Source organism: Pseudomonas sp. FJ2-5-13 (genome assembly GCF_029201605.1).
Classification (GTDB): domain Bacteria; phylum Pseudomonadota; class Gammaproteobacteria; order Pseudomonadales; family Pseudomonadaceae; genus Aquipseudomonas; species Aquipseudomonas lactis.
Genome location: NZ_CP104045.1, coordinates 919,794 through 1,381,166, shown reverse-complemented (window position 1 = coordinate 1,381,166; position 461,373 = coordinate 919,794). Strand labels below are relative to the sequence as shown.

General features: G+C 60.0%; 406 protein-coding genes, 5 tRNA genes, 1 other RNA gene, 5 pseudogenes and 1 riboswitch (2 of these 418 running past the window's edge). Of the genes and pseudogenes, 196 read left to right on the top strand and 221 right to left on the bottom strand.

Annotated features, from left to right (window positions below; all coding sequences use genetic code 11):
* The 7 genes from N2A98_RS06100 to N2A98_RS06070 all read right to left on the bottom strand — a co-directional run.
* A protein-coding gene (locus N2A98_RS06100) for a phage tail protein I (RefSeq protein WP_069557384.1) crosses the window boundary here: on the bottom strand, positions 1–30 show its start. The gene continues 609 nt to the left of window position 1, outside the view; 30 of the gene's 639 nt are visible here — the first part of the coding sequence; it begins with the start codon at positions 28–30; its stop codon lies beyond the left edge, outside the window.
* Complete coding sequence (locus N2A98_RS06095) at positions 27–1,022, bottom strand: baseplate J/gp47 family protein (protein ID WP_275623151.1); 996 nt, start codon at positions 1,020–1,022, stop codon at positions 27–29. Before N2A98_RS06095 ends, N2A98_RS06100 begins: the two co-directional genes overlap by 4 nt.
* On the bottom strand, positions 1,019–1,351 hold the full coding sequence (locus N2A98_RS06090; protein ID WP_032893295.1) for a phage baseplate protein: 333 nt from the start codon (positions 1,349–1,351) through the stop codon (positions 1,019–1,021). The genes N2A98_RS06095 and N2A98_RS06090 overlap by 4 nt, the downstream gene beginning before the upstream one ends.
* Positions 1,352–1,360: 9 nt before the next feature.
* Complete coding sequence (locus N2A98_RS06085; RefSeq protein WP_275623150.1) at positions 1,361–1,972, bottom strand: phage baseplate assembly protein V; 612 nt, start codon at positions 1,970–1,972, stop codon at positions 1,361–1,363.
* 3 nt (positions 1,973–1,975) lie between these two features.
* Positions 1,976–2,491 carry a hypothetical protein gene (locus N2A98_RS06080; RefSeq protein WP_275623149.1) on the bottom strand — a complete coding sequence of 172 codons (516 nt, stop codon included), beginning with the start codon at positions 2,489–2,491 and terminating at the stop codon, positions 1,976–1,978.
* A 23-nt stretch (positions 2,492–2,514) separates the two neighbouring features.
* Complete coding sequence (locus N2A98_RS06075) at positions 2,515–2,853, bottom strand: phage holin family protein (protein WP_003189007.1); 339 nt, start codon at positions 2,851–2,853, stop codon at positions 2,515–2,517.
* Positions 2,854–3,443: 590 nt separating this feature from the next.
* Complete coding sequence (locus tag N2A98_RS06070) at positions 3,444–4,187, bottom strand: XRE family transcriptional regulator (protein WP_169855582.1); 744 nt, start codon at positions 4,185–4,187, stop codon at positions 3,444–3,446.
* Between the two features lie 319 nt (positions 4,188–4,506).
* On the opposite strand from N2A98_RS06070, the gene N2A98_RS06065 reads away from it, so the two are divergent.
* The 3 genes from N2A98_RS06065 to fdxA all read left to right on the top strand — a co-directional run bounded on the left by N2A98_RS06065 (position 4,507) and on the right by fdxA (position 7,917).
* Positions 4,507–4,674, top strand: coding sequence for a hypothetical protein (locus N2A98_RS06065; RefSeq protein ID WP_167422741.1), 168 nt, complete (start codon positions 4,507–4,509; stop codon positions 4,672–4,674).
* Between the two features lie 185 nt (positions 4,675–4,859).
* Positions 4,860–7,451: a DNA mismatch repair protein MutS gene (mutS, locus tag N2A98_RS06060; RefSeq protein ID WP_078466714.1), complete on the top strand. Its 2,592-nt coding sequence runs from the start codon at positions 4,860–4,862 to the stop codon at positions 7,449–7,451.
* Between the two features lie 142 nt (positions 7,452–7,593).
* Entirely contained in the window at positions 7,594–7,917 is a 324-nt protein-coding gene (gene fdxA / locus N2A98_RS06055) for a ferredoxin FdxA (protein WP_003172109.1), read from the top strand.
* Positions 7,918–8,442: 525 nt separating this feature from the next.
* Here fdxA and apbC read toward each other — a convergent pair.
* Positions 8,443–9,537, bottom strand: a complete 1,095-nt coding sequence (apbC, locus tag N2A98_RS06050) for an iron-sulfur cluster carrier protein ApbC (RefSeq protein ID WP_044272168.1) — start codon at positions 9,535–9,537, stop codon at positions 8,443–8,445.
* Positions 9,538–9,709: 172 nt separating this feature from the next.
* On the opposite strand from apbC, the gene metG reads away from it, so the two are divergent.
* From metG to N2A98_RS06030, 4 genes are all read left to right on the top strand, one after another.
* Positions 9,710–11,761 carry a methionine--tRNA ligase gene (gene metG, locus N2A98_RS06045; protein WP_047712700.1) on the top strand — a complete coding sequence of 684 codons (2,052 nt, stop codon included), beginning with the start codon at positions 9,710–9,712 and terminating at the stop codon, positions 11,759–11,761.
* An 87-nt stretch (positions 11,762–11,848) separates the two neighbouring features.
* Positions 11,849–12,817, top strand: coding sequence for an electron transport complex subunit RsxB (gene rsxB / locus N2A98_RS06040; protein WP_275623148.1), 969 nt, complete (start codon positions 11,849–11,851; stop codon positions 12,815–12,817).
* A 60-nt stretch (positions 12,818–12,877) separates the two neighbouring features.
* Positions 12,878–13,516 carry an endonuclease III gene (gene nth / locus N2A98_RS06035; RefSeq protein ID WP_044272162.1) on the top strand — a complete coding sequence of 213 codons (639 nt, stop codon included), beginning with the start codon at positions 12,878–12,880 and terminating at the stop codon, positions 13,514–13,516.
* Positions 13,517–13,623: 107 nt separating this feature from the next.
* Positions 13,624–13,812 (top strand): hypothetical protein, encoded by a 189-nt coding sequence (locus N2A98_RS06030; RefSeq protein WP_044272159.1) that lies wholly within the window; start codon positions 13,624–13,626, stop codon positions 13,810–13,812.
* An 83-nt stretch (positions 13,813–13,895) separates the two neighbouring features.
* Here the strand turns inward: N2A98_RS06030 and N2A98_RS06025 are convergent, their stop codons facing one another.
* The 3 genes from N2A98_RS06025 to N2A98_RS06015 form a co-directional block, all read right to left on the bottom strand.
* Complete coding sequence (locus tag N2A98_RS06025; RefSeq protein ID WP_003188986.1) at positions 13,896–14,528, bottom strand: response regulator transcription factor; 633 nt, start codon at positions 14,526–14,528, stop codon at positions 13,896–13,898.
* Positions 14,529–15,153: 625 nt separating this feature from the next.
* The gene (locus N2A98_RS06020; RefSeq protein ID WP_003188984.1) at positions 15,154–16,371 is read right to left on the bottom strand and encodes an argininosuccinate synthase; all 1,218 of its coding nucleotides are present in this window, start codon (positions 16,369–16,371) and stop codon (positions 15,154–15,156) included.
* Between the two features lie 656 nt (positions 16,372–17,027).
* Positions 17,028–17,936, bottom strand: coding sequence for an OmpA family protein (locus tag N2A98_RS06015; protein WP_044272152.1), 909 nt, complete (start codon positions 17,934–17,936; stop codon positions 17,028–17,030).
* Positions 17,937–18,092: 156 nt separating this feature from the next.
* Between N2A98_RS06015 and pyrC the strand changes: the two genes are divergently transcribed.
* The gene (gene pyrC, locus N2A98_RS06010; protein WP_032893318.1) at positions 18,093–19,139 is read left to right on the top strand and encodes a dihydroorotase; all 1,047 of its coding nucleotides are present in this window, start codon (positions 18,093–18,095) and stop codon (positions 19,137–19,139) included.
* The gene (gene rnt / locus N2A98_RS06005) at positions 19,136–19,807 is read left to right on the top strand and encodes a ribonuclease T (protein WP_003188980.1); all 672 of its coding nucleotides are present in this window, start codon (positions 19,136–19,138) and stop codon (positions 19,805–19,807) included. Before pyrC ends, rnt begins: the two co-directional genes overlap by 4 nt.
* A 532-nt stretch (positions 19,808–20,339) precedes the next feature.
* Here the strand turns inward: rnt and N2A98_RS06000 are convergent.
* A complete protein-coding gene (locus tag N2A98_RS06000) occupies positions 20,340–20,942 on the bottom strand; it encodes a peroxiredoxin (protein ID WP_003172097.1) in 603 nt (200 codons plus the stop codon).
* A 22-nt stretch (positions 20,943–20,964) separates the two neighbouring features.
* On the opposite strand from N2A98_RS06000, the gene N2A98_RS05995 reads away from it, so the two are divergent.
* The 3 genes from N2A98_RS05995 (at position 20,965) to bfr (ending at position 22,077) form a co-directional block, all read left to right on the top strand.
* The gene (locus N2A98_RS05995) at positions 20,965–21,159 is read left to right on the top strand and encodes a hypothetical protein (RefSeq protein ID WP_125969605.1); all 195 of its coding nucleotides are present in this window, start codon (positions 20,965–20,967) and stop codon (positions 21,157–21,159) included.
* 27 nt (positions 21,160–21,186) lie between these two features.
* Positions 21,187–21,405, top strand: a complete 219-nt coding sequence (locus N2A98_RS05990) for a bacterioferritin-associated ferredoxin (RefSeq protein WP_003188977.1) — start codon at positions 21,187–21,189, stop codon at positions 21,403–21,405.
* Positions 21,406–21,606: 201 nt separating this feature from the next.
* Positions 21,607–22,077: a bacterioferritin gene (gene bfr, locus N2A98_RS05985; RefSeq protein ID WP_012722487.1), complete on the top strand. Its 471-nt coding sequence runs from the start codon at positions 21,607–21,609 to the stop codon at positions 22,075–22,077.
* Between the two features lie 176 nt (positions 22,078–22,253).
* Here the strand turns inward: bfr and grxD are convergent, their stop codons facing one another.
* Entirely contained in the window at positions 22,254–22,592 is a 339-nt protein-coding gene (grxD, locus tag N2A98_RS05980) for a Grx4 family monothiol glutaredoxin (protein ID WP_032893320.1), read from the bottom strand.
* Between the two features lie 77 nt (positions 22,593–22,669).
* Positions 22,670–24,778: a molybdopterin oxidoreductase family protein gene (locus N2A98_RS05975; protein WP_275623147.1), complete on the bottom strand. Its 2,109-nt coding sequence runs from the start codon at positions 24,776–24,778 to the stop codon at positions 22,670–22,672.
* Between the two features lie 433 nt (positions 24,779–25,211).
* On the opposite strand from N2A98_RS05975, the gene argF reads away from it, so the two are divergent.
* Together argF and N2A98_RS05965 are read left to right on the top strand one after the other, a co-directional pair.
* Positions 25,212–26,132 (top strand): ornithine carbamoyltransferase, encoded by a 921-nt coding sequence (gene argF, locus N2A98_RS05970; protein WP_014717139.1) that lies wholly within the window; start codon positions 25,212–25,214, stop codon positions 26,130–26,132.
* Complete coding sequence (locus N2A98_RS05965; RefSeq protein ID WP_032893324.1) at positions 26,129–27,238, top strand: ABC transporter ATP-binding protein; 1,110 nt, start codon at positions 26,129–26,131, stop codon at positions 27,236–27,238. The genes argF and N2A98_RS05965 overlap by 4 nt, the downstream gene beginning before the upstream one ends.
* Before the next feature lie 641 nt (positions 27,239–27,879).
* Here the strand turns inward: N2A98_RS05965 and ybaK are convergent.
* Complete coding sequence (gene ybaK / locus N2A98_RS05960; protein ID WP_032893325.1) at positions 27,880–28,350, bottom strand: Cys-tRNA(Pro) deacylase; 471 nt, start codon at positions 28,348–28,350, stop codon at positions 27,880–27,882.
* A gap of 325 nt (positions 28,351–28,675) precedes the next feature.
* Here ybaK and N2A98_RS05955 point away from each other — a divergent pair, with 325 nt between their 5' ends.
* The 11 genes from N2A98_RS05955 (at position 28,676) to N2A98_RS05905 (ending at position 41,170) form a co-directional block, all read left to right on the top strand.
* On the top strand, positions 28,676–29,533 hold the full coding sequence (locus tag N2A98_RS05955; RefSeq protein WP_014717136.1) for an MIP/aquaporin family protein: 858 nt from the start codon (positions 28,676–28,678) through the stop codon (positions 29,531–29,533).
* A 76-nt stretch (positions 29,534–29,609) separates the two neighbouring features.
* Entirely contained in the window at positions 29,610–31,115 is a 1,506-nt protein-coding gene (gene glpK, locus N2A98_RS05950) for a glycerol kinase GlpK (RefSeq protein WP_044270497.1), read from the top strand.
* 94 nt (positions 31,116–31,209) lie between these two features.
* Positions 31,210–31,965, top strand: a complete 756-nt coding sequence (locus N2A98_RS05945) for a DeoR/GlpR family transcriptional regulator (protein ID WP_003188962.1) — start codon at positions 31,210–31,212, stop codon at positions 31,963–31,965.
* A 286-nt stretch (positions 31,966–32,251) separates the two neighbouring features.
* Positions 32,252–33,790 carry a glycerol-3-phosphate dehydrogenase gene (gene glpD / locus N2A98_RS05940; protein WP_078802568.1) on the top strand — a complete coding sequence of 513 codons (1,539 nt, stop codon included), beginning with the start codon at positions 32,252–32,254 and terminating at the stop codon, positions 33,788–33,790.
* A gap of 364 nt (positions 33,791–34,154) precedes the next feature.
* Positions 34,155–35,081 carry a glutamate/aspartate ABC transporter substrate-binding protein gene (locus tag N2A98_RS05935; protein WP_003188957.1) on the top strand — a complete coding sequence of 309 codons (927 nt, stop codon included), beginning with the start codon at positions 34,155–34,157 and terminating at the stop codon, positions 35,079–35,081.
* A gap of 194 nt (positions 35,082–35,275) precedes the next feature.
* On the top strand, positions 35,276–36,022 hold the full coding sequence (locus tag N2A98_RS05930) for an amino acid ABC transporter permease (protein WP_003188956.1): 747 nt from the start codon (positions 35,276–35,278) through the stop codon (positions 36,020–36,022).
* Entirely contained in the window at positions 36,022–36,693 is a 672-nt protein-coding gene (locus N2A98_RS05925) for an ABC transporter permease subunit (RefSeq protein ID WP_003188954.1), read from the top strand. Before N2A98_RS05930 ends, N2A98_RS05925 begins: the two co-directional genes overlap by 1 nt.
* Positions 36,690–37,424, top strand: a complete 735-nt coding sequence (locus N2A98_RS05920) for an amino acid ABC transporter ATP-binding protein (protein ID WP_003188952.1) — start codon at positions 36,690–36,692, stop codon at positions 37,422–37,424. The genes N2A98_RS05925 and N2A98_RS05920 overlap by 4 nt, the downstream gene beginning before the upstream one ends.
* A gap of 172 nt (positions 37,425–37,596) precedes the next feature.
* Entirely contained in the window at positions 37,597–39,498 is a 1,902-nt protein-coding gene (locus tag N2A98_RS05915) for an ATP-binding protein (protein WP_044270506.1), read from the top strand.
* 53 nt (positions 39,499–39,551) lie between these two features.
* Entirely contained in the window at positions 39,552–40,832 is a 1,281-nt protein-coding gene (locus N2A98_RS05910) for a sigma-54 dependent transcriptional regulator (RefSeq protein ID WP_234454856.1), read from the top strand.
* Positions 40,832–41,170: a GlpM family protein gene (locus N2A98_RS05905; RefSeq protein ID WP_275623146.1), complete on the top strand. Its 339-nt coding sequence runs from the start codon at positions 40,832–40,834 to the stop codon at positions 41,168–41,170. Before N2A98_RS05910 ends, N2A98_RS05905 begins: the two co-directional genes overlap by 1 nt.
* A 594-nt stretch (positions 41,171–41,764) precedes the next feature.
* On the opposite strand, the gene N2A98_RS05900 is transcribed toward N2A98_RS05905, so the two are convergent.
* The 6 genes from N2A98_RS05900 to N2A98_RS05875 form a co-directional block, all read right to left on the bottom strand.
* On the bottom strand, positions 41,765–43,162 hold the full coding sequence (locus N2A98_RS05900; RefSeq protein ID WP_014717128.1) for a sigma-54 dependent transcriptional regulator: 1,398 nt from the start codon (positions 43,160–43,162) through the stop codon (positions 41,765–41,767).
* Positions 43,152–44,930 (bottom strand): HAMP domain-containing sensor histidine kinase, encoded by a 1,779-nt coding sequence (locus tag N2A98_RS05895; protein ID WP_032893334.1) that lies wholly within the window; start codon positions 44,928–44,930, stop codon positions 43,152–43,154. Before N2A98_RS05895 ends, N2A98_RS05900 begins: the two co-directional genes overlap by 11 nt.
* A complete protein-coding gene (locus N2A98_RS05890; RefSeq protein ID WP_032893335.1) occupies positions 44,930–46,054 on the bottom strand; it encodes a GNAT family N-acetyltransferase in 1,125 nt (374 codons plus the stop codon). Before N2A98_RS05890 ends, N2A98_RS05895 begins: the two co-directional genes overlap by 1 nt.
* 77 nt (positions 46,055–46,131) lie before the next feature.
* Entirely contained in the window at positions 46,132–47,025 is an 894-nt protein-coding gene (locus N2A98_RS05885) for an alpha/beta fold hydrolase (protein ID WP_069558419.1), read from the bottom strand.
* Positions 47,022–48,416, bottom strand: coding sequence for an aminotransferase class III-fold pyridoxal phosphate-dependent enzyme (locus tag N2A98_RS05880; protein WP_032893337.1), 1,395 nt, complete (start codon positions 48,414–48,416; stop codon positions 47,022–47,024). The genes N2A98_RS05885 and N2A98_RS05880 overlap by 4 nt, the downstream gene beginning before the upstream one ends.
* A complete protein-coding gene (locus N2A98_RS05875; RefSeq protein ID WP_044272140.1) occupies positions 48,409–49,113 on the bottom strand; it encodes an MtnX-like HAD-IB family phosphatase in 705 nt (234 codons plus the stop codon). Before N2A98_RS05875 ends, N2A98_RS05880 begins: the two co-directional genes overlap by 8 nt.
* A 241-nt stretch (positions 49,114–49,354) precedes the next feature.
* Between N2A98_RS05875 and N2A98_RS05870 the strand changes: the two genes are divergently transcribed.
* Positions 49,355–50,125 (top strand): MipA/OmpV family protein, encoded by a 771-nt coding sequence (locus N2A98_RS05870; protein ID WP_275623145.1) that lies wholly within the window; start codon positions 49,355–49,357, stop codon positions 50,123–50,125.
* Between the two features lie 145 nt (positions 50,126–50,270).
* Here the strand turns inward: N2A98_RS05870 and N2A98_RS05865 are convergent, their stop codons facing one another.
* From N2A98_RS05865 to N2A98_RS05855, 3 genes are read right to left on the bottom strand one after another with little or no spacing between them, the layout of a single operon-like run.
* Positions 50,271–50,675 carry an EamA family transporter gene (locus N2A98_RS05865; RefSeq protein WP_014717122.1) on the bottom strand — a complete coding sequence of 135 codons (405 nt, stop codon included), beginning with the start codon at positions 50,673–50,675 and terminating at the stop codon, positions 50,271–50,273.
* Positions 50,672–51,052, bottom strand: a complete 381-nt coding sequence (locus N2A98_RS05860; RefSeq protein WP_003188930.1) for an EamA family transporter — start codon at positions 51,050–51,052, stop codon at positions 50,672–50,674. The genes N2A98_RS05865 and N2A98_RS05860 overlap by 4 nt, the downstream gene beginning before the upstream one ends.
* Positions 51,049–51,969 carry an arginase gene (locus N2A98_RS05855; protein ID WP_032893339.1) on the bottom strand — a complete coding sequence of 307 codons (921 nt, stop codon included), beginning with the start codon at positions 51,967–51,969 and terminating at the stop codon, positions 51,049–51,051. Before N2A98_RS05855 ends, N2A98_RS05860 begins: the two co-directional genes overlap by 4 nt.
* A 235-nt stretch (positions 51,970–52,204) precedes the next feature.
* On the opposite strand from N2A98_RS05855, the gene N2A98_RS05850 reads away from it, so the two are divergent.
* Positions 52,205–53,757 (top strand): IS3 family transposase gene (locus tag N2A98_RS05850; RefSeq protein WP_275623144.1). Its coding sequence is split into 2 segments (ribosomal slippage): positions 52,205–52,667 and positions 52,667–53,757, totalling 1,554 coding nucleotides; the frame shifts between segments, so codons are not numbered across the junction.
* Between the two features lie 759 nt (positions 53,758–54,516).
* Here the strand turns inward: N2A98_RS05850 and N2A98_RS05845 are convergent.
* Complete coding sequence (locus N2A98_RS05845) at positions 54,517–55,170, bottom strand: DsbA family oxidoreductase (protein WP_125969598.1); 654 nt, start codon at positions 55,168–55,170, stop codon at positions 54,517–54,519.
* 54 nt (positions 55,171–55,224) lie between these two features.
* Positions 55,225–56,244, bottom strand: a complete 1,020-nt coding sequence (locus tag N2A98_RS05840) for an alpha/beta hydrolase (RefSeq protein WP_034126527.1) — start codon at positions 56,242–56,244, stop codon at positions 55,225–55,227.
* A 182-nt stretch (positions 56,245–56,426) separates the two neighbouring features.
* Here N2A98_RS05840 and metR point away from each other — a divergent pair, with 182 nt between their 5' ends.
* Positions 56,427–57,344, top strand: a complete 918-nt coding sequence (metR, locus tag N2A98_RS05835; protein WP_125969597.1) for a transcriptional regulator MetR — start codon at positions 56,427–56,429, stop codon at positions 57,342–57,344.
* A gap of 133 nt (positions 57,345–57,477) precedes the next feature.
* On the opposite strand, the gene N2A98_RS05830 is transcribed toward metR, so the two are convergent.
* Complete coding sequence (locus N2A98_RS05830) at positions 57,478–57,984, bottom strand: GNAT family N-acetyltransferase (protein ID WP_275623143.1); 507 nt, start codon at positions 57,982–57,984, stop codon at positions 57,478–57,480.
* Positions 57,981–58,391: an NUDIX domain-containing protein gene (locus tag N2A98_RS05825; RefSeq protein ID WP_044274720.1), complete on the bottom strand. Its 411-nt coding sequence runs from the start codon at positions 58,389–58,391 to the stop codon at positions 57,981–57,983. The genes N2A98_RS05830 and N2A98_RS05825 overlap by 4 nt, the downstream gene beginning before the upstream one ends.
* A gap of 197 nt (positions 58,392–58,588) precedes the next feature.
* Here N2A98_RS05825 and N2A98_RS05820 point away from each other — a divergent pair, with 197 nt between their 5' ends.
* On the top strand, positions 58,589–62,773 hold the full coding sequence (locus tag N2A98_RS05820) for a hypothetical protein (protein WP_275623142.1): 4,185 nt from the start codon (positions 58,589–58,591) through the stop codon (positions 62,771–62,773).
* Here the strand turns inward: N2A98_RS05820 and N2A98_RS05815 are convergent, their stop codons facing one another.
* On the bottom strand, positions 62,774–64,087 hold the full coding sequence (locus tag N2A98_RS05815) for an HD domain-containing phosphohydrolase (RefSeq protein WP_044274722.1): 1,314 nt from the start codon (positions 64,085–64,087) through the stop codon (positions 62,774–62,776).
* A gap of 199 nt (positions 64,088–64,286) precedes the next feature.
* Here N2A98_RS05815 and N2A98_RS05810 point away from each other — a divergent pair, with 199 nt between their 5' ends.
* The 4 genes from N2A98_RS05810 to N2A98_RS05795 are packed head-to-tail and all read left to right on the top strand — an operon-like array spanning position 64,287 to position 70,351.
* Positions 64,287–66,161 (top strand): GGDEF and EAL domain-containing protein, encoded by a 1,875-nt coding sequence (locus N2A98_RS05810; protein ID WP_044274723.1) that lies wholly within the window; start codon positions 64,287–64,289, stop codon positions 66,159–66,161.
* A gap of 34 nt (positions 66,162–66,195) precedes the next feature.
* Complete coding sequence (locus N2A98_RS05805) at positions 66,196–67,161, top strand: cytochrome c peroxidase (RefSeq protein WP_044274724.1); 966 nt, start codon at positions 66,196–66,198, stop codon at positions 67,159–67,161.
* Entirely contained in the window at positions 67,158–68,975 is a 1,818-nt protein-coding gene (locus N2A98_RS05800; protein ID WP_275623141.1) for a DAHL domain-containing protein, read from the top strand. Before N2A98_RS05805 ends, N2A98_RS05800 begins: the two co-directional genes overlap by 4 nt.
* A complete protein-coding gene (locus N2A98_RS05795) occupies positions 68,972–70,351 on the top strand; it encodes an ATP-binding protein (protein ID WP_125969594.1) in 1,380 nt (459 codons plus the stop codon). Before N2A98_RS05800 ends, N2A98_RS05795 begins: the two co-directional genes overlap by 4 nt.
* A 20-nt stretch (positions 70,352–70,371) precedes the next feature.
* On the opposite strand, the gene N2A98_RS05790 is transcribed toward N2A98_RS05795, so the two are convergent.
* Positions 70,372–70,644, bottom strand: a complete 273-nt coding sequence (locus N2A98_RS05790) for a type B 50S ribosomal protein L31 (protein WP_003188912.1) — start codon at positions 70,642–70,644, stop codon at positions 70,372–70,374.
* Positions 70,645–71,484: 840 nt separating this feature from the next.
* Positions 71,485–72,363 carry a hypothetical protein gene (locus N2A98_RS05785; protein ID WP_275623140.1) on the bottom strand — a complete coding sequence of 293 codons (879 nt, stop codon included), beginning with the start codon at positions 72,361–72,363 and terminating at the stop codon, positions 71,485–71,487.
* A gap of 259 nt (positions 72,364–72,622) precedes the next feature.
* Here N2A98_RS05785 and N2A98_RS05780 point away from each other — a divergent pair, with 259 nt between their 5' ends.
* The 3 genes from N2A98_RS05780 to N2A98_RS05770 all read left to right on the top strand — a co-directional run bounded on the left by N2A98_RS05780 (position 72,623) and on the right by N2A98_RS05770 (position 76,900).
* Complete coding sequence (locus N2A98_RS05780) at positions 72,623–74,242, top strand: FMN-binding glutamate synthase family protein (protein WP_044274709.1); 1,620 nt, start codon at positions 72,623–72,625, stop codon at positions 74,240–74,242.
* 12 nt (positions 74,243–74,254) lie between these two features.
* Entirely contained in the window at positions 74,255–74,539 is a 285-nt protein-coding gene (locus N2A98_RS05775; protein WP_044274710.1) for a putative quinol monooxygenase, read from the top strand.
* Between the two features lie 111 nt (positions 74,540–74,650).
* Positions 74,651–76,900 carry a glycoside hydrolase family 3 N-terminal domain-containing protein gene (locus tag N2A98_RS05770; RefSeq protein ID WP_275623139.1) on the top strand — a complete coding sequence of 750 codons (2,250 nt, stop codon included), beginning with the start codon at positions 74,651–74,653 and terminating at the stop codon, positions 76,898–76,900.
* Positions 76,901–77,125: 225 nt separating this feature from the next.
* Here N2A98_RS05770 and N2A98_RS05765 read toward each other — a convergent pair whose 3' ends face one another.
* From N2A98_RS05765 to N2A98_RS05755, 3 genes are read right to left on the bottom strand one after another with little or no spacing between them, the layout of a single operon-like run.
* Entirely contained in the window at positions 77,126–78,691 is a 1,566-nt protein-coding gene (locus N2A98_RS05765; RefSeq protein WP_275623138.1) for a glycosyltransferase family 39 protein, read from the bottom strand.
* On the bottom strand, positions 78,678–79,625 hold the full coding sequence (locus N2A98_RS05760; RefSeq protein ID WP_044274713.1) for a glycosyltransferase family 2 protein: 948 nt from the start codon (positions 79,623–79,625) through the stop codon (positions 78,678–78,680). Before N2A98_RS05760 ends, N2A98_RS05765 begins: the two co-directional genes overlap by 14 nt.
* Positions 79,622–79,996: a GtrA family protein gene (locus N2A98_RS05755; RefSeq protein WP_047712684.1), complete on the bottom strand. Its 375-nt coding sequence runs from the start codon at positions 79,994–79,996 to the stop codon at positions 79,622–79,624. The genes N2A98_RS05760 and N2A98_RS05755 overlap by 4 nt, the downstream gene beginning before the upstream one ends.
* A 215-nt stretch (positions 79,997–80,211) precedes the next feature.
* On the opposite strand from N2A98_RS05755, the gene N2A98_RS05750 reads away from it, so the two are divergent.
* The 3 genes from N2A98_RS05750 to N2A98_RS05740 all read left to right on the top strand — a co-directional run bounded on the left by N2A98_RS05750 (position 80,212) and on the right by N2A98_RS05740 (position 86,550).
* Positions 80,212–81,342, top strand: coding sequence for an OpgC domain-containing protein (locus tag N2A98_RS05750; RefSeq protein ID WP_047712683.1), 1,131 nt, complete (start codon positions 80,212–80,214; stop codon positions 81,340–81,342).
* 99 nt (positions 81,343–81,441) lie between these two features.
* Positions 81,442–82,575, top strand: a complete 1,134-nt coding sequence (locus N2A98_RS05745) for a hypothetical protein (RefSeq protein WP_275623137.1) — start codon at positions 81,442–81,444, stop codon at positions 82,573–82,575.
* Positions 82,576–82,587: 12 nt separating this feature from the next.
* Positions 82,588–86,550 (top strand): hypothetical protein, encoded by a 3,963-nt coding sequence (locus N2A98_RS05740; RefSeq protein WP_275623136.1) that lies wholly within the window; start codon positions 82,588–82,590, stop codon positions 86,548–86,550.
* Between the two features lie 625 nt (positions 86,551–87,175).
* On the opposite strand, the gene N2A98_RS05735 is transcribed toward N2A98_RS05740, so the two are convergent.
* A complete protein-coding gene (locus N2A98_RS05735; RefSeq protein WP_044272099.1) occupies positions 87,176–88,588 on the bottom strand; it encodes an amino acid permease in 1,413 nt (470 codons plus the stop codon).
* A 318-nt stretch (positions 88,589–88,906) separates the two neighbouring features.
* Positions 88,907–89,254: a hypothetical protein gene (locus N2A98_RS05730; RefSeq protein ID WP_078802555.1), complete on the bottom strand. Its 348-nt coding sequence runs from the start codon at positions 89,252–89,254 to the stop codon at positions 88,907–88,909.
* Positions 89,255–90,166: 912 nt separating this feature from the next.
* Here N2A98_RS05730 and N2A98_RS05725 point away from each other — a divergent pair.
* The gene (locus N2A98_RS05725) at positions 90,167–93,256 is read left to right on the top strand and encodes a transglycosylase domain-containing protein (RefSeq protein WP_275623135.1); all 3,090 of its coding nucleotides are present in this window, start codon (positions 90,167–90,169) and stop codon (positions 93,254–93,256) included.
* Positions 93,257–93,395: 139 nt separating this feature from the next.
* Here N2A98_RS05725 and N2A98_RS05720 read toward each other — a convergent pair whose 3' ends face one another.
* The 6 genes from N2A98_RS05720 to N2A98_RS05695 all read right to left on the bottom strand — a co-directional run bounded on the left by N2A98_RS05720 (position 93,396) and on the right by N2A98_RS05695 (position 100,397).
* Positions 93,396–94,640, bottom strand: a complete 1,245-nt coding sequence (locus tag N2A98_RS05720) for a hypothetical protein (RefSeq protein ID WP_078466738.1) — start codon at positions 94,638–94,640, stop codon at positions 93,396–93,398.
* Between the two features lie 43 nt (positions 94,641–94,683).
* Positions 94,684–95,166, bottom strand: coding sequence for a CS1 type fimbrial major subunit (locus tag N2A98_RS05715; protein WP_275623134.1), 483 nt, complete (start codon positions 95,164–95,166; stop codon positions 94,684–94,686).
* A gap of 5 nt (positions 95,167–95,171) precedes the next feature.
* Positions 95,172–95,930, bottom strand: coding sequence for a pilus assembly protein (locus tag N2A98_RS05710; protein ID WP_044272090.1), 759 nt, complete (start codon positions 95,928–95,930; stop codon positions 95,172–95,174).
* Positions 95,931–95,990: 60 nt separating this feature from the next.
* The gene (locus N2A98_RS05705; protein ID WP_275623133.1) at positions 95,991–97,238 is read right to left on the bottom strand and encodes a hypothetical protein; all 1,248 of its coding nucleotides are present in this window, start codon (positions 97,236–97,238) and stop codon (positions 95,991–95,993) included.
* Positions 97,239–97,261: 23 nt separating this feature from the next.
* Positions 97,262–99,784 (bottom strand): CS1-pili formation C-terminal domain-containing protein, encoded by a 2,523-nt coding sequence (locus tag N2A98_RS05700; RefSeq protein ID WP_275623132.1) that lies wholly within the window; start codon positions 99,782–99,784, stop codon positions 97,262–97,264.
* Between the two features lie 115 nt (positions 99,785–99,899).
* Positions 99,900–100,397: a CS1 type fimbrial major subunit gene (locus tag N2A98_RS05695; protein ID WP_044272087.1), complete on the bottom strand. Its 498-nt coding sequence runs from the start codon at positions 100,395–100,397 to the stop codon at positions 99,900–99,902.
* A gap of 493 nt (positions 100,398–100,890) precedes the next feature.
* Here N2A98_RS05695 and N2A98_RS05690 point away from each other — a divergent pair, with 493 nt between their 5' ends.
* Both N2A98_RS05690 and N2A98_RS05685 read left to right on the top strand, forming a co-directional pair.
* Entirely contained in the window at positions 100,891–101,400 is a 510-nt protein-coding gene (locus tag N2A98_RS05690) for a PadR family transcriptional regulator (RefSeq protein WP_044272085.1), read from the top strand.
* Entirely contained in the window at positions 101,397–102,170 is a 774-nt protein-coding gene (locus N2A98_RS05685) for a siderophore-interacting protein (protein WP_275623131.1), read from the top strand. Before N2A98_RS05690 ends, N2A98_RS05685 begins: the two co-directional genes overlap by 4 nt.
* A gap of 117 nt (positions 102,171–102,287) precedes the next feature.
* Here N2A98_RS05685 and N2A98_RS05680 read toward each other — a convergent pair whose 3' ends face one another.
* Positions 102,288–102,914, bottom strand: coding sequence for a Pr6Pr family membrane protein (locus N2A98_RS05680; protein ID WP_078466742.1), 627 nt, complete (start codon positions 102,912–102,914; stop codon positions 102,288–102,290).
* Between the two features lie 4 nt (positions 102,915–102,918).
* Positions 102,919–103,152: a VF530 family protein gene (locus tag N2A98_RS05675; RefSeq protein ID WP_003188882.1), complete on the bottom strand. Its 234-nt coding sequence runs from the start codon at positions 103,150–103,152 to the stop codon at positions 102,919–102,921.
* A 170-nt stretch (positions 103,153–103,322) separates the two neighbouring features.
* Here N2A98_RS05675 and N2A98_RS05670 point away from each other — a divergent pair, with 170 nt between their 5' ends.
* The 5 genes from N2A98_RS05670 to N2A98_RS05650 all read left to right on the top strand — a co-directional run bounded on the left by N2A98_RS05670 (position 103,323) and on the right by N2A98_RS05650 (position 110,684).
* Positions 103,323–105,341 (top strand): TonB-dependent receptor, encoded by a 2,019-nt coding sequence (locus N2A98_RS05670; protein ID WP_044272079.1) that lies wholly within the window; start codon positions 103,323–103,325, stop codon positions 105,339–105,341.
* A 31-nt stretch (positions 105,342–105,372) separates the two neighbouring features.
* Positions 105,373–105,588 carry a hypothetical protein gene (locus tag N2A98_RS05665; RefSeq protein WP_034127998.1) on the top strand — a complete coding sequence of 72 codons (216 nt, stop codon included), beginning with the start codon at positions 105,373–105,375 and terminating at the stop codon, positions 105,586–105,588.
* A gap of 223 nt (positions 105,589–105,811) precedes the next feature.
* Entirely contained in the window at positions 105,812–108,229 is a 2,418-nt protein-coding gene (locus N2A98_RS05660; protein ID WP_044272077.1) for a glucose/quinate/shikimate family membrane-bound PQQ-dependent dehydrogenase, read from the top strand.
* Between the two features lie 168 nt (positions 108,230–108,397).
* Positions 108,398–109,243, top strand: a complete 846-nt coding sequence (locus tag N2A98_RS05655) for a 2OG-Fe(II) oxygenase (protein ID WP_275623130.1) — start codon at positions 108,398–108,400, stop codon at positions 109,241–109,243.
* Positions 109,244–109,277: 34 nt separating this feature from the next.
* Positions 109,278–110,684: a pyridoxal-dependent decarboxylase gene (locus N2A98_RS05650; protein WP_047712672.1), complete on the top strand. Its 1,407-nt coding sequence runs from the start codon at positions 109,278–109,280 to the stop codon at positions 110,682–110,684.
* On the opposite strand, the gene N2A98_RS05645 is transcribed toward N2A98_RS05650, so the two are convergent.
* The gene (locus tag N2A98_RS05645) at positions 110,681–113,017 is read right to left on the bottom strand and encodes a bifunctional diguanylate cyclase/phosphodiesterase (RefSeq protein WP_275623129.1); all 2,337 of its coding nucleotides are present in this window, start codon (positions 113,015–113,017) and stop codon (positions 110,681–110,683) included. The genes N2A98_RS05650 and N2A98_RS05645 overlap by 4 nt on opposite strands.
* A gap of 332 nt (positions 113,018–113,349) precedes the next feature.
* Here N2A98_RS05645 and lon point away from each other — a divergent pair, with 332 nt between their 5' ends.
* The 5 genes from lon (at position 113,350) to cmoB (ending at position 118,750) form a co-directional block, all read left to right on the top strand.
* Entirely contained in the window at positions 113,350–115,770 is a 2,421-nt protein-coding gene (gene lon / locus N2A98_RS05640) for an endopeptidase La (protein WP_047712670.1), read from the top strand.
* Positions 115,771–115,969: 199 nt separating this feature from the next.
* Positions 115,970–116,359: a protease inhibitor I42 family protein gene (locus N2A98_RS05635; protein WP_032893399.1), complete on the top strand. Its 390-nt coding sequence runs from the start codon at positions 115,970–115,972 to the stop codon at positions 116,357–116,359.
* A 1-nt stretch (position 116,360) separates the two neighbouring features.
* Complete coding sequence (locus N2A98_RS05630) at positions 116,361–117,017, top strand: lysoplasmalogenase (RefSeq protein WP_275623128.1); 657 nt, start codon at positions 116,361–116,363, stop codon at positions 117,015–117,017.
* A gap of 36 nt (positions 117,018–117,053) precedes the next feature.
* On the top strand, positions 117,054–117,797 hold the full coding sequence (gene cmoA / locus N2A98_RS05625) for a carboxy-S-adenosyl-L-methionine synthase CmoA (RefSeq protein ID WP_120248712.1): 744 nt from the start codon (positions 117,054–117,056) through the stop codon (positions 117,795–117,797).
* On the top strand, positions 117,794–118,750 hold the full coding sequence (cmoB, locus tag N2A98_RS05620; protein ID WP_044272067.1) for a tRNA 5-methoxyuridine(34)/uridine 5-oxyacetic acid(34) synthase CmoB: 957 nt from the start codon (positions 117,794–117,796) through the stop codon (positions 118,748–118,750). The genes cmoA and cmoB overlap by 4 nt, the downstream gene beginning before the upstream one ends.
* 138 nt (positions 118,751–118,888) lie before the next feature.
* Here cmoB and tadA read toward each other — a convergent pair whose 3' ends face one another.
* The 10 genes from tadA to lptF form a co-directional block, all read right to left on the bottom strand.
* Positions 118,889–119,389 carry a tRNA adenosine(34) deaminase TadA gene (gene tadA / locus N2A98_RS05615; RefSeq protein ID WP_275623127.1) on the bottom strand — a complete coding sequence of 167 codons (501 nt, stop codon included), beginning with the start codon at positions 119,387–119,389 and terminating at the stop codon, positions 118,889–118,891.
* The gene (locus tag N2A98_RS05610; RefSeq protein WP_078802553.1) at positions 119,389–120,771 is read right to left on the bottom strand and encodes a multicopper oxidase family protein; all 1,383 of its coding nucleotides are present in this window, start codon (positions 120,769–120,771) and stop codon (positions 119,389–119,391) included. The genes tadA and N2A98_RS05610 overlap by 1 nt, the downstream gene beginning before the upstream one ends.
* Before the next feature lie 249 nt (positions 120,772–121,020).
* Positions 121,021–121,764, bottom strand: coding sequence for a pyridoxine 5'-phosphate synthase (gene pdxJ / locus N2A98_RS05605; protein WP_044272063.1), 744 nt, complete (start codon positions 121,762–121,764; stop codon positions 121,021–121,023).
* A gap of 51 nt (positions 121,765–121,815) precedes the next feature.
* The gene (gene recO / locus N2A98_RS05600; protein WP_032893405.1) at positions 121,816–122,505 is read right to left on the bottom strand and encodes a DNA repair protein RecO; all 690 of its coding nucleotides are present in this window, start codon (positions 122,503–122,505) and stop codon (positions 121,816–121,818) included.
* 167 nt (positions 122,506–122,672) lie between these two features.
* The gene (gene era / locus N2A98_RS05595) at positions 122,673–123,575 is read right to left on the bottom strand and encodes a GTPase Era (protein WP_028618988.1); all 903 of its coding nucleotides are present in this window, start codon (positions 123,573–123,575) and stop codon (positions 122,673–122,675) included.
* Positions 123,568–124,257: a ribonuclease III gene (gene rnc / locus N2A98_RS05590; RefSeq protein ID WP_003188856.1), complete on the bottom strand. Its 690-nt coding sequence runs from the start codon at positions 124,255–124,257 to the stop codon at positions 123,568–123,570. Before rnc ends, era begins: the two co-directional genes overlap by 8 nt.
* 144 nt (positions 124,258–124,401) lie before the next feature.
* Entirely contained in the window at positions 124,402–125,256 is an 855-nt protein-coding gene (lepB, locus tag N2A98_RS05585; protein WP_003188855.1) for a signal peptidase I, read from the bottom strand.
* A gap of 5 nt (positions 125,257–125,261) precedes the next feature.
* Positions 125,262–127,061 (bottom strand): translation elongation factor 4, encoded by a 1,800-nt coding sequence (gene lepA, locus N2A98_RS05580; protein ID WP_003188853.1) that lies wholly within the window; start codon positions 127,059–127,061, stop codon positions 125,262–125,264.
* Positions 127,062–127,318: 257 nt separating this feature from the next.
* A complete protein-coding gene (lptG, locus tag N2A98_RS05575) occupies positions 127,319–128,398 on the bottom strand; it encodes an LPS export ABC transporter permease LptG (protein WP_044272060.1) in 1,080 nt (359 codons plus the stop codon).
* Positions 128,391–129,509 carry an LPS export ABC transporter permease LptF gene (lptF, locus tag N2A98_RS05570; RefSeq protein WP_003188848.1) on the bottom strand — a complete coding sequence of 373 codons (1,119 nt, stop codon included), beginning with the start codon at positions 129,507–129,509 and terminating at the stop codon, positions 128,391–128,393. Before lptF ends, lptG begins: the two co-directional genes overlap by 8 nt.
* Before the next feature lie 284 nt (positions 129,510–129,793).
* Here lptF and N2A98_RS05565 point away from each other — a divergent pair, with 284 nt between their 5' ends.
* The 5 genes from N2A98_RS05565 to rlmF all read left to right on the top strand — a co-directional run bounded on the left by N2A98_RS05565 (position 129,794) and on the right by rlmF (position 136,559).
* Complete coding sequence (locus N2A98_RS05565; RefSeq protein WP_034128658.1) at positions 129,794–131,284, top strand: leucyl aminopeptidase; 1,491 nt, start codon at positions 129,794–129,796, stop codon at positions 131,282–131,284.
* Between the two features lie 147 nt (positions 131,285–131,431).
* Entirely contained in the window at positions 131,432–131,860 is a 429-nt protein-coding gene (locus tag N2A98_RS05560) for a DNA polymerase III subunit chi (RefSeq protein WP_275623126.1), read from the top strand.
* Positions 131,861–131,867: 7 nt separating this feature from the next.
* Positions 131,868–132,242 carry a DNA polymerase III subunit chi gene (locus tag N2A98_RS05555; RefSeq protein WP_153474981.1) on the top strand — a complete coding sequence of 125 codons (375 nt, stop codon included), beginning with the start codon at positions 131,868–131,870 and terminating at the stop codon, positions 132,240–132,242.
* A 214-nt stretch (positions 132,243–132,456) separates the two neighbouring features.
* Entirely contained in the window at positions 132,457–135,303 is a 2,847-nt protein-coding gene (locus N2A98_RS05550; RefSeq protein ID WP_275623125.1) for a valine--tRNA ligase, read from the top strand.
* Positions 135,304–135,542: 239 nt separating this feature from the next.
* Positions 135,543–136,559, top strand: a complete 1,017-nt coding sequence (rlmF, locus tag N2A98_RS05545; RefSeq protein ID WP_044272050.1) for a 23S rRNA (adenine(1618)-N(6))-methyltransferase RlmF — start codon at positions 135,543–135,545, stop codon at positions 136,557–136,559.
* Positions 136,560–136,637: 78 nt separating this feature from the next.
* Here rlmF and N2A98_RS05540 read toward each other — a convergent pair whose 3' ends face one another.
* Entirely contained in the window at positions 136,638–136,919 is a 282-nt protein-coding gene (locus N2A98_RS05540; RefSeq protein ID WP_003188840.1) for an HU family DNA-binding protein, read from the bottom strand.
* 397 nt (positions 136,920–137,316) lie between these two features.
* Between N2A98_RS05540 and yejK the strand changes: the two genes are divergently transcribed.
* Positions 137,317–138,321 carry a nucleoid-associated protein YejK gene (gene yejK / locus N2A98_RS05535; protein WP_032893412.1) on the top strand — a complete coding sequence of 335 codons (1,005 nt, stop codon included), beginning with the start codon at positions 137,317–137,319 and terminating at the stop codon, positions 138,319–138,321.
* Positions 138,321–138,671, top strand: a complete 351-nt coding sequence (locus tag N2A98_RS05530) for a glutaredoxin family protein (protein WP_044272048.1) — start codon at positions 138,321–138,323, stop codon at positions 138,669–138,671. The genes yejK and N2A98_RS05530 overlap by 1 nt, the downstream gene beginning before the upstream one ends.
* 666 nt (positions 138,672–139,337) lie before the next feature.
* On the opposite strand, the gene N2A98_RS05525 is transcribed toward N2A98_RS05530, so the two are convergent.
* From N2A98_RS05525 to N2A98_RS05500, 6 genes are all read right to left on the bottom strand, one after another.
* Complete coding sequence (locus N2A98_RS05525; protein ID WP_275623124.1) at positions 139,338–141,578, bottom strand: TonB-dependent receptor; 2,241 nt, start codon at positions 141,576–141,578, stop codon at positions 139,338–139,340.
* 154 nt (positions 141,579–141,732) lie between these two features.
* The gene (locus tag N2A98_RS05520; RefSeq protein WP_275623123.1) at positions 141,733–142,710 is read right to left on the bottom strand and encodes a FecR family protein; all 978 of its coding nucleotides are present in this window, start codon (positions 142,708–142,710) and stop codon (positions 141,733–141,735) included.
* A complete protein-coding gene (locus N2A98_RS05515) occupies positions 142,707–143,285 on the bottom strand; it encodes an RNA polymerase sigma factor (protein ID WP_003188829.1) in 579 nt (192 codons plus the stop codon). The genes N2A98_RS05520 and N2A98_RS05515 overlap by 4 nt, the downstream gene beginning before the upstream one ends.
* Positions 143,286–143,292: 7 nt before the next feature.
* Positions 143,293–143,619, bottom strand: coding sequence for a DUF3325 domain-containing protein (locus N2A98_RS05510; RefSeq protein WP_275623122.1), 327 nt, complete (start codon positions 143,617–143,619; stop codon positions 143,293–143,295).
* Positions 143,619–145,193: a PepSY-associated TM helix domain-containing protein gene (locus N2A98_RS05505; protein ID WP_275623121.1), complete on the bottom strand. Its 1,575-nt coding sequence runs from the start codon at positions 145,191–145,193 to the stop codon at positions 143,619–143,621. Before N2A98_RS05505 ends, N2A98_RS05510 begins: the two co-directional genes overlap by 1 nt.
* On the bottom strand, positions 145,190–145,492 hold the full coding sequence (locus N2A98_RS05500) for a DUF3649 domain-containing protein (protein WP_125969573.1): 303 nt from the start codon (positions 145,490–145,492) through the stop codon (positions 145,190–145,192). Before N2A98_RS05500 ends, N2A98_RS05505 begins: the two co-directional genes overlap by 4 nt.
* A 171-nt stretch (positions 145,493–145,663) precedes the next feature.
* Here N2A98_RS05500 and N2A98_RS05495 point away from each other — a divergent pair, with 171 nt between their 5' ends.
* The 3 genes from N2A98_RS05495 (at position 145,664) to fecA (ending at position 149,650) form a co-directional block, all read left to right on the top strand.
* Positions 145,664–146,152 (top strand): sigma-70 family RNA polymerase sigma factor, encoded by a 489-nt coding sequence (locus N2A98_RS05495; protein ID WP_003188822.1) that lies wholly within the window; start codon positions 145,664–145,666, stop codon positions 146,150–146,152.
* Positions 146,149–147,090, top strand: coding sequence for a FecR domain-containing protein (locus tag N2A98_RS05490; protein WP_078802536.1), 942 nt, complete (start codon positions 146,149–146,151; stop codon positions 147,088–147,090). The genes N2A98_RS05495 and N2A98_RS05490 overlap by 4 nt, the downstream gene beginning before the upstream one ends.
* 223 nt (positions 147,091–147,313) lie before the next feature.
* Positions 147,314–149,650, top strand: a complete 2,337-nt coding sequence (gene fecA / locus N2A98_RS05485; protein ID WP_047712656.1) for a TonB-dependent Fe(3+) dicitrate receptor FecA — start codon at positions 147,314–147,316, stop codon at positions 149,648–149,650.
* A gap of 132 nt (positions 149,651–149,782) precedes the next feature.
* On the opposite strand, the gene N2A98_RS05480 is transcribed toward fecA, so the two are convergent.
* Positions 149,783–150,655, bottom strand: coding sequence for a LysR family transcriptional regulator (locus N2A98_RS05480; RefSeq protein WP_034134807.1), 873 nt, complete (start codon positions 150,653–150,655; stop codon positions 149,783–149,785).
* Between the two features lie 104 nt (positions 150,656–150,759).
* On the opposite strand from N2A98_RS05480, the gene N2A98_RS05475 reads away from it, so the two are divergent.
* Complete coding sequence (locus N2A98_RS05475; RefSeq protein WP_275623120.1) at positions 150,760–152,277, top strand: MFS transporter; 1,518 nt, start codon at positions 150,760–150,762, stop codon at positions 152,275–152,277.
* Between the two features lie 53 nt (positions 152,278–152,330).
* Here the strand turns inward: N2A98_RS05475 and N2A98_RS05470 are convergent, their stop codons facing one another.
* Both N2A98_RS05470 and N2A98_RS05465 read right to left on the bottom strand, forming a co-directional pair.
* A complete protein-coding gene (locus N2A98_RS05470) occupies positions 152,331–152,741 on the bottom strand; it encodes an HPF/RaiA family ribosome-associated protein (RefSeq protein WP_003188815.1) in 411 nt (136 codons plus the stop codon).
* A 213-nt stretch (positions 152,742–152,954) separates the two neighbouring features.
* Positions 152,955–153,902 (bottom strand): LysR substrate-binding domain-containing protein, encoded by a 948-nt coding sequence (locus tag N2A98_RS05465; protein ID WP_032893426.1) that lies wholly within the window; start codon positions 153,900–153,902, stop codon positions 152,955–152,957.
* 137 nt (positions 153,903–154,039) lie between these two features.
* Between N2A98_RS05465 and N2A98_RS05460 the strand changes: the two genes are divergently transcribed.
* The 3 genes from N2A98_RS05460 to N2A98_RS05450 all read left to right on the top strand — a co-directional run bounded on the left by N2A98_RS05460 (position 154,040) and on the right by N2A98_RS05450 (position 157,362).
* A complete protein-coding gene (locus N2A98_RS05460) occupies positions 154,040–155,416 on the top strand; it encodes an L-serine ammonia-lyase (protein ID WP_044272029.1) in 1,377 nt (458 codons plus the stop codon).
* A 61-nt stretch (positions 155,417–155,477) separates the two neighbouring features.
* Positions 155,478–156,767 carry a serine/threonine transporter gene (locus tag N2A98_RS05455; protein WP_275623119.1) on the top strand — a complete coding sequence of 430 codons (1,290 nt, stop codon included), beginning with the start codon at positions 155,478–155,480 and terminating at the stop codon, positions 156,765–156,767.
* A 277-nt stretch (positions 156,768–157,044) separates the two neighbouring features.
* Complete coding sequence (locus tag N2A98_RS05450; RefSeq protein ID WP_032893434.1) at positions 157,045–157,362, top strand: DUF3509 domain-containing protein; 318 nt, start codon at positions 157,045–157,047, stop codon at positions 157,360–157,362.
* Here N2A98_RS05450 and N2A98_RS05445 read toward each other — a convergent pair.
* Positions 157,359–157,612, bottom strand: a pseudogene (locus N2A98_RS05445) (phosphate-starvation-inducible PsiE family protein); the annotation flags it as partial. The gene N2A98_RS05450 and the pseudogene N2A98_RS05445 overlap by 4 nt on opposite strands.
* A 157-nt stretch (positions 157,613–157,769) precedes the next feature.
* Here N2A98_RS05445 and N2A98_RS05440 point away from each other — a divergent pair.
* Both N2A98_RS05440 and N2A98_RS05435 read left to right on the top strand, forming a co-directional pair.
* Positions 157,770–158,048, top strand: coding sequence for a hypothetical protein (locus N2A98_RS05440; protein ID WP_275623118.1), 279 nt, complete (start codon positions 157,770–157,772; stop codon positions 158,046–158,048).
* 209 nt (positions 158,049–158,257) lie between these two features.
* A complete protein-coding gene (locus N2A98_RS05435) occupies positions 158,258–158,983 on the top strand; it encodes a hypothetical protein (protein WP_275623117.1) in 726 nt (241 codons plus the stop codon).
* 621 nt (positions 158,984–159,604) lie between these two features.
* On the opposite strand, the gene N2A98_RS05430 is transcribed toward N2A98_RS05435, so the two are convergent.
* Positions 159,605–160,156, bottom strand: coding sequence for a hypothetical protein (locus tag N2A98_RS05430; RefSeq protein WP_275623116.1), 552 nt, complete (start codon positions 160,154–160,156; stop codon positions 159,605–159,607).
* A 1-nt stretch (position 160,157) separates the two neighbouring features.
* Here N2A98_RS05430 and N2A98_RS05425 point away from each other — a divergent pair, with 1 nt between their 5' ends.
* Positions 160,158–161,117: a hypothetical protein gene (locus N2A98_RS05425; RefSeq protein WP_275623115.1), complete on the top strand. Its 960-nt coding sequence runs from the start codon at positions 160,158–160,160 to the stop codon at positions 161,115–161,117.
* Positions 161,118–161,122: 5 nt separating this feature from the next.
* The gene (locus N2A98_RS05420) at positions 161,123–161,542 is read left to right on the top strand and encodes an adenylyltransferase/cytidyltransferase family protein (protein WP_275623114.1); all 420 of its coding nucleotides are present in this window, start codon (positions 161,123–161,125) and stop codon (positions 161,540–161,542) included.
* A 229-nt stretch (positions 161,543–161,771) separates the two neighbouring features.
* Here the strand turns inward: N2A98_RS05420 and N2A98_RS05415 are convergent, their stop codons facing one another.
* The 5 genes and pseudogenes from N2A98_RS05415 to N2A98_RS05395 form a co-directional block, all read right to left on the bottom strand.
* Positions 161,772–162,113, bottom strand: a complete 342-nt coding sequence (locus tag N2A98_RS05415; RefSeq protein ID WP_345774699.1) for a phosphate-starvation-inducible PsiE family protein — start codon at positions 162,111–162,113, stop codon at positions 161,772–161,774.
* A 210-nt stretch (positions 162,114–162,323) separates the two neighbouring features.
* Positions 162,324–162,575, bottom strand: a pseudogene (locus N2A98_RS05410) (phosphate-starvation-inducible PsiE family protein); the annotation flags it as partial.
* 169 nt (positions 162,576–162,744) lie between these two features.
* The gene (locus N2A98_RS05405; RefSeq protein ID WP_078466755.1) at positions 162,745–163,014 is read right to left on the bottom strand and encodes a type II toxin-antitoxin system RelE/ParE family toxin; all 270 of its coding nucleotides are present in this window, start codon (positions 163,012–163,014) and stop codon (positions 162,745–162,747) included.
* The gene (locus N2A98_RS05400) at positions 163,004–163,192 is read right to left on the bottom strand and encodes a hypothetical protein (protein WP_014717050.1); all 189 of its coding nucleotides are present in this window, start codon (positions 163,190–163,192) and stop codon (positions 163,004–163,006) included. Before N2A98_RS05400 ends, N2A98_RS05405 begins: the two co-directional genes overlap by 11 nt.
* Before the next feature lie 151 nt (positions 163,193–163,343).
* Complete coding sequence (locus N2A98_RS05395; RefSeq protein WP_153474992.1) at positions 163,344–163,589, bottom strand: DUF6124 family protein; 246 nt, start codon at positions 163,587–163,589, stop codon at positions 163,344–163,346.
* A gap of 420 nt (positions 163,590–164,009) precedes the next feature.
* Between N2A98_RS05395 and N2A98_RS05390 the strand changes: the two genes are divergently transcribed.
* Complete coding sequence (locus tag N2A98_RS05390; protein ID WP_003188807.1) at positions 164,010–164,270, top strand: YebG family protein; 261 nt, start codon at positions 164,010–164,012, stop codon at positions 164,268–164,270.
* Positions 164,271–164,325: 55 nt separating this feature from the next.
* Here the strand turns inward: N2A98_RS05390 and N2A98_RS05385 are convergent, their stop codons facing one another.
* Complete coding sequence (locus N2A98_RS05385) at positions 164,326–165,345, bottom strand: Glu/Leu/Phe/Val dehydrogenase dimerization domain-containing protein (RefSeq protein ID WP_044272022.1); 1,020 nt, start codon at positions 165,343–165,345, stop codon at positions 164,326–164,328.
* A gap of 186 nt (positions 165,346–165,531) precedes the next feature.
* Here N2A98_RS05385 and N2A98_RS05380 point away from each other — a divergent pair, with 186 nt between their 5' ends.
* A complete protein-coding gene (locus tag N2A98_RS05380; protein ID WP_275623112.1) occupies positions 165,532–166,335 on the top strand; it encodes a transglutaminase family protein in 804 nt (267 codons plus the stop codon).
* Between the two features lie 36 nt (positions 166,336–166,371).
* Here the strand turns inward: N2A98_RS05380 and N2A98_RS05375 are convergent, their stop codons facing one another.
* The 4 genes from N2A98_RS05375 to hmgA form a co-directional block, all read right to left on the bottom strand.
* A complete protein-coding gene (locus tag N2A98_RS05375) occupies positions 166,372–167,724 on the bottom strand; it encodes an aromatic acid/H+ symport family MFS transporter (protein ID WP_044272018.1) in 1,353 nt (450 codons plus the stop codon).
* A gap of 254 nt (positions 167,725–167,978) precedes the next feature.
* Positions 167,979–168,614: a maleylacetoacetate isomerase gene (maiA, locus tag N2A98_RS05370; protein WP_032893438.1), complete on the bottom strand. Its 636-nt coding sequence runs from the start codon at positions 168,612–168,614 to the stop codon at positions 167,979–167,981.
* A gap of 12 nt (positions 168,615–168,626) precedes the next feature.
* A complete protein-coding gene (gene fahA / locus N2A98_RS05365; protein WP_275623111.1) occupies positions 168,627–169,913 on the bottom strand; it encodes a fumarylacetoacetase in 1,287 nt (428 codons plus the stop codon).
* Positions 169,914–169,916: 3 nt separating this feature from the next.
* On the bottom strand, positions 169,917–171,200 hold the full coding sequence (gene hmgA / locus N2A98_RS05360) for a homogentisate 1,2-dioxygenase (protein ID WP_275623110.1): 1,284 nt from the start codon (positions 171,198–171,200) through the stop codon (positions 169,917–169,919).
* 120 nt (positions 171,201–171,320) lie between these two features.
* Here hmgA and N2A98_RS05355 point away from each other — a divergent pair, with 120 nt between their 5' ends.
* On the top strand, positions 171,321–172,100 hold the full coding sequence (locus N2A98_RS05355; protein WP_044272010.1) for an IclR family transcriptional regulator: 780 nt from the start codon (positions 171,321–171,323) through the stop codon (positions 172,098–172,100).
* 1 nt (position 172,101) lies between these two features.
* Here the strand turns inward: N2A98_RS05355 and dacB are convergent, their stop codons facing one another.
* The 7 genes from dacB to N2A98_RS05320 all read right to left on the bottom strand — a co-directional run bounded on the left by dacB (position 172,102) and on the right by N2A98_RS05320 (position 180,868).
* Positions 172,102–173,559: a D-alanyl-D-alanine carboxypeptidase/D-alanyl-D-alanine-endopeptidase gene (gene dacB, locus N2A98_RS05350; RefSeq protein WP_275623109.1), complete on the bottom strand. Its 1,458-nt coding sequence runs from the start codon at positions 173,557–173,559 to the stop codon at positions 172,102–172,104.
* Positions 173,560–174,170: 611 nt separating this feature from the next.
* Positions 174,171–176,585 carry a TonB-dependent receptor gene (locus N2A98_RS05345; protein ID WP_275623108.1) on the bottom strand — a complete coding sequence of 805 codons (2,415 nt, stop codon included), beginning with the start codon at positions 176,583–176,585 and terminating at the stop codon, positions 174,171–174,173.
* A gap of 742 nt (positions 176,586–177,327) precedes the next feature.
* A complete protein-coding gene (locus N2A98_RS05340) occupies positions 177,328–178,269 on the bottom strand; it encodes a glutathione S-transferase family protein (RefSeq protein WP_098949501.1) in 942 nt (313 codons plus the stop codon).
* A 75-nt stretch (positions 178,270–178,344) separates the two neighbouring features.
* Positions 178,345–178,617, bottom strand: coding sequence for a GIY-YIG nuclease family protein (locus N2A98_RS05335; RefSeq protein WP_032897605.1), 273 nt, complete (start codon positions 178,615–178,617; stop codon positions 178,345–178,347).
* 37 nt (positions 178,618–178,654) lie between these two features.
* Complete coding sequence (locus tag N2A98_RS05330; protein ID WP_078466475.1) at positions 178,655–179,125, bottom strand: nuclear transport factor 2 family protein; 471 nt, start codon at positions 179,123–179,125, stop codon at positions 178,655–178,657.
* Positions 179,126–179,215: 90 nt separating this feature from the next.
* Complete coding sequence (locus N2A98_RS05325; RefSeq protein ID WP_032893444.1) at positions 179,216–179,851, bottom strand: response regulator transcription factor; 636 nt, start codon at positions 179,849–179,851, stop codon at positions 179,216–179,218.
* Positions 179,852–180,049: 198 nt separating this feature from the next.
* Complete coding sequence (locus N2A98_RS05320; RefSeq protein WP_275623107.1) at positions 180,050–180,868, bottom strand: response regulator; 819 nt, start codon at positions 180,866–180,868, stop codon at positions 180,050–180,052.
* Between the two features lie 384 nt (positions 180,869–181,252).
* On the opposite strand from N2A98_RS05320, the gene N2A98_RS05315 reads away from it, so the two are divergent.
* The 9 genes from N2A98_RS05315 to N2A98_RS05275 all read left to right on the top strand — a co-directional run bounded on the left by N2A98_RS05315 (position 181,253) and on the right by N2A98_RS05275 (position 189,600).
* A complete protein-coding gene (locus tag N2A98_RS05315; protein WP_032893448.1) occupies positions 181,253–181,876 on the top strand; it encodes a DUF1120 domain-containing protein in 624 nt (207 codons plus the stop codon).
* Between the two features lie 15 nt (positions 181,877–181,891).
* On the top strand, positions 181,892–182,521 hold the full coding sequence (locus N2A98_RS05310; RefSeq protein ID WP_078802551.1) for a DUF1120 domain-containing protein: 630 nt from the start codon (positions 181,892–181,894) through the stop codon (positions 182,519–182,521).
* Between the two features lie 28 nt (positions 182,522–182,549).
* Positions 182,550–183,170, top strand: coding sequence for a DUF1120 domain-containing protein (locus tag N2A98_RS05305; protein WP_044271998.1), 621 nt, complete (start codon positions 182,550–182,552; stop codon positions 183,168–183,170).
* 11 nt (positions 183,171–183,181) lie between these two features.
* Positions 183,182–183,802: a DUF1120 domain-containing protein gene (locus N2A98_RS05300; RefSeq protein ID WP_125969558.1), complete on the top strand. Its 621-nt coding sequence runs from the start codon at positions 183,182–183,184 to the stop codon at positions 183,800–183,802.
* Positions 183,803–183,805: 3 nt separating this feature from the next.
* Positions 183,806–184,489, top strand: coding sequence for a DUF1120 domain-containing protein (locus tag N2A98_RS05295; protein WP_044271994.1), 684 nt, complete (start codon positions 183,806–183,808; stop codon positions 184,487–184,489).
* A gap of 33 nt (positions 184,490–184,522) precedes the next feature.
* Positions 184,523–185,227 carry a fimbria/pilus chaperone family protein gene (locus N2A98_RS05290; protein ID WP_275623106.1) on the top strand — a complete coding sequence of 235 codons (705 nt, stop codon included), beginning with the start codon at positions 184,523–184,525 and terminating at the stop codon, positions 185,225–185,227.
* Positions 185,228–185,345: 118 nt separating this feature from the next.
* Positions 185,346–187,781: a fimbria/pilus outer membrane usher protein gene (locus tag N2A98_RS05285; RefSeq protein WP_177345131.1), complete on the top strand. Its 2,436-nt coding sequence runs from the start codon at positions 185,346–185,348 to the stop codon at positions 187,779–187,781.
* Between the two features lie 11 nt (positions 187,782–187,792).
* Positions 187,793–188,932: a DUF1120 domain-containing protein gene (locus N2A98_RS05280; protein WP_275623105.1), complete on the top strand. Its 1,140-nt coding sequence runs from the start codon at positions 187,793–187,795 to the stop codon at positions 188,930–188,932.
* Positions 188,933–188,955: 23 nt separating this feature from the next.
* On the top strand, positions 188,956–189,600 hold the full coding sequence (locus N2A98_RS05275; protein ID WP_044271989.1) for a DUF1120 domain-containing protein: 645 nt from the start codon (positions 188,956–188,958) through the stop codon (positions 189,598–189,600).
* On the opposite strand, the gene N2A98_RS05270 is transcribed toward N2A98_RS05275, so the two are convergent.
* From N2A98_RS05270 to N2A98_RS05245, 6 genes are all read right to left on the bottom strand, one after another.
* Positions 189,597–190,862 carry a CynX/NimT family MFS transporter gene (locus N2A98_RS05270; protein WP_069557880.1) on the bottom strand — a complete coding sequence of 422 codons (1,266 nt, stop codon included), beginning with the start codon at positions 190,860–190,862 and terminating at the stop codon, positions 189,597–189,599. The two genes, N2A98_RS05275 and N2A98_RS05270, sit on opposite strands and share 4 nt — an antisense overlap.
* Positions 190,852–191,511 (bottom strand): FadR/GntR family transcriptional regulator, encoded by a 660-nt coding sequence (locus tag N2A98_RS05265; RefSeq protein WP_044271987.1) that lies wholly within the window; start codon positions 191,509–191,511, stop codon positions 190,852–190,854. Before N2A98_RS05265 ends, N2A98_RS05270 begins: the two co-directional genes overlap by 11 nt.
* Before the next feature lie 365 nt (positions 191,512–191,876).
* On the bottom strand, positions 191,877–192,641 hold the full coding sequence (locus N2A98_RS05260; protein WP_003188759.1) for an amino acid ABC transporter ATP-binding protein: 765 nt from the start codon (positions 192,639–192,641) through the stop codon (positions 191,877–191,879).
* A 10-nt stretch (positions 192,642–192,651) separates the two neighbouring features.
* Positions 192,652–193,749, bottom strand: a complete 1,098-nt coding sequence (locus N2A98_RS05255) for an amino acid ABC transporter permease (RefSeq protein WP_047712643.1) — start codon at positions 193,747–193,749, stop codon at positions 192,652–192,654.
* Positions 193,750–193,759: 10 nt separating this feature from the next.
* Positions 193,760–194,941 carry an amino acid ABC transporter permease gene (locus N2A98_RS05250; RefSeq protein WP_044271984.1) on the bottom strand — a complete coding sequence of 394 codons (1,182 nt, stop codon included), beginning with the start codon at positions 194,939–194,941 and terminating at the stop codon, positions 193,760–193,762.
* A gap of 72 nt (positions 194,942–195,013) precedes the next feature.
* Positions 195,014–196,045, bottom strand: a complete 1,032-nt coding sequence (locus N2A98_RS05245; protein ID WP_044271982.1) for an amino acid ABC transporter substrate-binding protein — start codon at positions 196,043–196,045, stop codon at positions 195,014–195,016.
* 346 nt (positions 196,046–196,391) lie between these two features.
* On the opposite strand from N2A98_RS05245, the gene N2A98_RS05240 reads away from it, so the two are divergent.
* Both N2A98_RS05240 and rhlB read left to right on the top strand, forming a co-directional pair.
* Positions 196,392–197,048: an alpha/beta hydrolase gene (locus N2A98_RS05240; RefSeq protein ID WP_044271981.1), complete on the top strand. Its 657-nt coding sequence runs from the start codon at positions 196,392–196,394 to the stop codon at positions 197,046–197,048.
* Between the two features lie 95 nt (positions 197,049–197,143).
* The gene (gene rhlB, locus N2A98_RS05235; protein WP_275623104.1) at positions 197,144–198,610 is read left to right on the top strand and encodes an ATP-dependent RNA helicase RhlB; all 1,467 of its coding nucleotides are present in this window, start codon (positions 197,144–197,146) and stop codon (positions 198,608–198,610) included.
* Between the two features lie 144 nt (positions 198,611–198,754).
* Here the strand turns inward: rhlB and moaE are convergent, their stop codons facing one another.
* The 6 genes from moaE to N2A98_RS05205 all read right to left on the bottom strand — a co-directional run bounded on the left by moaE (position 198,755) and on the right by N2A98_RS05205 (position 206,985).
* Positions 198,755–199,204 carry a molybdopterin synthase catalytic subunit MoaE gene (moaE, locus tag N2A98_RS05230; RefSeq protein WP_125969552.1) on the bottom strand — a complete coding sequence of 150 codons (450 nt, stop codon included), beginning with the start codon at positions 199,202–199,204 and terminating at the stop codon, positions 198,755–198,757.
* Positions 199,205–199,206: 2 nt separating this feature from the next.
* Positions 199,207–199,449 carry a molybdopterin converting factor subunit 1 gene (moaD, locus tag N2A98_RS05225; RefSeq protein WP_047712638.1) on the bottom strand — a complete coding sequence of 81 codons (243 nt, stop codon included), beginning with the start codon at positions 199,447–199,449 and terminating at the stop codon, positions 199,207–199,209.
* A complete protein-coding gene (gene moaC / locus N2A98_RS05220; RefSeq protein ID WP_032893473.1) occupies positions 199,446–199,919 on the bottom strand; it encodes a cyclic pyranopterin monophosphate synthase MoaC in 474 nt (157 codons plus the stop codon). Before moaC ends, moaD begins: the two co-directional genes overlap by 4 nt.
* Before the next feature lie 181 nt (positions 199,920–200,100).
* The gene (locus N2A98_RS05215; RefSeq protein WP_275623103.1) at positions 200,101–203,829 is read right to left on the bottom strand and encodes an autotransporter serine protease; all 3,729 of its coding nucleotides are present in this window, start codon (positions 203,827–203,829) and stop codon (positions 200,101–200,103) included.
* A gap of 296 nt (positions 203,830–204,125) precedes the next feature.
* Positions 204,126–205,520 carry a PhoH family protein gene (locus tag N2A98_RS05210; RefSeq protein WP_003188745.1) on the bottom strand — a complete coding sequence of 465 codons (1,395 nt, stop codon included), beginning with the start codon at positions 205,518–205,520 and terminating at the stop codon, positions 204,126–204,128.
* A gap of 340 nt (positions 205,521–205,860) precedes the next feature.
* Entirely contained in the window at positions 205,861–206,985 is a 1,125-nt protein-coding gene (locus N2A98_RS05205; RefSeq protein ID WP_275623102.1) for a polysaccharide deacetylase family protein, read from the bottom strand.
* Between the two features lie 287 nt (positions 206,986–207,272).
* Here N2A98_RS05205 and tssI point away from each other — a divergent pair, with 287 nt between their 5' ends.
* The 22 genes from tssI (at position 207,273) to N2A98_RS05095 (ending at position 235,587) form a co-directional block, all read left to right on the top strand.
* Positions 207,273–209,285, top strand: coding sequence for a type VI secretion system tip protein TssI/VgrG (tssI, locus tag N2A98_RS05200; protein WP_275623101.1), 2,013 nt, complete (start codon positions 207,273–207,275; stop codon positions 209,283–209,285).
* 8 nt (positions 209,286–209,293) lie between these two features.
* Entirely contained in the window at positions 209,294–210,643 is a 1,350-nt protein-coding gene (locus tag N2A98_RS05195) for a DUF2169 domain-containing protein (RefSeq protein WP_078802519.1), read from the top strand.
* Between the two features lies 1 nt (position 210,644).
* Positions 210,645–211,001: a DUF4150 domain-containing protein gene (locus tag N2A98_RS05190; RefSeq protein ID WP_047712633.1), complete on the top strand. Its 357-nt coding sequence runs from the start codon at positions 210,645–210,647 to the stop codon at positions 210,999–211,001.
* Between the two features lie 3 nt (positions 211,002–211,004).
* Entirely contained in the window at positions 211,005–212,174 is a 1,170-nt protein-coding gene (locus N2A98_RS05185; RefSeq protein WP_143480594.1) for a hypothetical protein, read from the top strand.
* A gap of 12 nt (positions 212,175–212,186) precedes the next feature.
* Positions 212,187–213,167, top strand: coding sequence for a hypothetical protein (locus tag N2A98_RS05180; protein ID WP_078802518.1), 981 nt, complete (start codon positions 212,187–212,189; stop codon positions 213,165–213,167).
* A gap of 69 nt (positions 213,168–213,236) precedes the next feature.
* Entirely contained in the window at positions 213,237–214,343 is a 1,107-nt protein-coding gene (locus N2A98_RS05175) for a type VI immunity family protein (RefSeq protein WP_078802517.1), read from the top strand.
* Between the two features lie 136 nt (positions 214,344–214,479).
* Entirely contained in the window at positions 214,480–215,328 is an 849-nt protein-coding gene (icmH, locus tag N2A98_RS05170; protein WP_275623100.1) for a type IVB secretion system protein IcmH/DotU, read from the top strand.
* Between the two features lie 134 nt (positions 215,329–215,462).
* Positions 215,463–216,242, top strand: coding sequence for a peroxide stress protein YaaA (gene yaaA, locus N2A98_RS05165; RefSeq protein WP_275623099.1), 780 nt, complete (start codon positions 215,463–215,465; stop codon positions 216,240–216,242).
* 889 nt (positions 216,243–217,131) lie between these two features.
* Positions 217,132–218,448 (top strand): nucleotide sugar dehydrogenase, encoded by a 1,317-nt coding sequence (locus tag N2A98_RS05160; RefSeq protein ID WP_032893483.1) that lies wholly within the window; start codon positions 217,132–217,134, stop codon positions 218,446–218,448.
* Between the two features lie 83 nt (positions 218,449–218,531).
* Entirely contained in the window at positions 218,532–220,013 is a 1,482-nt protein-coding gene (gene alg8 / locus N2A98_RS05155; protein WP_161794312.1) for a mannuronan synthase, read from the top strand.
* 37 nt (positions 220,014–220,050) lie between these two features.
* Positions 220,051–221,217, top strand: a complete 1,167-nt coding sequence (locus N2A98_RS05150; RefSeq protein WP_003188739.1) for an alginate biosynthesis protein Alg44 — start codon at positions 220,051–220,053, stop codon at positions 221,215–221,217.
* 8 nt (positions 221,218–221,225) lie between these two features.
* Positions 221,226–222,731, top strand: coding sequence for an alginate biosynthesis TPR repeat lipoprotein AlgK (algK, locus tag N2A98_RS05145; protein ID WP_275623098.1), 1,506 nt, complete (start codon positions 221,226–221,228; stop codon positions 222,729–222,731).
* Complete coding sequence (locus N2A98_RS05140; RefSeq protein ID WP_032893487.1) at positions 222,728–224,218, top strand: alginate export family protein; 1,491 nt, start codon at positions 222,728–222,730, stop codon at positions 224,216–224,218. Before algK ends, N2A98_RS05140 begins: the two co-directional genes overlap by 4 nt.
* Entirely contained in the window at positions 224,218–225,786 is a 1,569-nt protein-coding gene (gene algG / locus N2A98_RS05135) for a mannuronan 5-epimerase AlgG (protein ID WP_032893489.1), read from the top strand. Before N2A98_RS05140 ends, algG begins: the two co-directional genes overlap by 1 nt.
* 11 nt (positions 225,787–225,797) lie before the next feature.
* The gene (locus N2A98_RS05130; RefSeq protein WP_275623097.1) at positions 225,798–227,246 is read left to right on the top strand and encodes an alginate O-acetyltransferase; all 1,449 of its coding nucleotides are present in this window, start codon (positions 225,798–225,800) and stop codon (positions 227,244–227,246) included.
* Between the two features lie 8 nt (positions 227,247–227,254).
* Positions 227,255–228,364 carry a mannuronate-specific alginate lyase gene (locus N2A98_RS05125; RefSeq protein ID WP_014717003.1) on the top strand — a complete coding sequence of 370 codons (1,110 nt, stop codon included), beginning with the start codon at positions 227,255–227,257 and terminating at the stop codon, positions 228,362–228,364.
* Positions 228,365–228,590: 226 nt separating this feature from the next.
* A complete protein-coding gene (locus tag N2A98_RS05120) occupies positions 228,591–230,123 on the top strand; it encodes an MBOAT family protein (RefSeq protein WP_032893491.1) in 1,533 nt (510 codons plus the stop codon).
* Positions 230,124–230,134: 11 nt separating this feature from the next.
* Positions 230,135–231,307 carry an alginate O-acetyltransferase gene (locus tag N2A98_RS05115; RefSeq protein ID WP_275623096.1) on the top strand — a complete coding sequence of 391 codons (1,173 nt, stop codon included), beginning with the start codon at positions 230,135–230,137 and terminating at the stop codon, positions 231,305–231,307.
* A 16-nt stretch (positions 231,308–231,323) separates the two neighbouring features.
* Positions 231,324–231,980, top strand: a complete 657-nt coding sequence (locus tag N2A98_RS05110) for an alginate O-acetyltransferase AlgF (RefSeq protein WP_034134560.1) — start codon at positions 231,324–231,326, stop codon at positions 231,978–231,980.
* A gap of 152 nt (positions 231,981–232,132) precedes the next feature.
* Entirely contained in the window at positions 232,133–233,584 is a 1,452-nt protein-coding gene (locus N2A98_RS05105) for a mannose-1-phosphate guanylyltransferase/mannose-6-phosphate isomerase (protein ID WP_032893494.1), read from the top strand.
* 711 nt (positions 233,585–234,295) lie between these two features.
* The gene (locus N2A98_RS05100; protein WP_044270487.1) at positions 234,296–234,760 is read left to right on the top strand and encodes a hypothetical protein; all 465 of its coding nucleotides are present in this window, start codon (positions 234,296–234,298) and stop codon (positions 234,758–234,760) included.
* A 14-nt stretch (positions 234,761–234,774) separates the two neighbouring features.
* Positions 234,775–235,587: an SDR family oxidoreductase gene (locus N2A98_RS05095; protein WP_044270489.1), complete on the top strand. Its 813-nt coding sequence runs from the start codon at positions 234,775–234,777 to the stop codon at positions 235,585–235,587.
* Here the strand turns inward: N2A98_RS05095 and N2A98_RS05090 are convergent.
* Positions 235,584–236,441, bottom strand: a complete 858-nt coding sequence (locus N2A98_RS05090; RefSeq protein ID WP_275623095.1) for a LysR family transcriptional regulator — start codon at positions 236,439–236,441, stop codon at positions 235,584–235,586. The two genes, N2A98_RS05095 and N2A98_RS05090, sit on opposite strands and share 4 nt — an antisense overlap.
* Positions 236,442–236,552: 111 nt before the next feature.
* Here N2A98_RS05090 and N2A98_RS05085 point away from each other — a divergent pair, with 111 nt between their 5' ends.
* Both N2A98_RS05085 and N2A98_RS05080 read left to right on the top strand, forming a co-directional pair.
* Positions 236,553–237,740, top strand: coding sequence for an MFS transporter (locus N2A98_RS05085; RefSeq protein ID WP_275623094.1), 1,188 nt, complete (start codon positions 236,553–236,555; stop codon positions 237,738–237,740).
* Entirely contained in the window at positions 237,733–238,134 is a 402-nt protein-coding gene (locus N2A98_RS05080) for a nuclear transport factor 2 family protein (protein WP_044270495.1), read from the top strand. Before N2A98_RS05085 ends, N2A98_RS05080 begins: the two co-directional genes overlap by 8 nt.
* Before the next feature lie 631 nt (positions 238,135–238,765).
* Here N2A98_RS05080 and N2A98_RS05075 read toward each other — a convergent pair.
* The 4 genes from N2A98_RS05075 to N2A98_RS05060 are packed head-to-tail and all read right to left on the bottom strand — an operon-like array spanning position 238,766 to position 243,526.
* Positions 238,766–239,626, bottom strand: coding sequence for an HlyD family secretion protein (locus N2A98_RS05075; protein WP_044270477.1), 861 nt, complete (start codon positions 239,624–239,626; stop codon positions 238,766–238,768).
* Between the two features lie 10 nt (positions 239,627–239,636).
* Complete coding sequence (locus N2A98_RS05070; RefSeq protein WP_003188711.1) at positions 239,637–239,837, bottom strand: DUF1656 domain-containing protein; 201 nt, start codon at positions 239,835–239,837, stop codon at positions 239,637–239,639.
* Positions 239,827–242,004 (bottom strand): FUSC family protein, encoded by a 2,178-nt coding sequence (locus N2A98_RS05065; protein ID WP_275623093.1) that lies wholly within the window; start codon positions 242,002–242,004, stop codon positions 239,827–239,829. The genes N2A98_RS05070 and N2A98_RS05065 overlap by 11 nt, the downstream gene beginning before the upstream one ends.
* 10 nt (positions 242,005–242,014) lie before the next feature.
* Entirely contained in the window at positions 242,015–243,526 is a 1,512-nt protein-coding gene (locus N2A98_RS05060; protein ID WP_275623092.1) for an efflux transporter outer membrane subunit, read from the bottom strand.
* A gap of 181 nt (positions 243,527–243,707) precedes the next feature.
* On the opposite strand from N2A98_RS05060, the gene N2A98_RS05055 reads away from it, so the two are divergent.
* From N2A98_RS05055 to N2A98_RS05035, 5 genes are all read left to right on the top strand, one after another.
* Positions 243,708–244,676: a LysR family transcriptional regulator gene (locus N2A98_RS05055; RefSeq protein ID WP_047712624.1), complete on the top strand. Its 969-nt coding sequence runs from the start codon at positions 243,708–243,710 to the stop codon at positions 244,674–244,676.
* 144 nt (positions 244,677–244,820) lie between these two features.
* Positions 244,821–245,795 carry a D-glycerate dehydrogenase gene (locus tag N2A98_RS05050; protein WP_275623091.1) on the top strand — a complete coding sequence of 325 codons (975 nt, stop codon included), beginning with the start codon at positions 244,821–244,823 and terminating at the stop codon, positions 245,793–245,795.
* Between the two features lie 623 nt (positions 245,796–246,418).
* Positions 246,419–247,321 carry a chemotaxis protein gene (locus N2A98_RS05045; RefSeq protein WP_044271959.1) on the top strand — a complete coding sequence of 301 codons (903 nt, stop codon included), beginning with the start codon at positions 246,419–246,421 and terminating at the stop codon, positions 247,319–247,321.
* A 3-nt stretch (positions 247,322–247,324) separates the two neighbouring features.
* Entirely contained in the window at positions 247,325–247,807 is a 483-nt protein-coding gene (locus N2A98_RS05040) for a GNAT family N-acetyltransferase (protein ID WP_275623090.1), read from the top strand.
* A gap of 108 nt (positions 247,808–247,915) precedes the next feature.
* Positions 247,916–248,659, top strand: coding sequence for a YkgJ family cysteine cluster protein (locus tag N2A98_RS05035; RefSeq protein ID WP_044271956.1), 744 nt, complete (start codon positions 247,916–247,918; stop codon positions 248,657–248,659).
* A gap of 570 nt (positions 248,660–249,229) precedes the next feature.
* Here the strand turns inward: N2A98_RS05035 and N2A98_RS05030 are convergent.
* Together N2A98_RS05030 and N2A98_RS05025 are read right to left on the bottom strand one after the other, a co-directional pair.
* Positions 249,230–250,012: a transporter substrate-binding domain-containing protein gene (locus N2A98_RS05030; protein WP_044272115.1), complete on the bottom strand. Its 783-nt coding sequence runs from the start codon at positions 250,010–250,012 to the stop codon at positions 249,230–249,232.
* A 161-nt stretch (positions 250,013–250,173) separates the two neighbouring features.
* On the bottom strand, positions 250,174–250,407 hold the full coding sequence (locus N2A98_RS05025) for a hypothetical protein (protein ID WP_044271955.1): 234 nt from the start codon (positions 250,405–250,407) through the stop codon (positions 250,174–250,176).
* A gap of 193 nt (positions 250,408–250,600) precedes the next feature.
* Between N2A98_RS05025 and N2A98_RS05020 the strand changes: the two genes are divergently transcribed.
* The 6 genes from N2A98_RS05020 to N2A98_RS04995 all read left to right on the top strand — a co-directional run bounded on the left by N2A98_RS05020 (position 250,601) and on the right by N2A98_RS04995 (position 260,280).
* The gene (locus N2A98_RS05020; protein ID WP_275623089.1) at positions 250,601–251,767 is read left to right on the top strand and encodes an efflux RND transporter periplasmic adaptor subunit; all 1,167 of its coding nucleotides are present in this window, start codon (positions 250,601–250,603) and stop codon (positions 251,765–251,767) included.
* A complete protein-coding gene (locus N2A98_RS05015) occupies positions 251,764–254,859 on the top strand; it encodes a multidrug efflux RND transporter permease subunit (RefSeq protein ID WP_275623088.1) in 3,096 nt (1,031 codons plus the stop codon). Before N2A98_RS05020 ends, N2A98_RS05015 begins: the two co-directional genes overlap by 4 nt.
* A 7-nt stretch (positions 254,860–254,866) precedes the next feature.
* Positions 254,867–255,559, top strand: coding sequence for a heavy metal response regulator transcription factor (locus N2A98_RS05010; protein ID WP_044271950.1), 693 nt, complete (start codon positions 254,867–254,869; stop codon positions 255,557–255,559).
* Entirely contained in the window at positions 255,549–256,913 is a 1,365-nt protein-coding gene (locus N2A98_RS05005) for a heavy metal sensor histidine kinase (RefSeq protein WP_044271949.1), read from the top strand. The genes N2A98_RS05010 and N2A98_RS05005 overlap by 11 nt, the downstream gene beginning before the upstream one ends.
* A gap of 396 nt (positions 256,914–257,309) precedes the next feature.
* Entirely contained in the window at positions 257,310–258,632 is a 1,323-nt protein-coding gene (locus tag N2A98_RS05000; RefSeq protein WP_044271946.1) for an OprD family porin, read from the top strand.
* A gap of 163 nt (positions 258,633–258,795) precedes the next feature.
* Positions 258,796–260,280 carry a sensor domain-containing diguanylate cyclase gene (locus tag N2A98_RS04995; RefSeq protein ID WP_275623087.1) on the top strand — a complete coding sequence of 495 codons (1,485 nt, stop codon included), beginning with the start codon at positions 258,796–258,798 and terminating at the stop codon, positions 260,278–260,280.
* Positions 260,281–260,453: 173 nt separating this feature from the next.
* Here N2A98_RS04995 and lpxC read toward each other — a convergent pair whose 3' ends face one another.
* The 18 genes from lpxC to rsmI form a co-directional block, all read right to left on the bottom strand.
* A complete protein-coding gene (lpxC, locus tag N2A98_RS04990; RefSeq protein WP_003171886.1) occupies positions 260,454–261,365 on the bottom strand; it encodes a UDP-3-O-acyl-N-acetylglucosamine deacetylase in 912 nt (303 codons plus the stop codon).
* A 112-nt stretch (positions 261,366–261,477) separates the two neighbouring features.
* Entirely contained in the window at positions 261,478–262,683 is a 1,206-nt protein-coding gene (gene ftsZ, locus N2A98_RS04985; RefSeq protein WP_044271940.1) for a cell division protein FtsZ, read from the bottom strand.
* Between the two features lie 75 nt (positions 262,684–262,758).
* On the bottom strand, positions 262,759–264,021 hold the full coding sequence (gene ftsA, locus N2A98_RS04980; RefSeq protein WP_003188682.1) for a cell division protein FtsA: 1,263 nt from the start codon (positions 264,019–264,021) through the stop codon (positions 262,759–262,761).
* 15 nt (positions 264,022–264,036) lie between these two features.
* Positions 264,037–264,906 carry a cell division protein FtsQ/DivIB gene (locus tag N2A98_RS04975; protein WP_032893516.1) on the bottom strand — a complete coding sequence of 290 codons (870 nt, stop codon included), beginning with the start codon at positions 264,904–264,906 and terminating at the stop codon, positions 264,037–264,039.
* A 4-nt stretch (positions 264,907–264,910) separates the two neighbouring features.
* Complete coding sequence (locus N2A98_RS04970; RefSeq protein ID WP_069557944.1) at positions 264,911–265,867, bottom strand: D-alanine--D-alanine ligase; 957 nt, start codon at positions 265,865–265,867, stop codon at positions 264,911–264,913.
* Positions 265,864–267,309, bottom strand: coding sequence for a UDP-N-acetylmuramate--L-alanine ligase (gene murC, locus N2A98_RS04965; protein ID WP_020301253.1), 1,446 nt, complete (start codon positions 267,307–267,309; stop codon positions 265,864–265,866). Before murC ends, N2A98_RS04970 begins: the two co-directional genes overlap by 4 nt.
* Positions 267,302–268,372, bottom strand: a complete 1,071-nt coding sequence (murG, locus tag N2A98_RS04960; protein ID WP_003188675.1) for an undecaprenyldiphospho-muramoylpentapeptide beta-N-acetylglucosaminyltransferase — start codon at positions 268,370–268,372, stop codon at positions 267,302–267,304. Before murG ends, murC begins: the two co-directional genes overlap by 8 nt.
* Positions 268,362–269,573 (bottom strand): putative lipid II flippase FtsW, encoded by a 1,212-nt coding sequence (gene ftsW / locus N2A98_RS04955; protein WP_161793210.1) that lies wholly within the window; start codon positions 269,571–269,573, stop codon positions 268,362–268,364. Before ftsW ends, murG begins: the two co-directional genes overlap by 11 nt.
* A gap of 8 nt (positions 269,574–269,581) precedes the next feature.
* On the bottom strand, positions 269,582–270,928 hold the full coding sequence (murD, locus tag N2A98_RS04950; protein WP_275623086.1) for a UDP-N-acetylmuramoyl-L-alanine--D-glutamate ligase: 1,347 nt from the start codon (positions 270,926–270,928) through the stop codon (positions 269,582–269,584).
* 6 nt (positions 270,929–270,934) lie between these two features.
* On the bottom strand, positions 270,935–272,017 hold the full coding sequence (gene mraY / locus N2A98_RS04945) for a phospho-N-acetylmuramoyl-pentapeptide-transferase (RefSeq protein ID WP_003188670.1): 1,083 nt from the start codon (positions 272,015–272,017) through the stop codon (positions 270,935–270,937).
* The gene (murF, locus tag N2A98_RS04940; protein WP_275623085.1) at positions 272,017–273,387 is read right to left on the bottom strand and encodes a UDP-N-acetylmuramoyl-tripeptide--D-alanyl-D-alanine ligase; all 1,371 of its coding nucleotides are present in this window, start codon (positions 273,385–273,387) and stop codon (positions 272,017–272,019) included. The genes mraY and murF overlap by 1 nt, the downstream gene beginning before the upstream one ends.
* Positions 273,380–274,843: a UDP-N-acetylmuramoyl-L-alanyl-D-glutamate--2,6-diaminopimelate ligase gene (locus N2A98_RS04935; RefSeq protein WP_032893523.1), complete on the bottom strand. Its 1,464-nt coding sequence runs from the start codon at positions 274,841–274,843 to the stop codon at positions 273,380–273,382. Before N2A98_RS04935 ends, murF begins: the two co-directional genes overlap by 8 nt.
* Positions 274,843–276,585 carry a penicillin-binding protein 2 gene (locus N2A98_RS04930; RefSeq protein WP_019816949.1) on the bottom strand — a complete coding sequence of 581 codons (1,743 nt, stop codon included), beginning with the start codon at positions 276,583–276,585 and terminating at the stop codon, positions 274,843–274,845. Before N2A98_RS04930 ends, N2A98_RS04935 begins: the two co-directional genes overlap by 1 nt.
* Entirely contained in the window at positions 276,585–276,878 is a 294-nt protein-coding gene (ftsL, locus tag N2A98_RS04925) for a cell division protein FtsL (RefSeq protein ID WP_003188663.1), read from the bottom strand. Before ftsL ends, N2A98_RS04930 begins: the two co-directional genes overlap by 1 nt.
* Positions 276,875–277,816 (bottom strand): 16S rRNA (cytosine(1402)-N(4))-methyltransferase RsmH, encoded by a 942-nt coding sequence (gene rsmH, locus N2A98_RS04920; RefSeq protein WP_087149552.1) that lies wholly within the window; start codon positions 277,814–277,816, stop codon positions 276,875–276,877. The genes ftsL and rsmH overlap by 4 nt, the downstream gene beginning before the upstream one ends.
* Before the next feature lie 2 nt (positions 277,817–277,818).
* A complete protein-coding gene (gene mraZ, locus N2A98_RS04915) occupies positions 277,819–278,274 on the bottom strand; it encodes a division/cell wall cluster transcriptional repressor MraZ (protein WP_003171868.1) in 456 nt (151 codons plus the stop codon).
* A 355-nt stretch (positions 278,275–278,629) separates the two neighbouring features.
* An RNA gene (gene rnpB / locus N2A98_RS04910) (RNase P RNA component class A) lies at positions 278,630–278,983 on the bottom strand.
* Positions 278,984–279,079: 96 nt separating this feature from the next.
* A complete protein-coding gene (gene rsmI / locus N2A98_RS04905) occupies positions 279,080–279,952 on the bottom strand; it encodes a 16S rRNA (cytidine(1402)-2'-O)-methyltransferase (RefSeq protein ID WP_032897619.1) in 873 nt (290 codons plus the stop codon).
* 209 nt (positions 279,953–280,161) lie between these two features.
* Between rsmI and N2A98_RS04900 the strand changes: the two genes are divergently transcribed.
* The 4 genes from N2A98_RS04900 (at position 280,162) to N2A98_RS04885 (ending at position 283,609) form a co-directional block, all read left to right on the top strand.
* Positions 280,162–281,973: a penicillin-binding protein activator gene (locus N2A98_RS04900; protein WP_003188658.1), complete on the top strand. Its 1,812-nt coding sequence runs from the start codon at positions 280,162–280,164 to the stop codon at positions 281,971–281,973.
* Positions 281,973–282,344, top strand: coding sequence for a YraN family protein (locus tag N2A98_RS04895; RefSeq protein WP_003188656.1), 372 nt, complete (start codon positions 281,973–281,975; stop codon positions 282,342–282,344). The genes N2A98_RS04900 and N2A98_RS04895 overlap by 1 nt, the downstream gene beginning before the upstream one ends.
* Before the next feature lie 93 nt (positions 282,345–282,437).
* Positions 282,438–283,031, top strand: coding sequence for a phosphoheptose isomerase (locus tag N2A98_RS04890; RefSeq protein WP_007904374.1), 594 nt, complete (start codon positions 282,438–282,440; stop codon positions 283,029–283,031).
* Complete coding sequence (locus N2A98_RS04885; protein WP_003188655.1) at positions 283,028–283,609, top strand: BON domain-containing protein; 582 nt, start codon at positions 283,028–283,030, stop codon at positions 283,607–283,609. Before N2A98_RS04890 ends, N2A98_RS04885 begins: the two co-directional genes overlap by 4 nt.
* 70 nt (positions 283,610–283,679) lie before the next feature.
* Here N2A98_RS04885 and N2A98_RS04880 read toward each other — a convergent pair whose 3' ends face one another.
* Together N2A98_RS04880 and N2A98_RS04875 are read right to left on the bottom strand one after the other, a co-directional pair.
* A complete protein-coding gene (locus N2A98_RS04880; RefSeq protein ID WP_003188654.1) occupies positions 283,680–284,453 on the bottom strand; it encodes an OmpA family lipoprotein in 774 nt (257 codons plus the stop codon).
* Between the two features lie 178 nt (positions 284,454–284,631).
* Positions 284,632–285,276, bottom strand: coding sequence for an MBL fold metallo-hydrolase (locus N2A98_RS04875; RefSeq protein WP_003188651.1), 645 nt, complete (start codon positions 285,274–285,276; stop codon positions 284,632–284,634).
* 155 nt (positions 285,277–285,431) lie between these two features.
* Between N2A98_RS04875 and N2A98_RS04870 the strand changes: the two genes are divergently transcribed.
* Genes N2A98_RS04870 through N2A98_RS04855 form a run of 4 tightly spaced genes read left to right on the top strand, consistent with a single transcriptional unit; the run spans position 285,432 to position 288,865 of the window.
* A complete protein-coding gene (locus N2A98_RS04870; RefSeq protein WP_014716964.1) occupies positions 285,432–286,022 on the top strand; it encodes a paraquat-inducible protein A in 591 nt (196 codons plus the stop codon).
* Positions 286,019–286,663, top strand: a complete 645-nt coding sequence (locus tag N2A98_RS04865; protein ID WP_034134887.1) for a paraquat-inducible protein A — start codon at positions 286,019–286,021, stop codon at positions 286,661–286,663. The genes N2A98_RS04870 and N2A98_RS04865 overlap by 4 nt, the downstream gene beginning before the upstream one ends.
* Positions 286,644–288,293, top strand: a complete 1,650-nt coding sequence (locus N2A98_RS04860) for an MlaD family protein (protein WP_034134886.1) — start codon at positions 286,644–286,646, stop codon at positions 288,291–288,293. Before N2A98_RS04865 ends, N2A98_RS04860 begins: the two co-directional genes overlap by 20 nt.
* Before the next feature lie 14 nt (positions 288,294–288,307).
* Complete coding sequence (locus N2A98_RS04855; protein WP_044271919.1) at positions 288,308–288,865, top strand: PqiC family protein; 558 nt, start codon at positions 288,308–288,310, stop codon at positions 288,863–288,865.
* A 9-nt stretch (positions 288,866–288,874) separates the two neighbouring features.
* On the opposite strand, the gene N2A98_RS04850 is transcribed toward N2A98_RS04855, so the two are convergent.
* The 5 genes from N2A98_RS04850 to N2A98_RS04830 form a co-directional block, all read right to left on the bottom strand.
* On the bottom strand, positions 288,875–291,604 hold the full coding sequence (locus N2A98_RS04850; RefSeq protein WP_275623084.1) for a LuxR C-terminal-related transcriptional regulator: 2,730 nt from the start codon (positions 291,602–291,604) through the stop codon (positions 288,875–288,877).
* A gap of 260 nt (positions 291,605–291,864) precedes the next feature.
* Positions 291,865–293,229: a DUF1329 domain-containing protein gene (locus tag N2A98_RS04845; protein ID WP_003188642.1), complete on the bottom strand. Its 1,365-nt coding sequence runs from the start codon at positions 293,227–293,229 to the stop codon at positions 291,865–291,867.
* Positions 293,230–293,271: 42 nt separating this feature from the next.
* Entirely contained in the window at positions 293,272–295,131 is a 1,860-nt protein-coding gene (locus N2A98_RS04840) for a DUF1302 domain-containing protein (protein WP_003188640.1), read from the bottom strand.
* A 332-nt stretch (positions 295,132–295,463) separates the two neighbouring features.
* A complete protein-coding gene (locus N2A98_RS04835; RefSeq protein WP_125969532.1) occupies positions 295,464–297,146 on the bottom strand; it encodes a fatty acid--CoA ligase in 1,683 nt (560 codons plus the stop codon).
* A gap of 755 nt (positions 297,147–297,901) precedes the next feature.
* Entirely contained in the window at positions 297,902–298,534 is a 633-nt protein-coding gene (locus N2A98_RS04830; RefSeq protein ID WP_003188636.1) for a LysE family transporter, read from the bottom strand.
* A gap of 84 nt (positions 298,535–298,618) precedes the next feature.
* Between N2A98_RS04830 and N2A98_RS04825 the strand changes: the two genes are divergently transcribed.
* The 3 genes from N2A98_RS04825 to N2A98_RS04815 all read left to right on the top strand — a co-directional run bounded on the left by N2A98_RS04825 (position 298,619) and on the right by N2A98_RS04815 (position 301,457).
* A complete protein-coding gene (locus N2A98_RS04825; protein WP_275623591.1) occupies positions 298,619–299,584 on the top strand; it encodes a 2-hydroxyacid dehydrogenase in 966 nt (321 codons plus the stop codon).
* A gap of 30 nt (positions 299,585–299,614) precedes the next feature.
* Positions 299,615–300,613 (top strand): class I SAM-dependent methyltransferase, encoded by a 999-nt coding sequence (locus tag N2A98_RS04820; protein WP_034134882.1) that lies wholly within the window; start codon positions 299,615–299,617, stop codon positions 300,611–300,613.
* Between the two features lie 51 nt (positions 300,614–300,664).
* Positions 300,665–300,784, top strand: a riboswitch (yybP-ykoY riboswitch).
* An 88-nt stretch (positions 300,785–300,872) separates the two neighbouring features.
* Positions 300,873–301,457, top strand: coding sequence for a TMEM165/GDT1 family protein (locus N2A98_RS04815; RefSeq protein WP_044273724.1), 585 nt, complete (start codon positions 300,873–300,875; stop codon positions 301,455–301,457).
* A 120-nt stretch (positions 301,458–301,577) separates the two neighbouring features.
* Here N2A98_RS04815 and N2A98_RS04810 read toward each other — a convergent pair whose 3' ends face one another.
* The 4 genes from N2A98_RS04810 to N2A98_RS04795 form a co-directional block, all read right to left on the bottom strand.
* The gene (locus N2A98_RS04810) at positions 301,578–302,396 is read right to left on the bottom strand and encodes a M48 family metallopeptidase (RefSeq protein WP_014716953.1); all 819 of its coding nucleotides are present in this window, start codon (positions 302,394–302,396) and stop codon (positions 301,578–301,580) included.
* Positions 302,397–302,516: 120 nt separating this feature from the next.
* Entirely contained in the window at positions 302,517–303,137 is a 621-nt protein-coding gene (locus N2A98_RS04805) for an SOS response-associated peptidase (protein WP_047712605.1), read from the bottom strand.
* 37 nt (positions 303,138–303,174) lie between these two features.
* Positions 303,175–303,435, bottom strand: a complete 261-nt coding sequence (locus N2A98_RS04800; protein ID WP_003188624.1) for a DUF2007 domain-containing protein — start codon at positions 303,433–303,435, stop codon at positions 303,175–303,177.
* 11 nt (positions 303,436–303,446) lie between these two features.
* Positions 303,447–303,629 (bottom strand): CPXCG motif-containing cysteine-rich protein, encoded by a 183-nt coding sequence (locus N2A98_RS04795; RefSeq protein ID WP_003188623.1) that lies wholly within the window; start codon positions 303,627–303,629, stop codon positions 303,447–303,449.
* A gap of 132 nt (positions 303,630–303,761) precedes the next feature.
* Here N2A98_RS04795 and N2A98_RS04790 point away from each other — a divergent pair, with 132 nt between their 5' ends.
* The gene (locus N2A98_RS04790; RefSeq protein WP_169918829.1) at positions 303,762–304,925 is read left to right on the top strand and encodes a 1-acyl-sn-glycerol-3-phosphate acyltransferase; all 1,164 of its coding nucleotides are present in this window, start codon (positions 303,762–303,764) and stop codon (positions 304,923–304,925) included.
* A gap of 672 nt (positions 304,926–305,597) precedes the next feature.
* Here the strand turns inward: N2A98_RS04790 and N2A98_RS04785 are convergent.
* On the bottom strand, positions 305,598–305,855 hold the full coding sequence (locus N2A98_RS04785) for a hypothetical protein (protein WP_044271660.1): 258 nt from the start codon (positions 305,853–305,855) through the stop codon (positions 305,598–305,600).
* Between the two features lie 182 nt (positions 305,856–306,037).
* On the opposite strand from N2A98_RS04785, the gene N2A98_RS04780 reads away from it, so the two are divergent.
* The gene (locus N2A98_RS04780; RefSeq protein ID WP_003188620.1) at positions 306,038–306,247 is read left to right on the top strand and encodes a hypothetical protein; all 210 of its coding nucleotides are present in this window, start codon (positions 306,038–306,040) and stop codon (positions 306,245–306,247) included.
* Positions 306,248–306,306: 59 nt separating this feature from the next.
* On the opposite strand, the gene N2A98_RS04775 is transcribed toward N2A98_RS04780, so the two are convergent.
* Positions 306,307–306,891, bottom strand: a complete 585-nt coding sequence (locus N2A98_RS04775; protein WP_014716946.1) for a YajG family lipoprotein — start codon at positions 306,889–306,891, stop codon at positions 306,307–306,309.
* 182 nt (positions 306,892–307,073) lie between these two features.
* On the opposite strand from N2A98_RS04775, the gene N2A98_RS04770 reads away from it, so the two are divergent.
* A complete protein-coding gene (locus N2A98_RS04770; protein WP_003188617.1) occupies positions 307,074–307,307 on the top strand; it encodes a hypothetical protein in 234 nt (77 codons plus the stop codon).
* Between the two features lie 728 nt (positions 307,308–308,035).
* Positions 308,036–309,574 carry a malate dehydrogenase (quinone) gene (gene mqo, locus N2A98_RS04765; protein ID WP_034134879.1) on the top strand — a complete coding sequence of 513 codons (1,539 nt, stop codon included), beginning with the start codon at positions 308,036–308,038 and terminating at the stop codon, positions 309,572–309,574.
* Positions 309,575–309,676: 102 nt separating this feature from the next.
* Here mqo and N2A98_RS04760 read toward each other — a convergent pair whose 3' ends face one another.
* The 3 genes from N2A98_RS04760 to N2A98_RS04750 all read right to left on the bottom strand — a co-directional run bounded on the left by N2A98_RS04760 (position 309,677) and on the right by N2A98_RS04750 (position 311,199).
* Positions 309,677–309,964, bottom strand: a complete 288-nt coding sequence (locus N2A98_RS04760; RefSeq protein WP_186607350.1) for a PA4642 family protein — start codon at positions 309,962–309,964, stop codon at positions 309,677–309,679.
* A gap of 206 nt (positions 309,965–310,170) precedes the next feature.
* The gene (locus N2A98_RS04755; protein WP_044271656.1) at positions 310,171–310,638 is read right to left on the bottom strand and encodes a WbuC family cupin fold metalloprotein; all 468 of its coding nucleotides are present in this window, start codon (positions 310,636–310,638) and stop codon (positions 310,171–310,173) included.
* Positions 310,639–310,641: 3 nt separating this feature from the next.
* Positions 310,642–311,199: a hypoxanthine-guanine phosphoribosyltransferase gene (locus N2A98_RS04750; RefSeq protein ID WP_003188610.1), complete on the bottom strand. Its 558-nt coding sequence runs from the start codon at positions 311,197–311,199 to the stop codon at positions 310,642–310,644.
* A gap of 164 nt (positions 311,200–311,363) precedes the next feature.
* Between N2A98_RS04750 and upp the strand changes: the two genes are divergently transcribed.
* Complete coding sequence (gene upp / locus N2A98_RS04745) at positions 311,364–312,002, top strand: uracil phosphoribosyltransferase (protein ID WP_003188608.1); 639 nt, start codon at positions 311,364–311,366, stop codon at positions 312,000–312,002.
* 2 nt (positions 312,003–312,004) lie between these two features.
* The gene (locus N2A98_RS04740) at positions 312,005–313,282 is read left to right on the top strand and encodes a uracil-xanthine permease family protein (RefSeq protein ID WP_032893544.1); all 1,278 of its coding nucleotides are present in this window, start codon (positions 312,005–312,007) and stop codon (positions 313,280–313,282) included.
* Positions 313,283–313,396: 114 nt separating this feature from the next.
* On the opposite strand, the gene hisC is transcribed toward N2A98_RS04740, so the two are convergent.
* The 10 genes from hisC to N2A98_RS04690 form a co-directional block, all read right to left on the bottom strand.
* On the bottom strand, positions 313,397–314,449 hold the full coding sequence (gene hisC / locus N2A98_RS04735; protein WP_275623083.1) for a histidinol-phosphate transaminase: 1,053 nt from the start codon (positions 314,447–314,449) through the stop codon (positions 313,397–313,399).
* A gap of 3 nt (positions 314,450–314,452) precedes the next feature.
* The gene (gene hisD / locus N2A98_RS04730) at positions 314,453–315,769 is read right to left on the bottom strand and encodes a histidinol dehydrogenase (RefSeq protein WP_003188601.1); all 1,317 of its coding nucleotides are present in this window, start codon (positions 315,767–315,769) and stop codon (positions 314,453–314,455) included.
* Positions 315,770–315,897: 128 nt separating this feature from the next.
* Positions 315,898–316,533: an ATP phosphoribosyltransferase gene (gene hisG / locus N2A98_RS04725; RefSeq protein WP_003188599.1), complete on the bottom strand. Its 636-nt coding sequence runs from the start codon at positions 316,531–316,533 to the stop codon at positions 315,898–315,900.
* Between the two features lie 220 nt (positions 316,534–316,753).
* Positions 316,754–318,019, bottom strand: coding sequence for a UDP-N-acetylglucosamine 1-carboxyvinyltransferase (gene murA / locus N2A98_RS04720; RefSeq protein ID WP_003188598.1), 1,266 nt, complete (start codon positions 318,017–318,019; stop codon positions 316,754–316,756).
* A 23-nt stretch (positions 318,020–318,042) separates the two neighbouring features.
* On the bottom strand, positions 318,043–318,282 hold the full coding sequence (locus tag N2A98_RS04715; protein WP_003188597.1) for a BolA family protein: 240 nt from the start codon (positions 318,280–318,282) through the stop codon (positions 318,043–318,045).
* Between the two features lie 114 nt (positions 318,283–318,396).
* A complete protein-coding gene (locus N2A98_RS04710) occupies positions 318,397–318,702 on the bottom strand; it encodes an STAS domain-containing protein (RefSeq protein WP_003188596.1) in 306 nt (101 codons plus the stop codon).
* Positions 318,699–319,346 carry an ABC transporter substrate-binding protein gene (locus N2A98_RS04705; RefSeq protein WP_044271644.1) on the bottom strand — a complete coding sequence of 216 codons (648 nt, stop codon included), beginning with the start codon at positions 319,344–319,346 and terminating at the stop codon, positions 318,699–318,701. The genes N2A98_RS04710 and N2A98_RS04705 overlap by 4 nt, the downstream gene beginning before the upstream one ends.
* An 11-nt stretch (positions 319,347–319,357) precedes the next feature.
* The gene (gene mlaD, locus N2A98_RS04700; protein ID WP_003188593.1) at positions 319,358–319,825 is read right to left on the bottom strand and encodes an outer membrane lipid asymmetry maintenance protein MlaD; all 468 of its coding nucleotides are present in this window, start codon (positions 319,823–319,825) and stop codon (positions 319,358–319,360) included.
* On the bottom strand, positions 319,825–320,622 hold the full coding sequence (mlaE, locus tag N2A98_RS04695; protein ID WP_003188592.1) for a lipid asymmetry maintenance ABC transporter permease subunit MlaE: 798 nt from the start codon (positions 320,620–320,622) through the stop codon (positions 319,825–319,827). Before mlaE ends, mlaD begins: the two co-directional genes overlap by 1 nt.
* Positions 320,622–321,431, bottom strand: coding sequence for an ATP-binding cassette domain-containing protein (locus tag N2A98_RS04690; RefSeq protein ID WP_003188590.1), 810 nt, complete (start codon positions 321,429–321,431; stop codon positions 320,622–320,624). The genes mlaE and N2A98_RS04690 overlap by 1 nt, the downstream gene beginning before the upstream one ends.
* Before the next feature lie 310 nt (positions 321,432–321,741).
* Here N2A98_RS04690 and N2A98_RS04685 point away from each other — a divergent pair, with 310 nt between their 5' ends.
* From N2A98_RS04685 to N2A98_RS04635, 11 genes and pseudogenes are all read left to right on the top strand, one after another.
* A complete protein-coding gene (locus tag N2A98_RS04685) occupies positions 321,742–322,716 on the top strand; it encodes a KpsF/GutQ family sugar-phosphate isomerase (protein ID WP_032893550.1) in 975 nt (324 codons plus the stop codon).
* The gene (locus tag N2A98_RS04680) at positions 322,717–323,241 is read left to right on the top strand and encodes an HAD family hydrolase (RefSeq protein ID WP_044271642.1); all 525 of its coding nucleotides are present in this window, start codon (positions 322,717–322,719) and stop codon (positions 323,239–323,241) included.
* A gap of 8 nt (positions 323,242–323,249) precedes the next feature.
* The gene (lptC, locus tag N2A98_RS04675; protein WP_014716937.1) at positions 323,250–323,822 is read left to right on the top strand and encodes an LPS export ABC transporter periplasmic protein LptC; all 573 of its coding nucleotides are present in this window, start codon (positions 323,250–323,252) and stop codon (positions 323,820–323,822) included.
* Positions 323,809–324,342, top strand: a complete 534-nt coding sequence (gene lptA / locus N2A98_RS04670; RefSeq protein WP_003188584.1) for a lipopolysaccharide transport periplasmic protein LptA — start codon at positions 323,809–323,811, stop codon at positions 324,340–324,342. Before lptC ends, lptA begins: the two co-directional genes overlap by 14 nt.
* Positions 324,342–325,067, top strand: coding sequence for an LPS export ABC transporter ATP-binding protein (gene lptB, locus N2A98_RS04665; protein ID WP_044271639.1), 726 nt, complete (start codon positions 324,342–324,344; stop codon positions 325,065–325,067). Before lptA ends, lptB begins: the two co-directional genes overlap by 1 nt.
* Positions 325,068–325,251: 184 nt before the next feature.
* Complete coding sequence (locus N2A98_RS04660) at positions 325,252–326,745, top strand: RNA polymerase factor sigma-54 (protein ID WP_003188580.1); 1,494 nt, start codon at positions 325,252–325,254, stop codon at positions 326,743–326,745.
* A gap of 75 nt (positions 326,746–326,820) precedes the next feature.
* Positions 326,821–327,126, top strand: coding sequence for a ribosome-associated translation inhibitor RaiA (gene raiA / locus N2A98_RS04655; RefSeq protein ID WP_003171804.1), 306 nt, complete (start codon positions 326,821–326,823; stop codon positions 327,124–327,126).
* Between the two features lie 10 nt (positions 327,127–327,136).
* Positions 327,137–327,601 (top strand): PTS IIA-like nitrogen regulatory protein PtsN, encoded by a 465-nt coding sequence (ptsN, locus tag N2A98_RS04650; protein WP_044271637.1) that lies wholly within the window; start codon positions 327,137–327,139, stop codon positions 327,599–327,601.
* 2 nt (positions 327,602–327,603) lie between these two features.
* Positions 327,604–328,461 carry an RNase adapter RapZ gene (gene rapZ, locus N2A98_RS04645; protein WP_275623082.1) on the top strand — a complete coding sequence of 286 codons (858 nt, stop codon included), beginning with the start codon at positions 327,604–327,606 and terminating at the stop codon, positions 328,459–328,461.
* Between the two features lie 16 nt (positions 328,462–328,477).
* The gene (locus tag N2A98_RS04640) at positions 328,478–328,750 is read left to right on the top strand and encodes an HPr family phosphocarrier protein (protein ID WP_044271635.1); all 273 of its coding nucleotides are present in this window, start codon (positions 328,478–328,480) and stop codon (positions 328,748–328,750) included.
* Between the two features lie 20 nt (positions 328,751–328,770).
* Positions 328,771–328,857: pseudogene (locus N2A98_RS04635) on the top strand (outer membrane lipoprotein carrier protein LolA); the annotation flags it as partial.
* A gap of 15 nt (positions 328,858–328,872) precedes the next feature.
* Here N2A98_RS04635 and N2A98_RS04630 read toward each other — a convergent pair.
* From N2A98_RS04630 to pmbA, 6 genes are all read right to left on the bottom strand, one after another.
* The gene (locus N2A98_RS04630; RefSeq protein ID WP_275623081.1) at positions 328,873–329,766 is read right to left on the bottom strand and encodes a ZIP family metal transporter; all 894 of its coding nucleotides are present in this window, start codon (positions 329,764–329,766) and stop codon (positions 328,873–328,875) included.
* A 32-nt stretch (positions 329,767–329,798) separates the two neighbouring features.
* Positions 329,799–330,410 (bottom strand): superoxide dismutase, encoded by a 612-nt coding sequence (locus N2A98_RS04625; protein ID WP_014716929.1) that lies wholly within the window; start codon positions 330,408–330,410, stop codon positions 329,799–329,801.
* A gap of 1 nt (position 330,411) precedes the next feature.
* A complete protein-coding gene (locus N2A98_RS04620) occupies positions 330,412–330,840 on the bottom strand; it encodes a hypothetical protein (protein ID WP_003188573.1) in 429 nt (142 codons plus the stop codon).
* Positions 330,841–330,867: 27 nt separating this feature from the next.
* Positions 330,868–332,244 (bottom strand): class II fumarate hydratase, encoded by a 1,377-nt coding sequence (locus N2A98_RS04615; RefSeq protein WP_047712595.1) that lies wholly within the window; start codon positions 332,242–332,244, stop codon positions 330,868–330,870.
* Positions 332,237–332,632, bottom strand: a complete 396-nt coding sequence (locus N2A98_RS04610) for a hypothetical protein (protein ID WP_032893559.1) — start codon at positions 332,630–332,632, stop codon at positions 332,237–332,239. Before N2A98_RS04610 ends, N2A98_RS04615 begins: the two co-directional genes overlap by 8 nt.
* A gap of 147 nt (positions 332,633–332,779) precedes the next feature.
* Positions 332,780–334,126 (bottom strand): metalloprotease PmbA, encoded by a 1,347-nt coding sequence (gene pmbA / locus N2A98_RS04605; protein WP_044271627.1) that lies wholly within the window; start codon positions 334,124–334,126, stop codon positions 332,780–332,782.
* Positions 334,127–334,234: 108 nt separating this feature from the next.
* Here pmbA and yjgA point away from each other — a divergent pair, with 108 nt between their 5' ends.
* Complete coding sequence (gene yjgA, locus N2A98_RS04600) at positions 334,235–334,756, top strand: ribosome biogenesis factor YjgA (RefSeq protein WP_003188568.1); 522 nt, start codon at positions 334,235–334,237, stop codon at positions 334,754–334,756.
* Between the two features lie 45 nt (positions 334,757–334,801).
* Here the strand turns inward: yjgA and tldD are convergent, their stop codons facing one another.
* The 8 genes from tldD to mreB form a co-directional block, all read right to left on the bottom strand.
* Complete coding sequence (tldD, locus tag N2A98_RS04595) at positions 334,802–336,244, bottom strand: metalloprotease TldD (RefSeq protein ID WP_003188566.1); 1,443 nt, start codon at positions 336,242–336,244, stop codon at positions 334,802–334,804.
* Positions 336,245–336,260: 16 nt separating this feature from the next.
* Positions 336,261–337,109 carry a carbon-nitrogen hydrolase family protein gene (locus tag N2A98_RS04590; RefSeq protein WP_044271623.1) on the bottom strand — a complete coding sequence of 283 codons (849 nt, stop codon included), beginning with the start codon at positions 337,107–337,109 and terminating at the stop codon, positions 336,261–336,263.
* Between the two features lie 48 nt (positions 337,110–337,157).
* Positions 337,158–340,973, bottom strand: a complete 3,816-nt coding sequence (locus N2A98_RS04585; RefSeq protein ID WP_275623080.1) for a YhdP family protein — start codon at positions 340,971–340,973, stop codon at positions 337,158–337,160.
* Between the two features lie 78 nt (positions 340,974–341,051).
* On the bottom strand, positions 341,052–342,509 hold the full coding sequence (rng, locus tag N2A98_RS04580; RefSeq protein ID WP_003188562.1) for a ribonuclease G: 1,458 nt from the start codon (positions 342,507–342,509) through the stop codon (positions 341,052–341,054).
* 70 nt (positions 342,510–342,579) lie between these two features.
* Positions 342,580–343,176, bottom strand: coding sequence for a Maf family protein (locus N2A98_RS04575; RefSeq protein ID WP_044271619.1), 597 nt, complete (start codon positions 343,174–343,176; stop codon positions 342,580–342,582).
* Positions 343,177–343,227: 51 nt separating this feature from the next.
* Positions 343,228–343,716, bottom strand: coding sequence for a rod shape-determining protein MreD (mreD, locus tag N2A98_RS04570; RefSeq protein WP_003188558.1), 489 nt, complete (start codon positions 343,714–343,716; stop codon positions 343,228–343,230).
* Positions 343,716–344,774, bottom strand: a complete 1,059-nt coding sequence (mreC, locus tag N2A98_RS04565) for a rod shape-determining protein MreC (protein ID WP_275623079.1) — start codon at positions 344,772–344,774, stop codon at positions 343,716–343,718. Before mreC ends, mreD begins: the two co-directional genes overlap by 1 nt.
* A gap of 169 nt (positions 344,775–344,943) precedes the next feature.
* Positions 344,944–345,981 carry a rod shape-determining protein MreB gene (mreB, locus tag N2A98_RS04560; protein WP_002555108.1) on the bottom strand — a complete coding sequence of 346 codons (1,038 nt, stop codon included), beginning with the start codon at positions 345,979–345,981 and terminating at the stop codon, positions 344,944–344,946.
* A 210-nt stretch (positions 345,982–346,191) separates the two neighbouring features.
* Between mreB and gatC the strand changes: the two genes are divergently transcribed.
* The 6 genes from gatC (at position 346,192) to N2A98_RS04530 (ending at position 351,421) form a co-directional block, all read left to right on the top strand.
* Positions 346,192–346,479: an Asp-tRNA(Asn)/Glu-tRNA(Gln) amidotransferase subunit GatC gene (gatC, locus tag N2A98_RS04555; protein WP_003188556.1), complete on the top strand. Its 288-nt coding sequence runs from the start codon at positions 346,192–346,194 to the stop codon at positions 346,477–346,479.
* A gap of 16 nt (positions 346,480–346,495) precedes the next feature.
* Positions 346,496–347,947 carry an Asp-tRNA(Asn)/Glu-tRNA(Gln) amidotransferase subunit GatA gene (gene gatA, locus N2A98_RS04550; protein ID WP_044271611.1) on the top strand — a complete coding sequence of 484 codons (1,452 nt, stop codon included), beginning with the start codon at positions 346,496–346,498 and terminating at the stop codon, positions 347,945–347,947.
* Positions 347,948–347,957: 10 nt separating this feature from the next.
* Complete coding sequence (gene gatB / locus N2A98_RS04545) at positions 347,958–349,403, top strand: Asp-tRNA(Asn)/Glu-tRNA(Gln) amidotransferase subunit GatB (RefSeq protein ID WP_005784800.1); 1,446 nt, start codon at positions 347,958–347,960, stop codon at positions 349,401–349,403.
* A gap of 160 nt (positions 349,404–349,563) precedes the next feature.
* Complete coding sequence (locus N2A98_RS04540) at positions 349,564–349,935, top strand: septal ring lytic transglycosylase RlpA family protein (RefSeq protein ID WP_003188549.1); 372 nt, start codon at positions 349,564–349,566, stop codon at positions 349,933–349,935.
* 59 nt (positions 349,936–349,994) lie between these two features.
* Entirely contained in the window at positions 349,995–351,041 is a 1,047-nt protein-coding gene (locus tag N2A98_RS04535) for a calcium/sodium antiporter (RefSeq protein WP_234454792.1), read from the top strand.
* Positions 351,038–351,421, top strand: coding sequence for a carboxymuconolactone decarboxylase family protein (locus N2A98_RS04530; RefSeq protein WP_044271602.1), 384 nt, complete (start codon positions 351,038–351,040; stop codon positions 351,419–351,421). The genes N2A98_RS04535 and N2A98_RS04530 overlap by 4 nt, the downstream gene beginning before the upstream one ends.
* Before the next feature lie 124 nt (positions 351,422–351,545).
* Here the strand turns inward: N2A98_RS04530 and N2A98_RS04525 are convergent, their stop codons facing one another.
* The 5 genes from N2A98_RS04525 to kdgD all read right to left on the bottom strand — a co-directional run bounded on the left by N2A98_RS04525 (position 351,546) and on the right by kdgD (position 358,170).
* Positions 351,546–352,487: an AEC family transporter gene (locus tag N2A98_RS04525; RefSeq protein WP_032893571.1), complete on the bottom strand. Its 942-nt coding sequence runs from the start codon at positions 352,485–352,487 to the stop codon at positions 351,546–351,548.
* Between the two features lie 173 nt (positions 352,488–352,660).
* Positions 352,661–354,214, bottom strand: a complete 1,554-nt coding sequence (gene garD, locus N2A98_RS04520; RefSeq protein WP_275623078.1) for a galactarate dehydratase — start codon at positions 354,212–354,214, stop codon at positions 352,661–352,663.
* Between the two features lie 10 nt (positions 354,215–354,224).
* Positions 354,225–355,589 (bottom strand): MFS transporter, encoded by a 1,365-nt coding sequence (locus N2A98_RS04515; protein WP_003188541.1) that lies wholly within the window; start codon positions 355,587–355,589, stop codon positions 354,225–354,227.
* Between the two features lie 169 nt (positions 355,590–355,758).
* Positions 355,759–357,204 carry an aldehyde dehydrogenase family protein gene (locus N2A98_RS04510; RefSeq protein WP_275623077.1) on the bottom strand — a complete coding sequence of 482 codons (1,446 nt, stop codon included), beginning with the start codon at positions 357,202–357,204 and terminating at the stop codon, positions 355,759–355,761.
* Positions 357,205–357,258: 54 nt separating this feature from the next.
* A complete protein-coding gene (kdgD, locus tag N2A98_RS04505; RefSeq protein WP_032893575.1) occupies positions 357,259–358,170 on the bottom strand; it encodes a 5-dehydro-4-deoxyglucarate dehydratase in 912 nt (303 codons plus the stop codon).
* A 233-nt stretch (positions 358,171–358,403) separates the two neighbouring features.
* Here kdgD and N2A98_RS04500 point away from each other — a divergent pair, with 233 nt between their 5' ends.
* Complete coding sequence (locus N2A98_RS04500) at positions 358,404–359,561, top strand: hypothetical protein (protein WP_044271595.1); 1,158 nt, start codon at positions 358,404–358,406, stop codon at positions 359,559–359,561.
* Between the two features lie 508 nt (positions 359,562–360,069).
* Here the strand turns inward: N2A98_RS04500 and N2A98_RS04495 are convergent.
* From N2A98_RS04495 to rplM, 8 genes are all read right to left on the bottom strand, one after another.
* Positions 360,070–360,819, bottom strand: a complete 750-nt coding sequence (locus N2A98_RS04495) for a FadR/GntR family transcriptional regulator (RefSeq protein WP_003188534.1) — start codon at positions 360,817–360,819, stop codon at positions 360,070–360,072.
* 159 nt (positions 360,820–360,978) lie between these two features.
* Positions 360,979–361,398 carry a ClpXP protease specificity-enhancing factor gene (locus tag N2A98_RS04490; RefSeq protein ID WP_003188531.1) on the bottom strand — a complete coding sequence of 140 codons (420 nt, stop codon included), beginning with the start codon at positions 361,396–361,398 and terminating at the stop codon, positions 360,979–360,981.
* Between the two features lie 17 nt (positions 361,399–361,415).
* Entirely contained in the window at positions 361,416–362,033 is a 618-nt protein-coding gene (locus N2A98_RS04485) for a glutathione S-transferase N-terminal domain-containing protein (RefSeq protein ID WP_003188529.1), read from the bottom strand.
* Between the two features lie 148 nt (positions 362,034–362,181).
* Positions 362,182–362,961, bottom strand: a complete 780-nt coding sequence (locus tag N2A98_RS04480) for a cytochrome c1 (RefSeq protein WP_044271591.1) — start codon at positions 362,959–362,961, stop codon at positions 362,182–362,184.
* Entirely contained in the window at positions 362,961–364,172 is a 1,212-nt protein-coding gene (locus tag N2A98_RS04475; RefSeq protein ID WP_003188526.1) for a cytochrome bc complex cytochrome b subunit, read from the bottom strand. The genes N2A98_RS04480 and N2A98_RS04475 overlap by 1 nt, the downstream gene beginning before the upstream one ends.
* A complete protein-coding gene (gene petA, locus N2A98_RS04470) occupies positions 364,172–364,765 on the bottom strand; it encodes a ubiquinol-cytochrome c reductase iron-sulfur subunit (RefSeq protein ID WP_003188524.1) in 594 nt (197 codons plus the stop codon). The genes N2A98_RS04475 and petA overlap by 1 nt, the downstream gene beginning before the upstream one ends.
* 267 nt (positions 364,766–365,032) lie before the next feature.
* Positions 365,033–365,425: a 30S ribosomal protein S9 gene (gene rpsI, locus N2A98_RS04465; RefSeq protein ID WP_002555064.1), complete on the bottom strand. Its 393-nt coding sequence runs from the start codon at positions 365,423–365,425 to the stop codon at positions 365,033–365,035.
* A gap of 14 nt (positions 365,426–365,439) precedes the next feature.
* Positions 365,440–365,868 (bottom strand): 50S ribosomal protein L13, encoded by a 429-nt coding sequence (gene rplM, locus N2A98_RS04460; protein WP_003188508.1) that lies wholly within the window; start codon positions 365,866–365,868, stop codon positions 365,440–365,442.
* A gap of 250 nt (positions 365,869–366,118) precedes the next feature.
* Here rplM and N2A98_RS04455 point away from each other — a divergent pair, with 250 nt between their 5' ends.
* Positions 366,119–367,159 carry an NADP(H)-dependent aldo-keto reductase gene (locus tag N2A98_RS04455; RefSeq protein ID WP_275623076.1) on the top strand — a complete coding sequence of 347 codons (1,041 nt, stop codon included), beginning with the start codon at positions 366,119–366,121 and terminating at the stop codon, positions 367,157–367,159.
* 106 nt (positions 367,160–367,265) lie between these two features.
* Here the strand turns inward: N2A98_RS04455 and N2A98_RS04450 are convergent, their stop codons facing one another.
* A complete protein-coding gene (locus N2A98_RS04450) occupies positions 367,266–368,402 on the bottom strand; it encodes an acyl-CoA dehydrogenase family protein (protein ID WP_044271583.1) in 1,137 nt (378 codons plus the stop codon).
* Between the two features lie 220 nt (positions 368,403–368,622).
* Here N2A98_RS04450 and N2A98_RS04445 point away from each other — a divergent pair, with 220 nt between their 5' ends.
* The gene (locus N2A98_RS04445) at positions 368,623–369,543 is read left to right on the top strand and encodes a GlxA family transcriptional regulator (RefSeq protein ID WP_169855855.1); all 921 of its coding nucleotides are present in this window, start codon (positions 368,623–368,625) and stop codon (positions 369,541–369,543) included.
* A 130-nt stretch (positions 369,544–369,673) separates the two neighbouring features.
* Here N2A98_RS04445 and zapE read toward each other — a convergent pair whose 3' ends face one another.
* The 3 genes from zapE to N2A98_RS04430 all read right to left on the bottom strand — a co-directional run bounded on the left by zapE (position 369,674) and on the right by N2A98_RS04430 (position 372,849).
* Positions 369,674–370,768, bottom strand: a complete 1,095-nt coding sequence (gene zapE / locus N2A98_RS04440) for a cell division protein ZapE (protein ID WP_032893582.1) — start codon at positions 370,766–370,768, stop codon at positions 369,674–369,676.
* A 79-nt stretch (positions 370,769–370,847) separates the two neighbouring features.
* Positions 370,848–372,203, bottom strand: coding sequence for a tryptophan--tRNA ligase (locus N2A98_RS04435; RefSeq protein ID WP_032893583.1), 1,356 nt, complete (start codon positions 372,201–372,203; stop codon positions 370,848–370,850).
* Between the two features lie 16 nt (positions 372,204–372,219).
* Positions 372,220–372,849 carry an alpha/beta fold hydrolase gene (locus tag N2A98_RS04430; RefSeq protein WP_003188497.1) on the bottom strand — a complete coding sequence of 210 codons (630 nt, stop codon included), beginning with the start codon at positions 372,847–372,849 and terminating at the stop codon, positions 372,220–372,222.
* Positions 372,850–372,995: 146 nt separating this feature from the next.
* On the opposite strand from N2A98_RS04430, the gene N2A98_RS04425 reads away from it, so the two are divergent.
* Complete coding sequence (locus tag N2A98_RS04425) at positions 372,996–373,433, top strand: DUF1043 family protein (RefSeq protein ID WP_003171734.1); 438 nt, start codon at positions 372,996–372,998, stop codon at positions 373,431–373,433.
* Positions 373,434–373,626: 193 nt separating this feature from the next.
* Here the strand turns inward: N2A98_RS04425 and N2A98_RS04420 are convergent, their stop codons facing one another.
* The 3 genes from N2A98_RS04420 to N2A98_RS04410 all read right to left on the bottom strand — a co-directional run bounded on the left by N2A98_RS04420 (position 373,627) and on the right by N2A98_RS04410 (position 377,267).
* Positions 373,627–375,351 carry an ABC transporter ATP-binding protein/permease gene (locus N2A98_RS04420; RefSeq protein ID WP_275623075.1) on the bottom strand — a complete coding sequence of 575 codons (1,725 nt, stop codon included), beginning with the start codon at positions 375,349–375,351 and terminating at the stop codon, positions 373,627–373,629.
* A gap of 100 nt (positions 375,352–375,451) precedes the next feature.
* A complete protein-coding gene (locus tag N2A98_RS04415; RefSeq protein WP_003171731.1) occupies positions 375,452–376,012 on the bottom strand; it encodes a response regulator transcription factor in 561 nt (186 codons plus the stop codon).
* Entirely contained in the window at positions 376,005–377,267 is a 1,263-nt protein-coding gene (locus N2A98_RS04410) for an ATP-binding protein (protein ID WP_003188495.1), read from the bottom strand. The genes N2A98_RS04415 and N2A98_RS04410 overlap by 8 nt, the downstream gene beginning before the upstream one ends.
* A gap of 205 nt (positions 377,268–377,472) precedes the next feature.
* Here N2A98_RS04410 and N2A98_RS04405 point away from each other — a divergent pair, with 205 nt between their 5' ends.
* From N2A98_RS04405 to N2A98_RS04350, 12 genes are all read left to right on the top strand, one after another.
* Positions 377,473–378,186, top strand: coding sequence for an SIMPL domain-containing protein (locus tag N2A98_RS04405; RefSeq protein ID WP_032893587.1), 714 nt, complete (start codon positions 377,473–377,475; stop codon positions 378,184–378,186).
* 146 nt (positions 378,187–378,332) lie between these two features.
* Entirely contained in the window at positions 378,333–381,740 is a 3,408-nt protein-coding gene (locus tag N2A98_RS04400) for a DUF6543 domain-containing protein (protein WP_275623074.1), read from the top strand.
* A gap of 80 nt (positions 381,741–381,820) precedes the next feature.
* On the top strand, positions 381,821–383,422 hold the full coding sequence (locus N2A98_RS04395) for an ABC transporter substrate-binding protein (protein ID WP_275623073.1): 1,602 nt from the start codon (positions 381,821–381,823) through the stop codon (positions 383,420–383,422).
* A gap of 258 nt (positions 383,423–383,680) precedes the next feature.
* Positions 383,681–385,309, top strand: a complete 1,629-nt coding sequence (locus tag N2A98_RS04390; protein ID WP_044271572.1) for an ABC transporter substrate-binding protein — start codon at positions 383,681–383,683, stop codon at positions 385,307–385,309.
* A 306-nt stretch (positions 385,310–385,615) separates the two neighbouring features.
* Complete coding sequence (locus N2A98_RS04385) at positions 385,616–387,220, top strand: ABC transporter substrate-binding protein (RefSeq protein ID WP_044271570.1); 1,605 nt, start codon at positions 385,616–385,618, stop codon at positions 387,218–387,220.
* Between the two features lie 171 nt (positions 387,221–387,391).
* Positions 387,392–388,786 carry an OprD family outer membrane porin gene (locus N2A98_RS04380; RefSeq protein WP_003188488.1) on the top strand — a complete coding sequence of 465 codons (1,395 nt, stop codon included), beginning with the start codon at positions 387,392–387,394 and terminating at the stop codon, positions 388,784–388,786.
* Positions 388,787–388,866: 80 nt separating this feature from the next.
* Entirely contained in the window at positions 388,867–390,465 is a 1,599-nt protein-coding gene (locus tag N2A98_RS04375) for an ABC transporter substrate-binding protein (RefSeq protein ID WP_044271568.1), read from the top strand.
* Between the two features lie 76 nt (positions 390,466–390,541).
* On the top strand, positions 390,542–391,552 hold the full coding sequence (locus N2A98_RS04370; protein ID WP_003171721.1) for an ABC transporter permease subunit: 1,011 nt from the start codon (positions 390,542–390,544) through the stop codon (positions 391,550–391,552).
* A gap of 10 nt (positions 391,553–391,562) precedes the next feature.
* Entirely contained in the window at positions 391,563–392,474 is a 912-nt protein-coding gene (locus tag N2A98_RS04365) for an ABC transporter permease subunit (RefSeq protein ID WP_003188486.1), read from the top strand.
* 10 nt (positions 392,475–392,484) lie between these two features.
* Positions 392,485–393,453 carry an ABC transporter ATP-binding protein gene (locus N2A98_RS04360; protein WP_003188485.1) on the top strand — a complete coding sequence of 323 codons (969 nt, stop codon included), beginning with the start codon at positions 392,485–392,487 and terminating at the stop codon, positions 393,451–393,453.
* Positions 393,453–394,424, top strand: a complete 972-nt coding sequence (locus tag N2A98_RS04355; protein ID WP_044271566.1) for a peptide ABC transporter ATP-binding protein — start codon at positions 393,453–393,455, stop codon at positions 394,422–394,424. Before N2A98_RS04360 ends, N2A98_RS04355 begins: the two co-directional genes overlap by 1 nt.
* Before the next feature lie 402 nt (positions 394,425–394,826).
* Positions 394,827–397,085 carry a TonB-dependent siderophore receptor gene (locus tag N2A98_RS04350; RefSeq protein ID WP_275623072.1) on the top strand — a complete coding sequence of 753 codons (2,259 nt, stop codon included), beginning with the start codon at positions 394,827–394,829 and terminating at the stop codon, positions 397,083–397,085.
* 71 nt (positions 397,086–397,156) lie between these two features.
* Here the strand turns inward: N2A98_RS04350 and N2A98_RS04345 are convergent.
* Both N2A98_RS04345 and N2A98_RS04340 read right to left on the bottom strand, forming a co-directional pair.
* Positions 397,157–397,408: pseudogene (locus N2A98_RS04345) on the bottom strand (hypothetical protein); the annotation flags it as partial.
* Positions 397,409–397,913: 505 nt separating this feature from the next.
* Positions 397,914–399,014 carry a hypothetical protein gene (locus N2A98_RS04340; RefSeq protein ID WP_275623071.1) on the bottom strand — a complete coding sequence of 367 codons (1,101 nt, stop codon included), beginning with the start codon at positions 399,012–399,014 and terminating at the stop codon, positions 397,914–397,916.
* Between the two features lie 412 nt (positions 399,015–399,426).
* Here N2A98_RS04340 and N2A98_RS04335 point away from each other — a divergent pair, with 412 nt between their 5' ends.
* The 4 genes from N2A98_RS04335 to N2A98_RS04320 all read left to right on the top strand — a co-directional run bounded on the left by N2A98_RS04335 (position 399,427) and on the right by N2A98_RS04320 (position 403,333).
* Complete coding sequence (locus N2A98_RS04335) at positions 399,427–400,482, top strand: alpha-xenorhabdolysin family binary toxin subunit A (protein WP_044271560.1); 1,056 nt, start codon at positions 399,427–399,429, stop codon at positions 400,480–400,482.
* Between the two features lie 27 nt (positions 400,483–400,509).
* Entirely contained in the window at positions 400,510–401,496 is a 987-nt protein-coding gene (locus tag N2A98_RS04330; RefSeq protein ID WP_044271557.1) for a hypothetical protein, read from the top strand.
* An 83-nt stretch (positions 401,497–401,579) separates the two neighbouring features.
* The gene (locus tag N2A98_RS04325) at positions 401,580–402,728 is read left to right on the top strand and encodes a hypothetical protein (RefSeq protein ID WP_275623070.1); all 1,149 of its coding nucleotides are present in this window, start codon (positions 401,580–401,582) and stop codon (positions 402,726–402,728) included.
* 50 nt (positions 402,729–402,778) lie between these two features.
* The gene (locus N2A98_RS04320; RefSeq protein ID WP_044271554.1) at positions 402,779–403,333 is read left to right on the top strand and encodes a protein-tyrosine phosphatase family protein; all 555 of its coding nucleotides are present in this window, start codon (positions 402,779–402,781) and stop codon (positions 403,331–403,333) included.
* A 69-nt stretch (positions 403,334–403,402) separates the two neighbouring features.
* Here N2A98_RS04320 and N2A98_RS04315 read toward each other — a convergent pair whose 3' ends face one another.
* Positions 403,403–404,986 (bottom strand): peptide chain release factor 3, encoded by a 1,584-nt coding sequence (locus N2A98_RS04315; protein ID WP_044271551.1) that lies wholly within the window; start codon positions 404,984–404,986, stop codon positions 403,403–403,405.
* 332 nt (positions 404,987–405,318) lie between these two features.
* Here N2A98_RS04315 and N2A98_RS04310 point away from each other — a divergent pair, with 332 nt between their 5' ends.
* From N2A98_RS04310 to N2A98_RS04290, 5 genes are all read left to right on the top strand, one after another.
* On the top strand, positions 405,319–406,035 hold the full coding sequence (locus tag N2A98_RS04310) for an ABC transporter permease (RefSeq protein WP_004372306.1): 717 nt from the start codon (positions 405,319–405,321) through the stop codon (positions 406,033–406,035).
* A 19-nt stretch (positions 406,036–406,054) separates the two neighbouring features.
* Positions 406,055–406,948 (top strand): glycine betaine ABC transporter substrate-binding protein, encoded by an 894-nt coding sequence (locus tag N2A98_RS04305; protein ID WP_044271547.1) that lies wholly within the window; start codon positions 406,055–406,057, stop codon positions 406,946–406,948.
* A gap of 12 nt (positions 406,949–406,960) precedes the next feature.
* Positions 406,961–407,614 carry an ABC transporter permease gene (locus N2A98_RS04300; RefSeq protein WP_003188473.1) on the top strand — a complete coding sequence of 218 codons (654 nt, stop codon included), beginning with the start codon at positions 406,961–406,963 and terminating at the stop codon, positions 407,612–407,614.
* On the top strand, positions 407,611–408,768 hold the full coding sequence (locus N2A98_RS04295; RefSeq protein WP_275623069.1) for an ABC transporter ATP-binding protein: 1,158 nt from the start codon (positions 407,611–407,613) through the stop codon (positions 408,766–408,768). Before N2A98_RS04300 ends, N2A98_RS04295 begins: the two co-directional genes overlap by 4 nt.
* A 454-nt stretch (positions 408,769–409,222) precedes the next feature.
* Positions 409,223–410,386, top strand: a complete 1,164-nt coding sequence (locus N2A98_RS04290; protein WP_014716890.1) for a type III PLP-dependent enzyme — start codon at positions 409,223–409,225, stop codon at positions 410,384–410,386.
* A 66-nt stretch (positions 410,387–410,452) separates the two neighbouring features.
* Here N2A98_RS04290 and N2A98_RS04285 read toward each other — a convergent pair whose 3' ends face one another.
* The 4 genes from N2A98_RS04285 to N2A98_RS04270 all read right to left on the bottom strand — a co-directional run bounded on the left by N2A98_RS04285 (position 410,453) and on the right by N2A98_RS04270 (position 412,579).
* Positions 410,453–410,728, bottom strand: coding sequence for a type II toxin-antitoxin system RelE/ParE family toxin (locus tag N2A98_RS04285; RefSeq protein ID WP_200888182.1), 276 nt, complete (start codon positions 410,726–410,728; stop codon positions 410,453–410,455).
* On the bottom strand, positions 410,728–410,994 hold the full coding sequence (locus N2A98_RS04280; protein ID WP_032893597.1) for a ribbon-helix-helix domain-containing protein: 267 nt from the start codon (positions 410,992–410,994) through the stop codon (positions 410,728–410,730). The genes N2A98_RS04285 and N2A98_RS04280 overlap by 1 nt, the downstream gene beginning before the upstream one ends.
* Positions 410,995–411,137: 143 nt before the next feature.
* Positions 411,138–411,896, bottom strand: a complete 759-nt coding sequence (locus N2A98_RS04275; RefSeq protein ID WP_275623068.1) for a tetratricopeptide repeat protein — start codon at positions 411,894–411,896, stop codon at positions 411,138–411,140.
* A 2-nt stretch (positions 411,897–411,898) separates the two neighbouring features.
* Complete coding sequence (locus N2A98_RS04270) at positions 411,899–412,579, bottom strand: Fe2+-dependent dioxygenase (RefSeq protein WP_275623067.1); 681 nt, start codon at positions 412,577–412,579, stop codon at positions 411,899–411,901.
* Between the two features lie 205 nt (positions 412,580–412,784).
* Between N2A98_RS04270 and N2A98_RS04265 the strand changes: the two genes are divergently transcribed.
* Together N2A98_RS04265 and N2A98_RS04260 are read left to right on the top strand one after the other, a co-directional pair.
* Positions 412,785–415,085: a TonB-dependent siderophore receptor gene (locus tag N2A98_RS04265; RefSeq protein WP_069557486.1), complete on the top strand. Its 2,301-nt coding sequence runs from the start codon at positions 412,785–412,787 to the stop codon at positions 415,083–415,085.
* A gap of 123 nt (positions 415,086–415,208) precedes the next feature.
* Entirely contained in the window at positions 415,209–417,734 is a 2,526-nt protein-coding gene (locus N2A98_RS04260) for a sulfite reductase flavoprotein subunit alpha (RefSeq protein WP_275623066.1), read from the top strand.
* 137 nt (positions 417,735–417,871) lie between these two features.
* Here the strand turns inward: N2A98_RS04260 and N2A98_RS04255 are convergent, their stop codons facing one another.
* The 4 genes from N2A98_RS04255 to ptsP form a co-directional block, all read right to left on the bottom strand.
* Positions 417,872–419,413, bottom strand: a complete 1,542-nt coding sequence (locus N2A98_RS04255; protein ID WP_275623065.1) for an alkaline phosphatase D family protein — start codon at positions 419,411–419,413, stop codon at positions 417,872–417,874.
* Positions 419,414–419,603: 190 nt separating this feature from the next.
* Positions 419,604–421,313 (bottom strand): PTS fructose-like transporter subunit IIB, encoded by a 1,710-nt coding sequence (locus tag N2A98_RS04250; RefSeq protein ID WP_044271534.1) that lies wholly within the window; start codon positions 421,311–421,313, stop codon positions 419,604–419,606.
* Positions 421,314–421,324: 11 nt separating this feature from the next.
* On the bottom strand, positions 421,325–422,245 hold the full coding sequence (pfkB, locus tag N2A98_RS04245) for a 1-phosphofructokinase (RefSeq protein ID WP_275623064.1): 921 nt from the start codon (positions 422,243–422,245) through the stop codon (positions 421,325–421,327).
* A complete protein-coding gene (ptsP, locus tag N2A98_RS04240) occupies positions 422,246–425,104 on the bottom strand; it encodes a phosphoenolpyruvate--protein phosphotransferase (RefSeq protein ID WP_275623063.1) in 2,859 nt (952 codons plus the stop codon).
* Positions 425,105–425,389: 285 nt separating this feature from the next.
* On the opposite strand from ptsP, the gene cra reads away from it, so the two are divergent.
* Both cra and N2A98_RS04230 read left to right on the top strand, forming a co-directional pair.
* Positions 425,390–426,385, top strand: coding sequence for a catabolite repressor/activator (gene cra, locus N2A98_RS04235; protein WP_275623062.1), 996 nt, complete (start codon positions 425,390–425,392; stop codon positions 426,383–426,385).
* A 2-nt stretch (positions 426,386–426,387) separates the two neighbouring features.
* Positions 426,388–427,164, top strand: a complete 777-nt coding sequence (locus N2A98_RS04230) for a TatD family hydrolase (protein WP_044271531.1) — start codon at positions 426,388–426,390, stop codon at positions 427,162–427,164.
* Here N2A98_RS04230 and N2A98_RS04225 read toward each other — a convergent pair.
* The 5 genes from N2A98_RS04225 to N2A98_RS04205 form a co-directional block, all read right to left on the bottom strand.
* Positions 427,111–427,539 (bottom strand): hypothetical protein, encoded by a 429-nt coding sequence (locus N2A98_RS04225; RefSeq protein WP_044271529.1) that lies wholly within the window; start codon positions 427,537–427,539, stop codon positions 427,111–427,113. The two genes, N2A98_RS04230 and N2A98_RS04225, sit on opposite strands and share 54 nt — an antisense overlap.
* A gap of 125 nt (positions 427,540–427,664) precedes the next feature.
* A complete protein-coding gene (locus N2A98_RS04220) occupies positions 427,665–429,695 on the bottom strand; it encodes a methyl-accepting chemotaxis protein (RefSeq protein WP_275623061.1) in 2,031 nt (676 codons plus the stop codon).
* A gap of 243 nt (positions 429,696–429,938) precedes the next feature.
* A complete protein-coding gene (ampE, locus tag N2A98_RS04215) occupies positions 429,939–430,775 on the bottom strand; it encodes a regulatory signaling modulator protein AmpE (RefSeq protein ID WP_275623060.1) in 837 nt (278 codons plus the stop codon).
* Positions 430,772–431,335 carry a 1,6-anhydro-N-acetylmuramyl-L-alanine amidase AmpD gene (gene ampD / locus N2A98_RS04210; RefSeq protein ID WP_044271521.1) on the bottom strand — a complete coding sequence of 188 codons (564 nt, stop codon included), beginning with the start codon at positions 431,333–431,335 and terminating at the stop codon, positions 430,772–430,774. The genes ampE and ampD overlap by 4 nt, the downstream gene beginning before the upstream one ends.
* A gap of 61 nt (positions 431,336–431,396) precedes the next feature.
* Positions 431,397–433,544 (bottom strand): DUF1631 domain-containing protein, encoded by a 2,148-nt coding sequence (locus N2A98_RS04205; RefSeq protein ID WP_275623059.1) that lies wholly within the window; start codon positions 433,542–433,544, stop codon positions 431,397–431,399.
* Positions 433,545–433,788: 244 nt separating this feature from the next.
* On the opposite strand from N2A98_RS04205, the gene nadC reads away from it, so the two are divergent.
* A complete protein-coding gene (gene nadC / locus N2A98_RS04200) occupies positions 433,789–434,637 on the top strand; it encodes a carboxylating nicotinate-nucleotide diphosphorylase (protein WP_047712568.1) in 849 nt (282 codons plus the stop codon).
* Positions 434,638–434,756: 119 nt separating this feature from the next.
* Here nadC and N2A98_RS04195 read toward each other — a convergent pair whose 3' ends face one another.
* The 3 genes from N2A98_RS04195 to N2A98_RS04185 form a co-directional block, all read right to left on the bottom strand.
* Complete coding sequence (locus tag N2A98_RS04195; RefSeq protein WP_044271514.1) at positions 434,757–435,062, bottom strand: DUF6388 family protein; 306 nt, start codon at positions 435,060–435,062, stop codon at positions 434,757–434,759.
* A gap of 149 nt (positions 435,063–435,211) precedes the next feature.
* Positions 435,212–435,287 (bottom strand) — tRNA-Thr (locus N2A98_RS04190).
* Between the two features lie 64 nt (positions 435,288–435,351).
* The gene (locus tag N2A98_RS04185) at positions 435,352–435,765 is read right to left on the bottom strand and encodes a pilin (protein ID WP_275623058.1); all 414 of its coding nucleotides are present in this window, start codon (positions 435,763–435,765) and stop codon (positions 435,352–435,354) included.
* Between the two features lie 201 nt (positions 435,766–435,966).
* On the opposite strand from N2A98_RS04185, the gene N2A98_RS04180 reads away from it, so the two are divergent.
* Genes N2A98_RS04180 through yacG form a run of 4 tightly spaced genes read left to right on the top strand, consistent with a single transcriptional unit; the run spans position 435,967 to position 438,855 of the window.
* Positions 435,967–437,175 (top strand): type II secretion system F family protein, encoded by a 1,209-nt coding sequence (locus N2A98_RS04180; protein ID WP_275623057.1) that lies wholly within the window; start codon positions 435,967–435,969, stop codon positions 437,173–437,175.
* A complete protein-coding gene (locus N2A98_RS04175; RefSeq protein WP_275623056.1) occupies positions 437,172–438,038 on the top strand; it encodes an A24 family peptidase in 867 nt (288 codons plus the stop codon). Before N2A98_RS04180 ends, N2A98_RS04175 begins: the two co-directional genes overlap by 4 nt.
* Positions 438,035–438,658 (top strand): dephospho-CoA kinase, encoded by a 624-nt coding sequence (gene coaE, locus N2A98_RS04170; protein WP_032893625.1) that lies wholly within the window; start codon positions 438,035–438,037, stop codon positions 438,656–438,658. The genes N2A98_RS04175 and coaE overlap by 4 nt, the downstream gene beginning before the upstream one ends.
* Entirely contained in the window at positions 438,655–438,855 is a 201-nt protein-coding gene (gene yacG, locus N2A98_RS04165) for a DNA gyrase inhibitor YacG (protein WP_003188437.1), read from the top strand. Before coaE ends, yacG begins: the two co-directional genes overlap by 4 nt.
* On the opposite strand, the gene N2A98_RS04160 is transcribed toward yacG, so the two are convergent.
* Together N2A98_RS04160 and N2A98_RS04155 are read right to left on the bottom strand one after the other, a co-directional pair.
* Positions 438,852–439,067, bottom strand: coding sequence for a hypothetical protein (locus N2A98_RS04160; RefSeq protein WP_003171680.1), 216 nt, complete (start codon positions 439,065–439,067; stop codon positions 438,852–438,854). The two genes, yacG and N2A98_RS04160, sit on opposite strands and share 4 nt — an antisense overlap.
* A gap of 64 nt (positions 439,068–439,131) precedes the next feature.
* Entirely contained in the window at positions 439,132–439,821 is a 690-nt protein-coding gene (locus tag N2A98_RS04155; protein WP_275623055.1) for an energy-coupling factor ABC transporter permease, read from the bottom strand.
* A 127-nt stretch (positions 439,822–439,948) separates the two neighbouring features.
* Here N2A98_RS04155 and N2A98_RS04150 point away from each other — a divergent pair, with 127 nt between their 5' ends.
* The 3 genes from N2A98_RS04150 to N2A98_RS04140 are packed head-to-tail and all read left to right on the top strand — an operon-like array spanning position 439,949 to position 442,165.
* A complete protein-coding gene (locus N2A98_RS04150) occupies positions 439,949–440,578 on the top strand; it encodes a DUF1780 domain-containing protein (RefSeq protein WP_003188431.1) in 630 nt (209 codons plus the stop codon).
* Between the two features lie 54 nt (positions 440,579–440,632).
* The gene (locus N2A98_RS04145) at positions 440,633–440,806 is read left to right on the top strand and encodes a DUF3094 family protein (RefSeq protein ID WP_032893628.1); all 174 of its coding nucleotides are present in this window, start codon (positions 440,633–440,635) and stop codon (positions 440,804–440,806) included.
* 60 nt (positions 440,807–440,866) lie between these two features.
* The gene (locus N2A98_RS04140; protein WP_014716868.1) at positions 440,867–442,165 is read left to right on the top strand and encodes an NAD(P)/FAD-dependent oxidoreductase; all 1,299 of its coding nucleotides are present in this window, start codon (positions 440,867–440,869) and stop codon (positions 442,163–442,165) included.
* Positions 442,166–442,357: 192 nt separating this feature from the next.
* Here N2A98_RS04140 and N2A98_RS04135 read toward each other — a convergent pair.
* The 7 genes from N2A98_RS04135 to rluD all read right to left on the bottom strand — a co-directional run bounded on the left by N2A98_RS04135 (position 442,358) and on the right by rluD (position 447,451).
* Positions 442,358–442,434, bottom strand: a tRNA-Pro gene (locus N2A98_RS04135).
* A 94-nt stretch (positions 442,435–442,528) separates the two neighbouring features.
* Positions 442,529–442,604 (bottom strand) — tRNA-Lys (locus N2A98_RS04130).
* Positions 442,605–442,609: 5 nt separating this feature from the next.
* Positions 442,610–442,686: transfer RNA gene (locus N2A98_RS04125), tRNA-Pro, on the bottom strand.
* A gap of 9 nt (positions 442,687–442,695) precedes the next feature.
* Positions 442,696–442,771, bottom strand: a tRNA-Asn gene (locus N2A98_RS04120).
* Positions 442,772–443,066: 295 nt separating this feature from the next.
* The gene (gene clpB, locus N2A98_RS04115; RefSeq protein ID WP_003188426.1) at positions 443,067–445,631 is read right to left on the bottom strand and encodes an ATP-dependent chaperone ClpB; all 2,565 of its coding nucleotides are present in this window, start codon (positions 445,629–445,631) and stop codon (positions 443,067–443,069) included.
* Positions 445,632–445,766: 135 nt separating this feature from the next.
* Positions 445,767–446,492, bottom strand: coding sequence for a peptidoglycan editing factor PgeF (gene pgeF, locus N2A98_RS04110; RefSeq protein ID WP_275623054.1), 726 nt, complete (start codon positions 446,490–446,492; stop codon positions 445,767–445,769).
* Entirely contained in the window at positions 446,489–447,451 is a 963-nt protein-coding gene (gene rluD, locus N2A98_RS04105; RefSeq protein WP_003188422.1) for a 23S rRNA pseudouridine(1911/1915/1917) synthase RluD, read from the bottom strand. Before rluD ends, pgeF begins: the two co-directional genes overlap by 4 nt.
* 149 nt (positions 447,452–447,600) lie before the next feature.
* Here rluD and N2A98_RS04100 point away from each other — a divergent pair, with 149 nt between their 5' ends.
* A complete protein-coding gene (locus tag N2A98_RS04100) occupies positions 447,601–448,626 on the top strand; it encodes an outer membrane protein assembly factor BamD (RefSeq protein ID WP_044270805.1) in 1,026 nt (341 codons plus the stop codon).
* A gap of 127 nt (positions 448,627–448,753) precedes the next feature.
* Entirely contained in the window at positions 448,754–448,987 is a 234-nt protein-coding gene (locus N2A98_RS04095) for a PP0621 family protein (RefSeq protein WP_032897621.1), read from the top strand.
* On the opposite strand, the gene thiO is transcribed toward N2A98_RS04095, so the two are convergent.
* From thiO to pilV, 5 genes are read right to left on the bottom strand one after another with little or no spacing between them, the layout of a single operon-like run.
* Positions 448,974–450,083: a glycine oxidase ThiO gene (gene thiO, locus N2A98_RS04090; RefSeq protein WP_275623053.1), complete on the bottom strand. Its 1,110-nt coding sequence runs from the start codon at positions 450,081–450,083 to the stop codon at positions 448,974–448,976. The genes N2A98_RS04095 and thiO overlap by 14 nt on opposite strands.
* Before the next feature lie 59 nt (positions 450,084–450,142).
* Complete coding sequence (locus N2A98_RS04085; RefSeq protein ID WP_032893632.1) at positions 450,143–450,547, bottom strand: type IV pilin protein; 405 nt, start codon at positions 450,545–450,547, stop codon at positions 450,143–450,145.
* Between the two features lie 11 nt (positions 450,548–450,558).
* Complete coding sequence (locus N2A98_RS04080) at positions 450,559–451,089, bottom strand: PilX N-terminal domain-containing pilus assembly protein (RefSeq protein WP_275623052.1); 531 nt, start codon at positions 451,087–451,089, stop codon at positions 450,559–450,561.
* Positions 451,090–451,094: 5 nt separating this feature from the next.
* Positions 451,095–451,802: a prepilin-type N-terminal cleavage/methylation domain-containing protein gene (locus tag N2A98_RS04075; RefSeq protein ID WP_275623051.1), complete on the bottom strand. Its 708-nt coding sequence runs from the start codon at positions 451,800–451,802 to the stop codon at positions 451,095–451,097.
* Positions 451,799–452,284 (bottom strand): type IV pilus modification protein PilV, encoded by a 486-nt coding sequence (gene pilV, locus N2A98_RS04070; RefSeq protein ID WP_044270799.1) that lies wholly within the window; start codon positions 452,282–452,284, stop codon positions 451,799–451,801. The genes N2A98_RS04075 and pilV overlap by 4 nt, the downstream gene beginning before the upstream one ends.
* 196 nt (positions 452,285–452,480) lie before the next feature.
* On the opposite strand from pilV, the gene N2A98_RS04065 reads away from it, so the two are divergent.
* A complete protein-coding gene (locus tag N2A98_RS04065) occupies positions 452,481–453,062 on the top strand; it encodes a GspH/FimT family pseudopilin (protein WP_044270798.1) in 582 nt (193 codons plus the stop codon).
* On the opposite strand, the gene ispH is transcribed toward N2A98_RS04065, so the two are convergent.
* From ispH to murJ, 6 genes are all read right to left on the bottom strand, one after another.
* Positions 453,016–453,963, bottom strand: a complete 948-nt coding sequence (gene ispH, locus N2A98_RS04060; protein WP_032893637.1) for a 4-hydroxy-3-methylbut-2-enyl diphosphate reductase — start codon at positions 453,961–453,963, stop codon at positions 453,016–453,018. The two genes, N2A98_RS04065 and ispH, sit on opposite strands and share 47 nt — an antisense overlap.
* Before the next feature lie 179 nt (positions 453,964–454,142).
* Positions 454,143–454,580 (bottom strand): peptidylprolyl isomerase, encoded by a 438-nt coding sequence (locus N2A98_RS04055; protein ID WP_171905470.1) that lies wholly within the window; start codon positions 454,578–454,580, stop codon positions 454,143–454,145.
* Positions 454,581–454,587: 7 nt separating this feature from the next.
* Positions 454,588–455,100: a signal peptidase II gene (gene lspA, locus N2A98_RS04050; RefSeq protein ID WP_044270796.1), complete on the bottom strand. Its 513-nt coding sequence runs from the start codon at positions 455,098–455,100 to the stop codon at positions 454,588–454,590.
* Positions 455,093–457,924 carry an isoleucine--tRNA ligase gene (gene ileS, locus N2A98_RS04045; RefSeq protein WP_044270795.1) on the bottom strand — a complete coding sequence of 944 codons (2,832 nt, stop codon included), beginning with the start codon at positions 457,922–457,924 and terminating at the stop codon, positions 455,093–455,095. The genes lspA and ileS overlap by 8 nt, the downstream gene beginning before the upstream one ends.
* 14 nt (positions 457,925–457,938) lie before the next feature.
* Positions 457,939–458,877, bottom strand: a complete 939-nt coding sequence (ribF, locus tag N2A98_RS04040) for a bifunctional riboflavin kinase/FAD synthetase (RefSeq protein WP_003188404.1) — start codon at positions 458,875–458,877, stop codon at positions 457,939–457,941.
* 119 nt (positions 458,878–458,996) lie between these two features.
* Positions 458,997–460,535 (bottom strand): murein biosynthesis integral membrane protein MurJ, encoded by a 1,539-nt coding sequence (gene murJ, locus N2A98_RS04035; protein WP_044270793.1) that lies wholly within the window; start codon positions 460,533–460,535, stop codon positions 458,997–458,999.
* A gap of 253 nt (positions 460,536–460,788) precedes the next feature.
* Here murJ and rpsT point away from each other — a divergent pair, with 253 nt between their 5' ends.
* Positions 460,789–461,067, top strand: a complete 279-nt coding sequence (gene rpsT / locus N2A98_RS04030; RefSeq protein ID WP_003188401.1) for a 30S ribosomal protein S20 — start codon at positions 460,789–460,791, stop codon at positions 461,065–461,067.
* A 79-nt stretch (positions 461,068–461,146) separates the two neighbouring features.
* Positions 461,147–461,272: pseudogene (locus tag N2A98_RS04025) on the top strand (outer membrane lipoprotein carrier protein LolA); the annotation flags it as partial.
* An 86-nt stretch (positions 461,273–461,358) separates the two neighbouring features.
* Here N2A98_RS04025 and N2A98_RS04020 read toward each other — a convergent pair.
* Positions 461,359–461,373, bottom strand: partial view of a peptidylprolyl isomerase gene (locus N2A98_RS04020; RefSeq protein ID WP_027606858.1) — the 3' end only. 471 nt of this gene lie beyond the right edge of the window; the window shows 15 of its 486 coding nt (coding positions 472–486); its start codon lies beyond the right edge, outside the window; it ends in the stop codon at positions 461,359–461,361.

Genomic DNA, 461,373 nt, shown 5'->3' with positions numbered 1-461,373 from the left:
GGGCAGCAAACTCGCTTTGGGTTCACTCATAGCGTGCGCACCTCCACCTCGACGCCCGTGCAATACGGGGCCTGGAACGCGGTACTGACAATCGGCGCCAGCGGTTCGAGGATGTGCAGTTGCGCAGCGCCGGCACTGTGGATGGCGTAGTCGATCCAGCTGGGGTCCACCCGCCCTTCCAGGCGGTGGCAGGACTCGGCGTAGTCTTGCAGCAATTTCTGCGCCGCCACTTGGGTCAGCCCCGAGTCCGGGCCGGCGTTGATCTTGGCCACCACGCGAATTTTATAGGGTTGAATCTGCGCGCCTTGGACGCTGACTAGATCGGTTTCCGGCCTTACATCTGGCCGTGCGAAATGTCGACGTACACCGTCAAGCAAGTCGGCAGATGGCGTGCCGTCGCCTTCCCTGGAAAGCACGGTGACCATGACTTCACCCGGTGCGGTGCGGCGAGCGTTGCCGTCCTTGACCTGGGCTGCGTAGCCGTCGGGGTCGAAGGTGTAGGTCACCGTGACCACACCGGGCGTCGCGCTTTGTACTTTCACTGCTGGGCGCTCGCCCAAGGTGAACACTTCGCGGCGATACTGCATGCGCGAGCCCGCCGCTGGGGCGTGGGGTGCCAGGTAGTAGCGCAGGCGGGCGTCGTCGTCGCTTTCCAAGGTGGGCGGCACCGGCGGGAACGCGGCCGGGTCGCCTGGCTCGAGTACTTGGCGTTCCAGGCCCATATCGGCCAGGCGCGCATCGAGGTTGCTGCCGGTGGCCCACCACGCCAGCATCTGCTTGATGCGGGCGTTGTATTTGCGCTCATGGGTTTGCAGGCGCACGCAAAAGGCTTCCAGGGCCAGGGTCAGCAGTTCGCTTTCGTTATCGAGGCTGACCTGGAGTTTGGCTGCGCTTTGCGGCGCGCGGGTGGCGACATAGTCGATGACAAACGCTTTGAATTCGGCCAGCAACGGTTCGAACTCATCGACCTTAATGATGGCCGGTTCCGCCAGTTGGTTCTGGCCGGGGATCAGCATGCTCATGTCACGACCTCGAAGGATTGTTGGCGGTTTTTCCAGGTGCCGGCAAACCGCAACAGCAGGCCGGCGCCTTGGCGAGTGGCGACGATGACCTGAGGGTCGAAGTCGCCGATACCGTTGTGGGTGTTGTAGAAGGCCTGCGCTGCGTGGCTCTGGGCGAGGATCAACAGGTCGTCGCCGAGGTTCTGGCCGAGCAACTGTGGGATCAGCGAGCCGTACAACGGGCGTTTTTGCCGAGTGCCCACGGGGGTGGTCAGCGCTCGGGTGGCGCGCTGCACAAATTGCAGCCAGTCGTCGACGGCCGCCCCGGTGTTCCTATCGATTCCGAGCATGGGATGTCCTTATCGGGGGCTGATGACGCGTCCTTGATGGTCCACCACCGGGCCGCTGAAGTGCGCGCCGCCGGCATCCAGCAACAGGCTGGTGCCGCCGACTTGCAGGGTGATGCCTTGGGCGTTGAGGGTCAGGCTGGCGGCGCCGACTTTGACGTCAACCTGTTCGCGCGAACCGCTGAAGGTGGTGGGGCCGTTGACCCAGTTAAAGGTGTGGCTGGCGTCGTCGTAGTCGCTTTGGGTGCCGTCTTGATGCCGGCGCCGGGTCAGCGTCGCAACGCTGGAGACCGGCGGGAAGCGATCACTGTTGAGGCCGAACAGAGCCACGGATTGCACACCGCCTTCTCCCCCGCCGTAGTTGAGCAGCAGGCATTGCTCACCCACCGTGGGAATGCGGGTTTCGGTTTGTGCACCGGCACTGGGGTTGAAAAAACGGATCGCCGGGGTGAGCAGGTCACCGTGGCTGACCTTGCAGGTGTTGCTGGCCGCATCGACCTGCTGGCAAATACCGATCCGGCAGAAGCTCTCGGCGCGGCGGTAGAGGTCCTCGAGCTGGGACTCCATCTCGGCCAGGCGTTCGACGATCGGTCCCAATTGCATGCGTAACAGCGCGTCGAACATGGGCTACTCCACCAGTGGCTTGTATTGGGCCGGGTCGTCGATGTTGGAGACGTCCCAGGTGCAGGCAAATAGCGGTTGGCCTGTGGGATCGTCGAGTAACGCCGGCCCCAGATAGAGGGTTTGCGTGAAGGAAACCGTCCAGGTGTCGTAGTCCGTTTGCACGGAAGTGCGCACAGCGGGCGCAGCGACGATATTCGCCGGCAAATCGCACTGTGCCTGGGGTAGGTTCCAACGGTTATCCAGCACCAGGTCCATCAGTTGGCTGGCCAGGTCGCAGGCATCGAACGGCAATGCACCGGGGGCGACCATGGCCCTGAGTGAAATGGCCAGAACGTGGGCCTTGCGCCCTTCACGGGAGCGAATGCCCGGGCCATTGCCTTCGACCGTAACCATTACGCCGGTTTGTTCAGCATCGCCTTGAAAGTCCTGGTGACTGCCAACCTTGATGTCCGGGAAGGCCGCATGCAGCGCCGCGCCGATGGCTTGGGGCAGTTGGGATGGCTTTTCGATAAACGTCATTTTAAGTCGCGTCCTTGCAACGATTAGTGCGGGTCCTGGCCGGAGCCTTGGTTGATCCCGATGCGCTTGGCCGCCCATCGCTCATAAAGGCCGATGGCCACGTCGGCACCGGCCATGGCGGTCAGGCAACCAATGGCGCCGGCGGTCCAGATCGACATGCCGGCGGCGTAGCACAGCATCAAGGCCGACACCCCGCAGACCATGCACGCCCCGGAACGCAGGGCCAGCCGGCGGATTAGCGACCAGCCACGTGCGCCCTCTTTATCGGCGCGCCACATTTCACCTGAGACCCCGCCGATCACCGCCAATACGATCACCAGCCAGATAGGCATTTCCGCTAACGCTTGCTGTTCATTTGTCATGTCACGCCTCCTGGCTGAGCAATAAATAGTCCGTATTTCATTTACAAATGCTTGGATAGGTAGGCATTCCAAAAAGCCCGGTCGCCCGGGCTTTTCAGTAATGATGTCCTCGGACTTTCGGCGCTACTGGCGCGGTACGGTCCTTTCCTCGATGTTTTTCCGACCACGATCCCTGTCTGCCGAATAACTGCTTCTGGTGCTTTACGCTGCACACCCGGGTCAGTTGCCAACCCTCTGAACCGTTAAGGCCGGTTCATCGCTGCCTGTTGTTGAAGCGTTGAAACTAAAGAGCGTCGGCATCCTTGCCGGTGTTGCCTGGCATCCCTGCCATCGCTTCGATGGCGTCCTTGCCGATGTTGCGTGCCTTCCTTGTCTTCCTTGGCAGCATCCTTGCCGCCTCCACCAGGCCTTGTTGGCTGGCTTGAGACGAAGAATATGCATGTATGCATATACAGTCAATGCACAAATGCATTTATTTTTACCCTTTGAATGCATGAATGCATTGGAAGCCTTACGGGCTTGGGCTCGGCCGGTTTTCTAAGGGCGAAAAAAAACCCGCACATGGGCGGGTTTCTTCTTACGCGTGGAGGTTAGCGGGCGTACATGCCCCACCAGAAAACATGACCGAGGATACTGATCTGCTCATCTTGGATCTCCTGGAAGCTGTAGTCCTCATCGGGGTGCTCATCACGGTTGAAGCTGCGCAGGCGAATACCGGAAGGCAGGCGGTAGAGCTGTTTAACCCGCAACTGGCCGTTGTGATTGATGGCATACAGGTCGCCATCCACGATGTCGCCAATGCCGCTCTTGCCGGCATTCACCCCTACCGTGGCGCCGTCGCGCAACACCGGCAACATACTGTTGCCGCGCACCGTCACGCACTTGGCCTGGTCGAACTGCACACCGTTATGCCGCAGGCTGCGCTTGCCGAACCGCAGGCTGGCCTTCTCGCTTTCCTCGATGACGAATCTTCCTGATCCAGCAGCCAATTCAACCTCGCGCAGAAAGGGGATCGACACCTCGTCATCATTAACGGGGGTGTCGTCGTCCCACAGGCTTATGTCCTTGAGTTCCGAATGCATCGGGTCACGCCCGTCATCACGCAAAGCGCCGACTGCCGCGCGCCCGCGCAGGTAATCAGTGCTGACGCGGAAATACTCGGCGATACGGGAGATGTGTTTATCCGACGGATCAACGATCTTGCCGCTGAGGATCCGGGACAGTGTGGATTGAGGCACGCCGGTGCGCCGATGAAGCTCCGTGGGGGAGATCCGGTCGCGGTCCAGCAATTCTCTTAAGACGATAGAAACGTTGCGTTTTTGCATAGCGCGGATAGTGACGGGAGTTTTAGGGGTTGGCAAATGCTAATTTGCATATTTATACATAAAACCGATGTATTAAGTGACGTTTCGGCCAGTAAAGGAGCTGGAATCGCGTGATAGTCTCGACCTCCTATGGATCGACCCCGATGAGCTTCGCAACGAGTTTGCCGCTTAATCAGCGGGGACGTTCGCGAGGTTTTGCTATCAAGCATATCGACAACTCTGGACGACTTTACAAAGCAGGTGTCGACAAAATTGACTACCATATTCCCGAGCAGCATACACGGGCCGATCTAGCGGCTAAGCTCGGGCCACCATCAGGAGCGCGTTGATGATATCGATCAAGCTGGGCTTGTCCAAAGGCGCAAAAAGCTCCTTTGCCGACTTTATCCGTGACGCAAAATCTGATCAAAAAAAGCGCGTCTACAGTGAGGTTCTGACTGAAGCGACCAAGCAGCAGAATCTCGTGATGATGAAGGCAGAAGCGAAAAGAGCTTGATTGCACATCGCCTTTCGAAGCCCGGTACTGTGCCGGGCTTTTTATTGGGTTAATTTGCGTTTTACCTGGCCGTTTGCAACCTGCGAACCCGCCACCTCGCGTGTTAACCTTGCCGCCATCGCAAAAAATGCTGGGCCAAGCGCCCCCTTTGCCCCATCACTTTCAACGAATTTGCCTATTACCCAATGAGTAAAAACACCTCCGATCTGTCCTCCCATACCCCGATGATGCAGCAGTACTGGCGCCTGAAAAACCAGCACCCTGATCAGTTGATGTTCTATCGCATGGGCGACTTCTACGAGATCTTCTATGAAGACGCGAAGAAAGCCGCCAAGCTGCTGGACATCACCCTGACCGCGCGCGGGCAGTCGGCGGGGCAGTCGATTCCGATGTGTGGGATTCCTTATCACTCGCTGGAAGGCTACCTGGTCAAGCTGGTGAAGCTGGGCGAGTCGGTGGTGATCTGTGAGCAGATCGGCGACCCGGCGACCAGTAAAGGGCCGGTGGAACGTCAGGTGGTGCGCATTATTACGCCGGGTACGGTGAGTGATGAGGCGTTGCTGGATGAGCGTCGCGACAACCTGATTGCGGCGGTGTTGGGCGATGAGCGTTTGTTTGGCCTGTCGGTGCTGGATATCACCAGCGGCAACTTCAGCGTGCTGGAGATCAAGGGCTGGGAGAACCTGCTGGCGGAGCTGGAGCGTATCAATCCGGTGGAGTTGTTGATTCCGGATGATTGGCCCAAGGACTTGCCGGCAGAGAAACGTCGTGGGACCAAGCGTCGTGCGCCGTGGGATTTTGAGCGCGATTCGGCGCTGAAAAGTCTTTGCCAGCAGTTCTCGGTGCAGGACCTTAAAGGCTTTGGTTGCGAAACCCTGACTCTGGCTATCGGCGCTGCCGGCTGCCTGCTCAGCTACGCCAAAGAAACCCAGCGCACCGCCCTGCCGCACTTGCGCAGCCTGCGCCATGAGCGTCTGGACGATACCGTGGTGCTCGATGGCGCCAGCCGTCGCAACCTGGAGCTGGATACCAACCTGGCCGGTGGGCGTGATAACACCCTGCAATCGGTGGTGGACCGTTGCCAGACCGCCATGGGCAGCCGTTTGCTGACCCGTTGGTTGAACCGTCCGCTGCGGGATTTAACGGTGCTGCAAGCGCGCCAGTCTTCCATTACCTGCCTGCTGGACGGCTACCGCTTTGAAAAATTGCAGCCGCAACTCAAAGAGATTGGCGATATCGAGCGCATCCTGGCACGGATCGGCCTGCGCAATGCGCGGCCCCGTGACTTGGCGCGCTTGCGTGATGCCCTGAGCGCCCTGCCACAGTTGCAAGTGGCAATGACCGAACTGGACACACCGCACCTGCAACAGCTTGCAGTCACCGCCGGCACTTACCCGGACCTCGCAGCGCTGCTAGAAAAGGCCATCATCGACAACCCACCGGCGATCATTCGTGACGGCGGCGTGTTGAAAACCGGCTATGACAGCGAGCTGGATGAGCTGCAATCGCTGAGCGAAAACGCCGGGCAGTTCCTGATCGACCTGGAAGCCCGCGAAAAAGCCCGCACCGGCCTGGCTAACCTGAAAGTCGGCTACAACCGCGTGCATGGCTACTTTATTGAGCTGCCGAGCAAACAGGCCGAGTCGGCGCCTATCGATTATCAACGTCGCCAGACCCTCAAAGGCGCCGAGCGTTTTATCACCCCCGAGCTCAAAGCGTTCGAAGACAAGGCGCTGTCGGCCAAAAGCCGCGCCCTGGCGCGGGAAAAGATGCTCTACGAAGCCTTGCTCGAGGACTTGATCAGCCGCCTGGCGCCGTTGCAAGACACCGCCGCCGCCCTGGCGGAACTGGATGTACTGAGCAACCTCGCCGAACGTGCGCTGAACCTCGACCTCAATTGCCCACGGTTTGTCAGCGAACCGTGCATGCGCATCGTGCAAGGCCGTCACCCGGTAGTGGAGCAAGTGCTGACCACGCCTTTCGTCGCCAACGACCTGTCACTGGACGACGATACTCGCATGCTGGTGATCACCGGTCCGAACATGGGCGGTAAATCCACCTACATGCGCCAGACCGCGTTGATCGTGTTGTTGGCGCATATCGGCAGCTTCGTACCGGCAGCCAGTTGCGAATTATCCTTGGTGGACCGTATTTTCACGCGGATCGGCTCCAGCGATGACCTGGCCGGTGGCCGTTCGACCTTTATGGTGGAAATGAGCGAGACCGCCAACATCCTGCACAACGCCACCGAACGCAGCTTGGTGCTGATGGACGAAGTGGGCCGCGGCACCAGCACCTTCGACGGCCTGTCCCTGGCCTGGGCGGCGGCTGAACGCTTGGCGCATTTGCGTGCCTACACGCTGTTCGCCACGCACTACTTCGAGTTGACGGTATTGCCGGAAAGCGAGCCGCTGGTGGCCAACGTGCATCTCAATGCCACCGAGCACAACGAGCGCATCGTGTTCCTGCACCATGTGCTGCCAGGGCCGGCAAGCCAGAGCTACGGCCTGGCCGTGGCGCAGTTGGCCGGTGTGCCGAACGAGGTGATCACCCGTGCCCGTGAACACCTAAGCCGCCTGGAAACCACGGCGCTGCCCCATGAAACCGTGGTCACCAGCCCTGCCAAGACCAGCAAGAAACCTGCCGCGCCGCATCAGAGCGATATGTTCGCCAGCCTGCCCCATCCGGTGCTGGATGAGTTGGCAAAGCTTGACCTGGATGACTTGACGCCGCGTAAAGCGCTCGAAATGTTATATGCACTGAAGACTCGGATATAACGCAGACGCTTGCAAGCTGATAGAATCTCGCGCGGTTTGGGATGCTGCGGGCTTTTAGCCTGGTCCGCAGACTATCGCTCTCAAACCTCGCGAACCCCACCATAAGGGGTTTCGCTGCCGCCGCCTGAGGAGAAAATTAGAAATGACCTTCGTCGTCACCGACAACTGCATCAAGTGCAAGTACACCGACTGCGTAGAAGTCTGTCCGGTGGACTGCTTCTACGAAGGCCCGAATTTCCTGGTTATCCACCCGGATGAGTGCATCGACTGCGCCCTGTGTGAACCAGAATGCCCGGCCGTCGCGATTTTCTCCGAGGACGAAGTGCCTGCGGGCATGGAGCAGTTCATTCAATTGAACGTCGAGCTGGCCGAAGTGTGGCCAAACATCACCGAGCGCAAAGATCCGATGCCGGATGCCGCTGAATGGGATGGCAAGCCCAACAAAATTGAGCAACTAGAGCGCTAAAGCGCCGCTGCCCAACAAAAAAAGGCCCCTTGAGGGCCTTTTTTGCGTTCGGGTGCCTGCGTTTACTTTTCTACAGGCAAAAAAAGGGGCGGTATGACCCGCCCACATTTTTTCCCTAGTCCCTGTATTCCTTTTCATCATCCTGATGAATCGCATCCTGCGACGTTCCTTCAAACCATCGTTCCTTGATGGCTGTGCCAATCCGTGGACACAGGGCTGATGTTAGAGCGTTCCGAGGGAAGTTCAACGCGATGCCCTCAGCGGTCTGACAAACTCTACCGCTCTCACTCGCGAAAATAATCGTTATATTTCAATAAGATAGATAATAGCTTCGTCATTTCAAGACGTACGCAACCGCCAAAAAAACCAAACACTTACGAAAAAGTAAGCGAATGCTTACACGCGCATTACGCAAAGTAGCAACAAGCCCTATTGGCGCCCCACCTGTAGGAGCGAGCTCGCTCGCGAAAAACCCGAGAGCACCACTGGTCGTCAGACTTTTCGCGTGTATCCGTTACAGCCTAATCAATCGTCGCTCACGGTAATGGTCGGCATCCCCGGCGCCGCCGCTTCCTGCAATACAATCCGTGCACCCACATGACGGGCCAACTCCTGATAGATCATCGCGATCTGCCCATCAGCCTCGGCCGCGACGGTAGGTTTGCCACCATCGGCCTGCTCACGAATCTCCATCGCCAATGGCAAAGATGCCAACAGTTCAACGCCATACTGAGTAGCGAGCTTCTCGCCCCCGCCCTCACCGAACAGATGCTCGGCATGCCCGCAGTTGGAACAGATATGCACCGCCATGTTTTCCACAACGCCCAGCACCGGGATGTTGACCTTGCGGAACATCTCCACACCTTTGCGGGCATCCAGCAGCGCCAAGTCCTGGGGCGTGGTGACAATCACCGCACCGGCCACCGGGACTTTCTGCGCCAGGGTCAGTTGGATATCACCGGTGCCTGGCGGCATGTCGATCACCAGGTAGTCAAGGTCGCCCCACGCCGTTTGTGTGACCAGTTGCAGCAACGCACCCGAGACCATCGGCCCGCGCCAGACCATCGGCGTGTTGTCATCGGTGAGAAACGCCATGGACATCACTTCCACACCCAGCGACTCGATGGGCACAAACCATTTCTGATCCTTGACCTTCGGCCGTGTGCCTTCGGCGATGCCGAACATCACGCCCTGGCTTGGGCCGTAGATATCGGCGTCGAGAATCCCCACCCGCGCGCCTTCACGGGCCAGGGCCAAAGCCAGGTTGGCCGCAGTGGTGGATTTGCCCACGCCGCCCTTTCCAGAGGCTACCGCCACCACGTTCTTGACGTTGGCCAGGCCCGGGATCTGCGCCTGGGCCTTGTGCGGGGCGATCACGCACTGGATCTCGACCTTGGCCGATCCCACGCCATCAATGCCTTCAATGGCCATTTGCAGCATCTGCGCCCAACCGCGCTTGAACAAACCTGCGGCATAACCCAGTTGCATCTGTACCGACACCTGGTCGCCCTGGACCTCGATGTTGCGCACACAACCGGCACTGACCGGGTCCTGGTTCAAATAGGGGTCGGTGTACTGGCGAAGAACGGCTTCCACCGCTGCGCGATTGACGGCGCTCATGGGCTACTCCCGAAAAAAGACTGACTGAAACAGGCGGCTATCCTAACCGTTCCGACGGTTGAACGGCACGCTTTCGAGGTTCCGGAAGATTCTGAAACAGCGTCACGGGGTGAAATAAATTTCCCGGCGCTTTATAGTGGCCGACCTCCGTTTCATCAAGTAGCCGAGCCCCATGTCCGAGCCACGCAAGATCCTCGTCACCAGCGCCCTGCCCTATGCCAATGGTTCCATCCATCTTGGCCATATGCTTGAGTACATCCAGACCGATATGTGGGTGCGCTTCCAGAAGCATCGCGGCAATCAATGCATTTATGTCTGCGCGGACGACGCCCACGGTTCGGCCATCATGCTGCGCGCCGAAAAGGAAGGCATCACCCCGGAACAACTGATCGCCAATGTGCAGGCTGAACACAGCGCCGACTTTGCCGAGTTCCTGGTGGAGTTCGACAACTTCCATTCGACCCACTCCGACGAAAACCGCGAGTTGTCGAGCCAGATCTACCTGCGGTTGAAAGAAGCCGGGCACATCGACCAACGTTCGGTGACCCAGTATTTCGACCCGGAAAAGAAAATGTTCCTGGCCGACCGCTTCATCAAGGGCACCTGCCCGAAATGCGGCACCGAAGACCAGTACGGCGACAACTGCGAAAAATGCGGCGCGACCTACGCACCCACCGACTTGAAGGACCCCAAGTCAGCGATCTCCGGCGCCACGCCGGTGCTCAAGGACTCGCAGCACTTCTTCTTCAAGCTGCCGGATTTCCAGCAAATGCTGCAAACCTGGACGCGCAGCGGCACCTTGCAGGACGCCGTGGCCAACAAACTCTCCGAGTGGCTCGACAGTGGCCTGCAGCAGTGGGACATCTCCCGCGACGCGCCGTACTTCGGCTTCGAAATTCCGGGCGAGCCGGGCAAGTACTTCTATGTGTGGCTGGACGCGCCGATAGGCTACATGGCCAGCTTCAAGAACCTGTGCGATCGCACCCCAGAGTTGGACTTCGACGCGTTCTGGGGCAAGGACTCCACCGCCGAGCTGTACCACTTCATCGGCAAGGACATCGTCAACTTCCACGCGCTGTTCTGGCCGGCAATGCTTGAAGGCTCGGGCTACCGCAAGCCGACAGGCATCGCCGTACACGGCTACCTGACGGTCAACGGCCAGAAAATGTCCAAGTCCCGTGGCACCTTTATCAAGGCGCGCACCTACCTGGACCACCTGTCGCCGGAATACCTGCGCTATTACTACGCGTCCAAGCTGGGCCGTGGTGTGGACGACCTGGACCTGAACCTGGAAGACTTCGTACAGAAGGTCAACTCGGACCTGGTGGGCAAAGTCGTCAACATCGCCAGCCGTTGTGCCGGGTTTATCCACAAGGGCAACGCCAGTGTACTGGTAGCCGAGAACGCCGCACCGGAGTTGACCGACGCCTTTCTGGCCGCCGCACCGAGCATCGCCGACGCTTATGAAGCCCGCGACTTTGCCCGTGCCATGCGCGAGATCATGGGCCTGGCCGACCGTGCCAACGCCTGGATCGCCGACAAGGCACCGTGGTCGCTGAACAAGCAGGAAGGCAAGGAGGCTGAAGTCCAGGCGATCTGCGCCACCGGCGTCAACCTGTTCCGTCAGTTGGTGATCTTCCTCAAGCCGGTGCTGCCGTTGCTGGCCGCCGATGCCGAGGCGTTCCTCAATGTGGCGCCGTTGAGCTGGAACGATCACACCACCTTGCTCGGTAATCATCAGTTGAACGCGTTCAAGCCCCTGATGACCCGTATTGACCCGGTGAAAGTCCAGGCCATGACCGACGCTTCGAAAGAAGACCTGGTGGCCAGCCAGACCGATACCGGCCAATCTGCGCCGGCGGGTAATGGAGAGCTGGCCAAGGACCCGATTTCCCCGGAAATCGATTTCGACGCCTTTGCCGCCGTGGATTTGCGCGTGGCACTGATCATCAAAGCCGAAGCCGTGGAAGGTGCCGACAAGCTGCTGCGCCTGACGCTGGATATCGGCGACGAACAGCGCAACGTGTTTTCCGGCATCAAGAGCGCTTACCCGGACCCGTCCAAGCTCGATGGCCGCCTGACCATGATGATCGCCAACCTCAAGCCACGGAAAATGAAGTTCGGCATTTCCGAAGGCATGGTGATGGCGGCCGGCCCTGGCGGCGAAGAAATCTACCTGCTGAGCCCGGACAGCGGCGCCAAGCCGGGTCAACGCATCAAGTAACCTCTGCAAAATGCCCCGCTGTCGCTACGGCGGGGCCTCTCAGCTTGCCCTTCTCCCTGGGCCGGGCGTCAAAGCTATGATCACAGCATGAACCTCATTCAGCGTATCGACGCGCTGCTGCCGCAGACTCAATGCGGCAAGTGCGGGCACCCGGGTTGCAAACCTTACGCAGAAGGCATCGCTAAAGGCGAAGCCATCAACAAGTGCCCGCCCGGTGGGCAGGAAACCATTGCCGGGCTTGCGCAACTGCTGCGCCTGCCAGTACTGGACCTGGACACCCGCCGTGGAGAAGCGCCCGCCCAGGTCGCCTATATCCGCGAGGCCGAATGCATTGGTTGCACCAAATGCATCCAGGCTTGCCCGGTGGACGCCATTGTGGGCGCCGCCAAGCTGATGCACACCGTGATTGTCGATGAGTGCACCGGTTGCGACCTGTGTGTTGCGCCCTGCCCTGTTGACTGCATCGAGATGCATCCGCTCGCTGAGGTTTTGCCCATCGTCGGTGACTTGGCCAGCAATGATGATGAACGGCGTGCACGCGACCTCAAACGCGACCGGGCGCGGCGGCGCTTCGAGCAACGTAACGCCCGCCTGCAACGTGAAGAGGCTTGCAAGCTCGCCGAACGCGTGGCACGAGCCAAGCGCACAGCGCCGATGGAGGTAGCCCCGGTCAATAACCCTCAGGCCGCTCAGGACGCCGCGATCAAGCAGGCCAAAACCAACGTCGCCATGAGTCGCGCTCAGTTGCACAAATCCTTGAAAGCGTTTGGGCATCCGCCGACCTTTGAGCAGCAGTCGCAATTGATTATGCTGCAGCGACAGTTCGAGGCATCCGAGCAGGCGCTTGCCGTGCTGGAGGCCAACAGCTCACCACAGCCACCAAAGACGGCCGCTAAAAGCGCCGAGTTCAAGCGCGCAAAGATCCAGTTGGCCATGCGCCGGGCTGCGTTGAAAAAGGCTCAGGATCAGCAAGCTGACGCGCATGAAATCGCAACCTTGAAAACCGCCTTGAACGCCGCCGAGCAAACGCTGCAGGATGCCGAGGCCAACGGCTGACCCACTGCACTGTGTATTGCTAACATCACGCCGACCGCCTGCAAGGAAACGCCTGCCCCTATGAACGCCGCAAAACGCTTGGAAATTTTCCGCAGGTTTCACGAAGACAATCCGGAACCGAAAACCGAACTGGCCTACTCCTCACCGTTTGAATTGCTGATTGCGGTGATCCTTTCGGCTCAATCCACGGACGTCGGCGTCAACAAGGCCACGGCCAAGCTGTATCCCATAGCCAATACACCCGCCGCGATTTATGCCCTGGGTGTGGAAGGCCTGTCCGAATACATCAAGACCATCGGCTTATATAACAGCAAGGCCAAGAACGTGATCGAGACGTGCCGCCTGTTGCTGGAGCTGCATGGGGGTGAGGTGCCGCAAACCCGCGAAGCCCTGGAAGCCTTGCCAGGCGTGGGCCGCAAAACGGCGAACGTGGTGCTCAATACGGCATTCCGGCAGTTGACTATGGCGGTGGACACGCACATTTTCCGCGTCAGCAACCGAACCGGCATTGCCCGGGGCAAGAATGTGGTTGAGGTGGAAAAACAATTGATGAAGTTCGTGCCCAAGCCCTACTTGCTCGACTCCCATCATTGGCTGATCCTGCACGGACGCTACGTTTGCCAGGCCCGCAAGCCGCGCTGTGGCAGTTGCCGTATCGAAGATTTGTGCGAATACAAGGACAAGACCTCCGACGATTGAGCGATCATTGGTTTTTGTGATCAGGCGATTGAAAAAATCTTTTTTACCCGTCCGCGGATTATCGCTATAAGGAGCCCCAACGGCAGTCTTAGCCTGGAGTTGACCTTATGAGCGCTGGCAGCAAAGAAGACCTGGAAGTGGAAGACGACCTCGTTGCGTCGGATGACGATGAGGTGGTAGAAACACCTGTGCCAGAGGTGGCCAAGACCAATTTGAGCAAACGCCGCACTATCGACAATCTTCTGGAAGAGCGACGCTTGCAAAAACAGCTGGCCGATTACGACTTCGATTTCTGATCGAGCCGTTGACGGCCGGAAGCCTCCCTGACGGAGGCTTTTTTCTGCCGGTTACACGGGTATTCAAGGGGTGCAATATCCTCCTAAACCAGGCCGTTGCGCTGGGCCAGTTCGATCAGGTCCACAAGGGATCGGGCATTGAGCTTGAGCAGCAAGCGCGTCTTGTAGGTACTGACGGTTTTGTTGCTCAGGAACATGCCATCGGCAATCTCCTTGTTGGTTTTGCCACGGGCCAGTTGCTGTAGCACCATCATCTCCCGCCCCGATAAACGTTCGACCATGTCGGCTTCACTGGCATTGCCCATGGTTGAGCGTACCGAATTGAGCGCCTGGTTCGGGAAATAGCTATAGCCGGAAAGCACCGCCTTGATGGCACTGAGCAACTCTGTCAGATCCTGCTGCTTGCACACATAGCCGGCGGCCCCCGCCTGCATGCAGCGCATGGAAAAATGGCCGGGGGCCTGGGACGTCAGCACCAGCACCTTGAACGAGACGGCTTGCTTGGTCGAAGCCAGCCGGCAAATAACTTCCAGGCCGTCGAGCTTGGGGATTCCGATATCCAGTATCACAATATCCGGCATATGTTCCCGTGCAAGTTGCAACGCATCGACACCGTTATCGGTCTCGGCAACGACCTCATAACCATGACGCTCCATTAGCATGCGCACAGCAAGACGAATGACGGGATGATCATCCACGATCAGCACTTTATTCATGAGAAAGTCCAATTTCGCTGTTCGAATTATTTAGAGCAAACACAATAGCCTAGTCGATTACTAGTTGGCATAGCATTCCCCCCCGAACGAGAGCAGGCAGAGACCCACCCCACAAGAAGATAGGAATTAACCTACAAAAAATCGCCAACTTAGATGCATAGAGCTTTATGGTTGCTTTCAGACCTTTCTCGACGCGTACATATTTTGAGTGAAATATCGTGCCCATCAGCCCCTGAAAGTAAACGTGCCGCACAAGACTTTCAGGAAATGCCCCTTGCTTGTCGCCATGACGCGCACAAACCAACCCGGAACAACCGTTCCCATTAGTTCCATTTAACATATTTCAGCACTTCCATAATTCCTACAGAAAATTCAACAATTCACATATCCGTTGCAACTACATGAGTGAATTTTCTGTCAGACATAGTTCCTCCCCAGATGTAAAAAATCATTCAAACTTAAAAACAAATGACAAAAACGGAAAATAATTGCGCAAGTTACGAAAAAATCCTTAAACACAGGCTAAACAATAATAAACAGCTGTGCTTTTAAAGCGCCCATAAAAACCCAGGCAAAAAAAATGGCCCCTTGCGCAAGGGGCCATTTTTCACAACAGGCGCACGACTCAGAACAACGAGCGGCCCTTGTTGGCAGCAATGCGCATGCGCAGTGCGTTCAACTTGATGAAGCCTGCCGCGTCCGCCTGATTGTAGGCCCCGCCGTCTTCTTCGAAGGTGGCGATGTTGGAGTCGAACAGCGACTCATCGGACTTGCGGCCGGTGACGATCACGTTGCCCTTGTACAGCTTCAGGCGTACGACACCGTTCACGTGAGCCTGGGAGGCGTCGATCATCTGTTGCAGCATCAGACGCTCCGGGCTCCACCAGTAACCGGTGTAGATCAGGCTGGCGTACTTGGGCATCAGCTCGTCTTTGAGGTGAGCGACTTCGCGGTCCAGGGTGATGGATTCGATGGCGCGGTGGGCGCGCAACATGATGGTGCCGCCTGGGGTTTCGTAGCAACCACGGGACTTCATGCCCACGTAACGGTTCTCGACGATGTCGAGACGGCCGATACCATGCTGGCCGCCGATACGGTTCAAGGTCGCCAGTACGGTGGCCGGGGTCATTTCAACGCCGTCCAGCGCGACGATATCGCCGTTGCGGTAAGTCAGTTCCAGGTACTGCGCCTTGTCTGGAGCGTTCTCCGGGGAGACGGTCCATTTCCACATGTCTTCTTCGTGCTCGGTCCAGGTGTCTTCCAGCACGCCGCCTTCATAGGAAATGTGCAGCAGGTTGGCGTCCATCGAGTACGGCGACTTCTTCTTGCCATGACGCTCGATCGGGATGGCGTGCTTTTCAGCGTAATCCATCAGCTTTTCGCGGGACAGCAGGTCCCACTCACGCCACGGCGCAATGACTTTCACGCCTGGCTTGAGTGCGTAGGCACCCAGTTCGAAACGGACCTGGTCGTTGCCCTTGCCGGTGGCGCCATGGGAAATGGCGTCGGCGCCGGTTTCGTTGGCGATCTCGATCAGGCGCTTGGCGATCAATGGACGTGCGATGGAGGTACCCAGCAGGTACTCACCTTCGTAGACAGTGTTGGCGCGAAACATCGGGAAGACGAAATCGCGAACGAACTCTTCGCGCAGGTCGTCAATGTAGATCTCTTTCACGCCCATGGCTTGCGCCTTGGCACGTGCAGGTTCGACCTCTTCACCCTGACCCAGGTCAGCGGTGAAGGTCACCACTTCACAGTTATAAGTATCCTGCAGCCACTTGAGGATCACCGAAGTGTCCAGGCCGCCGGAATACGCGAGAACGACCTTGTTTACGTCGGCCATGCCATCACTCCACGGGGTTGTACGGAAAGGCGACGATTCTACCGATCAAAACCGCGAAATTACAGGGGCGCGACAGCAAATGAAGATAAAGCGACAGATTATGTCGAGTGGGCGACCGATGGTCGCCTCTTATAAGCATAGGTATCTACACAACCTTGTAGCGCTCAACGGTAACCACGATGCGAAGCGAGCCGCTGTTGATCTGCTTGTGATCTTGCTCTGGCTTTTGATCTTAGGCGCCCCGTTAAACCACGCTGGCCGAACGCAGGCTTGAATTCGTGGGTAACCCGGCAGGACGCCGGGTTAGCCGCCCCGCGCCATGGATGGCGCGTGGCGGCGGCCCACGGATTCAAGACTGTGTTCGGGCACACCGAGCCTAGGCGAGGTGCCGAGTGGTGGGGCAAGAGCGCTTTGCTTACTTTCGCGCTTTTCGAAAGTGAGCCGCCGTCAGGGCGGAACCCTAAGTGGCCGTAGCCTAAATAACGGATATGTACCCGGTCCAACTGTGTTGACTGTTAGGCCGCCTTCGCAGGCAAGCCACACATTTGGATCGCAGTGCCTCAGGAAGATAGGCACCGGCTGTCAGGCCTTCACGGGAGCAAGCTTCCTCGCCACAGTTTCGGCGTCATACCGAAGTTGCGTAGTTACCCATGCTCTTACGAGGTAGCCGCCGGGTTGCTCGGCGCAGTGGCCTGGGGCGCCGGTTTCTCAGGCGCGGCCACGCGCTCAAGCTGAATATTCACACGGCGGTTACGCGCACGGTTGGCGGCATTGGTGTTGGGCGCCAAGGGGTAGCTTTCGCCATGGAAGCGCATCGTGATCTGCGATTCCTGGATGCCGTTGGCCTTGAAGTAGTCCATCACCGCCAGGGCGCGACGGCGCGACACGTCGCGGTTGGTCAGACGGTTGCCACTGTTGTCCGAATGGCCATTCAACTCGACATGATTGACCGTGGGATCGGCTTTCATGAAGGCCAGGATCACGGACAACTTCTTCTTGGCCGCCGCGTCCAGCTCAATGCCGCCACCGGGGAAGCCGACTTCGGTCTGTTTGACCTGGTCGTAATTCATGGGCAGCAGCTTGGTGGTGCACAGCTGATAATCGTTATAGGCCTTGTTGAACTTCACCGGCAGCAGGCGAATTTCCGAGTAACCGCCTTCACGCCCGTAATGCCGCACCGTCGGGCTGCGCCCTTCGAGCAAGCCGGTGAACAGGCGACCGGCCTGGGCCTGGGAGCTATTGAACAGCACGTCGCCGCTGCCGACACGCACGGCCCCAAGGTTGATATCACCTCGGCCCGGTTGCCACGGCGCGGCAGCGGCCAACAGGGTTGCCGAGCCGGCGCCGAGGCTGCTGCCATAGGTTTTCAGACGAAACGTGGCCTGCTCGCCCGCCCGGCGTACGAATTCACCGGAACCGAAATCGGTGATCGGCTGGGTCAAGCGGCACTCGAACTGATCGCCCTCTACCTTCCACTCAATATTCTCCAGACGTGTCTGGAACGTGAGGGCCGCCGCAGGCAGGCTGGCGAACACACTGAGCAGGGCTAGATAATACTGGCGCACGGGAGGCTCCATGGGTTTCTACAACACTTCACAGCGTCATACATCGTTAAGGCATACCCGGAGATATCGGTAGCATCCGGCAAAACTTGATAGCGAGTGCCTGCAAGAGTCTTTTCCGGTAGCATTCCCACCAGATTGACCCGCCTGGAATCCCCAATGTCCGACCGCCTGACCCTGCTGCGTCCCGACGACTGGCATATTCATCTTCGCGATGGTGCTGCGTTACCCCAAACCGTGGCCGACGTGGCCCGCACGTTTGGCCGTGCCATCATCATGCCTAACCTGGTACCTCCGGTGCGCAATGCCGCAGAGGCCGACGCCTATCGCCAGCGCATCCTCGCTGCACGACCGGCCGGCAGCCGCTTCGAACCGTTGATGGTGCTCTACCTCACCGACCGCACCCAGCCTGAAGAAATCCGCGAAGCCAAGGCCAGCGGTTATGTGCACGCCGCCAAGCTGTACCCGGCAGGCGCAACCACCAACTCCGATTCCGGTGTAACCAGTATCGACAAGATCCTGCCGGCGATCGAAGCCATGGCGGAAGTCGGCATGCCGTTGCTGATCCACGGGGAAGTCACCCGTGGCGATGTGGACGTGTTCGATCGCGAAAAAATCTTCATCGATGAACACATGCGTCGTGTGGTCGAGCTGTTCCCCACGCTAAAAGTGGTGTTTGAACACATCACCACCGCCGATGCCGTGCAGTTTGTCAGCGAGGCGTCGGCCAACGTTGGCGCGACCATCACCGCCCATCACCTGCTCTACAATCGCAACCACATGCTGGTGGGCGGGATTCGGCCGCACTTCTATTGCCTGCCGATCCTCAAGCGCAACACCCATCAGGTAGCCCTGCTGGATGCCGCCACCAGCGGCAGCCCGAAGTTCTTCCTCGGCACCGACTCGGCGCCCCACGCCCAGCACGCCAAGGAAGCCGCATGCGGCTGCGCCGGCTGCTACACCGCGTTTGCCGCCATCGAGTTGTACGCCGAAGCGTTTGAACAGCGTAACGCGCTGGACAAGCTCGAAGGTTTCGCCAGCCTCAACGGCCCGCGTTTCTACGGCCTGCCGGCGAATACCGACCGCATTACCCTGGTTCGTGAAGACTGGACCGCCCCTGCCAGCCTGCCGTTTGGCGAGCTGACCGTTATCCCGCTGCGCGCCGGTGAAACACTGCGCTGGCGCCTGCTGGAGGAAAGCAAGTGAGTGAAGATCATTACGACGACGAACAAGAGCACGGCGGTGGCGGCTCGCGCCATCCGATGGCCGAGCGTTTTCGCGGCTATCTGCCGGTCGTCATCGACGTAGAAACCGGTGGTTTCAACTGCGCCACCGATGCCTTGCTGGAAATTGCCGCAACCACCATCGGCATGGACGAACAAGGCTTTGTGTACCCGGAGCACACGCATTTCTTTCGCGTAGAACCCTTCGAAGGCGCCAATATCGAAGCCGCTGCCCTGGAATTCACCGGGATCAAGCTCGACCACCCCCTGCGCATGGCGGTGAGTGAAGAAGCGGCGCTGACCGATATCTTCCGTGGCGTGCGCAAGGCGTTGAAGGCCAATGGCTGCAAACGCGCAATCCTGGTCGGCCACAACAGCAGTTTCGACCTGGGTTTCCTGAACGCCGCCGTGGCGCGGCTGGACATGAAGCGCAACCCATTTCACCCGTTCTCCAGCTTTGACACCGCCACCCTTGCCGGCCTGGCCTACGGTCAGACCGTTCTGGCCAAAGCCTGCCAGGCAGCCGGTATCGACTTTGACGGGCGTGAAGCCCACTCGGCCCGCTACGACACCGAGAAGACTGCCGAGCTGTTTTGCGGCATCGTCAATCGCTGGAAACAGATGGGTGGCTGGGAAGACTTCAACGACTGAGCCCCGATGAGCATAGGTACCTACACAATTTTGTAGGTTGTCGCAGCCGACAGTAACCACGATGCGAAGCGAGCCGCTCTTGATCTGCTTTTGATCTTAGGCGCCCCGTTAAACCACGCTGGCCGAACGCAGGCTTGAATTCGTGGGTAACCCGGCAGGACGCCGGGTTAGCCGCCCCGCGCCAGGGATGGCGCGTGGCGGCGGCCCACGGATTCAAGCCTGCGTTCGGGCACACCGAGCCCAAGCGAGGTGCCGAGTGGTGGGGCAAGAGCGTTTTGCTTACTTTTGCGCTCTTTTCAAAAGTGAGCCGCCGTCAGGGCGGAACCCTAAGCGGCCGTTACCGCAGCAATGGATATGCACCCAATCCAACTGTGTTGACTGCCAGGCCGCCATCGCAGGCAGGCAGCCCCCACAGTTGGATTGTGGGGTGTCAGGTAGACCAGCGTAGGCTGTCAGGCCGCCACGGGAGCAAGTCCCCACCCATAAAAAAACCGGCCTTCTCAGGCCGGTTTTTTTATACCGTGACGTTGGCTTACAGCTTGCCAGCGTTCTCGGTCAGGTAAGCCGCAACGCCTTCTGGCGAAGCGTTCATGCCTTTGTCGCCTTTTTTCCAGTTGGCAGGGCAGACTTCGCCGTGCTCTTCGTGGAATTGCAGCGCGTCGACCAGGCGGATCAGTTCTTCCATGTTACGGCCCAGCGGCAGGTCGTTGATGATCTGCGAGCGCACAACGCCCTTGTCGTCGATCAGGAACGCGCCACGGAACGCCACGCCGCCTTCGGACTCAACGTCGTAGGCCTTGGCGATGTCGTGCTTCATGTCGGCAGCCATGGTGTATTTGACTTTGCCGATGCCGCCATCATTGATGGCGGTGTTGCGCCAGGCGTTGTGGGTGAAATGGGAGTCGATGGAAACCGCGACCACTTCAACGTTGCGCGCCTTGAAATCGTCCATGCGGTGGTCCAGGGCGATCAGCTCCGAAGGGCAGACGAAGGTGAAGTCCAGCGGGTAGAAGAACACCAGGCCGTATTTGCCTTTGATGGCTTCAGACAGTTTGAAGCTGTCAACGATTTCGCCATTGCCGAGGACGGCTGGTACGTCGAAATCCGGGGCTTGTTTACCGACGAGTACGCTCATTGGATATCTCCTGATGTAGGGGGTGACGATTGAAGTAAAAGGACAGGTCGAGTCTGCCGGTGAAAATCGACAGAAACATGACGCAATCACGCTTCGTAAAGACCGACCATCATACACCGAAAAAACCGTTCGTCAGCGCATGGGCGATGCGCGCTGGATTGTCGATGAAACTATTTTGACAATCATTCTCGTTAACATTAAGATCCATCGCACTTAAGCCATAAACCCGCGACGGTTCTCACTTATGTATGTCTGCCTCTGCACTGGCGTCACCGACGGACAAATCCGCGAAGCAATCTACGAAGGTTGCTGCAGCTACAAGGAAGTACGTGAAACCACCGGCGTAGCCAGCCAGTGTGGCAAATGTGCTTGCCTGGCCAAGCAAGTGGTACGGGAAACCCTGACGCAGCTGCAGACAGCCCAGGCCGCGCTCCCCTACCCAGCAGAATTTAAACACGCCTGAATAGGCCTGTTTTGAAGAACCGGACCTAGTGTCCGGTTTTTTTATGCCATTAATTCAATTAGTTAGCGCTTAGACGCGGAACACAAACATTCTTATTCCGATTAATTTTCATTTATTATTCAATAACTTAGGTTTGACACTAGGATTTTCACCGCTCAGACTCCGCCTTATACACAGCTATTACAGGGCAGGACCCCAGTCATGAAAGGCGACATCTCAGTCATCCAGCAACTCAACAAAATCCTTGCCAATGAACTGGTCGCGATCAATCAGTACTTTCTGCATGCACGCATGTACGACGATTGGGGCCTGGAAAAGCTCGGCAAGCGTGAATACAAAGAATCGATCAAAGCCATGAAGGACGCCGACGCGCTGATCAAGCGCATCCTGTTCCTGGAAGGCCTGCCGAACGTGCAAGACCTGGGCAAGCTGAACATCGGCGAGCACACCCAGGAAATGATCAGCAGCGACCTGGGCTTTGAGCGCAAGAGCCACAGCGACCTGAAAGCCGCGATTGCCCACTGCGAAACCAAGGGCGATTTCGGCAGCCGTGAACTGCTGGAAGATATCCTGGAAGACCAGGAAGAGCATATCGACTGGCTGGAAACTCAACTGGGCCTGATCGACAAGGTCAGCCTGGAGAATTACCTGCAATCGCAGATGGGTGAATAACTGCCCTTGTTATCACTGTAGGAGCGAGCTTGCTCGCGAAGAACGTCAACGATCACGCAGCGCATCTGATTTAACGCGTTGCCTGGGCGACCTTCGCGAGCAAGCTCGCTCCTACAGAAAAGCTCAAAAAAAGCCCCGCTCTCTTGTGAGAAGCGGGGCTTTTTATTGCTCGCCAATTAGGCGTCAGTCTTGGCCGCTGCTTTTTCCGCTGCGTCCTTGATCAGCGCTTGCAGGGAACCATCAGCTGCCATTTCAGTGATGATGTCGCTACCGCCAACCAGCTCACCGGCTACCCACAGCTGCGGGAAAGTCGGCCAGTTGGCGTACTTTGGCAGGTTGGCGCGGATTTCAGGGTTTTGCAGGATATCCACGTAAGCGAACTTCTCGCCGCATTGCATGACAGCCTGGGACGCTTTTGCGGAGAAACCGCACTGAGGCGCGTTAGGTGCGCCCTTCATGTAAAGCAGAATGGTGTTGTTGGCAATCTGCTCTTTGATCGTTTCGATGATATCCATGGAACACCTCTGCAGGAACTTTGCGACTCACGGGTCGGCACGGTGGCGCATTGTAACGCAAAAATCCAGCAGGATGCTCAGGCCGCCGCCACCTTCACCGGCACGCCGTTGAGCGCCGCATTACCCGACAACTCATCCAATTGCCGCTCGTCGGTCAAGTCATTGGCACTCGCGCCCGGCTGGCTGTTCGCGATGCTCATCTGCACGCCCGGGCGACCGTGACCCCAGCCATGAGGCAGGCTGACCACGCCCGGCATCATGTCCGCACTGGCCACGACTTCCACTTCGATCATGCCGGTGCGCGAACTCACTCGCACCCGCTGGCCATCGCTCAACTGCCGACGGGTCAGGTCGTCGGGGTGCATCAACAGTTGATGGCGTGGCTTGCCCTTCACCAGCCGGTGATAGTTATGCATCCAGGAATTATTGCTGCGCACATGCCGTCGGCCAATCAGCAACAGTTCGTCGGCCACCGGCACCGGCTGCGCGGCGAAACGCGCCAGGTCTGCCAGGATCACCGTCGGTGCCGCTTGCACCTTGCCATCCGCGGTTTTCAAACGTGCCGCGAGGTTGGGCTTGAGCGGCCCCAGGTCCATGCCATGGGGATAATCCGCCAGCATCGCCACCGACAGCTTATGGCTGGATGCGTCACCGTAGGCACCCGCACGCAGCCCGAAGTCGATCATCTGCGCCGGTGGCACGGTGGGCTTGAGCACCGCGCCAGTGTGCGCCGCAAATGCCTTGGCCAGGCCGACAAAGATCTCCCAGTCATGCAACGCACCCTCAGGCTTGGGCAGGATGGCGCGATTGAAGCGCGTGACATTACGCACCGCGAACAAATTAAAGGTGGTGTCGTAGTGATCGTTTTCCAGCGCCGAGGTGGAAGGCAAAATCAGGTCGGCATAACGCGTGGTCTCGTTGATATACAGGTCGATGCTGACCATGAACTCCAACCCGTCCAGGGCTTGCTCCAATTGGCGACCGTTAGGCGTGGACAGCACCGGGTTGCCGGCCACCGTCACCAGGGCGCGGACCTGGCCTTCCCCCTCGGTGAGCATTTCTTCGGCCATGGCCGACACCGGCAGTTCTCCGCCGTACTCAGGGCGCGCGGACACGCGGCTCTGCCAGCGGTTGAAATGGCCGCCGCTGGTGGAGGCCACCAGGTCCACCGCCGGGCTGGTACAGAGCGCGCCGCCGACACGGTCCAGGTTGCCGGTCACCAGGTTGATCAGTTGCACCAGCCAATGGCACAGCGTACCGAACGCCTGGGTCGAGACGCCCATGCGGCCATAACAGACAGCCTTATCGGCGCCGGCGAAGTCCCTGGCCAACTGGCGAATCTGTTCGGCAGGCACCGCACACTGGCGGCTCATGGCCTCGGCATCGAAGCCGGCAATGGCCCTGCGCACCTCGGCCAGGCCTTCCACCGGCAAATGGCTGTCGCGTGTCAGCCCCTCGGTGAACAAAGTGTTGAGCACCCCAAACAACAACGCCGCATCGCCGCCGGGGCGTACGAACAAGTGCTGGTCGGCGATGGCCGCCGTCTCGCTGCGCCGAGGGTCGACCACCACCACTTTGCCGCCCCGCGCCTGAATGGCCTTGAGGCGTTTTTCCACGTCGGGCACGGTCATGATGCTGCCATTGGAGGCCAGCGGGTTGCCGCCGAGGATCAACATGAAGTCGGTCTGGTCGATGTCGGGTATGGGCAACAACAGGCCGTGACCGTACATCAGGTGACTGGTGAGGTGATGAGGCAACTGGTCTACCGAGGTCGCGGAGAAACGATTGCGCGTCTTCAACAGCCCTAGAAAGTAGTTGCTGTGGGTCATCAAGCCATAGTTATGCACGCTGGGGTTGCCCTGATACACCGCCACCGCGTTCTGACCGTGCCGCGCCTGAATGCCCGCCAGCCGCTCAGCCACCAGGGCAAAGGCGTCATCCCAGGCAATCGGCTGCCATTGGCTGCCCACCCGCAGCATGGGTTGGTGCAAACGGTCCGGGTCGTTCTGAATGTCCTGCAGGGCCACGGCCTTGGGGCAGATGTGGCCGCGACTGAAACTGTCCAGGGGGTCGCCCTTGATCGAGGTGATCGCCAGGCTACCGTCTTCGGCTTGGGTGGTTTCCAGGGTGAGGCCGCAGATGGCTTCGCACAGGTGGCAGGCACGGTGGTGGAGAGTCTTGGTCATGGCCAGTCTCTTTTATAGGGGCTTTGGCTCAACTATGGGCCGCGCCCCCTTGGGGCGCCAGCAACCTTCGCGTTGTGAATCGACAGGCATAGGCCAGGGCATGGCCAAGCATGAGCAAATGTTTCAGAAACCTTGCCCGCAGGCGCTGAAACCGACGCGACCTGGCCCACGCCCGCCCCCGCGCATTGCAAAAGGCCTGGACGCCAGTGTACAAATGGCTCGCTGCTGTCAGGAAATCGTCTTCAAACGCGCGCCAGCGCCCTGCTTGAACACCCCTAAAGCCGTAGCCCTATTGGTAAAACGCGACATTTAATGTCAATATCGCGTCTTCCCCTATTTCGTCGCCCCGTGCGGCTTTCGCCGCAGGTCTCGCCCGTTGTCGCAATAAACAAGGCTTTGAGTATCTGCGGTCTGTTGCAAAAGGTAGTTAATGATGAGCGCAAGGCACTTTCTCTCCCTGATGGATTGCACGCCCGAAGAGCTGGTCAGCGTGATCCGTCGAGGCATTGAGCTTAAAGACCTGCGTAACCGCGGCGTACTGTTTGAGCCTTTGAAAAACCGTGTACTGGGGATGATTTTCGAAAAGTCCTCGACCCGCACACGCCTGTCGTTCGAGGCCGGCATGATCCAACTGGGTGGCCAGGCGATCTTCCTGTCACCGCGAGACACCCAATTGGGCCGTGGTGAGCCGATCAGCGATTGCGCCATCGTGATGTCGCGCATGCTAGACGCCGTGATGATCCGTACCTTCGCCCACAGCACCCTGACCGAATTTGCCGCCAACTCCCGTGTGCCCGTGATCAACGGCCTGTCCGATGACCTGCACCCCTGCCAGTTGCTGGCCGACATGCAAACCTTCCTCGAACACCGTGGCTCGATCCAAGGCAAGACCGTGGCCTGGATCGGCGATGGCAACAACATGTGCAACAGCTATATAGAAGCGGCGATTCAGTTTGACTTCCACCTGCGTATCGCCTGCCCTGAAGGCTACGAGCCCAGCGCCGAGTTCATGGCCAAGGCCGATGGCCGTGTGCAACTGCTGCGCGATCCAAAAGACGCAGTGGTCGGCGCTCACCTGGTCAGCACCGACGTCTGGACCTCCATGGGCCAGGAAGACGAAACCGCCAAGCGCCTGGCCCGGTTCGCGCCGTTCCAGGTGACCCGCGCATTGCTCGACCTGGCCGCGCCGGACGTGCTGTTCATGCACTGCCTACCCGCCCACCGGGGCGAAGAAATCAGCCAGGACCTGCTCGACGATCCGCGCTCAGTCGCGTGGGATCAGGCCGAGAACCGCCTGCATGCGCAGAAAGCCTTGCTCGAATTTCTCGTACCACCGTCGTACCACCACGCATGAGCCAGCCATTACTGCTGAACCTGCGCAACCTGGCATGCGGCTATCAAGATCAGCGCGTGGTGCAGAACCTCAACCTGCACCTCAACGCCGGCGATATCGGTTGCCTGCTCGGCTCTTCGGGCTGCGGCAAGACCACTACCCTGCGCGCCATTGCCGGCTTTGAGCCGGTGCATGAAGGCGAAATCAGCCTGGCGGGCGACGTCATCTCCCGTGCCGGTTTCACCCTGGCACCGGAGAAACGTCGTATCGGCATGGTGTTCCAGGACTACGCGTTGTTCCCGCACCTGAGCGTGGCTGACAACATCGCCTTCGGCATTCGCAAACACCCGCAAAAAGAGCGCGTGGTCGCCGAGTTGCTCGAACTGGTCAACCTGAAGAACCTGGGCAAGCGTTTTGCCCATGAGCTTTCCGGTGGTCAGCAACAACGTGTCGCCCTCGCTCGCGCCCTGGCGCCGGAGCCGCAACTGCTGTTGCTGGATGAACCCTTTTCCAACCTCGATGGCGAACTGCGCCGCAAGCTCAGCCATGAAGTGCGCGACATCCTCAAAGCGCGCGGCACCAGCGCGATCCTGGTGACCCATGACCAGGAAGAGGCCTTCGCCGTCAGCGATCACGTGGGGGTCTTCAAGGAAGGCCGACTAGAGCAGTGGGACACGCCCTACAACCTCTATCACGAACCGCAAACGCCTTACGTCGCCAGTTTCATCGGCCAGGGGTATTTCATCCGTGGCCGGCTGAACTCGCCGGAATCGGTCAGCACTGAACTGGGCGACCTGCGCGGCAACCGAGCCTATACCTTGCCAACCGGTGCTGCGGTGGATGTACTCCTGCGCCCGGATGACATCGTGTATGCGCCGGACAGCGCGTTGAAAGCACGGATCGTCGGCAAGACCTTCCTCGGCGCCTCGACCTTGTACCGATTGCAACTGCCGACCGGCGCTCAATTGGAATCGATTTTCCCCAGCCATGCCGATCACCAGGTGGGCGCAGAGGTGGGGATTCGTGTGGCGGCTGAACATCTGGTGTTGTTCCAGGCATCCGGCAGCACAGCGGCGCAGATTCCCGCCGTTGAGTCAGGCGTGCGCCGCCACAGCGTCGCTCACTGATAAAGCCGGATCAAACTGTGGGAGCTCTTGCCTGCGATAGCAGACGGTAACCACGATGCGAAGCGAGCCGCTCTTGATCTTGATCTGCTTTTGATCTCAGGCGCCCCGTTAAACCACGCTGGCCGAACGCAGGCTTGAATTCGTGGGTAACCCGGCAGGACGCCGGGTTAGCCGCCCCGCGCCATGGATGGCGCGTGGCGGCGGCCCACGGATTCAAGCCTGCGTTCGGGCACACCGAGCCCAAGCGAGGTGCCGAGTGGTGGGGCAAGAGCGTTTTGCTTACTTTTGCGCTTTTCAAAAGTGAGCCGCTGTCAGAGCGGAACCCTAAGCGGCCGTTACCGCAGCAATGGATATGTACACAATCCAACTGTGTCGCCTGCCAGGCCGCCTTCGCGAGCAAGCCCGCTCCCACAGTTTGATCTCTGAGTGTCAGGTAGGTAGGTGTTGGCTGGCCGTCATCGCAGGCAAGCCAGCCCACAATTGGATAGCAGTGTGTCAGGTAGGTCAGCGTCGGTTGGCATTCCGTCACGGGAGCAAGCTCCCTCGCCACAGGTTCAGCGTCACTCCAAAGTTATGAAGATACCTATGCCTATCTCTGTCAAGCCACGCATTTGAGAGCCACGGCCTTCAAAAAATGATTATCAGGCCCGGCCAATCGGTGCGAATTTGGCCTGGGTGTGTTCCGCCAACACCGCCGCCGGCAATTCAACTTCCAAGCCCCTTCTGCCCGCACTGACAAAAATCGTTGCAAAGGGTTGCGCCGTTTCATCGATAAACGTGCGCAGCCGCTTCTTCTGCCCCAACGGGCTGATGCCGCCCAACAGATAACCCGTGGAGCGCTGCGCCGCTGCCGGGTCAGCCATTTCGACTTTCTTCACACCCGCAGCGTGAGCCAGAGCTTTCAAGTCCAGACTTCCGACGACCGGCACCACCGCCACCAACAACTCACCCTTCTCACTGCTCGCCAGCAGCGTCTTGAACACCTGGGCCGGGTCCAGGCTCAATTTTTCCGCGGCCTCCAGCCCATAGGATGCTGCCTTGGGATCATGTTCATAACTGTGGATGCGATGTTCGGCGCGAACTTTTTTCAACAGGTCCAATGCGGGGGTCATAGCGGCTCCAGGCGGGCAAACTGATGGCCAATTCTAGGCCAAGACCGCCTGAAACGCTCTAGCACAGCCCTATTACCGCTAAAGCGACGCGCCCTGCCCATGATCATTCACCACACCAATAGTTCGGAAATGACCAATGGTTCACTTTCGACCTTTGACAGCGGTCATTCTTGTCTATATTTTTTCGTTTCCGAATACCGTAGGAATAATCCTCTGGTACTCCGCAGTAAGCCGCGATCCAGGATGGGGATCCTTCTCGCGGTGAATATCGCGCAATTGCCCGTTGAGGCGGTGCGCAAGACAAGAACAACAATTGAGGTTTTCCATGACAACTGCTCTTCAACAGCCTTCACTTTCGAGCCAATGCATGGCCGAATTCCTGGGCACCGCGCTGCTGATCTTCTTCGGTACAGGATGCGTCGCCGCGCTCAAGGTCGCGGGTGCGAGCTTTGGCTTGTGGGAAATCAGTATCATCTGGGGGGTCGGCGTGAGCATGGCGATCTACCTGAGTGCCGGTATTTCCGGGGCTCACCTCAACCCGGCGGTCAGTATCGCCCTGTGCATCTTTGCCGATTTTGAAAAGCGCAAACTGCCCTTCTATATTCTCGCCCAGGTCGCCGGCGCCTTCTGCTCCGCCGCCTTGGTGTACACGCTCTACAGCAACCTGTTTTTCGATTACGAACAAACCCACCACATGGTCCGCGGCTCCCAAGCCAGCCTGGAATTGGCGTCGGTGTTCTCCACCTATCCCCATGCGCTGCTGAGCACGGCCCAGGCATTCCTGGTGGAGATGGTCATCACCGCCATCCTGATGGGCGTGATCATGGCTCTGACCGATGATAACAACGGCCTGCCACGCGGCCCCCTGGCCCCCCTGCTGATCGGTTTGCTGATCGCCGTAATCGGTAGCGCCATGGGCCCGCTGACTGGCTTTGCGATGAACCCGGCACGGGATTTCGGTCCCAAGCTGATGACCTTTTTCGCCGGTTGGGGTGAAATGGCCTTTACTGGCGGTCGCGATATTCCTTATTTCCTGGTGCCGATTTTCGCTCCGATTGTCGGCGCATGCCTGGGCGCTGCGGCCTATCGCGGGCTGATTGCTCGCCACCTGCCGAGCGCCGCACCGGCTATCGCTGAAGAAACACCTGACACGGCTGTCAACGGCAAGACTCGTATTTCCTGAAAGCGCCAGCCTGGTCCCCTGCCCTTCGCGGCCCAGGCTGATTTCTGACTTCCTTATTTCGTCCAAGGCAATTGACATGACCGACCTTCAGAATAAGAACTACATCATTGCCCTTGATCAGGGCACTACCAGTTCCCGGGCGATCATCTTCGATCGTGACGCCAACGTGGTGTGTACCGCCCAGCGCGAATTCGTCCAGCATTACCCGCAGGCTGGCTGGGTCGAACATGACCCGATGGAAATCTTCGCCACCCAGAGCGCAGTGATGGTCGAAGCGCTGGCCCAGGCCGGCCTGCACCACGACCAAGTGGCCGCCATCGGTATCACCAACCAGCGTGAAACCACCGTGGTCTGGGACAAGATCACCGGCCGTCCAATCTACAACGCCATTGTCTGGCAGTGCCGCCGCAGCACCGAGATCTGCCAGCAACTCAAGCGCGATGGCCATGAGCAATACATCAGCGATACCACGGGCCTTGTGACCGACCCGTACTTTTCCGGCACCAAACTCAAGTGGATCCTCGACAACGTCGAAGGCAGCCGCGAACGTGCACGCAACGGCGAACTGCTGTTCGGCACCGTCGACAGCTGGCTGATCTGGAAATTTACCGGCGGCAAGACCCACGTCACCGACTACACCAACGCCTCGCGCACCATGCTCTTCAACATCCACACCCTGGAGTGGGATGCGAAGATGCTGGAGATTCTCGACATTCCGCGGGAAATGCTGCCGCAAGTGAAGTCGTCATCGGAAATCTACGGCCGTACCAAGAGCGGTATTGCCATCGGCGGCATTGCCGGTGACCAGCAAGCCGCCCTGTTCGGCCAGATGTGCGTGGAAGCTGGCCAGGCCAAGAACACCTACGGTACCGGCTGCTTCCTGCTGATGAACACCGGCGACAAGGCGGTCAAATCCAAGCACGGCATGCTCACCACCATCGCCTGCGGCCCACGCGGCGAGGTGGCCTACGCATTGGAAGGCGCAGTCTTCAACGGCGGCTCCACCGTGCAATGGCTGCGTGACGAGCTGAAGATCATCAACGATGCCCACGACACCGAATACTTTGCCGGCAAGGTCAAGGACAGCAACGGCGTGTACCTGGTACCGGCCTTCACCGGCCTCGGCGCGCCCTACTGGGACCCGTATGCCCGTGGCGCGCTGTTCGGTCTGACCCGTGGCGTACGCGTAGACCACATTATTCGTGCTGCCCTAGAGTCGATTGCCTACCAGACCCGCGACGTCCTCGACGCCATGCAGCAGGACTCGGGCGAACGCCTCAAGGCCCTGCGCGTGGACGGCGGTGCGGTTGCCAACAACTTCCTGATGCAGTTCCAGGCCGACATCCTCGGCACCCAGGTCGAACGCCCGCAAATGCGTGAAACCACTGCCCTCGGCGCGGCCTACCTGGCTGGCCTGGCGTGTGGTTTCTGGGGCAGCCTGGACGAGCTGCGCGGCAAAGCGGTAATCGAGCGCGAGTTCGAGCCACAGCTGGATGAAGCGGCCAAAGAGAAACTCTACGCCGGCTGGCAAAAAGCTGTGAGCCGCACCCGTGACTGGGAGCCGCACGAAGGCGCCGAATAAGCCAAGCGCTGGCTTGCGGTAGGTTGTAACTGGCAGGGAGCGGATTCCTGCGTCATCATGGGCCACTTTTGTATGGCAGCCCAAAGGACGCCCCATGAATCTGCCTCCCCGCCAACAACAAATCCTCGAACTGGTCCGCGAACGCGGCTACGTCAGTATCGAGGAAATGGCGCAGCTATTCGTTGTCACCCCGCAAACCATCCGCCGCGATATCAACCAGTTGGCGGACGCCAACCTGTTGCGCCGCTACCACGGCGGCGCAGCCTATGACTCCAGTGTCGAGAACACCGCGTACGCCATGCGTGCCGACCAGATGCGCGACGAGAAGCAACGCATCGGCGAAGCCATTGCCGCACAGATTCCCGATCACGCCTCGCTGTTCATCAACATCGGCACCACCACCGAATCCATCGCCCGTGCGCTGCTCAATCACAGCCACCTGAAAATCATCACCAACAACCTCAACGTCGCCACCATGCTCAGTGCCAAGGACGACTTCGATGTGTTGCTCACCGGCGGCAATGTGCGCCGTGACGGTGGTGTGGTCGGCCAGGCCAGTGTCGACTTCATCAACCAGTTCAAGGTCGACTTTGCCCTGGTGGGCATCAGCGGTATCGACGAGGACGGCAGCCTGCTGGACTTCGATTACCAGGAAGTACGGGTCTCCCAGGCAATCATCGCCAATGCGCGACAAGTGATTCTGGCGGCAGACTCCAGCAAATTCGGGCGCAATGCCATGATTCGCCTGGGGCCGATCAGCCTGGTGGACTGCCTGGTGACTGACCAACAGCCGGTGCCGGCGTTGGTGCAGGTGTTGAATGAGCATAAGGTGCGGCTGGAGGTCGTGTAGCGCCTGTACCGCCGCCTTCGCGAGCAAGCCCGCTCCCACATTTGACCGCATTCCCATGTTGGAACTCGATCAAATGTGGGAGCGGGCTTGCTCGCGAAAGCGATCTATCCAATAGCCCATACCTCAAGCCTGTCACAGGCTCATGTTCACAAATTTTCCTTTCCCCACCCTTCGATGAGTTTTTTCAATCGAAGTCGGGTGGCTGTGCCCGCAATTATCAGCTACCATTTTCGCAAATGAACATTAATGTTCGAATTCCAAGACGAAAAGATCGCGAGGCCAGCCGATGAACCCTTCCACCTTGCCTGCTCCACCGCTTGCCGAAGTCTATGACGTTGCCGTAATTGGTGGCGGGATCAATGGCGTCGGGATTGCAGCAGACGCAGCCGGTCGCGGTTTGTCGGTATTCCTTTGCGAAAAGGATGACTTGGCCAGCCACACCTCATCGGCCAGCAGCAAGCTGATCCACGGTGGCCTGCGTTACCTGGAACACTACGAATTCCGCCTGGTGCGCGAAGCCCTGGCAGAACGTGAAGTGCTGCTGGGCAAAGCGCCGCACATCGTCAAGCAAATGCGCTTCGTACTGCCGCACCGCCCGCACCTGCGCCCAGCGTGGATGATTCGCGCCGGCCTGTTCCTGTATGACCACTTGGGCAAGCGCGAGAAACTGGCAGGCTCCAAAAGCCTCAAGTTTGGCGCCGACAGCCCGCTGAAAAGTGAAATCACCCGAGGCTTCGAATACTCCGACTGCTGGGTCGATGACGCCCGCCTGGTCGTGCTCAACGCCATGGCAGCCCGCGAGAAAGGCGCGCACATCCACACGCAGACCCGTTGCGTCAGCGCCCATCGCAGCAACGGCCTGTGGGAAATGAACATGGAGCGTGCCGACGGCAGCCTGTTCTCGATCCGCGCCCGCGCGCTGGTGAATGCTGCCGGCCCTTGGGTGGCCAAATTCATCAAGGACGACCTGAAGCTGGATTCGCCCTACGGCATCCGCCTGATTCAAGGCAGCCACCTGATCGTGCCGCGCCTGTACGAAGGCGCCCATGCGCACATCCTGCAGAACGAAGACCAGCGCATCGTCTTCACCATTCCGTACCTGAACCACTTGACCATCATCGGCACCACCGACCGCGAATACACCGGCGACCCGGCTGCAGTGGCGATCACCGAAGGTGAAACCGACTACATGCTCAAGGTGGTCAACGCGCACTTCAAGAAACAACTGAGCCGTGACGATATTGTCCACACCTACTCCGGCGTGCGCCCGCTGTGCAACGACGAGTCGGATAACCCATCGGCCATCACGCGTGATTACACCTTGGCCTTGTCCGGCGGCACCGGCGAAGCGCCGATCCTGTCGGTATTCGGCGGCAAGCTGACCACCTATCGCAAACTGGCTGAGTCGGCCATGGCCCAACTGGCGCCGTACTTCACCCAGATGCGCCCAAGTTGGACTGCCACGGCGAGCCTGCCCGGCGGCGAAAATATGAGCACCCCTGAAGCCCTGGCCGACGCCATCCGCGCCAAGTTCGACTGGGTACCGAGCGAGATCGCCCGCCGCTGGTCCACCACTTACGGCAGCCGCACCTGGCGCTTGCTGGAAGGTGTGCAATCGCTCGCCGACCTGGGTGACCACCTGGGTGGCGGCCTCTATACCCGCGAAGTCGACTACCTGTGCACCGAAGAGTGGGTGACACAACCGCAGGACGTGCTGTGGCGCCGCACCAAGCTTGGCCTGTTCACCACCGAGCAGGAACAGGAAAACCTGCAACGCTACCTGTCCAAGGTCGAGCAGAGCCGCGGCAAGATCGAAGCCGCCTGACCGCCCTACGGTGTAGGAGCGAGCTTGCTCGCGAAAAACCTGAGAGCGCCGCGTTTATTCAGCATAAACGCGGCGCTTTTGCGTTTTTCGCGAGCAAGCTCGCCCCTACGGACTATTCGGTTTTCCGAACGCGCCCCTCTGCCCTATTCGGTTTGCCGGACTATCGACCGAAAATATCGCCGAGACAAAAAGTTAATTTCCATATAAATCATGAAGTTATCCTTTTGTTTTCGGTATGGCACGACTCATGCTCTACACTCTTCAACGATTGCCTGAGGCGCCTTAGGAGCCGTCACGGGCAGTCGCTATACAAGAGAGCCGTTCAGCTGGCTTCATAAAAAAAACAAATGTCGAGGAAGTATTGATGCGCATCGTTCCCCATATCCTGGGCGCAGCTATCGCTGCTGCTCTGATCAGCACTCCAGTTTTTGCCGCCGAACTCACCGGCACACTGAAGAAAATCAACGACTCCGGCACCATCACTCTCGCTCACCGCGACAGCTCCATTCCGTTTTCCTACATCGCGGATGGTTCGGGCAAACCGGTGGGCTACTCCCACGACATCCAGTTGGCCGTCGTCGAGCAGCTGAAAAAAGACCTGAACAAACCCGACCTCAAAGCCAAGTACAACCTGGTGACCTCGCAAACCCGTATCCCGCTGATCCAGAACGGCACCGCGGATCTGGAGTGCGGCTCCACCACCAACAACACAGAACGCGCCCAGCAAGTTGATTTCACCGTCAACATCTTCGAAATCGGCACCCGTTTGCTCGTCAAGAAAGACAAGGAAGGCAAGCCGTCCTACGCTGACTTTGCCGACCTGAAAGGCAAAAACGTGGTGACCACCGCCGGCACCACGTCCGAGCGCATCATCAAGGCGATGAACGCCGACAAGCAGATGGGCATGAACGTCATCTCCGCCAAAGACCACGGCGAATCCTTCCAGATGCTCGAAAGCGGCCGTGCCGTTGCGTTCATGATGGACGACGCCCTGCTGGCCGGTGAAGAAGCCAAGGCCAAGAAGCCTGATGACTGGGTCATTACCGGTACTCCACAGTCCTTCGAGGCCTACGCTTGCATGGTTCGCAAAGGCGACCCGGACTTCAAGAAAGCCGTGGATGACGCCATTGTCGCCCTGTACAAGTCTGGCGAGATCAACAAGATCTACGCCAAATGGTTCGAAAGCCCGATCCCACCAAAGGGCCTGAACCTGAACTTCCCGATGAGCGACAAGGTCAAGGAGCTGATCGCTAACCCAAGCGACAAACCAGCGCCAGAAGTAAAAATCTGATACCTGACTAAGCTTATGTCCTGAGGGAGCCAACCCTCCCTCAGGCGTCTGTAATTACCTGCTGGCTTTAACTTGGAACACTCGACCTGGCGGTTTTCGAGCCGATCGTGTGTGCCTGGCGTTCAACGTCAGGCGGGAACGGATCTTCCCCAAGCGGGTGCTTGTACATCGATCGATCTCGAGGGGAGACCCTAATGAATTACAACTGGGACTGGGGCGTGTTCTTCAAGTCCACCGGCGTGGGCAGCGAGACTTATCTCGACTGGTACCTCTCCGGGCTGGGCTGGACCATCGCCATCGCTATCGTGGCATGGATTATCGCCTTGCTGCTGGGCTCCATTCTGGGGGTCATGCGCACTGTGCCAAACCGCCTCGTATCGGGCATCGCGACCTGCTACGTGGAACTGTTTCGTAACGTGCCGCTGCTGGTTCAGCTGTTCATCTGGTACTTTCTGGTACCGGACATGCTGCCGCAGAACCTGCAGGACTGGTACAAACAAGACCTGAACCCGACTACCTCGGCCTACCTGAGCGTCGTGGTGTGCCTGGGCCTGTTCACCGCCGCCCGTGTGTGTGAGCAAGTGCGTACCGGTATCCAGGCGCTGCCACGCGGCCAGGAATCCGCGGCACGCGCCATGGGCTTCAAGCTGCCGCAGATCTATTGGAACGTGCTGCTGCCCCAGGCTTACCGCATCATCATTCCGCCGCTTACCTCCGAATTTCTCAACGTGTTCAAGAACTCCTCCGTGGCGTCCTTGATCGGCTTGATGGAACTGCTGGCGCAAACCAAACAGACCGCCGAGTTCTCGGCCAACCTGTTTGAAGCCTTCACCCTGGCCACGCTGATCTACTTCACCCTGAACATGAGCCTGATGCTGCTGATGCGCGTGGTCGAGAAGAAAGTCGCAGTGCCCGGCCTGATCTCCGTGGGGGGCAAATAATGGACTTCGATTTCAGCGGCATCATCCCCGCCATTCCAGGCCTGTGGAACGGCATGGTCATGACCTTGAAGCTGATGGTCATGGGCGTGGTCGGCGGCATCATCATCGGGACCATCCTGGCCCTGATGCGCTTGTCGTCCAACAAACTGCTGTCCCGCGTGGCCGGCGCCTACGTGAACTACTTCCGCTCGATCCCGTTGCTGCTGGTGATCACCTGGTTCTACCTGGCGGTGCCGTTCGTGTTGCGCTGGATCACCGGTGAAGACACCCCGATCGGCGCGTTCACCTCCTGCGTCGTGGCGTTCATGATGTTCGAGGCCGCGTACTTCTGCGAAATCGTCCGAGCAGGTGTGCAGTCGATTCCCAAGGGCCAGATGGCGGCGGCACAAGCCATGGGCATGACCTACGGCCAGACCATGCGCCTGATCATCCTGCCCCAGGCGTTTCGCAAGATGACACCGTTGCTGCTGCAACAGTCGATCATCCTGTTCCAGGACACCTCCCTGGTCTACACCGTGGGCCTGGTGGACTTCCTCAACTCCGCCCGCTCCAACGGCGACATCATCGGCCGCTCCAATGAGTTCCTGATCTTTGCCGGTGTCGTCTACTTCATCATCAGCTTTTCCGCCTCGCTGCTGGTCAAGCGTCTGCAAAAAAGGTTTGCCGTATGATCTCTATCAAGAACATCAACAAGTGGTATGGCGACTTCCAGGTGCTGACCGATTGCAGCACCGAGGTTAAAAAAGGCGAAGTGATCGTGGTGTGCGGGCCATCCGGCTCGGGCAAATCCACCCTGATCAAGTGCGTCAACGCACTGGAACCGTTCCAGAAGGGCGACATCGTGGTCGACGGCACCTCCATCGCCGACCCGAAGACCAACCTGCCAAAACTGCGCTCGCGCGTGGGCATGGTGTTCCAGCACTTCGAGCTGTTCCCGCACCTGACCATCACCGAAAACCTGACCATCGCGCAGATCAAGGTGCTGGGCCGCAGCAAGGAAGAAGCCACCAAGAAGGGCCTGCAACTGCTCGACCGCGTGGGCTTGTCGGCGCACGCCCACAAGCACCCTGGCCAGCTCTCCGGCGGCCAGCAACAACGTGTGGCAATTGCCCGCGCCCTGGCCATGGACCCGATCGTCATGCTGTTCGACGAACCGACCTCGGCGCTGGACCCGGAAATGGTCAACGAAGTGCTCGACGTGATGGTGCAACTGGCCCACGAAGGCATGACCATGATGTGCGTGACCCACGAAATGGGCTTTGCGCGCAAAGTGGCCGACCGTGTGATCTTCATGGACGCCGGCAAGATCATCGAAGACTGCCCCAAAGAAGAGTTCTTCGGCGACATCAGCGCCCGCTCCGAGCGTGCGCAGCACTTCCTTGAGAAAATCCTGCAGCATTAAAAGCAACACATAGCTTGCCCTGTAAAAACTGGACCAATGTGGGAGCGGGCTTGCTCGCGAATGCGGCATGTCAGTCACTGATGCATCAACTGGCAGACTGCATTCGCGAGCAAGCCCGCTCCCACACTGAACCGCGCAGGTTGCACGCTCTGGTTGACCCAAGGCATCTGTGATGAAATGCGACCCCAATCAATATCGCGCCGCGCCGCCATCACTTGCCGTGAAGCCTCGTCTGATACGCCAACTGTTCCTGCCGCCGTTGATCATCGCCCTGATGGTCGGCCTGGGTTATATCGGCTTCTGGGTCAGTGACTACTACGGCATCCGCACCCTCAGCGACAATGGCGAACGCCAGTTGGAGTTGCACGCCCGTACCGTCGAAAGCGAACTGAGCAAGTACACCTACCTGCCCAGCCTGCTGGAACTGGAGTCCAGTGTTTCCCAACTGCTCGCCGACCCGAACCAGGAAACCCGCAAGACGGTCAACGACTACCTCGAAGGCCTGAACCGCCGCAGTCGCAGCCGCGCCATCTATGTGATGGACACCACCGGCCGCGTGCTGGCCACCAGTAACTGGCGCGATGCCGACAGTTACCAAGGTGAAGATCTGTCCTTTCGCGCCTATTTCCAGAATGCCGTACGCGGCCAGCCTGGCCGTTTCTACGGCATCGGCAGCACCAACGGCGAACCCGGCTATTACCTGGCCCATGGCCTGGAAGAGCACGGCAAGATCATCGGCGTCGCCGTGGTCAAGGTGCGCCTCGAAGCCCTTGAAGAGCGCTGGCAACGTGCGCGCCTTGAAGCTTTCGTGAGCGATGAGAACGGCATCATTATTCTTTCCAGCGACCCGGCGCGTCGCCTCAAGGCCGTACGCCCGCTGAGCGATGACACCAAGGACCGCCTGGCCCACAGCCTGCAATATTACTGGGCGACGCTCAATGAACTGCAACCCCTGGCCCGTGAGCGCCTGAACGAAGGCACCGAGAAACTGACCTTCCCAGCCAACACCGAAGTGGTCAACGACCAGCACGCCGTCAGCTACCTGGCGCAGACCCGCCCGCTCAACGACACGCCGTGGAACTTTACCCTGCTCACCCCGCTCAACGACCTGCGCCGCGCCGCGATCAACCAAGGCATCCTGGTGGCCGTCGCCTTTGGCCTGGTCGCCTTCCTGCTGATCGCCTGGAACGAACGGCGCAAGGTCATCGCCACCCGCCTCGCCGCACGGGAAGCCTTGCAGGAAGCCAACAGCCTGCTTGAGCGTCGGATTGCCGAACGCACCGCCGACCTGCGCGCCAGCAACGAACGGCTCAAGGGCCAGATTCGCGAACGACGCCAGGCCGAAGAAACCCTGCGCCACGCCCAGGACGAACTGGTGCAGGCTGGCAAGCTCGCGGCCATTGGCCAGATGTCCACCAGCATCGCCCACGAACTGAACCAGCCGCTGGCAGCGTTGCGCACGCTGTCGGGCAACACCGTCCGCTTCCTTGAGCGCGGCGCCCTGGACACCGCCAGCACCAACCTCAAGACCATCAACGAACTGATCGACCGCATGGGCCGCATTACCGCCAGCCTGCGCTCCTTTGCCCGGCGCGGTGACGACCAGGGCGAAGCCAGCCTCGGCAAGGCCGTGGACGCCGCGTTCCAGGTGCTCGGCGCGCGCCTGGACAGCCTGCCGTTGACCGTGCACCGTGACTTTGCCAATGCCCAACTGCAGATCGACCAGACCCGCCTGGAGCAGATCCTGGTCAACCTGATCGGCAACGCCCTCGATGCGATGCAGGCCCAAGCGGCACCGCAGCTGTGGCTGGAAGGCCAGAGCGGCGACGGCAAATACCGCCTGTTGGTGCGTGATAATGGCCACGGCATCGACCCCGAGGCGCGCAAGCATTTGTTCGAACCCTTTTTTACCACCAAGCCCGGCGAACAAGGCCTGGGCCTGGGCCTGACCCTTTCCGCAAGCCTCGCTGCCGCCACCGGCGGCAGCCTGGCCGTGGAACATCCGGCCAATGGTGGTACCGCCTTTGTCCTGAACCTGCCATTGGTGGGCGCTCAACGAGCTGAGTCGACATGAATACACAAGCCCAAGACCTCACCGTCCTGATCGTCGAAGACGACCCCCATGTACTGCTCGGTTGCCAGCAAGCACTGGCGCTCGAAGACATTACCAGCGTCGGCGTGGGCAGCGCCGAAGAAGCGCTCAAGCGCATCGGCGAAAACTTCGCCGGCATCGTCATCAGCGACATTCGCTTGCCGGGCATCGATGGCCTGGAACTGCTGACCCGCCTCAAGGCCTTGGATAAAAGCCTGCCGGTGGTGCTGATCACAGGCCACGGCGATATCTCCATGGCGGTGGGCGCCATGCGTAACGGCGCCTACGACTTCATGGAAAAACCCTTCTCGCCCGAACGCCTGGTTGACGTGGCACGCCGCGCCCTGGAACAACGCGGGCTGGCGCGGGAAGTCTGGTCGCTACGCCGGCAACTGGCCGAGCGCGACTCGCTGGAAGGCCGCATCATCGGCCGCTCGCCAGCGATGCAAAACCTGCGCGAACTGATTGCCAATGTCGCCGACACCTCGGCCAACGTGCTGATCGAAGGCGAGACCGGCACCGGCAAGGAACTGGTCGCGCGCTGCCTGCATGATTTCAGCCGGCGCCATACCCACCAGTTCGTTGCCCTCAACTGCGGTGGCCTGCCGGAAAACCTGTTTGAAAGCGAGATTTTTGGCCACGAGGCCAACGCCTTCACCGGCGCCGGCAAACGTCGCATCGGCAAGATCGAGCATGCCCATCAAGGCACGCTGTTCCTCGATGAAGTAGAGAGCATGCCGATCAACCTGCAGATCAAATTGCTGCGAGTGCTACAAGAACGCACGTTGGAACGCTTGGGTTCGAACCAGAGCGTGGCGGTGGATTGCCGAGTAATCGCTGCCACCAAGTCCGACCTCGACGAATTGAGCCGCGCCAGCCAGTTCCGCAGCGACCTGTACTACCGCCTCAACGTGGTGACACTGGAACTGCCGCCCCTGCGCGAGCGGCGTGAAGACATCTTGCAACTGTTCGAACATTTCCTGCAGCAATCGTCGCTACGCTTCGACCGCGCCGTGCCGGAGCTGGACAACCAGACCCTGTCCAACCTGATGAGCCACGACTGGCCAGGCAACGTGCGTGAGCTGCGCAACGTCGCCGAACGCTTCGCCCTCGGCCTGCCCGCCTTCAAGAAAAGCGGCGCCGGCAGTGGCAGCCAAGGGGTTGCCTTTACCGAGGCGGTGGAAGCCTTTGAGCGCAACCTGCTCAACGATGCCCTGCAACGCAGCGGCGGCAACCTGACCCAGGCCAGCCAGGAACTGGGGATGGCCAAGACCACCCTGTTCGACAAGGTCAAGAAATACGGGTTGAGTCACTGATGGATCTGTTCTTGAAGGCCGCGCTTGGCGCCGCAGTGGTGCTGATTCTGGCGGCGCTGGCCAAGACCAAAAACTATTACATCGCAGGCTTGGTGCCGCTGTTCCCCACTTTTGCGCTGATCGCCCATTACATCATCGGCAAAGGCCGAACGGTTGCGGACTTGAAGACCACGATCCTGTTCGGGATGTGGTCGATCATTCCGTATTTTGTGTATTTGGCGACGTTGTATGTGATGGTGGATCGGCTGCGGTTGGAGGCATCGCTGGCAGTCGCCGCCGTGGCCTGGTTGATGGCCGCGACGGTGTTGGTCAGCGTATGGGTACGCCTGCACACCTGACACAACGCGGTTAAACAGGTGGGAGCTGGCTTGCCTGCGAAAGCGGTGGTTCAGTTAAAGATTTAGTGACTGACGCGCCGCCTTCGCGAGCAAGCCCGCTCCCACAGGGGATCTGTGCCAGGCGCAGATTTTGTGGGTAGTACACGACCAATGTGGGAACTGGCTTGCCTGCGATAGCCGTAGGTATCTACACAACTTTTGGGCTGTAGCAGCAGACGGTAACCACGATGCGAAGCGAGCCGCTCTTGATCTTGATCTGCTTTTGATCTCAGGCGCCCCGTTAAACCACGCTGGCCGGAATTCGACAGGGATTTGGGGGGTAAACCGGCAGGGATGCCGGTTTAGCCGCCCCGCGCCATGGATGGCGCGTGGCGGCGGCCCCCCAAATCACTGGCGGATTACGGGCACACCGAGCCTAGGCGAGGTGCCGAGTGGTGGGGCAAGAGCGTTTTGCTTACTTTTGCGCTTTTCAAAAGTGAGCCGCTGTCAGAGCGGAACCCTAGGTGGCCGTTACCTAAATAACGGATATGTACCCTGTCCAACTGTGTTGACTGGCAGGCCGCCTTCGCAGGCAAGCCAGCTCCCACACTCAGATCAGCGCACGATCTTGTCTACCTGAATCCCCAGCTTCTTCAGGCGATACCAAAAGCTGCGCTCGGAAATCCCGATCCGCTGCGCCGCCGCGGCCTGCACCCCATTGCTCTCCTGCAGCGCCGCCAGAATGTAGGCTTTCTCCACCTCAGCCAGCGCCGCATCCAGATCCCGCGGCACGCCCGGCCCGTCGCTGAGGATCGCGGTCACATCGCCCTCGCTCGGTTTGGAAGCAAACAGATACCCCGGCAAATCAATATCCTCGATCACCGATGAAGCCGCCACGATGGTTGCGCGCTCCACGCAGTTTTGCAGCTCGCGGATGTTGCCCGGCCAGTGATACGCCGCCATGGCCTGCAACGCCTCAGGGCTGAAACCGGTGATGCGTTTGCCGGTGGTCGCGCTCAGGGTGTGGGCGAAGTGGCGCGCCAGGGGCGCGATGTCTTCCACGCGTTCGCGCAAGGACGGCAACGGAATCGGGAAGACATTGAGGCGGTAATACAGGTCTTCGCGAAACTCCTTGGCCGCCACCGCATCCAGCAGGTTCTTGTTGGTGGCGGCAATCACCCGTACATCTACCTTGCGCTCGCGGGGGTCGCCTACCGGCTCGATAACCCGCTCCTGCAAGGCGCGCAGAATCTTGGCCTGCAACGCCAAGGGCATATCACCCACCTCATCCAGAAACAGCGTGCCCTTGTCGGCCTGCATGAAGCGCCCTACCCGGTCAGCCACGGCGCCGGTGAACGCGCCTTTGCGATGGCCGAACATTTCGCTTTCCAACAAGCCTTCAGGAATGGCGGCGCAATTGACCGCCACGAAGGGTTGGTCGGCACGGCTGCCATGCTTGTGGATGGCGCGGGCGACCATCTCCTTGCCAGTGCCGCTTTCGCCGGTCAGCAGGATAGTGGCGTTGCTGTCGCGTACTGAGTCCACCGCCTGGAGCACCTGGCGAAACGCCGGGCTGTCGCCCACCAGGCTGTCGAACTGTGCATGTTCGTCCAGCTCGGCGCGCATGCGCGCGTTGTCGCGCATGATGTCGCGAAATTGCAGGGCCTTGGCCACGGTAATGTCCAGCTCGTCGATATCGAACGGCTTGGCAATGTAGTCATAGGCACCGTTACGCATCGACTGCACGGCATTTTTTACCGTGCTGTAGGCCGTCATCACGATCACCGGCAAGGTCGGATAACGCACCTTGATCTCGGCCAGCAACGCCGGCCCGTCCATGCCCGGCATGCGCCAGTCGCTGATGACCAGGTCGATGTCCTCCTCCCCTAGCACCTTGAGCGCGTGCAGGCCATTGCCCGCGCTGAACACCTGGATGCCGTTCTGGCTCAAGGCCTGGGTCAGCAGATCACAGAGCTTGGGCTCGTCGTCGACCACCAATACGTTATGCGTCATGCCCGTCCTCATCTTCACCGTCGTCTTCACCGTCAGCCGGAATGTACAGGCTGAAGGTCGCGCCGGCATCTTTCTCGCTGGCGCATTCGATGCTGCCGTCGTGACTTTCCATGATCGAATAGACTTTGGCCAGGCCCAGGCCCGTGCCCGAGGCCTTGGTGGTGACGAATGGCGTGAAGATACGCTCCACCATGTCCGCCGGGATGCCCTCGCCGGTATCGGCGATGCTGATCACGGTGTTGTCGCCCACGCTGCGAATGCCCAGGGTCAGGCGCCCGCCGTCGGGCATCGCGTCGATGGCGTTGAGAATCAGGTTGAGACACGCCTGCTTGAGCTGCTTGGCATCGGCGTAGATCGTCGCGCCAGGCGCCTGGTCGTCAATCTGCGCGTCAATGCGATGGCTGCTCAGCTCCGGGCCGCAGAAACCGAGGATTTCTTCCACCAGGGCGCGTGCCGGTTGCTGCACGCGTATCGGCGGGTTGGGCTTGGCGAAATCGAGGAACTCAGTAATCAGCTCGTTGATGCGGCTGACCTCGCTGATGACATATTCCAGATGGCGCTTGTCGGTTTCCGCCAGGTCAGCGCGCCGATGCAACAGTTGGGTGGCGGTCTTGATGATGCCCAGCGGGTTGCGAATTTCGTGGGCCAGGCCCATGGCGACTTCCCCCAGGGCGTGCAAGCGGTCACGCCGACGCAGTTGGGCTTCCAGGTGATGCAACTCGCCCAGGCGCTCGGTCATGTGGTTGAAGGTGCTGCTCAATTGCGCCAGTTCGTCACCGCCACTGACCACTACGCGGTGCGCGTAACTGCCCGAGATCACCGCATCCACGCCCTGGGACAAATCGCGCAGGGGCTTGGTCAGACGCCGCGACACCAACAACCCGGCCGCCAGTGACAGCGCCGAGCTGACGAGGAAGATCAGCACGAACAGGTTGCTCTGGTTCACCAGCCCCACCAGGCTGGTATGGCGTAGCAGGCCGCTGAAGATCACGCCTTGCAACTCGCCGGCGTCATTGAAAATCGGCCAATACAACCCGCTGTACTGGTTAGTGAACTGCTCGCTGGGCTGCTTGGTGCTGCGCAGGTAGGCTTCGACATTCTTGGGAATGCGCGAGGGGTGATTGGCGAACCGCTGGGTAGAAAATATTTCGGAAAAACCGGCAGGGTTGGCCAGGTACAAACGCAGGTCGAGGGAATGCACATCGGCCACGCTGGTGAGGAAACTGCTGTCCAGGTAAGTGGCGACCAGCAACAGGTAATCCACGCCGTCACGGCTGGTTTCGAAGGTGGACACCACCAGGCCCGTGCTCACGCCGGCGACTTGCACGGTCTGCAGCACCGCGTTGCTGGTGAGGTTGATCTGCCTGACGATGTCATCGGCGGCCGTGCTGAACATCACTTTACGGTCGCTGGTGCGAATCAGCGCCACCACGTCGATATCGGTGGCATCGGCAATGTCGGCGGTGAGCCGGTCATGCTTCTCGGCATTTTTGGACGACGGCGGGCTGGTGTAGCGCAGGAACAGCTTGGCCATGCGCGCGTTGTCGTGAAGGATGTCGCCGATTTCGTCCTTGACGATCTTGGTCGACTCTTGCAGCCAGATCCGCACGTTGCTGTCGAAAATCTGCGACAGCGTGGTGGCGGCCAGTTCAGCCGCGATCATGGTGGGAATCACGCTGACCAGCCAGAACGCCAGCACCAGCTTGCGCTGGACGCTCCAACGCGAAATGGCAAAGGGGCGGGCTTTCTGGCGGGTCTTGGTAATCATCAGGTTTCGCTTATCGCAGCAGCCATGGCAGGGTCGGAACGATCCGGTCGAATAAACAGTTTTACAAGCTTGAGCAGGCCGTTGACCAGCCGGTTGCGGTGGCGGAAGAACAGGCTGTTGCCCTCGAACTCGCACCCCAGGCGCAGTTTACTGGCATACCCGGCCTGGCCGCACTCGTACAGCGCAATACGGTGTTCAATACAGTAGTCGACATTGGTCAGCCAACTGCGGAAGTACAGGTTGTATTCACGGCTGAACTCCAGGTCATGGCCAAAGAACTTGTCCACCAGCCGATGCTCGTCCAGCAGGATAAGGTTGAACGCCACCAGGCGCTCGTCCACCCAGTACAGAACACAGACCGCCCGCTCGTGCAGGTGTTCGAGCACGCCCGTGAAGTAGCCGGCGGGCAGGCGCTCGAACTGCAAGTCTGCGCGCGCAAGCGTGGCTTCATACAGGCGCATGACCTCGGGCAGCACGTCGTCGATATTACGCCGCCACTCGACCCGCGGGCCCGGTGCGCGCAGTTTGCGACGCAGGTCCTTGCGCGTGGATTTGCCCAGCGAGCCGAGGTAGGCATCCACCGAGCCATAAGGCAGCGGCAACACCCCCGTGGGCAAGCTGGGCATGCTTTGAAAACCGGCGGCAAGGCAGCTCTGGGCCCAATGCGGGTCGTTGGTGGGCGCATCCTTGACCGCCAGCAAGCCGATACCGAGCGCATCGGCATCGCTGCGCGCAGCCGCCAGTAACTGCTGCAACAGCAACGCGCGCCGGGATTCGGGCACATGGCTGGCGACCCCAGCATCACAGCGTTCAGCCACCGGCGAACCGATGGCGTACAACGCCAATTGCAGAGCCCCCGGCCACAGCCGCTCCAGGCGCTCGGTCAAGCGCTTGCCAGCCCCCGACACGGTGGTGTCGAGGCGATAATGGGTGACGAACGCGGCCGCCACGGCCACCAGCGTTTGGTCCTCAAAGACCGCCAGGTAACGCCACTGAAAGTCATCGATCGCGGCGTTTTCCACGGCCAGGTAATAGTCCCAATCCTCCAGGGCACCGGGAAAACAATCGTTCCAGGCATCGCGCTGGATAGCCCGGATGGTCGGGTAGGCTTGGGTGGTTATCACAGATTGCCCTTATTTCTATGGCGAACGCCGATCCAATGTGGGAGCTGGCTTGCCTGCGATGCAGGCGCCTCGGTGCGTCAGGCAGACCGCAGTGATGCCATCGCGGGCAAGCCCGCTCCCACATTGACCTGCGTTGGCTTGAAGACTGCGTGCTGCTCGACAAACCTGGCACTCAACTCGATCACCCGCCGGTACTGCAAATCCACGGTGATCATGTGGTAGCAGTTGTCCAGCAGGATCTTGGTCACCGGCCCGCCGAGGTGGCGCTCTACGTAATCGGCATTCCAGCGGCTGGTGATGTCGTCCTCGATGGAATGCAGCACCAGCGCCGGCACCTTGATCTGCGGCATGCGTTTCTTGACCACGGCGTTCATGCGGTGCAGCTCGCGCACGGTGATGCCTTCCATGGTCAGCAACCCCGCCTCGCTGCTTTCGCCTTCCTTCATCTGCCGCTCGACGATGGCCCGCAGGCGCTCGTTCTTGATGCCGTAGGGCGGCTTCTCTTCGAAGCTGCAAATGTGCACGCCGAACGGAATCTTCATCAGCAAGGGCGTGAGAAACGCCAGTTTGTTGATACTCCAACCGTCGTACTTCAAGGTGGTGGAATACATCAGCAACCCGGCAACTTGCCCTGGGTGTTCGGACGCCACATACATCGACATCACCGCGCCCATGGACAAGCCACCGACAAACACCTGGGCGTGGCGCTGCTTGACCTGTACGAAGGTCTTGCGCACGCCTTCGTACCAGTCCTGCCACCCCGTAGCTTGCAAGTCGCTGTTGTCACCGCAGTGCCCGGCCAACGTGGGCACATACACCGTGCAGTTGCCCGCCTTGGCCAGGCCCTTGGCGACCTGGCGCAATTCGGTCGGTGTGCCGGTCAGGCCGTGGATCAACAGGATCCCGACCGGACCATCACCGAGAACGAAGCCGGCAGTGCCTTCACCGAGGTCGATCCCTTGAGCATTCACCGCGTGGTCGCTCGCACCAGCAGTTGCTCCAGCAACTTGAGGCCCAGGTCGATTTCCGGGTAGCTGATTTCCAGGGACGGCGCCAGGGTGATCACGTTCTTGTAGTAACCGCCCACGTCGAGGATCAACCCGAGTTTCTGGCCGTCTACCACCATGTCGCCTTTCATGCCTTCTTCGACCATGTAGTCCAGGGTCGCCTTGTCCGGGGTGAAGCCATCCGGGCCGCAGATCTCGCAGCGCAGTGCCAGGCCCAGGCCGTCCACATCGCCGATGATCGGGAAGCGTTTTTGCAAGTCTTGCAGGCCTTCCAGGAAGTATTTGCCCTTGGCCATGACCATGGCACCGTAGTCGACTTCGCTGGTCATCTTGAACATTTCCAGGCCCACCGCGGTACCCAACGGGTTGGAGGCGAAGGTGGAGTGAGTCGAACCTGGCGGGAACACCTTCGGGTTGATCAACTCTTCACGGGCCCAGATACCGCCCAATGGGTTAAGACCATTGGTCAACGCCTTGCCGAACACGATCACGTCCGGTTGTACGTCGAAGTGCTCGATCGACCAGAGCTTGCCGGTGCGGTAGAAGCCCATCTGGATTTCGTCGGACACCATCAGGATGCCGTGCTGGTCCAGGACGTGCTTGAGTTCGCGGTAGAAGTTCATCGGCGGGATTACATAGCCGCCGGTGCCCTGGATCGGCTCGACATAGAAAGCTGCGTATTCGCACTGGTTGGTTTTAGGGTCCCAGACACCGTTGTATTCGGTCTCGAACAAGCGGGCGAACTGCTGCACGCAATGGCTGCCGTACTCCTCCTTGGTCATGCCCTTCGGGCCACGGAAGTGGTAAGGGAATGGGATGAAATTGGCGCGTTCGCCAAAGTGGCCGTAGCGACGACGATAGCGGAAGCTGGAGGTGATCGACGAGGCGCCGAGGGTGCGGCCGTGGTAGCCGCCTTCGAAGGCGAACATCAGGCTTTTGCCGTTGCTGGCGTTGCGCACCACTTTCAGGGAGTCCTCGATGGACTGCGAGCCGCCGACGTTAAAGTGCACGCGACCATCGAGGCCGAACTTGTTCTTGGCATCGACCGCGATCATTTCCGACAGCTCGATCTTGCCTTTGTGCAGGTACTGGCTGGCGATTTGCGGCAGCGTATCGATCTGCTTTTTCAGCGCGTTGTTCAGGCGCGGGTTGGCATAGCCGAAGTTGACGGCCGAGTACCACATTTGCAGGTCGAGGTAGGCCTGGTCTTCGGTGTCCCATACATACGAGCCTTCGCAGCGGCTGAAGATACGCGGTGGCTCGATGTAGTGAACGGTGTCGCCGTAGGAGCAGTACTTGGCTTCTTTATCCAGAAGCACCTGGTCTTCGGCGGTAGCGATACGGATATCAGACATGATGGAAGAGTTCCTGATGGTCAGAAGAGGTGTTGAAGGTGGTGGCGTTGGCAGCGAGGCCTTGTGGCAGCTTGGCCAGCAACGCCGGCACTTGCGCAAAGGTGTCGAAGCGCGCGTGAGGGATCTGGTGAGCGACGCAGTAGTCGGCGAGGCTGCCCTTGGCAAACACGAAGTCGGCGGTGGAGGCCACGCACATGTCGGACTTGCCGTCGCCGATCACCAGCACGCGCTTGTTGCGCGGCGTGGATTTGCACTTGCAGTTGCCCGAAGCGGCGCGGCAGGCATCGCTGGCATACGGGAAGTCGATGCGCCAGCTGTCCTGGTCGACCTGGCGCAGGCGGTTGGCGAGGATCGGCAACAAGGTCACGTAGTTGCGCGAAAGGATGCGGGCAATGCCCTGCTCGATGCCGTCGCTGACCACTTCGATGGAGGCACCCAGGCCCATGACGTGATCGACAAAGTCCGGGAAGTCCGGGTCGATCTCGACGCTGTCGAAGTACGCCAGCAGTTCAGCCGGGGTGGCCTTGATCAGCGCCAGTTGGCGGCTCAGGCATTCGCGTGAACCGATATGCCCATCCAGCCATTCCTGCTCAATGGTTTCCCACTCGGGGCCGGCGAAGCGTTGGAGGACGTTGTCGATGACATCGGTGGGGGTAATGGTCCCGTCGAAGTCACACACGATATGCCAGTTGATCATCTGCCTTTCCTTTAGGTAAAGGGCCTTGGAGGAGCGCGCTGTCTGCGCTTGCCAAGGGATAGAGCAGGGACTGTGCCAACTGGCCAAAAGCCCGCAGGGCTGGGGGTTTGGGCGAAATGCGCAGCGATATATGTCGCAGGAGCTACAATTTTTGTAGCTTGCTACAAACAACATGAGTGCTTGCGCAGGCGCGTCGGTTTGCGCGTTCATGCGCGCCTGCCCACCTTCAGGAAACGTCCCCATGTCCAAGCTCGCTGCTGCTGTATTCACCGGTTTACTTGGAGGGTGGGGCCTTTGCGGGGCCGCATGGGCAGAGGGCATCACGGGCGATGTGGGCGCGGGCCTCAGCTATCAGCCCCACGACCCCACTGGCAGCCGCTACGAAACCCGGCCTGTGCCGTACCTGGACCTGGATTGGGGCAACGTCAGTCTGAGCACCGATGACGGCCTGACCTGGAGCGCCCTGGATACCCACGGCCTTACCGCTGGCCCCTATATCAACTACCTTTCGGGGCGCACCTCCAACGGCGAGTTGCAAGGCCTGCGCAACGTGTCGGACATGGCGGAAGTGGGCGGTTTCGTCCAATACGCCCCGGCCAATTTCTGGCGGGTCTACGCGCAATTGGGCCAGGCCGTGGGCGGCGGGCATTCCCAGAGCGGCGCACTGGGTAAAATCGGCGGCGAACTGGGTTACCCCTTGGGTGGCGGGATTATCGGCAGCAGTGGCCTGGTTGCGCATTTTGCCGATGCGCGCCAGACCAATACCTTCTTCGGCGTGGACAACAACGAAGCCGTCGCTTCAGGCCTGCGGCCTTATAACGCGAGTGGCGGCTTTCAGAACGTGACGCTGAGTCAAGGTTTTTCCTTCCCCCTGGCGCCCCATTGGTCACTGCTGACCAGCGCCAGCTGGGTACACCTGGTGGGGTCGGCGGCCAAGAGCAGCATCGTCAAGGAGGCTGGCCAGGTGAATCAGGGCCAGGTGCAAACGGCGATCAGTTACACCTTCGACTGAAACACCCGTGAGCAAAACCGGGAGCAAAATGTGGGAGCGGGCTTGCTCGCGAAAGCAGTGTGTCAGTCACCCGATACTTCACTGATCCACCGCATTCGCGAGCAAGCCCGCTCCCACATTGGGCCTGTGTTTCATAGCACTATTTTCAGTGTTCTTCGCCTTCAGCCAACAGCGCGATACCACCGATAATCACCACCACGCCCACCCAATGCAGCACGCTGATGTGCTCGCCCAGCCCCAGCCAAGAACCCAGCAATACGGCCACAAACACCAGCGAACTCAGCGGAAACGCCAGGGACAAACTGCTACGCCGCAAAATCAGCATCCACACAAAAAACGCCCCGAGATAGCTGGCAATCGCCGCCAGAATCCCCGGGTTGCGCGCCACGTCGGCAAGCCATTGCCAACTGAAGTCCATCGGCCCCAATTGATCGCCGGCAACCTTGGTGAACAACTGCCCGGCGCTTTCGGTGGCGATCAGCAGTGCCCACAGCACCAGGGTGCCAAGCCGCCCATGCAGCCAGCCGGTATTGATTGTTTGCGTTGTCATGCCTGGTTCCCCGCGATTGCTACCAACATCACACCCAAAGTGATCACCAACGTGCCCAGCCAACGGCGTCGGCTGACGGTTTCCTTGAGCACCACCCGGCCCGCCAGCACCACCAGGCAATAGGCCAACGCCGCTAGCGGAAACAGCAGACTCAAGGGCGCGCGGGACAGCGCTTCGAGCCAGACAAAAAACTCAATGACATAGGCGCCGACGCCGGCCCACAGCAGCGGCGCATTGAACACCTGGCCCCAGAACGCACGCAGGCGAAAACCGCCATCGAGTTGCGGCAAACGGTCCACGCCCAGTTTGAAACACAGCTGGCCAATCACATCGAGGACGATGGAAAACGCCAGTAACAACACCACGGTCAGGGTCACGGGAACAGCTCCTCAAACAGGTCGATCAAGGCTTCATTGGTTGCGGCGTTACGCTGCAAGTCTTGCGGGCTCCAGCGCTCCGGTGGCGGCTGGTCGGACTTGGCTTCCCAGCGCTTGAACGCGTTGCTGAATGCCGGCGTAGCGAACTCACCGCAAACGTCGATGCCGATGATGCGCTTACCCGCCGCCAATGCCCGCAGGGCCTGGAGTAAATGGGTCAGGCGCATGCCACCCTGGTCCCAGTTGGTGGCGGCGTCTTCACTGGCGAGCACATCTTTGTCGATGGTGATCCAGATCGCCTCGGTGGGCAGACTGGCAATCATCTGGTCGAGGAAGGCTGCCCAATCCAGGTCCGCCAGGTTGCGCCAGTGCAGGTGGTTTTCCTGTTGCTGGTGGCCGGCGCCGTCACCCACCCGGCCCCAGACCTTGGATGGCGGATGCTGCCAGGGAAACAGCTGCAAACGCCCACGCTTGAGGGCGCCAAGGTTGCCGCCGCGCAGTTGCGGGTTATGCAGGTCATCGCTGCACGGGCCGAGGGTGACGATGCGTTGGATCGCCGGCATCTTCAGCGCCCGGTTGACCCACGAACCGCAGTGCCGCTTGGGCGCAAAGCGCACCCAGTCGGGGTGGTTGTCGAAGTGGATCAGGCTGACAGGCTCTTTGAGGTCGGCCAAAAAGGCCGGCGTGAGGTGGTGATAATCGCCGGAGCCGACAAACAGGATTTCCGGGCGCGCGTCACGGGGCCGTGGCCGTTGGGCCAGGCGCTCGACGAAACGCTTCCAGGTTTTTTCGGTGGACCACAAACGCAATTTCGGGCCCAGGTCCAGCAGGTCCAGGCGCGTGGCCCGACCGCTGGCCAACCGCCGGGCAATCGGTGCCTGGCCGGTGAGGCTGTGGTCAAGGTCAAGAATATTCAAGGTAAGTTACACCCCTAATGGCAGCGCCCAACCGCAGGCCGGTTGAGCTTTAGGGGGGTAATGCAAGGGATGGGCCAGCACTTCTCTTAATGCCCACACAGATCAAATGTGTGAGCTGGCTTGCCTGCGATGGCCATGAGTATCTACACAACTTTGCGCGTTGCCCCCGGTGTCAGGGTAGTTGTCGTGTCCCCCGCTTTTTGAAAAGCATTCCGGGGGCGGCAAGAGTATGGTCATGCCTTTCTATTCAGAAGAACGTAAAGCTGCGCTGCTGAAAATGATGCTTTCGCCCCTGAGCCTCTCGGCGGCGGAGGTCGCTCGGCGCGAAGGTTGCAGCGATATGTCTCTCCATTATTGGCGCAAACAAGCTGCCGCCAGAGGAACGCAATTGTCCGATGCCAAGCAACCGGCCGAAAATTGGTCAGCCGAATCCAAGCTGGCGATCATCATAGAAACAGGTTCGCTATCGGAGCTGGAAATCGGTGAGTACTGCCGACGAAAAGGTATTTTTCCCGAGCAAATAACCGATTGGCGCAACGCTTTTATCGCCGGCAGCACGAAACAGTCAACCGCGAAAACTGCAAGCTCCGGACAGTCACGGGATGATAAAAATCGTATCCGTGAACTTGAACGTGAGTTGCGCCGCAAAGATGCAGCCCTGGCTGAAACAGCGGCCTTACTGGTACTACGAAAAAAGCTCAATGCCTACTGGGGGAGCGACGACGAGGCCACCTGACCTTGTTGCCAGAACGGTATTTACTCGTTGATTGGCTTAATGAAGCCATTCTGGCGGGCGCCCGCAGGGCGCCTGCTTGTCAGGAGGTAGGCATTTCACTGAGGACACTGCAACGCTGGAGCTTGCCGCAAGAACTCTTGGCAGATGGACGCACGACGACGCTTAGGCCGATACCGAACAACGCGCTCAGTGAGCTTGAACGGCAAGGCATCGTGACGCTGTGCAACAGCAAAGCCTATGCGCACCTCCCGCCAAGCCAGATCGTGCCGCAATTGGCCGATGAAGGAAGATATGTAGCCTCGGAGGCGACTTTTTATCGTGTGCTGCATGCGGCAGGTCAGCAGCATCACCGATCCAGAGCCAAGCGACCGCATCGCCATGAGGCACCGACCACTTACGCAGCGACTTCAGCTAATCAGGTGTGGTCATGGGACATCACCTACTTGCCGTCCCCGGTTCGCGGGAAATTTTACTACCTCTATCTGATCGAAGACATCTACAGCCGAAAAGCCGTGGGCTGGGAAGTTTATGAAGCCGAGAGCGGGGAAAAGGCGGCAGCGTTGCTGCAACGAAGCGTGACTCAGGAGAAGTGTTGGCGCCAGCCGCTGGTGCTTCACTCGGACAACGGTGCACCGATGAAATCGGTGACGTTACTGACCAAGATGTATGACCTGGGCATCACGCCGTCTCGCGGTCGACCACGGGTTAGCAACGACAACCCGTACTCGGAATCACTGTTCAGGACACTGAAATACTGCCCGCAGTGGCCACAGGCGGGGTTTACCAGCCTGGATGATGCGCGTATCTGGGTGAGGAATTTTATGACCTGGTACAACACCGTGCACCGTCATAGCCGGATCCGCTTCGTAACACCGGCTCAACGTCATGAAGGAAAAGACCGAGAAATCTTGGCTCGTCGAGATGCGATATACCGGCAGGCCAGAGAGAAAAGACCGGAACGATGGTCAGGAGAGACACGCAACTGGAACCCTATCGGGACGGTGTATCTGAACCCTGAAAGGGAACTGACCGTGGTAATAAAAATCGCGTAGCGCGACGGTGGACGCGACAACTACCTTGAAAAACGCCGGTTGTAACAGCAGACGCTAACCACGATGCGAAGCGAGCCGCTCTTGATCTGCTTTTGATCTGCTTTTGATCTTGATCTCAGGCGCCCCGTTAAACCACGCTGGCCGAACGCAGGCTTGAATTCGTGGGTAACCCGGCAGGACGCAGGGTTAGCCGCCCCGCGCCATGGATGGCGCGTGGCGGCGGCCCACGGATTCAAGCCTGTGTTCGGGCACACCGAGCCTAAGCGAGGTGCCGAGTGGTGGGGCAAGGACCTTTTGGTTACTTTTGGGTCCTTCCAAAAGTGACCCGCTGTCAGAGCGGAACCCTAGGTGGCCGTTACCGCAGCAATGGATATGTACACAATCCAATTGTGTCGCCTGTCAGACCGCCTTCGCGAGCAAGCCCGCTCCCACAGTTTGATCGCGGGGTGTCAGGTAGATAGGCGTTGGCTGGTAGGCCGCCTTCGCAGGCAAGCCAGCTCCCACATTTGAATCGCGGGGTGTCAGGTAGATAGGCGTTGGCTGGTAGGCCGTCTTCGCAGGCAAGCCAGCTCCCACAGTTGGATTGTGGGGTGTCAGGTAGAGAAGCGCCGGCCGTCAGGCCGTCACGGGAGCAAGCTCCCTCGCCACAGGCCCAGCGTCACACCAAAGCTGTGTAGATACCTATGCTGCGATGGCGGTGTGTCAGCCACCTCATTTGCAACTGACAGCCAGCTCCCACATTTTGCTCCGTGCTCGGCCTCAGGATTTCGATTCGTTGATGATCTGGCGAATCGCGCCGACGAAGGCTTCAGCCGGCTGCCCACCGCTCACCGCATATTGGTCATTGAAGACAATGGTCGGCACCGAACTCACCCCACGGGAAACCCACAGCTGCTCCTGCTCGCGGACCTCGGCGGCGTATTCATCGCCGGCAAGAATCTGGGCGGCGCGCGCAATGTCCAGCCCGACGCTTTCGGCGATGATCGCCAGGGTCGCGTGGTCGGAAGGGTCCTGGCCATCGCTGAAGTACGCCTTGAACAGCGCTTCCTTGAGGTTGTACTGCAAACCTTCCAACCCGGCCCAATGCAACAGGCGGTGCGCGTCGAAGGTGTTGTAGATGCGGCTCTGGCCATCGGTACGGAACGCAAAGCCCAACGCGGCGCCCATGTCACGAATACGCGCACGGTTGGCCTGGGACTCTTCAGCGGTGGAGCCGTACTTTTCGGTAATGTGCTCGACGATGTTCTGACCTTCGGCGGGCATGTTCGGGTTCAGTTCGAACGGTTGAAAATGAATCTCGGCCTGCACCTCGCTGCCGAGCTGGTCGAGGGCTTCGGTCAAGCCGCGCAGGCCGATGATGCACCAGGGGCAGGACACGTCGCTGACGAAATCGATTTTCAAGGGAGTACTCATGGTGGGCAACCTCGCGGGCAGTCATGCGCATAAAGGTTGCACGATACACCACCTTCACAGCACCTTCGAAGGCTCGCTCAAATCGATCTGCGCCCAGTGCGCGGCATCCTGGCGATGGGCTTGCAGGTAAGGCAATACCGCCGCCAGCAAGGGCGCCTTGAACGCTTCCTGAAAACGGTGGGCCAGGCCGGGAATCAATTTCAACTGGCTGCCCTGGATATGCGCGGCCAGGTGCACGCCGTGCATCACCGGCAACAACGGGTCGGCGGTGCCATGCACCACCAGCGCAGGCACGCGCAGTTGGTTGAGCAAGGGCACACGGCTTGGCTCGGCCAGGATCGCCATGATCTGGCGCTTCACGCCTTCGGGGTTGAAGGCGCGGTCATAGGACAGCGCCGCCTGGTGCAGCAACGCCTGGCGATCGTCCTTGATATCCGGGCTGCCCAACGCCGCGAGCAAATCCGCCTGTTGCTCCAGCGCCACCTCACGGTTGGGCGCGCTGCGCCGCGACAGCAATTGCACCAGCGCCGCGTTCGGCGCGGGCAGGCCCTCGGCGCCGGAGCTGGTCATGATCAGGGTCAGGCTTTCCACGCGCTGTGGCGCCATGGCCGCCAGGTGTTGGGCGATCATGCCGCCCATGCTCGCGCCGAGTACGTGAAACTGCTGCACCTGCAATGCATCCATCAACCCCAGGGCGTCGTCGGCCATGTCGGTCAAGGTATAGGGCGCGGCCACCGGCAGGCCGAGCTTGTAGCGCAGCACTTCGAAGGTCAGGTTGGCGCTCGCCGGCGCCTGCCGCCAGGTGGACAGGCCGACATCGCGATTGTCGTAGCGAATCACCCGAAAACCTTGCTCGCACAGGGCAACCACCACTTCATCCGGCCAGTGAATCAACTGTCCGCCCAGGCCCATCACCAGCAGCAACGCAGGGTCGGACGCACGGCCGATACTTTGATAGGCGATGCTCACCTGAGCCAGGTCGACCGTTTGGGTCGGGACATTGACATCACATCGAGAAGCCGCAAAGGACGGCAGGCCGAACAGGAGAGCGGCCACTAAAAACAACGCACGCATGAAAAACACCAAAACGCAGAACCCCAGTAGAGCGCGAGTCTGATGAAGTTTGTTCAAGCGCGCTGCCACAGTTCGATGACAGTTTGATGAAGAGTGCCCAGTGGTCATGGTCGACACGCCCCACAACATGAGACAAAATCAAGCAATCCGTTCTCATCGCAAATTTTCTTCATGGAGCGCCTGTGCTCGAAATCCGTCACTTGAAAACCCTGCACGCCTTGCGCGAAGCCGACAGCCTGGTGGAAGCCGCCGAGCGCCTGCACTTGACCCAGTCCGCCCTCTCCCACCAGTTCAAAGAACTGGAAGAGCGCCTGGGCATGCCGTTGTTCGTGCGCAAGACCAAACCGGTGCGTTTCACCAGCGCCGGCCTGCGCCTGCTGCAATTGGCCGACGCCACCCTGCCGTTGCTGCGCGGTGCCGAGCGCGATATTGCGCGGCTGGCCGGCGGCACCGCCGGGCGCTTGCACATGGCAATCGAATGCCACAGTTGCTTCCAGTGGCTGATGCCGACCATCGACCAGTTCCGCGATGCCTGGCCGGAAGTCGAGTTGGACCTGGCCTCGGGCTTTGCCTTCGCGCCGCTGCCGGCCCTGGCCCGTGGCGACCTGGACCTGGTGGTGACTTCCGACCCGCTGGAACTGCCAGGCATCACCTACGTGCCGCTGTTCACTTACGAAGCCATGCTGGCGGTGGCCAACCAACACACGCTGGCGAACAAGTCTTACATCGTGCCCGAAGACCTGCTGACCGAAACCCTGATCACCTACCCGGTGGAACGTGACCGCCTGGACATCTTCACCCGCTTCCTGGAACCGGCCGACGTTGAACCGGCCCAGGTGCGGACTTCGGAGCTGACGGTGATGATGATGCAACTGGTGGCCAGCGGCCGTGGGGTGTGCGGCATGCCCCACTGGGCGCTGCATGAATACAGCTCACGCGGGTATGTGAAGGCCAAGCGTTTGGGTGAGAAGGGGTTGTTCGCCACCTTGTATGCGGGCATTCGTGCTGACATGCTCGATGCGCCTTATATGCGCGACTTTTTGCTGACGGCCAAGGACACCTCGTTTTCGACCTTGGATGGAGTTAGCGCGGTTCGCTGAGCTGGAGAGAACGTCATCGAGCCAGCAGATCGGGCTTGTGTGGGAGTCGGGCTTGCCCGCGATGCAGGCAACTCGGATCGCTTGTCACACCGCGTTGATGCTGTCGCAGGCAAGCCAGCTCCCACCTTGGGCTTCATTCCCCCCGGATTTCGCGCCACATGTGGATCTTGTCGAAGTAATCGACACCTACCCGCACCGCCAATGGCTCGAGACCGTACTGGATGAAACCGCAGCGCTGGTAGAGCGCAAAGGCGGCGTCATTGCCGGCGGTGACGGTCAGTTGGATCAGTTTGAGGCGCGGGTGGCGACGGGCTTCTTCCAGTGCGGCTTGCACCAGTTGCCGCCCAAGCCCCTGCTGTTGATAAGCCTCGGTCACGTACATGCCGAACAAGGTCACCTTGTGCCGGGCCTTCTCCCGTGGCTCGAATGCAAGACCGACAATACCCGCCAACTGATCGCCATGGAAGGCGCCAAACAGCCGATCCAGGGGGCCGCCGAGGCGTTTTTCCCACCAACTCAAGGGCATCGAAGCACGCTCGGCCACGCTGGAGGTGAACGCCTGGGGATAAGCGCCGTAAGCCTCGAGCATCAGCGCGCGATAGGCCTGCGCATCGTCGTTGCCCAGCGGGCGAATCATCATGCGGTAGCCAGCCCATCGCGATAGAACGGCAGGATCAAATCGTGCGTCAACGGCGCCAGATGCAAGTCACCTTCGGCCATGGGATCGATCCAGCGCACCTCTTCAATCTCGGCAGCAGGGGTGACGGCAACGTCGATCTGCACCTTGAACAGCTCGGCCTGTACGGTAAAGCCCGGCTCGTTGGCCGCGGGCGCCGAGAACTGGCCAAGATAGACGGCTTCGCTCGGGTCAATGCGCAGGTTCAGCTCCTCGCGCAGCTCACGGACGAGCGCCTCGGCAGGTTGCTCGCCGGCGTCGATCTTGCCACCCGGTTGCATGAAAGCCAGGGTATCGCGCTTGCGCACCAGCAAGGTTTGACCGTCGCCACGGATCAACAGCGCGGCTGCAATGCGGATAGTCTTGGACATGGAACGCCCTCTCTGGGATTGAAAAGCGGCCAAGGATCCCACGCGCATTCTGCACACGCAACTCGCGCGCGCAGGGCGATTTTTTCCGACATACATACACCGCAGGGTCCAGTTTCGGCCACCCTAAACTCGCAAACTCATATTCAGCAGGGCTCGCTGCACCTCGGTGCGCCGTGCCCTTTTATAAGAGTTTACTCATGCACAATTCATTGCCTGCCCTCAAAGAATCATCCACTGACGAACCGCAACCGCTGCCGGCCGACAGCACGTCAACCACTACCGTGCAACCGATGACGCTTGCGGTCGTGCCGCCGGCGTCACTTTCTGCCGAAGAACAGCTGGCTCACCTCACCCGTGAACTCGACGAACTCAATGCACAGACCTCTGAGCTGGTAGAGCGACAGCCGAGTGTCGGCCGTGTGTACCAGCAGCAATTGGCCGACATCTTTCCCGATGTACATCTGCCCATCAATCCCAACCAGATTTTTTTCACTCGCTATCGCGAAGACCAGGAAGGGCAAAAGCACCTGCTGTCCTGCGAACCACTGGGCTCGCTGCTCGCCAGCTTACGCGCGCCTGGCGCAGCGTCTTATCTCACCAACGAGAGCGGCGCCTTCTACCGCGAATGCAACACCCTGGACGCCGATAAACGCCTATCTCCCACTACCTCGATGACAACCCTGGCCGCCAGGCTGGAAATTGCCATCACCTTGAGCCTGAATACATTCTGGGGGACTGGCGAGCCCTCCCAAGCCGACACGGAGGGGCAATTGGTCGCACTGCGACGACAAGTGCTGGCCCATCAACTGGCATTGCGCTCGGTGGACGGCACGTTGTCGGCGCATGCACAAACGCTGGCGCAGAACGTGCTCAAGTACCCAAGTGCTGCGGCACGTGAACAGGTGTTTACCCTCGACAACAGGCCCACGGTGTACCGGCTGGCACTGGAGGATGGCAGTGAATTCGCCGGCGCATTCATTCTGGCCCCCACGGGCACGACGCCTCTGTCGGGCAACGTGATGCTCTATAGCCCAAGCGAGGAGTTTGAGGAGTTTGAAAACCTGGCGCGGTTGAATGATACCGTCGCAACCCGCATACAAGACGGCTCAGCGGCAGGCAAGCTATTGATCGCAAGCCTGCCGACGGCCGCGCGCGCCGCGCTGAACGGCTTGCCCGTACTGACGACGGCCCCGTCACCGATAGACGCTGACGTGATTGCTGACAGTGTCCGCGCATTGCGAGTCAGGCAACATTTCTCTGTCCGCAATAGCTTGCACAGGGAGCCCTTACCCACCACAGGCGAACTCGACCTGGCCGCAGACCTGACGCCACAGTTGGATGTCGCGAATGCCTTTATGGCACGCACCCTACGCTTGTTGACGACCGAACCCGCATGGTTGAAAGCCTCCAACGAGCAAGACCAGGCCCGGTACAGGCAACTGGAGCAGGAACTGATTGACAGCAATGAAGAGCTCGCGCCTCATCTTGAGAAGATCTTGACACTGGAAGCGTTCTCCCAGCAGGAGACCGACCGGGTGCTGAAAAAACAGAAACCTGCGTATGCCAATGTGGATATTGACCCTTATAGAAGCCTGGTTCATCTGCGCGTGACAACGTCCTCCCGGTCCGCCGAGGTGACGGGGTATCGTAACGAGGCGGCCACCCTTGTCTACATCAGCGAAGACCGCAAGATCCATATCCCGCAGTGCCTGCCGGGCCAAAAACTAATGTGGGGCACCTGGCGTACCCAAGCCGTGGTGGATTTGCGCACACTGGGAAACTACACCCAACGTAATGTCGACCCTTGGTCGGTGCATGGCATACACAGAATAATCAGCGCTACCGTCAACATCGTCGACACGGCCGGCAACCATCACGGAAAACTCGGGAACGACGATTTGCGTGCCCTCGCCACAGAGGCTGACATTGGCCAAAAATACGATACGTACCTGCGCTCAGCCTTCTCGCAGAGCAGCGGGACAAGCACCTTTGCAACAGCCTGGCAGCGCGCCAACGCGGCAAGAATGAACAAGGACGCCCTTGAGAGCCGTCTCAACCCTGACGCCGCCAAGCTGTTTACATTCAAGACGCCAGGCAGTGGGCTTGACTGGATAAAGGCAGTTACCGAGCACCCCGATTCAACTACCCGGCCCCGGGTCAGCGAGTTCGAGATAGAGGTCAACCTACTGGTATTGGGTGCCGCGCAGAAGAGGGGTCAAGGCGGACAGGTCATGCATCGCGTCCTGGTCATTCATCGAAAAGGCACCAAGCCTGATGGGGTCAGTGTGCTGTATACCCCGGATGCGCCAGATGGCGGGCCGTTCAGGGAACTGGTCAACGGGCTGGCAGAGCTGGACACGCTGAAAGCAAAACCCGAATGGCAGACCTACTTCAGTTCCCAAATGGCCACAAAGGATACGAACGAGATAACGCGGATCCTCAACGATACGCGCAGTGTGTACCGCTACACCTTGTCACCGATAACCGGCAATTTCCACGCCTACCTGTATTCGGCGCAACTGGGTTTTCAGCTCGCGCACGCCGATTATCGTTCACGGAGCAATGCGCAAATTTTCCGCGAGTCGGCGGTGAACGCCTTTATGTTTGGAGTGGACGCAGCTGACTTTCTGCTCGGGCTGATACCCGGCAAAACCGCCCTGTCGTTTTTGCGTCGAGGTATCAACCGTGGATTAGACGTGGCCAAACAGCTTGGGCGGCGCATTCCGGGACTGGCCAGTAAAGTTGGTACGGGCAGGAACACCGGCCTCGTACAGACCGGTGCTTCAGTCCGCCCGCTGGAACCCGCCTGGGTCAATGCGGCCCCGTATCGGCTGCCTGAGCAGATAACACCGCACTTTGACGTAGCTGAGTTTGCCCGCACCCACCGATACCGTCTGTTGCGCCGGTCGGGCAGCGCACCGTGTTTTTTTGATAAACACAATAACCAGTTTATCGCGATGCGCGACTCTACAGGCCGCTATCATTTGTATCAGTCCTATGTAGAGGACGGCGCACGCTATGTAAAAGACCCGGCAGGTAACCAGGTGGATTTCATGGTCGTGCCAGGAGACGCAAAGAGCTGGAAGCCCCGCTTCGAACGAAATGCTGTAGGCGGAGGTTCCGTTCTGGGCGCCCTGCGTTCTCTGCCCCCTGAACAGCAAGTGGACGCGGACATGATCGCGGCCATGCGGCTTTTCGCAACAGAAGGGGAAATGCGCGATTTCGAGCGCGTCATAGAACAAACCGACGCGGCCCTGAAACTCAACTTGATCACTCACGCCCGACAACAGCTCGGCCCCCTGGATGAAGCTGAATTTCGCCGCTGGGTATCGAACCCCAAAAGCCTGAGCCGGACCCACCAAGAGAGATTGCGCAATAGCGTGTTAAACCTGCGGTCCGAACTGGCCACGCTTGAACATATACACCTGTCGACCCATCATTTTGCGCAACATCTGTCTGCGCTGGACAAGGAGGAACTGTTTAAGAAAGTCAAAAGGCTCATTGGCAAAAACGACAACTTAGACAAACAAATCAGAACATCGATTGCCGTTCTCGACCCCGATACGGAGGCACAATTTGTCGGGTATGCCATCACGAATAAACATCAGACCGCGATGGATAAATTCGCGGCAAAATATGAACTTTATACTTGGCGAGAGGCGGCACTGACGGTGTTTGCAAACAAGCCAGAACACCTACGACGTATTAATCAACTCGCCTCCGATCAAGGAATTACACACCAGCAGGCGATACGCCGATTCTTGTTGCTGCCTGAGACAAAAAGCACCCTGGATGCGTTCATGAAGGATACCTTCAAGGCGAAAATGGCCAGGCTTCAAGTCACCTCCTTTTCAGAGGATTTCAAAAAATCCGGCGTTCCCTATATCGCCCTGTCCCGAGGCCAGCACGGGGCAGACGCTGGCATAGCCATGGTGGACAGCAAAGACGTCACAGCATTTGAAAAGGCCCTGCCCAAATTCTCTACGCCCTTGGAGTTTGAGCAACCCCGCCCTCCAGCCAGAGGCCAAAGGCCAGAGCCGTCCGTGCCCCCGGCCCCGGATGTCCTGCCCCTACCCACTCGCGATCCGCACATCAACATCGTGAAGCTCGATGATCTGGCGCACACCCAGAAAAAACTCATGCCCGCCCCCGCCACGGCCAAACTTGAGCAAATCATCCAGGATATCCAAGCCGGACGTCTCAGCCGCAAGCGAATAGGCAACTACACCTATGTCGATTTACCCCAAGTACAGGCCGGCTCGGGCCGCGGTCTTTGGCGCGTGGCAATTGAACAGAACGGCAAAGAAGGTGGCAAAGATGTCTACATCATCAGGGGCATCTTTGATTACCACGGCAGCAAGCACGTAGCCTGGGGCGTATAGCTACAGGAGTGGCGCCACCTCGTCGGGCGTCTTGATAAACACGCTGTACTTGGCGCCCTCCATGGCTTCGAACGCGATCAGCTTGTCCACCAGCGGCAAGTTCAGCACCTTGCCCGCATTGAGCAGCAGCATGCCGTTATCGGCGTTGAGGTTGCGGGCCAGCACCATACCGGCCTCAAGCTCACGGGTGGTGAGGACTTTGACCGTAGGGTCGCCCAGGGTTACGTCGCTGAGGAAGGTTGCGCAGGCTTGCACAAAATCTTCCACCAACGCCGGGTCATACAGGCGCCCGGCGTACTTGCGGATATACAACAGCGCTTCGTCGCTGTTGAGGTGGCGCTCCAGGATCAGGCCTTTTTGCAATTCGATAAAGTCCACCGCCAACTTCAGCAGCCGTGAACCGGGCGGGATCGTATCGCCCTTGAGGTGGTCGGGAAACCCCGTGCCGTCCCAGCGTTCCTGGTGATGACGAATGATCCGCGCCGCGTCCTTCATCGGCTCCAGGGTCATCAGCAGCGACTCGCTCTGCCCCGGATACTCACGGTACAAGCCACGGTCGGTGCTATGCAGTTTGTCCGACGGTGCAACCATCATGCTGTCGGTCCAACTCAACTTGCCGATGTTGTACAACGCGGCGGCCATGGTCAGGTCGCGGGTGCTGGCTTCGTCCATGGACTGGGCGGCGCAGTACACGCGGATCAACTCGATCAACGCGCGGTTGGTCTGTTTGTCTTTGGGCAAGCGCAGGTTGGCCAGCAGCGAAAACACTTCGGTGCCGGTCACGTAGCTGCGCTTGAGCTCGTCGTAGGCCAGGTCGAGCATGTCGGCGGTTTGTTGCAATTCGGCGGTACGCGCCGCCACGCGTTTTTCCAGGGTGGCGTTGAGCAGCTTGAGCTGTTCGGTCTGGTCTCGGGCCAGGCGTTCAAGCCGTTGATGCTCGAGGGTTTGCTGCAACACCAGCTGCAACTCCTCGTCATTCCAGGGTTTGCTGATGTAGCGGTGGATCTGCCCGTCGTTGATCGCCTTGATGATGGTGGTGAGGTCGGCGTAACCGGTGAGCAGGATACGGCTGGTGGCGGGGTACAGGCGGTGGACCTCGGCCAGCAGCGTGGCGCCGTCCATGCCGGGCATGCGCGCATCGCTCATCACCAGATCGATGGGCCGGGTCGCCATGATCTCCAGCGCCTGGGCGCCGCTGGTGGCCAAAACCACCTCATAGGGCTGGCTGCGCAACAGGCGGCGCAGGCTGTTTAGGATCGACTCTTCATCGTCGACCAGCAAAACAGCAGACTTCGTAGCGAGTGGTTCATCCATGGCGACTCTGCCTTCAAATTAAACGAAGTTAAGCTAAATTGAATCTGCGCAATACAAAGCGCGATTGATTTGACGCCAACTGGCCGTCGATATCAAGGGAACTCAACTATGCTGCATTGCATACTCGCGCCCCGTTCAGTTGTGGAACCAGGGAAGGAATTGTCATGCCATCAAGCCTTTTGCATGTGCCGAGTGCGCCATGAAGACGGAATCGGGCCGGGCCAACCGGCGCATCCTGATCGTCGACGACACCGCTTCGATCCACCAGGATTTTCGCAAGATCCTCTGTGCCGACGAGCACGGCGAGCCCTCCCTCGATACTCTGGAGTCCGCCCTGTTCGGCACCACGGCGCCGGTGCGCCAGGCGTTTGACCTGGACTCGGCCTATCAGGGGCAAGAAGCCTTGGCGCTGGTCAAGAAAGCCCTGGACGCCCACTCGCCCTACGCCATGGTGTTTATCGACATGCGCATGCCCCCTGGCTGGGACGGCCTGCACACCATCGAACAGCTGTGGGAGGCGGACCCCAACCTGCAAATCGCCCTCTGCACGGCCTATTCTGACTATTCCTTCGAGGCCATCGAAGCACGCCTGAAATACAACGACCAACTGCTGATCCTGAAAAAGCCCTTCGACCACCTGGAAATCCGCCAGATGGCCAGCGCCTTGACCTGGAAATGGCAGCTGGCCCAGGACGCGGCCCTCAAGGTGATCAGCCTGGAGCGCACCATCGAGGAACGCGTGCAAGAGCTGCTCAAGGTCTCGCATTTATTGCAATACGACGCACTGACCGAGTTGCCCAACAGCACCTTGCTCGGCGACCGACTGACCCAGGCGATCGCCTTGAGCCGGCGGCACGACACGCAACTGGCGGTGATGTTTCTGGGGCTCGACCGCTTCAAGCGCATCAACAACGCCCTGGGCTATCCGGCAGGCGACGAGGTGCTTGCGCAGGTGAGCCTGAGCCTGGTGGCGGCGATACGGGCGTCGGATTCGGTGTTTCGTTACGGTTCCGACGAGTTCGTGGTGCTGCTCAACGATATCCAGCATCCCCAGCAAACCCAACATATTGCACAAAAGGTACTCAATGCCGTCAGCGCGACTCGCCATGTCGCGGGGCATGACCTGAGTGTGAGCGCCAGCCTGGGCATCAGTATTTACCCCAATGACAGCGACAACGCCGTGGGCTTGCTCAAGCACGCTGAAACTGCGATGCGCACCAGCAAAGAACGCGGCCCGGGGGATTTCACCTTTTACACAGAAGACATGAACCTGCGCGCCCAGCATCAGCAAAACCTGGAAAGCGCGATCCGCCAGGCGCTGGACCGCGATGAGTTTGTGCTGCATTACCAGCCCAAGCTGGCGCTGGAGTCCGGGCGCATCGTCGGCGCGGAAGCGCTGACACGCTGGTTTCGACCGCAGTCGGGCTGGGTCAGCCCAGCGGATTTTATTCCTGTGGCCGAAGACAGCGGCCTGATCGTACGCCTGACCCAATGGGTACTGCGCCAAGCCTGCGCACAAGCCCAAGCCTGGCGCGAGATGGGCCTGGCGCCTCTGCGCATGTCGGTGAACATCTCGGCGATCGACTTTCGCCAACGGGACTTCGTCGACAACCTGGCCGCCATCCTTGAAGAAACGGGCCTGCCGCCCACCCAATTGGAACTGGAAATCACCGAAAGCGTGCTGATGCAGAACGTCGATGAAACCGTGGAGACCCTGCAAAAGATCAAGGCCATGGGCATCCGCCTGGCCCTGGACGATTTCGGCACCGGCTACTCCAGCCTCAGCTACCTGAGGCGCTTTCCCATCGACGTGCTGAAGATCGACCAATCCTTCGTGCGCGGCCTGCGCATCAATAGCCAGGACGAACAGCTGATCAGCGCTATCATCGGCATGGGCAAGAGCCTGGAGCTGAACATCATTGCCGAAGGCGTGGAAACCATTGACCAACTGAATTTCCTCAAAGCCCAGCAGTGTGAAGAGGGCCAGGGCTTTCTATTCAGCAAGGCGCTGCCTTCGAAAGATTTTGTGCAGTTGCTGCAAACGGATAGCGCGACACTGATGCCCGATCAATAAAATAAATAGCCCTAGGCCTGCAAGGAGTGCTCGCTTGAGCAACGTCGTAAACCACCGTTCTGGCCTGATGTTGGCGTTATGCCTGGGCACCGCACCGCTCGCAGCCGCGCCGCTGAACGAAGCGCTCAAGCCCTTGCCGGCGGTTCCCGTACTGGACCCGGTCAAGGTTGAGTTGGGTCGCCAGCTGTTCAATGAGCCGCGCTTGTCGGTCAACAACACCTTGTCCTGCGCCAGCTGTCACCAACTGACCAGCGGCGGCGCCGACAACAAGCCGTTCTCCATTGGCTTTGACGGCAAGCCGGTGCAGATCAATACCCCTTCTGTGTTCAACGCCAGCCTGAACTTCAAACAATTCTGGAACGGTCGGGTGGACACGCTGGAGGCCCAGGTCGAGCAGGTGGTGATCAGCCCGGTGGAAATGGGCAGCGACTGGAATACCGTGGTGCACAACCTGTCCACCCTGCCCGCTTACCAGAACGCGTTCAAGCAGGCCTACCCCGATGGCGTCACCGCCTCCAATGTGCAAAACGCCCTGGCCACCTACGAGCGCACCCTGCTGACACCCAACTCGCGGTTTGACCAATACTTGCTGGGCGATACCGATATCCTGACCACACAGGAAAAATACGGTTATCAACGCTTCAAGGACTACGGCTGCATCGCCTGCCACCAGGGGGTGAACATTGGCGGCAATATGTTCCAGAAGTTCGGCGTGATGGGCGACTACTTCAAGGCCCGCGGCAACCCGCTGGAATCGGACCTGGGGCGCTACCTGCTGACCCAGGATGAAGAGGACCGCCATGTCTTCAAGGTGCCCAGCCTGCGCAATGTGGCCGTCACTGCGCCGTACTTTCACGACGCCTCGGCCAAGACACTTGAAGAGGCGGTTGACGTGATGTTCAAGTACCAGTTGGGGCGCAACCCGTCCCAGGAAGACAAGGACCTGATTATCCAGTTTCTCAAGACCCTGACTGGCGAATGGGCGGGCAAGCCACTATGAGACCCTTGTCACGCCGACATACCAGCCAAATCCTGCTAGGCCTTATCACCCTGTTCCTGGCCTCCACACTGGTGTTTTTGTACCTCAAATCTTCGCGCGACCAGACAGCCACTTATACCCAGTCGCGTGACTTGATCCGCCAGCTCCAGCAGCTCAATGCCCAGTGGGACAGCGAAGTGCTCAAGGCCCGCATCGCGATTACCCACAACTACGACCCACTGGTCACACCGCTGACCGAAATGACCCGCATCGGGGCTGAACTGCAGAGCCGCAACACCTATCACAGGGCTGCCGACCTGCCCGGTTGGCAAACCAGCCATGCCGCGTATCTAAAGGCCATCGAAGAAAAAGCCCGGCTGGTCGACCAGTTCAAATCCCACAACGCGGTGTTACGGAACTCATTGGCTTTTTTGCCGACGGCCGAGGACGACATCCAGGCCCAATTCAACAGCATGACCGACGAAAGCCGGCTGCAACTGCAAAGCGTGGCCACCGACACCTACGACCTGCTGCTCAGCAGCCTGGAGTTCGCCCAGGTCACCAGCGACGAACGTGCCGCCGATATCCTGGTGGGCTTGGGCAAACTGGCCATCAACCAACAGAGCCTGCCCAGTGAGTTCCAGGCACCGGTAGAGATTCTCAGCAATCATATTTCGCTGATCCTGCGCGAACAGCCACGGGTCAACAGCCTGCTTGAGCAGATTGCCGCCGTGCCGGTGGCCGAACACCTGGATGACCTGACCACCCACATTAATCAAGACCAGCAAGCCGCTGACCTCATCGACCACCAATACCATCGCTACCTGCTGATCTTCTCGACCTTGCTGGTGGTGCTACTGCTTTACCTGGCGGTGCGCCTGTTGCGCAGTTTTGCCGAGATCAACCGCGTCAACCGCGCGTTGCAGGCCGCCAACGAAACCCTGGAGCAACGGGTGGAGCGGCGCACGCAACAGCTCAAGGATGCCCAGAGCGAGCTGATGGACAGCGCCCGCCAGGCCGGCATGGCAGAGATCGCCACCAACGTGCTGCACAACGTCGGTAACGTGCTCAACAGTGTGAATATCTCTGCCGACCTGGTCAGCCGCAAACTGCGCGCCAGCAAGGCGCTCGGCCTGGGCAAGGCGATGCAGTTGATTAACGCCCACCAGGGCGACCTGGGCACTTTCCTCACTGAAGATGAAAAGGGCAAATTGCTGCCGGGCTATCTGAACCAGTTGGTCGAAGCGATTGCCATCGAACAGCAAGGCATGAGCGATGAGCTGGCGCAGTTGAGCAAAAGCGTGGACCACATCAAGGACATCGTCTCGACCCAGCAATCCTATGCGGGTGCGTCTACCTTGCTGGAGCCGGTCAATATCAGCGCCTTGATGGACGACGCCCTGCGCATGAACGCCGGCGCGCTAAGCCGTCACCATGTCACTGTTGTGAAGGCGTACGCCCCGGTGCCGGAGATCTTGGCGGACAAGCACCGGTTGCTGCTGATCATGGTCAACCTGATCAGCAATGCCAAATACGCCATGGACAAACTGTCTGAGCGGCCACGGCAAATCACCCTGGCGGTGGAATCGGTAGGCGACGAGACCCTGAAGATCAGTGTGAAGGACGACGGCGAAGGCATACCGCCTGAGAACATGGCACGCATCTTCACCCACGGTTTTACCACCCGCAAGGAAGGCCACGGCTTCGGCCTGCACAGCTGCGCCCTGGCCGCCGTGGAAATGAACGGCCAGCTCAGCGCCCACAGCGACGGGCCGGGCCTTGGCGCCGTCTTCACCTTGACCATCCCCTTGACCCTTGCCGGAAGCAGCTCATGAACCAACCTCCCAACCGGCGCATCCTGCTGATCGATGACACACCGTCCATTCATGAGGATTTTCGCAAGATCCTGATGCCCGACGAAGCCTCAACCGAAGCGCTGGATGAGATGGAGTCGGCACTGTTTGGCGACGCGGCCAAACCTCAAGCCCAGACGTTCGAACTGCACGGCGCGTATGGCGGCGAGGAAGGCCTGGGCTTGCTGACCAGCGCCATGGCGCAACAGCGGCCCTATGCCTTGGCCTTCGTCGACATGCGCATGCCCCAGGGCTGGGACGGTGCCAAGACCATTGAAGAGCTGTGGAAAGTCGCCCCCGATTTGCAAGTGGTGGTGTGCACCGCCTACTCGGACTACTCCTGGGATGACCTGCTGTTTCGCCTGCACGCCCACGACCGCCTGCTGATCCTGAAAAAACCATTCGACAATATCGAAGTCCAGCAAATGGCCAACACCCTGGCCAACAAATGGGACATGGCCCGCCGCGCCTCCCTGCAAACCTCGCAGTTGGAGCGGTTGGTGGAAGAGCGCACCCAAGCGCTGCAACTGGAAATTGAAGAGCGCAAGCACCTGGAAAGCCAACTGGTGCAGTCGGAAAAACTCGCCTCACTGGGGCAACTCGCGGCCGGTGTCGCCCATGAGATCAACAACCCCGTGGGCTTTATTTCCTCCAACCTCAGCACCCTCGACGGCTACTTCAAACAGCTGCAACAGATGCTCGATGCTTACCAGCGCAGCGAAGCGCATATTGCTGAGCCAGAACATCGCGACCCACTCACGGCATTGCGCAACGAGCTGGACCTGGATTTTCTCAAGGACGACATTCCGATCCTGATCCGCGAGTCCAAGGATGGCATCGGCCGTGTGGTGCAGATTGTCAAAGACCTGAAGAACTTCTCACGGGTGGATAACGACCAGACCTGGCAATTTGCCAACCTGCAGCAAGGCATCGACTCGACACTGAACATTGTCGCCAGCGAACTCAAGTACAAGGCCGATGTGATTAAGCACTACGCGCCGCTGCCGGAAATCGAATGCCTGGCCTCGCAACTCAATCAGGTGGTGATGAACTTGGTGATCAACGCCGCACAAGCCATGGGCCCGGAGCGCGGCACCATTACCATCAGCAATGGGGTGGAAGGCGAACACGTGTGGCTGGAAGTCGCAGACAACGGCTGTGGGATTGCCCCCGACACCGTGCAGAAGATTTTCGACCCGTTCTTCACCACCAAGCCGGTGGGCGAAGGTACGGGGTTGGGCTTGTCGTTGTCCTACGGGATCGTCAAGAAACACCGTGGCGATATCAGCGTCAGCAGTGAGCTGGGCAAGGGTACGAAGTTTCGGGTGGTACTGCCGATTCGGCAGACGGCGGCGTAGGACACGCCGCCGACTCATGCTCATTCATCCGCTTTTTTCGGGCTCGATCCAAACGAGGCAAAGCGCTTGTTGAACCCGGCAATCCGGCCTTCGGCCTGGGTCTTGCGCTGCTGGCCGGTGTAGACCGGGTGCGAGGCGCTGGAGACGTCCAGCGGGATGTAGGGATAGGTGTTGCCGTCGCTGTGTTTATGGGTGCGATCACTGTCGGCGGTGGAACCGATGAGGAAGAACACGTCGGCGGCAGTATCGTGGAACAGCACGGTGCGGTAGTCGGGGTGGATACCAGCTTTCATGAGGCCTCCGGGGCGTCTGGGTACGGTTGATTTGTTATACAGTAACACAAGATCAAGCAGCCAAACGAGAACCTATTGCAATAAGAATAGATTGCGCAGATCTATGGATATAGGTATCTCCCCCCGCGATCCAGATGTGGGAGCTGGCTTGCCTGCGATGGCCATAGGTATCTACACAACTTCGATACGACGCTGGACCTGTGGCGAGGGAGCTTGCTCCCGTCACGACCGGACAGCTGGCGCCTATCTCCCTGAGGCACCGCAATCCAAATGTGGGAGCTGGCTTGCCTGCGATGGCGGCCTGACAGTCAACGCAGCTGGATTGTGTACATATCCATTGCTGCGGTAACGGCCACTTAGGGTTCCGCCCGGACGGCGGCTCACTTTTGAACAGCGCAAAAGTAAGCAAAACGCTCTTGCCCCACCACTCGGCACCTCGCCTAGGCTCGGTGTGCCCGTAATCCGCCAGTGATTTTGGGGGCCGCCGCCACGCGCCATCCATGGCGCGGGGCGGCTAAACCGGCATCCCTGCCGGTTTACCCCCCAAATCACTGTCGAATTCCGGCCAGCGTGGTTTGACGGGGCGCCTGAGATCAAGATCAAGAGCAGATCAAGAGCGGCTCGCTTCGCATCGTGGTTACCGTTGAGCGCTACAGAGTTGTGTAGATACCGATGCTGCGATGGCGGCCTGACAGCCTACGCATGCCTACCTGACGGGCCAAGATCGTCTACCACGACAAAGTTGTGTAGATATCTACGGACTTATCGGGCTTGTAGGAAATCAATTTCCAAGAATCAAAGCCATCTGGTTGAACGCCAACGGTTAAGCCCCCTCCGATTTCAGCTGCCCACCTTATTCAACACAGTCTTGACCTGTTCCGGCGTGGCCTCATTTTTGTTCACAGCACTGGCATACCCTTTTACGACACCCCAGATATTTCCCCGCGCAGCACTGGCGAGTGCTTGATCAAAACCATCGACCCGGGTTTTGTCAAAACCATCCTTGGCCCCCTTGAGGGCCCCGCCCCCCCCCTGGTCTGCATTGCCGATGCCCAGAAGAATATTGCTGAGCCCTGGGATGAACCAGGTTCTCTTTCCAGCTGCGCTGGCAGCCCACTGCAGATTATCTTTGTTGGTGCCGTCGGCCTTCACATGGGTATCGCTGGTGCTATCCAGGCGGTGATCGTCGCGCAAGGCGTAATAACCCTGCTCCGTAAAATCTTTCCACATACCAGCCGGAGTTCCGCGCCGGGCATCACCGCTACGGGTGATTCCTTCAAGGTCGCCATTGCCATGGGCTTTGCCTCGATGTTCGCCGTCAGCCGATAAGGACGTATCAATATAGTTGAGCACCCGTGCAACGTTGAAGGCAGCATCCGCTCGTGCTTCAGGGGCTTTGTTATTGCTCGTCCAATCACCCAGAAGTTTATAGGCCAATGGACGATTAATATCTTTTTGATGACCGAGGTTTTTGAGGATCGGATTGTCGTTGATGATTTGTTCCGCAATGCGGTTATCACCCGGTGGACGGCCCGTGGCAAATTCCGGCTTTCGGCTCACATCCTGCTCAGGTTTCTCAATACCTTGCATTTGTTTATGTTCTTGGGCGATCTGCTCGCGCTGCGAGCCGGTTAACTGGCGTTTATCCCAGTCGTGACTGGAAGGCGCAGAACTCCAGACACTGGAAAAAACATTTGCTGCCACAATCGATGCCATCATAGGTAAGTCACTCGCTTATATCGTTATAAATTCCCTCTTGATAAAAGTGTCCTTACTTTCCCGATGCCCGGTCACAACCAGACACCCAATGAGTGGTGTCGGGGGCGTCATACGTTCCTCTATCAAGCTGATAGATATTTTGTCTGTACAAATAAGCCGAAGTATAAAAAAACGACTGGGAGATCAATCCTTGTCCGTGCTTTGACGACAGGTGCAGAATGGGCAATCGACCTGAAGAGTCCGAACCCAAGGAAACCGTATGAGCCTGTCCTTGTTAAGCCGCTACGCCTTCTTCGCTGTGTGTGTCATTTTCACCCTCGCCAGCCTCCCCTTTATCGAACATGAATGGCTGTGGCCGATCACGATAGTCACCGGTGTACTCAGCCTGATCGGCATTTTCGACCTGCTGCAAACGCCCCACGCGGTGCGCCGTAACTACCCGATCCTGGGCAATATCCGCTACCTGGTGGAAACCATTCGCCCGGAAATCCGCCAGTACCTGCTGGAGTCCGACAGCGACGCCCTGCCCTTCTCCCGTGCCCAGCGCTCGCTGGTGTATTCGCGGGCTAAAAACGAAACAGCAGACAAACCTTTCGGCACCCTGATTGACGTGTACCAGTCAGGCTTCGAATTTATCGGTCACTCCATGCGCCCTGCGCCCCTGAGCGACCCCAGCAGCTTTCGCGTGATGGTCGGCGGCCCGCAGTGCACGCAGCCGTACTCGGCGTCGGTGTTCAATATCTCGGCGATGAGCTTCGGCTCGTTGAGTGCCAACGCGATCCGCGCACTCAACCACGGCGCCAAGCTCGGCAACTTTGCCCACGACACCGGCGAAGGCAGCATCAGCCCCTACCACCGAGAAAACGGCGGCGACCTCACCTGGGAACTGGGCAGCGGTTACTTCGGCTGCCGCACCAGCGACGGCCGTTTCGACCCCGAACGCTTCGCCGTGCAGGCCCAGAACCCGCAAGTGCGCATGATCGAAATCAAGATGAGCCAAGGCGCCAAGCCCGGCCATGGCGGAATTCTGCCCAAGCACAAGGTCACCCAGGAAATCGCCGACACCCGCGGCATCATGATGGGTGAAGACTGCATCTCGCCGTCGCGCCACAGCGCGTTCTCCACACCAATCGAGCTGATGCAGTTCATCGCCCAGTTGCGTGAACTGTCCGGTGGCAAACCGGTTGGCTTCAAGTTCTGCCTAGGCCACCCGTGGGAGTTCATGGGCATTGCCAAGGCCATGCTCGAAACCGGCATCCTTCCGGACTTTATCGTGGTCGACGGCAAGGAAGGCGGTACCGGCGCCGCGCCGGTGGAGTTCACCGACCATATCGGCGTGCCGCTGCGCGAGGGCTTGCTGTTTGTGCACAACACCCTGGTGGGCCTGAACCTGCGCGACAAGATCAAGCTCGGCGCCAGCGGCAAGATCGTCAGCGCCTTCGACATCGCCAGCGTCCTGGCCATCGGCGCCGACTGGGCCAACTCGGCACGCGGCTTTATGTTCGCCATTGGCTGCATTCAGTCTCAGTCATGCCACACCAACAAATGCCCGACCGGCGTGGCGACTCAAGACCCGCTGCGTCAACGCGCCCTGGTGGTGCCGGACAAGGCCCAGCGCGTATTCAACTTCCACCGCAACACCCTGCACGCCCTGGCAGAAATGCTCGCCGCCGCAGGGCTGGAGCATCCGTCGCAATTGTCGGCCAAGCACTTGGTACGGCGCATGTCGGCGACTGAGATCAAGCTGTTTTCACAGCTGCATGTGTTCTTGAAGCCCGGCGAGTTGCTCACTGGGGAGGTGAACGGCGAGTTTTATTCGCGGATGTGGCAGATGGCCCGGGCGGATAGTTTTGAGCCCCATGAAATCGCTGCGGCCTAAAGGACACCTAGCATGTTGAAAGTCATCGCTGAAGACTTTATCAAGCCCGAACATCTGGAAACCGTGCGCCCGTGGTACGCCGAACTGGTGGAAAAAACCCGCCAGGAACCGCTGTGCATCGCCTACGAGCTGTTTGTCGATCAAAAAGACCCTGGGCACTTCGTCTTCATCGAACAGTGGCCCGATCAGGCAGCCCTGGATGCGCATTGCCAGACCGAGCACTTCACCCGTTTGGTACCGCAGATCAATGCGTATCAAGCCAAACCGTGCAGGGTCTTGCTGATGGACGCTTTCTGAGAATACCCCGCTTGTCTGAAACGGGTGCGCACTGTCAATTCTGACAGTAGATGATTTTGCTCTGATGCAAAACACTTGAAGGCATCAACCTTACCCATGGACGGGTGAACCATGCCTATACATGTTGCTTCATTGCTGCTCGCCTGCCTCCCACTGCTGGCGCTAGCCCAAGACGATCCGGTTGAACGCTTGCTGGCGCAAATGACCCTTGAAGAAAAAATTGGCCAGCTCAGCCAACTTGGCATCCAGGCTACGCCCACCGGCCCCGCCATTGATCAAGGCACGCAAACACAGATGCCCGTCACCCTGGTGGGGTCGGTACTGGGGGCGAATACCGCGCAACAGACCCGCCAGTTGCAAGAACAGGTGGTCAACGGCTCTCGCCTGCATATCCCCTTGTTATTCGCCTATGACGTACTGCACGGTTTTCGGACGGTGTTTCCAGTGCCATTGGCGCAAGCCTCGGCCTGGGACCCTGACCTGGCACAACGAACCGCACGCGCGGCAGCCGTAGAAGCCACCGCCAGTGGCGTGCATTGGACCTTTGCGCCCATGGTCGATGTTACCCGTGACCCACGCTGGGGGCGCGTGGTGGAAGGCGCAGGTGAAGATCCGTTTCTGGGTTCTGCACTGGCTGCTGCCCTCGTGCATGGCTTTCAGGGCGCAGGTGCCCCTGATGTCTCTTCGATGCTTGCGACGGCAAAACATTTCGTGGCCTACGGCGCTGCCGAAGGCGGTCGAGACTATAACGTTGCCGACCTGTCGGAACGTACCTTGAGAGAAGTGTACTTACCTCCCTTCCAGGCCGCCGTCGCGGCCGGTGTCGATGCAATCATGCCGTCCTTCAACGAGTTGGCCGGCAGTCCCATGCACAGCCATACCGCCCTGCTGACCGGTCTGTTGCGCAAACAATGGGGGTTTACCGGCTTGCTGGTCAGTGATTTCAATGCTGTCTGGGAACTGGGCCCGCAAGGCATTGCCGCCACGGCGGCCGACACCGCACGGCTGGCGTTCACTGCCGGGGTGGATATCGAGATGGCCAGTCAATCCTATCGCCAACACCTGCCGACGCTGGTGCGCGACGGCCAGGTGTCGCGCAAAAGCGTGGACGACGCCGTGCGTCGGGTACTCAAGACGAAGCAACGCCTGGGGCTGTTCGATGACCCCTATCGGTACAGCGACGAAGCCCGCGAGCGGGCCAGCCAGCTCACGCCACAACACCGCGCCCTGGCTCGAGAAGCGGCGCAAAAATCCATCGTCTTACTGAAAAACAGCGGCGCATTGCTGCCGCTTTCCAAACAGCCGGGCAAGGTCTTGGTTGTCGGCAGCCTCGCTTCGGACGCCAGCGCCACGATCGGCCCATGGGCCGGGGCCGGACGCGCCGAAGAGTCCGTCACTGTGCTGCAAGGTCTACGCAATGCAGTCGCACCTGGCAGCGAGATTGTTTACCTGCCCGGCGCCTCGCCCAGCAGCCCGCATGTCCAGGACATCAAGCAGGTCGAACACACGGCGCGTGAAAGCGACCTGATCATCGCCGTGCTCGGAGAAACCGCAGAACAGAGCGGCGAAGCCCATAGTCGCGCCGAACTCGGCCTGCCGGGTGGGCAGAATGCGCTGCTAAGCACATTGCTGAACACAGGAAAGCCGCTGGTCATCGTCCTGATGAACGGCCGCCCGCTGGTGCTCGATGAGTCAATCCAACAAGCGCCTGCCTTGCTCGAAACCTGGTTCCTGGGCAGTGAGACCGGGAATGCCGTGGCCGATGTGCTCTTTGGTGACGTTAACCCCAGCGGCAAGCTGCCAATGACGTTCCCACGTCATGTGGGCCAGATACCGATTTACTACGCGCATAAAAATACCGGCCGCCCACCCAGCGGTGATGGGAGTTACGCATCCGCCTACATTGATGTGCCCTGGACACCCCTGTATCCGTTTGGCTTCGGCTTGAGCTACACCTCCTTCGTCTACTCCTCTCCTCGCCTGAGTAGCCCTCGACTGACCTCCACCCAGACGCTGGAGGTTGAAGTCACCGTCACCAATACCGGCAAACGCGCCGGTGATGAAATCGTCCAGTTGTACCTGCGCGATGATGTTGCCAGCGTCACCCGACCAGTGCGCCGGTTACGGGGTTTTCGCAAAATTCATTTAGCACCGGGCGAAAGCCGCAGCGTCAGCTTTTCCCTGGGCCAACAGGACTTTGCCTTGCTCGACGAGCATTTTTCGCCGAAGGTCGAGGCCGGCAGTTTTACCGTCTTCGTTGGGCCGGATTCGACGACTACCAACCAGGCGCATTTCGAGGTGAGCGATACGCGCGGGTTGCCTATTGCGGGGCAGTCTGCCTCAAGGGCGTTGCCCCACTGAATATACCTACAAGTGCCGATGTGGGTGATGGAGACCAAGCTGTTCACGTAGTCGCCTGTGCTCTTAAAGCTCGGCGACTTACTCACGGGGTGAAGTGAACAGCAAGTTCTATTCGTACATGTGGCAGATGGCGCGGGCGGATAATTTTAGTCAACATGAACAGGCGCCGGAAACGGCACCATTCAAACCCACTCCCCTTAATACTCAACTTCAGGATTAAAGACGTTACAGACAACTATCGGCCACAGGACAGATGGCGACAAGCTGCACTTTATCTTTACCTATCCGTTGGGTACTGAGCAGTTTCCAATGCTTGGGAATTTTAAGTGTCAAGGTACCACCACCCTGCTCATCAACCAACCAGAGTCGACCTGACTCGGTCCTTAAAGACTCGAGATTTTCCACATAAACCTCGTCGGCTTTGTCTTGAAGCAACGTGGAAATTTGATATCCGTTAGGGCGCCCAGAGCTTCCATCTGTATGGGGCGGCGTGTACTCCATGGGCAGGCGCTGTAAACGATTGTAATAGACCATCGATAAATGCATGAAAGACTGCAACACCAACACACCGTCACCCGGCTGCGCAGTGCTATTGACATACTCAGCCAACTCCCCAAGTTGGTTGGTCTCCCAACACTCTTCGCAAAGCTTGTTATACACATGCCACAGGCCGAGCAACTCAACGACCACGAATAGTAGAACGCCAACACCAAAAGCGATATTGCTTCGCCCCAATAGACGATCAAGCATTACAGCTATCACAAGAGGCAGCGCAAGCATGGCAAAAAACAAATACCGCGGATAAAACATAGGGTGAATCAATGACACCAATGCAATGACAACCACTGGACACCACACATAGACAACTAATAACACGCTATTTCTACCAACACTTTTGTCCATTACCCAAATGGCTATCGACCCCGCCCATACCATTAACGCCAGACCATAAATCATCCAATCAGGTAGTGAAGCACCCTCGCTATAATGGAGAAAGAACCCAACTAAATCGACGACTTTATCGACACTCACTTCTGGCACCCAATCGACCGCAGAGTATCTCATTTGATTCAGAAGACTTGGCACCCAAGGCAAAAAACATAATACAATCATAATATTGGCCAGCCACCAACCGCTGTTCTTTATATATTTATACCGCACTGAACGCCACGTGGACTGCAAAACCAAATAAGTCCAATGAGAAAACATACACAAAGCCGCAAAATAATGAGTATAGAGCCCAGCAACCATCAACCCCGTATACACCAGCAATATACGTTTATTTTCTGGCTGCTTTAGCCAATAAACAAACGCAATTGTAGCGCCCAACATCAGCGCACCCAAGAGTGAATACATACGAACTTCCTGACTATAACGAACGGCACCCGGAAAAATCGCCAGAAGCACACCAACCACTATTACAGCTCGCGGCGACATCAACAGTCGAGCTAACCATATACCCAACACAACCGAAGCCATACCAAAAAACAAACTTAAACTACGAACTGAAAACACACCTTCACCAAAAATATTGATCCACCCATGCAGTATCAAATAATAAAGTGGCGGATGAACATCTCGTGCAGTATGGAATAAAATCTCAGAAACCGACTTCACGCTCAGTAATACACTAAAGGCTTCATCCAGCCATATACCTGTTGTCGTCAGATTATAGAACCGAGCAATCGCCGCAACAAAAAAAACGACAAACCAAACCAATGAGCTCTTCCACAGTGCACCTTTCATGAGGCTATTATAAATATTACGTCCACTGCTTTCAGATGAGCTCATCAAATACCTCACTTACCTTCACTATTTTTGCAATCACATACCGCGGCCGATGCTTCGCCTCCATATAAATCCGTCCTACGTACTCCCCCAATATCCCGATCCCAATGAGTTGCACCCCTCCCAAAAACAAAATAGCCGTCATCAACGACGGATACCCCGGCACATCATTTCCAAACAACACTTTGTCAACAATCAAAAAACCCGCATACATCAACGCCACCAGCGAAATAAATCCCCCTATATAGCTCCATAACCGCAGCGGCAACGTGCTGAACGACGTGATGCCATCCAGCGCCAGGTTCCACAGTTTCCAACCATTGAACTTGCTCTGCCCCGCCGCTCTGGGCGCGCGGTCGTATTCAACGATGGCAACCGTGAACCCTGCCCAGGACAACACGCCTTTCATGAATAACTGCTGCTCGGGCAGGGTCTTGATCACGTCGACCACCTTGCGGTCCATCAACCGGAAGTCACCGACGTTCTCCTCGATATGGGTGTAGGCGATACGATTGAGCAGGCGATAAAACAGGGATGCGCTGTGGCGCTTGAGGTAGCCGTCGCTGGTTCGATCCCTGCGCTTGGCCAACACCACATCGGCCCCTTTTTGCCATTCGGCGACCAGCTGGGGCACTACCTCGACCGGGTCTTGCAAGTCCACATCCATGGGCACCACCGCGTCGCCCGTGGCATATTCCAGCCCCGCGAACAAGGCAGCTTCCTTGCCGAAATTACGTGAGAAGTTGATCAGCATCACGTCGCTGTCGGCCATGGCAAGCGCCTGGGCATGTTCGGCGGTGCGGTCGGTACTGCCGTCGTTGATAAATACAATTTCGACCGCATGCTCGCGCAACAAGGGCTCATGCCGAATCGCGCGGTAAAACGCGCGCACCGTTTGTTCCTCGTTGAACAGCGGCACCACCAGCGAGATTTTCATTGTCCACGCTCGCGAAACACCACCCAGCGCGACAGCAAAAAACCGCACACCAGGCTGACCAGCGAAAACACCAGCACAGTGATAATCCCTGGCATACGCAGATGGTCGCCCAACCATCCCACAGCCAGGCTCAAGCCACCCATGCATGTCATGAACATCAAGTAGCGGCCCCAGGAAACGGGGCTATCAAACGTAAAGAGGGCATTGATGTAAAACGAGAAGGAGGCTGCCACACAGAACGCCAGCAAATTACTCAGCGCCTGATTCAACTCAAACCCTGCCCGGAACATGAAAAACAGCTGCCAATGGATCACCGTATTGGCGATACCGATCAGCGTGTAGCTGGAAAATCCTTTCCAGAGTCGAGTCATGTTTCAGTCCTGTGCGGCTACGCCAAGCAAGCCACGACCGCCCAACGCCGTCTACTGTCAACCTTGACAGGTACGCCCCAAGCGCAATTGAGACATTCAGCAATACCCAGCCTTTGCAATTGCTTACAAATACCGCCAACCTGCGCCCGCCCGACGTGCGGCGACGCCCGCGCTCACCTATCGTCATTCAACTACTTGTTCAAGAGCCCGCTGCCATGCTGAACGGACGCGACCCGCGCATCGATTTTTTTCGGGGCCTGGCGTTGATCTTCATTTTCTGGGATCACGTGCCCCACAACCCCTTGGCCAATGTCACCGTGCAGAACTTCGGGTTCAGTGACGCCGCGGAAATCTTCGTATTCCTGGCCGGCTATGCAGCCGTGTTGGCCTACGGCAAGATCCTGCAGCGCGATGGCTATGTCATTGCCTGCCTGAAAATCCTGCGCCGGGTGTGGACGCTCTACGTGGTGCACATTTTCCTGCTGGCGCTGTTGATGGGCATCGTGATTTTCGCCAACAGTCATATCGAAACCCGCGACCTGGTGCAGGAGATGGGCCTGGAGTACTTCCTCAACAATACCCAACAGGCCTTGGTCGATGAGTTGCTGCTGCGCTTCAAACCCAACCTGACCGACCCGCTGCCGCTGTATATCGTGCTGATTCTCAGCCTGCCCATTACGCTGCCGTTACTGTTGCGTGCGCCCACGATCACCGTGGCGATCTCGCTGGCCGTATACCTGCTGGCGCCATGGCAGGGCTGGAACCTGCCGGCCAGCAACGGCGGCGTCTGGTACTTCAACCCCATCACCTGGCAGTGCCTGTTTATCCTCGGCGGCGCAGCGGCCTTGCGTTCGACGCCCCCTACCGAACGACGGCCACTGCTTCGTCAACCGTTGTTCATAGCGGCTGCAGCGTATGTGCTGACGACCTGCGTGATCACCCTCTCGTGGCGCTGGCCCGAGTTGCACGACGCCTGGATGCCGCGCGTAATTGGCGAATGGCTGTACCCCATCAGCAAGACCGACCTGTCACCGGTGCGCTTGCTGCACTTTCTGGCCCTGGCCTACGTCACCGCCAAATTGCTCCCCGGTGTCGGCTGGACGCAACACGGGCTGGCGCGACAACTGGTGCGGATGGGACGCTACTCCCTGGAGGTGTTTTGCCTGGGTGTGGTGCTGGCGCCGTTGGCGGACATGGTCAATGCCCTGAACGGCGATACCTTCGCCATGCAGGTATTCACCGCCCTGGTGGGGGCCGCCGTGATGAGCTTGTTTGCCGCGTGGCTGGAGTTCAACAAGCAATTGGACCAGCGGCGAGCCACCTCGCCCCAGTCTCCCGCTACATAATTAGCGCCTGGCCCATCCACCGGAGTGTTTCCATTTCTGTCTATTTAAGCAGTGAAAGGGCAGCCAACAAGCCTGCCCTCCTCGACAGGAAACCCACGGATGACCCCGCTGATTCTGAGCAAAAGCCGGCGCCAGGATGGCGACAAGCTGATGACCACTGCCTTGATCGAACATCTCAAGGCATCCCACTCCACGCCCTCCGAGACGCTACCGATCCCCGCACAATGCTCGCTGGGCAACTGGTGGCAGGTGTACCGCCAAGCGTTGGAGCGTCCACGATTCCTGGACTGGGCCCAACGGCAGTCGCTGAACCTGGCCGACCTCACAGTACGCAACGGCACACTGCATACCCAAGGCAAAACCTTCACCCTTGACGACCAGAGTGATTGGTACCGGCTCGCACCGCCGGTCCTGGCCATTGCCCAGGTGCTCGACCCCGACGCGCTGGGGCTGCCCGTTCCCGGCGAACACCTGGCATTGAGCGTTCGGCACATCCTGCGGTTTTACGGTTACCCACAGCCAAACACCCGTGCCCAACGAGCTACAGTGATAGATGCCCTGAGCCACCTCAAATCGTTTTTCTCGCGTGCTCAATCCCCTCTGTCAGAAGCGTTCCAGCAGTTGGAACAGGACCGTCAGACAGTGGCGCAACAGTTGCTGGCCGGGATCACTGTGCAGGATGAGGACGACCGGCCATTCAGCCTGTTCACTCTATACCGCAGCCGATGCTGGCTGACCTCACGCTCGTTCTGGGCGAGGAGCATGGAAGCCGCCGCTGCTTTGCTCCAGGGCATTACCGCACATCCACAGTTCCTGGCCCTGGATCAAACCCAGGACCTGGTCCCAGGGCACTATTTTTTTGATGTCAGCCGACAGTCGATCAAAGGGGCGGGGCCCAGTGGTACGCCGCTCGAAATCCACTACGAGCAACTGGCACAGCTGCCTCTGGAAGGCGCTCTTGAACGTTTGCAAGACCTCGCAAACACCATGCAACTGTCCATCTCCCTGGATGGAAAATTCAACCTGGCTCAACTGCTCACCTTGCATGAACTGCCTTTGCCCGATACCCGCGAAGCGGCCTGGGACCTGATAGAACAATTACGCATCCCGTCCCCCATCAACGTTCCACCGATAGACGACCAGGCCGATTCCGACATGGCCATACAGGTGCATCGGCAATGGTTCACCGCGCAACATGAGCGCGACAACCTGGCTAATGCCCAAGGCACCTAGCCCGAATGGGCCTTGCCGGTAAAACCTCGCCTGGGCAATTACTGGGAAGGCTTGGGCCTGCCCCAACCCGGCGCCTTGACGCTTTCGGCCGAGCAACGCCTCACGGTGATGAACATCACCCGCAAGTTTCTGCCACAGCCCAATCAAGGGCTGCTCGAACTGTTGATCACCGACCCGTTACCCGGGCCACCTGATGAACAGTTGCAGCAGCTATTGGCCCACCCAACCGCGCAAAAACTGGCTGATCAATTGATCGATGCGCTGCAATGGTACGGTCATGCCCCTGGTCAGTTGGCCAACCGATCCAGTCGTGACACCTTGCTCCTGAGCGCTCTGATCCTGGATCTCGACCCCCAGGCCGGTCAGAGCCGCTACACCATCGTTGGCCTCAACCTCAATCAGAGTGACTGTTGGGGGCATCGCTATGCGGACCTTCGTCGCACAGTAGAACTGCACCTGATCGAGAGCGGTGTCGCCACTTCGCGCTCCACCGCACTGGCCGCGCACCTGTTGCTGGCAGGTATCGCCCCGGAGTTTCTGGTAGGTCAGCACCCAGACTCGCTCTACTTCATGACCTCCCATGCCTGGCTGCTTTTAAAACAAGGGGTGATGCTCGCAGAAGCGCTCGTCTGCGGCTCATCACGGCACCTGCGGTTCAGCGATATCGTAGCGCTCGCCACCCAGGAGCTGGACGCCGCCGAACAACCCCTGTGGCGTACTCACTACACCACCAGCACGTTGATTGACTGGGCTGTCGCACAAGGCCAACTGTCACCTGTGAATGAACACAGCACTTACAGCCTTCAGAGCATCAACACGCTTCAAAATACGCTCATAGAACGTGTCGACACGTTGGGGGCCGCGTCCAGAACCTTACGAACCCCTCTCATTACACGCCGCCGTATTGCGCTCAATGACCTGAAAAAAATATTCCGGGGAAACCGGCTACTGAAGAAGAAATGCCTGCGCTGGGCACAAGGGCCACAGCGCAGACCTTCTCACCTTCCAGCCCCCGGCGCACACCTGCAATCGCTGGTGGACCTGCACATGAGTGGCGCATTGCAGCCTTTGGCCGAGCAGTGGAATTCTGTAGACCCGGCGCTGGATTTGGCCGAAATGAAACAGCACTTTCGCCGCCTTGGCGACGTCAACACCTTGTTCAACGAAGCCAGCATCGCTCATGTCGCAAGGCTCAAAGAGGCCTACACCACCGTCATCCGCTACCTGCTCGCACAATTACCCTTGGCGGACCGCGAGCACTTGCAAAAGGCCGCCGTGCAACTGCTGGTGGTGAGGCGACCGGCGAACAAACCCCAGATCGAAGAACAACCGGGGGAGAAAATGGCCCGTACCGGCCGCTTCGGCGTGATCCTGCGCTGTGAGGCCTTGAACGGTCACCATGACTACGAACTGTTCCCGCTGTTGAACCTGGCGTATAAAAACCTCCGCCTTCCACACACTCTGGAGCTGGGAGGCACACCATTTACCATTCAGACTGGCAATGTCCACAGCACACAGCCGACCTCGCAGCTGCATATCGGCAGCTTGCTGGCCCTTGACGAAACAGCCTACCTGACCGGCAGCCCGCCCAGAGCAGATCAGTCTTCAAGCGTAATCATCGATCTGTTGTGGCGTGTCGAGGCCACAGAGGCCACCACTGAGGCGCTGACTTTCGATTCGCCAAGAGCCTTGACCCTGGCGAAGGCCATCGTCAATCAACACTTCTTCCAGGACATCGACACCCTGGTGGCACAAGCCAGAGGCTCAACCCTGCTGGAAGACCGGCAAAAGACTGCTGAAGCGGTGTACCAGGCTTTACTGGGCCTGATCCCGCTGTGGTCATGCACTCGGGACTTGGCCTCGGGCGATACCAAGCGCATGATCGAGGGCGGCTATGGATGCTTCTTCGATGTGTTTGGCCTGCTCGCACCCACCAAAGGTTTATTGCTCTCCAGCATCGCGCGTCTGGGGAAAGGCGCACCCGCCTACATCAAGCTGCTGCAACTGACCAAGCTCGGTGCCACGTACCTGAATGCAGTATTCAATCCTTTCGACAGCTTGCCGTCGTTACTACGCCTGGGCCGCCATGGCCTGGTACACCTGAATCAGGCCGGCATGCGTGCGTTGGAGGGAGCGGTCCGGCATACACGCCTGCGGCTGAACCCAGGCTCCACCGTTGACTACACCCGCCTGCTCAACAGCGCCGACATCGCACCGGCCACCCTGACGCGCGCCGATGGGATGGCGCAGGTGCTGGCGATAAAACGCTCCAGCGCCTGGTACGCCTTCGACCCTTTCAGCGCAAGACCTTACGGGCCGCCGCTTGCAGACCTGCGGCTGGACACGGCGATAACGGTCATCCCGCACCAATCGGTGGATGGCTATAAGGCCAGAATTACCGAACCGCTGTTCAAAAAACCACCGCTGCTGATTCAGCGTGCCCACGCCACAGACCTGCTGGACCAAAATCGTGTATGGCGCTTGCCCCACGAGGCACACACGCACATGGACGAACTCACCTCGCCGGTACATGCCTGGCAAGCAAACACCTTCGATCACCTGTGTGCGATCCGCAGAAAAAAACGCAACCTCATCCCCATCGTTTGCTTCACCAAACGCCTGTATGAGTTTGCACATTCGATTCACTTGCGCCGGGTCCAGGCACTGGACCACGTTCGACTGATACCAGCCCCGGTGATCGACGGACAAAAGCGCCAACTGGTCTATCACCGACGCATCCATGAAGTCACACCGCGCGTTACCGAGTTCGAACTGACACCCTTGCCTGCGTCGACGCCCCTGACCTACAAAACCAACGTCATCGGCAGGCGCATTGATAACGAGCCCCAGTTCGGCCTGCCCGGAGACGATTTTGACAACGTGCTCAGCCGACAGACCCAGGTGGTGGAACTCAACGGCATCGTTGACGGCATCAACGACAGCCGTACCCTCAGAGCGCTGCTGGTCAGTGTGCCGGGTACGGATCATTGGGTGGTCGAAGCCGATGTTGGCGTCTTTTACCGAGCGCCCGCAACAACCACAGGGTCGAGCGTTGTGCACTTTGAACAACTGGATTACAGCGTTGGTGGCGAGCACGTCGTACTGATCGATGCCTTCGGTGAGCGCAAGAATCAGTTTTTGAAGGCAGCACAGCTCATACCCGACCAGCCGCTGGTGGCACTGCCGACGCTGGAAGTCCTGTATCGACAGTTAGCTCACCGTGGCTTCAGCGCCGAAAAAATTGCCCTCTTGCGTAAGCGTGTCAGCGGCCTTCGAACCATCAAGCAACGCGAGTTGCTGCTCAACCTCAGTGATCAAGGGCGCAGCCTGAACATCAACTTCGTATCCCGGCCTGTGCAGCTCGACATCTGGCCACCGCGGCCAGGCACGACGCCGCATCCCAGCCCCGCGCAAATCAATCGCTACCTGGCCGAACAAGCCAACGCCAGCACCGCGGCGCTGGTAGAGAAAACCCAGCTCAAGTCCGCCAATGTCCACGGGTCCACGCTGGATGAGCTGCGCCGGGTTCAAGAGGCACAATCGGTGGTGATGTGGGAGTACAGCAAGATCGGTCAGCCGAACTACACGGAGATCATCCTCAAGACCGGTGCCGGCAACTGCGACCAGATGGCTCATGTTGCCTGTGAAATGATTCGAACCAATGGCGGTACGGCTCAGGTCTGGGTCTGCCAGGTTCATACCTTTGTGGTGGTGGGCACGATCCCCACAGGCTTGAGCCAGACGCTGGACTTCCAGGAGACCGGGTGGGCCGATCTATGGATCAGCGACCCTTGGGCAGCCATCACTTGCCCGGCAAAGGACTACATGAGGACACTGGAGATCAAGATGATTACCTGGGACCTGGAAGATATCCTGGTGTTTTTCTACGACGGGAATGCCTATCGCTGGGAGCGGGCTAATCACCCGGACTGGTTGCGGTTGTTACTCACCACGACTAAAAACCCAAAGCCATAACCGTCGCGAGCAAGCACGCTACCCTGTTTTTGATCCGATTTGGCCTCAGCGGTAACCACGATGCGAAGCGAGCCGCTCTTGATCTTGCTCTGCTTTTGATCTTGATCTGAAGCGCCCCGTTAAACCACGCTGGCCGAACGCAGGCTTGAATTCGTGGGTAACCCGGCAGGACGCCGGGTTAGCCGCCCCGCGCCATGGATGGCGCGTGGCGGCGGCCCACGGATTCAAGCCTGCGTTCGGGCACACCGAGCCTAAGCGAGGTGCCGAGTGGTGGGGCAAGAGCGTTTTGCTTACTTTTGCGCTTTTCAAAAGTGAGCCGCCGTCAGGGCGGAACCCTAGGTGGCCGTTAACGCAGGAATGGATATGTACACGGTCCAACTGTGTTGACTGCCAGGCCGCCTTCGCGAGCAAGCCCGCTCCCACAGTTGGATCGTGGGGTATCAGGTAGATATGGGGCGGCTGTCAGGCCGCCATCGCAGGCAAGCCAGCTCCCACATATGGATCGCGCTGCGTCAGCTAGATCAGCTCCGGCTGTCAGGCCATCGCGGGAGCAAGCTCCCTCGCCACAGGTTCGGCGTCATACCGAAGTTATGTAGATACCGATGCTCAGGAGGCCAGGCCGGCGTCAGCCAGCGGAACGCACCGCCGCATCGCTCGGCTGCAACTTGAACGCGTAATACAACACGGTCAACAGCACCAGAAACGCCGGCCCTACATACAGCGCCACACGGGTCTCGGGGAAGTACGCCATCAGGCCCACCACCAGCACCAGGAACGCCAGCGCCAGGTAGGAACTGACCGGGTACAACCACATGCGGTACTTGAGGCCCGCTTGCTCGGCCGGGCTCAGGCCTTTGCGGAATTTGAGCTGGGCCAGCAGAATCATCAGCCAGGTCCAGATCGCACCGAAGGTGGCGATGGAGGTCACCCACACGAACACCTGGTCCGGCACCAGGTAGTTGAGCAGTACGCCCAGCAACAAGGCAAAGATCGACAACAGCAACGCCTTGCGTGGCACGCCGTTACTGGAGGTGGTGCCGAACGTCGCCGGCGCCTGGCCGTTCTGCGCCAGGCTGTAGAGCATGCGCCCGGTGCTGAAGATGCCGCCGTTGCAGGACGACAACGCGGCGGTGATCACCACGAAGTTGATAATGCCCGCAGCGGTCTTGATGCCCAGGCGCTCGAAGGTCATCACAAACGGGCTGCCCTGGGTGCCGATTTCATTCCACGGGTAGATCGACAGGATCACGAACAACGCACCCACATAGAACAGCAGGATGCGCCAGAACACCGAGCCGATAGCGCTGGGAATGGTCTTCTGCGGGTTGCGCGCTTCACCAGCGGTGAGGCCGATCATCTCCACGCCCAGGTAGGCGAACATCACCATCTGCAACGACATCAACACGCCCTGCACACCGTTGGGCATGAAGCCGCCGTGGGTCCACAGGTTGGAAATGCCCAGTGCCACGCCGTCATTGCCGAAGCCGAAGGCGATGATGCCCACGCCACCGATCACCATCGCAATGATGGTGACGATCTTGATCAACGCGAACCAGAACTCGAACTCACCGAACGCCTTGACTGCGATGAGGTTGATGGTGCCCATGCTGATCAGCGCCGCCAGGGCCCAGATCCAGCGTGGCGTGTCGGGGAACCACACGCCCATGTACACCGCCACGGCGGTAATTTCCGCGACGCAAGTTACCAGCCACAGGAACCAGTAGTTCCAACCGGTGAGAAAGCCTGCCAGGGGGCCCAGGTAGTCCTGGGCATAACGACTGAACGAACCGGCTACGGGGTTGTGCACCGCCATTTCACCGAGGGCGCGCATGATCACCAGGATCGCCAGGCCGCCAATGATGTACGAGAGCATGATGGCCGGGCCGGCCATTTCGATCGCCTTGGCCGAGCCGAGAAACAGGCCGACACCGATACAGGCGCCCAAGGCCATCAAGCGAATGTGGCGCTCGCCCAGTTCACGTTTGAGCGGGCCGCCTTGAGCGGTCTCGCCAGGGGGCAGTGGTTTGCCAACAGGCATAGGGATACAACCTCATTTTGTTATTGGATTTAGCCACCGAGTCTCAGGCGTATCAGCGGGTGGGCTCATACACCGGCCGGACCGGGCCTGCCTCGTGGGCAAACCCGCCTGGCGCAAATGCGCGGCCAGGACAGCGGGGCGTGCAGTATAAAAAGCTACCGATAGGGCTTTTCACTCAATAAACGGCAAAATTTGGCGATAAGCCCCGGAAAAATCGGCTTCGACGGATGGGCTTCCCGCTGTCTAGACCGGCCCTGCCAGGGCAAAACGGCGCAGAGTATTACATAACTTTAAAAAGCCAGGCTTATCCAGCGCGCCTCAGTCCACGCTGAAAAACAGGCGCCGGGCCAGGCGTCGGGAAATGCTCGCGCGCTCGATTTCCAGGGTTTGTCGCACGCGCCCGGTCTGGCCGGTGCGGATGCGCGCGAACGCCTGCGCTTCCACCTCGGCCAGAGATTGGTAAGCCAGCGTGCCGTCGCTGTCGTTGGGAGTGCCGATGTAGATCAGGCCGGCTCGCCATATGCCGGTACCCAGGTACTGGTCCAAATAACCCTGGGCGCTGTCTTGCGCAACCACTCGCAATGAGGGCGGCTCGCGAAACAGGGTTTCGATTTGCTCGAGGGTGGTTTGGCAGGGTGAGTCCAAGTAGGTCTCGGAGCGGGTCATGAGGGGCTCGATATGCGATTAAATCGCAGACGCTACTGGCTGGCGCAGGACCGGTGGCTGTAAACAGTTAGCTCTACGGGAGATGTGCCAGGCGCTAATTTTGTGGGCTGTACACGACCACTGTGGGCTTGCTAGCGATAGCCATAGGTATCTACACAACGCTAACCACGATGCGAAGCGAGTCGCTCTTGATCTGCTCTTGATCTTGATCTCAGGCGCCCCGTCAAACCACGCTGGCCGGAATTCGACAGTGATTTGGGGGGTAAACCGGCAGGGATGCCGGTTTAGCCGCCCCGCGCCATGGATGGCGCGTGGCGGCGGCCCCCCAAATCACTGGCGGATTACGGGCACACCGAGCCCAAGCGAGGTGCCGAGTGGTGGGGCAAGAGCGTTTTGCTTACTTTTGCGCTGTTCAAAAGTGAGCCGCCGTCAGGGCGGAACCCTAAGTGGCCGTTACGGCAGGAATGGATATGTACTCGGTATCTGTGTCGCCTGTCAGGCCGCCTTCGCGAGCAAGCCCGCTCCCACAGTTGGATCGCGGGGCGTCTGGTAGATAAGCGTTGGCTGTCAGGCCGCTATCGCAGGCAAGCCAGCTCCCACAGTTTGATCGCGGGGCGGCAGGTAGATGAGTGTCGACTGCCAGGCCGCCTTCGCAGGCAAGCCAGCTCCCACAACTTGATCGCGGGGCGGCAGGTAGATGAGTGTCGACTGTCAGGCCGCTATCGCAGGCAAGCCAGCTCCCACAACTTGATCGCGGGGCGGCAGGTAGATGAGTGTCGACTGCCAGGCCGCCTTCGCAGGCAAGCCAGCTCCCACAGAAAAATCCTCTGCCCGACAAACCTCGTGACGCAGGCAAACTGCGTCTACGCTTCAGACAAGTCCGATCAATCTGTAGGAATGGATCAATCGACTATGGGCGCTCTGCAGCACACCAATGCCACCCAGGCTGACCTCGACCCCGACAGCCCGTCACCAGCGCCTTTGCCGAAAAAAAACAGACCCTGGCGTCGCGTGGGCTGGCTGATTGTGTTGATGGCCTTGATCGCCCTGGCTTTCGCCGTGCATCGGGAGGTGCAGACCTCACGCTGGCAGGCCCGCGTATTCAGCGAATGGGCGGCGAAGCTGACCTACCAGGTGGCCCCCGGCGCCAGCGATGCAATCGTGTACCCAGGCGCAGGCCCCTTCGATCAGCGCCTGGGCTACAGCGCACTGGGCGAGTTCCTGCCGCGTTTGCTCAAGCGCAGCTACATGATCGAGTCCCAGGCACGCTTTTCCGAGGCGTTGATGGACTACAGCCGTCACGGCCTGTTTATCCCCTACGCCGAGAAAATCCAGGCCGGCTTAACCCTCACCGATTGCCGCGCAGCACCGCTGTATCAATTCAATTACCCGACCCAACTGTACGCCCGCTTCGATGACATTCCGCCGCTGATGATCCACAGCCTGCTGTTTATCGAAAACCGTGCACTGCTCGATCCCGAGCCCGCGCAAGCCAACCCGGCCGTGGACTGGCCGCGCTTTGCCAAGGCGGCGTGGTCGCAGGTGGCGCGCCAGTTGCACCTGCCAGGGCAGGCGGCGGGCGGTAGCACCCTGGCCACTCAGCTGGAAAAGTATCGCCACTCGCCCGATGGCCTGACCCTGTCGGGCAGCGAAAAAATCCGCCAGATGCTCTCCGCCAGCGTGCGCGCTTACCAGCATGGCCCCGATACGCTTGCGGCGCGGCGCAACATAGTGCGCGATTACCTCAACAGCGTGCCTCTGTCGGCCGTGCCGGGCCATGGCGAAGTGCATGGCATGGCCGAAGGGTTGCGGGTGTGGTACGGCGCCGATTTCGCCCAGGTCAACCGCGCGCTTCAGGACACCGCCACTACACCCGCCAGCCTGGCGGCACGGGGCTTGGCATTGCGTGAAGTGTTGTCGTTGATGATCGCCCAGCGCCGCCCTTCCCATTACCTGGCCAACGGTCGCGACGAGCTCAAGCAACTTACCGACAGCCACCTGCGGCTGCTGGCGCAGAACGCGGTGATCGACCCGCCGCTGCTCAAGGCCGCCCTGGCCGCGCGCGTCACTTATCGCGACTGGCTGCAACAGCCCACACTGCAACCGATCGACAGCAACAAGGGCGTGAGCGTGGCCCGCAGCCGCCTGGCGGCCCTGCTCAACCGGCCCCTGTACGACCTCGACCGCCTTGACCTCGCAGCCACCAGCACCTTGCAGGCCGAGCTGCAAACCCAGGTCACCGCCTACCTCAAGCAACTGGCCGACCCGGTATTCGCGGGCAACATCGGCCTGCTCGGCGAACGCCTGCTGACGCCTGCCAGCACGCCGCAAGTGCGCTACAGCTTTACGCTGTTCGAACGCACCGCCGACGGCTCACGGGTGCGGGTGCAAACCGACAACACCGACCAGCCCTTCGATATCAACGAAGGCAGCAAGCTGGAACTGGGCTCCACCGCCAAGTTGCGGGTGCTCACCACCTATCTGCAAATCATCAGCGAACTGCATGATCGCTATGCCACCCAAACCCCGGCGGCGTTGAAAAAAGCCGACATCGCCGAGCAGGACCGGCTCAGTCGCTGGGCCATCGATTACTTGCTGCAGGCCCCGGATAAATCCCTGGCAGCCATGCTAGAGGCGGCCCTGGACCGCACCTATTCAGCCAGCCCCAACGAAGGTTTTTTCACGGGTGGCGGGATGCATTACTTTCACAACTTTCGCAACGAAGACAACGGCCGCAGCCCCACATTGCGTGACGCGCTGCGCGAGTCGATCAACCTGCCGTTCATTCGCCTCATGCGCGACCTGACGCGCTACGTCACCTACGCGGGCGCCAACAACAGCGCGCAATTGCTCAAGGATGATGGCGACCCACGCCGCCAGGAATACCTGGCCCGATTCGCCGACCGCGAAGGCACCACCTTCCTGCTCAAGTTCTGGAAGAAGTACCAGAAAAAAGACACCCAGGCGCGCCTGGAAACCTTCCTCGACAGCCTGCATCCCACCGCGATCCGCTTGGCGGCCGTGCATCGCTACCTGTTTCCTGAAGCAAACCCGGACACCTTCAACCGCTTCGTGCGCTCCCACCTGACCGGCGTAAAAACCAACGGTGCCCTCAGCGACGAGCGCCTGCAACGCCTGTACAAGGATTACGGCCCCGGCACCTACGACCTGCCCGACCAGGGCTATATCGCCAAGGTCCACCCCCTGGACCTGTGGTTGCTCGGTTACCTGCTCAACCACCCGCAGGCCACCTTCACCGAAGTGGTCAAGGCCAGCCAGTTCGAGCGCCAGGAGGTGTATAGCTGGCTGTTCAAGAGCCGTCATCAAGGCGCGCGTGACAGCCGGATCCGCACCATGCTGGAAGTCGAAGCATTCCTGGATATTCATCAGCGCTGGCAAGCGGTGGGGTACCCTTTCGATCATCTGGTGCCGTCACTGGCCACCGCCATTGGCAGCTCGGGAGACCGCCCCGCCGCGCTTGCCGAACTGATGGGCATCATCCTTAACGACGGAGTGCGCGGCAAAGTGCTGCGCATCGACAGCCTGCATTTTGCCGCCGGCACCCCTTACGAGACCCGCGTGGTCAACACACCCGACCCCGGCAAACGGGTGATGCCGTCCGAAGTCGCCAGTGCCTTGCGCGGGGCGTTGTCACGGGTGGTGGACGCTGGCACGGCCAAGCGCTTGTCGGGCAGTTTCACCCAGGCCGACGGCACGCCAATGGCCATGGGCGGCAAGACCGGCACGGGCGATAACCGCATCCAGGCAATGGGCGCGGGCGGGCGCTTGATCAGTTCCAAGTCGATCAACCGCACCGCCACGTTTGTGTTTTTTATCGGCGACCACCACTTCGGCACGCTCACCGCTTTTGTGCCTGGCAGTTCGGCGCAAGGTTTCAAGTTCACCTCGGCGTTGCCGGTGCAAGTGCTCAAGGGCATGGCGCCGTTGTTGATGCCTTATCTGCAAGGGTCGGGTGGGATGATGTGTCAGTCAAGTCAGTGATTGGCCGGGCGACCGCTTTCGCGGGCAAGCCCGCTCCCACAGGGACCGTGTGCGCCGCCAATCTTAGGCACGACACAAAACCAATGTGGGAGCGGGCTTGCCCGCGAAAGCAATGGATCAGCCACTGCAATTTTGTAATCTAAACCTCGGAATCCCAGATCACCGTCACCACGCCCGTGTAGGTGCTACCGGGCTGCTTGAGCATTTCCTTCACATCCTCTCGCTCCACGGCAAAGTGCAGGCTCGCGGGGCGGTTGTTGACGTAATAGCCGGGTTGGAACAGCTCGGTGCCGCTGCCGTCCAGGCGCAAGGGCAGCTTGTTCACGGCTTGGCCGTACTGGTCTTGCAAGCCATAAGGCAAGGTCACCCCGACCTGCAGCGGCACCTCGTCGCCCGCTCCGTTGCGCAGCCCGCAGGTGTTGCCGATGGCCAGGCTGCATTCGAGCTGCATCTTGAAACGCCCGCTGGAAGAGATCACGAAAGTCTGGTCACGGAACAGCCGCGCCGGTTGCCGCCCACGATTGAGCCAGGCTTGCCAGCCGCCTTCGGGCAGCAGCTCGATGCGGTTGCCTCCGGGGGGCAGGTCCACTTTGAGGGCGTGCTCTACGGACAGATTGAAGTTGAAGGTCAACACGTTGTCGTTGGGTATCATCACATCGCCAAAATCAAAATCCCTACCGGGCCCGATGCTGTAGGACAACGAGCCGCGGTATTCACCACTGGCCATACCCAACGGATTAGGGGTTCTGAGTTCATAGCCATACTCCACCGGCTGGTACCACATTTGCGGAATAGGCGCGCTGGGGACCACACTGCAGGCTCCTCCGTTTTCCGGGACGATCCAGAAGTACAGCAAGTAAGTGCCGGACGACGTGTAGTAGTTGACGCCTCGACAAGAATCCACGCCGTAACGCCAAGGATCCGCCCAGTGCCTTCCTGGGGCGCTCCACACAGTCACCCTGGCGCCCCCGCCCAGGCCCCATCTACCGCCGATACCGGCGATGCGCATCTCTACCGTTTCAACCTGACCCGTGGCGATATGGGTCACCTGCACATCGCGCCAGGAGGACGGTACTTTGAAATACGCGCCCTTGCGCGGGTCTTCATGGTCCGCCTCGATTTGCGCGATCGAGTTGAACACCAATTCGTCGGTACGAATACTGAAGGTGTTGAGTGACTCGCAAAGCGCCGGCACGTGCCAGGCGCAGATGCCACTGTGGGGTGTGGTGTTCTGGAATTTATTGACCATGGGGTTGGTCGGGTCCGGGCGAAACACCGCCGAGATATTTTGTTCCAGCGCCTGCACGGGCAGGCTCGCCCACCCGACGCCTAGCGCCAAAGCCCAAGGCCCCAGCCATTTTTTGGTTGCGGTGATCAACTGCATAAACACTCCGAATCTGCGGCGCTGTGGGTTTCACACACCGAGCTCACGGCGCGGGGAAATCGAACATCAAGTGCACCGTGCCGTAATAATCCCCACCCTTGTAACCGTCCTGCGGCTCAATGGCAGAGATCTCCAGTTCGGCGCGCCGGCCCGCGCGCGCCTCGTCGGCGTTGAGTACCTGGGTCGAGTCCAACGTCAACGGCACCCGATTGAACAGCACCTGCAAGTCGATACGGTTGCGCCCACTCAGCAAATACGGCGTGTCGCCCAGGCGCGCGGTCACGCCGCCATTGATGTTCTTGACGTCGAAATTCTTGCGCAGGCGGCCCAGACGCGCCGTCGCCAAGTCCCAGGCCAAAACCTGGTCATGGCCCATCCAGTCCGGCTCGGAAGGCAGCACATAGGCCTCTTCGATCGGGATGGTCACCGACACATCGAAGCTGTGGCGTTCCTGGAACGCCTGCGCCGGCTCGCCCAGGAACACAGGGGTCATCAGTACCGCCAGTGCCGTCAGTTGCTTGAACATTGTCATCACCCGTTGCTGTTGACCGTCATCGGTTTTTTGTCGCGGCCTTCGATCAGTTGGAAACTGAACTGGCGCTCGGGCTTTTTCTCGAACACCAGCTGACGGCCGGGCAGGATGTGGTGCTTGGTGGTGGCTTCACAGTCGGTTTTCTTCGCCACCGAACAGTCCCGGAACTCATCGAGCACCACCACGCTGTTGCCGGCATTGCGCAAGGTGTACTGGCTGGTGGTCTGGCTGATCTGCGTGTCGAAACGGGTGTTCTGTGGGCGTACGAAGAACACCGTGCCGTAACCGGCCATGACGTTGACCCCGGCCGCCAGCGCGTCCTTGTAATCGGCCCGTTCTTCGTCGGTCACGGCAAAGTCGTCTTCTTTTTCCGGCACCACCGGGATGAAGCGCACGCGGAAATAACGCTCCTTGTCGCGCTGGCCCATGTACAGCAACCGTGTGCCTTGGCGCCCGCCCGCCGGCACGATCAGCCGCGCCGGGCTGGCCATCAGGCCGTCGCGGTTGGTGGCGGCGCCCTTGGCGTCGGTCATCGAGGCAACGGGGACTTCTTGGGACGTGCCATCGGCGTTGTAGACGATCTCCAGCACATTGACCTTGATAAACGCGGTGCTGGTGCCACCGTTGTAGACACGCTTGAGGTAGGAACTGCGATCACCTTCCAGGTAGTCATACACCACGCCGACATTGATTGCCGGCCCCGCCTGAGCGGTCAACGACAGCAGCAACAGCCCGACCGATAACACTGCATGTTTCATGTTTGATTACGCCTCAATGATTGAACCCAGCCCAGGGGCTGATATGCGGTAAGTGCCCGCCTAGACTTCCGAATCCCAGATCACGGTGACCACGCCGTTGTAGGTGCTGCCCGGGTGTTTGAGCATCTCCTTGACGTCGTCGCGCTCCACGGCAAAGTGCAGGCTGGCCGGGCGGTTATTAACGTAGTGGCCGGGCTGGAACAGCTCGGAGCCGCTGCCGTCCAGGCGCAGGGGCAGCTTGTCCACCGCCTGGCCGTACTGATCACGCAGGCCGAAAGGCAGGGTCACGCCGACCTGCAGCGGCACCTCATCCCCTGCGTCATTACGCAGGCCGCAGGTGTTGCCGATGGCCAGGCTGCATTCCAGTTGCATCTTGAAACGCCCACTGGAGGAGATGACGAAGGTCTGGTCACGGAACAGTTTCGACGGCTGCCGGCCACGATTGAGCCAGGCTTGCCAGCCGCCTTCGGGCAGCAGCTCAATGCGATTGCCTCCGGGCGGCAGGTCTACTTTGAGGGCGTGCTCGACCGACAGGCTGAAATTCAAGGTGATTGCGTTGTCAGTGGACGCCACCATCACATCACCCAAATCGAAATCACCGCCTGGCCCGATGCTGTAGGTCAGTGAGCCCCGGTACTCACCGCTCGACATACCCAATGGATTAGGCGTTTTGAGTTCATAGGCGTACTCCAGGTGGCTATAGATCATCCAGGGGAAAGTAGTACCGGGCGTCACCGTGCAGGCTCCCGCGCCCTCTGGAACGATCCAGAAGAACAATGCGTAAGAAACTGATGCCGCCAGGTAGTTAATACCCTGGCAAGGAGGCGCGCCGTTGTACCAGTAGTAATTCCAAGCCGCGCTGGCGTTGGTCCAGCCGCTGACCCCAGGCGGACGAGGTACATCCCAGCGTGTTCCGATACCCGCGATGCGCATTTGCACGGTTTCAACCTGACCCGTCCCGACATGAGTCACCTGCAAGTCGCGCCATGACGAAGGCACCTTGAAATAAGCCCCCTTTCGCGGGTCCTCATGATTGGCTTCAATGGGCTCTACCGAATTGACCCTGAACGCATGATCACGAATGCTGAAAATATTCAACGCTTCACACCGAGCGGGTATGTGCCCCGGGCAAATACCACTCTGAGGCGTTGTGTTGATGAATTTATTGACCATCGGGTTCATGGGGTCAGGGCGAAACACCGCCGTGATGTTATGCATCAGTGCCTGCACCGGCAGGCTGATACTTCCCATCGCCAGCGCCAAGGCGCAGGGCCCCAACAGTTTTTTTGTCGTGCTTAACAAAGTCATAGAGTTTCCAGTGCAAGCCGCCGTCAACCGGCGGTTTCAGACGTGTGGGCGGCTTCGGCCAAGGTATCCGGCGTACAGCGCAGATCACCGATCATCAACACGTCGCTTTCACTCGGTGCGTTGCTCGGGTCCAGACGGAACTGGCACAGCAACTGGTTCTGGTAGCGCACTTGCAGGGTGGGTGAGCTGGAACTCATTTCCATGGAGAAGAACCCGTCCACTTCGCTGACCCCGCGGCTGGCATGGTTGATCACGTGATGGCCGCGCAAGGGTGCGCCGCGTTCATCCAGCAATCGGCCCAGCACGGTGACGGTTTTCATCACGCTGACCTTGCGATAGTCCACGCCGCCCTTGTTCAGGTGGTAACTGGAACGTGCCGGCTGGATATTGGCCGCCGGTGGGTGGTTGCCTTCAAAGTCGAACGCCACACTGCTGCTCTTGTAGGCCGAGACCGGCACGTAGTTGCGCCCAGGCCTCAGCAGGGTGCTGCCGCCGCCCATGTCGTCGGCGCGCAGGGCGATCTCGTCGAGGTCGGTTTCTACATCGATGATCATGCCGGCGCCGTTGCCCTGGTACTGGCTGCTGAGCAATACCTTGCCGGCCCCGGCCACCAGGGTGCTGTTGAGGTTCAAGCCGCCGCTGAGGTCGCCGTTGAAGGAACTGCGCTGCACAAAACCGTCACCGCTGACCGCGTCCGTACTGAAACTGGCCATGCCCGACAGGCCGACGCCATAGGTGTCGGTGATCGCCGTGGCCGAGACGCTTTGCAGGAAGTGGTCGGTAAGGTCTTGGCGCAAGGTCACCGAGGCGTTGTTGTCACGCCCGCCGTCACGGGCGGTGCGGGTGCCGATGCTGCCGGAGATCTGCCGGCCATCGCGGCCCAGGTTCATGCTGACACTTACGTCTACACCACGATTGCGCGCGTCGTTGGTACCCGAGGTACCGGGCCGGTCGAACACCGAGAAACGCCAGTTGGCATCGCTGCCGAACAGGTTGTCGTGGCGGCTCCAGCCCAGGTCGATACCAGCGCCCTCGACATTGCCTTCGCTGTGGGACAGGCGCATGTTCAGGGTGTTTTTCGCATCGAGCCGGTGGTTGACCGACAGCGCCGTGTTGCTGGCCTCCCCCACGAAGGTATTGCGGCGCAGGCGGGTGCCGTCCGGCAGGGTTTCGTAGGTGTCGCGGGTGTCGAGCCAACTGCGGTTGTGGCTGAACACCAGGTTGGTGGCGCCCAAGGTGTAGAGCGCTTGCAGGTCCATGCCGGTGCCGTGGTCCTGGGTTTGATACAGGTTGGTGTAGAGGCTGGTGTTGTTGGCCACCGTCCAGTCCACCGAACCGCCGTACTGCAGTTGTTCACGCACCTGGCGCGCCGACAGGCCGAGGATCACCCGGGGGTGCAGCAGGTAGTTAATGGACGCGCCGGCGGTCATTGCGCCAGAGGCTTGTTCGTCCCAGTTACTGAACAGCTTAGTCTCGCGCCCGGCAAACAGGTTGTAGCGCCATGGGTCTTCGGCGTTGCGCCAGTTGCTGGGCTTGTACACCAGCTCCTGGGTGGTGCTGGTGGTCAGGCCGTCTTCCACCAGGCGCACTTCCACTTCATAGATACCGCCAGGCAATGGCCGGGTGTCCAGGGTTTGCAGGCCGGCTGCCACGGCTTGGGTATTGATCAACAGGCCATTGCGGTAGATCTCCACCGCCGCCTGGCGGTTGGCGGTGACGTAGATCGGGTACACGCTGGGCTTGGCATTGTTGATGGCCAGGCTGTCGGAACTGCCATACATCAGGCCCAGCGCCGTATCGGGGCTGGCGCCGAAGCTGCGCAGTTGACGGGTCAGGCCATCGGAATTGGGGGTGAAATGGCCCAGGCGGAAAAACTGCCCTTGCATTTCTCGTTGGGTGTACAGCTCATGGATCGCGTGGCGCATCGGTTCGTTATCGCCACTCTGTCGCGCCAGTTGCAGGTTGAACACCTGGCTCCAGTTGCCGACGCTGGAACTGGCTTGCAACCCGTAGCGCCCGCCCAGCTTGTTGTCCTGACCACCGTTGAGGTTGAGCTGGTTGTTGACGATCAGCCCGAGGCTGCCACCTTCCGGTTGCGCGTAGAAGCGCGGTGCATCGTCGTTGAGCTCGACATTCTGGGTGATGATCGCCAACTGGGAGTTTTCCAGGTTGTAGAACGCCGAGAGCATTTTTTCCGGGCAGGACTGGGTACAGGTGCCCAGCGCCACGCCTTTTTCCAATAGCGCTTGCCAAGTGTCGCGGGTAGCGGCGGGCACTTTGCTGTCAGCGGTGTCGGTGAATTCGAGCAAGGTGACGCGATCATCCCGGGTCAACACAATCAGCGCCTCGCCCAGCAACTGCTGGTCAAGGTCTATGCGCACGGCCAGCGGCACGTCGAAAAAGTGATCGGTAAAACCAGCCGGCAGGCCTTGGGCCTGGCTCAGCAGGCTGCCCGTCGTCAAAGCGCCCGAGGCAGCAGGTGCGGCCAGGGCACTCGTACACATCAACAGCGCAAGCGCAGCCGCGATAGGCGTCATCGGAAACATGAACGGAACACTCTGTATGCCAAAAGACTGGAGAGAAAATCAGGCCGGCGGACCGAGGAGGGAAAGTCAGCCGACCTGCAAGTAAATGCCCGTGTTCAACGGGCATTCATTGGCATCAAGGCGTTGGCAATACCGCGTCGAATACCACCGGCATCACCGCGGTGTAGGAACCGCGTTGAGTCGCCGAAGGCTTGGCCGCGACGATGCGCATTTCCGCGCCAATACCTGGGGTGGAGTCGGCTTCGTTGACCACTTCCTGCGGCGAGCCGGTCAGGGTCACGCCATTGAAGGTGGTGGTCAGCGCAATGTTCTGCGCGGCATCACCGTTGAACAGTACAGCCGGGCCACCTTCGATGTAGGCAGCAACCGAACCGTTGGTGTTCTTGACGTCGTAGATAGCGCTCAGCGGCGCCAACTCACCGCTGACCAGGTTGTAGGTCATGGTTTCGTCACGGCCCCAGTTCGGGTCACGTGGCTGGGCGTGGAACACGGTGGTGGGGATGTTTGCCTTGAGGTTGACGGTGTGGCTGGCTTCACCGGCAGCGATAGCCGTTACCGAGGAAGACAGCGCGAGTACAGCCAGGGGAACAGCGACAGCAAACTTCTTGAACATGGTCAATACCTGTAGTTGACAACAGTGAGTGGTTCATTGCCAAGGAGGTCCCTAACAAAGAATTAGCAGGCGTGGTTAGTTGAACTACGCACTGCCAGACAATGATCAACCGAAACTAAAAGCAGGTATGCAGGCACATTCGAAAACGCACGTAGCCCTTGTAAACAGGGCTTGAGCGAAAAAGATGGCATTTCGCCAAAACTTTAAAAGTATCCGTAGGAAATAAGCTACACGTTAAAAATGCGCTAAAGAAGTTGCTGTAAGACGCGTACCACAAGACGAAGCAGCGCCTGCCAAACAACAAGTCCGGATATAAATTCGACCCACAACTCTAATTAAAGTTATAGCTCTAAAATCCAATCGGGTCCAATAGTTGTTAGTTGCTTTGCGAACCAAGCCTGTGCAGCCGCCAACGACCGTTGGTCGCCAGGCACTATCCTTAGCATTAAGATATATCTTACGTTATATCTAAACCTGCACAGAGGACCTGCCCATGAAACACGAACATCGCGGCGAGTTTGAAAAACGCGGCGGCCGCGGCCCACGGGTGTTCGCCCCTGGCGACCTGAAGCTGCTGCTGTTGTCATTGATCGCTGAGCAACCTTGCCATGGCTACGACCTGATCCGCCGCATCGAGGGCCTGTTCGACGGCGCCTACAGCCCCAGCCCCGGCGTGATCTACCCCACCCTGACCTTCCTTGAAGAGAGCGAGCTGATCAGCGGCGACGCCGATGGTGGAAAAAAACGCTACACAATCACCGACCCCGGTCGTCTCTTCTTGAGCGAACAAGCCGTTGCCCTGGACGGTGTGCGCAGGCGCCTGGATGTCAGCAAGCGCTCGCTGCGCGGCCACGACCGCCCACCCGAGATCCATGAGGCGGTGCACAACCTGCGCCACGCCTTGCATTCGCATAACGGGCACTGGAGCCCGGAAGAAATCATTCGTGTCGCGGCGCTGCTCAATCGCACCGCTCAAGCCATTGCCGACGGGACAGACCAATGAACACTCAAACCATTCATCGCGTGACCCACGAAATCAAACGCCGCCGCCTGCAAGTACTGCGGGTGGTCGATATCACCCCGCGCATGCGCCGCGTCACCCTGGGCGGCCCTGAGCTCGCGGGGTTTGTCAGCCTGGGCAGCGACGACCACATCAAGCTGTTGTTCCCGCAGAACGCCCAAGAGCAAGCGGCGCTGGAAAGCCCGAGCTTCAGCATCAAGGGCGACGGCCCGCAACCGGCGATGCGCGACTACACGCCACGGCGTTACGACCTGAGCATTGGCGAGTTGGACATCGACTTTGTGCTGCACGGCGATGGCCCTGCCTCCACCTGGGCCGAGCAGGTTCAGGTCGGCCAGCATCTGTACATAGGCGGGCCACGTGGCTCGATGATCGTGCCGGATATCTTCGACAGCTACCTGCTGATTGGCGATGAGACGGCGATCCCGGCCATCGCTCGGCGCCTGGAAGAGCTGCCCGCGGGGCGCAAGGTGCTGGCGGTGATTGAAATCGCGGATGCGGCGGAACAGCAGGTGCTCAGCAGCGCAGCCGAGGTGGAAGTGATTTGGGTGCTGCGCGGCCAGGATGACCTGCTCGACGTGGTGCGCAACCTGACGCTGCCCAGCGGCACGCTGTACAGCTTCGTCGCCACCGAAACCAAGCTGTCACGCCAGGTACGGCGGGTGCTGCTGGACACGCACAAGGTCAACGAGCAATACCTCAAGGCCGTGGGTTACTGGCGTGCAGAGGGCAGCGAGGAAGAACAGAGCTGACTCAACTCATACTGTGGGAGCGGGCTTGCTCGCGAAGACGGAGTGTCAGGCAGCAGATGTATTGGTTGACCCACCGCCTTCGCGAGCAAGCCCGCTCCCACATTGACGGTGCTCACTTTAAGACGAGGATGATTTCAGGCGCTTATCCAGCCCCACCATCGCCAAAGCGATCACTATAAACCCTGCCAAAATCCCCCCGGCATTCATGAACACCTGTGGATAACCAAGGCTGTCCACATCCATGAACGGGTACTGATACTGCCCGAGCATATGCCCGCGCAGCAGCACATAACCGAAGTACACCAATGGGTAAATCACCCAGCCGGCAATGTGTTTGAACCGCAAGGTGCCCTTGGGCACACACCGCCACCAATACACCACAAACAGCAACGGCATGACGTCGTGCAGCAACTCATCGGCGATAAATTGAAAGCCTTGCGGGCTCCACAGATGCCGCAGCAGCAGGTTGTAGGCCAGGCTCACCAGCACGATGCTCGCCGCTATCGCGCTACTGATGCGGGGCGCGAGGAAGAATCGCTTGGCGGCTGAGTCGCGCTTGACCAGCGCGTAGCTGAGCACCACGACCACCAGGGTATTGGTCAGTACGGTGAAGAAGCTGAAGAAACTGATCAAGCCGCCCAACAAGCTCGCGCCACTGGCCCAGCGTGAATAGAGAATCAGGTATTGCTGGATCGCCAACCCCACCCAACCGGCCAAGGCTGCTGCCGCGACAAAGCGCTTCATGCACTCAATCCAGGGGGCGCTTGGTACGCATCAGCTTGACGTACAAGCCTTCGACTTTTTCCCGCGCCCACGGGGTTTTGCGCAGGAAAGTCAGGCTCGACTTGATGCTCGGGTCGCTCTTGAAGCAGCGGATATCAATGCGCTCGGCCAAGCCGCTCCACTCGTAATGTTCCACCAGGGTGGTGAGCACGTGTTGCAGGGTCACACCGTGGAGCGGGTCGTTGCTTGTCGCGGTCATGCCGGGCCTTTTGCAAAAAGAGGAAACACAGCCGCGCACCTTAGCCGACGGGGCGTGCAGGTGGAAGCATCGGATTGAATATAGCCCGCGAGGAAAAGTTCCCCTTTTTCGCAAAAAAGAGATGTTATATTGTAACTTTACTTAACAACCTTTTTGCCTAGGAATATCCGATGTCGCTGCCTTCTCTCTGGCGCTTGTCGCCCCTCGCCGCCGCCCTGTTGATCAGCTCCCAGGCCCATGCCCTGGAACTGCCACCCCAAGTGGTCACCGGCAATCCGCTGGGCAGCGAACAGCTGGCCTCGCCCACCACCGTGCTGGAAGGCGACGACCTGACCCTGCAACAAAAAGGCAGCCTCGGTGAAACCCTGAACAAGCAGCCGGGCGTGTCGTCTTCGTACTTTGGCCCAGGGGCCAGCCGCCCGATCATTCGTGGCCAGGATGGCGACCGCATTCGTATCCTGCGCAACGGTGTGGGCGCGCTGGACGCCTCGTCGCTGTCCTACGACCACGCGGTGCCGCTGGACCCGATCAACGTTGACCGCATTGAAATCGTGCGCGGCCCGGCCGCTCTGCTGTATGGCGGCAGCGCCATCGGTGGGGTGGTCAATACCTTCGACAATCGCATCCCCACCGAGGCCATCGAGGGCATCCATGGCGCTGGCGAGTTGCGCTACGGCGGCGCCGACACCACCCGCAGCAGCGCAGGCAAGCTGGAAGCCGGCAACGGCACCTTCGCCTTGCATCTGGACGCCAATGCGCGCGAGTTCAACGACCTGAAAATCCCAGGCTATGCCCGCAGCCGGCATGCCCCGGAGAGCGAGAACGGCCCCGGCAAAAACGGGCGCCTGGGCAACAGCAATGGGCGTCAGGACGGCGGTGCGGTAGGCGGCTCCTACACCTGGGACGATGGTTATGCCGGGCTGTCCTATAGCAATTACGACAGTAACTACGGCTCACCCGCCGAGCAGGATGTGCGCATCCGCATGAAACAGGACCACTACGCCTTTGCATCCGAGTTCCGCAACCTGCAAGGGCCGTTTACCTCGGTGAAACTCGACGCCGGCTACACCGACTACGAGCATCGCGAAATCGAAGGCGGCGAAACCGGCACCACCTTCAAGAACAAAGGCTATGAAGCGCGGGTGGAAGCGCGTCACCAGCCGATTGGCCCGTTCGATGGCGTGGTCGGCGCCCAAGTGACCCGCAACGAGTTCTCGGCCTTGGGCGAAGAAGCCTTCGTACCGCAGACCGACACCAACGCCGGCGCGCTGTTTGTCCTCGAAGAAATGCAAGCCACCGAGCGCCTCAAACTCAGCCTCGGCGCACGCCTGGAACACACCAGCGTCGACCCGAACGCCAAAGGCAACGAGCGCTTTGCCAATGCCGATAAAAGCAGTAACTTCACCGCCGGCAGCCTGTCATCTGGCGCGGTGTACACCCTCACGCCGATCTGGTCCCTGGCCGCCACCCTGGGCTACACCGAACGTGCGCCGACCTTCTACGAGCTGTACGCCAACGGCGCCCACGTCGCTACCGGTACCTATGAGTTGGGCGATGCCAACCTGAAGAAGGAAAAGGCCGTGTCCAGCGACCTGGCCCTGCGCTTTGACAACGGCACCCACAAGGGCAGCTTCGGCGTGTTCTATAGCCACTTCTCCAATTACATCGGCTTGTTGGGCACGGGTCGTACCCTGAACGATGAAGGCGAAGAGGACGCGGGCGGTATTCCCGAGTATGAATATTCTGGCGTGCGCGCACGTTTCGCCGGCTTCGAAGCCCAGGATCACTGGAAGCTCGGCGAAGGCGCCTACGGCAAGTTTGCGCTGGAACTGTCGGGCGACTACACCCGCGCCACCAACCTGGACACCGGCGAAGCCTTGCCGCGCATTGCGCCCCTGCGCATGAGCAGCGGCCTGTTGTGGGAACTGGATCGCTGGCAGGCGCGTATCGACGTGGAACATGCCGCAGGCCAAGGGCGTGTGCCGGATAACGAAAGCGGCACCGACGGCTACACCACCCTCGGCGCCAGCGCGGGGTATCGCTTCAATGTGGGCGGCAGCCAGTGGCTGGCGTTCGTCAACGGTGAAAACCTGACCAACCAGACCGTGCGCTATGCCAGCTCGATTCTGCGCGACATCGCGCCGGCGCCGGGGCGCAGTGTGCAGTTCGGCATCCGCACCACTTTCTAACCGTCACCTCACCCCCCCTGTAGGAGCGAGCTTGCTCGCGAAAAACGCCAACGATAACGCGCGCTTCCTGAATAAACGCGGCGCCTGTGAGTTTTTCGCGAGCAAGCTCGCTCCTACAGAGATAGAGCCTGCCATCAGGCTATTTTTGCAGCGACTATCTGTCACTGTTACAAAAACTGAAATGATGCATCTTGCGATTCACCCTTTCTCAAAACGCCCCGCCGCATTATCCTTCGCAACAATCTGAAACGCTTCACCTCCGGGTCGATCCCATTTGCCGAATTTCCCTTCACGCAAAGACAGCGCTGTCTTAAACCGACCTGCGCTGGGGAATCTGTTGCCCGCCTGTGGATAACCCGGTTATCCACAGAAAAACCCGAAAATAACGATGAACCAAGCCCGTGCCGAATCGTCATCTACAGTGAAGCACGGGGTTACATAATTATTCCAACGTCACGGAGAAACACACTATGAGCACTGATGGTGCTTCAAGCCCAAGCCGCCTGCTGCCCAGGCTGCTAGGCGTCTTGCTGCTGATCATGGGGCTGGCCTTGCTGGCTGGCGGCGTCAAGCTGAGCATGCTCGGCGGGTCGCTGTACTACCTGCTCGCTGGTATCGGCATCACCCTGACCGGCGTGTTGCTGCTGGCCACCCGCCGCGCTGCGCTGGGCTTGTACGCACTGGTGTTGTTCGCCAGCACCGTGTGGGCACTGTGGGAAGTCGGCCTGGACTGGTGGCAGTTGGTACCGCGCCTGGCCCTGCTGTTCGCCCTCGGCATCGTCATGCTGCTGCCGTGGTTTCGTCGTCCGTTGCTGCGTGGCCAAGCCGCGCCGCTGGGCACTGGCGCGCTGAGCGTGGCCGTGGTGCTGGCGGGCGCTACTGCCCTGGCCAGCCAATTCACCAACCCAGGTGAAATGGTCAAGACCGGCCAACTGGACCGCGACGCGGTACCGGGCATGGCCAGTGCTGCGCCGACTCAAGCCGATGGCGACTGGAATTCCTATGGCCGTTCGGCCTTCGGTGACCGTTACTCGCCACTGGCACAGATCACCCCGGAAAACGCCCACAAACTGGTGCCGGCGTGGACCTATCGTACTGGCGACATCCCTGGCCCAGGCGACCCCGGTGAAACCACCGCGGAAAACACCCCGCTGAAAGTCAACGGCATGCTCTACGTGTGCACACCGCACAGCCAAGTGATTGCCCTGGACCCGGACACCGGCAAGGAAATCTGGCGTTTCGACCCGAAGATCACCACCCAGGGTGCTGAGAGCTTCAAAGGTTGGGCGCACATGACCTGCCGTGGCGTGTCGTACCACGATGACGCTGCCTACGCTTCCGAGCAAAGCCCGACTGGCACAGCCAGCCCGGCCGCCGCACCGAACGCGTGCCCGAAACGCATCTTCGTGCCAACCGCCGACACCCGTCTGATCGCCCTGAACGCCGACACCGGCAAGATGTGCGAAGACTTCGGTGACAAAGGCCAGGTCGACCTGCGTGCCAACATCGGCAGCTTCGCCCCAGGCGGTTACTACTCCACCTCGCCACCGGCCGTGACCAAGAACCTGGTCGTGATCGGCGGTCACGTAACAGACAACGTTTCCATCGACGAGCCAAGCGGCGTGATCCGCGCGTTCGACGTGCACACCGGCAAGCTGGTGTGGAACTGGGACAGCGGCAACCCGGACGACACCACCCCGTTGGCCGAAGGCAAGACCTACACCCGCAACTCGCCGAACATGTGGTCCATGTTCGCCGTGGATGAAAAACTCGGCATGCTCTACCTGCCGATGGGCAACCAGATGCCCGACCAGTACGGCGGCGACCGTACCGATGATTCCGAGAAGTACGCCGCGGGCCTGACCGCCCTGGACATCGACACCGGCCACGTGAAGTGGACCTTCCAGTTCACCCACCACGACCTGTGGGACATGGACGTGGGCGGCCAGCCTTCGCTGATCGACATCAAGACCGCTGCGGGCGTGAAGCAGGCCGTGATGGCGTCGACCAAGCAAGGCAGCATCTACGTGCTCGACCGTGCCACTGGCCAGCCCGTGGTGCCGGTCAATGAAATCCCGGTGCCACAGGGCGCAGTGGCGGGCGACCGCACCTCCCCGACCCAACCCAAGTCCGACCTGAACTTCATGCCGCCGCCGTTGAAAGAACGCGACATGTGGGGCGTGACACCGTTCGACCAGATGCTGTGCCGGATCGACTTCAAATCCATGCGCTACGACGGCCCGTTCACGCCGCCGTCACTGCAAGGTTCGATCGTGTACCCAGGCAACTTCGGCGTGTTCGACTGGGGTGGCATCTCGGTTGACCCAGTGCGCCAGATCGCCTTCGTGAACCCAAGCTACATGGCGTTCAAATCCAAGCTGATCCCGGCGGCCGACATCGCCAAGCAAGGCCCACGCGTCAGCGAAACCGAAGGCGTGCAGCCGAACAAAGGCGCGCCGTATGGTGTGATCCTTGAAGCGTTGCTGTCGCCGATGGGCCTGCCGTGCCAGGCACCGGCCTGGGGCTACGTGGCGGCGGTCGACCTGACCACCCACCAGACCATCTGGATGCACAAGAACGGCACCGTGCGTGACAGCTCGCCGGTTCCAATCCCACTGACCATGGGCGTGCCTAGCCTGGGCGGTACATTCACCACCGCCGGTGGCGTCGCGTTCCTCAGCGGCACCCTGGACCAGTACCTGCGTGCCTATGACGTGAAAAACGGCAAGCAACTGTGGGAAGGCCGCCTGCCTGCAGGCGCGCAAACCACCCCGATGACCTACACCGGCAAGGACGGCAAGCAATACGTGCTGGTCATGGCGGGCGGTCACGGTTCCCTGGGCACCAAGCAGGGTGATTATGTAATGGCGTTCAAACTGCCGGATTAAGTAGCACTGGCGGTATAAAAGGCGGCTGCCCCGAATGGGCAGCCGCTTTTTTTTGCCTGTCGAAAATGCCCCGGCGGTTTCCCCTCTGCCCTTTAAAGCTAATTTAGTGCGCACGCCCCGCGTAATACAAAAGGCGTACGGATAAAACTTTAAAGGGAGCTTCACTGCATGACGGACCATGTCGCTACAAAACCGATTCTTTCCACCCCCACAAAAATCCTGGAACTTGAACACCTCACTACTGCAAGTTTGAAAAAACTCATCAGTGGCGAAGTGCTTGCCATTCGGGTACCTGAATTTGCCAACGCCACCACCAGCGCACGGTTGATTCAGGCCATCGACGACACCGCCACCCTGGAACACTACGGCCATGAAACCTACGAAGAGGGCCGCGTCGTTCAGCACTTCTATGGTGTGCATCGCTGGGGCACCCCGTTCAACTCCACGTACGGCAAGGCCGCCGGCAGTGATGTCCAAGAGAAATATTATGCTGACGCGGCGCGTATGCGCGGCCTTATTGACAGCCTCTGTGCGCCGCAAAAGCCGCCCATTCAACAGCTGATGGAACAATTCCAGACGTTCTGGCCGCAAGGTGCAACAGCCGCTGCGTTCCAGGGCCAACCGATGTTTTGCGGGATCATCCGCGTCATGTTCCCGGAGACGGCGCACCTCTCGGAAACAGTGCCCCATGTGGATTGCCTGCCCCGCACAATCGCTGAACTGCAGCATCAATTCAGCGCCAATATCTATCTTGAAACGCCGCCTTCGGGAGGCGAGTTGGTCATCTGGGATACCCAAGCCTTTAGCTATGACCAGGTGCAGCGCTTCGAGGGTGCCCAACTGCCCGAACAGTGTTTACAAAAACCGCTGCGCATCCGCCCACGCCAGAACGAACTGGTGCTGATCAATACCCGCCGCCCCCACGCCATCTGCGGGTTTGATTCGGGAAAACGCGTCAGCATGCAGTCGTTTATCGGCTATACCCCCGGTGAACCGTTTTACTTCTGGTGCTAATACTTTTATTGCTCGTGCACATGGACGTTTATCTATGACCCCCGAAGAATTCCGCCAACATGGCTATGCCATGATCGACCTGATTGCAGATTACCGACAGAACATCGAACAACGCGGCGTGCAGCCCACCACCCAACCTGGCGAGATCAAAGCCGCCCTGCCGGTCAGCCCGCCTGACACCGCCGAACCCTTCGAACAGATCATGGGCGACGTCGAAAAACTGATCATGCCCGGCTTGCTGCATTGGCAGCATCCCAGTTTCTTCGGGTTCTTCCCTTCCAATGTGGAACTGTCCTCAGTGCTGGGCGATTGCCTAAGCACCGGCCTGGGTGTGATTGGGTTGTCCTGGCAATCCAGCCCGGCCCTCACCGAAATCGAGGAAGTCACCACCGACTGGCTGCGCGACATGCTCGGCCTGGGCAGCTCATGGAGCGGTGTGATCCAGGACTCTGCGTCCACCTCCACGCTGGTGGCGCTTATCAGCGCCCGGGAACGCAGCTCCGATTACGCGCTGATGCACAACGGCCTGCAAAACAGCGGCGCGCCCCTGATCGTCTACACCTCAGCCCATGCCCACAGCTCAGTCAACAAAGCGGCGATCCTGGCCGGATTCGGCCAGAACCATATCCGCACCATCGCTACCGATGCACACAATGCAATGTCGCCCCAGGCACTGGCGCAGGCCATCGAACAGGACCTGGCCGCCGGCAACACGCCCTGCGTGGTGATCGCCACCACCGGTACCACGGCCGCCATGGCGATCGACCCGCTGGCAGCCATTGGCGACCTCACCCAACGCCATGGCCTGTGGCTGCACGTGGACTCGGCCATGGCTGGCGCGGCAATGATCCTGCCGGAATGCCGGGCCCTGTGGGATGGCATCGAAAAGGCTGACTCGCTGGTGCTCAACCCGCACAAATGGCTGGGCGCGGCTTTCGATTGCTCGGTGTACTTCGTGCGCGACCCCGAGCATTTGATTCGCATCATGACCACCAACCCGAGCTACCTGCAGTCCAGCGCAGACGGCCAAGTGCGAAACTACCGTGACTGGCGGATCTCCCTGGGCAGCCGCTTTCGCGCCTTGAAGTTGTGGTTTCTGATACGCGAGCAAGGCGTCAGCGGCCTGCAAGCGCGGCTGCGGCGAGACCTGGCCAATGCGCGCTGGCTGGCAGAGCAGATCGAAGCCACTGAGCACTGGACACTGGTGGCCACGCCCGCCTTGCAAACCCTGTGCATTCGCCATGAACCGCCGGGGTTGGAAGGCCAGGCGCTGGATACTCACACCCGAGCCTGGGCAGAAAAACTCAACCAGTCAGGCGATGCCTACGTCACCCCCGCGATCCTCGATGAGCGCTGGATGGTGAGGGTGTCTATCGGTGCACTGGGCACCGAACGCCAGCATGTCGAACGGTTGTGGGCGCGATTGCAAACCCTGGTTTAAGTAGGCACCCGTTCACGCCGCATCCACCGCTCGAACGCCATGGCATTGAGCGGGCGGCTGATCAGGTAGCCTTGGGCGGTGTCGCAGTTCCAGCGTTTGAGCAAGGTGAGGCTGTGCTCGAACTCCACGCCCTCGGCCACCACCTTGAGCCCCAGGCTATGGCTCATCTCGATGGTGGAACGCACGATCACGCCGTCGCCGCTGGTGCTGTCGAGGTTGCGTATAAAGGACTGGTCGATCTTCAGTTCTTGCACCGGCAGGCGCTGCAATTGCGCAAGGGAGGAGTAACCGGTGCCAAAATCATCCACCGACAGGCTGATCCCGCAGTTGCGCAACTGCTCCAGCACGCTGAGGGCCTGCTGCGGGTTGTGCATGATGGCGCTCTCGGTGATTTCAAAAATCAAATGCTCGGCGCCCACGTGGTATTGGGCCAATAGCGCGGTAACGCGAATGGCCAAGTCGTCATCCGCCAAGTCGTTCACCGAGATATTCACCGACAGTTGGATAACCAGCCCACGCTGCGCCCATTCGGCAATCTGGCGGATGGCCTCCTCGATCACCCACAGCGTCAGCGCGCCCATGCTGCCGGTGCGTTCGGCCAGGGGAATGAACTCTGCGGGGGACACTTGCCCCAGCGTCGGGTGTTGCCAGCGCAGCAAGGCTTCGGCCTGGCTCACGTTCCCGTGCCGCAGGTCGAGCTTGGGCTGGTAGCACAGGAACAACTCGCCTTCGATCACGGCGCGGCGCAGGTCGCGAATCAGGGTGATCTGGCGTTGGTAGGCGAGGTCGCGGTCCGGCTGGTAGATCTGCAAATGCCCCGGGAGGTTGGCCGCGTCGTGCCGGGCGATGGCCGCGCGGTTGATCAATTCTTCCACCTGCTGCCCGTCAGCAGGGTACGCGGCGATGCCGATGCTCACCTCATGGCGCACTTCGTCATTGCCGATGCGCAGGGGTTCGGTCAACGCCCCATGCAGTTGGTCGGCGCGGGCCACGGCGCAGTCGATCTCGGTGTTTTCCAGTAATAACAGAAACTCACTGCCGGCGATGCGCGCCGCGGTGTCGCTGGCCAACAGGCTGCTGGACAAGCAGCGGCTGGCCTCGCACAACATGTGCTCGACACCTTCGGGGCCAAACCCTTCGTTGATGAGCCGATAGTTTTCAATGCCTACGTACAGCAATACCACCGGCCGCCTCGCGCTGATCGCACTGCCCAGGCGCTCCATGGCCAGAGCGCGGTTGGGCAGGCCGGTGAGCGGATCATGCAAGGCATTGTGGGCCAGTTGCCGCTCACGCAGGGCGATGCCGCTTTGCATGGCATTGAACGCACGCGCCAGCAGGCCGAACTCGTCGTGGCTACGCACCCGCACCGGGGTGCGGTAGTCACCGGCCCCGATCCGTTCAGCGGCTTGCACCAGCGCATTGAGCGGGCGTGACACGCGCCGCGCCAGGAATAACGCCACCGCCAGGGACACCAGCAGCACCGCCAGGGCAATCCCCATGAACTGCCGGTCCAGCGGCGCGAAGGATTCCAGCGCATGGTCCAGCGGGCTTTGCAGCAATACGCGCACTTCATCGCCTTCGCCGCTGTTGGCCAACGGCAACACCTGGCTGAGCACACGCTGGCCATGGAACAGCTGGATCTTCGCCTCGGGATCGACCTGCGTGCCATGCAAGAGGCTGATGATGCTTGGGCGCCAATTGCCAGGGTGGGTGGTGAACAGCTGACCGAGATGGCCGTCCTGCACGCTGAGAAACGACACCTCCAGGTTGCTCATGGAACGCAGTTCATGGGCAAATTGCGTGTCCATGGGAAAGCCCATGACCACGCGGGCGATAGGCACAGGCCCGATCACATCCTTTTGCACCAGCAAATAGGGGCGCCCGGCCATGGCGACGATCAACATTTGCTGACCGCTGCGCCGCGCCTTGCGCAAGGCATCGGCATACGGGAACAGCTGACCGCGCGTCTGCACCAGCAGAGTACTGACCATGACCCGGTCATCCAGGCCCAGCACCACCACTTCGCTGGAACTGACCCCGGTACCATGGGTGCCCAGCGCGTCCAGGATAGGCCCCGTGCGGCCACCGGCCACCGCCTGCTTGAACGGCCCATCGGCGGTGAGCCAGTCCAACCCGTACTGCAAGCGCCGCCCGCGCAGGTCCAGCAGGCGCTCGAACACCTGCCGCCCCGTGTTCAGCTGCACGTCGGCCTGGTTCTCCACCGCGCGCGTGGTGGCGGCCTTCACGGCAAAATAGGTGGCGGCCACGACCACCAGCAACAACAGCGCCAGCACCCCGGCGATGCGGGTCTGAAACGTGTGGCGCCAGCGCATGGCCGCACCCTCGGGCCGTGCTCGTCGCTCTTGGCCGTGCTTTCCTGATGTCATACGCGTCCCTGCCGACTGCTAACCGGCGTCAAAAAAACATCCTTTTTTATGGGGAATTTTATTACAGCAGGTTAGCTGGGACTGGGGATAAGTAAACCCAATAAAAGCTGGGCTTCGCTGTCACATTATTGACGATCATTTCGAAAAGCAGAGGCATAAAGCACATTGACCGCGCCTCTCCCGTTATTTCATGCAAATTGTTGCTAACGACGCCGCCCCATTGAAACCACCGCAACCCCGCCCCATCTAACCTGCATACTTACTGATGCAGGTGCCCCATGAGCGACCAGCAAGAATTTCCAGATTACGACCTCAACGATTACGCCGACCCCGAAAACGCTGAAACCCCCTCGTCCAATACTGGCCTGGCGCTGCCTGGGCAAAACCTGCCGGACAAGGTCTACATCATCCCGATCCACAACCGGCCGTTTTTCCCGGCCCAAGTGTTACCGGTGATCGTCAATGAAGAGCCCTGGGCCGAAACCCTGGAGTTGGTGAGCAAATCCGACCACCATTCCCTTGCGCTGTTTTTCATGGACACGCCGCCCGAAGATCCACGGCACTTCGACACCTCGGCCCTGCCGCTGTACGGCACCCTGGTGAAGGTGCACCACGCCAGCCGCGAGAACGGCAAGCTGCAGTTCGTGGCCCAGGGCCTGACCCGCGTGCGCATCAAGACCTGGCTCAAGCACCACCGCCCACCGTACCTGGTGGAAGTCGAATACCCGCACCAGCCCAGCGAGCCGACCGATGAGGTCAAGGCCTACGGCATGGCGCTGATCAATGCGATCAAGGAACTGCTGCCCCTCAACCCGCTGTACAGCGAAGAGTTGAAGAACTACCTCAACCGCTTCAGCCCCAACGACCCGTCGCCGCTCACCGACTTCGCCGCCGCCCTCACCTCGGCCACCGGTAATGAGCTGCAGGAAGTGCTGGACTGCGTGCCCATGCTCAAGCGCATGGAAAAAGTGCTGCCGATGCTGCGCAAAGAGGTGGAAGTCGCGCGCCTGCAAAAAGAACTCTCCGCCGAAGTGAACCGCAAGATCGGCGAGCACCAGCGTGAATTCTTCCTCAAGGAACAACTCAAGGTCATCCAGCAGGAGCTGGGCCTGACCAAGGACGACCGCAGCGCCGACGTCGAACAGTTCGAACAGCGCCTGCAAGGCAAGGTGTTGCCGGCCCAGGCACAGAAGCGCATCGATGAAGAACTGAACAAACTGTCGATCCTGGAAACCGGTTCGCCGGAATATGCCGTCACGCGCAATTATCTGGACTGGGCCACCTCGGTGCCGTGGGGCGTGTACGGCGCAGACAAGCTCGACCTCAAGCACGCGCGCAAGGTGCTCGACAAGCACCATGCGGGCCTGGATGACATCAAGAGCCGCATCCTCGAATTCCTCGCCGTGGGCGCCTACAAGGGCGAAGTCGCCGGTTCCATCGTGCTGCTGGTGGGCCCACCGGGCGTGGGCAAGACCAGTGTGGGCAAGTCCATCGCCGAATCACTGGGGCGGCCGTTCTATCGCTTCAGTGTCGGCGGCATGCGCGACGAGGCCGAGATCAAGGGTCACCGGCGCACCTACATCGGCGCCCTGCCCGGCAAGCTGGTGCAGGCGCTGAAAGACGTGGAAGTGATGAACCCGGTGATCATGCTCGACGAGATCGACAAGATGGGCCAGAGCTTCCAGGGCGACCCGGCGTCGGCGCTGCTGGAAACCCTGGACCCGGAGCAGAACGTCGAATTCCTCGACCACTATCTGGACCTGCGCCTGGACCTTTCCAAAGTGCTGTTCGTGTGCACCGCCAACACCCTGGACTCGATCCCGGGCCCATTGCTGGACCGCATGGAAGTGATTCGCCTGTCGGGCTATATCACCGAAGAAAAAGTCGCCATCGCCAAGCGTCACCTGTGGCCCAAGCAATTGGAAAAAGCCGGCGTGGCCAAAAACAGCCTGACCATCAGCGACGGCGCCTTGCGCGCCTTGATCGACGGTTATGCGCGAGAGGCCGGCGTGCGGCAGTTGGAGAAGCAACTGGGCAAGCTGGTGCGCAAGGCGGTGGTCAAGCTGCTGGATGAGCCGGACTCGGTGATCAAGATCGGCAACAAAGATTTGGAAAGCTCCCTGGGCACGCCCGTGTTCCGTAACGAGCAAGTGCTGTCCGGCACCGGCGTGATTACCGGCCTGGCCTGGACCAGCATGGGCGGCGCCACCTTGCCGATTGAAGCGACGCGCATCCACACGCTCAACCGTGGCTTCAAGCTCACCGGGCAGTTGGGTGAGGTAATGAAAGAGTCCGCCGAAATCGCCTACAGCTACATCAGTTCCAACCTGAAGTCGTTTGGCGGCGATGCGAAGTTCTTCGATGAAGCCTTCGTGCACTTGCACGTACCAGAAGGCGCCACCCCCAAAGACGGCCCGAGTGCCGGCGTGACCATGGCCAGTGCGTTGCTGTCCCTGGCCCGCAACCAACCGCCGAAAAAAGGCGTGGCGATGACTGGCGAACTGACGTTGACCGGGCATGTACTGCCGATTGGCGGGGTGCGCGAGAAGGTGATTGCCGCGCGGCGCCAGAAGATTCACGAGTTGATCTTGCCGGAGCCCAACCGTGGCAGCTTTGAGGAGTTGCCGGATTATTTGAAGGAAGGCATGACGGTGCACTTTGCCAAACGGTTTGCGGATGTGGCGAAGGTGCTCTTCTGATAGATCTCTAGCGCCTGGGCTGGCCCTATCGCGGGCAAGCCCGGCTCCCACAGGGATCGGTGTTGTTAATGACAACGCGGTCAAGTGTGGGAGCGGGCTTGCCCGCGATGGCGCCAGCCGCCACACCGCATGCCCTCTTGTCACACCTTGTCTCATCTTCGGTTATGCTCCCCCTTCGTCGTGTATTAACGGAGCCTTCATGACCGCTGCCCGCCTGTTTCTCCCCTTGAGCCTTGCCCTGCTGGCCGGATGCGCCAGTGCCCCCAAGCAAAACGTCAGCGTGGACAACCAGAGCGCCTGCCCGCTCCAGCTTAAAAACGGGCAAAACCTGATCCTCACCCTGCCCAGCAACCCCACCACCGGCTATCGCTGGGCCATCCAGGACTCCGCGGGCGGCGTGTTGCGCGCCTTGAGCCCCGAGGTCTACAGCAGCACCGAATCCGGCGTGATCGGCGGTGGCGGCCAGTCCACCTGGCGCTTCCAGGCGTTTGCTCCAGGGCAAGGGCGGTTGCGCCTGACGTCCCAGCAACCCTGGGAGCCAGAAGCCGAACCTGTCGAAACCTTTGACTGCGCCATTACGGTGAACTGATATGCCCTGGCTGATCCTTGCGTTGATGGGCGCCGGCACCTTTGTCTATGGCCTGGCGACCCATGCGACGCTGCTGTGCCTGCTGGTCAAGCCGCTGCCGGTGCTGGCGCTGCTGGGATGGCTGCATGACGCGCCGCCCACCGAGTATCGACGCTGGATCAGCCTGGGGTTGATTTTCTCCGTGGTGGGCGACGTGTTGCTCGCCTGGCCAGGCGACCTGTTTATCTTTGGCCTGGGCGCGTTCCTGTTCGCGCATCTGGCCTATCTCAAAGCCTATTTCAGTGACTGTCGGCGCTCAGCCTTGCTGCCGCTGGTGCTGGCCCTCGGCGTTGGCGCAATCTTGCTGAGCATCCTGATCGCCCATGGCCTCGGTGAATTGCTGATACCGGTGGTGGTTTACGCACTGGTGATCAGCGCCATGCTTTGGCGTGCGTTGGCGCGACTGGGCAGCCAGGTGCCCAAACGTTCGGCGTGGCTGGCGGCGGCGGGTGCGGTGTCGTTTGTGGTATCCGATGCGCTGATCGGCATCAACCGGTTCGTGCTGGCGTTCGAGGCGGCGCCGTATTTACTGATCGCCACCTACTGGCTCGGGCAGTGGGGCATCACCGCCTCGGCTTTCCATCAGACAACCCGCGCATCCGAGGACCAACTTGGCTAAAATGCCGGCCTTTCCCCCATCGTCGCCGGAACAGCCGTGAGCAAAGAACCCGATCGCCTATTCGCCCAGCCCCTGCCCCAGGTGCCGGACTTCGCCTTTAACGAGGATGTGGTGCGGGTGTTCCCGGACATGATCAAGCGCTCGGTGCCGGGTTACCCCACAATCGTCGAAAACCTCGGCGTGCTGGCCGCGCAATTTGCCCAGCCCCACAGCGTGCTGTATGACCTGGGCTCTTCCCTGGGTGCCGTGACCCAAGCCCTGCGCCGCCATGTACGCACCGAGGGTTGCCGGGTGATCGCCGTGGATAACTCCGCCGCGATGGTCGAGCGCTGCCGCGAATACCTCAATGGCCAGGATTCGATGTTCCAGGAGTTGCTGCCCGTGGAGGTGATCGAGGGCGATATCCTCGCCCTGCAATTCAAGCCCGCCTCGGTGGTGGCCCTGAACTTCACCCTGCAATTTATCGCCCCAAAGGAGCGCCTGGCGTTGCTGGGGCGCATTCGCCAGGCGCTGCTGCCGGGCGGGGCGTTGATCCTCTCGGAAAAGCTGCGCTTTAACGATGTTGAAGAGCACGCGCTGCTGACCGACCTGCATATCGCCTTCAAACGCGCCAACGGCTACAGCGAACTGGAAATCGCCCAGAAACGCAGCGCCATCGAAAACGTCATGAAGCCCGACAGCCTCGAAGAACACCGCGAACGCCTGCTGGCGGCCGGGTTCTCGAAAGTCGTGCCGTGGTTCCAGTGTCTTAACTTTGCCTCGTTGATTGCCTTGCCATGATTGATTTGTCCCCCCTCGCCCGCCACTTGGTCGGCACCCCCCTGGCCGTCTGGGCCCAGGGCCTGCAAGCGCAGCTCGATAGCAAGATGGAAAAAGGCCATGGCGACCTGGAGCGCTGGCAGAGTGCGTTGGATGCACTGCCGAAGATCCAGCCCAGTGAAGTCGACTTGTTGAACGGCCTGGTGCTGGACACTGATTGCGACGACGCCACCCGTGAGCAAATGCACACCGCCTTGATGGGCCTGAGCCCCTGGCGCAAAGGCCCGTTCCATCTGTTCGGTGTGCATGTGGACACCGAGTGGCGTTCGGACTGGAAGTGGTCGCGAGTGGCGCCGCACCTGAACCTCAAAGGCAAGCGCATCCTCGACGTGGGCTGCGGCAACGGCTACTACATGTGGCGCATGCTCGGCGCCGGGGCCGACAGCGTGATTGGCGTGGACCCCAACTGGCTGTTCTTCTGCCAGTTCCAGGCGGTGCAGCGTTACCTGTCCGAACCCAAGGCCTGGCACCTGCCGTTCCCGTTCGAAGACTTGCCGGCCAATCTGGAAGGCTTCGACACGGTGTTCTCCATGGGCGTGTTCTACCATCGCCGCTCGCCTATCGAGCATTTGCTGGCGTTGAAGGACACCCTGGTCAAGGGCGGCGAGCTGGTGTTGGAAACATTGGTGGTGGAAGGCGATCAGCAACAAGTACTGGTGCCGGAAGACCGTTACGCCCAGATGCGCAACGTGTGGTTCCTACCGTCGGTGCCGGCGTTGATGCTATGGCTGCGCCGCGCCGGTTTCAGTGATGTGCGTTGTGTGGATGTGAGCGTGACCACGATTGAGGAACAGCGTGGGACGCAGTGGATGAAATATCAGTCGCTGAGCGACTTCCTGGATCCTGAAGATCACAGCAAGACCATTGAAGGGCTGCCGGCACCGATGCGAGCGGTGATCATCGCGCGCAAATGACCCGCCGATCTTCTTGAATAAATGGAGATCAAACTGTGGGAGCGGGCTTGCTCGCGAATGCGGTGTGTCAGTCAAAGATAATGTGACTGACACACCGCATTCGCGAGCAAGCCCGCTCCCACATGGTTTTTTTCAGCGTTAGTTAGATTGTGGTTTGGCCCGGCGAGCCTTGAAGAACTCACTCAACACCGTGCCGCACTCCTCGGCCAGCACGCCGCCTTCAAACAGTACCTTATGGTTAAGAAAACCCTGGGTAAAAAACTGCCCCTGGCTTTGCACGATTCCCGCCTTCGGCTCCAAAGCGCCATACACCACCCGCGCCACCCGCGAATGCACGATCAGCCCCGCACACATGCTGCACGGTTCCAGCGTCACGTACAGCGTGCTGCCCACCAGCCGATAGTTGCTGATCGCTTGCGCAGCGGCGCGGATCGCGACCATTTCGGCATGGGCGCTGGGGTCGTTGCCGCTGATGGGGCAGTTGAAGCCGCGGCCGATGATTTCACCGTCCTGCACCAGCACGGCGCCCACCGGCACCTCGCCCAATGCCGCGCCTTGGGCGGCGAGCGCCAGGGCTTCGCGCATAAAGTCCTGGTCGCGGCTGCGGTCGATAATCGCGGCGGGGCGAGTCTGGCGCATCACACCACCTCGATCGCGGCCATCAGGCCGGTTTCCATGTGGTCGATCACATGGCAATGGAACATCCACACCCCGGGGTTATCCGCCACCAAAGCCACACGGGCGCGTTCGTTCTTGCCCAGCAGGTAGGTGTCGGTGAAATACGGGATCACCTTGTGGCGGTTGGACGCGAGCACCTTGAAACTCATGCCGTGCAGGTGGATCGGGTGCTGGTACTGGGTCATGTTCTTCAATTCGAAAATATAGCTCTTGCCCTTTTCCAGCTTGGCAATCGGGCGGTCGGCGCAGGTCTTGTCGGTGATGTCCCAGGCCTGGCCGTTGATCTGCCACAGGCTCGGCGGCTTGCCGTTCTCGACATTGACCGACACCGAGCCGACCCATTCGAAATTAAAGTTGAGCTTCTCCGCGTTGGCCAGGTCTGGCTCGGCGACCGGGTTGGCCGGCAATGCCTTTGGCCACGCGGTAGGCGCGTCGGTATTGGCCACCGAGCGGAAGGTGCCAAGGCGCACCGGGCCGTTGCGCAGCGACAGTTCTTCGCCCGCCGGTGGCGCCTTGATCGCCAGGCAAATGCGCATGCCCGGGCCCAGCCAATATTCCTTGCCCAACGGGCGCGGCTCGATGGGGTTGCCGTCCAACGCGTAGATCTGCGCTTCGACGCCAGGAATATTGAGGCGATAGGTCAGGGTGTTGTCGAGGTTGAGCAAGCGCACGCGGGTGATTTGCCCAGCCGGCAGGTCGATCACCGCCTGGGGCACGCCGTTGATAGTCGAGAGGCGCCCGGCCGTGCCGCCACGCGCCGCTTCACGGGGGATGCTGAACTCGACGAACGCACCCTCCTCGTCGATGTGCCAGTTCTTCAGGCTCAAGGTGCGTTCGTACTTGAAGCCGGTGGGTTCGCGCTCTTCCACGATCAACGGGCCGACCAGGCCACGGCCGAGCTCTTCGCTGCTGCTGACATGGGGGTGGTACCAGTAACTGCCGGCATCGGGCACGCGGAATTTGTAGTCGAAGTATTCGCCAGGCAGCACGGGCAATTGTGAGACGTAGGGCACGCCGTCCATTTCCAGCGGCAGGCGGATGCCGTGCCAGTGGATGGTGGTGGCAACCGGCAGATGGTTGATAAAGCGCACCCGCAGCCACTCGCCTTGGCGCACCCGCAACTCGGTGCCCGGCGCCGATGGGCCGAACGCCCAGGCTTGAGTCTTGTGCCCCGGCACCAACTCTACGTCCAGGGGTGCGGCGATCAGCTCGTAATCGTGCCCGGCCTCGGACTCAGCGACTTTCCCCAGCCAGTAGCGGTAACCACCGCCGGCTCCGACGCCTACTACGGCCAGGCCAGCAAGACCACCCAGGATTTGTCGACGGGAAAAGGATCGGGACACAACAACCTCGCGTATCTGCCGCAGGCCAAGGGCCCGCAAAGGGCAGATACGATACACCTGCGCCGGCTAAACAGTAAGGCTTCGCATTGCCGCACAGCGCAATTGTAAGACCCGATGAAGATCAAATGTGGGAGCGGGCTTGCTCGCGAATGCGGGGTCTCAGTAAATGCATCTTTAACTGACCCACCGCATTCGCGAGCAAGCCCGCTCCCACATTTTGGTCCTCAGTGTTCTTTAGACTGCGTTCACTCAGGCCTTGGCAGCAGCCAAAATCAGGGCTTTCATCTCGGCCACGGCGCCTTTGAAACCGACGAACAGCGCGTGGGCCACCAGCGCATGGCCGATGTTCAGTTCGTTGATACCGTTGATCGCGGCCACGGCTTCGACGTTGTGATAGTGCAGGCCATGACCGGCATTGACGATCAAGCCTTCGTTGAGCCCGCAGTTCACGCCGTCGATGATACGTTGCAGTTCGTCGGCCACTTCAGTCGGCGTGGTGGCATCGGCATAACGGCCAGTGTGCAGCTCGATGGCCGGGGCGCCCACTCGGCGGGAGGCTTCGATCTGGCGTTCGTCGGCGTCGATAAACAGCGAGACTTCACTGCCGATCCGCGACAGGCGCTCCACCGCAGCCTTGATCCGCGCTTCCTGGCCGGCGACGTCGAGCCCGCCTTCGGTGGTCAACTCCTGGCGGGTTTCCGGTACCAGGCAGATATGCGCCGGGCGGATGCGCTCGGCGAACGCCATCATTTCTTCAGTGACGCCCATTTCGAAGTTCATGCGGGTTTGCAGCACGTCCTTGAGCAGCAGCACGTCGCGCTCCTGGATGTGGCGGCGGTCTTCGCGCAGGTGCACGGTGATGCCGTCGGCGCCCGCTTCTTCGGCGTCCAGCGCGGCCTTGACCGGGTCAGGGTAACGGGTGCCCCGGGCCTGCCGCAGGGTGGCGACGTGGTCGATGTTGACGCCAAGAAGAATGCGATTGCTGGTGGTCACGGAAGCGCTCCTGAAAAGGGAAAGAATCGGTGCACAGCATACACGGGGATGTCAGGGCTTTCGAAACAACTCGCGACTGACCAGCGGCCGCCCGCCCAGATGCACGGCCAAGGCCTGGCGCATCAGGCGCTTGGCCGCGGACAGCGCACCAGGCGCGTGCCAGTCGGCTTCGCTCATGGCCAGCAGCTCGGTGCCCTGGAACAGGCCGGGCTGCAGCAGGTACACACGCTCAAGCCCTGCATCGACTTGCAGGCGATACATGCCGTCGGCGGCGATGGGCTCGCCGTGCAAGTCGTTGGCCAACTCGAAGCCGTAGCCCAGGTCGTCGAGCAGGCGCCATTCGAAGGCGCGCAGCAGCGGTTCCAACGGACGGCCTTCAGCGAGGGCCAGCAAGGTTGCGGCGTAGTGATCGAAGACTGCCGGGTGCGGGTCTTCGGCGGGCAATAGGCGAATCAGCAACTCATTGAGGTAAAGGCCGCTGAACAGCGCATCGCCGTTAAGCCAGGCCGAGGTGCCAACGCTTTCCAGGCGGCCGACGTTTTTCAGCTCGCCCTTGCCGCGAAACTCCACGTCCAGCGCCACGAACGGCCGCGCCAAGGTGCCCGCCTTGCCCCGCGCGCTGCGCAAGACTGCGCGCAGGCGGCCTTGGGGCGTGAGGAAGTCCACCAGCGCGCTGGTTTCGCGGTAGGCGCGGCTGTGCAGGACGTAGGCGAGTTGGCTGGGGGGTTGAGTTGAGGACATAGGCTCTCGCTGCTGGAATGCGATTGTGACAACAACATAAACCTAATGTGGGAGCGGGCTTGCTCGCGAAAGCGGTGGGTCAGCCAATACATGTACCGACTGAAGAACCGTCTTCGCGAGCAAGCCCGCTCCCACATTTTTCGTCCTGCTGTGTGACTGGAGGCCGATTACAGGTCGCCGTAGCCCAGGGAGCGCAACGCACGCTCATCATCGGACCAGCCACCCTTCACCTTCACCCACAGGTTGAGCATGATCTTGGAGTCGAACAGCAACTCCATGTCCTTGCGCGCTTCGGTGCCGATGCGCTTGATGCGCTCGCCCTTGTCGCCAATGATGATCTTCTTCTGGCCGTCACGTTCGACGAGGATCAGCGCATGAATGTGCAAGGTCTTGCCCTGCTGCTTGAACTCTTCGATTTCGACGGTGATCTGGTACGGCAGTTCGGCGCCCATCTGGCGCATGATTTTCTCACGCACCAGCTCGGCGGCAAGGAAGCGGCTGCTGCGGTCGGTGATCTGGTCTTCCGGGAAGAAATGCTCGTTCTCCGGCAGGTGCTCGGCGATCACGCGCTCCAGGGCTTCAAGGTTGTGGCCGTGCTGGGCCGAGATCGGGATGATCTGGGCGTTCGGCAGTTGTTCCTGCAGCCAGCTCAGGTGCGGCATCAGCTCGGCTTTGTCTTCGATACGGTCGGTCTTGTTCAGCGCGACGATCAACGGGCCGGTCACGTATTGCACACGCTCAAGGACCATCTGGTCTTCGTCGGTCCACTTGGTGCGGTCGACCACGAAGATCACCACGTCGACGTCTTTCAACGCGGCCGAGGCGGTCTTGTTCATGTAGCGGTTCAGGGCTTTCTCGCCGCCTTTGTGCATGCCAGGGGTATCGACATACACCGCTTGCACGTTGCCTTCGGTCTTGATGCCCAGCATGTTGTGGCGGGTGGTCTGGGGCTTGCGCGAGGTGATCGCGAGCTTCTGGCCGAGAATGTGGTTGAGCAGCGTGGACTTGCCCACGTTCGGGCGGCCGACGATGGCAACATAGCCACAGCGTGTTGCGGTTGAATCAGTCATGGCCATTCTCCACGCCCAGGGCAATCAGTGCTGCAGCGGCCGCTACCTGTTCGGCAATACGACGGCTCACACCCTGACCTCGGCTTTTTTCGTTCAATAAGGTGATTTCACATTCCACGAAGAACACCCGGCAATGGGGCTCTCCCTGGATATCCACCACTTCGTAGCGTGGCAGTTCGCAACCGCGCGACTGCAGGTACTCTTGCAGGCGGGTCTTGGGATCCTTGTTGGTATCTACCAGCGTCAGGCTTTCGATTTCCGAGGCCAGCCAGGCGACAACGCGCTCCTTGGCCGTCTCCATGCCTGCATCGAGGTAGATCGCACCGATCAAGGCTTCCAGGGCATCAGCCAGGATTGACTCGCGACGGAAACCGCCGCTTTTCAACTCACCGGAACCCAGCCGCAGGTACTCGCCCAGGCCGAAGCCTCGGGCCAGCACGGCCAGGGTCTCGCCTTTTACAAGGCGTGCGCGCAGGCGCGAAAGCTGGCCTTCTCGCGCTTGGGGGAAGCGCTCGAACAGCGCCTCGCCGGCGGCGAAATTGAGGATAGCGTCACCGAGGAATTCCAGGCGCTCGTTATTGCGCCCTGCAAAGCTGCGGTGTGTGAGGGCAAGGACCATCAATTCCTGGTCCTTGAAGGTGTAGCCGAGCTGGCGCTCGAGACGACTGAGAGAAACGGTCACGGTTTATCCATATCTAGTTGATGGCACCGGCGGCCATCGACGATTGACGCAGTGTTCAAATTCAAATCCTGATGGGTACCGGGCATCGGAAAATGTCCAAGCCCCAGAAAAGCATTCGGCGCTGTGTTCACAGCGCCGCTTGTATTACTTGATCAGCCCGACCCGCGAGAAGTTCGGCAGGTGGCTGAGCTTGGGTTCCGGCCAACTCATCCAGACCGCGAAGGCTTTGCCGACAATGTTCTCGTCGGGCACCATGCCCAGCAGGTCCTTGGGAATGTTGGGGTCATCCCAATAGCGGCTGTCGTTGGAGTTGTCGCGGTTGTCGCCCATCATGAAATAGTGCCCGGCAGGCACTTTCCACTGGCCATCCGGCATCGCACGGTAGCGGCTCATTTCCTTGCGGATCTGGTGCTCCACCGCGCCGAGTTTTTCCTGGTACAGCTCGGCGCTGCCCAAGGTGTTCGGCTCGGCGCCCAACAGTTTCTCGGCCACCGACTCACCGTTGATGAACAGGCGCTTGTCGCTGGTGTAGCGCACCACGTCGCCCGGCAGGCCGACCACACGCTTGATGTAGTTGACGTTCGGGTCGCTTGGGTAGCGGAACACCATCACATCGCCGCGCTGCGGGTCACCCACGGGGATGACTTTCTTGTCGATCACCGGCAGGCGAATGCCGTAGGAAAACTTGTTCACCAGGATGAAGTCGCCCACGTCCAGGGTCGGTTTCATCGACCCCGAAGGGATCTGGAACGGCTCTACCAGAAACGAGCGCAGCACCAGCACGATGAACAACACCGGGAAGAAAGACTTGCCGTACTCAACCAGCAAGGGCTCTTTGTTCAGCTTCTCGACCACCACCGCATCGGGCTGGCTGACGCTGCCCTGATAGGAAGCGATGGCCGCCCGACGACGCGGGGCGAAGAACACCAGATCGAGCAACGCCAGGAGACCACAGACGGCAACGGCAATGACCAGCAACAGCGGGAAATTTAGTGACATAGGACCTAACTATCCAACCTGAGCACCGCAAGGAAGGCTTCTTGTGGAACTTCCACGTTGCCTACTTGCTTCATGCGTTTTTTACCGGCCTTTTGCTTCTCAAGCAGCTTGCGCTTACGGCTTACGTCACCGCCGTAGCATTTGGCCAGTACGTTCTTTCTGAGAGCCTTGACGGAAGTCCGTGCAATGATCTGCCCGCCAATGGCGGCCTGGATCGCGACGTCGAACATCTGGCGCGGAATCAGTTCTTTCATCTTCTCGGTCAGTTGGCGACCTTTGTAGTGCGCGTTGTCCTTGTGCACGATCAGTGCCAAGGCATCTACCTTGTCGCCGTTGATCAGCACGTCCAGTTTCACCAGATTAGCCGATTGGTAACGATCGAAATGATAGTCCAGCGAAGCATAGCCGCGACTGGTGGACTTGAGACGGTCGAAGAAGTCCAGGACCACTTCGTTCATCGGCATATCGTAGGTCACTTGTACCTGGGTACCGAGGAACAGCATGTCGCGCTGCACGCCACGCTTTTCGATGCACAGGGTAATGACGTTGCCCAAGTGTTCCTGCGGTACCAGGATATTGGCCCGCACGATCGGCTCGCGCATGTCTTCGATGGCCGACAGGTCCGGGAGCTTGGACGGGTTGTCGACGTAAATCGTTTCACCGGTTTTGAGCAGCAACTCAAAAATAACGGTTGGCGCGGTGGTGATCAGGTCCAGGTCGTATTCGCGCTCAAGGCGCTCCTGGATGATCTCCATGTGCAGCATGCCCAGGAACCCGCAACGGAAGCCGAAACCCAGGGCGTCGGAACTTTCCGGGGTGTACTGCAACGACGAGTCGTTGAGGGTCAGTTTTTGCAGGGCTTCGCGGAAGTCTTCGAAGTCATCGGAGCTGACCGGGAACAGGCCGGCGTAGACCTGGGGCTGGATGCGTTTGAAGCCGGGCAGCACGTCGACGTCTGGCGTGGAGCTCAGGGTCAGGGTGTCACCCACTGGCGCACCGTGAATGTCCTTGATGCCGGCGATGATGAAGCCTACTTCACCGGCTTTCAGATCAACGGTAGCGGTGTGTTTCGGGTTGAATACACCGACGCTGTCCACCAGGTGGATCTTGCCGGTGGACTTGACCAGGATCTTGTCGCCCTTCTTCACACGGCCATGGCGCACGCGAACCAGGGAAACAACGCCCAGGTAGTTGTCGAACCAGGAGTCGATGATCAATGCTTGCAGCGGATCTTCGTAGTTGCCGGTCGGCGCGGGAATGGTGTGCACCAGGCGCTCGAGCACTTCGTCGACACCCAGACCGGTCTTGGCGCTGCAGGTGACGGCGTCGGTGGCGTCGATGCCGATGATCTTCTCGATCTCTTCCTTGACGCGCTCAGGCTCGGCCTGGGGCAGGTCGATCTTGTTGAGCACGGGCATGACTTCCAGGCCCTGCTCGATCGCGGTGTAGCAGTTGGCAACCGACTGTGCCTCGACGCCCTGGCCGGCATCGACCACCAGCAACGCACCTTCACAGGCCGCCAGCGAGCGGCTGACTTCGTAGGTGAAGTCAACGTGGCCAGGGGTGTCAATGAAGTTCAGTTGGTAAGTGATGCCGTCTTTGGCCTTGTAGTACAGCGTGACGCTGTGGGCCTTGATGGTGATCCCGCGCTCGCGTTCGAGGTCCATGGAATCCAGTACCTGGGCTTCCATTTCACGCTCGGCAAGGCCGCCGCACATCTGGATAAATCGATCGGCCAGCGTCGACTTGCCATGGTCAATGTGGGCGATGATGGAGAAATTGCGGATATGACTCAAATCACTCACGGATCAACACTCAAAAAGGCTGCAGGCAGATTGCCCGCTGAAAAATAGCCGGGAATTGTACCTGATGCTCAGGCCAGACGTCATCTTTGCTGACCAATACAAAAAAGCCCCGTTTCCACGGGGCTTGTTACTGTAGGAGCGAGCTCGCTCGCGAAAATCGCCAACGATAACGCGCTTATTCTGGATAAACGCGGCGTTTCGCAGATTTTCGCGAGCAAGCTCGCTCCTACAGTGAGTAGCATGATGCGAGCGCAGCTTCAACCGGCCCGGCGCAGCAGCCAGAACCCGGCCACGGCGCAAATGGCCGTGGGCACCAGCACCGCAAACAGCGGCGAGAAGCCGAATACCAGGCTCGACGGCCCGAGCAAGTCCTGGGCGATGCGGAAGGTGAAGCCCACCAGCACACCGGTAAATACCCGCTGGCCCAGGGTCACGGAGCGCAACGGCCCGAAAATGAAGGAGATCGCCATCAACACCAAGGCGGCGGTAACCACTGGCTGCAAGACTTTCACCCAGAACGCCAGCCAGTAACGGCCATTGTTCAAACCCTGATCCTTGAGATAGTGGATATAGCTCCACAAACCGGAGATAGGCAGGGCTTCCGGCACCATCACCACGGTATTGAGCAATTCCGGCTTGAGGGCGATATCCCACTGTTCGGTCGGCACATTCACCACTTCGGTGCTGGACTGGGTGCCCTGGCCCACGTTACGAAAGTGCGTGGTGGTGACGTCGCTCAGTTGCCATTGCTCGCCACTGTACTGCGCGCGCTTGGCGAAGCTGGACGACAACATGTGGCGCTCTTTGTCGAAGGTGTAGCGGGTCACCCCGATCAACAGGCCACCCGGTTGCACGGCGTTGATGTGGATGAACTCGTCACCCTGGCGGTGCCACAGGCCGTGCTTGGCGCTTTGCGCATCGCCCGAACCCTGGGCCAGGGCGCGATTGGCCTGGGCGGTGGCTTCGGCCGGTGGCGCGACGTATTCACCGATCAGCACGCTGCACGCCATCAGCAGCAGCATCGGTTTCATCACCGCCCAGACGATACGGCCGATGGACACCCCGGCGGCGCGCATGATGGTCAGCTCGCTGTTGCTGGCCAGGGTACCCAGGCCGATCAGGCAGCCAATCAGCGCGGCCATTGGCATCATGTCGTAAAGACGACGCGGCGCGGTCAGTGCCACGTAGCTCAGCACGTCCGTGACTGTGTAAGTGTCGGTGACGTTGCCCACTTCATCAATGAAGGCGAACAGCAAGGCCAGGCCAAGGATGATGCCCAGTACCGCCAGGATGGCGATCAGTACGCTAATGCCGATGTAGCGATCAAGCTTAGCCACGAGCCAACTCCTTCAGGCCACGACGGCTCTTCATTTTCAAACGGATAGGTTCCCAATAGAGCAGCCCCAGACCGATCATCAGGAAAACCCCATGCACCCACCACAGGCCCAGGGCCGGCGGCAGCTTGCCCTTCTCCAGGGAACCACGGGCAGAAATCAGGATGGTCAGGTAGGCCATGTACAGCAGGATCGCCGGCAGCAACTTGAGGAAGCGCCCCTGGCGAGGGTTGACGCGCGACAGCGGCACGGCCATCAGGGTCACGATAAACACCAGCAGCGGCAGGGACAGGCGCCATTGCAACTCGGCGATGGAGCGCAATTCCGGGCTGCCGAACAGCGATGAGGTGGGCAGCGCGTCGCGGTCGGTCACCTCGTCACTGATCTCGGCCTTGGGCAGCATGACGCCATAGGTGTCGTACTTGATCGCGCGATAGTCCGCCAGGCCTGGGCTGCCGTCGTAGCGGTAGCCGTTTTCCAGGATCAGGTAGCGGTTGCCATCGGGGCGGATTTCCTGGCGCCCGCTGTCGGCCACCAGAATGGTAATGCCACGGTCTTTCTGGTTCTGGCCGAGGTTCTTCTGGGAAATGAACACGCCGCCCAGGTTGGAGCGGTCGTCGGTCATGGTTTCGGTGTAGGTCACCCGTGAACCGTCGCTGAGCGCCTGGAAGCGACCGGGCTCGAGGGTGTCGAACTCCGTCATCGCATCCTGCTTGTTCAGCAGCAACTGGAATTGCATGGCCCCCTGGGGCGCCAGGCTCATGCTCAACCAGGCCACCACCAGGGCAACACCGGCGGCAGGCACCATGGTCATGGCCAGCAGACGCTGCTGGCTCATGCCGGTGGCCGACAGCACAGTCATCTCACTTTCCAGGTACAGCCGGCCATAGGCCAGCAATATGCCGAGAAACAGGCCCAGCGGCAGGATCAACTGGAGCATGCCGGGCATCCGGTAGCCCATGATCAGGAATAGTGAGCCCGGATCCAGGGCGCCAGCGGCGGCTTGGGCCAGGAACTTGACGAAACGACCACTCATGATTATGACCAGCAACACCGCACTCACGGCACTCAGGGTCAACAGGACTTCGCGGGACAGATAACGGAAGACAATCAAACCAGACACTCCAGGGTTGTCAGGCTAAGGCGGCCAAACAAGCAAGCATACCGAGTCGACCCGTTTACCACGGGCCGGCTAAAAAGATGGCGCATTATCCTGTGATTGACCGCGCCTGTCACGGAGCTTACTCATGCGCACGCACAAAGCGTGCGCCAAGGGTTGTCAGGCTCCGCTGGCGAGGTTCAAACTGCGGCCTTTGTCGCTGGCGGTTTACAACGCTGCCGAGCTTTAAAGCCGGAGTACAAGCTCCCGGCTCACAGACCTTGATAAGGGACCCGAAAATGGAATTGGTTGTAAAAAGCGTTAGCCCCGAAACGTTGAAAACCGCCACCCTCGTGGTCGCTGTCGGCGAAGGCCGCACACTCGGCGTCGCCGCCAAGCAACTGGATGAACTGAGCGGCGGCGCTATCAGCGCCGTGCTCAAGCGCGGCGACCTGGCCGGCAAAGTCGGCCAGAGCCTGCTGCTGCAGAGCCTGCCCAACCTTAAGGCCGAGCGCGTTTTGCTGGTGGGCGTGGGCAAAGATGCCGAACTGGGCGACCGTCCGTTTCGCAAGATCGTCAGCGGCATCCTCACCACCCTCAAGGGCCTGGGCGGCAGCGATGCGGTGCTGGCACTCGATGAAATCGTGGTCAAGGGCCGCGACAGCTACGGCAAGACCCGCCTGCTGGCCGAGTCGCTGGTAGACGGCGGCTATATTTTCGACCAGTTCAAGAGCCAGAAAGCCGAACCCCGCGCCCTGAAGAAAATCACCCTGCTGACCATCAAGGCTGCCCAGGCTGAAGTCCAGCGCGCCGTCACCCACGCCCAGGCCATCGCTAACGGCATGTCGTTCACTCGCGACCTGGGCAACCTGCCGCCGAACATCTGCCACCCGACATTCCTGGGCGAACAGGCCAAGGCATTGGGCAAAGAGTTCAAGGGCTTGAAGGTTGAAGTGCTGGACGAGAAGAAAATCAAGGACCTTGGCATGGGCTCGTTCTATGCCGTGGGCCAGGGCAGCGACCAACCGCCACGCCTGATCGTGATGCAATACAACGGCGGCAAGAAGTCCGAGAAGCCTTACGCCTTGGTGGGTAAAGGCATCACTTTCGACACCGGCGGCATCAGCCTCAAGCCGGGCGCCGGCATGGACGAAATGAAGTACGACATGGGCGGCGCCGCCAGCGTGTTCGGTACCTTGCGTGCGGTGCTTGAGCTCAAGCTGCCGATCAACCTGGTGTGCATTTTGGCCTGTGCCGAGAACATGCCGAGCGGCGGTGCTGCGCGCCCGGGCGATATCGTCACCACCATGAGCGGCCAGACTGTGGAGATCCTCAACACCGACGCCGAAGGCCGTCTGGTGCTGTGCGACGCCCTCACCTACGCCGAGCGCTTCAAGCCCCAGGCCGTGATCGACATCGCCACTCTGACCGGTGCCTGCATCGTGGCCCTGGGCTCCCACACCTCAGGCCTGCTGGGCAACAACGACGAACTGATCGAGCAACTGCTCAGCGCTGGCAAGGCTGCCGACGACCGCGCCTGGCAACTGCCGCTGTTCGATGAGTACCAGGAACAGCTCGACAGCCCGTTCGCTGACATCGCCAACATCGGTGGCCCGAAAGCCGGCACCATCACCGCGGCCTGCTTCCTGTCGCGCTTTGCCAAGAACTTCAACTGGGCTCACCTGGACATCGCCGGCACGGCCTGGACCAGCGGCGGCAAGGACAAGGGCGCCACTGGCCGTCCGGTACCCCTGCTGACCCAATACCTGCTGGATCGCGCCAAAGCTTAAGCGGCCCCGGCCCTTCTGTAGGAGCGAGCTTGCTCGCGAAGATCGCCTTTGACAACGCGTTCACTCTGGATGAACGCGGTGTCCTCTGGTTTTTCGCGAGCAAGCTCGCTCCTACAGGGGGTAATCAGGTCAGCCCCAGGATTTCCAATGCCCCAAGTCGACTTCTATATATTGCCCAGCGCCGATCCCCTCGCCCGCCTGGACTTTGCCTGCAAACTCACCGAAAAAGCCTGGCGCATGGGCCACCGCATCTACCTGCATTGCAGCGATGCCGCCCAACGTGACGAACTCGATGCCCGCCTGTGGCGCTTCAAGGGCGAGAGCTTCGTGCCCCACGGCCCCGCCGAATCCGAACCCGAAAGCCTGGTTGTGCTGGGTTTGGGGGATAATTGCGGCGATCACCATGATTTGCTGGTCAACCTCGACCTGAAAGTACCGGCCTTTGCCCAAGCGTTCTCCCGTGTGGCGGAAGTGGTGGTCGAAGACCCGGCTATTCGTCAGGCCGCGCGGGAGAGTTTCCGTTTCTACCGTGAACAGGGCTATCCTCTGCAAGATCACCGGCTACAACGACTTTGAGTACATGATGGACACTCCCAACCCGCTGAAAAAAGACGACCACCTGCTGGATGACCTGGAGTCGATCCGTCAGTTGCTGGGTGATGACAACCTGCAACCGCCGCTGCTGACCGACACGGTCGAGGGCGAGGTACAGATTCCGCTGTTGTTCGACATGGTCGGCGGCAAGCCTGCCGCCCCTGCTCCTGTGGCTGCAGAACCCGCTCCCGCCGCCGAAAAAGCCCCGGACGCGCTGTTGCTGCACCTGGACAACGAACTGCGCGCCGCTGCGCAATTGATCATGCAGGATGTGATCGATGACTTTGCGCCGCATATCGAGGCTGAGATCAAGCGTCGGATGGATGCGCGGATGGAGCGGTTGCTAAGCCAATACCAGAACTGAACCAGTCAAATATCCCTTGTGGGAGCGGGCTTGCTCGCGAAAGCGGTGTGACAGTCAACAAAAGCACTGGCTGACATACCGCTTTCGCGAGCAAGCCCGCTCCCACATTTGTCATGTGTATGACTCAAGCCCAGTCTTCACCTCGCCCTACGCCCTATCCCCCGTTATACTTGCCGGCTTTCCTGAATAAATGCCAACTAGGGTCCCGCCGCGCATGGATAAGACCTACCAGCCCCACGCTATCGAAACTTCCTGGTACAACACCTGGGAGTCCGAGAACTATTTCGCCCCACAAGGTGCGGGCGACTCGTACACCATCATGATTCCGCCACCGAACGTCACTGGCAGCCTGCACATGGGCCATGGCTTCAACAATGCGATCATGGATGCGTTGATCCGCTTCCGCCGCATGCAGGGTCGCGACACCCTGTGGCAACCGGGCACCGACCACGCCGGTATCGCCACCCAGATGCTGGTGGAACGCCAACTGGAAGCCACCGGCCAGAACCGTCACGACCTGGGTCGCGAGAAATTCCTGGAGAAAGTCTGGGAATGGAAGGACCAGTCCGGCGGCAATATCAGCCGTCAGATCCGTCGCCTGGGTTCGTCCGTAGACTGGAGCCGCGAGCGCTTCACCATGGACGACGGCCTGTCCGAAGCCGTAAAAGAAGCCTTCGTGCGCCTGCACGAAGACGGCCTGATCTACCGCGGCAAGCGTCTGGTCAACTGGGACACCAAGTTGCACACGGCGATTTCCGACCTCGAAGTGGAAAACCACGACGAGAAAGGCTTCCTGTGGAACCTCAAGTATCCGCTGGCCGATGGCGCCAAGACCGCCGAGGGCAACGATTACCTGATCGTTGCCACCACCCGTCCGGAAACCATGCTCGGCGATGCCGCCGTCGCGGTTAACCCGAACGACGAGCGCTACCAGGCGCTGATCGGCAAGTTCGTCGAACTGCCGTTGGTTGGCCGCCGTATCCCGATCATCGCGGACGACTATTGCGACCCTGAATTCGGTACCGGCTGCGTGAAGATCACCCCGGCCCACGATTTCAACGACTATGAAGTCGGCAAGCGCCACAACCTGCCGCTGCTGAACATCTTCGACAAAAATGCCGCCGTATTGCCGGCCTGCCAGGTGTTCAACCTGGACGGCTCGCTCAACGACAGCATCGACGGCAAGATCCCGGCCGAATATGCCGGCCTCGACCGTTTTGAAGCGCGCAAGCAGATCGTTGCCGCCTTCGACGCCGCCGGTTTGCTGGTCAGCGTCGACGACCACGGCCTCAAAGTGCCCAAGGGCGACCGCTCCGGCACCGTGATCGAGCCGTGGCTGACCGACCAGTGGTACGTGTCCACCAAGCCGCTGGCCGAACCAGCGATTGCCGCCGTCGAAGATGGCCGCATCCAGTTCGTGCCTAAACAGTACGAAAACATGTACTTCTCGTGGATGCGCGACATCCAGGACTGGTGCATCAGCCGTCAGCTGTGGTGGGGCCACCGTATTCCGGCCTGGTACGACGAATCGGGCAAGGTCTATGTAGGCCGCGACGAAGCCGAAGTGCGCGCCAAGCACAACCTCGGCGCCGACATCGCGCTGCAACAGGACAACGACGTACTGGACACCTGGTTCAGTTCAGGCCTGTGGACCTTCTCTACCCTGGGCTGGCCGCAGCAGACCGAGTTCCTGAAGAAATTCCACTCCACCGACGTGCTGGTCACCGGCTTCGACATCATTTTCTTCTGGGTTGCCCGGATGATCATGCTCACCATGCACCTGGTGAAGAACGAAGACGGCACCCCGCAGGTACCGTTCAAGACCGTGTACGTACACGGCCTGGTACGCGATGGTCAGGGCCAGAAGATGTCCAAGTCCAAGGGTAACGTCCTGGACCCACTGGATATCATCGACGGCATCGACCTGGAAACCCTGGTGCAGAAACGCACCTCGGGCCTGATGCAGCCGAAACTGGCGAAAAAGATCGAGAAGCAGACCCGCGACGAGTTCGCCGACGGCATCGCCAGCTACGGCACCGACGCCCTGCGCTTCACCTTCTGCTCGCTGGCCTCCACCGGTCGCGACATCAAGTTCGACATGGGCCGCGTCGAAGGCTATCGCAACTTCTGCAACAAGATCTGGAACGCGGCGCGCTACGTGCTGGACAAAGGCGAAGACTGCGGCCAGAACGGCGAAGCCGTTGAACTGAGCCTGGCGGATCGCTGGATCATCTCGCAGCTGCAACGCACCGAAGCCGAAGTGACCCGCCAGCTCGACCAGTTCCGTTTCGATCTGGCCGCCCAGGCCCTGTACGAGTTCATCTGGAACCAGTATTGCGACTGGTACCTGGAACTGTCCAAGCCGGTGCTGTGGGACGAAAACGCGCCGGTCGAGCGCCAGCGCGGCACCCGTCGCACCCTGGTGCGCGTGCTGGAAGTGGCGTTGCGCCTGGCGCACCCGTTCATGCCGTTCATCACCGAAGAAATCTGGCAGCGCCTGGCGCCGCTGGCCGGTATCGAAGGCAAGACCATCATGCTGCAACCTTGGCCGGTGGCCAACGAAGCGCGCATCGATGAGGCCGCCGAAAGCGATATCGAATGGCTCAAGACCCTGATGCTCGGCACGCGCAACATCCGCGCCGAGATGAATATCGGGCCGGGCAAGCCGTTGGCCGTGTTCGTCAAGAACGCCAGTGCCGAAGATCAGCGTCGCCTCAGCGAGAACGATGCGCTGCTCAAGAAGCTGGCCAAGCTGGAGTCGATCACCGTATTGGCAGCCGGTGCCGAAGCACCGCTGTCCGCCACTGCGTTGGTGGGCGACATGGAAGTGCTGGTGCCAATGGCCGGGCTGATCGACAAGGGCGCCGAACTTGCCCGTCTCGACAAGGAAATTGCGCGTCTGCAAGGCGAAGTGCAACGAGTGGGCGGCAAGCTGTCCAACGCGGCGTTCGTCGACAAGGCGCCGGCTGAAGTGATCGAGAAAGAACGCGCCAAGTTGGCCGAGGCAGAACAAGCCTTGGGCAAGCTGGCGGAGCAACATGCGCGGATTTCCAGCCTGTAAGGCTGGCGCCGTGTGAAAAAAGAGACCTTCGGGTCTCTTTTTTTGTCCAGCAAAACGACACCATTTCCGACTCTGAACCCTATCCCTGTGGGAGCTGGCTTGCCTGCGATAGCATCACCTCGGTCTGCCTGATACACCCAGTCGCCTGCATCGCAGGCAAGCCAGCTCCCACATTTGACCGAGTTGTCCTCGGGAATGTGTGACAATGCCCACCACATTGAGCCAACACCAGAATCATCATGACCGCCCCCACTACGCCCAAACCACCGCGCAAGAAGCCTAAAACCGCCGCCACGGCCAAACCCGTCGCGCCGCGCAAAGAGGCCACCCTGCACCCGCGCAACCGCCACACGGGCCGTTACGACTTCCCGGCGCTGATCAAGACCACGCCTGAACTGGCCAAATTCGTGATCATCAATCCCTACGGCAAAGAGAGCATCGACTTCGCCAGCCCGGATGCGGTGCGGGTGTTCAACCGGGCGTTGCTCAAGTCGTTCTATGGCATCCAGCATTGGGATATCCCGGCGGACTATCTATGCCCGCCGGTACCGGGGCGTGCCGACTATGTGCATTTCCTCGCCGACCTGCTGGCCAGCGTCAACGACGGTAAGATCCCGCGCGGGTCGATCGTCAAGGTGCTGGACGTCGGCATGGGCGCCAACTGCGTGTATCCGCTGATTGGCTATATGGAGTACCGCTGGAACTTCCTCGGCTCGGAGGTCGACCCGATCGCCGTGTCCGCCGCCAAGGCCATCGTGCAATCCAACGACCTGAGCAAGGTCATCCAGCTGCGCCAGCAACCCAACCCCAAGCAGATCCTGTTGGGCCTGCTGGAGCCGGGTGAGCGCTTTGACCTTACGATGTGCAACCCGCCCTTCCATGCGTCCATGGACGAAGCCACCAAAGGCAGCGAGCGCAAGTGGCGCGCCTTGGGCAAGGCCGACCCGAAACGCAAGTTGCCGGTGCTTAACTTTGGTGGTCAATCGGCCGAACTGTGGTGTGAGGGCGGCGAGGCGCGGTTTGTGACGCAGTTGATCGCCGAAAGCGCGCACTTTGCGCATAAAGTGCTGTGGTTCAGCACTCTGGTGTCCAAAGCCTCCAACTTGCCGGCGATCGAAACGGCGCTGAAAAAAGCCGGCGTGCTGGAAAGCCAGGTAGTCGAGATGTCCCAGGGGCAGAAGCAGAGCCGCTTTGTGGCCTGGACGTTCCAGACCAAGAACGAGCAGCAGATCTGGCGCCAGCGCTGGGTTCGATAAGCCCGCCACACAATAAAATCGCAGGCAATAAAAAACCGTGCCCGGATCACTCCGAAGCACGGTTTTTTTTGCTGCGTCTTACTTGTTAACAGCGTCGGTCAGGCCTTTAGCCACAACCAGCTTGATAACTTTCTTGGCAGCGATTTCGATGGCAGCGCCAGTCGAAGGGTTACGGCCAGTACGGGCAGGACGCTCGGTCACTTTCAGTTTGCCAACGCCTGGCAGAGTGATTTCGCCGCCATTTTCCAGCTGATCAGCAACAACTTGGCTCAGTTGGTCCAGCAGAGCACGCACGGTAGTTTTCGGTGCGTCTACTGCTTCAGCCAGGTCAGCGATCAGTTGGTCTTTAGTAATAGCCATTGTGGTGTTCCTTCCCTATCAAATTCATATGGATTGCAGAGTGCAGTGTCAGCCGTCGAGCCCGACCGTCATGGCCTGGCATCCCCGGCCATAACCACGGAGATCGGGGTTATAGATGCTTGAAACGGGGATTGGTTCGACCTGACAAATGCTGAATGCACGCTTAACGCCGAGACGTGGCGTAAGACGGGGCAAAACTAGCACAGAGACGGGGAAATATCCGCCTCAACATACCCATTTGGTCAGCTTTATCGCTCTAAACCGTGAAAAAAAGGCATATGGCCAGTCGGAGGGCGTGCAAAATGCCGTTCGGGGCACGTCTTGACCAATGGGTGCGGTACACTGGGCGACTTTTCGGGGAGGCCAACCGCTCCCCCTTCAACCAGCCGAGAAGCCTATGCCGATCCGTCATTGCATCGTCCACCTGATCGACAAAAAACCCGACGGCACACCCGCAGTTCTTCACGCCCGCGACACGGAACTGGCCGAGTCCGCCGCCATCGAGAACATGCTTGCCGACCTCAACGAGAGCTACAACGCCAAACAAGGCAAGGCCTGGGGTTTCTTCCATGCCGAGTCCGGCGCGCACCCGTTCAGTGGCTGGTTGAAGGACTACTTTGACGGTGGCCAGGACTTCACCACCTTCAGCCGCACGGCGGTTGAGCACCTGCAAAAGCTGATGGAGGAATCCAACCTCTCCACCGGCGGCCACGTGCTGTTTGCCCACTATCAGCAAGGCATGACCGACTACCTGGCCATCGCCCTGCTGCACCACAGCGAAGGCGTGGCGGTGACCGACGAGCTGGACGTGACGCCCTCGCGCCACCTGGACCTGGGCCAGTTGCACCTGGCGGCGCGTATCAACGTCTCCGAGTGGCAGAACAACAAGCAGTCCAAGCAGTACATTTCCTTCATCAAAGGCAAGAACGGCAAGAAGGTCTCGGAGTACTTCCGCGACTTTATCGGCTGCCAGGAAGGCGTCGACGGCCCAGGCGAAACCCGCACCCTGCTCAAGGCGTTCAGTGACTTCGTCGAAAGCGAAGACCTGCCCGACGAGTCCGCCCGCGAGAAAACCAAGACCCTGGTGGACTACGCCAGCAGCCAGGCCAAGCTCGGCGAACCCATGGGCCTGGAAGAGCTCTCCGGGCTGATCGATGAAGACCGGCCAAAAGCCTTCTACGACCACATCCGCAACAAGGATTACGGCCTGTCGCCGGAGATTCCGGCCGATAAACGCACCCTCAACCAGTTCCGCCGCTTCACCGGGCGTGCTGAGGGCTTGTCCATCAGCTTTGAAGCGCACCTGCTGGGCGACAAGATCGAGTATGACGAAGCCGCCGGCACCTTGATCATCAAGGGCCTGCCGACCCAACTGACCGACCAGCTCAAGCGCCGTAACTGATGCTGGGCGGGGTGCTCAAGAAAGTCCTGCTGGTGTTGCTGGTGGTGGTTGCGATCCAGAACTGGGGCAAGGTCGAGCGGCTGTTCAACCCGTCCCAGGTGGCGCCCGAGCACATACGCGCCTCTGCGCGCGTGGTGCTTTACGCCACCGAGTGGTGTGGGTACTGCAAGCAGATCCGGCGCTTTCTGGACCAGAAAGGTATCCCGTACCAGGCCGTCGATATCGAGAAGGATGCCCAGGCGCGCAAGGCGTATGAGGCGCTGGGCGGTGGCGGGATTCCGTTTGTGGATGTGAACGGCACCTTGATTCGCGACTACAATCCTGAAGCGATCATGGCTGCATTGAAGTAACCCGCAATCAAATGTGGGAGCTGGCTTGCCTGCGATGGCGGTGTAACAGGTTCAATACCTGTGACTGACACACCGCTATCGCAGCATAGGTATCTACACAACTTCGAGTATTGCACCGAACTTGCTCCCGTGGCGGCCTGACTGCCAGCGACTCTCTAAATGACACAACGCGATCCAAATGTGGGAGCGGGCTTGCTCGCGAAGGCGGCCTGGCAGTCAACACAGTTGGATTGCGTACATATCCATTGCTGCGGTAACGGCTGCCTAGGGTTCCGCCCTGACGGCGGCTCACTTTTGAAAAGCGCAAAAGTAAGCAAAACGCTCTTGCCCCACCACTCGGCACCTCGCCTAGGCTCGGTGTGCCCGTAATCCGCCAGTGATTTGGGGGGCCGCCGCCACGCGCCATCCATGGCGCGGGGCGGCTAAACCGGCATCCCTGCCGGTTTACCCCCCAAATCCCTGTCGAATTCCGGCCAGCGTGGTTTAACGGGGCGCTTAAGATCAAGATCAAAAGCAGATCAAAAGCAGATCAAGAGCAAGAGCGGCTCGCTTCGCATCGTGGTTACCGTTGGCTGTTACAACCGACAAAATTGTGTAGATGCCTATGGCTATTGCAGGCAAGCCCCAACAACAAGTCAGCTCTGCACATCGTGCTTTGGGGTGGGCTTAGAAGTTGGCCTCCAGCGACACCATCGCCGTACGCTCTTCACCCACGTTGTAGTACGCCGTGCTCGCCCCCAACCCGTTCACCGGGGCCGAGTTGAACGCCACGGTACGCGCCGAGCTCAAGTACTCCTTGTCGAACACGTTGAGCATCGAAAACCGCAGCGCGGCCGACTTGATGACCTTCTTATCCACCGGCAAATAAATACCCGCGTTCAGGTCGAACACCGTGCGGCCTTCGATCTTCTCCTTGTTGGTCAAATCGCCGTAGAAGCTGCCGACATACTTGCCTGCAATGTTGCCGTAGAACCGCGAATCGTCATACCCGAACACCAGGTTGAACATGTTTTCCGGCACGTTGGCCAATTGCTTGCCCGAGGTCGGCAACAGGACATTCTTGCTGAGCAAATCGTCCTTCTGTTCGGATTGGGTGTAGGTATAGGACGCGTAGTAGTTGAAGTTGTGCGGCAGCAGGCCGCTCCATTCCAATTCCAGGCCTTTGTTATCGACAGTGCCGACGTTGAGCACCATGTAGTCACCGCTGGCATCGGTGGTCGAGACCTGGCGATCCTTGAAGCTGATGTAGAACAGGGTCGCGCTCAGCGCCATGTCGTCTTCGGTGTAGCGCCAGCCCAACTCCTGGTTCCAGCTCAGCTCGGACTTGAGGCTGACGGAGTCGCCCTTGTTGTACAGCACGTAGTTGGGCGGCGTGCGCATATTGCGGGTGACGTTGTAGAACGCCTGGTTGCTGTCGTCGAGCTGATACTTGGCGCTGAAGTTGGGCAGGAACTGGTGGTAACGGGTGTTACGTTTTTCCGGCGTGTCGTACAGGCTGCCGAGATTGTTGCCGTCACGCTCGACATATTGGTAGGCCACGCCACCAACAAAACTCAGGTCCGGTGTGGCTTGCCAGTTGTCCTGTACCCAGAGTTTCTGCGCCGGGGTGACGGTGTAGTAGTGGCGGCCCTGGACCGTAGCGCCGTTTTTGTCGACCACCTGGCCGCCGCTGTTGTAGTCGCCCCACACATCGTCGGGGGCACCTTCGTTGTTGATGCCGATAAACGGCTGAGTCTGGCGCTGGCGTGCGCGTTCGTACCAGTAGCCGTAGTCCAGGCTGTGTTCTTCGTTGATGTCCCACTTCATTTTCGCCGTAAATCCGGGGCGCCAGGTTTCGGTCCACGAAGGGCGGTAATAGTTGGCCGATTGCAGGTTACTCAGGTCGTAATTGCCGGCCTTGTCGGACTTTGGCCCCAGGTTGGAGGCGGTCTGGCCGCTGAAGCTGCCACCGTTGGCCCAGTAGTAGTACGGCGTGAGCGTCAGCGACAAGTTGTCCTGCAGTTGCCAGCGCTGGGTCAGCGTGGCGTTGACGCTTTCGAACGGGTTGCGGTTGAGCTTGTAGGACGCCGACAGCAAACCGGCCTTGTACACCGGGCTTTGCGCGTAATCCTTGCGCCGCCCTTCGGTGTCGAACTGCGCTTTGCTCAGGCTGTTGTAGTTGTAGTTTTCCTGCTTGTTGTACTTGATCGTAGCCAGTGTGGAATTGCCGTTATCCCCTTCAAACAGGCTGCTCCACTCGATCTTGTCGCTGCGCAGAGTGCCCTTGCCGCGCCACTTGTCACCTTCCAGGTGCGACGCCGATACCCAGGTTTTCAGGCCACCCAAGTCACCGGTGTTCGCTCGCACGAAGGTCTTGCGCAGGGCGTTGGCACCGACGATCTGTTTGGCGAACACCCCGGCGTCCTTGGTCGGGCGAATGGTGATCATGCCGATGTTGCCGCCGCTGGAGCCGATGTGCGGGCCGTCGGCCTCGGAGGAACCCTGGGTGGCGAACACTTCGGCCAGGTTTTCCGGGTCGCCCAATTGGTTGGAGTACACACTGTAGTTGCCCGAGTCGTTGATCGGCACGCCGTCCACCGAGACGCCGACCTGGTCGGAACTCATGCCGCGCATGGTGAAGTTGGTGCCACTGGTGCCGCTGGCATCATCGCTGGAAACGTTGATGCCCGGCGTGTACTTGAGCTTGTCGATGGCGTTGGCGGTGGCCGACATTTCGTCCATGGCTTGCTTGGTCACCGTCGAGCGCGCCTTGGCACTTTCTTCGAGAATCATGTGACCACTGCCAAGGGTTAGCTTGCCGGCGATGTTCACCGAGCCGACATCCTGGGCATCATCGGCCAAAACCAGCGGCGCAAAGCCGCCCAGGCCCGATGCCAGAAGCAGGGCATAAAGAGTGTTGTCGTTCACGTGTAGATCCCTTACTGACATTGTTGTGTTGTATGGGGCAGATGCGAGCTTCCTGACCACTTGTTCAGGAACCAGGGATGATCCACGGCACGTGTAACCGTTTGGTGACAGGTTTTGGTGATTGCGATGAAGGTTCGATGAAGGCGCTGCGGGCTTAGCGCAGTACAATCATGCGACCTAAGAGGGTGTGCTGTTCAAAACCCAGCACCGCTTGCAAGGCGTTCAAGACCGCGACTGGGTCCTGACTCGGAAAGCTGCCGCTGACGCGTCTGGCTGCCATGTCTTGGTTAAGCAGAAGTATGCGGCCGGGGTAATAACGCCGCAGGTCCTCGACCACCTCGGCCAGGGGTGCCTTGTAGTAGTTGAGCCAACCCTCGCGCCAGGCCAGGCGTGAGGCGCTGTCGACGCCATGCAAGGGCGCGGCAATACCATCGGCGTAGGCCACTTGCTGGCCCGCGGTCAGCACCTGTTGCTGGCCGTGTTTGGAGGGCGTCACGCCCACACGGCCGGACAGCACAGTGACCTCAGCACCGTCAGGTTGCAGGCGCACTTCAAACTGCGTTCCCAGTACCCGCGCTTCACCGCCGCTCGCCTCCACCACGAAGGGGTCGCCGGTGTGGGTCACGCTGAAAAAACCTGCACCACGGCGCAGTTGGATGTGCCGTTCGCCCTGGCTGAAATCCACCGCAATGGCGCTGTCGGCGTCGAGGGTGACCTTGGATTGATCGGCCAGGGTGAAGGTCTTCACCTGCCCCGGCGCCGTCACATAATCGGCGCCCCACTCATCGACCCAGCGTGACGGCTGCCAACCGGCGCCCATCGATACCAGCAGCAGCAGGCAGGCGGCGACGGCCAAGGCACCGGACCAACGCGCTACCCGGGAGCGTTTGGAGGCGTTGATCGTATTGAGGTAGCCCTGCAAGGCGAGTGCGTCCTCGTCGGCCAGTTGGCGCGCTGGCACTTCGCTCAATTCCCAGAGCACCTGGGCTTGGGAGTAGGCCTCGACGTGTGCGGGATCTGCGCGTAACCAGCGGCTGAACGTGGCCTGGTCGCCGCTGCTGGGCTGGTCATGCAGCAGGCTCAGCCAATCGAGCGCGGCCTGTTCCTGGGCGGGCGTGGGCGTGACGTTCACGGGGCTTTCCCTGGCGTGCGTGGCGGCGAGGGTTCGCGAAGGCTGGCCTTGCAGGCTTCGAGGGCGCGCATCATATGTTTTTCCACGGCGCTTTGGGACAGGCCCATGGCCTTGGCGATTTCGGCGTACTTGCGCCCGTGAATGCGGTTTAGCAGGAAAATCTGGCGGGTGCGCTCGGGCAAGCTGCGCAAGGCGGCTTCCACATGGCGCAGATCATTGCCCGCCTCCAGCGCCGCCTGGGGTTCGCAGCCTTGATTGTCTGACTGCTCGGGCAGCCAGCCTTCACTGCTGCGCGCCCGTGCGCCTTCGCTGCGCAGGTGGTCGATGGCGATATTGCCGGCGCAACGCAGCAGGTAGGTGCTCAGCTCTTCGACCTGCACCAGCGGGCGACGCCAAAAGCGCAGGAACAAATCCTGCACCAGGTCGGCTGCCGTGGCGCGGCACCCGACGCGACGGCTGACCAACGCCTCCATTTGCGAACGCTGGGACAAAAACACCTGCAAAAAGTGCGCACGCCCACCGGCCGCCTCCGCATGCGGATTGTCCTGGGGTTGCGGCGGTGGGTTGATCCTCATGACCGACTCAAGATAGGGCGAACGCCGCAACAGGGCTGGCCAACAGGCCGAGGCCCGCCAGAATCAAGGCCAGCCTTGGCCGATACGGCAGCAGCAACACCAGCAGCAAGGCGCTGAGCATCAACACCGCGCACCACTCCACCAGGCCCTGGCCCCAACCGGCGCCAAGCACGGCCGGCCAGATCGACAAGGCCAACAGCAACCAGCCGCCCACCCGCAGCCCCAGGCGCCGCGTGGGCGTGGGTTTGCTGTGCAGCAATTCGCCGTGGTGACGGTCGGTGGACAAACACAGCGCGGTAAACCCGGCGTAGCACATCATTAGCGCGAGGAGCATCAGTGGGCCTGCTGCTTGAGTGTCAACCCGCGGGCACGTTCAGCCTTGGGTTGTGGCGCGGTGCGGTGGTGCATCTTCCACGCCGCCCACGCCAGGAACATGCCGCTGGCCAGGCAGGTGAGGTCGAAGCCGGCCATGGCCCAATCGCCGTTTGGCAGGGAGACGCCCAAGTGGTGCGCGGTGGTGATGGCGTTAAGCAGTGGAATGGCGGCAAACAACAGCGCGCCGAGGCTCAGTTGCTCAACCCAACCCTGGCGACCGCGCCGCAGCAAGGCGTGCAACAGGCTCAGGCCCCAGGCGATAAAGAACGCCTGCACTTCCCAGTCGGAACGCGCAGCGAAGCTTACCGGCAACAGGCGGTTGGCCCAGAAAAAAGCCGCAATGGCGATCATCAATCCGGACATGCTGGCAATATTCAGCACCTCCACCAGGCGCAGTTCAAAGGGCATGACCGGGGCCTTGGCGTGCTTGAGCTGGCGCTTGCCCAGCCAGATCACCAAGCCCGTGCCGATCATCGCCGTGCCCGCCAGGCCGCAGATAAAGTACAACCAGCGCAGTACCGGGCCGGCGAAATGGCCCATGTGCAAACCGTAGAAACTGCCACCGATGGCCGTCGCCAATGACGGCTCGGCACTGCCTCGCAACAGCTCGCCAGTGGCGCCGTTGAACGACAGGGTACTGCCGGAGGCATGCACCACGCTGTCGGAGCCGGCGCGAGACACATTGACCGAGGCGTTGGCATCGCCGGGGTTGTTGACCGCCACACGCCCCACATGCCCGCCCGCCCACTGTTCCCGCGCCTGCTGGTACATCGGCATCAACGGCAGCAGTTTGCCCGGCTGGCCGAGGGCTGGCGGATTGTCGGTAGCGGGGAACAACTCGCTGAAGAACGCCCGGCTGTCGTCGCCATAGGACGCCACGATGGGCGCAGGCATGACCATGCTCATGAAAATCACCAGGCTGCTGTAGGTGATCATCAGGTGAAACGGCAATACCAGCACACCCACCGCGTTGTGCCCGTCCAGCCAGGAGCGCTGGCCTTTGCGCGGGCGGAAGGTGAAGAAGTCCTTGAAGATTTTCTTGTGGGTAATGATGCCGGTGATCAGCGCGACGAACATCACCATGGCGGCGATGGTCGACAGCCAGCGGCCCCAGGGGTAAGGCATTTGCAGCTGGAAGTGGAAACGATAGAAGAACTCGCCGCCCTTGCTTTCGCGCGCCTGCACCGGTTGGCCGGTGACGGGGTCGAGGACTTTCTGGATGAAGGTGCCGCGCTTGCCGGGCTCGAGCTTGTCTTGCCACATCACCGATAGGCCGGGGTCGCGGCGGGTCGGCAAGGTAATGAACCAGCGCGCGGCGGTGGGTGCCTGCTGTTGCAGGTAGCTTTGCGCCACGGCGAGGCTGCGCCCATCGTCCAGGGGATGGGCCTGCACTTCGGGCTGCATCCAATGGGTAATTTCGTCTTTGAAATAGGCCAGGGTGCCGGTCAGGAAAATCGCGAACAGCAGCCAACCGAAGATCAAGCCTGCCCAGGTGTGCAACCAGGCCATGGCCTGGCGAAAGCCCTCTTTCATGTGCGAGCCATCCAGAAACCAATGCCGGCCAGGGTGGCAAACAGCGCACTCGGCACCATCACCCCTGCCCAGGCGCGCCATGCCGTGCGGCAGGCAAAACACCAGAGCACCGCCAACAGGTAGAACACAAAGGAACTCATCATGCCGGTGACCACCGCATCGGCACGGGCAGTGGGCAGCCACAGCGCCAGGCAGATGGCAGCCAGGGAGGCCATCAGGTAACCGCCAATCACTGCCGCCAGCACGCGCGAGGTGACGGCGAGGCGGTAGGAAGCGGGCAATGAGGTTTTGCTTTTCATGCGGCAGGCGCCTGATTCATCAGCGTGCAATATTAATGATAAATATTCTCATATGCAAAAGAGAACGGATGAATCACCTCCCTTCGCCGATTGCCGAACCTGGTCACGCGCCCTACAATGCGAACAATTCTTGTTCTCTAAAGCATATCGAATGCTTGCGGAGTGATCGCGTTGCAGCCGTCCAATCCCGTCGAAGTGTTGTACAACGACCATCACCACTGGCTCACCGGCTGGTTGCGACGCAAGCTCGGCTGCCCGGACAACGCGGCCGACCTGGCGCAGGACACCTTTATCCGCGTGCTCAGTGCCCGGGAAGCGCCCACGCTGATCGAGCCGCGCGCCTTCCTCACCACCGTGGCCAAGCGTGTGCTGTTCAACTTCTACCGCCGCCAGGACCTGGAACGCGCCTACCTTGAGGCCTTGGCGCAGATGCCCGAACACGTGGCGCCGTCGGAAGAAGACCGCGCGATCATCCTGCAAACCTTGCTGGAACTGGACCAACTGCTCGACGGCTTGCCCAAGCAAGTCAAACGCGCCTTCCTGTTGGCCCAACTCGACGGCCTGACCTACGCGCAAATCGGCGCACAACTGGGCATCTCCATCGCCACCGTCAAACGCCACCTGACCAAAGCGGCCATGCGCTGCTACTTCGCCCTATGAACGTCTCCAGCCAAGTCGCCGAACAAGCCGTGCACTGGTTGCTGGAAATGCAGCAAGGCGCGCTCAACCCACGCCAGCAGGCGGCCTGGCAGCAATGGTTGAATGCCCACAGCGAACACCAACGCGCGTGGGAGCAGATCCAGCGCGTCAACCAACGCCTGCGCGGCGTGCCCTCGCCCCTGGCTCACGCCGCGTTGAATGCCCCCACCTCCAGCAACCGGCGCCAGGCGCTTAAGTTGCTGCTGATTCTGGGCGCAGGTTCAGCCGCCGCCTGGAGCCTGCGCCAGCAACATATCCTGCCGCCGCTGACGGCTGACTATCGCAGCCCGGTGGGCCAGCGCCGCACGGTGCAATTGGCCGACGGCAGCCAGTTGCAGCTCAACACCGGCAGCGCCGTGGATGTGCATTTCGACGGCCAACAGCGCCTGGTGCGCCTGCTTGAAGGTGAAATCCTGCTCACCGCCCGCGCAGGCCAGGCGCCGTTGCACGTGCTGACCGGCCAGGGCCTGCTCAGCAGCCAGGCGGCGCGCATGAACGTGCGCCAGTTCAACGACCACACCCAACTGGCGGTGCTGGCCGGCCAGGTCGAGGTAATGCCCAACCGCTACAACGGCTTGGCGCTGAGCGTCGACGCCGCGCACCAAGTCAATTTCACCCGCAAAGGCTGGGACACCCCGCGCGCCACCGACGCCAACAGCGGCGCCTGGGCCGACGGCATGCTGGTGGCCGCACATATGCGCCTGGAAGACTTCTTGAGTGAACTGGGGCGCTATCGTCGCGGCCAGCTCCATTGCGATCCACAAGTGGCCAACTTGCTGCTGTCCGGCAGTTACCCATTGGATGACAGCGAACGCATCCTCGACCTGCTGGAAATCAGCCTGCCGGTGAAAGTGCGGCGTTTTACGCGTTATTGGGTGACCGTGCAGGCACGTGCGTGATGCATAGCGCTTTTTTGTAGGAGCGAGCTTGCTCGCGAAAAACCTCAACCCACCGCGTTAAACCAGACAACCCGCGTGATCGTTGACGACCTTCGCGAGCAAGCTCGCTCCTACAGTGGGCGGTGAGCTCGAAATATTTTTTGCAGCTGTGAGCCGTTTTCCGCACCTGGCGTGACAGAGAAGGAAAGCCCCCCTTGATCCTTCCTTCTCAGGACCGCCCTTCATGCCCCAGCAACCGACGCTTCTCGCCCGTACCCTGCGCCAACTCCTGCTCGGTGCCAGCCTCAGCCTGACCGCACTGCCGGCGGTGATGGCAGCCGACGCCAAGGCGTACCACATTGCGCCGACCACCCTGGAAGCGGCCCTGAATCAATTCGGGCGTGAAGCCGGCGTGCTGGTGTCCTTCGGTTCCGCAGTGACGGCAGGTATGCAAAGCCCTGGGCTGTCGGGCAGTTACAGCGCTGCCGATGGTTTGCAAAAACTGCTGGAAGGCACTGGCCTGCAAGCCCGCGCCGAGGGTGATAACGCCTACAGCCTGCAACCGGCCGGCGCCCCCGCGACCCTGGAGCTGCAGACCTCCAACGTGGTCGGCGACTGGCTCGGTGATGCGGCGCAAACCAACGTGTTCGAGCACCCCGGCGCCCGTGATGTGATCCGCCGCGAAGAATTCGAACGCCAGGGCGCCACCCAGGCCCGCGATGTGCTCAACCGCATCCCCGGCGTCAACGCCCCGGACAACAACGGCACCGGTAGCCACGACATGGCGCTGAACTTCGGCATTCGCGGGCTCAACCCACGCCTGGCGTCGCGCTCCACGGTGCTGATGGATGGCATCCCGGTGCCCTTCGCGCCCTACGGCCAGCCACAACTCTCCTTTGCGCCGATCAGCATGGGCAACATGGACGCTGTGGATGTGGTTCGTGGCGGCGGCGCGGTGCGCTACGGCCCGCAAAACGTGGGAGGCATCGTCAACTTCGTCACCCGGGCTATCCCGGATGCGCCGACGGTCAAAGGTGGCTTGCAGACCGAGACCAGCCCTTCCTCCAGCCACGACGGTTTCAAGACCACCGGCAACCTGCTGGCCGGCGGCACCGCCGACAATGGCCTGGGCGGCGCGCTCTTGTACTCCGGCACCCGCGGCGGCGATTGGCGTGAAAACAGCAACACGCGCATCGACGACCTGATCCTCAAGGGCAAATACCAACTGGACGACGCCAACAGCTTCAACGCCATGGCGCAGTACTACGAAGGCCAGGCCGATATGCCAGGCGGTTTGAACGTCAAGGACTACAAGGCCGACCCGTACCAGTCCACTCGCCCTTACGACAAGTTCTGGGGCCGCCGCACCATGTTCAACGTCGGCTATCGCTACGAGCAGGACCGCCGCGAATTCACGGTCAACAGTTTCTTCACCAAGACCCTGCGCAGCGGTTACCTGGACCAGGGCAGTTTCCTGTCACTGTCGCCACGGGAATATTGGGTACGCGGCCTGGAAACCCGCTTCGCCCAAGGCTTTGACCTTGGCCCTACCAGCCATGAAGTCGGCGTGGGCTACCGCTACATCAATGAAGCCGGCCATGAGCTGCGCTACCGCACGCCGATCGCCGCCAACCAGCAGATCCCCACCACCAACAGCCGCAACGACCGCGACACGCGCGGCGGCACCGAAGCCAATGCGTTCTTCATCGACGACCGCATCGACATCGGCAAGTGGACCATCACCCCAGGCATTCGCTACGAGATGATCGAGTCCCAGCAGACCAACAACCTGAGCAACGTCAAATACAAGGGCGACTACAACACCGCACTCCCGGCGCTGAACGTGCTCTACCACCTCACCGACGACTGGAACCTGTATGCCAACACCGAAGGCTCGTTCGGCAGCGTGCAATACAGCCAGATGCCCAACCGTGTGAACAGCGGCGAAGTAAAACCGGAAAAAGCCCGCACCTGGGAACTCGGCACGCGCTATGACAACGGCAACCTGCGCGCAGAAATCGGTGCGTTCCTGATCAACTTCGACAACCAGTACGACAGCAACCAGACCAACGACACCGTGATCGCCCGGGGTGAAACGCGCCACCAGGGCATCGAGTCGAGCATCAACTACGCCCTCGACGGCCTGAGCCCGGCGCTGGCCGGGTTTGATGTGTACGCCACCTACGCCTATGTCGACGCGACCATCCGCGAAGACGGCCCGAACAAAGGCAACCGCGTGCCCTTCTCCTCCAAGCACAAAGGCACGCTCGGCGTGGGTTACACCGAAGGCCCATGGAAGCTGAATGTGGACAGCAGCTACCAGAGCAGCCAGTTTGCCGACAACGCCAACACCCAGGCCGAAAGCGCCGACGGTGCCAATGGACGCATCCCCGGCTACATGCTGTTCAGCAGCCGCGCAGCCTATGACTTCGGCCCGCAGCTGTCGGATTTGAACGTGGCGGTTGGAGTGAAGAACATCTTCAACAAGCAGTACTACACCCGCTCGTTTGACGACAACAACAAGGGCAAGTACGTGGGTGAGCCGCGCACGGTGTATGTGCAAACCTCTATCGCGTTCTGACCGCATTTTGTAGGAGCGAGCTTGCTCGCGAAAAACTCACAGGCGCCGCGTTCATATAGCAAGCACGCGTTATCGTTGACGTTTTTCGCGAGCAAGCTCGCTCCTACAGATGATTTTCAGTGTGTTCAGGATCTAACTGCCCGCCAGGCAACTCGGGGTGGCGGCCACCAACGCGTCAATCGCACACCGCGTCTTGGCCGGCATATGCGCCGCCGTCGGCCAGATCACATGGATCGGCGCAGGTTGCTCACGGTAGCTGGGCAGCACGGCTTGCAACTGCCCGCGCAGCGCGTAGTGGGCAATCAACCAACTCGGCAACCAGGCCAGGCCCACGCCCGCGATGGCGGCATCGGCTACGGCCTGGAGGTCGTCCAGGATCAGGGGAGAGACCAGGCGCGAGCGCTGCGCGGTGTTGCTGCGGTAGGCAATACCACGATGAGCGGCCAGGTCTTCGATACTTTCAATGGCGCCCTTGCGCTGCAAATACGCCGGTGACGCCGCCAGCCCCATGACCTGCTGCCCCAGGCGCCTTGCACTCAGGCGGTCGGTGTCGGGCAACGGGCCGATGCGCACGGCGATATCGAAGCCTTCCTGCACCAAGTCGATCATGCGGTCGGAAAAACAAAGGTCGATTTCCAGTTCCGGATAGCTGTCCATCAGGGCCCACAACGCTGGCGCGGCATAGTGATGACCAAACGCCAGGGGTACGCTCACTCGCAAACGCCCGCGGGGTTGCTGACGGCCGCTTTCCAGCACCGACTCGGCCGCCTCCAACTCTGCCAACGCGCGCAGGCAATGCTCGTAGTACGCCTGCCCGTCCTCGGTCAACCGCTGGCGCCGGGTGGAACGCTGTAACAGGCACGTGCCCAAGCGTGCCTCCAGGCGCGCCAGGCCCTTGCCTACCGCCGAGCGCGTGAGGTTCAGGCGTTCGGCGGCTTCGGTGAGGTTGCCGCTTTCGACAACCTGCAGAAAGAGTTCAACACCATCAAAACGAGGAGTAGCCATGCTTAATTGTCGCCCTTTGTTCCCTTATCGATGGAAAAGTTGTCGCCAATAAAGAACCTCATTCCCGAGAGAATAGCCCCTCCCGCTCTCGAAAGGAATGTCGTATGCCCCGCGCCGCCGCACTCTCGGCCCTCACTCCCCCGCGTACCGCCAGGAACGGCCTGGCCCTCACCGCCGTCTGCCTGGTGGCCCTGATGTTCGGCCTGGAAATCTCCAGCGTGCCGGTCATCCTGCCGACGCTGGAACAGGAACAGGAACTGGGCACGGGCTTTCAAGACGCCCAATGGATCATGAATGCCTACACCCTGGCCTGTACCAGCGTGCTGATGGCGGCGGGCACCTTGGCGGATCGCTTTGGTCGTCGGCGCGTATTGGTGGTGTGCCTATGGCTGTTCGGGCTAGCTTCATTGGCCTGTGGGCTGGCCGACAGCGCCGCCACGCTGATCGTGGCGCGGTTTGTTCAAGGTATCGGCGCCGGGGCAATGATGATTTGCCAGTTCGCGATCTTGTCCCACCAATTCCGCGAACCCGCGACGCGTGCGCGGGCCTTTGCGATATGGGGCGTGATCGCTGGCGTGGGCCTGGGTTTCGGGCCGATGGTGGGGGCCTTGATCCTGGCCGTGGCGGACTGGCGCTGGGTGTTCCTGGTGCACGTGCCGCTGACCCTGTTCACCTTGGCGTTGTTGCACATCAGCGTGCAGGAATCCCGCGACCCAGCCAGCCATCGCCTCGACATTGCCGGCATGCTGACCATGACACTCACGGTGTTTGCGCTGGTCTATTTCATCACCCAGGGCAGCGAAATCGGCTTTGGTACCCCGGCGATGCTCGGCTGGGCCGGCCTGTCGGTCTTCGGGCTGCTGCTGTTTATCTGGATTGAGCGGCGCAGTGCCCACCCAATGTTCGACTTCTCGGTGTTGCGCATCCAGCGTTTCAATGGCGCGTTGATGGGCTCGATCGGCATGAACTTCAGCTTCTGGCCGTTCATGATCTACCTGCCGTTGTATTTCCAGGCGGGCCTGGGTTACGACACGCTGACCACCGGCGCCGCCTTGCTCGCGTACACCTTGCCCACTTTGCTGGTGCCACCGCTGGCCGAACGCCTAGCCCTGCGCTTTGGCGCCGAACGCATCATTCCCCTGGGCCTGGGAACAATGGGCGCAGGGTTCATGGGGATGGCCGCCGTTAATTACGCCGAACAGCCCAGCACCGCGATGGTGCTGCTCAGTTGCGTGATCGCGGGTATCGGACTGGCGTTGACCAATTCGCCGACCACCAATACCACCACCGGCGCCGTCTCGAATGACCGCGCCGGCATGGCCTCGGGCATCGACTTCAGCGCACGGCTGATCACCCTGGCGCTCAATATCGCGCTGATGGGCCTGGTGCTGTTGTTGGGGATCAGCCATCACCTGGCCCATGTACTGCCTGCCAGCACGGCACTGGAGTGGGCAAGCCTCAGCCAGCATATTGCCGCAGGCAAGTTGGATGCGCCGGGGCTGACCGTTCTGGATGCGCAAACAGCGCTACGCAGCGGCGCCGGCTGGGCCATGCTCTTTGCGGGCTTGGGCGCTAGCGGGTTGGCGGTGTTGAGCCGGTATTTCTTCCGGCGCGAGCGCTGAACGAAAAACGGGCCTGCAAATGCAGGCCCGTTTTCAGTGGGGAATGGAAAAAATCAGCCGTTAATGGCAGCGTTTTCGTTTTCCAGGAATTCCTCTTCCAACGCGTCTTCGTTCACTTTGTTGATTGGCTGGTTTTTACCGGCAGCGCGCGGCTTGCCTTGCAGTTTGCCAAACAGATGTTCCAGTGCGTGGTCGAGCTTGACTGCGGCGCCATCGATCGCCTGTTCCAGCGTATCGGCTTTATGGCACACGGAAACTGGTTGATGGCCCTTTGGCCGTGCTTCCAGACGGCAACTCAAATCGTGGGGGCCGGGCTTGTCGCCGTTTTCGTCCCGCAGGTAGACCTCCACACGGGTCAGGTCTTCTTCATAGCGTTCGAGCGTGCTCTCAATGGTAGTACGTACCCACTCCTCCAGTCGGATGCTGCTTTCAATATGGTTATCGCTATTGACTTGGATTTGCATAGTTCTTCCCTTATTTCAGCTAGCTCGCCAGAGGTCACAAACTGCAACACCGGGGTGGTGAAACCATGACCTCTTGATTACACAATTGAGCACCTGCTGAAACAATTCAAGTCCTTTGCAAAGATAAATCCTACATTACAAATTAACCCTGACGACGAGCAAAAACGCTGTTAGGGTGGGGAGTTAGTTACATCTTCTTACGCCCTGCCAAACTCACAATTGCCCCTCTCCCAACGGGTGCAATCCGCGAAAAATCCCCGCTTCCTCCACCAGCCAGTCATGCACCGCGCGCACGCCCGGATGGTTCAACGCGCCCGGCGCATACAGCAGCACGTAGCGTTTATGGTTGGGCACCGCCAGGCCGAACGGCACGATCAAGGTGCCGCGCTCCAGCTCATCGTTCAGCAAGGTGCGCCGCGCAATCGCCACGCCCATGCCGGCGATGGCGGCTTCGATGGTCAGGTGGTTGCGGTTGAAGGTGTGCCCGCGCCGCACGTCGGCACCGTGATAGCCGATGGCATTGAGGTAAAACTCCCACTCGGCATATTCATAACTCCCACGCCAGGCGGTGATGTCGTGCAGCAGCGGGAAATGCGCCAGGTCCGCCGGGCCATGCAAGGGCGGGCGGCCACGCAACAGGCTGGGGGCGCACACCGGGAATATCTGTTCATCCAACAGGGCTGTGGATAACAACCCCGGGTAGCTGCCGTCGTTGAGGTCGATGGCCAGGTCGAAGTCGCCTTCATGCAGGGCGATGCTGCTGTCTTCGGCGACCATGCGCAGTTGAATGTCCGGAAAACGCTGCTGAAAGCGCGGCAGACGCGGGGTCAGCCACTTACCCAGAAACGAGGGGATCGAACGCAGGCGCAAGGTGCCGCTGATCATCCCGGCGTCCAGGCGCTGCAATTCCGCATCAATGCTGCCGTAGGCCTCCCCCACCACGGCCGCCAGGCGCTGCCCCTCGGCGCTGAGTTCCACCCCGCGCGCACGCCGATGAAACAGCCGAAAGCCCAGGCGCTCCTCCAACTGGCGAATCTGCTGGCTCACCGCTCCTGGCGTGATGTGCAGTTCTTCGGCGCAGCGAGTGAACGACAGATGCCGTGCAGCGCAGGAAAACACATGCAACCAGACATAGGTCTGGCCGTGGAGGGGGCGAGTCATAGCGTTTAGTCCTGCTAAAGGGTGTCTTAGGATAATTCGTTGGTCAGTGCCGAGCCAGAGGCTCAGTATCGCGCCAATTCCGCCTGCTCTACAAAACATGGCAGCGATTTCTACTCCATTGCTTGTAAGGCTTTAGCATGGCTATCAGTGTTTTCGATCTATTCAAGGTGGGCATCGGCCCTTCCAGCTCCCACACCGTCGGCCCGATGCGCGCTGCCGCGACGTTTGCCCAAGCCCTGACCGACCAGCAGGTGCTCAGCCAAACCCGTCGCGTCGAAGTGCGCCTGTATGGCTCGCTGTCCGCCACCGGCGTCGGCCATGCCACCGACCGCGCCTGTGTCATGGGCTTGATGGGCGAATGGCCAGACCGCGTCGACCCCACCTCGATCAACGGGCGTATCCAGCAACTGCGCGAGTCCGGCCGGCTGTTGCTGGCCGGCCAACAGGAGATTGCCTTCAACTGGCACACCGACCTGTTGCTGCTGGACGAAAGCCTGCCCTACCACCCCAACGCCATGTCCCTGCACGCCTATGGCGACACCGGCCTGCTGAGCGAACAAACCTATTACTCGGTGGGCGGTGGTTTCATCATTGAAGCCGCCGAAGCCGCATCAGGCGTTGCGCCCACCAGCGATGTGCAATTGCCCTATGATTTTTCCAGCGCGGTCGAACTGCTGGCCTTGTGCAACAAGCACGGCCTGCGGGTATCCGAGCTGATGATGGCCAATGAACGGGCGTGGCGCAGCGACGAAGAAATCCGCAGCGGCTTGCTGCATATCTGGTCGGTGATGCGCGAATGCGTGGAGCAGGGCCTGCGTGATGAAGGCATCCTGCCCGGGGGCCTGGATGTGCCGCGTCGCGCCGCGAAATTGCACCGCAGCCTGTTGGAAATCGGCAAGCCCAACGTGATCACCTCGACCTTGTCGGCGATGGAATGGGTCAACCTGTTCGCCCTCGCCGTCAACGAAGAAAACGCCGCCGGCGGGCGCATGGTCACCGCGCCGACCAATGGTGCGGCCGGGATCATCCCCGCCGTGCTGCACTACTACATGAAGTTCAACGCCGACGCGTCTGACGACGATGTGGTCAATTTCTTCCTCGCCGCCGCCGCCGTCGGCATCCTCTGCAAGAAAAACGCCTCCATCTCCGGCGCCGAAGTCGGCTGCCAGGGCGAAGTGGGCTCGGCCTGCGCCATGGCCGCTGCCGGCTTGGCCGATATCCTCGGTGCCACCCCGGAGCAACTGGAAAACGCCGCCGAAATTGGCCTGGAACACAACCTCGGCCTGACCTGCGACCCGGTCGGTGGCCTGGTGCAGGTGCCGTGCATCGAGCGCAATGCCATTGCGGCGGTCAAGGCGATCAACGCCACGCAGATGGCCCTGCGCGGCGATGGCAAACACTTCATCTCCCTCGACCGGGTCATCCGCACCATGCGCGATACCGGCGCCGATATGCATGACAAATACAAAGAAACTTCACGGGGCGGCCTGGCGGTCAGCTGGGTGGAGTGCTGATCGGAGCACTGCTACCCGCCCCAACGTGAGCCCGCGCAAAAATAATAACGAGGCAATACCGATGACTGATGCACGTACACCTGCTGCCGAAAATCCCGATGTCAGAGAAAGCACAGTAACCACCGGCTGGACCAAACACGACACCACCTGGATGCTCGGCCTCTATGGCACCGCCATCGGCGCGGGCACCCTGTTCCTGCCGATCAATGCCGGCGTCGGTGGCTTCTGGCCGCTGATCGTGCTGGCACTGCTGGCCTTCCCGATGACTTTCTTCGCCCACCGTGGGCTGACGCGCTTTGTGCTTTCGGGCAAATCCGGCGACATCACCGAAGTGGTCGAGGAACACTTTGGTGTCGGCGCCGGCAAGCTGATCACCCTGCTCTACTTCTTTGCGATCTTCCCGATCCTGCTGGTGTACAGCGTGGCGCTGACCAACACCCTGGGCAGTTTCATGGAGCACCAATTGCACATGGCGCCGCCGCCCCGGGCGATTCTGTCGCTGGTGCTGATCCTCGGCCTGATGGCCATTGTGCGTTGCGGCCAGGGCGTGATCGTCAAGGCCATGAGCGTGCTGGTGTACCCGTTCGTTGCCGCCTTGCTGCTGCTGGCATTCAGCCTGATCCCCAACTGGAACGGCGCGTTCTTCGCTTCGGCCAGCGAGGGCATGCCGCTACCGCTGTTTTTCAAGACGCTGTGGCTGGCCATCCCGGTGATGGTGTTCTCGTTCAACCATTCGCCGATCATCTCTGCCTTTGCCGTGGACCAGAAACGCGTCTACGGCGCCCAGGCCGAGCGCAAAAGCAGCGGCATCCTGGCCACCGCCCACGGCATGATGGTGCTGACCGTGATGTTCTTCTGCTTCAGCTGCGTACTGGCGCTGTCACCGGCTGACCTGGCCGCGGCCAAGGCGCAGAACATCTCGATCCTGTCTTACCTGGCCAACCACTTCCAGACGCCGGTGATTGCCTACGCCGCACCGTTGATCGCGCTGGTGGCGATCACCAAATCCTTCCTGGGCCACTACATCGGCGCCAGCGAAGGCTTCCAGGGGCTGATCGTCAAGTCCCTGCGCGGGCGCAACCGCTCAATGTCGTCCAAATGGCTGGAGCGTTGCACCGCGTTGTTCATGGTGCTGACCTGCTGGGCCGTGGCCACCTTCAACCCGAGCATCCTGGGCATGATCGAAACCATGGGCGGGCCGATCATCGCGTGCCTGCTGTTCCTGATGCCGATGTACGCGATCCGCCGAGTGCCATCTTTGCGCCAGTATTCAGGCCAGGCATCGAATGTGTTTGTGGTGGTCATCGGGCTGATTGCGCTGTCTGCGATCGTTTTTTCCGTGATGCCCTGAATTAGCTCACTGATCTCAAAAACAGCACAAAAAAATGTGGGAGCGGGCTTGCTCGCGAATGCGGTGTATCAGCCAACAAATACTTGGCTGAAGGACCGCCTTCGCGAGCAAGCCCGCTCCCACATTTGGATTTCTGTGCCGGGTAAATCGCTCTACGGCACGGCCCTTGCTGTAGAGCTTTTGAGGAAAACGGAATTTGGCCAGTGGTCAGGTAATGCGAACTAATCCCGACACCGGCCGTCAATGACTGCATGTTCTTATCAGGCGGTAACGCACCATGGACAACCCTTTTCAGATCATCACCGACACCTTCAGCCCCCAATACCGCGTCAACCTGAGCATCCAACGGCTGGACGGCAGCATCATGCTCACGCTCTCGAACGAGACCGGCGTGGTGGCCAAGCGCATGATCAGCGCCGAACAACGCAACGACCCGCAACGCCTCAAGCGCCTGGTGCAAAGCATCCAGTTCGGCATCGCCATCGAACAGGGCCACAGCGCCGTGCAAATCCTGGAACTGATGACGGACGGCGACAGCCACAAACTCCTGCAGCGACCGCCCGCCCGTACCCTGCCCTTCAGCGTCGGGCTTTAAAGCTCGCCCTTCTCGGTCTCCAGGCTCGCCTCGCCCTTGCGACGCGGGCTTTCGACCTTCACCGAAGGAAAGGCCGACGACGCGTAGCGCACCACCAGGATCGCAAACGCCAACAGCAAAATGCCGCCGCACAGGTAGATGATGCCCAGGTCCGGCGGTTGTGGTGCGACACGTTGGAGATCAGCAAACGCGTGAGCGCGGTGATCGCCACGTAGATCAAAAAGCGCACCGGCATGTGGTTGGTCTTGAATTATGGTCTCGCCCATTCACTGATAATTGAAGGCCCGATTCGCTTTTCGGCCAATTGACATTCTTCTACTTGCATCTATCATGGCCCAGAGCCACCATCAAAACGCTAGCCTGCAAAATAGGATTTGCGTACATGAAAATAAAGCAGAGAGAAATGGATGTCAGTTATTAAGAAAGATACAAACTACGGCTATTTGAATTTCTTTGAAATTACTGAAAGCGGGCTTTATCGAACTCAGAAGAAAACGGACGGCGAGATAAAGTCTAAAAGCTTTGGACTTGATACAACTTTAGTTTTACGAAATATAAAAGCATGGGTAGATTCTAGACGTTTCAAAGAAACCTCACCTTGGGCAGAGCTTGGTGAGTCTGGTGATCCATCAGTCATGTGTTACTGCAAAGAATTCATGAGTTTGAAAACGGTGATTTTCTCCTAACATTGTGGAAGCATGACCCAAGCGACTCCAAAAGCTATAGAGGGCTCCGGCTTAACGAAAAGGGCGAGCCTATCGGGTTTATCAGCAATAACGCTTTGGACACTGGGGATGATGTTGTGTGGGGACATCCTTGCTACTACTGGATAATCCCGGAATCAAACTTAGTAATCTCGATAAAGTTCGAAGATTCAAAATGTGACTCTGACCTGATGCAAAAATGGATTAATTATTGCGTCCGATATCGTTTGAAAATAGATAAATTCAACAAGCGGCAACCCGGCGACTCTGCCACTACAATTTATTTTAGCTCAGAAGCAGCACCTGAAGATTACAGCCTTTTATATCGCTTCTCAAAAAAGATAAAAGAATTCAGAACTAGCGAAGCATACCTCAAAAAAATATGCGAAACGACTAAACATGTACTTTTAAGAAATGAGGTTATAGTCAGCTCCGAAATTGTTGAGCAGGAGAACAAAAAATCTCAAAAAACGATGTTAACGCTAGATAAAGCAAACAATGAAATATTCGATTTTATTGAAAATATTATGGGCCGGTTTTTTGGCCCAGTCACAGATGACAAAGTAAGTGACGACGGCAAGAGAAGAGTCGAAGTAAAGCTTGAAGCAACACCAACTTATGAGCAAATGCAAGACTTCATGAAGTATTCTTCCGACTTCCCTGAAGACGGCTGGGCAGATGTAATTTTCATTGATGAAAACGAAAACAAGACCTCCATCAAAAAACATAGACTAGTCGAAAGGGTTATGCTGCCAAAAAGCGGAGAAATATATTCCGCAATTTTGCTATACGCCACGATCGCAGGAAATCGCTTAAACTACTTACAGTCCATTTCCAACATCACTAAAGATGCTGCAGCAACCGAAGTAGCTGAAGTAGCTGAAGTAGCTGAACAATCAGATGCAGTGCTAGCTTAATGGTTATTTTATTACTCTGCCTCGTGCCGCCCATAATATCTATGCTTTGTGGTTGGCAACTTAAGTTCGAAACAGTATCAGCCACCCTAGGCCTACTTGTAGGCGTCTCAGGGGCTATATTCACAATTATGAGTATATGGATCGCTTTTTTATACCCTAATGTCCTCAGAACTTTGAAAGGAGACAATCTTGTTAACGCTGACTTTAGCTCTAGTGGTGGTGACACGACTAGACTGAAAATCATTGTTGGAGTAATAGTTCAATCTGCTTTATCTATGGCCTTCTCTCTAATCGGCATGCTGTTTGTAAGTTTTTATGAAGGCTTTGGATTCAGAGCCCAAGAAATAACTTTAACTATAATGCAGTTCCTTCTGGTGTTCTTTAGCGGACTACAAATCTCCGCGATACTGAGCGTTATCCACATAAATTCTAGCTTCATAAAAAACCTTGAAGGGAAAAATAAAGCTCGGGCACGCGACTGGGACACCTAATGCTAACCACGCGACAACAAGGACATAAAAATGCTATGCAATTATATTCCCACACTTGACGCACCAACACTGGAATCTCTTGATTGGTACAAGTCCCGACTGCTACAGCTTCAGTCCATTACAAAATAGCTTAATTCAGTTCAATCCAGCTTCTAAGTATGTAAGCTGGATCTGCCACACAGCAAACCGTAGAGTTAGGATAGGAGGACTCAAGCTCTAAATCCCTATGGACTTTCCTTTTTATATAGAGATTATGAAATAAAACAGAAACACCAAGAGACAAAAGAACGCCCTTGGTAATTACTGCATCATCCAGTCTTATATCGCGTCTTTTTTTCTTTACTAAATCTCTTCTGGTTAGGAGAGATCTGTAATGTGAAGTTATAAAATGGCTTTTTTCTTGATTATACGCATGAAGACCTTTTTCGCTCCTAAGGTCTAGAACTTTTTCAAGCGGTACCGAAACCTCACTAACTACTACGCAAGGTTGCAGTCCATGACTCTTAAACGATGCCCACTCCATGGCATTGACCTTAGGGCAGGCGAATCCATCAACAAAAAAATACACACCATTACCTAACCAATCCTCTTCACTTGGATTGACTTCGAAGCCGGACTCCACTATACAGCTAGCCTTATCCAAGGTCGTGCCATGATAAGCCAAAAAATTAAGATTATCCAAGATGAAAAACCCGCTATCCGCCACTCAAATAAAAATCGAATACTACTTCCACACTCTATTTAAGAAGCATATCAAAAAAAGCTTGTATGCGAAATTTTCTTTTGGGCTGCTAGCTGCGTCAGTTAGCAGCATCGCAATAAATCCAATTGCCGAGATAACTTTAGCAATAGTAGACAAAAACAAAGAACCAGCCTCTTGCAGCATATCGCTCACTTCGTTGAATACAGCAGCATTTATAACCTTCTTATTTCTTTCAATAGTATTTTTTTCGTTAGCAAAAATTGAGCAGCGAAAAATAAAACCAGAACAGATTAATTCAACCAAAAAAATTGTTGGTCATTGGCGGCTAGGTAACGCCAACATCCACTGCTACAATGGAGACATAACCGAAATTAGCGAGGTAGATATAGTAATAACTTCAGAGGACACCGGCCTGGAGTTAGGATCTCTCACTGGAACATCTACTTCAGGAAGAATCAGAAAACTTGCAGCCACAAGACATAAAACACAAGAAATAAAGAAAGACAACCTTTTCGACTTTGTCTCCGACTGGAAAAATCAATCCGGCAAAATGTCAAACTTCGAACTTGGCACTTGTATTTCATGCCCTCCCTTTGAGGCAGCATCGAACAATATCAAAAGAATCATAACCGCTGTAGCAATTCAAAAAAACCAAGACAAAACGACCACCATCGAAACCAGAGCTCTAGTTAAAATTGTAAAATTTGCTATTGATACCGCTCAAAAAGAAAACTATAGATCAATTTTTATCCCAGTATTTGCCCTAGGCAGTGGAAACCTAGACCCAGAAAAAACTATAAGCTCAACCATTAACTCTATAAAATCAGCATATGGTTCATCATCGATTGAACTTGACATTTACATAGGCACATACAGAGATTCTGACCTAGTAGAGCTCATCACTCAGTTGCAAAACACACTACACGCACAACCAAGTTAAAGAACATGCAACGCACCAAACTCACCAATTCAAGAAAACTAAAAATCGGATATACTAGCGGCGTGTTTGACTTACTTCACGAGGGACATATTAGATATGTCACCTCCTGCCAAAGCCTATGCGACATATTGATCATAGGTGTCGATTCAGATCGCCGAGTCAAGATTCGAAAAGGAGATCACAGACCAATCCTAACGGAAAAAATCAGACATTTAACAGTATCTCAAATCAACAAACATACTTTCATAAAACGTCTGAATAGCAAATATTACATAGAAAAACTTTCAGCTGACATCATATTTATATCTAGCGATCGTAAACATAAGCTTAAAAAGCTTAATTCTAAGTACCCAACAAAAGAAATTATCACACTCCCCTATACACAGCAGATTTCAACATCGCTCATCATCTCAAAAAACGCTTAACCTCATTAACTTTATTCTTTGTCCACCGGGAGAGCAGATACGCTCTCTCCCAGTGATTTTAGATAAAACAAGCCATCTCAATCACAATTGAACACCTCGAAAGCTCAACCACTATGAACTGTAAACCTTCCTACTACTCATTCACAATAGAGCAACTTTCGCACCACCACCCACAAATTCGAAGCATGCAAACTCTACGAATACTCTATTAACGACTAATTCTTTAAATTCATTTATCCTTATCAGCCTCAACCGCCTCCCCAGTTGCACCTATCGCTTTACTCGATGGGAATTTATATGAAGCAAACCTGACAGCCAGAACAGACAGAGCCAAAAAGAAAATCCCCCCACACAAATAAACCAGTCCAACGTCTGGAGTCCTGTGATGTGAGACATCACCTATAAGATAGCGAGTGAGGGCGGTAATGGCTATGTATAACAAAAAACGTATTGGCAGATGATTAGTTTTAAAATAAATTCCTACCATCGCCCCTAATTCTAGGTAAATAAATAACAGAAGAATATCATCAATACTCGCACGACCTGCATTAAACATATCCACAAATGCCATTACCGAGGCCCATGCAGTAATAGCCCCGATGGCAAATAATCCAAGATAATGAAACCCTTCGACCAATAAATTCCCTACAGCGTTTGCCCCGTCATGCATACGCTTACGGGTTCCGTCAGCCCATTTCATAGATAACCACCTAAATTTGGTTTAGAAAATTTGAGTTTATGCTTGCAATGCGGAAGCTGGCTCTAGAGGTTGTGTTAGATACAGGTGATTGGTCTTGAAGTAAATCCCGACCATCGCACCCAGCTCCAAGTAGATGAACAGCAGCAAGATGTCATCGATCTTGATGTGCCCGTTCTCCAGCATCCCCAGGAATTCCATCACCGCCGCCCAGGCGGTCACCGCACCAATGGCGAACAGCGCCAGGTAATGGAACGACTCGACAAACAGATTACCCAGCGACTCGGCCAGCCCGTGGACTTGCTGGCGCAGCCTTTCGGCCCAGTTGATTTTCACGATGATGCTTCCTTAGGTCGGCTCGACCGGATAATGCGGGGTGGACGTGACGGTTGTTCTGTATGCAGAAACAAGGCCAGAGGGCAGGCATGAGATGATGACTGGCTAGCATGAGGCACGCATGAGGATGAGCAAAGTAGATCTTTTGCTCATCCGAAAAACGAAAATTTCAAGGATATCGCTGGCGTGCGTGTAAAACCGAGAGAATCCGAATGTTGTCTGTCACTTTGTATACAACCAGATAATTCGGATGTACCACCATCTCTCGTGTTCCGCCGATTCTGCCGGGGCGGTAAAGATGGGGTCTGCGCGAGAGGGCAAGCACCGAAGCTTCGATTGATCGCTTAAGCTGAAGCGCTGCTGCTGGATTACGATGACTGAGGTAGTCAATAATTTGCCGGAGTTCTACCCGCGCTGCGGGCGACCACTCAATCAGCATCGCCTTTCTTGAGTTTAGATTCGATCAGCGCTTGCATCTCGGCCATCACCTCGTCGTGAGGAATGCCAGGGCTTGGGTCATCAAGAGCGGCCTGCACTCTCGCGCGAAACCAGCGGTCGTAGCTGTCAGCCTGCTCTTCGATATCTGCTTGGATACCTGAGGAAAAGGAAGTGTCCATAAAAGCCTCCGTTGTGGATGTAAAAGGAGTCTAGTCGCTAGCGTTTTCGCTGTCGTGCTCCCGGCGATGAAGTGAGTAACAGAAAAAATCCGTGTTCACCAATCACTTTTTAGACCGTCCCCACAGGCGTGGGAACGATCAGATCATGGCATCAAGCTGGTGCAATTTGCTCCAGCGCTCGATCGACCAGCAGACCGCCCATTTCAATCAGTTGATGAATCGCCAGGACCAAGCTTCGCTGTGGACCATCAAGGTCGAATGCCAGGGTACTGGCCATCTCACGGGCGCTGTTCAAGGTTTCGCTGGCGTTTGCCAGCAAGGTTTCTGTATCAGCTTCAGGAGTGACACTGAAAAGCACTGACTCGGTAGACGGGGGGTTGGGTGTGTGTTTCTTCATCGACTAGTTCCTTAGTTAAGAAACCATCACCGTCTGCCGCCAAGCAGATTGGGTGACGGATTGCACAAGGTTGGCGGACCGGTAAGGAACAACCCGGCACCCCGAAGGGTCCATGCGCAACCCGCCATAAAAACAAGAGTGCCGTGTAAAAACCCAGCAATCTCATAGGGGGTCGTTGCGCTTCCTTGGTGGGCCGCCAAGCCCGCTCGCTGCAAATGCAGCGCACAAGGAAGGTAAGCCACCGGACAATTCCAGCGCAACCCCGCCAAGTTGTCAGAAATTTCCGGTGTAGCAAACCCCCATTTCCCAACTACATTAAAAACCTACTATCCAAACCCCGACGTTTGGCTTATCCTTTTCGCTGTATATAAATACAGTAGTCGCAAAAGACAACTATCGTGAAGGCATGTGAGGTGGTGAATGGCCGTCGAAGTGGTATACCGCAGCAGCCGAGATCTGGAGCGTTTGTTCATGGATAAAGCCGAAGCTGACCGTCATGACAAGATGCTTGAACTCGCTGAGTTGCTGGCAGAGGTGTTGCAAAAAGCCGTGCCGTCGTTGAGCGAGCAGCAGGTGGAAGAAGCCGGGATCTACATGGCGAAGAACCGCGATGTGTTTGCCAAGGCGTTCAAGAGCCAACCGGACGCATTGTCCGAGTTGCTGAACCCGGCGGCGGAGTAAAGCCCGAATTGAACAGGCCCTGAATCATGGATTCAGGGCCTTTTTAATGCCTGGCCTATTTGTACAGCAGGCGTTCGGCCAGCTCATCGGCCACCCGTGCGGGGGAGCGTTTTTCGGCTTGGGCGTGGGCGAAGATTTCGGTCAGGCGGCTGCCGATGTTCGACAGGTGCGCGGTGATGCCGGGCAGGTCGGTGCCGGCGTGTTTGAGGGCGACGTAGATCAGCCCGCCAGAGTTGATCACATAGTCCGGCGCATAGAGGATGCCGCGGCCTTCCAATTGGTCGGCGATGTCCAGGTTGGTCAGTTGCGCGCTGGCCGAGCCCGCCACGGCGGCGCAACGCAACTGGCCGACGCTGTTACGGTTGAACACGGCGCCGACGCCGCAGGGCGCAAGAATGTCGCACGGGGTGCTGAGCAAGGCGTCGTTGGCAATTGGATGGGCGCCCAGTTGCTGCATGGCCAGTTGCACCTTGCCGTGGTCGATGTCGCTGACCAGCAGCTCGGCACCGGCGGCATGCAGTTGCTCGGCCAGGGCGTAACCAACATTGCCAAGGCCCTGCACCGCGACGCGCAGGCCCTCGAGGTTGTCGCTGCCCAGGCGCGCCATAGCGGTGGTGCGGATACCGGCGAACACTCCCATGGCAGCATGGGGCGCGGGGTCGCCGGCGGCGGTGGTGCTGGTGACAAAGCGGGTGTTCTGGGCGATGCAGTCCATGTCGGCGACCGAGGTGCCGCTGTCGATCGAGGTGATGAAGCGGCCGTCGAGTTTTTCCACACAACGGCCAAACGCCTCGAACAGCGCCGCACGGCTTTCCACGTGCACGGGGCGGATGATCACCGCCGTGCCGCCGCCCACCGGCAGCCCGGCCAGTGCGGCTTTGTAGCTCATGCCTTGCGCCAGGCGCGCAGCATCGGCCACGGCGGTTTCATCATTAGGGTAGGCCAGGTAACGACAGCCACCCAACGCTGGGCCCAGGCGACTGTTGTGGATGGCGATGATCGCCTTCAAGCCGGTCACCGGATCAACGCTCAGGTGCAGCGATTCAAGGCGGGTGCTGTGCATGAGCGCAAACATCAATGAGCTCCCGAATCACTTCTGGTAGTGGGCCAAGTATAGGCTTGCGGCAGAAAACTGCTGGATTGCGCTGGAATAAGCCGCGCGTTTTCGTGGGATCTACGACATAAGCGCGTGGGATATCTCTCAAGATACTGGACGAAAATTCGCAGCAAGGCTAAAACGGGGCATACGCCGGAGAACTCGATGAACCCCCGCACAGCTTTTTTCGCCTGCCTGGACCGTTCACCCCCCGCGCTGTTCGAAGCCGCGCTGTGGATTGCTGCCGAGCATGACGCCAGCGTGCAGCCGGCGCTGATCCTGCACGACCTTGGCGCGCTACAACAACAGGTCAGCCTGGGCATGCCCCTGCTACCGGCGGATGAACTCGGCCAGCCGCTGCTGCGACGCATGAATGACCTGGGGTTTGCCCAGGATGACCATACGCCATTGCGCCCCGCCGCCGCGCTGTTGGACAAAGTGCTGCAACGCAAACGCGGGCAACCCTTGGCCATGGGCCTGATCGCACTGGAGATGGCACGGCGCCTGGATATCCCCATGGTCGGCGTGAACTTCCCCGGGCACTTCCTGCTGCGGGTACCGGGTGCCGATCACCTGCTGGACCCTTGCGGCGGCCGGCGCCTGTACCCTAATGACTGTCGCGAGTTGCTGGCGCGCCAATACGGGGAGAAGCTGAAATTGCAGGCCGACCACCTGCTGACCGCCGAGCCACGGGCGATCCTGCAACGGCTGTCGCGCAACCTGCGCCAACTCTACCTTGCCAACGACGAACCGTTGGCGGCCCTGGTGGACGCCGAGCGCGTACTGGAACTGGGCAACGCCAGCGCCTCCGACTACCTGGCGCGCGCCAGCCTGTATCAACGCCTGGACTGCCCGAGCGCCGAACGCTTTGACCTGGAACACGCGTTGATGCTCAGCGACGACCCGATCCAGCGTCTGCGCCTGACCGAGCGGCTCGGGCACCTGCCGCCCAACTCAGTGGTGCACTGACCCAACTCCCAACTGTAGGAGCGAGCAAGCTCGCTCCTACAGTGAGGGTTTGAGAACGTCGCTGTGCAGCGTGTTAGCTCCCGGCGCCCGCACTTGAATAATCAACAGCGCCGCAATCACCGCCGGAATCGCGCAGAAGAAGAAAATCTGCTCGACCGGGATATGCATCGCCAGCAACAGGCTGCCAAACAGCGGCCCCAGAATCGACCCGAACCGCCCCACCCCCAGCGCCCAGCCCGTGCCGGTGGCGCGCACGTGCGCCGGGTAGAAGTTGCTCGCAAAGGCATTGAGGGTCAGTTGCCCGCCGATGATGCAGAACCCTGCGGCAAACACGCAGGCCACCAGGTAGCGTGGGTTGTCGTGGTTCAAGCCCAGCAGGATGGTGCACAACGCTGCCGCCGCCAGCACGCCGGACAGCAGCCGCACTTTGCTCTTCAAGCGATCGGCAAACCAAGCCATGAGAATGGCGCCCAAGGTGCCGGCGAACAGGAACATGGAGGTGACCAGGTTGGCTTCGTTCAACGCCAGGCCGCTTTCGAGCAATAGCGACGGCAACCAACTGATCATGAAATACAGCAGGATCAGGCTGACAAAGAAAGTCGCCCAGATCAGCAGCGTCGGGCGCGCATAGCCGTTGCGAAACAGCTCCACCACCGTCAGTTTGCTGCCCTGTTCCTGGCGGTTCTCGGCCTCACTGGCGGACGGCGGCTGCCAGTCGGGCAGCATCCGCGCCGTGACCTTGCGCAAACGCAGGTACGGTGGAGCATCGCGCAGCAACCGCGGCAGGGATTCAGGCAACAGCCATACCAGAAACGGGAACAACAGCAACGGCGTCACACCGCCCGCCAGGAACACCGCCTGCCAGCCAAAACTGTCGATAAACCCGGCCGCCACAAAGCCACCCGCCGCGCCGCCGAACGAAAAGCCGCACGCCGCCAGGGTCACCATCAAGGTGCGCAGGCGTGGCGGCGAATACTCGGACATCAACGCCATGGCACTGGGCATCGCACCGCCCATGCCGATCCCGCAGATAAACCGCGCCGCCATCAACGTGGTCAGGGAATTGGCGAACACCATCAATACCGTGAGGCTGGCGTAGATCAGCACACACGCCAGCAGAATGCGTCGCACACCAAACCGATCCGCCAGCGGCGTCACCAGCAGCGAACCCAGGGTGAGGCCCAGCAGGTTGGCACTGAACACGGGCCCGAACGCGGATTTTTCCAGGCCCCAATCCTGGGCCAGCGCTGGCACTACATAGCCCAGCACCTGGGCGTCATAGCCATCGGTGACCAGTAGCAGAGCCAGCAGCAGGAGAATCAACCATTGATAGCGCGACACCGGACGGGCGTCGAGTGCCGCGCGAAAGCTGGCAATCTGATTGTGCATCGCAAGGTACCTTTATTTTTTTATTAGGTTGGCGCGATCAAATGTGGGAGGAGGCTTACCTTAATGCCAGTCAGTTAAGCGCGACCCCCCTGTGGGAGCGGGCTTGCCCGCGAAGGCGGTGTGTCAGTCACCGCATCTGCCACTGCACTAACGCTTTCGCAGGCAAGCCAGCTCCCACATTTGATCTTCATGGCTGTGAACATTGCGTTCGCTTAACTGAACGGCATTGGGGCTTTTCCCCCTCCCACAGGGGCCTAGGGGGTGTCAGGTTGATTGGCGGGGTGTGCCTGCATGAAGGCCGGATGTTGGGCCGCCAATGCCGCCACCCGCCCGATGCGTGGGTATGCCGCCAAGGGCACCTTGAAACGCTCGGCCGCGTACAACTGCGGGATCAGAAACGCATCGGCCAGGCCCGGTTGTTCGCCAAAGCAAAAACCGGTGTCGCCAATCAACTGCTCCACCGCGCCCAGGCCCTGGCTGATCCAATGCCCGATCCACTCCAGCAATTGCGCCTCGTCGTGCCCCCACTTGCGCAGCAAGTTCTGGGTGCTGGAGTTATGCAACGGGTGGATATCACAGGCGATGATCGATGCCACAGCCCGCTCGTGAGCCCTGGCGACCAAATCCTTGGCGAGCAGCGGCGCCTGTGGATAACGCTCTTCCAGGTACTCGATGATCGCCTGTGACTGGATCAACAACGCCCCTTCATCGCTACGCAACGCCGGCACGCGCCCTTGGGGGTTGATCGCCAGGTAGTCAGGTTGGCGGTTGGCGCCGCCGGCCGGCACCAGCAGGTTGACCGGCAGCGCGGTGAAATCCAGGCCTTTGAGGGCCAGGGCAATACGTACTCGATACGACGCGGTGGAACGGTAGTAGGTATAGAGTTCCATGGCCCTGCCCTCTCAGCGCGCCGCGACCACGGTACCGCGGCATTCGCCGAAGCCGATGGAGGTAAAGCCCTCGCGGCTGCAACGGGCACGCAAGATGATTTCGTCGCCATCCTCGAGGAATTTACGCACCTCACCGGAAGCCAATTCAATCGGCTTTTTACCGCCTTCGGTAATCTCCAGCAGGCTGCCGAACTGCCCCGGCTGCGGGCCAGACAAGGTGCCCGACCCAAACAGGTCACCGGCCTGCAACTGGCAGCCGTTGACGCTGTGGTGCGCCACCATTTGTGCCACGGTCCAGTACATATGCTCGGTGTTGCTCAGGGTCAGGCGATGGGCGGGCAGGTTTTGTTCACGCATCGAAGCCGTGGTGAGCAGCACTTCCAGCTCGATATCAAAGGCGCCCGCGTTCTGATCGCGCTTGTCCAGCAGGTAGGGCAGCGGTTGAGGATCACCCTCTGGACGTGCCGGCTGGGCCTTGCGGAAAGGTTCCAAAGCTTCGGCGGTGACGACCCACGGCGAGATGCTGGTAATAAAGCTTTTCGACAAAAACGGCCCCAGCGGCTGGTACTCCCAGGCCTGGATATCCCGCGCCGACCAGTCGTTGAGCAGGCAGAAACCAGCGATATGCTCGGCGGCATCGCCAATGGCAATCGCATCGCCTATGGCATTGCCCTGGCCGATCCAGATGCCCAGCTCCAACTCATAGTCCAGGCGCGCGCATGGGCCAAAGGTCGGCTCGGTCTGGCCGGCCGGCAGGGTCTGGCCTTTAGGGCGTCGCACCTCTGTACCCGAGGGGCGAATGGTCGAGGCACGGCCGTGGTAGCCAATGGGCACGTACTTGTAGTTCGGCAGCAGCGGGTTATCGGGGCGGAACAATTTGCCGACGTTTTGCGCATGCTCGATGCCGACGTAGAAGTCGGTGTAGTCATTGATCTTGGCCGGCAGGTGCATCTGGCAATCGGCGGCACGGTGCAGCACTTGCGCCTCGCGGGTTTGCAGCTTGCTGCCTTCGGCCAGCAGTTCCAGCAGGCGCTCGCGCAGGGCAACGCGGGGGCCACGGCCCAGCTCAAAAAACGTGTTCAACTGCCCACCCGCAGTGGCTTCGACGGCGCGCCGGGCTTGACCTTCAAACGCGTCCAGCGCGGCATGCAAGTCGAGAATCGCATCGCCAATCGCCACGCCACTGCGCGGTGCCGAGCCATTGATACTGAACACGCCCAGGGGCAAGTTCTGCAGGGGGAAATCCGCGTGGCCGTTGGCCGAGGATACCCAGCTGCGGGTCTGCGTTGGTTGAGTCATGGGTTATCTCCGGTTCGGGTTGAAGGTGGCGGGCAGCGCGGCCCAGCACGCGTCGTAAGCAGGTTGCAGTTGCGGGCACTCCAGGGCGAACTGGGTCGGGCGCAGCACTTGGCTGGTCTCGAACATGAACGCCATGGTGTTATCGATCTTGTGCGGCGCCAGGTCGGCGTTGATGGCCTTGGTGCAGGTCTCGCCATCCGGGCCGTGGGCGCTCATGCAACTGTGCAGCGATGCGCCGCCCGGCAGGAAGCCTTCGGCCTTGGCGTCGTAGGCGCCCTGGATCAGGCCCATGTATTCGTTCATCAGATTGCGGTGAAACCATGGCGGACGGAAGGTGTTCTCGGCCACCATCCAGCGTGGCGGGAAAATCACGAAGTCGAGGTTGGCCAGGCCGTGCACGCTGGTAGGCGAGGTCAATACTGTGAAGATCGACGGGTCCGGGTGATCGAAACTCACCGTGCCAATGGTGTTGAAAAGGCGCAGGTCGTATTTGTACGGCACATTGTTGCCGTGCCAGGCGACCACGTTGAGCGGTGAGTGGTCCAGCTCGCAGGCCCATAGTTCACCGAGGAATTTCTGTACCAGCGTGGTCGGTTGCTTGAGGTCTTCGTAGTGAGCAATCGGCGTAAGAAAGTCGCGTGGGTTGGCCAGGCCGTTGCTGCCGATAGGGCCCAGGTCGGGCAGGCGCAGCGGGGCGCCGTGGTTCTCAGCGACGTAGCCGCGAGCTTGCGCGTCCAGCAGTTCGACACGGAACTTGAGACCACGGGGCAGCACCACGATTTCCAGCGGCTCGACGTCCAGCACCCCCAACTCGGTGGCGATGCGCAGGCGGCCCTGCTCAGGGACGATCAGCAGTTCGCCGTCGGCATTGAAGAACACGCGCTCCATGGAGCGGTTGGCGCGGTAGTTATAGATGCTGATGCCCGCAGGGTTCTCCGCCCCCGAATTGGCAACCATGCCCACCAGGCCGTCGATAAAGTCCGTCGGCTCACTCGGGATATCCAGCGGGTTCCAGCGCAAGCGGTTCGGCGTCACCGCGCCCAGCGGGCCACCGGCCAATTGCCGCGCAAGCTTGGCGAATGCCGGGTGGTTGGCCGACGGCTGGATGCGGTACAGCCAAGTGCGACGGGCTTCGCTGCGAGCCATGGTGAAGGCGGTGCCGGAAAACAGCTCGGTGTAGAGCCCGTACGGGGCTTTTTGCGGCGAGTTCTGGCCGACCGGCAGCGCGCCGGGCAAGGCTTCGCTGGCGAATTCATTGCCGAAGCCCGACAGGTATTCGAGGTTCATGGATCGTCCTCTGAGGGTCAGTTGTATTTATCGTAATCCAGTTACGCATAACGTAATTTGATCACTCTCGACCGTCAAGCTATAAAGACGCCCATTCATCTCTCGGATTCTCGCCCTTCCATGGAAAAGCCCCGCGACACCGGTAAACAGAAAGTCCGCTCGGCGGAAGTCGGCACCGATATCCTCAAGGCCCTGGCCGAACTGTCGCCGGCCACCTCGTTGTCACGCCTGGCCGAACATGTGCAGATGCCGGCGAGCAAGGTGCACCGCTATTTGCAGGCCCTGATCGCTTCGGGTTTTGCCGAACAGAACAGCGCCACCAACCATTACGGCCTGGGCCGCGAAGCGTTGCGTGTAGGGTTGGCGGCACTGGGCAGCCTGGATGTGTTGAAGGTCGGCGCCCTGCCCCTGGCCGAGCTGCGCGATGAATTGAATGAAACCTGCTTTCTGGCAGTGTGGGGCAACCAGGGCGCGACGGTGGTGCACATCGAGCCAGCGGTGCGTGCCGTCACCGTGGTGACGCAATTGGGCTCGGTATTACCGCTGCTCAGTTCGTCCACCGGGCTGGTGTTCAGCGCCTACCTGCCGTCGCGGGAAACCGTGGAGCTGCGCGAGCGCGAGGTTCGAGCCGGCACCGCCCACGCCTTGGCGGACGATCAGGCCTATGCCAGCGTGTGCGAGCAAATCCGCAGCCGCGGCCTGCACTTTGTGCATGGGCTGTTGATGCCTGGCGTGGATGCATTATCAGCGCCGGTGTTCAATGCGGTCGGGCACGTCGCGGCGGTGATGACCGTGGTCGGCCCGACCTCACTGTTCCATGCCGATGAAGATGGCCCGGCGGCGCAGCGCTTGCTGGCGGCGACCCGGGCCGTGAGTTGGCGCATGGGCTATCAGCCCTGAATCAATCGTCGCTACGGGACAGGGCAACGGCGACGCGGTTTTCCACGGCTTTTACCTGCGCGCCAGCGACCACATAGTTGTTGGTCAACATCGCGAACACCAGCTTGCGCCCGTGAGCATCGGTGATGTAACCACTCAATGACGACACGCCGGCCATGGAGCCGGTCTTGGCATGCAGGTTATTTTCCGCAGCCGTGCCGCGCAGGCGGTAACCCAGGCTGCCGCCGGTCATGCGGTCGGCATTGCCGGCAACCGGCAGCGCGTTGTACCAGGCGTCGAACCACGGCTGTTTGCTGGCCGCCAGCAGCAGGTCGGTGAGGGTTTGCGACGACACCAGGTTACGCCGCGACAGGCCGGAGCCGTCCACTTGGCTCAAAGTGCTGGTGTCCAACCCCTGGCGCTGGAGGAAGCCGGCCACCGCCACGGCGCCCGCCGCCGCCGTGCCATTGTTGGCCGTCTGGCGGCCCATGGCCTTGAGCAAGGCTTCGGACATGGCGTTGTTCGAGAGCTTGAGCAGCGGCACGATCAGTTCCTGCAACGGCGCCGATTGGTGTTCGGCCAACACCGTCACCCCAGCGGGACTCGCCCCGCCCATCACCCGACGCCCCAACACCTTGATGCCCTGTTGCGCCAAGGCTTGCTCAAACAGGTTGGCCACCAGTTGCGTGGGCTCCCACACGCTGAGCAGTTGCTGGCTCTGCCGGCCCGGTGCCACCGCGCCGCTGAGTTGCAGCAGGTTGGTGCCATGGCGACGGTTGATCCCATAGCTGTTACCCGGCCCGCTGACGGCGCGGTTACTCAGTTGCAGGTAATCGGTGGGCGGGAAGATCTCCACGCCGACCGGCGAGCCGACGCGCAACGGCGCCTTGGCGGTGACCAGCACGCTGCCGGCATCAAAGTCGGTATTGGGCGCCACGGTCAACGCTGAAATCTGCGCGCCGTAGTAGGTGGTTTCATCATCATGGGACCAGTCCACGCCCAGCCGCTCGGCATCGAACCAGGTGTCGTCGAACACCAGGTCACCCTGCACCTGGCGCACGCCCTGGCTGGCCAACTGCGCGGCCAGCACCTGGTAGTCGGCAAACTGAATACTCGGGTCGCCCAAGCCACGCAGGTACAGGTTGCCAGTCAGCCGGTCGCCCTGGCGTATGCCATTGCTCAGCAGTTGGGTGGCGAAGCGGTAGTGCGGCCCCAACACATCCATGGCCGCCGCCGTGGTCAACAGCTTGAGGTTGGACGCGGGCACCAGCCGAGTGCGTGGGTTGTGCTGATACAGCGTGGTGCCTGTGCGGGCGTCACGTACCATCAGCGAGACCGTGGCGCCTTGCAGCGCCGGGTCGCTCAACAGCTTATCCAGGGTTGCCGGGGTGGAGGTTTGGGAGACGCTGGCGCAGCCGCCCAGCAAAAAACTCAAGCCGACCAGCAGGGTGCTGGTGTGAAACCATTTTCCAAAGTGCATCAGTAGCGTTTTCCATAAGCCCGCAATGGCGGCAACGCTAACAGCTCGCTATCAATGTGGCGAGGGCACTGAATGCTCTCCGCTTTCCTGTGGGAGCTGGCTTGCCTGCGATGGCGGCCTGCCAGCCGACGCCTACTACCTGACACCCCACGGTCCAACTGTGGGAGCGGGCTTGCTCGCGAAGACGGCCTGGCAGCTAACACAGTTGGATCGGGTATATATCCGTTATTTAGGTAACGGCCGCTTAGGGTTCCGCCCTGACGGCGGCTCACTTTTGAAAAGCGCAAAAGTAAGCAAAACGCTCTTGCCCCACCACTCGGCACCTCGCCTAGGCTCGGTGTGCCCGTAATCCGCCAGTGATTCGGGGGGCCGCCGCCACGCGCCATCCATGGCGCGGGGCGGCTAAACCGGCATCCCTGCCGGTTTACCCCCCAAATCCCTGTCGAATTCCGGCCAGCGTGGTTTAACGGGGCGCCTAAGATCAAAAGCAGATCAAGATCAAGAGCGACTCGCTTCGCATCGTGGTTACCGTCGATAGCTTCAGAGTTGTTAAATCCCTATGACCATCGCAGGCAAGCCAGCTCCCACAGAAGAATGCCACCAACCCGGAATCAGAAGGTCAACGTGCTTGAGACCGACACCTGCCGCGCATCGCCAATGGACACGAACTGCGTATTCACCGAAGAGGTGTAATAGGTCCGGTCGAACAGGTTCTTCACATTGAGCTGAAACTTGACCTTCTGCCCATCAAGTTGCGTGTCGTAGCTGGCAAATACATCCGCCACGGTATAGCTCGGCAGCTCAAAACTGTTGGCCGCATCTCCGGCCCGCTCGCCCACATAACGCGCACCGGCGCCGACCCGCAGTTGATCGCCACCCAGAAGAGTGCCGAAGTCATACACCGCCGACAGCGAGCCGGTGTTTTTCGCCACGTTCTGCAGGCGCTTGCCTTTGAGCGTCGGGTCGTCGGTGACCTCGGCATCGGTGTAGGCATAGCTGCCGATCAGGCTCCACTTGTCGGTCAATTGCCCGCTGGCATCCAGCTCCAGGCCACGGGAGCGCACCTTGCCCGCCACGCTGTAGACCGAGGTTAGCCCCTCGCCCACCTGGACCAGCACGTTGCGTTTGTCGATGTTGAACAACGCCGCACTGGCGGTGATACGCCCCGGCAGGTCGAACTTGGTGCCCAGCTCCCAGGCCTTGGATTCTTCAGGGTCGAGGCTGCCATCCAGCACGGTTTTGTTGGCCAGCGGCGCGATGGTGGAGTTGGGTTTGAACGACTCGGTGTAGCTGCCGTAGAACGACAGTTCATCGGTGTAGCGGTACACCAGCCCGGCCCGCGGCACCCATTTCTGGCCGTTGCCATCGGTGTTGGCGGTGAACGGCACGCCTTTGCCAGCGTATTGGTCGTACATTTGATAGCGCGCCCCACCGACCAGAATCCACTGGTCGTTGAGATGAATCGCATCCTGGAAGAACAGCGAGTTGCTGCGCAGCAGGTCCGTCTGGTTGCTGTCCGGCGCGCTGACGTTGGAGCCTGCCACTTCGTTGCCGTACACCGGGTTGTTGTAATTGAAGACACCGCGCGGTGCCTGGCGGATCAGGTCGGCGCGGTAGATCTTGCGGTACTCGTCGTCCAGGCCGAACACCAGGTCGTGTTGCATACCCGCCACATTCAGCTTGCCTTCAAGGCTTGCGGTTGCGAAACGGTCGGTGGTCAGCGCGCCCTGCGTGCCATCCATGCTGCGGGTCAAGGTGCCGTTGGGGTTGACCTTGACCACGCGCACCTGGCTGGCGTCGTAGGTTTCGCGGTTCCAGCTGTAGCCGAAGTGGGCTTTCCAGTCGTCATTCAGGTCGTGGTCGACGGTCAGGCGATACAGGTCGGAGCGCCCTTCCATATTGTTGAACGGCTCATCCAGACGGCGGGTCGCGGGGATGTTCAGCGGGTGGCGGGTCTTGGGGTCGATGGCAGTGCCACGGTCAAAGGGCGAGAGAAACTCGCGGTGCTCATAGGCGACAACCACCTGGGTGGTATCGCCGTACCAGGCCAGAGACGGCGCCACCAGCGTCTCGCGATGGGTACCGTAGTTGCGCCAGTAGTCTTCGTCTTCATGATCCACGATCAGGCGATAGGCCAAGCCGCTATCACCGAGGGGGCCGGTGCTGTCAAGGCTGCCGCCGCTGCCGTTCTTGCCGCTGCCGAAGGTTGAACCACGCGCGGTCAGAGCCGTGGACTGCACCAGCTCAGGCTTTTTGCTGACGATATTGACCACGCCACCCGGGTCCTGGATGCCGTACAGCAGCGAAGACGGCCCCTTGAGCACTTCGACACGATCAGCGGTGGCGTTCAACGCCCGGCCCTGCACCACCGGCATGCCGTCTTTCATGATCGAGCCATTACGGTTGTCGCCAAAGCCACGCAGCATCACCGCGTCCTGGGTGCTGCCGAGGGTGTTGGACTGGGTAATACCACTGATATTGCCCAGGGCGTCATCCAGGTTACGCGGCTGTTGATCGCGCAATACTTGGGCGGGCACCACATTCACGGTTTGCGGGGTTTCCAGCAGCAAGCCACGGGAGCGCATCACCGAACTGGTGGGCGGTGGCTGGTAGCTGGTGCTGGCTTGGGTCAAGTCGATGCCGCTGATGGTGGTAGCGCCCAGATTGACCGCGCCATCGGTGGGCACCGGTTCCAGCGCCAGAGTACGGGCGTCGATCTGGCGAAAGGTGAAACCGGAACGGCCCAGCAGACGTTGCAGGGCCTGGGTCGCGCTCATCTGCCCACTGACCGCCGGGGCGTTGATGCCGTAGGGCGCTTCATCGGTGTAGATCACACTGAGCCCGGTAACCCGGCTGAAATCACTCAACGCCTGGGGCAACGGCTTGGCCGCCAGGGCAAAATTGAACTGGGCGCTGTGCTGCTCCTGCGCCTGTGCCAAGGCCAAAGGCAGCAGGGCCAACCCCGACACCGTGAATACCGAGGCTCCCAGCCACTGTTTGACCCAACCGCCCGCCGTCGATTTCATGCTGTGAGCACCCGTGTAGAAAACGCTGTTAATGCGAATTGATCGCAGTTTCATGCACTACACGGATGGGCCGGCGATTTACCTCACCTCTGCTGGCAATTATTTTTTATTTACTGCGTGCCCACAAAATCAGCATATGGCACAGATCCCCTGTGGGAGCGGGCTTGCCCGCGAATGCGGAGTGTCAGTCAATCAATCTTTAACTGAACCACCGCTATCGCAGCATAGGTATCTACACAATTTTCGTGGCTGCCAAAAACGGTAACCACGATGCGAAGCGAGCCGCTCTTGATCTTGATCTGCTTTTGATCTTAAGCGCCCCGTCAAACCACGCTGGCCGGAATTCGACAGGGATTTGGGGGGTAAACCGGCAGGGATGCCGGTTTAGCCGCCCCGCGCCATGGATGGCGCGTGGCGGCGGCCCCCCAAATCACTGGCGGATTACGGGCACACCGAGCCTAAGCGAGGTGCCGAGTGGTGGGGCAAGAGCGTTTTGCTTACTTTTGCGCTTTTCAAAAGTGAGCCGCCGTCAGGGCGGAACCCTAAGTAGCCGTTACCGCAGCAATGGATATGCACACAATCCAACCGTGTTGACTGCCAGGCAGCCTTCGCGAGCAAGCCCGCTCCCACAGTTGGATCGTGGGGTATCAGGTAGATAGGTGTCGGCTGTCAGGCCGCCATCGCAGGCAAGCCAACTCCCCCACTGGCCACGTAGTGCCTACAGGGGTGATTCGTTCACCCTTCAGGCAGCGATGCCCTGGATACGAAACCCCCAGCGCGGGAAATGCACATGCACCGTACCACCACGCTCATCCGTGCGACGCAGGATCAGCTCTTCACGCCCAGCGAACAGCAACTCGCCAGCCACCGGATCAACGCCATAGTCGATAGCCGCAATGGTCACCTCCTGACCCACCTTAAAGCCGTTCAAATCCTCGAACACCTCATCCGGCAAAGGTGCCGGTGTAGCATTGCGCGCGATATCCAAAGCCTGCTCCGCGGTCATCTGACTGGCGGTTCCATGACCAAAACCCAGCACGCGCCCCAGCCAGGCCAGCACGGCCGGGTAAGCATCCACCAGCGGCGCGGTGACCGGCGTGGCCTTGAGGAACCAAAGCGAGTGGGCCAAGGCAAAGTCGGCAATCGACGGCGCGCCGAACAGAAAGTCGCCGGACTCGCGCTGCAACTGTTGCTCCAACCGCGCCATGATCGCCGGCCATTGGTGCTTGGCCAGTTCAGCCGGGAGCTTGCTCGCCGTGCCGCCACTGAACAGCGCGGCGCGGTCAGCGATAAAGGCCTTGATGGCCTCGGGCGGTAACTTGCCAAAGCGCACCGCCACCGATTCGGGCTGGAACACCAGGCTGACGGCATGGGCGAACACCACGCTGTCGGCCCAGGTGGCGAAGGTCTGGGTGATCATTTCCTGGCCCAGCGGAAACAGGGCCGGCGAGGATTTTTCCTGCTCCAGGCGGCGAGCGATCAGGGCGGTGTCGCAATAGATATCCGCTCCCACCTGCAGCACCGGAGTTTTGCGGTAGCCGCCGGTCAAGGCCGTCAAGTCGGGCTTGGGCATCACCGGCGAGATGTGTACGGAATGCCAGGACAGGCCTTTAAAGCCCAGCAACAGCCGCGCTTTTTCCGCAAAGGGTGAGGTCGGGTAATGGTGCAGGATGAGCTCAGACATACGGATTTCCGCTTGGCGAATGAGCACGCAGATTACCGCGCAAACGGTCCTGACTGCGTGATGGGAACCTATCAGTCAGAGTGATGAGCCATTTGCGGCCAGGCATTCCTTGGCGCTCTTCTTCAACTTTTTGATCAGGCGCTCCTGGCGCAGCGCCTCACCCTTGCTCGCGCATTGCTCGGTGTACACCAGCGCCACTGCGGGGCTGGACAGAAAAAACCGCGCGCCCTTGCCGCTTTGGTGCGAAGCGAACCGGCGCACCGGGTCGTTGCTGATGCCGCAATACAGCGCGCCATTGGCGGCGCGCACCAGGTAGACATACCAAGGCTTGGGTTCAGGCGTACTCACGGACAGGTTCGGCAAGGCAAAAGGGGCGCGCAGTTTATCAACGACTGGCCTGGAATGCCTTCAGGCCTTTGTTCGCCTGGGCGCGTACGGCATTGCGTACCAGCGGCGTCCAGCCCAACAGCAGGCCCTTGGTGCCCAACGCCTGGCGCGACCAGCGCCACAGGTCGAAGTGGTCGTGGTGCTCGCAGATCTTGCCGTCGCGCAGCACAAAACGCGCCTGGATATCGTTGACCACCGTATTGCCGGTTGTGCTGAACAGGTAGGTGGCCACCCAATGCGCACTGCCGGTGCGCTCGTCGCTGCGCACCTGGTCGAAGGTCAACGAAAAGTCCTTGGCACGGGTGGTGAGCATGCGCCACATGTCCCCTGCGTCACGGCCTCGCAGTTCACCAAAGGCCGGGTCGCTGAACACCACGTCATCGCTGTAGCAGGCTACCATGGCCTCGGCATCCAGACGCTGGAAGGCGCTGTAGAACTGGCTGATCAGGGCATTATGGGCATCACTCATGGGCAGGCTCCGCAGGCGTCAAAAGAGTAGGCGCACGATAAGCCGCCCAGGCCGTCATGGCTACTGTCATTCGCCACGCAAATAAGCGCGCTACGGCGCTATCCCGGTACTGCGGGCATAAGCGAACAAGTCAACGTCGGTGGAAATACTCAGGCGCTGCATCGCCGTGCTTTTTTGCTTGCTGATGGTGGAGATGCTGCGGTTGACCTGGGCTGCAATCTGGCTGACGGTCATGCCGCTGGCCAGCATGCGCACCACTTCGCGTTCCTTGCCGGACAACTGCGGCTCCTGGGATTGATCGCCAGTGCCGGCTTCCACCAGTTGCACCCGCAGGCATTCACTGGCGAAGGTCTGGCCAGCACACACCGCCTTGATCGCCAAGGGCAACTCCTTGGCCGAAGCACTTTTGGCGACCACTGCCCTGGCGCCGTGGGCAAAGGCTGCGCGTAACGTGGCGACGTTGGCGAACATGGTGACCAGTACCACCGGCAACTGCGGATACTGGCGCTGCAACAGGCCCAACAAGCAGTAGCCATCGGCCTGCTGGCCGCCTGGCATGGCGAAGTCCGTGACCAGTACGTCGCACGGCGTGCGACTGAGCACGTCGAGTAACTGATCGGGACCGTCGGCCTCACCGACCACTTTGCACTTGCCATTCGCCTCGATCACAACTTTCTGTCCGACCCGGACAATAGGGTGATCGTCAGCAATAATTACTCGAAGCATAGGCACCCACGAATGATGGCAACTTGAATCCGCGCAAAATACCTCTGCCTGCGATCATCAACAACTGCTAACAAAGAGGCGCTTGCGGCCGAACCCAATGTTCAGTAGTGGCTGTTTTTTGGACTACAACACAATAGGAAAATACCTACAGCCAAACTTAGACCAACGACCAGGTATAACGCTCTGCAACAGCATTCTTCACAACTCAGACAGATACTCCAGATAAGCGCACAGCCGTGCTTCAAACACTTCCAGTTGCGCCTTATGCGTAGCGACACCCTCGGCCTGGACCTGCTCGATCAAGCTCACGGCACTGGATTCCAACCCCGTGCCGCCCAGAAATACCAGGCTGCCCACCAGCCGATGCAGACGCTCGGCGGTCAATGGCGCGTTCAACGTCATACGGGCATGACGTAACACCCGCTGGTCTTCCCAGGCCTCCATCAACAGGGTTTCCAGCATTTGGTCGACGACCAGATCGCTGCCAAACGTGGTCACAAGCGTGGCTCGGGTGGGCCAGTTCGCCACCGCAGCAGCAGCGTATGGCTCGACAGAACGGCCTTCCCCGCCCGGTAACCAGCGCACCAGCACGGCGTGCAGTTGTTCAAGGGTCAGGGGTTTGAGCAGCCAGGCATCCATGCCGGCCTTGCAGCAACGTTGGGGGCTGTCGTTTTGCAGGTTGGCGGTCAAGGCAATGATGGGCACCCGCTTCAACCCGTGCTCGCGCTCATGCTGGCGAATCGCACGGGCCATGCTGTAACCGTCCATGAAGGGCATCCGGCAATCACTGATCACCAGGTCGAAGGGCCGGTTGGTAAAAGCGTCCAATCCCATAAAGCCATCGGTGGCCAACGCGTGTCCGAGCCCCAGTTTTTGCAACAACCAACCCAGCAACAGGCGATAGGCTGAATGATCCTCCACGACCAGAACATTCAAGTACTGCCAATGAGGCGGGGGAGAAAAAGGCGGTTTGACTGTCCGGCTCGCTCCTGCGGTTGAACCTCCTGGCGAACCCATCAGTACCTCTTCGTGGTGATTAATTCGGCAGCCATCCGGGGCACTGATACAGCAATGCCAGGCGCACCCTTTTGATTGTTATCGGCTTTCAACCTATAACCTTTCGAATGGCTTTACGCCGATACAACAACTACGAAAAACGCCGCGAAAATCTACCGTCCCGCACCGCGTTTACAGCACAACCCGCCAATGTCGTATTAGTTGTATTTCCCCCTCAAAGCCCCCTCGCTAAATTGTGCCCACCCCAAAAGAGGGACGGTTTGCCACTTCCCGGCAACGCAAAAAAACAGTGAGAACGCCACCACGCCAACCACTCGCCCACACAGGGCCGAGCGCTGACCTGTACGCGTCTCTATCTGCCAGACTGCAATGGAACAATTGGAAATGAAAACCCCTGTATCCCTGTTGAGCAGTGCCCTGCTGCTCACCATGACATCCTCGGTGTTTGCCGCCAGCAGCGTCGACCTGAGTGTCAAAGGGTTGATCACGCCCAGCGCTTGTACACCAAGCCTGCCAGGTGATATCGACTTCGGAAAAATCGCGGCAAAAGACCTGAATATCGACACCGGTACCTTGCTTGAACGCAAGACCGTGCCACTGAGCGTGAACTGCGATGCAGCAACGCTGTTTGCCATCCAGCCCATCGACAATCGAGCCGGCTCTGCGGTTAACAGGTTTTACTTTGGCCTGGGCATGACCAACGAAAACCAGAAGCTGGGGCGGTATCTGCTGGCGTTCACCAACCCGGTGGCCGAAACCCCCTCCACCCTGTTGGCCATGTACAACGCTGACGGGTTCTGGGTGACGCTGCTGTCTGACGAAGTCATTGGCCCCCACGTACTGGTGGCGCTGGGCAGTCGGGGCGACAGCGGTTGGGCGCCTCACCCTATCAAGGACGCGGTCATGGATGTCACGCTCGAAGCGACGATTAATCCCGCAAAAGACCTGACATTGACCGACGAAGTCGCGATCGACGGTTCCGCGACCTTTGAAGTCAAGTACCTGTAAATGGACGCCTCCCACATGAAAACCTGCATGCCCCTGCTGGGCGGTGCCCTGCTGCTCGCCCTGTCCAACGCCGTGTGCGCTGCCAGCAGCGTAGACCTGACCGTCAAGGGCCTGATCACGCCCAGCGCCTGTGCGCCCAGCCTTTCCAGCGGCGGCCTCGTCGACCACGGCAAAGTCGCAGCCAAGGATTTGAAGCCCGACCACTGGACAATGCTGGACAACCACACCCTGCAACTGGCGATTACCTGTGATGCGCCAACCCTGTTGGCTCTAAAGGGCATCGATAATATCGGTAACGCGTTTGACTCACGAAACAGCTATGGCTTGGATTTGGTTGGCGACAAGAAATTGGGCGAATACCTACTGGCGCTAAGTAATGCTATGGCTGACGGCGCGGTGATCTCCACAATTGAATCTGTGGATAACGGTCTCACCTGGCATGAAAGTTACCCAGGTGACGCCTGGCCGATTACCTCCCACGCTTCGTTTGGCGATCGCTCCTCCGGCAGTTGGGCACCCTCCCCGGTCCAGCAGGTCACGGCAGACCTGCTGGTGCAAACCGTGATCGCTCCCACTGCCGGCATGGACCTGAGCACAGAAGTGCCGATCAACGGCTCCGCCACCCTTGAAGTGAAATACCTGTAACCGCCAACCCACCCACAGGACGTGACCCATGGTTAGCCCCCTCACTACCCTCACCGCGACATTGTTGCTGATCGGCGCCGGCCCGGTATGGGCCGCCAGTAGCCAGGACTTGACGGTCAAAGGGGTCATCACCCCCAGCGCCTGCGCGCCCGTGGTCTCCGGCGGCGGCACCGTCGACTTCGGCAAGGTGTCGGTCAAAGACCTCAATGCCGACACCTACACCGACCTGCCCAGGGAAACCCTGCTGCTGAGTGTGCGTTGCGAAGGGCCGACCATTTTCACCCTGAACACCATCGACAACCGTGCGGGCACTGCCGCCAGCCACTTCAGCTGGCACGGCCTGGGGATGACGCCCAGTGATGAAAAAGTCGGCGATGCCGGGCTTGGCCTGTATAGCCCGGTGGCCGATGGCATCCCGGTACGCACCATCACCTCCCGGGATGGCGGCGTGACCTGGATCCCCTCGGTGATGCTCAGCCACACCTTGTTGACGGCCGTCGCCGACAGCGACGGCCTGGCGCCGATTGCGATCCAGGCGTTGGACGCCGAAATACGCCTGATTACCCACATCGCCCCCGCCAGCAACCTGACGCTGACCGACGAAGTGCCCATCGACGGCCACGCCACTGTGCAAGTCAATTACCTCTAAGGAGCCTCCCGATGAAAACCCGATTGACCACCCTGGCCGCCAGCGTGCTGCTGCTTCACTCGGCCAACACCTTCGCCGCCTCCAGCGTGGACCTGACTGTCAAAGGCCTGATCGTGCCCAGCGCCTGCACACCGAGCCTGTCCGGTGGGGGAGTGATCGACCATGGCAAGATCTCCGCCAAGGATCTGAAACCGGACAACCCGACAGTCATTGGCAACCATACCCTGATCCTAGCCGTCAATTGCGACGCGCCAATCAAGTTCGCCCTGCACTCGATCGATAACCGTGCCTCCTCAAGTATCGGTTCGAATTACGGCCTGGGCTTTATCAATGACACCCAGAAGCTCGGGGGATACAACCTCACGCTGGCCAATCCACTGGCAGAGGATGGTGTAGTGGTGCAACCCATTGCATCGTACGACCAAGGTAATACCTGGTTTAAAGAAAAGTTCTGGGATTCAGGCCTATACATGTCGGTCGCCGCAATGGATGACGACAGCCAGCCGTTACCTGTCAAAGACCTGCTGGTCGATCTGCAAGTAAACACCTTCATCATGGGCACTGCCGGGATGGACCTCAGCAACGAAGTCACCATCGACGGCTCCGCCACCCTTGAAGTGAAGTACCTCTGACCCATGGCCGCCCCGTCCTTGAATAGTGGCAGGCATGGGCGGCGTCTGGCGTTGCTCGTGCTGATGGCATGGGGGCGAAATGTGGTCATGGTGCTTGGCCTGGCCGCGATGACCGATGCCCACGCAGCGTCGGCTGTCGACCTTACGGTTACCGGCCGGGTCACCCCGGACGCCTGCCATATCGAGCTGACCAATGACGGCACCGTCGATCACGGCAAGATTCCTGCCCACAGCCTCAACGCCGACGAGTTCACCGTGCTGCCCATCCAGACGCTCGACCTGCGTGTGCAGTGCGCCAGGCCCATGCTGTTTGCGTTGGTGGGCATTGACGAGCGCGCCGACTCCTCGTCGGCCCCAGATTATTTCTACGGGCTGGGCAGGAATATCCACGTCCCCGAAGAGCGCCTGGGTTCTGTGGCGCTGGCCTATCGCAACGCGGTGGGCGATGCGCAGGCCATGCAGGTAATGGCGTCCAGCGACAACGGTGAAACCTGGTCCCAGGAGCCCAATGCCTACCCCCGCACCTACATGGCCTTTGCGCCAGTCGGCGACCGTCAACCGGACTTCATCGGCCAACTGACCGTCCAGGTTCAGGTGAGCACCGCCATCAACTTTTCCCAGTACCTGACCCTGGACCAGGAAGTCCCGCTCGACGGCGCCATCGTCCTGGACCTGCGCTACCTCTGACCGCCCCTCTTTATTGGCTAATGGAAACCCGTCATGACGACGACATTCTCAAACACCGCTGTCGGCCTGATTGCCTTGCTCTTGATGCTCGGCGACCAGGTTAAAGCCGACGGCATGGTCCCGGACACCTCCGTGGTGATCGTGCACGAGGCCGAAGGCGAAGCGGCCGTGTCGGTGACCAACACCGACAGCCAACTCGCCCTGTTGCATGTGACCTTGCAGGACATTCCGGAAGACACCGAACCGCTGCTGGTGGTGACACCGCCGCTGTCACGCGTCGAAGCGTCCAAATCCCAGCTGGTGCGTTTCATTCTGCAAAACCAGCAACCGTTACTGACCCAGCGGCTTAAACGCGCGGTGTTCGAAGGCATGCCCCAAGGCCGCGCCGCCACAGCCGCCGGGCATGCCCGCGTGGGCGTGACCGTGCGCCAGAACCTGCCGGTGATCGTGCACCCCAAGGGCCTGGCGCCCAACCGTACGCCCTGGACCGACCTGACCTGGACATTGCGCGAAGGCCAGTTGCAGGTGCGCAACGACACGCCCTATGTGGTGCGTCTCGCGCAGGAGTTGTTACTGCTGCCAGGCGACGGCAAGGCCCTGCTGCCGCGTACGTATGTGCTGCCCGGCGAAGCCTTGAGCGTGCCGGCCAGCAGCAGCCAGGCCAAGACAGTCAGGCTGCAGCCGGCCACGGTGTACGGGTTCGCGGTCAAGGCTTACGACGCACCAATCAGCTTCTGACGGAACACCCCAGGCGGCGTCCCCCCTGCGCCGCCTGAGTAACGAAGTGACGGCTTGTTGATCGTCACCAGAACGCCCGGCCCACAAGGGCTGCGCGTTCACTATTCGAGTACCTTGCGTGAAAACAGTATTGAGTTACCGTGACGGCGAAGCCGTGCCCGCTCCCTCTGCCAGCCCTGCCCTGGTGCTGGCGTTGCTGCTGTGTGCGCTCATACCGGCCAAGGTGTGCGCCGAAGATTCCAGCCCGTCCGGCTTCGATGCCCAGACCTTGCAACAACGTGGTATCGACCCACAGTTGGCCAGCCTGTTGCTCTCCGCACCGCGTTACGCGGCCGGGCAACACACCGTCAACCTGCGCGTCAACGGCCAGCGCCGTGGCCGGCTGGCGGTGAACTTCGATCAGCAAGGCAATCTGTGCTTTGACCGCGCCTTGCTGGACGCCGCCAATCTGATGCCGCCCGGTGAAATCGAGGGCTGCTATGATTTTCTTGCGCGCTACCCGCAAACCCTGGTGGAACCAGACCCGGCGACACTGACGGTGTCGCTGGTGGTGCCCACCGACGCCCTGCGCCCCGTGCAGCAGGATATCTCCGGCTACGAAACCGGCGGGTTTGCCGGCCTGCTCAACTACGACCTCAGCGGCTTCTACAACCGCTTCGGCGATGACGCCAGCCGGTTTGGCTCGGCCAATACCGAGGTGGGATTCAATGCCGGCGACTGGATCGTGCGCAGCCGCCAGGTGCAGACCTGGCAGGATGGCCTGTCACGCAGCACCCATTTGCAAGCCTATGCCCAACGCACCTTCGCCAGCCACCAGGCGGTGCTGCAAGCCGGGCAAATCAACCTGTACAACCCGGTGCTGTCCGGCGCGCAGATCACCGGCGTGCAGGTGCTCACCGAGCACGCCCTTCAAGAACAGGGCCAGGGCGCGCTGATCCAGGGCATCGCCAACAGCCCGGCCCAGGTCGAGGTTCGCCAGAACGGCGCGTTGATTCATTCCACCGTGGTGCCCGCCGGGCCCTTTACCCTCACCGATGTGCGTCGCTTGAACACGCGCTCGGACGTTGAAGTCACGGTCAAGGAGAGCGTCGGCGGTGAACGACGCTTCACCGTGCCAGCGGCCATGCTCGGGCTTGGGTTGCCAGCCCCGGGTTACTCCGTGGCAGCGGGCCGAGTGCGTAATGTGGGCGATGCCAAAGGCGAGGATCCGTGGGTAGTCAGTGGCGGCTGGACCGGCGCCCTGCACCCGCAATTGACCCTCGGCACGGGCGTGCTGGCGGCCAGTGAATACCGCTCGGTGGGCGCCAGCCTGGGCTGGCTGCCGTGGCTGGACAGCCAGATCCAGCTGTCCACGCAAGTGTCCAACAGCCAGGCGCAAGACAAAGTCTCCGGGGTACAGACCGATCTGTCGTGGTCCCAGCGCCTGGGTGAGCAGTGGTCGATCAGCGCCGCCAATTCCTGGCGCAGCATCGGCTATCGCGAGCTTGAAGAAAGCACTTACGCGCGCGACGACAACAACCGGGATTCGCGCTACCGCGACCAGCAAAGCCTCAACCTGGGCTGGTCCCATCCACGTCTGGGTGCGTTCAGCGCCGGGGTTTCGCGCTCGGCCAATTTTGCCGGCGACAGCAGCAGCCGGGCGCTGGCCTCCTGGGGCACGAGCATCGGTGCGGTGTCGTTGTCGGCCAGCGCCGAGTGGCAAATGGGCGGCGACCAGCAGCAGGACAACGCGGTGTACCTGAATATCAGCGTACCGCTGGGCGAGAGCCGTCGGCTGCGCAGCTGGGTGCGCAATTCCGGCGGCGAAAACCGCACCGGCCTGGGCATCACTGAACAGATCGACGACCAACTCAGCTACCGCGTCAGCGCCGAACACGACAGCAGCGACCATCAAGTGGAAACCACCCTGGGCATCTCCGCGCTGCCACGCTACAGCCAGCTAGACCTCAGCTACAGCCGCTCCGACGCCGAGCGTTCCAGCTATCAAGGCGGTGCGCGCGGCGGTGTGGTGCTGCATGGCGACGGTATGACCTTTTCCCCCTACCCGGTGCGCGACACCTTCGCGCTGGTGTCGGTCGGCGACATGAGCGGCATCAAGCTCAGCACCCCCAGCGGCCCGGTGTGGACCGACTGGCAAGGCCAGGCTGTGGTGCCGCAGGTCGCCGCCTACGGGCGCAGCCCGGTGGAAGTGCAAACGCGTTCATTGCCGCGCAACGCCGATATCAACAACGGCCTGGCCATGATTTCGTCCGGCCGCGGCGCCGTGGACCGCGTCGAGTTCGGCGTCGGCCTGACCCGCCGCCTGCTGCTCACCGTCAGCAACGACCAGGGCGCACCGCTGCCGGCGGGTGCCTCGGTCAGCAGTGCCGAGGGTGAGTTCATCACCCTGGTGCAGGACGGCAGCCAAGTATTTCTACCCAATGTGCTGGGCCAATCGACGCTGTGGATAACCACGCCCCAGGGCAGTCGTTGCCAATTGCGTTATTCGCTGCCGGAAAAAGCCGACCCCTCGGTGTACTTCGAAACGGCCCCCGCACGCTGTCACGCACCTTGAGGATTCCCGCCATGCCCCTTGCAAGCTGTTTGCGTCAACTGTGCCTGGGGCTGTTGGTCGGCGTCGCCGGCACAGCCCAGGCTTTTGAAGAATGCCAACTGAACGTCAGTGAACCCTTGCTCGATTTGGGCCTGATGAGCCGCCTGGCCCAGAACGACAGCGCACCACAACGCCTGCTCGGCGAGCGTCGACTGAGTGTGACCGTCAGTTGCCCCCAGGCCGAAGACCTCAGCCTGTTCTACCGAGCGCAAGCTGCCAACCCACAGCGCTGGCAGTTTACCGAGCACGGTAGCTACGCCATTGAAGTCGGGAATGGGCTGCTCGACGGCCGCGCGGTGGAGCTGGGTGTGCTGCCCGCCGTGGGGCAGGCGCCCGTAGCCACCGGCAGCGTCATGCAATGGCGACCCGACCACGGCATCGCACCGGTGGAAAGGGGCGTGGTGCTCAGCGGAAAAACCCTGGCGCTGCAATTGACCCTGCGCGCCTGGGCCGACCCTGCCGCCACCCAAGTACGCGATGCGACCACCTGGGAAGTCGCCGGCATGCTGTATGGCCCGCGCCACGGGCGCTACCGGGAACTGACACTGCGCGCGCACTTCGCGCCTATCGCCTGCCTGCCGAGCTTGTCCGACCAAGGCGTGGTGGACTACGGCACCCTGTACGCCAAAGACCTCAACGCCAGCACTGAAACACCGCTGCCCACCCGCACCTTGCGCCTGAACGTGACCTGCGACGCGCCCATCCGCTTCGCCCTGCGCATGAAGGACAACCGCGACGGTTCGGCCACGGGCGGCACCGATGAAACGGCCTACGGGCTGGACCTGGATGCCAGCCGCAACAAGATCGGGCGCTTTTACCTGACCATCGACCCGGCCGAATTCAGCGCCGATGCCTTCCCCACCTTGTACCGCACCGACTCCACCAGCAATGGCGTGGCATGGAGCAGTTCCACCGCGAGGCAAATCCCCATGGCGGCCAACAGCATCATGGGCTTTACCGACAAAACCGGCGTTACCACAGGGCCAGTCGCCCTGCAGACCCTGACCGGCACGATGCGTATCAAGACTTACCTGGCGCCGATGCAAACCCTGGACTTGCGTGACGTGGTGCACATCAACGGTTCCGGCACGCTCGAGATCGTCTACCCCTGAGCCCCCTGTAAGGAGTCACTCCCATGAAAACCCGCATCCTTTCCAGCCTGTTGTCACTGGCCTGCGCGCCCTCGGTGCTGGCCGCCTCGACGGTAGACCTGAGCGTCCACGGCCTGATCGTCCCCGCCGCCTGCATGCCGCAGCTTTCCAGCGGCGGCCTGATCGACTACGGCAAGGTTGCCCAGCAAGACCTGAACCTGGAGACCGCCACGCGCCTGCCCTTGAAGACGCTGCATGTCGGCATCGCCTGCAATGGCCCCGTCCGCTACGCCCTTCGCATGCGCGACAACCGCGACGGCTCGGCCATGGTCAACAGCGAGATTTACTACGGGCTGGGGTTTGATAGCAGCGGCAACCGCCTGGGGGTTTACTCCATGACCTTCGACCCGCGGCAAACCCAGGCCAGCAACACCGCGCAGATCTATGGCACCGAGTCCACCACCGGTGGCCTGGCGTGGCGCACCTCCAATCTCAACCCCATCGATATTGGCTCGCGAAGCTACCTGGGCTTTACCGACGTGGAAGGCAGCGTCAGCGGGCCCACGGCCATCGGTACCCTGGGGGGCAATGTCACGGTGCAGACCGTGATCAATGCCCGCCAGAACCTGGACCTGAGCGTGGAAACTGCGCTCGATGGCTCGGCCACGCTGGAAGTGGTGTATCTCTAGACCTTCTCGCTGGTGACCTGCACATAGCGCGCACGCCCGGCGCCCAGGCCGGCGACGATGGCACCCAGGCCGATCACGGCGAAGATCCAGCCAATGGCGGTCCAGCCGCCGGTCCAGTCATGCACCAGGCCGACCGCGAACGGGCCCATCGACGCCAGGGTGTAACCGATGCCCTGGGCCATGCTCGACAGGTTGGCCGCCACATGGGAATCGCGCGAGCGCAACACGATCAAGGTCAGTGCCAGGCTGAAGGTACCGCCCTGCCCCAGGCCGAGCAAAATCGCCCAACCCCACAGGCCCTCCAGCGGTGCATACAGGCAACCGAACAGCCCGCCGAGGGTCAGCAGCATCACCACCACAATCGCCAGGCGCTGGTCCTTGCCGCGCGTCGCCAGCCACGGTGCCGCCAGGGAGCTGAGCAGTTGCACGATGATCGAGCCCGACAGCGCCAACCCGGCTTCGGTCGCGCTCAGGCCACGGCCGATCAGGATCGACGGCAACCAGCCGAACACGATGTAGGCCAGGGACGATTGCAGGCCCATGTACAGGGTGACCTGCCAGGCCAGGGGATCGCGCAGCAAACCCTTCACACGATAGGCCACACGATGGGCGCCGTGCTTCTGCCCAATCTGGGGTAACCATACCAGGGCCGCCACCAGAGCCGGCAGGATCCAGAAGCCCAGGCCGATCTTCCAACTGTCGCCAAAGGCGTGGCTCAGCGGCACCGAGGCACCGGCCGCCATGGCGGCGCCCAAGCACAACGCCATGGTGTAGACACCGGTCATGGCCCCGGCCTGCCTGGCGAAATCACGCTTGACGATACCCGGCAGCAACACGCCGATGATGCCAATGCTCGCCCCGGCAACCAGGCTACCGAGGAACAACCCCACCTCACCGAATGAGCTGCGCAGGATGATCCCGGCGGCCAGGGTCAGCAGGATACCGAGCACCACGCGCTCGGCGCCGAAACGCCGTGCCAGTATCGGCGCAGTGGGCGCGAACAGGCCCAGGCACAGCACCGGCAAGGTGGTCAGCAAACCGGCCTTGGCGGCGGACAGTCCCAAGCTGTTCGAAACCTCTGCCAGCAACGGCGACAGGCTCGACAAGGCCGGGCGAAGGTTCAAGGCCACCAACACCAGGCCCAGCAACAGCAGCCATGGCCGAACCACGCTCGGCGGCGCCTGCTGCACGCTGTCGTCGTCGGCTTCGGCATCGATCAACAGTTCTTCGAGTTCGGTCTTGCGTGGGGCTTCAGGGTTCATTGATCAACTGCCGGCAGAGGGATTTGGCGCGGTCCGGGTCTTGTTGTTCCACCGCATCGAGCAGCGCTCCATGCAGGTCGAACACCGCCTGGCGTCGCGGTGAGCGGTTCAGGGTCTGGCGCAGCTGCGCGCCGACAATGGCCGAGAAGTAGTGGTACAGCTCGCTCAAGGCCGGGTTGTGCGCCGCGTCTACCAAGTGCTGGTGGAACACAAGATCGGCGCAGATATAGGCCTCCAGATCACCGTGATACCGCTCGGCGCTCAGAGCGAGCGCCTTGCGCAATGCCTCAAGGTCCGCTTCGGTACGCCGCAACGCAGCCAGGCCGATGGCCTCCACTTCCAGAATCTGGCGCGTCTCCTGCGCTTGCTCCAACGTGCAATGAGACAGCGCCCGCATCGTGCCCAGCGGGTCGGTCATCGAGCGCAGGTAACTGCCATCGCCCTGGCGAATGTCGATCAAGCCCGAGAAGGCCAATACCCGCATGGCTTCACGCACGGTGTTCCGGCTGATCCCCAGCTCGGCGGACAACTCGGGCTCGGTGGGCAGGCGCTCGCCGATGGCCCATACGCCCTGGGAGATGCGCAGGCGCAGTTGCTCCAGGGCCTGGTCAACCAGCGAGCGTTTGATCAGCGGGGCGATGTCTGTCATGGGATTTGCGCTTTCGTCCAATCATAGGATGAATTTTCCTACAGGCTATTCGGAGTTGCCTACAAAGGCAACGCACTAGGGTTCTTAGGCAGGAAAAGGAGCAGTATTTTCGATTGAAAATTACCCTCAGAGGGTAATTATTGGACGCAGGTGTCTTATGGAAAAGTAGAAAACCTTATGGCGGCCCAAGCCTCCTGAACCATGCCGTGTAGGAGCGAGCTTGCTCGCGAAAAACGTCAACGAGAACGCGTGTTTCCTGATTGAACGCGGCGCCTGTGAGTTTCTCGCGAGCAAGCTCGCTCCTACAAAAATCCTTGACTGAACGGCATTAGGCTACCAGGCCGGGTTTATTTTTTAACGCTCCATCAATGCAGTATCTGGCTCAAGAACAAGCGAGTCCGCTCATTCTGCGGATTATCAAAAAAGTCATTCGGCGCCGCCTGTTCCACGATTTCGCCCTTGTCCATGAAGATCACGCGGTTGGCCACGGTGCGGGCAAAGCCCATTTCGTGAGTCACGCACAACATGGTCATGCCGTCTTCGGCCAGGCCGATCATGGTGTCCAGTACCTCTTTCACCATTTCCGGGTCCAGCGCCGATGTCGGCTCATCGAACAACATGATTTTGGGCTTCATGCACAGCGCGCGGGCGATCGCCACGCGCTGTTGCTGACCACCTGAAAGCTGCCCCGGAAACTTGTGCGCCTGCTCCGGAATGCGCACGCGCTCCAGGTAATGCATGGCGATTTCCTCGGCCTTGCGCTTGGGCATCTTGCGCACCCACATCGGCGCCAGCGTGCAGTTTTGCAGGATGGTCAAATGCGGGAACAGGTTGAAGTGCTGGAACACCATGCCGACTTCACGGCGGATCGCTTCGATCTGCTTGAGGTCGTTGGTCAGCTCCACGCCATCGACCACGATGCGGCCTTGCTGGTGCTCTTCCAGGCGGTTGAGGCAGCGGATGGTGGTGGACTTGCCCGAACCCGACGGGCCGCACAGCACGATACGCTCGCCCTGCTTGACGTTGAGGTTGATGTCTTTCAACACATGGAACTGGCCGTACCACTTGTTGACGCCCTGCATCTGGATAATGCCTTCAGGGCTCACAGGCTGTTTGATTGCTTCGCTCATCAAAAAACTCCTAACGCTTGTGGCCAGTGTCGAGCTTGCGTTCCAGATGCATGGAATAGCGCGACATACCAAAACAGAAAATCCAGAACACCAAAGCGGCGAACACGTAGCCTTCAGTGGCCATGCCCAACCATTTGGGGTCGGCGGCGGCTTGCTTGACGCTGTTGAGCAGGTCGAACAGGCCGATAATGATCACAAGGCTGGTGTCCTTGAACAGGGCGATAAAGGTGTTGACGATCCCAGGGATCACCAACTTCAAGGCCTGCGGCAAAATCACCAGGCCCATGCTGCGCCAGTAGCCCAGGCCCATCGCCGCAGCGGCTTCGTATTGCCCCTTGGGAATCGCCTGCAGACCACCGCGCACCACTTCGGCCACATAGGCCGATTGGAACAGGATCACCCCGATCAGCGCCCGCAGCAGCTTGTCGAAGTTCATGCCCTCGGGCAGGAACAGCGGCAGCATCACCGACGACATGAACAGCACAGTGATCAACGGCACGCCGCGCCAGAACTCGATGAAGGTCACGCAGACCACCCGAATGGCCGGCATGTTCGAACGCCGTCCCAGCGCCAGCACAATGCCCAGCGGCAAGGCACCGGCGATGCCCACGGTGGCGATCACCAGGGTCAGCATCAGGCCGCCCCATTGGCTGGTCGCCACATTACTCAGGCCGAACACGCCGCCGTGCAGCAAGCAGTAGGCGATGATCGGGTACAGCACCAGAAAGCCCAGGCCGTAAATCGCCTTGCGCGGGAAACGCGCGATGAACAACGGCGCCACGCCGACGATGGCCAGCCATACCGTCATGTCCACGCGCCAGCGCAGGTCGACGGGGTAGTAGCCATACATGAACTGCCCGAAGCGCTGTTGGATAAACACCCAGCAGGCGCCCTCCTTGGTGCAGTCGGCGCGGGTGGTGCCCACCCAGTTGGCATCGAGGATGGCCCAGTGCAGGATCGGCGGCACCACCAGGTACACCAGGTAGATCGCCAGCAAGGTCAGCAGTGTATTGAGCCAGCTCGAGAACAAGTTGGCGCGCATCCAGGCCACCGGCCCGAAGACTTTGCTCGGCGGTGGCATGTCAGGTTTGAACGTATGCGTAGTCATGGGTGTGTCCTCACCGCTCGATCAGCGCAATGCGCTTGTTGTACCAGTTCATCAGCAGGGAAATGCTGATGCTGATCGCCAGGTACACGCTCATGGTGATGGCAATGACTTCAATGGCCTGGCCGGTCTGGTTGAGCACCGTGCCGGCAAACAGCGAAACCATTTCCGGATAGCCGATACCGGCGGCCAACGACGAGTTTTTCGCCAGGTTCAGGTATTGGCTGGTCAGCGGTGGAATGATCACGCGCAACGCTTGCGGGATGATGACCTTGCGCAGCGTCGGCCCGGGGCGCAGGCCCAGCGAACGTGCCGCTTCGGTCTGGCCATGGCTGACGGACTTGATGCCCGAGCGCACGATCTCGGCAATGAACGCTGCCGTGTACACCGTCAGCGCCAAGGTCAACGCCAGCAGTTCCGGGATCAGCACCCAGCCGCCGACGAAGTTGAAGCCAGCAAGCCTGGGCATTTCCCAATGCAGCGGCGTGCCGAAGAGCAACACGCACAGCGTCGGGATCACCACCAGCAGCGCCAGGCCCGCCCAGAATTTATGGAAAGGAACCCCGGTCGCTTCAAAGCGCTTGTTGGCCCAGCGGGTCATCAGCACGATGGCAACGATGGCGACCGCCAGGCTGGCCACAAACGGCCAGAACCCGTCGGACGCCAGCGCTGCCGGCATGTTCAGGCCACGGCTGCTGACAAAGAAGGTGTCACCGAAGTTATGGCTGTTGCGCGGTCCTGGCATGGTCAGGAACACCGCGAAGTACCAGAACAGGATTTGCAGCAGCGGCGGAATGTTGCGAAACACCTCCACGTACACCGTCGCCAGCTTGTTGATCATCCAGTTGGGCGACAAGCGCGCCACGCCGATGATGAAGCCGAGCAGCGTTGCCAGCACCACACCGATGACGGTCACCAGCAAGGTGTTGAGCAGGCCGATGACAAACACCCGGGCATAGCTGTCCGATTCGGTGTAGTCGATCAAATGCTGCGCGATGCCAAAGCCGGCACTGCGCTCAAGAAAGTCGAAACCCGAGGTGATGCCCCGGTGTTGCAGGTTGGTCTGGGTGTTATGGAACAGGTACCAGCCCAGCGAGACCACTGCCACGATCGTGATGATCTGGAACAGCCACGCACGCACTTTGGGGTCGCTGAAGCTGAGCTTCTGCTTGGGTGCGCCGATTTGATTTTGCATGAAGTGCCCCGAAAATAATGGAACAGAACATCACCCGGCAGTTGGCCTACCGGGTGACAGAACCATCAGCGATCAGCGCACAGGGGGTGCGTATTGAATGCCGCCGTTGTTCCACAGGGCGTTCAGGCCACGGTCGATTTCCAATGGCGTGCTCTTGCCCAGATTGCGCTCGAACATCTCGCCGTAGTTACCCACTTGCTTGACGATCTGTACTACCCAGTCCTTCTTCACTTTCAGGTCTTTGCCGTATTCGCCGTCGGCACCGAGCAGACGCGCAACGTCCGGGTTCTTGGTGGACTTGGCTTCAGCTTCGACGTTTTTGGAGGTCACACCGGCCTCTTCCGCGTTGAGCATGGCGTAGCCCACCCAGCGCACGATGGCCAGCCACTCGTCGTCGCCATTACGCACGACCGGGCCCAGGGGCTCCTTGGAAATGGTTTCCGGCAGCACCACGTAGTCTTTCGGCGAAGCCAGCTTGCTGCGCTGGGCGAACAGCTGGGATTTGTCGGACGTCAGAACGTCGCAACGCCCGGATTCCAGCGACTTGGCGCTTTCATCGGAGGTGTCGAAGGTGATCGGGGTGTATTTGAGGTTGTTGGCGCGGAAGTAGTCGGAAACGTTCAGCTCAGTCGTGGTACCGGCCTGGATGCAGATGGTTGCACCGTCCAGTTCCTTGGCGCTCTTGACGCCCAGCTTGTTGTTCACCAGAAAGCCGATGCCGTCGTAGTAGGTAATGAAGCCCGGGAATTTCAGGCCCATGCCCGCGTCGCGGGAGCTGGTCATGGTGGTGTTGCGCGACAAGATGTCGACTTCGCCTGACTGAAGCGCGGTGAAACGCTCCTTGGCGTTCAACTGGCTGAACTTGACCTTGGTGGCATCGCCAAACACGGCAGCCGCCACAGCGCGGCAATAGTCAGCGTCGATCCCAAGGATCTTGCCGCTGGCATCCGGCACCGAGAAACCCGGCAGGCCGTCACTCACACCGCACTGCACGAAGCCTTTTTTCTGCACGGCGTCCAGGGTGGCGCCCGCCTGGGCAAAACCACTGACACCCAGTACAGCCGCCGCAGTGACGATGGCCAGGGTGGATTTCAATACCTTCATTACAAACCTCCAATTGCTCTTGTTGTGTCGGAGCTCCAACCTCAGCGCACCCTTATGAGGCGATATCGACCCGTGTTGGTTTTTTTTGGGGCCAAGCAGCATGAGGTTTTTGCGGTAATTCCAGTTGCTTTCCCACGAGCGGCAGTCACTGATAGTGTTACCGTCCTAGGAGAGTTCTGACATCGAGATACACATAGCAAGGCGCGTACCAGAGTCTTGGCCGAGTGGCTGCAACTGCGCTTGAATGGCAAAAGATTCAGCCTTGCGACATTCTCTTAACAGATCAACCTGTCGCGCACCGTTCCGACGCACCTAATCGGAGCACCCGCACATCTATGGAGCAAACATGACCGAACCCTTGATTCTTCAGCCTGCCAAGCCCGCAGACGCCTGCGTTATCTGGCTGCATGGCCTGGGCGCCGATCGCTACGACTTCTTGCCGGTGGCCGAAGCGCTGCAGGAAACCTTGCTGAGCACCCGCTTTGTTTTGCCCCAGGCCCCCACCCGCCCCGTGACGATTAATGGCGGCTACGAGATGCCGAGCTGGTACGACATCAAGGCCATGAGCCCGGCCCGTTCGATCAGTCTGGAAGAACTGGAAACGTCGGCAAAAATGGTTACGGACCTGATCGAGACACAACAGAGAACCGGAATAGACACTTCGCGAATTTTCCTCGCCGGTTTTTCTCAAGGCGGCGCCGTGGTTTTCCACACCGCGTTCAAGAAATGGGAGGGGCCCTTGGGCGGTGTGATCGCCCTCTCCACCTATGCGCCCACCTTCGATAATGACCTGCAATTATCCGCCAGCCAGCAACGCATCCCCACGCTGTGCCTGCATGGTCAGTACGACGAAGTGGTGCAAAACGCCATGGGCCGCAGCGCCTACGAGCATTTGAAGGGCCGTGGTGTCACCGTGACATGGCAGGAATACCCAATGGGCCACGAAGTGTTACCCCAAGAGATACACGATATCGGCACCTGGCTGACTGAACGCCTGCGCTGAACCCCGTGTTTATGTAGCCGTATGACAGACGCACTACGCCGCGCCCGATTCTTGCATTACACTGGCCGGCGTACATTCCTTAATCAATTAATGAGATGACCGTGCTCAAAGCACTCAAGAAGATGTTCGGCAAAAGCGAGGCTGAGCCGCTCGCGCCTGTTCCCAGTGCACCTGCCCTCAAGCCCGGCAACCGCCATGACGGTCAACAGCCCGGCCGGAACGCACCCGCCGCCTCACCGAACACAACCAGGGTGACGCCGCCGGAACAGGTAAAGCCTGCCGAGCCCGCCCCGACGCCTGTGGCCAAGCCCCGTCGCGAACGTGCGCCCAAGCCGCCCGCGCCCCCCTGGAAACTCGAAGACTTCGTCGTCGAACCTCAGGAAGGCAAGACCCGCTTCCACGATTTCAAACTGGCCCCGGAACTGATGCACGCCATCCAGGACCTGGGTTTCCCGTACTGCACGCCGATCCAGGCGCAAGTGCTGGGCTTCACCCTCGCGGGCAAAGACGCCATCGGCCGCGCCCAGACCGGCACCGGCAAGACCGCCGCGTTCCTGATCTCGATCATCACCCAACTGCTGCAAACGCCGCCGCCCAAAGAGCGTTACATGGGTGAACCGCGTGCGCTGATCATCGCCCCGACCCGTGAGCTGGTGGTGCAGATCGCCAAGGACGCCGCCGACCTGACCAAGTACACCGGCCTCAACGTCATGACGTTCGTGGGCGGCATGGACTTCGACAAGCAGCTCAAGCACCTTGAAGCCCGCCATTGCGACATCCTCGTCGCCACCCCGGGCCGCCTGCTCGACTTTAACCAGCGCGGCGACGTGCACCTGGACATGGTCGAAGTGATGGTGCTGGACGAAGCCGACCGCATGCTCGACATGGGCTTTATCCCACAAGTACGCCAGATCATTCGCCAGACCCCGCCGAAAACCGAGCGCCAGACCCTGCTGTTCTCCGCGACCTTCACCGAAGACGTGATGAACCTCGCCAAGCAGTGGACCACTGACCCGTCCATCGTCGAGATCGAAGCACTCAACGTCGCCAGCGAAAACGTCGAGCAGCATATCTACGCCGTCGCCGGTGCCGACAAGTACAAGCTGCTCTACAACCTGGTCAACGATAACGGCTGGGAGCGCGTGATGGTGTTCGCCAACCGCAAGGACGAAGTGCGCCGCATCGAAGAACGCCTGGTGCGCGACGGCGTCAACGCCGCGCAACTGTCGGGCGACGTGCCGCAGCACAAGCGCATCAAGACCCTGGAAGGCTTCCGTGAAGGCAAGATCCGCGTGCTGGTAGCCACCGACGTGGCCGGTCGTGGTATTCACATCGACGGCATCAGCCACGTGATCAACTTCACCCTGCCGGAAGTGCCGGACGACTACGTACACCGCATCGGCCGTACCGGGCGTGCTGGGGCTGCGGGTGTGTCGATCAGCTTTGCGGGCGAGGATGACTCGTACCAGTTGCCGTCCATCGAGGCGTTGCTGGGGCGCAAGATCAGCTGTGAGACACCGCCGACGCATTTGTTGCGGGCTGTAGAACGCAAACGCCCCTGATACAGGAATGCGATAAAAAATGTGGGAGCTGGCTTGTGTGGGAGCTGGCTTGCCTGCGATACAGACACCTCGGTTTTTCAGTCACGCCGAGGTGATGCTATCGCAGGCAAGCCAGCTCCCACACTGGTTTCTGCGTCTGGCTGGCTACTTCCAGCGATCCGCTGCGGCGTGGTCACTGCTGCGCCCTTCTACCCAACGCGGCCCCTCACTGGTGTTTTCCTTTTTCCAGAACGGCGCCCGCGTCTTCAGGTAATCCATCACAAACGCACAGGCATCAAACGCCGCCTGGCGATGCGCACTGGCCGCGCCGACAAACACAATCGGCTCGCCCGGCTCCAGCGCGCCAATACGATGCAACACTTCCAGCTTGAGCAACGGCCAGCGCTGTTCGGCTTCCACGGCGATCTTGCCCAGGGCCTTTTCGGTCATGCCGGGGTAGTGTTCCAGGAACATCCCTGACACGTCGCGCCCGTCATTGAAGTCGCGTACATAGCCGACAAAGCTCACCACCGCGCCCACGCCCACGTTGGCCGCATGCATGGCGTTGACTTCGGCACCGGGATCAAAGGCTTCGACCTGCACACGAATGGCCATGCTCAGCCTCCGGTCACGGGGGGAAAGAAGGCGACTTCATCGCCGGCTTGCACCGGCTCGTCGAGGCTACACAACTCTTCGTTGCGCGCACACATCAGGCTCGCTTCGTTGAGCACGGCAAATTCCGGGTCAGAAGCCAGCGCGAGGCGCACGGCATCAACGGTGGCGAATTCACCTTCCATTTCCAGCGAATCAAAGCCCACCACTTCGGCGTAGCGCGCAAAAAACAGCACGTTGATACTCATTGTTCATCCGCCTTGAAATGCCCACTCTTACCGCCCAGCTTTTCCAGCAGGCGAATACTCTCAATGGTCATGCCGCGATCCACCGCCTTGCACATGTCGTAGATGGTCAGCGCCGCGACGCTGGCGGCGGTCAGGGCTTCCATCTCCACGCCGGTCTGGCCGGAGAGTTTGCAGCGCGCGAGGATATGCACAGCGTCCGCGCCGTCGGCACGCAGTTCCACCTTGACGCCGGTGAGCATCAACGGGTGGCACAGGGGGATCAAGTCACTGGTTTTTTTCGCTGCCTGGATCCCGGCAATGCGGGCCACGGCAAACACGTCGCCCTTGGGGTGGGCGCCGTCGACAATCATTTGCAGGGTGTCGGGCAACATGCGCACCCGCGCTTCGGCCACCGCCTCGCGGAACGTCACGGCTTTGTCGGTGACGTCGACCATATGGGCGCGACCTTGGGAATCGAGATGAGTCAGCACAGGGATACTCCTGATCAGGAGCTGGGATTGTAAACCTGTGGGTCAAAATTTGCGCAGGGCTGTTTATCCCACCCTGTAGGAGCGAGCTTGCTCGCGAAAAACGTCAACGATAACGCGTGCACCCTGAGTAAACGCGGCGCCTGTGAGTTTTTCGCGAGCAAGCTCGCTCCTACATTCAAGGTTAGAACAGGAAGGTAAACCCGGCATTGATCCCGTTGTTGTTACCGCGGTTGGAAAGCAAGCCGCTGTAGTTCAACGACACCAGGGTGTCCTTGGTCAGCGCCATTTGCGCACTGGCCTTGATCACCGCGCCATCCCTGGCCACAGGCACGCTGTTGACGGCGAAGGCCGTGTCACTGCCGGCAAACTTCAGAGAAGCTTCACGATCGGTATCACCAAACTGGTGCTCCCAACCCAGCTCACCGCGCAGGGTCACCGCCGAGGTGGACGTGAGCGGCAGCTGGGTATGGCCACGCACGCCCAGGGTGGAGAGTGTCGCGTCCTGGCTTTGCTGGCTGGCATGCAAGGCTGCGGCACCGCCTTTTTCCTTGAACGAGTCGCTTTGATAGTTCAGGTACGTGAGGTTGGCGAAGGGTTCAAACACGGTCCATTGGGTGTAACCGATCTCGGCAAACACTTGGTCGGTACGCGCGTTGTAGTCGGCCTTGGCATGGTCCGACTGATTGGCATAGGCCACCCGTCGCGAAGTGTCCAGGCGGTGCCAGGTGCTGGCACCGCCCAGGCGCAGGGCAATCGCCTCGAAGCGTTTGCCACCATAGACCGACAGGTGATAGTTGTCGCTGTCCGCCGACGCCGACTGGCCGTTGAGGTGGCTTTGGGTATAACCGGTCGCCGCGCCCACGCGCCAGCCATCGTTCACCTCGGTGTCCAGGCCCAGCAGTACGCCGCTGGTGGACGAGGAGTAGCCGCTGGCGTTGTTGTCACCACTGACGTTGTTGCGCCCACCGAGTAGCTGTACCCAGCCGCCGTTGTCACGGCTGTCGATCTGCGCGTTGGAGTCCAGTGCCTGAGTCTGTTGCAGGCGAGCGTTGACCGCCTCACGCAGGTAGCGGCTGTCGGCCATTTGCGCCGCCGCCACATCCGAGTGCAGTTGCCCCGACAGTTGCCTGAACCCTTCCCGCGCCTGAGCCGCGGAATCCGACGCCAGCAGGCTTTCGTAGACCGGGCTGCCAGCGCCCAATGTCTCGGCTACCGTCGCCACCGACCGCTCATTGCGGGTTTGCGCGACGCTGGCGAAGGTGGTCTGGTTGCGGGCTATCGCCAGGGTCAACTGGTTCGGTTGATAGTTCAGCGCAGTGCCAATGAACAGGTAGTTGGGCGCGAACGCCGCAAACTGCCCCTGGATACCTTGGCTGGCGCTGAGGATAGTGAACTGCTGGCCCAGCAAGCTGCGCGCCTCGGTGGCGGTCAACAGATTGGGGCTGTTCTCCAGGGACACGCTCACCACTCCACCGTTGAGGGTCGCCATCCCGCTGCTCTGCAACTGGTCGCTGCGGCCATCGCCCCCGACTTCGACGGCATACGCCGACCCCGGATTGAACGTAACATCGCCGGTGCGCAGCGTGCCTATCGAATGCCCCGGGGCCACTCGCCCGCCGTTGTTGACGGTCAAGGCGCCCACCGTGCCGTTGCCGGCCAGGGTGCCGCCCAGTGTGGTCATCACGCCGTTATCGGCATTGCGCATGCCCACGGCGCTGCCATCTACCGTCACGGCAGAGGTCAACGCGCCGTCCACCGACAATTTGCCACCGCGTACCCAAGTGCTGCCCGAATAGGTGTTCTGGCCTTCCAGCACCAGCTCGCCATCCCCGGACTTGACCAGGCTACCGACGTAGGTACTGCCCGTGAGCGCGTCCTGGCCGCGGGTGAGTGTTGCCTGCCCCCGGGCATGACCGATGTCGTATTCGAACTGATCATCGGCCGAGGCATTGGCGGGCAGGCCATTGAGCCAGCCTTTTTGCGCTTTAGTGGCGGCCCAGGTCGCCTGTTCGGCAGCGTCCTCTACGCGACGGGCGCGAATGGCTTCATCGGAAATCGGGTTAGCCCAGATATCGCGGGTACCGCTGGGTAAAGCCACTGCCACCGCACCGAGGAACTGCCCCGGCCCTTGCATGGCTTTTTGCAGGTTGGGCAAGCCCCAACCACTGACCACACCTGGCACTTGCGGCGTACCCGGCGGCGCATCGTGCACCGGTTGCAGGTTGTCGTAGGTGCGGCCACCGGTCAGCGTGCCCACTGGCGTGTCCGGGCCATCCGGCGCTTGCAGGCTGGAGGTGGTCAGCAACACGTCCCGCGCTTGGCTGGGCGTCATATAGGGGAAGCGCTGCATCACCAACGCCAGAGCCCCGGAAACGCTCGGCGCAGCGGCCGAGGTGCCGTTGGCATTCGGGATGATTTCGCCCTCGGGGCCGGCAGATGGAATGCCCGACACGCCCATCACACACCACCATTTTGAGGTACCGCAGCGGTTGTAGACCTGGGCACTTGTCTCGTCATAGCCCGTGATCGAGAGGAACCTGCCTTCGATATCCGGTTTGAAAAACGGCAGGTTCGCGTTGGTGTCCGGGTTGGCACCGTGGCTGTCGTTGCCCGCCGAGATGATCTGGATGAACGTGTTTTGCCGGGCCGCATCAGCCATGGCGTCCATCCAGGTTTTGTGCCCGGCGTGGGCCTTGTCCCAGAATGGGCGATAGGCGGCGGTCATGTCCTGCAGGTTTTGCGCGGCGCTGTCGCCGACGTTGCCGAAGTGGTTCTCCACGTCATCGCGCGAGCTCTGCCCCCAACTCTGGTTGACGATCGCCACGTTCTTCGCCGCCAGGGCGTTGTAGCTGGCCATAAATGCGTTGTAGTCGAGGTCGTTGGAGCCTTGGTAGCGGTCGTTGTCGCTGCCGCCGGTGTTGGCGACAAACAGGTTGGCGTCGAAAGCAATGCCGTGCATACCGGTGCCGTTGCGGTTGGCAGCCAGCACCCCGGACATTTCCGTGCCATGCCCGTCGTTGAACGCCGGGTCGTATTCCCCTGGGATACTGAAAGGCTCCCCCTGCTTGAACTCGCCGCTGGGTACTTCAAGGCGGTAGCGCGGATGGGTGGCGTAGTACTCGCCCGTGGAGGTCACCGCCTGCACCCGGTCCTGGCCCTGGGCATTTTTGCCCTGGAACTCGGAGTGTTCGGTGAGGATGCCCGAGTCGAGTACGCCGACATTCACCCCCTTGCCGGTGATGCCCAAGGCATAGGCGTAATACGCGTTGGTGCGGTCCAGGCCGGAATTGACCTGAGCTTCCGGGGTCTTCCAGGTTTGCGCGTTGGCACTCCAGTCACGGGTTGCGCCAGCCCAGGACTGGCCTGCGTTCAACTGCCCGCTGAGGTTGCTGCTTACGCCCGGCTCGACGTAGGTGTAAGGCTTGGCGGCCGGCAGGTTGGCGATAATGGCCTTGGAGAAATCGAGGATATTGGTGGTGTAACGGCCGCTGTTGCTGAACAGCCGGCTGCGGTAGTAATCCAGGCGCGAAGCGTAGTCCAGTGGCCGACGGGTGTCGCCGAGCATGGCGCCAATGGTCAGGTTCTCGGGTTGCAGCTCATAGTTTTGCTTGAGGGCCGAATCGAACTTGCCGGACTGGGCCGCGAAGTCCTTGGCCGCAAGATCGACAATATCCGCGTAGGCAAACCTGAGGTTTTTGTACACGGCAGTCTCAGGGCCGAATGAGGCGACGGCTGTCCTGAACGCCGATTCCAATACCTGCGGGGTGTAAGGGTTGTCGTCTGCCCTGGCCACGGAACCGTGGCCCAGCCATAAGGCCAGGCCGAGTGCTATGGGTGTGAGGGGTGTGGTCTTGAAACGGGGGGTGCGATTGCGTTGCGACACAATGAAGCCATTACCTGCTACGTCCATTTTCCTTTCCCTTTGGATATGTGCGTCATCAATGAGCGGTGTTTCGGGCTTTTGTAATAGGCAGGGTCACGGTGAAAACCCTGGACAGGTTTTCTAAACGTTCGTCGAATCAAGGAGGTGGTGTTCCGACGGGGTCTTGCAGTGTTCTTATAGTTTTTACCGCAAGAAAAAATGTAACAAAATAATTACAGAGACCACAAGCACCCAGGACGCGTTAACGCAGGCAAATGTCGCACAAAACAAAAACCCCGGACTTCGTGAAAAATCCGGGGTTTTTCATAGCAGGTTCAATGCAGTTACAGATGGGACTCGGCGTATTCAGCCAGAATCGAACGCGGTACCCCTTGCAGCGCAATGTGCACGCCGTTCGGGAAGTCTTTGAAGCGTTCCGTCAGGTAAGTCAGCCCGGAGCTGGTCGCGGACAGGTAAGGGGTGTCGATCTGCGCCAGGTTACCCAGGCACACCACTTTGGAACCGGCGCCCGCACGGGTGATGATGGTTTTCATCTGGTGCGGTGTAAGGTTCTGGCATTCATCGATCAGAATCAGGCTTTGCTGGAAGCTGCGACCTCGGATGTAGTTGAGGGATTTGAACTGCAACGGCACTTTGCTGAGGATGTAGTCGACGCTGCCATGGGTGTTTTCGTCATCCATGTGCAAGGCTTCGAGGTTGTCGGTAATCGCCCCCAGCCACGGCTCCATTTTTTCCGCCTCGGTACCGGGCAGAAAGCCGATTTCCTGGTCCAGGCCCTGCACGCTGCGGGTGGCGATGATGCGGCGATAGCGTTTGGTGACCATGGTCTGTTCGATGGCGGCGGCCAGAGCCAGGATGGTTTTGCCTGAACCTGCGGCGCCGGTCAGGTTGACCAGATGGATGTCCGGGTCGAGCAGCGCGTAGAGCGCCAGGCTCTGGTAGATATCACGCGGTTTCAGGCCCCAGGCTTCCTGGTGCAACAGGGGTTCCTGATGCAGGTCGAGGATCAGCAGCTTGTCGACCTGGATCTCTTTGATCCAGCCCACGAAGCCCTGTTCATCGACGATGAACTCATTGATATGCACGGCCGGCAGGTTGTCGATCAGCTGTACCTGGTGCCAGGTGCGGCCGTGGTCCTGACGGGTTTCGACCTTGCTCACACGGTCCCAGAACGAGCCGGTCATCATGTGATAACCACGGGACAACATCGACACGTCGTCGACCAACTGGTCGGTACTGTAGTCCTCGGCAGCGATCCCACACGCTCGTGCCTTGAGGCGCATATTGATGTCTTTGGTCACCAGCACCACGCGCAGGTCCTTGTCGCGGGCGTGCAGGTCGATCAATTGGTTGATGATTTTGTTGTCGTTCAGGTTTTCCGGCAGCAGGCTGTTGGGCTCGCTGCGCTTGCTCATCAGAATCGACAGCAAGCCCTTGGGCCCGCCCTTGCCACGCTGGATCGGTACGCCAACTTCAACGTCCTCGGGCGAGGCTTCACCCAGGGTCTTGTCGATCAGGCGGATGGCCTGGCGGCATTCGGCGGCAACGCTGTGGTGGCCGCTTTTGAGTTTGTCGAGCTCCTCAAGCACGATCATCGGGATGGCGACGTGGTGTTCTTCGAAGTTCAGCAGTGCGTTTGGATCGTGGATCAGTACGTTGGTATCAAGCACATAAAGGATTGGCTGGTCGGAAGAAGGGTTACGTCCATGATCATCCATACTCGGTCACCTTTGTGGGAGCCATTCGACGCAATACCTGGGCGGTGCTGCGCCTCGATTCGACCACCGATTGCACCTTGAGTAAGGTCAAGTGCAGTGCCCACAGGAGGAGTCTTGGAAGACGCCACCTGTGCTGCAGGTTTCGGCGATCTGACTTCGTAATACCGCAAAACCCATGACAGGAAAAAGCACTTTGACGCTTTTTTGAAGTTTATTTTTCAGGATGACGAATAGCACTAGCCGAGTGCCATGTACCCCGTTAAAGTCGGAAGTCCGCCTGCATTGAAATGTCGCAGCAAATCGCCCCAAAAACACCCCATCCCCAGCAAAGTCGGGCACTTCATCGAAATGCCTCGCGGCACTCCTGCCAACCCAAGCCACTCTGCGCCGTCGCCTGCAACATCATCGGCAATGCCACCCGCGCCTTGTCCTGGGTGTCGTGAAACACGATCACGCCTTTGCGCCACAGCAGCATCAGCGTCAGCACCCGTTGCGCCGACTCATCGGCCTTGAGCTTGCCCGGCTCGTCCTGGGAATCGATATCCCATAACGCCACTTGCAAGCCCTGTTGCTGAAAGAAGCCCTGGCTGTCCGCACGGCGTTGCCCATACGGTGGCCGGAACAAGGGCACATAATTTTCCGGCATCAGGTTCTGTACCAGCCCGGCACTGCGGGTGATGGAGCTTTGCCAGTCGACCCAATGGCTGTGGGAGCGGTACTGCCAGCCCTGAAGCCCCACGCACTGCCCTTGGTACAGCGCCTGCACATCGGCGGCGGAACTGCGCTCCACGCGGGTTTGCAAGCTGCTGCCAAGGACAAAGAACGTCGCGTTCATCTTTTGCTTGCGCAGGTAATCGGTGAGCCAGTCGGTATTGCCGCTGACCGGTGCAGGGCCACCGTCAAAGGTCAGCAAAAACATCCGGTCATTGAGTTCATCACCGTTGCGCTCATGATCGCCAAAGCGCGCCACTTCACTGCTGATCTGCGGAAACAGCGCGGCCTTGCGCAACAACTCGTCCAGATAGCGCTCGTGAAAGTGCCGACTGGGCTCGGCCCAGCCTATATAGAAAGAGTTGTCACTGACCTCGAACTTGCCGGCCTGCTCACGCAGGTCGTCCATGTTTTCCACCAGGTAGCAGAACGAGGCGTCTTCTTCGCAGCTCTGCTGGGCGAATGTGTAGTTCTCCAACAGCCGTTGCCAGAGCTGGCGACGCAGGTCGTCGATGGCAGCCAGGTTGATGATCTTCAACCCCAAGCGCTGCTTGAGCGCGGCGTCGTCCAGGGCTTCGCTGGCGAGCAGGCCGTGGGCAAACATCAGAATCTCCGCACGCGAAGCCACATCGAACAGCGCCGGGCTGACGAGTTTTTCCGGCCAGGTACCACGGTCCAGGCTGGCGACATCCACCGGCGCGGCCTGGGCATTCAGGCACAGCAGGCAAGCGGACAATAAAAGCGCTAATCGCACGCGGGGTCTCCCTCTGCAGAGTCGTCGGCCACTATAGCTGATCACGTCCGCCCAGATGGCATTGGCCAGGTTCGACGGGCCTCTGGCTGGCCATGACGGATAAATCCTACAGCTATTGCCCCTCCAATAAGTAAGAGACCTCTTGATTCCCTCCACCCTATTGAAGGGCTCGCTTACGGCTTCCTAAGATCGGCCCCTACCTGCGGCTCTGCGAGCAGCATGTTCCCCATCGTGTCCCGGCTGACGGCAATTGCAATTGGCGGGGCAACAGGAAAAAAGGAAGCTCCATGCCCCGCCAAAGCGACCTGCGATTCACGTTCGAGCCCTTGAAAGGCGATGCCTTCGATGTGGTGTCCTTCACGCTTGAAGAAGGCCTGTCCCAGCCGTTCAAACTGCATTTGGAACTGGCCAGCCACAACGCCGCCATCGACTTCAATAACGTGCTCGACCTGGCAGGGCTGTTCACGATCTGGCGCGGCGAAATGCCGGTGCGCTACGTACACGGCCTGGTCAGCCTGTTCACCCAGGGCGACACCGGCTTCCATCGCACCCGCTACACCGCCGTCATCGAACCGACCCTGGCGCGTTTCGACCTGCGTTCCAATTGGCGAATTTTCCAAGGCCAGACCGTGCCCGACATCATCACCAGTGTGCTCGCCGAGCACCGACTGACCGACATCCGCCGCGAAATCTGCTTCGACCACCAACGCCGCGAATACTGCGTACAGGCCGGCGAAACCGACCTCGATTTCATCGCCCGCCTCGCGGCCGAGGAAGGCCTGCTCTACACCTTCGAACACCGCGACGACGGCCACACCCTCGTCCTCACCGACCGCGTCGGCGGCCTGGGCACCATCGGCACGCACAAACATTGCCCCGTGATCTACCAACCCATGGCCGGCGGCGATGCCACGGAACCGGCCTTGACCCGTTTTCACTACACCGAACAAGTACGCACCGCCCGCCAGGTACAACGCGACTACACCTTCACCCACCCGCGCTACGACCAACAGCACACCGCCACCGGCGACCAGGACCTGAAAAACCAGCACAAGGACTACGAGCGCTACGACTACCCTGGCCGCTACAAACGCGACATCGCCGGCAAACCCTTCACCAAGACCCGGCTGACCGCCCTGCGCAATGACGCCAAACTGGCGCACCTGGCCGGTGACGACGCACGCCTGCAACCGGGGCTCGCCTTCGACCTCAACGAGCATCCCCGCGAAGACTTCAACGACCGTTGGCGCACCATCGCCATGAAGCACGAAGGCAAACAGCACACCAGCTTGCAGGAAGAGGCATTCGGCAGCGACCACGGCACGTCTTATGAAATGACCGCCACCGCCATCCGCTGGACCTCGGATTGGAAGGCGCCGCTGCGCCCCAAACCCTGCATCGACGGCCCGCAGATCGCCACGGTGGTCGGGCCGCCAGGGGAAGAGATTTACTGCGATGAATGGGGCCGGGTGAAAGTGCAGTTTCCGTGGGATCGCACGGACAAAAACAACGATCACAGCTCATGCTGGATTCGTGTGGCTCAAGGCTGGGCGGGAGAGCTTTGGGGCGCCATGGCCATCCCACGTGTGGGTCAGGAACTGATCATCGGCTACCTTGATGGCGATGCCGATCAGCCTATCGCTATCGGTCGGGCATACCGGCAAACCAACCTGCCACCGTATGAGCTGCCCAAGCACAAGACACGGATGACCATCAAAAGCCGAACTCATAAAGGCGAAGGCTTCAATGAGCTGCGTTTTGAGGATGAACTCGGGCATCAGGAAGTGTTTATCCATGCCGAAAAGGACAAGAACGTCCACATCAAAAACAACAACGGCATCTTCGTTGGCAACGACCGCAAGGAGCGAGTCGAGCACAACGAAACCATCTCCATCGGCGACCACCGCACCGAGGACGTCGGCCAGAACGAAACCATCAGCATCGGTGCCAACCGCAGCGTGACCATCGGTGGCAACAAGGCAGAGACCATCAAGCTGGCCAAAGCCGAAACCATCGGTTTGGCCAAGGCGCTGACCATTGGCGCGGCCTACCAAACCAGCGTTGGCGCGGCCATGAACACCACCGTGGGCCTGAGCCAAAGCGAGCAGGTCGGCATCCACAAATCGGTGGCGGTGGGCAAGAAATTCACCATCGACGCCGGGGATGAATTCAAGGTCACGGTGGGCAAATCCACCTTGGTGATGAAATCCGACGGCACCGTACTGATCAATGGCCGCACCTTCGATTTCAGCGCCAGCGGCGCGGTGCAGATCAACGGCAAAGACGTGGATATCAACTAGGGGGCGTCATGGAATTTCGCAATCTGACGCCTTTTGATGCGCTGTGTTTCAGTGCGCTGGGCATGGACGACCAAGAGTACCCGGTTCTGGTTTTGAAGGTGGGCTATCGGTTGATACCCATTGACGACCAACCGGGGCAGTTTCGGGCCGAGGTACTGGATGAGGATCCGTTGGCCCTATGCACCGCTGATCGCTACTACGGCGAGGAAGGGGCAAGCAGCGTCTGCGAGGAAAGCGACCTGGCGCCATTCAAACCACGCTGTGATGTGATCGTTGCGGGCCATGCTCATGCGCCACAAGGCCAACCAGCAACGCAGTGGACCGCCGGGCTGCGCATCAGTGCGCCGCTGGCGCCGCCGCCCAGCATCGAGGTGCCCCTGCCGACGCCGCTGAGTCCCGGCGAACGACTGACCGAGTACCAGCTAATGGAATGGCAAGCCGCCCGGCAAGAAGCTTTTAAGCGTCGGGCCGATGCGCCGAGGCGCCATTACTTGCTGGACAAGCAACTCAAATTCACCGGCCCTCGCCAATTTCGTCACAGCTTGTTCGGCGGCTGGCAATTGTCCGAACCTCAGCCCGCAACGTGTGTTCCGCTGCGCTGGGAATATGCCTTCGGTGGCAGCAGCGTAGTGCCTAATCCCGAGCACGCGGTTGATGCAAACACCCCGCCCTATCTGCTCAACGAAGTTTGCTACAGCAACCCACTGGGCTGCGGCTGGATCGACAAGCGTCAAGAAGACCTTGGCTATCAACTGGACAAGCCGCTGCGCGAACTTCCCGCGCCACAGATCGAGCCCATCGACAAACCGGTGTGGCGTCTGGATCGGGTCAAACACCCCGAGGATGAACCGGACGCCCGTGGCATGGCGCAGCTCGCGGCCAGCTACAAAAACCAACCGGTTGGATTCGGCGTGGTTGGGCGTGCCTGGGCGCCTCGCCTGCCCTTGGCCGGGAGCTATGACGAGGACTGGCAGCGGGAACGCTGGCCGGGCTTGCCACGGGATTTCGACTTTGCCTACTGGAACGGTGCGCCGGTTGATCAACAGATCGAATTTCCGCCGCCCGCGTTTCGTCTTGAACTGTTCAACCTGACCGCCCCTGGCCTTACGCCCGACGGCACATTGTGCGTCGAACTGCCCGGCCATCGCCCGTTTGTCCTAATGCGCCTGCACAAAGGCGCCATGCTGCCATTGCCCATGCTCACCGACACCCTGCGCATCGACACCGAAGCCATGACCTTGGCGCTGACCCACCGCATCAGCCTGCCCAATCACTTGGGCATTCGCGTATTGGAAGCGCGCTTCGAGACGGATCCGAATGCACCGCTGATCAAACGCGCAGCAAAGGAGGCGCTCTGACATGGCCGATAACGTCATCGCTCGCAAACAAGGCAAATGGAAGGTGGTCAGCATCGTCCCCGACGTGTGCAAGACGCCGATGGGCAGTGCCGTCCCGCCGGTGCCCTACCCGGTCACCGCCGAGCTGAAAACCGCTACCGGCGTGGCCAAATCGGTACGTGCCAACGGCAGGCCAGTGGTGGTGTTCGACAAGAGCCTGGTACCGACCACCAAGGGGGATGGAGCTGGCGCCGCCAAAGGTATCAAGAGCAACACAGTCGGCGGCAAATGCTACCCGTTGGAGAAGAGCAGCAGCGTACGCGCCGAAGGCAAGTTGGTAGTGCGCCATGACGACAAGTTCTGGATGAATGGGGCTTAGCGCATGGCCGAACCAATCAACTTGGCACCGGTGCGGGTGCATGCGGTCAGTGTACCCGTCCGACGTCCTGCCGACAGCATCGCCGGCCCGGACGAAATGATGCTACAGCTCGGCGAGAACGGCGGCGTGCAAGTCGACCTGTTTGGGCGGGATGCACAAGGTAATGAACTGCACGAAAGCCGGGAAATGCAGGAGTATGAATACGAGGAAATGCGCAAACGCTACTTGCGCGCCGAATTGGCGACGATGCCGCCGTTCAGTTCGTTCAAGAGTGGCAACACCATTGGGCGGGTGGTGGGTGAGACGGTGCCTGCAGCAGTTTCGGCTTCGCAGGCAAACCCAACCATAGAAACGCAAACAGAGGCAGAAAAAGGGTGGTGGACTAGTGCAAGCCCGTGGGTTCACGGCGGCCTGGATGTCCTAGGCTTCGTACCTGGACTGGGTGCAATCCCAGATTTGATCAACGCTGGCATCTATGCTGCTGAAGGCGATGCGGTGAATGCTAGCCTCTCAGCAGTTGCCGCGATTCCCTTTGCAGGCGATGCGCTAAAAGGCGGTGTACTCATTGGAAAAGGCATCAACAAAGCCGGAGTTCAGGGTGGCAGGGAGGTATCCGAAAGAGCTGCACGTGCCGTTGAAACAAAGGCAGTAGATCCGGCTTTGCCTAAAGGAAAAAATGGCGGGAAATTTTTAGGTAATGAAAAGTGTTTATTGCGCCCTTACAAACCAGACACATGCAAAGCACAAGGTTTGACAGGCCACCATGTCGTACCAGATCGTGCGTTCAGACAAGGTCCACGCCAAGGCCCCAACAGAAAACAAATCCCTGGAGGTCTTTCCGAGTCAGAGGGATTAGTGCTCTGTGTAAGAGGAAAAGGACTTACGGACCAACATGGAAAAATACACAAGTTTTATGACCCTCTTGAAACAGCACTTGGATTATCTGAGACCCCACCCGGAACCACTACCCTGCTAAAACTTGAAATAATGGGTGCACTTGCAACGGCACGCGTCACCGGGTGCAACTCTGGCGTGTTGGCCGCTCAATTACGTACATACCATGAAACCAAAGGTTTACCTTCACAATTTAGAGTCAGAGCTGATAAATCGGGAAAACTTATAAGATCTACCCCACCTGGATCCCTTGGCACATTCGGCGCTGGTGATTTCTAAAGGAAGTTGAAAATGCCCTCAAAACAACAAAACTCGCTGATTATGAATACTGGATCAGCAATCAACAGGGACATGTATTACATGTCATGCTCATTCGTAGATCGCACTTTTGACGAACCTTATTCTCGACTTTTTTTCTACCAAGACAAGAATAAGGACAAGTGGTTCTATCATGACCTGCCAGACTGGCATGTGGTCTCAACCTGCTTCCCTCCGCCGACCTCAGGAGCAACACGTAAAATCTACGCACTCAGCGAAGAAGGCTACATTGAGTGCTTTAGCAGAGATGCAATTAGCGTTGAAAAGATACGAGATGCCGGCCTCGACCCATCCAGCAAAATGTATGGATACGTCAACAAAATAAAGTATATAGACGGTCAGTTGTATAGCTGTGGCCACAGAGGACAGATCTATAGAAGAAACGAGTCCGCCTGGGAGCATTTTGATGATGGCATACTTCAAAAAAACAAGTTAATCATAGCAAACACTGACATGAGCTTTATGGAGAGCGTAAAGCTTTCCATAGACGAAACCCTTGACTTGTTTGATATAGACGGTTCAACGGGCGATATCTACGTTGTCGGAACTGATGGCTTTGTAGCAAATCACGATGGAGCCCAATGGCACAAATTACCTCGCCTAACAGCCGCTGACCTTCACTGTATCTATATTTCATCCTCTGGAATTGTCTGGGTCGTTGGTTCACAGGGGACAATAATCAATGGGAGCGCACGATTAGGTTTTAAAGTGCTCGCTCGAAAGAAAATAGATGCTGACTTTTATTCAGCAACTGAATTCCAAAATGACATCTACATCGGAGCCAATAACGGCATTTACAAACTTATCGACAACACAATCAAAAAGGTCGACATCACCGCTAAAGAGGTCAGCTCCATCGAATCAAAAGACGGCGTCTTGTGGGCACTTTCATCTGAAAAATTACTGCGTTTTGACGGGGTTCGCTGGGACGAGTTTGTCCACATAGATAACTAACCACGTCTACAAATCTAATAACCACCCTCCAAAACTATGTATTTTTTGAAGATATACCGGAGGCAAACCATGAATGAAGAGCAGCTTTTCAAAGACTTCGATGCCCATCGGTGGGACTTCACCATTGTCGACAAAGAAGACGAAGAGCAGCCGGTCCTTCAAGTTGGGCTAGTGGTAACTTTTTACCTGGCAGATGCTTACCTTCCAGCTCGCCGAAAACACATTGCTGAGGCGTTTGAGCTTTACTGTAGGCATTTCGGTGAAAAACTGATTTGGGGATACATGGGCAGTGAAAAAATAATAAAGCAAGATTTTTGCCCGCAGACGATGAACAGATGCCTTTCTTACATTCAATCTGATGGATTTTCTGACTCGGCGTCTTTTATGTGGTCATCACAACAAGGGTTCGAGCATCCAGGGAAATACATGTTCGAAGCACTACTTCCAGTGGAATGGTTCGAGCGAATTCACAGCGCGCTAACAACAATAAGATTCTATCTTCCAGTAGAAGAACTAAAAAACAAGGGAGGCATTAACTTTGAAAAACTCATTGTAGACATGTGCAACATTTTACGCCCTTTGCATGGATCCGCAGGACTGGGCATTCAAAATAGTTACGAAATACAAAATTATCAGCACGTCGAATATGAGCTATTAGAAAACTATAGGGGCTTGGATTTAACGCTCTTGATTGCAAACGAGAGCTGGCGCACCGGCTACAGCAACCTCAACTGGTATACCTACCTTGCCCACCATTGGGTAAGCAAATTAGGGACAACCGAGGATTTGCTCGAACAACTCAACGACATACGCATAGGCATTTTGCCTTACGAATGGGGCACTATTTTTCGTGCTGGAGACTGGCCTGCCTTGGGCAAAGCGGATGTCGACCCTCGCCCCGAGCTGTATGTGATGGTCAATGAAGTGCTCAAACCCTTGCGAGTCAGCAATATTGGCTCGCTGCACTACGGCTCGATTGCCGGTGAAGTGCGCCTCAACGAGCGCACCAGCAACCAATGGATGCGCCGTTTTGACCTTCCCAGCGACTCGCCGAAGCACCCGCCTTCACCGCTTTATCGCCGTATATCAGCAGCGGAGCAACAACAGTTGAACGTAAGCACGCAGATGCTTGGTGACCTTTTCAGCCAAGCCCCTGACGGTAAATTCAAACTGTAATCAACCCCTTCTGGCTTCAGCTAATACAGGCTCTGTCGCCTTCACTGGCAAGGCCTGAGCATCGGCAACGGGGTCGGCGTCGACCTCAGTGATTAATTGCCGGAATTGGAGCAGTTGTGCACGACTGGAGAAAAAAATGAGTGAGCCCACACCCAGCAAAAACATGCCTACAACAGGACATAACAATCAGCTCTTCAACTACTTGCCACAGGACGCCAGTAACGAAGTGGCCGACCTCACCGTGGAGCAAGCCAAGCCGAAGCCGCCCGTACTGCTGGCAGACCCTGAATACGATATACGCGGCGTGGCCTGGAACCCGCTGTGCGACGCCGCCACGCCGCTGATCGGCCTGGTCATCCGCCTGCGCCGTCTGGACCACCACGATGACGTACCGGCGCTGTACCAAAGCGTCAGCAACCAAATCATCGCGATCATGGAAGAAGTCCGCCAGCTCGACTACGACGCCAGCATGCTCAAGGCCTACTCCTACAGCCTGTGCCTGTTGGTGGACGAGGTGGTTATGCGTACCACTTGGGGCAGGCTCTCTACCTGGAGCGCCCGCTCATTGCTCAGTCAATTCCACGGCGAGACCCAAGGCGGCGAAAAATTCTTCACCATCATGAACAACATGATTGCCGAAGCCGCCAAGTACCAGCATGTGCTGGAGTTCATGTACCAATGCCTGATCTCAGGCCTCAAAGGCAAATACGGCGCCCATAGCAAGGGCGATGACGAAATACACAAAATCATCGACCAGTTGCACGGTCTGCTGCGCCCTCTTCGTGGCGAAACACCCAAGCGCCTGACCGACCCGCTGACCAACGTCGCGCCGCGCAACTACCGGATCAAACGCGCCTGGCCATTGTGGACGCCGTGGGCCATGGCTGCCGTAGTACTGACGGTCGCCTACACGGTCTACTCGATTCGCTTGAACACCATCACCCAGCAAGTATTGGCGTCTCTGGAGCGGATCCTCAGCCTCTAGTCGTTTTCCAGAGCGCTCGTCCAGCGGTCGTATCGGCGCCAACATGTGCCTATCACCATCATAGGTGGAGTCAAAACGCCCAACCCCCTAGAATCGCGCCCACGCTACACGCCACGATTCCAGGAGCCAACTTCATGCTGATGGTGATTTCCCCCGCCAAAACCCTCGACTTCGAGTCCAAGCCGGTCACTGCGCGCTTCACCCAGCCGCAGTACCTGGACCACTCCCAGGAACTGATCGAGCAACTGCGCGAACTGAGCCCGGCGCAAATCAGTGAGTTGATGCACGTCTCCGACAAGATCGGTGGCCTCAACGCCGCGCGCTTCGGCAGCTGGACGCCGGCTTTCACTCCAGACAACGCCAAGCAGGCGCTGCTGGCGTTCAAGGGCGATGTGTATACCGGCCTGAACGCCGAGACGTTCAGCGATGCCGATTTCAGCTACGCCCAGGACCACCTGCGCATGCTCTCGGGGCTCTACGGCTTGCTGCGCCCGTTGGATTTGATGATGCCGTACCGCCTGGAGATGGGCACCAAGCTGGCCAATGCCCGTGGCAAGGACCTCTATGCCTTCTGGGGTACGCGCATCAGCGAGTGGTTGAATGAAGCACTGGCCGAGCAAGGCGACGATGTGCTGCTCAACCTGGCGTCCAATGAGTATTTTTCGGCGGTCAAGCGCACGGCGTTGAAGGCGCGGATCATCAATACCGAGTTCAAGGACCTGAAGAACGGTCAGTACAAGATCATCAGCTTCTACGCCAAAAAGGCCCGAGGCATGATGAGCCGGTTTGTGATTGAAGAACGCATCAACGACCCGGCGAAGCTCAAGCAGTTCGATGTGCAGGGTTACCGCTTCAATGCGGAGCAGTCCAAGCCGGACAACCTGGTGTTTTTGCGCGATCACGCACCGGAATAAGGCCTTGCCCCCCTCTTTTAGACAATGAGATCCAACTGTGGGAGCGGGCTTGCTCGCGAAAGCAGGGTGTCAGTCGATACATGTATGACTGAAACACCGCTTTCGCGAGCAAGCCCGCTCCCACATGTTTGTTCGCATTTCAGGCGCAGATACGTCATTTATTTGGCGTCAAAAAATATTTCGACACATCCCTAACAATTTCTTCACTCGACACTCGTCGGTTTTTTTCGTAGTGGCACCACTTTTTTTTAACGGTAGTGGCACAAAACTATCCTCTCGCACCAACTCCCCATAACTACTGGCCTAAATAGCAAGTGCTATCAATATAGTACCAGTGCCATCTTTTCTAATATTTCAAAAAATTTCCGGAAAGGGGATGAGCGGCCCGGAACTTCGTCCTGAAGCACCGCTCATACCACCGGTAACGAAATTCTCTGTTTACGTAAGAGATGACTTACATACCGACCAATGGAAGTAGCCAAGTTGTCATAAAGCACTTTGGCTCGAGGGTCATATCATCAACTGATTGAGTTGAGGGCGGCGATAAGGACTCATTGCCAACCCCCTAAAGGCCAAGGCAGCGCTGACCTAAATGAGCCAGTGTTAACACCCAAGGCATTGATATCAAAAGGCTTCTTGCCTGTATCAAAGCCCAGCGGCACTGGCGCCGGACCCTTCCGCCACGGAAAACCGGCTGCATTTCAGGGCAAGCCCCAATAACAAGGCCACGTTGCGCACAACTTGAGTGCAATAGTTAGTCACTCGCTATTTAACATGCCTGCACGCGGTAAGTCGGCGTCTATTCGCCTAACTTTCGCGGCATCAGTGACGCTTGCAAACATGAACTCCGGCCATCTAATGGCATGATTTAAACATAGAGGTAATTGCGATGCGCATCAGCATATTTGGTTTGGGTTACGTTGGCGCCGTGTGTGCCGGTTGCCTGTCTGCCCGTGGCCATGAAGTGGTCGGCGTAGACATCTCCAAGGAAAAGATCGACCTGATCAATGCGGGTAAATCCCCCATCGTTGAACCGGGTCTGGGCGAACTGTTGAGCCAAGGCATCGCAACCGGTCGACTGCGCGGTACCACCAACTTCGCCGAAGCCATCCGCGACACCGACCTGTCGATGATCTGCGTGGGCACGCCGAGCAAGAAAAACGGCGACCTGGAACTCAACTACATCGAGTCGGTATGCCGCGAAATCGGTTTTGTACTGCGTGACAAGACCACCCGCCACACCATCGTGGTGCGCAGCACCGTACTGCCAGGCACCGTGGCCAACGTGGTGATCCCGATCCTCGAAGACTGCTCCGGCAAGAAAGCCGGCGTTGATTTCGGCGTTGCGGTCAACCCGGAGTTCCTGCGTGAATCCACCGCCATCGCTGACTACGACCTGCCGCCGATGACCGTCATTGGTGAGTTCGACACTGCCTCCGGCGATGTCCTGCAGTCGCTGTACGAAGAACTCGATGCGCCGATCATCCGCAAGGACATCGCCGTCGCCGAAATGATCAAGTACACCTGCAACGTGTGGCACGCCACCAAAGTCACCTTCGCCAACGAGATCGGCAACATTGCCAAGGCTGTCGGCGTCGACGGTCGCGAAGTGATGGAAGTGGTCTGCCAGGACAAGACCCTCAACCTGTCCCAGTACTACATGCGCCCAGGCTTCGCCTTCGGTGGCTCGTGCCTGCCAAAAGACGTGCGCGCCCTCACCTACCGCGCCGGCTCCCTGGACGTGGAAGCGCCGCTGCTCAACTCGCTGATGCGCAGCAACGAGTCCCAGGTACAGAACGCCTTCGACATCGTCTCCAGCCACGAAAAACGCAAAGTTGCGCTACTGGGCCTGAGCTTCAAGGCCGGCACCGACGACCTGCGCGAAAGCCCCCTGGTAGAGCTGGCAGAAATGCTGATCGGCAAGGGCTACGACCTGAGCATCTACGACAGCAACGTCGAATACGCCCGTGTACACGGCGCGAACAAGGACTACATCGAAGGCAAGATCCCCCACGTGTCGTCCCTGCTCAACTCGGATTTCGATGATGTGATCAACAACTCCGACGTGATCATCCTCGGTAACCGTGACGAGAAGTTCCGTGCCCTGGCGCATAACGCTCCGGAAGGCAAACAAGTGGTCGACCTGGTGGGCTTCATGTCCAAGGCCACCAGCGTGAGCGGCCGTACCGAAGGTATTTGCTGGTAACAGCAACGGCAAGTTTCAGGCTGCAAGTGGCTTTATCCCCAGCGCTTGCAGCCTGAAGCCTCCTCACCTTGCGGATGACGCTTATGTCCAAGTTAAAACATGTATTTCTGCAATCGGCCGGCTGGCTGTTCTTTCTCAGCCTGCTGATGGGTCTCGCCCTGCTGTTGCCGGCGAGCACCTTCGATTCGCAATCGAAGAATTTTATTTTCCTGATTGGTGCCGTGGGTATCTGGCGCTACTCGATGGGCGCGACGCATTTCTTTCGCGGCATGCTGTTCCTGTACGTGGTGTACCCGCACCTGCGCCGCAAAGTGCGCAAGCTGGGCAAAGCCGCCGACCCGTCCCATGTGTTCCTGATGGTCACCAGTTTTCGTATCGACGCGCTGACCACCGCCCAGGTCTACAGCTCGGTGATTCGCGAAGCCATCGACTGCGGCTTCCCCACCACCGTGGTGTGCTCGCTGGTGGAAATGTCCGATGAGCTGCTGGTCAAAAGCCTCTGGGAAAAGATGAACCCGCCGGCTCACGTCAAGCTCGACTTCGTGCGTATCGCCGGTACCGGCAAGCGTGACGGCCTGGCCTTCGGTTTTCGCGCCATCTCGCGTCACCTGCCGGACGACCGCGCCGTGGTTGCCGTGATTGATGGCGACACCGTGCTGGCCGAAGGCGTGGTGCGCAAGACCGTGCCGTGGTTCCAGCTGTTCGGCAATGTCGGCGGCCTGACCACCAACGAATTCTGCGAAGTGCGCGGCGGCTACATCATGAGCGAATGGCACAAACTGCGCTTCGCCCAACGCCACATCAACATGTGCTCCATGGCCCTGTCCAAGCGCGTGCTGACCATGACCGGGCGCATGTCGGTGTTCCGTGCCAGCGTAGTGACCGACCCGGGCTTTATCGCCGACGTGGAAAGCGACTCGTTGCAACACTGGCGCCTGGGCCGCTTCAAGTTCCTCACCGGGGATGACAAGTCCAGCTGGTTCAGCCTGATGCGCCTGGGCTACGACACCTTCTACGTGCCGGATGCCGCGATCAACACCGTGGAACACCCGCCGGAAAAGAGCTTCATCAAGGCCAGCCGCAAGCTGATGTTCCGCTGGTACGGCAACAACCTGCGCCAGAACTCCCGCGCGCTCGGCCTGGGCGTGCGTCGCCTCGGCCTGTTCACCAGCGTGGTGTTGTTCGACCAGCGCGTGTCGATGTGGACCTCCCTGCTCGGCCTGACCGTGGCGATGATTGCCACCTTCAAGTACGGCGGCGCGTTCATCCTCGCCTACCTGCTGTGGATCGGCATTACCCGCCTGATCCTCACCCTGCTGTTGTCGTGCTCTGGCCACAAGATCGGCCCGGCCTACCCGCTGATTCTCTATTACAACCAGATCATGGGCGCGTTGGTGAAGATCTACGTGTTCTTCCGCCTTGATCAACAGTCCTGGACCCGCCAGGACACCAAACTGACCCGCGATTTGGCCAGCTTTCAACGTTGGTTCAACACCTGGTCGTCTCGGACCATGACCTTCTCCGCCGGCAGCATCTTCGTTGCCGTGTTGCTGATGATGGTCTGACCCAGCCAAGCCTGAATTAACCTAGGAATTACACCCGATGAATAGCCAAGTAAACGCCAACGTTGTCCACGAATCCGAAGCCCAGCGCCAACACGCCCGGGTGAAAATCCCGGCCAAGCTGCGTTTCTTCAACAGCGACCGCACGCCGACTGAAGCGAAGGTTATCGACCTGTCCGCCGGCGGCCTGGCCTTCACCGCCACCCAGCCGCTCACCATCGGCCAAGTGCACAAAGGCCGCCTGCAGTTCGTGATCGATAACCTCGGCCTGGCCATGGACGTGGAGCTGCAGATTCGCTCCTACGACCGCCAGACCGGCCGCACCGGTTGCCAGTTCCAGAACCTCGATGCCCAGGATATCTCTACCCTGCGCCACCTGATCACCTCGCACCTGTCTGGCGACATCGTGACCATGGGCGACGTACTCGCGACCCTGCAACGCGACAACTTCACCAAGGCGCGCAAGGTCAAGGACGGCGGCAGCGGCATGACCGCGTTCGGTCGCCTGCGCGCTGTGACCTTCAGCCTGGCAATCTTCTTGGTAGGCCTGGCGGCCTTCGGTTTTGTGGTCAAGTCGCTCTACGGCATGTACTTCGTCAGCCACGCCCAGGCCGGCCTCGTCAGCGTGCCGGGCATGAACGTGACCATGCCCCGTGACGGCACCGTGCAAAGCCTGCTCAAAGGTGATTCGGTAGCAGCCAAAGGCGCGCCACTGGCAACCTTCAGCACCAGCATGCTCGACGTACTCAAGGGCCACTTGGACGAAGACCAGTTGCAACCGGCCAAGGTTGAAGAGCTGTTCGGCAAACAAATGACCGGCACCCTGACCTCGCCTTGCGATTGCGTGGTGGCCCAGCAACTGGTCGCCGACGGCCAGTACGCCAGCAAGGGTGATGTGATCTTCCAACTGGTGCCACGCGGCAGCCAGGCCAATGTGGAAGCGCGCTTCAGCTATCGCCAGTTCGGTGACGTGCGCCCAGGTACGCAGGTGAACTTCCAGGTCGCCGACGAAGAACAGATGCGCACCGGCACCATCGTCAGCAGCACCAGCCTGAACAGCGCCGACCTGTCTTCTGACATCCGCGTGCAGATCAAGCCTGACGCACCGCTGGACAGCACCTACGCCGGCCGCCCGGTGGAAGTCACCAGCGACCGTGGCCCATCGCTGAACTGGCTGATCGACAAAGCCATGGCCCACGGTCTGTAAGCGAGGACATGCCTGTGATGACTCTCTCAAAAACACCACAATCCCTGTGGAAGCGGGCTTGCTCGCGAAAGCAGTGTGTCAGCCAACACATGCATCAACTGACAGGGCCTCTTCGCGAGCAAGCCCGCTCCCACATTGGTTCTGTGTGCACATTGGCACTGGCAATCTCGCTGACCGGTTGCGCCGGCCTGCCCGACCAACGCCTGGCCAACGAAGCCCTCAAGCGCGGCGACACCGTCACCGCGCAGCAGAATTACCAGCAACTGGCGGAACTGGGCTACAGCGAGGCCCAGGTGGGCCTGGCCGATATTCAGGTCGGCACTCGCGACCCGGCGCAAATCAAGCAGGCAGAAGCCACCTACCGTGCAGCGGCAGACACCTCGCCCCGCGCCCAGGCGCGTCTTGGTCGCCTGTTGGTAGCCAAGCCCGGCGCCACCGAGGCCGAACACCATGAAGCCGAAAGCCTGCTGAAAAAAGCCTTTGCCAATGGCGAAGGCAATACCTTGATCCCGCTGGCAATGCTGTACCTGCAATACCCCCACAGCTTCCCCAACGTGAATGCCCAACAGCAGATCAGCCAATGGCAGGCAGCCGGTTACCCGGAAGCCGGCCTGGCCCAAGTGCTGCTGTATCGCACCCAGGGTACCTACGACCAGCATCTGGATGACGTGGAGCGCATCTGCAAAGCCGCGCTGAACACCACCGATATCTGCTACGTCGAACTGGCCACGGTCTATCAGAAAAAACAGCAGCCGGAACAACAGGCCGAACTGCTCAAGCAGATGGAAGCAGGCGTAAGCCGTGGCACCGTCACCGCCCAGCGCGTCGACAGCGTCGCCCGCGTACTCGGCGATGCCACCCTTGGCACCCCGGACGAAAAAACCGCCCAGGCGTTGCTTGAAAAAATCGCCCCAGGCTACCCGGCGTCCTGGGTCAGCCTGGCGCAACTGCTCTACGACTTCCCTGAATTGGGCGATGTCGACCAGATGATGAAGTACTTGGACAACGGCCGCGCCGCCGACCAACCACGCGCCGAATTGTTGCTGGGCAAGCTCTACTACGAAGGCAAGTGGGTGCCCGCCGATGCCAAGGCCGCCGAGGCGCATTTCGAGAAAGCCGTGGGCCGTGAAGTGGCCGCCGATTACTACCTCGGCCAGATCTACCGCCGTGGCTACCTGGGCAAGGTTTACCCGCAAAAAGCCCTGGACCACCTGCTGACCGCAGCGCGCAACGGCCAGAACAGCGCCGACTTCGCCATCGCCCAACTGTTTTCCCAAGGCAAGGGCACCAAGCCCGACCCATTGAACGCCTATGTCTTCAGCCAGTTGGCCAAGGCCCAGGACACGCCAGAAGCCAATGACCTGGCCACCCAGCTCGAAGCGCCGCTGACCCCTGCGCAACGCGCCGAAGGCCAACGCCTGGTGCAACAGGAACTGGCCGCCCGCGGCACCCTGGCCCAAAGCACGCTGCAACTGCACGCCCTGCAAGAAGAAGACGGCGAGGAATCCCTATGAAGCTCAACCCATTCGTCAAGGCCGGTATCGGCCTGTCCTTCGCCCTGCTGTGGTCGTGTCCGACCCTGGCCGCGCTCACCGAAGCCAAGAACTTCGGCCTGGAAGTCAAAGCCACCGCGCAGTCTGAAGATGACCGCGACCTCGGCACCCAGAAAGGCGGCGACGTCAACGGCATCGGCCTCGACCTGCGCCCCTGGATCTACGGCGAAAGCGGCGCGTGGAGCGCCTACGCCATGGGCCAGGCCGTGGTGTCCAGCGACATCATCGAGACCGACACCCTGCAACAGTCGGCCGATGACACCACCGAACAGCAGTCGAGCAACGACGACCGCAAGGCCAAGAAAAACTACTTGGCCCTGCGTGAGTTCTGGGTCGGCTACAGCGGCTTCACGCCCTACCCCGGCGAGATCCTCAAGTTCGGCCGCCAGCGCCTGCGCAATGACGACGGCCAATGGCGCGACACCAACATCGAAGCGCTGAACTGGACCTTCGACACCACCTTGCTCAAGGCCAATGTCGGCGCCGCCGAACGCTTCAGCGAATACCGCACCGACCTCAAGGAACTGTCACCGGTCGACAAAGACCGCCAGCACTTCTACGCCGACGCTGCCTACCAGTGGACGCCGGGGCAGTGGATCGGCGTGCGCGGCCACCACACCCACGACGACGGCAAGCTCGACTACGCCGAACCGGGTGTGGCCAGCGACCCGTTGGACAAGCGCGAAAACGGCGACCTGACCTGGCTGGGCATCGAAGCCAACAGCGACGCCTACAACTGGCGCAACACCAACACCGTCAACTACTGGGCGAGCATCACTGGCATGCGCGGCGACCGCGACAAGGTCAACGCCTTGAACGCCGACGGCACGCGCCCCACCAGCGCCAAGCGCAGCGATGACCTGAGCGGCTGGGCCACCGACATCGGCGTGCGCCTGCGTCTGGACCCGCAGTGGCAAGTCGGCGCGGCCTATTCGCGCGCCAGCGCCGAGTACGAGCAGAACGGCCTGCAAAGCAACCGTTCGAACTGGACCGGCACCCAGTCCCGCGTGCATCGCTTCGGTGAAGCGTTTCGCGGCGAGATGAACAACATGCAGTCCATGAGCCTGTTCGGTTCCTGGCAACTGCGCGAGGACTATGACGCCAGCCTGGTGTACCACAAGTTCTGGCGCGTGGACGGCAACAAGCCGGTGGGCAGCAACGGTATCGACGCGGTGCAGAACAACACCGATGACGTCACCGGCGCGATCCTCTCCAGCACCTCCCTGCCGTTGGAAGACGGCAAGAAAGACCTCGGCCAAGAAATGGACCTGGTGGTCACCAAGTACTTCAAGAAAGGCTTGCTGCCAGCCGCGCTGAGCCAGTCGATCGACGAGCCTTCAGCCCTGGTGCGTTTGCGTGCCGGCGTGTTCAAGCCCGGCGATGCCTATGGCAGCCAGGTCGACTCCTACATGCACCGCGCGTTTGTCGACGTGGTCTGGAAATTCTGATGGGAGCCTGCGCCATGAATGCTCAAAGCCTACTCGTCGCGGCAATGCTGATGGCCAGCGCCACAGCGTTCGCCGATACGGCGGCCAAGGCGCCGACCATCGCCAAGGAACTGCAACAGGCCAAGACCTACACCATTTCCAGCCCGCCCACCGCGCCGCTGGAAATGGCCAAGCCGGCGCTGCCGGATCTGTCGGGCTACACCGCGCAGGCGATGGAAAAGAAAATCGTCAAGACCAAGGCGGGCAAAATCAGCATCCGCCGCATGATGCAGGAAGACGCGCTCAAGGACTTTATCGGCGGCGACAACAAGATGGCCGAATGGGTGGTGCGCCAGCACGGCATTCCCCAGGCGATCTTCGTCGACGACGGCTACATGAACCTCAAGGACCTGCTGGGCAAGGTGCCCAAGCAGTACTTCAGCGAAACGTCGCCGGGCGTGTTCCTGGCCAAGTTGCCGATCGTGGTAGGCCGTAAAGGCATCCTCGATATCGACAAAAACACCCAGGAGCTGCGCCTGTCCCAGCAAGCCGGTTCGTTTTTGATCAACGACGGCCAGCTGTTCGTGCGCGATACCAAGGTCACCGGCTGGGATGAAAAAGCCAACGGCCCGGCACTGTTCAAGTCGGCCAAGGAGTTCCGCCCGTTCCTGCTGGCCTGGGGCGGCACCGAGACCTATATCTCCAAGACCAAGATGGCGAGCTTCGGCTACGCCAACAGTAAGTCGTACGGGGTGAGTATTTCCCAGTACACGCCGAACATGGCCAAGGTGCTCAAGCGCCCTGAGCCGACCGGTTGGATCATCGATTCCGAGTTCTCGGACATGTGGTACGGCTTCTACTGCTACGAGACCACAGGCTTTGTGATCAAGGGCAATACCTACAAAGACAACATCGTCTACGGCATTGACCCCCACGACCGTTCCCACGGCCTGATCATCGCGGACAACACCGTGTACGGCACCAAGAAGAAGCACGGCATCATCATTTCCCGGGAAGTGAACGACAGCTTCATCTTCAACAACCGCAGCTATGACAACAAGCTCTCGGGCCTGGTGATCGACCGTAACAGCGTGAACAACCTGATCGCCGACAACGAGATCTACCGCAACCACACCGACGGCATCACCCTCTATGAGAGCGGTGACAACCTGCTGTGGGGCAACAAGGTGATCAGCAACCGTCGCCACGGGATCCGCGTGCGCAACAGCGTGAACATCAAGCTCTACGAAAACACCTCGATGGCCAACGGGCTGACCGGCGTGTACGGCCACATCAAGGACTTGACCGACACCGACCGCGACATCGCCCTCGACCCGTTCGATGCCAAGGTGTCGCTGATCGTGGTCGGCGGTGAACTGGCGGGTAACGGCAGCGGACCGCTGTCCATCGATTCGCCGTTGAGTATCGAGCTGTATCGCGTGTCGATGCTGGCGCCGACCAAATCCAGCGGCATCAGCTTCTCCGGCATCCTGGGTGACCGCCAGGAAGAAATTCTCGACCTGCTGGTACGCCAGCAGAAAGCCGTGCTGATCGACCCCGTCGAACGCCAGACCGAATTGCAGGACTGAGGATGACCCTTATGCACCCACACATGATCAAACTGCTGAGCCTCTCGGGTCTGACCCTCGGCCTGCTGGCGGCCAGCCAGGGCGTACGCGCCGATGAGGTCAAAGCCCCAACCTTCACCGCCGAACCGTGCTGCAGCCTGTGCCCGGCCGCCCATGACGCGAAGAACTACACCACGCGCTACCAGCAGAACTTCACCACCCTGGTGCAAGCCCAGGGCGACTGGCTGTTCCGTACCCAGGAAGACCTGCGCACCGAATTCGACACCACCCCGGCCGGCTACAAGCGCATGCAACAGTTGCACGATGCGTTCAAGAGCAAGGGCGTGGAACTGGTCGTTGTGTACCAGCCAACCCGTGGCCTGGTGAACCGCAACAAGCTCAACCCCGAGGAAAAGGCCAAGTACGATTTCGACAAGGCCCTGACCAACTACAAGACCATGCTCGGCCGCTTCGCCAAGATGGGCTACGTGGTGCCAGACCTGTCGCCGCTGAGCAACGAACAACTGCCGGATGAATTGCCAGCCCACGATTTCTACTTCCGTGGCGACCAGCACTGGACCCCATACGGCGCCCAGCGCACCGCGAAAATTGTCGCGGCCAAGGTCAAGCAGATGCCGGAATATGCCGAGATTCCCAAGCGTGAATTCGAGACCAAGCGCTCGGGCCGCATGGGCAAGACCGGCACCCTGCACAACATGGCCGGGCAACTGTGTGGCACCAGCTATGCGATCCAGTACATGGACCAGTTCACCACCGAGCCCAAGGGCGAAGCCGGTGACGGCGACCTGTTCGGCGATTCGGGCAACCCGCAGATCACTCTGGTGGGCACCAGCCACAGTGGCAAGAACTACAACTTCGCCGGCTTCCTGGAAGAAGAAATCGGTGCCGACATCCTCAACGTCGCCTTCCCCGGCGGTGGCCTGGAAGGTTCGATGCTGCAGTACCTGGGCAGCGATGAATTCCAGAAAAGCCCACCGAAGATCCTGATCTGGGAATTCTCGCCGCTGTACCGCCTCGACCAGGAAACCATCTACCGCCAGATGATGGCGCTGCTGGATAACGGCTGCGAAGGCAAGACCGCGCAAATGTCGGCCAGCGCCACGCTCAAACCCGGCAAAAACGAACTGATGGTCAACAGCGCCAACAAAGACCTGCGCAACGCCAACCACCAGGTCGATATCCGCTTCGCCGATCCGTCGGTGAAAACCTTGCAAGCCACCCTCTGGTACATGAACGGGCGCCACGAGGACATCAAGATCGAGAAACCCGAAACATCCGATACAGACGGGCGTTTCGCCTTTGAACTGCGCACCGATGAAGACTGGGCCTCGCAGAACTTGCTGGCCGTGGAAGTGCAGGGCCCCGAAGCGGGCGCTGCAGCGCAGAAGGTTGAAGCGAAAATTTGCACACGCAACGTATTTCCAAGCGGTGGTCAGCAGACCGCCCAACTCGGGAAGTGAGGTTACCTATGCAAAAGTTATTGCTCCCTGGCCTGCTGGGCCTGGCCATGTTCGCAGGTTCCGTCAATGCGGCGGCGCCACTGCGTCCGCCCCAGGGCTATTTCGCACCGATCGAAGCATTCAAGACCGGCGACTTCAAGAATGATTGCGACAGCATGCCAACGCCCTACACCGGGCCGTTGCAGTTTCGCAGCAAATACGAAGGCTCCGACAAGGCCCGTTCGACCCTGAATGTGCAGTCGGAAAAAGCCTTTCGCGACAGCACGGCCGACATCACCAAGCTGGAAAAAGACACCAGCAAGCGCGTGATGCAGTTCATGCGTGACGGCCGCCCACAGCAGCTCGAATGCACCCTGAACTGGCTGGTGTCATGGGCCAAGGCCGATGCGTTGATGTCCAAGGACTTCAACCACACCGGCAAGTCGATGCGCAAATGGGCATTGGGCAGCATGGCCTCGGCCTATGTGCGCCTGAAGTTCTCCGAGTCGCAGCCACTGGCCAAGCACCCGCAGGAAGCCCAGCAGATCGAAGCCTGGTTCAACAAGCTGGCCGACCAGGTGGTGAGCGACTGGGACAACCTGCCCCTGGAAAAAACCAACAACCACTCCTACTGGGCCGCCTGGTCGGTGATGGCAACGTCCATCGCCACCAACCGTCGCGACCTGTTTGATTGGGCGGTGAAGGAATACAAGGTCGGCGTGAACCAGGTCGATGACCAGGGCTTCCTGCCAAACGAATTGAAGCGTCAGCAACGCGCCCTGTCGTACCACAACTACGCGCTGCCGCCGCTGTCGATGATCGCCAGCTTTGCCTTGGTCAACGGCGTGGACCTGCGCCAGGAAAACAACAGCGCGCTCAAGCGCCTGGGTGACAAGGTGCTGGCCGGGGTGAAAGACCCGGACATCTTCGAACAGAAGAACGGCAAAGAGCAGGACATGAAGGACCTCAAGGAAGACATGAAATTTGCCTGGCTTGAGCCCTTCTGCACCCTCTACACCTGCGCGCCGGATGTGATCGAACGCAAGCATGGCATGCAACCGTTCAAGACCTTCCGTCTGGGGGGTGACCTGACCAAGGTCTACGACCCGGCGCATGAAAAAGGCAACAAAGGTTCCTGACAAATTAATTGAAGAAATGGGTTCCCCATGTGGGAGCGGGCTTGCTCGCGAAAGCGGTGTGTCAGTCGGCACATCTGTAACTGAACTGCCGCTTTCGCGAGCAAGCCCGCTCCCACAGTTTGAACCGGTTTCGTCAGTAGAAATGCAATACAGCCTCCCCCGAAATCGTGGGGGGGTTTGGGGGGGCTCTGGCCCTTGACTGTTGGTTAAACATGGAGAGATCGGGATGGTTTTCTCGTCCAATGTGTTCCTGTTTCTGTTCTTGCCGATCTTCCTCGGCTTGTACTATTTGAGCGGGCAACGCTATCGCAATCTGCTGCTGCTGATTGCCAGCTACGTGTTCTACGCCTGGTGGCGAGTGGACTTCCTGGCGCTGTTCGCGGCCGTCACGCTGTGGAACTACTGGATCGGCCTAAAGGTCGGTGCCGCCGGTGTACGCACCAAGCCGGCGCAGCGCTGGCTGTTGCTTGGCGTGGCGGTCGACCTGTGCATCCTCGGCTACTTCAAGTACGCCAACTTCGGTGTCGACAGCATCAACGTGATGATGAAGTCGGCCGGCCTGGAGCCGTTCATCCTCACCCACGTGCTGTTGCCGATCGGGATCTCGTTCTACATCTTCGAGTCCATCAGCTACATCATCGACGTGTACCGTGGTGACACCCCGGCCACCCGCAACCTCATCGACTTTGCGGCGTTCGTGGCGATCTTCCCGCACCTGATCGCCGGGCCCGTGCTGCGCTTTCGCGACCTGGCCGACCAGTTCAACAACCGCACCCACACCCTGGATAAATTTTCCGAAGGCTGCACGCGGTTCATGCAGGGTTTCATCAAGAAGGTCTTTATTGCCGACACCCTCGCGGTGGTGGCCGACCATTGCTTCGCCCTGCAAAACCCCACCACGGGCGATGCCTGGCTTGGCGCGCTGGCCTACACCGCGCAGCTGTACTTCGACTTCTCCGGCTACAGCGACATGGCCATTGGCTTGGGCTTGATGATGGGTTTCCGCTTCATGGAAAACTTCAAGCAGCCCTACATCAGCCAGTCGATCACCGAGTTCTGGCGGCGCTGGCACATCAGCCTGTCCACCTGGCTGCGTGACTACCTGTACATCACCCTGGGCGGCAACCGTAAAGGCACGCTGACCACTTACCGCAACCTGTTCCTGACCATGCTGCTCGGTGGCCTGTGGCACGGCGCGAACATCACCTACATCGTGTGGGGCGCCTGGCACGGCATGTGGCTGGCGATTGAAAAAGCCATCGGCCTGAACACCGCGCCGCGCAGTTTCAATGTATTGCGCTGGGCGTTCACCTTCCTGCTGGTGGTGATGGGCTGGGTGATCTTCCGCGCCGAAAACCTGCACGTCGCAGGGCGTATGTACGGTGCGATGTTCAGCTTTGGCGAATGGTCACTGTCGGAACTCAACCGCGCCAACCTCACCGGCCTGCAAGTGGCAACCCTGGTGGTGGCTTACGCAACGCTGGCGTTCTTTGGCCTGCGCGACTTCTACACCAACCGCCCTGCCGACAAGACCAAGCCAGCCGACCCAAGCCTGATCAAGGCCGTACCCGGCGACAACCCTGGCAGCATCCACGAGCCCGGTTTCAGCGTGGGCCGTGACGCTGCCGTGCAACCGGCCTACTGGACCGCTGACTGGCCACGCTACGCCATGCGCGGCGCGGTACTGCTGCTGTTCGTGGCGTCGATTCTCAAACTGTCGGCGCAGAGTTTCTCGCCGTTCCTTTACTTCCAATTCTGAGGGAGCCGACCATGACCCGTTCATTACGCGTCCTCTACATCAGCCTGTTCCTGGTGCTGTTGCTGGCACTTGGCGCCTGGTCGCTGCGCAGTTTCTTTGGCTTCAGCACCAACGCCGATGCCACCGTGCTCAACGGTCGCTGGACCAAAGCCGTCGAGACCCACTACGACGACGAGTTCCCGATCAAGCGCCTGGGCACCAACCTGTGGGCGGCGCTGGACTACAAGCTGTTCAATGAAGGCCGCCCTGGCGTGGTGCTGGGCCGTGATCACTGGTTGTACAGCGACGAGGAGTTCAACCCCGCCGTCAACGAAGACCAGAACCTGCAAGGCAACTACGCGCTGGTCGAAGGCGTGCGCCAGAAGCTCAAGGCCCAGGGTATCCAACTGGTGATGGCGATCGTGCCGGCCAAGGTGCGCCTGTATCCGGAGCATCTGGGTGAAGTGAAACCGGCCAGCGTGCACGCCAATCTGTACCAGGATTTCCATGCTCGAGTGGCGGCGGACAACATTCCGGCCCCGGACCTGCTCGGCCCGCTGCAACAGGCCAAGCTGAGTGGCAAGCAAGTGTTCCTGCGCACCGACACCCACTGGACCCCAGACGGTGCCGAAGTCGCCGCCAAGCAATTGGCCAAGGCGATTGCCGACAAGACCCCACTGAGCGGCGAGCCGCAGCGTTTTGTCACCGAGGCCGAGAAAACCGAGCCGCATAAAGGCGACTTGCGTTTGTTCCTGCCCCTGGACCCGCTGTTCGAAAACATGATGCCGCCTAAAGAGCCGCTGGAAAAACGCGTCACCCACCTGGCCGAACAGAAAGGTGACGACGCGCTGTTCAGCGACAGCGAAACCCCGGTGGCACTGGTGGGCACCAGCTACAGCGCCAACCCCAACTGGAACTTCGTCGGTGCGCTCAAGCAAGCCTTGCACAGCGACGTGGTCAGCTACGCCGAAGACGGCCACGGCCCGATCCTGCCGATGCTCAGCTACCTCAAAAGTGATGACTTCAAGAACAGCCCGCCGCAGGTGCTGATCTGGGAGTTTCCTGAACGCTATCTGCCCGTTAACAACGAAATCGGTGATGCCGACCCGGCCTGGGTTGCGCAGCTTAAACAAGCCGGCTCGCGCCAACAGAACATGGCAATCAACACATCTAAATCCGAGACGCCCGACCGGGCGCAAAACTGAAAGAGAGGTAACTCACATGACTTTCACTACAACTCCTCGTCGTCTCGCTAAAACCCTGGCAATCGCTGCGGGCCTGAGCTTCGTATCCCTGTCGGCCTTCGCTGGCGGTGACGCCGCCCTGTACGGCCCGACTGCGCCAAAAGGCTCCAGCTTTGTGCGTATCTACAACGCCAGCAACCAGGAAGTCAGCGCCACCGTCGGCAGCACCAACCTCAGCGACGTTGCGCCACTGGCCAGCAGCGACTTCAGCTTCATGCCCGGCGGTGACTACAGCGCCAAGGTCGGCAGCCAGACCCTGCCGGTCAAGCTGGCCGCCGACCACTACTACACCCTGGTCAACAGCGGCAGCGGCCAGCCGCAGTTGATCGAAGAGCCACCGTTCAAGAACAAGCAGAAATCCCTGGTGCGCGTACAGAACCTCAGCGACAAGGCCCTGACCCTGAAAACCGCCGACGGCAAGACCGATGTGGTCAAGTCGGTGGCTGCCAAGGGCCGTGGCGAGCGTGAGATCAACCCGGTGAAAGTGAGCCTGGCGTTGTATGACGGTGACAAGAAAGTCGGCGATGTGAAGCCGGTTGCGTTGGAACGCGGTGAAGCGGCGGTGCTGTATGTCACCGGCTCAGGTTCGAGCCTGTCGCCAGTGTGGGTGAAACGCCCGGTATCGACCCGCTGATTAGCTTTTGAAATTGACGCTCGTCCCTTGTGGGAGCGGGCTTGCTCGCGAATGCAGTGGTTCAGTTGCAGATGTGCCGACTGACACCCCGCTTTCGGGAGCAAGCCCCCTCCCACAGGCTCTGACCCAAACTGATTCAAGGAGAAACACCCATGATCCCAGTAATCCTTTCCGGTGGTAGCGGCTCACGTCTTTGGCCGCTTTCGCGCAAACAGTTCCCCAAGCAGTTCCTGGCTCTGACCGGCGAGCACACCTTGTTCCAGCAAACCCTGGAGCGCCTGGTGTTCGAAGGCATGGACGCCCCCATCGTGGTCTGCAACAAAGACCACCGTTTCATCGTCAACGAGCAACTGAGCGCACGCAAGCTCGACTGCCAGCGCATCCTGATGGAACCGTTCGGCCGCAACACTGCCCCGGCCGTGGCCCTGACCGCGATGATGCTGGTCAACGAAGGCCGTGACGACTTGATGCTGGTACTGCCCGCCGACCACGTGATCGACGACCAGAAAGCCCTGCAACGCGCCCTGGCCCTGGCCACCGTGGCCGCCGAGCGTGGCGAGATGGTGCTGTTCGGCGTGCCAGCCACCCGCCCGGAAACCGGCTATGGCTACATCAAGTCCACCAACGATTCGCTGCTGCCTGAAGGCGTGAGCCGCGTGCAACAGTTCGTGGAAAAGCCCGATGAAAAACGTGCGGTCGAGTTCGTCAAAAGCGGCGGCTACTTCTGGAACAGCGGCATGTTCCTGTTCCGCGCCAGCCGCTTCCTCGAAGAGCTGAAAAAGCATGATCCGGACATCTACGACACCTGCGTGCTGACCCTGGAACGCAGCGAGCAGACCGCCGACACCGTGACCTTCGACGACGCCACCTTCGCCTGCTGCCCGGACAATTCCATCGACTACGCCGTGATGGAAAAAACCCAACGCGCCTGCGTGGTGCCATTGGCTGCTGGTTGGAGCGATGTGGGTTGCTGGGCTTCGCTGTGGGCGGTCAACGATAAAGACGCCAACGGCAACGTGAGCAAAGGCGACGTGGTGATCCAGGACAGCCGCAACTGCATGGTGCACGGCAACGGCAAACTGGTGTCGGTGATCGGCCTGGATAACATCGTGGTGGTGGAAACCAAGGACGCGATGATGATTGCCCACAAGGACAAGGTCCAGGGCGTCAAGCAGATGGTCAACACCCTCAACGAGCAAGGCCGCAGCGAAACCCAAAACCACTGCGAAGTCTATCGCCCGTGGGGTTCCTACGACTCGGTGGACATGGGCGGGCGCTTCCAGGTCAAGCACATCTCGGTCAAGCCGGGCGCGTGCCTGTCGCTGCAGATGCACCACCACCGCGCCGAACACTGGATCGTGGTCAGCGGCACCGCCGAAGTCACCTGTGACGAGAACGTGTTCCTGCTCTGCGAAAACCAGTCCACCTACATCCCCATCGCCTCGGTGCACCGCCTGCGCAACCCGGGCAAGATCCCGTTGGAGATCATCGAGGTGCAATCGGGCAGCTACCTGGGTGAAGACGATATCGAGCGCTTCGAAGATATCTACGGGCGCTCGACACCGGTTGAACGTGGCGTATCGGTGAAAACTATCGCGCAGTAAAACAGTCGTACAAGAAGCCCTCGCCCAGCCCATTGCGTCCCCTATCCGCAGTGGGTTGGGTGGGGGCTTTTTCTTTGGGGTTTGTGGTGCCTGTACAGGCGTCATCGCAGCATAGGTATCTACACAACTTCGGGTAGTGCGCCGAACCTGTGGCGAGGGAGCTTGCTCCCGTGGCGACCGGACAGCCGATGCTTATCTACCTGACGCCCCGCGATCAAACTGTGGGAGCGGGCTTGCTCGCGAAGGCGGCCTGGCAGTCAACACAGTTGGATTGTGTACATATCCATTGCTGCGGTAACGGCCGCTTAGGGTTCCGCTCTGACAGCGGCTCACTTTTGAACAGCGCAAAAGTAAGCAAAACGCTCTTGCCCCACCACTCGGCACCTCGCTTAGGCTCGGTGTGCCCGTAATTCGCCAGCGTGGTTTAACGGGGCGCTTGAGATCAAGATCACAAGCAGATCAAGATCAAGAGCGGCTCGCTTCGCATCGTGGTTACCGTTGGCTGCTACAACCTACAAAATTGTGTAGATACCTATGCCCATCGCAGGCAAGCCAGCTCCCACAGTTGACCGCGCCCCCACTTTAGAATGCGGTCGAATGTGGGAGCTGGCTTGCCTGCGATGGCGTCCGCCCGGCCAACACAATGCTCAAGGTAACCAATCCCACCTAAGCTTAAGTTAGGATGCTGGTTCCCTATTCGAGGTGGTCTCCATGTTCTTCGGCGTTCTCCTGATCATCACCTGGCTGGTCCTGCTGCTGCGCTACCCCGCCAAGGCGCTGCCGGTATCGTTGGCCGCTGCCGTCGGCCTGGGGTTTGTCGCAGTGTGGGTGGTATGGCTGGACAACCGCGAAGCGTCGCAACTGGCGCGCCTTGAGCTGCGCATCACCTACGCGCCGCAAGACTGCCCCGCCGACCGACCGCTCAAACTGACCCTCAACAACGGCAACGACGTACCGCTCACCGAACTGCGCTGGCGCGTGGCCGCCTATGCGCCGGGCGATACGGTCAACCTGGCCGACAATGTCTACGCCGCTCCGCGCTATCGCGGCCCCGGCGAGTTGCAGGCGGGTGCTACCTGGGAGGATTGCCTGCCCACCCCGCCGCTGCGCCCTGGCTATCGCCCACAAACCCTGGAATTTCGCGCCGAGCACCTGCAAGGCAGTTTCTCGGACTGACAAAGGATGGACCCATGCCCAACGTACTGATCACCGGTTGCTCCAGCGGCATCGGCCGTGCCCTCGCCGAAGCCTTCAAAGCCGCAGGCTTCGAGGTATGGGCCAGCGCCCGCAAACCCGATGACGTCGCCGCGCTTACTGCCGCAGGCTTTAATGCCCTACAGCTGGACGTCAACGACAGCACCGCCCTGCAACGCTTGTCGGAGCAATGGAGCGAGCTGGATGTACTGATCAACAACGCTGGCTACGGCGCCATGGGCCCATTGCTCGACGGCGGCACCGAGGCGATGCAGCGCCAATTCGAGACCAATGTGTTTTCCATCGTCGGCGTAACCCAGGCGCTGTTCCCCGCCCTGCGTCGCAGCAAGGGCCTGGTGGTGAATATCGGCAGCGTTTCCGGCGTATTGGTGACGCCGTTCGCCGGTGCCTACTGCGCGTCCAAAGCCGCTGTGCATGCGTTGAGCGACGCCCTGCGCATGGAGCTGGCACCGTTTGGCGTGCGCGTGATGGAAGTCCAGCCGGGTGCGATCAATACCCGCTTTGCAAAGAATGCCGGCGCCCAGGCCGAATTGCTGATCCACGAACAGTCGCCATGGTGGCCATTGCGCGAGGGCATTCGTGCACGCAGCCAAGCGTCCCAGGATAAACCCACTCCAGCCAGTGAATTTGCCGCAGACGTGCTCAAGGCAGTGCAGCAAGGACAACCACCGCGCCTGCTGCGCTCGGGCAACGGCAGCCGGGCGTTGCCGTGGATGGCGGCGCTGTTGCCCAAGGGGTTGTTGGAGAAGGTGTTGAGGAAGCGCTTTGGCTTGGGCGGTACACTCTAAGGCTTCATGAAATCAATAAACGCCCGCACCTTCAGCGGCAAATGCCGCGTGTCCGGATACATCGCGTAAACCCCTTGCGGGGCAAAACGGTGGTCCGCCAACAGGCGCACCAAGCGTCCCGCGTCCAGATCCTCCTGCACCAACCATTGCGGTAAAACCGCCACACCGTGGCCACGCACGGCAAACGCCTGGAGGACCGACGCGCTGTCGGCCACCAAGGCTGACGGGCCGGCTCGATAAGAGTGTTCAAGACCCGCCGGGTCGGTCACGCTCAATTCGCTCAAGCGGCCATGGCCCAGCCTGGGCACCTGTTCCACCTCATCCAGGGTCTGCAACCCGGCAAACTGCGGCGCCGCGACGGCAAACACCTCGAACGTCGATAACTGCACCGCCCGATGATTGGAGTCCAGCAAGCGCCCCAGCCGTATCGCCACGTCAAAACGCTCGGAGATCAGATCCGCGTGGGTGGAGGAGGTGGATAAGTGGATGTTCAGGTCCGGGTGCAAACGGCGAAACGCTTCTACCGCCGGGGCGACCACAGCCAGGGCATATTCCACGGTGGTGGTGATGCGCAGGGTGCCCTTGAGTTGGGCATGTTCACTGCGGGCTTCTTCTACCGCCAGGCGCGCCTCTTCAAGCATGCGCGTGCAGCGCAGGTAGAAGCGTTCGCCGGCATCGGTGAGCGCCAACTGGCGGGTGTTGCGCGTCAGCAGGGTGACGCCGAGTTCCGCTTCCAGGCGCTTGAGGTTGAAGCTGACCACGGCGCGGGTCTGGCCGAGCAGATCCGCGGCAGCAGTGAGCGAGCCGGCCTCGACCACGGCCTTGAAGGTGTCAAATCGGTCCAGGCTGACCATGGCGGACGCCCTCCTTTGTCAAAATACTTTTGACAAACTAGCAGGCAAACCGACGTATCCCAAACCCTGCGTGCGGCCTACCCTGCCGGCTTCACTCGCAGGAACGCGTTCATGACCTACCGCTCGAAAGTCGCCTGGATCTTTTTATTGGGTTTTGCCCTGGACCTGGTGAACATGTTTGTCGCCACCGTCGCCTACCCGGACATTGCCCGCGAGCTGCACGCCTCGGTCACGCAACTGGCGTGGATCAGCAACGCTTACATGCTCGGGCTGACCCTGATCATTCCCCTGAGTGTCTGGCTGGCAGCGATCATGGGCGAACGCACGCTGATCGCCACCAGCCTGCTGCTGTTCGCCGGCGCCTCGGTGATGGTGGGCCAGGCCGGTTCCATCGAGGCGTTGATAGGCTGGCGCGCGGTGCAAGGGCTCGGCGGCGGCTTGCTGATTCCCGTGGGCCAGGCCATGGCGTACCGGCACTTTCCCGCCGCCGAGCGCAGCCAGCTGACGGCGCGGGTGATGTCGGTGGCGTTGCTGGTGCCGGCGTTATCGCCAGCGTTGGGTGGGGTGATTGTCGACAGTGTGTCCTGGCGCGGGATTTTCTACGCCAACCTGCCCCTGGCCCTGATCACCCTGCTGCTGGCCTTGCTGTGGATAACACCCGACGCGCCCACCCGCGTGCGCCCACCTCTGGACCTGAGCAGTATTTTCAAACAGGTTGCCAGTCCGATGCTGCGCGTGGCGATGCTGGTCTACCTGTGCATACCCGGCGTGTTTATCGGCACCAGCCTGATCGCCATCCTTTATGTGCGCAGCCTGGGCTATGACGCCACCCAAACCGGCGCGCTGATGCTGCCCTGGGCACTGGCCTCGGCAGTGGCAATCTACCTGAGCAAGAAACTCTTCAATCGCTGCGGTCCCAAACCCTTGCTACTGGCGGGCATGGCGCTGCAATGTGGCGGCATCCTGTTGCTCAACGAGCCGGCCCTGATCATTGCCGCCTATGTGTTGATGGGCCTGGGCGGCAGCCTGTGCAGCAGCACCGCGCAAACCCTGGCCTTTCTGGATATTGCGGCCGAGCGCATGGGCCACGCCAGTGCGTTGTGGAACATGAACCGTCAAGTAAGCTTCTGCGTCGGCGCCGCCGTGCTCAGTGCAATCCTGTCGGCCTTGGATTCCTTCGCCATAACCTTCACGATGGCGGCAGCTCTGACCCTGTTGCCGCTTTTCGCAGTGTTGCGCCTGGATGCTTCCAGAGTACGCACGCTGCTTCACCCTTGCAGCGAGCCCAAGCATGATTGACTACAGCGATTTTTTTGAAGAAGTGATCCAGACCCACGTCGAGATCGAGCAATGGTTTGCCGGGGTTGCGCCTCAGGGCACGCTGGAAAATCTGCTGGCGCGCTTCTCACCCGAGTTCAGCATGATCGCGCCCGCCACCGGAACGCGGGTCAACAGGGCCGGGGTCAATGCGTTGTTTACGCGCCTGGGCGGGATGCGCCCGGGGTTGAAAATCACCTTGAGTGAAATGACCGGGATTGATCGTCATGCACGGGGGGCCACGGTGACGTATCGCGAGCATCAGGTGGATGACAGTGGCACCCAGACCGACCGCCGCGCCACGGTGGTGTTTGAGAAACAGGCCAGCGGCGCGCTGTTGTGGCGGCACTTGCACGAGACCTTTATCAAAGCCTGACGCGTTCAAATGTGGGAGCTGGCTTGCCTGCGATGGGCAACGGTAACCACGATGCGAAGCGAGTCGCTCTTGATCTGCTTTTGATCTTGATCTTAAGCGCCCCGTCAAACCACGCTGGCCGGAATTCGACAGGGATTTGGGGGGTAAACCGGCAGGGATGCCGGTTTAGCCGCCCCGCGCCATGGATGGCGCGTGGCGGCGGCCCCCCAAATCACTGGCGGATTACGGGCACACCGAGCCTAAGCGAGGTGCCGAGTGGTGGGGCAAAAGCGTTTTGCTTACTTTTGCGCTTTTCAAAAGTGAGCCGCTGTCAGAGCGGAACCCTAGGTGGCCGTTACCTAAATAACGGATATGTACCCTGTCCAACTGTGTTGACTGGCAGGCCGTCTTCGCAGGCAAGCCAGCTCCCACATTTGGATGGTGGTGTGTCAGGTACATCAGCGTCGGCTGCCAGGCCGTCTTCGCAGGCAAGCCAGCTCCCACATTTGGATGGTGGTGTGTCAGGTACATCAGTGTCGGCTGCCAGGCCGTCTTCGCAGGCAAGCCAGCTCCCACATTTGGATGGTGGTGTGTCAGGTAGATCAGTGTCGGCTGTCAGGCCGCCATCGCAGGCGAGCCAGCCTCCCACAGTTTAGTTTTGCGTTGGGTTCACGATGACAGTGCAGGTAATGCCTGCCGCCAACAACACGCCCTCCGGCACTTCATCAATGTGAATCCGCACCGGCACACGCTGGGCCAACCGCACCCAGTTAAAGGTCGGGTTCACATCGGCGATCAGTTCACGGCTCTCGGGGTTATCACGGTCGTAGATACCGCGGGAGATGCTTTCCACATGGCCCTTCAAGGTCTCGCCGCTCATCAATTGCATATCGGCTGTGTCACCCACCTTCACATGGGGCAGCTTGGTTTCTTCGAAGAAGCCATAGACCCAGAACGAATTCATATCCACCACAGCCATCTTCGCCTCGCCAATACGCGCATAGTCGCCGCGATGCACATTGAGGTTAGTGACATAACCGTCTACCGCCGCCAGCACTTGCGTGCGTTTCAAGTTGAGTTCGGCGGCCTCCAGTTGCGCCAAGGCGTGCTGATAATCGGCCAGGGCCGAGTCGGCGATGTTGCTGGCGTCGTCGCGGTTTTCCTTGGAGATCACCAAAGCGTCCAGGTCGGCGCGGCGGTGCGCGTTGACCTTGCGCATTTCCCAGGTGGCCTTGCGTGAGGCCACCAACGATTGCGCTTGCTTGACGGCAATGCGGTAGTGCTCGGGGTCGATCTGCATCAGCAGGTCGCCTTTTTTCACCAACTGGTTATCACGTACCGGCACGTCCACCACTTCACCGGTGACGTCAGCCGCCACATTGATAATGTCGGCGCGCACCCGGCCATCGCGGGTCCACGGTGTTTGCATGTAGTGCACCCACAACGTGCGGCCAATCCAGATCGCCAACGCCAGAACCAGCAAGGTGGCGAGCAGGCTGAAGAACTTTTTCATCGGAGCATTCTCAACGGTAGACGCTCAGCGCCAGGGCGCCGAACAGGCAAGCGAACAGGCTCAGGCGCAGCAGCGCCGGGTGCCAGAAAAACCGGTACAGGTCGAACCCGGCCAGGAAGCGGTCAACCGCCCAGGCCAGCCCCGCGGCGATCAGGAACATCAGGGTCATGGTCGGCATATAGATGCCGTGGAATGCAATTTCACGAGGCATTCGGGGCTCCTTTGAGGGCGGCCAGAGGCGATTGCGGGTCCAGCAACGAGGTGCGAATAAAGTGCAGGTAGCTCTTCACCCGGCGCAGGGCCGAGGTGTCGAAGTGCGGGGCGAAGGGTTCGTCGGTGGCCTGCACGCGGCTGATCGCATGGTCGACGGCAATCAACCCACGCTCCAGGTTGCTGGCGCTGGGTTGCAGGAACAGCCGCACCAGCGAGCGCCCCATCACACGGATCGCCTGGCGCCACGGCTGGGACTCGGCATACGCCGGGTGCACCGGCAAAATCGCCTGCTCCTTGCGCAGCTCGATGATCGCGTGGCCGACCTCCAGCACCACGAACATCCAGCGCAGCAAATCGCGCTGCACCTGCGGCTGGCCGACCGCAAGCCCGTAGGCCTGGTGCAGCAGGTCGCGGGTGCGGCTTTCAAAGCTCGACGCCAGGCCCTTGAGCTTGCCGCTGATGGCATACACCACTTGCTCACGCAGGTCTTGCTCCATACGGCGCCACAACCAGCGGCTGTTGGGCGGCAAAATGATCGCCCCTGCCGCCGCGCACACCAGCATGCCGATGACCATGGCGATGTAGTCGTTGATAAAGAGGTAAGGGTTGTAGACCGTGAGGTTATCCGGCACCGAACCGGTGCTGAAGAAAATCAGCAGGCCCACGCCCACGCCGGCGTATTGGGGGCGTGACGACAGAAAAGCACCGAAGATAATCACCGGTGCGAGCATCACGCACAGCAGCGGGAAACCATCGATCCAGGGGAACACGAAGAACATTTCGACAAAGCCGACCAACGCGCCGATCAAAGTGCCGCAGGCCATCTGGAACGCCATGCGCTTGGGGTTGGGCGTGGCAGCAGACAGGCCCACCGTGGCCGCCGCGATCAAGGTCATGGTGGCGCCGCTGGGCCAGGCCGTGGCCACCCAGTAACTGCCCAGCACAATCAGGATAAACGAGGCGCGCACACCGGCCGCGGCACAGGCCAACCAGTTGGTCTTTGGCGTGTAGGCTTCGTGCCAATCCTCCCGCGCATGGCGATGCTCGGCCAGGGACGCGTGGGTTTGCGCGTAGTTGTGCAGGTCGTCGACGAAGCGGTACAGCAGCTCGTAGGCGGTGTGGAAATCCAACTGCTCGGCGTCCGTCGGGTTGTCCTCCTGGAAGCTCGCCCGCAGGCTGCGCACCTTGGCGGGCAGGCCGTCCTTGTAGGCGCTCAACTGGTTGACTAGGCGCGCGGCATCGGGGCTGGTGAGGGCGCGGCCAGAGAAGCTGTCGAGTACTTCGGCCAGGTCTTGCAGGCCGGGCTTGATCGCTGCCACCACATGGTCGGCCTCATCGGCGCGCAAGCGTTCAAGCAACTGGTGCAGGGCGTTGAAGCGTGTGGTGATGCTCATGAATTCGCTGTTGAGGCGACTGAGCCGCCCGTTGCGCCGACGCATGTGCGGGTCTTCGAACACGGTGACACTGCGCAAGCCTTCCAGGCCCACGGCTTCGGCAATAAAGCGCACGTTGCTGGCCTCGAAGCCTTCGCGCTGGCTGCGCCCGCGCAGGCCGTCGGTCACGAACAGCGCGAACACGCCAAAGCGCTGATACAGCGCGTTGCGCATGGCGGCGCTGGAGGTCTGCGGCAGGATGGCGGCGCTGACCAGTGTCGAGCACAGTATCCCCAGGGAAATTTCCAACACCCGCCACACCGCCGCCATAAAGGCGCCGTCCGGGTGGGCCAGGGCCGGCAGGCCGACCATCGCCGCGGTGTAGCCGGCGAGCACGAACCCATAGGCGCGAAAGTTGCGGTTGCGCGTGGCGCCAGCAGTGCAAATGCCCACCCAGATCGCCAGCGCACCGAGGAACAGTTCGGTGTTCTGCGCAAACAGGGCGATCAACAGCACCATCACCGCCGAGCCTGCCAAGGTCCCGAGGAAACGGTAGAAACTCTTGGCGAACACCTGGCCGCTCTGGGGCTGCATCACGATAAATACGGTGATCATCGCCGTGCGCGGTTGCGGCAGTTCCAGACGCATGGCCAGCCACAGCGTCAGGAACGCGGCGACCAGTACTTTGAAGATATACACCCAGGTCACGCCATCGCTGCGTGCCCAGTCGAAGAAACCACGGCGCCACTCAAGGGAATGCAGCCAGCGCAGCGGTGCAGGCAAGGGAGTCATCGAATCCTACTCAGTGATCAAACACGGCGAGCGCCGCCGGGGTCTTGCTTGGGCGTGTCTTGGCAGCCGTGGGCACATCGTCGCCAGCGCCGAGGCCGCCGCCCAGGGCGGTCACCAGTTCGGCATGGGCACTCAGGCGCGCCGCCTGCACCTGTTGTTCGATCTGCTGCTGACGAAACAACAAGGTTTGGGCGTTGAGCACGTTGAGGTAGTCCGTGAGGCCACGTTGATAGGCGATCATGGCGATGTCGTAGGTTTTCTGCGCCGAGGCCACCGACTGCGCGGCGAAGGCCGATTGCTTGTCCATGGACTCACGGCGGATCAACTGGTCGCTGATGCCCTTGAGCGCATTGACCAGGGTCTGGTTGTACTGGGCCACCGCGATGTCATAGCCGGCACTGGCTTCGCCCAATTGCGCACGCAGGCGGCCGCCGTCGAAGATCGGCAAGGTGATCGCCGGGCCGACGTTGTAGTTGAATTTCTTGCCGGCCAGGAATTCCAGCATGCCGCCGCCGGTGGCCATGTAACCGAGGCTGCCGACCAGGTCGACGTTGGGGTAGAAGCCTGCATGAGCCACATCGATACCCCGCGCCTGGGCCGCTACCTGCCAGCGACTGGCAACCACGTCCGGGCGTTGGCCGAGCAACTGCGCGGGCAGGCTGGAGGGTAATTTCAACGGCGCGGCAAGGGCCAGGGTCGGACGCTGCAATTGCGCGCCCTCCCCCGGGCCTTTGCCGGCCAACGCCGCCAGTTGGTTACGGCTCAGGGCGATTTCCTCGTCCAGGGCATCCAGTTGGCGATGGGTTTCCGGCAGCGGAGTTTCGGCCTGGCTGACGTCAAAGTGAGTGCCGATCCCGGCGCTCAGGCGTTTGTTGGCCAGATCCAGTATTTGCTGTTGCTGGGCCAGGGTGGCGGCCGCGATGTCGCGGTTGGCGTACTGCAACGACAGCTGAATGTATGCGCGCACCACATTGTTTTGCAGTTCGAGCTGGGCCAGGCGCGCTTCGGCGGCGCTCATGTGCGCCAGGTCGACGGCGCGTTCGGTGCTGTTGCTTTCCCGGCCCCACAGGTCGAGGGCGTAGCTCAGGCCCAGAGACGAATTGTTGTCCCACGTGTTGGCGCCGCTCAGTTCGCCGGGGCCGTAGAACTGATCCTTGGGCCAGTTGTGGCGCTTGAGGGTAGTGTCGCTGTTGATCTGCAGCGACTCGGCCGACTCTGCCACCCCGGCCAGCGCCCGGGCTTGGCGCACGCGGGCGGCGGCCACGGCCAGGCTGGGGCTGTTATGGGTGGCGAGTTCAACCCAACGGTTGAGCTGCGGGTCGCCGTAGGCCTGCCACCATTGGGCGGTGGGCCAGTGGGCGTCGCGGGCGGCGCTCTGGATCGAGGCGTCGGTGGCCAGGGTGTTGGCGTTGATCGCCTGGCCTTGGGGGGCGATTCCTCCGGTTCCGATGCAACCGCTGATGACTGACGTTAAAGCCCAAACACTGAGAGTCTTCAGCTCTCTGCTGATGCGACGCGGCACGGCAAGCGAATTCCTGAGAGGGTGTTGCGCAAGAGGTGGCGCAATTCTAGGCGGCGGCAGGGAGGACGATAAGCTGGCATTCCTGTGAATCTTTGTTACCGTTCAGGCGATAATCCGTTGGTAGGGATCACTCAAAGCGTAACTTTCTGTCACAATTTGCTATCTCCCTTGAGAACACTCCATGGACACTTTGCAAAACATGCGCGCCTTCAGTTGTGTGGCCGAAGCCGGCAGCTTCACCGCCGCCGCCGTGCAACTGGACACCACCACGGCCAACGTCTCGCGCGCGGTCTCCAATCTTGAGGCCCACCTGCAAACCCGCTTGCTCAACCGCACCACCCGGCGCATCGCGCTGACCGAAGCCGGCAAACGCTATTTGCTGCGCTGCGAGCAGATCCTCGCCTACGTCGAGGAAGCCGAGGCCGAAGCCAGCGACGCCCACGCGCGCCCCGCCGGGCAGTTGAAAGTGCACACCATGACCGGCATCGGCCAGCATTTCGTCATTGACGCGATTGCCCGCTACCGCCGCACCCATCCCGACGTGACCTTCGACCTGACCCTGGCCAACCGCGTGCCGGACCTGCTCGACGAGGGCTACGACGTGTCCATCGTGCTGGCCAGCGAACTGCCGGACTCAGGTTTTGTGTCCCAGCGCCTGGGCATCACCTACAGCATCGCCTGCGCCTCGCCGGACTACGTCAAGGCCAAGGGCTGCGCACAACGGCCCCAGGATTTGCTCAACCATGCGTGCCTGCGCCTGGTCAGCCCGGTGGTCCAGCTGGACAAATGGACCTTCAACGGCCCTGAAGGCCAGGAAAGCGTGGCGATCAACAGCTCGCCGTTCTTGGTGAACTCGGCCGACGCGATGAAAACCGCGATCACCAGCGGCATGGGCGTCGGCCTGCTGCCGGTGTACGCCGCCATCGAAGGGCTGCGCAACGGCACGCTGGTACGGGTGATGCCGACCTACCGCTCCCAGGAGCTGAACCTGTACGCCATCTACCCCTCGCGCCAATACTTGGATGCGAAGATCAAGACCTGGGTGGAATACCTGCGCGGTTCGTTGCCGGAGATTCTGGCGGCGCACCAGGCGGAGTTGGTGGCGTATGAGTTGAGCGGTGCTGTGGGTGGCGTGCGGATGGCGACCTGATTTTGGAATACTGCTTCCCACCCCCTATAAATTCATTGTGGGAGCTGGCTTGCCTGCGATGACGGTGAATCAGCCAATGCAATAGTGGCTGACACACCGCCATCGCAGGCAAGCCAGCTCCCACATGTTGAGTGGAGTTCTGCAATGAAAAAGACTGTCCTGGCCTTCAGCCGTATCACCCCGCCGATGATCGAACGCCTGCAACAGGATTTCGAGGTGATCGCGCCCAACCCCAAGCTGGGTGACATCAACGCACAGTTCAACGAAGCCCTGCCCCATGTCCACGGTTTGATCGGCGTGGGCCGCAAGTTGGGCCGCGAGCAACTGGAAAGCGCGAGCAAGCTGGAGGTGGTGTCCAGCGTGTCGGTGGGCTACGACAACTACGACGTGCCGTACTTCAACGAGCGCGGGATCATGCTCACCAACACCCCCGATGTGCTCACCGAAAGCACTGCCGACCTGGCCTTTGCGTTGCTGATGAGCAGCGCACGCCGCGTGGCCGAATTGGATGCCTGGACCAAGGCCGGCCAATGGAAAGCCAGCGTGGGCGCGTCGCTGTTTGGTTGCGACGTGCACGGCAAGACCCTGGGCATTGTCGGCATGGGCAATATCGGCGCGGCCGTGGCCCGGCGTGGGCGCCTGGGCTTCAATATGCCGATCCTTTACAGCGGCAACAGCCGCAAGACCGCGCTGGAGCAAGAACTGGGCGCGCAGTTTCGCAGCCTGGATCAGCTGCTGGCCGAGGCGGATTTCGTCTGCCTGGTGGTGCCGTTGAGCGACAAGACCCGTCACCTGATCAGCACGCGGGAGCTGGCGTTGATGAAGCCCAGCGCGATCCTGATCAATATCTCACGTGGGCCGGTGGTGGATGAACCGGCGCTGGTCGAAGCCCTGCAAACCCAACGCATTCGTGGTGCCGGGCTGGATGTGTATGAAAAGGAACCGCTGGCTGAATCGCCGTTGTTCCAGTTGAGCAATGCCGTGACCCTGCCGCATATTGGTTCGGCCACCGGTGAAACCCGCGAAGCCATGGCCAATCGCGCGTTGGACAACCTGCGCAGCGCGCTGCTGGGTCAACGCCCCCAGGACCTGGTGAACCCGCAGGTCTGGAAGGGCTGATACTGGACTTGAGGTGGGAGCTGGCTTGCCTGCGATGACGGCCTGCCAGCCGACACTTCTCTGCCTGACTCCCCACAATCCCACTGTGGGAGCGGGCTTGCTCGCGAAGGCGGCCTGACAGTCAACACAGTTGGATTGTGTATATATCCATTGCTGCGGTAACGGCCACTTAGGGTTCCGCCCTGACGGCGGCTCACTTTTGAAAAGCGCAAAAGTAAGCAAAACGCTCTTGCCCCACCACTCGGCACCTCGCTTAGGCTCGGTGTGCCCGTAATTCGCCAGTGATTTGGGGGGCCGCCGCCACGCGCCATCCATGGCGCGGGGCGGCTAAACCGGCATCCCTGCCGGTTTACCCCCCAAATCCCTGTCGAATTACGGCCAGCGTGGTTTAACGGGGCGCTTGAGATCAAGATCACAAGCAGATCAAGATCAAGAGCGGCTCGCTTCGCATCGTGGTTACCGGTGGCTGCGGCGAACTGCACAGTTGTGTAGATACCTATGGCCATCGCAGGCAAGCCAGCTTGCATATAAACAGTGTGCCGACACAAAATCCGGTTAAAGCCCCGGCCAGCCAAGTCGATAACTCTCTATAGATCGTCATCCCTGATCCACAGAAGGTTTTTATGTCCACCACCAAAGCCCGCGCAGACTCACTCTCGCTTCTGCTCTTTACCTTGCGCAGCGGCAAGCTGATGGCCATCAACCTGTTGAAAGTCAGCGAGATCATCCCCTGCCCGCCGCTGACCAAGCTGCCGGAGTCACACCCGCACGTCAAAGGCATCGCCACCTTGCGCGGCGCGTCTTTGTCAGTGATCGACCTGAGCCGCGCCCTGGGTGAAATGCCCTTGCAAGACCCGGACGGCGGCTGCCTGATCGTCACCGATGTCAGCCGTTCCAAGCAGGGCCTGCATGTGCAGGCGGTGAGTAAGATCGTGCATTGCCTGACCACCGATATCCGCCCGCCGCCCTACGGCTCCGGCGGCAATCGGGCGTTTATCACCGGGGTTACCCAGGTGGAAGGTGGCCTGGTGCAGGTGCTGGATATCGAGAAAGTCATCCATGGCATCGCCCCGGCACCGGTTGAAGCGGCGCCGACCGACCTGACCATGGAAGAAGCCGAAGTGCTGGGCAATGCCCGCATCCTGGTGGTGGACGACAGCCAGGTGGCCTTGCAGCAATCGGTACACACCCTGCGCAACCTCGGCCTGACCTGCCACACCGCCCGCAGCGCCAAGGAAGCCATCGACGTGTTGCTGGAGCTGCAAGGCACGGTTGAACAGATCAACGTGGTGGTGTCGGACATCGAGATGTCTGAGATGGACGGCTACGCCCTCACCCGCACCTTGCGCGAAACTCCGGATTTCAAGGACCTCTACGTGCTGTTGCACACCTCCCTGGACAGCGCGATGAACAGCGAAAAAGCACGCCTGGCCGGTGCCGACTCGGTACTCACCAAATTCTCATCCCCCGAATTGACCAAATGCCTGGTCATCGCCGCGCAAACCGTGGCGCAAAAGGGCCTGTAAGCCTTGGCCGAGTATTACCAGCTGCTGCGTCGCGACCTCACCGGCAGCCTGCCCGCCCCGCAATGGCCAGCGGATACCCGGCTGGATCATTATCGCGATGAACTGGCCCCGGCGATCCATGCCGTACTGCGCATGACCCAGGACCAAGGCGGCGGCCGTGTCGGCCATCTGGATGAGTGGCGCCGGCAGTTCGTCACCGATGCCGAGTACGACCCGACGCTGTGCCTGGTGGCCAGTAACCGCGACGGTATTCTCGGCGTGGCACAATGCTGGACCAGCGCCTTTATCAAGAACCTGGCCGTCCACCCCTGTGCCCAAGGCCAAGGGCTGGGCCGCGCCTTGCTGCTGCATAGCTTCCAGGTGTTCAAGCAGCGCGGCGAACCCTATGTGGACCTCAAGGTGCTGGAGAGCAACCTGCGCGCCCGCCAACTGTATGAAAGTGCGGGCATGGGGTTTGTGCTGCGCGACATCCTACCCAAGGGCTGACCCTCACTGGCGCATAACTTGCTTCCAGAGCCCCTGAGCGGTCGATAGAGGTAAAAACCCGTCACCCCTCAAGCGTGCCCTCTGACCTTGCCTGGTGACAGATCCGCCATGAACACACACTTTTCCTGCGTCGGTTGCGGCAAATGCTGCAGCGACCATCACGTGCCTCTGACCCTCGAAGAAGCCCGCAGTTGGGCGGCGGACGGCGGCAACGTCATCGTTCTGGTGGAGGGCTTTCTTGGCAACGGCCTGGGCCTGCCCCTGCAACAACGGGAACACGCCGAGCGCCGTTCAGTGGTCGTGCCCAGCGGCAATACCGAGGCGTTTGTGGCAATCACCTTTGCCGCCTACAACGCCGGACGCTGCCGGAATCTTGACGAAGACAACCGCTGCCGCATCTACGAACGGCGCCCGCTGGTGTGCCGCATCTACCCGATGGAGATCAACCCGCATATCCCACTGAACCCAAGCGCCAAAGACTGCCCGCCGGAATCCTGGGAGCAAGGCCCGGCGCTGATCGTCGGTGGTGAATTGATGGACACGCAACTGGCCGAACTGATTCGCCGTTCGCGCCAGGCCGACCGTGATGACGTACAGACCAAGGAAGCCGTATGCGCGTTGCTCGGCATCCGCACGACCGCCCTCAAGGGCGACGGGTTTACCGCGTACTTGCCGGACATGCAGGCGTTTGCCCAGGCGATTGAACTGGCGATTGAACAGCCGGCGGTGGCCAATGAATGGGTGTTTCATGTGTCCGGGATGGACATCGCCGAACAGGTGCTGGATGCCGGGGCACAAATTGCCACGGAAGTGCCGGCCAATTATGCGTTTATCTCGCTGAGAGCGGCTTAGCCCACTGCGGCCTGGCGGCATAGAGAACGACACAATTATAGTTCGCAGCAACCCGACTAACCACGATGCGAAGCGAGCCGCTCTTGATCTTGATCTGCTTTTGATCTCAAGCGCCCCGTTAAACCACGCTGGCCGGAATTCGACAGTGATTTGGGGGGTAAACCGGCAGGGATGCCGGTTTAGCCGCCCCGCGCCATGGATGGCGCGTGGCGGCGGCCCCCCAAATCACTGGCGGATTACGGGCACACCGAGCCTAGGCGAGGTGCCGAGTGGTGGGGCAAGAGCCCTTTTGGTTACTTTTGGGGCTCTTTTCCAAAAGTGACCCGCTGTCAGAGCGGAACCCTAGGTGGCCGTTACCGCAGCAATGGATATGTACTCGATATAACTGTGTCGACTGGCAGGCCGCTATCGCAGGCAAGCCAGCTCCCACAGTTGGATCACGGGGGGTCAGGTAGATAGGCGTCGGCTGTCAGGCCGTCATCGCAGGCAAGCCAGCTCCCACAGTTTGATCTTGGCGTGTCAGGTAGATAGGCGCCTCACGGGTGCAGAGCGGCACTCACACATTCGCGATCATGAATGGGGCGGCAATACATCGAGCCGATACGGCTGAAGAATGCGCTGGTACTCGCCATTCTGCATCAATTGCTCAAGCGCATGATTAAGCTCATTACGCAACGCAATATCGGTTTTTCGCACCGCAATCGCCACGCTATTACCCAGCAGGCCCGACGACACAGGCGGCCCCATGTAATCGAAGTCCAGCCCCTGGGGCGTGTCGAGCAGCGCTTCACGGATCTCCACCGCGCCTTGCAGGGTCGCGTCGATATCGCCCGAAACCAGGCTCTGCACCAGTTGGTCGTTGAGCCAGAAACTCCTGATGATCACCCCCGCCGGCGCCCATTGCGACAGGGCAAAAGCTTCACGATTACTGCGCACCAGCACCCCGACACGCTTGCCCTTGAGGGACCGTCGATCAGGACGCAGGCCCGAGGTTTTACGCGCCACCAGCCGGGTGGTGATCGGGTAGAGGTCATCGGTGAAGCTCACCCGTTGCCGCCGACGGCAGGTGGTGGCCATGCCCATGATCGCGTCGAACTGCCTGGCCTCGAGAGCCGGGAAGTTTTCCATGACGATTTGGTCAACCCAAGTACAGCGCACGTTGAGCTGCTCGCACAGGGCATTGCCCAGTTCGATATTCAACCCCACCAATTGCCCTTGGGCATTGCGGCTTTGAAAGGGCGGAAAATGCGCGGCAACGGCGAAACGGATTTCACGCCGCGGTTGAACGTCGGCGGCGACGGCACTCGTCGAGAGCAAGAGAGCAAGCACTGCACAGAGGTGTATCAGGGCCACGGGAATGTCCTTTTCCGGAAAGCTGACTCGCCACGCCCCGATGAGCGTCATCGGGACGAAGCAAACGCTGTGCAGCTTTCAAGAATCGGTGACGGCCCTACAAGCAGAAATGTCTACGCACGATGTAGGCAACTGCCTATAACGCACTCAACGCTTTAATCTCAGCGTTTACCCATCGAGCGGCGAGTGCCCGGCGGCGCCATGCCTGGCGTCTTGGTATGGCCGTTCTTGGCGCCGCCTTTGTACCAAGGCTGGCTGGCATGCTTGGCGCCAGCCAGTTCACCTGGGTTGAAAGGGAACTTGAACGCCGGGATCTCGGCTTTTTCAACGCCGTCGGCGGTGGCCGGATCGACGAGGTCGGCCGCGTCGACAGCGGGTTGGGTTGGGGAAGTCATAAGGGCTCCGGCACAGCTAATAGGTGTAAAAGCGCGAGTATACGGGGCCTGAGTGGTCAGCAGTAACTTCAAGCGACAAGCTCACATGGCCTAACTGTCACGGCTGTCAGTTTGCCGTCACCGTGCTGACGGCGGGACAGCGCTATAAAGGACGTTCCGAACTCCAACTTGTTGTTTGCGCCGGCGTCCTCCTATGCAGATCAAACGAAACGTGGCCCTGATGCTGGGTGCTCTCCTGATACTGGCCGTTGCAGCCTGGGCGTTAACCCGGCCGGCCAAGACCCGCCTGGCAGCGCCTACCGCCATTCCTGTGCGGGTGGTGAGCGTGACGCAACAGGATGTGCCTCGGTTTGTCAGCGGCATCGGCTCGGTGTTGTCATTGCACAGCGTGGTGATTCGCCCGCAGATCGACGGCATTCTCACCCAACTGCTGGTCAAGGAAGGCCAATCGGTGAAGGCCGGCGACCTGCTGGCCACCATTGACGACCGCTCGATCCGCGCCAACCTCGACCAGGCCAGGGCGCAACTCGGTGAAAGCCAGGCGCAGTTGCAAGTGGCATTGGTCAACCTCAAGCGCTACAAAGCGCTGAGCGTCGACGACGGCGTGTCGAAACAGACCTATGACCAGCAACAGGCGCTGGTCAACCAGCTCAAGGCCACGGCGCAAGGTAATCAAGCGGCCATTGATGCGGCTCAAGTACAACTTTCCTATACCCAGATCCGCTCTCCGGTCAGCGGCCGCGTGGGCATCCGCAATGTGGACGAAGGCAACTTCCTGCGCATGAGCGATACCCAGGGGCTGTTTACCGTCACTCAGCTCGACCCGATTGCCGTTGAGTTTTCCTTGCCACAGCAGATGCTGCCAACGTTGCAGGGCCTGATCGCCGCCCCCACCCGGGCCACCGTCGACGCCTACCTGGGCGCCGCCACCGATGGCCAGACCGGCGACCTGCTCGGCGAAGGCCACCTGAGCCTGATCGACAACCAGATCAGCTCCACCACCGGCACCCTGCGGGCCAAGGCCGAGTTCAGCAACCCGGCGCATAAGCTATGGCCCGGGCAATTGGTGACCATCAAGATCCAGACGGCCCTCGACAAGAACGCCCTGGTGGTACCGCCGACCGTGGTGCAGCGCGGCCTGGACTCACATTTTGTGTACCGCGTAAGCGCTGACAAAGTCGAGGTGGTGCCGGTGCAGGTCGCCTACCAGAACAGCGACATCAATATCATCAAAGGCGTGCAGGCCGGCGATGTGCTGGTCAGCGATGGGCAATCGCGCCTCAAGGCCGGTGCGCAGGTGGAAGTGCTCAAGGAGCCGCCGCAAGTGATCCACACCGCCAACGCCCAGGTGCAACCATGAGCGCCAGCCGGTCGCCCTCGGCCTGGTGCGTTGATCACCCAGTCGCCACCCTGCTGCTGACCTTCGCCCTGGTGTTGCTCGGAATTATTGCCTTCCCCAACCTGGCCGTCGCGCCACTGCCGGAAGCGGAATTCCCGACGATTCAGGTCACCGCGCAACTGCCCGGCGCCAGCCCGGACACCATGGCCTCCTCGGTGGCCACGCCCCTGGAGGTGCAGTTCAGTGCCATCCCCGGCATGACACAGATGACCTCCAGCAGCGCCTTGGGCTCCAGCCTCTTGACCCTGCAGTTCACCCTGGAAAAAAGCATCGACACCGCCGCCCAGGAAGTGCAGGCCGCGATCAACACCGCGTCCGGCAAGCTGCCCAGCGACATGCCGAGCTTGCCCACCTGGAGGAAGGTCAACCCGGCAGACAGCCCGGTGCTGATCCTCAGCGTCAGTTCCAGCAGCATGCCCAGCACCGAGCTGAGCGACTACGTGGAAACCCTGCTGGCGCGCCAGATCAGCCAGATCGACGGCGTCGGCCAGATCAACATCACCGGCCAGCAACGCCCGGCGATTCGCGTGCAGGCGTCCCCCGACAAGCTCGCGGCCATCGGCCTGACCCTCGCCGATATACGCCTGGCCATCCAGCAGTCGAGCCTCAACCTGGCCAAGGGCGCGATCTATGGCGAGAACAGCGTGTCCACCCTGTCGACCAACGATCAGCTGTTCCACCCGGAGGAATACGGCCAACTGATCGTTTCCTACAAGGACGGTGCGCCGGTTCAACTGCGCGATATCGCCAACGTCATCAACGGTTCGGAAAACGCCTACGTGCAAGCCTGGTCCGGCGATACGCCCGGGGTGAACCTGGTGATTTCGCGCCAGCCCGGCGCCAACATCGTCGACACCGTCGACCGCATCCAGGCCGAGCTGCCGCGCCTGCAAGGCATGTTGCCGGCCTCGGTGCAGGTCAGCGTGTTGACCGACCGTACCAAGACCATCCGCGCCTCACTGCATGAAGTGGAAATGACCCTGCTGATCGCCATCCTGCTGGTGGTGGCGGTGATGGCGTTGTTCCTGCGCCAACTGTCGGCGACGCTGATTGTGTCTGCGGTGCTGGGTGTCTCGCTGGTGGCGAGTTTCGCCCTGATGTATGTGATGGGGTTCAGCCTGAACAACCTGACCCTGGTGGCCATCGTGATCGCCGTGGGCTTTGTGGTGGACGATGCGATTGTGGTGGTGGAGAACATTCATCGGCACTTGGAAGCCGGCCTGGGCAAGCGCGAAGCAGCGATCAAGGGCTCCGGCGAAATTGGCTTTACCGTGGTGTCCATCAGCTTCTCGCTGGTGGCGGCGTTTATTCCGCTGCTGTTCATGGGCGGCGTGGTCGGGCGGTTGTTCAAGGAGTTTGCATTGACGGCCACCGCGACCATTCTGATTTCAGTGGTGGTGTCGCTGACGTTGGCACCGACGCTGGCCGCCTTGTTCATGCGTGCCCCTACCCACCGTGCCCACGCCAAACCCACCTTCAGCGAACGCCTGCTGGCCGGCTATGCGCACAACCTTCGCCGTGCCCTGGCGCACCAACGCAGCATGGCCGCGATCTTCGTGGTAACCCTGGCGCTGGCGGTGGTCGGCTATGTGTTCATCCCCAAGGGGTTCTTCCCGGTGCAAGACACCGGTTTCGTGCTCGGCACCAGCGAAGCGGCGGCCGATGTGTCGTACAAGGACATGGTCGCCAAGCACAAGGCCCTGGCCGAGATCGTCAAGGCCGACCCGGCGGTGCAGGCGTTTTCTCATTCAGTCGGCGTCACCGGCAGCAACCAGACCATCGCCAACGGCCGCTTCTGGATCGCCTTGAAAGACCGCAGTGAGCGCGATGTGTCCGCCAGCCAGTTCATCGACCGCATCCGCCCGCAACTGGCGAAGGTGCCGGGCATCGTGCTCTACCTGCGCGCCGGCCAGGACATCAACCTGAGCTCCGGCCCCAGCCGCGCCCAGTACCAATATGTGCTCAAGAGCAACGACGGCCCGACGCTGAACACCTGGACCCAACGCCTCACCGAAAAACTGCGCGCCAACCCGGCGTTTCGCGACCTGTCCAACGACCTGCAACTGGGCGGCAGCATCACCCACATCAGCATTGACCGCCAGGCCGCCGCGCGCTTCGGCCTGACCGCCACCGATGTCGACCAGGCGCTGTACGACGCCTTCGGCCAGCGCCAGATCAACGAGTTCCAGACCGAGATCAACCAGTACCAAGTGATACTCGAACTGGACAGCCAACAGCGCGGCAAGGCCGAAAGCCTCGACTATTTTTACCTGCGCTCGCCATTGACCAATGAAATGGTGCCGCTATCGGCCTTGGCCAAAGTCGACCCGCCAACAGTCGGGCCGTTGTCCATCAGCCATGACGGCATGTTCCCTGCTGCCAACCTGTCGTTCAACCTCGCGCCCGGAGTGGCCCTGGGCGACGCGGTGATTATGCTCGACCAGGCCAAGAACGAAATCGGGATGCCGAGTACGATCATCGGCAACTTCCAGGGCGCGGCCCAGGCGTTCCAGAGCTCGCTGGCCAGCCAACCCTGGCTGATCCTCGCGGCGCTGGTGGCGGTCTACATTATCCTGGGCGTGCTGTATGAGAGTTTTGTGCACCCGCTGACGATCATTTCCACCCTGCCCTCGGCGGGCCTCGGTGCGCTGATCATGCTGTGGCTGCTGGGCCAGGATTTTTCGATCATGGCCTTGATCGGCCTGGTGCTGCTGATCGGCATCGTGAAGAAAAACGGTATCTTGATGATCGACTTCGCCCTGGAGGCGCAACGTGTGCGGGGGTTACCGCCGGAGGATGCGATTTATGAAGCCTGCGTCACGCGGTTCCGGCCGATCATCATGACCACCCTTGCCGCGTTGCTCGGCGCGGTGCCGTTGATGCTCGGCGCAGGCCCTGGGGCGGAACTGCGCCAGCCGCTGGGCATCGCGGTGGTCGGTGGCTTGCTGGTGAGCCAGGCGCTGACGCTGTTCACCACGCCGGTCATATACTTGTACCTTGAACGTTTTTTCCACAGGCCCAAACCAGCGCTGGCGCTGGCGACCACACACTGAGGCGGTCATGCGCGTCCTGATTATTGAAGATGAAGAAAAAACCGCGGACTACTTGCACCGCGGCCTGACCGAGCAAGGCTACACCGTCGATGTGGCCCGTGAAGGCATCGAGGGCCTGCACCTGGCGCTGGAAAACGATTACGCGGTGATCGTCCTCGACGTGATGCTGCCCGGCCTGGATGGCTTCGGTGTATTGCGCGCCTTACGCGCCCGCAAGCAGACGCCGGTGATCATGCTCACCGCGCGCGAGCGCGTGGAAGACCGCATCCGCGGCCTGCGCGAAGGCGCCGACGATTATCTGGGCAAACCGTTTTCGTTCCTGGAACTGGTGGCCCGCCTGCAAGCCCTGACCCGTCGCAGCGGCGGCCATGAACCGGTGCAAGTCACCGTCGCAGACCTGTGGATCGACCTGATCAGCCGCAAAGCCAGCCGCAACGGCCTGCGCCTGGACCTGACCGCCAAGGAGTTCTCGCTGCTCAGCGTATTGGCGCGGCGCCAGGGTGAGATCCTGTCCAAGACCGCGATTGCCGAGATGGTCTGGGACATCAATTTCGACAGCGATGCCAACGTGGTGGAAGTGGCGATCAAGCGCCTGCGCGCCAAACTCGATGGGCCGTTCGAACACAAGCTGCTGCACACCATTCGCGGCATGGGTTATGTGCTGGAGAACCGCCTGCAGGAAAACCACAGTGGTCGCTAATTCCATCGCCCTGCGCCTGAGCGGCATGTTCACCCTGGTGGCGCTGCTGATCTTCCTGTTGATCGGCGGCGCGCTGTACCAGCAGGTCGACCGAGGCCTGGGGTTGTTGCCGGGGGCCGAGCTGGATGCGCGCTACAGCGTGCTGGAGTCGTCGATCAATCGCTTCGGCACGCCGGAGCATTGGGCCAAGATCAGGTCCAAGCTCAAGCTGTTGGGCGAAGAAGACAAGCGCATCCGTTTCTGGGTGGTCAGCAGCGACCCGAGCTACGAATACGGTGAGCCGGATGCGCAAATTCGCGCCTTTGCCGAAGGCCCCACGGGCAAACGCGACCTGCGCTTGCCCGGTCACGATTATCCGTTCAAGGTACTGGTCAGCCAGTTTGCCGCCAAGGACCAGCGCCCAGCGCTGCGCTTCATGATTGCCATCGACACGGAGAACTTCCGCGCCACCCAGCATCACTTGCTGGTGGCGTTGATCAGCCTGGCATTGGTGGGCGTCATACTGGCGGCGCTGTTGGGGTTCTGGGTCGCGCGTATCGGCCTCAAGCCCCTGGGCAAACTCTCGGATGAGGCGCAAAAACTTGCGCCGCCGAAACTCTCCGGGCGCCTGCAATTGTCGCCCTTGCCGCCGGAACTGAGCCAATTCGTCAATTCGTTCAACGCCACCCTCGACCGGGTCGAACAGGCGTATTCGCGCCTGGAATCGTTCAACGCCGACGTCGCCCACGAACTGCGTTCGCCGCTCACCAATTTGATCGGCCAGACCCAGGTGGCTCTCACTCGCGGCCGTTCGGCAGAGCACTATTTCGAGGTGCTGCAATCGAACCTGGAAGAGCTGGAACGGCTGCGCTCGATCATCAATGACATGCTGTTCCTCGCCAGCGCCGACCAAGGCAGCAAGGCCACCAAGCTGATCGAAAGCGCCCTGGCCGATGAAGTGGCCACCACCCTCGACTACCTGGACTTCATCCTCGAAGACGCCCAGGTTGAGGTGCGCGTGCACGGCGATGCCGTGGTGCAGATCGAAAAAGCCCACCTGCGGCGCGCACTGATCAACCTGCTGAGCAATGCCGTGCAACACACCGCGCCGGGGCAAGTCATCGACGTGCACATTCAAGTGCAGGCACACCAGGTGACGATTGGCGTGACCAACCCCGGCGAGGCCATTGCCAGCGAACACCTGCCACGCCTGTTCGAACGCTTCTATCGAGTGGATGCCTCGCGCAGCAACAGCGGGGCCAATCACGGGCTGGGGCTGGCCATCGTCAAGGCGATTGCGTTGATGCATGGGGGGGATGTGTTTGTGCGCAGTGAAGGCGGTGGCAATACGTTTGGGATCACCCTGCCGGTCTAAATCGTAAGGACGCTTGAGTCAAATGTGGGAGCGGGCTTGCTCGCGAATTCGGTGTATCAGTCAATATATCTGTAACTGACACACCGAATTCGCGAGCAAGCCCGCTCCCACACTTAGATCGAGGTACATCCGCACTGTTGCGGTTTGGGCAATAGTTATTATCTTGTTACACTCTGTATCGCACCGCTCGCCTGCGTTACTTTGACGCATCGATGAGCGCGACGGCAAAGACAGCTGACCCGCTTACCCGAATTTCCCTCGACTTTTTTCCAGGGCTCTACACTGGGAATCTGTCTTAAAGCCGCTGACTTTCAGCGGCTTTTTTTTGCCGTAAAAAAAGGCCAGGCATACCCTCACGACACTGGCCGTTATGGATTGACCAAAGGAGCTTTACCGGTGAAGAACTCGCTGACGTTCACCCCGTTATTCCTCGCGATTGCAGCAACGATCGCCCCGCTGGCCCACGCGGCAGACACTCCCCCCAACGACGGTTTCGTCGACGGCTCCCATCTCACGATCAACACCCGCAACTACTACATGAACCGCGACCGGCGCGATATTCATACCGATGACAGCAAGGAATGGGGCCAGGGCTTTATCGGCACCTTCGAATCCGGCTACACCCAGGGCACCGTCGGCTTCGGCCTGGACGTCAATGCCATGCTCGGCCTCAAGCTCGACGGCGGTGGCGGTACGGATGGTTCCAGCATCCTTCCGTATGGCAGCGGCAACGGCAAGGCGCCGGGTTCGTTTTCGACGGCCGGCGGCACCTTGAAGCTGCGCGCCTTCGACACCGAACTGAAAGCCGGCGACCTGTTCCTCAACAACCCGGTGATCGCCGGCGGCATGACGCGCATGTTGCCGCAGACCTTCCGTGGCGTGAGCCTGACCAACCACAGCTTCGACGGCTGGATGTTCGAAGGCGGCCAGGCCAGTTTCACCAAGCTCTACAACCAGAGCGGCCACCGGCGCATCGGCACCAGCTACGGCACACTGCCCGCCAACACCGACAGCCAGCACCTGGACTGGGCTGGCGTGTCGTTCAGCGCGATTGAGGGGCTGACCAGCAACCTGTACGCCTCCGAACTTAAGGACGTCTGGCACCAGTATTACTACGACCTGGAATACACCTACGCCCTGAACGACCTGGTCAGCCTGACCCCCGGCCTGCACTACTACCACACCCAGGACACCGGCCAATCGCTGCTGGGCGATATCGACAACAACACCTACAGCCTGCATTTCACCGTGGGGGTGGGCAACCACAGCGTCACGGCGACTTATCAGCGGGTCAATGGCAACACGCCGTTCGACTACATCACCCAGGGCGACAGCGTATACCTGGACAACTCCCAGCAGTACTCGGATTTCAACGGCCCCAACGAGCGCTCCTGGAAGCTCAAGTACGCGTACGATTTTGCCGGCCTCGGCATGCCCGGCCTGACCTCCGCCGTGTCCTACATCAGCGGCAAGACCGACCTGACCAAGGTCGACCCCAACAGTCGCGGATACAGCAACTGGTACAGCGCCGATGGCAAGGACGCCAAGCACTGGGAGCGCGATATCGACCTGAAATATGTGGTGCAGGGCGGCAAGGCCAAGGACTTGGCCGTGCGCCTGCAATGGGCGACCAACCGCGGCAGCAATGGCTACTCGGCGGTGGACCGCGATGTGGATGAGTACCGCGTGATCGTGGACTACCCGATCAACGTGTTCTGAATACAGGTAGCAGCGAGCTTGCTCGCGAAAAACGTTAACGATAACGCGTGCTTCCTGAATAAACGCGGCGTCTGTGAGTTTTTTCGCGAGCAAGCTCGCTCCTACAGCCATATTCAAAAGTTGCTACTACGCTAAGGGCATTCTCAACGCAAAAGTGTGCCCGATGAATTCAAGCCTTACGCGCCCGGAGCGCCTGCTGATCCTGAGCAGCACGCTCACGGTGTTGCTGATCGTGGGGGTCGTGACTGCGCTGCTGATTCGTGAACATGCCAACACCCTGCAGACGGCCAAGCGCACCGCCAATACCATCACGCAATTGATCGACGCTGACGTGCTGCGCAATGTCGAACTTTACGACATGGCCCTCAAAGGCTTGATCAGCGCCACCGAGCGCACCGACCTGCAAGATGTTTCAGAGAGCATCCGTCATTTGGTGCTGTTCGATCGTTCCGCTGCGGCGCCCTACAAGGGCGATATCCTGCTGTTGGACCCGGCCGGCGAGGTGATCGCCGATTCGTCCCTGCTTACGCCCAAGCTGGGTAACTTTGCCGACCGTGACTATTTTCAGGCCCACCGCAACAACCCCGACCTGGGCTTGTATATCAGCCGCCCGTTCATGGCCCGCTGTCAGTGTGACGACCCCTGGCGCATCGCGTTCAGCCGTCGCGTTTCGTCAGCGGACGGGCGTTTTCTGGGGGTGGCGGTCGCCTCCATGCGCCTGTCGTACTTTCATCAGTTGTTCAGCAGCTTGAACATCGGCAACAACAGCACCATCAACCTGCTCAACCACCAAGGCATCCTGCTCGCGCAAGAGCCTTTGCTGGAAGTGGACATCATCGATAAGGACCTGAGCCAGCGCCCGAATGTGGCGCGCATGCTGCGCGAACGGGACGGCAGCTTCCAAAGCATCTCCAGCGTCGATCGCCAGGCACGGCTCTACAGCTTTTCTAATGTGGGCGACTTGCCGCTGATCGTGGCAGTGGCCTTGTCCAGCGATGAAATGTTCGCACCCTGGCGGCGTGCGGCGTGGTTGGTCAGCATCGCGACCGGAGTGTTGTGCGTGGGCCTGTTATGGCTGACCTGGGCGCTGTGCATGGAGCTGCGCCGTCGCCATCGCGCCGAGCAGGTGCTGTCAGAACTGGCAGCCACCGACGCCCTTACCGGCCTGGCCAACCGCCGCACCCTGGACGCACGCTTGCGGCTGGAATGGGACCGGGCACAACGCTCAACCGAGTCGTTGAGCGTGCTGATGATCGATGTGGACCACTTCAAGGCCTTCAACGACCGTCATGGTCACCAGGGCGGCGATGAGGCCTTGCGTGTAGTTGCGCAGGTGATCGCCAGCCATATCCGCCGCCCTGCCGACCTGGCGGCGCGTTACGGCGGTGAAGAATTCGCGGTGGTGCTGCCCCATACCGACGCCAAGGGGGCGTGGGTGATCGCCGAGCATATCCGCGAGGGGGTCCAGCACTTGCCGAGAGTGGCCGGGGACAAGCAACCGATCACCGTAAGCATCGGCCTGAGTACCTGGCAAAAGCACAGCCGTATTTCCCTTGAGGACCTGCTGCTCAAGGCTGACCAAGCGTTGTATCAGGCCAAGCACAGCGGCCGTAACCGGACAATGGATGGTTCAAAGACCTCAAGCTGATGAGGTCCATTGTGGGAGCTGGCTTGCCTGCGATGGCGGTGGGTCAGCTACCTATAAGCTAACTGGCAGGCCGCTATCGCAGGCAAGCCAGCTCCCACATTTGGATATTCGTCAGGCATAAAAAAAGGCCACCCGAAGGCAGCCTTTCAAAACTAAAGAAAGAGAGTTGTTACTTACACCGCCGCAACGGGACGCATGTAAGAGATCGGTGCGGTGCTGGCATCTTCGAAGGTCACGACTTCCCAAGCGTCTGTCTGCTCAATCAACTTGCGCAGCAACTGGTTGTTAAGGGCGTGGCCCGACTTGAAGCCTTTGAACTCGCCTATCAGGCTATTGCCCAGCAGGTAGAGGTCACCGATTGCATCGAGGATCTTGTGCTTCACGAATTCGTCTTCATAGCGAAGGCCGTCTTCGTTCAGTACACCATCCGCGTCGACCACAATGGCGTTTTCCACGCTACCGCCGAGTGCGAGGTTGTGCTTGCGCAGGTACTCGATGTCACTCATGAAACCAAAGGTACGGGCGCGGCTGACTTCTTTTACGAACGAAGTGCTGGAAAAATCCACGCTTGCACTTTGGGTGCGGTCACGGAATACCGGGTGATCGAAATCGATCTCAAAGCTCACTTTAAAGCCTTCGAACGGGACGAAGGTGGCGCGCTTGTCGCCGTCTTCTACTGTCACTTCCCGCAGAATGCGAATGAACTTCTTGGCTGCGTCCTGTTCTTCCAGGCCGGCAGATTGAATCAAGAATACGAAGGGGCCAGCGCTGCCATCCATGATCGGGACTTCGGACGCGGAGAGCTCGACGTAGGCGTTATCGATGCCCAGGCCAGCCATGGCCGAGAGCAAGTGCTCCACCGTGTCCACTTTGACGTCACCGTTGACCAATGTGGTCGACATAGTGGTTTCGCCAACGTTTTCCGCGCGAGCAGGAATCTGCACCACAGGGTCCAGGTCGGCACGCACAAACACGATGCCGGTGTCGACAGGTGCAGGCTTGAGGGTCAGGTATACCTTCTCCCCGGAGTGCAGACCTACACCTGTGGCACGAATAATATTCTTCAGGGTGCGTTGTTTAATCATGGCTTGGACCGCTTCAGCGCAAATTGCGAACTGGTATCAACAAAGGCTGGCGATAATAGCAGACCAGACCTTTGCTGAACACCAATCACCTTCATAGCCCTGATACATTCCATTAATCGGCCTGACGACGCAGGAATGCCGGGATGTCCAGGTAGTCCAGGTCATCTTGCGGATTCGGGCTACGGGACGCCGCAGCACCGGCCTGAGCCTGGTTGCGCATCACGGTCGGACGGTCCAGGTCACGGTAGTTCACCGACGGCAGTTCCTGGCGAGCAGGCGCTGCAGCGGCCGCTGCCTGATTAGCCTGGCTGGCCTGGCTGGTGTGCAGGGTGTTGTCGATGACCTTCACAGGCTTCTCGATTTTCGCACCCAGGCCGGTAGCAACCACGGTTACATGCAGCTCATCGCGCATGTCCGGATCGATAACGGTACCGACTTTGACCATGGCGTGCTCGGAAGCGAAGGCTTCGATGATGCTACCCACGTCGGAGTACTCACCCAGGGACAGGTCGGGACCGGCGGTGATGTTCACCAGGATGCCGCGTGCACCTTGCAGGTTCACGTCTTCAAGCAACGGGTTGCGGATGGCCGCTTCGGTGGCTTCGCGTGCACGGTTCGGACCGCTGGCGCAGCCAGTGCCCATCATCGCCATGCCCATTTCGCTCATGACCGTACGTACGTCGGCAAAGTCGACGTTGATCATGCCTGGGCGCTTGATGATGTCGGAGATACCGCGAACGGCACCGGCCAGTACATCGTCAGCCTTGGCGAAGGCGGACAGCAGACTGGCATCCTTGCCCAGGATGGTCAGCAGTTTCTCGTTGGGGATGGTGATCAACGAGTCGACGCTTTCAGACAGCAGACGGATACCTTCGTCGGCGATCTGCATGCGCTTGCGGCCTTCGAACGGGAACGGACGCGTCACGACAGCAACGGTCAGAATCCCCATTTCCTTGGCCACTTCGGCAATGATTGGTGCAGCACCGGTACCGGTACCGCCGCCCATGCCGGTGGTGATGAACACCATGTTGGTGCCTTGCAGCACTTCGGCAATACGCTCGCGGTCTTCCAGGGCGGCTTGACGGCCGACTTCCGGATTGGCGCCAGCGCCGAGGCCTTTGGTCACCGCGGTGCCCAATTGCAGGATGGTCCGCGCGCCGATGCTTTTGAGCGCCTGGGCATCAGTGTTGGCGCAGATGAACTCAACGCCTTCAATGTTGCTCTTGACCATGTGGTTGACAGCGTTGCCGCCGCCACCGCCGACACCGATTACTTTGATAACCGGGCTAGCGGGGATATTGTCTACGAGTTCGAACATGTTCCCTCTCCTTTCATTTTCTCTAGTTTTTTCGCCTACTGCTTGTTGCGGGTGTTGCGGTGTCGCGGTAAATCTTTAGAAATTGCCTTTTACCCAAGCCTGCAGCCGCTCGAACAACGGCGCCTTCGCTTCGTCATCGCTGCGGTAGCTGTCACGGATGCTCGGGCCCGACAGGGAAATGCCGTCGGTCTGCTTTTGCAGCCCGTACAACAGCAAGCCCACACCGGTGGAATAAATCGGGTTGCGCACCACGTCGCCCAGGCCCTTCACGCCATGGGGCACGCCCAGGCGCACCGGCATGTGGAAGATCTCTTCGGCCAACTCGACCGCGCCTTCCATCTTCGAGGTGCCACCGGTCAGCACGATGCCGGCCGGGATCAAATCTTCGTAGCCGCTGCGGCGCAGTTCAGCCTGGATCAGGGTGAACAGCTCGTCGTAACGTGGCTCGACCACTTCGGCCAGGGCCTGGCGCGACAGCTCGCGCGGTGGACGGTCACCCACGCTTGGCACCTTGATGGTCTCGCCGGCACCGGCCAGCTTGGCCAGGGCGCAGGCGTAGCGGATCTTGATTTCTTCGGCGTACTGGGTCGGTGTGCGCAACGCCATGGCGATGTCGTTGGTGACCTGGTCGCCGGCAATCGGGATCACCGCGGTGTGACGGATCGCACCCTCGGTGAAGATCGCGATGTCGGTGGTGCCGCCGCCGATGTCCACCAGGCACACGCCCAGCTCTTTTTCGTCGTCGGTGAGTACCGAGTAGGCCGAGGCCAACTGCTCGAGAATGATGTCGTCGATTTCCAGGCCGCAGCGACGCACGCATTTTTCAATGTTCTGTGCGGCGTTGACGGCGCAGGTCACCACGTGGACCTTGGCTTCCAGACGCACGCCCGACATGCCCAGAGGCTCGCGCACGCCTTCCTGGTTGTCGATCACGTAGTCCTGCGGCAGGGTGTGCAGCACGCGCTGGTCCGCCGGGATCGCCACGGCCTGGGCAGCGTCGAGCACGCGCTCAAGGTCGGCCGAGCTGACTTCACGGTCGCGGATCGCCACGATGCCGTGGGAGTTCAGGCTGCGGATGTGGTTGCCGGCCACGCCGACGAACGCCGAGTGAATCCGGCAACCGGCCATCAGCTGCGCTTCTTCGATGGCGCGCTGGATCGATTGCACGGTGGACTCGATGTTCACCACCACGCCCTTCTTCAGGCCCCGGGACGGATGCGTGCCAATACCGACGATTTCGATCGCGCCGTCTTCCCCGACCTCGCCCACCAGCGCCACCACCTTGGAGGTGCCGATATCGAGACCGACGATCATTTTGCCGCTTTGCACGTTTGCCATGGGTCCTGCCTCTTCTTAATTCTTCGCGACAGCGGGTTGTGCTGCCGTGGGCGCAGCCGGTGTACGCCAGCCGACGGCCAGGCCGTTGGCGTAACGCAGGTCGACGCTCGCAATGTTCGTAATCTGTTCTTTCAAGGTTTTTTCATAGATGGCAATAAAGCGGCGCATCTTTTCCACCAAGCGGTCGCGTCCCAGCAACAACTCGATGCCCGGGCCGGAACTGCCTGCCCCGGTCGTCAAAAACCAGCTGCCCCGCTCACGCAATTCCAGGCGTGCAATGGAGAAGCCCAGTGGCCGCAGCATCTGGCTCAAGGCCTGGTACTGCTGCATCACTTGCTGCTGCGCCCGCTGCGGCCCGAACAGCTGCGGCAGGTGTTCATAGTTGGCCAGCTCACGCGGGGTGAACGCCTGGCCCTGGTTGTTCAACAGCGCTTCATCGCCCCAACGGGCCACGGGCAGTTGTTCTTCCAGGCGGATCGTCACCTGGTCCGGCCATACACGGCGAACTTCGGCGTGGGCGATCCACGGCATCTGTTCCAGCTCCGAGCGCATGCCCGCCAGGTCGATGGTAAAGAAGCTCGCCGCCAGGTATGGGCCGATGCGCTGCTGTACCGCTTGCTGGCTGATGTAGCTCAAGTCGCCCTGCACGCTGATCTTGGTGATCGGCCGGTCGGCATACGGCAACAGGCGCTGCGCGCCTTCGTACGTACCAAAGCCCAACACCACCAGCAGCACCGGCCAGAACAGCGCCTTGATAAAACCAAAGTTGGCTTTTGGCAGGCGCGAAGACATCGGCTCTTTAGCCACCATTCGGCTTGCACCCCGTGGCACCGGCTTGCGGCTCGGTGCTTGTGGGGGCTGATGACGAAGCGATGCGCCGTTCATGTGTTTAGCCTCTTGGCTCAATGCTGTCGGCCAGGATCGCCAGCACTAACTGCTGGAAATCCAGACCGGCGGCACGGGCTGCCATGGGAACCAGGCTGTGGTCGGTCATGCCCGGTGCGGTGTTGACTTCAAGGAACCAGAAATTCCCTTGGTCATCCTGCATCACGTCTGCCCGCGCCCAACCGGCGATACCCAGCGCCTCACAGGCTTTCGCCGTGAGGTCCATCAATTCTTGTTCCTTGGTTGCTTCGAGGCCGCATGGGATCCGGTACTGAGTATCGGAAGCCAGGTACTTGGCGTCGTAGTCATAAAAGGTGTGGGGCGTGCCCAAAGCGATGGGCGGCAATACCTGGCCACGCAGGGTGGCGATGGTGTACTCGGGACCGGAAATCCACTGTTCCACCAACACTTGCGAATCGTAGGTACTTGCCGCTTTCCATGCGTCGATCAATTCGGCGGCCGAGTTCACTTTGGCCATGCCGATACTGGAGCCTTCATGGGCTGGTTTGACGATCAAAGGCAGGCCCAGTTCCTTGGCCGCAGAAATACAATCGTCTTCGCTGCACAATACGGCGTGACGCGGGGTTGGAATGCCCAGGCTGTGCCACACCTGCTTGGTGCGCAACTTGTCCATCGCCAGGGCCGAGGCGAGGATGCCGCTGCCGGTGTAAGGGATGCCGGCGCATTCGAGCAGGCCCTGCATGCTGCCGTCTTCACCGCCGCGGCCGTGAAGAATGAGAAAGGCGCGGTCGATCTTTTCGGCCTGCAGACGGGCGAGGAAGTCATCGCCCACATCGATACCGAACGCGTTCACACCAGCACTTTGCAGCGCTTCAAGCACCGCATTGCCGGACTTGAGCGACACTTCGCGCTCGGCGCTCTTGCCGCCGAACAACACGGCAACGCGACCAAAATCGGCTGGAGTAATAGTGGAGAACAGGGAGCCGTAGTCAGTGGTCATTTCGACTTCCCCTTGGCGGCTGCAAACAGCGGGCTCGCCAGCAACTTGGGCGCAAGGCCACCGATATCACCGGCGCCCTGGCACAGCAGGATGTCGCCGGCACGCAGCAGCGGCTTGACGATTGGCGCCAGGTCCACGCCACGCTCGATGTAGATCGGGTCCAACTGGCCGCGCTGGCGGATGCTGTTGCACAGCTTGCGGCTGTCAGCGCCCGGGATCGGTTCTTCACCGGCCGGGTAGACTTCCATCAGCAACAGGACGTTGGCATCGGCCAGTACATTGACGAAATCGTCGTACAAGTCACGGGTGCGGCTGTAGCGGTGCGGCTGGTACACCATCACCAGCCGGCGCTCCGGCCAGCCACCGCGCACGGCCTTGATCACGGCCGCAACTTCGGTCGGGTGGTGACCGTAGTCGTCCACCAGCATCACGTCACCGCCTTCAACCGGCAGTTGGCCGTAGACCTGGAAACGACGGCCCACACCGGCAAAGCGCGACAGGCCTTCGACGATGGCTTCATCGCTGACGCCTTCATCGGTAGCAATGCAGATGGTCGCCAAAGAGTTCAGCACGTTGTGGTTGCCCGGCATGTTCACCGACACGTCCAGCGGCTCGCGATCAGGACGCAGCACGGTGAAGAAGGTTTGCATGCCTTCCTGGCGCACATTGATTGCGCGCACGTCGGCGTCTTCGCTGAAGCCGTAGGTCACGGTCGGGCGTTTGACCTGAGGCAGGATTTCACGCACCACCGGGTCGTCCAGGCACACCACGGCCAAACCGTAAAACGGCAGGTTGTGCAGGAAGTCGACGAAGGTTTTCTTCAGTTTGTTGAAGTCGCCGTCGTAGGTCGCCATGTGGTCTTCGTCGATGTTGGTGACGACGGCGACCAGCGGTTGCAGGTGCAGGAAGCTCGCGTCACTTTCATCGGCTTCGGCGATCAGGTAGCGGCTGGTGCCTAGCTGGGCATTGGTGCCGGCTGCATTCAGGCGGCCACCGATGACGAAGGTCGGGTCCAGGCCACCGGCGGCGAACACCGAGGCGATCAGGCTGGTGGTGGTGGTCTTGCCATGGGTACCGGCGACGGCGATGCCGTGGCGATAGCGCATCAGCTCGGCGAGCATCTCGGCACGTGGCACCACAGGGATACGGCGCTCAAGGGCGGTGGCCACTTCCGGGTTAGAGGTGTTCACGGCGCTGGACACCACCAGCACATCGGCCTCGGCAGCGTTCTCGGCACGGTGGCCGATAAAGATCTGCGCGCCGAAGGACTTCAGGCGCTCGGTGACCGGCGACTCTTTCAAGTCCGAGCCGGACACTTGGTAGCCCAGGTTCAGCAACACTTCGGCAATCCCGCACATGCCCACGCCACCGATACCGACGAAGTGAATACGACGGATGCGGCGCATCTCGGGTTGCGGCATGGCTTTCTGATTCTCAACCATGGGCCACCTCCAGGCAGATATCGACCACGGTGCGGGTTGCGTCAGGTTTGGCCAGGCGGCTTGCGGTGCTCGCCATGCTGTTGAGTCGTTCCGGTTGCATCAAAACCTCGGTCAGGCGAGCGGCCAAATCGGCGGCGCCAGTCGTTCTTTGCGGCAGCAGGAAGGCAGCGCCCTCCCCGGCCAAATATTCGGCGTTGCGGGTCTGGTGATCGTCGATGGCGTGGGGCAAAGGCACCAGCAAGGACGGCAGACCGGCGGCCGCCAGTTCACTGACGGTCAGCGCACCAGCGCGGCAGACCACCAGGTCGGCCCAGCCATAGGCTTGGGCCATGTCTTTGATGAAGGGCTGTACGTTGGCCTCTACACCGGCCTCGCGATAACGCGCGGCGGTGACTTCATCGTGATTCTTGCCGGCCTGGTGGAAGATCTCCGGGCGCACATCCTCAGGAAGTTGCGCAACGGCTTCAGGCAGCAATTTATTCAGTGGCTCGGCGCCCAGGCTTCCGCCCAGGATCAGCAGGTGAGCCTTGCGCCCCGCCAGCGCGTCACGCGCAATGGCCATGAACAGTTCGGTACGCACCGGGTTGCCGGTGGTGCGAAGCTTGTCAGAGGCGGCGAAGGTTTTCGGGAAGGCTTCACACACCCGCGCAGCCAACGGCACCAGCAGGCGGTTGGCGGTACCGGCGACGGCGTTCTGTTCGTGGACGATCACCGGCACGCCAGCGAGTTTCGCCGCGACGCCACCGGGGCCGGTCACATAACCGCCAAAGCCGAGCACACACACCGGCTTGAGCTCGCGAATGATCTTGCGCGCCTGCATGACCGCCTTGAGCAACACGAACGGCGCCTTGAGCAACGACAACTTGCTCTTGCCGCGCAAACCGGTGACGTTGATCAAATGCAGCGGCAAGCCGGCATTAGGCACCAATTCGTTTTCGATGCCACGGGGCGTACCCAGCCAGTGCACGGTGTAGCCACGGTTCTGGAATTCACGGGCGCAAGCCAGGGCCGGGAACACATGGCCCCCAGTGCCGCCCGCCATGATCAGCACGTTAGCGCCCATGGGTCGGCTCCTCGGCGAAGTCGCTTTCGCTGAACTCCATCTCTTCGCTGCCCAGGTGGGTACGGCTCTCCCACTCGATACGCAGCAACAAGCCGAGACAGGCGCAGCAAATCACCAACGAACTGCCACCGTAACTGAGGAACGGCAAGGTCAGGCCCTTGGTCGGCAGCAGGCCGACGTTCACACCGATGTTGATCAGGAACTGGCCGATCCACAGGAAGGCCAACCCATACGCCACGTAGGCAGCGAAGAACTGCTTGGCCTTCTCGGCCCACAAGCCGATGTACATGGCGCGCACGCAAACGAACACAAACAGCGCAACGGTGCACAGCGAACCCACCACACCCAACTCCTCGGCCAATACCGAGAACACGAAGTCGGTGTGGGCTTCCGGCAGGTAGAACTGCTTCTGCACACTGTTGCCCAGGCCCACGCCCAGCCACTCGCCGCGACCGAAGGCGATCAGCGCCTGGGTCAACTGGTAGCCGGAGCCGAACTGGTCGGACCAAGGGTCGGTAAAGGTGATCAAACGCGCCATCCGGTAGGGCTGCGCCTGCACCAGGATGGTCACCGCCGCGACCGCCAGCACCACCATCAAGGTGAAGCGGAACAGCCCGACGCCACCCAGGAACAGCATCGCGGCGGCGGCGCCCATCATCACCACCGTGGCCCCGAAGTCGGGCTCCATCAGCAACAGGCCAGCCATGGGCAGCAGCACGATGAACGGCTTGAAGAAGCCCATCCAGCTTTCGCGTACTTCTTTCTGACGGCGCACCAGGTAACCGGCGAGGTAGATCACCACGAACACCTTGGCGATTTCCGAAGGCTGCACGTTGAACGCGCCGAAGCCGATCCAGCGCATCGAACCGTTCACCTCGCGGCCAATGCCCGGCACGATCACCATCACCAGCAAGCCGAACGCACCGATCAGCATCAGCCAACCCAGACGCTGCCAGGTGGCAATCGGGATCATCATGGTGACGATGCAGGCGCCCAGGCCGATCACCAGGTACACCAGGTGACGGATCATCATGTACAGCGTATTGCCCGACTGCACGGCAGCCACTTCGGAGGACGCCGAGGTGATCATCACCAGGCCCAGGCCGAGCAGCGCCAGGCAACCGGCGAGCATAGGGAAATCAAGGTCAATGCCGCGCCCGGTAATGATCGGCGACGGGTAGGGCTTGATGATGTTTCTCAGGTTGAGGCTCATGCCAAAGCCTCCACGGCGCGGGCGAACAGGTGGCCGCGCTCTTCATAGTTCTTGAACATGTCGAAGCTGGCGCACGCGGGCGACAGCAACACCGCATCGCCGGGCTGGGCCAGGGCTTTGCACTGGGCAATGGCGTCGTCCAGGGAAGCTGCGCGTACTTGCGGTACAGCGTCACCGAGGGCGGCGGCGATCAGGTCCGAATCGCGGCCCATCAGCACCACGGCGCGGCAATGGGCGGCCACTGGCGCTTTAAGGTCCTTGAAGTCGGCACCCTTGCCATCGCCACCGGCGATCAGCACCAGCTTGCCGTCGATATCGGCACCCAGGCCTTCGATGGCCGCCAGGGCTGCACCGACGTTGGTGGCTTTGGAGTCGTTGTAATAGCTGACGCCATTGAGGTCGCGCACCCACTGGCAGCGATGCTCAAGCCCGGCAAAGGTGCGCAGGCTGGCGAGCATGGCGTCGAATGGCAGGCCAACCGCGTGACCGAGCGCCAAGGCCGCCAGGGCATTGGACTGGTTGTGTGCGCCACGAATTTTCAGTTCGCGTACCGGCATCAGGTTCTGGAATTCGAACGCCAGGTACTTCTCGTCGTTCTCTTCGCGAATGCCAAAGCCTTTGAAATCCGGTTTGCCCAGGCCGAAAGTCCAGCAAGGCATGCCCTCGCCCATCAGCGGACGGCTCAGGGCATCCTGGCGGTTGACTACAAATTGCTTGGCGCCACGGAAGATCCGGTGCTTGGCCAGGTGATAAGCCGGCAGGCCGCTGTAGCGGTCCATATGGTCTTCGCTGACGTTCAATACTGTCGCCACTTCGGCGCCCAGGTCGTGGGTGGTTTCCAGCTGGAAGCTCGACAATTCCATCACGTACAGCTCGACGTCGTCGCTGAGCAGGTCCAGGGCCGGCACGCCAAGATTGCCGCCGACGGCCACACGCTTGCCCGCCGCCGCCGCCATCTCGCCCACCAGGGTGGTGACAGTGCTTTTCGCGTTGGAACCGCTGATGGCCACGATCGGCGCCTTCGCGTTGCGCGCGAACAGGTCGATATCGCCGGACAGCTTCACGCCACGGGCCGCCGCCGCTTGCAGGGCCGGTGTCGCCAGGGCCAGGCCCGGGCTCACGTAGAGCTCATCGGCACGGCACAGAAACTCGACATCCAGCTCGCCACAACGCACTTCCACGTGCGGGTAGTCACGGCGCAGCGTGACCAGCTCCGGTGGATTTTCCCGCGTATCGGCCACGGCAAACGACGTGCCCCGGTTCGCCAGGAAGCGAACCAGGGACATGCCGCTCTTGCCGAGGCCGACAACGATGCGGAAGTGGTCTGAAGCGATCAGGGACACTCGTTTCTACCTCAGTTTCAGGGTGGCAAGGCCGACCAGTACCAGAATCACGGTGATGATCCAGAAACGGACAATCACGCGTGGCTCAGGCCAGCCCTTGAGTTCAAAGTGGTGGTGAATCGGCGCCATGCGAAACACGCGGCGCCCGGTCAACTTGAAGGACGCCACCTGGATGACCACCGACAGGGTTTCCATCACGAACACGCCGCCCATGATGAACAGCACGATTTCCTGGCGAACGATCACCGCGATGGTGCCCAAGGCAGCGCCCAGCGCCAGTGCGCCGACGTCGCCCATGAAGACTTGTGCCGGGTAGGTGTTGAACCACAGGAACCCCAGGCCGGCACCGATCAGCGCGCCGCAGAACACGATCAGTTCACCAGCGCCCGGTACATAAGGAATCAGCAGGTACTCAGCGAATTTCACGTTACCCGACAGGTAGCAGAAGATGCCGAGCGCGCCGCCCACCATCACCGTCGGCATGATCGCCAGGCCGTCGAGGCCATCGGTCAGGTTCACCGCGTTGCTGGAGCCGACGATCACGAAGTAGGTCAGCACCACAAAACCGACACCCAGCGGGATGCTCACATCCTTGAGCATCGGGATGATCAAGGTGGTCTCCACGGCACTTGGCGCGGTGGTGTACAGGAAGATCGCAGCGGCCAGGCCGAACACCGACTGCCAGAAATACTTCCAGCGGCTTGGCAGCCCCTTGGAGTTTTTCTCAATCACTTTGCGGTAGTCATCCACCCAGCCGATGGCACCGAACAGCAGGGTCACCAGCAGCACCACCCACACGTAGCGGTTATGAAGGTCGGCCCAGAGCAAGGTGCTGACGCCGATGGACGACAGGATCAGCGCACCGCCCATGGTGGGCGTGCCGGACTTGGACAGGTGCGACTGCGGGCCGTCGTTACGAACCGATTGACCAATTTGCAGGTTCTGCAGGGTGCGGATCATCCACGGCCCTAAAAACAGTGACAAAGACAGCGCGGTCAGCACACCCAGGATCCCGCGCAGGGTCAGGTACTGGAAGACCGCGAAGCCTTTGTGGAACTGTTGCAGATACTCAGCCAGCAGCAGCAGCATTAATGTTTCTCCGTACTTGAGCCACACAAGGCTGCGACGACGTTTTCCATCACCGCGCTGCGCGATCCCTTGATCAAAATGGTTGTGTGTTTGTCATGTTCAGCCGCCGTCAACGCCTGGATCAGCTCGGCCTGGCTGGCGAAATGCCGCGCGCCAGCGCCGAAAGCGTTGACCGCATGGGCCATGTTCGTGCCAACGGCGTAGAGCGCGTCCACTTTGCCGGCGGCATAGGCGCCGACTTCACGGTGGCCCTGTTCAGCCCAATCGCCCAATTCGCCGATATCGCCCAGTACCAGCACCTTGCGCCCATCAAAGCCTTTGAGCAGGTCCACAGCGGCATTGATGGAGGACGGGTTGGCGTTGTAGGTGTCATCGATCACGCGCATGCCGTTGCCAGCCAGTTGCGCCACAGTGCGGCCCTTCACCGGCTGCACCGCGCCCAGGCCCGTGGCAATACCGAACAGCGACACACCCAGGGCATGGGCGGCTGCGGCGGCGGCCAAGGCGTTGGCGACGTTATGGTTGCCTAGCAAATTCAACTGCACGTGCTCGTCACCTTGCGGGGTGTGCAAGGTGAAGGACGGGCAGCCACGGGCATCGACATTGATGTTGGAGGCGTAAAAATCGGCTGCGGCATTGAGTACCGCAAACGTCAGGACCTTGCGACCGGCGGCGCGTACACGCCAGGTCTCGAAGGCCTTGTCATCCAGGTTCAGTACCGCAGTGCCCGAAGCGTCGAGGCCTTCAAGGATTTCGCCCTTGGCTTCGACGATTTTTTCCGGGCCGCCGAACTCGCCGACATGGGCAGTACCGGCGTTGTTGATGATCGCCACGTGCGGCTGGGTCAGCGCCACGGTGTAGGCGATTTCGCCGATGCGCGAAGCCCCCAGTTCGATCACCGCCGCCGTGTGTTCCGGGGCCAGTTCGAGCAGGGTCAGCGGTGCGCCGAAATCATTGTTCAGGTTGCCACGGGTCGCGAGTACCGGCCCGCGCGTGCGCAAGACGCCGGCAAGCAGTTCCTTGACCGTGGTCTTGCCGCTGGAACCGGTAATGGCCGCCACTGGTTTATCAAAAGCGGCACGGTTAAGCGCGCCCAGTTGGCCCAGGGCCAGGCGGGTGTCGGCTACCAGCAATTGCGGCAAGGCAGAATCGGCCACTTCACGCTGTACCAGGGCACCGACAGCACCTTTGGCGGCAACGTCGTTGAGGTAGTCGTGACCATCGAAACGCGGACCGGCCAGGGCGACAAACAGTTGCCCCGGCTGGATGTTACGGCTGTCGATACTCACGCCGTTGAATGTGCAGTCGCTCGACAGCACACGGGCCGACAGGGCCTGGGCCAATTCGCTGAATGTCATCGCTTTAAGCATGGGCGACCTCCCACGCGGTCAAGGCGTGATCCGCCTCGACCAGATCGGAGAAGGCATGGCGCTCACCGTTGATTTCCTGATAGTCCTCGTGGCCTTTGCCCGCGAGCACCACTACGTCGTCCGCGCCGGCACTGGCGATCAACTGCGCGATGGCAGCGCCACGGCCCGCGACGAAGGTGACCTTGGAGGCGTCTTTGAAGCCGACACGGATGTCATCGAAAATCTGGCTGGGGTCTTCGCTGCGCGGGTTGTCGTCGGTGACGAGTACGCCATCGGCCAAGCGCTCGACAATCTCGGCCATCAATGGGCGCTTGCCGCGATCGCGATCACCGCCGCAACCGAACAGGCACAGCAGTTTGCCCTTGGCATGTGGGCGCAGGGCTTCGAGGACTTTTTCCAGGGCATCCGGGGTGTGGGCGTAATCGACCACCACCAGCGGTTGTGTGCCGCCACCCAGGCGCTGCATGCGACCGGCCGGGCCTTCCAGCTTGGGCAGTACCCGCAGGATTTCATCCAAGGCGTAATCCAGGCCCAGAAGTGCGCCGATAGCGGCGAGCACGTTGCTCAGGTTGAACCGCCCCAGCAAGGTGCTGCGCAAGTGGTGCTCGCCCTGCGGCGTCACCAACGTGGCGCGCACGCCTTCGTCATTGAACTGGGCTTCGCGGCAATACAGGTAGGCACTGGCATCTTGCAGGCTATAGCTGATCAAGCGCGCGTCGCTGTCTTGCTCCGCCAGCTGGCGGCCGAATGCGTCGTCGAGGTTGACCACCCGGCACTTCAGGTCATTCCAGGCAAACAGCTTGGCCTTGGCGGCGGCGTACGCCTCCATGGTGCCGTGGTAGTCCAGGTGATCGCGGGACAGGTTGGTCATCACCGCCACGTCAAAGGCCAGGGCAGTGACACGCCCTTGGTCCAGGCCGTGGGAAGACACTTCCATGGCAACCGCCTTGGCGCCGGCCTTTTTCAGGTCGGCCAGGGTCGCTTGCACGGCAATCGGGTTCGGCGTGGTGTGCAGGCCGCTTTGCAGCGCGCCATAGAAACCGGTGCCCAGGGTGCCGACGATGCCGCAGTGCTGACCCAGCAGGTCCAACGCCTGGGCAACCAATTGGGTCACGCTGGTCTTGCCGTTGGTGCCCGTCACGCCCACCAGGTTGAGTTGGCGGCTCGGGTCACCGTAGAAACGCCCGGCGATGTCAGAAAGCTGCGCAGCCAGGCCCTTGACCGGAATCAACGGCACATCGGTGATCGGCAGCACGGTGGCACCTTCCACTTCATAGGCAACCGCCGCCGCACCGCGTTGCAGGGCATCGGCGATATGCGCACGGCCATCGAGCTTGCCGCCGGGTACCGCCAGGAACAGGTCACCGGCGCGCACATTACGGCTGTCCAGAGTCAGCTCACGAATCAGCAGATCGTGGCCGGCATGGGCAAAAATCTTGTTCAGGCTAAGAGACATCAGCCGCGCCCTCCATTGGCTTTGACCGCTGCGGCCGGTGGGCCGGCGTTGGCTTGTTGAGTCGGCGGCAGGTTGTCCGGCGTGATGTTCATCAAGCGCAGGGTGCCGGACATCACTTTGCTGAACACCGGCGCCGAAACCAGGCCACCGAAGTAGCCGGCTTTACTAGGCTCGTCGATGACCACGACGATGGCGTAGCGCGGGTCGCTCATCGGGCCGAAGCCGGCGAACAGCGAACGGTAGGAGTTTTCGGCATAGCCTTTGGTGCCCACCGAAGTCTTACGCGCCGTACCCGACTTGCCCGCAACGTGGTACGCCGGCACCTGGGCGCGGAAAACGCCACGCGGTGCTTCGATCACTTGTTGCAGCATGCCTTGCATGGTCTTGGCGACGTTCTCCGGGATCACTTGGGTGGCTTTTGGCGCTTCGTCGACATGGATCAGGCTCAGTGGAACCATGCGGCCGTTATTGGCCAATACCGAGAAAGCGTGGGCCAACTGGATGGCGGTCACCGACAGGCCGTAGCCGTAGGACAGCGTGGCAGTCTCGGCTTTTCTCCACTCGCGGTAGTTCGGCAGGTTGCCCACGCGTTCACCTGGGAAATCGAGGCCGGTGGGTTGCCCCAGGCCGATTTTTTGCGCCAGGTGATAGATCGTTTCACCGCCAATGTCGAAGGCAACTTTACTCATGCCCACGTTACTGGAGTTGATCAGGATGCCTGTCAGATCCAGCACCGGACCTTCAGTGCGGGATACGTCACGAATGGTGTATTTGCCCAACTGCAAGGTGCCTGGGTAAACCTCGACCTTGTCGCTGGGTTTCCAGCGCCCGGTTTCCAGGGCAGCGCTCATGGAGATGGCTTTCATGGTCGAACCCGGCTCGAACACGTCGATCATTGCGCGGTTACGCATCATCGCCGGTTGCAGGTTGCGACGGTTGTTGGGGTTATAGGTCGGCTGGTTGACCATGGCGAGGATCTCGCCGGTCTTCACGTCCATGATCACAAGGCTGCCGGCTTTGGCGCCGTTCTCGATGATCGCGTTACGCAGTTCGCGGTTGGCCAGGTATTGCAGGCGCAAATCGATCGACAACGCCAGAGGCTTGCCGGCCTTGGCGTTTTTGGTGACCTGGACGTCCTTGATCAATCTGCCGCGCCGATCCTTGATGACCTGGCGTTTGCCCGGAACCCCAGCCAGCCATTCGTCATAGGCCAGTTCGACCCCTTCGCGGCCGTGGTCATCGATATCGGTAAAGCCGACCATATGCGCGGTGGTTTCACCGGCCGGGTAGAAACGACGAAACTCCTCGATGCCATAGACACCGGGGATTTTAAGGTCGAGCACTTGCTGGCCTTGCTCAGGGGTAAGCCCGCGCACCAGGTAGATGAATTCTTTGTTGGCCTGGGCTTCCAGGCGCTCGGTCAGGGCTTTGCGGTCTTGCCCCAGGGCAGCGGCCAGTTCAGGCCACTTGTCCTTGGCGACTTGCAGTTCCTTGGCGTTGGCCCACAGGGTGGTCACCGGGGTACTGACGGCCAGAGGCTCGCCGTTACGGTCGGTGATCAGGCCGCGGTGTGCAGGAATCGGAATATGCCGCAGGCTGCGGGCGTCACCCTGGCCGATCAGGAAGTCGCGGTCGACGACCTGCAGGTCGAAGATGCGCCAGACGATCGCGCCCACCATCAATGCCAGCAAGCCGAGCATCAGGCGGAAGCGCCACGGGTAGAGTGCCCCTTCGAGTTTCATCATGGCGCCACCATGCGGACTTCAGCCGCGCCAGGGATGTGCATCTTCAGCTGTTCGGTGGCCAGCACTTCGATACGGCTGTGGGCCGTCCAGGTGCTTTGCTCAAGGATCAACCGGCCCCACTCTGCCTGGGCCTTATCACGCACGCTCAATTCCCCGTACAGGGTATTGAGCAACTGACGGTTCCAGTGGGCGCTGTAGGACACCGCAATCGCGGACACCAGCACGCCGACAAACAGCAGCAACATAAAGAAGCTGCCGCCCGGGAGGGGCTTGGCGAAAAGCTTGCTCACCGCAACTTCTCCGCAACACGCATGACGGCGCTACGGGAACGTGGGTTGGCCTTGAGTTCGGCTTCGGAAGCGAACTGCGCTTTGCCATGGATTTTGATTTTCGGCACAAAGGCTTCGAAACGCACCGGCAGGTTACGCGGCAGGTTGTCGGATTCGCCCTTGACCAGACGACGCATGAAGAGTTTGACGATGCGGTCTTCCAGGGAGTGGAAGCTGATCACCACCAGGCGACCGCCCACTTCCAAAGCATCCAGAGCGGCTTCGAGGCCGGCTTCCAGATCGCCCAATTCGTTGTTGACGTGAATGCGCAGGCCCTGGAACGCACGGGTCGCCGGGTTCTTGCCCTTTTCCCAGGCCGGATTGGCGACCTTCAGCACTTCGGCCAGGTCAGCGGTGCGTTCGAACGGCTGGATTTCGCGGCGCTCGACCACGGCACGCGCCATGCGCCCGGCGAAGCGCTCTTCACCATATTCCTTGAACACACGGGCGATTTCTTCCACCGGTGCGGTGGCGATGAACTGTGCAGCACTGACCCCACGGGTAGGGTCCATGCGCATGTCGAGGGGGCCGTCGTTCATGAAGCTGAAGCCGCGCTCCGGGTCATCGAGCTGCGGCGAAGACACGCCCAGGTCGAGCAGAACCCCGGCCACCTTGCCCGCCATGCCGCGCTCGGCAACTTCGGCGCCCAGCTCGGCAAAGCTGCGCTGCACAACGACAAAGCGGCCGTCTTCGGCCGCTAGCGCTTGCCCGGTGGCAATCGCTTGAGGGTCTTTGTCGAACCCGAGGAGTTTGCCGTCGGACCCGAGCTGGCTGAGTATCAACCGGCTATGCCCGCCCCTGCCGAATGTGCCATCGACATAGCAGCCATCGGCACGTACGGCGAGAGCCTCAACGGCTTCGTCAAGCAGTACGGTGATGTGGTTAAAGCCGCTATCAATAGTCACAGGATCAAATCACGCAGTTCATCAGGCATGGCGCCCGGTTGTTGAATAGCAGCCAGGTCCGCTGCAGACACAGCATCCCAGGCATCTTCGTCCCACAATTGGAACTTGTTCAGTTGGCCTACCAGCATTGCGCGCTTGTCCAGCTTGGCGTACTCGCGCAGTCGCGGAGGCACCAGGAAACGACCGCTGCCATCGAGTTCAAGGTCGACGGCATTACCGATCAGCAAACGCTGAAGGCGGCGGTTTTCTTCACGCAATGAAGGCAGTGCGCGCAACTTGGTTTCAATCAACTCCCACTCGTCGAGGGGGTAAACACACAAACAAGGGTCAACGGCGTCAATCGTGATGATTAACTGCCCTGAACTTCGCGAAATGAGCTCGTCACGATACCGGCTCGGCATGGCGAGACGGCCTTTTGCATCGAGACTGATAGCGTTAGCTCCGCGAAACACAGATGCGTTTCTCCAAATTTTAGCGTTTTACGTTCAAAAAACCCACTTTGTGCCACTTTCCGCCACTTGCGCACACTATAGGAATGCGCCCACCACACCGTCAAGGCGCGTATACAAGGAAAAGCCTTACAGAACGGAGATTTAGGAAGGTAAAGGGAGGAGAAACGAGAGTTTTGCGATGTTTTTGACTCAACAACAGCAAACAGCTCAAAGAGCTAGGGCTTAAAGTTAAAGTGATTTATTAAGAGTAAGATTTTTTTGGTATTACGAAGATGCATCTGCCAATGATTTGGCAGGGAGGGATTCTTGCGTTACTACCGGGTTTGCGCACGAGATTCGAACGCAAGGAAAAAAGGTGGAGAGTCGATCTGTAAGCCGGGTTCTGTCTTGAACAGTCATTCGTCTACGATGGCCATCACTGGACATCTTTAGCAACCTACCCGGTCCCAGCGCGGGCCACGCCTTGGGACCCTATTTGGTCTTGCTCCAAGTGGGGTTTACCTAGCCACGAACTGTTGCCAGTCGTGCGGTGCGCTCTTACCGCACCTTTTCACCCTTACCGGCACCGAAGTGCTTAGGCGGTTATTTTCTGTGGCACTTTCCGTAGGCTCACGCCTCCCAGGCATTACCTGGCACTTCGCCCTATGGAGCCCGGACTTTCCTCCCCCCCCTAATTTTCATAGAGGGCAGCGACTGTCCAATCGACTCTCCGCCGCGAAGGTTAACGGCACGGCGGCTTGAGGACAAGTATTAAAAGTGCAGCATTGCCATCACGTTCAGACGAAATACAGTTTTAGGCCCGGAACTATTCGGCCTTCTGTTTATCGAGCGCGACCTGATACAACACATTCTTGCGCACCCCGGTAATTTCGGCAGCCAGGGCGGCGGCGCGCTTGAGTGGCATTTCCTTGAGCAACAAATCGAGGACGCGCATGGCCTCGCTGCCCACCGCGTCTTCATTCTCCGGCGCGGTCCAGCCGGCTACCAGCACCACGCATTCGCCGCGCTGCTGATTGCTGTCGCCCTCGACAAACGCCCGCAACGCCTCCAGCGGCAGCCCCTTGAGGGTTTCGAAGGTCTTGGTCAACTCCCGGGCCAGCAAGGCCAGGCGCTCGCCGCCAAACACCAGCTCCATGTCTTGCAGGCATTCAAGAATGCGATGCGGGGCCTCATAGAAGATCAAGGTGCGCGGCTCTTCTTTAAGTGCCTGCAGACGCGCCCGACGCCCTACAGCCTTGGCGGGCAGGAAGCCTTCGAAGATAAAGCGGTCCGAGGGCAACCCGGCGGCCGATAATGCAGCAATCAGCGCGCAGGCTCCTGGAACAGGCACTACATTAATACCAGCGGCGCGCGCCTGGCGGACCAGGTGGTAACCCGGATCGGAAATCAGGGGCGTGCCCGCGTCGGAAATCAGTGCGACGTCATCGCCCGCCAAAAGGCGCGTGATAAAGCGGCTACCCTCTTCACGTTCGTTGTGTTCGTGGCAGGCCGCTAATGGCGTGCTGATACCAAAATGCTGCATCAACCGTTGGGAGTGCCGCGTGTCTTCTGCCGCGATCAATTTCACCTCGCGCAACACTTTCAGCGCCCGGGCACTGATGTCGTCCAGGTTGCCAATGGGCGTCGCCACCACAAAAAGCGAGCCAGCAGTGGAATTCAAAGGACCTGGAGCAGTCAAAGCGCACACCTCGATGGTTGGCAAAAGTCACATTGTAGCGCGTAGAAGCCTTGAAAATATGCCATCACGGCCGATGCCGTTTCAGCCACCGTCAGCTACTGGCAACATTTGCACGACCTAAATCCACGGTTTAACGCCATGAACATCGCGCCTGGGCCAGTGCTTGGGTACACTTCCACGCTAATTTGATCGGTATCAGGAACACTTACATGATCGCTTGCCTGCGGCTGCTCTCCGCCCTCTGCCTCGCTGCCTTGCTGGCCGCTTGCGCCAGTTCGCCCTCCTCCAGTCTTGGCGAACTGCCACGCACGCCCGATGCCAGTATCGAGCAACTGCTCGAACAGGCGACGAACGCCAAGACGCCAGAAAAAGCCGCGTTGCTGCGCCTGAGCGCGGCAGACCTGGCCTACCAGCAGAACAATCCCGGCCGCTCCTCGCAGATCCTTGCGCAAGTGCCCCTGGATGCCCTGAAGCCAGCCGCGCAAGTATTTGCCAGCACCCTGGCCGCAGAACTGGCAATGGGCCGCAACCAGCCCAAGGCGGCCTTGGCAGCGCTGAACCACCCCAGCCTGCAAAGCCTGAAGGAACTGCCGACCGACCAGCAGATCCGCACCGGCACCGTGCATGCACGCGCCTATGAAGCCGACGGCCAAACCCTCGCCGCCGCTCGTGAGCGCGTGGCCATGGCGCCCCTGCTGACGGGCGAGGCTGCCAGCAGCAACCACGAAGCCATTTGGGTATTGATTGCCGCGCTGCCAGCCGAACAGCTGCAAGCCACCGGCAACCCGACACTCGATGGCTGGATCACCCTGGCCCAGGCGGTCAAGGGCGCCGGTACGCTGGAGCAACAACAAGCCGCCATCGACACCTGGCGCGCGCAGAACCCGGGCCACCCGGCGGCGGTGCAACTGCCAGCGCCGCTGACCAAGCTCAAGGAACTGGCCAGCCAGCCCCTGAACAAGATCGCCCTGCTGCTGCCCCAGGAAGGCCCGCTGGCCGCTGTGGGCAAAGCGCTGCGCGAAGGTTTCATGGCGGCTCACTACCAGGCTGAGCAAGCCGGGCAGAAGCCACCGGTTATCGAGTTCTATGACAGCTCGCGCCTGACCTCCCTCGACGACTTCTACGCCAAGGCCCAGGCCGCCGGCGTGCAACTGGTGGTCGGCCCGCTGGAAAAACCGCTGGTCAAGCAACTCAGCGCACGCCCGCAATTGCCGATCACCACCCTGGCCCTGAACTACAGCGAGACCGATCAAGGCCCGGCGCAACTGTTCCAGTTCGGCCTGGCCGCTGAAGACGAAGCCCGCGAAGTGTCGCGCCGTGCCCGTGCTGATGGCCTGCATCGCGCCGCCGCCATGGTGCCCCGTGGCGAATGGGGTGAGCGCGTCTACAAGGCGTTCCGCCAGGATTGGGAAGCCAATGGTGGCACCGTCATGGGCGTGGAATATGTCGATCAGCCTGTGGCCCTGGCCCAGCAGATCGCCGATCTGTTCCAACTGCGCAAGAGCGAAGGCCGCGCCAAGAGCCTGCAAAGCACGGTCGGCACCGACGTCGCCGCCCAGCCTTCGCGTCGCCAGGACATCGAGTTCATCTTCCTGGCCGTCACGCCGCAACTGGCCCAGCAGATCAAACCGACCCTGAACTTCCAATACGCTGGCGATGTGCCGGTGTACGCGACCTCTCACGTGTTCAGTGCCAGTGGTGACCGCAACCAGTACTTGGACATGACCAATGTGATGTTCTGCGAAACCCCTTGGCTGCTTAACACCACCGACCCGCTGCGTAACCAGGTCGCCGCACAATGGCCGCAAGCCAATGGCAGCCTGGGCCGCCTCTACGCGATGGGCGTGGATGCCTACCGCCTAGCGCCACGCCTGGGCCAGCTCAAGGCACTGCCGGACACTCGTGTCGACGGCCTCTCGGGCAACCTGGGCATCAGCGCCAACCAGCGCGTCGATCGCCAGATGCCGTGGGCGAAGTTCGTCGGCGGCGACATTCAGCGCCTGCCTGATACCCCACGCTGATGCCCGAGCGGTCCAGCGCACAAAGCGGCAAGGATGCCGAACTGCATGCACTCAATTACCTGCAACAACAGGGTCTGCGCCTTCTGGCGCAGAACTGGTTATGTAAACGCGGCGAGCTTGATCTGGTCATGCTTGACGGCGATACAGTAGTATTCGTCGAAGTCCGCTACAGAAAACACGCACAATGGGGTGGCGCGCTCGCCAGTATCGACGGGCGCAAGCGTCAAAAGCTGATACTCGCTGCGCAGTTTTTTCTGCAAAAAGAGCATCGCTGGGCTGACTGCCCCTGCCGTTTCGATGTGGTTGCCATGGAAAGCACCCCGTCAGGCACAGCTGATCTGACCTGGCTCAAAAATGCCTTCGACAGCTGATTCGCCGGGCACCTTCACCACTCATTTTTGCTCTTTGCTTTGCGGGCTGCACATTACCTGTGCCAAACAGCCGCGCTACTTAAGGTCACACAGATGGACATGCAATCCCGAATTCGCCAGCTTTTCCAGGCCAGCATCGACACCAAGCAACAGGCGATGGACGTACTTGCACCGCACATCGAGCAAGCCAGCCAGGTGATGGTCAATGCCTTGCTCAACGAAGGCAAAATGCTTTCGTGCGGCAATGGCGGTTCGGCTGGCGATGCCCAGCATTTTTCCTCCGAGCTGCTCAACCGTTTCGAACGCGAGCGCCCGAGCCTGCCGGCCATTGCCTTGACCACCGACTCGTCGACAATCACTTCGATTGCCAACGACTACAGCTACAACGAAATCTTCTCCAAGCAGATCCGCGCCCTCGGCCAGCCGGGCGATGTATTGCTGGCGATTTCCACCAGCGGCAACTCGGCCAATATTATTCAAGCGATCCAGGCCGCACATGATCGCGAAATGATTGTCGTAGCCTTGACCGGTCGCGACGGCGGCGGCATGGCGTCGCTGCTGCTGCCAGAGGACGTGGAGATTCGCGTCCCGGCCAATGTCACCGCACGTATCCAAGAAGTTCATCTGCTGGCGATCCACTGCCTGTGCGATCTGATCGACAGCCAACTGTTCGGGAGTGAAGAATGACCGTTAATCGCCTCAGTCTTTTGGCCATCACGCTATGCGTCGCCATCAGCGGCTGCAGCTCGGCTATCACCGCTACACGGGACACCCCTATCCAGGACGACCGGGGCACACGCACCTTCGGCAGCACCATTGATGATTCGCTGATCGAAACCAAGGTGAAGGTCAACGTTGCCAAGGCGGCTACCGACCTGGGCAACGGGGCCTCGCGCATCGTGGTAACCAGCTTCAACGGTGTGGTCCTGCTGGCAGGCCAAACCCCGCGCGCCGATCTCAAGGCCCAGGCCGAGCAGGCCGCCGCTGGCGTGCAACGCGTCAAGAAGGTCCACAACGAACTGCAGGTCATGGACCCGATCACCCTGCTGGCCATCAGCAACGATGCCCTGCTGACCACCAAGATCAAGGCCCAGATGCTGACCGACAGTGCGGTGCCTGGTTCGCGGATCAAGATCGTCACCGACAATGGCATCGTCTACATGATGGGCCTGTTGACCCAGGCCGAAGCCACCCGTGCAGCCAATTTGGTGCAGGGCGTGTCGGGCGTACAGAAGATCGTGAAGGTGTTCGAATACATCGACTGATGTAGACCACACAGCCACAAAAAAGGGCGCCGTGCATTGACTGCACTGCGCCCTTTTTAGTGTTTAACGTTTACTGGTATTGCTGGTACGGGTTGCCCTGGAACTGGTTGTTCTGCTGTGGCGCCTGCTGCTGGCCCGCAGGTTGGCCGTATTGCTGGCCAGGGATCGGGCCGAGGTTGACCTCGACACGACGGTTCTGGGCACGGCCGTTCACATCGCCGTTGCTGGCAATCGGGTTATCCGGGCCGGCACCGCGTGCGCTCAGGTTGGCACCGTTGACGCCTTGGGAGGTCAGGTAGTTGGCCACGCTCTGCGCACGGCGCTGGGACAGGTCCATGTTCAGTTGACGGCTACCGGTGCTGTCGGTGTAGCCAACGATCTGGATGGTGTTCTGGTTGAACTGCTTGAGGGAGTTGGCCAGGTTGTTCAGCGGCTGGTAGAAGCTGCTGGAGATCGCGTCCGAGTTGGTGGCGAAGGTAATGTTACCCGGCATGATCAGCTTGATCTGGTCACCCTGGCGCTGCACCTCAACCCCGGTGTTGGCCATGCTTTCACGCAGTTTTTTCTCTTGCTGGTCGGCGTAGTAGCCATAACCTGCCGCACCGGCACCCGCAACCACCGCGCCAATCAGCGCGCCCTTGCCACGGTTGTTATGGTCGATGGCCGCACCGGCCAATGCGCCAGCCAGCGCACCGAGGCCGCCGTATTTGGCGGTTTTGCTCATGCCGCTTTCGGAACCATTGCTGGCCTGTCCCTGGCTGCCGTCATAAGGGTTAGGTGAGGCGCAGCCAGACAACAGGGCTACGGCGGTAGCGACAACAAGCAGACGACGCGGAGTGAACATGAAGGAAGCTCCTACTTTTGCATTCTGTGATGCAGAGGACCTTGGCAATGGACCTGTGCCGAGTTTGGAACGCGACAAACGGCAAAAATTCCGTGAAGGGGTGCGTAAAGCATAGCTGTCTTTGGCTTGGGTCTGTGCCTGTGTGTCTGTACCGGCTTGTATCAGAGCCGACAACCCATCACGCACGCACGAAAGGATTCTCCCGCATCTCATCGCCCAGCAACGTATCCGGCCCATGCCCAGTGACCACCGTCGCGCCTTCGTCCAGCGTATACAGGCGCTGCTTGATCGACCGCACAATCGTCGCCTGGTCGCCGCCCCATAAATCCGTACGCCCTACGCCACGACGAAACAAGGTATCGCCAGCGATCAACAGCTTGGCGTCGGCAAACCAGAAACTCATCGAGCCTGGCGTATGCCCTGGGGTGTGTAAGGCTACCCCACAGCCGCAGGCCAGTTCTTCGTCATGCTCCAGCCAGCGATCCGGCGACGGCACTGGGACGTACGGCACGCGAAACATCTGGCATTGCATTTCCAGGTTGTCCCAGAGAAATTGATCCTCTTTGTGCAGGTGCAGCGTGGCGCCGGTCTTTTCTTTCAATTGCCCGGAGGCCAGAAAATGATCGAGGTGAGCATGGGTGTGGATAATGCTCACCACCTTCAGGCCCAGTGCATCAAGGCGCGCCAGGATCAACTCGTGATTACCGCCGGGGTCGACTACGATGGCTTTTTTAGTGATCGGGTCGCCAATGATGGTGCAGTTGCACTGCAACGGCCCGACGGGGAAGGTTTCGCGAATCAACGGTTGTTTTTCAATAGTCATGGGTGTCCTGCAAGCTCTCTGGCGCGTTCCAAGTGCAGTATGGTGTAGCTTGCCCCTGCTCTGGAAGGCGTCGATTGCGCGGCCTATCCGCTGCTAAGCTACACAAGCGCCATTGAAATCCCCTGCTGCAGTCAGTCGCATTTGGAGCAACACCCATGGCGAATCAACAGATCATCTGCGAACACTGCGACTGCGTGTACGAGAAAGTCACGCTCGCCAAACATCAGAAAGCCCTGTGCGTACGCTGCTCTGGCGTGCTGCAGCGCTATAACGGCCTGTCGGTGCAACAACGTCTGGCCCTGACGGTGACCGCCGCAGTGCTGTGGACCTTTGCCAACTTTTACCCGGTGATGAGCATCAGCCTGCAAGGCTTGAAAAACAGCGCCACCCTCTGGGACTCAGTGGTTGCACTGAGCCTGGGGCCGATCACATTCATTGCATTGGTGGCGGCCATTTCCATCATTATCGCGCCGGTGTTTCAACTGCTGTTGCTGATCTGGGTGCTGAGTTTCGCCTTGGCCGGTAGGCGCTCGCCGGCGTTCAAGCTGTGCATGCGCTGGCTCGAAGCGCTCAGGCCGTGGAGCATGCTGGAGGTGTGCCTGCTGGGCGCGATGGTCGCGGTGTTCAAGCTGGCCGGCATGCTGGACGTTATTCCTGGCACCGGCCTGTTTGCCTTGGCTGCCCTGAGCCTGTTGCTGATCCGCATTGCCGGGCGCGATGTGCGCGACCTGTGGGACACCGTATGAATTCACCGCCTACCGCCCGCGAGCTGAACCTGTGCCTGTGCCACACCTGCGGCCAGCCCTGCGACATGCGCCTTGAACCCACCGAGTGCGAGCGCTGTGGCGCCGCGCTGCATCGGCGCAAGGTGCAGTCCCTGACCCGAACCTGGGCCTACATGCTCACCGCCCTCGCCTTTTATGTCCCGGCCAATTTACTGCCGGTGATGAACACCACCATGCTCGGCTCCGGCGCAGACAGCACTATCATGAGTGGCGTGCTGGAGTTCTGGCAGCACGGCGCCTGGGACATTGCCCTGATCATTTTCATCGCCAGCATTGCCGTGCCGGGCATCAAGTTCTTGTCGCTGGGGCTGCTGCTGGTCACCGTGCAGCGCAATAGCCAGTGGGCGCGCAAAGAGCGCTCGAAGCTGTTTCGGTTTATCGAACTGATCGGCTATTGGTCGATGCTCGATGTCATAGTGGTCGCCCTGGTGGCCGCGCTGGTGAAGTTTCAAGCCCTGGGCACGATCGAACCGCGCCTGGGTATTCTGTTTTTTGGCCTGGTGGTCGTGTTTACGATGCTCGCGGCCATGAGTTTTGATCCCCGGCTAATCTGGGAAAACCCACCTAACGAGGAGACCTCGGATGAGCTCATCCAAGGCTGACACCCCTGCGGGGCAACCCGTGATCAAGACGCGTCGTTTCAGCGTTTCGCTGGTCTGGATCGTGCCGATTGTCGCTGTGCTGGTGGGGATCTCGCTGGTGATTCACAGCATCATGCAACAAGGGCCGACCATCGTCCTCAACTTCAAGACCGGCAGCGGGCTGATAGCCAACAAGACCGAGGTCAAATACCGCAACGTGGTGATCGGCCAGGTAACCGCCGTGGCCCTGAGTGATGACCAGAAAAGCGTCAACGCCACCGTCGAGCTGGTCAAACAGGCCGAAAGCTTCACCCGCGAAGATTCGAAATTCTGGGTGGTGCGCCCGCGCATTGGCGCAGGCGGCGTGTCGGGCATCGACACGTTGTTGTCCGGCGATTACATCGGCGCAGACATCGGCCAGTCCGAGACCCGCGCTAAACACTTCACCGGTTTGGAAAACCCGCCGCCCATCACTTACGGCGAACCGGGCAAGCGCTTCACGCTGCACACCCAGGCCCTGGGTTCCCTGGACATCGGCTCGCCGGTCTATTACCGCAAAATCCCGGTGGGCCAGGTGGTGGCCTATGAGCTGGACAACGAAGGCAAGGGTGTGAATGTCGAGATCTTCGTGCATGCGCCCAATGACGTGTACATCACTGAGAACACACGGTTCTGGAACGCCAGCGGCGTCGACTTGAGCGTTGGCGCCAATGGCTTCGCGCTGAAAACCGAATCCTTGTCGTCCATGTTGATGGGCGGGATCGCCTTCCAGGCGCCGCCCTACAACCCCAATGACAAACCGGCCGAAGAAAGTCGCAGCTTTGAGTTGTTCGAAGACCAGCAAAGCGCCCTCGCCCCACCCAACGGCAAGGGGCAATACATGGTCCTGCGTTTCGATCAGGCTCTGCGCGGGCTGAAAGTCGACGCACCGGTGGAGTTCCTTGGCGTGGAGTTCGGCAGGGTTGTATCGATCAACCTGGATTTCGATGCGAAGAAACGCACCTTCCCGGTCAATGTCGGCATCGTGATCTACCCGCAACTGCTCGGCGAGGCCCACACCAAGCTGCTCAAGGCCATGAACAATAACCCTGACGATGAGGCAGCCGGTGTACGCCTGATTGGTACCTTCATCGAAAACGGCCTGCGCGCCCAGGCCCGCAGCGGCAACTTGCTGACTGGCCAGTTGTACATCGCCCTGGACTTCTACCCCAAGGCCGAGAAAGTCGCATTCGACCCGAACCAGCGCCCGGTGGGCATCCCCACCATCCCGGGCAACCTGGAGCAACTGCAAGAGAAGTTCGAAGGCATCGTCAACAAGATCAGCCAACTGCCTGTGGAGCGCATTGCCGGCAACCTCGACGCCAGCCTGGTCGAACTGCGCAAGGGCCTGGCGCAATTCAACGCCAAGACGCTGCCGGGTGTGCAAACGACCTTGGGCGACGTGAGCAAGACCCTGCAATCGGCCAGTTCAACCCTGGCCGAAGACTCGCCGCAGCGTGAACAACTGACCCAGACCCTCGACGAGTTGGGGCGCATGTCGCGCTCCCTGCGCGAGCTTTCGGATTACCTGGGCCGGCATCCGGAGTCGCTGATTCGCGGCCGCCCCGATAACGCCGCACCGACGGACCTGCAAGGGCCACCCCGCAAATGACCATTGGAGCCGCCATGACATTGCCGTTGAAGATCACATTGCTGGCCACCCTGCTGCTGCTCGGTGCCTGTCGCAGTGAACCCATCGCCTTTCACACCCTGACCCCGGCGCACTTGAGCCCGAGTACGCGAGCAGAGGCCGGCGGTGTACGCATTGAGAGCATCAGCGTGCCGCCTCAGGTCGACCGTGCTCAGATCGTGATTCGCCAGGGCGACAGCGGCCTGGCGATTCTTGAAACTCAGTGGTGGGCCGCCACCCTCGCCGATGAACTGAGGAGCGCCTTGGTCGATCAGTTGGCCAACAGCAATGCCCGGCAAGCCGTGGCTTTGCGCGTAGAGGTGCAGCGCTTTGACTCGGTACCCGGGCAGTACGCGCTGCTCGATGTGCGCTGGCGCCTGAGGCAAGTCAATGGCGACCGTCCGGCGTTGACCTGCCGCACCACTTTGCAGTCGCCTGCCGGGCCGAGCATCGACGAGCTGGTGGTGGCGCATCAGAACAACCTCAAGCGGTTCGCGGCGCTGATCAATCAGACCGTCGACACTTCACTCAAGGGCTGCCCGACCGCGCCGTGAGCCACGGGCTCAGGCCAGCAAGCCCATGGACTTGGCCCGCGCGACTGCCTGGGTACGACGCTCCACGCCGAGCTTGCTGTTGATGTGGCTGGCGTGGGTCTTCACCGTGTGCAGCGAGATGAACAGCTGATTGCTGATTTCCTGGTTTGAACAGCCTTGGGCAATCAGCTGCAGCACCGCCAGCTCTCGGGTGCTCAGGGTTTCCTGTTGAGGTGAGGCTTCAACCGCAATGACTTGGGGCAGCAGCGCCAGCAGGCTCTGGTTGAGCAGCCCATGGGAGTCCTTGCCCAGCTGCTCGCGCATCCACTGGGGGTAACCCTCCAACAAGCGTTGAAACGGCTGCAACGCGCCGCCCGAGCCGGCTTGCAGGGCACGGGCCAATATCGGCCTGGCCTTGGCTTCCTGGCCATGCTCCAGAAGCAACTGCACCTGCTGGACCAGCGCCATCAGGGCAATCATCTGGCGCCCACTGTCATGGGCCTGCTGGGCCAGCGCTTCCAGGCGTTGCAGCGCGCTGTCGGGTTGATGGCGAGTGGCATCGAGCGCGGCTTGTTGCAGCTCGATATGTTGCGGCAGGTGCGGATGAAACTCGGGGGCGGCCGCGGCGTGCTCGCCGTTGTAGGTCTGCCCCAGGCGGGCCAGCCAGGCGTCGGCCAGGTCAGTGCGACCCTGGGCCAGCCACAGCTCGCATTTGATCAGAGTGATCATCGCCAGGTAATAGATCGGCGGCACATCCCAGATGTGCATCAAGCGTTCGGCCTCGGCCAGTTCGGCAAAGGCATTGGCAAACTCCCCACGCCGCCCTTCGAAACTGGCGATGACACAGTGCCCGATCAGCACGCTGATATCGCGGCAGGCGCGGGCTTCGGCCAGGCCGGCGCGCAAACGCGAAAGGCCGGCTTCGGGCTGGTAACGCACCAACAGCAGGTAACCTTCGTAAAGCGACAACCGTGCGCGCACGGCATACAGGCGCTGGGGTGCCAGCCCATGCAGGCGCTCCAGGCCTTGGCGAACTTCATCCAGAGAACGCAGGATCTCACCCCGCGACTGCAGCACCCGCGCTCGGTCGTAATGGGCCAACGCTTCAAACAAAGGGTTACCGACGCGCTGCGCCAGTTCCAGAGATTCGCGGTTCAGGCCACGGGCGCGCCACAGGTCGGCATCGGCGATTGCCAGGTTGGACAGAGTCGAGAGGCACACCAGGCGCTGGCCGTAACGCTTTTGCGGCAGGCTTTCCAACGCCTCTTGGCAATAGCGCTGGGTCAGCTCACGGTCTCCGCGCCCACGGGCAATGATCCCGCTCAGCGCCAACCATTGGGCCAACATGGATTTTTGCGCGGTGGCCGATGGCGCCGGCAGAAAGCGGCTGAGGTAACTGGACAGTTCCTGCGCCGCATCCAGTTGGCATGCGAGCCCCAGCGCCCAGCTGTACAGCACGATCAAACGCGGCGTGCTGATCAGCAGGCTGTCGGGCAGGTCCATCTTCCAGCGCAGCAGCATGCCGATGTTCTGCTCTGCCAGCAGTTGCTCTTCGGACAGGTTCTGCACCAGGTTCGCCGCCACATCCAGGTGCCCAGCCCGCAGCGCCTGCTCCACCGCCTCGTCGATCAAGCCCTGGGCGTTAAACCAGCGACAAGCGCGCAAGTGCAAGCTGGCCGGCGGCAAGGTGGCACTCTTCTCGCGGCGGGTGCGCAGCAGGTCGGAGAACAAATGGTGATAGCGGTACCAGTGCCCTTGCTCATCCAACGGCACCAGGAACACTTGATGAGCCTGCAGATAACGCAGGATTTCTGCGCTGTCATGGGCCTCTCGGATGGCGTCGCACAGTTCGCTGCAAAAGCGCTCCTGCGGTGCGGTGTCGTACAGGAACGCTTGCACTTCTGCGGGAAGGCAGTCGATGACCTCTTCGAGCAGGTAATCGCGAATCAGCCCTTCGCCACCGTGCAGGCTTTGGGGCAAGGCGCCCTCACTGCCGGCTTCGGAGGCCGCCAACAGCCAGAAGCGCAGGCCGGCGACCCAGCCCTCGCTGCGGCGGATCAGGTTTTCCAACGCCTCACCGCGCAACGCATTGCTGTGCCCATCCAGCACCGCCAGGGCCTCGTCGTGGGTCAAGCGCAGGTCTTGCTCATGCAGCTCCAGCAGGTGCCGCGACAGGCGCAGGCGTGCCAGGTGCCAGTCCGGGCGCTGCCGACTGGTGACCAGCACCACCAGGCCATCGGGCAAATGATTGAGGAAAAATTGCAGGCAGCGATCCAGCACCGGGCCCTGGGCCAGGTGATAGTCATCCAGTACCAGCAATAACGGCGAGCGTGCAGACAGGTGCACGGCCAGCTCGTCGAGCAGGCCATCGAGCCATTCTTCGAAGGCAAAGGGTTGGTGACGCTGGCGCATTTTCAGCAAGCCCATGGATTGGGCGCCGAGTTGCGGGAAATACTGTTGCAAGCCGTCGAGCAGCCGCTCCAGGAAACGGCCGGGGTCACTGTCCCTTGGGCTCAGGCCCAACCACAGGCTTTGCCACTGCGCTGGCAAGCCCTGGCAAAACTCCACCGCCAACGAACTCTTGCCAAACCCCGCGGGCGCGCTGACCAGCAACAGTCGCCCATCAAGGCCGGCATTCAGGCGTTCGCACAGGCGCGGGCGCAGCACGTAGCCGTCAGGCAGCGGCGGCCTGTAGAAGCGGCCTTCCAGGGTCGGCATCACCACACTGGCAGGCCCATGGGTTCGGGACAGATCAGTCATCGCCGGGCTCTTGTAGAAGGCTGTTGTCGGCATTGCAGATGTCCGCAGACTAGCGGTAAAAGCGGCGGGATTGTAGATCTTTGCAACAAATGACTGAAAAAGAACTGCGACAAGAAATATCCCTTCCAGCCACCAGGAAGGAAGTAGGAGCGAGCTTGCTCGCGAAGAACTCCACAACAACGCGTCCCTTCAGGATGGGCGCGTTATCGTTGGCGACCTTCGCGAGCAAGCTCGCTCCTACTGGTGATCATCAGCAGAGGTTAGCGAACACCGTCCTGGCGCAGGGCCGCTGGGGTGAAGTCGCTGGTGCTGGCGGTGAAGCCAAAGTCATAGGCCTGCTTCTCTTCGTTCTTCATGCCCAGTGCCAGATAACGGCCGGACTGCAGGTCGTAGAGGGTTTCCAGGGCGTACCACGGCACTTGCTTGTCGTAGTAGTTCTCGGCATGGGCTTCAGCAACACGCCACAGTTGGCCACGACCGTCGTAGTGGTCGATCACCGCCGCTTGCCAGGTGTCTTCGTCGATGTAGAAGTCACGCTTGGCGTAGATGTGGCGCTGGCCTTCCTTCAAGGTGGCGACCACGTGCCAGACACGGCGCAGCTCGTAGCGAGCCAGGTCCTGGTTGATGTGGCCAGCCTTGATGATGTCGGCGTACTTGAGCTTCGGATCATCGACCTTGTAGCTGTTGGAGGCGATGTAGATTTCTTTCTTGCCTTCCAGCTTCCAGTCGTAGCGGTCTGGCGCACCGTTGTACATGTCGAGGTTGTCGGAGGTGCGCAGGCCATCGGCGGCAGTACCCGGGCCGTCATAGGACACTTGCGGTGCCCGACGCACGCGGCGCTGCCCGGCGTTGTAGACCCAGGCCGAACGCGGCTCTTTGACCTGGTCCAGGGTTTCGTGCACCAGCAGTACACCACCGGCCAGGCGCGCTGGCGCAGTCACTTGCTGCTTGAAGTAGAACAGCACGTTGCCTGGGTTTTTCGGATCGAAGTCCTTCATCTTGTCGCGGAACACGAACTGGTCGCGGAAGTACACCAGGCTGTAGGAGCCGTTGGTTTGCGGGGTGGCCTGGGTGACCAGGCGGGTGACGCTGCCGCCGCGATAACGGGTGATGTGGTTCCAGATCACTTCAACGCCGCTCTTGGGAATCGGGAACGGGACGGCGGTTTCGAAGTTTTCCAGGCCGTTGCCGCCGGACACCAGGTTGGTGGTGGTGGCGTTTTTCTTGATCGAGGCAAACACCTCAGCCGGCACGGTGGCACCGCGATGGGTCGGGTACACCGGCATCTTGAAGCTGTCCGGGTAACGCTTGAACATCGCGTATTGCCCGGGGGCCAGCTTGTCTTTGTATTGCTCGACGTTCTGCGCGGTGATGGTGAACTGCGGTTGCTCGCTGGCATACGGGTTGGCGAGGAAACCACGGGCGTCGACCGCGCCGGCATTGGTCGGCAATGGCGACCATTTTGGAATGGTGCCAGCCGCGTTACCCGCCATCTCGGCGCCCATCGGGGTCAGGGTCGTGCCGAGCTTGGCGGCTTCATCTGCCGAGACTGCCGCCATGACGTTACTCGCCAGGATCGACAGCCCAAGCACACCCACGTGCAACAGACTTTTTGTTATTTTCATGCTCTGGTCTTCCTGAATACATGCCACTTGAAAAGAGTGTGCTTAGAAGTTGGCGCCGAAGCTCAAGGCGACAAAGTCGCGGTCATCCACGGTGCTGAACTTGCCACCAAAGAAGTTGGTGTACGCCAGGCTCGCGGTGTAGGTGTTCTGGTATTCGGCGTCCAGGCCCAGGCTGACCGCCTTGCGACCTTCTTCAAAGTTGCCGCCAGGGCCTGGCGAGTAACCTTTGACGTCATGGGACCAGGCCACGTTGGGCTTGAGGTTCACGCCCGCGAACACGTCCGGGTATTCCCAGATGGCACGGGCACGGTAGCCCCAGGACGTTGCGGTGGTGTAACCGTCGTTATTGCAGTTGGTGTTCAGGCCGGCAGCGTTGGGCAAGCCGGCGCCGTTGGCGGTGGAGTTGTTGAGGGCGTTGCAGAACCCACCTGGCAGCGTGCCTGGGCCGAACACCGGGTCGCGGCCGTAACGAGCCTGGGATTTGCTTTCCAGGCCGCCCACGTGGGTCACGCCGATTTCACCGACGGTGGTGAGGCGGCTGGCGCCCATGACCTGGTCGAAGAAGTGCGTGAAGGTGGTCTGGAACTGGGTGACTTCCTTGCGGTTGTAGCCGTGCAGGTCCTGGCCCGGCGTGCCCTTGAGCACGGACGCATTGCCAAAGCCTGGGATCGGCGTGACACCGGCGAACAGAATGTCAGTGGTGCTCAACTGCACCGGCGCATTCGGACGGTAGCTCAACTCACCGCTCCAGGCGGTGCCGGTAGGCAAGGTGGTGGAGAAGCTCAGGCCGTAGAGGCGGATATCTTCCGGGTACTCGACGAAGTAATTCGAGCTGCCCGCCACGATCAACGGCCGCAAGGCTCCCAGTGGCCCCAGCGGACGCGTGTAGGCCGCCGATGGCGCGCCCTGTGCACTGAAGATCGGCGCACGGCTGTGGTAGTTCATGAAATACGCGCCGAACTCAGTATCCAGCGGTTCGAAGTTATAGCGCATGGCCACGCCGAACTGGCCGCTGTCGCGTGCATCACGGTCCGGCCCACGGCGCACCAGCACGCCTTCGCTGTTGACGTCCACACCCAAGGCACCCAGGGTCGGCAGGGCGGCGGCAGGAATGGTGGAACGCTTGTTCAGTACCCGCAGGTTATTGCTGCAACCATCGGAGATCACGTCCGGCTGCGAGAAGAACGTGCCGCAGTTATCGGTCACGGTCTGGTCCCACTCCAGCTGGTAAAACGCCTCGGCCGACAGATTGTCGGTGAGCGACTGGGACACGTAGAACATGTTCACCGGGATCAAGCCTTCCTTGATCTCGGCCCCCGGACGGCGAAACGCCGACACGTCGATCGGGTTGATGGAGTTGATGCCGCCGCCGATGAAGGTACTTTCGCCCCAGCTCACCACCTGCTTACCAAAACGCACGGAACCCGGCGCATCGGCAATGGAATAGTTGTGGTAAACGAATGCATCGAGAATCTGCCCGCCCGAAGACTTGGCGCCTTCCTTGCGGTTGTTGTCGCTGATGTCCTTGAACGGACGGCTTTCGTCCTTGAGTTCAAAGTCGTACCAGTACTTGCCTCGCACAAACACACCGGTGTCGCCGTACTTCAGTTCCAGGTCGTGGATGCCCTTGAAGATCTTCGAGAAGGTCTCGCCGCGCTTGAAGTTCAAGTGGCCGTCATCGGAGGTCTGGGACAGGCCCTTGCCGCCGTTGTTGGCACCGATCAGGTCACGATTGGGTTTGGCTGTGGACCAGCTAGCACCCACGGAAAGCGACGAGTCAAAGCTCCCTTCGATTTCACCAATGTTGAAACTGACGCCGAATGCCGGCCCGGCGAGCGTAGAAGCGAGGCTGACGGCCAGGGGCAGTCTTGCCCGGCGCCAGAACTGGTTTACTGAGGTCATCGACGCTACTCCATGTGCATATTTTATTGTTATGGCAGTGAGCCCTTTCTTCAGATGTAACGGCCGGGATACAACGATTCCAATGCCGCATCGCCACCGAGCCTCCATGGCTCGAAGCGCAACATCCGCGAAAAACTCTGAAAGGGACTATAGCCAGAGGGGGGTAGTGCTTGATCCCTCTAAAGTGTGATTTGCATCACCAACCTGTCTGCCACAACCCTTTCGCCACGCCGACGAAGGTCGACGCGGGAAGGATGGCTGAAATTCGGCAAATCACAAGTAAAGGCTTGATATAGAGCATTGCCGCGCCCGACCGGGCGCGGCGAGAGGGTTTAGAGCGTGGACAGGAACGTGCTGTTGTTGGCCTGCCACTCGATGATGTCGACGCGGATACGTTTCTTGTCGAGTTTGCCGACACTGGTCTTGGGAATTTCAGTAACAACGGCGATCTGGCTCGGGATCGCCCACTTGCTCAAATGGCCCAGCTCGACAAAAGGCTTGAGGTGTTCCTTGAGCTCTCGCGCATCGATCACATGCCCTTCACGCACCACCAACAAGGCGAAGGGCCGCTCGCCCCATTGCGGATCGGCAATGCCAACCACTGCCACTTCCCGCACCGCCGGGTGACGGCTGACCAGGTCCTCCAGAGCCAGGGAGGAAATCCATTCGCCGCCGGTCTTGATCACATCCTTGATGCGGTCACGGATATCAATCACGCCGAAGGCATCCAGCGTGGCCACATCACCGGTGTGCAACCAACCACCGGCCCAGAGTTCGGCGCCCTTTTGCGGCTCTTTGTAGTAACCCTCGGTCAGCCACGGCGCGCGCAGCACCAGTTCGCCCTGGGTTTCGCCATCGGCGGGCAGGAAATGACCGTCGGTGTCCATGATTGCCGCCTCGACCAACGGGCCCGGCACACCGGCCTTGATCCGGTAGGTGGTGCGCTCATCTTCACTGCCAGCCATCAGCTCATCATTGAGGTGAGCGCAAGACACCAGCGGCCCGGTCTCGGACATGCCATACGCGGCGGTCAGTTGAATGCCCCGAGCCTTGGCGGCTTCGTACAGCGAACGGTTGAGGGCGCTGCCGCCGATGACGATTTTCCAACCGCCGAAATCCACGTTCTGCGCAGCCTTGGCGTTGAGCACCATTTGCAGGATGGTCGGCACACAGTGGGAGAACGTCACCTTCTCCTTGCGCCACAGTTCTACCAGGTATTCCGGGTCGTAGCGGCCGGGGTAAACCTGCTTGAGCCCGAGCATGGTCGCCACATACGGCAAGCCCCAGGCGTGTACGTGGAACATCGGCGTGATCGGCATGTACACGTCGTTGGTGCCCAGCAGCCGCACGCTGTCGACGCTGCCCATGATGGTCGCCACGCCAATGGTGTGCAGCACCAGTTGCCGATGGGTGAAGTACACACCTTTGGGGTTACCGGTGGTGCCGGTGGTGTAGAAGGTGGTGGCGACCGAGTTTTCGTCAAAATCCTCGAAGTCATAGCTGGGGCTGGCGGCGGCCAGGAGGGTTTCGTACTCACCGACAAGATTGGGTAGCTCGGCGGTGTGGATGTCACCATCGGTAATCAATAAGGTCTTGTCGACAGTAGTGAGCTGCCCGGCAATCGCCTGGTAGAGCCCCACGAACTCACTGTTGACCAGCACAAAGCGGTCTTCGGCGTGGTTCATGGTGTACAGAATCTGCTCCGGCGACAGCCGCACGTTAATGGTGTGGATCACCGCGCCAATCATCGGGATGGCAAACATGCACTCCAGGTAACGGTGGCTGTCCCAGTCCATCACCGCCACCGTGTCACCGGCCTTGACCCCGGCTTCGGTCAGCACATTGGCCAGGCGCGCAACGCGCTCGATCAGCGTCGGGTAGCTGTAGCGCAGCTTGTCGCGATAGATAATTTCCCGGGTCTTCTCGTAGCGAGTCCCGGACATCAACAGGCGCTTGATCAACAGCGGATACTGGTACGCACCTTCGGCGGGCGGGATAACACGGGTCTGCAACATAAGAATCCCTTTAATGACTGCACGGTCTTGGCTTGAAGACCTGCACTGTAGAGCGCTTATGTTTCAGCCAAATCAGCCAAAGGAATGATTTGCAGGAGCCAGCAAATGCTAGCGTTACGCCATTATCTGGACATCATGGCGCTCCAGCAATCGACAGTAACCACGATGCGAAGCGAGTCGCTCTTGATCTGCTCTTGCTCTGCTTTTGATCTGCTTTTGATCTGCTTTTGATCTGCTTTTGATCTGCTTTTGATCTTGATCTTAGCGCCCCATCAAACCACGCTGGCCGGAATTCGACAGTGATTTGGGGGGTAAACCGGCAGGGATGCCGGTTTAGCCGCCCCGCGCCATGGATGGCGCGTGGCGGCGGCCCCCCAAATCACTGGCGGATTACGGGCACACCGAGCCTAGGCGAGGTGCCGAGTGGTGGGGCAAGAGCGTTTTGCTTACTTTTGCGCTGTTCAAAAGTGAGCCGCTGTCAGAGCGGAACCCTAGGTGGCCGTTACCGCAGGAATGGATATGCCCACAATCCAACTGTGTTGACTGCCAGGCCGCCTTCGCGAGCAAGCCCGCTCCCACAGTTGGATCGTGAGGCGTCAGGTAGATAGGTGTCGGCTGTCAGACCGTCATCGCAGGCAAGCCAGCACCCACAGTTGGATCGTTAGGGTGTCAGGTAGGCAGGTGTCGGCTGTCAGGCCGACATCGCAGGCAAGCCAGCTCCCACATTTTGTCCCTGCCCGCTTGAGTGAACGCACTTACTTCATGCTGGTGAAGGCCAACTTCACCCCAATAGCAATCAACACCGCGCCCATGGTCCGATCAAACCAATGCCCCATCCGCGCAAACCCCGCACGTACACGCTGCTGGCTGAACAGCATGGCCACCAGGCAAAACCACAACGCCGTGGCCACCGCCAGGTACACCCCATAACCGGCCTGCACCGCCAGCGGTGTGTGCGGGTTGATCACCACGGTAAACAGCGACAGGAAAAACAACGTGGCCTTGGGGTTCAAACCATTGGTCACAAAGCCCGCAGTAAACGCGCCACGCGGGGTGCGCTCACCCGCTTCACGGTGCAACTCGCCCTCGGCCGCAGGCTTGGCCGGCTGGGCACGCAGGGCCTTGAAGCCGATGTACAGCAGGTACGCCGCTGCCGCCCATTTCAACGCATTGAACAGCACAATGGACTGGGACACGATCAAGCCGATACCCAGCAACGAGTAACCCACATGCAGGAAAATCGCCGAACCGACGCCCAGTGCCGTCCATGTGCCGGCGCGGCGGCCATGGGTCACACTCTCACGCACCACCACGGCGAAATCCGGGCCGGGGCTGGCCACCGCCAGCAAGTGAATCAAGGCTACGGTCAAAAACTCGGCGACGTACATGCTCACTCCATTAAGTAACTGATTATTTCATCTGATAGGCTCGGCAGATTACGCCTTCGAACCTCGTCGCAAAAGGTACAGTTGATCATGAACAATCGCCGCGCCGTCTTCCTCGACCACCCTTCCCTGGACTTGGGCGACCTCGACCTCAGCGGTTTACATGACTGCTTCAGCCAGTTGCAGCTGTTTGAACAGACCACGCCAGAAAATGTGATGGAGCGCTTGCAGGGCGCCCAAGTCGCCATCAGCAATAAAATCCCGCTCACGGCCCACACCCTGGCCGCCTGCCCCGGGCTCAAGCTGATCCTGGTATCGGCCACCGGCACCAACAATATCGACCTTGAAGCGGCCCGCGCCCACGGCATCACCGTGAGCAACTGCCAGGGCTATGGCACGCCGTCGGTGGCCCAGCACACGATCATGCTGTTGCTCAACCTCGCCACGCGCTTGAAGGACTACCAACAGGATGTAGCCGCGGGCAAATGGCAGCAGGCCAAACAGTTTTGCCTGCTGGACCATCCCATCGTCGAACTGGAAGGCAAAACCCTCGGCCTGCTCGGCCACGGTGAACTGGGCAGTGCAGTGGCGCGTCTGGCCGAAGCGTTCGGCATGCGCGTGGTGCTCGGCGCGATCCCTGGGCGCCCTGCCCGCGCCGACCGTGTGCCGCTGGATCAATTGCTGACCCAGGTCGATGCGCTGACCCTGCATTGCCCACTCAACGAGCACACCCGCGACTTTATCGGCGCTCGTGAACTGGCGTTGCTCAAACCCGGCGCGTTTATCGTCAACACCGCACGCGGTGGTTTGATCAATGAACAGGCCCTGGCCGACGCATTGCGCAGTGGTCATCTTGGCGGCGCGGCGACTGATGTGCTGAGCGTCGAGCCGCCAGTCACGGGTAATCCGCTGCTGGCTGGAGACATTCCACGCTTGATCGTCACGCCCCACAACGCCTGGGGCAGTCGCGAAGCACGCCAGCGCATCGTCGGCCAACTCACGGAAAACGCCCAGGGCTTTTTCAGCGGCGCCCCGCTGCGCGTCGTCAGTTGATAAACTGCGCCCCTTTTCAAGGAGCAGACTATGGATCCGCGCAGTGAAGTACTGCTTCGCCAGGCCGAACTTTTTCAAGGCAACCTGCTGCTCGTAGGTTTGCCTGCCGACGATTTGCTTGGGCGCCTGCCCAATGCCCACGGCTGGTGCTGGCATGCCGGTGACCAGGCGGCGCTCGATGCGCGCTTCGCCGAACGCAGCCAGTTTGGCGTGACGGTGCCCGAGCGCGCCTTTGATGCGGCGGTGATTTTCCTGCCCAAGTCCAAGGACCTCACCGACTACCTGCTCAACGCCGTGGCTGCGCGCCTGCCGGGCGCCGAGCTGTTTCTGGTGGGCGAGAAAAAGGGCGGTATCGAAAGCGCCGCCAAACAGATGGCTCCGTTCGGCAAACCGCGCAAGCTTGATAGCGCACGGCATTGCCAGTTGTGGCAGGTCACCGTCGCCAACGCACCGCAAGCCGTGGCGCTTGAGAGCCTGGCGCAAGTCTTCGACGTACCGCTGGCCGAAGGCCCGCTGAAAGTGGTGAGCTTGCCAGGTGTGTTCAGCCATGGCCGCCTGGACCGCGGCACCGAGTTGTTGCTGGAGCACTTGGACAAACTGCCCAGCGGCAACCTGCTCGACTTCGGATGCGGCGCCGGCGTATTGGGGGCCGCGGTCAAACGCCGCTACCCGCATAACACGGTGACGATGCTGGATGTGGATGCCTTCGCCGCCGCCAGCAGTCGCCTGACGCTGGCAGCGAACGGCCTGGAAGCCGAGGTGTTGACCGGTGACGGTATCGACGCGGCGCCCATGGGTTTGAACGCGATTTTAAGCAACCCGCCGTTCCATGTCGGCGTGCACACCGATTATTTCGCTACGGAGAACCTGCTGCGAAAAGCGGCGAAACACCTGGCAAAAGGTGGCGAACTTCGCCTGGTTGCCAACAGTTTCCTGAAGTACCAACCACTGATCGAAGAGCATTTGGGCATCTGCGCAATCAAGGCCGAAGGCAATGGTTTTCGCATCTACCGTGCCAAGCGCCCCTGACGTGCGTTTGAAAAAGAACGCTTGCCGAATGGGTTTTGCCTAGGCAGAATCCGCAGCGTCCTAGGGGAGTAGTCTCCCACGAGCGCCATGCTCGTCCGGCATACGTCAACATACTTGGTCAGCAGACCATGGCGTATGCGACCCAGGAGTCCGCACAGACGGACCGGGGTTTGACAAGACCTATGACACGCACACCTTACCCGGGGCGGGAAGGCTGTACGTGTCATAGCCGTGTCGACCCGCCCCTGGAAACTACCTGATGCTGGATTCACTACTCGTTCCTACCGCAATCGTTGCCTTGGCCGAAATCGGCGACAAGACGCAACTGCTCGCACTCATCCTTGCTGCTCGCTTTCGCAAGCCCTGGCCGATCATCGCCGGCATCGTCGCCGCGACCCTGGCCAACCATGCGGCGGCCGGTGCCGTGGGCGCCTGGTTCGGGAGTTTCTTCTCGGATGCGGTGCTGCACTGGATCCTCGCCGCAAGCTTCTGCGCCACAGCGCTGTGGACCCTGGTGCCGGACAAACTCGATGATGACGAAGCCAGTACTACCCGTAAGTTCGGGCCCTTCCTGACCACCCTGATTGCGTTCTTCCTCGCCGAAATCGGCGACAAGACCCAGATCGCCACGGTGATGCTGGCGGCGCAATACCCGGAACTGTGGCTGGTGATTATCGGTACCACCCTAGGCATGTTGATTGCCAACGTACCAGTGGTGCTGGCGGGGAATTTTGCCGCGGATAAACTGCCGCTGACCTTGATTCGTCGCTTGGCGGCTACGGCGTTCTTCGTGCTGGCGATTGTTGCGGTGTACAAGGCCATGCAAAGCAGCGGCTGGATCTAAGCCCTGATGCCTGTAGGAGCGAGCTTGCTCGCGAAAAACTCACCGGCGCCGCGTTTATTCAGGCAACACGCGTTATCGCTGACGTTTCTCGCGAGCAAGCTCGCTCCTACACGGCGTCGATCAGGACTTCTTGGCCTGCTGGTAAAGCGGCATTACCTTCGGAATCGCCGCCTGCAACGACGCGATGCGGCTGTCGGAAGCCGGGTGCGTGCTCATGAATTCCGGCGGTGCGCCTTCCGAAGCCTTGGCCATCTTGTTCCACAGCGTGATCGCCGCGTTCGGGTTGTAGCCAGCGCGGGCGGCCAGTTCCAGGCCGATCAGGTCGGCTTCGTTTTCATTGCTGCGGCTGTTGGGCAAGGTCATGCCGTAGTTGGCCACGGTATCGGCCAGCGCCAGGCTGTCCTGGCCGAGACCGAATATTGCCCCGGCGCCCTGTTTGGCCATCTGGATACCGTAGGCCTTGGACATGGCTTCGCGGCCGTGTTCACGCAAGGCGTGGGCGATTTCATGGCCCATTACCGCAGCCAGTTCGTCATCGGTGAGCTTGAGGTTGTCGATCAAGCCGCTGTACACCAGGATCTTGCCGCCAGGCCCGCAGTTGGCGTTCATCTCATCACTTTTGATCAGGTTTACGTCCCAGTTCCACTGGGCGGCATCCGCACGGAAGGTCGGAGCCTGGGCGATCAGGCGCTTGGCAATGGCTTGCACGCGCTTGGCGTTGGCGCTGGTCTTGTCCAACACCCCTTTGCTGCTGGCTTCACCCAGAGTCTGCTGATAAGACTGGGCATACATCTGGTCGACTTCCTGACTCGACAGCATGCTGAACATGTACTGCTTGCGCTCTACCCCAACGGCGCCGCCGCTGGTGGTATTGACCGACTGACAACCCGCCAGCAGCATCGCTGCAACCAAACCGCTTACCACCAATGACTTCTTCATGAACACGCTCCCTGAAAACATGGCGCGTATCGTAGGCGGTCATTTGTATCTGCGCCAGATACACCAGACGTTTAACCGCTGAATTTCAGATACATCCGAACGCGGAACCACTGGCAAAGCTTATGCCGGGGTCAGGCACTCCGGCCCGTTGAGCTTCGGATCGTTGACCATATTGGCCAGCACCCGCTCGCGCAACACAGCAGGCTCAGCCGCCAGCAGGCCCTGCAACACAGGCAGCGGTGTCGCTGGGTCGAGCCAGGCGGCCTGCCCCGCCGCGTCCAGGATCAATGGCCGGCGCTGACTTTGCGCTGCTTGGGTAATCACCGCCGTGCTGAGCCATACCTGCTCCTGCACCGGATACGCTTCCCACACCGCGGCAAAGAACAGCGTTGAGCCCTCCCCCGGCGTGAGCCAGTACGGGCGCTTGCGCTGGGTGCCGCGCCATTCATAAAAGCCATTGGCGGGCAGCAGGCACCGGCGCTGGCGGAACGCTTCACGAAACATCGGTTGTTCGGCCAGGGTTTCGGCGCGGGCGTGGGCCGGGGTGCGCGACAGGTCGGTGAGCCAGGGCGGCGTCAGCCCCCAGCGGGCACGCGCCAGGGTGAGCTGGCCCTCGCTCAGGCGCTGGATCAGCACCGAATCATTGGGGGAAATGTTCCACTGGGCCTGCTGATCGGCGGGGAAGCCGGGCAAGGCAGCAAAGGCAGGGTTCCAGCGAAACAGGGCATAACGTCCACACATGGGGCAACACGACTCTTGGGGTAAACCGACCGACAGCCTAACAGACCAATACGTCGGGGAAGCTGTCGGGTTCGTCGCCGGGCAACGGTTGTGCGCCGATATAGGCAGTGATCAGCTCGCGGGCGCTGGCGGCCTGGTCATTGTCGACCTCCAGCCCCAGCAAGCCGAATATCGGCAACTCGCCCGTGCCGCCGAGCAAATGGCGCCCCACCAGGTGCGCCTCGATGCCTTCACTGGCAAGCATCTGCTGCAGCAACTCGCCCTCCATGAGGTTTTCCGGTTCGTAGATTCGCTGCATGGGCGTACCTGTTATTCATTTTCGCTGCGGGTTTCAAGCATCCACTCTTCACCATGCACTTGCAGGTCGAACGTGATCGGCCGGCAACACACTTGGCAGTCTTCTATATAGGTCTGGTCCCCGCCAGACAAATCCACCGTTGTCTCGACCGCTTCGCCACAATAAGGACAATCGTACATCGCAGTTTCCAGCATCGCAGTCTCCAAGGTGACTTGTGCGTATAATCGCCGGTCTATTTACAGGGCTATTTCCGGCAGAGCCAGTTTACTCACGCCGCCCCTGCTATTTCCTTTACTTACCCTAGCCGTTTCTAACAAGAGAGCATGATGGGCGAATTCGATACCATCCGACCTTACAACGACAGCGAAGTCCCGGCAGTGCTGGCGCGTCTGTTCAGTGACAAGGCCTTTCTGGACATCCTGACCCACTTCCGCTTCCCGCGCTTTGCCGGCGCCCTGGGCTGGCTGCTCAAGCCGATGATCGCGCGCAAACTTCGCCGCGAGTTCGCGGGCGTCACCACCGTGGCCACGCTGCAGGACAAAGTCGAGTACTACGTCGACCACACCATCGACCGGGCGACCGACGGCGTGACCTATACCGGCGTCGAGCAACTGAAATCCGGCACCGCCTACCTGTTTCTGGCCAACCACCGCGACATCGTGATGGACCCGGCCTTCGTCAACTATGCCGTATACCACGCCGGCCTGCCGACGCCACGCATCGCCATCGGTGACAACCTGCTGCAAAAGCCGTTTGTCAGCGACCTGATGCGCCTGAACAAGAGCTTCATCGTGCACCGTTCGATCACCGGGCGAAAGGAGAAGATGGCGGCTTACAACCTGCTGTCGGCCTACATCAACCATTCGATCCGCAACGACTGCCAGTCGATCTGGATCGCCCAGGCTGAAGGCCGGGCCAAGGATGGCGATGACCGTACCGAATCGGCGATCCTCAAGATGTTCCACGTCAGCCGCAAGGACGAGCCGTTTGCCGAGGTGATCCAGTCGTTGAACCTCACGCCGGTGTCCATCAGCTACGAATACGACCCGTGCGATGCCGCCAAGGCCCGCGAGCTGTATATCCGCGCCACCACTGGCACCTACACCAAGGCACCGGGCGAGGATGATGTGAGCATTGCGCTGGGCATTACCGGCTATAAAGGCCGGGTGCACGTGAACTTTGCGCCGCCGATCACCGAGCGCTTTGAAGACACCAAGCTGCTGGCCGCGGAAATGGACCGGCAGATCCTGGGCGGCTATCGGCTGTTCCCGGTGCACTACCTGGCGTACGCGCAGTGGAGTGATGCCGACCCGCAACTGCAGGTGCCCAAGGCCGCGGACGTGTTCCCGGCCGATGAGCTGGCCAAGGCCAAGGCGGAATGGGAGCGGCGCTTGAACGAGTGCCCGGCGGAGCACCGGCCTTACCTGGTGGTGCAGTATGCGACGCCGGTACGCAACCAATACCGAGTCAAGGCTGGGATACCTCTGTAAACACCCAACCCAAATAGGTGAGCAGGCCAGTGTGGGAGCTGGCTTGCCTGCGATAGCCATAGGTATCTACACAACTTCGATACGACGCGGGACCTGTGGCGAGGGAGCTTGCTCCCGTGACGGCCCCGGCGGCCAGCGCATATCTACCTGACACACCGCTATCAAACGGTGGGAGCGGGCTTGCTCGCGAAGGCGGCCTGGCAGTCGACACAGTTGGATTGTGTACATATCCATTCCTGCGGTAACGGCCACTTAGGGTTCCGCTCTGACAGCGGGTCACTTTTGGAAAAGAGCCCCAAAAGTAACCAAAAGGGCTCTTGCCCCACCACTCGGCACCTCGCTTAGGCTCGGTGTGCCCGTAATCCGCCAGTGATTTGGGGGGCCGCCGCCACGCGCCATCCATGGCGCGGGGCGGCTAAACCGGCATCCCTGCCGGTTTACCCCCCAAATCACTGTCGAATTCCGGCCAGCGTGGTTTAACGGGGCGCCTGAGGTCAAAAGCAGATCAAGATCAAGAGCGGCTCGCTTCGCATCGTGGTTACCGTTTGCTGCGACAGCCTACAACGTTGTGTAGATACTATGCTGCGATAGCGGTGGCTCAGTTAAAGATTCACTAGCTGACACACCGCCTTCGCGGGCAAGCCCGCTCCCACATTGGGTTTTGCAGTGGCATTAGAGGTGGGTGCTGAGCCAGGAGATGGCCAGGGCCAGGCCAAGGCAGGCGAACCCGACGCGGTACGCCAGACGATGCGCCCGTTCGGTGCGCGTATCCAGAAACAACATCGGCTGGTCGATAGCGCGCTCTTCGCTGCGCAGGGCCAGGTCGGCCATCGCACGCTGGGCATGCAGGCGGGTGATGAACAGCACCCAGGCGCCCGAGCAGGCAACCAACAGGGCAACAATATTAATGAGCAGTGCGGGCAGCGCCATCGCAAACCTCGGTGAACCAGTGTTCGGGTATCAGTCCAGATACACACCTGAACGACAGTCGCCTCCTGCGCCTTTAATGCTCCTTCCCCATGGACGGCTAATGTATCCAGTAATTTACGCCGTCACCTGAACGTCACCTTAACAAGCCACTCTGTTGCCCTTCGACGCTTGAGGAGCTTGTCATGTTGCATGCGCAAAACCAGGATCGGCTGTACCTGATCGCCCAGAGCGAGGAACAGGAGGCGCTGATCGGCAGCCTCGCGTTCAACGTTCAGGACCGCCATTGGCTGGTGTATTGCGCCCTCGGCGGGCACCAGCATGCCGACCTGCCGGAGCTGGATTTGCTCACCGGTGTGAGCATGCTGGACTTTTATGTCGATACGGCGGCATGACCAAACGCCAGGCACAAAAAAACCGGGCTCAGCGATGAGCCCGGTTTTTTGTGTGCGGCTTATTGCGCGCTGAGCAGTTGACCGATGCTTGGGTCCTTGAACAGACGGGTCAAGGCATCGCTGAGCACGTCGCTGACCAGCTTGGTGTTGGTTTCCTGGTTGGGCGACATGCCGAAACGCTGGTTGAGCGAGGCGGCGTAGCGGCCACTGTAGCGGCGGGTACCGGCGCTGACGTCGGACTTGAAGGTGGCGCCGATGGAAGCCTCGGTCACATACAGGCCGTCTTTGGGCGACTGGTATTTCAGCTCGGCCAGAGTCACGGTCAGTTGCGGCACGCCTGGCGAGTTGGTCGGCGTAAAGCCCAACAAGCGCACGGCGGCTTCAGCCTGGGCCTGCAACTTGGGCAGCACATCCTGGCCGGTCACCGAAATCAGTGCGGTCTCAGGATACAGGCCGCCACGCGAGCCCAGGGTTGGCGACGGACGACCGTCGACCACGCGCACCGACACCGGCTGGCCATGGCCTACCGCAGCCAACGGCGCAGTGACTTTAGGTTGCGGGCTGAGTTGTTGCGGGCTGTTGGCGCAGCCGACAAGGGTCAAACTGGTCACAGTGATCAAACCGAACAACAGGCGTTGCAACATCGCATTTCTCCAGGACTAGGTGCAGACAGGTCGCCAGTATAACGGTGCACGCGCGCCACTCACCAGCGATCCTGAACGGCGGCTGAAGCCGCTGTGCAAATTACAAATTCGCATAAATTCGTCACCCCAGTGTCATGCCACACTGGCAATCTTCAAGCATGTAACACACCAGGTACACAGCCATGCGCCTTCTCAAGACCCTGTTCATGTCGCACGCCCGTCATCGCCACTTTGCCCTGCTCGATGCCCACGGTCATTGCCTGGCCTTCAAGCAGTGCAGCCTGCCGCCCGTCGGTGAAGGCTGGGTGGAAGTGACCGAGACGCACCTGGGCTGGATGCACCGCCCACTGCCCGCCAGCGCCCGGGTCAGCCCGCAGGTTTTTCGCCCACGGCACCGGCAAGCGTTGGCCTCCTGACCGGCGCCCTAATAAAAGTCATAAAACACGCCCATTTCCCTGGCGTTCTTCGCTACAATCTCCCCCCGATTATAAGGACGTCTCCTGATCGGGCCTCGCAGCATCGTTAATGCCCAGGCATTAGCCCCCAAAATCGCCCACAGAGAGCCGCCCACACAGATCGAGTGAAGCTGGCGTGCTTGCTGTTTCCTTTGCAAACCACCCCGTCTTTTATCGAATCTGCCAGAGCTGCCATTGCGCTCGGCCACTTGAGTTGTTTGCCCGTTTTGCCGCGTGTCGGCAGAGGTTTGCGGGCCAGGTGCCAGGCTGGGGCAGCCCTTTTTTGAGGTTCACGTCTTCAAAAGAGCGTGAAAAAACGGGTTTTCACAACTTCACAAGAGTGTGGCGAGCAAATGAATAGTTTGGCGTTTGTACAAGCACCATCAGCGTCTGGAACAGCCCAATTACACAGGACCGAGCACGCCTCAAAAACCGGAGCTTGAGCCTGTCCGCTACGGATTGGTTGCACGAATCGCACGCTTTGACCATAAGTCGAATTGCCACAGGCGCCCATGAATGCGTTCATAGGCAGATTAGCCCGGCAGGAAGCGTGTGCTGAAGTTGCAAAGAATTGCGAATCGGACATGGCGATCCTGGCCATGGGTAACCTGGGGCAACACGTGAACCGCCCCGTCACTCCTGGCAGCCATGCCGACAATTTGGTGCTGCAGATTTTGGAGACGCGTTAAATGGCGCATAACGAAGCAGTCGACGTAGTACTGGTAGGGGCCGGCATCATGAGTGCTACCCTGGCCGTACTGCTCAAAGAGCTCGACCCCGGCCTCACGCTGGAAGTCGTTGAGCTGATGGATTCGGGTGCCGCGGAGAGTTCCAACCCGTGGAACAACGCCGGTACCGGCCACGCGGGGCTGTGTGAGCTGAACTACACGCCGCAGGCCGCCGATGGTTCCATCGACATCAAGAAAGCCGTGCACATCAACACCCAGTTCGAGGTGTCGAAACAGTTCTGGGCTTACCTGACCAAGAAGGGCACCTTTGGCTCGTCCAAGTCGTTCATCAGCCCGGTGCCGCACCTGAGCTTCGTACAGGGCGACAAAGGCGTGTCCTTCCTCAAGAAGCGCTTTGAGACCCTCAGCCAGCACCACGCGTTTTCGGACATGCACTACACCGAAGACCGCAGTGAAATGGCCGAGTGGATGCCGTTGATGATGCCGGGCCGCCCGCTCGACGAAAAAATCGCCGCCACCCGCGTGATGAACGGCACCGACGTCAACTTCGGCGCCCTGACCAACCAACTGCTCGGCCACCTGACCAGTTCGCCAGACGCCCAGGTCAAGTACTGCAAGCGCGTGACCGGCCTCAAGCGCAACGGCGCGGGCTGGACCGTGAGCATCAAAGACGTCAACAGCGGCAACAGCCGTGACGTCGACGCCAAGTTCGTATTCCTCGGCGCTGGCGGCGCGGCGCTGCCGTTGCTGCAGGCCTCGGGCATCGAAGAAAGCAAAGGCTTCGGCGGCTTCCCGGTGAGCGGCCAGTGGCTGCGTTGCGACAACCCGGAAGTGGTCAAGCAGCACCAGGCCAAGGTCTACAGCCAGGCTGCCGTGGGCTCGCCACCGATGTCCGTGCCGCACCTGGACACCCGCGTGGTGGATGGCAAGAAATCCCTGCTGTTCGGGCCATACGCCGGCTTCACCACCAAGTTCCTCAAGCACGGCTCGTTCCTTGACCTGCCGATGTCGATTCGCGCCGGCAACATCGGCCCGATGCTGGCCGTGGCCCGCGACAACATGGACCTGACCAAGTACCTGGTCAGCGAAGTGCGCCAGTCCATGGAACAGCGCCTGGAATCCCTGCGCCGCTTCTACCCCGAGGCGAAAGCCGAAGACTGGCGCCTGGAAGTGGCCGGCCAGCGCGTGCAGATCATCAAGAAAGACCCTAAGAAAGGCGGCGTGCTGCAATTCGGCACCGAGTTGGTCGCAGCCAAGGACGGTTCGCTTGCGGCGCTGTTGGGTGCCTCCCCAGGCGCCTCGGTGACCGTCTCGATCATGCTGGAGTTGATCGAGCGTTGCTTCCCGCAGAAAGCTGCCGGTGAATGGGCCACCAAGCTGCATGAGATCTTCCCGGCGCGCGAGAAAGTGCTGGAGACGGACGCCGAGCTGTATCGCAAGATCAACACGCAGAACAACATCAGCCTTGAGCTGGTGGACCCTGTAGGCGCGAGCTCGCTCGCGAAAAACGTCAACGATAACGCAGCGCAAGTGGATTAACGCAGCGCTCTCAGGTTCTTCGCGAGCAAGCTCGCTCCTACAGGTAAAAGCAAAACGCCCCGGACTCTTATGAGGCCGGGGCGTTTTTTGTGGCTCGGATAATCAGCCGCGGGCGTTGTCGATCAGCTCGATGTATTCGGCGGCGTTGCGCTGGTCCTTGATCAGGTCGACGAAGGTCTGGCCATGCTCGTCCTGGCCATCCAGGTCCAGGCCTGCTGCTTTGAAAAAGCCCAGGAAACGCTCGAAGTCGTCGATACGCAGGCCGCGATAAGCCTTGATCAGTTTGTGCAGGGACGGCGACGTCGCATCAACCGGCTCGAAGTCCAGGAACAACTTGATCTGGTCGTCACCGATTTCGTCGCCAATCACCTGTTTCTTATCTTTACGCATTACCGACTCCAGCCTGCAGACATTTACACGGGGTTTGAAGTCTACCTGCGCGACGCCGGATGTGGGAGGGGGCTTGCCCTAATACCTGTAGGAGCGAGCTTGCTCGCGAAAAGCTCAAAGGCGCCGCGTTTATTCAGAAAGCACGCGGTAGCGTTGACGTTTTTTTCGCGAGCAAGCTCGCTCCTACAGACGGGCACATTTGGATTTCAGTCGAACTGGGCAAGCATCCAGCGATGGTACTCGACCATACCTTCTGCGCCTTCGCGTGGTGCCCAGTCGGCCAGCTCACCTTCACCGACAGCGCGGTAAGGGCCAGCCTTGCATTCAAACATGATGCTGTCCGGCTCAAGCACTACCAGGCCATGGAACACGCCGGGCGACAGGTCGACGCCCTGGCATTCCCCGCCCGCTTCCAATACACGCGTGCTCAATACCTCACCTGTCTCGCTGAAAATCAGGATACCCAGGCGCCCTTTGAGCACCAGCAAGGTCTCCGCCTTATCGGCGCTCAGGTGACGGTGCGGCTGCACATAGGTGCTGGGCTGCAAGCCGACCGCCATGCGATGACAAGGCTCTTGCATCTCATGGAAGTTAACGTTTTGACGGCCACGGGGATTGGCGGCCGCTTTCTCGGCCAACTCGGCAAACAGCGTCTGATCAAGAAAGCGGGCCATCAATTACATTCCTTTAACGGCGTAGATGCCATTGGCGTTACGCCAGTAGCCTTTGTAGTCCATGCCATAGCCGAAGATATAACGGTCGACGCACGGCAGCCCGACAAAGTCGGCTTTCAGCTCTGGGCGCGCCTTGCGGTCGTGGTCTTTGTCGATCAGCACGGCGGTGTGCACTTTGCGTGCGCCGGCATGTTTGCAGAAGTCGATGATCGCACCCAGGGTGTGACCTTCATCGAGAATGTCATCGATGATCAGCACATCGCGGTCGATGAACGACACTTCCGGTTTGGCCTTCCAGAACAAGTCACCGCCGCTGGTTTCATTGCGATAGCGGGTGGCGTGCAGGTAAGAGGCTTCCAACGGGAACTGCAGGTGAGTGAGCAATTTGCCGGCGAAGATCAGGCCACCGTTCATCACGCAGAAGACCACCGGGTTGGTGTCGGCCATTTCGCGGGTGATGTGCGCGCCGACCTTGGCGATCGCTGCTTCGACTTGCGCTTCGGTGTACAGGCAGTCAGCCTCGTGCATGATTTGACGGATATGCTCGAGATCAGCAGACATGGTGCTCTCCAAGGGGGTGCTGTGGCAAGAAAAGCGGGCGAAGGTACGCTTCTCGTGCGCTCCAATCAAGCCTTTATGGACTAACGTACTTGATGTCTATAGGACAACACCCTCGGATAGATTAATCTAGGCCGGTTTTTTTGCCCGCCGCCGGAGCCTTTCCTATGCCCACTCGCGAGATCCGCCACCCGCTGATCCGACACAAACTCGGCCTTATGCGCCGTGCCGACATTAGCACGAAGAACTTCCGTGAGCTTGCTCAGGAAGTCGGAGCGTTGCTCACTTACGAAGCCACCAAGGATTTGCCCCTGGAAACCTACGAGATCCCCGGTTGGGCCGGTCCCGTACAGGTGGAGAAAATCGCCGGTAAGAAAATTACCGTCGTCCCTATCCTGCGCGCCGGTATCGGCATGCTTGAAGGTGTGCTCAGCCTGATTCCGGGCGCCAAGGTCAGCGCCGTGGGCGTGGCCCGCAATGAAGAAACCCTGCAGGCCCACACCTACCTGGAAAAACTCGTCCCGGAAATCAACGAACGCCTGGCCATGATCATCGACCCGATGCTCGCCACCGGCAGTTCCATGGTTGCCACCATCGACCTGCTGAAAAAAGCCGGTTGCCGGGACATCCGCGCCATGGTGCTGGTGGCCGCGCCCGAAGGCATCGCCGCCGTCGAGAAGGCCCACCCGGATGTACAGATCTACACCGCGTCCATCGATGAGCGCCTGAACGAGCACGGCTACATCATCCCGGGCCTTGGCGATGCCGGTGACAAGATCTTCGGCACCAAGCAGAAGGACGCGTGAGCATGCAGGATGAATTCAACGACCCGCTTTGGCGCCAGATCCTGTCTGGCGCACAAATGCTCTTCGTAGCATTTGGCGCGTTGGTGTTGATGCCGCTGATCACAGGTCTTGATCCAAACGTCGCGCTGTTCACCGCAGGCCTGGGCACATTGCTGTTCCAGGTGGTGACAGGCCGGCAGGTGCCGGTATTTCTGGCATCGAGCTTCGCGTTCATTACCCCGATCATTCTCGCCAAGGGCCAGTTCGGCCTGGCGGCGACCATGGGCGGGGTGATGGCGGCGGGTTTCGTCTATACGTTCCTGGGCCTGGCCGTGAAGGTCAAGGGCACCGGTTTTATCGACCGGCTGCTGCCGCCCGTGGTCATCGGCCCGGTGATCATCTCGATCGGCCTGGCCATGGCGCCGATTGCCGCCAATATGGCCATGGGCAAGTCCGGCGACGGTGCCGAGTTGATCCATTATCAGACCGCGATGCTGATCTCGATGCCCGCGCTGCTCACCACCTTGATCGTGGCCGTGTTCGGCAAGGGCATTTTCCGCCTGGTGCCGATCATCTCCGGTGTGCTGGTGGGCTTTGCCATGTCGTTCTACTTTGGTGTGGTCGACACGGCGAAAATCGCCGCGGCACCGTGGTTCGCCCTGCCCCACTTCACCGCGCCGGAGTTCAACTGGCAGGCGATCCTGTTTATCGTCCCGGTGGCCCTGGCCCCGGCGATCGAGCATATCGGTGGTGTGATTGCGGTAGGCAGCGTGACCGGCCGCGATTACCTGAAAAAGCCTGGCCTGCATCGCACGCTGCTGGGTGACGGTATTGCCACCACGGCCGCCGGCATGTTTGGCGGCCCGCCGAACACCACCTACGCCGAGGTGACCGGCGCCGTGATGCTGACCAAGAACTACAACCCGAAGATCATGACCTGGGCGGCAGTGTTTGCTATCAGCCTGGCGTTCATCGGCAAGTTCGGCGCACTGCTGCAGAGCATCCCGGTACCGGTGATGGGCGGGATTCTATGCCTGCTATTCGGCTCGATTGCCGCGGTGGGGATGAACACGCTGATTCGCCACAAGATCGACCTGGGTGAGGCGCGCAATCTGGTGATTGTGTCGGTAACGTTGGTGTTCGGGATTGGCGGTGTGCTGGTGGGTACCGGCACCGGCCCGGATGATTTCGGCCTCAAGGGCATTGCCCTGTGTGCGGTGGTAGCGATTGGCTTGAACTTGCTGCTGCCGGGCAATGATGGCTGGAAGAACAAGAAGCCGGATGATGAGCCGCTGATCTAAGTTTTCTGGTGTAGCTGATGGCCTCATCGCGGGCAAGCCCGGCTCCCACAGGGAAATGCAGCATCCTGTGGGAGCCGGGCTTGCCCGCGATGAGGCCCTTACAGCCTGTAAAAGTTAGAGCTCGCCGAGGCCGTCGACCAGCGCCTGGTTCTGCTCCGGCGTCCCGATACTGATCCGCAGGAACTGGGCAATCCGCTCCTGCTTGAAGTGCCGCACAATTACACCTTGCTCACGCAACTTGGCGGCCAGCCCTGCAGCGTCATGCCGCGGGTGACGCGCGAAGATGAAGTTCGCCGCCGACGGCAACACCTCAAACCCCTTGCTCTCTAATTGCGCGACGACCTGGTTGCGGCTGTCGATCACCCACTGAGTGGTCTTCTCGAAGTATTCACGGTCGTCAAACGCGGCCGCCGCGCCAACAATCGCCAACCGATCCAATGGGTAGGAGTTGAAGCTGTTCTTGACCCGCTCCAGCGCCTCGATCAGGTCTGGGTGGCCCACGGCCAGGCCTACGCGCAAACCGGCCAGTGAGCGCGATTTGGACAGGGTCTGGGTCACCAGCAGGTTCGGGTAACGATCGACCAGGCTGATGGCAGTTTCGCCGCCGAAGTCGATATAGGCTTCATCGACCACCACCACCGAATCCGGGCTGGCCTTGAGGATCTGCTCTACCGCGTCCAGCGCCAGTAAGCAGCCGGTGGGCGCGTTCGGGTTGGGGAAGATGATCCCGCCGTTGGGCCTGGCATAGTCAGCGGCGCGAATCTGGAACTGCTCGTCCAATGCCACCGCGTCGAACGTGATGCCGTACAGGCCGCAGTACACCGGATAGAAGCTGTAGCTGATATCCGGGAACAGCAGCGGCAGATCGTGCTGGAACAGGCCATGGAAGATGTGCGCCAGGACTTCATCGGAACCGTTGCCCAGGAACACCTTGCCGGCGTCGATCCCGTAATACCTGGCCACGGCCTGCTTGAGCAGGTCGCTGTTGGGGTCTGGGTACAGGCGCAAGTTGTCGTTCAACTCGGCCTGCATTGCCGCCAGCGCCTTGGGCGATGGGCCGTAGGGGTTTTCATTGGTGTTGAGCTTGACCAGCTTGGTCAGCTTCGGTTGCTCACCGGGTACGTAAGGCACCAGGTCCTTGACGAAAGGGCTCCAGAATTTGCTCATGCCTTACTCTCCCTTGACGATGCGGTATTCGGCGCTGCGTGCGTGCGCGCTGAGGGATTCACCACGGGCCAGCACCGAGGCGGTCTTGCCCAGCTCGGAAGCGCCTTGTGGCGAGCAGAAGATAATCGACGAGCGCTTCTGGAAGTCGTACACCCCCAGCGGCGACGAGAAACGTGCAGTGCCGGAGGTCGGCAACACGTGGTTGGGGCCGGCGCAGTAGTCGCCCAGGGCTTCGCTGGTGTGGCGGCCCATGAAGATCGCCCCGGCGTGACGGATCGACGGCAACCAGGCCTGTGGGTCCGCTACGGACAGCTCAAGGTGCTCCGGTGCGATACGGTTGGCCACTTCGATGGCCTGCTCCATGTCACGCACCAGAATCAGCGCCCCACGGCCGTTGATCGACTTCTCGATGATCTCGGCACGCTCCATGGTCGGCAGCAGCTTATTAATGCTGGCGGCGACCTTGTCGAGGAACTCGGCATCGGGGCTGACCAGGATCGCCTGGGCGTCTTCATCGTGCTCCGCCTGGGAGAACAGGTCCATGGCGATCCAGTCCGGGTCGGTCTGGCCGTCACACACCACGAGGATTTCCGAGGGGCCGGCGATCATGTCGATACCGACCTGGCCAAATACATGGCGCTTGGCCGTCGCCACGTAGATATTGCCAGGGCCAACCACCTTGTCGACCTTCGGCACGCTTTCGGTGCCATAGGCCAGCGCCGCGACGGCCTGGGCGCCACCGATGGTGAACACGCGGTCGACGCCGGCGATGCAGGCGGCAGCCAGTACCAGCTCGTTGATTTCGCCACGCGGGGTCGGCACCACCATGACCACTTCGGTCACGCCGGCGACTTTGGCCGGGATCGCATTCATCAACACCGACGATGGATACGACGCCTTACCGCCCGGCACGTACAGGCCGGCGCGGTCCAGTGGCGTGACCTTCTGGCCCAGCACCGTGCCGTCGGCCTCGGTGTAGCTCCAGGAGTCCTGCTTCTGTTTTTCGTGATAGCTGCGTACCCGCGCCGCAGCCACTTCCAGGGCTTCGCGCTGTGGCGCGGTGATGCGCGTCAGCGCCAGCTCCAGGCGCTCACGCGGCAGGATCAGGTCGGCCATGGACTTTACGTCCAAGCCGTCGAACTGGCGGGTGAAGTCCACCAGCGCCGCATCACCGCGCTCACGCACGGCCTTGATGATGTCGAGCACCCGCTGGTTGACCGAGTCGTCAGACACGCTTTCCCAGCTCAGCAGATGATCCAGATGATGGGCGAAATCCGGGTCGGCAGCGTTGAGTCGGGCAATTGCAGTGGACGTGGTCATAGCGAGGGCCTCAATAGAATTGGCAAAAACTCAGGCGCCCTAAACTAGCAGTCGTTTCCGCTTGGGCACCTGAGAATTCTGGCTATGAGGCGGATAGACGGGCGCAGCTTTTCAGCTACGCGGGTGAGTCAACCGCGGTGTCGAGACTCCACTGCCTTGCGCAGGGTGTCGATCAACGCCTGGATACGGGCGTGCTGCATCTTCATCGATGCCTTGTTGACGATCAGGCGGGAGCTGATGTCAGCGATGAAATCCTGGGGTTCCAAACCGTTGGCGCGCAGGGTGTTGCCGGTGTCGACCACGTCGATGATCTTGTCGGCCAGGCCGATCAGCGGTGCCAGCTCCATGGAGCCGTAGAGCTTGATGATATCGACCTGACGACCTTGTTCGGCGTAGTAGCGCTTGGCAACGTTGACGAACTTGGTGGCGACCCGTAGGCGCCCCTTGGGCTCGACATCACCGACACGGCCGGCGGTCATCAGCTTGCACAGCGCGATGCGAAGGTCCAAGGGCTCGTACAGGCCCTGGCCACCGTATTCCATCAGCACGTCCTTGCCGGCGACACCCAGGTCGGCGGCGCCATGTTCAACGTAGGTCGGCACGTCGGTAGCCCGCACGATCAACAGGCGCACGTCGTCCTGGGTCGTGGGGATGATCAGCTTGCGGCTCTTGTCCGGATTCTCGGTCGGCACGATGCCCGCTTCAGCCAGAAGCGGCAACGTGTCGTCAAGGATGCGGCCCTTGGACAGTGCGATGGTCAACATGGGAAATGTCAGTCCTTCATCAGGCTATTGCTGTCCGGTCGCAAACGGCGCCAGACACAGATCGAGGCCATGACAGCCTCGATTTGAAACAAACCAGTGTTTGTCGGAGCCAGCTTGCTCGCGAAGAACGTCAACGATAACGCGTTTATTCAGACTTCACGCGGTGACCATGAGTTCTTCGCGAGCAAGCTCGCTCCTACATCCTACAGTGCAGTGGGGGTTAGCCCGGTACGCGGCGGATTTTTGCGCCGAGCATCTGCAGTTTTTCTTCGATGCACTCGTAACCACGGTCTATGTGGTAGATGCGGTCGATCAGGGTGTCGCCTTCGGCGCACAGTGCCGAGATTACCAGGCTGGCGGAAGCACGCAGGTCGGTGGCCATGACTGGCGCGCCCTTGAGCTTGTCGATGCCGGTGACGATGGCGGTGTTGCCTTCGACCTGGATCTTGGCGCCCATGCGGTGCAGTTCATACACGTGCATGAAGCGGTTTTCGAAGATGGTCTCGATCACTGCACCGGTGCCTTCGGCAATGGCGTTCAAGGAGATGAACTGCGCTTGCATGTCGGTCGGGAACGCCGGGTACGGAGCGGTACGTACGTTGACAGCCTTTGGCCGCTTGCCGTGCATGTTCAGCTCGATCCAGTCTTCGCCAGTGGTGATCTCTGCGCCGGCTTCCTTGAGTTTTTCCAGGACGGCTTCAAGGATGGTCGGATCGGTGTCCTTGACCTTCACACGGCCACCGGTCACGGCAGCGGCAACCAGGTAGGTGCCGGTCTCGATGCGGTCAGGCATGACTTTGTAGGTGGCGGTGTGCAGACGCTCTACCCCATCAATAGTGATGGTGTCGGTACCAGCGCCGGAAACCTTCGCGCCCATGGCGTTGAGGAAGTTGGCCAGGTCGACCACTTCCGGCTCGCGCGCGGCGTTCTGCAGCACGCTGCGACCGTTGGCCAGGGCAGCAGCCATCATGATGTTCTCGGTACCGGTCACACTGACGGTATCAAAGAAGAAGTTCGCGCCCCGCAGGCCGCCTTCTGGCGCCTTGGCCTTGATGTAGCCGCCTTCGACGTCGATGACTGCGCCCATGGCCTCAAGGCCACGGATGTGCAGGTCGACCGGACGCGAACCAATGGCGCAACCGCCAGGCAAGGCCACTTCGGCTTCGCCGAAACGGGCAACCATCGGGCCCAGCACCAGGATCGACGCACGCATGGTTTTCACCAGTTCGTACGGGGCGATCAGGGTCTTGATGGTGCGTGGGTCGATTTCGACGGCCAGCTTCTCGTCGATCACCGGCTCAATGCCCATGCGACCGAACAGCTCGATCATGGTGGTGATGTCGTGCAGGTGCGGCAGGTTGGCCACAGTCACCGGGCCATCGCACAGCAGGGTCGCTGCCAGGATCGGCAAGGCGGAGTTTTTCGCACCGGAAATGCGGATCTCGCCATCAAGGCGGGCACCGCCGGTAATAATCAATTTATCCATAAGAATCTCGACGCCTTGGGGGCTCAGGTGCGCTCGGCCCAGGCCGCGCGGCTGAAAAATTTCATAGTGACCGCATGGATGCTGCCATCGGTGATCCATGGGTTCAAATGGGCATAGATCTGCTGCTGACGCTTGACCGGGCTCAATGCCGCCAGTTCATCGCTAATCACGTTCAGCTGGAAATTGCAGCCTTCGCCTTCAACTTCTACAGTCGTTTCCGGCAGCTTTCCTTCAAGGAAGCTCTTAACTTCTAGGGCCTGCATGCTCAACCTCTATCGGCGCCCAGTGCGCACGGGTCGCACATCATACAAAAAAGCCCCGCGCCTGCGAACCCCGCATAGCAGGACTCTGACGGGGGGCTTTTCTAATAATGTGTATTAAGGATGCGCCAGCAGCTCGGTCAAACCGGAAACTTCGGCAATTTCACGCATGTCTTCCGGCAACGCACGGATGCTGACCGGTTTTTTCGCCGCCTCGGCATCACGCATGAAGCACAGCAACAACGACAGGCCGACACTGCTGGACTTGGTCACCGCCGAGCAATCGAGCACCAGTTCTGGCGCCTTGCTGGCCTTGATCAGCGCCTGGCCCTGCTTGCGCAGGTCAGGCCCGGTGCGGTAATCCAGCACGCCGCTGAGGAACAGCTCGCCGGCGTCGCCGATACGAACAGCCGACTCGGTCATTGCGCAGGCTTCCCGGCAGCTTTGTCGGTTTCTTCCTTGGCCTTGGCCACTTCACCGGCCCAACCATTGATGGTCTTGTCCAGGTCGTTGCCATTGCGCTGCATCGCGTCAGCGAACTGGTCACGGAACAGCTTGCCGATGTTGATACCGTTGATGATCACGTTGCGCAGTTTCCACTCGCCGTCGATCTTCGTCAGGGTGTAGGACACTGGGTACACGGCGCCATTGCTGCCGGAGACTTTCATCCCGACTTCGGCACGGTCGCCAGTCTCGTCCTTGGCCGGGTCAACGATAATGCCCTGGTTGTTGTACTCCAGCAGGGCGTTACCGTAGAACTGGAACAGGCCCTTCTTGAAGTTCTCCTGGAACGTCTTCATCTGCGCAGGCGTAGCCTTGCGCGAATACTTGACCGTCATGATGCTTTTGGAAATACCTTCAGCATCGACCACAGGGCCAACGATGGCGTCGAGCGCACTGTAGAACTTGGAAGGGTCTTGCTTGTACTGTTCTTTGTTAGCCTTGAGGTCAGCCAGCATTCTGCTGGTGGTGTCCTGCACCAAATCGTGGGCAGAACCTGCCGCGTTGGCCATCATCGGCAATGCTGCAAGCAGTACCAGCAGGCCACGTCGCAAGGTAGAGATCATGAACAGATTCCTCATTTGGCGTCTTTATTGACCGTATTGAGCAAAAATTTTCCGATCAGGTCTTCAAGCACCAGCGACGACTGTGTGTCGTGGATGGTCGAACCATCCTTGAGCAGGGCTGTTTCCCCGCCCACGCTGACACCGATGTACTTCTCGCCCAGCAACCCCGCAGTGAGGATAGATGCTGTGGAGTCAGTCGGCAGATTATCCACCTTCTTGTCCAGTTGCATCGTCACCCGACCGGTAAAGCTGTCGCGGTCCAGATCGATTGCCGTGACCTTGCCGATGGTGACACCGGCCATGGTCACTTTGGATCTGACCGTCAAACCGGCGATATTGTCGAAGTACGCGTAAAGTTTATAGGTATCGGCGGTAGGGCTGGCCGAAAGGCCGCTGACTCGCAGGGCCAACAACAGTAAAGCCAGGATGCCAGCCAGCAAGAAAAGGCCGACACCGATTTCCACAGTGCGGTTTTGCATCAGAAATCTCCAAACATCAAGGCGGTCAAAATGAAGTCAAGGCCCAGTACCGCCAGCGAGGCGTACACAACGGTCTTGGTAGTGGCACGGCTGATCCCCTCTGAAGTGGGCTCGCAGTCATAGCCTTGGAATACGGCAATCCAGGTCACCACAAAGGCAAAGACAATGCTCTTTATGATGCCGTTGAGCACGTCACCGGTGAAGGTCACGCTGTTTTGCATGTTGGCCCAGTAGGAGCCGTCGTAGACCCCCAGCCAGTCAACCGCCACCCACGAACCGCCCCAGATACCCACCACGCTGAAGATCATCGCCAGCAATGGCAGGGAAATGAAGCCGGCCCACAGGCGCGGGGCAACAATGTACTTGAGCGGGTCCACGCCGATCATTTCCAGGCTGGACAGCTGCTCGGTGGACTTCATATTGCCGATTTCAGCAGTCAGCGCCGAACCTGCACGCCCCGCGAACAACAAGGCGGTGACCACGGGGCCAAGCTCACGCAACAGAGTCAGGGCCACCATCTGCCCTACCGCCTGCTCCGAGCCGTAGCTGGACAGGATATTGAAACCCTGCAGCGCCAGCACCATGCCGATGAACACGCCGGAGACCACGATGATCACCAGGGACATCACCCCCACCGAGTGCAGCTGCTTGACCAGCAGGCCAAAGCCGCCGCCGATGCCGCCGCGCCCCAGCAAGGCGTGGAACAGGAAAATGGTCGAACGCCCCAGCACTTCGACGATGTCGATGCCCGAGCGACCGAAAAGGCGAACCTTCTCGATAAGAGATGTCTTGCGCATCAGCGCTTCCCCAGAAGATCTGAGCGGTAGTCCGCTGCCGGAAAGTGAAAAGGCACCGGGCCATCGGGGTTGCCGGTCATGAATTGGCGAATGCGCGGGTTATCGGCGTTCATCAACTCCTCAGGCGTACCCTGCCCCAGCACCTGACCATCACCTACTACATAGAGGTAGTCGGCAATGCTCGCGGTTTCGGCCAGGTCGTGGGACACCACGATACTGGTGATCCCCAATGCATCGTTGAGCAGGCGGATCAGGCGCACCAACACGCCCATGGCGATCGGGTCCTGGCCCACGAATGGCTCGTCGTACATGAGGATCTGTGGGTCGAGGGCAATGGCCCGCGCCAGGGCGACACGGCGCTTCATGCCGCCGGACAACTCGTCTGGCATCAGGTCGATGGCACCGCGAAGGCCCACGGCCTGCAGCTTCAGCAACACGATGTCACGAATCATCTCGTCGGACAGTTGGGTGTGCACGCGCAGCGGGAAGGCCACGTTCTCGAATACATCGAGGTCGGTGAACAGCGCGCCGCTCTGGAACAGCACGCCCATATGCTTGCGCGCATCGAACAGATCGCTGCGCGACAGCGTCGGCAGGTTCTGGCCGTTGACCCACACTTCCCCGGCACTGGGGCGCAATTGCATGCCCATCAGGCGCAACAGGGTGGTCTTGCCGCAACCGGAAGGCCCCATGATGCCCGTGACCTTGCCGCGAGGAATGCGAATATCGACGTTATTGAAGATGCTGCGCGTACCGCGCTTGAAGGTAAGGCCCTTCAGCTCGACCGCGTAGGCGTTATCGGCACTCATCTAATCTCCTTGGGATGCAGCCTTTCACTCAGACACCATGTGTGCGACTTTGGTTTTCAACAGATGCGCAATAGTTGAGCACATGGGTTGGGCGGACCGAACTGGCGGCGAACTATATCACTGCTGGTACAGAGCGCCCAAGGCCGGAACAGCGCTGGTTCAGATTTGAGACAGGGAAAAAACGTTGCTTGCTATGTTACCGACGGTGCTTTTCAGTTATCCGGCGCACAAAGCCTGACGAACTTGTGTGAGGGAATTGATCATTACCGCTATAATCGCCGACTTTTCGTCAGGCTATACGATTTCAGACATGAGCCAATCCAGCGACCTTATTCAATCCGCGCAACGCACCATACGCCTTGAGCTTGAAGCCGTAGAAGGCTTGCTGGCGCATATCGACGCGGATTTCGTGCGCGCCTGCGAGATGATTCTGGCCAGCAAGGGCCGCGTTGTGGTGGTCGGCATGGGCAAGTCCGGCCACATTGGCAACAAGATCGCCGCGACCCTGGCGAGCACCGGGACCACGGCGTTTTTCGTGCACCCGGCCGAAGCCAGCCACGGCGACATGGGCATGATCACCAAGGATGACGTGATTTTGGCGCTGTCCAACTCCGGTACCACGAACGAAATCGTGACCCTGTTGCCGCTGATCAAGCGCCTGGGCATCCAGATGATCAGCCTCACAGGCAACCCTGAGTCAACGCTGGCCAAGGCCGCCGACGTCAACCTGAACGTGCACGTGGCCCACGAGGCCTGCCCGCTGAACCTGGCGCCCACCTCCTCCACCACCGCTGCGCTGGTAATGGGCGATGCCCTGGCAGTGGCACTGCTGGAGGCTCGCGGGTTTACCGCTGAAGACTTCGCATTTTCCCATCCCGGTGGCGCACTGGGCCGCCGCCTGTTGCTGAAAGTGGAAAACGTGATGCACAGCGGCGCCGAGCTGCCGAGCGTTCCACGCGGTACCCTGCTTCGGGATGCGCTGATGGAAATGACCCGCAAGGGCTTGGGCATGACTGCTATTGTCGAGACCGATGGCCGGCTGGCCGGGATATTCACCGACGGCGACCTGCGTCGCACCCTGGACCGCACCATTGATATCCATACCGCCACCATCGACGCAGTGATGACCCCTCACGGCAAGACCGCCCGCGCCGAAATGCTCGCGGCCGAAGCGTTGAAAATCATGGAAGACCACCGGATAGGCGCTCTTATAGTGGTCGACCACGATGATCGACCGATCGGGGCCCTTAACCTTGGCGACTTGCTGCGCGCAGGAGTGATGTAAATGACCAACGACCTGATGCAACGCGGTAAGAACATCAAACTGGCGATTTTCGACGTTGACGGCGTGCTGACCGATGGCCGCCTGTACTTCCTCGAAGACGGCAGCGAATTCAAGACCTTCAACACCCTCGACGGCCAAGGCATCAAGATGCTGATGGCAGCGGGCGTGCAAACCGCAATTATCAGCGGTCGAAAAACACCGGTTGTGGAACGCCGCGCACAAAACCTCGGTATTCCTCACCTGTATCAGGGCCGCGAGGATAAACTGGTGGTACTGGACGAGCTTCTTGGCCAACTCAACCTAAGCTATGAACAGGTCGCCTATCTGGGCGACGACCTGCCAGACCTGCCGGTGATTCGCCGGGTGGGCCTGGGTATGGCCGTCGCGAATGCCGCAGCGTTTGTGCGCGAACACGCCCATGGCATCACCACCGCCCGTGGCGGCGAAGGTGCCGCCCGCGAGTTCTGCGAGTTGATCCTGCGTGCCCAGGGCAGTCTTGAAGCGGCCCACGCCGCCTACCTATAGAGCGTTATATGCTGAGCAAAAAGATTCGCAACTTCCTGTTATTCGGGGTCATCGCCGCGCTGCTCCTGGCGGTGGGCTACTGGAATATCAGCCCGGAGCGCTTTCTCGACAAGCCTGTTGCGCAGGTTGACGAAGGCCTTATCGACTATTACGCCACCAATGCCTACAGCATTCAGTACCTGCCCGACGGCAAGGTGCAGTATGAGATGACATCGGACAAGGTCGAGCACTTGAAGGCTTCCGAAGTCAGCCTGCTGACCAATCCGGATCTGAACCTGTATCGCGGCACCGAGTTTCCCTGGCACGTCACCAGCAAGCGTGGCGAGGTCAACCCGGACGGCACCGAAGTTGAACTGATCGACTCGGTTCGCGTCGCACGTACAGACGCGCAGAACCGCGACACCATCATTACCAGCAGTCGCATGACCGTATTCCCACAGAAGCAATATGCGCAGACCGAGCAAGACGTTAGAATCGACGGCGCTGGCGGTGTATCGACTGGCAAGGGAATGAAAGCGTATTTGAAAGAAAGCAGGATACACCTGCTATCGAACGTAAGAGGACAGTATGAGGCTCGTTAAAACCCTCCCTATTTTGCTCGGTCTGGGCGCAGCACTGGGAAGCGTGAGCGCCTGGGCTCTGCCGAACGATAGCCAGCAACCGATCCATATTTCGGCTGACGATGCACAGCTCGATGACAAGAAAGGTGTCGCCACCTATACCGGCGGCGTGATCATCACCCAGGGCTCGATGAAGATTACCGGTAACACGGTGACTCTGACGCGCACCCCCGCAGGCGACATTGACGTGGTGACGTCGGTGGGCAACCTGGCTTATTTCGAGCAGAAGCAGTCCGCCACCGACACCGGCCCGATGAAGGGCTACGGCAAGACCATCCAGTATCACGCCCAGCAGAATCGTATCGTGCTGATCGACCAGGCCAAGGTACTGAGCCCCGACGGCAACTCGACCGAAGGTGAAAAGATCACCTATGACACCGTCAAGCAGATCGCCAACGCCGGTCGCGCCAACGGCAACAAGGTCACCGCACCGCGCCCGCGCATCGACATGGTTATCCAGCCGAAGAAGAAGGCCGAGTAATGGCAACCCTGAAAGCCCAGCACCTGGCCAAGGCCTATAAAAGCCGCCAGGTGGTACGCGATGTCAGCCTGTCGATCGAGAGCGGCCAGATCGTCGGTTTGCTCGGCCCTAACGGTGCCGGCAAAACCACCTGCTTCTATATGATCGTCGGGCTGGTCCAGGCAGACCAGGGTCGCGTATTGATCGACGACCTGGACGTCAGCCACCAACCCATGCACGGTCGTGCACGGGCAGGTATCGGCTATCTCCCCCAGGAGGCGTCGATCTTCCGCAAACTGTCGGTAGCCGACAACATCATGGCGATCCTCGAGACCCGCAAGGAACTCGATCGCGATGGCCGCCGCCAAGAGCTGGAAAGCCTGCTGCAGGAATTCCACATCAACCATATTCGCGACAACCTCGGCATGAGCTTGTCCGGTGGTGAACGTCGTCGCGTGGAAATCGCCCGCGCCCTGGCGACCGCGCCGAAATTCATCCTGCTGGATGAACCCTTTGCCGGTGTCGACCCGATTTCGGTGGGTGATATCAAGCAGATCATCCATCACCTCAAGGCCAAAGGCATTGGGGTGCTGATCACGGACCACAACGTGCGCGAGACCCTGGATATCTGCGAAACCGCTTATATCGTCAACGATGGTCAGCTGATTGCCGAAGGCGATGCCGAGACGATCCTGGCTAACGAGCTGGTGAAGGAAGTTTACCTGGGTCACGAGTTCCGCCTGTAAACACAGGGGTATCGCGCTTTTCCCTGGAGCGCGCGGGAGTCAATGGAAACCTCGGTTTTTTTATTGTTACCGCGCTCTAGGCAAAGGCCCCGAGATCAGGCATATAATTTGCTTATGTTTGGCGCTCACGCGCCCTGTCGTGGATGGCGCATTGCGCCGGCGAATAAGGTGTTAAGCCCCTGCCATGAAACCATCGCTAGTCCTGAGAATGGGCCAGCAGCTGACGATGACACCGCAGCTGCAACAGGCCATCCGCCTGCTCCAATTGTCGACCCTGGACCTGCAACAGGAAATCCAGGAGGCCCTGGAGTCCAATCCGATGCTCGAACGCCAGGAAGAAGGCGACGACTTCGACAACGCAGATCCGCTGGCCGACAACATCGAGCAAAAACCCAATCCCGACGTGCAGGAACCCTCCTATCAGGAAACCGCCCCGACGGTGGATAACCTGGAGGAAGGCGACTGGAACGAACGCATTCCCAACGAGCTTCCCGTGGACACCGCGTGGGAAGACGTCTACCAGACCAGCGCCAGCAGCCTGCCGAGCAACGATGATGACGAGTGGGACTTCACCACCCGTACGTCGGTGGGCGAGAGCCTGCAGAGCCACTTGTTGTGGCAACTGAACCTGGCGCCGATGTCCGATACCGATCGCCTGATCGCGGTCACCCTGATCGATTGCATCAATAACCAGGGCTACCTGGACGAAACCCTCGACGAGATCCTCGAGGCCTTCGACCCGGAACTGGACATCGAACTGGACGAAATCGAAGCCGTCCTGCACCGCATCCAGCAATTTGAACCCGCCGGCATCGGTGCTCGCACACTCAGCGAGTGCCTGTTGTTGCAACTGCGCCAACTGCCCGCCAAGACGCCATGGCTCACCGAAGCGCAACGCCTGGTCAGTGATTACATCGACCTGTTGGGCAGTCGTGACTACAGCCAACTGATGCGCCGCATGAAGCTCAAGGAAGATGACTTGCGCCAGGTCATCGAGCTGGTGCAAAGCCTCAACCCGCGTCCGGGCTCGCAGATCGAATCCAGCGAAGCCGAATACGTGGTCCCCGACGTCATCGTGCGCAAGGACAACGAACGCTGGCTGGTGGAGCTGAACCAGGAGTCGGTACCGCGCCTGCGGGTCAACCCGCAGTACGCCGGTTTTGTGCGCCGCGCTGACACCAGCGCCGATAACACCTTCATGCGCAACCAGTTGCAGGAAGCGCGGTGGTTCATCAAGAGCCTGCAAAGCCGCAACGAAACCCTGATGAAAGTCGCGACCCAGATCGTCGAACACCAGCGCGGTTTCCTGGAATACGGCGACGAGGCCATGAAGCCTCTGGTGCTGCACGACATCGCCGAAGCCGTCGGCATGCACGAATCGACGATTTCCCGGGTCACCACGCAGAAATTCATGCATACCCCACGGGGTATTTATGAGCTGAAATACTTTTTCTCCAGCCACGTCAGCACCTCCGAAGGCGGCGAATGCTCGTCCACGGCGATCCGCGCGATCATTAAAAAACTGGTTGCCGCGGAAAATCAGAAAAAGCCGTTGAGTGACAGCAAGATCGCTGGTTTACTGGAGGCACAAGGCATTCAGGTCGCCCGTCGAACCGTCGCCAAGTACCGCGAGTCCCTAGGGATCGCGCCTTCCAGCGAGCGTAAGCGTTTGATGTGACGGGCGGGCCACAGCGTTCCAGTGGTGGGTATTCCTGCCCACCGCTTTATGCACTGGCAACGAAGGAGAAGCTGTATGCAAGTCAACATCAGTGGACACCAGCTGGAAGTCACCAAGCCCCTGCGTGAATACACCGAGAGCAAACTGAACAAGCTTGCGGGGCATTTTGACAAGATCACCAACGTGCAGGTCATCATGGAGGTCGATAAGCTCAAGCAGAAAATCGAGGCCACCCTGCACGTACCGAATGCCAAGCTCGTCGCCAATGCGGAACATGAAGACATGTACGCGGCAATCGACTCGCTCTACGACAAGCTCGACCGCCAACTCATCAAGCATAAGGAAAAGAATCTGCACCTGATGCAAGGTACAGGTCGTTAACTCTCCCCCCATGATCCGACTTGAAACCATCCTGACCCCCGGCCGTTCCCTTGTGAACGTGCCGGGCGGCAGTAAAAAGCGCGCCCTTGAACAAATTGCCAACCTGATCAGCAGCGAAGTGCCTGAGCTGGAGATGCAAGATGTTTTCGAAGCTCTGATTGCTCGTGAAAAACTCGGATCGACCGGTTTTGGCAACGGCATCGCCATTCCTCACTGCCGCCTCGAAGGCTGCGATACCCCGGTCAGCGCGCTGCTGCACCTGGAAAAACCCATCGACTTCGACGCCATCGACGGTGCCCCGGTTGACCTGCTGTTCGTTCTGCTGGTCCCGCAAGCCGCCACCGATGCGCACCTGGAACTGCTCCGGCAGATCGCCAGCATGCTGGACCGCAAGGATGTACGCGACAAACTGCGCAGCGCCTCCAGCAATGAAGCGTTGTACCAAGTTGTCCTGGATGAACAAAACGGGCAGTAATCATGCGTTTGATCATCGTCAGCGGTCGCTCCGGCTCCGGTAAGAGCACCGCCCTCAATGTGCTTGAGGACAACGGCTTCTATTGCATCGACAACCTTCCGGCCGGCCTGCTGCCAGAGCTGGCGGAACGTGCACTGATCCATACCGAATTGGCGCAGCCCCTGGTTGCGGTCTCGATTGACGCCCGCAACCTGCCCAGCCACCTCTCGCGGTTCCCGGAACTGTTGGAAGAAGTGCGCGCCAAGCACATTCATTGCGATGTGCTGTACCTGGATGCAGACGAAGAAACCCTGCTCAAGCGGTTCTCCGAAACCCGTCGACGCCACCCCCTCAGCAGTGCCAACCGCTCTCTGGCCGAAGCCATCGAGGACGAGACCAAACTGCTGGGGCCGATCATTGACCTGGCCGACCTGAAGATCAACACCACCAACCTGAACCTGTATCAGCTTCGCGATGCGATCAAGCTGCGCCTGCTGAACCAGCCTGAGCCGGGGACGGCGTTCCTGGTCGAGTCGTTTGGCTTCAAGCGCGGCATGCCGGTAGACGCCGACCTAGTGTTCGATGTTCGCTGCCTGCCTAATCCTTACTGGAAGCCGGAATTACGTGATCAGTCGGGGCAGGACCAGCCTGTAGTCGACTACCTGGCCGCGCAACCAGACGTAGAAGAGATGTTCCAGGACATCTCCAGCTACCTGCTCAAATGGTTGCCGCGCTTTGCCGCCAGCAATCGGGCCTATGTCACCATTGCTATTGGCTGCACCGGCGGCCACCACCGCTCGGTCTATTTGACTGAACGGCTGGGACAGGTGCTGCAACAAACCCTCAAGAACGTCCAGGTTCGCCACCGCGACCTTAGCTGAAAGGAACACCACTGCGATGCCGGCTCGGGAAATTGAAATCATCAACAAGCTGGGCCTGCACGCCCGGGCGTCGGCTAAGTTCGTCGGCGTGGCTGGGCAGTTCCCCTGCCAGATTCGTGCTGGGCGCACCCCAGAGTCCATGGTCGATGGCAAAAGCATCATGGCGATGATGATGTTGGCGGCCGGCAAAGGCACCAAAATCCATCTGAAAACCGAAGGTGAGCAAGAGCAGGAGGCTATGGACGCACTGGTCGCACTGATCAATAACTACTTCGACGAAGGCGAATAACCCCTGCGGTAGGAGCGAGCTTGCTCGCGAAAAACGTCAACGATAACGCGGGCATCCTGGTTAAACGCAGTGCTCTCAGGTTTTTCGCGAGCAAGCTCGCTCCTACATAGATAAAGCCATCCTCAGCCCAACGCCGTATCCATCACCATCATCAGGCAAAACCCGAGGCACAGCCCAAGGCTGGCGAGCTTTTCATGGCCATTGCGGCGCGATTCGGGGATGACTTCATGAGTCACCACCAGCAACATCGCCCCAGCGGCCAGCGCCAGACCCAACGGCAACAACACTTCGGCAAGGCTCACCAGCCATGCGCAGAGCACCGCAAATACCGGTTCAACCAAGCCTGATGCAGCGCCAATCAGGAAGGCCTTGACCCGCGACATTCCCGCTCCCGCCAATACCAATGCAATCACCAGCCCTTCGGGGACATCCTGCAGGGCAATGCCCATGGCGAGGCTGTCGGCATCCGTCATGCCTCCGCCCGCAGAAACACCCACAGCCATGCCTTCAGGAATGTTGTGCGCAATGATGGCAAACACGAATAACCAAATACGCGGCGGGATAACCGGCTTATCCGCTGTACCCACCAGCATTTCCGGGCTGGCGCCAGAGACCTTGCGGTCCACCAGGTACAGGCCGAACGCTCCGAGCATGATGCCGAAGCTGATCAGGCCACCGGCGCCCCAGGGTGACAGCCCCAGGCTTTCAGCAGCCGCGATACCCGGCACGACCAGGGAAAACGCGGTCGCCGCCAGCATCACACCAGCCCCAAAGCCCAGCAGGGTGTCGCTCAGCGCCATCGGCATGCGCCGAATCACCAACACCGGCACCGCGCCCAGCGCCGTGCTGAGCGCGCAGATCGCCCCGCCCTGCAAAGCACGCAGGATGCGCGGTTCCAGGTTCAACCAGGCCAGCCCATGGGCCACCAATAACGCAGTACCTGCCAATAGCAGCAGCGTGCCAAACGCATAACGAAACATTCGTACGCTACCGATCGCCAGTGTTTGAGTGCCCATAGTCGGCCTTAGATCTTGTTATGGAGTGAGTGTCAGGCCAAGGCTGCCTGATAGCGCGCGGCAACTTCCGGCCAGTTGATGACGCTGTAAAATGCATTGATGTACTCGGGTCGTCGGTTTTGATATTGCAGGTAGTAAGCGTGTTCCCAGACGTCCAGACCAAGGACGGGCGTATTGCCGCTCATCAGCGGGCTGTCCTGGTTGCCGCTGCTTTCCACCACCAGCGTTTTTTGTGGCGTAACGCTCAGCCAGGCCCAACCGCTGCCGAAACGCGTCAACGCCGCCTTGGTAAAGGCTTCCTTGAAACTGTCGAAGCCGCCAAGTTGTTCGTCGATGGCCTTGCCCAGCGCGCCCTCAGGCTTGCCGCCCCCTGTAGGTGACATGACCGCCCAGAACAACGAGTGGTTCGCATGCCCGCCTCCTTGGTTGACCACAGCAGCGCGTAATTTCTCCGGCAATGTTTGGACGCTGGACACCAGCTTCTCCACCGGCCAGCCAGCGAACTCAGTGCCCTCGACCGCGGCATTGAGGTTATTGATGTAGGTCTGGTGGTGTTTGGTGTAGTGAATTTCCATGGTTTGCGCGTCGATATGCGGCTCAAGGGCGTCGTAGGCGTAAGGCAAGGCCGGCAAGGTATAAGTCATATCAATGTGCTCCATAGTGGGACGTGGACGTTGGCGTCGCAGCACTGCCCAGCAGCCGATGAGTGCGTGGGTATTCGCCGTGATCACTGATGAAATTCAGCAGCTCGACGTAGGTCTTGCTGCTCTGGCGCAACGCGGCCTCGCGCAATGACGGGCTCAGGCGCGGGTCCTGCATGGTCTGTAAGAGACGCTGATGAATAGCGCAGAGGTATTCCGCGCTTTCCTCAGGCTGGTTCAGGCGCAAGTGCAGGTCCGCCAGGTTGTGATGGGAAATGACGCAAGCCGCCACTGCTTCGTCAGCATCCGCCCAGCGTTCGAACAACACTTGGGCCAGGGCCAGGGCTTGCAGATAGGCCTCGCGAGCGTCAACCAGCTCACCCGCCATAAAGCAGCGATTGGCCCGTTCGATCGTGCGTTTCCAGTGCTCCATGGTGAGCCTCCAAAGCAGGGTCGTTGATTACACGCCGCCGGCGGTGAGCTTTTCCGGGTCCAGCAGGACTTCCAGTTGGCTGCGCGGCAGGTCGGTGTGTTCGAGGGCGACATCGATCACCGGGCGGCCTTGCTGATACGCCTTCTTGGCGATTTCAGCGGCTTTCTGGTAGCCGATGATCGGGTTAAGTGCGGTGACCAGGATGGGATTGCGCGACAGCGCTTCCTTGAGCTTGGGTTCGTTGACCTTGAAGCTGGCAATGGCCTTGTCCGCCAGCAACCGGCTGGCATTGGCCAGCAACTCCAGGCTGCTGAGCAGGTTCTGGGCAATGATCGGCAGCATCACATTCAGCTCGAAGTTGCCCGATTGGCCGGCCACCGTGATCACTGTGTCATTGCCGATGACCTGGGCGGCCACCATGGCGGTCGCTTCCGGGATGACCGGGTTGACCTTGCCCGGCATGATCGACGAACCCGGCTGCAGCGCCTCCAGTTCGATTTCACCGAGGCCGGCCAATGGGCCGGAGTTCATCCAGCGCAGGTCATTGGCAATCTTCATCAGTGACACCGCCGTGGCTTTCAACTGGCCAGAGACTGCAACGGCGGTGTCCTGGGAGCCAATCAGCGCAAACAGGTTCTTGCCGGGGGTGAACTTCACGCCGGTCAAAAGGCTCAGTTGCTGGCTGAAGCGCCCGGCAAACTCGGGGTGCGCGTTGATCCCGGTACCGACCGCCGTGCCGCCCTGGGCCAGTGCTTGCAGCGCCGGCAGCAGGTCCTGCAAGTGGCCGATATTGGCCTTGAGCTGCTGCGCCCAGCCGTTGAGCACCTGGCTCATGCGCACCGGCATGGCGTCCATCAAATGCGTGCGGCCGGTCTTGATGAACGGGTGAACCGCCTCGGCTTTTTGCTCGATGACTTGCACCAGATGCAATAGGGCCGGCAGTGTTTGCTCGTGCAGCACCAACGCGGCACTGACGTGGATGGTGGTGGGGATGATGTCGTTGCTGCTCTGGCCGCAATTGACGTGGTCATTTGGGTTGACCGTCTCGCCGAGCAAACGGCTGGCAAGGGTCGCGATCACTTCGTTGGCGTTCATGTTGGAGCTGGTGCCAGAGCCGGTCTGGAAGATATCCACCGGAAAATGCTGCATGTAGTCGCCTTCCAGCAGGCCTTGGGCGGCATCGACAATGGCCTTGCCCTGCCCTTCGCTGATTTGCTTGAGGTCGACGTTGACCCTCGCGGCGGCGGTCTTGGCCAGGATCAGGGCGCGGATGAACTGCGCCGGCATGGGTTGATGACTGATCGGGAAATTATTCACGGCACGCTGGGTTTGAGCGCCATACAAAGCTTCTTGCGGCACACGCAGTTCGCCCATGCTGTCGCGTTCGATACGGGTGTTACTCATCATTAGATCCTTGCACCAAGTCAGAAACGGAAATCGAAGGCAGTAATTCGCAGCTCGCCAATTGCCAGGCAAAGGTCTGCCAGCGCTTGAGGCGGCAGGCACAGTGGGAGAGTTTTTCCAGGTCGCGCAATGGCCGCCAGGCCTGGTCCAGGCACAGGGAGCGCCAATGCCAGGGCAAGGCGATATCGCTGGCAGTGTCGATCAACAAGCGAAATGAGGTTTCGGCGATCGTCCACGGATGGGTTGCGGTGCAACACGCCAGGTACCGACCTTCGTTGAGGTAATGCTCGATCAGGCGGGGTTCATTGGGATCCAGGCCACAGCGAATCTGGCGGCTCATCCAACGCCAGCTTTCCAGATAGGGATCCTCATGCAGAACAGAACTCATGAGCCACACTCATTCGGTAATGATATTTATTATTAAATGATATTGAGAATCAAAACAAGAGTGGCCCATTGATCTTGCGAAAAGACCCGCAATAAAAAAGGCGCGCCATCTTTGCGATGGCGCGCCTTTTGGGACGTGCTGGAGGGATTAGCTGCCAGCGACTGTCATGCGTTCGATCAGCACCGAACCCGTACGGATATTGCTGCGCAGTTCCAGGTCGTTACCCACGGCAACGATTTGCTTGAACATATCGCGCATATTGCCGGCGATGGTCACTTCCTGGACGGCGAACTGAATCTCGCCATTCTCCACCCAGAAGCCCGCCGCACCACGCGAGTAGTCACCGGTGACCATGTTCAGGCCATGGCCCATCAATTCAGTCACCAGCAACCCGCGCCCCATCCGCCGCAACAACGCGGCCTGGTCTTCATCGCCATGGGTCACGAACAGGTTATGCACGCCGCCCGCGTTGGCGGTGCTTGGCAGGCCCAGCTTGCGACCGGCATAAGTGCCCAGCACATAGGACACCAGCTCACCCTTTTCGACAAACGGCTTGGCATAGGTTGCCAAGCCATCGCCGTCGAACGACGAACTGCCCATCGCGCGCATCAGGTGCGGGCGCTCGTCGATGGTCAGCCACTCAGGGAACAGCTTCTGGCCGATGGCGCCTTCCAGGAACGAAGACTTGCGATACAGGTTGCCTCCGGAAATCGCCCCCAGGAAGCTGCCGAATAAACCACCGGCCAGCTCTGCAGAAAACAGCACAGGCACTTCGCAGGTCGGCACCGGGCGCGCGCCCAGGCGGCTTGCAGCCCGTTGCGCCGCACGCAGGCCAATGCTTGCAGGGTCTGCCAGTAAATCGCCTTGGCGGTTTACGTCGTACCAGTAATCACGCTGCATCTGCCCGTTGGCTTCGGCAATCATCACGCAACTGAGGCTATGACGCGTGGAGGCATAACCCCCGATAAAGCCATGGCTGTTGCCGTAGACGCGGCAGCCCTGATGGGTGCTCAAGGTGGTGCCGTCCGCATTCTTGATGCGGGCATCGGCATCGAAGGCTGCCGCTTCGCAGGTCAGCGCCAGCTCAATGGCTTGCTCAGGGGTGATATCCCAGGCATGGAACAGGTCAAAATCCTGCACATCCTTGGCCATCAGCGCCTTGTCGGCCAGGCCCGAGCTTTCATCCTCGGACGTGTGCTTGGCAATCGCCAGTGCCGCGGCGACGGTCTCGCGAATCGCCTCAGGGCCACTGGCGGAAGTGCTGGCCGAGCCTTTGCGCTGGCCTGCATACAAGGTAATGCCAAACCCTTGGTCACGATTGAATTCGACCGTTTCCACTTCCCGCTGGCGCACCGAAGTCGACAAGCCTTGCTCCAGCGACACCGCCACTTCACAGGCGCTGGCCCCCTGGCGCTTGGCCTCGGCAAGGATCTGCTCGACTTGTTCCTGCAGTGCCGGTAACGCTTGTGGACCGACGCTTTGGGCTGCACTCATGGTTTTCTCCACTCAAATTCTGCTTTCGGTAATGGCCATCGAGCGACCGGGCCGGACAAGCGGCCCCCGACTGGTTATCATGGCGGCGTTTCTTTGCGGACTGCCACCATGGTTGATTCTTACGACGACTCCCTCGATGGGGAGAAAAGCAAAACCCAGGTCAAACGTGAGCTGCATGCTCTGGTTGACCTTGGCGAGCGCCTTACAACGCTCAAAAAGGATTTGGTTGCAAAACTGCCACTGACCGACGAAATGCGTCGAGCCCTGGCCGATGCGCCCAAGCACACCGCGAATATCGCGCGTAAACGGCACATCTCGTTTATCGGCAAGCTGATGCGTGATCAAGACATTGACGCCATTCTGACTTTGCTCGATCAAACCGATGCCTCCACTCGCCAGTACAACGAACGCTTCCACAACCTGGAACGTTGGCGTGACCGCCTGATCTCGGGCGATGACGCGGTGCTGGAGAAATTCGTACTGGACTACCCGGACGCGGACCGCCAGCAATTGCGCTCCCTGATCCGTCAGGCCCAGCACGAGCTGGCGCATAACAAGGCGCCAGCCACCAGCCGTAAAATCTTCAAGTACATCCGTGAGCTGGACGAGACTCAACGCGGCCTGCGCTGATCCTCTTCCCCGGGTGGCGGTCTTCGCCACCCGAAGCTTGCGTTCCTACGACCCCGTGCCACCCACGGTGATCGCATCAATTTTCAAGGTTGGCTGGCCGACACCTACCGGCACCGACTGCCCATCCTTGCCGCACGTGCCCACGCCGCTGTCCAGCGACAGGTCGTTACCGACCATCGACACCTTGCTCATGGCTTCCGGCCCGTTACCAATCAGCGTCGCCCCTTTGACCGGCGCGGTAATCTTGCCGTCTTCGATCAGGTACGCCTCGCTGGTGGAGAACACGAACTTGCCGCTGGTGATGTCCACCTGGCCGCCGCCGAGGTTGGCGCAGTAGATACCGCGTTTGACCGAGGCAATGATTTCTGCCGGATCGCTCTGGCCACCGAGCATGTAGGTGTTGGTCATGCGCGGCATCGGCAGGTGCGCGTAAGACTCGCGACGACCATTACCGGTACGCGCCACGCCCATCAGGCGGGCGTTGAGCTTGTCTTGCATGTAGCCCTTGAGCACGCCGTTCTCGATCAGGGTGGTACATTCGGTCGGCGTGCCTTCGTCATCGACACTCAGCGAACCACGGCGGCCGGCCAGGGTGCCGTCATCGACAATGGTGCACAGCTTGGACGCAACCATTTCGCCCATGCGCCCGCTATAAGCGGAACTGCCCTTGCGGTTGAAATCGCCTTCCAGGCCATGGCCCACGGCTTCGTGGAGCAACACCCCAGACCAACCCGAGCCCAGCACCACCGGCAAGGTACCGGCCGGTGCCGGTATCGCTTCCAGGTTGACCAATGCCTGGCGCAGCGCCTCACGGGCATAGCCCATGGCACGGTCGTCAGCGAGGAAATAACGGTAGTCGGTGCGCCCGCCGCCGCCATGGCCACCGCGCTCGCGGCGCCCGTTCTGTTCGACGATCACACTCACATTGAAACGCACCAGTGGCCGTACATCCGCCGCCAGCCCACCGTCGGTGGACGCCACGAGGATGCGCTCCCACACGCCGGCCATGCTCACGGTCACTTGCTGGATACGCGGGTCCAAGGCACGGGTAGCTGCGTCGATACGCTTGAGCAGCTCGACCTTTTCCGCACGGCTGATCACTTCCAAGGGGTTATCCGGCGCATACAACTGGGCCACGTCCTGGGTACTGAACGCCTGCACCGTGCCATTCTGGCCGGCACGGGAAATCGAACGGGCGGCACGCGCCGCCAGGCCCAGGGCCTCCAGGGTGATCGCATTGCTGTAGGCAAAGCCGGTCTTCTCACCCGATTGCGCGCGAACGCCTACGCCCTGGTCAAGGTTGAAACTGCCTTCCTTGACGATCCCATCTTCCAGCGCCCAAGACTCGGAAATCTGCCCCTGGAAATACAGGTCAGCCGCATCGATACCCGGCCCGGCCAGATCGCCGAGCACGGTTTGCAGGCTTTCGATGGTCACGCCACCGGGTGCCAGGAGGTGATCACTGACTGAGGACAACAACTCGCTCATAGGTTTGGCCTTAAATTCATCGTTCTGAAGCAGGCCGCTGCGCGCCCTGCGAGAAAAAGCGCCGGTGATTGGTCACCGGCATGCGCGCCCGTATCGACGCCTGTTCACTGCTATCGCGTTCGGCCAGTAACACCGCTTCGCCTTGATCCTGTTGCGCCAGCACTCGGCCCCAAGGGTCGACAATCGCTGCGTGGCCAAAGGTTTCCCGTGGGCCTGGGTGCACACCACCCTGGGCGGCCGCCAGCAGGTAGCACTGGGTTTCGATGGCCCGCGCACGAATAAGCACATCCCAGTGCGCAGCCCCGGTCACCGCCGTGAAGGCCGAGGGCGCGGTAATCAGTTCAGCCCCCGCCGCGCGCAACTCGCTGTACAGCTCGGGGAAACGCAGGTCGTAACACACCGTCAACCCCACACGGCCCACCGGCGTATCCGCCACTACCACTTGGTTACCGAAAGCATAGTCGTCAGATTCGCGATAACGACCGCGAGCGTCCGCTACGTCCACATCAAACAAATGGAGTTTGTCGTAGCGAGCGACGATTTCACCCTGATCGTTGATCAGCAGCGAGCAAGCGTTGGGCTTGGCGTGGGGCTGGTCCTTGGGCGGCAACGGTAATGTGCCGGCCACTATCCATAAGGTGAGGTCGCGGGCGGCCTGTTTCAACCAGGGCAACACAGGCCCTTGGCCCAACGCCTCGGCGCGGCCAATGTCGGCCACGTCACGGCGCCCCATGGCGGCGAAATTCTCCGGCAGCACCGCGAGTTTCGCGCCACCGGCCGCCGCCTGTTCCAACAGGCGACGCGCCTGGGCGAGGTTGGCCAGCACGTCACTCTGGCTGACCATTTGAATTACCGCAAAGGACATGGGCCGACACTCCATACAGGGCATGGGGCCATGCTACTCCACAGCCTCTCAGTTTGGCTTTTCAAATGGCTTGTCGAAGGTGATTTTCGGATCCTTCCAAGGGCCCTGCACCTTGTATTGCACACTGGCAAAGCGCGAAACCCGGTCACCGATCAGCTTGTCGATCAAAAACAGCGCACCACCAATGGCCGGCGCACCGACAATCAGCGCCGCAATCGGCAGGTTGTTGGTCACAGGCAACGTGACCAGCAACTTGGCGTCGACGCGATCGGCAACCAGATCCAGGGTGCCGTTTAGCTCAAGATTGGTGGAAGGCCCGGTCATGGTGATGGGTTCGCGGGTCACGAACACGCCATTACTGGCGGCCAACAGGCCTTTGACCCGGTCGTAACTCAAGCCCTTGCCGAACAAGTCGGAAAAGTCCAAACGCAAACGCCGGCCAATGGAGTTGAAGTTAAGCAGGCCAAACACGCGCAATGCCTGGGCCCCGCCCTCCACTTCGACGAACTGACCTTTACGGAACGCAGCATCCAGGCTGCCGGAAAAGCGCTTGGGCCCAACCCAGGCCGGCGAACCCGGCCAGCGGCCATCCACGTCCAGGTGGAAGTCTTCGCTGGTCACCGTAGGCGCAAAACCCCACCCTTTGAGCACGTCGGCAATGTTACGGCCGTCGAGGCGGCCCTTGTACCAACTGCTGCTGGCGCCTGGCGCACCTTCCCAGCCCCCGGCGCCCTTGAGCAACATGCCCTTGAGGCCAAGGTCGAGGTTATTGAAAGCCAGGCCCTTGGCGGTCGGGCGGATTCTCAGCGACCAGGCCCCGATCAGGTCCGACCCCTGGAACAATTGGTCGACGGCAATATCCAGCGCCGGAATGCTCTTGGGGTCGATATCGGCCAGCGGGTCCGGCGCGTTTTCGTCCGCCTGCGCGGTCGGGTCTGCCGCAGGCAATTTCACATACTTGAGGTTGACCGCAATCGGCGCGCCCTTGGCGTCCGGCAGGTTCACCGTGCCCTTGGCTTGCTGGCTATCGAGTTGCAGGCCCCAGGCTGCCGGCTTGCGATCAAGCTGCAAGCTGACCTGGTCAAACTGGGTACCAAACCCGGTCAGTTTGCCTACTTTGAAATCAGCGCCACTGAGCAGTTGCTTGGCATTGCCACCTGGATCATTGCCCGCGTAGCGATCCACAAGTTTCTTCCAGGGGTCGATATCCAGCTCCGACAGCACGCCACGAATGCGCAGGCCCTTGGCACCGGGCAGCACCGCATCACCATCGCCAAGGAACAGTTCGCCGCGGCCATCATTGAACTTGTCCGGCGGCGCGGCAAAAGTGAAATTCGCCAGCTCGCCGTAATCAAACCAGTAACGGCGTTCAGCGCCCTGCAAGGTCATACGAAAAGTGCTGTCACGCCCCTGGCTGGCCGGCATGCCAAACGGTGCCGGCAGGTCCACCGCGACGCCTTTGAGGTTGGAATTGACCATCAACTGGCTGTCTGCGCCGTCGAGGATCACTTGCAATTGGTACGGGATATCGCCGGAGACCGGCAGCGGCTGGCTGACTTTCAACCAGTCCGTGAGGCGCTTGACGGTGACCTGGCCATTGGCGGTCACGCGAGTGCTGATATTGCGCGGCTTGCCTTCGGCAAAAATCTGCGCCGTGATGGGACGGTCGAACGCCTGGGCCGAGATCTTCTGCCCGCTCAGGCCCTTGGCGCTGTCGAAGCGAAAATCACCTTTGAGCTGGGTCAGTTCCAGCGGCGGTTCCGCCAATTGCAGGCGCGCCTTGTCGGTCTTGAAGTCCACGACGATCTTGGGCTCAGTGCCTTTGGCCAGCGGTACGTCCAAGTCCAGGCTACCTTGCAGGTCGCCCTCGCCTTTCCAGCCAGCGAACGTAGACGCCGTGCCGATAGGGGCTTCTTGAAGGATCTTCAGGCCGTCGCCCAAACCGCCGGAGAACCCGCCCGTGAGCAGCAGATGACTGTCCCCGCCCGCTGGGGCGTGGGGGATATTGACGTAGACATCCTTGACCTGGGTGTCGAGCAACTGGCCCTTGCTCGCCAGAATGCGTACACCGCTTTCCTCGACGAACACTTCCCCATTGACCTTGTTCACATGAGGCCAGCCCGGCTGGAAGGCCAGTTCGGCATCATGCACCTTGAAGAACAGGCTGATATTGCGCGACGCCGGCAGCGCGTTGTGGCTGAGCGATCCCTGGTACTGGAAGAAGCCTTCGTCCACCGCGCCCTTGAGGATTGCCGTGCGCAGCCATTCATCCAGCGCCGGGCTCAACACGGCCGGTAGATACTTGGGGGTGAAACGGCCATCACCATCGACCATGCCGACCCGCAGGTCCATGTAGTCTTCCTGGCTGTGGTCGAAATGCAGGCGAATCAGGAAGTCCGCCGCCACCTTGCCTTCCTCGCCCAGTACCTTGATATACGGGGCGATCAAGGTGAAGCCTTGCTTGTCCAGCTTCCAGGTCAGGCGCGCATTGGCCTGGATGTATTGCCACGGCTTGGCGAAGATCGGATACAGATGCAAGGAGAAGTCCTTGCTGTCCATGCGCAACTCGCCCTGGCCCAGGTCGCCACTGATACTGCCGGACACATTGCGTGCGGCCGGCGCGCCGAAGTACGCATCGAAGCCGACACGCTCCAGGTTAGCGGCAAAACTGAGTTTGCGGTCGGTGGTGTCTTGCGGCCGGAAGTCCACCAGCACATTGCGTAACAGGCCGGTGGCTTTGAGGTGTTCGACGGCCTTGGCGAAACCGTCCGGCAGCGGTGCCAAGGCGTTGAGCAGCGGTGTGATGGGCGTGAGGTCGAGACGATCGGCCTGCAACTTCCACACTTCCTGTTCCTTGTCGGTCGCCAGGCTCTGCTGCAATTGCAGGCGCGATTCCCAACGGGTTTCGCCGATGTTCATCGCCAGGGAATCAAACAGTACCTTGAGGCCAGTGTCACTGCGCTGCAGGTAGGCGGTCAGAGCCAGGTTTTCGAGGTGTACCGGCTTACGGTCGGCGTAGCTGCCCTTCACTTGGGGCGAATTGAGGCGTACCGCCGCGCTTTGCACCGTGCCTTTGGCCCAACTGAGCCAAAACTCGCCGCCGGCCTTCAATTGCGTCAGCTTCCATTGCTGGGTCAGCCTGGCGGGAATCCATTTGGCCCAGTCGCTTTGCGGCAGGCTCAGGTAGGCATCGACCTCAGCGTCTTGCCACTGGCTGGCACGAATGCGGCTACGCAGGCTGACCGCCAACGGTTGGCCGTCGGGCAATGTCAGGCGAGCGTCCAGGCGCTGCTGGCTAATGCCGGTATGCAGGCTCAGGCCCACATAGGTTACGGTCACCGGCGCCTGGTCGAAGGGTTGCAGGGTCACCTGGCTGTCCAGCACCGACACGCGCTTGACCATCTGCATGCGCGTCAACAGCTGTTGCGGGTCCAACGGCTGATTGTCCTGAACCGGCAAGCCTTGCAGCGTCCAGCGGCCGTCCTGGTCTTCCTTGACACTCAGTTGCAGGCCACTGACTTGCAGATGAGCGATGCGCACTTCGCGGGCCAACAGGCTGGCCCACATGTCCGGCACCACTTCCACCTGGTCCAGGCGCAAGGCACTGCTACCCTCGCCAACCATGACGTCGTGGGCCAGCAATACCGGGGCAAACCCGCTCCAGCGGCCCTCAAGGCTACCGATATGCAGCGGCGTCTCCAGCGCAGCCTGGGCCTTGGCTTCGACTTCGGCGCGGTATTCGGCCACCAGCGGGGTGAGTTCGCGCCCCAGGCTCACGTACACCGCTGCCAATACCAGCAACAAGGCGCACAGGCCCAGGCCCCAACGGGTCAAAGCGGCAAAAAAGCGTATCAGACGCTCCATGTCAGGCGACCCTCAAAAAACAGTTAGCGGACGGCAGATCAAGGTCTGCCGGTCTCGAAGAAAGTGCACAGCTGGGGATCAGAGCAACACCACGTCGTATTGTTCCTGTGAATACATGGTTTCGACCTGGAAGCGAATCGTGCGACCGATAAAACTTTCCAGTTCGGCGACGTTACCGGACTCTTCGTCCAGCAGGCGATCCACCACCTTCTGATTGGCAAGTACTCTATAACCTTCGGCCTGGTAGGCGCGCGCCTCGCGCAGGATCTCGCGGAAAATCTCGTAGCAAACCGTTTCCGGGGTCTTCAGTTTGCCGCGGCCCTGGCAGCTGCTGCACGGCTCGCACAGCACCTGCTCGAGGCTTTCGCGCGTGCGCTTGCGGGTCATCTGCACCAGGCCCAACTCGGTGATGCCGATGATGTTGGTCTTGGCGTGATCGCGCTCCAGTTGCTTCTCAAGCGTGCGCAGCACCTGGCGCTGGTGCTCTTCATCTTCCATGTCGATGAAGTCGATGATGATGATGCCGCCCAGGTTGCGCAGGCGCAGTTGACGGGCGATGGCCGTGGCCGCTTCGAGATTGGTCTTGAAGATGGTCTCTTCAAGGTTGCGATGGCCCACGAATGCACCGGTATTGACGTCGATGGTGGTCATGGCTTCTGCCGGGTCTACCACCAGGTAGCCGCCGGACTTGAGTGGCACCTTGCGTTCCAGGGCTTTCTGGATTTCGTCTTCGACGCCATACAGGTCGAAGATCGGCCGCTCGCCGGGGTAGTGTTCCAGGCGATCGGCGATTTCTGGCATCAACTCGGCAACAAATTGCGTAGTACGCTGGAAGGTTTCCCGCGAGTCGATGCGAATTTTCTCGATCTTCGGGCTGACCAGGTCGCGCAGCGTGCGCAGCGCCAGGCCGAGGTCTTCATAGATGACGCTGGGCGCGCCGATGGTCTTGATCTGGGCGTCGATCTGGTCCCACAGGCGCCGCAGGTAGCGAATATCCATGAGAATTTCATCCGCGCCAGCGCCTTCTGCGGCGGTGCGCAGGATAAACCCACCCGCTTCCTTGATGCCCTCGGCGGCGACACAGTCGCTGACCACCTTCTTCAGGCGCTCACGCTCGGCTTCGTCTTCGATCTTCAGGGAAATGCCCACATGGGCGGTGCGCGGCATGTACACCAGGTAGCGCGAGGGAATCGACAGCTGGGTGGTCAAGCGGGCGCCCTTGGAACCGATAGGGTCCTTGGTGACTTGCACCACCAGGCTCTGCCCCTCGTGCACCAGGGCGCTGATGCTTTCCACCGCAGGGCCTTCGCGCAGGGAAATTTCCGAGGCATGGATAAACGCTGCACGGTCCAGGCCGATGTCGACGAAGGCCGCCTGCATGCCCGGCAATACGCGCACCACCTTGCCTTTGTAGATATTGCCGACGATCCCGCGTTTCTGGGTGCGTTCGACATGCACTTCTTGCAGAACACCGTTCTCTACCACCGCCACGCGCGATTCCATCGGCGTGATATTGATCAGAATCTCTTCACTCATGGCTGGGTCTCGTTCAGGCGTTTTCACAATAGTGACCGTTCGCTTAAGGCTTGGCGCTGGAATACGGCGTTCAGCACACGGTAAGGTTTTGCCAACAGGGTATGCCGAATTGGGCGAGCAGTTGCGCGGTTTCGCAGACTGGCAGGCCCACCACGGCGGAATAACTGCCATTAAGCCCGGCCACAAACACCGAACCCAGCCCTTGGATAGCATAGCCGCCGGCCTTGTCCTGCGGTTCGCCACTGTGCCAGTAGGTGGTAGCCTCCTGCACAGAAACCTCGCGGAAACGTACACGGCTGCTGACACATCGGGTTTCACATTGCTGGCCGTCGGTCAGGGCAATGGCGGTAAGCACTTCATGCTCGCGGCCGGAAAGGGCCATCAGCATGGCCAGTGCATCGGCCTGATCCACCGGTTTGCCCAGGATCTGCCCGTCAACGATCACCGCCGTGTCGGCCCCTAGCACGCAGGTGTTTGAGGTGTGGCCAAGCGCAACAAAACCCGCCGTCGCCTTGCCCCGCGCAAGGCGCTCGACATAGGCAACGGCAGGTTCGTTGTTGAGGGGCGTTTCATCAATAGCGGCGCTGACCAAGGTGAAGGGCACACCGATCTGGGCCAGCAGTTCACGTCGCCGCGGGGAGCCCGAGGCCAGATAAAGCGAATTCATTGCAGCCTCTCCCTGTGGGGTTCGATAACCAGGCAGAGCCTCGCAATCCATTCAATTGATTTTATAGCGGCGACGCAGCCCACGCAGGCCAAAACTGATCCAGGGCCACAACAAGGCACTGACCAGCGCCGGCAAGACCAGCGCCAGGGTCGGCTGGCGGTTGCCAGTCAACGCGCTGAGCCACAGTTGCACCAACTGCGCCAGGCCGAAGATCACCAGGATCACCAAACACTGCTGCCACATCGGGAACATGCGCAAGCGCTGTTGCAACGACAGCACCAGAAAGGTAATCAGGGTCAGGATCAACGCGTTCTGGCCCAGCAAGGTGCCATACAGCACATCTTCGGCCAACCCCAGGCACATCGCCGTGACCATGCCCACCTTGTGCGGCAGGTTCAATGACCAGAACGCCAGCAACAAGGCTAGCCAGAGCGGACGCAGGATTTCCATGAACTGCGGCAGCGGCGAAACACTGAGCAGCAGGCCGATGGCGAAGGTCAGCCAGACGATCCAGCCATTGCGTGAATGAGTACCGGCCATTATTGCTCCCTCTGCCGTGTGGTGGCCGGAGCGGTGCTCGGCGTAGTGGCCGGGGGTTTGACTGCCGCTGGCTTAGCCGGGCGCGCGTTGTGCGCTGCCGGTTGAGCGGGCGTTGCAGCCGGTGCCGGGGCAGTTGTTGCCGCAGGTGGAGGCGGACCGACGAAAGCCGGTTTCGGCACCGTGGCCGGCACGATAGGCGCGGTACCATTCTGCTGGTCTTCCGCTTCCTGGGCCTGGGCAGCGTCGTTGGCGCGCTCTTCCGGGGTGCGGTTGTCGCTGAACACCAGCAGCAGGTAGCGGCTGCGGTTCAAAGCGGCAGTCGGTACCGCCCGAACGATAGCGAACGGCTGGCCGGAATCATGGATCACCTCTTTGACCGTCGCCACCGGATAACCCGCCGGAAAGCGCTGGCCCAGGCCAGAGCTGACCAACAGGTCGCCTTCCTTGATGTCAGCGGTGTCCGCCACATGGCGCAGCTCCAGGCGTTCCGGGTTGCCGGTGCCGCTGGCAATGGCGCGCAGGCCGTTACGGTTGACCTGTACCGGAATGCTGTGGGTCGTATCCGTCAGCAACAGCACCCGCGAGGTGTAGGGCATCAACTCCACCACCTGGCCCATCAGGCCACGGGCATCGAGCACCGGCTGGCCAAGCACCACACCGTCGCGCTCACCCTTGTTGATGATGATGCGGTGGGTAAAGGGGTTGGGGTCCATGCCGATCAGCTCGGCCACTTCGACCTTTTCGTTGACCAGCGCGGAAGAATTGAGCAACTCGCGCAGCCGAACGTTCTGCTCGGTGAGGGCCGCCAGCTTTTGCATGCGCCCCTGCAACAGCAGGTTTTCAGTCTTGAGTTTTTCGTTTTCGGCGACCAGTTCGGTGCGGCTGCCAAATTGGCTGGACACACCTTGGAATAGACGTTGCGGCAGGTCGGTGATCCAGTAGGTCTGCATCAACACCAGCGACATCTGGCTACGCACCGGCTTGAGCAGTGCAAAGCGGGCATCGACCACCATCAGCGCGACCGAAAGCACGGTCAGCACCAATAAGCGCACACCCAATGAGGGGCCTTTGGCGAAAAGCGGTTTAATAAGCCGCTCCTCCCAGGCAAATGTTCTCTTTATTCATACGGCATCAAACCGGCCTGGATGCAGATTGAAGAAGATAAACGCCAACAGGCAGCACTGCAAAGTGCTGCCTGCCGACGAAGCATGAACCATCCAGGCAATCTTATTCGCTGGAGAGCAGGTCCATGGTGTGTTTATCCATCATTTCCAGCGCACGACCACCGCCACGGGCAACACAGGTCAGCGGGTCTTCGGCGACGATCACCGGCAGGCCGGTTTCCTGGGCCAGCAACTTGTCGAGGTCGCGCAGCAAGGCGCCACCACCGGTCAGTACCAGGCCACGCTCGGCGATATCGGAAGCCAGCTCCGGCGGCGATTGCTCCAGAGCGCTTTTCACCGCCTGAACGATGGTGGCCAGGGACTCTTGCAGAGCCTCCAGCACTTCATTGGAGTTCAGGGTGAAGGCACGTGGAACGCCTTCGGCCAGGTTGCGACCGCGCACATCGACTTCGCGCACTTCGCCGCCTGGGTAAGCGGTGCCGATTTCCTGCTTGATGCGCTCGGCGGTGGATTCGCCGATCAGGCTGCCGTAGTTACGACGCACATACGTGATGATCGCTTCGTCGAAACGGTCGCCGCCCACGCGTACGGATTCGGCATACACCACACCGTTCAGGGAAATCAGGGCGATTTCGGTCGTACCACCACCGATATCCACCACCATCGAACCGCGTGCTTCTTCAACCGGCAGGCCGGCACCGATCGCAGCGGCCATCGGCTCTTCGATCAGGAAGACTTCACGGGCACCGGCGCCAAGGGCCGATTCACGGATGGCGCGACGCTCAACCTGGGTGGACTTGCACGGAACGCAGATCAGCACGCGAGGGCTGGGCTGCAGAAAACTGTTTTCGTGAACTTTGTTGATGAAGTACTGCAGCATCTTTTCGCAGACGCTGAAATCGGCGATCACGCCATCCTTCATCGGACGAATGGCAGCAATATTGCCTGGTGTACGGCCGAGCATGCGCTTGGCCTCGGTGCCAACGGCAACGACACTTTTCTGATTACCATGGGTCCGAATGGCCACAACCGATGGCTCATTCAGAACGATACCGCGCTCGCGCACGTAAATAAGGGTGTTGGCAGTGCCCAGGTCAATGGAGAGATCGCTGGAAAACATGCCACGCAGTTTCTTGAACATGGGGAAAGGACCCTAGGCAACGCGTGGGTAAAAAAGTGCGGCAAACTCTAACAACGACAGGGATTTTGGGCAAGGCGCCAATGTGCTAAATTGGCCGACTTTCTGTGCACCAACCCCCACAATCGCGGCCTTATGACCGTAGAAATGCGGTAGTGTTCCGACAATCTAACACACGGACGCCCTCCGTTCTGTTTTCCACTGGAGAATCCCATGGCGCTTGAACGCTCCGACGTGGAAAAAATCGCACATTTGGCCTCGCTTGGCCTTAATGATGCCGATCTTCCACAGACCACCGCAGCCCTGAACAGCATTCTCGGGCTGGTCGACCAAATGCAAGCCGTGAATACCGACGGCATCGAGCCCCTGGCTCACCCACTGGAAGCCAGCCAGCGCCTGCGCGCAGACGTCGTGACCGAACGCAATAATCGCGAGGCCTACCAGTCCATCGCGCCAGCGGTCGAAAACGGCCTGTACCTGGTTCCGAAAGTCATCGACTAAAGGGAAAGAGCCTTTCATGCATCACATGACTCTGGCCGAGATCGCCCGCGGTCTCGCCGACAAATCGTTTTCCAGCGAAGAGCTGACCCAGACCTTGCTGGCGCGTATCGCCGCGCTCGATCCGAAGGTCAACAGCTTCATCAGCCTCACCGAGGAGCTGGCCCTGAGCCAGGCCAAGGCCGCCGACGCCCGTCGCGCCAACGGTGAGAACGGCGCGCTGCTTGGCGCACCGATCGCCCACAAGGACCTGTTCTGCACCCAGGGCATTCGCACCAGCTGCGGCTCGAAGATGCTCGACAACTTCAAGGCGCCCTACGACGCCACTGTGGTCGCCAAGCTGGCCGCTGCCGGGGCCGTGACCCTGGGCAAGACCAACATGGACGAATTCGCCATGGGCTCGGCCAACGAGTCGAGCTACTACGGCGCGGTGAAAAACCCGTGGAACCTGGAGCACGTACCGGGTGGTTCCTCAGGTGGTTCGGCTGCGGCCGTGGCCGCGCGCTTCCTGCCCGCCGCTACCGCCACCGACACCGGCGGTTCGATCCGCCAGCCAGCGGCCTTCACCAACCTCACCGGCCTGAAGCCGACCTACGGTCGTGTGTCTCGCTGGGGCATGATTGCCTATGCGTCCAGCCTCGATCAGGGCGGCCCATTGGCACGCACCGCTGAAGACTGCGCAGTATTGTTACAAGGCATGGCAGGCTTCGATAAACAGGACTCCACCAGCATCGACGAGCCCGTGCCGGACTACAGCGCCAGCCTGAACACCTCGATCAAGGGCCTGCGCATCGGCGTGCCGAAGGAATACTTCAGCGCCGGCCTCGACCCGCGTATCGCCGATCTGGTGCAAAACAGCATCAAAGAGCTGGAAAAACTTGGCGCCGTGATCAAGGAAATCAGCCTGCCGAACAACCAGCATGCGATTCCCGCCTACTACGTGATCGCGCCAGCAGAGGCGTCTTCCAACCTGTCGCGTTTCGACGGCGTGCGCTTCGGCTATCGCTGCGAAAACCCGAAAGACCTCACCGACCTGTACAAACGCTCCCGTGGCGAAGGCTTCGGCAGTGAAGTGCAGCGCCGGATCATGGTCGGCGCCTACGCCCTGTCGGCCGGCTACTACGACGCGTACTACCTCAAGGCGCAAAAAATCCGTCGCCTGATCAAGAACGACTTCATGGCCGCCTTTGAAGAAGTCGATGTGATCCTCGGCCCGACCGCGCCGAACCTGGCGTGGAAGATCGGCGCCAAGACCGGCGACCCGATCGCCGAGTACCTGGAAGACCTCTACACCATCACCGCCAACCTCGCGGGCTTGCCGGGCTTGTCCATGCCCGCAGGTTTCGTCGATGGCCTGCCGGTGGGCGTGCAATTGCTCGCCCCGTACTTCCAGGAAGGCCGCCTGCTCAATGTGGCGCACCAGTACCAGTTGAACACCGACTGGCACACCCGCACCCCTACCGGCTTCTGAGGAGAACACTATGCAATGGGAAGTTGTGATCGGGCTGGAGATTCATACCCAGCTCGCCACCCAATCGAAGATTTTCTCCGGTAGCGCCACCACGTTCGGCTCTGAGCCCAATACCCAGGCCAGCCTGGTAGACCTGGGCATGCCCGGCGTGCTGCCGGTGCTGAACCAGGAAGCGGTGCGCATGGCGGTGATGTTCGGCCTGGCGATTGACGCCGAGATCGGCCAGCACAACGTGTTTGCGCGCAAGAACTACTTCTACCCGGACCTGCCCAAGGGCTACCAGATCAGCCAGATGGAACTGCCGATTGTCGGCAAGGGCCACCTGGACATTCCCCTGGAAGACGGCACCATCAAGCGTGTCGGCGTCACCCGTGCGCACCTGGAAGAAGACGCCGGCAAAAGCCTGCACGAAGAATTCCCGGGCGCCACCGGTATCGACCTGAACCGTGCCGGCACGCCGCTGCTGGAGATCGTGTCCGAGCCGGACATGCGCAGTGCCAAGGAAGCCGTGGCCTACGTCAAGACCATCCACGCGCTGGTGCGCTACCTGGGCATCTGCGACGGCAACATGGCCGAAGGCTCGCTGCGTTGCGACTGCAACGTATCGATCCGCCCCAAGGGCCAGGTCGAGTTCGGCACCCGCTGCGAGATCAAGAACGTCAACTCGTTCCGCTTCATCGAGAAGGCGATCAACAGCGAAGTGCGTCGCCAGATCGAGCTGATCGAAGACGGCGGCAAGGTTATCCAGCAAACGCGCCTGTACGACCCGAACAAAGACGAAACCCGCGCCATGCGCAGCAAAGAGGAAGCCAACGACTACCGTTACTTCCCCGACCCGGACCTGTTGCCGGTGGTACTGGAGGATTCATTCCTCAATGACATCCGCGCCACCCTGCCGGAATTGCCGCAGCAAAAACGCGAGCGCTTCCAGGAGCAGTTCGGCCTGTCCGTCTACGATGCCAGCGTGCTGGCCTCCAGCCGCGAACAAGCCAACTACTTCGAAAAAGTCGTGAGCATTGCCGGCGACGCCAAGCTGGCGGCCAACTGGGTAATGGTCGAGCTGGGCAGCCTGTTGAACAAACAGGGCCTGGAAATCGACGAAGCACCGGTCACCGCCGAGCAACTGGGTGGCATGCTGCTGCGCATCAAAGACAACACCATCTCCGGCAAAATCGCCAAGACCGTGTTCGAAGCGATGGCCGCCGGTGAAGGCAATGCCGACGAGATCATCGAGAAGCGTGGCCTCAAGCAAGTCACCGACAGCGGCGCCATCTCGGCCGTACTCGATGAAATGCTCGCCGCCAATGCCGAGCAGGTCGAGCAATACCGCGCGGCAGACGAAGCCAAGCGCGGCAAGATGTTCGGCTTCTTTGTCGGCCAGGCGATGAAAGCCTCCAAGGGCAAAGCCAACCCGCAACAGGTGAACGAACTGCTCAAAAGCAAGCTCGAAGGCTGATTGCAGTGAAATGGTTGGAGCAGAATCCAAATTCTGGCTCTAACTCCTGTGGGAGCGGGCTTGCTCGCGAAAGCGGACTGACAGCCAACATATATGTTGAATGTTCTACCGCATTCGCGAGCAAGCCCGCTCCCACATTTGCTACCGGGGCATATCTGAAATGAAGCGTCTACTCGGCCTCCTGGCCTTGTCCTCCCTGCTGGCCGGTTGCGCCAGCGGCCTCATCGACCCCAACGGCTACGACGAAACCGGCACCGCGTCCTATTACGGCGCCAAGCACCATGGCAAGAGAACTGCCAGCGGTGAACCTTTCAACCAGAACGCCTTGACCGCCGCCCATCGGCGCCTGCCCTTCGGCACCCAGGTCAAGGTGACCAACCTCGACAACAACCGTTCTGTCGTGGTGCGTATCAATGATCGCGGCCCGCATACCCGTGGCCGCCTGATCGACCTTTCACGCAAGGCTGCCGAGCAACTGCGCATGCTGAGCAGCGGCACCGCGCGGGTTCGCGTGCAAGCCCTGAACAACTGATCGAGGCAGCCTTGAGCATTTTCGGATTGAACGCCCTATCGCCCTGGAGCCTGCTCGAACTGGTGGGCGGCCTGATCTTGCTGATCGTCGGCGCTGAAATCCTGGTGCGCGCTGCGGTGCGCCTGGCGGCCAGCCTCAAGGTGCGGCCACTGATCATCGGCTTGAGCATCGTCGCTTTCGGCAGCAGTGCACCGCAGATGACCGTGAGCCTGCAGGCCACGCTGGCTGGCAACACGGACATTGCCGTAGGCAGCGTCATCGGCAGCAGTATCTTCAATATCCTCGTGACCCTGGGCTTGTCCGCACTGATCATTCCACTGCGAGTCTCGCGGCAGCTGGTGCGCGTGGATATCCCGGTGATGATCGTCGCCGGCCTGCTGGTGTTTATCCTGGCCGCCAATGAAATGCTGACGCCCTTCGATGGCGCCGTGCTGCTGGTGGCGCTGCTGGCTTACCTGGGCGTATTGCATTACCAGACACGCCACTCCCGCCGCCCGCGCACCCTCGACACCGTGGCCAAGGCGCCATGGCTGAGCAGTGTGCTGCTGATGCTCGGCGGCTTGCTGGTGCTGGTGCTGGCCGGGCATTTGTTGCTCGGCGCAGCGGTGGAGGTGGCGGGCGACCTGGGCCTGTCGGAGCGCGTCATCGGCTTGACGCTGATCGGCGTCGGTACTTCGCTGCCGTGCCTGGCCACTTCGCTGATCGCCGCCTTGCGTGGCGAACGGGAGATTGCCGTGGGCAACGTGATCGGCAGCAACCTGTTCAACCTGCTCGGCGTGCTGGGTTTCACCGCCCTGGTGGCGCCGACGCCGCTGTCGGTCTCGCCCAACGCCCTGGATTTCGATTTACCGGTGATGCTCGGCGCCATCATCCTGTGCCTGCCGGTGTTCTATACAGGCTACCGGGTAACGCGCATCGAAGGGCTGGTGTTGCTGGGGCTTTACCTGGCCTACGGACTGCATGTCATGGCCTTCACCACTGGCATGCCGCTGGCCAACAAACTTGAACAATTGATGCTGTATTACGTCCTGCCGGCGTTAGGGGTTCTGCTGTTATTCACCTCACTGCGCGCCTGGCACCGCCAACACAAGAGGGAATCGCAATGACCGATCAGAAAAAGCCCGGGGTTGAAGTGCGTCGCCAGGTCATGGGCGATGTGTTCGTCGACCGCGCCTTGGGCAATGCCACGGCGTTCACCCAGCCGCTGCAGGACTTCGTCAATGAGCACGCGTGGGGCAGCGTCTGGAACCGCGAAGGTTTGCCGCTCAAGACCCGCAGCCTGATCACCCTCGCCGCCCTCACCGCTCTCAAGTGCCCGCAGGAACTCAAGGGCCATGTGCGCGGTGCACTGAATAATGGCTGTACGGTCGAGGAGATTCGCGAAGCGCTGCTGCATTGCGCGGTGTATGCCGGGGTGCCGGCGGCGATTGATGCGTTTCGCGCGGCGCAGGAAGTGATTGAGGCGTATCAGGCGGATCAGCAGTGACTGCCAGATAGCTATCGCAGGCAAGCCAGCTCCCACACTTGAGGGTATTCACACGCCCACATGTGGGAGCTGGCTTGTCGGGTCGCCGCATCGCTGCGATGGGGCCTCAAGCTGCCCGCCTATTTCAGATCCAACCACCCGCCTGCAACACAAAAATCCCGATATTCGTGGTCACCGCCGCCATCAGCGTGGTGATCACGATAATCGCGGCCGCCAACTCATGATTACCCTCCGCCGCCCTGGCCATCACAAAGCTTGCGGCGGCGGTCGGCGCGCCGAAATACAGGAACAGAATCCCCAACTCCGGCCCACGGAACCCCAGCAACCACGCGCCCAGGGTCGCGATCACCGGTAGCCAGATCATCTTCATCAGGCTCGCGCTCAAGGCCATGTTGCCGCTCTTGCGTAGCGCGGCCATGGACAAGGTGCCACCGATGCAAATCAACGCCAGCGGCAGCGTGGTATCGGACAGGTACTGCAAGGATTTCTCAAGCCAGCCGGGCACGCCGATCTGGAAGTACGCGAACGGCGTGGCGACGATCACGCTGATAATCAGCGGGTTGGCCATTACGCTTTTGAAGATACTCCACGGGTCGGACTTGATCACCGGGCTATACACCGCCAGCACAATGGTCGACAGCGTGTTGTAAAAGAGGATCACCAACGCGGCGAGGATCGCGCCCAGGGAGATGCCGTAGTCGCCGTACATACTGGCTGCCAGCGCCAGGCCGATGACCCCGTTGTTGCCACGAAACGCGCCCTGGGCGTAGATGCCTCGGTCTTCGCGCTTGCAACGAAAGATCGCCCAGCCCCAGGCCATGGCAAAGCTCACCAGGGTGGCGACGCAAAAGTAGATCAGCAGCCCCGGTTTGAGCGCCGAGTGCAGGTCGGCATGCAGAATGCCCAGGAACAGCAGCGCCGGCATGGCAACGTTGAACACCAGGGACGATGCGGTGTGGATAAAGTTGTCGTTGATCCAATTGATGCGCTTTAGAAACACGCCCAGGAACAGCATGGCAAACACCGGCGCGGTGATGGTGAGGGTGGTGAGGAAGATTGCCAGCATGCCGGGGAGAACCTTGGTGGGCGTCGTTAGTTGGCTAATGATAAGCCATAGAGCCTGTGGCGTCTGGTAGGGCGCCTTCGCGAGCAAGCCCGCTCCCACATTTAGTCGCATTCCAAAGGTAGAACTCGGTCAAATGTGGGAGCGGGCTTGCTCGCGAAGGCAGCGACTCGGTCTCAGGTAATGGGCGCCGGGTTGAACAGCGTGATGTCGTTATGCAGCTTATGCCGCTCTGCCCAGGTCTGCTTCTTGCCGCTGGCCACATCCAGATAGAAGTGGAACAGCTCCCAGCCCAACTCCTCGATACTCGCGCGCCCCGTGGCAATGCGCCCGGCGTCGATATCGATCAGGTCCGGCCAACGCTGGGCCAGCTCGGTGCGGGTCGAAACCTTCACCACCGGCGCCATCGCCAGCCCGTACGGCGTGCCGCGCCCGGTGGTGAACACGTGCAGGTTCATCCCCGCCGCCAGTTGCAAGGTGCCGCAGACAAAATCGCTGGCCGGTGTGGCGCAGAAGATCAGGCCCTTTTCCTTGAAGCGCTCGCCAGGGCCAAGTACACCGGTGATCGCACTGCTGCCGGATTTGACGATGGAGCCCAACGACTTCTCGACAATATTCGACAGCCCGCCCTTCTTGTTACCCGGCGTGGTATTGGCGCTTCGGTCCGCCTCGCCCTTGGCCAGGTAACGGTCGTACCAGTCCATTTCCCTGACCAACTCGCGGGCAACGTCTTCGTTTTGCGCGCGTGAAGTCAGCAGGTAAATCGCATCGCGCACTTCCGTCACTTCGGAAAACATCACCGTCGCGCCGGCGCGCAGCAACAGGTCCGAGGCATACCCCAGCGCCGGGTTGGCAGTGATGCCGGAAAACGCATCACTGCCGCCGCACTGCATGCCCAGGATCAACTCGGAGGCCGGCACGGTTTCGCGGCGGCGCTGGTCGAGTTTCTTCAAGCGCACGTCGGCCAGCGCCATGATCTGCTCGATCATTTCGGTAAAGCCGTGGCTGGAATCCTGCAGGCGATACAGCCACGGCTCGCTCAGGTCTACAGAACTGTCGTTGTCGTGCATCACCTGGCCGGCCTGGAGCTTTTCGCAGCCCAGGCTGATCACCAAGGCTTCGCCGCCCAGGTTGGGGTTGCGCGCCAGGTTGCGCACGGTGCGGATGGGGATGTAGGCATCCGTCGCTGTAATCGCCACGCCGCAGCCGTAGCTGTGGGTCAGCGCCACCACGTCATCGACATGCGGGTAGTTGGGCAGCAACTCGTCCTTGATGCGCTTGACCGCATGGTCCAGCACGCCCGTGACGCATTGCACGGTGGTGGTAATGCCGAGGATATTGCGCGTGCCCACGGTGCCGTCCGCATTGCGATAGCCCTCGAAGGTAAACCCCTCCAGGGGCGCCTGGGTTTCAGGCACCTCGGTGGACAGCGGCAAGCTGTCCAGCGGTGGTGCGGTGGGCATGCGCAACTGGTCCTCCTGCACCCAACTGCCGCGCGGAATCGGCGCCAGGGCATAACCGATGGTCTGGCCGTAGCGAATAATCTGGCCGCCCTCGGGGATGTCTTCCAGCGTCACCTTGTGGCTCTGCGGGATGAAATCCACGGTGACCAGGCCGTCGGGAAACTCGGTACCGGCGGGTACCCCTTGATCGTTCACCACGATCACCACATTGTCGCGCTCGTGCAAACGGATCGAGCGCGGCGAGTCGGCATGTTCAATCAACTGCATCACACGAACCTCAGGAATGCGCTTGAGAAAGGTTGGTCAACTCAGGGCCCTGGGTAGGCGGCTCCTTGAGCACCACGCGCTTGATCGGGCCGACAATCACCAGGTAACTGAACACCGCCACCAGCGCGTTGGCGCCAACGAACACCAGCGCCCATTTGAACGAGCCGGTGGTGCTGATGATGTAGCCAATCACAATCGGCGTGGTGATCGACGCCAGGTTACCGAAGGTGTTGAACAAGCCGCCACTGAGCCCGGCGATTTGTTTCGGTGAGGTGTCGGACACCACCGCCCAACCCAGTGCGCCAACGCCTTTGCCGAAGAAGGCCAAGGCCATGAAGCCCACCACCATCCATTCGATGTCTACGTAATTGCAGGCCACGATGCTGCTGGAAATCAGCAGGCCACCAATGATCGGCGCCTTGCGCGCGAAGGTCAGCGAGTGGCCTTTGCGCAGCAGGTAGTCGGAAATCACCCCACCGAGCACCCCGCCGATAAAGCCGCAGATCGCCGGTAACGAAGCAATGAAACCAGCCTTGAGGATGGTCATGCCACGCTCCTGCACCAGGTACACCGGAAACCAAGTCAGGAAGAAGTAGGTGATGCCGTTGATGCAGTACTGGCCCAGGTAGACGCCGAGCATCATGCGGTTGGTCAGGAGCTGACGGATGTAATCCCACTTCGGCCCGTCGGTTTTCTTACCCTTGCCCTTGTCCTGGTCCATATCGACCATCGCGCCATTGGCGGCGATGTGATTGAACTCGGCCTCGTTGATCATCGGATGCTGACGCGGGCTGTGGATAACTTTCAGCCAGATCAGCGAGAACACAATGCCGATCACGCCCATCACGATAAACACGTGCTGCCAGCCGAAGCGATAGACGATCCAGCCCATCAACGGCGCGAACAACACCGTGGCGAAGTACTGGGCCGAGTTGAAGATGGCCGACGCAGTGCCGCGTTCAGCCGTAGGAAACCACGCCGCAACAATACGGGCATTTCCCGGAAACGACGGCGCCTCGGCCAAGCCCACCATGAAGCGCAGCATAAACAGCGCGACTACTGCAGTGGAGACGCCAAACTCACCGACATAGCCTTGCAGCACGGTGAACAGCGACCAGGTGAAGATGCTCAAGGCATAGACTTTTTTCGAGCCGAAACGATCGAGCAGCCAGCCACCGGGAATTTGCCCGGCCACGTAGGCCCAACCGAACGCAGAGAAGATATAACCGAGGGTGACCGCGTCGATACCGAGGTCTTTTTGCAGGCTGGAGCCGGCGATAGCGATGGTGGCCCGGTCGGCGTAGTTGATCGTGGTCACCAGGAACAGCATGAGCAGGATCAAATAGCGGACGTGGGTCGGCTTGGTCGCTTGCATGTAGAAGTACTCCCACTAATTATTTTTTTTGCGGGTAATGATTTTTGTTTTCCTGTGGGAGCCGGGCTTGCCCGCGATGCAGGCACCTCGGTGTGTCAGCGAGACCGAGGTGATGCTATCGCAGGCAAGCCAGCTCCCACATAAAGCCGGTGCCACAGGGTGCTGCGTGTTACGAACCGATGTAGCTGGTCTTCACCACGGTGTAGAACTCTTGCGCATAGCGACCCTGCTCACGCGAACCGTAGGATGACCCCTTACGGCCACCAAATGGAACGTGGTAGTCCACCCCCGCCGTCGGCAGGTTGACCATCACCATCCCAGCCTGGGAGTGGCGCTTGAAGTGGTTGGCATACTTGAGCGAGGTGGTGGCGATGCCCGCCGACAAGCCGAACTCAGTGTCGTTGGCCATGGCCAGCGCCGCCTCGTAGTCGGCCACGCGCACCACGTTGGCCACCGGGCCGAAGATCTCTTCACGGCTGATGCGCATCGCCGCTTCACTGTCGGCAAACAGTGTCGGCGCCAGGTAATAGCCTTCGGTGTCGCAGGTCACCAGGCCGCCACCACTCACCAGCCGGGCACCTTCGCTCTGGCCGATATGGATGTATTTCAGGTCCTGATCCAACTGAGCCTGGGACACCACCGGGCCAATGTCGGTGCCGCTATTCAACGCGTGGCCGACCTTGATCGACTTCATGCGCTCGGCCATCGCCGCGACAAACTGATCGTGAATCCCAGCAGTAACAATCAGGCGGCTCGACGCGGTGCAACGCTGCCCGGTGGAGTAAAACGCACTCTGTACCGACAGCTCGACAGCCTGTTTGAGGTCGGCATCGTCGAGAATGATCTGCGGGTTCTTGCCGCCCATTTCCAACTGCACCTTGGCCTGGCGCGATACACAGCTGACGGCAATCTGACGCCCAACGCCCACAGACCCGGTGAAACTGATGCCATCGACTTTCGGGCTGTTGACCAGCACGTCGCCGACCACACGGCCACTGCCCATCACCAGGTTGAACACACCGGCAGGGAAGCCGGCGCGGGAGATGATTTCCGCCAAGGCCCAGGCACAGCCCGGCACCAGTTCGGCCGGCTTGATCACCACGCAGTTGCCGTAGGCCAGGGCCGGGGCGATTTTCCACGCGGGGATGGCAATCGGGAAGTTCCACGGGGTGATCAGGCCTACCACACCGAGGGCTTCGCGGGTCACTTCAACGTTGACGCCCGGGCGCACCGACGGCACGTAATCGCCCGACAGGCGCAGGCACTCACCGGCGAAGAATTTGAAGATATTGCCGGCGCGAGTCACTTCGCCAATGGCTTCGGGCAGGGTCTTGCCCTCTTCGCGGGCCAGCAGGGTGCCGAGTTCTTCACGACGGGCGAGAATCTCGCTGCCGACTTTGTCCAGCGCATCGTGACGCGCCTGGATACCGGAGGTGGACCACGCCGGGAACGCGGCGCGGGCAGCATCGATGGCCGCGTTGACTTGGGCCACGTCTGCTTTGGCATATTCGCCAATGGCGTCGGACACATCCGACGGGTTGATGTTGGTGCAGTAGTCGGCGCCGGTTACCCATTCACCATTGATGTAGTTTTCAAAACGCTTTGCTTGGGACACGAATCTTCTCCTGACGCAAAAGGCCGCTGATTGCTCAGCGGCCTTGTGGATAATTTATTGCGCGCCTTGCTTGTCGATCAGCGCGGCGAGGGCTTCATACTCTTCCGGCAGCAGGTCGGTCAGTGGCGTGCGCACGGGGCCGGCGTCATAACCGACGATTTTCGCACCGGCCTTGACGATGCTCACCGCGTAACCGGCCTTGCGGTTACGGATATCCAGGTACGGCAGGAAGAAGTCGTCGATGATCTTGCCGACGGTGGCGTGATCTTCGCGGGCAATGGCGTGGTAGAAATCCATCGCCGTCTTGGGGATGAAGTTGAACACCGCCGAGGAGTACACCGGCACGCCCAGGGCCTTGTAGGCCGCGGCGTAAACCTCAGCAGTCGGTAAGCCACCGAGGTAGCTGAAACGGTCGCCCAGGCGACGGCGGATCGACACCATCAACTCGATATCACCCAAGCCATCCTTGTAGCCGATCAGGTTCGGGCAGCGCTCGGCCAGTTGCTCCAGCAACGGTGCGGTCAGGCGGCAGACATTGCGGTTGTACACCACCACGCCGATCTTGACCGACTTGCACACGGCCTCAACGTGGGCGGCAACCCCGTCCTGGCTGGCTTCGGTGAGGTAGTGCGGCAGCAGCAACAACCCTTTGGCGCCGAGGCGTTCGGCCTCTTGAGCGTACTCGATGGCCTGGCGGGTGGCACCGCCTACACCGGCCAGGATCGGCACGCTGGACGCGCAGGTATCCACGGCGGTTTTCACCACCTGGGAATATTCGCTGGCCGCCAGGGAGAAAAACTCACCTGTGCCACCCGCGGCGAACAAGGCGCTGGCGCCGTAAGGGGCCAGCCATTCCAGGCGCTTGATGTAACCCGCCTGGTGGAAATCACCCTGGGCGTTGAAATCGGTCACCGGGAAAGACAGCAGACCGTGAGAGAGGATGGACTTCAGTTCTTGTGGATTCATTATTCGAACACCCTGGGCGAAGACTTTCTTACGAAAGGTTGTTGTTGGTTTTGGTGATGTCGTACGTCATCGTACAACCATAAATAAATTCGTCAACTGCAATTCATCCGGCGTAATCCTGCGAAGGCTTAAGACGCGGCTCTTGACGTAGGAAATTTCTCACCTATGATTCAGATAACTGTATATACATACAGTTATCACGGAAGATTCCTACGACATAGCAAGGAGCTAACATGTCAGGTCTTGAACTCGCAGCACCCGAAAAAACCCCGCCTACCCTGCGCTTCGAAGGCGGTGAACACACCGCCATCGGCGATGACACCCTGCTTCGCTTCAGCAAGGACGCCCCGGCCATCCCTGCACGCCAAGTCGAACTGCACCTGCCCAACGGGCTCGCACTCACCTATGGCCAAGTGATCGCCCTGGGCGGCGACTTCTATGGCATCCCCGGCCAACCGATCAGCGATGGCAACTCCCCGGCCGAGCGCGTGCAACGCTTCACCGCCGCTTTCAACTCTCTCGCCGTGCTGCCCGCTTCACGGCAAGAAGCGCAGAAGATCCTGGCGGTGATGCAAAAGGAGATCAACGCCGTCAACCAGGCGATCAAGGAAGGCAAACAGCCGCACGAAGCCTATGACGCCCTTGGTGATACGTTGTCCGAGGAGTGGAACCGCATCACCGGCGGCGGCAGCGCTGTTTCGGCCCTCGTGCCGCTGGGCCGTTACCTGAAACTGGCAGCGGACAACGCCGACCACTTCGGTGAGTGGGCCTTGTCGGCCTACATGGCCGGCCATACGGCAGCACTGCAACAGGCAGTGGTGGCCCACCAGACTGGCACCGACCAGGCCCTGGAATTGGCCTACGCCATGAACAGCTTTGCCGATCACTTTTTGACCGACCTGTTTTCCGCCGGCCACCTGCGGGTACCGCGCAAACAACTGGCGGCAGTGGTGACGCCAGGAGAACTCGGCTCGCTGATCAGCCGCTTCATGCACGATGAAGACAGTAAATTCGGGCTCAAGGTGCGCAATGCCATGGGCGCTCAGTGGCATGCCTACGGCGACAAGCGCTACTTCGATAGCATCGACGCCGACAATCGCGTGCAGGTCAAAGGGGCCGTACAGGCCTCGGCCGATGAGATCTTCGAAACCTTCATCAGCGGCATCGCGCCCTCCCCGGCTGAGTTCAAGGCACCGCTGTATGTACCCGACCTGAACGCCGCACAAAACCCGGTAAATAACTTCTCGCCGCTGTTCAAGATGGAGGGGGACAAGGTACTGCGGCGCAAGGACGTCAACGATTTGAACGACAAGCACTGGACCAATGATTGGTGGGGATGGAGCACGTACTTGCTGCTTAAGGACTACAAGCCTAATCAACCCGCCAGCTAAATAGACGCGGTACTCCAGATAATGGAGATCAACTGTGGGAGCTGGCTTGCCTGCTCCCACAGCTGACCGCGCCCGGCCACACACTCCACGATGCGAAGCGAGCCGCTCTTGATCTTGATCTGCTTTTGATCTCAGGCGCCCCGTCAAACCACGCTGGCCGGAATTCGACAGGGATTTGGGGGGTAAACCGGCAGGGATGCCGGTTTAGCCGCCCCGCGCCATGGATGGCGCGTGGCGGCGGCCCCCCAAATCACTGGCGGATTACGGGCACACCGAGCCCAAGCGAGGTGCCGAGTGGTGGGGCAAGAGCCCTTTGGTTACTTTGGGGCTTTTCCAAAGTGACCCGCCGTCAGGGCGGAACCCTAAATGGCCGTTACCTAAATAACGGATATGTACTCGATCTGATCCAACATCCCGGTAGGCTGTCAGGCCGCCTTCGCGAGCAAGCCCGCTCCCACAGTTGGATCGCAGGGTGTCAGCTAGAGGCCAGCCCCCACATGGGCAAACCTCAGCCCCGCTGCGCCTCTGCCTCTTCATGGGCATGACGCAGCCGCTCACGGCTGTTGGTCAAATGCAGGCGCATGGCCGCACGTGCCGCATCCGAATCCTGGCGGGCAATCGCCTCATAGATTTCTTCGTGTTCGCGGCTCAAGCGGCTCATGTAGTGCTGTTGATCATCATGGGCCAGACGCGCCGAATTCAGGCGGGTACGCGGAATGATGCTGGTGCCCAGGTGGGTCATGATGTCGGTGAAGTAGCGGTTACCGGTAGACAGTGCAATTTCCAGATGAAAGGCAAAATCCGACGCCACCGCATCGCCAGCGTGGGCCGCACTTTCATTCAAGGCATCGAGGGCCGCACGCATGGCCGCCAACTGCTCATCGCTGCGACGCAAGGCCGCAAGGCCCGCGGACTCCACTTCCAGGCTGATACGCAACTCCAGAATCGCCAGCACATCACGCAAGGTCACCACGGTGGCCGGGTCTATGCGGAAACCGCTGGGGCTTGGCGTGTCCAGCACGAAGGTGCCGATACCGTGGCGAGTCTCGACCTGCCCTGCCGCCTGCAACCGCGAGATGGCTTCGCGCACCACCGTACGGCTGACGCCATGGGCGTCCATGATCGCCGACTCGGTGGGCAACTTGTCGCCGCGTTTGAGCTGGCCATCGCGGATCTGCTCGGACAACACCGTGACCAATTCCTGGGCAAGGCTGCGGCGCTTGCGGGGAAGACGTGGGGCGGCGCTGGCGTTTTCCATGATGAACCATCTTTCTCGACGAACTAAAGACCGCATCATAGCCCATGGTGGTTGTACGATCACCGTTCTGGCGCGACTTTCATCCATATCCTTCACGCAAAAAAAATGCCCCGACAGCTGTCGAGGCATTTTTCAGATGGGTCTGTAAGCGAAATCCGCCTACTTCACCACTTTCAAGCTTGGCCGACCGCTAGGGCGCGGCGGCTCGGCATCCGGTGGCGGTACATCATCACCGTCTTCGCCTTCGATCGTTTCGTCATCCTCTAAAGGCGACTCCAGATCGAACACCATGCCCTGGCCATTTTCCCGAGCGTAGATCCCGAGGATGGCACCGATGGGCACGAACAGCGTATGGGGCACACCGCCGAAACGCCCTTCGAAGCTCACCGCTTCGTTGTCCATGTGCAGGTGGCGCACGGCACTGGGCGATACGTTCAGCACAATTTGCCCGTCACTGGCAAAACCCTGGGGTACCTGAACCGCAGGAAATTCGGAATTGACCAGCATGTGCGGGGTGCAATCGTTGTCCACAATCCACTCATAGAGCGCGCGGACCAGGTAAGGTCGACTGGAGTTCATCAACGGCTCCTTAAGCCTTAGCGCATATCGCGTTCGGCGCCAGACAGACTCGCCTGGAAAGCCTCACGCGCAAACTGGCGCTCCATGTAATCAAGCAACGGCTTGGCCGGCCGTGGCAGTTCAATGCCCAGAATCGGCAAGCGCCAGAGTATGGGTAATAGGCAGCAATCCACCAAGCTTTGTTCCTCACTGAGGAAAAAAGGTTTATCGGCGAACAACGGCGAAACGCCGGTCAGGCTCTCGCGCAATTCCTTGCGCGCCTGCACACGAGCGGCTTCTTTGGAACGCGAATCCAGGATCACATCCACCAACCCGCACCAGTCACGCTGGATCCGATGGATCAGCAGGCGGCTGTTGGCACGCGCCACCGGGTACACCGGCAGCAAAGGCGGATGAGGGTAACGCTCATCCAGGTATTCCATCACCACGGTCGACTCCCACAACGCCAGGTCACGATCGACCAGGGTGGGCAAGCTGCCGTAAGGGTTCACTTCGATCAGCTTCGGCGGCTGACGGCCCGCCTCCACACTGATGATCTCGGCGCTGACACCCTTCTCTGCGAGCACGATGCGTACTCGGTGGGAATAGTGGTCGGCGGGGTCGGAGTAACAGGCCAACCGGTTGGTCACGCCCATGGCGGTCCTCCTCGCTTGTTGAAATTATCGAAAGCTCAAAAACGAGCGCGCCCAGAAAGCATCCCTGTAACGACCGGTTCAAACCGGCGCTACGTGTTCAGAGATGCCGCTGGGCGCGCAAGATTAACAGCAATTGCTTACGGTTGGATCAATGCACATCCTTCCAGTATTCACGCTTGAGCAAATAAGCGAATACGAAGAAGAAAGCCAGGTACAGCAAGACGTAGGTACCGATGCGCTGATGCTGCAGTTTGACCGGGTTGGCCGAGTAGGCCAGGAAGGTCACCAGGTTCTTGACCTTCTCGTCGAACTGCTCTTCGTTCAGCGTACCGGTCTTGGGCACGATGGTCAGTTGATCGCACGCTTCATGGGTCAGCGGCGTGCCGGTCAACGGATCATATTGCTTCTTGCCGTTTTCAACGACCTGAACCTGCTTGCATCCTACCACTTGGCGCCCCTGCAGGCCGACCAGAACGTTCGGCATGCCGACGTTCGGGAAGACTTTGTTGTTCACGCCATAGGGGCGCGCAGGGTCTTCGTAGAAGGACTTGAGGTAACCGTAGAGCCAGTCGGTACCGCGTACCCGGGCCACCAGGGTGAGGTCGGGCGGTGCGGCGCCGAACCAGGTCTTGGCGTCGGCCGGCTGCATGCCGATGTTCATGTGGTCGCCGATCTTGGCACCCGTGAACACCGCGTGGCTGAGCATCACTTCATGGGGAATGCCCAGGTCATCGGCAACGCGCTCATACCGTTGGAACTTGGCGCTGTGGCACCCCATGCAGTAGTTGGTGAATGTACGCAGCCCATCCTGCATGGCGGCTTTGTCAGACACATCGATATCGACTTTTTCCAACTCCGCGCCATGCTCGGCAGCGAAGGACAGTAGCGGCAGCGCCGCAAGCACGAATGCAACGAGTAATTTTTTCATCAGCCAGTCACCCTTTCCGGAACCGGTTTGGTCTTCTCGAGCCGGGTATAGAACGGCATCAGAATAAAGTAGGCGAAGTACAGGAAGGTGCAGACCTGCGACAGCAACGTCCGCTCAGGGGTAGGCGCCAATACGCCCAACACACCCAGGATCACGAACGAAATGCAGAACACCCACAGCCAGATCTTGCTCAGCCAGCCTTTGTAGCGCATCGACTTGACCGGGCTACGGTCGAGCCAAGGCAGCACGAACAGCACCGCGATGGCCGCGCCCATGGCGATCACGCCCATGAGTTTGTCGGGGATCGCGCGCAAGATCGCGTAGAACGGCGTGAAGTACCAGACCGGGGCAATGTGCTCAGGTGTCTTGAAGGCGTTGGCCTGTTCGAAGTTAGGCTTCTCCAGGAAATAACCGCCCATCTCCGGGAAAAAGAACACGATCGAGCAGAACACAAACAGGAACACCACTACGCCGACAATGTCTTTCACGGTGTAGTACGGGTGGAACGGAATGCCATCCAGCGGGATGCCGTTCTCGTCCTTGTGCTTCTTGATGTCCACACCATCCGGGTTGTTGGAACCCACTTCGTGCAGCGCCAGGATGTGCAGTACTACCAAGCCCAAAATCACGATCGGCAAGGCCACCACGTGCAAGGCGAAGAAGCGGTTCAGGGTGATGCCGGAGATCAGGTAGTCACCACGAATCCACTGGGTCAGGTCGTTGCCGATCACCGGGATTGCGCCGAACAGCGAGATGATCACCTGGGCCCCCCAGTACGACATCTGGCCCCAAGGCAGCAGGTAGCCCATGAACGCTTCGGCCATCAGCGCCAGATAGATCAACATGCCGAAGACCCACACCAGCTCACGAGGCTTCTGGTACGAGCCGTAGAGCAGGCCGCGGAACATGTGCAGGTAGACGACGATAAAGAACGCCGACGCGCCGGTGGAGTGCAGCAGGCGCAGGATCGAGCCGTACTCGACGTCACGCATGATGTATTCGACAGAAGCAAACGCTTCTTCCGCCGACGGCGTGTAGCTCATCGTCAACCACACGCCAGTGACGATCTGGTTGACCAGCACCAACAGGGCCAGGGAGCCGAAGAAGTAGAAGAAGTTGAAGTTTTTCGGCGCGTAATATTTGCTGAGATGGTCTTCCCACATTTTAGTGGCGGGGAAGCGCGCATCCACCCAATCCATGAACTTGCTCATCACGCGTTCTCCTTGTCGAGGCCAATGACAATGATGTCGTCAGATTCGTAATTGTGAGGAGGAACCGGCAGGTTCAGGGGCGCGGGCTGGGATTTGTAAACGCGGCCAGCGAGGTCATAGTGGGAACCGTGGCACGGGCAGAAATAACCACCGACCCAGTCTTTGCCCAAGTCGACAGGCGCCACTTCCGGGCGGAAGGTAGGTGAGCAACCCAGGTGGGTACACAGACCAACCAGCAGCAGAATCTCTGGTTTGATCGAACGCGCTTCGTTCTTGGCGTAGGCGGGCTGGTCGGACTTTTCGGATGTCGGGTCAGATAACTGGCCTTCGATCTTCTTCAGATTCCCCAGGATTTCCTCGGTACGACGAACAATGAAAACCGGCTGGCCGCGCCATTCAGCAATCATCTGCTGGCCTGGCTCGATCTTGCTGACATTCACCTTCACCGGTGCACCTGCGGCTTTCGCCTTGGCACTGGGAAACCATGACCCCACGAACGGGACCGCAGCCCCCACCGCTCCTGCAGCACCCACCACGGATGTGGCTGCTACCAAGAAGCGACGCCGGCCTGCATTCACGCCGTCATTGCTCATTCAGTCCTCTCCCATCAGCTTTTTGGCCTGTTAAATCAGGCGTCTACTAAGTGTTGAATCTTTACTTATAAAAATTTTGACGGATGGTAATGAAAAGCCCCACGTATGACAAGGGAATTGCCCGGAGCTCCGCCTCCAGGCCTTGTAGTATAGGGGGTCTACGGATGTGGCAAGTTGTCACGGCGAAAAATGTGCATAAATCGCAGGCAATAAAAAAACGCCCAGCTCCGTGAGGAGGCTGGGCGTTTTTGTGGAACGTAAAGCGAATTAACGCTTCGAGTACTGCGGACGCTTACGCGCTTTACGCAGACCGACTTTCTTACGTTCAACTTCACGAGCATCGCGAGTCACGAAGCCAGCTTTGCGCAGAGCGCCACGCAGGGTTTCGTCGTACTGCATCAGAGCGCGAGTGATACCGTGGCGGATTGCGCCAGCTTGACCACTTACACCGCCACCGATAACGGTGACGTAGATGTCGAACTTTTCAACGGTCTCGGTCAATTCCAGCGGCTGACGAACTACCATGCGGGCAGTTTCGCGACCGAAGAAGTTGTCCAGGGAGCGGTTGTTGATCGAGATGTTACCAGTGCCCGGACGCAGGAAAACGCGTGCGGTTGCGGTTTTGCGACGGCCAGTGCCGTAATTTTGAGTCGCCGACATAATGAACTATTCCGTTAAAACTTCAGTTCTTGGGGCTGCTGAGCAGCATGAGGGTGTACAGCGCCCGCATAGACTTTCAGCTTGCGAAACATATCGCGACCCAGTGGGCCCTTAGGCAGCATGCCTTTGACCGCGATTTCGATCGGGGCTTCAGGCTTCTTGGCAATCAGGCCTTCGAAGTTGGAAGACTTGATACCGCCTGGGAAACCGGAGTGACGGTAGTACATTTTGTCGCTTGCTTTGTTGCCGGTTACACGAACCTGCTCAGCGTTGATGATGACGATGTAGTCGCCGGTATCAACGTGCGGGGTGTATTCAGGCTTGTGCTTGCCACGCAGACGGCTGGCGACTTCAGTGGCCAGACGACCCAGGGTCTGACCAGCGGCGTCGACGACAAACCAGTCGCGCTGAACTGTTTCCGGTTTTGCAGTAAAAGTTGTCATTCTTTAATAGCCTCAGGGGCCGCCTGTAAATTTAGACGGCGGATCTTACTGAATAGTGCGTACTTTGACAAGGTCAAAGGCAGCCGGATACAGACGCTATCGGGGGCTCGGGTCGGCGCGTCCGTTCAACGGCAAGATTCTTCGGCAGGCGGCGCATCACTTCCACTGCAGAAAGAGGTGGGCAATTATGCAGATTGCGAAAAAAAATTCAACCTGCTTTTATGATTGTTTTCCCCCGAAGGAGTACCCGATGGATTACCGACAGCTGGGCCGCACCGATCTGAATGTCAGCGCGATCGCGTTGGGCACCATGACCTGGGGCGAGCAGAACAGCGAGGCAGAGGCCTTCGCGCAGATCGAACGGGCCAAGGCCGCGGGGATCAACTTCCTCGACACCGCAGAAATGTACCCGGTACCGCCCAAGGCCGACACCTACGCCACCACCGAACGCTACATTGGCAACTACTTCAAAAGCCGTGGCGACCGCGCCGACTGGGTGCTTGCCAGCAAGATCGCCGGCCCCGGCAACACCATCGACTATATCCGCGATGGCTACCTGCGCCACAACCGCAAGCACATTGGCGCAGCCCTCGACGCCAGCCTCAAGCGCCTGCAGACCGACTGGATCGACCTCTACCAACTGCACTGGCCGGAGCGCAGCACCAACTTCTTCGGCCAGTTGAGCTACAAGCACAAGGACGAAGACGACCTCACCCCACTGGAGGAAACGCTCGAAGCCCTGGACGAACAGGTGAAGGCCGGCAAGATCCGCCACATTGGCCTGTCCAACGAAACGCCGTGGGGCACCATGAAGTTCCTCGCCCTGGCCGAAGCCCGCGGCTGGCCGCGTGCAGTGTCGATCCAGAACCCCTACAACCTGCTCAACCGCAGCTTTGAAGTGGGCCTGGCGGAGGTTGCCATTCGTGAACAATGCGGCTTGCTGGCCTATTCGCCTTTGGCGTTCGGCATGCTCAGTGGCAAGTACGAGAATGGCGCACGCCCGGCCAAGGCGCGCCTGACCGAGTACAGCCGCTTCAGCCGTTACTTCAACCCGCAGTCGGAAGCGGCGTGCAGCCGCTATGTGGCTCTTGCGCGGGAACATGGCCTGGACCCGGCGCAGATGGCGCTGGCCTTTGTGACACAGCAGCCGTTTGTGACCAGCAATATTATTGGGGCCACGACGCTGGAGCAGCTGGATAGCAATATTGCCAGTGCCGAACTGAAATTGTCCAAAGAAGTGTTGGAAGGGATTGAGGCGATTCAGAAGGATCATCCAAACCCAGCACCTTGATTGATCCTTAGACCGCTATCGCAGGCAAGCCAGCTCCCACATTTTGATGTGTGAATACGTTCAAATGTGGCTTGCCTGCGATGAGGCCATCAAGAGCACCAAACAATCAAAGCGCCCGCGCAATAATCTCCTTCATGATCTCATTGGTCCCCGCATAAATGCGCTGCACCCGCGCATCCGCCCAGGCCCGGGCAATCGGGTATTCCCACATGAACCCGTAACCGCCATGCAACTGCACGCACTCATCGAGCACCTTGCATTGCAGGTCTGTGGCCCAGTACTTGGCCATCGCTGCGGTAGGCACGTCCAGCTTGCCGTCCAGGTGCATAGCCATGCACTTGTCCACAAAAACACGGCCGATCTGAATCTCGGTAGCCATCTCCGCCAGCTTGAAGCGGGTGTTCTGGAAATCGGCAATCGCCTTGCCGAACGCCTTGCGCTCGCGGGTGTAGTCCAGGGTCCATTGCAACGCCGCTTCGGCTGAGGACAGTGCGCCAATCGCCACGGTCAGGCGTTCTTGCGGAAGTTCCTGCATCAGGTAGGCAAAGCCCATGCCCGCCTGGCCCAGCAGGTTTTCCTTGGGCACGCGCACGTCCTGGAAGAATAGCTCCGAGGTGTCCTGGGCCTTCATGCCGACTTTCTCCAGGCGCTTGCCCTTGTCGAAGCCCGGCGTGTCGGCTTCCACCAGGAACAGGCTGGTGCCCTTGGCGCCGGCCTTGGGGTCGGTCTTGGCAACGACGATCACCAGATCGGCCAGGTAGCCATTGGTGATAAAGGTCTTGGAGCCGTTGATCACGTACTCATCACCGTCCAGCACCGCGGTGGTCTTGACCCCTTGCAAGTCGGAACCAGCGCCCGGCTCGGTCATGGCAATGGCCGTGACCATCTCCCCGGAGATCAATTTGGGCAGGTACTTGTGCTTCAGCGCTTCACTGCCGTAATGCAGGATGTACGGCGCGACGATATCCGAATGCAGGGAAAAGCCGATGCCGGTCAAACCCAGGCGGCTGACCTCTTCGATCACCACCGCGCTGTAGAGAAAATCCGCGCCCAGGCCGCCATATTCCTCTGGCAGGTGGGAACACAACATGCCCGCCTCCCCCGCCTGGTTCCACAGGTTACGGTCGATATAGCCCTGCTTTTCCCATTGCCCATGGAAGGGCACGGCGTGCTTTTCGAGGAAGGTGCGCACGCTCTCACGGAAGAGTTCGTGCTCCGAGCTGAACAAGGTTCTGGGGATCATGGGTCACCTGTGTGGATTGTCGGACAAGGACGAGTCCACAGAGCCTATGCCCCGAAGGCGTCACGGGACACTGGACACATGCGACAAAAAATAAGACGATCCAGCCGTCTGGTGACCACTTTCCCCTATAAGAATAAATGAAATTATGTCTAACCAAATCTCCACGCCGTTGCGGCGCGTCAGCATTTTGGCCATTGATCGGGTATTCGCTTCCACCCTCATGCAAGCCAAGGATTTCTTCCATCTCGCCAGCCTGCGCCATGGCAAACAGCAAGGCCTGGGCCTGACCCCAGGGTTCGAAACGCGCCTGGTCAGCCCCGACGGCCAGTCCGTGCGCAGCTTCAGCGATGTGATCATGCCGGTGGACGGCGGTCTCGAAGACGCCGACATCATCGTGCTGCCGGCCTTCTGGGACGACTTCGATGTGTTGTGCACCCGCTACCCCCAGGTGCTGCCGTGGCTGCGCGAACAACACGCCCGCGGGGCTGTGCTGTGCGGCGAGGCCACCGGGGTGTTCTGGCTGGCCGAAGCCGGGCTGCTCGATGGCAAGGAGGCGACCACCTACTGGCGCTTCTTCAATGCCTTCAGCGAGCGCTTCCCCAAGGTGCAGCTCAATCAGGACAAGCACCTCACAGACGCCGACAACCTGTATTGCGCCGGCGGCACCACCTCGGCCTGCGACCTTTATATCTACCTGATCGAACGCTTCTGCGGCGCCAACATCGCCCAGGCGGTGGCCCGCGACATTCTCTATGAGGTGCAGCGCAACTATTCACCGGGGCGGATCGGGTTTGGCGGGCAGAAGCTGCATCAGGATGTGATCATCCTGCAGATCCAGCATTGGCTTGAAGAGCACTTTGCCGACAAGTTCCGCTTTGAAGACGTCGCCCGGGAACACGGCATGAGCATCCGCAACTTCATGCGCCGCTTCCAGACCGCCACCGGTGACAAGCCGCTGCATTACCTGCAACGCCTGCGCATCGAGACCGCCAAGGGCCTGCTCTCGGGCAGCCGCAAGAGCATCAAGACCATCAGTTATGAGGTGGGTTACGACGATGCGAGTTTCTTTGCGCGGTTGTTCAGGCAGCACACGGAGTTGTCGCCCAACCAGTATCGGCAGCAATTCCAGCAAGCCGCCTGACCCAGGCTGAACGCGGTAAAAAATGTGGGAGCGGGCTTGCTCGCGAATGCGGACTGTCAGTCGACTTATTCATCAACTGACAGATCTCATTCGCGAGCAAGCCCGCTCCCACATTTGACTTATAGCGTGCTTAAGGCTTGTGCCCGCGCGACAGGAACTCGTGGGACTGCATTTCCAGCAGGCGGCTCAGGGTGCGCTGGAATTCGAAGTTCAAGCGGCCGCCGGTATAGAGGTCCTTGAGTTCGACTTCCGCCGAAATGATCAGCTTGACGTTACGGTCGTAGAACTCATCGACCATGTTGATAAACCGTCGCGCGATATCGTCGGTGGTCACGCCCATCTGCTCCACACCACTCAAGATCACGGCGTGGAAAATCTTGCCCAGCTCGATGTAGTCGTTCTGGCTACGCGGCCCATCGCACAGTTGGCGGAAATCGAACCAGGCCACGTCATCGCAGGTGCGCAGCGCGATGATCTCGCGGTTCTCGATCATCAGCTTGTCGTTTTCCACCGCCTGGGTGCATTCCGGTGTCAGCGCACGGAAGCTTTTCTTCAGGCTTTCGTGTGCGGCTTCGTTGAGCGGGAAGTGGAACAGCTCGGCTTGCTCCAGGTGACGCAGGCGGTAGTCGACGCCGCTGTCGACGTTGACGATATCGGTGTTCTGCTTGATCAGCGCGATGGCCGGCAGGAAGCGCGCACGTTGCAGGCCATCCTTGTACAGGCCATCGGGCACGATGTTCGACGTGGCCACCAGGGTCACACCGTTTTTGAACAGTTCTTCCATCAGCGTGCCAAGGATCATGGCGTCGGTAATGTCGGAGACGAAGAATTCATCGAAGCAGATCACCCGGGCTTCTTGGGAGAAACGCTTGGCAATGATGGTCAGCGGGTTTTTCTCGCCCGGCAGGGTCTTCATCTCTTCGTGCACGCGCTTCATGAAGCGGTGGAAGTGCGTACGTACCTTTTCCTTGAACGGCAGCGCTTCAAAGAAGGTGTCTACCAGGTAAGTCTTGCCCCGGCCCACGCCGCCCCAGAAATACAGGCCCTTGACCGGCGTGTGGTCTTTTTTGCCAAACAGCTTGCTGAACATCCCTGGCTTGCTTTGCGACGCGGCCACGAGGTCCTCGTACAGGCGCTGCAAATGACGCACGGCATTTTCCTGAGCCGCGTCGTGGAAGAACTCGGGGCGTTTCAGATCAGCTTGATATCGTTCTAGGGGCGTCATAATTTCGTTAGCAAGGCAACAAAAACGGGCCGACACTGTAACGACGGCCCCGGATAATGGCAATCAACCCTTGGTCGGGTTAATCCTCGATTGGGGCTAACGCAGCGCGCAAGGCTTCGATGGCCGCGTCACGCGAAGCTTGGTCGGCGTACTCGGCGCTGTCAGCGACTGCGGCGCCATCCAGCCATACGCTGAAGCTCAAAGCCTCGGCGCGTACGTCCAGCGCATCACCACTTTGCAGTTGCTTGGTCACCGCGCCGGCCGCTTTGCCATCGGCAAAGTTGCGCGACAGCAGCAGTTGCTCGCCATCAGCGGCCAGCAGGCGGAAGCGGAAGCTGCCGTCAGCTTCACGGAAGCTCACAAACCGCGCAGCCTTTGCCGCTTTCTTCTTGGTAGCGACTGGCGCCGCCGCCTGGTTGACGAACGAACGCAGGCCCACCGCTTCACGCAGCTCGGCCAGGAACGGTGCCGCCACAGCGCGGGCCTTCTTGGCGCCGACCTGCAGCAGGTCTTCCATGTCCGATGGGCGCGACATCAGTTGGTGGTAACGCTCGCGCGCTTCGCCGAGCTGGCCGTCGAGCAGTTGGAACAGACGGTTCTTCGCCTCGCCCCAGCCCAGGCCTTCTAACAACTGGCCACGGAATTCGGCTTCCTGGGCCTTGGTCGCGAACGCCTGGTACAGGGTGAACAGGTGCGAATTGTCCGGGTCCTTGGCTTCGCCTGGGGCGCGGGAGTCGGTGACGATCCGCGAGATCGCGTCCTTCATGTCCTTGGCGCTGGTGAACAACGGGATGGTGTTGTCGTAGCTCTTGGACATCTTGCGGCCATCCAGGCCCGGCAAGGTGGCGACGCTTTCTTCGATCAGCGCTTCGGGCATGGTGAAGAATTCTTTACCGTTGCCGAACAGGTGGTTGAAGCGCTGGCCGATGTCGCGGGCCATTTCCACGTGCTGGATCTGGTCGCGGCCCACCGGCACCTTGTGCGCGTTGAACATCAGGATGTCCGCCGCCATCAGCACCGGGTAGCTGTAAAGGCCCATGCTGATCCCCGCATCCGGGTCTTCACCGTTTTCGACGTTCTTGTCCACCGAGGCCTTGTAGGCATGGGCGCGGTTGAGCAGGCCCTTGGCGGCAACACAGGTGAGCAGCCAGGTCAGCTCCGGAATTTCCGGGATGTCCGACTGGCGGTAGAACGTTACCCGGTTCACATCCAGGCCACCGGCCAGCCAGGTCGCGGCGATTTCCATGCGCGAGCGCTGGATGCGCTGCGGGTCATCGCATTTGATCAGGGCGTGGTAGTCGGCCAGGAAGTAGAAGGAGTCGGCATTCGCGTCTTCGCTGGCGAGGATCGCCGGGCGAATCGCACCGGCGTAGTTGCCCAGGTGCGGCGTGCCGGTGGTGGTGATGCCGGTGAGGATACGGGTACGGGTCGTCATGGGTGATCGCTTGTCATCAATTCGAAAGACGTGGCAGCACCAGATCCTTGAGATCGGTCAGCTTGCCATGAAAAAAGTGTCCGCATTCTGCCACTTTCAGCAGCTCATGGGGGCGTTTCAGGGCGGCGGACCAGGCGTAGACGAGTTGCGGGTCCACAACTTCATCGGTTTCCGGCTGGATCAGGGTCAACGGGCAGCCTTGGGGCAACACGTCCGACTCGCCCAGGCGCATCACCGCCGCAGCCACCATGAACAGGTGTGCGAGCTTCTCGCCCTTGGCTTCCAGACGCCCGCCGAGGCTGGCAGCCACGTAACCGCCGAAGGAAAAACCCAGCAAGGTGATCGGCAGGTCCGGGTGCTTTTCCCGCAACCAGGTGGCGGCCGCTTCAGCATCGTCAACTTCACCGCTGGCCATATCGTGAGTACCGGCACTGGCACCGACGCCCCGGTAATTGAAACGCAAAGTAATCAAACCCGCGTCGCGGGCGGTGCGTTGCAAGGTCGATACGACTTTATTGAGCATGGTCCCACCCTGCACCGGGTTAGGGTGGCAAACCAGCGCCAGGCCACGTGGTTCGGGGTGATCCAGGTACAAGGCTTCCAATTGGCCCACCGGGCCATCGATCAAAACGGGGGTTTCACGCATGAGCAAGGATGAACTCCGTGACCTCTCAAGGGGTCGACTCGTCTAGCTAAAAGTCTGTGCATGGCATCATTGCGAGCTTAATCGCGGTATACAGCGCAGGTTTGAGCCGTTAACGTAAAGCAAAGCCGTTTATAGAGGAAGGACTCGTGGAACACTCGCTCTTAGTTTGGTTGTTGCCGACTCTTGCCCTGGTTGCCGGTGTCGCCATTGGTTTCCTGGTTGCCCGCCTGCTGCCGAATGCCGCGCCTAACCGCACGCAGCGTCAGCTGGATGACATTCAGGAACGTTTTGACAGTTATCAGAACGAGGTTGTTACCCACTTCAACAGCACCGCGACCCTGGTCAAGAAGCTCACCCAGAGCTACCAGGAAGTACAGGATCACCTCGCCGATGGCGCTAACCGCCTGGCCCTCGACGACATCACCCGCCAGCGCCTGCTGGCCGCGCTGCATTCCGATGCACCGCAAACCCCACGGGAACGCCTGACCCCGCCACGGGAAAACCAGGAGCCACCACGGGACTACGCGCCAAAAACGCCGAACGCTCCAGGCATGTTGGATGAGCATTACGGCTTGAAGAAGTAAGTCATCTTCGAGCAATAAAAAAGCCCGGCTGATCGATGATCAGCCGGGCTTTTTTGTCTCATTTCCATGCCAACGCAGATCCAATGTGGGAGCGGGCTTGCTCGCGAATGCGCAGTGTCAGTCACTGACGTTTTGATTGATACACCGCATTCGCGAGCAAGCCCGCTCCCACATTTTTGACCGCGTTTGAGCCTTAAGACACCGGCTGTTCCTGCAACCGACCACCGTCAATGCGCACATGCCGACCATGGAAACGCTTGAGGCTGCTGCGGTGGCCGACGCTGACGATGCTCAACCCCGGCAACTCATCGATCAACGCCTGGTAGAGGGTTGCCTCGTCTTCTTCATCCATCGCCGAGGTTGCCTCATCCATGTACAGCCATTGCGGTGCAAACAACAACGCACGGGCAAAGGCCAGGCGTTGTTGTTCGCCGGGCGAGAGCATGCGTTGCCAGTGGTTGGCTTCATCCAGGCGATTGACCAGATGGGGCAGGCGACAGGTTTCCAGCACCTGTGCATAACGTTCTGGTGCATAGACGCTGTCGTCCTGTGGATAACTCAACACGGCCTTGAGCGTACCAATCGGCAAGTAAGGCTTTTGCGGCAGGAACAGGTAGCGCGTCGCCGGCAGCCGAATGCTGCCATGCCCGGCCGGCCACAGATGCCCCATCGCCCGCAGCAAGGTGCTCTTGCCACTGCCGGAACGCCCGCTGAGCATGACGCGCTGGCCAGGCTCCACGGTCATGTCGGCGTCGGTGAGCAAATGGCGGCCGTCGGCCAGGTCCATGCCCAGGTCTTTGATCACCAGGCGCTCGCCTTCAGGGCGCACGTCGATCGCCGGCGTGCGTTGCTCGTTGTCGCTCATGGCTTGCTGGAAACTCAGCAGACGGTCGCTGGTGGCGCGCCAGGTCGCCAGCTCCGAATAGGCGTTGATAAACCAGCTGAAGTTCTCTTGTACGTTGCCGAACGCCGAGTTGATTTGCATCAGCTCGCCCAGCTCGATCTTGCCGGTGAAGTAGCGCGGCGCGGCGACGATAAACGGGAAGATGATCGCGATCTGGCTGTAGCCGGCGGTGAAAAAGGTCAGGCGCTTGGACACTTTCATGATGTCCCAGAAGTTCTGCCAGACCTTGCCGAAGCGCGAACTCAGGCGTTGCCTTTCATTCGGTTCGCCGTTGTACAGGGCGATACTTTCGGCATTCTCACGCACCCGCACCATGGAAAAACGCAGGTCCGCCTCAAAGCGTTGTTGTTGGTTGCTCAGGCCGATCAAGCGCCGGCCGATCAGGTGCGTCAGCCAACTGCCCACGGCGGCGTACAGCAACGCACACCAGAACATGTAGCCGGGGATGGTGATGCCGAACACTTCGATGCTGCCCGAGACACCCCACAGGATGATCGAGAATGACACCAGGCTGACCACGTTGCGCAGCAACCCCAGGCCCAGGCTCAAGGTGCCAGAGGTGAAGTTGTTGAGGTCTTCGGAAATCCGCTGGTCCGGGTTGTCGGTGTAGCCGCCCTGCTCCAGCTGGTAGTAATTCTTGTGGGCGAGCCAACGGCTGAAGTGTTTTTCGGTGAGCCAGGCGCGCCAGCGGATCGTCAGCATCTGGGTCAGGTACAGGCGGTACACCGCACCGAGTATCGCCACCGCCGCGATCCCGCCGAAATAGCCGATCAGTTGCCAGAAGGCCGCGGTGTCCTTCTTCTCCAGGGCGTTGTAGAAGTCCTTGTACCAGTGGTTGATCCACACGGAGATCGCCACGCTGAACAGCGACAGGCCAATCACTGCGGCCAGCAACAGCCAGGCCCTGCCCTTCTCTTCGCTGCGCCAATAGGGTGTGATCATGGCCCAGGTTCGGCGGAAGAATTGCCCACGCACCGCATCGTTGACCGCGCGGTATTCAGCGTTCTGATTCATCGTTCAGGCTCGGTAGGAAAAAAGTGACAGGCGTTTGAACCGATCATAGGTGATCGGTTCGTGCGTCCGTGCAGCCTGAAGCGGGTTGTTCAGTCGCCGTTCAGCGTCGCACCGGGCGCTTCTGCAGCTTGCGTTGCAGCGTGCGGCGGTGCATGCCCAGGGCGCGGGCGGTGGCGGAGATATTGCCTTCGTGTTCGGTCAACACACGCTGGATGTGCTCCCACTGCAGGCGGTCAACCGACATCGGGTTTTCCGGCACCAGGGTGTCGAGGTCGGCATGCTCGGACAGCAAGGCGGCCAGCACGTCGTCGGCATCCGCCGGCTTGCACAGGTAATTGCAGGCGCCGCGTTTGATCGCCTCGACGGCGGTGGCGATGCTGGAGTAACCGGTGAGGATCACCACGCGCATTTCCGGGTCGAGTTCCAGCAGCTTGGGCAGCAGCACCAGGCCCGAGTCGCCGTCCATTTTCAGGTCCAGGGCAGCGTAGTCCGGCAGGTCGGCCTGGGCGATGGTCAGGCCCTCTTCGGCAGAGCCTGCGGTGCTGACGCGAAAACCGCGCCGGCTCATGGCGCGTGCCATCACGCGGGTAAAGGTCGCGTCGTCATCTACCAGCAACAGGTGCGGCAGTTCTTCGCCTTCGACTTGGATCTCGTCACTCATCGATATCTCCTCGTGCGACACGGGGCAGGCGCAGCTCGGTGAGCGTGCCACCTTCCTCATGACTATAGAGCTTCACTGAGCCGCCCGCGCGGGTCACGCTGGCCTTGCTCAAAAACAGGCCCAGGCCGAAGCCTTTGCCCTTGGTGGTAAAGAAGGGTTTGCCGATCTGCTCGGCAATGGCCAACGGCACGCCCGCGCCATGGTCACGAATGCTGATGGTGACGTTTTCGGCGTCCCAGTCCAACTGCACACCGAGGCCTTCAGGGCAGGCGTCGGCGGCATTATTCAGCAAGTTGAGCAGCGCCTGGGTCAGGTCCGGCGGTGGCGCCATGCGCGGGACGCTGCCTTGGCCCAGCAGGTTGAAACGGTAACTGGCTTCGGGACGCATCAGGTGCCAGCGGTTGAGCGCCTCATCGAGCCACTGGGTGACGTCTTGCATTTCTACCGCCAGACGGCGATTGGCTTCGGCGGCGCGCACCAGTTGCTGGAGCGTCAGCTTGCACTGTTTGACCTGCTCCTGCAGTACGCTCAAATCGTCCTGCAGGGCCGGGTCGTGATGGTCCTGGGTCATTTCCTTGAGCAGCACGCTCATGGTCGCCAGCGGCGTGCCCAACTCATGGGCGGCGCCGGCAGCCTGGGTGGCAACGGCCAGCAACTGCTGGTCACGCAGGCCCTCTTCCCGGCGAATGGCGCGCAGTTCTTCCTGGCGGCGCAGTTCTTCGGCCATGCGTGCGGCGAAGAAGGTAATGACTGCCGCCGACAGGGCGAAGCTCAACCACATCCCGTAGATCTGCAGGTTTTCCCGGGCGATGGGGAATGTCTGCAAGGGGTAGAACTGCGCCAACAGCAAGGTGTACAGCGTCAGCGCGATGCCCGACAGCACCACCGAATAGCGCCACGGCAGGGTCACGGCGGCGATGGTCAAAGGCACCAGGTAGTAGGAGACAAAGGGGTTGGTGGAACCGCCGGAGAAGTACAGCAACACGCTGTGGATAAACAGGTCACAGGCCAGTTGCAGGGCGTACTCCAGCTCGGTCACAGGCCAGGTGGTACGTAATCGTATGGCGGTGAACACACACAATACGGTGGAAAAACCCAGGGTCACGGCCAGTTGCAGCCAGGGCAGCGGCAGCAGGTCGAACCAATAGGCAAGCCCGACGGAACCGGCCTGTGCGGCCAATACCAGGGTGCGAATGAACGTCAGGCGCCAAAGGTTCTGGCGAGTGGCGGAAGTCAGTTTTACGGCGGCGAGCATGAGCTCTCCCGGTGAGCGCTGCAGGCGGATCGGCACGAGTATAAACGAAGCAGACCTACTGGCACGGCGTGTGTGGCTCTTTGACGCAGGCCGGGCAAATGACCGTTCGTCGGCGCCCGCATCACTTGTAGGTAATGTGTAAACCCGAAGAACCCAGTGCCAACGTCTACAGTCTTACCGAGCACGACTATCTCAAGGAGCTTCCATGTCTCGTTTCATTCGCAGTGCAGCCATCATTACCCTCAGCGCCAGCGCCCTGGCCAGCCTGCCGGCCATGGCCGCCGATGCATTGCATTACAACCAGATCTCCCTGCGCGCCGAAGCCAGCCAGGAAGTGGCCCGCGACAAGATGATCGTCACCCTTTACACCGAATCGCAAAACGCCGACCCGGCCAAGCTCGCCGCCGAAATCACCACCACCCTGAACCAGGCCCTGGGCCAGGCGCGCGAAGTCAAAGGCGTGACCTTGCGCCAGGGCAGCCGCAACAGCTACCCGATCTACGACAGCAAGAACCAGAAGATCACCGGCTGGCGCGAACGCGCCGAGTTGCGCCTGGAAAGCGCGGACTTCCCGGCGCTGTCCAAACTCACCGGCGAGTTGTTGAACACCTTGAAAATGGACAGCATGGACTTCGCCATCGCCGACGCCACCCGCAAGGCCAGCGAAGATGCGCTGCTCAAAGACGCGGTGGCGGCGTTCAAGGCGCGCGCGCAACTGGCTACCGATGCACTCGGCGGCAAGGGCTACAAGATCGTCAACCTGAACTTCAACACCAATGGCTACCCGATGCCCTACGCCCGCAATGGCGGCATGATGATGAAGGCCGCCATGGCCGATTCAGCGCCGACGCCTGAAGTGGAAGCCGGCACCAGCCAGGTCACTATGAGTGCCGACGGCGTGATCGAAGTTTTACAGTAACTTTTTTAGACAGGACAGAGGCGCAGCCCCACGGGGCGTGCGCCTTTTTTTTGCGTTGGCGCCACGTCATATCCAGCAGCATATCTCGCAGGAATCAAGTGCCCGGCTTTCACGACTCATTACTGCCATAGCTACCAGGGAGGGCTGTGCTGGCATTTATTCACACGATGAGAGCCGAATTCATGTCCCTATCAATCAACCCAATACCCTCTGCATCACTGCCATCGGGAATCGCCTATCCGACGCCGAGCACTCAAACGCAGACGCCACCCGCAGTCCCGCCAACAGCCAATCCCGTCCAACCCGACGAAACAGCACTGCTCAAGGCCTACCTCGAGGCCGCACAGCGCAAGGTGTTACACGGCAATGCCGGGCTTATAACCGTCCCGCCCCAAAGTACCCTGGGTCAATGGCTTGGGCTGTATCGCAGGCTTTTGGAAAACTCCGTTGTCCAGAGCTGGCTGCGCGCACAACACTTCGCTGCGGACACCCTGCTTTCAATCAACCCCTCTACCGGTACCTTGTCGGCCGAGGTCGAGGGCAAAACCAAAACCTTTCAACTGTCGGATACATCAGGCTGGGGGCAAATTTCAGGGCCATTGCTGGATGCCGCAAAAGTTATCGCCCCTGGCAATAACGGTGATTTGCGTGTGAGGCTGCGCGAGGACTCCATACAGGTCAGCGCAAAAGTGGTGGCCAACTTTGAAGGCGTTACCCTGCCGCAAACACTGACACAGGCCCGTGCGCAAATCAGGCACCTGGAACATAAAGACACCTTCGACCCTATCCCCGCCGATGACCGCCTGCGCCCTGCCAGCAGCCGCTCGGCACAGGCGCTGCTAGTGCAACAACACAACGCCGCCAGGTACTACAGCACCGCACCACAGGCCTTGGCTTACAAGCGCCTGGCGGTTGACGTGGCCAACAATCTGCCCAATACGCGGGCAGAAGCCAAGAAGTGGGCGGATGACCTGCTGCTCAAACTCACGGGCAAACCTATCGACTCCGACACCGTCTACTTGAATCGCTTCAAAGGCGGCGAAAGCGCGGACACGGCGACCGGCTGGGAACACACATTCCAGGAGCCCTGGTCTTCGCTGCGCTTGCCCGACGCCCTGCTGAAAAACTTCTCCGAGCACGACTGGGTGCCTGGCAACCTTGACCTCGACGCGGGTTTGTATACCCAGCCTGCCGGGCAAAGCGAAAACGGCGGCTACGGAAAACACAATCAAATCGACCTCAAGCCGTCCCAAGTGATGCACGAAAGCTGGAAAACCGACTTTCAGGCCCAGATGACCCAGAAATTCGACGCGTTCTGGAGCGCGCATACCGATGACTACCAGACGGTAATCAAGGGCGAGTTCGTTTCCCAGGCCCGGGAACAACTGAAGAACGCCGAAGCCGGGTCACCTGCTGAGCGAGCGTTACAAGCCCCCGAACATCAGTTCACCCGTGGCGACTACAGCCTGGTAATGGCAGCGGCGAACAATATTCCACTCGACGAAAACACCCCCCTGAGCCTTGAACAGCTGCAGGCTAAAGCGCCAGTAAACAGCACCCCCCAAGTCCATGCCCTTGATATCCACGGCTTTATATCCAGCGACATTCTTCGATTCAGCAACGACGACGCTGGCCGGCAAGTGCTTTACCTACCTGGAGCCAAACCGGCATTTCTGCGCTTCGACTCCTTGGACAAGCTCAATCAATGGGTGATTGACCAGACCAAGGACCCGAAAAAAAGCCAGTCGCTGCTCGCGCACTTTTCGCTGGCTGATCGTCAGAACCGTAAGCCTGGCGTTCTCATACAACTGGCAAGCGGGTTCGTACCGGGCGGGAGCTTTACAGGTATTGGCGACACGCAAGATGGCCTGGACGCCCTCTTCAAGAAAATGGCCGCCGGCGCTCTGAAAACACCGCTGAATAAAAGCAGTCAGTCAAAGATCGAGGGGGACGTGTTTTCCACCCTGGCAACCGCTGCCAAACAGCGCATGACGAGTGATACCGACGTTGTCGTCAAATCCAACAGCGAAGTGACGCGGGACACCTGGCTCAATGATATTACCGTGGCCGCGGGGTTACTGGCCAAGCTCGCCCCCATCGCGGCACCGGTCACCGGCGCCGCAGTAATTGCCGGGTTGACAGAATTGGGGTTGGGGTTCGAACAATCCGCGTCCGGAGACACCGAGGCGGAACGCGACAACGGGGCCTCCCGAGCACTCGACGGTGTGCTGAACACATTATTTTCCATCGGGGCGAGTACCGTCCCTGAAGATCCTTTTGCACTGCCGCCGAAGAAAGAACTGCCGGTGAGAAACCCGCTTGTTCAACCACAAGTCACCGAAATTGAAGAACCAAAACCCGGGCCATCCAGCGGTACTCAGGTGGTCAACGACGCGGGGGCTGCGGCGCCAAAATCCCGCCCCCTACTGCCGATGGCGCCCTATGCTGTCCCCGAGGGTGAACAGTTGATAAAGGATGCGCCCCGCGACGCGCTGGGTGTCTACCGAATATCCGACAGCCAGGGAGCACTGCGCCAATTCGTGCGCCTTACCGATGAGACGGGGGCGAGCAAGGTATTTGAGATATCGGGGCGTTACCGCACCGGCGATGTGTTTGCCAGAGTCATCAACCCTGATAACGGCGCGGGACTGATGATCATCACACCCGGGCGTGATGGAGAGTGGGCCCGTGCCCCGGGCGATGGCGGGGTGAGGTGGCAGTGGCCGTGGCCGCGAACTGAGTCCCCGACACTCAGTAACGATATAAAAACCCCTGCACAGGTATCGGATAATTTTATTGAGTTAGACGGTACCAAAATGAAAGGCGCTGACATATTCGACAAGTATTTCAACGTTGAAGAGCAAGCGAACTATAAATATGGCATCAGCGTCGAGGAGGAGAACGGTGTTTTAAAGAATCGCCCTGTCTTTTCTTGGACAGCCGACAGCGGGGATTTCACGGTATCCGCATCGGAAAGAGCCTCCTCATCCCCGTTCGGTACCAGCAATTACTCCGAACAATTTATCAAAGACATCAACCGAGACCCTTACACAATAAGGCGCCCTGGCCTGGAGAACGTTGAAATCGACATATCTCGGCAGATAGCAGGAATGACTATCCCCAATAACTTAGAAGAGCCGATTCGTGAGGGTCTTATAAGGGACGGGATCGATAAATTTGAGCACATCGTGCCCGATCCTGACATGCGAGCGGCCATTTCAGAGGTTGCTCATCAAGGCTCTTCCGCTCCTGTGTGGTTTGAATTGCAGCCTCCACGCGTGAAGCCCGGCTTTAGCAGCGGCGTTGGCGACAGGCAGTACATCATCGACTACAACCCTTTAAAAAACGAGACCGAGGTCATAATAACCACCCAATGGCGCCTGAAATATGCGGTTAGAGGTGAGTCCACCCTCGCCGATGACGTGAACATAACAGCCACTCGAACTTTCACCCTTCGTAAAAGTAATGAAATAGACGGCCCGCCCGTTACAATCGACAAATCGGCTCCCATCCGGATAGAAGTCTCCCCCCGCATAAACGTATCCCCTACCTAAGCCAGCTGAACGGCGGTAACCTCGGTCACCGCCGTTTTCGTTTGGGCAGCTTTAATATGCCCGCCACTTCAGGGGTCTTTATGCAAAGAATCGCCGTCAAGCCACTGCTCCTCGCCGCAAGCCTTGCGGCCTTTATGCCGATGGCCCAGGCCGCCACGACCCTGGTCTACTGCTCCGAAGCCAGCCCCGCCGGCTTCGATCCCAGCCAATACACCAGCGGTACCGACTTCGATGCGTCCGCCGAAACTGTGTTCAACCGCCTGACCCAGTTCAAGCGCGGCGGCACCGAGGTCGAACCTGGTCTGGCGACGAGCTGGGATGTTTCGAAGGATGGCCTGACGTACACCTTTCACCTGCGTGAAGGCGTCAAGTTCCACACCACCGACTTCTTCACTCCGACCCGCGATTTCAACGCCGATGACGTGCTGTTCACTTTTAATCGCCTGCTCGATGCCCAGAGCCCGTTTCGCAAGGCCTACCCCTCCGAGTCGCCCTACTTCACCGACATGGGCTTGAACACCACGATCAAGAGCGTCGAAAAACTCGACGAGCACAGCGTGCGGTTCAACCTGAACACGGTCGATGCTTCGTTCGTGCAAAACCTGGCCATGAGTTTCGCCTCGGTGCAATCGGCCGAATACGCCGCCCAACTGTTGAAAGAAGGCAAGGCCGAACAGATCAATCAGCAACCGGTCGGTACCGGGCCGTTTGTGTTCAAGCGCTATCAGAAGGACTCGCAGATCCGCTACGTGGCCAATAAACAGTATTGGAAACCCGAGGACGTGAAGCTCGACAACCTGGTGTTCGCCATCACCCCGGACGCCGCCGCACGCCTGCAAAAATTCAAGGCGGGCGAATGCCAGGTCAGCGGTTACCCGCGCCCTGCCGATATCGAGGTCATGAAACAAGACCCCAACCTGCGCGTGTTGCAACAAGCAGGCTTCAACCTGGGGTTTTTGGCCTATAACGTGACTCACCCGCCGCTGGATCAACTCAAGGTGCGCCAGGCCCTGGACATGGCCATCGACAAGCCCGCGATCATCAAGGCCGTGTACCAGGGCGCCGGGCAATTGGCGCAGAACGCACTGCCTCCCGCGCAGTGGTCTTATGACCCGAACATCCAGGACGCCCCCTACGACCCGACCAAGGCACGGTTGCTACTAAAAGAAGCAGGGGTTGCACCAGGTACCACCATCAACCTGTGGGCAATGACCGTTCAACGCGCCTCGAACCCGAATGCGCGGATGTCCGCACAAATGATTCAACAGGATTGGGCCAAGGTGGGCATCAAGGCCAACATCGTCAGCTATGAGTGGGGCGAATACATCAAGCGCGCCAAAAATGGCGAACACGATGCAATGATTTATGGCTGGACCGGCGACAACGGCGACCCCGATAACTGGCTGGGCGTGCTCTACAGTTGTGCCGCAGTCAAGGGCAGCAACTACGCCAAATGGTGTAACCCGGCCTACGACAAGCTGGTGCAGCAGGCCAAGGTCAGCAGCGACCGCGAGCAGCGCATCAAGTGGTATCAACAGGCACAGAAAATCCTTAAGGAACAAGTACCTATAACGCCTATTGCGAACTCGACGGTTTTCCAGCCTATGCGCAAGCAAGTGCAGGACTTCAAGATCAGCCCGTTTGGGCTAACGCCGTTCTACGGTGTGGGTCTAGATAAGTAACAGCCGCGCCCCAACCGAGTGCGCTAGACGCCTCGGCTGGGCTTTTTTGGTGCGCCATTTGCACCGAAAAAACCCTCCAAACAAGCACTTTTGTGTCGAAACTTTCATAATTGCGACATTCCTGTACGTTCGTACCACAGTTTTCCCTTTGCAACCGCTCTGCATCTTGCATTGGGTATGGCGCCTGCATAAGTATCCGCAGGCCGACTCACGAGGTCGCCCTCACCACCAAAAATGACAACAAATCATGAGGCCAACATGCTTAAACACGCAGTCCTTCCGTTATTAGTGAGCGCTGGCCTTATGGCCGCAGCCCCCGTAGCCCTCGCGGCAACTAACCTGGTGTTCTGCTCCGAAGGGAGCCCGGCCGGTTTCGACCCAGGCCAGTACACCACCGGAACAGACTTCGATGCCTCGGCCGAAACCATGTTCAACCGCCTGAGCCAGTTCGAACGTGGCGGCACCGCTGTAGTTCCTGGCCTGGCCACCAGCTGGGACGTTTCCCCGGATGGCCTGACGTATACCTTCCACCTTCGCGAAGGCGTCAAGTTCCACACCACCCCGTACTTCAAGCCTACTCGTGAATTCTCGGCTGACGACGTACTGTTCACCTTCAACCGGATGATCAATAAAGACGATCCATTCCGTAAGGCCTACCCCACCGAGTTCCCGTACTTCTCGGACATGGAGATGGACAAGAACATCAAGAACATCGAGAAAGTCGATGACCACACCGTCAAGTTCACCCTTGGCACCGTGGACGCGGCGTTTATCCAGAACCTCGCGATGAGCTTCGCGTCGATCCAGTCGGCCGAATACGCCGCCCAACTGTTGAAGGAAGGCAAGGCTGCCGACATCAACCAGAAGCCGATCGGCACTGGGCCGTTCGTGTTCAAGAGCTACCAGAAAGACTCCAACATTCGCTTCACCGGCAACAAGGAATACTGGAAGCCTGAGGACGTCAAGATCGATAACCTGATCTTCGCAATCTCCACGGACCCTTCAGTACGCATCCAGAAACTGAAAAAGAACGAGTGCCAGATCACAGCCTATCCTCGCCCGGCCGATATCAAGCCGCTGGAAGCGGACAAGGACATGAAGATGCCGCACCAGGCCGGCTTCAACCTGGGCTACATCGCCTACAACGTCATGCCTGTGCTCAAGGGCCAGACGACGCCAAACCCGCTGGCTGACCTGCGGGTTCGCCAGGCTTTGGACATGTCGGTGAACAAGCAGCAGATCATCGACTCCGTGTACCAGGGCGCTGGGCAATTGGCCGTCAATGCCATGCCACCCACCCAATGGTCGTACGACACCACGATCAAGGACGCCAAGTACGATCCTGCCAAAGCCAAGGAACTGCTCAAGGAAGCTGGCATCAAGGAAGGCACCGAAATCACCCTGTGGGCCATGCCGGTTCAGCGCCCGTATAACCCGAACGCCAAGCTGATGGCCGAGATGCTGCAGAGCGACTGGAAACAGATCGGCCTGAAGGTCAACATCGTCAGCTACGAGTGGGGCGAGTACATCAAGCGCTCCAAAGGTGGCGAGAACCAGGCGATGATCATCGGCTGGAGCGGTGACAATGGTGACCCGGACAACTGGCTGGGCACCCTGTTTTCGTCCCCGGCGTTGAACGGTAACAACTTCTCCAAGTTTGTTAATAAACAGTATGACGACCTGATCAGCCAGGCCAAATCGACCACGGATGTCGCCAAGCGCACCGAACTGTACAAACAGGCGCAACAGCTGCTTAAACACGAATTGCCCTACACACCTATCGCGCACTCGACGGTGTATCAACCCATGCGTAATACCGTACAGGACTTCAAGATCAGCCCGTTTGGCTTGAACTCCTTCTACGGCGTTAGCGTCAGCGGCAAGTAAGGATCAATAACGGCGACGTTTCATAACGTCGCCGTTATTCCATCCGCCTGGACCTTAGGAAACAGACTACGTTTGCAAGCGTTGCCGTCTTACAGCAATGAACTGCGACCCGTGCCTCCGTTGCCTACAAGGTCAGTCAGAATTGACGCATTTACTGCAAGGTCAGCGCCCCATAAGGTCGTAGGACAGCAGCGGCATCATTCTGGTGAAGGGCACTTGCTGTGTGTGGGATCAGTGAGGTTTGCCTGGCTGTACGCCAGAAGCAAGGCTCGCTGTTGATAACTACAAACAAGGACGGGGATCGTCATGCGCCATACAACCGTTGTATCCGCTCTGTTTGCCACCAGCCTGCTGGCCGTGGCCACGATGGGCCAAGCCGCCGAGAAGAAGAGCCTGGTGTTCTGCTCCGAAGGCAGCCCGGCAGGGTTTGACACTGCGCAATACACCACCGCCACCGACAACGATGCGGCGGAGCCTTTGTATAACCGTTTGGTGGAGTTCGAAAAAGGCGCCACCGACGTCGTCCCTGGGCTGGCAACCAAGTGGGATATCTCCCCGGATGGCCTGACCTACACCTTCCACCTGCGTGAAGGGGTGAAGTTCCACAGCAACAAGGAATTCAAGCCGACGCGCGACTTCAACGCCGACGACGTGCTGTTCACCTTCAACCGCATGCTTGACCCCGACCACCCGTTTCGCAAGGCCTACCCTACCGAGTTTCCGTACTTCAACGGGATGAGCCTGAACAAGAACATCGCCAAGGTCGAGAAAACAGGCCCCTACACTGTGGTGATGACCCTGAACACGGTGGACGCCGCGTTTGTGCAGAACATTGCCATGAGCTTTGCCGCGATCCTCTCGGCCGAATACGCCGAGCAGTTGCTCAAGCAAGGCCGGCCCAGCGACATCAACCAGAAGCCGATCGGCACTGGCCCGTTCGTGTTCCAGCGTTATCAGAAAGACTCGCAGATCCGCTACGTGGGCAACAAACAGTACTGGGACCCGAGCCGCGTCAAGCTGGACCAACTGATCTTCGCCATCAACACGGACGCCTCGGTACGCGTGCAAAAACTCAAGGCCGGCGAATGCCAGGTGACCCTGCATCCACGCCCCGCCGATGTCGACGCCCTCAAGGCCGACCCGAACCTGCAACTGCTGACCAAGCCGGGCTTTAACCTCGGCTATATCTCCTACAACGTACGCCACAAGCCGTTCGATCAGCTTGAAGTACGCCAGGCGCTGGACATGGCGGTGAACAAGCAGAGCATCCTCAACGCCGTGTACCAGGGCGCCGGGCAACTGGCGGTCAACGCCATGCCGCCGACGCAGTGGTCTTACGACGACAGCATCAAGGACGCCGCCTACAACCCGGAAAAAGCCAAGGAGTTGCTCAAGGCCGCCGGCGTCAAGGAAGGCACCGAGATCACCTTGTGGGCCATGCCGGTACAGCGCCCGTACAACCCCAACGCCAAGCTGATGGCCGAGATGCTGCAGAACGACTGGGCCAAGATCGGCCTCAAGGTCAAGATCGTCAGCTATGAGTGGGGCGAGTACATCAAGCGCACCAAGAACGGTGAGCACGATGTCAGCCTGATCGGCTGGACCGGCGACAATGGTGACCCGGACAACTGGCTCGGCACCCTCTACAGCTGCGACGCCATCGGCGGGAACAACTACTCCATGTGGTGCGACCCGGCGTACGACAAGCTGATCAAGCAAGCCAAGGTCGTGACCGACCGCGAACAAAGGACTGTTCTGTACAAACAGGCGCAGCAACTGCTCAAGCAGCAGGTGCCGATCACGCCCATCGCCCACTCGACGGTCAACCAGCCGTTAAGCGCCAAAGTCGAAGGCTTCAAGGTAAGCCCCTTCGGCCGCAACGTGTTCTCGGGCGTCAGCATCAACCCATAAGACAATAACCGGATGGCGGGGAGCGAAATCGGCTTCCCGGCAAACGTGCAGGCTTTTGTTGGGAAATTTCCTACGCCAAACGTTTGCATTAGCTTGAACGAGTTCCACACCCAATAGCCGGATCACCCAAAAAGACCGGCATTAAAAAAGAGAACCAAAGGAGCTTCACCCATGAAACTGAGCAGCAAAGCGCTTCTGGCCTTGGCCATCAGCAGCATCACGGCCACCGCCTACGCTGAAACGCAAAGCCAGGACTTCGTTCCTACCACCCTGGCCGGCACCAGCGCCCAAAGCGAGGCCAAAGGCTTTATCGAAGATTTCAGCCTGGGCGGCACCACGCGTAACTGGTACTCCCATGAAAGCAAATACCGTGGGGGCACCTTCTCGTACCAGAAGCACGGCCAGACCCTGACCGATCGCAACCGTACCAACTGGGTGCAAGGCACCATCCTCAACGCCAGCTCGGGTTTCACCCAGGGCACCGTTGGGGTCAAGACTGAAGTGGCGGTGTACAACGCCCTGGTGCTGGACCGCAGCAAGCGTGATATCAAAGGCGGCTCCAACCGTACCCTGGCCGACTCCAACGGCGACGCCGTCGACCAGTGGAGCAAACTGGGCCTGGCCAACGTGCAGTTCCGTGTGTCCAACACCACACTGACCGCCGGTCGCCAGAACTTCAGCAGCGGCATCGTCGACACCATCGGCAACCGTGCCCTGCCTTCCAGCTTCCAGGGTGTGAGCTTCAACAGCGAAGAATTCAGCAACCTGTCGTTCCAGGGTGGCGTGTTTGACCGCGTTTCGCCACGTAGCGAGCAGAGCCTGTCGAAATTCCGCAGCGAATACGGCAATGGCGCAGAAACCGACAAAGTGTCGACCCTGGGTGTGAACTACCAGCCACTGAAAAGCCTGAAGACCAGCTTCTTCGCCGCCAACGTGAAGGACTTCTGGAACCAGTACTACTTCGGCGCCACCCACGAACTGGGCGACGCGCAGCAGTTGGGCCTGACCACCGGCTTCAACTACTACAAGACTGTCGACGAAGGCAAAAAAGAGATGGGGGAAATCGACAACGATACCTTCTCCCTCTCCCTGGGCCTGACTCACCAGGCACACAGCCTGACCTTCGGCTACCAGCAAGTGAACGGTAACGAGTACTTCGACTACCTGCACGAAACCAACGGTATCTACCTGGCCAACTCCCTGACGTCTGACTTCAACGGCCCGAACGAGAAATCCTTCCAGATCGCCTATGCCATCAACATGGCTGAATACGGCGTACCTGGCCTGAAGTTCAACGCCTACTCGGCACGCGGCTGGGGCATCGACGGTACCCACTACACCGGCAACAACGGCCGGGCCAAGTTTGCCTATGACGGCATCCAGTCCCAGGACGGCGAGAAGCACCAGGAATACGGTGTCGGCGCCTCTTACGCACTGCAGAGCGGCCCCCTCAAAGCCACCACCGTGCGCGCAACCTATGTTGAGCACCGTGGCAGCGAGTTCCAGTCCGACGGCAGCATCAAAGAGTTCCGTCTGGTCACCACCATCCCGTTCAACATCCTTTAATTAGCGCCAGGCAGGCGGCGAGCTCAGGATGAGCCCGCCGCCTACGCTTTTCTGGCTCCATCGATTGCAGAGGGCTCTGAATGAAAATGCTCCCACTACAAGCCGCCATGGCCGCTGCGCTGTTGAGCGTGGCGATCGGCGTTTCGGCCAAACCGCTGGTGGTCTGCACCGAAGCCAGCCCGGAAGGTTTCGACCCGGTCCTGTACACCACTGCCGTGACCGCTGACGCCGCCGCTGAAACCATGTTCAACCGTCTGGTGGACTTCAAGCCCGGCACCACAGAAGTGGTGCCTGCCCTGGCCAAAGACCTGCCGGAAATCAGCGCCGATGGCCTGACCTATACGTTCCACCTGCGTGACGACATCAAGTTCCACACCACCGACTATTTCAAACCCACGCGCAACCTGAATGCCGATGATGTGCTTTGGAGCTTTCAGCGTCAGCTGGACCCGAATCATCCGTGGCATAAAAAGTCCGCTGTGGGTTACCCGTATTTCGAAAGCATGGGCTTTAAAGAACTGCTCAAGAGCGTAGAGAAGACCGACGACCACACCGTCGTGTTCACCCTGACCCGTCCTGAAGCCCCCTTCCTGGCCGACCTGGCCATGGCGTTTTCCTCGATTCACTCCGCCGAATATGCCGACCAATTGCTCAAGTCCGGCAAGACCGATGATCTGAACGCCAAGCCAATCGGCACCGGGCCGTTCATCTTCAACCGCTACGCAAAAGACGCGCAGGTGCGTTTCAAGGCCAACCCGGAGTACTTCCGTGGCAAGCCGCCGGCCGACCCGCTTATTTTGGCAATCACCACCGATAGCAATGTGCGCCTGCAAAAGCTCAAGGCCAACGAATGCCAGATCGCGCTGTATCCCAAGCCCGATGATGTACCCAGCGCCAAGGCTGATCCCAACCTGAAAGTGGCGGAACTGGCGGCGATGACCACCAGCTACACCGCCATGAATACCACCCACAAGTACATGAGCGATGCGCGGGTACGTCACGCGATCAATATTGCCTTCGATAAAAAGGGCTACAACGAATCGCTGTACGGCAAAGGCAACGCCGTCGATGCCACCGGGCCGTACCCGCCGACCCTGCTGGGCTTCAGTGACAAGCTGAAAAACCCAGTTCGCGACCTGGACAAGGCGCGCGCCCTTCTCAAGGAAGCCGGCGTGCCGGAAGGCACCGAATTCACCCTGTTCACCCGCAACGGCGGCGGCCCGACCAACCCTAACCCGATGCTCGGCGCCCAGCGCATGCAAGCGGATCTGGCCCAGATCGGCCTGAAGGTCAATATCAAGGTCATGGAATGGGGCGAAATGCTCAAGCGTGCCAAAGCCGGCGAGCACGACATGGTTTCTGCCGGCTGGGCCGGGGATAACGGCGACCCGGACAACTTCCTCACCCCAAACCTGAGTTGCGATGCAGCGAAAAACGGCGAAAACTACGCCCGCTGGTGTAACAAAGAGTTTCAAGACTTGATCGACAAGGCCCGCGCCGACGCTGAACCCGCCGAACGCGCCGCACTCTATGAACAAGCTTTGGCCGTATTCGAGAAGGACCAACCGTGGATTCCCATGGCTTACCCGAAAATGTTTACCGCCATGCGCAAGAACGTCGAGGGTTATACCCAAAGCCCTCTGACCACCAATAACTTCGCCACCACCCAGGTGAAGTAAATAAGAAAAACGCTCGGCACCGTCGACACTGACGGTGCCGGACCTGCCTAACCGGCTGATTGAGGTACACACCAAGATGTTTAGTTTTATTGCCCGCCGACTGGGGTTATTGATCCCCACGTTCTTCGGCATCACGTTGCTGACCTTTGCGTTGATTCGCATGATTCCAGGCGACCCCGTAGAAGTCATGATGGGCGAGCGACGGGTTGACCCCGAAATGCACGCACAGGCAATGGAGCGCCTTGGCCTTAACAAGCCGCTGTATGCGCAATACCTGGACTATGTCGGCAAGCTCGCCCAGGGCGACCTTGGCGAATCGCTGCGCACCCGCACCAGCGTGTGGACCGAATTCACCGCCCTCTTCCCCGCGACCCTGGAACTGTCCATGGCCGCGCTGTTGTTCGCCGGTATCCTGGGCCTGTTGGCCGGGGTGATCGCGGCACTCAAGCGAGGATCCCTGTTCGACCATGGGGTGATGGGCATCTCCCTGGCGGGGTATTCGATGCCGATCTTCTGGTGGGGCCTGATCCTGATCATGTTCTTCTCGGTGAGCCTGGGCTGGACCCCGGTTTCCGGGCGTATCGACCTGCTCTACGACATCGAGCCGCGCACCGGTTTCATGCTGATCGACACCCTGCTGGCCGACGAGCCGGACGCGTTCTGGGATGCGTTGCACCACCTGATCCTGCCGGCCATCGTGCTCGGCACCATCCCGCTGGCGGTGATCGCGCGCATGACCCGTTCGTCGATGCTCGAAGTGCTGCGTGAGGACTACATCCGCACCGCCAAGGCCAAGGGCCTGTCGCCGGCTCGCGTGGTGTTCGTGCACGGCCTGCGCAACGCGCTGATCCCGGTACTCACCGTGGTCGGCTTGCAAGTCGGCACACTGCTGGCCGGTGCGGTACTGACCGAAACCATCTTCTCGTGGCCCGGCATCGGCAAATGGCTGATCGAAGCCATTGGCGCGCGGGACTACCCGGTGGTGCAAAACGGCATTCTGCTGATCGCCTGCCTGGTGATCCTGGTGAACTTCGTGGTGGATATCCTCTACGGCTTCGCCAACCCACGCATCCGTCACCAGCGCTGAGATCATGACCATGACCACACCTACTCAAGTGTCAGCAGTCGATCAGAGCCTGCTGTACCCGTCCCCGTACAAAGAATTCTGGCAAGCCTTCTCCAAGAACAAAGGCGCGGTTGCCGGCCTGCTGTTCATGTTGCTGATCGTGTTCTGCGCGATCTTCGCCCCCTGGGTTGCCCCGCATAACCCCAGCGAGCAATACCGCGACTTCCTGCTGACGCCGCCGGCGTGGCTGGAAGGCGGGCAGATGCAGTTCCTGCTGGGCACCGACGAACTGGGCCGTGACTTGCTCTCGCGCCTGATCCAGGGCTCGCGCCTGTCGTTGCTGATCGGCTTGTCGTCGGTGGTGATGTCGCTGATCCCGGGCATCCTGCTGGGCCTGTTCGCCGGGTTCTTCCCGCGCTTGCTGGGCCCGACCATCATGCGCCTGATGGATATCATGCTGGCCCTGCCGTCGCTGCTGCTGGCCGTGGCGATTGTCGCCATCCTCGGCCCTGGCCTGATCAACACCGTGATCGCCATCGCCATCGTGTCGTTGCCGTCCTATGTGCGTCTGACCCGCGCGGCCGTAATGGGCGAACTGAACCGCGACTACGTGACTGCCGCCCGCCTCGCTGGCGCCGGCCTGCCACGCCTGATGTTCATCACCGTGCTGCCTAACTGCATGGCGCCGCTGATCGTACAGGCGACCTTGAGCTTTTCCTCGGCGATTCTCGATGCCGCGGCCCTGGGCTTCCTCGGCCTTGGCGTACAACCGCCAACCCCTGAGTGGGGCACCATGCTGGCTTCGGCCCGTGACTACATCGAACGCGCCTGGTGGGTCGTGAGCCTGCCTGGCTTGACCATTTTGCTCAGCGTGCTGGCAATCAACTTGATGGGTGACGGCCTGCGCGATGCGCTGGACCCGAAACTCAAGAACGCCGCCTGAGGAGATTCCCATGTCACTGTTAGAAATCAAGAATCTCAACGTGCGCTTCGGCGACAAGACCGCCGTGCCGGTGGTCGATGGCCTCGACATTTCGGTCGACAAAGGCGAAGTCCTGGCGATCGTTGGCGAGTCGGGCTCGGGTAAATCCGTGACCATGATGGCGCTGATGGGCCTGATCGAGCATCCCGGCATCGTCACCGCCGACGCCCTGAACTTCGACGGCAAGGACATGCTCAAGTTGAGCAACCGCCAGCGCCGCCAGATCGTCGGCAAAGACCTGGCGATGGTGTTCCAGGACCCGATGACCGCGCTGAACCCCAGCTACACCGTGGGTTTCCAGATTGAAGAAGTGCTGCGCCTGCATTTGAAAATGTCCGGCAAACAAGCACGCAAACGCGCCATTGAGCTGCTGGAAAAAGTCGAAATCCCAGGCGCCGCCAGCCGTATGGACGCCTACCCGCATCAACTGTCCGGCGGCATGAGCCAACGTGTTGCAATCGCCATGGCGATTGCTGGCGAACCGAAACTGCTGATCGCCGATGAACCGACCACTGCACTGGACGTGACCATCCAGGCGCAGATCATGGAACTGCTGCTGGCCCTGCAAAAAGAGCAGAACATGGGCCTGGTGCTGATCACCCACGACCTTGCGGTAGTGGCTGAGACCGCCCAGCGCGTATGCGTGATGTACGCCGGCCAAGCCGTGGAAGTCGGCCAGGTGCCGCAGTTGTTCGACATTCCGGCGCACCCGTACAGCGAAGCGCTGCTCAAGGCGATTCCCGAGCACAGCCTGGGTGCTACGCGCCTGGCCACGCTGCCGGGCATCGTACCCGGCCGCTATGACCGTCCGCAGGGTTGCCTGCTGTCGCCGCGCTGCCCGTACGTGCAGGACGCCTGCCGAGCCCAGCGCCCGGGCCTTGATCCGAAAAGCAACAGCCTTGCCCGCTGCTTCTACCCGCTGAACCAGGAGGTGGCGTAATGGCCGTCGTACTTACCGCCCGCGACCTCACCCGTCACTACGAAGTGTCCCGTGGCCTGTTCAAGGGCCACGCCACCGTGCGTGCCCTTAATGGCGTGTCTTTTGAGCTGGAAGCCGGCAAGACCCTCGCCGTGGTAGGCGAGTCGGGCTGTGGCAAATCCACCCTGGCCCGTGCCCTGACGCTGATTGAAGAGCCCTCGTCGGGCTCGTTGAAAATCGCCGGGCAAGAAGTGGCCGGCGCCGACAAGGCTCAGCGCAAGCAATTGCGCAAAGACGTGCAGATGGTGTTCCAGAGCCCCTATGCCTCGTTGAACCCACGCCAGAAAGTCGGTGATCAACTGGCCGAACCGCTGCTGATCAACACCAACCTGTCGGCCACTGAGCGCCGCGAGAAAGTGCAGGCGATGATGAAGCAAGTGGGCCTGCGCCCTGAGCATTATCAGCGCTACCCGCACATGTTCTCCGGCGGCCAGCGCCAGCGCATCGCGTTGGCTCGGGCGATGATGTTGCAACCCAAGGTGCTGGTGGCGGACGAACCGACCTCGGCGCTGGACGTGTCGATCCAGGCGCAGGTACTCAACCTGTTCATGGATTTGCAGCAGGAATTCAACACCGCTTACGTGTTCATCTCTCACAACCTGGCGGTGGTGCAGCACGTGGCTGACGATGTGATGGTGATGTACCTTGGCCGCCCGGTTGAGGTGGGCCCCAAGGAAGACATCTACGCTCGCCCCTTGCACCCTTACACCCAGGCGCTGCTGTCGGCCACCCCCACCATCCACCCGGACCCAAGCAAGCCGAAAATCAAGATCGTCGGCGAACTGCCCAACCCGCTGAACCCGCCACCTGGCTGCGCGTTCCACAAGCGCTGCCCGTATGCGACGGAGCGCTGCAGTAGCGAGGAGCCGCTGTTGCGTGCGTTGGATAACCGGCAGGTGGCTTGCCACTACGCGGAGCAATTCGTGGCCTGAAGCAACACAACCGCCCTGTAGGAGCGAGCTTGCTCGCGAAAAACGTCAACGATAACGCGGGTAGTCTGGCTTAACGCGGTGTCCATGGGTTCTTCGCGAGCAAGCTCGCTCCTACAAGGGGCTGCGGTTTAAATGAGTTCCATCGCCCTTCCCGCCAGATTGCGCATCAGTCTGGCCGGAGGGGCTTTTTTTTGCGCGGTTGTAACAAAAAACATACCGTTTGAACCCGTGCCCAACGCCCTGAAAACATTGAGCCAGAGCGTTTCAAAAAGTGTATAGATTGTAAATGCAATTTACTTCTGTTTGAGAATCAATACCATTACGGCGCACAGAGAGCGCTGGATGCACAAAAAAATTCAGACGCCTCTCGTTCAATCGCCCCTCCTAAAGGACTTTGTGGACATGTCGTCTCAATTCAGGCTCAGCCATCTCTCGCTGGCGTTTATCGCTACCCTTTCGTCCCCTGCGCTGCTGGCGCAGAGCGTGGAAAAAGAACGCGACAAAGTGCCGATCCAAGCGACAGACCTGCCTGTGAATGGCACGCCACAAGCCCTGGTACTAGGCGAAACGCGGGTACTGGGCACCGCCGCCGAAGAACTCAAGCAAGCGCCCGGCGTGTCGATCATCACCGCCGAAGACATCAAGAAACGCCCGCCCACTAACGATCTGTCGGAGATCATCCGCCGCGAGCCGGGTGTGAACCTGACCGGCAACAGTTCCAGCGGCAGCCGTGGCAATAACCGCCAGATCGACCTGCGCGGCATGGGCCCGGAAAACACCCTGATTCTGATCGATGGCAAGCCGTCCACCTCGCGCAACGCTGTGCGTTACGGCTGGAGCGGTGACCGTGATACCCGCGGCGAAACCAACTGGGTACCGGCCGAAGAAGTCGAACGCATTGAAATTCTGCGCGGCCCGGCCGCCGCCCGTTATGGCTCCGGTGCCATGGGCGGTGTCATCAACATCATCACCAAACGCCCCACCGACCAACTGCACGGCTCGCTGACCGCCTACACCGCCTTCCCCGAAAACGATGCCGAGGGCGCGAGCAAGCGCACCAACTTCAACCTCAGTGGCCCATTGACCGACAGCCTGGCGTTCCGCGTCTATGGCGGCCTGAACAAGACCGACGCCGATGACGCCGACATCAACCGCGCAGCGCAAGCGACGCCGGACTCGTTGGTAGCCGGCCGCGAAGGTGTGCGCAACAAAGACGTGAATGGCTTGCTGAGCTGGCAGTTCACCCCCGAGCAAACCCTCGACCTGGAGGCCAGCTACAGCCGCCAGGGCAATATTTTCGCCGGCGATACCATGCTCAACGGCGGTGGCGCGTTCGTGGAAAGCCTGGTGGGCAAGGAAACCAGTGTGATTCAACGCAGCAGCTTTTCTGCCACCCATCGCGGCGAATTCGACTGGGGTTCGACCCTGGCCTCGCTGACCCACGACCTGACCCGCAACGAGCGCCTCAACGAAGGCCTGGCCGGTTCCGGCGAAGGCGCTCCCTCCGCCAGTGCAGGCCGTTTCGAGTCGCGCCTGCGCAATACCCGGGCCACTGCCGAGGTCAACCTGCCCCTGAGCGTGGGTGCGGAACAGGTGCTGACCCTGGGCAGCGAATACCTCTACGAGTCGATGAACGACCCTGGCTCGTTGCGCCCGCAAAGCTATGACCCAGGCACCGGCGGCGTCCCCGCCATCCCGGGCGTGAGCCGCAACAGCACCAAGACCACCGCCTCAAGCTACGCCTTGTTTGCCGAGGACAACATCGAACTGGGCGGCAAGACCGTGATCACGCCTGGCTTGCGCTTCGACGATCATGAGGAATACGGCGGCAACTGGAGCCCCAGCTTCAACGCTTCGCACCAGTTGACCGATGAACTGAGCATCAAGGGCGGCATTGCCCGCGCCTACAAAACCCCCAACCTGTACCAGTCCAACCCGAACTATTTGCTCTACAGCCGTGGCAATGGCTGCAACGCCAGCGAAGCCAACATGGGCGGTTGCTACCTGGTGGGCAACCGGGACCTGAAGCCGGAAATCAGCGTCAACAAGGAAATCGGCCTGGCTTTGGACAAGGGCACCTGGCGCACCAGTGCGACGTATTTCCGTAATGACTACAAGAACAAGATCAACGCCAGTAACGAGGCGGCGTTCCGTCTGGGTAATGGCCGACGTGTATTGGAGTGGGAAAACAGCGGCCCAGCCTTGGTGCAGGGCGTTGAAGGCAACCTGTTCATCAGCCTGCGCGATGATCTGGACTTGAACACCAACCTGACCTACATGATCGACTCCAAGGACAAGGACACCGGCGAGCCCTTGAGCATCATCCCCAAGTACACCGTCAACACCACGCTGGACTGGCAAGCCACTGACAAGCTGTCTTTCCAGGTCAGCGGCACTTATTACGGCAAGCAGGAGGCGCCGACGCTCAACTCACGCAGCGCCAGCAGTTACGATCGCAGCGCCCAGCAGGACGTCGACCCGTACGGGCTGATGGGCCTGAGCAGCGGTTACGAATTCAATAAAAACCTGAGCGTACGAGTGGGCATCAACAACCTGCTGGACAAGCGTTTGTCGCGCAAAGGCAACGCCGAGGATGCGGGGGCGCAGACCTACAATGAGCCAGGGCGGGCTTACTTCGCGTCGGTGACCACTTCGTTCTGAGGAAAGTGGGCGGCCAGTAATAACAATGCCTTGGAAACCCCATCCAAGGCATTGTTTGAAGCGCGAGCCTCCGTCTGGCTATCGCCTTCCTCTGCGTCGTCGCTGTCAGGCTCGTCGGTGGTCGAGTCATCATCGTCTTCGCTGCCACCCTGGACTTTATCGCCTGGCTCCGCTTCGGACTTGACCAACTGCAAGTCCGAGCTCTGGCTACTCGTCACCATGGCTGAGCCATGCACCGGGTTGTGCGCCCAGGCCGTCGACATCCCCAACGACAACAGCACCAGCACCTTCATCAACAGCACAACGCGTTGAACAATACTCATGGTCGATTTCGTCCATTCAGTAGATGAGACCTGTACGACAGCGATTGACCGCCGCATGCCTTGAAGCTAGTCGCGATGGAGCACCACGCTCATTTCATTTCAGAGCGCCATGGACATAGCGCTGCACTTACTCTACCTGAGTACCGAACACATTAGACATCTCGCACTCAGTGGCTTTAGAAGGGCGACAGTAAAAGATGCCGTTATTGCACAAGTCGAGGCCGCCAGGGCAGGCACCGAGCTTGCGCTGAAACCGCAGAGCACTGACTCAGACAACCTGTAGTTTGAACATTCACTACGCGTTATAAACGATGCAAAGCCATAAGGGCTTTGCGTTCTCCATACATCGTTCAAACTATTAGTTATATGATGCTCACGCGCCGCACCTGACTCACTGGGGTGTTAAACATAATAACCATCCTTACAAAGACCCAATCGATTAACGCTGGCCCACCATTAAAGTACTTCATGGCGCTTATACACTAATACGAGATAAAACCTATACCTAAGGTGAGCCGAGAAGTTTATCCAGCTCTTCTGCGTTACTTCGTACGGACTTCCACTGTGCCGCCGCAGACGTCAGTGATTTTTCTATTCGCTTCATCTGCGCAAATGACGTAACTTGAAGAATTCTGTCACGAGCGCTCTCCATGATATCCAAGGTAACAGTCCACAATGTTCTTATCTGCCCAACCCCTTTATCAGCAAACTCCAAAGGCGCATTCAAACGCTCAACAGCGTCATGAAACGCTGAAAAATGCTGTGTCAATACAGCACCGCTGCGCATTTTCAAAACTAACGCTTTCAGAATATCTTTACTGTTTACAGGCAGCCCCTGAAGAATCCGCTCGTAGTCGTCATTATAGTAATTAACCAAGTCCATATTCGGGACTTTATTATCCCGTATAAAAGATTGCGTTACGGACTCTGCAAACACAGTCGTTACATTGTGCATATGCCCACGTACAATGAGTCTATCATCTTCGCTCATGGCCACACGAGAAAGCGTTTCTTCCAACTCCTGCACAGTGTCCAATTGAGTAATTTTACGCAACGCTGTCTGAATAGCGTTCATAAGCTCAATTTTGAAATTCACTATATTATCTCTTAAATCACCTCCCGCTACGCTTAAACCGCTCATCTCCTCAGACATATCAGCAATGGCCTTTTTGACAGAGGGCACAATCGTAAGATCTGCCTCGCCCAACGGGATCGCTATCCCCTCCCACTCCACTTCAGGCAACCTGTTAAGTTGTGCTGAAGAGTTTTCGTAGCCAGGAAGCGACTTTATCCTCTCAATAACAGCACCACTGGCAACCATGAAACATTCCGAGCCTGTAAAAATTTCTTTACATAAGTGCCGCATATCTACTTCGATTCTTGCCCACCTACCTGCATGATTTAAAACAGCACCTATCAAGTCATTTACGCCTTGCTCATCCAAGACGGTACTAAGTCCGCATTTGTTCGACAGCGCGATGAAAGAACTGCTTCTTTTCATGCTGTCATAATCGGCTCTGAGCCGGGTTGAAAGACCGATATACTCACGGACCACTTCAATCTCTCTTGCGGTAATAATAGATTTATCTTGCAATTGGTCGGACATGATCATTACCTCATGACTAGATATTTTTCAATGTGCAGCCACACCTCTTAAAGCAAGTGACTTAAGCAGGTTTATAACTGCCCCCCCCTCCCCTGCAAGCTGTGAGGCCTGACAGTATACAAAATTCCAAAAATGTGAATTCAACGCGACCAAGATCTATATAACAAAAAAACCACTACCTGCCGGGAAATCATTCCAAAAGATTATTGAAACCTGTCAGATCTAACAGTATTCAATCTGAACACTTGTAATGCTTACTTACCCCACGCCCTCATGAATCACAGTCGACTTTCATGAGCACTCTGAAATTAAAGCTTGATAGACATTGTCTATTCACGCCAAAGAAAAGAGGAGGCGTCTATCAGCAGTAAACCCGAAAAACCAACTTGCTCTTATTGAAGGAATAATAATTATGGAATATGGACTGGACTATCCAATCCCCATTATCACCAGTGATGACGTGCGGGTAATCTCTCGCTATGTTTCTACAGGAAAACTACTTCCCTTAACGGCTGAGGATGTTAAAAAAGAGATAAATGACGCTCCCGACACACTCGTCGCCGAGATTTTAGACAATTACAATACTATCAACACTCATGCCAAGTCATGGGAGAAAACTCAACAAAGCATGATCACAATCAGCGCTGTCCTCGTGGGATTTTCCAAAGATATCCATGAGTACGGCGATGAGGCTGTCAAAGCTGTTGAAAACATGGAAGGCTATAAGTCTCGGAAAATAGGCGACTTGACTGAAAGCGAACTCAACACACTCCCTCAGATATCACTTGATGGTGGCGATCAATGCCAGATTTCAACGCTGGAGCAAACCGTCAAATATATCAAAGATTCAATACATGAAAAAAAACGAAAAAGCTCAGCAGCGCTCGTGGACCTTGATAGTTTTAAAAATACGCTCGTGAACACCATCGCACCGTGGATTGGAAAAATGATACAAGTTTCAAACCCTGACGCACTTGATACGGAAATATCCAATATCCGACGCGACCTGATCAAGCTTGCAGAAAATACTAATCAAGTACGAGCAAAGCCCAGCTTTATGCAGAACATCATGAGCTTCGCAGTAGACGTTGCGGAGATAATGTCACTCCAAGAACAAATTAAATCCGCCGACAAGCCTGGCGGCGAGCTTATCAAGCGTCGAGATGATGCACTAAACAAGCTATCAAAAGACAACAAGCTTAAAGGCGTACTACAAACGCTCAATATCGGCATGGGGTCTTTATACGACGTCGTTAACCCGGCAATTACTGCCACCCAGCAACTACACAGTCACTGGGAGAACATTCTATTGCTTATTGATGACTCTTCAAATCAGTTCAAAACCAATGCCAATTACGCTTACCTCGGTCTGTTCGTGAGAAAACTGAAAGTATTGTTGCTGGACTGGCGAAATATCGAGAACAACGCTACCACCTTGATGAACGCTTTCAGGTTAGACATTCGATAACCCCCCTTCTCACAAAGGTATACGACCATGAGCACCGTCACGACATTTAACACACCCAATTTAATCACCGTGAAAGACTGCCGGGATAGCATCAACTATTATGCCAGAATCAAACTAAGCCTTATTACCATCCCCGCATTACGCACTGATTTGTTAGCACTGGCAACGAATGTGAACAGTGTTGACCAGAATGCAAATGACATCTTGCTAAAAGTCGGCAACGTCATCAACACGTCTGACATCGAAGCCGCCCTGATCGACCTAGGTGAAATGGAGGGTAGCGTGTTAGCTGACTACAAACGTGATCTGAACACGACTCTTAACACCAAGAAAAATGCGCTGATCGCTCTACGCGACGAGCTTTTCAAATCGACTTACAACTTGAAAACGATGAGTTATGCCAGTAATAACTACAGACTTCAAGAGCTCAGCAGCACAAGAGCAAATCTCAAAGCCATTGCAACGCTGGAAAAAGATGAAGATCATTATGACGTAATGCTGGAAAAAAAACAGGCACTCGACTTGGCAATCGAAGCTTATGATGAAGAATCTTTTTATGATAAAGCCTTGCCAATCTTAAACCAAGTCGACAATGTAGTTAAGGCGAGCGGATCGCCCGCTACTTTCAAGAAAGAATTACTCAAAGAAGGCGTACAGGCCGTTAAAACCATACTACAGCTTACTGATGCTGCAATCAAACATGACGACATGCTAAAAGCTCGCATTCAGCTTATTAAACAAATTAATGAACGAGAGAATCGTCGAAACGATATTGATATGCAGATCAAGGGTAATTTTGACGAGACGAAACAACTACTATTCTATGAGAAATTACACGAGCCGAAGGCTCAGTATGTCACTGAAATCGAAAAAATCCTTGAATCATTCGATTCATTTACCAAAGTTGTTTTTTCGGGATCGGACACAGTGCAAATTGCTAACCGCTTCGTAGAGCATGCCCCCGAACTGAAGGCTTATGCCAATAGGCTTTATCCGGCATGGCTTCGGGGCTAGTCTAAACCTTGGCCTAGAGCTCATCGACTCAACTCACACGTTTACACGTTTACACGTTTAATTCAACCTGAGGCTTTACACTAATGACCACTTTAAACATTTACTTCGGCGGGGCCGAATACGTCGCATTCTTTAACCAGCATGACCCATACAACGGACCAACCCTTTCTCAAAAACGACACACGACCGTTAGACTAACAAACCCAAAAATCCAATTTTTACTTGACCCCAATCGCTTAGAAATACAATCAGTTGCTAATATAAAATATTCCGACTGGGTAAGCTTTGGCGGCCCCGGATGTAACACTCCACTTGAAGACGACATTATAAAAAACTCACTCCAATTTAATGAAGAACAACTTATTAGCCATTGGATCAACAACATAAACCAAGCCTTGAGCATTATAAAGTCAACACCACTCCCCCCCCGCTCCGACTCATCGCGGAATAATTCACGGGATCTTGAAAAGTTTAGAGACCTTGGAATTTCATTCGATTGGCTATCACGAAATTTTCTAATAGGAGATCCTTTCAAACCTATTAACAGCGAAAAGGATAACGTAGTTCCAACTCAAGTAAACCTGATAGGGTTGAGCAGGGGCGCAACCAGTTGTCATATGTTAGCGAATGCTATGCTAAGCGATAGCGATCTGATGAATATACCACTCAACATATTCGCAATTGATCCTATCGTTTCTGTTTCTAGCATGCCCCTCAATCAAACGCAACTCGGCACCAATGTAAAAGAGTATGTTGCCTTTTACGCTCGAGATGAACGAACCTTGAATTATACTGCTGTCGTTCCTACTACAAGCGAGGGCACTGCAGTACACATATATCCTATGGCTGGAGCTCAAGCCACTCTTGGAGGAAATCCCGCGAGCGATGGGGCGAACGGACCGGACAAGTTTCCAGAGCCTTGTGACATAGTCACTTACTATGCTGCTGTTTGTCTATCGCGATGGAGCCAACGCGGTGACTTTAGAGGCGCCATTAACCAAAGTGCAGTAGCGGACAAGCTTCAAAAAGTCAAAGCCGATTATGATGAATACGTGGCTTTGCGATTCGCGGGTCACGCTAATGCCAGCAATAAAGTAAAAAACGAGCGCGAAATCCTATTAGATGGAAAACTCACCAACTTCAAATCTGCACAAGGCCCTCGTTTCACCCCCAACCAAGGGCTCGCCAAAGGACACATCGAAGACATGTCTTACTTCAATGACATTACCTAATCCCCCATCGCATGGCCTGCCCAGGCACCAAGAAGCAAAGGAGAACACAAATGAAAAAGAGTGTAAGCAGCCTGGCTGGCTACGTGAAAACGCTGTCCTCAGGCAAGACTGTAGTGTTCCAAAACTGGGTGACCTTTGATAAGGGCACTACGAGGGTATTCAGAAGTTCACAACCTTACTATAACGACGAAGATGATACGCTTCAGAAGTTTGACACTCCTGCAATTAAACTTTTAAAAACTTACAACATCAAAGGCATTGTCAGCTTAAATCATCATTTGATACATGATAACAGCATGACAGCATTGGCCGCTGAAAGCATCACCTACCACCATCTTGCCGTTGTGGACTTCGGCGTCCCTACAGCTAAAGAGCTTTTACAAGCGTGTCAAGCGGTTGATAATATCCTAAGTAAAGGTAATGCTTTAGTTTACTGCGGGTTCGGTCAGGGAAGAACTGGCACTATGATGTCGGCTTACGCCATCTACAAACTCCCTAAAGGAAGCCCGGCGTCGAAATTAGACGAGATTATTGAGGTGTCGACTGCGGAGACAGATGATCAAGAGAAAGTCCTACGCGACTTTTACAAAATGCAAAACTCCTGAAAAAAGCCGCGTATTGGCTAAATGAGGGTGGTCTTTACGACCACCTTTTACACGCCCACCGCTCAAACCTTAATGGTGTTCGCGGGTCGCACGGAACTTCACCTCCGGCCAGCGCTCTTCCATCAGCGCCAGGTTCACCCGCGTCGGCGCCAGGTAGGTCAAATGCCCACCGCCGTCGATCGCCAGGTTTTCCACGGCCTTGTTGGAGAACTCTTCCAACTTCTTCTTATCGCTGCAATCAATCCAGCGCGCCGAATACACGGTGATCGGCTCGTAAGAGCACTCCACCTTGTATTCCTCTTTCAAGCGGCTGGCGACCACGTCGAACTGCAGCACGCCCACGGCGCCGAGGATGATGTCGTTGCTGCGCTCGGGGAAGAACACCTGGGTGGCGCCCTCTTCGGCCAATTGCTGCAAGCCTTGGCGCAGTTGCTTGGACTTGAGCGGGTCACGCAGGCGCACGCGGCGGAACAGTTCCGGGGCGAAGTGCGGGATACCGGTAAAGCCCAGCGCTTCGCCTTCGGTGAAGGTGTCGCCGATCTGGATGGTGCCGTGGTTGTGCAGGCCGATGATGTCGCCGGCAAACGCCTCTTCCAGCTGCTCACGCTCGGAGGAGAAGAACGTCAGGGCGTCGCCGATGCGCACGTCCTTGCCGGTGCGCACGTGGCGCATCTTCATGCCTTTTTCGTATTTGCCGGAGCAGATGCGCATAAAGGCGATACGGTCACGGTGTTTGGGGTCCATGTTCGCCTGGATCTTGAACACAAAGCCGGTGAATTTCTCTTCCACCGGTTCCACGGTGCGCTCGTTGGCGACGCGGGCCAGGGGTTTTGGCGCCCAGTCCACAACGGCGTCGAGCACGTGGTCGACACCGAAGTTGCCCAGCGCGGTACCGAAGAACACTGGCGTCAGTTGGCCGTCGAGGAACTCCTGCTGGTTGAACTCATGGCAGGCGCCCTGCACCAGCTCCAACTGGTCGACAAAACGGTCGTACTCGTCACCCAGGTGGGCGCGGGCTTCGTCGGAGTCGAGCTTCTCGATGATCTTGGTTTCGGTGCGTTCATGACCGTGGCCAGCGGTGTACACAATGATGTAGTCGTCGGCCAGGTGGTACACGCCCTTGAAGTCGCGGTAGCAACCAATCGGCCAGGTGATCGGCGCGGCCTTGATCTTCAGGACGGCTTCGATTTCATCCAGCAGCTCGATGGGGTCGCGGATATCGCGGTCGAGTTTGTTGATGAAGCTGACAATCGGCGTGTCACGCAGACGGCACACGTCCATCAGCGCGATGGTACGTGGCTCGACGCCTTTACCGCCGTCGAGAACCATCAGCGCCGAGTCCACCGCGGTGAGGGTGCGGTAGGTATCTTCGGAGAAGTCTTCGTGCCCCGGGGTGTCGAGCAGGTTGATCATGTGCTCGCGATACGGGAACTGCATGACCGACGTGGTAATGGAAATACCCCGTTGTTTTTCCATTTCCATCCAGTCGGAGGTGGCATGGCGGTCGGATTTGCGCGATTTCACCGTGCCGGCTACCGCGATCGCCTTGCCCATCAGCAACAGCTTTTCGGTGATGGTGGTTTTACCGGCATCGGGGTGGGAAATAATGGCGAAAGTGCGGCGTTTCGCGACTTCGGCGGCCTGGTGGGTCATGGGAAATCGCCTGGCAGGTGAGTCAAAAAAGGGCGGCGAGTATAGCGCAAACGCGAGGGTACGGACCACCGTTGAGCCCATTGGGGGTGGCTAAATGCGCCCAAGTGTGGAACCTTTTAAAAGGTCGAGACGTCCACTCCCCTGCTACCGCACTCGGAACAGGGGCTGAAATATCAGCAAGTTAGCCTGACGAGGCTGCGCTCATGGCTTGATCGCATACTGCATTGCCAGTATCGGCGAGCTGCTTTTCGCGAACCTATTCGCCGACAGCCAGGAATGGCATTGCCGCCGGAGAATGTGTTCGCCGACAAAAGAAAAAAAGGAGTCCGCCTGTGGCTATTCGCTATGGCAAAGGGCTGATAGGAGGCGCGGTTGTCGTCGCGCTCCTGGCCCTGCTGGTCCACTGGATCGGCATCAACACGATCGAACTGTACCGCGACGATTTGTTGTTTTACCTGCAAGCTCATCTGATTCTTGTCCTAGTCTCCATGCTGGCAGCCCTGATTGTGGGCATCCCCGCCGGTATCCTGCTCAGTCGACCCAACATGGTCGGGCGCGCAGAACGTTTCATGCAGATCTTCAACATCGGCAACACCGTCCCTCCCCTGGCCGTACTGGCCATCGCCCTCGGCGTCCTCGGCATCGGCAGCGGCCCGGCCATCTTCGCGCTGTTCCTCGCCTCGCTCCTGCCCATCGTGCGCAACACCTACGAAGGCCTGAAAAACGTTCAGGGTTCCCTGAAAGAAGCCGCCACCGGCATCGGCATGACTCCTCGCCAGGTGCTGTTTCGCGTGGAGCTGCCCAACGCCGTGCCGATCATCATCGGCGGTGTGCGCGTGGCCCTGGCGATCAACGTCGGCACCGCGCCGCTGGCCTTCCTGATCGGCGCCAACAGCCTGGGCAGCCTGATCTTCCCCGGCATTGCCCTGAACAATCAGCCGCAACTGCTGCTCGGCGCCGCCTGCACCGCGCTGCTGGCGTTGCTGCTTGATGGCCTGGTAACCATGGCCAGCCGCCTCTGGCTGGAACGCGGGTTGCGCCCGTCTTAAGCCCGGTAAAGGAATTCACATGAAAAAACTGAGCTTGATATTAGGCTGCGTCCTGCTGCTTGCAGGTATTGCACAAGCCGCCGAAAAACCCGTGATCCGCATCGGCGCCCGGGTGTTCACCGAGCAGACCCTGCTCGCCGAAATCACTTCCCAGTACCTGCGCACCAAGGGCTACGACGCCCGTGTGACTGGCGGCCTGGGCAGTAACCTGGCACGCAGTGCCCAGGAAAGCGGGCAACTGGACCTGATCTGGGAATACACCGGTGTGTCCCTGGTGGCCTACAACCATATCGACGAGAAACTCGACAGCGAACAGTCCTACGCTCGGGTCAAAGAACTCGACGCGAAAAAAGGCCTGATCTGGCTGTCGCCGTCTCGCTTTAGCAACACCTACGCCCTGGCACTGCCGGAGAAAGTCGCGCAGGAACATCCCGAGATCAACAGCATCAGCGACCTCACCCAAGCCATGGCTCAGGAGACCAAAGAGCATCGCCTGGTCGCCCTGGACACCGAGTTCGCCAACCGCTCCGATGGCCTGGCCGGCATGGTCAAGCTGTACGACATGAACCTGACGCGCAAAAACACCCGGCAGATGGACGCAGGCCTGGTCTACACCGCGCTGCGTAACGGCCAGGTGTTCGCCGGTTTGGTCTACACCACTGACGGTCGCCTTAACGCGTTCAAGTTGAAGCTGCTGGAAGACGACAAGCACTACTTCCCCGACTACACCGCAGCCCCGGTGATCCGCCAGGAATACCTCGACAAACACCCGCAACTGGCCGCCGAACTCAAGCCTTTGGCCCACCTGTTCGACGACGAAACCATGCGCCAGCTCAATGCACGGGTCGACGTCGACCATGAAAGCCCGTCCGCCGTTGCCGCCGATTTCCTGCGCCAACATCCAATCAACTAAAAAGGAGAAGACATGGAATTTTTGAACGCCTTTTCCCATCTTGATTGGGCCCAAGTGCTGCACTTGACCTGGCAGCACATCACCCTGGTCGGCATCGCCGTGATCCTCGCGATCTTTATCGGCGTGCCCCTGGGCATTCTGATGACGCGCTTCCCCACCCTGGCAGGTCCGTTGCAAGCCAGCGCCACGGTGCTGCTGACCGTGCCCTCCATTGCGCTGTTCGGCTTGCTGCTGCCGTTCTACTCCAAGTTCGGCCAGGGCCTGGGCCCAATGCCGGCGATCACCGCCGTGTTCCTCTACTCCCTGCTGCCGATCATGCGTAACACCTATCTTGCGCTGACCGGCGTAGAGCCAGGCATTCGTGAAGCCGCACGCGGCATCGGCATGACCTTCGGCCAGCGCCTGCGCATGGTCGAACTGCCGATTGCGGTGCCGGTGATTCTCGCTGGCGTGCGCACCGCCGTGGTGATGAACATCGGTGTGATGACCATCGCCGCCACCATCGGTGCCGGTGGCCTGGGTGTACTGATTCTGGCCTCTATCAGCCGCAGTGACATGTCGATGCTGATCGTCGGCGCCGTGCTGGTCAGCCTCCTGGCCATCTTCGCCGACCTGCTTCTGCAATGGCTGCAACGCTCGCTGACTCCAAAAGGATTGCTCAAATGATCGAACTTCAAAACCTGTCCAAGACTTTTCAAAGCAACGGCAAGACCGTCACTGCCGTCAACGATGTGAGCCTGACCGTCAACGAAGGCGAGATTTGCGTATTCCTGGGGCCCTCGGGCTGCGGCAAGAGCACCACGCTGAAAATGATCAACCGCCTGATCAAGCCCACCTCGGGCAAGATCTTGATCAACGGCGAAGACACCACCGACCTCGACGAGGTGACCCTGCGCCGCAACATCGGCTACGTGATCCAGCAGATCGGCCTGTTCCCCAACATGACCATCGAAGAGAACATCGTAGTGGTGCCCAAGCTGCTCGGCTGGGACAAGCAGAAATGCCACGAACGCGCCCGCGAGTTGATGAGCATGATCAAGCTGGAGCCCAAGCAGTACCTGCATCGCTACCCGCGTGAATTGTCGGGCGGGCAGCAACAGCGCATCGGCGTGATCCGCGCCCTGGCGGCCGACGCACCGTTGCTGCTGATGGATGAGCCGTTCGGCGCGGTCGACCCGATCAACCGCGAGATGATCCAGAACGAGTTCTTCGAGATGCAGCGCGCACTGAACAAGACCGTGATCATGGTCAGCCACGACATCGACGAAGCCATCAAGCTGGGTGACAAGATCGCCATCTTCCGCGCCGGCAAGCTGCTGCAGATCGACCACCCGGACACGTTGCTGGCGCACCCGGCCGACGAGTTCGTCAGCAACTTCGTGGGCCAGGACAGCACCCTCAAGCGCCTGCTGCTGGTCAAAGCCGAAGACGCGGCGGACAACGCCCCGTCCGTCAGCCCGGAAACCCCAGTGGCCGATGCCCTGGAGTTGATGGACGAGCTTGACCGCCGCTATGTGGTGGTCACCTGCGCCGAGAACAAGGCGCTGGGTTATGTACGTCGTCGCGACCTGCATCGCCAGGCCGGCACCTGCGGCCAGTACCTGCGCGAGTTCAACGCCACGGCGGCGTATGACGAGCATTTGCGCATCCTGCTGTCGCGCATGTACGAGTTCAACCGTTCGTGGTTGCCGGTGATGGATGCGGAGCGGGTGTTCCTTGGGGAAGTGACCCAGGAGTCGATTGCCGAGTACCTGAGTTCCGGTAAGTCCCGTGGGGGCAAGACCAGTATTGTCTCCCCGGCCGAGACAGCCCTGGCTTAAAACTGTGGGAGCGGGCTTGCTCGCGAATGCAGAGTGTCAGTCGCCAGATAGGTTGACTGGTGCACCGTATTCGCGAGCAAGCCCGCTCCCACATTGGACTTTCAGTGGCTCTGAAACACCTCAAATCTCCCCATCCGGGGAACATCAATCCGTCACACCGGTCGGTTACATAAGTAGCTGCACGCGGCCGCGCGACGAACGCGTGCAAAAACGCGACATTTTTAGTTGATCCCACGCCCGCCAAGCCCTAAAGTTCGCGCCGAACGTCCATGCTGGAAACGATCCATCCGGCTCAAGTACTGACGACGAGACAGCAAGGCCAAGGGCAGCTTACCCCGTGGCCTTTTTGCTTTCGGCGACATGCCTTGGGAAGTAGGCGAACCAAAGTGGGGATACGGAGGACGTTCATTTGCACCCATTGATCAATACAGTTTGCCCTTAGGAGTTCCCCAGCATGTCGATCAACGTCGAAGATTATTTCGCGCGCGCCACTTTTGACAAAATGAAGGCGTTCGCCGACAAGCAAGAAACCCCGTTCGTGGTGATCGACACCGCGATGATCAGCCAGGCCTACGATGACCTGCGCGCCGGTTTCGAATTCGCCAAGGTGTATTACGCCGTCAAGGCCAACCCGGCCGTCGAGATCATCGACCTGTTGAAAGACAAAGGCTCGAGCTTCGACATCGCTTCGATCTACGAGCTGGACAAGGTCATGGACCGCGGCGTCAGCGCCGACCGTATCAGCTACGGCAACACCATCAAGAAATCCAAGGACATCCGCTACTTCTATGAGAAGGGCGTGCGCCTGTTCTCCACCGACTCCGAAGCCGACCTGCGCAACATCGCCAAGGCCGCGCCGGGCTCGAAAGTGTATGTGCGCATCCTCACCGAAGGCTCGACCACCGCCGACTGGCCGTTGTCGCGCAAATTCGGTTGCCAGACGGACATGGCCATGGACCTGCTGATCCTCGCCCGCGACCTGGGCCTGGTGCCGTACGGCATCTCGTTCCATGTCGGCTCGCAACAGCGCGACATCAGCGTGTGGGACGCGGCCATCGCCAAGGTCAAGGTGATCTTCGAACGCCTGAAAGAAGAAGACGGCATTCACCTGAAGCTGATCAACATGGGCGGTGGCTTCCCGGCCAACTACATCACCCGCACCAACAGCCTGGAAACCTACGCCGAAGAAATCATCCGCTTCCTCAAGGAAGACTTCGGTGACGACCTGCCGGAAATCATCCTGGAGCCTGGCCGTTCGCTGATCGCCAACGCCGGCATCCTGGTCAGCGAAGTGGTATTGGTGGCGCGCAAGTCCCGTACCGCCGTCGAGCGTTGGGTGTACACGGATGTGGGCAAGTTCTCCGGCCTGATCGAAACCATGGACGAAGCCATCAAGTTCCCGATCTGGACCGAGAAGAAAGGCGAGATGGAAGAAGTGGTCATCGCCGGCCCGACCTGCGACAGCGCCGATATCATGTACGAAAACTACAAGTACGGCCTGCCATTGAACCTGGCCATTGGTGATCGTCTGTACTGGTTGTCGACCGGTGCCTACACCACCAGCTACAGCGCGGTGGAGTTCAATGGGTTCCCGCCGTTGAAGTCGTTCTACGTGTAATAAGACGGTTATAACTAAAAAGCCCATGACGTTTCATGGGCTTTTTTCTGTCTGTGGTACGCGCCCTCAGCGATCTTCGCGAACGTGCCATAACCGTAGAATATAGAGTGTCGACTGTTGAATTTCGTAGCGCATTTCGTAATGGCCGACTAAAAGTCTTCTTACGTCGCGCGGTGAAAACTCTTCAATTCTCTCACCGATGCGCGGATTATCGAGCAGCGTGTCAGGCGCTTGAGACAGTGACTGCACGATGCGGGCGGCAGCTTCGCGGTTTACAACAGAGAGGAAGTCATATAATCGAGTCAGGTCGGATAAGGCTTTACTTGTCCACCTCAGCTCCATCAGCGCGGTACCGGTAGCGGCGAATCGGTGCTCAGGCTATCTGCCCAGGCCTGCACTGCCTGGTGATCGATCACGCGCCCCGCATCTACATCTGCCATAGCCTCAAGCGTCAGCCGGCTGCGCTCTTCTTCTTGATCGACCCAATCAGCGAGGGCCTGTTTCACCACCCATCCGCGTGAGCGATCCATTCGCGCGGCCATCTGGTCAACTTTCTGAGCAAGGGCAGTGGGAATATGAGCTGTCATTACTTTGGTTTCGGCACCCATGAAAACTCTCTCTGCGGATAAATGACAAGCAGGCGATTAAAAAGGATTCAAGCTTAATCATAGTGACTTAAGCCAGAGCTTCAACCTTCGATCCTTGCCGTTCATCGACAAACCGGAACACGTGAATATGTAGAAACGGGTTCCTACAGCGTTTTCTCCAATTGGTCCGCGTGCCCTTGATAAGCCTCGGCCATGGCGCGAATCTGCGGGTCATTGGCCAGTGCCAGCGCCTTGTGCGCCGTTCGCAGGAATTTGGAATTCCCAGCCGCCAACGCCTTGCGCAGCCATTCCAGCGCAGCGTCGATCTGCCCTCTGTCCGCCAGCACCGCTGCATAGCTGAACTGCCCCCGAAAATCCCCGGCTTCGGCGGAGCGTCGGTACCATTCGACGGCTGTCTCTAGATCCCTGGGGCAATACTGGCCGTCTTCCAGATAACGCCCCAGCAGGTTCATCGACTTGGCGTGGCCCTGCCCTGCGGCCTGGCGATAAAGCATCAGCGCTTGGGCCTGGTCTTGCTCAATGCCGCGACCGGTAGCCAACAGGTTGGCGTAGTTGTACTGGCCCCAATCCAACCCGCCTTCGGCTGCCAGCCGATATTCCCGGGCTGCCGCTGCTTCATCGACGGCACAGCCCCAACCATGCTCCAGGCAGCGCCCGGTCATATTGCGCGCCATCTGGTGCCCGCCCTGCGCGGCAATCTGGAACCAGCGCAGCGCCAAGGCTTCATCGCGCGCAATGCCGCGCCCTTCCAGCAGGATTTGCCCGAGCAGGGCCTGGGCATCGACCACGCCTGCCTTGGCCGCAATGAGGATTGCCTGGGCGGCGCGCACCGGGGAATCATCGAGCATGCTTTGTAATTGCTCGACGTTGAGCACTTCTTCGCGGCGCAATAAAAAGCCCATGCTCAGACCTCGACCCAGCGGCGCAGCAGGTTGTGGTAGGTGCCGGTGAGCTGGATCAACGCGGGGTGGTCGGGCACGTCGCGGGTCAGTTGCTGAATGGCGCCGTCCATCTCGAACAGCATGGTGCGCTGACTGTCTTCGCGCACCAGGCTTTGGGTCCAGAAGAACGAGGCATAGCGCGCGCCACGGGTCACCGCGTTGACCTTGTGCAGGCTGGAGCCGGGGTACAGCACCATGTCGCCGGCGGGTAGCTTGACCCGCTGCAGGCCGAACGTGTCCTGGATCTCCAGTTCCCCGCCGTCGTAGTCGTCGGGGTCACTGAAGAACAGCGTGGACGAAAGGTCGGTGCGCACGCGCTCATGGCTGCCTTTGGGTTGGCGCACCGCGTTGTCGATATGAAAGTCGAAACTGCCGCCAGCGGTGTAGCAGTTAAGCAGTGGCGGGAAGACTTTATGCGGCAGCGCGGCCGACATGAACAGCGGGTTACTCCACAACCGTTCCAGCATCGCCGCGCCGATTTCCTTGGCCAGGGGGTGGCCTTCGGGTAATTGCAGGTTGTGCTTGGCCTTGGCCGACTGGTGCCCGGCGGTGATTTTGCCGTCAGCCCATTCGGTCTCTTCCAGGGCCTGGCGAATGCGCAGCACCTCCTCGCGAGAGAACAGGCCGGGAATGTGCAGCAACATGGGGCAATACCTGCGATCAGAGAGGCGTCAATGGTATTGATTCTTATCCGCCCTGTAAAACACGGGGACGAACGAGAAGGCAAATTCCGTAAAGAAAAAGTGTAAAGAATGTAAATTTGATGCGAATAGCAATATCTCGCAATTGATACAAAGTCTTGTTGGCCCTATATTCCGCGGCCTCACATCCTTGGGGAAGGGACACGTCATGTCGCGCACTATTCTAAAAATACCGGTCAGTTCACCACGCATGCTGGCTTCGGCCATCGGCGTTGCCCTGAGCGCCGGCTCCGCCGCCCACCTGGCGCAGGCGGCTGAAAATACCGAGCCAAAAGGCGAGCGCAACCCTATCTCCCTCGGCGCCACCAACATCACAGGGCAAGAGCAGGACAACACCTCCTACCAGGTGGAGAAAGCCTCGTCGCAGAAATACACCGCACCGCTGGTGGACACGCCGCGTTCGGTCACTGTGGTGCCGCAACAAGTACTCAAGGACACCGCCGCCACCTCGTTGCAGGATGCCTTGCGCACCGTACCGGGTATCACCTTCGGCGCCGGTGAAGGTGGCAACCCTCAGGGCGACCGTCCGTTCATCCGTGGTTTCGATGCCCAGGGCGACACCTACCTCGATGGCGTACGCGATACCGGCGGCCAGAGCCGCGAGATCTTCGACATCGAGTCCATCGAAGTCAGCAAAGGCCCCAACTCCTCGTTCGGCGGCCGTGGCTCGGCCGGTGGCAGCCTCAACCTGGTGAGCAAGACCCCACAAGCGCGGGACTTCACCAACGGCGGCTTTACCTACGGCTCCGACCAGACCCGCCGCTACGTGCTCGACGTGAACCGCCAGTTCCTCGACGACAGCGCGGCCTTCCGCCTGAACCTGATGAGCCATGAACAAAACGTGGCTGGCCGCGATGCGGTGAACTACGACCGTTGGGGCGTGGCACCGTCGCTGACCTTTGGCCTGGGCACACCGACCCGCGTCAACCTCAGCTACTACCATATGGAAAGTGATGACCTGCCGGATTCGGGGATTCCCTACGGCTACGGTTCGTCGACCGCCACGGCCCACGTGCATGACAAACCCAACGATGGCGGCGACAGCAACAACTTCTACGGTTTGAAAAGCCGTGACTTCCGCAAGACTCGCGCCGACATCAGCACGTTCTCCATCGAGCACGACCTGAACGACAACATGACGCTCAAAAACACCCTGCGCCACGGCAGCACCGGCCAGGACTATGTGCTCACTCAGCCGGATGACAGCAAGTTCAACGTCAACCGCTATGGCACCGTCTGGCGTCGCGCCAACAGCCGTGTCTCCACCACGACCACAACCACCAACCAGACCGATCTGTTTGGCAGCTTCCAGGCCCTGGGCTTCAAGCACACTTACTCCACTGGCCTGGAATTTACCGGTGAAGAAACCCGTGTCAGCGGCTACACCGTCAGCCCTAACGCCAACCCGGTGTGCACAACGGCCAAGGGCAGCCTGGGCGGGCAGTGCACCTCACTGAGCAACCCGAACCCCGACGACGCCTGGAACGGCAGCATCGCGCGCAACTACAACGGCACCAACACCAAGGCCACCAGCCGCGCCGCGTACGTGTTCGACACCATCGAGCTCGATCCTAAATGGCTGCTGAACGTGGGGTTGCGCTACGACACCTTTGACACCGAGGCCAACACCAACGCGGTGCCGAGCGCGACGGTAAAAGCCCGCAGCAAGATCAAGGACGACAGTCAGTTCTTCAACTGGCAAGCCGGCCTAGTCTGGAAGCCGGTGGAGAACGGCAGCATCTACGCCTCGTACGCAACTTCGGCCACGCCAGCCGGTGGCCTGATAGGCGAAGGTTCCGACGGCAACCCACTGTCTGCCGGTGCCGCCACCAGCGACTTGCAGCCAGAAGAAACCGTCAACTACGAACTGGGCACCAAGTGGGACCTGTTCCACGACCGCCTGTCCCTGACCGCAGCCGTGTTCCGCACCGAGAAGAAAAACACCCGCATCCTGGTGGATGCACTCACCTACCAGAACGCCGGTGAATCTCAGGTCGATGGCATCGAGTTGTCCGCCAGCGGCAAAATTACCGAACAATGGCAAGTGTTTGCGGGCTACAGCTATCTGGACAGCGAGCTGGTTAAATCCGGCCTCAACGGGCGTAACGGTGTCGTGAGTTCCGGCTCCAGCAAGGGCAACCAAATGCCCAACACGCCGAAGAACTCGTTCAGCCTGTGGACCACCTACGACGTGACGCCCAAGCTGACCATCGGCGGCGGCGCCTTCTATGTCGATCAGGTTTACGGCGACGTCGGCAACACGGTGTATGTACCCTCCTACACCCGCTACGACGCCATGGCCAGCTACAAGCTGACCAAGAACGTCGACCTGCAATTGAACGTGCAGAACCTGACTGACAAGACCTACTACGACAAGGCTTTCTCCACGCACTTCGCCAACCAGGCGGCCGGTCGTACGGCGTTGTTGACCACCAGCTTCCACTTCTAAAAGCGGTAAAGCTCCAGCCAGAAGCCCCACACATCGGATGCGTGGGGCTTTTGCGTGTTTCCCGGCAACTCACGGCATAATGCGCGCCGTGATCAGATATCCAGCTAAGCGAGGCGCTCCGACGTGTTGAAGAAAACCCTGTTCCAGTTGCATTGGTTCTTCGGCATCACGGCCGGGCTGGTGCTGGCCTTGATGGGGGTCACCGGGGCCGCGTACTCGTTCCAGGACGAGATCCTGCGGGCGCTCAACCCCACCGTGTTGAGCGTGCAGAAACGCGAGGCCGGTGTACTGCCGCCCGCCGAGCTGGTACGCAAGTTGGAAGCGGCCGAAGGCAAGACCGTGGCCATGCTGTGGGTAGAAAGCGACAGCGGCAACGCCGGCCGCGTGTCCTTCACCCCGCCACCGGGCGAGCGCCGTGGCCAGATGCGCTACTTTGACCCGTACACCGGCGACTACATGGGCGACGCGGTCGGCCAGGATCTGTTCGGCTTTATCCTGCAACTGCACCGCTTCCTCGCCATCGGTGACACCGGGCGCAATATCACCGGCGCCTGCACCCTGATCCTGTTGTTCTTCTGCCTCTCCGGCCTGTACCTGCGCTGGCCGCGCCAGGTGAAAAGCTGGCGCGTCTGGCTGACCCTGGACTGGCGCAAAAAGGGCCGCAGCTTCAATTGGGACCTGCACTCGGTATTCGGCACCTGGTGCCTGCTGTTTTATCTGTTGGCGGCGCTGACCGGGCTGTATTGGTCCTACGACTGGTACAACCGTGGCGTGACCAAACTGCTGTCCGACGCGCCGCAGAACGAGCGCATGCGCAAGCGCGGCCCAGCCCCCGCTGGCCCGGCTCCGGTGGCCAACTACGACGCGATCTGGAGCAGCATCTACAGCAACGCCGGCCCCGACTTGAGCGCCTACAACATTCGGATGCCGCCGGTGGCCGGGCAACCGGCCACTGTGTATTACCTGCTCAACTCATCGCCCCATGACCGGGCGCTGAACCAGATCAACCTGGACCCGGCCACCGGCGAGGTCAAATCCCACGAGCGCTACGCCAGCAAAAGCCTCAAGGCGCAGTTGCTGACCAGTGTGTATGCGCTGCACACCGGCAGCTATTTCGGCCTGGTCGGGCGGATTGTCCTCACCGTCAGCTCACTGCTCATGCCGCTGTTTTTCATCACGGGCTGGCTGCTGTACCTCGACCGACGCCGCAAAAAGCGCCAGGTCCGCGATGCCCGCAAAGGTCTGACAGATAACCACAGCGATGCCCCGGCCTGGCTGATCGGCTTCGCCAGCCAGAGCGGCTTTGCCGAACAACTGGCCTGGCAAACGGCCGGGCAATTGCAGGCTGCGGGCCTGGCGGTGAAGGTGCAGCCGCTGGGCAGTGTCAGCCCTGAGGACCTGAGCCAATCGCAGAACGCGCTGTTTGTGGTCAGTACCTTTGGCGACGGCGAAGCCCCCGACAGCGCCCGTGGTTTCGAGCGCAGCGTGCTCGGCCAGGCGCTGCCCCTCAAAGGCTTGAACTACTCGGTGCTGGCCCTGGGCGACCGGCAGTACGAGCATTTTTGCGGCTTTGCCCGGCGCCTGCATTTCTGGCTGACCAACCAGGGCGGCACCCCATTGTTTGCCCCCGTGGAAGTCGACAGCGGTGACACCTTGGCGCTGCAGACCTGGCAACAGCAGCTGGGCCAGCTCACCGGGCATGCGCCGGCAGCGGCCTGGCCGACGGCCCAGTACGAAAACTGGACCCTGAGCCAGCGCACCCTGCTCAACCCCGACAGTGTCGGCTCGCCCGTCTACCTGCTGGGCCTCACATCCACGTCTGCGCACAGCTGGCTGGCCGGCGACCTGGTGGAAGTCCTGCCGCGCAATTGCCCCTGGGCCATCGAACACTTCCTGGCCGGCCTGGGCTTGGTCGGCAGCGACGGCGTGGTAATCGACGGCGTCGCCCACACCCTCGACCAGGCCCTGGCCACGCGCCAGTTGCCGGACAACCGCACGCACCTGGTCGGCCTGCACGCCCAGGCACTGGTGGACGCGTTGGTACCGCTGGGCATGCGCGAATACTCCATCGCCTCGATTGCCAGCGACGGTGTGCTGGAGCTGATCGTGCGCCAGGAGCGCCACCCCGACGGCAGCCTGGGGCTTGGCTCCGGATGGCTGACTGAACACGCCGCCCTCGGCTCGGCCATCAGCCTGCGCCTGCGGCGCAACAGCGGCTTCCATTTGCCCGACGCGCCTGTGCCGCTGATTCTGCTGGGCAACGGCACCGGCCTGGCGGGCCTGCGCAGCTTGCTCAAGGCGCGTATTGCCGACGGCCAGCAGCGCAACTGGCTGCTGTTTGGCGAGCGCAATATCGCCCACGACTACCTGTGCCAGGAGGAACTGCAAGGCTGGCTCGCCAGTGGAGACCTGGCCCTGCTGGACCTAGCGTTTTCCCGGGATCAGGAGGAGAAAATCTACGTACAGGACCGCCTGCGCGAATCAGCGGATGTGCTGCGTAAATGGCTGGCGGATGGCGCGGCGATTTATGTATGTGGCAGCTTGCAAGGGATGGCGACGGGCGTGGATCAGGCACTGGCAGACATCCTGGGCAATGAGGCGCTGGAGCGCCTGATCGAACAAGGCCGCTATCGTAGGGATGTCTACTGACCCTGCTAATGCCTGCCTTCTGTAGGAGCGAGCTTGCTCGCGAAGAACGTCAACGATAACGCGAGCTTCCTGAATAACGCGGCGTCTATGAGTTTTTCGCGAGCAAGCTCGCTCCTACAGTTTTGATTGCATTCCAATCAGGTCGGTTGCAGTTTCTGCTCGAACACGGAAACCCCATCCAAGTCCCGCAGCATCACCGTCAACTCCGCCGTCTGCCCATCAATCTGCACTTCACCAAAAAACTGAAAGCCCGCGAACGGCGAGGTGTTCTGTGCCGGTGGCGCCTTCTGGAACACCACGTGCGGGCCAAAGGTTTTATCCAGTGGGTTGGGCCCGAAGCTCCCGGCATTCAACGGTCCTGCCACAAACTCCCAGAACGGCTCGAAATCCTGGAACGCCGCGCGGTCCGGGTGGTAGTGATGCGCCGCGCAGTAATGCACGTCCGCCGTCAGCCACACGTGGTTGCGCACCTTGTGCTCATGCAGGAACCCCAGCAGTTCGGCGATCTCCAGCTCACGCCCTTGCGCCGGGCCAGGGTCGTCGTTGGCGACGGCTTCCCAACGCGCCACGCCGGGGCTGACCTCACCGTCGGGCACGCCCAGGCCGATGGGCATGTCGGCGGCGACCACCTTCCACTGCGCTTGCGACGCCTTGAGCCCGCGCTTGAGCCAGTCCAACTGCTCACGCCCCAGGAAGGGCTTTTCAGCGCCCAGGTTATCGTCATTCGGCCCGCGATAGCTGCGCATATCCAACACAAACACATCCAGCAGCGGCCCATAACTGAGCTTGCGATAAATGCGCCCGCCAGCGTCGGCGCTCTGTCGGCGCATGGGTGAGTATTCCAGCCAGGCCTGGCGGGCACGGCCCACCAGGGTGTTGATGTCGCGGGTCTGGTAACGCTCATCCAACTGCTTGCTCGATGACCAGTTGTTGATCACCTCGTGATCGTCCCACTGCCAGATCTGCGGCACCTCGGCATTGAAGCGGCGCACGTTTTCATCCAGAAGGTTGTAGCGGTAATTGCCGCGATATTCATCCAGGGTTTCGGCAACCTTGCTCTTGGCTTCGGTGGTGATGTTGCGCCAGATGCGCCCGCCTTCGGTGGTGATCTGCGCGGGTACCGGGCCGTCGGCGTAGATGGTGTCGCCGCTGTGGATAAAAAAGTCCGGCAGGCGCAGGCGCATGGCTTCATAGATGCGCATGCCACCGATGTCGGGGTTGATGCCGAAGCCTTGGCCGACGGTGTCGCCGCTCCACACAAAACGGATATCGCGCCGCTGTTGCGGCACGCTGCGCAAGTGACCGAACCAGGGCTCACTGGCAATGCCGCTCTGGGCGTCTTCGAAATGCACGCGGTAGAAAATCGCCTGGTCGACCGGCAGCCCCGTGAGTTCGACACGGGCGGTAAAGTCGGTGCGGCTGTCGGCCAGGGGCGAGACGAACCGGCGCGGGTTGCTGAACACACTGCGGGTATCCCACTCCACCACCATCTTCGCCGGGCGGTCGCTGCGGCTCCAAATCATGGCGCGGTCGCCCTGCAGGTCGCCCGATTGCACGCCGTCAGTGAGTTGCGGCCGGTCCTTCACCGAAGCGATCACCGCCGGCGCCAGGCCCGGCAACAACAGGCCAGCGCCTACGGCTTGCATCACACGGCGGCGGCCCAGATCGAAGTGGCTCATGCAGGTGCCCTCTTGAGTATCAAAAGGGCCACTAAAGCATGGAGGGATGAAGCGGATGTGACACCGATCGGGAGAACGATCAAATTCACCTGTGGGAGCTGGCTTGCCTGCGATGCAGACACCTCGGTGTATCAGGCAAACCCAGTCGATGCTATCGCAGGCAAGCCAGCTCCCACATTTTTTGCCAGTGTCAGGCAGTCACGGCCAGCTCGGCCGCTTCCGGCCGCTTGAGCAGGGCATACACCAGTCCGGTCAACACACTGCCCGCCACAATCGCCAACAAGTACAACAACGCATGGTTCATCGCATTCGGAATCACCAACACAAACAAGCCGCCATGGGGCGCGGCGAGTTTGCAGCCGAAGTACATCGACAGCGCACCGGTCAACGCACCACCGGCGATGCTGGCCGGAATGACGCGCAGCGGGTCTTTGGCGGCGAAGGGAATCGCACCTTCGGAGATAAAGCACAGCCCCAGGATCATCGCCGCCTTGCCGGCTTCGCGTTCGGTCTGGGCGAACTTGCGTCGGGCCAGTAACGTAGCGATGCCCATGCCAATCGGCGGCACCATGCCGGCGGCCATGGTCGCGGCCATCGGCGCGCCGCTCGAGGCGGCCAGCAGGCCGACCGAGAACGCATACGCCGCCTTATTGATCGGCCCACCCAAGTCCACGCACATCATGCCGCCGAGCAGAATGCCCAGCAGCACCGCGTTGGTGGTGCCCATGGTGCTGAGGAAGTCCGTCAGGCCCGTGAGCAAGCGGGCGACCGGTGGCCCCACCAGGTAGATCATCACCAAACCGGTAAACAGGCTCGCCACTAACGGGATGATCAGGATCGGCTTGAGCGCTTCCAGGCTCTGGGGCAGTTGCACCGCGCGGCTGATCAGCTTGACGCAATACCCGGCGACGAAACCGGCGAGGATGCCGCCAATAAACCCAGCCCCCAGCGTCCCCGCCAGCAGCCCGCCAATCATGCCGGGCGCAAGGCCAGGACGGTCGGCAATCGAGTAGGCGATGTAGCCCGCCAGCAGCGGCACCATCAACAGGAACGCCTGGTCACCCACGGATTTGAGCGCCGCCGCCAAGGTGCCAGGCTGTTCGAAGGCATGGATCCCGAATACAAACGACAAGGCGATCAGCAGGCCCCCCGCCACCACCATCGGCAACATGTACGACACGCCGGTGAGCAGGTGTTTATAGACCCCGGTTTTCTCCGCCTTGGCCGCTGCACCGCTGGCCGCGCTTTCCACCGCGCCTTCGGCCAGGGCCTTGTTGAGGATGGCTTCGGATTGCTTGAGGGCAATGCCGGTGCCACAGCGATAAATCTTCTTGCCGGCGAAACGCTCGGTGGCCACTTCGATATCGGCCGCGAGCAATACCACATCGGCATCGGCAATCGCCTGGGGGCTCAACGGCGTGCGGGCGCCGACCGAGCCTTGGGTCTCGACCTGCAAGTCATAACCCAGTCGCTGGGCCGTCTGCTGCAAGGCTTCGGCGGCCATGAACGTGTGGGCCACACCGGTGGGGCACGCGGTAATCGCTACGATACGCGGCGCAGCCTTGGCCGCCACCGGGGCGTCGTTGGCGACATACACCTGGGCCTCTTCAGCCCCACGGCGCAACACGCCTTCGACATCCGCCAACGCCTGGGCCGGCGTGCTCTGGAACACACGTTTGCCGACAAACCGCTGCATATCCACCGGGGTACTGCTGACCAGCAGCACCCACTCGGCATCATCAATCGTCGCCTGGGACAACTGACGCTCCGGGCGCTGCACATCGACGACTTCAACGCTGGTGTGCAAGCCCATGCGCTGGGCGGCGGCGTCCAGCAAGCGGGCGCACAGCACACTGGTGACCATGCCGTTCGGGCAGGCAGTAACAATGGCTAACTTCATCACAAACCCTCTTATTGTTCTGTCAGCGTGCGCACATCGACGCCGCTTTCGAGATGCGCCAACTGCGCGTCATCGCTGATGCCAAAACCGATCTGTGTCACCGCCATCGCGGCAATCGCCGTGGCCCGGCGCAGGGTGTGCTCCGGTGTGTCGCCACTGAGCAAACCGTGGAGCATTCCGGCCAGCAGCGAGTCGCCGGCGCCCACGGTACTGGCCACTGCCACTTTGGGCGGCGTGGCGTGCAGCGCCGCACCTGGGCGGTACCAGGTCACGCCTGCGGCCCCGTCGGAGACCACCACATGTTCGATGCCTTGCTGATGCAGTCGGCTGATGGCATCGGTGGCGCTACCCAGGGCCTCGGCCAACTCTTCGGTATTGGGTTTGACCAGCCACGGGCCAACCTCCAACCCCAGGCGCAGCGCTTCGCCGCTGGTGTCCAGGGCCACTTTCAACCCGAGGTCTTTCAACGCCTCCAGCAAACCTTTAAACCACTGCGGGCTGACGCCGCGCGGCAAGCTACCGGCCACCACCACCGCATCGAACTCCGGGCCAATGATCGCGACCATCTTAAGCAGCGCTTTTAGCGCCTCTTCAGTCACCAGCGGCCCCGGTGCATTGATGTCGGTGACCCGCCCATCCTGTTCGGCAATCTTGATGTTGCTGCGGGTTTCGCCGGGGACACGGATGAAGGCATCGCCAAACCCACGGCGCTTGATCAGCGCATTGAAAGCCTGGGGGTTGGCACTGCCGAGGAAGCCGCCCACGCTGACGTAATGGCCCAGGTCCGCCAGCACTTGCGCCACATTCACGCCCTTGCCCGCCGCGTGGGTGAGCATCGCTTCACTGCGATTGACCTCACCGGGTTGCAGGTGCGCCAGGCGTACCGTGAGGTCCAACGCCGGGTTCAGCGTCAGGGTCAGAATATTCGCCATCTACACGGCCTCCACTAGGGCACGCACTTGCGCGGGCGAACCCACCGCCAGTGCTTGTTGCGCCAGGCCCTGGGCCTCGCTCAGACTGAATTCACGCACTCGCGCCTTCACCTCGGGAATGCTGCGGGCCGACACGCTCAACTCATCCACACCCAGTCCGACCAGCACCGGTACCGCCAGCGGGTCCGCCGCCAACTCGCCGCACACACCCACCCATTTGCCATGGGCATGGGCGGCGCGCACGGTGATGTCGATCAGTTGCAAAACTGCCGGGTGCAGGCCATCGGCCTGGGCCGACAGGGTCGGGTGGCCGCGGTCGATGGCCAGGGTGTACTGGGTCAGGTCGTTGGTGCCGACGCTGAAGAAGTCGACTTCCTTGGCGAGCACCGGCGCCAGCAACGCGGCTGAAGGCACTTCGATCATGATCCCCAGTTGCAGGTCTGCCACCGGGATCTCCAGGCGCAGGCGCTCGGTCATGTCCCGGGCGGCGCGCCACTCATCCACGCTGCCGACCATGGGGAACATGATGCGCAGCGGGCGGTTATCCGCAGCACGCAGCAGTGCGCGCAGTTGCGCTTCCATGATCTGCGGGCGTTGCAGCGTCAGGCGAATACCGCGCACACCGAGGAAGGGGTTTTCTTCTTCGGCGATCGGCCAATAGGGCAAGGGCTTGTCGCCGCCCACATCCAGGGTGCGCACCACCAACGGGCGACCGTTGAGGCCGTCGAGTACGCGACGGTATTCGGCTTCCTGGGTGGCCTCGTCCGGCGCCTGGGGGTGGGCCATGAAAATCAGTTCGGTGCGCAACAGGCCGATACCTTCGGCGCCCTGCTCCACTGCACTGGCCACCCCGGCGCTTTCACCAATGTTGGCGAACACTTCCACGGCGTGGCCGTCGCGGGTCAGCGCCGCTTCATGGCGTTGGGCCGAAGCGGCTTGCAAGCGCTGTTCACGGCTGTCGCGCTCCACGGTGGCCCGTTGCAGGGTGGCGGTGTCGGGGTCGACATGCAGGCGACCGCGCTGGCCATCGAGCAACAGCGGCGTGCCGGCTTTGAGCAGTAACACCGCAGCACCAGCACCGACCAAGGCCGGAATACCCAGTGCGCGGGCGACGATGGCGCTGTGGGCTGTGGCGCCACCTCGGGCGGTGAGAATGCCGGCAACGCGGGCCGGGTCCAGGCGTGCCACGTCCGAAGGGCCGACTTCTTCCATCACCAGGATGTAGGGCTCACTCGGTTCCTGCACGCTTTGAACGCCGCACAACTGAGCCAGCACACGGCGGCCGATGTCACGCAGGTCGGCAGCGCGCTCGGCCAGCAGGGCATCCTGCAAGGCTTCCTGCTGCTTGGCGGCGGCTTCGATCACGCTCATCCAGGCGGCTTCGGCGCTTTCGCCTTGCTTGAGGCGGGTGTCGACTTCGTCGGTCAGTTCCGGGTCGTCGAGCATTTCCTGGTGGGTGATGAAAATCTCGCGGATGGCCTTGGCCTGGCTGCGTTCGATCAGGCCCTGGATATCCGTGCGCACATCGCTCAAGGCCGTGTGCAGGCGCTGGCGTTCGGCGGCGGCAGACTCACCGCGCAAGGGGTAATCGAACACCTGTGGCACTTGGATGTGGGCCGGGCCGATGGCAATACCCGGTGCGGCGGCAATCGCCTGGAGTTGGCTACCGCTCAGTGGCGCGCTGAGTACGGGTTCGATATCGACCTGCGCTGGCTGTGCACTCACCGTAGGCAAGGGCTCGACCTCTTCGCCAAGGCCCTCTTGCACGGCGGCCAAGAGGGCGGGCAATGCATCGCCGGCCACCGTCGGCTCGGCCACAAATTCCAGCACCTGGCCACGACGTGCGCCGAGGCTGAGCAACTTGCTCAGGCTTTTGACCGACACGGCGCCCACCGCACCATCGACGATGCGCACGCGGATATCGCCATCAAAACTTTTCGCCAATTGCGCCAGGATCTTCGCCGGGCGAGCATGCAGCCCGTGGGCGTTGGCCAGGGCAATGCGAGCGCTAGGCCAGTCCGGCGGCAGTTCACCGCCCAGCACTTCCAGCACCGCGCGGCTGCTGGTGGCGCGCCCCAACTCCTGGCCGCGCCCTTCGATCAGCAAGGCACACAGGCGTTCAAGCAGGGTCTGGTGCGCTTCACCGAGGCTCGCCAGGCAGAACAGGCCGTGCAAAGGCTGGCCGAGGTAACGCATGGGTTTGTCCGGCGTCACAAAGGCCAGGCCCGGACGCTTGACCGTCTGCTCGCTGTGCAACCACCACAGGCCATCGCCCAGGGGCAGCGCGTCGACCTGCTGCAATACCGCGGCAAAACCATTGCTCACACAGTCGGCCTGGCGCAGCAGGCGTGCACCGCGCCACACCAACTCTTCAAAATCATCGGCCGACACGCCCAGGCTGATCATCTGTGCATCCAGCGCCAGTTCCTGAGGCGCGCCTTGCAACAGTTTCAACAGGGCTTCGGCACTGTTGGCACGGCGCAGCGCCTGGCCCAGGTCGGTTTCACCGAGGGCACGGGTGAGCAGTTGCAACAGGCGCAGGTGTTCATCGGATTTAGCCGCGATGCCAATCGCCAGGTAGACGATCTGGCCATCGCCCCAGTCCACCCCTTCGGGGAACTGCAGCAGGCGCACACCGGTGGAAAACACCTGGTCGCGGGTTTCTGGCGTGCCATGGGGAATGGCAATGCCTTGGCCGAGAAAGGTCGAGCCTTGGGCTTCACGGGCTTGCAAGCCACTGAGATAACCTTCGGCAACCAGGCCATCGGCCACTAATTTGTCAGCGAGCAGGTGCAAGGCAGCAGATTTATCCACAGCCACCTGGCCCATGGATATCTGCTCTACAGTGAGCTCAAGCATGCCGTTCTCCTAGTTAGTGCGACGGGGCGCACTAGGTATTGTTGTAGGTAAATATGTTCAAAATTAACTGACTGAGCGGTCAATTGGCAGTGGTCACTCAGCGGCGAACATCGTAAAAATACGCTTGCTGAAACGTTTAATCTAGAATTTATGGCAGATTACGCGTTAATTGCGCAAGCTTGAAGGGCCACTCGGCGCTTGCTGTGGGGCATGGGTCGAATGCAGGAATCGGTTACGATTGGACAAAATGTCGGGGCGAGCGCCAAAAAACAAGGAAATCCCGGTTTGAAACTCAGTGATATCGCACGTCTGGCCGGTGTGTCCGTTACCACCGCCAGCTATGTCATCAATGGCAAGGCCGAACAGCAGCGCATCAGCAACGCAACCGTTGAGCGTGTGCGTGCCGTGGTCCAGGCCCATGGCTTTACCCCCAACCCTCAAGCCGCCGGGCTGCGCAGCCGGCATACGCGCACCTTGGGGTTCATCCTGCCAGACCTGGAAAACCCCAGCTACGCACGCATCGCCAAACTGCTGGAACAAGGTGCGCGGGCGCGAGGCTATCAGTTGCTGATCGCCAGCTCCGATGATGAAGCGGACAGCGAACGCCAACTGCTGCAACTGTTCCGTGCCAGGCGTTGCGATGCGTTGTTCGTCGCCAGTTGCCTGCCGGCCAGCGATGACAGCTATCGCGAGCTGCAGACCAAGGGGCTGCCGGTGATTGCCATCGACCGGGAGATGGAGCCGAACCAGTTCTGTTCCGTGGTCAGCGACGACCACCAGGCCTGCCAGCAACTCACCAGCAGCCTGCTGCAACCGTTGCCCAAGCAGATCGCGCTGATCGGCGCACGGCCCGAGCTGAGCATCAGCCAGGCGCGTACCGCCGGTTTCCGGGATGCGCTGCAAGGCTTCACGGGCGACGTGATTATCGAACAGGGCGAAGCCTTCAGCCGTGACTGCGGCCGAGAGCTGATGGAGCAACTGCTGCAACGCCTGGGGCATCTGCCGGACGCGCTGGTCACCACCTCCTACGTACTGCTGCAAGGCGTGTTTGATGCGCTGCATGATTTCCCCCTCAAGTCGCGGCCCCTGCGCCTGGGCACCTTCGGCGATACGCAGTTACTGGATTTCCTGCCTCTGCCGGTCAACGCCATGGCCCAGCAACATCAGTTGATTGCCGAAACCGCCCTGCGCCTGGCCCTGGCCGCCATTGAAGAGGAACAGTACCAACCCGGCGTGCATGCGATTGGCCGGACCTTCAAGCAGCGTATCCACGAGGCCTGAGCGTGGAGCTGATCGACACCCACACGCACCTGGACTTCGAGGACTTCGACCCCGATCGCTCGCATGTCCTCGCCCACAGCCGTGAACTCGGCGTGCGACGCATGGTGGTGCTGGGGGTGTACCAGAAAAATTGGCAGCGGCTGTGGGACTTGGTGCAACAGGACGAAGGCCTGTTCGCCGCCTTCGGCTTGCACCCGGTGTATCTCGATGAGCATCGCCCCGCCGACCTGCTGGAACTGGGCGACTGGTTGACGCGCCTGCATGGCCACCGGCAACTGTGCGCCGTGGGCGAAATTGGCCTGGATTACTTTCTGGAACAGTTGGACCACCAGCGCCAGCAACCGCTGTTTGAAGCCCAACTGAAACTCGCGGTGGAGTTTAAACTGCCAGCCTTGCTCCACGTTCGCCGCAGCCACGCCGCCGTGATTGCCACCCTCAAGCGCATCCGCGTGCCCAGAGGCGGCATCATCCATGCGTTCGCCGGCAGCGCTGAAGAGGCACGCGAGTACATCAAGCTCGGGTTCAAACTGGGCCTGGGCGGCGCTGCCACCTGGCCCCAGGCCCTGCGCATGCACCGGGTACTGGCGCAGTTGCCGCTCGACGCCGTGGTGCTGGAAACCGACTCGCCGGATATGGCCCCGGCCATGTACCCCAACCAGCGCAATAGCCCGCAGCACCTGCCGCAGATCTGCACGGCCCTGGCCGAGCGCATGGGTATCAGCCCTTTATTGCTGGCTGAGGCGAGCACACGCAATGCGTGCGAGCTGTTCAACTGGTAGCGGGCTGATCACCTGCAACTTCAAGGTCATTGTCTGTCGATGGCGGGCATAGCGCACCACCAGCAAATGGATCAGCACGGCGACCAGCGAAATGTTCAGTTGCCCGATCACACTGAGCAGCCCCAACCATTCAGCGACCAAGGCCATCAGCAAGGTTGCGCACGTCAGCATGATCATGCTCGGCCGCACCAGCGCCCAGTGGTCCAGGGCCCTGAACTGGCGCAACTGCTTGACGCACCCCAACTGCAACCCGCAGTGGCAATACGTACAGTCAAACGGTATATCAATGGCAATGGCGTTCAGTTGCCAGGGCTTGAGCTCAAACGTGATGTTGCATTGGGCGCAATGCCCTTTGATACCGATTGCGGCGGCCATCGTTTTGTCCCCTCGTGACCGTGACGGATGAAATAAATTTTCACCTATTCACGCCCCGATAAAACACGCATCGGTAAATCAGGACATAAGCCACATGGCCCGCCGCTTCGTCCTTCAGAACCTCCCTACACCCGAAACGCGCCAATCAATTGCTTCAACTCAACCACCTGGGTTGCCAGTTGCCGACTGGCCGCTTCCGTGTGCTGCGCGCCTTGCGCCGCATGCTCGCCGGCGCGGTTGATTTCGACAATGTTCTGGTCGATGTCTTGAGCGACCGCCGTTTGCTGCTCCACGGCGGCGGCGATCTGTTGGTTCTGATCGACGATCATCCCAACCGCCCCCAGGATATTTTCCAGGGCTTGCTGGACTTTTTCCGACTGCCCTACCGTGCCATTCGCCATTTCATGGCTGCTGCCCATGGCCTTCACCGCCGCACCGACGCCGCTGTGCAAGCGGATGATCATCTGCTCGATTTCCTCGGTGGAGTGCTGTGTACGCCGGGCCAGAGTGCGCACCTCGTCGGCCACCACCGCAAACCCGCGCCCTTGGTCACCGGCGCGCGCCGCTTCGATGGCCGCGTTGAGCGCCAGCAGGTTGGTCTGCTCGGCGATGCTCTTGATGACCTCCAGGACGTTGCTGATGGACTGGCTGTCGGTCGCCAGTTGATTGATCACCCGCACCGATTCGTCGATCTCCGCCGCCAGGCGCGCAATACCGCCTTGCTGGGATTGCACCAGCGCACGCCCGCTGACGGTTTCATCGTTGACGCTCTGAGCACTGCTGACCGCCGCCGCCGCGCTGCGAGCCACCTCCTGGGCGGTGGCGGACATCTGGTTCATCGCCGTCGCCACTTGCTCGATCTGGCTGCGCTGGCCGGACACCGCCTGGTTACTCTGTGCCGACACCGCCTGCACCTGGCCCGCCTGCAACTCCACCTGGCTGACCGTATGCCCAACACGCTCGATCAGGTCATGAATCTTGGCCACGGTGCCATTGAACACTTGGCCCAGATCGCCCAGTTCGTCACGGCTCTGGGCAACGAAGGTGACCGTCATGTCACCCGCCGCCACTTTGTCCATCATCGCCCCCAGGCGGCGCAAGGTGGTGCGGGTGGAGACAAAGAAACCGGCATAGAGATAGAAAATCAGCGCAAACACCGCCGCCAGGGCCGTGACCAGCAACACCATGTGCAAACGGTTCTGCGCCAGGCGCTGCTGCAACTGCTGTCCGAGGAACGCCAGGGTGGTGTCATCCAATTGATAGGTCTTGGCCATCAGTTGGCTGACGCCGTCATAAAACCCCTGCCAAGGCGCGTCGAGGGTCTCGGCCATCACCACCTGCTCTTCGAAAAACTCACTGCCTTGCTTAAGGCTCGCCTGGCTGGCTTGCGCCGAGACGTCGAGGGCGGCGTGCGCGGCCTTGCTCGCGCCCAGTGCGTCCTGCAGCTTCAAGCCATATTCACCGTGGAGTTTTTCCAGTTGCTGCAACAGTTCGTCAAAACGGGTGCTGGAGGACGAATTGATAAAGCCCTGCCCCAGGGAGTACGCGCCCATCGCCCGGCCTTCGCCCAAGGCTTGGGTGACTTGAGGGGTGACGGTGGTGACCAGGTCGCTGAGCTGGCGCAGATCACTTTGCGGATCACGGCTCAAGCCGGCTTGGCTGGCAATGATCTGGCTGAACATCTGGGCCTGGTTGAGTAACTTGCTAATCAACGCCGCTTTGTTGAGCAACGAGGTTTCCTGTTGCTGGGCCTTGAACGCGGCGATCAGTTCGTCGCGCTTACTGTCAAAGACCGCAACTTGCTCGGGCTGGGTCGCGATGGCGCGCAAGCCCTGCAAGCGCTCCACTACACTCGCTTCCAAAGCGCTGATCTTGGTCTCCAGGTCTGCCGCTTTGCCAGACTGGCCGAGGGTGGCGTTGATCTGTACCTGGTTGTTGAGGGTTTCCAACTCGCGACGCAACGCGAGGCTGCTGCCGAGCAGGTCAAGGCTTTGCAGTTCGACGCGGGTGCCCTGGTATTCACGCCAGGAGTCGCGCACCAGGTAATAGTTGGTCGCCAGCATCGGCAGCAGGAACAGCACGCTGATCAGGCTGAACTTCATGCCGAAGCTCAGGCGGTTCATCAGCGCGACGGCGGGATAGAGCAAGCTCTTCACAGGTGACCTCCCCTTCTTTTATTTTTATTGAGGCGCAGGGCGGCGGCAGATAGCCACTATTTGGCGCTCTATCTGTATAGCTCAATTCGAAAGGGAGTTTTGTAACGTAAGGTTAACGCAGAGGCGCAAGCCCTAATGCCATGTAGGAGCGAGCTTGCTCGCGAAAAACTTAACGACGCCGCGTTTATTCAGGAAGCGCGCGTTATCGTTGAGGGTTTTCGCGAGCAAGCTCGCTCCTACAAATCAGGGGAGTACCGTCCAGATGGCAAACCCGGCATACCACAGCACCGCCGCACGCAGCAGCAGTTCCCACAGGCGATCCAGGCTGTTGATGCCATCGGCCCCCACCACTGGCGGCGGGATTTCCGCAGCGGCCAGGCCGACTTTTTCCACCAGCTGTGCAGCGCTGATGTCCCAACTCAGCAGTTCGTGGAGCATCACACGGCTGACTCCTACGAAATTGCCCACCAAGGCAAAGCTGGCCGCCAGCAGGCGTACCGGCAACCAGTCAAACGCGTGGCGCAATTGCGTGGCGCGTTCGGCCACCAAGGGGTTCTGGCTGTGTTCACTGGCCAGCGCCAACAGGCGGTACGCCAGGGCGGCCACCGGGCCCAGCAGGAAATACCAGAAAATCACCGCAAAAAAGCTTTGGTACGCCTGCCACAGCAGGTAGCCCTGGACGCGCTCCAGCAGTTGCTCGCCACTGTCGGCGCCAAGCTTGAGGTCGCGTTCGGCCACATGCTCGGCCGCCTGCAGGTCACCGCGCCGCCAGGCATCACGAAACGGTCCCAACCCTGCCAATAAGTCGCCACGGCCCAGGCTATAGATCACCACCAGCAAATGCACCGGCAATGCCAACAGGCCATAGGCCACCGGTTCCAGCACCAGCAACAGCAACGCCAGCACTGCCACCGGCAACAGCACCAATACCAGCAGGATCAGCCAGGGCCGCTTGCCCATGCGCGGGCTCGATTCCAGCTTGGCCAGTTCACGCATCCATCCGCCGTCACGCTGCAACCGCAGGCGCAAGGCTGAGAACTTCTCGATCCATACCGCCAGCACCAACACCAGGAAACTCATCGTTCGTGTCCTCCATCCTGCAGGGCGCTGCGAAAGCGCGTCCAATCAAAAGCGGGGCCCGGGTCGGTCTTGCGCCCCGGTGCGATGTCGCTGTGACCACAAATATTTTGGTAGGTGATATCTGGGTAAGCGGCCAGCAGTTGGCGCGTCAGGTCGATCAGCGCCGCATACTGGGCATCGGTGAACGGCAGGTCGTCCGTACCTTCGAGCTCGACCCCCAGAGAAAAATCGTTGCACACCTCGCGCCCCTTGAAGCAGGAGATACCGGCATGCCAGGCCCGATCGCGGCACGAAACAAACTGCGTCACAGCGCCGTCACGCTCAATCAGAAAATGCGCAGACACTCGTAGGCTGGCTATCCCTTCAAAGTAGGGATGCTCTGAGATATCCAGGCGGTTCTGGAAAAACTCCTGCACCTTGCCGGTCTTGAACTGCGCCGGAGGCAAACTGATGTTGTGCACCACCAACAGCGAGATTTCGCCTTCAGGGCGCTCGTTGAAGTTGGGCGAAGGGCAATGACGAATGCCCTGGCACCAACCGCTGGCGGGGTCCAACTGCATACAGGCTCCTTGAGTGAGACGAGATGTGACCAGTATGCCGCGTTCCACCCTGCGGTTGCGATCACTTGCCGCGATTGAGTTGCCGCAGGTTACCCACCACGGCTGTCAGCGCACGTTCGAACAACGGGCCATCGTCCAAGCTGTGCAGGACGCCCTGCTTGAACGCCAGAGCTAACTGGCCCGAGCTTTTCTCCAGGACCTTGAGGCCCGTGCGGCTGACAAAAATATAGGTATCGGCGGGCGGCATGATTGCGGTCAACTTGCAGCGCAGGGTACCGGCTTCATGTTGCTGCAACGCAACCCAGGCACCGACTCGCAACTGCTGGACCTTGAGCAGGTCGGGGTCGTCAGGGGGCATTGATTTGTCGGCGGTCGGCGGGCCAGCGTCCAGGGTAAAAGGCTCGCGGACTTCGACCAGCACCTCGCCGTCGAGCGGCTGAACATGCAGAGCCTGCAACCGCAGGAAAAACTCGCGGGTACTGAAAGGATCGAACGCCGCACCGGCCAACCCGTCACGCAATGCTTTGAGCAGCCCGGGTAATTGCTCCAGCAAACGCCGGCCGGCTTCGGTGTCTTCACGCAGGCCCACGCTCCAGAGCAATTCATCCAGGGTGCGCAGCGCCGCCTGCCATTGCAGCGATTGTTCACCGTTTTTGAGAACGGCCACTAACAGCACCTGGCTCCAGGCCTGCTGCACAAATTGCAGCACCGATGCCGGCAAGGTTTTGCCCACGAGCCGCCGATTGAGCACCTGCGCCACACGCTGGCGCGCCACCTGGGTATGCAGGCGCTCTTGCTCGGCGTCACGGGTATGCCGTTCAAGACGTTCACTGCGCGTGCGCTCTTGGGCTGTAAATGCGCTGAACGTGGTGAGCAACTGGGAGAAAATCGCCGGGTCTTCGACGTACTCATTCAGCAACCGCTGGACGAGTTGCTCGATACACAGATAGAGGTTGTCTCGTGAGTGGTCATGGGGCGGGCTCCAGCCGATGACGGCGTTCGCGATGTCATTGAGCAAGCGCCGCGCCGGATGCTGCGTGTAACTGAGCAGGCTCTTGTCCAGCACCGCCACTTTCAGCAGCGGGATCTGCAAGCGGGCGATCAGCCCCTTGAAAGCGTCCGGCACACTGCTGTCATCGAGCATGAACTCGAACAGCATGGCCACCAGATTGATCACATCTTCGTCTGCTTCTTCCAACACCCGCGACTTGCCACTTTTGACACTGACCCGGGTGAGCAACTGTTCAAGCTGGCTGCGCAGGTCGAAATCGTCCTCGCTCTCCGGCTCCGGTACATATTGCTGCAAATGCGACAGCAGCCGCAGCAGATCACGGGTGGCAATGGGTTGCGGCTCGGCGCTGGCTTCAAGGGTCGGGGCCAAGCTGCCACGCACCGCTACCAACAACGTCTGCAAGGCGCTGAACGCTTGCTGGCCGCTTTTATCCAGCGGCGGGTCGGCCACCGCTTGGCCGGTGCAGTCCTGGTGCTCCCGGGCCGCACGCCCGCCGGCTCGACGGGACGGGACCGCTTTGAGTTCCGGCAATACGCCAGTGGCGATCAGCAATTGGTTGGCCTCGCCATACAACAGGTCGGAGTCACTGAGCACGTACTTCTCAAACAGCTTGAGCATGACCAGCTTGACGCGGATCTCCACCCCCAGGCTTCGCCCTGCTTGCAGGAAAAACTCGCACAGCCGCGCCGGGCCCAAGGGGTTTTCCGGATCATCCAGGCGCCTGCCAAGCAGTTCACTCAAGCGCGCGTTCAATTGCCCCAGCGCCAAGCCATCACGGTGTCGCACCCGACCGAGCATCGCCTCCAGGGCCACGGCTTTTTCCACGTCATCGGCGCTGGTGCCGGGTACCGCCTCATAAGACACCAACGGCACCAGGTGTGCCCCGCTGCACCGGGCCTGGCCCAGGTTGGCGAACGCCACGAACAGCTGCTCCATGAACACGCGTTCGAAGTTCTTGCGCTTGAGGCGCAGGTCGCGCATGGCCTCGAAAAAAATATGATGGTCGACGGTGCTACGGGCCTTTTCGGCCATTTCAAACAGGGTGTCGTCGGCGTTATCGAACAGTTCCTGCAAGCCTTGCTGCAGTTGTTGCGCAGCCTTGTCACGCACCTGCAGCAACACCACCGGCAGGCGCGCGAGCGGCGATGGCGTGGCCTGTGCCCTGTTGATAGGCACCACCTTCCCGTCATTGTGCATCCTGGCCTCCTGAAACGGCGGTTTTGAGAGGTGGAAAGACCGGAGCAGGCCCGGCAGGCCCTGCAAATATCCCGGCTACCACCAAGACGTCAAAGCTATGACGCCAATTGCAAGGCGCGAGATTATCTTGCAAACGAGGGCAGTTGCGCCAGCACACTCTGACTTTGTGCGGTAAATGAGTGGCGAGCTGGGTTAGAACGCACGCTGGCCCTATAATCGAGGCACTTTGTTTGTGGAGCCTGTTATGCCGAACCTCCGTCTTGCCGACCTCACCGCCGAAATCGAAGCCAACGTGCGCCGCGCACTGCTGGAAGACATCGGCAGTGGTGACATCACCGCGCAGTTGATCCCGGCCGAACGGCTGGCCAAGGCCACGATCATTACCCGTGAAGCGGCCGTGATTGCCGGTACGGCCTGGGTGGATGCGGTATTTCGCCAACTGGACCCACGGGTCGCCGTGCATTGGCAGGTAGCTGACGGTGAACGTGTCAGCCCCAACCAGGCGCTGTTCCACCTTGAAGGCCCGGCACGCTCGCTGCTCACGGGAGAACGCAGTGCGCTGAATTTTTTGCAGATGCTGTCAGGTGTAGCCACCCGAGCGCAGTTCCTGGCGGACTTTGTCGCGAGCACCCAGGTCAAACTGCTGGACACCCGCAAGACACTCCCAGGTCTGCGTTTGGCGCAGAAGTACGCGGTGACCTGCGGCGGTTGCCACAACCACCGTATCGGGCTGTATGACGCGTTCCTGATCAAGGAAAACCACATCGCTGCCTGCGGTGGTATTGCCCAAGCGATTACGGCCGCCCACAAAATAGCCCCGGGCAAGCCGGTGGAAATCGAAGTGGAAAGCCTGGAAGAGTTGCGCGAAGCCCTGGCGGCGGGTGCCGACATCATCATGCTGGATGAACTGAGCCTGGACGACATGCGCGAAGCCGTGCGCCTGAACGCCGGCAAGGCCAAGCTGGAAGCCAGCGGCGGGATCAATGAAACCACCTTGCTGCCTATCGCTGAAACCGGCGTGGACTACATCTCCATCGGGGCGATGACCAAGGATGTGAAGGCGGTGGACCTGTCGATGCGCCTCAGTATCTGAAGGTGCCGTAACCGTAGGAGCGAGCTTGCTCGCGAAAAACCCTAACGATAACGCGTACCTCTGGGGGCACGCGGTGGTCTTGAGTGTTTCGCGAGCAAGCTCGCTCCTACAGGCTGCTTTTAAACTACAAGGTTATTCATCTCGCAGTACTCGTCCCATTCGACACCCAGCACCTCGGCCGCCTCTTTGTGCAAGGCCAACCGCGCGGCTTCGAACTCTTCGGGTGTCGAGGTGTACTTGAGGGTCAGCTCCCAAGGCTGGTAGCCCTGGCTCTCGGCCTCATCTTCAAATGCCCACTGAATCTGGTCACGCTGATCGTCAGCGCTCAGGTCCTTGATCTCTTCTTTAAGCTGCGGCGTCGCCTCGAGGTATTTCTCGAGAGCTTCTTGGTGCCGAACTTCCTGGGTCATCTCAGTCGTGGTCATGTCGTTCTCTTAGATCGAGGAATGGGAATGCATCTGGGTCTTCAAGGTTGCGCAGATACAAAAGAGCGGGCGCAAATGCCCGGCTCACCTGGCCTTCAGAACCATTCTGGGATCATCTGAAAACATTGCCGTTGAAACAGTGGTGCCTGTGGTGCCCGAGACAGGAATCGAACCTGCGACCTTCGCGTTACGAGTGCGCTGCTCTACCGGCTGAGCTACACGGGCGGTGGGCTAAAGCTAGCACTGCATTGGGCATGCAGCAACTTGCTCGCTCACCGCCCGGCGACTGTCACGCGCCGTTGGCGCCACAACCCTTGGCAGCGTACTGCGGGTCTACCGTGGTGGCACAGCTCCAGCCGGTGGTGGTGCTACGGGTCAGGGTGATGGTCTTGCCGAGCACGGGCGCGGGCGCATCGAGGATTTCACAACGGATAGTACCTGCGCCCGAGGCCACATCGCCCGTCACTTCGATCGTGCAGTTGGCGGTAGGGCTGGTGCCCCCGATGAGGGCCAGGGTCGGCACGGTGCCCTGGTTAATGACGTCCTCATAGCCGGCCTTCAACGCGCTGATTTCAGCCAACCCCGCGGTGAACTTGGCCTTGGCCTGGTGCTTGGTGTACATGGGCAGGCCGATGGTGGCCAAAATGCCGATGATTGCCACGACGATCAATAACTCGATCAAGGTAAAACCTTTTTGACGCATTTCTTTCACTCTCCAGAATAGAACCATGACAAGGCGCGTCCTGCGCCCCGTAGTGTGCAACGGCGCCAGTGTACTCATCCCCACGCAGCCGTTCGCCTGCAAGACGCACAATCTGACATTTTATCGCCCAGCACCAGCCTGGCCGACTCCGCCACCTGACTAAGCTATAAATTCTTCACGACCTGGGTGCGCCAACTTCACATGAACGACACGTCGACAATCTATGCCTGGGAGGGCATCAACCGCAAAGGGCGCCGGGTATCCGGAACGATCGCCGGCCATAACCTTGCGCTGATCAAGGTGCAACTGCGCCAGCAAGGAATCTGCCCAGAGCGTGTGCGCAAGAAGTCTTGTGCACTGCCGACCTTCAAGACGCGCATAACGCCCGTAGATATCGCCCTGTTCACTCGCCAGTTGGCCACCTTGCTCAAGGCCGGCATCCCGCTGCTGCAAGCCTTCGACATCATCAGTGAAGGCGTCGAAAACCCACAGCTGCGCGAACTGGTGAAGGCGCTGAAACAGCATATTGCCAGCGGCCACCCGTTGGTTGCTGCCCTGCGTCAATATCCCCGCTACTTCGATGAGCTGTACTGCAATCTGGTGGCGGCTGGCGAAATGGCCGGAGCCCTGGAAACCCTGCTGGAGCGCGTGGCGATTCATCTGGAAAAAAGCCAACGGCTCAAAACCAGGATCAAGAAAGCCATGACCTACCCTATCGCGGTACTGGTAATTGCCACAGGGGTGAGCACAGTGCTGTTGATTCACGTTGTGCCGCAGTTTCAGAACCTGTTCGCCGGGGTCAACGGCCAATTGCCGGGGTTTACCTTGGCGGTCATTGCACTGTCGGAACTGTTGCAACAAGCGTGGTGGATGCTGGCGCTGGGCGTGGGCGCCATAATGGTCGCTGGGCATCACGCCTATCGAACTTACCCGGGCTTTCGCCATTGGTTGGCGGCGGGTTTGTTGAAAATGCCCGTGGCAGGCAAACTGCTGCACAAATCTGCGGTCGCACGCTACGCTCGCACGCTATCCACTACCTTTGCGGCGGGCGTTCCTCTGGTACAGGCATTGGGTTCGGTGGCTGGCGCCGTCGGTCATGGCCCCTTCAAACAGGCAATCGAACGTATGCGCCATGATGTATCCACAGGCATGCAGTTGAATCAATCGATGCATAACAGCGGCCTGTTCCCAGGCATGGCGATCCAGATGACCGCAATCGGTGAGGAGTCCGGCACCCTGGACCGCATGCTGGAAAAAGTCGCGAACCACTACGAGTCAGACGTGGACACCTTGGTCGACAACCTCTCCAGCCTGATGGAGCCGCTGATCATGGTGGTATTGGGGGGGATTGTCGGCGCGCTGGTAGTCGCCATGTACTTGCCGGTATTCCAATTGGGGACGGCGTTTTGAGCCTGCTGCTGAGCGAACATCCCTGGGCGTTTGTTGGCCTGGCGCTGGTGTTGGGCCTGATCGTCGGCAGCTTCCTCAATGTGCTGGTGTGGCGCCTGCCCAAAATGCTCGAGCGGGAGTGGCGTGCCCAGGCCCATGAGATTCTGGAGTTGCCAGCCGAGCCCGGTGGGCCCGCCTATAACCTAATGCGCCCCAACTCATGCTGCCCGCACTGCAATCAACCGATTCGGCCTTGGGAAAATATTCCGGTGCTCAGCTACCTGCTGCTCCGGGGGCGTTGTGCCCACTGCCGCGAGCCCATCAGCCTACGCTATCCTCTCACCGAACTGGCGTGCGCGCTGACCTGCGCCGCTGTCGCCTGGCACTTCGGCTTCGGCTGGCAAGCCGGCGCGGTGATGCTGTTGAGTTGGGGCTTGCTGGGGATGAGCCTGATTGATCTGGACCACCAACTGCTGCCGGATGTGCTGGTGCTGCCGCTGCTATGGCTGGGGCTGATCCTCAACAGCGCTGACCTGCTGACGCCCCTGCCCGATGCAGTATGGGGCGCGGTCATCGGCTACATGAGCTTGTGGAGCCTGTTCTGGCTCTTCAAGCTGGTCACTGGCAAGGACGGTATGGGCCATGGCGACTTCAAATTATTGGCCTTGCTGGGAGCCTGGGGCGGCTGGCAGATTCTGCCGATGACCCTGCTGATGGCCTCGCTGCTGGGCGTGTTTGTTGGGTTGATTCTGTTGCGTTTGCGTAAGGCCCAGGTGTCAGCGCCAATGCCGTTTGGCCCCTGCCTGGCAATTGCCGGCTGGATTGCATTGCTCTGGGGTGGTCAAATAACCGACTTCTATTTGCAGTCTGTCGGTTTCAGATGACCACTTCTGTTGCAACACCCTGGATTCTTGGGCTCACGGGCGGCATTGGCAGCGGCAAAAGCGCTGCGGCCGAGCACTTTATCAAGCTGGGCATCGACCTGGTGGACGCCGATCACGCCGCGCGCTGGGTCGTCGAGCCTGGCCGCCCGGCGCTGGCGCGCATTGCCGAACATTTCGGCAGTGGCGTGCTGCAAGCCGACGGCCAACTGGACCGTGCCGCGCTGCGCAAACTGATCTTTGAGGTCCCACAAGAACGCCTGTGGCTGGAAGCCCTGCTGCACCCGCTGATCGCCGAGGAAATTCGCAGCCACCTGGCACGCGCCCAGTCGCCCTACGCGATCCTGGTGTCACCGCTGCTGATCGAGTCCGGGCAGTACAGCATGACCCAGCGCATCCTGGTGATCGACGTGCCGCAATCGCTGCAGATTCAGCGTACCCTGCAGCGCGACGGCATCAGCGAACAACAGGTGCAGGCGATTCTCAAGGCTCAGTCCAGCCGCGAAGACCGCCTGAACCATGCCGATGACGTGCTGGTCAACGATAAGGACCTTGCCTGGCTGCATGGCGAGGTCGAGCGACTGCACCACTTTTACCTTACTTTGCGTGGAGGCCGATCATGAGCCAACCCTTGACCGTCGACTGCCCAACCTGCGGCGCCCCCGTGGAATGGAAAGCGACCAACCTCAACCGGCCGTTCTGCTCGGACCGTTGCAAACTCATCGACCTGGGTGCCTGGGCCGCTGAAGAACACAAGATTCCCGTGGCCCCGGACGCCGAAGACGAACTGTTTTCCGAAGACCTGCCGCCGCGCCACTAAGGCCGCATAAAGGCATATTCCTGCTGGTCGTCGAGGTTTTCTGCAAGGTATTGCAACTCGTCGGCCAGGTCTTCGAAGCTGCGTACACCCTTGCTTTGCTGCACCACTGCGCTGAGCATGGCGCGCAAGGTCAAACCGGGGTCAAAACCGATTTCCTGCGCTGCATCCTGGCTTCTGCGCAACTCCTGCCGTGCCCATTCATACACACTCATGATTCATGCTCCTGAAAATTTTGCCGAGCATGGACCTGCGCCACTGCCCTGCTTTTGACCTGGATCAACGCCGCGAATCGTCGTCCTTCCAGGGCGCCGAGAGGTAGCGGGTGCGGTTGAAGGTCTCCAGCCATTCCGGGCAAAACACCACCAGCGCGCTGATGACCATGCCGTTGATAAAGGCTTCGGGAAAGATGATCAGCCACAGGTAACCGACAAAATCCTCCAGCCATTGCGGCATCGCAAAAAGGCCGTCGAACCACAGCAGTCCCAGGCCGGCCAACAGGCACAGCAATGCCGACAGTGCGGCAGCAAAAAAGCCCGAACAGAAGATATACACAAAGGGGTTTCGCGGCTGCGCCCGCTCCACCAACAGCGCGCACCCTTCGGTGACCAGCACCGGCAGCACAATCAGGAGCAGGCCATTGACACCAAGCGCGGCCAGGTCCTGGCGCCCCAACAGCATCAAGCCAAGCTGGGCAGCAAAGCCACCGACGATAGCCAGCGGCCAATCGAGCAGCAAAGTCACGGCGGTCATGCCGATAAAGTGGTAGGACACACCGGTATCGAAATCCCGCCGCACCAGCCACAGCATGAACAGCGCGAACACCGTACCGAAGAGCAAGTGCTGGCGCCGACGGTCGGCAAACAGCTCCACCCAGGGCGAGCGAAGGATCGCCCACAGCACCACGGGCGCATACACCAGCCAGCCGATACCGAGGGTCTGGGGTGCCAGAACCGCTGCACTGATCACGGACGCTCTGCCTTTACTAAAAAACTCATCACACACCTCGTCCCTGGCCTGTTTCACGTGAGCATTCTACACCCGCGTTTTAAGGCAAGACTTCCTGTGGTCATCATTTGAACGCTAAGCTGCGACTATGGATGACTCAGATTATTTGCGCCTGCTCACCGTAGCAGCCGAACAAGCCAACGCATTCCTGTCCAATGCCCGCAAGTGGGAGCGTGAGCGTTGGGTCTGCCAGCGCCTGCTGCAAGGCTTGAACGTGCCCTATCGTGTCGAAGAGTTTCACGCAGCGGGCCAGGAGCCGCCCGACGTGCTGTTTCGCGACGCCAGCTTCGAGGTCTTTTTTGTGCTGGACGAGGGCCGTCGCCTGAACGACGAGTGGCGCGATGAGCTGCTGCGCAGGCGCAGTGCTTTCTCCCTGAGCCAACTTGTACGGCGCGAAGCCAAGCCACGGCGTATCCCCGCCCATGAGTTCCTGCTTCGCCTGGCCCCCACACTGCGTAAAAAAGCTCACAACTACAAAGAACGCGGCATGGATCTGGGGGAGCTGGACCTCATTGCGTTTACCAGCCTCAAACGCGAGGTGCTGGACCTCAACAGCCATTTTCCGCCGCCGACCGAATACCTGCGTCAGGGCTGGCGCTCGCTATCGCTGGTGGGGCCGACATTCGCACGGGTCCTGTTCGCACATCCCGACGCGCCGGACTTCTTGCGCAACAACCTGGGCCGCAGCATAGTGTTTGATGTCGGCATCAGCCTGTGATGCCCCTGGCTGTAACGTGGCGCCCCTTTGCAACGTCTACCTGACGAGGCCTTTATGACCAGCCGCCTGAAACCCGATGACCAAGAGCGTGTCGAAGAGTACCTGCAACTCTCCCAGAACAGAGTCGAGCGCAAGCCTTTCCGGCCGTGGCTGCTCCTCTGCGTGGTGCTGGTAGTGGTGATCGGGCTCGGTGCGCTGAGCCGCCTATTGAGTTACCTGACGCTATGAGCCGCCTGGCGCTCGCGAGGGTAACTGCTCCGATTTCTTTTAGCCTTGCGAGATATCCCCATGACCCATCGTATTATTATCGTCGGCGGCGGTGCCGGCGGCCTGGAGTTGGCTACCCGCCTGGGTAAGACCCTGGGCAAGCGTGGCAAGGCCAGCATCACGCTGGTCGACACCAACCTGACCCACATCTGGAAGCCTTTGCTGCACGAAGTGGCTGCCGGCTCGCTGAATTCCTCGGAAGACGAACTCAACTACGTCGCCCAAGCCAAATGGAACCACTTTGAGTTCCAGCTGGGCCGTATGAGCGGTCTTGACCGTGAACAGAAGAAAATCCAGCTGGCCGCCACCCTCGACGAAGAAGGCCGCGAACTGGTGCCCGCCCGCGTGCTGGGCTACGACAGCCTGGTGATTGCGGTAGGCAGCACCACCAACGATTTCGGCACCGAGGGCGCGGCGCAACATTGCCTGTTCCTCGACACCCGCAAGCAGGCCGAGCGCTTCCACCAGCAATTGCTCAACCACTACCTGCGCGCCCATGCAGGCCAAACCGACGCCGTTGAACAGATCAGCGTCGCCATCGTCGGCGCCGGTGCCACCGGGGTTGAGCTGGCCGCCGAGCTGCATAACGCCGCCCATGAGCTGGCCGCCTATGGTCTGGACCGTATCAAGCCAGAAAACATGCACATTACCCTGATCGAAGCCGGCCCGCGGGTATTGCCTGCCCTGCCGGAGCGGATCGGTGGGCCAGTGCATAAAACCCTGGAGAAACTAGGGGTGACGGTACTGACCAATTCGGCGGTCAGTGAAGTAACCGCCGACGCCTTGATCACCAGCAGCGGCCAGGTGATTCCGGCTAGCCTCAAGGTCTGGGCGGCCGGTATCCGCGCCCCCGGTTTCCTCAAGGACATCGATGGCCTGGAAACCAACCGCATCAACCAGCTGCAAGTCCTGCAAACCCTGCAAACCACCCGCGACGAAAACATCTTCGCCTTTGGTGATTGCGCCGCCTGCCCGCAGCCGGGCACCGACCGCAATGTACCGCCACGGGCCCAAGCGGCTCACCAACAGGCGTCATTGCTGGCCAAATCGCTGAAGCTGCGGATTGAAGGCAAAGAGCTGCCGACCTACAAGTACACCGACTACGGCTCGCTGATCTCGCTGTCGCGCTTTTCTGCGGTGGGTAACCTGATGGGCAATTTGACGGGCAGTGTGATGCTGGAAGGCTGGCTGGCGCGGATGTTCTACGTGTCGCTGTACCGCATGCACCAGATGGCGCTGTATGGGTTCTTCCGCACGGCGATGCTGATGCTGGGCAGCAAGATCGGCCGCGGCACCGAGCCACGCCTTAAATTGCATTAACAACCTGGCCTCGAAAGAGGCCTGGTAAATGTGGGAGCGGGCTTGCTCGCGAATGCGCTGTGTCAGTCAGTACATCTGTGACTGAACCACCGCATTCGCGAGCAAGCCCGCTCCCACTTTATTTTGCGGTGAATTCAGAATTTGCGAGCACAAAAAAAATCCCCGTATCTTTCGATACGAGGATTTTTAATATGGTCGGGGTAGGGGGATTCGAACTCCCGACATCCTGCTCCCAAAGCAGGCGCGCTACCGGACTGCGCTATACCCCGGTAATAAAAAGGCGACCTTTCAGTCGCCTTCTTCGATCAGCGCTTTTGGCCTCTGATCTTAAGATTCGATTCCAGCGTTAACTGGTCTCAAAAATGGTGGGTCGTGTGGGATTCGAACCTACGACCAATTGGTTAAAAGCCAACTGCTCTACCAACTGAGCTAACGACCCAAATATGGTCGGGGTAGGGGGATTCGAACTCCCGACATCCTGCTCCCAAAGCAGGCGCGCTACCGGACTGCGCTATACCCCGGTTTGAAATTGGCTCCGTGACCAGGACTCGAACCTGGGACCCAATGATTAACAGTCATTTGCTCTACCGACTGAGCTATCACGGAACTACATATTTCAAAGTTACTGCTGTGTTGCTTCCTCTTCGACCCTGTCCGTATCGCTACGTTAGCGTCTCTGAGGCGCGCTATTCTACAATCTTAAAAACCCCTGTCAACCCTTTAAATTGCTTTTAAGACAATGATTTGCGCTTCTTTCTGATTTCTTCTTGGGGAGAAGAAACCCGTGGGCTGACGTTGCTGCGGGGCGCACTTTACAAGCCTTTGCCTTACAGTTCAACGCCCTATCGAAAAAAAAGGCCCCGCGATGCGGGGCCTTCTCTGTTTACGCCAAGCGCTGGGCTTAATGGAAGACGATTTCGTCGTCTTTCACCGTCGCCGTAACGCGAGTGCCAGGCATAAAGCTGCCCGACAGGATCAACTGCGCCAGTGGGTTCTCGATCCAGCGCTGGATCGCACGTTTAAGTGGCCGTGCGCCATACACTGGGTCGTAACCGACCGCGATCAGCTTATCCAACGCTTCGCCGCTCAGCTCCAGGTCCAGTTCGCGCTCAGCCAGGCGGCTACGCAGGCGGCCCAACTGGATCTCGGTGATGCCCGCGATCTGATCCCGCGCCAGAGGCTCGAAGATCACCACTTCGTCGACCCGGTTGATGAATTCCGGACGGAAGTGCGTGGTCAACGCGTCCATCACCGCCGCACGCTGGGCTTCACGATCACCCACCAATTCCTGGATCTGCGCAGAGCCCAGGTTGGAGGTCATCACGATCACCGTATTGCGGAAGTCCACCGTGCGCCCGTGGCTGTCCGTCAAGCGACCATCTTCGAGCACCTGCAGCAAGATGTTGAACACATCCGGGTGCGCCTTCTCGACCTCATCCAGCAGGATCACCGAGTAAGGCTTGCGCCGCACGGCTTCGGTCAGATAACCGCCCTCTTCATAGCCCACATAGCCTGGCGGAGCACCGATCAGGCGAGCCACCGAGTGTTTCTCCATGAATTCGGACATATCGATCCGCACCATGGCCTCTTCCGTATCAAAGAGGAACTCGGCCAACGCCTTGCACAACTCGGTCTTACCCACACCGGTCGGGCCCAGGAACATGAACGAGCCGCTTGGACGGTTCGGGTCGGACAAACCTGCCCGCGAACGCCGTACCGCGTTGGACACCGCCACCACCGCCTCTTCCTGGCCGATGACGCGCTGATGCAACAGGCTTTCCATCTTCAGCAGCTTGTCGCGCTCGCCTTCGAGCATCTTCGACACCGGAATACCGGTCCACTTGGAGACCACTTCGGCAATTTCTTCCTCGGTCACCTTGCTGCGCAGCAACTGGTTTTCAGGCTTGCCGTGCTGGTCGACCATCTGCAGGCTGCGCTCCAGGTCCGGGATCACCCCGTACTGCAACTCGGCCATGCGGTTCAGGTCGCCTTTACGGCGCGCGGCTTCCAGTTCCTGGCGGGACTGCTCGATCTTTTGCTGGATCTGCGCCGAGCCCTGTACTTCGGCTTTTTCCGAGGTCCAGATTTCTTCGAGGTCCGAATACTCACGTTCCAGGCGGACAATTTCTTCCTGGAGTTTTTCCAGGCGTTTCTTGGCCGCTTCGTCTTCTTCTTTCTTCAGCGCCTGGGATTCGACTTTCAGTTGAATCAAGCGCCGATCCAGGCGATCCAGCACTTCCGGCTTGGAGTCGATCTCCATACGGATACGGCTGGCCGCTTCGTCGATCAGGTCGATAGCCTTGTCCGGCAACTGACGATCAGTGATATAGCGATGGCTCAATTTGGCCGCCGCAATGATCGCACCGTCGGTGATCGCCACCTTATGGTGGACCTCATAGCGCTCTTTCAGGCCACGCAAGATCGCGATGGTGTCTTCTTCGCTCGGCTCTTCCACCAGGACTTTCTGGAAGCGACGCTCAAGGGCTGCGTCCTTTTCGATGTACTGACGGTATTCGTTGAGCGTGGTCGCACCGACGCAGTGCAATTCCCCCCGCGCCAAGGCGGGTTTGAGCATATTGCCGGCGTCCATGGAGCCTTCGCCCTTACCGGCGCCGACCATGGTGTGCAGTTCGTCGATAAACAGAATGATCTGCCCTTCCTGCTTCGACAATTCGTTAAGCAGGGATTTGAGGCGCTCTTCGAACTCACCCCGGAACTTGGCACCGGCAATCAGCGAGCCCATGTCCAGAGACAGCAGGCGCTTGCCTTTTAGGCCGTCTGGTACCTCGCCATTAATGATGCGCTGGGCCAAGCCCTCGGCAATCGCGGTTTTACCCACGCCAGGTTCACCGATCAGCACCGGGTTGTTCTTGGTGCGACGTTGCAACACCTGGATGGTGCGACGAATTTCATCGTCACGACCGATCACCGGGTCCAGCTTGCCTTCTTCGGCACGCTTGGTCAGGTCGACGGTGTATTTGTCCAGGGCCTGGCGCGACTCCTCGTGGTTGGGGTCGTTGACCGCTTCGCCGCCACGCAGGTTGTTGATGGCGTTTTCCAGGGCTTTCTTGCTCACGCCCTGCCCCAGCAACAATTTGCCGAGTTTGCTGTTGTCGTCCATGGCGGCGAGCAGCACCAGTTCGCTGGAGATGAACTGGTCACCTTTCTGCTGGGCCAGGCGGTCGGCCTGGTTGAGCAGGCGCGCCAGATCCTGGGACATATTCACGTCGCCGGTGGGGTTCTGGATTTTCGGCAGTTGGTCGAGCTCTTTGCTCAACTCCTTGCGCAGGCTGTTAACGTCAAAGCCCACCTGCATCAGCAAGGGTTTGATAGAGCCACCTTGCTGTTCCAGGAGCGCCTGCATCAAGTGCGCAGGCTCAATGGCCGGGTGGTCGAGGCCCACCGCCAAGGATTGAGAGTCAGACAAGGCCAACTGCAATTTGCTGGTTAAACGATCAATACGCATTAGTCACCTTCCTTTTGAGCAGGCCGGAGCTATGAACAAACACATCCTGAATGAAGAAACCTGCCAGATACCCTTATAGATGGGGTGGATTCTGGGCGTTTCAAGCGGCGGACGGTTGATACAGGTCAGGAGAGTCTAGCGTTCAAGCCAGATAAGGGAGGCGAATCGGCCCGTACGCGGGCTGCGGCGATAAGAAAAGAAACGCGGGTCGGTCACAGTGCACAAACCGCCACCATACACAGCGGTGACACCACGCGCGGCCAGGCGCAGGCGCGCCAGTTGGTAGATGTCGGCCATGAACTTGCCAGGGTTGTGGCTGGGAACAAAGGCTTGGGCGGTGGCCGGCAGTTGCTGCATGAATGCCTCACGCACTTCCGGGCCGACCTCAAAGGCTTGTGAGCCAATGGCAGGGCCGAGCCAGACCAGAACGTTTTCAGGGGCGGTATCCAGGCGTTCGAACGCGGCTTCCAGCACACCAGCCGCCAAGCCACGCCAACCGGCATGGGCTGCGGCAACCCGAGTGCCCGCCCGATTACAGAACAGCGCCGGCAGGCAATCGGCGGTCATGGATGTGCAGGCGATGCCAGGGGTGCTGGTCCAACTGCCATCTGCCTCGACAGTACGCCTCGGATCGGCCTCAACCACCTGAGTACCGTGGACTTGGCGCAACCAGGCAGGCTGGATATCGAAGGCGTCACTCAGGCGACGGCGATTTTCAAGGACGGCCTCAAGGCTGTCCTCGACATGATCGCCCAGGTTGAGGCTGTCGAACGGCGCCAGGCTGACGCCGCCCGCGCGGGTGGTGACGCAGGCTTTTACCCGAGCCGGCGCGGGCCAGTCAGGTATCAGCCAGTCACTCATCCGACAAACGCCTCGCGATCCTGCTTGAGCAGCGACAGCAACCAGACCAGATCGTCTGGCAGTGGCGATTCCCAGCTCATGCGCTTACCGCTCGTCGGATGATCCAGTTCCAGGAAGCGTGCATGCAGTGCCTGGCGCGGGAACGTCTTGAGCGACTCAACCATGGTCTGGCTGGCCGCTGGCGGAATACGGAAGCGGCCGCCGTAGGCTGGGTCGCCGACCAACGGAAAGTTGATGTGCGCCATGTGCACGCGAATCTGGTGGGTACGCCCGGTTTCCAGCTTGACCCGCACATGGGTGTGGGAGCGGAAACGCTCCAGCACACGGTAGTGGCTGACGGCTTGCTTGCCGCCCTCCATCACCGCCATACGCTGGCGCTGCTGGCCGTGACGACCAATGGGTGCGTTGATCTTGCCACCGGCCACAACAACGCCGATCACAATGCACTCATAGATGCGGCTGACGCTACGGCTCTGCAATTGCGTAACCAGTTGCGTCTGCGCCTGAATGGTCTTGGCTACCACCATAAGGCCGGTGGTGTCCTTGTCCAGACGGTGCACGATGCCGCAGCGCGGCACATTGATGATGTCCGGCACGTGGTGCAACAGGGCATTGAGCAAGGTGCCATCAGCGTGCCCGGCGGCCGGGTGAACCACCAGGCCTGCGGGTTTGTTGATGACCAGGATGTCGTCGTCTTCATAGACGATATCCAGCTCGATGTCCTGGGCGACCCATTCTCCCTGGGCTTCCTGCTCGGCAGTCAGCTCAAGAATCGCACCGCCATGGACTATGTCTCGCGGGCGGATAACCGCTCCATCCACAGTCAGGCGGCCGTCTTTGATCCAGGCGGAAAGGCGCGAGCGCGAGTGCTCAGCGAATAATTGTGCGGCGACTTGATCGAGGCGTTGGCCGCCCAATTCGGACGGCACCTCTGCGCGAAGTTCAATTTTATCGGACATGCTCAGACTAGGCGTGGCGTAGCCTTTGGTTTCGGCTGCGCGCTTGTGGTTAAATACGGCGTCTTTTGCCCCGAGGCTTTCAACGGGGCGCTCATCATAACAGGACGGCCCCGCCCAAGACAGCGGCCGTCATAGGGACGCAAGCCGCCATGCAAGTGAAACACCTGCTGCTGATCGCCATCCTCGCCATGACTGCTGCTTGCTCGTCAACAAAGGACGTCGTCGACGAAAACCTGAGCGAAGTCGAGCTGTACCAGCAAGCTCAGACAGACTTGGACAATAATAGCTTCACCAGCGCCACAGCGAAGCTGAAGGCATTGGAGTCGCGTTACCCGTTCGGCCGCTATGCCGACCAGGCCCAGCTTGAGCTGATCTACGCCAACTACAAGAACGCCGAGCCGGAAGCTGCCAAGTCCGCTGCCGAGCGTTTCATCCGCCTGCACCCGCAGCACCCGAACGTGGACTACGCCTACTACATGAAGGGCCTGACCTCGTTCGACCAGGACGTTGGCCTGCTGGCGCGCTTCCTGCCGCTGGACATGACCAAGCGCGACCCGGGTGCTGCCCGCGACTCCTATAACGAGTTCGCCCAGCTGACCAGCCGCTATCCCAACAGCCGCTACGCGCCGGACGCCAAGCAGCGCATGATCTACCTGCGCAACCTGCTGGCTTCGTACGAGATCCACGTGGCCCACTACTACCTGACCCGTCAGGCTTATGTGGCCGCCGCCAACCGTGGCCGCTACGTGGTGGAAAACTTCCAGGAAACCCCGTCCGTGGGTGACGGCCTGGCCGTGATGACCGAGGCTTACCAGCGCCTGCACCTGGACACCCTGGCGACGACCAGCCTGGAAACCCTGAAGCTCAACTACCCTGACCACCCGAGCCTGAAAGACGGCCAGTTCGTGCCTCAGGTTGCCGAAGCGGACAACCGTTCGTGGCTGAGCAAGTACACCCTGGGCCTGATCGAGTCCCGTCCACCGCTGCCGCCGGGTGAAACCCGCGCCAACCAGGACGTGATCAAGATGTACCAGGACGCCAAGGACGCCATTCCTTCCGAGCTCAAGCCGCACGACGAGAACGGCGATGTGCTCGAAGAAGAAGAGCCGCAAGCCCTGGGCGATAACCAGGACCGCTCGTGGTTCAGCTACATGACCTTCGGTGTGTTCGACTGATTGTTCGACGCAACGCAAAAAGGGAGCTCTCAAGGAGCTCCCTTTTTTATGAGCGAGTATTTATTGCCCTGTGCGGCCGTGATCACCTTGGCTAAACTGGCGCATTCCTTGTCGAGAAATGCCCATCATGCTTCGTCTACTGTTCTGGATTGCCGTCATTGCCGCCGCGGTATGGTTCTGGCGCAAATTCAAAAACCCTGCCGCCCGTCAGCAACGGCCTGCTGAGCCGGATGCGGCCCTGATGGTGCGTTGCGCCCACTGTGGCGTGCACCTGCCGCAAGACCGCGCACTGAGTTCACGCCAGCAATGGTACTGCACCCAGGCGCACCTGGAACAAGGGCCAAAGTCTATCCAGCGTTGAGGCGACCTGCGGGGGCGTAAGGCGCTGGATCGATGATCGGAGCCCGCGCCAGCAGCAAGTCGGTGAACAACTGGCAAGAGGCCGGTGCGAGTACCAGGCCATTGCGGTAATGCCCGCAATTGAGCCACAACCCCTTGAAGCCAGGGACCTCACCGATAAACGGTATACCTTCGGGTGAGCCAGGCCGCAAACCGGCCCAGTGCCCGACTACCTCGGCGTCCGCCAAGGCGGGAATCAACTCCACCGCAGACGCCTTGAGGCTTTCCAGCGCGGTGTCGGTTGGCGTCTTGTCGAATCCTTCATGCTCCAACGTGCTGCCGATCAGGATGTGCCCATCCCGCCGCGGGATCGCATAGCGCCCCTTGGCCAGGACCATGCTGGATAAAAAGTCGGACGCGCATTTGTACAGGATCATTTGGCCTTTGACCGGCTCCACGGGTAGCGCCAGGCCCAGAGTACCCAGCAACTGCCCGCTCCAGGCGCCGGCCGCAAGCACCACCTGATCTCCCAAAACCAGGCCCGTAGCGGTATTCACACCCACCACCCTGCCGTCGCCGAGCACAAAGCCCAACACATCGCATTGCTCGTAAATCGTCACGTTCGGCAACGCCAGCAACGCCGCCTTCAGTGATTTGACCAGGCGCGGGTTGCGAACATTGGCCACGTCGGCCATGTAGATCGCCTGGGCGTAGCCGCCCCCCAGCACCGGCACGGCGTCATGGGCCGCCGACACGTCCACTTTGCTCAAGGGCCGCCCTTCACGCGCAGCCCAGGCCAGTGCATCCGCCTCGTCATCCAGGTCGAGCCAATACAAACCCGTGGTGTGAACCTCTGGATCGACCCCGGTGGCTGCAAACAGCCGTTGTGCCAGTTGTGGGTAGAAATCCTGGGACCAATGGGCCAAGGCAGTGACCGCCTGGCTATAGCGCCACGGATACAACGGCGAAACAATCCCACCGCCCGCCCAGGAAGACTCCTGCCCGAGCCCACCGCGCTCCAGCAGCGTGACTGCCTGGCCCTCACTGGCGAGGTTGTACGCCGTCAACAGCCCGATTACTCCGCCGCCGACAATCACCACTTGCTGTTGCTTAGCCATCATTTGATCCAGCCGATAAACAGGGAAAGGCGCGCCCGGCGCCCACGCTTCAAGTACGCTCATCCTTGCCCCCAGCAGACCTTGGGCGACATTTCAGGCACCGCTCCCGGGTTGCTGCGCATACCGGTGCTGGTCAAGCTGAAGGCTGCGCACGCGTCGTTCGCCATGACCGAGTCCGCAGCAGGTGTGGCGAGCAGGTCAAAATCCTGGGGGTTCAGGACGACACTGATTCTATAGTGATCATTGCCCGCGCTGACGTCGCCTGCATCAATAAAAGTGCCATTTCTCGTATACGAACGCTCCAGATGCTGGGCCTGTTCGCTCAACAACGCGACGATCTGCGCCCGGTACACCTTTTTTACCTGGCCGAGGTACCCGGGGTACGCAATTCCCGCCAGCAACGCGATGATCGCCACCACGATCAATAACTCCATCAGGGTAAAACCCTGGCTCTCCTTGCCCATCCGATTGCTCCTTATTGAAGTTGCCGCCATAAGACCCGTCGAAACCTGACACGGCCGCCCTCCTCCACCCGTGCATAGACCGTCTCCAGCACCGTGCGCGATTGCCCCGCGAGCCCGACCGAGGTGACACGAAAAAGCGAGGCAGGGGAACGGGGCGGTAAATGAGCCAGCCCTTCACCCTCCCCGAGGGATTGAATGCCATAAAAACCATCCTTCAAGGCGAGCCAGGTGACTGCCGAGGCAGGATTCGTCCCGGCCGCCGTCAACGAAAAAGCCTCAGCGGGCGGCGCACAGCGGGTGATGGAGTGGCAGACAGGCATCGCATGACCAACCTTTTGCACGGCCGATTCCCCCAACCTCAGGCCGCTTTCGGCAGTTTGAAACGATTGATTGCGATGCCACAGGCTGCTCGCGACTTTTTGCTGGGAGACCGCAGCCTGTATCGAGGACAGCCCCACCTGCGACAGCACCAACAGGAACACCAGACTGATCAGCAGCACCATCCCGGTCTGCCGCACACGAATGCTACCCTGCATGGTCATTGCCCCTACCCCAGCCGGTTCCGCAGTGCCGCCACGACGCTGTAGGTCTGGTCCTTCACCCGCCCGGCGGGGTCTTGAAGGGTCATGAGAATACGCACGCTACGTATCAGCGACTCATCGGTCGGATGGCTGTCATATCGCACCACGACCGTTGATGCCGAGGTGGCCGCCATGCCGAAGCTGACGTCGAATGCCCGCACGTTATCCATCAATACCGCCCTGGCGGGTGCTGTCGGAGTACTGATCTTCAACTGGCCCGATTCGTAGGTGTAGGTAAGTTGACGTATACCAAAGCGAAGCTGGCCGGGTTCGACAACAGGTGGTGTGCCGGCATAAGCCCTGGCCGCCTCCTTGCAGTCGGACAACACTGTCCAGTCAGGCTTGCCGATGCCATCGCCGACATTCGCGGTCACCAGCGTCAGCGACTTCGCACTCCCCGCCGCTTCCCAGCTTATCGGCCGATCAAAGGCAGCCGGAGCATTATCGATAGCGGCCACGGCCAAACACCCCAGCATGCCTGCCTGGCGAATATCCTGGGTGATCTTGCTCAACACAAACCGCGCATCATCCTGCAGCAGCATGGCGGCCTGCTGGCTGGCATGGGTCAACCGCGCACTGATCAGTATCTGGCTTGCCCCCAGTATCAAAACCAACCCGAGGGCGAGCGCCAGCAAGACTTCCACCAGGCTGAAACCTCGCGCAAGACGCTTCATTGCGACACTCCTTGTTCATTACTGATGTGACTGGTCAGGGTGAAGGTTTCCCGCGCCCCTGGCCGGTTTGCTGCCCGGGCATCCGCCCAACTGATGCTGATGGTGACCTCGTGCCCGTTCACCACCACTGAACCTTTGGCATCCTCGCCGGCAAAACCGATGATATTGGCCTCGAAATCGTGCAGGTCCAGGTCACGCACACTGGCGGTGGCAGTGTTGGGTGGCGCCCGCTCCGCCCTGGCCCATGTGTAATCAGCGCCAGCATTGGTGCGAATACGGTCGAGCATGTCGTAGGCAATAAAACTGGCCTGGCTGGTCATCCTGGCGCTGTTGGTGTACTTGAGCGCGTTGAGTTGCAGCACCGCAGCGCCCATCAGGCCGATCGCCAAAATCAACAGCGCTACCAGCACTTCGACCAGCGTCATGCCGGACTGGCGCGAGTGCGCAAGGCGCAGGAAAAATCGGTTCGGGCAGGCTGGCATTTGCGTCGTCATCCATGTCGAAGGCCGGTGAAAAAAGCAGGCAAAGCCTGCTGTGCGACCCAAGACTAGCGTCGGTTTTCGAGCCGCGCTGCTCCCGGAACAAAGGGAAATACTTTGGACATAAAGGCCATCATCCAGGGCCAAGGACCAAGCGCTATACCTAGAAAACCCACTCGTGCCCAAGGAGGGAACGCACATGAAACAACGAGGATTCACCCTGATTGAAATGCTGCTGGGGCTGATCGTCACCAGTTTTCTCGCACAACTGGCCGTACCTGGTTTCAAGGGTTTACTTGAATCACAGCAACGACAAAACGTTGCCCAATCACTTGCCTCCGGGCTGCGCTACGCACGTACCGAGGCCATCGCGCGCAACCGGGCGGTGGTGATTCATGCAAAGAGTGAGGACTGGAGCCTGGGATGGCGCGTGATACTGGATGTGAGTGGGCGCGGCCACCTGGATGACGACAATCCAGTATTGCTGGAGCGTGAGGGCAGTGGGCGCGTGCCGGTCGCCGGTAATGGCCCGGTGACGAGCCAAGTGCGCTTCAGCGGCCTGGGGGAGCCGGTGTTCGCCGGCGGGGGATTTCGTGCCGGCACCGTGCATGTGTGTGACAAGGCCCATGCACAGAGCCTGTATCAGATCGTGCTGGCCCCCAGCGGGCGCGTCAGCCTGCGCAGTGACAAGACCGAACAGGCATTATGCCGAGGTTATTCCAGCACCCTGGCCGTCAGAGCAGCGAGCGGACCCGCAGCTCCTTGGGCATCGAGAACGTGATGTTTTCTTCACGACCCGCCAGCTCATCGGCGCCGGTGGCACCCCAGGCCTGCAACTGTTGGATCACGCCGCGCACCAGCACTTCCGGAGCGGAGGCACCCGCCGTGATGCCGATACGCTCGACACCGTCGAACCAGCTGCGCTGCATGTCTTCGGCACCGTCGATCAGGTATGCCGGTGTGGCCATGCGTTCGGCCAGTTCGCGCAAGCGGTTGGAGTTGGAACTGTTAGGGCTGCCGACCACCAGTACCACATCGCATTCATTCGCCAGCTGCTTGACCGCATCCTGGCGGTTTTGCGTGGCGTAGCAGATGTCATCCTTGCGGGGGCCGCCAATGGCCGGGAATCGCGTGCGCAGGGCGTCGATGACGCGGCTGGTATCGTCCATGGACAAGGTAGTCTGGGTGACGAAAGCCAGGCGGTCGGGATTGTGCACCTGCAAGTTGGCAACGTCTTTTTCGTCTTCCACCAGGTAGATGGCGCCGCCGTTGCTTGCGTCGTACTGGCCCATGGTGCCTTCGACTTCCGGGTGACCGGCATGGCCGATCAGGATGCATTCGCGGCCGTCGCGGCTATAGCGCGCTACCTCGATGTGCACCTTGGTCACCAGCGGGCAGGTGGCATCGAACACTTTAAGGCCACGGCCGGCCGCTTCGGTACGCACGGCCTGGGACACGCCATGGGCACTGAAGATGACGATAACGTCGTCGGGGACCTGGTCGAGTTCTTCGACAAAGATCGCACCGCGTGCGCGCAGGTCTTCGACCACGAACTTGTTATGGACGACTTCGTGGCGCACATAAATCGGCGGCCCGAAGACTTCCAAGGCGCGGTTGACGATTTCGATCGCCCGGTCCACGCCAGCGCAGAAGCCACGGGGGTTGGCGAGTTTGATTTGCATGCTGTGCCTCGTGCCTTGCAGCCACTTGGGTCAGGTTTGACGCTGACCGTATGAGCAATGGGATCAAAGGTGGGAGCGGGCTTGCTCGCGAATGCGGTGGGTCAGCCTAATAACTCGGTGGCTGACACTGCGCATTCGCGAGCAAGCCCGCTCCCACATTTTAGACCGTGTACGGTCAGTTACAGCGCTTTGACGCCGATAATCTCGACGTCAAAGGTCAGCGTCTTGCCAGCCAACGGATGGTTGAAGTCGATGGTCACTTGCGCATCATCGAACGCTTTAACCACTCCGGGCAATTCGGTATTGGCCGCATCATTGAAGATCACCAGCAAGCCTTCCGACAGGTCCATGCCTTCGAACTGCGAACGCGGGATGATCTGCACGTTTTGCGGGTTGGGCTGGCCGAAGGCGTTTTCCGGCAGGATCTGCAGGTTGCGCTTGTCGCCCGCCTTGAACCCGAACAATGCCGCTTCAAAACCAGGCAGCAGGTTACCGTCGCCAACCTTGAAGGTCGCCGGGGCCTTATCGAAAGTGCTGTCTACCGTGTCGCCATTCTCCAGGCGCAATGCGAAATGCAAAGTGACTTCCGTGTTCTGGCCGATGCGTTGCTCAGCCAATACCTGATCAGTCATTGACGGTTTCTCCGGTTTTCTTGCTCTTGAACATATCCAGCGCCAGCATGATTGCACCAACGGTGATGGCGCTGTCGGCAAAGTTGAACGCCGGGAAGTAGTAGCGGTTCTGCCAATGCACCAGGATGAAGTCGATCACATGGCCCAGGGCGATGCGGTCATACAGGTTTCCCAGCGCGCCGCCCAACACCAGGGCCAGCGCGATGGCCAGCCAGGTGTCGTCGCGGCCCAGGCGCTTTAGCCACACCACCAGCACGGCACTGACCACCACGGCGATCACCGCGAACAGCCAACGCTGCCAGCCACCGCCGTCAGCCAGGAAGCTGAAAGCGGCGCCGGTGTTGTAGGCCAGGGTCCAGCTGAAGTAATCCGGGATCACCACGATTTGCTGGAACATTTCCAGGGAGCCCTCGAAGTGAGCCTTGCTGACCTGGTCGATGACCAGCACCAGCAGGCTCAGTACGAGCCAGCCCAGACGTCCGAAACGACTGGCTGCATTAGGCATAGTGGCGAACCTCGCCTTCACCGCTGATGTTGTCGACACAACGACCACAGATTTCAGGGTGCTCAGGGTTCACACCCACATCTTCACGGCAGTGCCAACAACGGGCGCATTTAGGGAAGGCCGACTTCACCACTTTGAGCTTCAGGCCCGGCACCTCAGTGACCACGGCATCTGCCGGGGCCTGGGCGAAAGGTGCCAGGCTCGCGGTGGAGGTGATCAGCACGAAGCGCAGTTCGTTGCTCAGCTTGGCCAGGTCGGCGGTCAGGCCATCTTCGGCAAACAGAGTGACTTCGGCTTGCAGGTTGCCACCCACGGCCTTGGCCGCACGTTGGACTTCCAGTTCCTTGTTCACTGCAACCTTGACGGCCATGACGCCTGCCCAGTACTCGCGGCCCAGTTCGAAGTCGGCCGGCAGTTCGGTCAAGCCTTCGTACCAGGTGTTGAGCATAACGGACTCGTTACGCTCGCCCGGCAGGTATTCCCACAGCTCGTCGGCGGTGAACGCCAGGATCGGCGCGATCCAGCGCACCAGCGCTTCGCTGATGTGGTACAGCGCGGTCTGCGCCGAACGGCGCGCCTTGCTGTTGGCGCCGGTGGTGTACTGGCGGTCCTTGATGATGTCGAGGTAGAAACCGCCCAGCTCCTGCACGCAGAAGTTGTGGATCTTGGAGTAGACGTTCCAGAAGCGGTATTCGCCGTAGTGCTCTTGCAGCTCACGCTGCAGCAACAGGGTACGGTCCACGGCCCAACGGTCCAGGGCGAGCATGTCCTCGGCCGGCAGCAGGTCGGTGGCCGGGTTGAAACCGGTCAGGTTCGACAGCAGGAAGCGCGCGGTATTGCGGATACGGCGGTAGGCATCGGCGCTGCGGGCCAGGATCTGGTCCGACACGGCGATTTCACCCGAGTAATCGGTGGAGGCCACCCACAGACGCATGATGTCGGCGCCCAAGGTGTCGTTGATCTTTTTCGGTTCGATCACGTTCTTCAGCGACTTGGACATCTTGCGGCCCGTCTCGTCGACGGTGAAACCGTGAGTCAGCAGCTCGCGGTACGGCGCGTGATTGTCGATAGCGCAACCGGTCAGCAATGACGAGTGGAACCAGCCACGGTGTTGGTCCGAACCTTCCAGGTACAGGTCGGCGCGCGGGCCGGTCTCGTGACCCATCGGGTGCGAGCCACGCAGCACGTGCCAGTGAGTGGTGCCCGAATCGAACCACACGTCGAGGGTGTCGCTGATCTTGTCGTACAGCGGCGCTTCGTCGCCCAGCAGCTCGGCGGCGTCCAGTTTGAACCAGGCTTCGATGCCTTCCTGCTCGACACGCTGGGCCACGACTTCCATCAACTCGACGGTGCGCGGGTGCAGTTCACCGCTTTCCTTGTTCAGGAAGAACGGGATCGGAACGCCCCAGTTACGTTGGCGGGAGATGCACCAGTCCGGACGGTTGGCGATCATCGAGTGCAGGCGCGCCTGGCCCCACGCCGGGACGAACGTGGTGTCTTCGATGGCTTTGAGCGAACGTACACGCAGGGTGTCGCCGCTGGTCGGCTCTTTGTCCATGCCGATAAACCACTGCGCCGTAGCGCGGTAGATCAGCGGGGTCTTATGACGCCAGCAATGCATGTAGCTGTGCTGGATGGTGGCGGTTTGCATCAGCGCACCGACTTCACGCAGCTTTTCGATGATCGGTTGGTCGGCCTTGAAGATGAACTGGCCACCGAAGAACTCAAGCGAAGGCACGTATACGCCGTTGCTCTGCACCGGGTTGATGATGTCATCGTTGACCATGCCGTACTTCTTGCAGATCACGAAGTCGTCCACGCCATAGGCAGGCGAGCAGTGAACAATGCCAGTACCCGAACCCAGCTCGACGTAGTCAGCCAGGTACACCGGCGACAGACGGTCATAGAACGGGTGACGGAAGTTGATCAGCTCCAGCGCAGAACCGGTGGTGGTGGCGATTACCGAACCTTGCAGCTCGTAACGCGCCAGGCACGACTCGACCATTTCCTCGGCCAGCACCAGCAGGCGATCACCAACGTCCACCAGGGCGTAGGTGAATTCCGGGTGCACGTTCAGCGCCTGGTTGGCCGGGATGGTCCACGGGGTGGTGGTCCAGATCACGATGGCGGCCGGCTTGGCCAGGCTTGCCAGGCCGAACGCCTCGGCCAGCTTGGCGTCGTCGGCGACCGGGAAGGCCACGTCGATGGTCGAGGACTTCTTGTCTTCGTACTCCACTTCCGCTTCGGCCAGGGCCGAACCGCAGTCGAAGCACCAGTTCACGGGCTTGAGGCCCTTGAACACGAAACCGCCCTTGACGATTTCGGCCAAGGCGCGGATTTCACCGGCCTCGTTCTTGAAACTCATGGTTTTGTAGGGGTTGTCCCACTCGCCCAGCACACCCAGGCGAATGAACTCGGACTTCTGCCCTTCGATCTGTTCGGCGGCGTAGGCACGGCACAGTTCGCGGGTCTTGTCCGCGCCCAGGTTCTTGCCGTAAGTCACTTCGACTTTGTGTTCGATCGGCAGGCCGTGGCAGTCCCAACCTGGGACATACGGCGCGTCGAAGCCCGACAGGGTCTTGGAGCGCAGGATCATGTCCTTGAGAATCTTGTTCAGCGCATGACCGATGTGAATCGTGCCGTTGGCATAAGGAGGGCCGTCGTGCAGGACGAATTTCGGACGATCCTTGCCAATTTCGCGCAACTTTCCGTACAGGCCAATACTGTCCCAGCGCTGCAGGATCTGCGGTTCGCGCTGTGGCAGGCCGGCCTTCATTGGGAAGGCGGTGTCCGGAAGGTTTAGCGTGGCTTTATAGTCGGTCATTTAAGGCTCTTCGGTTAGCGATGGGCGCTAGGTGCGGCTAGTGCACGGGCGGCGGCGACATCCGCATTGATCGCCGTTTTCAACGCCTCAAGGGAGGCGAAACGCTGCTCTTCACGCAGCTTCTGGTGGAAAACCACCGTCAAACGCCGGTCGTATAAATCACCGGCAAAATCCAAAAGGTGAACTTCCAGGTGGGCCTTGCCATCACCTGCAACCGTGGGCCTGACGCCTATATTGGCGACTCCTGGCCACGATTGGCCGTCGATGTCGACGCTCACCAGGTAAACCCCGGTCAACGGCACACGACGGCGCTTGAGTTGCACGTTGGCGGTTGGCGTGCCCAGTTGGCGCGCCAGCTTCTGGCCGTGCAATACCCGCCCGGCAATGCGGAACGGGCGACCGAGCAAACGCTCGGCCAGGTCGAAGTCGGCGGCGGCCAGGGCGTTACGCACCTGGGTGCTGCTCACGCGCAAGCCGTCCAGTTCGACGGTTTGCGCGGCTTCGACAGTGAAACCCTGATTGACGCCGGCATGTTGCAGAAAATCGAAATCCCCGACCCGGTCACAACCGAAATGGAAGTCATCGCCGACCTCCAGGTGCTGCACACCCAAGCCGTCCACCAGGATGCGGTCGACGAACTCGGCGGCGCTGAGGCTGCGCAAACGCTGGTTGAATGCCAGGCAGAGGACACGGTCCACGCCCTCCTCCGCCAACAGCTGCAGCTTGTCCCGCAAGCGCGCCAAGCGGGCCGGCGCCGTTTCCGGGGTAAAGAACTCCCGCGGTTGCGGCTCAAAAATCACCACGCAGCTGGGCACGCCCAACTCGACCGCACGCTCGCGCAGCCGAGCCAGGATAGCCTGGTGGCCACGGTGAACACCGTCAAAGTTGCCAATAGTGGCGACGCAGCCCCGATGCTCGGGGCGCAGGTTGTGGAGACCTCGAACCAGCTGCATAACGCGCTTCTTGCTCATAAAGTGGTCGATTATAACCACACCCAGCCCCGGACGACAGGCAACAGCGCAGGCCAAATGGGTCGAATCGATAAAACAACCGTTTTATCGCGGCAAAGTCTCTATCCCAGCGACTTGCGATTGAAGTCACGCAGGCGGAAACCCTGCAATAGCAACATCCCGAAGTACACCGCCACGCCCGCGACCACCAATACACCCAGGCGCATGAAGCGCTCCAGCATATTGCCTTGGCCCCAGGCCGGCATGATGTGCATCAGGCCAAACAGCACAACCGACATCGCGGCAACCGCCACCAGCAGCTTGAGCGCAAACACGCCCCAGCCTGGCTGCGGTTGGTACATCTGTTGTTTACGCAATTGGTAAAACAGCAGGCCTGCGTTTATGCACGCACCCGCGCTGATCGCCAAGGCCAGGCCGGCGTGGGCCAGCGGGCCGATAAACACCAGGTTGAGCAATTGCGTAACGACCAGGGTGAAAATCGCGATTTTCACCGGGGTGCGGATGTTCTGCTGAGCGTAGAAGCCCGGCGCCAGCACTTTGATCACAATAATGCCGAGCAGGCCGACAGAGTAGGCGACCAGCGCATGCTGGGTCATCAATGCGTCATGGGCGTCGAACTGCCCATATTGAAACAGCGAGACCGTCAACGGTTCGGCGAGGATGCCCAGGGCCAGGGCGCACGGCAGCACCAGCAAAAAGCACAGGCGCAGGCCCCAATCGAGGATGCGTGAGTATTCCTGGCGATCCTTGCTGGCGTAGGTACGCGCCAGGGTCGGCAGCAGGATCGTGCCCAACGCCACGCCCAGCACACCGGATGGCAATTCCATCAGACGGTCGGCGTAGTACATCCACGACACCGAGCCGGACACCAGCAACGAGGCGAACGCGGTGTTGATGATCAGAGAGATCTGACTGACCGACACCCCGAGGATCGCCGGCAGCATGTTGCGCATGACGCGCCACACGCCAGTGTCTTTGAGGTTCAGGCGCGGCAGTACGAGCATGCCGATTTTTTTCAGGTGGGGCAGTTGATACAGCAACTGTGCCAGGCCGCCGGCCAGCACCGCCCAGCCCAGGGCCATGACGGGCGGGTCGAAGTACGGTGTGAGGAACAGCGCAAAAATAATCATGCTGACGTTCAGCAAGGTCGGCACGAACGCCGGCACCGAGAACCGGTTCCAGGTATTGAGGATCGCACCGGCCAGGGACGACAGGGAGATCAGCAATATATAAGGAAAGGTCACGCGCAGCAGATCAGTGGTCAGTGCGAATTTTTCCGGGGTATTGGCAAAGCCGGGGGCGGTGGCCCAGATCACCCAGGGCGCGGCGAGCATGCCGACGATGGTTACCAGCATCAGCACCAGCGTCAGCAAACCCGAGACGTAGGCGATGAACGTACGAGTCGCCTCCTCGCCATGCTGGGTCTTGTATTCGGCCAGGATCGGCACGAACGCCTGGGAAAATGCGCCTTCGGCGAAGATCCGCCGCAACAGGTTGGGCAGTTTAAAGGCAATAAAGAACGCATCCGTGGCCATGCTGGCGCCAAAGATGCGGGCCAGCAGGGTGTCACGCACGAACCCCAAAACCCGGGAAATCATCGTGATAGAGCTGACGGCAGCCAACGATTTGAGCAGATTCATTGAAAGAGTTTGCGCCTATAGATAAAGAGCAGGCGAACTACGCGCCCACTTATGCGATACTGCGCGCCTGCAACAGCACAGAGCCAAAGCTCGCGAGTTTACAGGTCAAGCGCCGGAAATAAATCACCCGCCTCTTCAGATCGACCACTCAGCAGTTCGCATCAGCCGCCCTTGACAACCCGTCAAGTCATCGGCATGATTCGCGGCCTATTTTGTTTGCTATTTCCTAAAAAGTCTTTCGAGGAGCTCGACGGTGGCCAACACACCTTCCGCCAAAAAACGTGCAAAACAGGCTGAGAAGCGTCGCAGCCACAACGCCAGCCTGCGTTCCATGGTTCGCACCTACATCAAGAATGTAGTCAAAGCCATCGACACCAAAGACGCTGAAAAAGCTCAAGCAGCTTACGTTCTGGCTGTGCCTGTTATCGACCGTATGGCCGATAAAGGCATCATCCACAAGAACAAGGCCGCTCGCCATAAGAGCCGCCTGAATGGCCACATCAAGGCTCTGAGCGTTCCTGCTGCAGCCTAAGTGGTAACAACTGCAACGCAGCTCAGGTTGCGTAACAGTTAAGAAATGCCCCGTACCGAAAGGTCCGGGGCATTTTTGTGTGTGCCGGAAAACACGCCCAACAACTGCAGGAGCGAGCTTGCTCGCGAAGATCGTTAACGATGACGCGGGAAGCCTGGCGCCCAGCGGGGCTCTCAGGTTTTTCGCGAGCAAGCTCGCTCCTACAGAGAGTTGACCGGGGATATTCTCAGGGCAAAAAAAACGCCCCGAACCAGTCGGGGCGTTTTTGCTACCACTTGATCAAAACATCAATCAATGGTGATGACC

Excerpts from the sequence above, each read along its gene's own strand:
- N2A98_RS04970 (WP_069557944.1), bottom strand. The coding sequence starts at position 265,867 with ATGACCACTGACTACGGCTCCCTGTTCTCCACTATTACTCCAGCCGAT.
- N2A98_RS05130 (WP_275623097.1), top strand. The coding sequence starts at position 225,798 with ATGCACCCACACATGATCAAACTGCTGAGCCTCTCGGGTCTGACCCTC.
- rapZ (WP_275623082.1), top strand. The coding sequence starts at position 327,604 with ATGCGTTTGATCATCGTCAGCGGTCGCTCCGGCTCCGGTAAGAGCACC.
- N2A98_RS06075 (WP_003189007.1), bottom strand. The coding sequence starts at position 2,853 with ATGACAAATGAACAGCAAGCGTTAGCGGAAATGCCTATCTGGCTGGTG.
- N2A98_RS04080 (WP_275623052.1), bottom strand. The coding sequence starts at position 451,089 with ATGACCATGCAGGGTAGCATTCGTGTGCGGCAGACCGGGATGGTGCTG.
- N2A98_RS04180 (WP_275623057.1), top strand. The coding sequence starts at position 435,967 with ATGAACGACACGTCGACAATCTATGCCTGGGAGGGCATCAACCGCAAA.
- N2A98_RS05735 (WP_044272099.1), bottom strand. The coding sequence starts at position 88,588 with ATGCCTGTTGGCAAACCACTGCCCCCTGGCGAGACCGCTCAAGGCGGC.
- N2A98_RS05330 (WP_078466475.1), bottom strand. The coding sequence starts at position 179,125 with ATGAGTGATGCCCATAATGCCCTGATCAGCCAGTTCTACAGCGCCTTC.
- N2A98_RS05340 (WP_098949501.1), bottom strand. The coding sequence starts at position 178,269 with ATGTCTGAGCTCATCCTGCACCATTACCCGACCTCACCCTTTGCGGAA.
- N2A98_RS05325 (WP_032893444.1), bottom strand. The coding sequence starts at position 179,851 with ATGCTTCGAGTAATTATTGCTGACGATCACCCTATTGTCCGGGTCGGA.
- N2A98_RS05035 (WP_044271956.1), top strand. The coding sequence starts at position 247,916 with ATGAACACACACTTTTCCTGCGTCGGTTGCGGCAAATGCTGCAGCGAC.
- N2A98_RS05250 (WP_044271984.1), bottom strand. The coding sequence starts at position 194,941 with ATGCAAAATCAAATCGGCGCACCCAAGCAGAAGCTCAGCTTCAGCGAC.
- N2A98_RS04075 (WP_275623051.1), bottom strand. The coding sequence starts at position 451,802 with ATGAAGCGTCTTGCGCGAGGTTTCAGCCTGGTGGAAGTCTTGCTGGCG.
- N2A98_RS04660 (WP_003188580.1), top strand. The coding sequence starts at position 325,252 with ATGAAACCATCGCTAGTCCTGAGAATGGGCCAGCAGCTGACGATGACA.
- N2A98_RS04455 (WP_275623076.1), top strand. The coding sequence starts at position 366,119 with ATGGATTACCGACAGCTGGGCCGCACCGATCTGAATGTCAGCGCGATC.
- N2A98_RS05115 (WP_275623096.1), top strand. The coding sequence starts at position 230,135 with ATGACCCGTTCATTACGCGTCCTCTACATCAGCCTGTTCCTGGTGCTG.
- rplM (WP_003188508.1), bottom strand. The coding sequence starts at position 365,868 with ATGACAACTTTTACTGCAAAACCGGAAACAGTTCAGCGCGACTGGTTT.
- N2A98_RS04870 (WP_014716964.1), top strand. The coding sequence starts at position 285,432 with ATGGCGAATCAACAGATCATCTGCGAACACTGCGACTGCGTGTACGAG.
- N2A98_RS04225 (WP_044271529.1), bottom strand. The coding sequence starts at position 427,539 with ATGGCCGCCGCAATCGGTATCAAAGGGCATTGCGCCCAATGCAACATC.
- ybaK (WP_032893325.1), bottom strand. The coding sequence starts at position 28,350 with ATGACCCCCGCATTGGACCTGTTGAAAAAAGTTCGCGCCGAACATCGC.
- N2A98_RS04795 (WP_003188623.1), bottom strand. The coding sequence starts at position 303,629 with ATGCTGGAAACTGCGATGTACGATTGTCCTTATTGTGGCGAAGCGGTC.
- N2A98_RS05300 (WP_125969558.1), top strand. The coding sequence starts at position 183,182 with ATGAAAACCCGATTGACCACCCTGGCCGCCAGCGTGCTGCTGCTTCAC.
- N2A98_RS05815 (WP_044274722.1), bottom strand. The coding sequence starts at position 64,087 with ATGGATGAACCACTCGCTACGAAGTCTGCTGTTTTGCTGGTCGACGAT.
- N2A98_RS04475 (WP_003188526.1), bottom strand. The coding sequence starts at position 364,172 with ATGAGCAAGTTCATGGATTGGGTGGATGCGCGCTTCCCCGCCACTAAA.
- N2A98_RS04145 (WP_032893628.1), top strand. The coding sequence starts at position 440,633 with ATGACCAGCCGCCTGAAACCCGATGACCAAGAGCGTGTCGAAGAGTAC.
- N2A98_RS05750 (WP_047712683.1), top strand. The coding sequence starts at position 80,212 with ATGCTGAACGGACGCGACCCGCGCATCGATTTTTTTCGGGGCCTGGCG.
- N2A98_RS04415 (WP_003171731.1), bottom strand. The coding sequence starts at position 376,012 with ATGAGTGACGAGATCCAAGTCGAAGGCGAAGAACTGCCGCACCTGTTG.
- N2A98_RS05090 (WP_275623095.1), bottom strand. The coding sequence starts at position 236,441 with ATGGTCAGCCTGGACCGATTTGACACCTTCAAGGCCGTGGTCGAGGCC.
- N2A98_RS04900 (WP_003188658.1), top strand. The coding sequence starts at position 280,162 with ATGATCGCTTGCCTGCGGCTGCTCTCCGCCCTCTGCCTCGCTGCCTTG.
- N2A98_RS05400 (WP_014717050.1), bottom strand. The coding sequence starts at position 163,192 with ATGGACACTTCCTTTTCCTCAGGTATCCAAGCAGATATCGAAGAGCAG.
- metG (WP_047712700.1), top strand. The coding sequence starts at position 9,710 with ATGTCCGAGCCACGCAAGATCCTCGTCACCAGCGCCCTGCCCTATGCC.
- N2A98_RS04805 (WP_047712605.1), bottom strand. The coding sequence starts at position 303,137 with ATGTGTGGACGTTATGCCCTGTTTCGCTGGAACCCTGCCTTTGCTGCC.
- N2A98_RS05120 (WP_032893491.1), top strand. The coding sequence starts at position 228,591 with ATGGTTTTCTCGTCCAATGTGTTCCTGTTTCTGTTCTTGCCGATCTTC.
- N2A98_RS04865 (WP_034134887.1), top strand. The coding sequence starts at position 286,019 with ATGAATTCACCGCCTACCGCCCGCGAGCTGAACCTGTGCCTGTGCCAC.
- N2A98_RS04975 (WP_032893516.1), bottom strand. The coding sequence starts at position 264,906 with ATGAACGGCGCATCGCTTCGTCATCAGCCCCCACAAGCACCGAGCCGC.
- N2A98_RS04355 (WP_044271566.1), top strand. The coding sequence starts at position 393,453 with ATGGCCGTCGTACTTACCGCCCGCGACCTCACCCGTCACTACGAAGTG.
- N2A98_RS04485 (WP_003188529.1), bottom strand. The coding sequence starts at position 362,033 with ATGGGCGTGACCAACCGGTTGGCCTGTTACTCCGACCCCGCCGACCAC.
- N2A98_RS05675 (WP_003188882.1), bottom strand. The coding sequence starts at position 103,152 with ATGACCGCGACAAGCAACGACCCGCTCCACGGTGTGACCCTGCAACAC.
- clpB (WP_003188426.1), bottom strand. The coding sequence starts at position 445,631 with ATGCGTATTGATCGTTTAACCAGCAAATTGCAGTTGGCCTTGTCTGAC.
- N2A98_RS05260 (WP_003188759.1), bottom strand. The coding sequence starts at position 192,641 with ATGAGCGAAGCAATCAAACAGCCTGTGAGCCCTGAAGGCATTATCCAG.
- N2A98_RS05075 (WP_044270477.1), bottom strand. The coding sequence starts at position 239,626 with ATGAAAAAGTTCTTCAGCCTGCTCGCCACCTTGCTGGTTCTGGCGTTG.
- N2A98_RS05790 (WP_003188912.1), bottom strand. The coding sequence starts at position 70,644 with ATGAAAGCTGGTATCCACCCCGACTACCGCACCGTGCTGTTCCACGAT.
- N2A98_RS05185 (WP_143480594.1), top strand. The coding sequence starts at position 211,005 with ATGGCCGAACCAATCAACTTGGCACCGGTGCGGGTGCATGCGGTCAGT.
- murA (WP_003188598.1), bottom strand. The coding sequence starts at position 318,019 with ATGGATAAATTGATTATTACCGGCGGTGCCCGCCTTGATGGCGAGATC.
- lspA (WP_044270796.1), bottom strand. The coding sequence starts at position 455,100 with ATGCCTAATGCAGCCAGTCGTTTCGGACGTCTGGGCTGGCTCGTACTG.
- mraY (WP_003188670.1), bottom strand. The coding sequence starts at position 272,017 with ATGCTGCTGCTGCTGGCTGAGTATCTGCAACAGTTCCACAAAGGCTTC.
- N2A98_RS05345 (WP_275623108.1), bottom strand. The coding sequence starts at position 176,585 with ATGAAATCGACGGCGGGCGGTTGGGTCAAACAGTGGCTGGGAGCCTCG.
- N2A98_RS05955 (WP_014717136.1), top strand. The coding sequence starts at position 28,676 with ATGACAACTGCTCTTCAACAGCCTTCACTTTCGAGCCAATGCATGGCC.
- N2A98_RS04880 (WP_003188654.1), bottom strand. The coding sequence starts at position 284,453 with ATGTTCACTCCGCGTCGTCTGCTTGTTGTCGCTACCGCCGTAGCCCTG.
- yjgA (WP_003188568.1), top strand. The coding sequence starts at position 334,235 with ATGGTTGATTCTTACGACGACTCCCTCGATGGGGAGAAAAGCAAAACC.
- N2A98_RS05095 (WP_044270489.1), top strand. The coding sequence starts at position 234,775 with ATGCCCAACGTACTGATCACCGGTTGCTCCAGCGGCATCGGCCGTGCC.
- N2A98_RS04445 (WP_169855855.1), top strand. The coding sequence starts at position 368,623 with ATGCAAGCCAAGGATTTCTTCCATCTCGCCAGCCTGCGCCATGGCAAA.
- N2A98_RS05500 (WP_125969573.1), bottom strand. The coding sequence starts at position 145,492 with ATGAAAAGCAAAACCTCATTGCCCGCTTCCTACCGCCTCGCCGTCACC.
- N2A98_RS04775 (WP_014716946.1), bottom strand. The coding sequence starts at position 306,891 with ATGTTGCAACGCCTGTTGTTCGGTTTGATCACTGTGACCAGTTTGACC.
- nadC (WP_047712568.1), top strand. The coding sequence starts at position 433,789 with ATGCCGAACCTCCGTCTTGCCGACCTCACCGCCGAAATCGAAGCCAAC.
- N2A98_RS06085 (WP_275623150.1), bottom strand. The coding sequence starts at position 1,972 with ATGTTCGACGCGCTGTTACGCATGCAATTGGGACCGATCGTCGAACGC.
- N2A98_RS04625 (WP_014716929.1), bottom strand. The coding sequence starts at position 330,410 with ATGACTTATACCTTGCCGGCCTTGCCTTACGCCTACGACGCCCTTGAG.
- N2A98_RS05405 (WP_078466755.1), bottom strand. The coding sequence starts at position 163,014 with ATGCTGATTGAGTGGTCGCCCGCAGCGCGGGTAGAACTCCGGCAAATT.
- N2A98_RS04340 (WP_275623071.1), bottom strand. The coding sequence starts at position 399,014 with ATGTCCGACCAATTGCAAGATAAATCTATTATTACCGCAAGAGAGATT.
- N2A98_RS04755 (WP_044271656.1), bottom strand. The coding sequence starts at position 310,638 with ATGGCCCGCTTTCTTGATCAGACGCTGTTTGCCGAGTTGGCCGAGAAA.
- mreB (WP_002555108.1), bottom strand. The coding sequence starts at position 345,981 with ATGTTCAAGAAACTGCGTGGCATGTTTTCCAGCGATCTCTCCATTGAC.
- N2A98_RS05645 (WP_275623129.1), bottom strand. The coding sequence starts at position 113,017 with ATGCGCTGGCGCCACACGTTTCAGACCCGCATCGCCGGGGTGCTGGCG.
- N2A98_RS04790 (WP_169918829.1), top strand. The coding sequence starts at position 303,762 with ATGGGCGAATTCGATACCATCCGACCTTACAACGACAGCGAAGTCCCG.
- N2A98_RS04270 (WP_275623067.1), bottom strand. The coding sequence starts at position 412,579 with ATGTTGCTGCACATTCCCGGCCTGTTCTCTCGCGAGGAGGTGCTGCGC.
- N2A98_RS05190 (WP_047712633.1), top strand. The coding sequence starts at position 210,645 with ATGGCCGATAACGTCATCGCTCGCAAACAAGGCAAATGGAAGGTGGTC.
- N2A98_RS05280 (WP_275623105.1), top strand. The coding sequence starts at position 187,793 with ATGCCCCTTGCAAGCTGTTTGCGTCAACTGTGCCTGGGGCTGTTGGTC.
- N2A98_RS04705 (WP_044271644.1), bottom strand. The coding sequence starts at position 319,346 with ATGATCTCTACCTTGCGACGTGGCCTGCTGGTACTGCTTGCAGCATTG.
- glpD (WP_078802568.1), top strand. The coding sequence starts at position 32,252 with ATGAACCCTTCCACCTTGCCTGCTCCACCGCTTGCCGAAGTCTATGAC.
- ptsP (WP_275623063.1), bottom strand. The coding sequence starts at position 425,104 with ATGCTTGAGCTCACTGTAGAGCAGATATCCATGGGCCAGGTGGCTGTG.
- N2A98_RS05830 (WP_275623143.1), bottom strand. The coding sequence starts at position 57,984 with ATGATGATTCGCCCGCTGGGCAACGACGATGCGCAGGCCTATCGCGCG.
- N2A98_RS06080 (WP_275623149.1), bottom strand. The coding sequence starts at position 2,491 with ATGACGTTTATCGAAAAGCCATCCCAACTGCCCCAAGCCATCGGCGCG.
- murG (WP_003188675.1), bottom strand. The coding sequence starts at position 268,372 with ATGGGCGCTAACGTGCTGATCATGGCGGGCGGCACTGGGGGCCATGTG.
- N2A98_RS05880 (WP_032893337.1), bottom strand. The coding sequence starts at position 48,416 with ATGTCTGATATCCGTATCGCTACCGCCGAAGACCAGGTGCTTCTGGAT.
- N2A98_RS05925 (WP_003188954.1), top strand. The coding sequence starts at position 36,022 with ATGGACTTCGATTTCAGCGGCATCATCCCCGCCATTCCAGGCCTGTGG.
- N2A98_RS05020 (WP_275623089.1), top strand. The coding sequence starts at position 250,601 with ATGCAGATCAAACGAAACGTGGCCCTGATGCTGGGTGCTCTCCTGATA.
- N2A98_RS04685 (WP_032893550.1), top strand. The coding sequence starts at position 321,742 with ATGAGCCAATCCAGCGACCTTATTCAATCCGCGCAACGCACCATACGC.
- N2A98_RS04365 (WP_003188486.1), top strand. The coding sequence starts at position 391,563 with ATGACCACACCTACTCAAGTGTCAGCAGTCGATCAGAGCCTGCTGTAC.
- N2A98_RS05315 (WP_032893448.1), top strand. The coding sequence starts at position 181,253 with ATGAAAACCCCTGTATCCCTGTTGAGCAGTGCCCTGCTGCTCACCATG.
- N2A98_RS05990 (WP_003188977.1), top strand. The coding sequence starts at position 21,187 with ATGTATGTCTGCCTCTGCACTGGCGTCACCGACGGACAAATCCGCGAA.
- N2A98_RS05310 (WP_078802551.1), top strand. The coding sequence starts at position 181,892 with ATGAAAACCTGCATGCCCCTGCTGGGCGGTGCCCTGCTGCTCGCCCTG.
- lon (WP_047712670.1), top strand. The coding sequence starts at position 113,350 with ATGAGCGACCAGCAAGAATTTCCAGATTACGACCTCAACGATTACGCC.
- garD (WP_275623078.1), bottom strand. The coding sequence starts at position 354,214 with ATGCAGTTGATTGAACATGCCGACTCGCCGCGCTCGATCCGTTTGCAC.
- N2A98_RS05840 (WP_034126527.1), bottom strand. The coding sequence starts at position 56,244 with ATGCGTGCGTTGTTTTTAGTGGCCGCTCTCCTGTTCGGCCTGCCGTCC.
- N2A98_RS05695 (WP_044272087.1), bottom strand. The coding sequence starts at position 100,397 with ATGTTCAAGAAGTTTGCTGTCGCTGTTCCCCTGGCTGTACTCGCGCTG.
- N2A98_RS04610 (WP_032893559.1), bottom strand. The coding sequence starts at position 332,632 with ATGAGTTCTGTTCTGCATGAGGATCCCTATCTGGAAAGCTGGCGTTGG.
- N2A98_RS05025 (WP_044271955.1), bottom strand. The coding sequence starts at position 250,407 with ATGACTTCCCCAACCCAACCCGCTGTCGACGCGGCCGACCTCGTCGAT.
- N2A98_RS04515 (WP_003188541.1), bottom strand. The coding sequence starts at position 355,589 with ATGCAAGCGACCAAGCCGACCCACGTCCGCTATTTGATCCTGCTCATG.
- N2A98_RS04405 (WP_032893587.1), top strand. The coding sequence starts at position 377,473 with ATGTCTCGTTTCATTCGCAGTGCAGCCATCATTACCCTCAGCGCCAGC.
- N2A98_RS05900 (WP_014717128.1), bottom strand. The coding sequence starts at position 43,162 with ATGACGCATAACGTATTGGTGGTCGACGACGAGCCCAAGCTCTGTGAT.
- N2A98_RS04420 (WP_275623075.1), bottom strand. The coding sequence starts at position 375,351 with ATGAATCAGAACGCTGAATACCGCGCGGTCAACGATGCGGTGCGTGGG.
- N2A98_RS05650 (WP_047712672.1), top strand. The coding sequence starts at position 109,278 with ATGACCCCCGAAGAATTCCGCCAACATGGCTATGCCATGATCGACCTG.
- pmbA (WP_044271627.1), bottom strand. The coding sequence starts at position 334,126 with ATGAGTGCAGCCCAAAGCGTCGGTCCACAAGCGTTACCGGCACTGCAG.
- N2A98_RS04860 (WP_034134886.1), top strand. The coding sequence starts at position 286,644 with ATGAGCTCATCCAAGGCTGACACCCCTGCGGGGCAACCCGTGATCAAG.
- tldD (WP_003188566.1), bottom strand. The coding sequence starts at position 336,244 with ATGAGCGAGTTGTTGTCCTCAGTCAGTGATCACCTCCTGGCACCCGGT.
- N2A98_RS05965 (WP_032893324.1), top strand. The coding sequence starts at position 26,129 with ATGAGCCAGCCATTACTGCTGAACCTGCGCAACCTGGCATGCGGCTAT.
- N2A98_RS05795 (WP_125969594.1), top strand. The coding sequence starts at position 68,972 with ATGAACCAACCTCCCAACCGGCGCATCCTGCTGATCGATGACACACCG.
- coaE (WP_032893625.1), top strand. The coding sequence starts at position 438,035 with ATGACCACTTCTGTTGCAACACCCTGGATTCTTGGGCTCACGGGCGGC.
- N2A98_RS05390 (WP_003188807.1), top strand. The coding sequence starts at position 164,010 with ATGGCCGTCGAAGTGGTATACCGCAGCAGCCGAGATCTGGAGCGTTTG.
- N2A98_RS05685 (WP_275623131.1), top strand. The coding sequence starts at position 101,397 with ATGAACACTCAAACCATTCATCGCGTGACCCACGAAATCAAACGCCGC.
- upp (WP_003188608.1), top strand. The coding sequence starts at position 311,364 with ATGCCCACTCGCGAGATCCGCCACCCGCTGATCCGACACAAACTCGGC.
- recO (WP_032893405.1), bottom strand. The coding sequence starts at position 122,505 with ATGTCCTCAACTCAACCCCCCAGCCAACTCGCCTACGTCCTGCACAGC.
- hisD (WP_003188601.1), bottom strand. The coding sequence starts at position 315,769 with ATGACCACGTCCACTGCAATTGCCCGACTCAACGCTGCCGACCCGGAT.
- N2A98_RS04430 (WP_003188497.1), bottom strand. The coding sequence starts at position 372,849 with ATGCGTGAAACCCCCGTTTTGATCGATGGCCCGGTGGGCCAATTGGAA.
- N2A98_RS05140 (WP_032893487.1), top strand. The coding sequence starts at position 222,728 with ATGAAGCTCAACCCATTCGTCAAGGCCGGTATCGGCCTGTCCTTCGCC.
- N2A98_RS04750 (WP_003188610.1), bottom strand. The coding sequence starts at position 311,199 with ATGTCTGCTGATCTCGAGCATATCCGTCAAATCATGCACGAGGCTGAC.
- N2A98_RS05630 (WP_275623128.1), top strand. The coding sequence starts at position 116,361 with ATGCCCTGGCTGATCCTTGCGTTGATGGGCGCCGGCACCTTTGTCTAT.
- N2A98_RS04390 (WP_044271572.1), top strand. The coding sequence starts at position 383,681 with ATGCTTAAACACGCAGTCCTTCCGTTATTAGTGAGCGCTGGCCTTATG.
- N2A98_RS05865 (WP_014717122.1), bottom strand. The coding sequence starts at position 50,675 with ATGACAACGCAAACAATCAATACCGGCTGGCTGCATGGGCGGCTTGGC.
- glpK (WP_044270497.1), top strand. The coding sequence starts at position 29,610 with ATGACCGACCTTCAGAATAAGAACTACATCATTGCCCTTGATCAGGGC.
- N2A98_RS04590 (WP_044271623.1), bottom strand. The coding sequence starts at position 337,109 with ATGTCCTTTGCGGTAATTCAAATGGTCAGCCAGAGTGACGTGCTGGCC.
- petA (WP_003188524.1), bottom strand. The coding sequence starts at position 364,765 with ATGAGCAATGACGGCGTGAATGCAGGCCGGCGTCGCTTCTTGGTAGCA.
- N2A98_RS04495 (WP_003188534.1), bottom strand. The coding sequence starts at position 360,819 with ATGGAAAACGCCAGCGCCGCCCCACGTCTTCCCCGCAAGCGCCGCAGC.
- N2A98_RS06095 (WP_275623151.1), bottom strand. The coding sequence starts at position 1,022 with ATGAGCATGCTGATCCCCGGCCAGAACCAACTGGCGGAACCGGCCATC.
- murJ (WP_044270793.1), bottom strand. The coding sequence starts at position 460,535 with ATGAATCTGCTCAAATCGTTGGCTGCCGTCAGCTCTATCACGATGATT.
- N2A98_RS04525 (WP_032893571.1), bottom strand. The coding sequence starts at position 352,487 with ATGCTGGCAATCTTCCTCACCACCCTCACCATCACCGCGCCGGTGTTT.
- N2A98_RS05105 (WP_032893494.1), top strand. The coding sequence starts at position 232,133 with ATGATCCCAGTAATCCTTTCCGGTGGTAGCGGCTCACGTCTTTGGCCG.
- lpxC (WP_003171886.1), bottom strand. The coding sequence starts at position 261,365 with ATGATTAAACAACGCACCCTGAAGAATATTATTCGTGCCACAGGTGTA.
- pfkB (WP_275623064.1), bottom strand. The coding sequence starts at position 422,245 with ATGGCGAATATTCTGACCCTGACGCTGAACCCGGCGTTGGACCTCACG.
- N2A98_RS04160 (WP_003171680.1), bottom strand. The coding sequence starts at position 439,067 with ATGAGTGTGTATGAATGGGCACGGCAGGAGTTGCGCAGAAGCCAGGAT.
- N2A98_RS05470 (WP_003188815.1), bottom strand. The coding sequence starts at position 152,741 with ATGCAAATCCAAGTCAATAGCGATAACCATATTGAAAGCAGCATCCGA.
- N2A98_RS04380 (WP_003188488.1), top strand. The coding sequence starts at position 387,392 with ATGAAACTGAGCAGCAAAGCGCTTCTGGCCTTGGCCATCAGCAGCATC.
- N2A98_RS04845 (WP_003188642.1), bottom strand. The coding sequence starts at position 293,229 with ATGAAAATAACAAAAAGTCTGTTGCACGTGGGTGTGCTTGGGCTGTCG.
- N2A98_RS04085 (WP_032893632.1), bottom strand. The coding sequence starts at position 450,547 with ATGGGCAAGGAGAGCCAGGGTTTTACCCTGATGGAGTTATTGATCGTG.
- pyrC (WP_032893318.1), top strand. The coding sequence starts at position 18,093 with ATGTCCGACCGCCTGACCCTGCTGCGTCCCGACGACTGGCATATTCAT.
- N2A98_RS04575 (WP_044271619.1), bottom strand. The coding sequence starts at position 343,176 with ATGAATTCGCTTTATCTGGCCTCGGGCTCCCCGCGGCGACGTGAACTG.
- N2A98_RS06025 (WP_003188986.1), bottom strand. The coding sequence starts at position 14,528 with ATGAATAAAGTGCTGATCGTGGATGATCATCCCGTCATTCGTCTTGCT.
- rhlB (WP_275623104.1), top strand. The coding sequence starts at position 197,144 with ATGACCGTGCTCAAAGCACTCAAGAAGATGTTCGGCAAAAGCGAGGCT.
- N2A98_RS05870 (WP_275623145.1), top strand. The coding sequence starts at position 49,355 with ATGTCCAAGCTCGCTGCTGCTGTATTCACCGGTTTACTTGGAGGGTGG.
- N2A98_RS05180 (WP_078802518.1), top strand. The coding sequence starts at position 212,187 with ATGCCCTCAAAACAACAAAACTCGCTGATTATGAATACTGGATCAGCA.
- N2A98_RS04330 (WP_044271557.1), top strand. The coding sequence starts at position 400,510 with ATGAGCACCGTCACGACATTTAACACACCCAATTTAATCACCGTGAAA.
- N2A98_RS04205 (WP_275623059.1), bottom strand. The coding sequence starts at position 433,544 with ATGCACAATGACGGGAAGGTGGTGCCTATCAACAGGGCACAGGCCACG.
- N2A98_RS04350 (WP_275623072.1), top strand. The coding sequence starts at position 394,827 with ATGTCGTCTCAATTCAGGCTCAGCCATCTCTCGCTGGCGTTTATCGCT.
- fecA (WP_047712656.1), top strand. The coding sequence starts at position 147,314 with ATGCCCCAGCAACCGACGCTTCTCGCCCGTACCCTGCGCCAACTCCTG.
- N2A98_RS05655 (WP_275623130.1), top strand. The coding sequence starts at position 108,398 with ATGACGGACCATGTCGCTACAAAACCGATTCTTTCCACCCCCACAAAA.
- N2A98_RS04255 (WP_275623065.1), bottom strand. The coding sequence starts at position 419,413 with ATGAGCCACTTCGATCTGGGCCGCCGCCGTGTGATGCAAGCCGTAGGC.
- N2A98_RS05210 (WP_003188745.1), bottom strand. The coding sequence starts at position 205,520 with ATGGATGATCATGGACGTAACCCTTCTTCCGACCAGCCAATCCTTTAT.
- ftsZ (WP_044271940.1), bottom strand. The coding sequence starts at position 262,683 with ATGTTCGAACTCGTAGACAATATCCCCGCTAGCCCGGTTATCAAAGTA.
- N2A98_RS05530 (WP_044272048.1), top strand. The coding sequence starts at position 138,321 with ATGCTGGGCGGGGTGCTCAAGAAAGTCCTGCTGGTGTTGCTGGTGGTG.
- N2A98_RS04815 (WP_044273724.1), top strand. The coding sequence starts at position 300,873 with ATGCTGGATTCACTACTCGTTCCTACCGCAATCGTTGCCTTGGCCGAA.
- N2A98_RS04710 (WP_003188596.1), bottom strand. The coding sequence starts at position 318,702 with ATGACCGAGTCGGCTGTTCGTATCGGCGACGCCGGCGAGCTGTTCCTC.
- N2A98_RS04500 (WP_044271595.1), top strand. The coding sequence starts at position 358,404 with ATGTCAGGTCTTGAACTCGCAGCACCCGAAAAAACCCCGCCTACCCTG.
- N2A98_RS05660 (WP_044272077.1), top strand. The coding sequence starts at position 105,812 with ATGAGCACTGATGGTGCTTCAAGCCCAAGCCGCCTGCTGCCCAGGCTG.
- N2A98_RS04760 (WP_186607350.1), bottom strand. The coding sequence starts at position 309,964 with ATGCGTAAAGATAAGAAACAGGTGATTGGCGACGAAATCGGTGACGAC.
- mlaE (WP_003188592.1), bottom strand. The coding sequence starts at position 320,622 with ATGCGCAAGACATCTCTTATCGAGAAGGTTCGCCTTTTCGGTCGCTCG.
- lepB (WP_003188855.1), bottom strand. The coding sequence starts at position 125,256 with ATGTCACTAAATTTCCCGCTGTTGCTGGTCATTGCCGTTGCCGTCTGT.
- N2A98_RS05395 (WP_153474992.1), bottom strand. The coding sequence starts at position 163,589 with ATGAAGAAACACACACCCAACCCCCCGTCTACCGAGTCAGTGCTTTTC.
- gatB (WP_005784800.1), top strand. The coding sequence starts at position 347,958 with ATGCAATGGGAAGTTGTGATCGGGCTGGAGATTCATACCCAGCTCGCC.
- N2A98_RS05110 (WP_034134560.1), top strand. The coding sequence starts at position 231,324 with ATGACTTTCACTACAACTCCTCGTCGTCTCGCTAAAACCCTGGCAATC.
- N2A98_RS05800 (WP_275623141.1), top strand. The coding sequence starts at position 67,158 with ATGAGACCCTTGTCACGCCGACATACCAGCCAAATCCTGCTAGGCCTT.
- N2A98_RS04690 (WP_003188590.1), bottom strand. The coding sequence starts at position 321,431 with ATGAGTGCCGATAACGCCTACGCGGTCGAGCTGAAGGGCCTTACCTTC.
- N2A98_RS05010 (WP_044271950.1), top strand. The coding sequence starts at position 254,867 with ATGCGCGTCCTGATTATTGAAGATGAAGAAAAAACCGCGGACTACTTG.
- murC (WP_020301253.1), bottom strand. The coding sequence starts at position 267,309 with ATGGTTGAGAATCAGAAAGCCATGCCGCAACCCGAGATGCGCCGCATC.
- N2A98_RS04620 (WP_003188573.1), bottom strand. The coding sequence starts at position 330,840 with ATGGAGCACTGGAAACGCACGATCGAACGGGCCAATCGCTGCTTTATG.
- N2A98_RS04065 (WP_044270798.1), top strand. The coding sequence starts at position 452,481 with ATGAAACAACGAGGATTCACCCTGATTGAAATGCTGCTGGGGCTGATC.
- N2A98_RS05380 (WP_275623112.1), top strand. The coding sequence starts at position 165,532 with ATGAACCCCCGCACAGCTTTTTTCGCCTGCCTGGACCGTTCACCCCCC.
- N2A98_RS05425 (WP_275623115.1), top strand. The coding sequence starts at position 160,158 with ATGAAAAACCCGCTATCCGCCACTCAAATAAAAATCGAATACTACTTC.
- N2A98_RS04680 (WP_044271642.1), top strand. The coding sequence starts at position 322,717 with ATGACCAACGACCTGATGCAACGCGGTAAGAACATCAAACTGGCGATT.
- murF (WP_275623085.1), bottom strand. The coding sequence starts at position 273,387 with ATGCTTAAAGCGATGACATTCAGCGAATTGGCCCAGGCCCTGTCGGCC.
- N2A98_RS06020 (WP_003188984.1), bottom strand. The coding sequence starts at position 16,371 with ATGGCCGACGTAAACAAGGTCGTTCTCGCGTATTCCGGCGGCCTGGAC.
- N2A98_RS05760 (WP_044274713.1), bottom strand. The coding sequence starts at position 79,625 with ATGAAAATCTCGCTGGTGGTGCCGCTGTTCAACGAGGAACAAACGGTG.
- N2A98_RS05515 (WP_003188829.1), bottom strand. The coding sequence starts at position 143,285 with ATGAGGATCAACCCACCGCCGCAACCCCAGGACAATCCGCATGCGGAG.
- N2A98_RS05755 (WP_047712684.1), bottom strand. The coding sequence starts at position 79,996 with ATGACTCGACTCTGGAAAGGATTTTCCAGCTACACGCTGATCGGTATC.
- mqo (WP_034134879.1), top strand. The coding sequence starts at position 308,036 with ATGGCGCATAACGAAGCAGTCGACGTAGTACTGGTAGGGGCCGGCATC.
- N2A98_RS05945 (WP_003188962.1), top strand. The coding sequence starts at position 31,210 with ATGAATCTGCCTCCCCGCCAACAACAAATCCTCGAACTGGTCCGCGAA.
- argF (WP_014717139.1), top strand. The coding sequence starts at position 25,212 with ATGAGCGCAAGGCACTTTCTCTCCCTGATGGATTGCACGCCCGAAGAG.
- N2A98_RS04770 (WP_003188617.1), top strand. The coding sequence starts at position 307,074 with ATGCGCCTTCTCAAGACCCTGTTCATGTCGCACGCCCGTCATCGCCAC.
- N2A98_RS05785 (WP_275623140.1), bottom strand. The coding sequence starts at position 72,363 with ATGATGGCATCGATTGTGGCAGCAAATGTTTTTTCCAGTGTCTGGAGT.
- N2A98_RS05080 (WP_044270495.1), top strand. The coding sequence starts at position 237,733 with ATGATTGACTACAGCGATTTTTTTGAAGAAGTGATCCAGACCCACGTC.
- N2A98_RS05320 (WP_275623107.1), bottom strand. The coding sequence starts at position 180,868 with ATGGGTTCGCCAGGAGGTTCAACCGCAGGAGCGAGCCGGACAGTCAAA.
- fdxA (WP_003172109.1), top strand. The coding sequence starts at position 7,594 with ATGACCTTCGTCGTCACCGACAACTGCATCAAGTGCAAGTACACCGAC.
- hisG (WP_003188599.1), bottom strand. The coding sequence starts at position 316,533 with ATGTTGACCATCGCACTGTCCAAGGGCCGCATCCTTGACGACACGTTG.
- N2A98_RS05215 (WP_275623103.1), bottom strand. The coding sequence starts at position 203,829 with ATGGACGTAGCAGGTAATGGCTTCATTGTGTCGCAACGCAATCGCACC.
- ampD (WP_044271521.1), bottom strand. The coding sequence starts at position 431,335 with ATGCAGTTGGACCCCGCCAGCGGTTGGTGCCAGGGCATTCGTCATTGC.
- N2A98_RS05680 (WP_078466742.1), bottom strand. The coding sequence starts at position 102,914 with ATGAAGCGCTTTGTCGCGGCAGCAGCCTTGGCCGGTTGGGTGGGGTTG.
- N2A98_RS04490 (WP_003188531.1), bottom strand. The coding sequence starts at position 361,398 with ATGAACTCCAGTCGACCTTACCTGGTCCGCGCGCTCTATGAGTGGATT.
- gatA (WP_044271611.1), top strand. The coding sequence starts at position 346,496 with ATGCATCACATGACTCTGGCCGAGATCGCCCGCGGTCTCGCCGACAAA.
- N2A98_RS05480 (WP_034134807.1), bottom strand. The coding sequence starts at position 150,655 with ATGGCTACTCCTCGTTTTGATGGTGTTGAACTCTTTCTGCAGGTTGTC.
- N2A98_RS05195 (WP_078802519.1), top strand. The coding sequence starts at position 209,294 with ATGGAATTTCGCAATCTGACGCCTTTTGATGCGCTGTGTTTCAGTGCG.
- N2A98_RS04540 (WP_003188549.1), top strand. The coding sequence starts at position 349,564 with ATGAAGCGTCTACTCGGCCTCCTGGCCTTGTCCTCCCTGCTGGCCGGT.
- tssI (WP_275623101.1), top strand. The coding sequence starts at position 207,273 with ATGCCCCGCCAAAGCGACCTGCGATTCACGTTCGAGCCCTTGAAAGGC.
- N2A98_RS05775 (WP_044274710.1), top strand. The coding sequence starts at position 74,255 with ATGTTGAAAGTCATCGCTGAAGACTTTATCAAGCCCGAACATCTGGAA.
- N2A98_RS05465 (WP_032893426.1), bottom strand. The coding sequence starts at position 153,902 with ATGACTCGCCCCCTCCACGGCCAGACCTATGTCTGGTTGCATGTGTTT.
- N2A98_RS04785 (WP_044271660.1), bottom strand. The coding sequence starts at position 305,855 with ATGGCGCTGCCCGCACTGCTCATTAATATTGTTGCCCTGTTGGTTGCC.
- N2A98_RS06030 (WP_044272159.1), top strand. The coding sequence starts at position 13,624 with ATGAGCGCTGGCAGCAAAGAAGACCTGGAAGTGGAAGACGACCTCGTT.
- N2A98_RS04250 (WP_044271534.1), bottom strand. The coding sequence starts at position 421,313 with ATGAAGTTAGCCATTGTTACTGCCTGCCCGAACGGCATGGTCACCAGT.
- algK (WP_275623098.1), top strand. The coding sequence starts at position 221,226 with ATGCCTGTGATGACTCTCTCAAAAACACCACAATCCCTGTGGAAGCGG.
- N2A98_RS05015 (WP_275623088.1), top strand. The coding sequence starts at position 251,764 with ATGAGCGCCAGCCGGTCGCCCTCGGCCTGGTGCGTTGATCACCCAGTC.
- N2A98_RS05070 (WP_003188711.1), bottom strand. The coding sequence starts at position 239,837 with ATGCCTCGTGAAATTGCATTCCACGGCATCTATATGCCGACCATGACC.
- N2A98_RS05920 (WP_003188952.1), top strand. The coding sequence starts at position 36,690 with ATGATCTCTATCAAGAACATCAACAAGTGGTATGGCGACTTCCAGGTG.
- yacG (WP_003188437.1), top strand. The coding sequence starts at position 438,655 with ATGAGCCAACCCTTGACCGTCGACTGCCCAACCTGCGGCGCCCCCGTG.
- N2A98_RS04295 (WP_275623069.1), top strand. The coding sequence starts at position 407,611 with ATGATCGAACTTCAAAACCTGTCCAAGACTTTTCAAAGCAACGGCAAG.
- N2A98_RS04285 (WP_200888182.1), bottom strand. The coding sequence starts at position 410,728 with ATGGAGCTGAGGTGGACAAGTAAAGCCTTATCCGACCTGACTCGATTA.
- fahA (WP_275623111.1), bottom strand. The coding sequence starts at position 169,913 with ATGACTCAACCAACGCAGACCCGCAGCTGGGTATCCTCGGCCAACGGC.
- N2A98_RS04890 (WP_007904374.1), top strand. The coding sequence starts at position 282,438 with ATGGACATGCAATCCCGAATTCGCCAGCTTTTCCAGGCCAGCATCGAC.
- N2A98_RS05125 (WP_014717003.1), top strand. The coding sequence starts at position 227,255 with ATGCAAAAGTTATTGCTCCCTGGCCTGCTGGGCCTGGCCATGTTCGCA.
- N2A98_RS05290 (WP_275623106.1), top strand. The coding sequence starts at position 184,523 with ATGACGACGACATTCTCAAACACCGCTGTCGGCCTGATTGCCTTGCTC.
- lptB (WP_044271639.1), top strand. The coding sequence starts at position 324,342 with ATGGCAACCCTGAAAGCCCAGCACCTGGCCAAGGCCTATAAAAGCCGC.
- N2A98_RS04585 (WP_275623080.1), bottom strand. The coding sequence starts at position 340,973 with ATGGAGCGTCTGATACGCTTTTTTGCCGCTTTGACCCGTTGGGGCCTG.
- N2A98_RS05440 (WP_275623118.1), top strand. The coding sequence starts at position 157,770 with ATGTCAGTTATTAAGAAAGATACAAACTACGGCTATTTGAATTTCTTT.
- N2A98_RS04810 (WP_014716953.1), bottom strand. The coding sequence starts at position 302,396 with ATGAAGAAGTCATTGGTGGTAAGCGGTTTGGTTGCAGCGATGCTGCTG.
- algG (WP_032893489.1), top strand. The coding sequence starts at position 224,218 with ATGGGAGCCTGCGCCATGAATGCTCAAAGCCTACTCGTCGCGGCAATG.
- N2A98_RS04095 (WP_032897621.1), top strand. The coding sequence starts at position 448,754 with ATGCTTCGTCTACTGTTCTGGATTGCCGTCATTGCCGCCGCGGTATGG.
- N2A98_RS04930 (WP_019816949.1), bottom strand. The coding sequence starts at position 276,585 with ATGAAACTCGAAGGGGCACTCTACCCGTGGCGCTTCCGCCTGATGCTC.
- N2A98_RS05150 (WP_003188739.1), top strand. The coding sequence starts at position 220,051 with ATGAATAGCCAAGTAAACGCCAACGTTGTCCACGAATCCGAAGCCCAG.
- N2A98_RS04305 (WP_044271547.1), top strand. The coding sequence starts at position 406,055 with ATGAAAAAACTGAGCTTGATATTAGGCTGCGTCCTGCTGCTTGCAGGT.
- N2A98_RS05460 (WP_044272029.1), top strand. The coding sequence starts at position 154,040 with ATGGCTATCAGTGTTTTCGATCTATTCAAGGTGGGCATCGGCCCTTCC.
- N2A98_RS04375 (WP_044271568.1), top strand. The coding sequence starts at position 388,867 with ATGAAAATGCTCCCACTACAAGCCGCCATGGCCGCTGCGCTGTTGAGC.
- N2A98_RS04370 (WP_003171721.1), top strand. The coding sequence starts at position 390,542 with ATGTTTAGTTTTATTGCCCGCCGACTGGGGTTATTGATCCCCACGTTC.
- N2A98_RS04885 (WP_003188655.1), top strand. The coding sequence starts at position 283,028 with ATGACCGTTAATCGCCTCAGTCTTTTGGCCATCACGCTATGCGTCGCC.
- N2A98_RS05455 (WP_275623119.1), top strand. The coding sequence starts at position 155,478 with ATGACTGATGCACGTACACCTGCTGCCGAAAATCCCGATGTCAGAGAA.
- N2A98_RS05050 (WP_275623091.1), top strand. The coding sequence starts at position 244,821 with ATGAAAAAGACTGTCCTGGCCTTCAGCCGTATCACCCCGCCGATGATC.
- N2A98_RS04335 (WP_044271560.1), top strand. The coding sequence starts at position 399,427 with ATGGAATATGGACTGGACTATCCAATCCCCATTATCACCAGTGATGAC.
- grxD (WP_032893320.1), bottom strand. The coding sequence starts at position 22,592 with ATGGATATCATCGAAACGATCAAAGAGCAGATTGCCAACAACACCATT.
- N2A98_RS05510 (WP_275623122.1), bottom strand. The coding sequence starts at position 143,619 with ATGCTCCTCGCGCTAATGATGTGCTACGCCGGGTTTACCGCGCTGTGT.
- rpsI (WP_002555064.1), bottom strand. The coding sequence starts at position 365,425 with ATGTCGGCGACTCAAAATTACGGCACTGGCCGTCGCAAAACCGCAACC.
- moaE (WP_125969552.1), bottom strand. The coding sequence starts at position 199,204 with ATGGCCATTCGTGTGCAGGTCGAAGCCTTTGATCCCGGTGCCGAAGTC.
- kdgD (WP_032893575.1), bottom strand. The coding sequence starts at position 358,170 with ATGAATCCACAAGAACTGAAGTCCATCCTCTCTCACGGTCTGCTGTCT.
- N2A98_RS05710 (WP_044272090.1), bottom strand. The coding sequence starts at position 95,930 with ATGAAACATGCAGTGTTATCGGTCGGGCTGTTGCTGCTGTCGTTGACC.
- N2A98_RS04630 (WP_275623081.1), bottom strand. The coding sequence starts at position 329,766 with ATGGGCACTCAAACACTGGCGATCGGTAGCGTACGAATGTTTCGTTAT.
- rsxB (WP_275623148.1), top strand. The coding sequence starts at position 11,849 with ATGAACCTCATTCAGCGTATCGACGCGCTGCTGCCGCAGACTCAATGC.
- ribF (WP_003188404.1), bottom strand. The coding sequence starts at position 458,877 with ATGCAGCTGGTTCGAGGTCTCCACAACCTGCGCCCCGAGCATCGGGGC.
- rluD (WP_003188422.1), bottom strand. The coding sequence starts at position 447,451 with ATGTCCGATAAAATTGAACTTCGCGCAGAGGTGCCGTCCGAATTGGGC.
- apbC (WP_044272168.1), bottom strand. The coding sequence starts at position 9,537 with ATGAGCGCCGTCAATCGCGCAGCGGTGGAAGCCGTTCTTCGCCAGTAC.
- N2A98_RS05765 (WP_275623138.1), bottom strand. The coding sequence starts at position 78,691 with ATGAGCTCATCTGAAAGCAGTGGACGTAATATTTATAATAGCCTCATG.
- gatC (WP_003188556.1), top strand. The coding sequence starts at position 346,192 with ATGGCGCTTGAACGCTCCGACGTGGAAAAAATCGCACATTTGGCCTCG.
- lptC (WP_014716937.1), top strand. The coding sequence starts at position 323,250 with ATGCTGAGCAAAAAGATTCGCAACTTCCTGTTATTCGGGGTCATCGCC.
- N2A98_RS04265 (WP_069557486.1), top strand. The coding sequence starts at position 412,785 with ATGTCGCGCACTATTCTAAAAATACCGGTCAGTTCACCACGCATGCTG.
- N2A98_RS05930 (WP_003188956.1), top strand. The coding sequence starts at position 35,276 with ATGAATTACAACTGGGACTGGGGCGTGTTCTTCAAGTCCACCGGCGTG.
- N2A98_RS04640 (WP_044271635.1), top strand. The coding sequence starts at position 328,478 with ATGCCGGCTCGGGAAATTGAAATCATCAACAAGCTGGGCCTGCACGCC.
- N2A98_RS04325 (WP_275623070.1), top strand. The coding sequence starts at position 401,580 with ATGACCACTTTAAACATTTACTTCGGCGGGGCCGAATACGTCGCATTC.
- N2A98_RS04150 (WP_003188431.1), top strand. The coding sequence starts at position 439,949 with ATGGATGACTCAGATTATTTGCGCCTGCTCACCGTAGCAGCCGAACAA.
- N2A98_RS04385 (WP_044271570.1), top strand. The coding sequence starts at position 385,616 with ATGCGCCATACAACCGTTGTATCCGCTCTGTTTGCCACCAGCCTGCTG.
- N2A98_RS05355 (WP_044272010.1), top strand. The coding sequence starts at position 171,321 with ATGGAAAAGCCCCGCGACACCGGTAAACAGAAAGTCCGCTCGGCGGAA.
- N2A98_RS04300 (WP_003188473.1), top strand. The coding sequence starts at position 406,961 with ATGGAATTTTTGAACGCCTTTTCCCATCTTGATTGGGCCCAAGTGCTG.
- N2A98_RS04935 (WP_032893523.1), bottom strand. The coding sequence starts at position 274,843 with ATGTCTCTTAGCCTGAACAAGATTTTTGCCCATGCCGGCCACGATCTG.
- ampE (WP_275623060.1), bottom strand. The coding sequence starts at position 430,775 with ATGAGTTTCCTGGTGTTGGTGCTGGCGGTATGGATCGAGAAGTTCTCA.
- ftsA (WP_003188682.1), bottom strand. The coding sequence starts at position 264,021 with ATGGCAAACGTGCAAAGCGGCAAAATGATCGTCGGTCTCGATATCGGC.
- N2A98_RS05825 (WP_044274720.1), bottom strand. The coding sequence starts at position 58,391 with ATGTCCAAGACTATCCGCATTGCAGCCGCGCTGTTGATCCGTGGCGAC.
- N2A98_RS04315 (WP_044271551.1), bottom strand. The coding sequence starts at position 404,986 with ATGACCCACCAGGCCGCCGAAGTCGCGAAACGCCGCACTTTCGCCATT.
- mreD (WP_003188558.1), bottom strand. The coding sequence starts at position 343,716 with ATGGCCGGTACTCATTCACGCAATGGCTGGATCGTCTGGCTGACCTTC.
- N2A98_RS04715 (WP_003188597.1), bottom strand. The coding sequence starts at position 318,282 with ATGCAGGCCCTAGAAGTTAAGAGCTTCCTTGAAGGAAAGCTGCCGGAA.
- N2A98_RS04820 (WP_034134882.1), top strand. The coding sequence starts at position 299,615 with ATGGATCCGCGCAGTGAAGTACTGCTTCGCCAGGCCGAACTTTTTCAA.
- N2A98_RS05725 (WP_275623135.1), top strand. The coding sequence starts at position 90,167 with ATGGGCGCTCTGCAGCACACCAATGCCACCCAGGCTGACCTCGACCCC.
- N2A98_RS04615 (WP_047712595.1), bottom strand. The coding sequence starts at position 332,244 with ATGAGTAACACCCGTATCGAACGCGACAGCATGGGCGAACTGCGTGTG.
- N2A98_RS06065 (WP_167422741.1), top strand. The coding sequence starts at position 4,507 with ATGATATCGATCAAGCTGGGCTTGTCCAAAGGCGCAAAAAGCTCCTTT.
- N2A98_RS06000 (WP_003172097.1), bottom strand. The coding sequence starts at position 20,942 with ATGAGCGTACTCGTCGGTAAACAAGCCCCGGATTTCGACGTACCAGCC.
- N2A98_RS04275 (WP_275623068.1), bottom strand. The coding sequence starts at position 411,896 with ATGGGCTTTTTATTGCGCCGCGAAGAAGTGCTCAACGTCGAGCAATTA.
- N2A98_RS05055 (WP_047712624.1), top strand. The coding sequence starts at position 243,708 with ATGGACACTTTGCAAAACATGCGCGCCTTCAGTTGTGTGGCCGAAGCC.
- thiO (WP_275623053.1), bottom strand. The coding sequence starts at position 450,083 with ATGGCTAAGCAACAGCAAGTGGTGATTGTCGGCGGCGGAGTAATCGGG.
- icmH (WP_275623100.1), top strand. The coding sequence starts at position 214,480 with ATGAGTGAGCCCACACCCAGCAAAAACATGCCTACAACAGGACATAAC.
- N2A98_RS05540 (WP_003188840.1), bottom strand. The coding sequence starts at position 136,919 with ATGGCTATTACTAAAGACCAACTGATCGCTGACCTGGCTGAAGCAGTA.
- N2A98_RS04395 (WP_275623073.1), top strand. The coding sequence starts at position 381,821 with ATGCAAAGAATCGCCGTCAAGCCACTGCTCCTCGCCGCAAGCCTTGCG.
- mutS (WP_078466714.1), top strand. The coding sequence starts at position 4,860 with ATGAGTAAAAACACCTCCGATCTGTCCTCCCATACCCCGATGATGCAG.
- N2A98_RS04830 (WP_003188636.1), bottom strand. The coding sequence starts at position 298,534 with ATGTACGTCGCCGAGTTTTTGACCGTAGCCTTGATTCACTTGCTGGCG.
- tadA (WP_275623127.1), bottom strand. The coding sequence starts at position 119,389 with ATGCGCCAGACTCGCCCCGCCGCGATTATCGACCGCAGCCGCGACCAG.
- rlmF (WP_044272050.1), top strand. The coding sequence starts at position 135,543 with ATGACCGCCCCCACTACGCCCAAACCACCGCGCAAGAAGCCTAAAACC.
- N2A98_RS05555 (WP_153474981.1), top strand. The coding sequence starts at position 131,868 with ATGGACACTCCCAACCCGCTGAAAAAAGACGACCACCTGCTGGATGAC.
- hisC (WP_275623083.1), bottom strand. The coding sequence starts at position 314,449 with ATGAGCAAATTCTGGAGCCCTTTCGTCAAGGACCTGGTGCCTTACGTA.
- pgeF (WP_275623054.1), bottom strand. The coding sequence starts at position 446,492 with ATGAGTGACTGGCTGATACCTGACTGGCCCGCGCCGGCTCGGGTAAAA.
- N2A98_RS05505 (WP_275623121.1), bottom strand. The coding sequence starts at position 145,193 with ATGAAAGAGGGCTTTCGCCAGGCCATGGCCTGGTTGCACACCTGGGCA.
- N2A98_RS04435 (WP_032893583.1), bottom strand. The coding sequence starts at position 372,203 with ATGACGACCCGTACCCGTATCCTCACCGGCATCACCACCACCGGCACG.
- N2A98_RS05240 (WP_044271981.1), top strand. The coding sequence starts at position 196,392 with ATGACCGAACCCTTGATTCTTCAGCCTGCCAAGCCCGCAGACGCCTGC.
- N2A98_RS05375 (WP_044272018.1), bottom strand. The coding sequence starts at position 167,724 with ATGCACAATCAGATTGCCAGCTTTCGCGCGGCACTCGACGCCCGTCCG.
- pilV (WP_044270799.1), bottom strand. The coding sequence starts at position 452,284 with ATGCCAGCCTGCCCGAACCGATTTTTCCTGCGCCTTGCGCACTCGCGC.
- N2A98_RS04100 (WP_044270805.1), top strand. The coding sequence starts at position 447,601 with ATGCAAGTGAAACACCTGCTGCTGATCGCCATCCTCGCCATGACTGCT.
- hmgA (WP_275623110.1), bottom strand. The coding sequence starts at position 171,200 with ATGAACCTCGAATACCTGTCGGGCTTCGGCAATGAATTCGCCAGCGAA.
- N2A98_RS05450 (WP_032893434.1), top strand. The coding sequence starts at position 157,045 with ATGGACAACCCTTTTCAGATCATCACCGACACCTTCAGCCCCCAATAC.
- N2A98_RS05715 (WP_275623134.1), bottom strand. The coding sequence starts at position 95,166 with ATGTTCAAGCAACTGACGGCACTGGCGGTACTGATGACCCCTGTGTTC.
- N2A98_RS05295 (WP_044271994.1), top strand. The coding sequence starts at position 183,806 with ATGGCCGCCCCGTCCTTGAATAGTGGCAGGCATGGGCGGCGTCTGGCG.
- N2A98_RS04895 (WP_003188656.1), top strand. The coding sequence starts at position 281,973 with ATGCCCGAGCGGTCCAGCGCACAAAGCGGCAAGGATGCCGAACTGCAT.
- N2A98_RS04195 (WP_044271514.1), bottom strand. The coding sequence starts at position 435,062 with ATGACCACGACTGAGATGACCCAGGAAGTTCGGCACCAAGAAGCTCTC.
- N2A98_RS05915 (WP_044270506.1), top strand. The coding sequence starts at position 37,597 with ATGAAATGCGACCCCAATCAATATCGCGCCGCGCCGCCATCACTTGCC.
- N2A98_RS04530 (WP_044271602.1), top strand. The coding sequence starts at position 351,038 with ATGACCGATCAGAAAAAGCCCGGGGTTGAAGTGCGTCGCCAGGTCATG.
- N2A98_RS05635 (WP_032893399.1), top strand. The coding sequence starts at position 115,970 with ATGACCGCTGCCCGCCTGTTTCTCCCCTTGAGCCTTGCCCTGCTGGCC.
- N2A98_RS04850 (WP_275623084.1), bottom strand. The coding sequence starts at position 291,604 with ATGACTGATCTGTCCCGAACCCATGGGCCTGCCAGTGTGGTGATGCCG.
- N2A98_RS05435 (WP_275623117.1), top strand. The coding sequence starts at position 158,258 with ATGCAAAAATGGATTAATTATTGCGTCCGATATCGTTTGAAAATAGAT.
- N2A98_RS04290 (WP_014716890.1), top strand. The coding sequence starts at position 409,223 with ATGTCGATCAACGTCGAAGATTATTTCGCGCGCGCCACTTTTGACAAA.
- N2A98_RS05820 (WP_275623142.1), top strand. The coding sequence starts at position 58,589 with ATGCACAATTCATTGCCTGCCCTCAAAGAATCATCCACTGACGAACCG.
- N2A98_RS05045 (WP_044271959.1), top strand. The coding sequence starts at position 246,419 with ATGTCCACCACCAAAGCCCGCGCAGACTCACTCTCGCTTCTGCTCTTT.
- N2A98_RS05975 (WP_275623147.1), bottom strand. The coding sequence starts at position 24,778 with ATGACCAAGACTCTCCACCACCGTGCCTGCCACCTGTGCGAAGCCATC.
- N2A98_RS04360 (WP_003188485.1), top strand. The coding sequence starts at position 392,485 with ATGTCACTGTTAGAAATCAAGAATCTCAACGTGCGCTTCGGCGACAAG.
- N2A98_RS05810 (WP_044274723.1), top strand. The coding sequence starts at position 64,287 with ATGAAGACGGAATCGGGCCGGGCCAACCGGCGCATCCTGATCGTCGAC.
- N2A98_RS05270 (WP_069557880.1), bottom strand. The coding sequence starts at position 190,862 with ATGAACCCTGAAGCCCCACGCAAGACCGAACTCGAAGAACTGTTGATC.
- N2A98_RS05385 (WP_044272022.1), bottom strand. The coding sequence starts at position 165,345 with ATGTTTGCGCTCATGCACAGCACCCGCCTTGAATCGCTGCACCTGAGC.
- raiA (WP_003171804.1), top strand. The coding sequence starts at position 326,821 with ATGCAAGTCAACATCAGTGGACACCAGCTGGAAGTCACCAAGCCCCTG.
- N2A98_RS04855 (WP_044271919.1), top strand. The coding sequence starts at position 288,308 with ATGACATTGCCGTTGAAGATCACATTGCTGGCCACCCTGCTGCTGCTC.
- N2A98_RS04480 (WP_044271591.1), bottom strand. The coding sequence starts at position 362,961 with ATGAAAAAATTACTCGTTGCATTCGTGCTTGCGGCGCTGCCGCTACTG.
- moaD (WP_047712638.1), bottom strand. The coding sequence starts at position 199,449 with ATGAGTATCAACGTGCTGTTTTTTGCGCGCTACGCCGAAGTGGTGGGC.
- N2A98_RS05780 (WP_044274709.1), top strand. The coding sequence starts at position 72,623 with ATGAGCCTGTCCTTGTTAAGCCGCTACGCCTTCTTCGCTGTGTGTGTC.
- N2A98_RS04875 (WP_003188651.1), bottom strand. The coding sequence starts at position 285,276 with ATGACTATTGAAAAACAACCGTTGATTCGCGAAACCTTCCCCGTCGGG.
- N2A98_RS04780 (WP_003188620.1), top strand. The coding sequence starts at position 306,038 with ATGTTGCATGCGCAAAACCAGGATCGGCTGTACCTGATCGCCCAGAGC.
- N2A98_RS05275 (WP_044271989.1), top strand. The coding sequence starts at position 188,956 with ATGAAAACCCGCATCCTTTCCAGCCTGTTGTCACTGGCCTGCGCGCCC.
- N2A98_RS05875 (WP_044272140.1), bottom strand. The coding sequence starts at position 49,113 with ATGATCAACTGGCATATCGTGTGTGACTTCGACGGGACCATTACCCCC.
- N2A98_RS05720 (WP_078466738.1), bottom strand. The coding sequence starts at position 94,640 with ATGCAGTTGATCACCGCAACCAAAAAATGGCTGGGGCCTTGGGCTTTG.
- ispH (WP_032893637.1), bottom strand. The coding sequence starts at position 453,963 with ATGCAAATCAAACTCGCCAACCCCCGTGGCTTCTGCGCTGGCGTGGAC.
- N2A98_RS04450 (WP_044271583.1), bottom strand. The coding sequence starts at position 368,402 with ATGATCCCCAGAACCTTGTTCAGCTCGGAGCACGAACTCTTCCGTGAG.
- zapE (WP_032893582.1), bottom strand. The coding sequence starts at position 370,768 with ATGACGCCCCTAGAACGATATCAAGCTGATCTGAAACGCCCCGAGTTC.
- N2A98_RS05415 (WP_345774699.1), bottom strand. The coding sequence starts at position 162,113 with ATGGCATTTGTGGATATGTTTAATGCAGGTCGTGCGAGTATTGATGAT.
- N2A98_RS05085 (WP_275623094.1), top strand. The coding sequence starts at position 236,553 with ATGACCTACCGCTCGAAAGTCGCCTGGATCTTTTTATTGGGTTTTGCC.
- era (WP_028618988.1), bottom strand. The coding sequence starts at position 123,575 with ATGACTGATTCAACCGCAACACGCTGTGGCTATGTTGCCATCGTCGGC.
- maiA (WP_032893438.1), bottom strand. The coding sequence starts at position 168,614 with ATGGAACTCTATACCTACTACCGTTCCACCGCGTCGTATCGAGTACGT.
- cmoB (WP_044272067.1), top strand. The coding sequence starts at position 117,794 with ATGATTGATTTGTCCCCCCTCGCCCGCCACTTGGTCGGCACCCCCCTG.
- alg8 (WP_161794312.1), top strand. The coding sequence starts at position 218,532 with ATGTCCAAGTTAAAACATGTATTTCTGCAATCGGCCGGCTGGCTGTTC.
- N2A98_RS06090 (WP_032893295.1), bottom strand. The coding sequence starts at position 1,351 with ATGCTCGGAATCGATAGGAACACCGGGGCGGCCGTCGACGACTGGCTG.
- N2A98_RS05265 (WP_044271987.1), bottom strand. The coding sequence starts at position 191,511 with ATGACAGACATCGCCCCGCTGATCAAACGCTCGCTGGTTGACCAGGCC.
- yaaA (WP_275623099.1), top strand. The coding sequence starts at position 215,463 with ATGCTGATGGTGATTTCCCCCGCCAAAACCCTCGACTTCGAGTCCAAG.
- N2A98_RS04995 (WP_275623087.1), top strand. The coding sequence starts at position 258,796 with ATGAATTCAAGCCTTACGCGCCCGGAGCGCCTGCTGATCCTGAGCAGC.
- N2A98_RS05305 (WP_044271998.1), top strand. The coding sequence starts at position 182,550 with ATGGTTAGCCCCCTCACTACCCTCACCGCGACATTGTTGCTGATCGGC.
- mlaD (WP_003188593.1), bottom strand. The coding sequence starts at position 319,825 with ATGCAAAACCGCACTGTGGAAATCGGTGTCGGCCTTTTCTTGCTGGCT.
- N2A98_RS04800 (WP_003188624.1), bottom strand. The coding sequence starts at position 303,435 with ATGCAGCGAATCTACGAACCGGAAAACCTCATGGAGGGCGAGTTGCTG.
- N2A98_RS05705 (WP_275623133.1), bottom strand. The coding sequence starts at position 97,238 with ATGACTTTGTTAAGCACGACAAAAAAACTGTTGGGGCCCTGCGCCTTG.
- ptsN (WP_044271637.1), top strand. The coding sequence starts at position 327,137 with ATGATCCGACTTGAAACCATCCTGACCCCCGGCCGTTCCCTTGTGAAC.
- N2A98_RS04840 (WP_003188640.1), bottom strand. The coding sequence starts at position 295,131 with ATGACCTCAGTAAACCAGTTCTGGCGCCGGGCAAGACTGCCCCTGGCC.
- N2A98_RS05895 (WP_032893334.1), bottom strand. The coding sequence starts at position 44,930 with ATGATTACCAAGACCCGCCAGAAAGCCCGCCCCTTTGCCATTTCGCGT.
- N2A98_RS05245 (WP_044271982.1), bottom strand. The coding sequence starts at position 196,045 with ATGAAGGTATTGAAATCCACCCTGGCCATCGTCACTGCGGCGGCTGTA.
- N2A98_RS05560 (WP_275623126.1), top strand. The coding sequence starts at position 131,432 with ATGCCCCAAGTCGACTTCTATATATTGCCCAGCGCCGATCCCCTCGCC.
- N2A98_RS05935 (WP_003188957.1), top strand. The coding sequence starts at position 34,155 with ATGCGCATCGTTCCCCATATCCTGGGCGCAGCTATCGCTGCTGCTCTG.
- N2A98_RS05730 (WP_078802555.1), bottom strand. The coding sequence starts at position 89,254 with ATGACCCGCTCCGAGACCTACTTGGACTCACCCTGCCAAACCACCCTC.
- N2A98_RS05905 (WP_275623146.1), top strand. The coding sequence starts at position 40,832 with ATGGATCTGTTCTTGAAGGCCGCGCTTGGCGCCGCAGTGGTGCTGATT.
- N2A98_RS05770 (WP_275623139.1), top strand. The coding sequence starts at position 74,651 with ATGCCTATACATGTTGCTTCATTGCTGCTCGCCTGCCTCCCACTGCTG.
- N2A98_RS04140 (WP_014716868.1), top strand. The coding sequence starts at position 440,867 with ATGACCCATCGTATTATTATCGTCGGCGGCGGTGCCGGCGGCCTGGAG.
- N2A98_RS05550 (WP_275623125.1), top strand. The coding sequence starts at position 132,457 with ATGGATAAGACCTACCAGCCCCACGCTATCGAAACTTCCTGGTACAAC.
- ileS (WP_044270795.1), bottom strand. The coding sequence starts at position 457,924 with ATGACCGACTATAAAGCCACGCTAAACCTTCCGGACACCGCCTTCCCA.
- N2A98_RS05255 (WP_047712643.1), bottom strand. The coding sequence starts at position 193,749 with ATGACTACGCATACGTTCAAACCTGACATGCCACCGCCGAGCAAAGTC.
- yejK (WP_032893412.1), top strand. The coding sequence starts at position 137,317 with ATGCCGATCCGTCATTGCATCGTCCACCTGATCGACAAAAAACCCGAC.
- N2A98_RS04740 (WP_032893544.1), top strand. The coding sequence starts at position 312,005 with ATGCAGGATGAATTCAACGACCCGCTTTGGCGCCAGATCCTGTCTGGC.
- N2A98_RS05065 (WP_275623093.1), bottom strand. The coding sequence starts at position 242,004 with ATGACTCCCTTGCCTGCACCGCTGCGCTGGCTGCATTCCCTTGAGTGG.
- bfr (WP_012722487.1), top strand. The coding sequence starts at position 21,607 with ATGAAAGGCGACATCTCAGTCATCCAGCAACTCAACAAAATCCTTGCC.
- rng (WP_003188562.1), bottom strand. The coding sequence starts at position 342,509 with ATGAGTGAAGAGATTCTGATCAATATCACGCCGATGGAATCGCGCGTG.
- N2A98_RS05475 (WP_275623120.1), top strand. The coding sequence starts at position 150,760 with ATGCCCCGCGCCGCCGCACTCTCGGCCCTCACTCCCCCGCGTACCGCC.
- N2A98_RS05490 (WP_078802536.1), top strand. The coding sequence starts at position 146,149 with ATGAACGTCTCCAGCCAAGTCGCCGAACAAGCCGTGCACTGGTTGCTG.
- N2A98_RS05700 (WP_275623132.1), bottom strand. The coding sequence starts at position 99,784 with ATGTTTCCGATGACGCCTATCGCGGCTGCGCTTGCGCTGTTGATGTGT.
- dacB (WP_275623109.1), bottom strand. The coding sequence starts at position 173,559 with ATGCACTTTGGAAAATGGTTTCACACCAGCACCCTGCTGGTCGGCTTG.
- lptA (WP_003188584.1), top strand. The coding sequence starts at position 323,809 with ATGAGGCTCGTTAAAACCCTCCCTATTTTGCTCGGTCTGGGCGCAGCA.
- N2A98_RS05420 (WP_275623114.1), top strand. The coding sequence starts at position 161,123 with ATGCAACGCACCAAACTCACCAATTCAAGAAAACTAAAAATCGGATAT.
- N2A98_RS05565 (WP_034128658.1), top strand. The coding sequence starts at position 129,794 with ATGGAATTGGTTGTAAAAAGCGTTAGCCCCGAAACGTTGAAAACCGCC.
- N2A98_RS04280 (WP_032893597.1), bottom strand. The coding sequence starts at position 410,994 with ATGGGTGCCGAAACCAAAGTAATGACAGCTCATATTCCCACTGCCCTT.
- N2A98_RS05690 (WP_044272085.1), top strand. The coding sequence starts at position 100,891 with ATGAAACACGAACATCGCGGCGAGTTTGAAAAACGCGGCGGCCGCGGC.
- N2A98_RS05670 (WP_044272079.1), top strand. The coding sequence starts at position 103,323 with ATGTCGCTGCCTTCTCTCTGGCGCTTGTCGCCCCTCGCCGCCGCCCTG.
- N2A98_RS05745 (WP_275623137.1), top strand. The coding sequence starts at position 81,442 with ATGACCCCGCTGATTCTGAGCAAAAGCCGGCGCCAGGATGGCGACAAG.
- N2A98_RS05845 (WP_125969598.1), bottom strand. The coding sequence starts at position 55,170 with ATGAGTACTCCCTTGAAAATCGATTTCGTCAGCGACGTGTCCTGCCCC.
- N2A98_RS04835 (WP_125969532.1), bottom strand. The coding sequence starts at position 297,146 with ATGTTGCAGACCCGTGTTATCCCGCCCGCCGAAGGTGCGTACCAGTAT.
- N2A98_RS05100 (WP_044270487.1), top strand. The coding sequence starts at position 234,296 with ATGTTCTTCGGCGTTCTCCTGATCATCACCTGGCTGGTCCTGCTGCTG.
- nth (WP_044272162.1), top strand. The coding sequence starts at position 12,878 with ATGAACGCCGCAAAACGCTTGGAAATTTTCCGCAGGTTTCACGAAGAC.
- N2A98_RS05160 (WP_032893483.1), top strand. The coding sequence starts at position 217,132 with ATGCGCATCAGCATATTTGGTTTGGGTTACGTTGGCGCCGTGTGTGCC.
- N2A98_RS05175 (WP_078802517.1), top strand. The coding sequence starts at position 213,237 with ATGAATGAAGAGCAGCTTTTCAAAGACTTCGATGCCCATCGGTGGGAC.
- N2A98_RS04185 (WP_275623058.1), bottom strand. The coding sequence starts at position 435,765 with ATGCGTCAAAAAGGTTTTACCTTGATCGAGTTATTGATCGTCGTGGCA.
- N2A98_RS04320 (WP_044271554.1), top strand. The coding sequence starts at position 402,779 with ATGAAAAAGAGTGTAAGCAGCCTGGCTGGCTACGTGAAAACGCTGTCC.
- N2A98_RS04410 (WP_003188495.1), bottom strand. The coding sequence starts at position 377,267 with ATGCTCGCCGCCGTAAAACTGACTTCCGCCACTCGCCAGAACCTTTGG.